At 38.8% G+C, this 461,373-nt stretch carries 400 protein-coding genes, 11 tRNA genes, 3 rRNA genes, 2 other RNA genes, 11 pseudogenes, 1 CRISPR repeat array and 2 other annotated features (2 of these 430 only partly in view); of the genes and pseudogenes, 194 read left to right on the forward strand and 233 right to left on the reverse strand.

The annotated features are described in order from the left end of the window. Positions 1-576, reverse strand: the 5' portion of a protein-coding gene (locus H0S58_RS09170) for a BON domain-containing protein (protein ID WP_053579892.1). Its footprint begins 108 nt before the window's first position; the window shows 576 of its 684 coding nt (coding positions 1-576); its start codon is at positions 574-576; its stop codon lies off the left edge, out of view. Between the two features lie 65 nt (positions 577-641). Then, complete coding sequence (locus H0S58_RS09175) at positions 642-1,073, reverse strand: YraN family protein (protein WP_195726346.1); 432 nt, start codon at positions 1,071-1,073, stop codon at positions 642-644. Between the two features lie 402 nt (positions 1,074-1,475). Between H0S58_RS09175 and rsmI the strand changes: the two genes are divergently transcribed. Then, the gene (rsmI, locus tag H0S58_RS09180; RefSeq protein ID WP_092717673.1) at positions 1,476-2,315 is read left to right on the forward strand and encodes a 16S rRNA (cytidine(1402)-2'-O)-methyltransferase; all 840 of its coding nucleotides are present in this window, start codon (positions 1,476-1,478) and stop codon (positions 2,313-2,315) included. A gap of 109 nt (positions 2,316-2,424) precedes the next feature. On the opposite strand, the gene H0S58_RS09185 is transcribed toward rsmI, so the two are convergent. The 5 genes from H0S58_RS09185 to H0S58_RS09205 form a co-directional block, all read right to left on the reverse strand. After that, positions 2,425-2,673, reverse strand: coding sequence for a hypothetical protein (locus H0S58_RS09185; RefSeq protein WP_053579889.1), 249 nt, complete (start codon positions 2,671-2,673; stop codon positions 2,425-2,427). 177 nt (positions 2,674-2,850) lie between these two features. Then, complete coding sequence (locus H0S58_RS09190; RefSeq protein ID WP_195726347.1) at positions 2,851-4,095, reverse strand: FAD-dependent monooxygenase; 1,245 nt, start codon at positions 4,093-4,095, stop codon at positions 2,851-2,853. Continuing rightward, a complete protein-coding gene (locus H0S58_RS09195; RefSeq protein ID WP_195727590.1) occupies positions 4,092-5,300 on the reverse strand; it encodes an FAD-dependent monooxygenase in 1,209 nt (402 codons plus the stop codon). Before H0S58_RS09195 ends, H0S58_RS09190 begins: the two co-directional genes overlap by 4 nt. Before the next feature lie 46 nt (positions 5,301-5,346). Continuing rightward, the gene (gene pepP, locus H0S58_RS09200; RefSeq protein WP_195727591.1) at positions 5,347-6,669 is read right to left on the reverse strand and encodes a Xaa-Pro aminopeptidase; all 1,323 of its coding nucleotides are present in this window, start codon (positions 6,667-6,669) and stop codon (positions 5,347-5,349) included. Positions 6,670-6,747: 78 nt separating this feature from the next. Next, a complete protein-coding gene (locus H0S58_RS09205; protein WP_195726348.1) occupies positions 6,748-7,380 on the reverse strand; it encodes a UPF0149 family protein in 633 nt (210 codons plus the stop codon). A gap of 64 nt (positions 7,381-7,444) precedes the next feature. Between H0S58_RS09205 and H0S58_RS09210 the strand changes: the two genes are divergently transcribed. The 3 genes from H0S58_RS09210 (at position 7,445) to ssrS (ending at position 8,567) form a co-directional block, all read left to right on the forward strand. Then, positions 7,445-7,996 carry a hypothetical protein gene (locus H0S58_RS09210; RefSeq protein ID WP_092717660.1) on the forward strand — a complete coding sequence of 184 codons (552 nt, stop codon included), beginning with the start codon at positions 7,445-7,447 and terminating at the stop codon, positions 7,994-7,996. A 2-nt stretch (positions 7,997-7,998) separates the two neighbouring features. Beyond that, on the forward strand, positions 7,999-8,283 hold the full coding sequence (locus H0S58_RS09215; protein ID WP_053579884.1) for a cell division protein ZapA: 285 nt from the start codon (positions 7,999-8,001) through the stop codon (positions 8,281-8,283). A 100-nt stretch (positions 8,284-8,383) separates the two neighbouring features. Beyond that, positions 8,384-8,567: non-coding RNA, 6S RNA (gene ssrS / locus H0S58_RS09220), on the forward strand. Between the two features lie 220 nt (positions 8,568-8,787). Further along, positions 8,788-13,376: a CRISPR direct-repeat array (repeat unit 28 nt; unit sequence TTTCTAAGCTGCCTACATGGCAGTGAAC). Between the two features lie 131 nt (positions 13,377-13,507). On the opposite strand, the gene cas6f is transcribed toward ssrS, so the two are convergent. Genes cas6f through cas1f form a run of 6 tightly spaced genes read right to left on the reverse strand, consistent with a single transcriptional unit; the run spans position 13,508 to position 21,655 of the window. After that, positions 13,508-14,107 (reverse strand): type I-F CRISPR-associated endoribonuclease Cas6/Csy4, encoded by a 600-nt coding sequence (gene cas6f / locus H0S58_RS09225; protein ID WP_195726349.1) that lies wholly within the window; start codon positions 14,105-14,107, stop codon positions 13,508-13,510. Between the two features lie 2 nt (positions 14,108-14,109). After that, complete coding sequence (gene csy3, locus H0S58_RS09230; protein WP_195726350.1) at positions 14,110-15,123, reverse strand: type I-F CRISPR-associated protein Csy3; 1,014 nt, start codon at positions 15,121-15,123, stop codon at positions 14,110-14,112. Positions 15,124-15,147: 24 nt separating this feature from the next. Beyond that, positions 15,148-16,038, reverse strand: a complete 891-nt coding sequence (gene csy2, locus H0S58_RS09235) for a type I-F CRISPR-associated protein Csy2 (RefSeq protein WP_195726351.1) — start codon at positions 16,036-16,038, stop codon at positions 15,148-15,150. Next, complete coding sequence (gene csy1, locus H0S58_RS09240; RefSeq protein WP_195726352.1) at positions 16,038-17,294, reverse strand: type I-F CRISPR-associated protein Csy1; 1,257 nt, start codon at positions 17,292-17,294, stop codon at positions 16,038-16,040. The genes csy2 and csy1 overlap by 1 nt, the downstream gene beginning before the upstream one ends. A 15-nt stretch (positions 17,295-17,309) precedes the next feature. Beyond that, on the reverse strand, positions 17,310-20,699 hold the full coding sequence (gene cas3f / locus H0S58_RS09245) for a type I-F CRISPR-associated helicase Cas3f (protein ID WP_195726353.1): 3,390 nt from the start codon (positions 20,697-20,699) through the stop codon (positions 17,310-17,312). After that, positions 20,696-21,655 (reverse strand): type I-F CRISPR-associated endonuclease Cas1f, encoded by a 960-nt coding sequence (gene cas1f / locus H0S58_RS09250; RefSeq protein WP_195726354.1) that lies wholly within the window; start codon positions 21,653-21,655, stop codon positions 20,696-20,698. The genes cas3f and cas1f overlap by 4 nt, the downstream gene beginning before the upstream one ends. A 59-nt stretch (positions 21,656-21,714) precedes the next feature. Between cas1f and H0S58_RS13955 the strand changes: the two genes are divergently transcribed. Continuing rightward, the gene (locus tag H0S58_RS13955; protein WP_265088218.1) at positions 21,715-22,173 is read left to right on the forward strand and encodes a transposase family protein; all 459 of its coding nucleotides are present in this window, start codon (positions 21,715-21,717) and stop codon (positions 22,171-22,173) included. Further along, positions 22,121-22,591: a transposase family protein gene (locus tag H0S58_RS13960; RefSeq protein ID WP_265088219.1), complete on the forward strand. Its 471-nt coding sequence runs from the start codon at positions 22,121-22,123 to the stop codon at positions 22,589-22,591. The genes H0S58_RS13955 and H0S58_RS13960 overlap by 53 nt, the downstream gene beginning before the upstream one ends. A gap of 207 nt (positions 22,592-22,798) precedes the next feature. On the opposite strand, the gene H0S58_RS09260 is transcribed toward H0S58_RS13960, so the two are convergent. The 3 genes from H0S58_RS09260 to H0S58_RS09270 all read right to left on the reverse strand — a co-directional run bounded on the left by H0S58_RS09260 (position 22,799) and on the right by H0S58_RS09270 (position 28,879). Then, positions 22,799-23,621 (reverse strand): IS5 family transposase gene (locus tag H0S58_RS09260; RefSeq protein WP_193891903.1). Its coding sequence is split into 2 segments (ribosomal slippage): positions 22,799-23,239 and positions 23,241-23,621, totalling 822 coding nucleotides; the frame shifts between segments, so codons are not numbered across the junction. 136 nt (positions 23,622-23,757) lie between these two features. After that, positions 23,758-25,458 (reverse strand): NAD-dependent malic enzyme, encoded by a 1,701-nt coding sequence (locus tag H0S58_RS09265; RefSeq protein ID WP_195726355.1) that lies wholly within the window; start codon positions 25,456-25,458, stop codon positions 23,758-23,760. Between the two features lie 550 nt (positions 25,459-26,008). After that, positions 26,009-28,879: a heavy metal translocating P-type ATPase gene (locus H0S58_RS09270; RefSeq protein ID WP_195726356.1), complete on the reverse strand. Its 2,871-nt coding sequence runs from the start codon at positions 28,877-28,879 to the stop codon at positions 26,009-26,011. 83 nt (positions 28,880-28,962) lie between these two features. Between H0S58_RS09270 and H0S58_RS09275 the strand changes: the two genes are divergently transcribed. From H0S58_RS09275 to lon, 3 genes are all read left to right on the forward strand, one after another. Next, positions 28,963-29,343 carry a MerR family transcriptional regulator gene (locus H0S58_RS09275; protein WP_053579880.1) on the forward strand — a complete coding sequence of 127 codons (381 nt, stop codon included), beginning with the start codon at positions 28,963-28,965 and terminating at the stop codon, positions 29,341-29,343. Between the two features lie 47 nt (positions 29,344-29,390). Further along, the gene (locus H0S58_RS09280) at positions 29,391-29,978 is read left to right on the forward strand and encodes a 5-formyltetrahydrofolate cyclo-ligase (protein WP_195726357.1); all 588 of its coding nucleotides are present in this window, start codon (positions 29,391-29,393) and stop codon (positions 29,976-29,978) included. Positions 29,979-30,123: 145 nt separating this feature from the next. Continuing rightward, the gene (lon, locus tag H0S58_RS09285) at positions 30,124-32,550 is read left to right on the forward strand and encodes an endopeptidase La (RefSeq protein WP_195726358.1); all 2,427 of its coding nucleotides are present in this window, start codon (positions 30,124-30,126) and stop codon (positions 32,548-32,550) included. Positions 32,551-32,775: 225 nt separating this feature from the next. On the opposite strand, the gene H0S58_RS09290 is transcribed toward lon, so the two are convergent. Continuing rightward, positions 32,776-33,726, reverse strand: coding sequence for a M28 family peptidase (locus H0S58_RS09290; protein ID WP_195726359.1), 951 nt, complete (start codon positions 33,724-33,726; stop codon positions 32,776-32,778). A 146-nt stretch (positions 33,727-33,872) separates the two neighbouring features. Between H0S58_RS09290 and rlmH the strand changes: the two genes are divergently transcribed. From rlmH to H0S58_RS09305, 3 genes are all read left to right on the forward strand, one after another. Next, positions 33,873-34,355: a 23S rRNA (pseudouridine(1915)-N(3))-methyltransferase RlmH gene (gene rlmH / locus H0S58_RS09295; RefSeq protein ID WP_195726360.1), complete on the forward strand. Its 483-nt coding sequence runs from the start codon at positions 33,873-33,875 to the stop codon at positions 34,353-34,355. 108 nt (positions 34,356-34,463) lie between these two features. Next, positions 34,464-35,240 carry a dioxygenase gene (locus tag H0S58_RS09300; protein WP_005399833.1) on the forward strand — a complete coding sequence of 259 codons (777 nt, stop codon included), beginning with the start codon at positions 34,464-34,466 and terminating at the stop codon, positions 35,238-35,240. A gap of 141 nt (positions 35,241-35,381) precedes the next feature. Next, the gene (locus H0S58_RS09305; protein ID WP_195726361.1) at positions 35,382-36,164 is read left to right on the forward strand and encodes a DUF4377 domain-containing protein; all 783 of its coding nucleotides are present in this window, start codon (positions 35,382-35,384) and stop codon (positions 36,162-36,164) included. A gap of 76 nt (positions 36,165-36,240) precedes the next feature. Here H0S58_RS09305 and gdhA read toward each other — a convergent pair whose 3' ends face one another. Further along, positions 36,241-37,584, reverse strand: coding sequence for an NADP-specific glutamate dehydrogenase (gene gdhA / locus H0S58_RS09310; protein WP_195726362.1), 1,344 nt, complete (start codon positions 37,582-37,584; stop codon positions 36,241-36,243). Positions 37,585-37,929: 345 nt separating this feature from the next. Between gdhA and H0S58_RS09315 the strand changes: the two genes are divergently transcribed. After that, positions 37,930-38,724, forward strand: coding sequence for an RnfABCDGE type electron transport complex subunit B (locus H0S58_RS09315; RefSeq protein WP_053580316.1), 795 nt, complete (start codon positions 37,930-37,932; stop codon positions 38,722-38,724). Positions 38,725-38,727: 3 nt separating this feature from the next. Continuing rightward, entirely contained in the window at positions 38,728-39,441 is a 714-nt protein-coding gene (nth, locus tag H0S58_RS09320) for an endonuclease III (protein ID WP_195726363.1), read from the forward strand. Here the strand turns inward: nth and H0S58_RS09325 are convergent. The 4 genes from H0S58_RS09325 to H0S58_RS09340 all read right to left on the reverse strand — a co-directional run bounded on the left by H0S58_RS09325 (position 39,438) and on the right by H0S58_RS09340 (position 42,369). Next, positions 39,438-39,626 carry a hypothetical protein gene (locus tag H0S58_RS09325; RefSeq protein WP_195726364.1) on the reverse strand — a complete coding sequence of 63 codons (189 nt, stop codon included), beginning with the start codon at positions 39,624-39,626 and terminating at the stop codon, positions 39,438-39,440. The two genes, nth and H0S58_RS09325, sit on opposite strands and share 4 nt — an antisense overlap. A 98-nt stretch (positions 39,627-39,724) precedes the next feature. Beyond that, positions 39,725-40,384, reverse strand: coding sequence for an adenylate kinase (adk, locus tag H0S58_RS09330; RefSeq protein WP_053579871.1), 660 nt, complete (start codon positions 40,382-40,384; stop codon positions 39,725-39,727). An 83-nt stretch (positions 40,385-40,467) separates the two neighbouring features. Continuing rightward, a complete protein-coding gene (locus H0S58_RS09335) occupies positions 40,468-41,784 on the reverse strand; it encodes a hypothetical protein (RefSeq protein ID WP_053579870.1) in 1,317 nt (438 codons plus the stop codon). Between the two features lie 60 nt (positions 41,785-41,844). Further along, on the reverse strand, positions 41,845-42,369 hold the full coding sequence (locus tag H0S58_RS09340; protein WP_195726365.1) for a hypothetical protein: 525 nt from the start codon (positions 42,367-42,369) through the stop codon (positions 41,845-41,847). Between the two features lie 222 nt (positions 42,370-42,591). Between H0S58_RS09340 and mrdA the strand changes: the two genes are divergently transcribed. Then, positions 42,592-44,604 (forward strand): penicillin-binding protein 2, encoded by a 2,013-nt coding sequence (gene mrdA / locus H0S58_RS09345; protein ID WP_195726366.1) that lies wholly within the window; start codon positions 42,592-42,594, stop codon positions 44,602-44,604. A gap of 3 nt (positions 44,605-44,607) precedes the next feature. Continuing rightward, entirely contained in the window at positions 44,608-45,165 is a 558-nt protein-coding gene (gene rsmD / locus H0S58_RS09350) for a 16S rRNA (guanine(966)-N(2))-methyltransferase RsmD (protein ID WP_195726367.1), read from the forward strand. Positions 45,166-45,256: 91 nt separating this feature from the next. On the opposite strand, the gene H0S58_RS09355 is transcribed toward rsmD, so the two are convergent. Then, complete coding sequence (locus H0S58_RS09355; RefSeq protein ID WP_195726368.1) at positions 45,257-45,448, reverse strand: membrane lipoprotein lipid attachment site-containing protein; 192 nt, start codon at positions 45,446-45,448, stop codon at positions 45,257-45,259. Between the two features lie 284 nt (positions 45,449-45,732). Here H0S58_RS09355 and H0S58_RS09360 point away from each other — a divergent pair, with 284 nt between their 5' ends. Further along, positions 45,733-46,062, forward strand: a complete 330-nt coding sequence (locus tag H0S58_RS09360; RefSeq protein ID WP_195726369.1) for a hypothetical protein — start codon at positions 45,733-45,735, stop codon at positions 46,060-46,062. Between the two features lie 126 nt (positions 46,063-46,188). Here the strand turns inward: H0S58_RS09360 and H0S58_RS09365 are convergent, their stop codons facing one another. Further along, positions 46,189-46,740 carry a 1-acyl-sn-glycerol-3-phosphate acyltransferase gene (locus tag H0S58_RS09365; RefSeq protein WP_195727592.1) on the reverse strand — a complete coding sequence of 184 codons (552 nt, stop codon included), beginning with the start codon at positions 46,738-46,740 and terminating at the stop codon, positions 46,189-46,191. Positions 46,741-47,023: 283 nt separating this feature from the next. Between H0S58_RS09365 and H0S58_RS09370 the strand changes: the two genes are divergently transcribed. Together H0S58_RS09370 and H0S58_RS09375 are read left to right on the forward strand one after the other, a co-directional pair. Further along, complete coding sequence (locus H0S58_RS09370) at positions 47,024-47,515, forward strand: copper resistance protein NlpE (protein ID WP_195726370.1); 492 nt, start codon at positions 47,024-47,026, stop codon at positions 47,513-47,515. A gap of 169 nt (positions 47,516-47,684) precedes the next feature. Continuing rightward, on the forward strand, positions 47,685-48,437 hold the full coding sequence (locus tag H0S58_RS09375) for a copper resistance protein NlpE N-terminal domain-containing protein (protein WP_195726371.1): 753 nt from the start codon (positions 47,685-47,687) through the stop codon (positions 48,435-48,437). 67 nt (positions 48,438-48,504) lie between these two features. Here the strand turns inward: H0S58_RS09375 and groL are convergent, their stop codons facing one another. The 4 genes from groL to H0S58_RS09395 form a co-directional block, all read right to left on the reverse strand. Beyond that, positions 48,505-50,139 carry a chaperonin GroEL gene (groL, locus tag H0S58_RS09380; protein WP_053579861.1) on the reverse strand — a complete coding sequence of 545 codons (1,635 nt, stop codon included), beginning with the start codon at positions 50,137-50,139 and terminating at the stop codon, positions 48,505-48,507. 74 nt (positions 50,140-50,213) lie between these two features. Beyond that, complete coding sequence (gene groES, locus H0S58_RS09385) at positions 50,214-50,504, reverse strand: co-chaperone GroES (RefSeq protein ID WP_053579860.1); 291 nt, start codon at positions 50,502-50,504, stop codon at positions 50,214-50,216. A gap of 379 nt (positions 50,505-50,883) precedes the next feature. After that, positions 50,884-51,648, reverse strand: coding sequence for a metallophosphoesterase family protein (locus H0S58_RS09390; RefSeq protein WP_195726372.1), 765 nt, complete (start codon positions 51,646-51,648; stop codon positions 50,884-50,886). Further along, the gene (locus H0S58_RS09395; RefSeq protein WP_053579858.1) at positions 51,629-52,567 is read right to left on the reverse strand and encodes a diacylglycerol/lipid kinase family protein; all 939 of its coding nucleotides are present in this window, start codon (positions 52,565-52,567) and stop codon (positions 51,629-51,631) included. The genes H0S58_RS09390 and H0S58_RS09395 overlap by 20 nt, the downstream gene beginning before the upstream one ends. A gap of 417 nt (positions 52,568-52,984) precedes the next feature. Here H0S58_RS09395 and H0S58_RS09400 point away from each other — a divergent pair, with 417 nt between their 5' ends. Continuing rightward, a complete protein-coding gene (locus H0S58_RS09400; protein ID WP_092717616.1) occupies positions 52,985-54,817 on the forward strand; it encodes a phosphoenolpyruvate carboxykinase (GTP) in 1,833 nt (610 codons plus the stop codon). A gap of 82 nt (positions 54,818-54,899) precedes the next feature. Here the strand turns inward: H0S58_RS09400 and glpD are convergent, their stop codons facing one another. The 3 genes from glpD to glpK all read right to left on the reverse strand — a co-directional run bounded on the left by glpD (position 54,900) and on the right by glpK (position 59,124). Further along, a complete protein-coding gene (glpD, locus tag H0S58_RS09405) occupies positions 54,900-56,432 on the reverse strand; it encodes a glycerol-3-phosphate dehydrogenase (protein ID WP_195726373.1) in 1,533 nt (510 codons plus the stop codon). A 145-nt stretch (positions 56,433-56,577) separates the two neighbouring features. After that, a complete protein-coding gene (locus H0S58_RS09410) occupies positions 56,578-57,342 on the reverse strand; it encodes a DeoR/GlpR family DNA-binding transcription regulator (RefSeq protein ID WP_092717612.1) in 765 nt (254 codons plus the stop codon). Between the two features lie 273 nt (positions 57,343-57,615). Then, positions 57,616-59,124, reverse strand: coding sequence for a glycerol kinase GlpK (gene glpK, locus H0S58_RS09415; protein ID WP_053579854.1), 1,509 nt, complete (start codon positions 59,122-59,124; stop codon positions 57,616-57,618). Between the two features lie 344 nt (positions 59,125-59,468). Here glpK and H0S58_RS09420 point away from each other — a divergent pair, with 344 nt between their 5' ends. Further along, positions 59,469-59,894, forward strand: a complete 426-nt coding sequence (locus H0S58_RS09420) for a hypothetical protein (protein ID WP_195726374.1) — start codon at positions 59,469-59,471, stop codon at positions 59,892-59,894. Positions 59,895-59,921: 27 nt separating this feature from the next. Here the strand turns inward: H0S58_RS09420 and H0S58_RS09425 are convergent, their stop codons facing one another. After that, positions 59,922-60,590, reverse strand: coding sequence for a class I SAM-dependent methyltransferase (locus H0S58_RS09425; RefSeq protein ID WP_195726375.1), 669 nt, complete (start codon positions 60,588-60,590; stop codon positions 59,922-59,924). A gap of 270 nt (positions 60,591-60,860) precedes the next feature. Further along, positions 60,861-61,709 carry a bifunctional methylenetetrahydrofolate dehydrogenase/methenyltetrahydrofolate cyclohydrolase FolD gene (gene folD, locus H0S58_RS09430; protein WP_195726376.1) on the reverse strand — a complete coding sequence of 283 codons (849 nt, stop codon included), beginning with the start codon at positions 61,707-61,709 and terminating at the stop codon, positions 60,861-60,863. Positions 61,710-61,860: 151 nt separating this feature from the next. Here folD and H0S58_RS09435 point away from each other — a divergent pair. Together H0S58_RS09435 and H0S58_RS09440 are read left to right on the forward strand one after the other, a co-directional pair. Continuing rightward, positions 61,861-61,934 (forward strand) — tRNA-Cys (locus H0S58_RS09435). A gap of 12 nt (positions 61,935-61,946) precedes the next feature. Beyond that, a tRNA-Leu gene (locus H0S58_RS09440) sits at positions 61,947-62,032 on the forward strand. Positions 62,033-62,170: 138 nt separating this feature from the next. Here H0S58_RS09440 and H0S58_RS09445 read toward each other — a convergent pair. From H0S58_RS09445 to sdhC, 16 genes and pseudogenes are all read right to left on the reverse strand, one after another. Beyond that, a pseudogene (locus H0S58_RS09445) lies at positions 62,171-63,079 on the reverse strand (helix-turn-helix transcriptional regulator). Positions 63,080-63,272: 193 nt separating this feature from the next. Continuing rightward, the gene (locus H0S58_RS09450; RefSeq protein WP_195726377.1) at positions 63,273-63,452 is read right to left on the reverse strand and encodes a hypothetical protein; all 180 of its coding nucleotides are present in this window, start codon (positions 63,450-63,452) and stop codon (positions 63,273-63,275) included. Between the two features lie 201 nt (positions 63,453-63,653). Continuing rightward, entirely contained in the window at positions 63,654-64,646 is a 993-nt protein-coding gene (locus tag H0S58_RS09455) for an NAD(P)H-quinone oxidoreductase (protein WP_195726378.1), read from the reverse strand. Positions 64,647-64,906: 260 nt separating this feature from the next. Further along, on the reverse strand, positions 64,907-65,377 hold the full coding sequence (locus tag H0S58_RS13965) for a transposase family protein (protein WP_265088219.1): 471 nt from the start codon (positions 65,375-65,377) through the stop codon (positions 64,907-64,909). Further along, positions 65,325-65,783 (reverse strand): transposase family protein, encoded by a 459-nt coding sequence (locus tag H0S58_RS13970; protein ID WP_265088218.1) that lies wholly within the window; start codon positions 65,781-65,783, stop codon positions 65,325-65,327. The genes H0S58_RS13965 and H0S58_RS13970 overlap by 53 nt, the downstream gene beginning before the upstream one ends. 217 nt (positions 65,784-66,000) lie before the next feature. Beyond that, the gene (cysN, locus tag H0S58_RS09465; RefSeq protein WP_195726379.1) at positions 66,001-67,617 is read right to left on the reverse strand and encodes a sulfate adenylyltransferase subunit CysN; all 1,617 of its coding nucleotides are present in this window, start codon (positions 67,615-67,617) and stop codon (positions 66,001-66,003) included. Between the two features lie 46 nt (positions 67,618-67,663). Next, positions 67,664-68,572: a sulfate adenylyltransferase subunit CysD gene (gene cysD, locus H0S58_RS09470; RefSeq protein ID WP_171250383.1), complete on the reverse strand. Its 909-nt coding sequence runs from the start codon at positions 68,570-68,572 to the stop codon at positions 67,664-67,666. Between the two features lie 483 nt (positions 68,573-69,055). Next, positions 69,056-69,946, reverse strand: a complete 891-nt coding sequence (gene sucD / locus H0S58_RS09475; protein WP_195726380.1) for a succinate--CoA ligase subunit alpha — start codon at positions 69,944-69,946, stop codon at positions 69,056-69,058. A gap of 13 nt (positions 69,947-69,959) precedes the next feature. After that, the gene (gene sucC, locus H0S58_RS09480) at positions 69,960-71,126 is read right to left on the reverse strand and encodes an ADP-forming succinate--CoA ligase subunit beta (protein WP_092717578.1); all 1,167 of its coding nucleotides are present in this window, start codon (positions 71,124-71,126) and stop codon (positions 69,960-69,962) included. A 184-nt stretch (positions 71,127-71,310) separates the two neighbouring features. Next, positions 71,311-72,744 carry a dihydrolipoyl dehydrogenase gene (gene lpdA / locus H0S58_RS09485; RefSeq protein WP_195726381.1) on the reverse strand — a complete coding sequence of 478 codons (1,434 nt, stop codon included), beginning with the start codon at positions 72,742-72,744 and terminating at the stop codon, positions 71,311-71,313. 94 nt (positions 72,745-72,838) lie between these two features. After that, the gene (gene odhB, locus H0S58_RS09490; RefSeq protein WP_053579843.1) at positions 72,839-74,047 is read right to left on the reverse strand and encodes a 2-oxoglutarate dehydrogenase complex dihydrolipoyllysine-residue succinyltransferase; all 1,209 of its coding nucleotides are present in this window, start codon (positions 74,045-74,047) and stop codon (positions 72,839-72,841) included. Beyond that, positions 74,047-76,887 carry a 2-oxoglutarate dehydrogenase E1 component gene (locus H0S58_RS09495; RefSeq protein ID WP_195726382.1) on the reverse strand — a complete coding sequence of 947 codons (2,841 nt, stop codon included), beginning with the start codon at positions 76,885-76,887 and terminating at the stop codon, positions 74,047-74,049. The genes odhB and H0S58_RS09495 overlap by 1 nt, the downstream gene beginning before the upstream one ends. A gap of 836 nt (positions 76,888-77,723) precedes the next feature. Then, positions 77,724-78,434, reverse strand: coding sequence for a succinate dehydrogenase iron-sulfur subunit (locus H0S58_RS09500; protein WP_195726383.1), 711 nt, complete (start codon positions 78,432-78,434; stop codon positions 77,724-77,726). A gap of 14 nt (positions 78,435-78,448) precedes the next feature. Beyond that, positions 78,449-80,347, reverse strand: coding sequence for a succinate dehydrogenase flavoprotein subunit (sdhA, locus tag H0S58_RS09505; protein ID WP_053579840.1), 1,899 nt, complete (start codon positions 80,345-80,347; stop codon positions 78,449-78,451). Positions 80,348-80,359: 12 nt separating this feature from the next. Then, positions 80,360-80,725 carry a succinate dehydrogenase, hydrophobic membrane anchor protein gene (sdhD, locus tag H0S58_RS09510; RefSeq protein ID WP_053579839.1) on the reverse strand — a complete coding sequence of 122 codons (366 nt, stop codon included), beginning with the start codon at positions 80,723-80,725 and terminating at the stop codon, positions 80,360-80,362. Beyond that, complete coding sequence (gene sdhC, locus H0S58_RS09515) at positions 80,725-81,123, reverse strand: succinate dehydrogenase, cytochrome b556 subunit (protein ID WP_053579838.1); 399 nt, start codon at positions 81,121-81,123, stop codon at positions 80,725-80,727. The genes sdhD and sdhC overlap by 1 nt, the downstream gene beginning before the upstream one ends. A gap of 1,002 nt (positions 81,124-82,125) precedes the next feature. On the opposite strand from sdhC, the gene gltA reads away from it, so the two are divergent. Next, positions 82,126-83,403, forward strand: a complete 1,278-nt coding sequence (gene gltA / locus H0S58_RS09520; protein ID WP_053579837.1) for a citrate synthase — start codon at positions 82,126-82,128, stop codon at positions 83,401-83,403. 79 nt (positions 83,404-83,482) lie between these two features. Here the strand turns inward: gltA and H0S58_RS09525 are convergent, their stop codons facing one another. The 4 genes from H0S58_RS09525 to H0S58_RS09540 form a co-directional block, all read right to left on the reverse strand. Next, positions 83,483-85,078 carry a flavin-containing monooxygenase gene (locus H0S58_RS09525; RefSeq protein WP_195726384.1) on the reverse strand — a complete coding sequence of 532 codons (1,596 nt, stop codon included), beginning with the start codon at positions 85,076-85,078 and terminating at the stop codon, positions 83,483-83,485. Positions 85,079-85,093: 15 nt separating this feature from the next. Continuing rightward, complete coding sequence (locus H0S58_RS09530) at positions 85,094-85,939, reverse strand: SDR family NAD(P)-dependent oxidoreductase (RefSeq protein ID WP_195726385.1); 846 nt, start codon at positions 85,937-85,939, stop codon at positions 85,094-85,096. Between the two features lie 41 nt (positions 85,940-85,980). After that, the gene (locus H0S58_RS09535) at positions 85,981-86,937 is read right to left on the reverse strand and encodes a metal-dependent hydrolase (protein WP_195726386.1); all 957 of its coding nucleotides are present in this window, start codon (positions 86,935-86,937) and stop codon (positions 85,981-85,983) included. Positions 86,938-87,145: 208 nt separating this feature from the next. Further along, a complete protein-coding gene (locus H0S58_RS09540; protein WP_409139855.1) occupies positions 87,146-87,619 on the reverse strand; it encodes a type IV secretion protein Rhs in 474 nt (157 codons plus the stop codon). Positions 87,620-87,874: 255 nt separating this feature from the next. On the opposite strand from H0S58_RS09540, the gene H0S58_RS09545 reads away from it, so the two are divergent. Together H0S58_RS09545 and H0S58_RS09550 are read left to right on the forward strand one after the other, a co-directional pair. Next, positions 87,875-89,500: an NAD+ synthase gene (locus tag H0S58_RS09545; protein WP_195726388.1), complete on the forward strand. Its 1,626-nt coding sequence runs from the start codon at positions 87,875-87,877 to the stop codon at positions 89,498-89,500. Beyond that, on the forward strand, positions 89,493-90,524 hold the full coding sequence (locus H0S58_RS09550) for a hypothetical protein (protein ID WP_227592230.1): 1,032 nt from the start codon (positions 89,493-89,495) through the stop codon (positions 90,522-90,524). The genes H0S58_RS09545 and H0S58_RS09550 overlap by 8 nt, the downstream gene beginning before the upstream one ends. An 85-nt stretch (positions 90,525-90,609) precedes the next feature. On the opposite strand, the gene H0S58_RS09555 is transcribed toward H0S58_RS09550, so the two are convergent. Beyond that, positions 90,610-90,686: transfer RNA gene (locus H0S58_RS09555), tRNA-Met, on the reverse strand. Positions 90,687-90,862: 176 nt separating this feature from the next. Here H0S58_RS09555 and H0S58_RS09560 point away from each other — a divergent pair. Next, entirely contained in the window at positions 90,863-91,315 is a 453-nt protein-coding gene (locus H0S58_RS09560) for a hypothetical protein (protein WP_227592231.1), read from the forward strand. Positions 91,316-91,574: 259 nt separating this feature from the next. On the opposite strand, the gene H0S58_RS09565 is transcribed toward H0S58_RS09560, so the two are convergent. The 4 genes from H0S58_RS09565 to coaD all read right to left on the reverse strand — a co-directional run bounded on the left by H0S58_RS09565 (position 91,575) and on the right by coaD (position 92,881). Then, positions 91,575-91,651 (reverse strand) — tRNA-Met (locus tag H0S58_RS09565). Between the two features lie 70 nt (positions 91,652-91,721). Beyond that, positions 91,722-92,098, reverse strand: an RNA gene (gene rnpB / locus H0S58_RS09570) — RNase P RNA component class A. Between the two features lie 26 nt (positions 92,099-92,124). Then, on the reverse strand, positions 92,125-92,388 hold the full coding sequence (locus H0S58_RS09575; RefSeq protein ID WP_053579832.1) for a YfhL family 4Fe-4S dicluster ferredoxin: 264 nt from the start codon (positions 92,386-92,388) through the stop codon (positions 92,125-92,127). 1 nt (position 92,389) lies between these two features. Continuing rightward, positions 92,390-92,881, reverse strand: a complete 492-nt coding sequence (coaD, locus tag H0S58_RS09580; protein ID WP_053579831.1) for a pantetheine-phosphate adenylyltransferase — start codon at positions 92,879-92,881, stop codon at positions 92,390-92,392. Positions 92,882-93,023: 142 nt separating this feature from the next. Between coaD and smpB the strand changes: the two genes are divergently transcribed. Next, positions 93,024-93,500: an SsrA-binding protein SmpB gene (gene smpB / locus H0S58_RS09585; protein WP_053579830.1), complete on the forward strand. Its 477-nt coding sequence runs from the start codon at positions 93,024-93,026 to the stop codon at positions 93,498-93,500. Between the two features lie 58 nt (positions 93,501-93,558). Here the strand turns inward: smpB and H0S58_RS09590 are convergent, their stop codons facing one another. The 3 genes from H0S58_RS09590 to rluD are packed head-to-tail and all read right to left on the reverse strand — an operon-like array spanning position 93,559 to position 95,980. Next, on the reverse strand, positions 93,559-94,110 hold the full coding sequence (locus tag H0S58_RS09590) for a flavodoxin family protein (protein ID WP_195726390.1): 552 nt from the start codon (positions 94,108-94,110) through the stop codon (positions 93,559-93,561). A 39-nt stretch (positions 94,111-94,149) separates the two neighbouring features. Further along, complete coding sequence (gene pgeF / locus H0S58_RS09595) at positions 94,150-94,890, reverse strand: peptidoglycan editing factor PgeF (RefSeq protein ID WP_195726391.1); 741 nt, start codon at positions 94,888-94,890, stop codon at positions 94,150-94,152. Positions 94,891-94,927: 37 nt separating this feature from the next. After that, complete coding sequence (gene rluD / locus H0S58_RS09600) at positions 94,928-95,980, reverse strand: 23S rRNA pseudouridine(1911/1915/1917) synthase RluD (RefSeq protein WP_053579827.1); 1,053 nt, start codon at positions 95,978-95,980, stop codon at positions 94,928-94,930. Between the two features lie 71 nt (positions 95,981-96,051). Between rluD and H0S58_RS09605 the strand changes: the two genes are divergently transcribed. Together H0S58_RS09605 and H0S58_RS09610 are read left to right on the forward strand one after the other, a co-directional pair. Next, complete coding sequence (locus H0S58_RS09605) at positions 96,052-97,050, forward strand: outer membrane protein assembly factor BamD (RefSeq protein WP_195726392.1); 999 nt, start codon at positions 96,052-96,054, stop codon at positions 97,048-97,050. A 248-nt stretch (positions 97,051-97,298) separates the two neighbouring features. Continuing rightward, positions 97,299-99,203: a DNA primase gene (locus tag H0S58_RS09610; RefSeq protein WP_195726393.1), complete on the forward strand. Its 1,905-nt coding sequence runs from the start codon at positions 97,299-97,301 to the stop codon at positions 99,201-99,203. Between the two features lie 38 nt (positions 99,204-99,241). On the opposite strand, the gene hemA is transcribed toward H0S58_RS09610, so the two are convergent. Continuing rightward, on the reverse strand, positions 99,242-100,531 hold the full coding sequence (hemA, locus tag H0S58_RS09615) for a glutamyl-tRNA reductase (protein ID WP_195726394.1): 1,290 nt from the start codon (positions 100,529-100,531) through the stop codon (positions 99,242-99,244). A 78-nt stretch (positions 100,532-100,609) separates the two neighbouring features. On the opposite strand from hemA, the gene H0S58_RS09620 reads away from it, so the two are divergent. The 11 genes from H0S58_RS09620 (at position 100,610) to panD (ending at position 106,737) form a co-directional block, all read left to right on the forward strand. After that, entirely contained in the window at positions 100,610-102,322 is a 1,713-nt protein-coding gene (locus H0S58_RS09620) for a tetratricopeptide repeat protein (RefSeq protein ID WP_195726395.1), read from the forward strand. Positions 102,323-102,330: 8 nt separating this feature from the next. Continuing rightward, complete coding sequence (gene lolB, locus H0S58_RS09625) at positions 102,331-102,912, forward strand: lipoprotein insertase outer membrane protein LolB (protein ID WP_195726396.1); 582 nt, start codon at positions 102,331-102,333, stop codon at positions 102,910-102,912. Between the two features lie 23 nt (positions 102,913-102,935). Then, a complete protein-coding gene (gene ispE, locus H0S58_RS09630) occupies positions 102,936-103,769 on the forward strand; it encodes a 4-(cytidine 5'-diphospho)-2-C-methyl-D-erythritol kinase (protein ID WP_195726397.1) in 834 nt (277 codons plus the stop codon). Between the two features lies 1 nt (position 103,770). Beyond that, positions 103,771-103,845, forward strand: a tRNA-Gln gene (locus H0S58_RS09635). Positions 103,846-103,872: 27 nt separating this feature from the next. Continuing rightward, positions 103,873-103,947: transfer RNA gene (locus H0S58_RS09640), tRNA-Gln, on the forward strand. A 35-nt stretch (positions 103,948-103,982) separates the two neighbouring features. Then, positions 103,983-104,057: transfer RNA gene (locus tag H0S58_RS09645), tRNA-Gln, on the forward strand. A 90-nt stretch (positions 104,058-104,147) separates the two neighbouring features. Continuing rightward, positions 104,148-104,222, forward strand: a tRNA-Gln gene (locus H0S58_RS09650). A 36-nt stretch (positions 104,223-104,258) separates the two neighbouring features. Beyond that, positions 104,259-105,212 carry a ribose-phosphate pyrophosphokinase gene (locus tag H0S58_RS09655; protein WP_053579821.1) on the forward strand — a complete coding sequence of 318 codons (954 nt, stop codon included), beginning with the start codon at positions 104,259-104,261 and terminating at the stop codon, positions 105,210-105,212. A gap of 101 nt (positions 105,213-105,313) precedes the next feature. Continuing rightward, positions 105,314-105,610: a 50S ribosomal protein L25 gene (rplY, locus tag H0S58_RS09660; protein ID WP_053579820.1), complete on the forward strand. Its 297-nt coding sequence runs from the start codon at positions 105,314-105,316 to the stop codon at positions 105,608-105,610. A gap of 19 nt (positions 105,611-105,629) precedes the next feature. After that, positions 105,630-106,211 (forward strand): aminoacyl-tRNA hydrolase, encoded by a 582-nt coding sequence (gene pth, locus H0S58_RS09665; RefSeq protein ID WP_195726398.1) that lies wholly within the window; start codon positions 105,630-105,632, stop codon positions 106,209-106,211. 145 nt (positions 106,212-106,356) lie between these two features. After that, complete coding sequence (panD, locus tag H0S58_RS09670; RefSeq protein ID WP_053579818.1) at positions 106,357-106,737, forward strand: aspartate 1-decarboxylase; 381 nt, start codon at positions 106,357-106,359, stop codon at positions 106,735-106,737. Positions 106,738-107,000: 263 nt separating this feature from the next. Here the strand turns inward: panD and H0S58_RS09675 are convergent, their stop codons facing one another. After that, a complete protein-coding gene (locus tag H0S58_RS09675; protein WP_195726399.1) occupies positions 107,001-107,498 on the reverse strand; it encodes a DUF1289 domain-containing protein in 498 nt (165 codons plus the stop codon). 205 nt (positions 107,499-107,703) lie between these two features. Here H0S58_RS09675 and H0S58_RS09680 point away from each other — a divergent pair, with 205 nt between their 5' ends. Both H0S58_RS09680 and H0S58_RS09685 read left to right on the forward strand, forming a co-directional pair. Next, positions 107,704-108,636: a rhodanese-related sulfurtransferase gene (locus H0S58_RS09680; RefSeq protein ID WP_053579816.1), complete on the forward strand. Its 933-nt coding sequence runs from the start codon at positions 107,704-107,706 to the stop codon at positions 108,634-108,636. 254 nt (positions 108,637-108,890) lie between these two features. Then, positions 108,891-109,508, forward strand: coding sequence for a DedA family protein (locus tag H0S58_RS09685; RefSeq protein ID WP_053579815.1), 618 nt, complete (start codon positions 108,891-108,893; stop codon positions 109,506-109,508). A 208-nt stretch (positions 109,509-109,716) separates the two neighbouring features. Here H0S58_RS09685 and H0S58_RS09690 read toward each other — a convergent pair whose 3' ends face one another. Together H0S58_RS09690 and H0S58_RS09695 are read right to left on the reverse strand one after the other, a co-directional pair. After that, positions 109,717-110,241: a YecA family protein gene (locus H0S58_RS09690; RefSeq protein WP_195726400.1), complete on the reverse strand. Its 525-nt coding sequence runs from the start codon at positions 110,239-110,241 to the stop codon at positions 109,717-109,719. A 68-nt stretch (positions 110,242-110,309) separates the two neighbouring features. After that, positions 110,310-110,513: a PA3496 family putative envelope integrity protein gene (locus H0S58_RS09695; RefSeq protein WP_053579813.1), complete on the reverse strand. Its 204-nt coding sequence runs from the start codon at positions 110,511-110,513 to the stop codon at positions 110,310-110,312. A 361-nt stretch (positions 110,514-110,874) separates the two neighbouring features. Between H0S58_RS09695 and rpoD the strand changes: the two genes are divergently transcribed. The 6 genes from rpoD to H0S58_RS09725 all read left to right on the forward strand — a co-directional run bounded on the left by rpoD (position 110,875) and on the right by H0S58_RS09725 (position 117,458). Beyond that, positions 110,875-112,761 carry an RNA polymerase sigma factor RpoD gene (gene rpoD / locus H0S58_RS09700; protein ID WP_195726401.1) on the forward strand — a complete coding sequence of 629 codons (1,887 nt, stop codon included), beginning with the start codon at positions 110,875-110,877 and terminating at the stop codon, positions 112,759-112,761. Positions 112,762-112,881: 120 nt separating this feature from the next. Then, positions 112,882-113,169, forward strand: a complete 288-nt coding sequence (locus H0S58_RS09705) for a YbeD family protein (protein ID WP_195727594.1) — start codon at positions 112,882-112,884, stop codon at positions 113,167-113,169. A 169-nt stretch (positions 113,170-113,338) separates the two neighbouring features. Continuing rightward, positions 113,339-113,998 (forward strand): lipoyl(octanoyl) transferase LipB, encoded by a 660-nt coding sequence (gene lipB, locus H0S58_RS09710; protein ID WP_053579810.1) that lies wholly within the window; start codon positions 113,339-113,341, stop codon positions 113,996-113,998. 77 nt (positions 113,999-114,075) lie between these two features. Beyond that, a complete protein-coding gene (locus H0S58_RS09715) occupies positions 114,076-114,609 on the forward strand; it encodes a hypothetical protein (protein ID WP_092719620.1) in 534 nt (177 codons plus the stop codon). 1 nt (position 114,610) lies between these two features. Further along, positions 114,611-115,795, forward strand: a complete 1,185-nt coding sequence (locus tag H0S58_RS09720; protein ID WP_053579808.1) for an iron-containing alcohol dehydrogenase — start codon at positions 114,611-114,613, stop codon at positions 115,793-115,795. A gap of 265 nt (positions 115,796-116,060) precedes the next feature. Beyond that, complete coding sequence (locus tag H0S58_RS09725; RefSeq protein ID WP_053579807.1) at positions 116,061-117,458, forward strand: APC family permease; 1,398 nt, start codon at positions 116,061-116,063, stop codon at positions 117,456-117,458. Between the two features lie 147 nt (positions 117,459-117,605). On the opposite strand, the gene H0S58_RS09730 is transcribed toward H0S58_RS09725, so the two are convergent. From H0S58_RS09730 to H0S58_RS09755, 6 genes and pseudogenes are all read right to left on the reverse strand, one after another. Beyond that, complete coding sequence (locus tag H0S58_RS09730; RefSeq protein ID WP_195726402.1) at positions 117,606-118,085, reverse strand: tRNA (cytidine(34)-2'-O)-methyltransferase; 480 nt, start codon at positions 118,083-118,085, stop codon at positions 117,606-117,608. 38 nt (positions 118,086-118,123) lie between these two features. Further along, on the reverse strand, positions 118,124-119,500 hold the full coding sequence (cysG, locus tag H0S58_RS09735; RefSeq protein ID WP_053579805.1) for a siroheme synthase CysG: 1,377 nt from the start codon (positions 119,498-119,500) through the stop codon (positions 118,124-118,126). Between the two features lie 91 nt (positions 119,501-119,591). Continuing rightward, positions 119,592-120,863: a serine--tRNA ligase gene (gene serS / locus H0S58_RS09740; RefSeq protein ID WP_195726403.1), complete on the reverse strand. Its 1,272-nt coding sequence runs from the start codon at positions 120,861-120,863 to the stop codon at positions 119,592-119,594. 119 nt (positions 120,864-120,982) lie between these two features. Next, a complete protein-coding gene (locus tag H0S58_RS09745) occupies positions 120,983-121,777 on the reverse strand; it encodes an RsiV family protein (RefSeq protein WP_195726404.1) in 795 nt (264 codons plus the stop codon). Positions 121,778-121,987: 210 nt separating this feature from the next. Then, a pseudogene (locus H0S58_RS09750) lies at positions 121,988-122,380 on the reverse strand (transposase family protein); the annotation flags it as partial. A gap of 37 nt (positions 122,381-122,417) precedes the next feature. After that, on the reverse strand, positions 122,418-122,822 hold the full coding sequence (locus H0S58_RS09755) for a transposase family protein (RefSeq protein WP_000669095.1): 405 nt from the start codon (positions 122,820-122,822) through the stop codon (positions 122,418-122,420). A 373-nt stretch (positions 122,823-123,195) separates the two neighbouring features. Here H0S58_RS09755 and pgaB (H0S58_RS09760) point away from each other — a divergent pair, with 373 nt between their 5' ends. Next, a complete protein-coding gene (pgaB, locus tag H0S58_RS09760) occupies positions 123,196-124,356 on the forward strand; it encodes a poly-beta-1,6-N-acetyl-D-glucosamine N-deacetylase PgaB (protein WP_227592232.1) in 1,161 nt (386 codons plus the stop codon). Here pgaB (H0S58_RS09760) and pgaD read toward each other — a convergent pair. The 4 genes from pgaD to pgaA are packed head-to-tail and all read right to left on the reverse strand — an operon-like array spanning position 124,253 to position 130,365. After that, the gene (pgaD, locus tag H0S58_RS09765; RefSeq protein WP_195726405.1) at positions 124,253-124,813 is read right to left on the reverse strand and encodes a poly-beta-1,6-N-acetyl-D-glucosamine biosynthesis protein PgaD; all 561 of its coding nucleotides are present in this window, start codon (positions 124,811-124,813) and stop codon (positions 124,253-124,255) included. The genes pgaB (H0S58_RS09760) and pgaD overlap by 104 nt on opposite strands. Beyond that, complete coding sequence (pgaC, locus tag H0S58_RS09770; RefSeq protein WP_086043917.1) at positions 124,800-126,074, reverse strand: poly-beta-1,6-N-acetyl-D-glucosamine synthase; 1,275 nt, start codon at positions 126,072-126,074, stop codon at positions 124,800-124,802. The genes pgaD and pgaC overlap by 14 nt, the downstream gene beginning before the upstream one ends. Next, entirely contained in the window at positions 126,074-127,909 is a 1,836-nt protein-coding gene (pgaB, locus tag H0S58_RS09775) for a poly-beta-1,6-N-acetyl-D-glucosamine N-deacetylase PgaB (protein WP_195726406.1), read from the reverse strand. Before pgaB (H0S58_RS09775) ends, pgaC begins: the two co-directional genes overlap by 1 nt. Beyond that, a complete protein-coding gene (gene pgaA / locus H0S58_RS09780; protein ID WP_005104534.1) occupies positions 127,909-130,365 on the reverse strand; it encodes a poly-beta-1,6 N-acetyl-D-glucosamine export porin PgaA in 2,457 nt (818 codons plus the stop codon). The genes pgaB (H0S58_RS09775) and pgaA overlap by 1 nt, the downstream gene beginning before the upstream one ends. 216 nt (positions 130,366-130,581) lie before the next feature. On the opposite strand from pgaA, the gene H0S58_RS09785 reads away from it, so the two are divergent. Continuing rightward, a complete protein-coding gene (locus H0S58_RS09785) occupies positions 130,582-131,457 on the forward strand; it encodes an IS982-like element ISAba825 family transposase (RefSeq protein WP_000102417.1) in 876 nt (291 codons plus the stop codon). 65 nt (positions 131,458-131,522) lie between these two features. Here H0S58_RS09785 and H0S58_RS09790 read toward each other — a convergent pair whose 3' ends face one another. The 5 genes from H0S58_RS09790 to H0S58_RS09810 all read right to left on the reverse strand — a co-directional run bounded on the left by H0S58_RS09790 (position 131,523) and on the right by H0S58_RS09810 (position 134,247). Further along, on the reverse strand, positions 131,523-131,831 hold the full coding sequence (locus H0S58_RS09790; RefSeq protein WP_079744683.1) for a transposase family protein: 309 nt from the start codon (positions 131,829-131,831) through the stop codon (positions 131,523-131,525). Between the two features lie 87 nt (positions 131,832-131,918). Then, positions 131,919-132,287, reverse strand: coding sequence for a glyoxalase superfamily protein (locus H0S58_RS09795; protein WP_104426623.1), 369 nt, complete (start codon positions 132,285-132,287; stop codon positions 131,919-131,921). A gap of 32 nt (positions 132,288-132,319) precedes the next feature. Then, on the reverse strand, positions 132,320-132,700 hold the full coding sequence (locus H0S58_RS09800; protein WP_195726407.1) for a hypothetical protein: 381 nt from the start codon (positions 132,698-132,700) through the stop codon (positions 132,320-132,322). Then, on the reverse strand, positions 132,697-133,017 hold the full coding sequence (locus tag H0S58_RS09805) for a hypothetical protein (protein WP_227592233.1): 321 nt from the start codon (positions 133,015-133,017) through the stop codon (positions 132,697-132,699). Before H0S58_RS09805 ends, H0S58_RS09800 begins: the two co-directional genes overlap by 4 nt. Positions 133,018-133,233: 216 nt before the next feature. Next, complete coding sequence (locus H0S58_RS09810) at positions 133,234-134,247, reverse strand: GGDEF domain-containing protein (protein ID WP_195726409.1); 1,014 nt, start codon at positions 134,245-134,247, stop codon at positions 133,234-133,236. 41 nt (positions 134,248-134,288) lie between these two features. On the opposite strand from H0S58_RS09810, the gene H0S58_RS09815 reads away from it, so the two are divergent. Further along, positions 134,289-135,152 (forward strand): IS982 family transposase, encoded by an 864-nt coding sequence (locus H0S58_RS09815; RefSeq protein ID WP_002122622.1) that lies wholly within the window; start codon positions 134,289-134,291, stop codon positions 135,150-135,152. A gap of 131 nt (positions 135,153-135,283) precedes the next feature. Here H0S58_RS09815 and H0S58_RS09820 read toward each other — a convergent pair whose 3' ends face one another. The 7 genes from H0S58_RS09820 to rplU form a co-directional block, all read right to left on the reverse strand. Then, entirely contained in the window at positions 135,284-135,688 is a 405-nt protein-coding gene (locus tag H0S58_RS09820) for a transposase family protein (RefSeq protein WP_000669095.1), read from the reverse strand. A gap of 161 nt (positions 135,689-135,849) precedes the next feature. Next, entirely contained in the window at positions 135,850-136,548 is a 699-nt protein-coding gene (lolA, locus tag H0S58_RS09825) for an outer membrane lipoprotein chaperone LolA (protein ID WP_053579802.1), read from the reverse strand. Between the two features lie 210 nt (positions 136,549-136,758). Then, positions 136,759-137,757 (reverse strand): YadA family autotransporter adhesin, encoded by a 999-nt coding sequence (locus tag H0S58_RS09830; protein ID WP_195726410.1) that lies wholly within the window; start codon positions 137,755-137,757, stop codon positions 136,759-136,761. Positions 137,758-137,769: 12 nt separating this feature from the next. Next, positions 137,770-137,964 (reverse strand): hypothetical protein, encoded by a 195-nt coding sequence (locus H0S58_RS09835; RefSeq protein WP_195726411.1) that lies wholly within the window; start codon positions 137,962-137,964, stop codon positions 137,770-137,772. Between the two features lie 5 nt (positions 137,965-137,969). Then, positions 137,970-138,560: a collagen-like protein gene (locus H0S58_RS13975; protein ID WP_265088223.1), complete on the reverse strand. Its 591-nt coding sequence runs from the start codon at positions 138,558-138,560 to the stop codon at positions 137,970-137,972. Between the two features lie 245 nt (positions 138,561-138,805). After that, on the reverse strand, positions 138,806-139,063 hold the full coding sequence (gene rpmA / locus H0S58_RS09845; RefSeq protein ID WP_053579799.1) for a 50S ribosomal protein L27: 258 nt from the start codon (positions 139,061-139,063) through the stop codon (positions 138,806-138,808). A gap of 18 nt (positions 139,064-139,081) precedes the next feature. Next, a complete protein-coding gene (gene rplU / locus H0S58_RS09850) occupies positions 139,082-139,393 on the reverse strand; it encodes a 50S ribosomal protein L21 (protein ID WP_053579798.1) in 312 nt (103 codons plus the stop codon). 431 nt (positions 139,394-139,824) lie between these two features. Between rplU and sdsA the strand changes: the two genes are divergently transcribed. The 8 genes from sdsA (at position 139,825) to H0S58_RS09890 (ending at position 150,498) form a co-directional block, all read left to right on the forward strand. After that, a complete protein-coding gene (gene sdsA / locus H0S58_RS09855; RefSeq protein WP_195726412.1) occupies positions 139,825-140,802 on the forward strand; it encodes an All-trans-nonaprenyl-diphosphate synthase in 978 nt (325 codons plus the stop codon). Positions 140,803-140,835: 33 nt separating this feature from the next. Continuing rightward, entirely contained in the window at positions 140,836-142,890 is a 2,055-nt protein-coding gene (locus H0S58_RS09860) for a site-specific recombinase (protein WP_092719601.1), read from the forward strand. Between the two features lie 145 nt (positions 142,891-143,035). Next, positions 143,036-143,647, forward strand: coding sequence for a phosphatase PAP2 family protein (locus H0S58_RS09865; RefSeq protein WP_195726413.1), 612 nt, complete (start codon positions 143,036-143,038; stop codon positions 143,645-143,647). Between the two features lie 37 nt (positions 143,648-143,684). Continuing rightward, a complete protein-coding gene (locus tag H0S58_RS09870; RefSeq protein ID WP_193889815.1) occupies positions 143,685-144,944 on the forward strand; it encodes an efflux RND transporter periplasmic adaptor subunit in 1,260 nt (419 codons plus the stop codon). 12 nt (positions 144,945-144,956) lie between these two features. Then, entirely contained in the window at positions 144,957-148,139 is a 3,183-nt protein-coding gene (locus H0S58_RS09875; protein ID WP_092719591.1) for an efflux RND transporter permease subunit, read from the forward strand. Continuing rightward, positions 148,139-149,599, forward strand: a complete 1,461-nt coding sequence (gene adeK, locus H0S58_RS09880) for a multidrug efflux RND transporter AdeIJK outer membrane channel subunit AdeK (protein WP_195727596.1) — start codon at positions 148,139-148,141, stop codon at positions 149,597-149,599. Before H0S58_RS09875 ends, adeK begins: the two co-directional genes overlap by 1 nt. A 104-nt stretch (positions 149,600-149,703) precedes the next feature. After that, positions 149,704-150,060, forward strand: a complete 357-nt coding sequence (locus tag H0S58_RS09885) for a YbjQ family protein (RefSeq protein WP_195726414.1) — start codon at positions 149,704-149,706, stop codon at positions 150,058-150,060. A 3-nt stretch (positions 150,061-150,063) separates the two neighbouring features. After that, positions 150,064-150,498, forward strand: coding sequence for a YbjQ family protein (locus H0S58_RS09890; protein WP_195726415.1), 435 nt, complete (start codon positions 150,064-150,066; stop codon positions 150,496-150,498). A gap of 131 nt (positions 150,499-150,629) precedes the next feature. Here the strand turns inward: H0S58_RS09890 and H0S58_RS09895 are convergent, their stop codons facing one another. Continuing rightward, positions 150,630-151,433: an SDR family NAD(P)-dependent oxidoreductase gene (locus H0S58_RS09895; protein ID WP_195726416.1), complete on the reverse strand. Its 804-nt coding sequence runs from the start codon at positions 151,431-151,433 to the stop codon at positions 150,630-150,632. 24 nt (positions 151,434-151,457) lie between these two features. Then, positions 151,458-152,126 carry a hypothetical protein gene (locus H0S58_RS09900; protein ID WP_195726417.1) on the reverse strand — a complete coding sequence of 223 codons (669 nt, stop codon included), beginning with the start codon at positions 152,124-152,126 and terminating at the stop codon, positions 151,458-151,460. Between the two features lie 184 nt (positions 152,127-152,310). Here H0S58_RS09900 and H0S58_RS09905 point away from each other — a divergent pair, with 184 nt between their 5' ends. Beyond that, positions 152,311-155,202: a valine--tRNA ligase gene (locus H0S58_RS09905; RefSeq protein WP_195726418.1), complete on the forward strand. Its 2,892-nt coding sequence runs from the start codon at positions 152,311-152,313 to the stop codon at positions 155,200-155,202. A gap of 11 nt (positions 155,203-155,213) precedes the next feature. Beyond that, on the forward strand, positions 155,214-155,516 hold the full coding sequence (locus H0S58_RS09910) for a hypothetical protein (protein WP_195726419.1): 303 nt from the start codon (positions 155,214-155,216) through the stop codon (positions 155,514-155,516). Here H0S58_RS09910 and H0S58_RS09915 read toward each other — a convergent pair. Further along, positions 155,467-156,632 (reverse strand): IS3-like element ISAba21 family transposase gene (locus tag H0S58_RS09915; RefSeq protein WP_195726420.1). Its coding sequence is split into 2 segments (ribosomal slippage): positions 155,467-156,374 and positions 156,374-156,632, totalling 1,167 coding nucleotides; the frame shifts between segments, so codons are not numbered across the junction. The two genes, H0S58_RS09910 and H0S58_RS09915, sit on opposite strands and share 50 nt — an antisense overlap. Before the next feature lie 203 nt (positions 156,633-156,835). On the opposite strand from H0S58_RS09915, the gene H0S58_RS09920 reads away from it, so the two are divergent. Continuing rightward, positions 156,836-157,333 (forward strand): hypothetical protein, encoded by a 498-nt coding sequence (locus tag H0S58_RS09920; RefSeq protein ID WP_195726421.1) that lies wholly within the window; start codon positions 156,836-156,838, stop codon positions 157,331-157,333. Between the two features lie 58 nt (positions 157,334-157,391). Here the strand turns inward: H0S58_RS09920 and H0S58_RS09925 are convergent, their stop codons facing one another. Then, the gene (locus H0S58_RS09925) at positions 157,392-158,450 is read right to left on the reverse strand and encodes a molecular chaperone DnaJ (protein WP_195726422.1); all 1,059 of its coding nucleotides are present in this window, start codon (positions 158,448-158,450) and stop codon (positions 157,392-157,394) included. A 328-nt stretch (positions 158,451-158,778) separates the two neighbouring features. Here H0S58_RS09925 and H0S58_RS09930 point away from each other — a divergent pair, with 328 nt between their 5' ends. The 7 genes from H0S58_RS09930 to H0S58_RS09960 all read left to right on the forward strand — a co-directional run bounded on the left by H0S58_RS09930 (position 158,779) and on the right by H0S58_RS09960 (position 165,692). Next, positions 158,779-159,456 (forward strand): DUF421 domain-containing protein, encoded by a 678-nt coding sequence (locus tag H0S58_RS09930; RefSeq protein ID WP_195726423.1) that lies wholly within the window; start codon positions 158,779-158,781, stop codon positions 159,454-159,456. Positions 159,457-159,826: 370 nt separating this feature from the next. Beyond that, positions 159,827-160,768, forward strand: a complete 942-nt coding sequence (locus H0S58_RS09935; protein WP_092719567.1) for a transporter substrate-binding domain-containing protein — start codon at positions 159,827-159,829, stop codon at positions 160,766-160,768. Between the two features lie 64 nt (positions 160,769-160,832). Then, positions 160,833-161,576: an amino acid ABC transporter permease gene (locus H0S58_RS09940; RefSeq protein WP_053579782.1), complete on the forward strand. Its 744-nt coding sequence runs from the start codon at positions 160,833-160,835 to the stop codon at positions 161,574-161,576. Next, positions 161,576-162,259: an ABC transporter permease subunit gene (locus tag H0S58_RS09945; protein WP_092719564.1), complete on the forward strand. Its 684-nt coding sequence runs from the start codon at positions 161,576-161,578 to the stop codon at positions 162,257-162,259. Before H0S58_RS09940 ends, H0S58_RS09945 begins: the two co-directional genes overlap by 1 nt. 14 nt (positions 162,260-162,273) lie before the next feature. Then, positions 162,274-162,999 (forward strand): amino acid ABC transporter ATP-binding protein, encoded by a 726-nt coding sequence (locus tag H0S58_RS09950; RefSeq protein WP_195727597.1) that lies wholly within the window; start codon positions 162,274-162,276, stop codon positions 162,997-162,999. Between the two features lie 617 nt (positions 163,000-163,616). Next, entirely contained in the window at positions 163,617-164,804 is a 1,188-nt protein-coding gene (locus H0S58_RS09955; RefSeq protein WP_195726424.1) for an ammonium transporter, read from the forward strand. 201 nt (positions 164,805-165,005) lie between these two features. Continuing rightward, positions 165,006-165,692: a phosphatase PAP2 family protein gene (locus H0S58_RS09960; protein WP_195726425.1), complete on the forward strand. Its 687-nt coding sequence runs from the start codon at positions 165,006-165,008 to the stop codon at positions 165,690-165,692. 14 nt (positions 165,693-165,706) lie between these two features. On the opposite strand, the gene H0S58_RS09965 is transcribed toward H0S58_RS09960, so the two are convergent. From H0S58_RS09965 to H0S58_RS09985, 5 genes are all read right to left on the reverse strand, one after another. Further along, positions 165,707-167,020, reverse strand: a complete 1,314-nt coding sequence (locus H0S58_RS09965; protein WP_195726426.1) for a sensor histidine kinase — start codon at positions 167,018-167,020, stop codon at positions 165,707-165,709. Between the two features lie 12 nt (positions 167,021-167,032). Beyond that, entirely contained in the window at positions 167,033-167,710 is a 678-nt protein-coding gene (locus H0S58_RS09970; RefSeq protein WP_195726427.1) for a response regulator transcription factor, read from the reverse strand. A 9-nt stretch (positions 167,711-167,719) separates the two neighbouring features. Further along, on the reverse strand, positions 167,720-169,387 hold the full coding sequence (locus H0S58_RS09975; protein WP_195726428.1) for a phosphoethanolamine transferase: 1,668 nt from the start codon (positions 169,385-169,387) through the stop codon (positions 167,720-167,722). Positions 169,388-169,505: 118 nt separating this feature from the next. Then, entirely contained in the window at positions 169,506-170,612 is a 1,107-nt protein-coding gene (locus H0S58_RS09980; protein ID WP_195726429.1) for a porin, read from the reverse strand. Positions 170,613-170,736: 124 nt separating this feature from the next. Further along, positions 170,737-172,002, reverse strand: coding sequence for an MFS transporter (locus tag H0S58_RS09985; RefSeq protein ID WP_227592234.1), 1,266 nt, complete (start codon positions 172,000-172,002; stop codon positions 170,737-170,739). A 147-nt stretch (positions 172,003-172,149) separates the two neighbouring features. On the opposite strand from H0S58_RS09985, the gene H0S58_RS09990 reads away from it, so the two are divergent. The 5 genes from H0S58_RS09990 (at position 172,150) to putP (ending at position 176,875) form a co-directional block, all read left to right on the forward strand. Further along, complete coding sequence (locus tag H0S58_RS09990) at positions 172,150-172,770, forward strand: 1-acyl-sn-glycerol-3-phosphate acyltransferase (protein ID WP_195726430.1); 621 nt, start codon at positions 172,150-172,152, stop codon at positions 172,768-172,770. Positions 172,771-172,842: 72 nt separating this feature from the next. Beyond that, complete coding sequence (locus H0S58_RS09995; RefSeq protein WP_195726431.1) at positions 172,843-173,760, forward strand: patatin-like phospholipase family protein; 918 nt, start codon at positions 172,843-172,845, stop codon at positions 173,758-173,760. A 100-nt stretch (positions 173,761-173,860) separates the two neighbouring features. Continuing rightward, the gene (locus H0S58_RS10000; protein WP_092719542.1) at positions 173,861-174,334 is read left to right on the forward strand and encodes an NfeD family protein; all 474 of its coding nucleotides are present in this window, start codon (positions 173,861-173,863) and stop codon (positions 174,332-174,334) included. A gap of 14 nt (positions 174,335-174,348) precedes the next feature. After that, on the forward strand, positions 174,349-175,203 hold the full coding sequence (locus H0S58_RS10005; protein ID WP_053579772.1) for an SPFH domain-containing protein: 855 nt from the start codon (positions 174,349-174,351) through the stop codon (positions 175,201-175,203). Positions 175,204-175,384: 181 nt separating this feature from the next. Then, positions 175,385-176,875, forward strand: a complete 1,491-nt coding sequence (gene putP / locus H0S58_RS10010) for a sodium/proline symporter PutP (RefSeq protein WP_195726432.1) — start codon at positions 175,385-175,387, stop codon at positions 176,873-176,875. 80 nt (positions 176,876-176,955) lie between these two features. On the opposite strand, the gene H0S58_RS10015 is transcribed toward putP, so the two are convergent. Next, on the reverse strand, positions 176,956-177,864 hold the full coding sequence (locus H0S58_RS10015) for a polyprenyl synthetase family protein (RefSeq protein WP_195726433.1): 909 nt from the start codon (positions 177,862-177,864) through the stop codon (positions 176,956-176,958). 151 nt (positions 177,865-178,015) lie between these two features. Further along, the gene (gene prpF, locus H0S58_RS10020; RefSeq protein WP_195726434.1) at positions 178,016-179,209 is read right to left on the reverse strand and encodes a 2-methylaconitate cis-trans isomerase PrpF; all 1,194 of its coding nucleotides are present in this window, start codon (positions 179,207-179,209) and stop codon (positions 178,016-178,018) included. A 318-nt stretch (positions 179,210-179,527) separates the two neighbouring features. Between prpF and H0S58_RS10025 the strand changes: the two genes are divergently transcribed. From H0S58_RS10025 to H0S58_RS10050, 6 genes are all read left to right on the forward strand, one after another. Continuing rightward, the gene (locus H0S58_RS10025; protein WP_053579769.1) at positions 179,528-180,883 is read left to right on the forward strand and encodes an amino acid permease; all 1,356 of its coding nucleotides are present in this window, start codon (positions 179,528-179,530) and stop codon (positions 180,881-180,883) included. A gap of 90 nt (positions 180,884-180,973) precedes the next feature. Beyond that, positions 180,974-181,049 (forward strand) — tRNA-Arg (locus tag H0S58_RS10030). A gap of 174 nt (positions 181,050-181,223) precedes the next feature. Further along, complete coding sequence (locus H0S58_RS10035) at positions 181,224-182,444, forward strand: tyrosine-type recombinase/integrase (RefSeq protein WP_195726435.1); 1,221 nt, start codon at positions 181,224-181,226, stop codon at positions 182,442-182,444. A gap of 90 nt (positions 182,445-182,534) precedes the next feature. Continuing rightward, entirely contained in the window at positions 182,535-183,266 is a 732-nt protein-coding gene (locus tag H0S58_RS10040) for a Fic family protein (RefSeq protein ID WP_195726436.1), read from the forward strand. A 479-nt stretch (positions 183,267-183,745) separates the two neighbouring features. Next, positions 183,746-184,222, forward strand: a complete 477-nt coding sequence (locus tag H0S58_RS10045) for a helix-turn-helix domain-containing protein (RefSeq protein ID WP_004677047.1) — start codon at positions 183,746-183,748, stop codon at positions 184,220-184,222. Continuing rightward, positions 184,218-184,757, forward strand: a complete 540-nt coding sequence (locus tag H0S58_RS10050) for an IS630 family transposase (protein WP_265088242.1) — start codon at positions 184,218-184,220, stop codon at positions 184,755-184,757. Before H0S58_RS10045 ends, H0S58_RS10050 begins: the two co-directional genes overlap by 5 nt. 191 nt (positions 184,758-184,948) lie before the next feature. On the opposite strand, the gene H0S58_RS10055 is transcribed toward H0S58_RS10050, so the two are convergent. The 12 genes from H0S58_RS10055 to H0S58_RS10110 form a co-directional block, all read right to left on the reverse strand. Next, on the reverse strand, positions 184,949-186,823 hold the full coding sequence (locus tag H0S58_RS10055) for a DUF262 domain-containing protein (RefSeq protein WP_195726437.1): 1,875 nt from the start codon (positions 186,821-186,823) through the stop codon (positions 184,949-184,951). A gap of 19 nt (positions 186,824-186,842) precedes the next feature. Then, the gene (locus H0S58_RS10060; RefSeq protein WP_195726438.1) at positions 186,843-190,097 is read right to left on the reverse strand and encodes a type I restriction endonuclease subunit R; all 3,255 of its coding nucleotides are present in this window, start codon (positions 190,095-190,097) and stop codon (positions 186,843-186,845) included. Continuing rightward, the gene (locus H0S58_RS10065) at positions 190,094-191,467 is read right to left on the reverse strand and encodes a restriction endonuclease subunit S (protein ID WP_195726439.1); all 1,374 of its coding nucleotides are present in this window, start codon (positions 191,465-191,467) and stop codon (positions 190,094-190,096) included. Before H0S58_RS10065 ends, H0S58_RS10060 begins: the two co-directional genes overlap by 4 nt. Beyond that, positions 191,467-193,800: a type I restriction-modification system subunit M gene (locus H0S58_RS10070; protein ID WP_195726440.1), complete on the reverse strand. Its 2,334-nt coding sequence runs from the start codon at positions 193,798-193,800 to the stop codon at positions 191,467-191,469. The genes H0S58_RS10065 and H0S58_RS10070 overlap by 1 nt, the downstream gene beginning before the upstream one ends. 147 nt (positions 193,801-193,947) lie before the next feature. Beyond that, the gene (locus H0S58_RS10075; protein WP_195726441.1) at positions 193,948-194,238 is read right to left on the reverse strand and encodes a hypothetical protein; all 291 of its coding nucleotides are present in this window, start codon (positions 194,236-194,238) and stop codon (positions 193,948-193,950) included. Between the two features lie 47 nt (positions 194,239-194,285). Continuing rightward, entirely contained in the window at positions 194,286-199,433 is a 5,148-nt protein-coding gene (locus H0S58_RS10080; protein ID WP_195726442.1) for a DUF4011 domain-containing protein, read from the reverse strand. A gap of 167 nt (positions 199,434-199,600) precedes the next feature. Then, positions 199,601-199,828 carry an AlpA family phage regulatory protein gene (locus tag H0S58_RS10085; RefSeq protein WP_195726443.1) on the reverse strand — a complete coding sequence of 76 codons (228 nt, stop codon included), beginning with the start codon at positions 199,826-199,828 and terminating at the stop codon, positions 199,601-199,603. A gap of 78 nt (positions 199,829-199,906) precedes the next feature. Next, positions 199,907-200,806 carry a hydrolase or metal-binding protein gene (locus H0S58_RS10090; protein ID WP_195726444.1) on the reverse strand — a complete coding sequence of 300 codons (900 nt, stop codon included), beginning with the start codon at positions 200,804-200,806 and terminating at the stop codon, positions 199,907-199,909. Positions 200,807-200,993: 187 nt separating this feature from the next. Continuing rightward, a complete protein-coding gene (locus H0S58_RS10095; protein ID WP_195726445.1) occupies positions 200,994-202,058 on the reverse strand; it encodes a YqaJ viral recombinase family protein in 1,065 nt (354 codons plus the stop codon). Between the two features lie 185 nt (positions 202,059-202,243). Then, positions 202,244-203,281 (reverse strand): DUF932 domain-containing protein, encoded by a 1,038-nt coding sequence (locus H0S58_RS10100; RefSeq protein WP_195726446.1) that lies wholly within the window; start codon positions 203,279-203,281, stop codon positions 202,244-202,246. A 22-nt stretch (positions 203,282-203,303) separates the two neighbouring features. Beyond that, positions 203,304-203,582 carry a hypothetical protein gene (locus H0S58_RS10105; protein ID WP_195727600.1) on the reverse strand — a complete coding sequence of 93 codons (279 nt, stop codon included), beginning with the start codon at positions 203,580-203,582 and terminating at the stop codon, positions 203,304-203,306. A gap of 103 nt (positions 203,583-203,685) precedes the next feature. Further along, the gene (locus H0S58_RS10110; RefSeq protein WP_195726447.1) at positions 203,686-204,594 is read right to left on the reverse strand and encodes an inovirus-type Gp2 protein; all 909 of its coding nucleotides are present in this window, start codon (positions 204,592-204,594) and stop codon (positions 203,686-203,688) included. Positions 204,595-204,956: 362 nt separating this feature from the next. Here H0S58_RS10110 and H0S58_RS10115 point away from each other — a divergent pair, with 362 nt between their 5' ends. Beyond that, positions 204,957-205,976, forward strand: coding sequence for a hypothetical protein (locus H0S58_RS10115; protein WP_227592235.1), 1,020 nt, complete (start codon positions 204,957-204,959; stop codon positions 205,974-205,976). 15 nt (positions 205,977-205,991) lie between these two features. Here H0S58_RS10115 and H0S58_RS13805 read toward each other — a convergent pair. Beyond that, positions 205,992-206,156: pseudogene (locus tag H0S58_RS13805) on the reverse strand (integrase); the annotation flags it as partial. Positions 206,157-206,324: 168 nt separating this feature from the next. Between H0S58_RS13805 and H0S58_RS13810 the strand changes: the two are divergent. The 4 genes and pseudogenes from H0S58_RS13810 to H0S58_RS10125 form a co-directional block, all read left to right on the forward strand. Further along, positions 206,325-206,610, forward strand: a pseudogene (locus H0S58_RS13810) (DUF4172 domain-containing protein); the annotation flags it as partial. A gap of 731 nt (positions 206,611-207,341) precedes the next feature. Continuing rightward, positions 207,342-207,488 (forward strand): annotated as a pseudogene (locus tag H0S58_RS14025) (integrase); the annotation flags it as partial. A gap of 575 nt (positions 207,489-208,063) precedes the next feature. Beyond that, a complete protein-coding gene (locus H0S58_RS10120; RefSeq protein ID WP_195726448.1) occupies positions 208,064-208,774 on the forward strand; it encodes an AzlC family ABC transporter permease in 711 nt (236 codons plus the stop codon). Then, positions 208,771-209,085: an AzlD family protein gene (locus H0S58_RS10125; protein WP_195726449.1), complete on the forward strand. Its 315-nt coding sequence runs from the start codon at positions 208,771-208,773 to the stop codon at positions 209,083-209,085. Before H0S58_RS10120 ends, H0S58_RS10125 begins: the two co-directional genes overlap by 4 nt. A 639-nt stretch (positions 209,086-209,724) precedes the next feature. Here H0S58_RS10125 and H0S58_RS10130 read toward each other — a convergent pair. Then, a protein-coding gene (locus H0S58_RS10130; RefSeq protein ID WP_085940850.1) for an IS3-like element ISAba21 family transposase occupies positions 209,725-210,890 on the reverse strand; the annotation gives its coding sequence in 2 pieces (ribosomal slippage) (positions 209,725-210,632 and positions 210,632-210,890; 1,167 coding nt in all). Positions 210,891-210,962: 72 nt separating this feature from the next. Between H0S58_RS10130 and H0S58_RS10135 the strand changes: the two genes are divergently transcribed. Together H0S58_RS10135 and H0S58_RS10140 are read left to right on the forward strand one after the other, a co-directional pair. Continuing rightward, a complete protein-coding gene (locus H0S58_RS10135) occupies positions 210,963-212,261 on the forward strand; it encodes an MFS transporter (RefSeq protein ID WP_053579766.1) in 1,299 nt (432 codons plus the stop codon). A 57-nt stretch (positions 212,262-212,318) separates the two neighbouring features. Beyond that, complete coding sequence (locus tag H0S58_RS10140) at positions 212,319-213,089, forward strand: SDR family NAD(P)-dependent oxidoreductase (protein ID WP_195726450.1); 771 nt, start codon at positions 212,319-212,321, stop codon at positions 213,087-213,089. Positions 213,090-213,130: 41 nt separating this feature from the next. On the opposite strand, the gene H0S58_RS10145 is transcribed toward H0S58_RS10140, so the two are convergent. The 4 genes from H0S58_RS10145 to H0S58_RS10160 form a co-directional block, all read right to left on the reverse strand. Further along, positions 213,131-214,210: a glycerol dehydrogenase gene (locus tag H0S58_RS10145; protein ID WP_195726451.1), complete on the reverse strand. Its 1,080-nt coding sequence runs from the start codon at positions 214,208-214,210 to the stop codon at positions 213,131-213,133. Positions 214,211-214,337: 127 nt separating this feature from the next. Next, on the reverse strand, positions 214,338-214,478 hold the full coding sequence (locus tag H0S58_RS10150; RefSeq protein WP_265088224.1) for a hypothetical protein: 141 nt from the start codon (positions 214,476-214,478) through the stop codon (positions 214,338-214,340). A gap of 53 nt (positions 214,479-214,531) precedes the next feature. Next, positions 214,532-215,751 (reverse strand): IS3 family transposase gene (locus tag H0S58_RS10155; protein ID WP_195726452.1). Its coding sequence is split into 2 segments (ribosomal slippage): positions 214,532-215,475 and positions 215,475-215,751, totalling 1,221 coding nucleotides; the frame shifts between segments, so codons are not numbered across the junction. Beyond that, positions 215,360-215,476, reverse strand: a sequence feature (AL1L pseudoknot). Its footprint overlaps the gene before it by 117 nt. Before the next feature lie 12 nt (positions 215,752-215,763). Next, the gene (locus H0S58_RS10160; RefSeq protein WP_265088225.1) at positions 215,764-216,198 is read right to left on the reverse strand and encodes a 2,4'-dihydroxyacetophenone dioxygenase family protein; all 435 of its coding nucleotides are present in this window, start codon (positions 216,196-216,198) and stop codon (positions 215,764-215,766) included. 173 nt (positions 216,199-216,371) lie between these two features. On the opposite strand from H0S58_RS10160, the gene H0S58_RS10165 reads away from it, so the two are divergent. The 10 genes and pseudogenes from H0S58_RS10165 to H0S58_RS10210 all read left to right on the forward strand — a co-directional run bounded on the left by H0S58_RS10165 (position 216,372) and on the right by H0S58_RS10210 (position 227,023). Next, positions 216,372-217,280: a LysR family transcriptional regulator gene (locus tag H0S58_RS10165; RefSeq protein WP_195726453.1), complete on the forward strand. Its 909-nt coding sequence runs from the start codon at positions 216,372-216,374 to the stop codon at positions 217,278-217,280. 445 nt (positions 217,281-217,725) lie between these two features. Beyond that, positions 217,726-219,432, forward strand: a complete 1,707-nt coding sequence (locus H0S58_RS10170) for an amidase family protein (protein ID WP_320157539.1) — start codon at positions 217,726-217,728, stop codon at positions 219,430-219,432. Between the two features lie 269 nt (positions 219,433-219,701). After that, a complete protein-coding gene (locus tag H0S58_RS13980; protein WP_265088226.1) occupies positions 219,702-219,833 on the forward strand; it encodes a hypothetical protein in 132 nt (43 codons plus the stop codon). Positions 219,834-220,542: 709 nt separating this feature from the next. Beyond that, a complete protein-coding gene (locus H0S58_RS10180; protein WP_092719484.1) occupies positions 220,543-220,758 on the forward strand; it encodes a cold-shock protein in 216 nt (71 codons plus the stop codon). Between the two features lie 110 nt (positions 220,759-220,868). Beyond that, the gene (locus H0S58_RS10185) at positions 220,869-221,096 is read left to right on the forward strand and encodes a hypothetical protein (RefSeq protein ID WP_092719481.1); all 228 of its coding nucleotides are present in this window, start codon (positions 220,869-220,871) and stop codon (positions 221,094-221,096) included. Positions 221,097-221,164: 68 nt separating this feature from the next. Further along, on the forward strand, positions 221,165-221,362 hold the full coding sequence (locus tag H0S58_RS10190) for a hypothetical protein (protein WP_195726454.1): 198 nt from the start codon (positions 221,165-221,167) through the stop codon (positions 221,360-221,362). Positions 221,363-221,521: 159 nt separating this feature from the next. Beyond that, a pseudogene (locus H0S58_RS10195) lies at positions 221,522-222,769 on the forward strand (IS3 family transposase). Beyond that, positions 221,811-221,927, forward strand: a sequence feature (AL1L pseudoknot). Its footprint overlaps the pseudogene before it by 117 nt. 362 nt (positions 222,770-223,131) lie before the next feature. After that, on the forward strand, positions 223,132-225,210 hold the full coding sequence (gene ppk1 / locus H0S58_RS10200; protein ID WP_195726455.1) for a polyphosphate kinase 1: 2,079 nt from the start codon (positions 223,132-223,134) through the stop codon (positions 225,208-225,210). A 119-nt stretch (positions 225,211-225,329) separates the two neighbouring features. Further along, the gene (locus tag H0S58_RS10205) at positions 225,330-225,557 is read left to right on the forward strand and encodes a hypothetical protein (RefSeq protein WP_092719459.1); all 228 of its coding nucleotides are present in this window, start codon (positions 225,330-225,332) and stop codon (positions 225,555-225,557) included. 257 nt (positions 225,558-225,814) lie between these two features. Further along, positions 225,815-227,023 carry an MFS transporter gene (locus H0S58_RS10210; protein WP_195726456.1) on the forward strand — a complete coding sequence of 403 codons (1,209 nt, stop codon included), beginning with the start codon at positions 225,815-225,817 and terminating at the stop codon, positions 227,021-227,023. Here H0S58_RS10210 and H0S58_RS10215 read toward each other — a convergent pair. Continuing rightward, a complete protein-coding gene (locus H0S58_RS10215; protein ID WP_195726457.1) occupies positions 226,986-227,891 on the reverse strand; it encodes a LysR family transcriptional regulator in 906 nt (301 codons plus the stop codon). The genes H0S58_RS10210 and H0S58_RS10215 overlap by 38 nt on opposite strands. Before the next feature lie 244 nt (positions 227,892-228,135). On the opposite strand from H0S58_RS10215, the gene H0S58_RS10220 reads away from it, so the two are divergent. The 5 genes from H0S58_RS10220 to H0S58_RS10240 all read left to right on the forward strand — a co-directional run bounded on the left by H0S58_RS10220 (position 228,136) and on the right by H0S58_RS10240 (position 231,818). Further along, positions 228,136-228,630 (forward strand): cyclophilin-like fold protein, encoded by a 495-nt coding sequence (locus tag H0S58_RS10220; protein WP_227592237.1) that lies wholly within the window; start codon positions 228,136-228,138, stop codon positions 228,628-228,630. 46 nt (positions 228,631-228,676) lie between these two features. After that, a complete protein-coding gene (locus tag H0S58_RS10225; RefSeq protein ID WP_195726458.1) occupies positions 228,677-229,747 on the forward strand; it encodes an alpha/beta hydrolase in 1,071 nt (356 codons plus the stop codon). 312 nt (positions 229,748-230,059) lie between these two features. Continuing rightward, positions 230,060-230,632, forward strand: a complete 573-nt coding sequence (locus tag H0S58_RS10230; protein WP_195726459.1) for a DUF2358 domain-containing protein — start codon at positions 230,060-230,062, stop codon at positions 230,630-230,632. Further along, positions 230,602-231,102, forward strand: a complete 501-nt coding sequence (locus H0S58_RS10235; RefSeq protein ID WP_195726460.1) for a chalcone isomerase family protein — start codon at positions 230,602-230,604, stop codon at positions 231,100-231,102. Before H0S58_RS10230 ends, H0S58_RS10235 begins: the two co-directional genes overlap by 31 nt. A gap of 17 nt (positions 231,103-231,119) precedes the next feature. Beyond that, positions 231,120-231,818: a response regulator transcription factor gene (locus tag H0S58_RS10240; RefSeq protein WP_092719442.1), complete on the forward strand. Its 699-nt coding sequence runs from the start codon at positions 231,120-231,122 to the stop codon at positions 231,816-231,818. Here H0S58_RS10240 and H0S58_RS10245 read toward each other — a convergent pair. The 8 genes from H0S58_RS10245 to H0S58_RS10280 form a co-directional block, all read right to left on the reverse strand. Beyond that, positions 231,811-233,133, reverse strand: a complete 1,323-nt coding sequence (locus H0S58_RS10245) for a sensor histidine kinase (RefSeq protein ID WP_092719439.1) — start codon at positions 233,131-233,133, stop codon at positions 231,811-231,813. The genes H0S58_RS10240 and H0S58_RS10245 overlap by 8 nt on opposite strands. 87 nt (positions 233,134-233,220) lie before the next feature. Next, positions 233,221-234,270, reverse strand: coding sequence for an SAM-dependent methyltransferase (locus H0S58_RS10250; protein ID WP_195726461.1), 1,050 nt, complete (start codon positions 234,268-234,270; stop codon positions 233,221-233,223). 8 nt (positions 234,271-234,278) lie between these two features. Beyond that, the gene (locus tag H0S58_RS10255) at positions 234,279-235,058 is read right to left on the reverse strand and encodes a DUF1295 domain-containing protein (protein ID WP_195726462.1); all 780 of its coding nucleotides are present in this window, start codon (positions 235,056-235,058) and stop codon (positions 234,279-234,281) included. Positions 235,059-235,096: 38 nt separating this feature from the next. Next, complete coding sequence (locus tag H0S58_RS10260; RefSeq protein WP_411164652.1) at positions 235,097-236,293, reverse strand: SAM-dependent methyltransferase; 1,197 nt, start codon at positions 236,291-236,293, stop codon at positions 235,097-235,099. After that, positions 236,290-237,084 (reverse strand): DUF1365 domain-containing protein, encoded by a 795-nt coding sequence (locus H0S58_RS10265; protein ID WP_195726463.1) that lies wholly within the window; start codon positions 237,082-237,084, stop codon positions 236,290-236,292. The genes H0S58_RS10260 and H0S58_RS10265 overlap by 4 nt, the downstream gene beginning before the upstream one ends. Before the next feature lie 9 nt (positions 237,085-237,093). After that, positions 237,094-238,380, reverse strand: coding sequence for an NAD(P)/FAD-dependent oxidoreductase (locus H0S58_RS10270; RefSeq protein ID WP_195726464.1), 1,287 nt, complete (start codon positions 238,378-238,380; stop codon positions 237,094-237,096). After that, on the reverse strand, positions 238,377-239,366 hold the full coding sequence (locus H0S58_RS10275) for an acyl-CoA desaturase (protein ID WP_195726465.1): 990 nt from the start codon (positions 239,364-239,366) through the stop codon (positions 238,377-238,379). The genes H0S58_RS10270 and H0S58_RS10275 overlap by 4 nt, the downstream gene beginning before the upstream one ends. A gap of 129 nt (positions 239,367-239,495) precedes the next feature. Further along, the gene (locus H0S58_RS10280) at positions 239,496-240,056 is read right to left on the reverse strand and encodes a lipocalin family protein (RefSeq protein ID WP_195726466.1); all 561 of its coding nucleotides are present in this window, start codon (positions 240,054-240,056) and stop codon (positions 239,496-239,498) included. Positions 240,057-240,718: 662 nt separating this feature from the next. On the opposite strand from H0S58_RS10280, the gene H0S58_RS10285 reads away from it, so the two are divergent. Together H0S58_RS10285 and H0S58_RS10290 are read left to right on the forward strand one after the other, a co-directional pair. Continuing rightward, positions 240,719-241,963: an OmpP1/FadL family transporter gene (locus H0S58_RS10285; protein ID WP_195726467.1), complete on the forward strand. Its 1,245-nt coding sequence runs from the start codon at positions 240,719-240,721 to the stop codon at positions 241,961-241,963. A 328-nt stretch (positions 241,964-242,291) separates the two neighbouring features. Next, entirely contained in the window at positions 242,292-243,473 is a 1,182-nt protein-coding gene (locus H0S58_RS10290; RefSeq protein ID WP_114392360.1) for an OmpP1/FadL family transporter, read from the forward strand. A 78-nt stretch (positions 243,474-243,551) separates the two neighbouring features. Here H0S58_RS10290 and thrH read toward each other — a convergent pair whose 3' ends face one another. After that, a complete protein-coding gene (thrH, locus tag H0S58_RS10295; protein WP_062034400.1) occupies positions 243,552-244,169 on the reverse strand; it encodes a bifunctional phosphoserine phosphatase/homoserine phosphotransferase ThrH in 618 nt (205 codons plus the stop codon). Positions 244,170-244,371: 202 nt separating this feature from the next. On the opposite strand from thrH, the gene H0S58_RS10300 reads away from it, so the two are divergent. Together H0S58_RS10300 and H0S58_RS10305 are read left to right on the forward strand one after the other, a co-directional pair. Beyond that, entirely contained in the window at positions 244,372-245,106 is a 735-nt protein-coding gene (locus tag H0S58_RS10300; protein WP_195726468.1) for a phosphoadenylyl-sulfate reductase, read from the forward strand. A gap of 162 nt (positions 245,107-245,268) precedes the next feature. After that, positions 245,269-246,648: a WS/DGAT/MGAT family O-acyltransferase gene (locus tag H0S58_RS10305; RefSeq protein ID WP_195726469.1), complete on the forward strand. Its 1,380-nt coding sequence runs from the start codon at positions 245,269-245,271 to the stop codon at positions 246,646-246,648. A 54-nt stretch (positions 246,649-246,702) separates the two neighbouring features. Here H0S58_RS10305 and H0S58_RS10310 read toward each other — a convergent pair whose 3' ends face one another. From H0S58_RS10310 to H0S58_RS10335, 6 genes are all read right to left on the reverse strand, one after another. Then, on the reverse strand, positions 246,703-246,873 hold the full coding sequence (locus tag H0S58_RS10310) for a PA1571 family protein (RefSeq protein ID WP_092719409.1): 171 nt from the start codon (positions 246,871-246,873) through the stop codon (positions 246,703-246,705). Positions 246,874-247,005: 132 nt separating this feature from the next. Next, on the reverse strand, positions 247,006-248,460 hold the full coding sequence (gene rng / locus H0S58_RS10315; RefSeq protein ID WP_053579757.1) for a ribonuclease G: 1,455 nt from the start codon (positions 248,458-248,460) through the stop codon (positions 247,006-247,008). A gap of 38 nt (positions 248,461-248,498) precedes the next feature. After that, on the reverse strand, positions 248,499-249,065 hold the full coding sequence (locus H0S58_RS10320; RefSeq protein WP_195726470.1) for a Maf family nucleotide pyrophosphatase: 567 nt from the start codon (positions 249,063-249,065) through the stop codon (positions 248,499-248,501). Beyond that, on the reverse strand, positions 249,053-249,544 hold the full coding sequence (gene mreD / locus H0S58_RS10325) for a rod shape-determining protein MreD (protein ID WP_053579755.1): 492 nt from the start codon (positions 249,542-249,544) through the stop codon (positions 249,053-249,055). The genes H0S58_RS10320 and mreD overlap by 13 nt, the downstream gene beginning before the upstream one ends. Continuing rightward, positions 249,531-250,388, reverse strand: coding sequence for a rod shape-determining protein MreC (gene mreC, locus H0S58_RS10330; RefSeq protein WP_053579754.1), 858 nt, complete (start codon positions 250,386-250,388; stop codon positions 249,531-249,533). Before mreC ends, mreD begins: the two co-directional genes overlap by 14 nt. A gap of 16 nt (positions 250,389-250,404) precedes the next feature. Further along, positions 250,405-251,451 (reverse strand): rod shape-determining protein, encoded by a 1,047-nt coding sequence (locus H0S58_RS10335; protein WP_053579753.1) that lies wholly within the window; start codon positions 251,449-251,451, stop codon positions 250,405-250,407. A 133-nt stretch (positions 251,452-251,584) separates the two neighbouring features. Here H0S58_RS10335 and gatC point away from each other — a divergent pair, with 133 nt between their 5' ends. The 3 genes from gatC to gatB are packed head-to-tail and all read left to right on the forward strand — an operon-like array spanning position 251,585 to position 254,909. Next, on the forward strand, positions 251,585-251,899 hold the full coding sequence (gene gatC / locus H0S58_RS10340; protein ID WP_195726471.1) for an Asp-tRNA(Asn)/Glu-tRNA(Gln) amidotransferase subunit GatC: 315 nt from the start codon (positions 251,585-251,587) through the stop codon (positions 251,897-251,899). Between the two features lie 52 nt (positions 251,900-251,951). After that, the gene (gatA, locus tag H0S58_RS10345) at positions 251,952-253,430 is read left to right on the forward strand and encodes an Asp-tRNA(Asn)/Glu-tRNA(Gln) amidotransferase subunit GatA (protein WP_195726472.1); all 1,479 of its coding nucleotides are present in this window, start codon (positions 251,952-251,954) and stop codon (positions 253,428-253,430) included. Beyond that, positions 253,431-254,909 (forward strand): Asp-tRNA(Asn)/Glu-tRNA(Gln) amidotransferase subunit GatB, encoded by a 1,479-nt coding sequence (gene gatB, locus H0S58_RS10350; RefSeq protein ID WP_195726473.1) that lies wholly within the window; start codon positions 253,431-253,433, stop codon positions 254,907-254,909. A 50-nt stretch (positions 254,910-254,959) separates the two neighbouring features. On the opposite strand, the gene H0S58_RS10355 is transcribed toward gatB, so the two are convergent. Continuing rightward, positions 254,960-255,763, reverse strand: coding sequence for a hypothetical protein (locus H0S58_RS10355; protein WP_195726474.1), 804 nt, complete (start codon positions 255,761-255,763; stop codon positions 254,960-254,962). A gap of 428 nt (positions 255,764-256,191) precedes the next feature. Between H0S58_RS10355 and H0S58_RS10360 the strand changes: the two genes are divergently transcribed. After that, positions 256,192-256,797, forward strand: coding sequence for a hypothetical protein (locus H0S58_RS10360; RefSeq protein ID WP_195726475.1), 606 nt, complete (start codon positions 256,192-256,194; stop codon positions 256,795-256,797). Positions 256,798-257,039: 242 nt separating this feature from the next. Here the strand turns inward: H0S58_RS10360 and H0S58_RS10365 are convergent, their stop codons facing one another. The 4 genes from H0S58_RS10365 to H0S58_RS10380 form a co-directional block, all read right to left on the reverse strand. Further along, positions 257,040-257,561 carry a hypothetical protein gene (locus H0S58_RS10365; RefSeq protein ID WP_195726476.1) on the reverse strand — a complete coding sequence of 174 codons (522 nt, stop codon included), beginning with the start codon at positions 257,559-257,561 and terminating at the stop codon, positions 257,040-257,042. 88 nt (positions 257,562-257,649) lie between these two features. Then, positions 257,650-258,660: a hypothetical protein gene (locus H0S58_RS10370; protein WP_227592238.1), complete on the reverse strand. Its 1,011-nt coding sequence runs from the start codon at positions 258,658-258,660 to the stop codon at positions 257,650-257,652. A 286-nt stretch (positions 258,661-258,946) separates the two neighbouring features. Further along, a complete protein-coding gene (locus H0S58_RS10375; RefSeq protein WP_227592239.1) occupies positions 258,947-260,020 on the reverse strand; it encodes a DUF1176 domain-containing protein in 1,074 nt (357 codons plus the stop codon). A 20-nt stretch (positions 260,021-260,040) separates the two neighbouring features. After that, the gene (locus tag H0S58_RS10380) at positions 260,041-260,952 is read right to left on the reverse strand and encodes a LysR family transcriptional regulator (RefSeq protein WP_195726477.1); all 912 of its coding nucleotides are present in this window, start codon (positions 260,950-260,952) and stop codon (positions 260,041-260,043) included. A 98-nt stretch (positions 260,953-261,050) separates the two neighbouring features. Here H0S58_RS10380 and H0S58_RS10385 point away from each other — a divergent pair, with 98 nt between their 5' ends. Then, positions 261,051-261,614, forward strand: a complete 564-nt coding sequence (locus tag H0S58_RS10385) for a chromate transporter (RefSeq protein ID WP_092719386.1) — start codon at positions 261,051-261,053, stop codon at positions 261,612-261,614. Further along, positions 261,614-262,129: a chromate transporter gene (locus H0S58_RS10390; protein WP_053580306.1), complete on the forward strand. Its 516-nt coding sequence runs from the start codon at positions 261,614-261,616 to the stop codon at positions 262,127-262,129. Before H0S58_RS10385 ends, H0S58_RS10390 begins: the two co-directional genes overlap by 1 nt. Positions 262,130-262,197: 68 nt before the next feature. On the opposite strand, the gene sbmA is transcribed toward H0S58_RS10390, so the two are convergent. Next, entirely contained in the window at positions 262,198-263,394 is a 1,197-nt protein-coding gene (gene sbmA, locus H0S58_RS10395; RefSeq protein ID WP_053579743.1) for a peptide antibiotic transporter SbmA, read from the reverse strand. A 650-nt stretch (positions 263,395-264,044) separates the two neighbouring features. Here sbmA and H0S58_RS10400 point away from each other — a divergent pair. Further along, positions 264,045-264,239 (forward strand): hypothetical protein, encoded by a 195-nt coding sequence (locus H0S58_RS10400; RefSeq protein ID WP_053579742.1) that lies wholly within the window; start codon positions 264,045-264,047, stop codon positions 264,237-264,239. A gap of 115 nt (positions 264,240-264,354) precedes the next feature. Here H0S58_RS10400 and H0S58_RS10405 read toward each other — a convergent pair whose 3' ends face one another. Further along, a complete protein-coding gene (locus H0S58_RS10405; protein ID WP_053580305.1) occupies positions 264,355-265,164 on the reverse strand; it encodes a hypothetical protein in 810 nt (269 codons plus the stop codon). Between the two features lie 795 nt (positions 265,165-265,959). Between H0S58_RS10405 and metG the strand changes: the two genes are divergently transcribed. Both metG and H0S58_RS10415 read left to right on the forward strand, forming a co-directional pair. Next, positions 265,960-268,026 (forward strand): methionine--tRNA ligase, encoded by a 2,067-nt coding sequence (gene metG / locus H0S58_RS10410; protein ID WP_195726478.1) that lies wholly within the window; start codon positions 265,960-265,962, stop codon positions 268,024-268,026. Positions 268,027-268,165: 139 nt separating this feature from the next. Beyond that, positions 268,166-268,522 carry a hypothetical protein gene (locus H0S58_RS10415; RefSeq protein WP_195726479.1) on the forward strand — a complete coding sequence of 119 codons (357 nt, stop codon included), beginning with the start codon at positions 268,166-268,168 and terminating at the stop codon, positions 268,520-268,522. A 42-nt stretch (positions 268,523-268,564) separates the two neighbouring features. Here H0S58_RS10415 and H0S58_RS10420 read toward each other — a convergent pair whose 3' ends face one another. The 3 genes from H0S58_RS10420 to H0S58_RS10430 form a co-directional block, all read right to left on the reverse strand. Then, positions 268,565-269,215 carry a hypothetical protein gene (locus H0S58_RS10420; protein ID WP_195726480.1) on the reverse strand — a complete coding sequence of 217 codons (651 nt, stop codon included), beginning with the start codon at positions 269,213-269,215 and terminating at the stop codon, positions 268,565-268,567. Positions 269,216-269,306: 91 nt separating this feature from the next. Then, positions 269,307-270,129, reverse strand: a protein-coding gene (locus H0S58_RS10425; protein WP_193891903.1) for an IS5 family transposase whose coding sequence is annotated in 2 segments (ribosomal slippage) — positions 269,307-269,747 and positions 269,749-270,129 — 822 coding nt in all. Because the reading frame shifts where the segments join, the coding sequence is not laid out codon by codon here. A gap of 5 nt (positions 270,130-270,134) precedes the next feature. Then, positions 270,135-270,494 carry a hypothetical protein gene (locus H0S58_RS10430; protein WP_195726481.1) on the reverse strand — a complete coding sequence of 120 codons (360 nt, stop codon included), beginning with the start codon at positions 270,492-270,494 and terminating at the stop codon, positions 270,135-270,137. Positions 270,495-270,666: 172 nt separating this feature from the next. Here H0S58_RS10430 and H0S58_RS10435 point away from each other — a divergent pair, with 172 nt between their 5' ends. Further along, positions 270,667-271,635, forward strand: a complete 969-nt coding sequence (locus H0S58_RS10435; protein WP_195726482.1) for an MBL fold metallo-hydrolase — start codon at positions 270,667-270,669, stop codon at positions 271,633-271,635. 186 nt (positions 271,636-271,821) lie between these two features. On the opposite strand, the pseudogene H0S58_RS10440 reads toward H0S58_RS10435, so the two are convergent. The 3 genes and pseudogenes from H0S58_RS10440 to H0S58_RS13990 all read right to left on the reverse strand — a co-directional run bounded on the left by H0S58_RS10440 (position 271,822) and on the right by H0S58_RS13990 (position 273,817). Next, positions 271,822-272,799 (reverse strand): annotated as a pseudogene (locus H0S58_RS10440) (GGDEF domain-containing protein). Between the two features lie 141 nt (positions 272,800-272,940). After that, positions 272,941-273,411, reverse strand: coding sequence for a transposase family protein (locus H0S58_RS13985; protein ID WP_265088219.1), 471 nt, complete (start codon positions 273,409-273,411; stop codon positions 272,941-272,943). Then, a complete protein-coding gene (locus H0S58_RS13990) occupies positions 273,359-273,817 on the reverse strand; it encodes a transposase family protein (protein WP_265088218.1) in 459 nt (152 codons plus the stop codon). The genes H0S58_RS13985 and H0S58_RS13990 overlap by 53 nt, the downstream gene beginning before the upstream one ends. 227 nt (positions 273,818-274,044) lie before the next feature. On the opposite strand from H0S58_RS13990, the gene H0S58_RS10450 reads away from it, so the two are divergent. Together H0S58_RS10450 and H0S58_RS10455 are read left to right on the forward strand one after the other, a co-directional pair. After that, a complete protein-coding gene (locus H0S58_RS10450; RefSeq protein WP_195726483.1) occupies positions 274,045-275,301 on the forward strand; it encodes an exonuclease SbcCD subunit D C-terminal domain-containing protein in 1,257 nt (418 codons plus the stop codon). Positions 275,302-275,310: 9 nt separating this feature from the next. Beyond that, the gene (locus H0S58_RS10455) at positions 275,311-278,919 is read left to right on the forward strand and encodes an AAA family ATPase (protein ID WP_195726484.1); all 3,609 of its coding nucleotides are present in this window, start codon (positions 275,311-275,313) and stop codon (positions 278,917-278,919) included. Positions 278,920-279,269: 350 nt separating this feature from the next. Here the strand turns inward: H0S58_RS10455 and H0S58_RS10460 are convergent, their stop codons facing one another. Then, complete coding sequence (locus tag H0S58_RS10460; protein WP_195726485.1) at positions 279,270-279,956, reverse strand: YggS family pyridoxal phosphate-dependent enzyme; 687 nt, start codon at positions 279,954-279,956, stop codon at positions 279,270-279,272. A 124-nt stretch (positions 279,957-280,080) separates the two neighbouring features. Here H0S58_RS10460 and H0S58_RS10465 point away from each other — a divergent pair, with 124 nt between their 5' ends. Together H0S58_RS10465 and H0S58_RS10470 are read left to right on the forward strand one after the other, a co-directional pair. Then, on the forward strand, positions 280,081-281,118 hold the full coding sequence (locus tag H0S58_RS10465) for a type IV pilus twitching motility protein PilT (RefSeq protein ID WP_053579733.1): 1,038 nt from the start codon (positions 280,081-280,083) through the stop codon (positions 281,116-281,118). A gap of 25 nt (positions 281,119-281,143) precedes the next feature. After that, the gene (locus H0S58_RS10470) at positions 281,144-282,265 is read left to right on the forward strand and encodes a PilT/PilU family type 4a pilus ATPase (RefSeq protein ID WP_053579732.1); all 1,122 of its coding nucleotides are present in this window, start codon (positions 281,144-281,146) and stop codon (positions 282,263-282,265) included. Between the two features lie 54 nt (positions 282,266-282,319). Here H0S58_RS10470 and fur read toward each other — a convergent pair whose 3' ends face one another. Further along, positions 282,320-282,757, reverse strand: coding sequence for a ferric iron uptake transcriptional regulator (fur, locus tag H0S58_RS10475; RefSeq protein ID WP_053579731.1), 438 nt, complete (start codon positions 282,755-282,757; stop codon positions 282,320-282,322). Positions 282,758-282,869: 112 nt separating this feature from the next. On the opposite strand from fur, the gene H0S58_RS10480 reads away from it, so the two are divergent. Next, the gene (locus tag H0S58_RS10480) at positions 282,870-283,268 is read left to right on the forward strand and encodes an outer membrane protein assembly factor BamE (RefSeq protein WP_053579730.1); all 399 of its coding nucleotides are present in this window, start codon (positions 282,870-282,872) and stop codon (positions 283,266-283,268) included. 44 nt (positions 283,269-283,312) lie between these two features. Here the strand turns inward: H0S58_RS10480 and H0S58_RS10485 are convergent, their stop codons facing one another. The 9 genes from H0S58_RS10485 to H0S58_RS10525 form a co-directional block, all read right to left on the reverse strand. After that, positions 283,313-283,636 (reverse strand): RnfH family protein, encoded by a 324-nt coding sequence (locus tag H0S58_RS10485; protein ID WP_193891958.1) that lies wholly within the window; start codon positions 283,634-283,636, stop codon positions 283,313-283,315. After that, positions 283,636-284,718: a hypothetical protein gene (locus tag H0S58_RS10490; RefSeq protein WP_195726486.1), complete on the reverse strand. Its 1,083-nt coding sequence runs from the start codon at positions 284,716-284,718 to the stop codon at positions 283,636-283,638. The genes H0S58_RS10485 and H0S58_RS10490 overlap by 1 nt, the downstream gene beginning before the upstream one ends. 140 nt (positions 284,719-284,858) lie before the next feature. After that, positions 284,859-285,308 (reverse strand): bacteriohemerythrin, encoded by a 450-nt coding sequence (locus H0S58_RS10495; protein WP_092719351.1) that lies wholly within the window; start codon positions 285,306-285,308, stop codon positions 284,859-284,861. Between the two features lie 338 nt (positions 285,309-285,646). Then, complete coding sequence (locus H0S58_RS10500; protein WP_092719348.1) at positions 285,647-286,495, reverse strand: class II glutamine amidotransferase; 849 nt, start codon at positions 286,493-286,495, stop codon at positions 285,647-285,649. 291 nt (positions 286,496-286,786) lie between these two features. Then, on the reverse strand, positions 286,787-287,683 hold the full coding sequence (gene argB / locus H0S58_RS10505; protein ID WP_195726487.1) for an acetylglutamate kinase: 897 nt from the start codon (positions 287,681-287,683) through the stop codon (positions 286,787-286,789). A gap of 10 nt (positions 287,684-287,693) precedes the next feature. Continuing rightward, positions 287,694-289,118, reverse strand: coding sequence for a phosphomannomutase/phosphoglucomutase (locus tag H0S58_RS10510; protein WP_195726488.1), 1,425 nt, complete (start codon positions 289,116-289,118; stop codon positions 287,694-287,696). Positions 289,119-289,536: 418 nt separating this feature from the next. After that, positions 289,537-289,989, reverse strand: coding sequence for a dUTP diphosphatase (dut, locus tag H0S58_RS10515; protein WP_053579723.1), 453 nt, complete (start codon positions 289,987-289,989; stop codon positions 289,537-289,539). Positions 289,990-290,024: 35 nt separating this feature from the next. After that, entirely contained in the window at positions 290,025-292,064 is a 2,040-nt protein-coding gene (locus tag H0S58_RS10520; protein ID WP_193891967.1) for a UvrD-helicase domain-containing protein, read from the reverse strand. Between the two features lie 127 nt (positions 292,065-292,191). Next, on the reverse strand, positions 292,192-292,824 hold the full coding sequence (locus H0S58_RS10525; RefSeq protein WP_092719337.1) for an OmpA family protein: 633 nt from the start codon (positions 292,822-292,824) through the stop codon (positions 292,192-292,194). 244 nt (positions 292,825-293,068) lie between these two features. On the opposite strand from H0S58_RS10525, the gene H0S58_RS10530 reads away from it, so the two are divergent. From H0S58_RS10530 to H0S58_RS10555, 6 genes are all read left to right on the forward strand, one after another. Further along, on the forward strand, positions 293,069-293,995 hold the full coding sequence (locus H0S58_RS10530; protein ID WP_195726489.1) for an acyltransferase: 927 nt from the start codon (positions 293,069-293,071) through the stop codon (positions 293,993-293,995). Between the two features lie 19 nt (positions 293,996-294,014). After that, positions 294,015-295,085, forward strand: coding sequence for a preprotein translocase subunit SecA (locus tag H0S58_RS10535; RefSeq protein ID WP_406741599.1), 1,071 nt, complete (start codon positions 294,015-294,017; stop codon positions 295,083-295,085). Positions 295,086-295,233: 148 nt separating this feature from the next. Further along, positions 295,234-295,941 (forward strand): septum site-determining protein MinC, encoded by a 708-nt coding sequence (gene minC / locus H0S58_RS10540; protein ID WP_406741601.1) that lies wholly within the window; start codon positions 295,234-295,236, stop codon positions 295,939-295,941. A gap of 66 nt (positions 295,942-296,007) precedes the next feature. Further along, positions 296,008-296,820: a septum site-determining protein MinD gene (gene minD / locus H0S58_RS10545; RefSeq protein ID WP_053579717.1), complete on the forward strand. Its 813-nt coding sequence runs from the start codon at positions 296,008-296,010 to the stop codon at positions 296,818-296,820. A 3-nt stretch (positions 296,821-296,823) separates the two neighbouring features. After that, the gene (gene minE / locus H0S58_RS10550) at positions 296,824-297,096 is read left to right on the forward strand and encodes a cell division topological specificity factor MinE (RefSeq protein ID WP_053579716.1); all 273 of its coding nucleotides are present in this window, start codon (positions 296,824-296,826) and stop codon (positions 297,094-297,096) included. Positions 297,097-297,285: 189 nt separating this feature from the next. Continuing rightward, complete coding sequence (locus H0S58_RS10555; RefSeq protein WP_053579715.1) at positions 297,286-297,573, forward strand: PA4642 family protein; 288 nt, start codon at positions 297,286-297,288, stop codon at positions 297,571-297,573. Positions 297,574-297,646: 73 nt separating this feature from the next. Here the strand turns inward: H0S58_RS10555 and H0S58_RS10560 are convergent, their stop codons facing one another. Then, a complete protein-coding gene (locus H0S58_RS10560; RefSeq protein ID WP_195726490.1) occupies positions 297,647-298,549 on the reverse strand; it encodes an AEC family transporter in 903 nt (300 codons plus the stop codon). Positions 298,550-298,697: 148 nt separating this feature from the next. Next, a complete protein-coding gene (locus H0S58_RS10565) occupies positions 298,698-301,760 on the reverse strand; it encodes a DNA translocase FtsK (RefSeq protein WP_195726491.1) in 3,063 nt (1,020 codons plus the stop codon). Between the two features lie 287 nt (positions 301,761-302,047). Between H0S58_RS10565 and trxB the strand changes: the two genes are divergently transcribed. The 4 genes from trxB (at position 302,048) to H0S58_RS10585 (ending at position 306,281) form a co-directional block, all read left to right on the forward strand. After that, positions 302,048-303,004 carry a thioredoxin-disulfide reductase gene (gene trxB / locus H0S58_RS10570; RefSeq protein WP_053579712.1) on the forward strand — a complete coding sequence of 319 codons (957 nt, stop codon included), beginning with the start codon at positions 302,048-302,050 and terminating at the stop codon, positions 303,002-303,004. A gap of 101 nt (positions 303,005-303,105) precedes the next feature. Continuing rightward, on the forward strand, positions 303,106-304,656 hold the full coding sequence (locus H0S58_RS10575) for a class I SAM-dependent methyltransferase (RefSeq protein WP_195726492.1): 1,551 nt from the start codon (positions 303,106-303,108) through the stop codon (positions 304,654-304,656). A 59-nt stretch (positions 304,657-304,715) separates the two neighbouring features. Beyond that, the gene (gene aat / locus H0S58_RS10580) at positions 304,716-305,441 is read left to right on the forward strand and encodes a leucyl/phenylalanyl-tRNA--protein transferase (RefSeq protein ID WP_195726493.1); all 726 of its coding nucleotides are present in this window, start codon (positions 304,716-304,718) and stop codon (positions 305,439-305,441) included. Positions 305,442-305,462: 21 nt separating this feature from the next. Then, positions 305,463-306,281 (forward strand): arginyltransferase, encoded by an 819-nt coding sequence (locus tag H0S58_RS10585; RefSeq protein WP_195726494.1) that lies wholly within the window; start codon positions 305,463-305,465, stop codon positions 306,279-306,281. Positions 306,282-306,291: 10 nt separating this feature from the next. On the opposite strand, the gene rimI is transcribed toward H0S58_RS10585, so the two are convergent. The 7 genes from rimI to H0S58_RS10620 all read right to left on the reverse strand — a co-directional run bounded on the left by rimI (position 306,292) and on the right by H0S58_RS10620 (position 314,449). Next, positions 306,292-306,750, reverse strand: coding sequence for a ribosomal protein S18-alanine N-acetyltransferase (gene rimI / locus H0S58_RS10590; protein ID WP_195726495.1), 459 nt, complete (start codon positions 306,748-306,750; stop codon positions 306,292-306,294). A 104-nt stretch (positions 306,751-306,854) separates the two neighbouring features. After that, complete coding sequence (locus tag H0S58_RS10595) at positions 306,855-307,730, reverse strand: metal-dependent hydrolase (RefSeq protein WP_195726496.1); 876 nt, start codon at positions 307,728-307,730, stop codon at positions 306,855-306,857. Between the two features lie 539 nt (positions 307,731-308,269). Then, complete coding sequence (tuf, locus tag H0S58_RS10600) at positions 308,270-309,460, reverse strand: elongation factor Tu (RefSeq protein WP_195726497.1); 1,191 nt, start codon at positions 309,458-309,460, stop codon at positions 308,270-308,272. A gap of 93 nt (positions 309,461-309,553) precedes the next feature. Next, positions 309,554-311,692, reverse strand: coding sequence for an elongation factor G (fusA, locus tag H0S58_RS10605; RefSeq protein ID WP_195726498.1), 2,139 nt, complete (start codon positions 311,690-311,692; stop codon positions 309,554-309,556). A 130-nt stretch (positions 311,693-311,822) separates the two neighbouring features. Next, complete coding sequence (rpsG, locus tag H0S58_RS10610) at positions 311,823-312,293, reverse strand: 30S ribosomal protein S7 (RefSeq protein WP_016657334.1); 471 nt, start codon at positions 312,291-312,293, stop codon at positions 311,823-311,825. Positions 312,294-312,469: 176 nt separating this feature from the next. After that, positions 312,470-312,844 carry a 30S ribosomal protein S12 gene (gene rpsL / locus H0S58_RS10615; protein WP_004648013.1) on the reverse strand — a complete coding sequence of 125 codons (375 nt, stop codon included), beginning with the start codon at positions 312,842-312,844 and terminating at the stop codon, positions 312,470-312,472. Positions 312,845-313,015: 171 nt separating this feature from the next. Further along, positions 313,016-314,449: an EcsC family protein gene (locus H0S58_RS10620; RefSeq protein ID WP_195726499.1), complete on the reverse strand. Its 1,434-nt coding sequence runs from the start codon at positions 314,447-314,449 to the stop codon at positions 313,016-313,018. 277 nt (positions 314,450-314,726) lie between these two features. Here H0S58_RS10620 and H0S58_RS10625 point away from each other — a divergent pair, with 277 nt between their 5' ends. Both H0S58_RS10625 and hemJ read left to right on the forward strand, forming a co-directional pair. Further along, entirely contained in the window at positions 314,727-315,956 is a 1,230-nt protein-coding gene (locus H0S58_RS10625; RefSeq protein WP_195726500.1) for a beta-ketoacyl synthase N-terminal-like domain-containing protein, read from the forward strand. An 18-nt stretch (positions 315,957-315,974) separates the two neighbouring features. Then, a complete protein-coding gene (gene hemJ / locus H0S58_RS10630) occupies positions 315,975-316,427 on the forward strand; it encodes a protoporphyrinogen oxidase HemJ (protein ID WP_053579704.1) in 453 nt (150 codons plus the stop codon). 90 nt (positions 316,428-316,517) lie between these two features. On the opposite strand, the gene H0S58_RS10635 is transcribed toward hemJ, so the two are convergent. Then, entirely contained in the window at positions 316,518-317,165 is a 648-nt protein-coding gene (locus H0S58_RS10635; protein ID WP_195726501.1) for an HAD-IA family hydrolase, read from the reverse strand. A 100-nt stretch (positions 317,166-317,265) separates the two neighbouring features. Here H0S58_RS10635 and H0S58_RS10640 point away from each other — a divergent pair, with 100 nt between their 5' ends. Next, positions 317,266-318,033, forward strand: coding sequence for a hydroxymethylpyrimidine/phosphomethylpyrimidine kinase (locus tag H0S58_RS10640; RefSeq protein ID WP_195726502.1), 768 nt, complete (start codon positions 317,266-317,268; stop codon positions 318,031-318,033). Between the two features lie 72 nt (positions 318,034-318,105). On the opposite strand, the gene H0S58_RS10645 is transcribed toward H0S58_RS10640, so the two are convergent. The 9 genes from H0S58_RS10645 to acnD form a co-directional block, all read right to left on the reverse strand. Next, entirely contained in the window at positions 318,106-318,498 is a 393-nt protein-coding gene (locus H0S58_RS10645; protein WP_195726503.1) for a 5-carboxymethyl-2-hydroxymuconate Delta-isomerase, read from the reverse strand. Positions 318,499-318,731: 233 nt separating this feature from the next. Further along, positions 318,732-319,073, reverse strand: a complete 342-nt coding sequence (locus H0S58_RS10650; RefSeq protein WP_195726504.1) for a zinc ribbon domain-containing protein YjdM — start codon at positions 319,071-319,073, stop codon at positions 318,732-318,734. Between the two features lie 167 nt (positions 319,074-319,240). After that, complete coding sequence (locus H0S58_RS10655) at positions 319,241-319,693, reverse strand: SRPBCC family protein (RefSeq protein ID WP_195726505.1); 453 nt, start codon at positions 319,691-319,693, stop codon at positions 319,241-319,243. 340 nt (positions 319,694-320,033) lie between these two features. Continuing rightward, entirely contained in the window at positions 320,034-320,414 is a 381-nt protein-coding gene (locus H0S58_RS10660; RefSeq protein WP_053579698.1) for a ribonuclease E inhibitor RraB, read from the reverse strand. Positions 320,415-320,725: 311 nt separating this feature from the next. Beyond that, positions 320,726-321,391 carry an RluA family pseudouridine synthase gene (locus H0S58_RS10665; protein ID WP_053579697.1) on the reverse strand — a complete coding sequence of 222 codons (666 nt, stop codon included), beginning with the start codon at positions 321,389-321,391 and terminating at the stop codon, positions 320,726-320,728. A gap of 659 nt (positions 321,392-322,050) precedes the next feature. Beyond that, entirely contained in the window at positions 322,051-323,346 is a 1,296-nt protein-coding gene (locus tag H0S58_RS10670; protein WP_053579696.1) for an MFS transporter, read from the reverse strand. 490 nt (positions 323,347-323,836) lie between these two features. Then, on the reverse strand, positions 323,837-323,986 hold the full coding sequence (locus H0S58_RS10675; protein ID WP_265088243.1) for a zinc ribbon-containing protein: 150 nt from the start codon (positions 323,984-323,986) through the stop codon (positions 323,837-323,839). 157 nt (positions 323,987-324,143) lie between these two features. After that, positions 324,144-325,961 (reverse strand): hypothetical protein, encoded by a 1,818-nt coding sequence (locus H0S58_RS10680; protein ID WP_195726506.1) that lies wholly within the window; start codon positions 325,959-325,961, stop codon positions 324,144-324,146. A gap of 85 nt (positions 325,962-326,046) precedes the next feature. After that, on the reverse strand, positions 326,047-328,653 hold the full coding sequence (gene acnD / locus H0S58_RS10685; protein ID WP_195726507.1) for a Fe/S-dependent 2-methylisocitrate dehydratase AcnD: 2,607 nt from the start codon (positions 328,651-328,653) through the stop codon (positions 326,047-326,049). Between the two features lie 260 nt (positions 328,654-328,913). On the opposite strand from acnD, the gene H0S58_RS10690 reads away from it, so the two are divergent. Then, positions 328,914-329,636, forward strand: coding sequence for a YgfZ/GcvT domain-containing protein (locus H0S58_RS10690; protein WP_195726508.1), 723 nt, complete (start codon positions 328,914-328,916; stop codon positions 329,634-329,636). 56 nt (positions 329,637-329,692) lie between these two features. On the opposite strand, the gene H0S58_RS10695 is transcribed toward H0S58_RS10690, so the two are convergent. Further along, positions 329,693-329,938: a hypothetical protein gene (locus tag H0S58_RS10695; protein ID WP_053579689.1), complete on the reverse strand. Its 246-nt coding sequence runs from the start codon at positions 329,936-329,938 to the stop codon at positions 329,693-329,695. A gap of 295 nt (positions 329,939-330,233) precedes the next feature. On the opposite strand from H0S58_RS10695, the gene H0S58_RS10700 reads away from it, so the two are divergent. Beyond that, positions 330,234-331,040, forward strand: coding sequence for a tetratricopeptide repeat protein (locus tag H0S58_RS10700; RefSeq protein WP_195726509.1), 807 nt, complete (start codon positions 330,234-330,236; stop codon positions 331,038-331,040). A gap of 158 nt (positions 331,041-331,198) precedes the next feature. On the opposite strand, the gene H0S58_RS10705 is transcribed toward H0S58_RS10700, so the two are convergent. From H0S58_RS10705 to H0S58_RS10720, 4 genes are all read right to left on the reverse strand, one after another. After that, positions 331,199-332,122: an AEC family transporter gene (locus tag H0S58_RS10705; protein ID WP_195726510.1), complete on the reverse strand. Its 924-nt coding sequence runs from the start codon at positions 332,120-332,122 to the stop codon at positions 331,199-331,201. A 68-nt stretch (positions 332,123-332,190) separates the two neighbouring features. Continuing rightward, positions 332,191-333,300, reverse strand: a complete 1,110-nt coding sequence (locus H0S58_RS10710; protein WP_092721110.1) for an NADH:flavin oxidoreductase/NADH oxidase — start codon at positions 333,298-333,300, stop codon at positions 332,191-332,193. Positions 333,301-333,325: 25 nt separating this feature from the next. Next, the gene (locus tag H0S58_RS10715) at positions 333,326-335,473 is read right to left on the reverse strand and encodes a TonB-dependent receptor (protein WP_195726511.1); all 2,148 of its coding nucleotides are present in this window, start codon (positions 335,471-335,473) and stop codon (positions 333,326-333,328) included. 393 nt (positions 335,474-335,866) lie between these two features. Next, positions 335,867-337,105, reverse strand: a complete 1,239-nt coding sequence (locus H0S58_RS10720; RefSeq protein WP_195726512.1) for a class I SAM-dependent methyltransferase — start codon at positions 337,103-337,105, stop codon at positions 335,867-335,869. Positions 337,106-337,206: 101 nt separating this feature from the next. On the opposite strand from H0S58_RS10720, the gene trhA reads away from it, so the two are divergent. Then, complete coding sequence (gene trhA, locus H0S58_RS10725) at positions 337,207-337,848, forward strand: PAQR family membrane homeostasis protein TrhA (protein ID WP_195726513.1); 642 nt, start codon at positions 337,207-337,209, stop codon at positions 337,846-337,848. 138 nt (positions 337,849-337,986) lie between these two features. Next, positions 337,987-339,300: an MFS transporter gene (locus tag H0S58_RS10730; RefSeq protein ID WP_053579682.1), complete on the forward strand. Its 1,314-nt coding sequence runs from the start codon at positions 337,987-337,989 to the stop codon at positions 339,298-339,300. A gap of 147 nt (positions 339,301-339,447) precedes the next feature. On the opposite strand, the gene H0S58_RS10735 is transcribed toward H0S58_RS10730, so the two are convergent. Continuing rightward, positions 339,448-340,458: a metallophosphoesterase gene (locus tag H0S58_RS10735; RefSeq protein ID WP_195726514.1), complete on the reverse strand. Its 1,011-nt coding sequence runs from the start codon at positions 340,456-340,458 to the stop codon at positions 339,448-339,450. Positions 340,459-340,612: 154 nt separating this feature from the next. On the opposite strand from H0S58_RS10735, the gene H0S58_RS10740 reads away from it, so the two are divergent. After that, a complete protein-coding gene (locus H0S58_RS10740) occupies positions 340,613-342,217 on the forward strand; it encodes a phospholipase D family protein (RefSeq protein ID WP_411164192.1) in 1,605 nt (534 codons plus the stop codon). A 4-nt stretch (positions 342,218-342,221) separates the two neighbouring features. Here H0S58_RS10740 and H0S58_RS10745 read toward each other — a convergent pair whose 3' ends face one another. After that, positions 342,222-343,067, reverse strand: a complete 846-nt coding sequence (locus H0S58_RS10745; RefSeq protein ID WP_053579679.1) for a lysophospholipid acyltransferase family protein — start codon at positions 343,065-343,067, stop codon at positions 342,222-342,224. A gap of 347 nt (positions 343,068-343,414) precedes the next feature. On the opposite strand from H0S58_RS10745, the gene hflX reads away from it, so the two are divergent. The 5 genes from hflX (at position 343,415) to H0S58_RS10770 (ending at position 347,100) form a co-directional block, all read left to right on the forward strand. Beyond that, positions 343,415-344,746: a ribosome rescue GTPase HflX gene (gene hflX / locus H0S58_RS10750; RefSeq protein WP_195726516.1), complete on the forward strand. Its 1,332-nt coding sequence runs from the start codon at positions 343,415-343,417 to the stop codon at positions 344,744-344,746. 42 nt (positions 344,747-344,788) lie between these two features. Next, a complete protein-coding gene (locus tag H0S58_RS10755; RefSeq protein ID WP_195726517.1) occupies positions 344,789-345,160 on the forward strand; it encodes a hypothetical protein in 372 nt (123 codons plus the stop codon). Between the two features lie 10 nt (positions 345,161-345,170). After that, positions 345,171-345,845: an LrgB family protein gene (locus H0S58_RS10760; protein ID WP_053579676.1), complete on the forward strand. Its 675-nt coding sequence runs from the start codon at positions 345,171-345,173 to the stop codon at positions 345,843-345,845. Positions 345,846-345,936: 91 nt separating this feature from the next. Next, a complete protein-coding gene (locus tag H0S58_RS10765; RefSeq protein ID WP_053579675.1) occupies positions 345,937-346,383 on the forward strand; it encodes a DUF2147 domain-containing protein in 447 nt (148 codons plus the stop codon). Between the two features lie 267 nt (positions 346,384-346,650). Then, a complete protein-coding gene (locus tag H0S58_RS10770) occupies positions 346,651-347,100 on the forward strand; it encodes a DUF2147 domain-containing protein (protein WP_195726518.1) in 450 nt (149 codons plus the stop codon). Between the two features lie 60 nt (positions 347,101-347,160). On the opposite strand, the gene H0S58_RS10775 is transcribed toward H0S58_RS10770, so the two are convergent. The 3 genes from H0S58_RS10775 to pdxA are packed head-to-tail and all read right to left on the reverse strand — an operon-like array spanning position 347,161 to position 349,842. Beyond that, a complete protein-coding gene (locus tag H0S58_RS10775) occupies positions 347,161-348,012 on the reverse strand; it encodes a symmetrical bis(5'-nucleosyl)-tetraphosphatase (protein WP_195726519.1) in 852 nt (283 codons plus the stop codon). A gap of 1 nt (position 348,013) precedes the next feature. Then, a complete protein-coding gene (gene rsmA / locus H0S58_RS10780; RefSeq protein WP_053579672.1) occupies positions 348,014-348,826 on the reverse strand; it encodes a 16S rRNA (adenine(1518)-N(6)/adenine(1519)-N(6))-dimethyltransferase RsmA in 813 nt (270 codons plus the stop codon). A gap of 47 nt (positions 348,827-348,873) precedes the next feature. Further along, positions 348,874-349,842 carry a 4-hydroxythreonine-4-phosphate dehydrogenase PdxA gene (pdxA, locus tag H0S58_RS10785; RefSeq protein ID WP_195726520.1) on the reverse strand — a complete coding sequence of 323 codons (969 nt, stop codon included), beginning with the start codon at positions 349,840-349,842 and terminating at the stop codon, positions 348,874-348,876. A 458-nt stretch (positions 349,843-350,300) separates the two neighbouring features. On the opposite strand from pdxA, the gene rplM reads away from it, so the two are divergent. The 9 genes from rplM to H0S58_RS10830 all read left to right on the forward strand — a co-directional run bounded on the left by rplM (position 350,301) and on the right by H0S58_RS10830 (position 355,972). Continuing rightward, positions 350,301-350,729, forward strand: coding sequence for a 50S ribosomal protein L13 (rplM, locus tag H0S58_RS10790; protein ID WP_053579670.1), 429 nt, complete (start codon positions 350,301-350,303; stop codon positions 350,727-350,729). A 13-nt stretch (positions 350,730-350,742) separates the two neighbouring features. Beyond that, on the forward strand, positions 350,743-351,129 hold the full coding sequence (rpsI, locus tag H0S58_RS10795) for a 30S ribosomal protein S9 (protein WP_004647927.1): 387 nt from the start codon (positions 350,743-350,745) through the stop codon (positions 351,127-351,129). A gap of 283 nt (positions 351,130-351,412) precedes the next feature. Continuing rightward, complete coding sequence (locus H0S58_RS10800) at positions 351,413-352,066, forward strand: glutathione S-transferase N-terminal domain-containing protein (protein ID WP_053579669.1); 654 nt, start codon at positions 351,413-351,415, stop codon at positions 352,064-352,066. 11 nt (positions 352,067-352,077) lie between these two features. Beyond that, positions 352,078-352,509, forward strand: a complete 432-nt coding sequence (locus tag H0S58_RS10805; protein ID WP_053579668.1) for a ClpXP protease specificity-enhancing factor — start codon at positions 352,078-352,080, stop codon at positions 352,507-352,509. 24 nt (positions 352,510-352,533) lie between these two features. Beyond that, positions 352,534-353,196 carry a hypothetical protein gene (locus H0S58_RS10810; protein WP_195726521.1) on the forward strand — a complete coding sequence of 221 codons (663 nt, stop codon included), beginning with the start codon at positions 352,534-352,536 and terminating at the stop codon, positions 353,194-353,196. Between the two features lie 390 nt (positions 353,197-353,586). Further along, on the forward strand, positions 353,587-353,946 hold the full coding sequence (locus H0S58_RS10815) for a roadblock/LC7 domain-containing protein (RefSeq protein WP_053579666.1): 360 nt from the start codon (positions 353,587-353,589) through the stop codon (positions 353,944-353,946). A gap of 197 nt (positions 353,947-354,143) precedes the next feature. Then, the gene (locus H0S58_RS10820) at positions 354,144-355,025 is read left to right on the forward strand and encodes a hypothetical protein (protein ID WP_227592240.1); all 882 of its coding nucleotides are present in this window, start codon (positions 354,144-354,146) and stop codon (positions 355,023-355,025) included. Next, positions 355,006-355,548 carry a GTP-binding protein gene (locus H0S58_RS10825; RefSeq protein ID WP_195726522.1) on the forward strand — a complete coding sequence of 181 codons (543 nt, stop codon included), beginning with the start codon at positions 355,006-355,008 and terminating at the stop codon, positions 355,546-355,548. The genes H0S58_RS10820 and H0S58_RS10825 overlap by 20 nt, the downstream gene beginning before the upstream one ends. Before the next feature lie 10 nt (positions 355,549-355,558). Further along, positions 355,559-355,972: a roadblock/LC7 domain-containing protein gene (locus tag H0S58_RS10830; protein ID WP_195726523.1), complete on the forward strand. Its 414-nt coding sequence runs from the start codon at positions 355,559-355,561 to the stop codon at positions 355,970-355,972. Positions 355,973-356,138: 166 nt separating this feature from the next. Here the strand turns inward: H0S58_RS10830 and rrf are convergent. From rrf to H0S58_RS10855, 5 genes are all read right to left on the reverse strand, one after another. Continuing rightward, a 5S ribosomal RNA gene (gene rrf / locus H0S58_RS10835) occupies positions 356,139-356,253 on the reverse strand. Between the two features lie 190 nt (positions 356,254-356,443). After that, a 23S ribosomal RNA gene (locus tag H0S58_RS10840) occupies positions 356,444-359,337 on the reverse strand. A 405-nt stretch (positions 359,338-359,742) separates the two neighbouring features. Further along, positions 359,743-359,818 (reverse strand) — tRNA-Ala (locus tag H0S58_RS10845). Positions 359,819-359,904: 86 nt separating this feature from the next. Further along, positions 359,905-359,981: transfer RNA gene (locus H0S58_RS10850), tRNA-Ile, on the reverse strand. A 58-nt stretch (positions 359,982-360,039) separates the two neighbouring features. Beyond that, a 16S ribosomal RNA gene (locus H0S58_RS10855) occupies positions 360,040-361,579 on the reverse strand. Together the 16S, 23S and 5S rRNA genes with 2 tRNA genes alongside form the textbook arrangement of a ribosomal RNA operon. A 541-nt stretch (positions 361,580-362,120) precedes the next feature. On the opposite strand from H0S58_RS10855, the gene H0S58_RS10860 reads away from it, so the two are divergent. The 5 genes from H0S58_RS10860 to H0S58_RS10880 all read left to right on the forward strand — a co-directional run bounded on the left by H0S58_RS10860 (position 362,121) and on the right by H0S58_RS10880 (position 366,154). Beyond that, entirely contained in the window at positions 362,121-363,044 is a 924-nt protein-coding gene (locus tag H0S58_RS10860; protein ID WP_053578679.1) for a VacJ family lipoprotein, read from the forward strand. Between the two features lie 120 nt (positions 363,045-363,164). Next, positions 363,165-364,133 (forward strand): RsbU family protein phosphatase GigA, encoded by a 969-nt coding sequence (gigA, locus tag H0S58_RS10865; RefSeq protein WP_053578680.1) that lies wholly within the window; start codon positions 363,165-363,167, stop codon positions 364,131-364,133. 113 nt (positions 364,134-364,246) lie between these two features. Beyond that, on the forward strand, positions 364,247-364,765 hold the full coding sequence (gene gigB / locus H0S58_RS10870; RefSeq protein WP_053578681.1) for an anti-anti-sigma factor GigB: 519 nt from the start codon (positions 364,247-364,249) through the stop codon (positions 364,763-364,765). A 24-nt stretch (positions 364,766-364,789) separates the two neighbouring features. Further along, entirely contained in the window at positions 364,790-365,614 is an 825-nt protein-coding gene (locus H0S58_RS10875) for a carbon-nitrogen hydrolase family protein (RefSeq protein WP_053578682.1), read from the forward strand. Between the two features lie 114 nt (positions 365,615-365,728). Further along, positions 365,729-366,154, forward strand: coding sequence for an organic hydroperoxide resistance protein (locus tag H0S58_RS10880; RefSeq protein WP_092718098.1), 426 nt, complete (start codon positions 365,729-365,731; stop codon positions 366,152-366,154). 345 nt (positions 366,155-366,499) lie between these two features. Here H0S58_RS10880 and gspE read toward each other — a convergent pair whose 3' ends face one another. Next, positions 366,500-367,987 (reverse strand): type II secretion system ATPase GspE, encoded by a 1,488-nt coding sequence (gene gspE, locus H0S58_RS10885; protein WP_053580252.1) that lies wholly within the window; start codon positions 367,985-367,987, stop codon positions 366,500-366,502. Between the two features lie 100 nt (positions 367,988-368,087). Here gspE and H0S58_RS10890 point away from each other — a divergent pair, with 100 nt between their 5' ends. Together H0S58_RS10890 and H0S58_RS10895 are read left to right on the forward strand one after the other, a co-directional pair. Then, positions 368,088-368,909 (forward strand): hypothetical protein, encoded by an 822-nt coding sequence (locus H0S58_RS10890; RefSeq protein ID WP_053578684.1) that lies wholly within the window; start codon positions 368,088-368,090, stop codon positions 368,907-368,909. 9 nt (positions 368,910-368,918) lie between these two features. Beyond that, complete coding sequence (locus tag H0S58_RS10895; RefSeq protein WP_053578685.1) at positions 368,919-369,845, forward strand: mechanosensitive ion channel family protein; 927 nt, start codon at positions 368,919-368,921, stop codon at positions 369,843-369,845. Positions 369,846-369,944: 99 nt separating this feature from the next. Here H0S58_RS10895 and H0S58_RS10900 read toward each other — a convergent pair whose 3' ends face one another. Next, positions 369,945-372,641: a DUF2339 domain-containing protein gene (locus H0S58_RS10900; protein ID WP_195726524.1), complete on the reverse strand. Its 2,697-nt coding sequence runs from the start codon at positions 372,639-372,641 to the stop codon at positions 369,945-369,947. A gap of 162 nt (positions 372,642-372,803) precedes the next feature. Here H0S58_RS10900 and polA point away from each other — a divergent pair, with 162 nt between their 5' ends. Continuing rightward, the gene (gene polA, locus H0S58_RS10905) at positions 372,804-375,569 is read left to right on the forward strand and encodes a DNA polymerase I (protein WP_053578687.1); all 2,766 of its coding nucleotides are present in this window, start codon (positions 372,804-372,806) and stop codon (positions 375,567-375,569) included. A gap of 216 nt (positions 375,570-375,785) precedes the next feature. Here polA and H0S58_RS10910 read toward each other — a convergent pair whose 3' ends face one another. Genes H0S58_RS10910 through ppx form a run of 5 tightly spaced genes read right to left on the reverse strand, consistent with a single transcriptional unit; the run spans position 375,786 to position 380,922 of the window. Beyond that, positions 375,786-376,355: a YggT family protein gene (locus H0S58_RS10910; RefSeq protein ID WP_053578688.1), complete on the reverse strand. Its 570-nt coding sequence runs from the start codon at positions 376,353-376,355 to the stop codon at positions 375,786-375,788. Between the two features lie 27 nt (positions 376,356-376,382). Beyond that, on the reverse strand, positions 376,383-377,213 hold the full coding sequence (proC, locus tag H0S58_RS10915) for a pyrroline-5-carboxylate reductase (RefSeq protein ID WP_053578689.1): 831 nt from the start codon (positions 377,211-377,213) through the stop codon (positions 376,383-376,385). A gap of 9 nt (positions 377,214-377,222) precedes the next feature. Then, on the reverse strand, positions 377,223-378,590 hold the full coding sequence (tilS, locus tag H0S58_RS10920) for a tRNA lysidine(34) synthetase TilS (protein WP_195726525.1): 1,368 nt from the start codon (positions 378,588-378,590) through the stop codon (positions 377,223-377,225). Continuing rightward, entirely contained in the window at positions 378,527-379,351 is an 825-nt protein-coding gene (locus H0S58_RS10925; protein ID WP_092718116.1) for an acetyl-CoA carboxylase carboxyltransferase subunit alpha, read from the reverse strand. The genes tilS and H0S58_RS10925 overlap by 64 nt, the downstream gene beginning before the upstream one ends. A gap of 50 nt (positions 379,352-379,401) precedes the next feature. After that, complete coding sequence (gene ppx / locus H0S58_RS10930) at positions 379,402-380,922, reverse strand: exopolyphosphatase (protein ID WP_193890889.1); 1,521 nt, start codon at positions 380,920-380,922, stop codon at positions 379,402-379,404. Between the two features lie 249 nt (positions 380,923-381,171). On the opposite strand from ppx, the gene trxA reads away from it, so the two are divergent. The 3 genes from trxA to H0S58_RS10945 all read left to right on the forward strand — a co-directional run bounded on the left by trxA (position 381,172) and on the right by H0S58_RS10945 (position 383,796). After that, positions 381,172-381,498, forward strand: a complete 327-nt coding sequence (trxA, locus tag H0S58_RS10935; RefSeq protein ID WP_053578693.1) for a thioredoxin — start codon at positions 381,172-381,174, stop codon at positions 381,496-381,498. Between the two features lie 329 nt (positions 381,499-381,827). Further along, positions 381,828-383,096: a transcription termination factor Rho gene (gene rho / locus H0S58_RS10940; protein WP_053578694.1), complete on the forward strand. Its 1,269-nt coding sequence runs from the start codon at positions 381,828-381,830 to the stop codon at positions 383,094-383,096. A 421-nt stretch (positions 383,097-383,517) separates the two neighbouring features. Continuing rightward, positions 383,518-383,796 carry a hypothetical protein gene (locus H0S58_RS10945; protein WP_053578695.1) on the forward strand — a complete coding sequence of 93 codons (279 nt, stop codon included), beginning with the start codon at positions 383,518-383,520 and terminating at the stop codon, positions 383,794-383,796. A gap of 189 nt (positions 383,797-383,985) precedes the next feature. On the opposite strand, the gene H0S58_RS10950 is transcribed toward H0S58_RS10945, so the two are convergent. From H0S58_RS10950 to pheS, 3 genes are all read right to left on the reverse strand, one after another. Then, complete coding sequence (locus H0S58_RS10950; protein WP_005007563.1) at positions 383,986-384,282, reverse strand: integration host factor subunit alpha; 297 nt, start codon at positions 384,280-384,282, stop codon at positions 383,986-383,988. After that, on the reverse strand, positions 384,279-386,660 hold the full coding sequence (gene pheT, locus H0S58_RS10955; protein WP_195726526.1) for a phenylalanine--tRNA ligase subunit beta: 2,382 nt from the start codon (positions 386,658-386,660) through the stop codon (positions 384,279-384,281). The genes H0S58_RS10950 and pheT overlap by 4 nt, the downstream gene beginning before the upstream one ends. Positions 386,661-386,885: 225 nt before the next feature. After that, complete coding sequence (pheS, locus tag H0S58_RS10960; RefSeq protein ID WP_193890898.1) at positions 386,886-387,866, reverse strand: phenylalanine--tRNA ligase subunit alpha; 981 nt, start codon at positions 387,864-387,866, stop codon at positions 386,886-386,888. A 157-nt stretch (positions 387,867-388,023) separates the two neighbouring features. Here pheS and H0S58_RS10965 point away from each other — a divergent pair, with 157 nt between their 5' ends. Then, the gene (locus tag H0S58_RS10965) at positions 388,024-389,070 is read left to right on the forward strand and encodes a hypothetical protein (RefSeq protein ID WP_195727606.1); all 1,047 of its coding nucleotides are present in this window, start codon (positions 388,024-388,026) and stop codon (positions 389,068-389,070) included. Between the two features lie 191 nt (positions 389,071-389,261). On the opposite strand, the gene H0S58_RS10970 is transcribed toward H0S58_RS10965, so the two are convergent. The 3 genes from H0S58_RS10970 to orn form a co-directional block, all read right to left on the reverse strand. Further along, on the reverse strand, positions 389,262-389,759 hold the full coding sequence (locus tag H0S58_RS10970) for a pyridoxamine 5'-phosphate oxidase family protein (RefSeq protein ID WP_195726527.1): 498 nt from the start codon (positions 389,757-389,759) through the stop codon (positions 389,262-389,264). 368 nt (positions 389,760-390,127) lie between these two features. Further along, positions 390,128-390,904 carry a ThiF family adenylyltransferase gene (locus H0S58_RS10975; protein WP_195726528.1) on the reverse strand — a complete coding sequence of 259 codons (777 nt, stop codon included), beginning with the start codon at positions 390,902-390,904 and terminating at the stop codon, positions 390,128-390,130. A 140-nt stretch (positions 390,905-391,044) separates the two neighbouring features. Continuing rightward, entirely contained in the window at positions 391,045-391,596 is a 552-nt protein-coding gene (gene orn, locus H0S58_RS10980; protein WP_053578701.1) for an oligoribonuclease, read from the reverse strand. Between the two features lie 126 nt (positions 391,597-391,722). Between orn and rsgA the strand changes: the two genes are divergently transcribed. From rsgA to secB, 4 genes are all read left to right on the forward strand, one after another. Continuing rightward, complete coding sequence (gene rsgA / locus H0S58_RS10985) at positions 391,723-392,781, forward strand: small ribosomal subunit biogenesis GTPase RsgA (RefSeq protein ID WP_193890910.1); 1,059 nt, start codon at positions 391,723-391,725, stop codon at positions 392,779-392,781. A 95-nt stretch (positions 392,782-392,876) separates the two neighbouring features. After that, positions 392,877-393,284 carry a rhodanese-like domain-containing protein gene (locus H0S58_RS10990; RefSeq protein ID WP_053578703.1) on the forward strand — a complete coding sequence of 136 codons (408 nt, stop codon included), beginning with the start codon at positions 392,877-392,879 and terminating at the stop codon, positions 393,282-393,284. Positions 393,285-393,304: 20 nt separating this feature from the next. Continuing rightward, positions 393,305-393,559, forward strand: a complete 255-nt coding sequence (grxC, locus tag H0S58_RS10995) for a glutaredoxin 3 (protein ID WP_053578704.1) — start codon at positions 393,305-393,307, stop codon at positions 393,557-393,559. 36 nt (positions 393,560-393,595) lie between these two features. Continuing rightward, positions 393,596-394,051 (forward strand): protein-export chaperone SecB, encoded by a 456-nt coding sequence (gene secB, locus H0S58_RS11000; protein WP_092718138.1) that lies wholly within the window; start codon positions 393,596-393,598, stop codon positions 394,049-394,051. 99 nt (positions 394,052-394,150) lie between these two features. Here the strand turns inward: secB and H0S58_RS11005 are convergent, their stop codons facing one another. From H0S58_RS11005 to H0S58_RS11045, 10 genes and pseudogenes are all read right to left on the reverse strand, one after another. Further along, the gene (locus tag H0S58_RS11005; RefSeq protein WP_053578706.1) at positions 394,151-394,957 is read right to left on the reverse strand and encodes an enoyl-ACP reductase; all 807 of its coding nucleotides are present in this window, start codon (positions 394,955-394,957) and stop codon (positions 394,151-394,153) included. A gap of 144 nt (positions 394,958-395,101) precedes the next feature. Next, positions 395,102-395,836, reverse strand: a complete 735-nt coding sequence (locus tag H0S58_RS11010; protein ID WP_193890913.1) for a Bax inhibitor-1/YccA family membrane protein — start codon at positions 395,834-395,836, stop codon at positions 395,102-395,104. Positions 395,837-396,108: 272 nt separating this feature from the next. Continuing rightward, entirely contained in the window at positions 396,109-396,930 is an 822-nt protein-coding gene (locus H0S58_RS11015) for a TatD family hydrolase (RefSeq protein ID WP_195726529.1), read from the reverse strand. A gap of 11 nt (positions 396,931-396,941) precedes the next feature. Next, positions 396,942-397,934, reverse strand: a complete 993-nt coding sequence (locus H0S58_RS11020) for an RsiV family protein (protein WP_195726530.1) — start codon at positions 397,932-397,934, stop codon at positions 396,942-396,944. 68 nt (positions 397,935-398,002) lie between these two features. Beyond that, complete coding sequence (locus H0S58_RS11025) at positions 398,003-398,818, reverse strand: hypothetical protein (RefSeq protein ID WP_195726531.1); 816 nt, start codon at positions 398,816-398,818, stop codon at positions 398,003-398,005. 104 nt (positions 398,819-398,922) lie between these two features. Next, positions 398,923-400,512, reverse strand: coding sequence for a peptide chain release factor 3 (locus H0S58_RS11030; protein ID WP_092718150.1), 1,590 nt, complete (start codon positions 400,510-400,512; stop codon positions 398,923-398,925). A 407-nt stretch (positions 400,513-400,919) separates the two neighbouring features. After that, positions 400,920-404,018, reverse strand: coding sequence for an HsdR family type I site-specific deoxyribonuclease (locus tag H0S58_RS11035; RefSeq protein WP_195726532.1), 3,099 nt, complete (start codon positions 404,016-404,018; stop codon positions 400,920-400,922). Beyond that, on the reverse strand, positions 404,015-405,271 hold the full coding sequence (locus H0S58_RS11040) for an AAA family ATPase (RefSeq protein WP_195726533.1): 1,257 nt from the start codon (positions 405,269-405,271) through the stop codon (positions 404,015-404,017). Before H0S58_RS11040 ends, H0S58_RS11035 begins: the two co-directional genes overlap by 4 nt. Before the next feature lies 1 nt (position 405,272). After that, the gene (locus tag H0S58_RS13820; RefSeq protein ID WP_320157541.1) at positions 405,273-405,890 is read right to left on the reverse strand and encodes a restriction endonuclease subunit S; all 618 of its coding nucleotides are present in this window, start codon (positions 405,888-405,890) and stop codon (positions 405,273-405,275) included. A gap of 9 nt (positions 405,891-405,899) precedes the next feature. Continuing rightward, positions 405,900-407,438 (reverse strand): annotated as a pseudogene (locus tag H0S58_RS11045) (type I restriction-modification system subunit M); the annotation flags it as partial. Positions 407,439-407,902: 464 nt separating this feature from the next. Between H0S58_RS11045 and H0S58_RS11050 the strand changes: the two are divergent. Beyond that, entirely contained in the window at positions 407,903-408,070 is a 168-nt protein-coding gene (locus H0S58_RS11050; protein ID WP_195726535.1) for a YhfG family protein, read from the forward strand. Between the two features lie 12 nt (positions 408,071-408,082). Further along, the gene (locus H0S58_RS11055) at positions 408,083-408,679 is read left to right on the forward strand and encodes a putative adenosine monophosphate-protein transferase Fic (RefSeq protein WP_195726536.1); all 597 of its coding nucleotides are present in this window, start codon (positions 408,083-408,085) and stop codon (positions 408,677-408,679) included. Between the two features lie 98 nt (positions 408,680-408,777). Here the strand turns inward: H0S58_RS11055 and H0S58_RS11060 are convergent, their stop codons facing one another. From H0S58_RS11060 to H0S58_RS11105, 12 genes and pseudogenes are all read right to left on the reverse strand, one after another. Then, positions 408,778-409,680 (reverse strand): hydrolase or metal-binding protein, encoded by a 903-nt coding sequence (locus H0S58_RS11060; RefSeq protein ID WP_195726537.1) that lies wholly within the window; start codon positions 409,678-409,680, stop codon positions 408,778-408,780. 195 nt (positions 409,681-409,875) lie between these two features. Beyond that, positions 409,876-410,934, reverse strand: a complete 1,059-nt coding sequence (locus H0S58_RS11065) for a YqaJ viral recombinase family protein (protein ID WP_195726538.1) — start codon at positions 410,932-410,934, stop codon at positions 409,876-409,878. Between the two features lie 175 nt (positions 410,935-411,109). Beyond that, positions 411,110-412,141 carry a DUF932 domain-containing protein gene (locus H0S58_RS11070; protein ID WP_195726539.1) on the reverse strand — a complete coding sequence of 344 codons (1,032 nt, stop codon included), beginning with the start codon at positions 412,139-412,141 and terminating at the stop codon, positions 411,110-411,112. Between the two features lie 22 nt (positions 412,142-412,163). Beyond that, complete coding sequence (locus tag H0S58_RS11075; protein ID WP_195727607.1) at positions 412,164-412,442, reverse strand: hypothetical protein; 279 nt, start codon at positions 412,440-412,442, stop codon at positions 412,164-412,166. Positions 412,443-412,546: 104 nt separating this feature from the next. Beyond that, a complete protein-coding gene (locus tag H0S58_RS11080) occupies positions 412,547-413,416 on the reverse strand; it encodes an inovirus-type Gp2 protein (protein WP_195726540.1) in 870 nt (289 codons plus the stop codon). 458 nt (positions 413,417-413,874) lie between these two features. Continuing rightward, positions 413,875-416,331, reverse strand: coding sequence for a hypothetical protein (locus H0S58_RS11085; protein ID WP_195726541.1), 2,457 nt, complete (start codon positions 416,329-416,331; stop codon positions 413,875-413,877). A 253-nt stretch (positions 416,332-416,584) separates the two neighbouring features. Next, positions 416,585-416,783, reverse strand: a pseudogene (locus tag H0S58_RS14030) (integrase); the annotation flags it as partial. Positions 416,784-416,849: 66 nt separating this feature from the next. Further along, on the reverse strand, positions 416,850-418,019 hold the full coding sequence (locus H0S58_RS11090) for a hypothetical protein (RefSeq protein ID WP_227592241.1): 1,170 nt from the start codon (positions 418,017-418,019) through the stop codon (positions 416,850-416,852). A gap of 300 nt (positions 418,020-418,319) precedes the next feature. Continuing rightward, on the reverse strand, positions 418,320-419,522 hold the full coding sequence (locus H0S58_RS11095; protein WP_195726542.1) for a tyrosine-type recombinase/integrase: 1,203 nt from the start codon (positions 419,520-419,522) through the stop codon (positions 418,320-418,322). Between the two features lie 214 nt (positions 419,523-419,736). Then, positions 419,737-419,808 (reverse strand): annotated as a pseudogene (locus H0S58_RS14035) (hypothetical protein); the annotation flags it as partial. A gap of 124 nt (positions 419,809-419,932) precedes the next feature. Then, a complete protein-coding gene (locus tag H0S58_RS11100) occupies positions 419,933-421,999 on the reverse strand; it encodes a GGDEF domain-containing phosphodiesterase (RefSeq protein ID WP_193890925.1) in 2,067 nt (688 codons plus the stop codon). A gap of 453 nt (positions 422,000-422,452) precedes the next feature. Next, entirely contained in the window at positions 422,453-424,654 is a 2,202-nt protein-coding gene (locus H0S58_RS11105) for a carboxy terminal-processing peptidase (protein WP_195726543.1), read from the reverse strand. Positions 424,655-424,855: 201 nt separating this feature from the next. On the opposite strand from H0S58_RS11105, the gene nagZ reads away from it, so the two are divergent. Next, positions 424,856-425,878 (forward strand): beta-N-acetylhexosaminidase, encoded by a 1,023-nt coding sequence (gene nagZ / locus H0S58_RS11110; protein WP_195726544.1) that lies wholly within the window; start codon positions 424,856-424,858, stop codon positions 425,876-425,878. Positions 425,879-426,058: 180 nt separating this feature from the next. After that, a complete protein-coding gene (locus H0S58_RS11115; RefSeq protein ID WP_193890930.1) occupies positions 426,059-426,913 on the forward strand; it encodes a class I SAM-dependent methyltransferase in 855 nt (284 codons plus the stop codon). A gap of 34 nt (positions 426,914-426,947) precedes the next feature. On the opposite strand, the gene H0S58_RS11120 is transcribed toward H0S58_RS11115, so the two are convergent. Then, positions 426,948-428,282: an alpha/beta fold hydrolase gene (locus H0S58_RS11120; protein ID WP_195726545.1), complete on the reverse strand. Its 1,335-nt coding sequence runs from the start codon at positions 428,280-428,282 to the stop codon at positions 426,948-426,950. A gap of 304 nt (positions 428,283-428,586) precedes the next feature. Between H0S58_RS11120 and H0S58_RS11125 the strand changes: the two genes are divergently transcribed. The 4 genes from H0S58_RS11125 to pta all read left to right on the forward strand — a co-directional run bounded on the left by H0S58_RS11125 (position 428,587) and on the right by pta (position 434,101). Further along, positions 428,587-429,852, forward strand: a complete 1,266-nt coding sequence (locus H0S58_RS11125) for a glutamate-5-semialdehyde dehydrogenase (RefSeq protein ID WP_193890936.1) — start codon at positions 428,587-428,589, stop codon at positions 429,850-429,852. Between the two features lie 119 nt (positions 429,853-429,971). Next, the gene (locus tag H0S58_RS11130; protein ID WP_053578732.1) at positions 429,972-430,376 is read left to right on the forward strand and encodes a hypothetical protein; all 405 of its coding nucleotides are present in this window, start codon (positions 429,972-429,974) and stop codon (positions 430,374-430,376) included. A gap of 303 nt (positions 430,377-430,679) precedes the next feature. Then, positions 430,680-431,900, forward strand: a complete 1,221-nt coding sequence (locus H0S58_RS11135) for an acetate/propionate family kinase (RefSeq protein WP_053578733.1) — start codon at positions 430,680-430,682, stop codon at positions 431,898-431,900. Between the two features lie 59 nt (positions 431,901-431,959). Further along, on the forward strand, positions 431,960-434,101 hold the full coding sequence (gene pta, locus H0S58_RS11140; protein ID WP_053578734.1) for a phosphate acetyltransferase: 2,142 nt from the start codon (positions 431,960-431,962) through the stop codon (positions 434,099-434,101). Positions 434,102-434,258: 157 nt separating this feature from the next. Here pta and H0S58_RS11145 read toward each other — a convergent pair whose 3' ends face one another. Beyond that, complete coding sequence (locus H0S58_RS11145; protein ID WP_195726546.1) at positions 434,259-434,876, reverse strand: class I SAM-dependent methyltransferase; 618 nt, start codon at positions 434,874-434,876, stop codon at positions 434,259-434,261. A 652-nt stretch (positions 434,877-435,528) separates the two neighbouring features. Here H0S58_RS11145 and H0S58_RS11150 point away from each other — a divergent pair. Then, a complete protein-coding gene (locus tag H0S58_RS11150) occupies positions 435,529-437,055 on the forward strand; it encodes a fumarate hydratase (protein ID WP_092718219.1) in 1,527 nt (508 codons plus the stop codon). A gap of 70 nt (positions 437,056-437,125) precedes the next feature. Here the strand turns inward: H0S58_RS11150 and H0S58_RS11155 are convergent, their stop codons facing one another. The 4 genes from H0S58_RS11155 to tig form a co-directional block, all read right to left on the reverse strand. Further along, entirely contained in the window at positions 437,126-437,839 is a 714-nt protein-coding gene (locus H0S58_RS11155; protein WP_092718222.1) for a DUF2846 domain-containing protein, read from the reverse strand. A gap of 190 nt (positions 437,840-438,029) precedes the next feature. Beyond that, positions 438,030-439,340: an ATP-dependent protease ATP-binding subunit ClpX gene (clpX, locus tag H0S58_RS11160; protein ID WP_053578740.1), complete on the reverse strand. Its 1,311-nt coding sequence runs from the start codon at positions 439,338-439,340 to the stop codon at positions 438,030-438,032. 27 nt (positions 439,341-439,367) lie between these two features. Further along, entirely contained in the window at positions 439,368-439,973 is a 606-nt protein-coding gene (clpP, locus tag H0S58_RS11165; RefSeq protein ID WP_195726547.1) for an ATP-dependent Clp endopeptidase proteolytic subunit ClpP, read from the reverse strand. Between the two features lie 190 nt (positions 439,974-440,163). Further along, a complete protein-coding gene (gene tig / locus H0S58_RS11170; protein ID WP_053578742.1) occupies positions 440,164-441,498 on the reverse strand; it encodes a trigger factor in 1,335 nt (444 codons plus the stop codon). A 283-nt stretch (positions 441,499-441,781) separates the two neighbouring features. Between tig and H0S58_RS11175 the strand changes: the two genes are divergently transcribed. The 10 genes from H0S58_RS11175 to H0S58_RS11220 all read left to right on the forward strand — a co-directional run bounded on the left by H0S58_RS11175 (position 441,782) and on the right by H0S58_RS11220 (position 456,127). Further along, positions 441,782-443,923 (forward strand): TonB-dependent receptor domain-containing protein, encoded by a 2,142-nt coding sequence (locus H0S58_RS11175; protein ID WP_195726548.1) that lies wholly within the window; start codon positions 441,782-441,784, stop codon positions 443,921-443,923. 213 nt (positions 443,924-444,136) lie between these two features. Continuing rightward, positions 444,137-446,437: a TonB-dependent receptor gene (locus tag H0S58_RS11180; protein WP_195726549.1), complete on the forward strand. Its 2,301-nt coding sequence runs from the start codon at positions 444,137-444,139 to the stop codon at positions 446,435-446,437. 106 nt (positions 446,438-446,543) lie between these two features. Continuing rightward, entirely contained in the window at positions 446,544-447,227 is a 684-nt protein-coding gene (locus H0S58_RS11185; protein ID WP_195726550.1) for a Fe2+-dependent dioxygenase, read from the forward strand. A 370-nt stretch (positions 447,228-447,597) separates the two neighbouring features. Then, positions 447,598-449,823 (forward strand): catecholate siderophore receptor Fiu, encoded by a 2,226-nt coding sequence (locus H0S58_RS11190; RefSeq protein ID WP_195726551.1) that lies wholly within the window; start codon positions 447,598-447,600, stop codon positions 449,821-449,823. A gap of 114 nt (positions 449,824-449,937) precedes the next feature. Then, entirely contained in the window at positions 449,938-450,621 is a 684-nt protein-coding gene (locus H0S58_RS11195; RefSeq protein WP_195726552.1) for a Fe2+-dependent dioxygenase, read from the forward strand. Continuing rightward, on the forward strand, positions 450,618-451,727 hold the full coding sequence (locus H0S58_RS11200) for an alpha-hydroxy acid oxidase (RefSeq protein ID WP_195726553.1): 1,110 nt from the start codon (positions 450,618-450,620) through the stop codon (positions 451,725-451,727). Before H0S58_RS11195 ends, H0S58_RS11200 begins: the two co-directional genes overlap by 4 nt. 268 nt (positions 451,728-451,995) lie before the next feature. Then, positions 451,996-453,693, forward strand: coding sequence for a 2-isopropylmalate synthase (leuA, locus tag H0S58_RS11205; protein ID WP_053578748.1), 1,698 nt, complete (start codon positions 451,996-451,998; stop codon positions 453,691-453,693). Between the two features lie 96 nt (positions 453,694-453,789). Continuing rightward, on the forward strand, positions 453,790-454,950 hold the full coding sequence (metX, locus tag H0S58_RS11210) for a homoserine O-succinyltransferase MetX (RefSeq protein WP_053578749.1): 1,161 nt from the start codon (positions 453,790-453,792) through the stop codon (positions 454,948-454,950). Continuing rightward, positions 454,950-455,543: a methionine biosynthesis protein MetW gene (gene metW / locus H0S58_RS11215; protein ID WP_053578750.1), complete on the forward strand. Its 594-nt coding sequence runs from the start codon at positions 454,950-454,952 to the stop codon at positions 455,541-455,543. The genes metX and metW overlap by 1 nt, the downstream gene beginning before the upstream one ends. Beyond that, complete coding sequence (locus H0S58_RS11220) at positions 455,540-456,127, forward strand: tetratricopeptide repeat protein (RefSeq protein ID WP_195726554.1); 588 nt, start codon at positions 455,540-455,542, stop codon at positions 456,125-456,127. Before metW ends, H0S58_RS11220 begins: the two co-directional genes overlap by 4 nt. Positions 456,128-456,205: 78 nt before the next feature. On the opposite strand, the gene H0S58_RS11225 is transcribed toward H0S58_RS11220, so the two are convergent. Beyond that, positions 456,206-456,463: a cytoplasmic protein gene (locus H0S58_RS11225; RefSeq protein WP_195726555.1), complete on the reverse strand. Its 258-nt coding sequence runs from the start codon at positions 456,461-456,463 to the stop codon at positions 456,206-456,208. A gap of 138 nt (positions 456,464-456,601) precedes the next feature. On the opposite strand from H0S58_RS11225, the gene rdgB reads away from it, so the two are divergent. Then, a complete protein-coding gene (rdgB, locus tag H0S58_RS11230) occupies positions 456,602-457,228 on the forward strand; it encodes an RdgB/HAM1 family non-canonical purine NTP pyrophosphatase (protein ID WP_195726556.1) in 627 nt (208 codons plus the stop codon). 45 nt (positions 457,229-457,273) lie between these two features. Here the strand turns inward: rdgB and H0S58_RS11235 are convergent, their stop codons facing one another. After that, positions 457,274-458,149, reverse strand: a complete 876-nt coding sequence (locus H0S58_RS11235; RefSeq protein WP_195726557.1) for an AEC family transporter — start codon at positions 458,147-458,149, stop codon at positions 457,274-457,276. Positions 458,150-458,305: 156 nt separating this feature from the next. On the opposite strand from H0S58_RS11235, the gene tatA reads away from it, so the two are divergent. The 4 genes and pseudogenes from tatA to H0S58_RS11255 form a co-directional block, all read left to right on the forward strand. Further along, positions 458,306-458,539 carry a twin-arginine translocase TatA/TatE family subunit gene (tatA, locus tag H0S58_RS11240; RefSeq protein ID WP_053578753.1) on the forward strand — a complete coding sequence of 78 codons (234 nt, stop codon included), beginning with the start codon at positions 458,306-458,308 and terminating at the stop codon, positions 458,537-458,539. 6 nt (positions 458,540-458,545) lie between these two features. Continuing rightward, a pseudogene (tatB, locus tag H0S58_RS13830) lies at positions 458,546-458,807 on the forward strand (Sec-independent protein translocase protein TatB); the annotation flags it as partial. A gap of 244 nt (positions 458,808-459,051) precedes the next feature. Beyond that, positions 459,052-459,825: a twin-arginine translocase subunit TatC gene (gene tatC / locus H0S58_RS11250; protein WP_171256857.1), complete on the forward strand. Its 774-nt coding sequence runs from the start codon at positions 459,052-459,054 to the stop codon at positions 459,823-459,825. 170 nt (positions 459,826-459,995) lie between these two features. Beyond that, positions 459,996-461,373 carry the 5' portion of a PhoX family protein gene (locus H0S58_RS11255; RefSeq protein WP_195726559.1) on the forward strand. The gene runs 872 nt beyond the window's last position, so 1,378 of the gene's 2,250 nt are visible here — the first part of the coding sequence; the start codon lies at positions 459,996-459,998; its stop codon lies beyond the right edge, outside the window.

Below are 461,373 nucleotides of genomic sequence, written 5' to 3' on the forward strand. Positions count from 1 at the left end.
TGATTGTTCAACATTATCAATCAGAGTAATAATTTTGGTCACATTTCCAACCTGTGCCAACACCTGATTCAGATCAGTAATTTCGGCATTATTCAAACGCCCCATCACATATAAAATACCATCTTCAGTATGAATACGTACTTTACTGTCTGAAACCACAGTCGCCTTCATAATCAAGCCACGCGTATTTGCAGTGACCGTAGTGTCTTGCATAATCGTGCTATAACCAATCTGATTGCCCACGGTAATGTAATTATGTACAGTTTTGACATCCGTCATAGCCCGCACGTTATCTTCAGCCAACTGTTTTAAATGGGCATCAGGTACTTGTCCTGTCAGTAAAACATTTCCATGAAAACTTTCAATATTTACACGAGCTTGTTTGAAACGCGCATCCAATTTATATAAATTTATTTTAGCAGTCCGTTCTATCGAAGAATCAATAAAGACTTGTCCAAGTGAACGAACACCACTTTCTGTACCTACTGGTGATGACCCTGTGCCACTCGAGATGAAACTCGCACAACCAGATAAACTTGCTACACACAGTAACGTCATTGCAATACGGTTAAACACTCAGCAAGACTCCTCATCTCTAATTTGAATTTGGTTTTATTTCAGTATTTGTGCTCTGATTTTGTTCAAAGATTAATAAACTCTTGATCAAAAGTAAAAGCATTTTCAATCCATTGTTGATCATAAGGGAATTTAGAAAAATCATGCTGTATCTTTTTTGCAAATTGTTGAAAAAAATCAAAACAAATCACATCAAAACGACAATAAAATGCGGAAAAACGGGGTTCATTCTCTAAAAAACACAATTCCGATTTCATAATTTTCTTTTGTTTTGAAAGCGAAATCGTTTCATACGATTGTGCATATCGAGTGCTTGATCGCGCTTTTACTTCAACAAAAATAATCTCTTGATCTTTTTGCACAATGAGATCAATTTCACCATAACGACAATGATAATTCGCTACAATTAAGCTAAATCCTTGAGTTTGTAAAAAACTTAATGCTTGTTTCTCTGCCCATTGGCCTAAATTAAGATATATCCGTATAGCATCTGACATTGCGAATTACTCACATTTTTTATTAATTTTTTTATTAAATTTCATCTAAGCTAACTCACGCCATAAGTCACACATGCTTTGATTTGGGCTTTATAGCAACTGATTTTTTTGATTTTATACACAAATAATAAAAAATCTTGTTATTTCCATTTTATCGGACTTAACCCATTAAACAACTAACGCTTTGATCTAAATTTACAGTTTTAACTACAATTTTGAAAGTTAATGCTGAATAAGCACTCATGCAACTGACGTCAACCCTAAATCAAGCTTATGCCCTGCCCCTAAATTCAGGTAAAATGACCCAGCTTTCAGTTTGTGTAACCTAATTCCACAAACCAGTAACTATTTTTAGTATTTAGATTTTTATGATTTTAGACTTTTTTATTTTGGAGAAACCGAATGAGTGCTCAATTATTTGTTGTAGCCACCCCAATTGGGCACTTAGATGACATTACTTATCGTGCCATCGAGGTTTTAAAATCGGTCAGTATTATTGCTGCAGAAGATACGCGCACATCTGCTCAACTCTTGAAGCATTTTAATATCTCTACACCTTTGACTGCATGTCATGAACACAATGAAAGTAATAAAATCGACCTGCTCATTCAAAGAGTGCTTAACGGCGAAAACATGGCTTTGATTAGTGATGCGGGTACTCCACTCATTAGTGATCCCGGTTTTAAACTGGTGCGTGCTGCACAACAACATGGTATTCGAGTGACTCCTGTTCCTGGTGCTTGTGCTGCAATTGCAGCACTCAGTTCTGTCGGCCTACCCAGTGACCGATTTAGTTTTGAAGGCTTTTTACCTTCTCGACAATCTCAGCGCTTAATTCAGTTAGAAAAATTAAAAGATGAAACACAGACATTAATCTTTTACGAAGCACCGCATCGTATTTTAGATTCGGTTAAAGACATGGCACAGGTTTTTGGTGCTGATCGTCCTGTAGGATTTGCAAGAGAAATCACCAAAACCTTTGAAACCATTAAAAAAATGACTTTAGCAGATTTAATTGAATGGATTGAATCTGATCATCACCAGAAAAAAGGTGAAATTGTGTTGGTCGTGGGCGGCTCCACTATAGAAAAAGATATGGAACAAGAAAAGCTAGATCAATTACTGAATCGCCTTTTACAAGATTTGTCTGTTAAAGCAGCTTCACAATTAGCAGCTGACTTAACCGGAATAAAAAAGAAAGTGGCTTATCAGCGTGCTTTAGAATTGACCCATAAAGACTAAAATAAAGAATGAAAATCAAAAAAAGCATCACAGTTGTGATGCTTTTTTTATACAAGAATATAGTTTCAACAATTGATAGATTTCAAGACATAAATATTTCGCTAAAGCCTTAATCTTGCGCAGACTCATCCGCAGGAACTTCAGTAATGCGACCACCACGAGCAAGAAATGCTGCGACTTCATCTTCTAACGCTTGACGTTGTTTTAATTTAGCCGTCACAGTGAGTGTTTCAGCTTCTGCAACATCTCCATCGGTCGGTGTGGTTTCACTTTCAGATGCACCTTTTTCAGCAGCTTTTGCTTCATCATCATCGACTGCATTTTCTTCTGCATCATCGTAATCATTCATATCTGTCATTGTTGTTTCTCCCCCACAAATGACGTTTTTCATTCCAATCTAAATTGGTTTGCAATTAGGAAGAAATTTAACAATCTCTGAGCGTTTCGCATAGAGTCAAATACTCAAAAAACGTATTTTTTTTAATCAAAAAAGTAAACTTATATAAATATTTGTATAGAAAGTAGCTCTACCCTCTTAAATCGCATAACAGGTATTTTGCAAACTGCTTAATCCATTGGCTTGAGACATAAAAGCATCTTTTAAAGAGCTACGTTGCTCAACCTGTTTTAAGCCGAAATTTCGCGCCCAAACAACAGGAAAAAATGTGGTTTTTTCCATCCAACCAATCGCTGACATACTGTGCATCATGGCATCATTTTGCCCTTTACGCAGGTGTTCGTAGCGCTTTAGGGTTTGTTCATGTGCCCATACGCCACGTTTAAGGTCATGAAGCAGCACATCACATAAAATCGCAGCATCTAAACAGCCTATATTGACCCCTTGCCCTGCCAATGGATGAATGACATGCGCAGCATCACCAATCAATGCCAATCCCGCTTTGACATATTGTTGTGCCGCACGTGCTTTTAATGGAAATTGAGCACGTGGAGTAGCTTCTAAAACCTCACCTAACATGTAGTGACTTTCACGGCTTAAAAGTGCTGTAAAAGCGTCATCCTCTAGAGCTGCATATTCCTCTGCGAAATCATTAGGCAATGTCCAAACAATAGACTGCCAAAAACCCTCTTGCTCAGGTTTTAAACTCGACATTGGTAAAAAAGCCAATGGGCCAGTTTCAAGGAAAATTTGACGTGCAGCATGCAAATGTGGCTCTGCCGTGCGTATCGCGCAGGTTAAACCTGCTTGTTGGTAATCCAAAATATCAAGATCAATAAAAGCTTGGTCACGAACAAATGAATTGGCGCCATCAGCACCAATCACCAATTTCGTGGTGAGTTGTGTGCCATCTGCAAGATAAATATGCCAAACATTTATTCCTTGCTCAACACGCATTACTTTAACTTGCGTCCGATAATCTTTTAATTGTTCAAGCATTTTTTGCTGAATGGCTAAGTTTAGAATACTCGGTTCAACCATTGAACCTAAGGTTTGTGCCTCACTTGGTATATGTGAACTCATCTGTCCAAAATTAATTTCACCATACCCATTTTTATTCCACACTTGCATGCCGCTATAGGGCATTTGACGTGCAATTTCATGCCAAACATTCACCGTTTTAAGCAAATGAATGGTGGCTTGACTCAAAGCTAAAACACGCGGATTGGCTGTACTCAAGACTTTGGATTCATTCAATACGGGAGCCGCGTCTAATACAGTCGCCTGAACGCCACCTTGTGCCAGCAATAAAGCAGTGAGTCCACCCACCAAACCACCACCAACGATCACAACCTCTAAAATGTCCGTTTGAATGTGACTCATGCTTTTAACCCCATCGCATAATTTGCTACTAAAGGTTTTACACCGGGAATCATGTCAAAAGCAATTAATCCCGAATTACGGATTAACTTTAACATTGGATTTTGATGACTAAAACCGCGCACTACAGAATCGCAGAATTTAATGACTCGTTGTTGATCGCTTAATCGTGCTTGCTCATACGCAAGCAACATAGTAGGTTCACCAATATCATCTGATTTGGACAGTTGTTCAGTGAGAGAACGTACTAAAACGTAGGCGTCACGCATACAGAGATTAAAACCCTGTCCTGCTACAGGATGAATAGTATGTGCAGCATTACCCATTAACACTACACGACCAATCGCTTGTTTTTCCGCGAGTACTTGTGACAAAGGAAAACTAAAACGACGACCCGTTTTTTGAAATTTACCCGCACGATCACCATAGGTTTGCTGCAAAGCATCTAGAAAGTGTTGGTCATTTTCATCGCCTAACCACTCATGTTCAGTCCCTTTTTTTACCGGCCACACCACAGAACGACGGTATTCACCCGGTAAAGGTAAAAGTGCCAAAGGTCCTAAAGCACTAAAACGCTCAAAGCCAATATGTTGATGGGGTTTTGAGGTTTGAACTGTCGTCACAATTGCAACTTGGTCATAATCATGTTCACTCGCGCCAACGCCTAAAGCTTGACGACAAAAAGAATCGCGACCATCGGCAGCAATCAACAATGCAGTTTGCAAGGACAAGCATTGGTCCTGGCGTAGCGCTTCAATATATACCTGATCTTTATTTTGTTTGAGAGATGTGACTTGCACCCCATCAATCAATTCAATCAGTGGCTGTTTTTTGACTTCCGTCAATAGCACACGCCCCAACCACGCATTTTCAATCACCTGACCGAAATTTTCGACTTTCTCTTGTGCTGCTTTTAGACGTGCTTTACCAAAACTGCCGTGTTCCGTAATATTGACTTCAAAAATAGGTGTAGCATGCACTTGAAGTGCATCCCATAACCCAAGCTCTTGATAAATTTGAACACTACGACGTGACAAAGCACTATTACGCGCATCAAAACTGGAGTGATATGGTGTAAGATCAGCATCATCATAATTGGGATACTTGATGGCTTCGAGTAATTTTACCGCAATGCTGGCTTTGGCTAACATCAAGGCTAGACTAAGTCCGACCATTCCACCCCCTACGATGATGACTTGCTGCTGCACCATATCTACTCCTGATCGCTTACTAATGCTTATTGAAATGAATGAATTAAACTTGAGCCATTAAGGCTTCAATTTCTTCTATTGTTTTTACAACACTTGCAGTCAAAACCCGAGGAGCACTTTCCGTTACTACGACATCATCCTCAATACGAATACCGATACCACGCCATTTTTCATCCACAGTTTCATCATCAGGTGCGATATACAGCCCCGGTTCTATGGTTACGACCATGCCTACGTCATAAGTACGCCATTCACCCTCATGCTTATACGATCCGACATCATGCACATCCATTCCAAGCCAATGACCTGTGCCATGCATGTAGAACTGACGAAAAGATTCTGTACGAATAATTTCCTCAATATCTCCCTGCATTAACCCGAGTTCAATCAAGCCTTCAACCATAATACGAACAGCTACGTGATGTGGCTCTTTATAAGAGTGACCCACACGTACTGCGTCAATTGCTGCAAGCTGTGCTTTTAAAATGATTGCATATAATGCTTTCTGTTCAGGACTAAACTTACCATTTACAGGAAAGGTACGCGTAATATCTGAGGCATATAATTGATATTCACATGCTGCGTCAATTAAGACCAAATCACCATCATTAAGTGCTTTGTCATTTTCCACATAGTGCAGAATACAGCCATTGGCTCCGCCACCAACAATACTGTTATAGGCAGGAACACAGCCATTTTGACCAAAGATATAATTTAATTCTGCCTCGAGCGCATATTCCATCATACCCGGGCGCACTGTTTGCATGGCACGTGTATGAGCTTGCGCTGAAATAGTCGAGGCAATTTGCATTAATTCAATTTCTTGCGCTGATTTATGCAAACGCATTTCATCTAAAATACGGTCCAATTGGATGATATGTGAAGGGGCAGATGTACTACGACGTGATTCACCATTTGCCTCAGTAATCCAGTTTGTTACACGCGCATCAAATTCAGCTTGCTGGCCAATACGATAGAACAATTTTTCTTTATTGAGTAATTTCTCAATAATTTCTTCATCTAACAGATCGATGGCATAAGCTTCATCTGCCTCATACTCATCGACTGCACCCTCTACTCCAGCGCGATAACCGTTCCATATTTCCATTTCACGATCACGTTCACGGCAAAACAAGCTATAACTATAACCATCATCCGGCGATTCAGACGTTTCAATAACAGCAACTGCCTCAGGTTCGTCAAAGCCAGTCAAATAGAAAAAACTGCTGTCCGCACGAAATTTATAATCTGCATCACGGTTACGCATCGCAACTGGGCTGGTAGCAATAATCGCAATACTGTGCGGACCCATTTGTTTTGCTAGGCGGTCGCGACGTTCCTGAAAATCAGCTTGAGTCAGTTTCATCATTAAGTTTACTTTTATCTTCTATAAATCAAGTTTAGCTTTTAAAAATAGCATGTTATTGGAGCAAAATCGCCCGATTTAGCTCGGACGATGCGGTGTAAACATTTCTACAACACTGCTTGCTTCTGTAGCAGAAGGATTACGCTTTAACTGTGGCTGAATACTTTGCAGTAACGCCGTTTCGCTAATCTCTACTTTTTGACGTCCTAAAGACAGGCTGACTGGAATTAAACGTACAAATTCATACAGCTCCTGATAGCTTGCTTCGCCTTCTTCGTCATTGTCAGATTCTTCGAACTCGACAGCAGCAACATCTTGTAGGTGCTCAATCCACTCCATTTCATCTGGACAAATATGACCTGAAGCCAACCCAAAACCGAGTACTACACCTGCACACCAATCTGCCAAGGCTTCTACCCGACTAGCAAGTACATGCTCATCATCTGGAAGCAACGGTAAATAATCCAGTTCGTCATCTGACAACGCATGTGCGATATCTTCTGACTCATCTGTTAAAAGCGTTAATACATTTTCATCCAATTCTGGAATTTCAAGTGTTGCTAAAATTTGTTGCCATTCTTCGCGTGTTGGCGCTTTGGTAACACAAACAATACCTGTAAGGAGTCCATGTAACTCACTTGGGCTTGTAATTTCCTCAATTTTTGAAAAATTGCGGTACCATTCTGACCAACCTGAAATATCGTCTTGCATTCGTCTATCCAATCTCTATACTTCGTATATATTACCTTTGTTTGCAATACTGTGCGACCATCATATGTTAGAAGAATTACAGCGTCTCCAGGCGCAAATTGGTGTTTTGAAAACACGACTTACGCATTATGAAAGTGAAAATAATGCACTCAGTGCGGCAAAAGAAAATTCTGCCGAACATCACCATGCCCAAATTGTGCAAAAAAATGGCATTATTACTCAGAAACAAGAAGAAATAGACAATTTAAGTGAACAATTAAGCGATGCCCAGTCTCAATTCAAGCAATTGAATACAGATGCGACGTCATTGGCTGATCGTTACGGTCGTTTAGAAAAAAGTTGTACCGATCTTAAAAACCGTTTTCAGGAAATTTTGGCTGAACGTAATGAATTACGCGTTGTGAAAGAAAAAATGCAAAATGAACAACGTCTGGCTCAGCATGAAATTCAAGGTTTGCAGCAAGAACGAGAAAGATTGTTACAAAAAAATGAACATGCCAAAGCAAAAGTTGAAACGATTATTCAACGTTTGTCTATTTTAGGAACTGCACAAGATCATCATGCCCAAGAAATTCAACAACTGGCTCACCCAACTGAAGTAAGTGAGGATAATTAATCATGACTGAACAAATTGCAGTTGAGCTTCGAGTATTGGGTCATATGTTCCGTTTATCGACCACAGAAAATGAAAAAGCTGATTTGGAACGTGCAGCTGAATTGTTAAATGGGAAATATGATGATTTTCGTCGTAAAGCACCCCGGCTTGAACCCAGTAAACTGATTATTATGGTGGCTTTAGAACTCATGCAAGAAGTGTTAGCGATGAACAAATCATTGCAAGAGTATGCACATTGTGAGCGTTTATTGAGTACTATTTTAGAAGATGTCGAAAATTTAACTTAATTTCGAAAAAAAATGTGCAAAGTATCTCCATTTGAAACCTAAGTTTACAGTTCCTGCACACTGGATATTTGCCAACACCTGAATATTGGTTATACTTGCTTTATCTCTGAGGTGTTCGCCAGCGGGTCTATTCCCCTGCCGATACTTAAACTTATGGATGTGTTCTGTATATTTAGAGTGTATGCCTACTTTCATGTAGGAAACCCAGCAAGTATACGTCGCGTCCACCTTGAACTCATCGGGTTCAGGGTAACGACACATGCAGCGGCATCATCGGAGTGTTTTATTTAAAATAATAAATAGTGAAATATAATTTTCTGTTTTTGAAAATCCAAATTTAATTTATAAATTATCTGTATTAGAGCAAAATTAAACTTCAATTTTCATAGTTCTTAGCTTTTTAATAGTATAAATAATCCCCATCAATACTTAACCTTTCTATATTTTTTCAATTGCCTACATTTCAGTGAATGTGTGTTATACAAGCCCCAACGGTATTGTCTTTTTCTAAGCTGCCTACATGGCAGTGAACAATTACCTAATTGTTTAAGCACTGCTTCGATTTTTCTAAGCTGCCTACATGGCAGTGAACCTCAAATGTCTGCCGCTGTTACAGATGCAATCTTTCTAAGCTGCCTACATGGCAGTGAACATTTCTGCTTTGACTTGATCTAATTTGCCGTTTTTCTAAGCTGCCTACATGGCAGTGAACGACGGCATGAACTTAATCGAAAAGTTGGGATTTTTCTAAGCTGCCTACATGGCAGTGAACGTAGCCCCCATCAACTTATCAGTATCGTTGGTTTTCTAAGCTGCCTACATGGCAGTGAACAGAAACGCCATGCTCTAGCCCCAACTTTTCTATTTCTAAGCTGCCTACATGGCAGTGAACTAATCTGCGATGCGTTGATGAAAATATATCGATTTCTAAGCTGCCTACATGGCAGTGAACGATTAAGAGAGATTAATATAATTGTTATGTAATTTCTAAGCTGCCTACATGGCAGTGAACGCTAAGTCAGTGACAGCTTTAATTGTGTTTGATTTCTAAGCTGCCTACATGGCAGTGAACTGCCGGTATTTCACAAGTCACCATCCCTATTCTTTTCTAAGCTGCCTACATGGCAGTGAACAACTACTGCTGATCGGGATGTAATCCTCCAGTTTTCTAAGCTGCCTACATGGCAGTGAACCGTGTTTCATTAATCGGGTGCATAGGTCTTTATTTCTAAGCTGCCTACATGGCAGTGAACCACCATCATTTGTTGGAGGATTGCCAGTAGAATTTCTAAGCTGCCTACATGGCAGTGAACAACATGATCATTAGAGCGCCTACAGCTTCAATTTTCTAAGCTGCCTACATGGCAGTGAACCTTTAAAAAAGGTTATGTGCCTCCCTGTTAACTTTCTAAGCTGCCTACATGGCAGTGAACGTATGGCTTACGAGATTCAAAAAGCCCTGCGATTTCTAAGCTGCCTACATGGCAGTGAACATAAAAGCAATTGTTGAATAATTTGCATTTCATTTCTAAGCTGCCTACATGGCAGTGAACGACCTTACCCACCTGCGAATGTAAAAATTAACTTTCTAAGCTGCCTACATGGCAGTGAACTCTTATTTGCACTTGAAACCGCCATGCGTAGATTTCTAAGCTGCCTACATGGCAGTGAACAGAGCAACTAATGTTTGGCTCATTCTGATTACTTTCTAAGCTGCCTACATGGCAGTGAACATATGCGGAAAGCTTTCTAAATGGGAATGTGTTTTCTAAGCTGCCTACATGGCAGTGAACGTGTAAGGCGATTGTGGATGGGGCGCCTGATTTTTCTAAGCTGCCTACATGGCAGTGAACGTTTGAAATTACTTTTTGAGCAACAGTTTCAATTTCTAAGCTGCCTACATGGCAGTGAACTCCTCCAGTGGGCAATAGGGATTTTCGCATTGTTTCTAAGCTGCCTACATGGCAGTGAACGTCGCCCTAGAATCAGTGGTATTGCAAATCAATTTCTAAGCTGCCTACATGGCAGTGAACGCTTCCACTGTCATTTCATGTTCACGGTAAATTTTCTAAGCTGCCTACATGGCAGTGAACATAAAAGCTTTGGAAAATTGCAAAGTTGAAAATTTCTAAGCTGCCTACATGGCAGTGAACTGGCTATTGATCAACAAGCAAATTATATGACATTTCTAAGCTGCCTACATGGCAGTGAACGCATTTTGATCATAATTCACGTGTTTTGAAGTTTTCTAAGCTGCCTACATGGCAGTGAACCCCACCCATCACAAGAATTACGGTCGAGTGATTTTCTAAGCTGCCTACATGGCAGTGAACGGCGCTCTAATGATCATGTTTATTGTTCTTTTTTTCTAAGCTGCCTACATGGCAGTGAACTTCAGGTTCTCGTTTGGTACTTCTTCATCGTTTTTCTAAGCTGCCTACATGGCAGTGAACCAAGGTCGGCAATTCGACCCATAGATCGCATTTTTCTAAGCTGCCTACATGGCAGTGAACTGTTTATTCACACACATATTAGAAGGCTGTTATTTCTAAGCTGCCTACATGGCAGTGAACAAAACAAAGCTGACGGACGTGAAACATCAAATTTTCTAAGCTGCCTACATGGCAGTGAACAGTAAAGAAGATAGAGGATGAGCTTGTAAAAATTTCTAAGCTGCCTACATGGCAGTGAACTAGCTTTATCTGTCGCTGTTGAACAACTTCTATTTCTAAGCTGCCTACATGGCAGTGAACTAAGAAAACTTTTTTCTGTTAATTCTTTTGTATTTCTAAGCTGCCTACATGGCAGTGAACTTTAAATTTTAAGGATAAAAGACTTGGGTGAATTTCTAAGCTGCCTACATGGCAGTGAACAAAAACCTTTTGACTGGCGAGATTTACCCAACTTTCTAAGCTGCCTACATGGCAGTGAACAAATATTGAGAGACTTAAAAGGATCACTAGGGTTTCTAAGCTGCCTACATGGCAGTGAACTTTGCATTAGAAGCAGCCAAAGCACCGCCTAATTTCTAAGCTGCCTACATGGCAGTGAACGGTTTTGTGTTTGTGTACCAGTAGCAGTATTGTTTCTAAGCTGCCTACATGGCAGTGAACAAAACTCTCTAAAAGGTGCTGGTCTTGGTCTTTTTCTAAGCTGCCTACATGGCAGTGAACCTTCAACAGTATAGAGTGATTTTCCTGTTCTATTTCTAAGCTGCCTACATGGCAGTGAACGTGCTAATCTAATTACAACAATTGTTTTATGTTTTCTAAGCTGCCTACATGGCAGTGAACTTGATATGGAATCCCATCTTTTATTAGATATTTTTCTAAGCTGCCTACATGGCAGTGAACATTCCTGAGTTAAAAAATCCCAATAATCTTTATTTCTAAGCTGCCTACATGGCAGTGAACCGAAATTGATTTCTGTATCAATTTCTTGTTCGTTTCTAAGCTGCCTACATGGCAGTGAACTTGGCTCTATCTGTTGCTGTCGAACAACTCTTTTTCTAAGCTGCCTACATGGCAGTGAACGAGGCTTTGATGGCTTATCAAGTTGAATCACATTTCTAAGCTGCCTACATGGCAGTGAACCCCAAAGCAGCAAAATAGGTGTTTCTACATCATTTCTAAGCTGCCTACATGGCAGTGAACCGAGATCCACAATACAAACTTCGCTGGTCTGATTTCTAAGCTGCCTACATGGCAGTGAACTGTTAACTCAGAAGTACTTCCAATGTTGATCGTTTCTAAGCTGCCTACATGGCAGTGAACGAGAATTCATCAAAAACCAGTCCACAATATTTTTTCTAAGCTGCCTACATGGCATTGAACGTCAAGAAATCAGACGTGTAGCACCACCTTCGTTTCTAAGCTGCCTACATGGCAGTGAACGCCACGGCGTTTGTATTGTCATCTGCACCTAATTTCTAAGCTGCCTACATGGCAGTGAACTTTGTGGGGCAGATGGTTATTGTCATGCAGAATTTCTAAGCTGCCTACATGGCAGTGAACTTAGAGAAAATATCCAAAGGACGACGACGAACTTTCTAAGCTGCCTACATGGCAGTGAACACTTGGTTATTATTGGCGCTAGACCATCAATGTTTCTAAGCTGCCTACATGGCAGTGAACAGTTAGATTTCGCAAAACTCATGCTTCCTCGCTTTCTAAGCTGCCTACATGGCAGTGAACCAACAAACGGTCTCTTGGGTGAAATTCGTGATTTTCTAAGCTGCCTACATGGCAGTGAACGATGTGACTGAAATTGTTGCTGACCTTACAACTTTCTAAGCTGCCTACATGGCAGTGAACTGCCTATAAATGGTGCTATGTGTAAATATGTATTTCTAAGCTGCCTACATGGCAGTGAACAGGATTTTAAAAAATGATTCAGGTTCTCGTTTTTTCTAAGCTGCCTACATGGCAGTGAACTCGATATGACAGGGTGGGTGTATGCCACAACTTTTCTAAGCTGCCTACATGGCAGTGAACGATCAAGAGATAAGTTTTTAATGTCCTCATTCTTTCTAAGCTGCCTACATGGCAGTGAACAAATACTCAATTAGATTTATGTAACTATTATATTTCTAAGCTGCCTACATGGCAGTGAACTCTGCTGCTTTGCCTATTTCATACGGCTTAAATTTCTAAGCTGCCTACATGGCAGTGAACAACAGCCAGACGATGATCTGGATTCTTTAGCATTTCTAAGCTGCCTACATGGCAGTGAACTTGCCTTTTACTATTTTGCAGAGTTTGAAGGATTTCTAAGCTGCCTACATGGCAGTGAACTACAGGCAGTCAAACCGAAGCGGATAGCGCATTTTCTAAGCTGCCTACATGGCAGTGAACTGCAAAAGAAAATTTCAACATCATCGGATTTTTTTCTAAGCTGCCTACATGGCAGTGAACCACGGTGATAGACCATTCAACCCCTACAAACATTTCTAAGCTGCCTACATGGCAGTGAACCTTCATCCGATAGGGTCTGATAATTCTGTTTATTTCTAAGCTGCCTACATGGCAGTGAACTAAAGAACGTAACATTTAAAGATCACCTCAACTTTCTAAGCTGCCTACATGGCAGTGAACAGTAACTTTATAGCAAAAAATAAAGTTATAACAGTAAGTTAATACTAAAAATCTATAAAAGACCCAAGTTTTAACTCACGTTTATAACTTATTGATTTTATTAAACTGTTAAAGAATGAAAAAATATTGGGTTAAAATTCAGGAACACTAGATTCCGAACTTAAACCATAAGTACTAAAGACCTGACTTTCAGATTGTTCAGCATTTTTCTTTTCTATGAAAAGTTTAAATACTTGATCAGACGTTAAACTTTTCATTTGAACAAATGGCAGATCCGTTGTGGTAACAACATTGCTATAACGAGCCAAAGCTTCATCAAAGCCAATATCACCGCGTTTTACGCGATGGCGCGCTAAACGTGTAGCATTGGTTTTCACTTGCTTACGTTTATAAATAGCATAACTATTTATATTCTCTGGGACTTCCCGAATAGAAGTAATATGAACATAATCAGTTAATCGATCTAACCATTTTTTAAGATCAAGTTTTTTTAAATCAGCTTCATCTTGAGTAAAAAGCCGAAGCTTTTTACCCATATTTATTTTTGCTTTTTTATCTTCTAACTTTTCTTCAAAAATATATTGAGGAAAAGACACACCAATATTCACCTTATTATTTGTATCTTTTATTTCAGCCAAAGCGATATGTAACTGCGTATACAGCTTTGACCAAATGAAATACGATGAAATCTCGGCTTGATCAATCAGCGTGATTTCTTGGTAATGTTTCATATTTAGTCCTTAGCACTTTGACCGAATACACCACCGCGAACTAAAACAGCCATGACATAGTGTTCTTGTTCAGCATTTTCTAACTTTTCACCCAAAGCATATTTATCAAAAAGGGTGAAAAAGTCTTTTTTCTCTTTTGGAGTACGATACGCTTTGCCTAAATTCGTCACTGCACCATAAGGCTCAATTGCAATAGCCATTTGTTTATCTTCAAATTCTGGATACCACGTATCAATAGTACGTAGTGCATTTCCAACTTTTTGTGAGTGCATTGCCGCGACATCATTTACTTGATATAAAATCTTACTTTTATCTCCTTTACCTTTATCCAATACCAGTTCTTCACTTGGATAAACCTCTTGCCCTTGCCCGACTAAAGCATAAGCTTCAATCTTTAACAGTAGATATGGTAATTCACCTTTTAAAGCAGCCGCAATTTGGTCAGCTAGCACCTGAACTTTGCTATCAACCGTATCAAAATCATGAAGTGAATATTCAAACGCATTAAATGTAGTTGATGGTTGATCATTGGCTGTTACAACCACTTCAACTTTTTCAGCCCCAACACGGTTACGCCACAAAAAACGACCATTCGCAATATTCAATGCATAACGCTTAGCAAGTTCAGTAAAACCGTATTGCTGAATATAGTCTTTTGCCACAGTTTCATAGGACTTAAAGAATATTTCGTTATTACAAGCAGATGGTTTTTCTACGCCACCTAGCACTTTTAAGCTAAATGAAACTTTTAATGTGTCCTGATTTTCACCAAGTGAGCAAGCATCTACTTTTTGTAAATTGGCTTTTTCCACTTCCGCATTTAACTTCATTGGGTCACCTGCTACCGCAGGTTTTAAACGGTTTGAAATTGTGCCACGTACTGATTTTTCAAGTAATTTTAATGCTGTTTGTTCAGCACGATTATCCCAACTTGTCCCATAAAAATATCCATCAGATGGGACTAATTTCTTTTCAAATGCTAAGACACTTGCAACTGCTTTTTCATTTTTAGCCATGAATTTTATTCCTTAATGAATGATTTAAATCGTTGTTGTTAAGTTTTGACAAAGGTATAAATTATTTTCTAAATCAACATGATATTGCCATAACAATTGATCCATACTTTTTATGCGATAAGGCATGATAAATTCACCCAACGTAATCACACTTTCAGCAAAACGATGTGGCGTATTTGCATCACGCTGATTTTTTGCTTGCCCTACTTCAGAAATCCCCTGAAAACCCATTGCAATTGGAACAAGCCAACCTGTAGTTTTTCGTTTAGATGACCATGCGACTTTTCCATTTTCATCTTGTGTAGAACTATGCGTGACTTTTAAATAATCCAGTACAGCATCTAAGGCATCTTTTCCTTCATTCATACTTTCAATGACCAAGTCACGGCGTTCAATCAGCACATGACCAAGCATTAATTTATTTAAAAGAGGCTTGAGTTGCTGATTTTGGTCTTCATCTTCATCAAAATATTGCAAGCTACAATTTTTCACTGCCAATACATCGCCACTGGCAAATTTCATACTCAAAATTAAGTTTTGTATATCTGCCAATAACTGTTTTTCTTCATCAGGGTCTAAATTTTGACATTCAACTAACAATGAAACTTCAAGGTGGCAACGTGCTTCTTCAATAAAAGCAGGTCGATTACCATCTTTATCAAGCGGATTGGCTGTTCCTACAATGGAATGAACAAAATCCCCTCGCCCCTTATAGGTTTGTAAATCAAAGTGATGACAACTTATCGCAACTTTATCTAAAACAATATTGGTGTAACCTTGAGCCTGTAGTTTTCGTTGCAAGGCATGTACCGCACCAAGCCATGCTGTCATCGCAGGAAAGCCAATAGTATATGGGCTACTCATGGCATTGGCATTTTGAATTTTTAAATGTGGAATAAGTAAGAAGTTACGCATTAGAAAAACTCCTTCGTTTGTTGTAAAGATTTTTCAACACGTTGTTTGACGTCTATTAATTCACCTGTTCCGAGCGTAAAAGAATCCTCAATAGATTTTTCATAACTTCGTAGAATCCAACGTGCAATTTCGCGGCTCAATTCATCACGCCACTCATTATCTTGTTCGCGTTCATTTTCATAAAAATCATCCAACCATACACGTTGTAATTTTGGCAAACTGACATAGTAATCTTCGTTCGACCATCCTTCAGCATAGCTTTGTCTAATTTTGAATGCCTGAAACATCACTTGATCAATCACAAACTGAATGATGTTACGAATGGCTGTACGAGTATTAATATTATTATTCACATCCAACTGCATCAATTTATGCAATTGTAAAAAGCTGTCCTGAAAGTTTTTACGATATAAACATTGAGCAAAGAAATCATTTTTTGGCAATCGAATAGTACGTTTTTCAAATTGAGGTGGCGCACTGGATAATAAATACGCTCGCCCTGCATTTTGACTATTTAATACGCTGACATTTTGTGGTTTTGATCCACCAAAAGCGATTTCTGTTAAATCAAATAATTCTTCAAACCCATGTTCATGAAATTTATTTTCTTTTTTAAATACTCTTGCCTCTTTAGAAGATTCACTAAATTTAATCCGATTGACACGATTTAAAAATTCCGTTGTAACAATAGAAGGCGTAAGTAAAGATAATAAATGGTATTGTTCATTTACGGGGAAATAGACCTGTTTTAATAAGCGATGCGTCTTTGGAGCCTCGGGATCTATCATTAATTTAGAAAAAGCATTTTTCGCATCATTGAAATCCAATGAGAAAAGTTCAATAAACTTTTTAATTTCATCAGTTTCATTGGCAAAATAATCCCAAATTTTTTGATCTTGAACAGGCTCTATAAGGAATAAGTAAATTTCTTTAACAAAACTATCTGTAGCTGCATTTCCAAAAAGATCAAAAGAATTTTGACACTGCACATTATTTGTAATCAAAAATCCATTTTTTACTCTAGGCGATTCAAATAAAAAACACGATGTTTTTGCATCTGGATGAGTAAATGTACTCGCATGAGTTGTAATGGCATAACGAGCTTGTTTAACAGCTTTAGCTAACCATGTATTCTTTTCATAACGAATTTCTGATTCACTAACTAAATCAGATGTTGGTTCTTTCCCTTTCGACTTTCTTTCTAACCAAGCACTTTTTTGTTTATGCAAAAAATGAGAAAACACTTGTTCTATCATATTTCTTCCCCCCTATTATTTATCTTTATTCAAAACCACTAAACCAAACTGCTCTGAATAACTCAGTTTTTTTTCACTGTCATATTCAGGAAGCATTATTTCTCCGTAACGCTTCGATATTTTTTCTATCACCTCTTCAATATCCTCATTTTCAGATATTTTTTCAACTGCCATACGACGCAAAATGTCGCCATAACTTCGATCTAACCATAAGCACCGTTTCTCTAAATTATTTAATTCAATATGTCGAATGTTATAAATTTCTGTCCGCTCAATATATTCACCTAAATCATTTTTTTCACAAAATATAAGCTTGTCATTTTTCCAAATAGCAAACAGTTGAATATTCGGTGAGCTTTGTCTAAAGGCATTAAAACGTTGTGGTAGCGCGGTTAAAAACCATTTTTGCGTGAGCCAACCATTTAACGGTTGTGCCCCAACTTTTACATAAGCCGTTAAAGCATCAGCCATGACAGCATGTTCTAAATCAGCTAATTTTTTAGTCGGTTGCAATGGATGATTACGTTGTATGCGAGGAATTGCATTAATACCTGATTCAATATTCTGAATATCTACAAGTTCAGCAAGATTTTTGCTGTCTAATTTGAAATTCCCTTTCGCGGAATTAATTTCAAAACCGGGTTTTTCAAAAGCAACATCTGCTTTCCTTAAACCTTTTAAATTATATTGCAGCAAAGCAATATTTGGCTTTTCAATGTTCTGTTCTAATTTACGATGCCGAAGTACCCGCCCTGCCAGCTGAATAATTGAACGATATGAAGATGGCTCCACAATTGCCCAATCAAAATCATGATCTCGCCCAACTTCTTCAACAGGGGTCGCCACTAAAATAAAAATGACGTTTTCTGCTTGGGTAGAATCTAAACGTTGCCGAATCATAGGATTGGAAAATGCTTTGGGCTGTTCACCCATTTTTTCTTTACGTTTTAGCACTTCGTCTAAATGATGTTCCTGCTCACTGCGCAGTAATAAGACTTGTCGACTGTGATAGGCCATGGTACGAGCAGCCACATCAGGCGACCATTCTGCATTAAGTAAATATTGGGTCAATGCGGCACAAGGTGAAACATTAGCAACTCGAATCACCCCAAAGGAAACTTTCTTACCCGTCTTTTCATCAATCGTATGATGATCACGATGTAATTTTTCTATATGCTGTTGAATACGGCTAAAATATTCTGTCTGCACACTTTCATCTAATTGTTGCGTGTTTTTTTCTACCAATAAATCAGCACAATCAATTAGATATGCTTTATGTTTCACCACTTGTTCTAATAAAGATTTGGCACGAATTTGTACAAATTTTTCATGTGCCTTTTCATAATCCAAAATAATATTGTGGTTATTCGCTAACGGAACCGTTTGTATTTGTGCTTTAAACTCATCGACCCACATGCTGACTACATCTGTATTTTTTAATTTTTTAAAAGCACAATACAGTTGCCATCCTTGCTGATAAGCATTGAAAAACCCTTCTGCCAATGCAGGTGGAATGGTTGCAGATGAAATCATCACCTTACGCCCCAACATTCCTGTTAAATGAACTAATCGAGCAATCGCAATTAAATCTTGTCCATTAAAATCATCCACTTCATCAATGACTAAATCTGAAGACAACAACCTTAAACATGGCAGAATATATTTTCCACCACGTTTGGTTTCAGTAGCAGACATAATATGATCAATGGTATAAGCCAAAACAGGCTTATATAAAAATGCTTTATTTCGTTCTGCCTGATTTTGTGGAAATAATGCATTCATAAAATCGGCTTGTGGCATCGACTCATAATCAAGTTCATTATCTAATAGTTGTTCTAAAGATTCAGAACCAATCTCCGCAAGATCGTTTTCTATTTCATCTTTCTTTTGCGTGTTTTTATTATGCAGCTCCTGAACCGCTTTAGAACCAATTAGAACTGCAAGCTCATCATTGCCCAAACCAATGTCATTACGATAAGAATCCCCTGTTTGTAGGGTTAAAGTCCTTAAACCTAAGGCAAGGATATAACGCAGTGAATCGGCATTCGGTGAAAGTGCCTGCATAATTTTGGCATTGGCAATAGTTTTACCTTTGCCTGTACTTGCCATATTGACAATAAACCAACCCTGCTTTTCAGAACCTTCATTCTTTTGAATAAATTGCTGAATACCTTTGACGGCATTATCTTGCCATTCAAATCCACCTGGACTTTTCTTTTTTAATTTTTGAATGTCATAAGCAGGTTCCATTTCTTCCGCCAAACGGCTTAAAGATTGACTCACCAATAAAGCATTTTTACTCACATTGACCAAATGCTCATCTAAAAACTGTTTTGGCTGTTTGGTTTTTTGATCCGTGTTAGCAATTAATGTCAGCTTGGTTTTCCACGTTTTATCTGCATCACAAGATGAATAATAATGATCACCTAGCATCAAACATAAACGCGCATGATGCACAATCACCCGCCAACTACCATCCGCAAATATTTGTTCAGTATGACTTAATTCTTGTAATAAACGTCCTGACCATTTTTTGATTTGTTTCGTCCATTCTATGGATTGACTGAGTAAACCTTGTTCAAACTCAAAACACTGTTTTAAACGTGACTTATAATCATTTTCATCAAATTTATTCTGATACCCCCAATCTGCACCAATACTTTTTAATAAACTTGGAAGTGTTTCTTTTGGAGTCGATGCATAAGCCTTTCGACGATCTTCTTCTTTTAAGTCAGGCAAACGGTGATGGGAAACAATTAACCATGAAACCAATTGCGCCATAGGTGGCAATTGATCTAAAGCTTTGGACTGATCTAAATGCTGTGTAATGGTTTTTTTTAATGCATCTTCACTCCAACTCTGTTGAAGTAACAAATTGAGCCATGCTTCATCATGTTTAACATCACCCGAATGTTGTACTAAGGCATTAAGTAATAAGCATGAAATCCATTCGTGTCGCAGTGGATCACCTTTTTTACTATTCTTACTCTTTGGTTGTAGTTTTTCTTGAAATAAAACTGTTGCTTTGCCCCAGTCATGCAATAAAGCAGAAATAGCCACCAATGCTTTAATTAAAGGCAAATAGTGCCAATCATTTTCCCATTTATTTTGTGCCAAACTTTTCTTTGTTGTATTTACAGGTACAATCCCCTGCATATTAAACTTATTCCGATTCCCCACGATCCAGAGCAATTCACTTCGACGTCTGCCCCGAATCCAGTGACAGCTTACCGCAGTGCTTTTCGTGACAGTTTTGCGCAAGAGTTTTTTAACTGCAATTAAGCCATCTTCGGTAATCACCGTTTGCCATGTGTTATCGCCAATACGGTCAGCAAAAGCATCCAATACACGACGTGTTCGAGCTAAAGCTTTCTTTTCACACTGGCTAACGAAGGTCACAATCATGCTTCATCTCCACTTTTAGAAAATAAAGCTGCTTCCTTCACTTGATCAAACATAAAGTCAAGACAGCGCATTTCTGTAAACTTCTGAAGTATCTGTTGACGAAATTCTTGCTCAGTCATTTTTTCTTTTGCACAAATAAAGGCATATGGAAGTACCACAGCATCCTTAATTAAATCCGCCACATCAAAGACCAAAGCCCCGCGGCGGGTTTTACCATGCATCACTGCAAAACCATGTGGAATGCCTAAAACCCAAAGTGTCGTCGCTGCCAATCCATAGGCTAAATAATTACCGTGATTGAGAAAATCATTGGCTAAATCACCCTGTTCACGATTGCGCTCAAAACTCATTTTGTTACGTGTTGCCGCAATTTTATAAAGTTGTTTGGTCATTGCCGCTTCATGCAAAAGTAAATCACCGACCTTAGCGGTATTTGGAATTTTCTTTTCAAAACTGTCCAGAGCCGTTTGAATATCCCGATCATCCAAATAAAAACCCTGTTCTTTTAAATCACGGTCTTTGTCCCAAACTTTCCGTATAAACTCGATACGCGCATGTTGAAACTGTTTTGCCACAGCAAGACGCTTGTCATCTTCGAACCAAAATTGCATCCAACCCTGCATATATTCTGTTGGTCGGTATTCACTTTGCGGTGTCATCCACTCAATTTCACTGCCCATAAAAAGTGGCGTTCCACCTCCACCACAAAAACCAACCAATACCCCTGCACTGGCGAGCATTCGCATCGCTGCCTGAGTGATCGACGTACCTGTACCGAGTAAAATTACCGTGGTATTGGCAATCGGGATATTCCAGTATTGGTTTTCATTTTTAGCTTCAGTTAAATACAGAACGCGACCATCTTTCTGCATGACTCGTGCATGTTCGAGGTAATACACATTTGCGCGTTTAGAATGTAATATTGCTTTTAAGTCTGACGGGTTTAATTGTTCCATTTTTATAGGTTTTATATTTTAAATAGAGAATTCAATAGACCTCTTTCATAAATCAAAAAATGATCTTCTTTTTGGTTGATATTTGCACTCCGGATTTCTTAGCATTCGTGCATAATCTGCGGATGAAATACATCGATTCAAACAAGCTTTCTGATCCTCAGTTCAAGCGATACACTGGCATCTCATGGTCAACCTTCTATTTAATGGTTGAGCAATTGAAGAAACTTGTTCCTACTAAAGGCAGACCGCCCAAGTTAAGCCTGGAAGACCAGATTCTGCTCTGTCTAAGCTATTGGCGGGAATACCGAACCTTATTTCACGTTGCAACGAGTTACGGGGTTTCAGAGCCCACAGCCTCAAGAATTGTCCGTCATGTTGAAGACTGCCTGATTCAGTCCAATCTTTTTAATTTACCCAAAGATTTACCCGAGGGCGAAGGCATAGACTGGAATGTTGTGATCGTGGATGCCACAGAAATCCCAATACAAAGGCCTAAAAAAACAGAAGAAAAGCTATAGCGGCAAGAAAAAGACCCATACCTTCAAAGTACAGGCCATGATTCACTACAAGACTCAGCAAATACTGAGTTTATGTACCAGTCGCGGTGCTGTACATGATTTCGAGCTATTTAAAAGAAACATAAAGCTGATTCCTTCAGAAGCCTTTGTTCTTGCAGATAAAGGCTATCAGGGTATTTATGCTCTGCATCCGAATAGTCTGTTACCTTTAAAAGCCAAAAGACGTTGTAAATTGGATCCTGAACTAAAAATCTATAATCAGGAAATCAATAAAAGAAGAATAGGAATTGAGCATGTATTTGGCAGGCTTAAAACCTTCAAAATCTTTGCTGAGCGTTATCGAAATAGAGGTAAAAGACTCGGTTTGAGATTCAATTTAATTGCTGGAATCTATAACTTGGAGCTGAGTAAAAAATGATTTATGAAAGAGGTCTAATATACCTAATTTATATGAATATTTTAAGTAAATTATAAATATTGGTTATTATTTTAAATTCAGTCTAGCTTTAGTATAAATAATCATTTTTATCAATTTATTTATTTTACTTAAATAAAAAAATAATCATGATTTAAACCAATAAAAATACTTTAAATCGCGAAATAAATAGATCTCTTGCGAAAGTCATTATTGCAAGTTTATCCGGTTTACGAGTGCAGCAATTAAGTTAATGCGTAAACCGAATCTTTTCCGTCTATTTCGATAGCGTTCACTTAATATTCTAAATGTTTTCAATTGACTATTAATGTGTTCGATCACAACTCGTATTTTCCCAATCATTTTATTGTACTTTTTCTCAATATCAAATAAGGGTAAATTCTTCTTTTTCTTTATTGGCATCAATAATTTAAAGCCATCTTGCTCTAATCCGTAGTACCCTAAATCGGTCATAACATATTCACAATGTTTGAATTTCTTAACCGTTTTTCTTGCCAATTTAATATCATGCTGACTGCCATTCGATATATCTAGCCCTATGATTTGTTTGCTGTTCGGATGATAGATCACTTGTGCTTTTAGCGTATGTTTCTTCTTTTTACCACTGTAGAACTTACTCTGATTTTTTTTTCGGGCGTTCTATTGAACATTCTGTCGCATCAATAATTACCCAGTTAAATTGTTCGTCTGCTGTGGTAATGCTTCGTTTTGGCAGGGTAAAACGTCTTGATTTCATTAATGCATCTTCAACCTTTTTAATGGTTCGATTCACATTACTTTCAGCGATATGGTAATTTGCCGCTAATTCCAGTTGAGTGCTGTAGTTCCGTAAGTAATTCAGAGTTAATAACAACTGATCCTCTATATCTAAAGTATGAGGACGACCTGGTTTCTTTTTGAGTGATTCTGCTTCTTTTAAAACTTCGACCATTTCACTAAAAACTGCTCGAGGTACACCAACCAAGCGCTGGAATTCAGAATCTGAAAAACGATTTAATTTCTGATATTTCATGAAATCTATATTGAGGCAGTTTTTACTTTCGCAAGAGGTCTAATATCTTTTAATTAATCCAATTGGAATATTACCCTAGAAAATCTTGTTGAGATGATAAACAAGACTTCTAGGGCAATCATTAACAACTTAGCTATTAAAATGTAGACCGTTTATAACTTCGGTATTCTGGTTTCCAATAATGGTCATTGATCGCCTGCTCCAAAGCTTCATCACTGATAATCGGTGCTACACCTGCTTGCATTGCTGCTTGTGCAACCTTCACCGCAATAATTCTTGAAACTTGCTGAATTGAATCAATATCAGGCAACAAATCCGCATCAGGATGCGTCAATTTCGGTGAACAAGCTGCAAGCGCATTGCTGGATGCCATCAGCATACTGTCAGTCACACGCGTCGCACCAGAAGCAATGACACCTAAACCAATACCAGGGAAGATATATGAGTTATTACACTGAGAAATGTTATAAATCTTACCTTGATAATTGACAGGTGCAAAAGGACTACCTGTTGCAATTAATGCTTTACCATCCGTCCACTGAATAATATCAGCAGGTACTGCTTCAACACGAGAAGTAGGATTCGATAATGGCAACACAATTGGGCGTTCACAATTAGCGGTCAGTGTGCGAATTACTTCTTCTGTAAACAAACCAGGTTGTCCTGAAACACCGATCAATACCGTTGGTTTAGCATTCTTAACCACATCGAGTAATGAAATGACTTCTTCGGCATTCCCCCATTCAGCAATAATTTCAGGCTTTTGTGCTAGCTTTCTTTGAAAGTCGAGTAAGTTTGGCTGATTTTCAGTAATTAAACCAAAACGATCGACCATATAAACACGAGCACGTGCCTCTAGTTCAGTTAAACCTTCGGCCATCATTTGAGCCACAATTTGTTCTGCAATACCACAACCTGCGGAACCGGCACCTAAAAATGTAATGGTCTGATCTTTAAGTTGTTTGCCTGCGGCATGTGAAGCAGCAATTAAGCTACCGACTGAAACCGCTGCTGTGCCTTGAATATCATCATTAAAACAACAAATTTTATCACGATATTTATTCAATAATGGCAGGGCATTTTTTTGCGCAAAATCTTCAAACTGAATTAATGCTTCAGGCCAACGACGTTGAATGGCTTCAATCACATGATCTACAAAATCGTAATATTCATCACCACTAATACGTGGCTGATTCCAACCCAAGTAAATAGGATCATTGAGTAACTGTTGATTGTTTGTCCCCACATCTAGGGTAATGGGTAAGGTATACGCTGGGCTAATACCACCACATGCAGTATATAAAGACAATTTACCAATCGGGATACCCATACCGCCGATGCCCTGATCACCCAATCCTAAAATCCGCTCACCATCTGTAATCACGATGACTTTGACGTTTTTACGATTAACGTTATGTAATATCTCTTCGATATGATCACGGTCAGGATACGAAATAAAAATACCGCGATGACGGCGATAAATATCCGAAAATTGCTGACATGCTTCACCGACCGTTGGAGTGTAAATAATCGGCATCATTTCACTTAAATGATTTTCGATGAGGTGATAAAACAAGGTTTCATTGGTATCTTGAATATTACGCAAATAAATATGTTTATTAATAGCATCATTAAAAGCACTGTATTGCTGATATGAACGATGACTTTGTTCCTCGATGGTTTCGATCACATGAGGAATTAAACCGTGTAAATTAAATTTACTACGCTCGTGTTCAGTGAACGCAGAACCTTTATTTAATAATGGAAGCTCTAAAAGGGTATTTCCTGCATAAGGAATATATAAAGGTTGTTTAATCGCTACGTTATCTGTCGTCATTTCCTATCTCATTTCGATTGTCATGAAGATGGTATACAGAAAAATATATCTCATACCTTCATAAGTGAGTAGCTTAGCCTTATTTTGACCCAATGCGATATTTTTAAATTTGATAATGATATGCAAACGATTTTCTAAGCTAATAAAGATAAAAAAATCTGCTTTTTCAAACCAATATATCTCGATAAATAAAAAAATTGATGCTTTTGAATATTTTTTTTCGCTTGCTTTAATCATTTTATTCGTCATGTATAGCGGTAAAAAATTTACTTACACACATTTTCTAAATTTATAGTAATCGCACCATTAAAGTGCATTAAATTTAAAAAGCTTAAATCTTGATAAAATAATCAAAACTGTAAAAGCAGATTGAATGGCAGCTCAGACTTTTTTATTCAACATCTGCAACATTTATTTGAGATTTTTATCCTGATGATCTATTCAGGAATTGCTTTACTTGATTTTAGTTCCTCATTTTTACGCTAAAAAAATACCCAAGATGTACATCTTGGGTATCACCGCATTTGAAGTGACTTAAAATGATTGAAGACTATTTTGACTTTTGTAAACGTAGTGCATTCATCACCACTGAAAGTGAACTTAATGACATGGCAACAGCAGCCAACATCGGCGTCAATAACCACCCTGTTAATGGATAGAAAATGCCTGCGGCCACGGGCACACCCAAACCGTTATAGAAAAATGAAAAGGCCAAATTCTGTTTCATGTTTTTCACTCCAGCTTTTGCCATGTGAATTGCATCCGCAACACCTCGAATGTCTCCTTTGACCAAAGTAATTTGTGCTGTCTGTTTGGCAATGTCTGTTCCATTGCCCATGGCAATACCGATATTGGCTTGAGCAAGTGCAGGAGCGTCATTGATCCCATCACCAGCCATAGCAACCATTTTACCCTGCGCTTGATATTTTTTTACAATGTCTAGTTTTTCAGTCGGTGTACAGTTGCCATAGACATGTAGAATCCCGAGTTCTGCTGCCACAAGTTTTGCATTTTGTTCATGATCACCCGTTGCCATGACAACCTCGACCCCATCGGCAATCAATTGCGCAATCACTTGATGAGCATTGGGTTTAACTGCATCATGAATAGAGATATAAGCCAAAACCTCTTGTTCATTGGCCAAGAAACTAATCACATTGCCTTTTGCACGTTGTTGTTGCAACTGAGCCTGAACAGACTCTTTTAAATTTAAACCCAATTGATTGAGTAGCTTTTGACTGCCGACATATAGCATTTGATCATTGATGTGACCTTTTACACCAAAACCCGTGACCTCTTCAAAATCCTTGACTTTAAGCAGTTCGGTTGCCGCAACCAATCTCGTTAAAGTCTGTGCAATCGGATGGGTTGAATACTGTTCAATAGAGGCAATCCATTGTTCAGCCTGAGCTTGTGTCACCTGATCGGACAATAATTGAATTTCTTTTAAGCTTGGCTTGCCTTCAGTCAATGTTCCTGTTTTATCAATCACCAATGTATTTACTTTACTTAAAGCTTCAATGGCTTCTGCATCTTTAAACAGTACACCTTTTTGTGCAGCTCGTCCCGTGGTTGCCATCACCGACATGGGTGTGGCTAAACCTAGTGCACAAGGGCAGGCAATAATCAGTACAGCAACAGCACACATTAAGGCTAAATCAAATTGTGCATTCCCAAACACCATCCACGCAATAAACGTCAGTACACTAATGGCAAGTACTGTAACGACAAAATATTGAGCAAAGACATCGGCAAGTCGTTGTAACGGCGCTTTAGAGCGTTGGGCTTCTGCTACAGTCTGAATCATTTTAGCAAGTGTGGTATTTGCACCCACTGCTGTGGTTTGAATACGAATACTACCCTGCTGATTCATCGTTCCGCCAATCACTGGATCATCCAATTCTTTTTTTACAGGGACTGGTTCGCCCGTCATCATCGCTTCATCAACATAGGTTTTGCCTTCAACCACAATGCCATCCAGTGGAATTTGCTCACCCGATGAAATTTGCAGAATATCACCTTGTTTGACCATGCCAATATCAACTTCGACCACCTGATCATTCTGTACCAGTTTTGCAGTATTGGATTGCAATCGAAGCAATGACTTTAATGAATCAGCTGTTTTGGCACGGGCTTTAAGCTCCATCATTTGCCCAAGCAAACTTAAAGAAACAATCATACACGCCGCTTCAAAATACACGGCTACGCCATGACCTGTTTTGGCTTCCATCGGAATAAGAGATGGAAAAAGGGTCGCAACCACACTATAAATAAAGGCCGCTAATACCCCTACACCAATCAGACTCCACATGTTTAAGTTGCGTGTTTTATAAGATGTCCAGCAACGCTCAATAATCGGTTTAGCTGCCCAAAGCACCACGGGAATAGAAAGCACCAATTCAATCCACGGTTGAATATGCTGTGGAATAAAAGCATGAATATGCGACCCCATGGCCAACACAAAAACAATCAAGGTCAAAGGCAAAGTCATCCAAAAACGATGGCTAAAATCCACCAGTTCTGGATTTGGTGCATCATCCAAGTTGGGTTGCATTGGCTCTAAAGCCATTCCACAAATCGGACAAGTTCCGGGGCCTTTTTGTAGAATTTCAGGATCCATCGGACAGGTGTAATCCATATCCGCCGCACCTTCTGGTACAGGACGCTTATCCAGTGGAATTAAATAAAATTCAGGATTTTGCTTAAATTTATCCAAACAAGATGGATTACAGAAATAATAGGTTTTGTTTTGATAATCAATTTTTAAATCGGTTGATGTCTCCACAGACATGCCACAGACAGGATCTATTTCTGTTTGTCCTGAAGAATTTGCAGAATGCCCCCCCGCACAACACGATGACTGTTTTTTCGGTTCTGGTGGTGTTGAAGTAGCACAGCATGAAGAGCTTTGAGTCTTTAAAACCACATATTGTTCAGGTGCAATATTAAATTTGCTTAAACAGCGTTCAGAACAAAAATAATAGTCTTTGTCTTGGTAAATACCATGACATTGAGAATCAGTTTTAACCTGCATACCACAAACGGGATCAACCACCGTTTCAGTGGATTGAACTGCTGTTTTGGGTTTATTTCCAGAACAACAGCCCGAGGATTGCGCCACAGCTTGTTGCTCTTGTGGCGCACAGCATGAAGTCATTCTTTCTTTAATTTTAACTTTTTCAGCACAACCACAACCGGTTTTTTTCGGTTGATTGACATCAGCTGACAGTAAATATTGTTCAGGATCTCGCTCAAATTTATTTAAACAACCATTACAACAGAAATAATAACGCTGCCCTTTATAGTCAATATTGGGTTTAGACAAATCGGTGACACTCATCCCACAGACAGGATCTACGCTGACCCATTCTGGACTTGATTTTTGTTTTGTACAGCAAGAAGATTTAGCTGGTTCACTCATCAGACTTACCCATTTCATTATTTAATTGTGCTAGCATAAAGTCTGTACCTAGGTACGGAGTCAAGTGATTTGAGGAGATTTTTATGCTCACCATCGGAAAACTGGCCAAACACTGTCAGCTGAATGTTGAAACCATTCGATACTATCAACGTATCGGCTTAATGCGTGTGCCTGAAACCACAGAGCATTATCGTTATTACAATGACAAAGATATCGAGACACTCAGTTTCATTCAAAAAGCCAAAGATGCAGGTTTGCAACTCAGTGAAATTCAGGAATTACTGCAACTTCAATTAAATGATCGAGAACAAGTCCGTCAGGTGATTCAACAACGTCTCAATAAAATTGATCAGAGAATTCAAGAACTCAATAGCCTTAAAGTACGCTTGGCCACTTGGGTCGATGAATGTAAAACCACGCAAGCAGCGAGTTGCCCAATTTTAAAAGAACTCAAAAAAGCTTAATAAATTGGATTCAAGACAAAAAAATATGAATAGAGCGGTCAATAAACATGTCAGTTGAATTAAAACTCTTACGCACAAAGCTTCGACTTAAACGTAGAAAAGTTGATTTTTTTAAACAACAACAAGCACAACAAAAGGTTTTAAACCGACTAATACGGCTTTCTCAATTTCAGCACGCACAAAAAATAGGGCTTTATTTACATGCCTTTGGTGAAATTCAAACCACACAGATCATTGAATACTGCTTTAAACAGTATAAACAGGTTTATTTACCCATGATTTGCAACATGAATCAACAATTGGTTTGGGTACACATCACGCAACAACAATATCGCAATAAACGTTTTTCACATCATCCACTCGGCATGCAAGAACCCATGACAGGTCGTGGCTTGCATGTATCAACACTCGACTTTTTAATTACGCCTTTACTTGCCTGCGATCCGTATGGAACTCGCATTGGCATGGGGGGCGGTTTTTATGATAAAACTTTAGCCAGTGCATCCTGTAAACCTTTGCGCGTGGGTATAGCACATGACTTTCAACTTATTCAACAACGTTTGGTTCGTGAAAAATGGGATCAACCTTTAGACGCCCTCATTACGCCAAAAAAATATCTATATTTCAATCGTTAAACTCTTTTTTTAGCTCAACTTCTCAGAGTGACTTGATCAATTTCGCATTTTTTTATCTATTTTCATTTGTCCTGCACTTGTAATTTTTGAAATACCCATCACTATAAAAATATGGCAACACCATTGTTACTCACTAGGAGTGCCCATGTCTGAAATTATGATGAATGAAGAAACCTTAGATACACAGGTTCCAAGCGTATTACCGCTTTTAGCGCTACGAGATGTGGTGGTTTATCCACACATGCAAATTGCGTTATTTGTTGGTCGTGAAAAATCGATCAATGCAGTTGACGTGGCTCGTAACAGTAACAATCTCGTATTTGTCGTTGCACAACAAGATTCGCTTACAGAAGAAATTGATCACGACAACTTGTATCAATACGGTACAGTTGCGAAAATTGTACAAGTTGTGAATCATGAAAATGATGAGAATTGCATCAAAGTTCTGATCGAAGGCTTACATCGTTCTAAGCTGGTTAAAATTATCGATAATGATGAATATTTATCAGCCGAACATGCCATTAGCCCGATGACCGTCACCATAGAGTCTGATTCACAAGAAACACGTGTACAAGAATTACGTACCTTGTTTGCTCAATATGCAGAAGCAAAATTGCGCAATGCACGTGAACTCATTACTGCCTCAAATAAAATTGATGATTTATTACAATTGTTATTCTTTGTGGCTACCCGTGTGCCTTTGAATATTGATGTTAAACAAAAATTCTTAGAACATGATGACTTTGAAGCACATTTGACTGAACTCATGACGTATCTCTTGCAACAATCTGAAGAACAACAGATTGAGCAAACCTTACATGACTCAGTTAAACGTCAAATGGAAAAAAATCAGCGCGAATATTTCCTCAATGAAAAAATGAAGGTTATTCAGCGTGAGCTTTCCGACATGAATGGCGGTGCGGAAGATGATGTTGCAGAAATTGAGCGTCGTCTTGAAGAAGCAGATTTGCCTGAACATGTGCGTAAAAAAGCTGAAAGTGAATTCCGTAAGCTAAAAGCAATGCAACCTGCTTCAAGTGAAGCTGCGGTTGTTCGCAATTATATCGAGGCCATTTTAGATACGCCTTGGAATAAAGCCAGCAAAGTCAGCATTAACTTAAGCAAAGCACAAGAAATTCTAGATGCAGATCATTACGGCTTAGATGACGTGAAAGATCGTATTGTAGAATATTTAGCGGTTCAATCACGCGTGAAAAAACTTAAAGGTCCGATTCTTTGCTTGGTCGGTCCTCCGGGTGTCGGTAAAACTTCGCTAGGTGAGTCGATTGCCAAAGCCACAGGCCGCGAGTTTGTGCGTATGGCTCTAGGCGGAGTACGCGACGAAGCAGAAATTCGTGGACATCGCCGGACTTATATCGGAGCGATGCCAGGTAAAGTAGTGCAATCTTTAACGAAAGTTGGTGTAAAGAATCCTTTGTTCCTCCTTGATGAAATTGACAAGATGGCACAAGATTACCGTGGCGACCCTGCTTCTGCACTGCTTGAAGTCCTTGATCCATCACAAAACAGCAAGTTTAATGATCACTATTTAGATCTTGATCTTGATTTATCTGAAGTGATGTTTATCTGTACTGCAAACAGCATGAATATTCCTGAAGCTTTACTTGACCGTATGGAAGTTATTCGCTTACCGGGTTATACCGAAGAAGAGAAAGTGAACATTGCAGATCGTTACCTTGTACCTAAAGCAATTAAGGACAATGGTTTACGAGCGAAAGAGCTGACTATTCATGAAGAAGCGATTCGTGACATTGTACGTCGCTATACTCGTGAAGCAGGTGTACGTAGTCTTGAACGTGAAGTGTCAAAAATTGCCCGTAAAGTGGTAAAAGAAGCGGTTAGCAAAAAAGCCAAAAACTTGCATATTGATGTGACTGCTGAAAATCTATATGAATACCTTGGCGTACATAAATTCGACTACGGTATGGCAGAAGAAGAAGCACAGGTCGGCCATGTGAATGGCTTGGCTTGGACATCAGTCGGCGGTGAATTACTATCTATTGAAGTTGCGGCTGTAAAAGGTAAAGGTAAATTCATTACCACTGGTTCACTGGGTGATGTGATGAAAGAATCCATTACCGCTGCCATGACTGTCGTTCGTACCCGTGCAGATGCGTTGGGTATAGAAGCTATACGATTCGAAGAAACCGATATTCACGTGCATTTACCTGAAGGTGCCACCCCCAAAGATGGTCCATCTGCTGGTTTGGCCCTGACCACAGCCTTGGTTTCTGCTTTTACAGGAATTCCAGTGCGTGCAGATATTGCCATGACAGGTGAAACTAATCTAGGTGGCCGTGCCATGCGCATTGGCGGCTTGAAGGAAAAATTGCTTGCGGCACATCGTGGTGGAATTAAGCTGGTTTTTATTCCTCAGGAAAATGTACGTGACTTGGTAGAAATTCCAGATAACGTCAAAGCTGGTTTAGAAATTAGAGCAGTTAAAAGCATCGATGAAATCTTGCCTTTAGCTTTAACCGAAATACCAAAACCTTTGGCAAAGAATCCTATTGTTAAACCGATTGATGAAGGTAAAGCTGCCCGCCATTAATGCGAATTTAATACAAAAAAGAGAGCTTAGGCTCTCTTTTTTTTGACTGAATAGATTTATAGTGTATTTAGGTTTTAAATAAATGCCTTCTTAGCTTCATGGATTAAGATAGATACAAAATGCTTTATAGTGTTTCTTTTGCTTACTCAAGCGAATGGTCATCTACATCTCCAGGTGGATGACCTTTTGACCGCAGTCCCATGTTTAATTCGTGGACTGCGTTTTTTATGGTTGAATTGGCGTGAGTAAACTATAAACCAAACCATCAACAACATTTGCCATTTTTGCAAGATTGAGCGTTTTTAAGGTATCCGTTTTGCTGTGATAATGTTTATTACGGAAAGAACCGGTATCTGTAATCATCATTGACGGTATGCCGAATTTCCAATAATTTAAGTGATCTGAAAACTCCATTCCTGACACAAATGCTGGCGCAATAAATCTTTGACATTCTAAACGATCCAGCGCTCGCATAGATTGACAGTATTGAGATCCTAATGCGTAAGATTGTAAATTACTCACAGCAGCAATAAAGTTACCGTGCTGAGGATAAACCCATTTCAAACCAGCTGGATATTCCTGTACCAAGTTTTCATCAAAATAACCAATCATTTCTAAAATATACACGCCTTTAATCTTATCTTTTTGTGACTGAACCGATTTCGCATGCACATAACTGCCCATTTGTTCAGTTTTAGAAAACGGTGGTTCTTCTAAACTATAGAACACAAAGTCCACATTGTTGGGCAATTTAGACTTTTGCTCTGCCAAAATACGCGCCGTTTCAATCACACCCGCAACGCCAGAGGCATTGTCATCTGCGCCATCCTGATCGCCAAAGACGTCATAATGCGCCCCAACAATCACGCGGTCTGCCCGTCCGACGTTTAAACTACACACTACATTTCGGTAGATTTGCTGATTGGCAGTAAAATTTTGATAGTGACATGGGACGCCCAATAAGCGCATTTGTTCTTTGATCCATGCAGAGACACGATTAAGTTCATCAAGGTTTTTATAGTTACGTGCTTTGCCCTGACCAATCACTTGCTCCAAATAAACTTGTAGGTTTTGTTCATCAGCCATTTTGACGTTGCTTGCAAATACCTGCCCTGTGAAAGTACCCAGTACAACAATCAACAAAAAAGCCTGTTTTTTTAAAGTTTTGAGCCACATTGTTATTATTCCAAGTGTTTCTTATTCCTCTCATCTGTTGAATTAAGCAACATTGGCTCAGTGAATTCAATTGCATTTTGTTTCGTCTCACTGCAAAGCCTTACTTTCACCGTTATAATGAATCATCTCGTTATACATGACCCATTATGAAAATCCGTATTCTGACCATTGGTCAAAAAATGCCTGCATGGGTACTGACTGGTTTTGAAGATTATTTCAAACGTATTCAACCTTTTGTGCAAACGCAGATTATTGAACTGCCAATGGCAAAGCGCGGTAAAAATGATTCAGAAGCAGATATCTTAAAGTATCGTCAAATTGAGGGAGATAGTATTTTAAATGCTGTGAAGCAAAATGAAGTTTTGATAGCACTTGAGGTCGGTGGCAAAGAATTCAGTACCGAAAAACTGGCTGAAACCATGAAAGCTTGGATGCTAGAAGGCAATGATGTGGTTTTGGCTATTGGTGGGCCAGATGGCCATTCCGAAGCAGTTCGTAAAGCTGCTGCATGGCATTGGTCTTTATCCAAACTGACCTTACCACACCCGATGGTTCGCGTTATGCTGATTGAACAACTCTACCGTGCGATGAGTATTAATCATAATCATCCTTATCATCGTGCAGGTTAAGCTCAAGTATTGTTCTTTTTTTGGAACAATACGTTGATATTTCCCCCATTATACAGATGATAAGAATCTGACAAAATTCTTTTCATCTTCTCCTATTAGGCTTTCACAATGAACTTACAAACGCTACCCGGCTTATTCATTTCTCATGGCTCACCCATGCTTGCGTTGAATCCAGAGCAAGTTGGGCCTGCGTTACATCGTTTGGGTCTAAACTTACCGACACCACAAGCAATTGTGATTATGTCCGCTCACTGGGAAAGTAACTCACTTGAAGTAAGTACTGGAGTCCGTCCAGAGACATGGCATGACTTTCGAGGCTTTCCTGCTGAGCTTTATGACATTCGCTACCCAGCACCCGGTCAGCCTGTTTTAGCCGAAGAAATTCTACATTTACTGGCAGAAGCGGGTTTTTCAGCTCATGCAAACAGTACCCGTCCGCGTGATCATGGCGTTTGGATGCCTTTACTCCATATGTATCCAGATGCAGACATTCCTGTGGTGGAAATTTCACTCCCGATGAATCTGTCGGCAGAGGAGATTTATAAAATTGGACAAACCCTTGCGCCACTACGCGAACAGCAGGTCTTGCTGATTGGCTCAGGGAGTATTACCCATAACTTAGCCGAGTTGTCTTGGCATGGTCAGTCACAAGCGGTACCTGAGTGGGCGTCGACGTTTCGTAATCATGTCGTCGCGAAACTTAGCCATCAGGACTTTGACGCCATTTTAGACTGGGAATCGATTCCTTTTGTCCGTCGTAACCACCCAACATTAGAACACTTTGCCCCAATATTTTTTGCAATGGGTACAGGTCATCGTTTCAATATTGTGCATAGTAGTTTTACCATGGGTGCACTGGGCATGGACATTTACCGTTTTGATTAATGTATAAATTTTACTTATATATTAACAAAAAAATATTTATGGATGCATTTTGAAACCCAAAAGAACTGAATGTATCCATTCTTTTAAAAACAACATCGGATATCATGTATCTTGTTATTTTAAATCAAGAACTTGTAACCCATGAAATTAAAATATTTAGCGATTGCCCTTTTCCCTCTCGCACTGGCTGCTTGCCAATCATCTGATATTCAAAAAGTAGGAGATTTGGCTGTGTCTGTACTACAACAACAAAATGCAGATCAAACACTCGCAAACTATCATTGGAGCGCGAACATCGCAGATGCGCCTAAACCTTTGGTTTTAAACTTTGACAAAAAAGCAGGTCGCTTAGGCATTGCAACCAGTTGTAACGGTATGGGGACTAGTTGGAAAGTTGAAAATAATCAAATTGTGACGGGTAACCTGATGGCGACTCAAATGGCATGTGAACCAAAAGCCATGGCTCAAGAAGGTGTCGCAGCAGATTTATTTGACAACCGTAAGGCACCGTTTGTTTTAAACCTAAATGATCCTGATGCACCAACACTAACCGTGGTATCGGCAAAAGGTGAAAAAATTGTATTCACAGGTAAGCAAACTGCTGAATCGAAATATCAAAGCCAAGGTGAAACTGTTTTCTTAGAAATTTCACCTGAAACTAAAACATGTTCTGCAGGTGTTGCCCGTATGAAATGCCTACAAGTTCGTGAAGTTAAATATGCTGAAAATGGCGTAAAAACACAGGTCGATAAAGACTGGACGTTATTCTATAACCATATCGATGGCTTCACTCATAACCCTAAAGAGCGTCAAATCGTGCGTGTTAAACGTTTTGAAATTGCCAACCCTGCGGCTGACCAATCAAAATATGCTTATGTTCAAGACATGATTATTGAACGTGAAGCAGTAAAAGGTTCATTGTAATCGTTCAATGACCTAGAAAAAAACCGAGGCCTCAAGCCTCGGTTTTTTATTGGGATTTTTCTAAGTGCATATAAACTTAGAATACACCTTGAGCTAGCATTGCATCTGCAACTTTTACAAAGCCAGCAATATTCGCACCATTTACATAGTTCACAGTACCGTCTGCTTGCGTACCATATTTCACACAGTTACGGTGAATTTCTTTCATAATCGCATGTAAGCGCTCATCGACTTCTTCAAAAGTCCAACCCAAACGCAAAGCATTTTGTGACATTTCTAGGCCAGAGGTCGCAACACCACCCGCGTTCGATGCTTTACCTGGTGCGTATAAAATTTTCGCTTCAACGAATTTTTCGACTGCATCTAAGGTAGAAGGCATATTTGCCCCTTCAGCCACGCAAATTACTCCATTTGCAAGGAGTACTTCAGCATCCGCCTGATCTAACTCATTTTGGGTTGCGCATGGCAGTGCAATATCGCATGGAATAGACCATGGACGCTGACCTTCTAAGTATTCAAAGCCATGCTTAGATGCAAACTCAGAAATACGACCACGCTTCACATTTTTCAGTTCCATTACTTCAGCAAGTAAAGCATCGGTAAAGCCTGCTTTCACATATACTGTACCCGCAGAGTCAGACAATGAAACGACTTTTGCACCTAGGTACATTGCTTTTTCAGCGGCGTATTGTGCTACGTTACCAGAGCCAGAAATCGTAACGGTTTTGCCTTGGAAGCAGTCGCCACGTGTTTTCAGCATTTCTTCAGCAAAATACACTGTACCGTAACCCGTTGCTTCAGGACGCGCCAAAGAACCACCAAAGGTTAAACCTTTACCCGTAAACACAGATGAAGTGTCATTGCTCAGTTTCTTCATCATGCCAGCCATATAACCCACTTCACGGCCACCCACACCAATATCACCTGCAGGGATATCCGTATTTGAACCTAGGTGACGGTATAGCTCAATCATTAGCGCTTGGCAGAAACGCATGATTTCGCCTTCAGACTTACCCTTAGGATCAAAGTCTGAACCACCTTTACCACCGCCCATTGGCAGTGTGGTTAACGCATTTTTAAAGGTTTGCTCAAAGCCTAAAAATTTTAGGATCGATAAATTCACCGATGGATGAAAACGCATACCACCTTTAAATGGACCAATTGCCGAATTATACTGAACACGGAAAGCACGATTGACATGAGTCTGACCTTGGTCATCCACCCAAGAAACGCGGAACTGAATGGCACGTTCTGGCTCAACCAAACGCTCAAGTAAACCATGTGCAGCATATTCTGGATGCTTTTCAATGAACGGCCACAGGCTGGTCATCACTTCTTCTACAGCTTGTAGAAATTCAGGTTGATGTGCATCACGTGATTTGACGTAATCTAGAAACTCATTAAGGCTGTTATATTTCAACGCTTAATCCTCAGCAGAAAGGTGGATTAAAATTGGTCAAATTTCCAATAAATGATAAATTTTGGCGCAAAATATTAAATATCTTTTGCAAACAATCTACAACAGTTATTTTAAATAAATTAAAAAAAAGATTTAATAACATATATTTATATCAATTATAACGCATTTTAAGTCCTTGATCTTGTTGAGACTCTCCTTAAAGTTACAATCCTTTTTTGCACGATTTAAATGCATGATTTGCGCTAAATTCGAGCGCAAGATTAAACAATCAAAACATGTTAAAATTAAAAATATTGGATTTATCTACTTTATTTCTCCTGTTTTCAAGTCGCATTGGTTATTTACATGAATTCGCAAATTGCTCTCATCCATCATATCGATGCTTTGCTTCCCCAAACCCAATGTGGTTTATGTGGACATCGAGATGGATGTTTACCTTATGCCAAAGCAATCAGTGAAGGTGAATTAGCCAATAAATGTGTACCAGGGGGGCAGCCTGTCGCTGATGCATTGGCACTGTTATTAAATCGCCCACTCTTAGTCGCAGAAGAAAGTGTGTGGCCAATTCAACTGGATGGTCGTCCACAGCGAATGAAGGCTATTATTCGTGAAGATGAATGTATAGGTTGCACCAAATGTATCAGTGCTTGCCCAGTAGATGCCATTATTGGCTCTGCAAAGTTGATGCATACCATCTTGACTGACTTGTGTACCGGCTGCGAACTTTGCATTCCGCCTTGCCCGGTAGACTGTATTGATTTGATTGAAGATAACCATACAGTTTTAACTGAAGAAATACGGATTGCAGAGCAGCATGATTTAAGAGATCGTTATTACGCTCATATTCAACGTGAGGAAAATCGTCGTTCAATTCGTAAAGGCCCAACTGTACGTGCAGATATTGATTCTGCTTTATTTACCGAATTTTTCGCACAAGATCATCAGGTCGAATCCGTTATTTCTACTTCTTCTGAAACAAAACCTGTTGCAATGCTCGATGCAAAATCCACCATTGAACTTGCAAAAATTCGTACCCAAATTAAAAAATTAGAAAAACAGCTCAGTGTTCGTGAAGATGCGAAAAAACGTCTGTTGTTAGATGACTTAACTCATCAGCTTAATCAGTTACAGGAAGCTTAAAGCATGCTAACCACAAGCGCAAAACCTGTAAAAAACATGACCAAAAAGCAAATTCAAATCTTTTTTGAGCGTTTGCGTGAGCAAAGACCGCACCCTAAAACTGAATTAAATTATTCCAATCCATTTGAACTTTTGGTTGCAGTTACACTGTCTGCACAAGCCACGGATGTCAGCGTCAATAAAGCCACCGACAAACTCTTTCCAGTGGCCAATACACCCGAAACTATTTTTGCATTAGGCGTTGATGGTTTAAAACAATATATCAAGACGATTGGTTTATATAATGCAAAAGCTGAAAACGTCATTAAAGCCTGCAAAATTTTAATCGAAAAGCACAACAGCATTGTGCCTGACAATCGTGCAGATTTAGAAGCCTTACCTGGTGTAGGACGCAAAACAGCAAATGTCGTACTGAATACCGCATTTGGTCAGGCCACTATGGCCGTCGATACGCATATTTTTCGTGTAGGCAATCGGACAGGTCTTGCCGTAGGAAAAAATGTATTAGAGGTAGAACAACGACTGGTGAAAGTGATCCCTAAAGAATTTATCCTCGACTCACATCATTGGTTAATTTTACACGGTCGTTATTGCTGTATCGCACGAAAACCCAAATGTAATGAATGCGTGGTCTCGGATGTATGTCAGTGGCCAGATCGTTTTGAATTTGGTGCTTCCAAATTTGTTACTACAAAAACCCTTGAAGATAAAAGTTAAATTTTGTCTTTCTCTTTCTGAGATTGCTGCAATTTAGGATGCAATTGTCTTTCGGGTTGACTATTTTTCTTTTCTGCGGCTTCTTGTTGCTGAACTTGACGTAAGTACTTAAAACTTTGAACAATTAATGCCAAAATAATAATAATAAACACAACGACCATTACAATTAAACCAATTTTCAGCAAAGTATTATCCTTTAAATCGTAGATAAATTAAAAGAGCCCTAATATGACGGAGGACTCTTTTAATGTCAAAACATTCATTGCCCTAGAGGGCCTAAGAATTATTTGCTTTGATCTAAAATTGCAAACAACTCTGTTTGAACTTCATCAATTGGACGAAGACCATTCAGCTTGTCATAGGTCGGTGCATTTTCACCAGAGGCTGCGCGTCCTTGATAAAAACCAACCAATTGTTCAGTTTCAGTATGATATGAACCTAAACGCTTACGAATAGTGACTTCCAAATCATCTGGACGTTGAACCAAGTCTTCACCCGTTTCATCATCTTTACCTTCTACTTTTGGTGGATTGTAAACAAGATGATAAATACGACCTGATGCAGGATGCTGACGGCGACCTGAAAGACGTTGTACGATTTCTTCATCAGGTACATCAATCTCAATCACATGATCAATGACAATGCCTTCACTTTCCAAAGCTTCTGCTTGTGGAATCGTACGTGGGAAACCATCAAAAATACAACCGTTTACACAATCAGGTTGAGCAATACGTTCTTTCACAAGACCGATGATGAGTTCATCAGATACAAGACCACCGTTATCCATCACGCTTTTAGCTTGGAGACCTAATTCAGTACCTTCACGAATTGCAGCACGGAGCATATCACCGGTTGAAATTTGTGGGACATTGTAGCGCTTACAGATCAACTGAGCCTGTGTACCTTTACCTGCCCCAGGTGGTCCGAGTAATATAATGCGCATAAAAAAACATCCTCATTTTAACAATGTACATGATACTTTGTTCATGCCGAATTGATCTATTCGCCATGCACGCCAGCATCTAATTATAAAAAAGCCACAAACAAATGTATTGTACCCGCTATAAATCCAGTTACGCCACCCAAGACGATTAAAATCCATTCATCTTCCTGAAAAGCAGGACGCAATAAATTTTGAAACTCTCTTGGCGTCAACTCTAAAATACGCTCTTTAAACATTTGATAAATTTTTTGTGCACGGCTCGCATTAAATGCGGGATCGCATACAGGCACCATCGTAATTTCAATCGAACGATCAATCAAGTCAGTCTTCAGTTTTGCGTATTCTTTAGGCCCCAACGAGAGCTGTAAAGAGGTTCTCACCAAAGGAGTTTCCATAATTTGATTAATATGACGTTTTACAATACGACGTGTTTTATTCTTTTTCCCGCCATACATCATTTCGGTCATAATCGATTTTAAGGTAATTAAATCTTCTGTGACTACTCGAGCAAATACATCAGACACCTCATCTTGGCGCTTCATAAATGCACCTTGAATATTGTATGTTCCGATACGAGGAATAACAGGTTTAATCCACGGAAATTTACGATCTTGAGTACGTTCAAAAAACTGTGGATAACGCACATAATGAGGTTCAAGTGGATTGAACACCATCCAGATTGCAATCCAGTTTGTTAGAAAACCCCAAATGGCAGCCCAAAATGGAACTGTCCAATGCCATGGCACGACAAACCAAACAATCATTTGGAAGATACCAAAAAACATACCAATTAATGCACTAATATGCCAAATGAAATTAATTTCTTTTTGTCCCACTTTCAGGAACATATTCACCATTAAACGGCGGTCGCCTTCCATTTGACTCACCACCATTTCACGCATATCTACCAGTGACTCGACGTTCATGGTCAGTTCAGTCACCAACTCTCTTAAGATGCCAGGAAGCTGCTTGTGCGCTTGTGCATAAATACGACGTTTAATCGAATAAGGTAGATTTTCCCAAAGTACTGCATTACGTTCAAGCATCATTTCATCAATGAGATGTTCAAGTTCGAAACCGACTTGCTCACCGATAATGCCTGCCATATCTTCAGGATCCATTGCATCTAAAAATTCACGCAATGAACCCAACTTAGATAAAGTATTATCAGTAATGATGCCAGAAATACGACCTGCTTTACGTGGCACAATACCCTGCCAGCCTACAGGTAAAGGGCCTAAATGGAATCCCCAAAAATTAAGTGGATAAAATACCATCTTAAGCGCCATCCAGACATGCGCCCAAGTAACAAAAGCAGTGACTGGAATAATGCTAAGTACTGCCCAGAAATCAGGGCGATTCAAGAAGGTTTGCCACAATTCGTTGACGTACTCAAACATGCATGAAATCCATATTAAATGTGTAATAACAAAGTATTAAATTATAAAAAACTATTCTTACTATAAACCGATACTGAGAGTATATGAGAATTGTAGTCTTGGTTCAGTTTCAGCAACGACATAACCTGATTTTTCAGTTAACTCTTCGCCTGCTCCAATTCCTACACTAAAAGTGCTTATTCTTTCTGAATTTAGTAAAACATAGGATAAATCCACACCACCGCCTAAACGTACTTTATCTTCATTATCCACTTTTTTGGTTTCTACATGTCCAGCATAAACACCAATGTAGTACCCGTTTTTATCTTTCCCCGTCAGATGATAAGGATAACGAAAACCCACCTGAACACCTGGTGTGTAATCATCATCCATAAATACCCCACCCTTGGTATAGGCTATGCCATAAGGGTTAATCCATTCCAGATTTAAATGAAGCATTTTTTGGGTAAATCCCACCCCTACATTCCATTCTGAAGCACTTTCCGCAGTCAGCTTAGCCTCTGGTAAATATGGATTTGAAACATCTTGTGCATGTGCTGTAGTTGTTAGCATAAAAAAAGCCAACAAAGAATAAATTTTTTTCATCATTTTCCCTAATTTTATTTTAATACAATCCTTTATTTTCAATTTTGACTTTAGCAGAATTATTAGAATTCTTATATACTGCAGGCTACAATTTTAGTGTCTGTATGGTCAACATCAGCGTACGCTATGCTCATTTGTTTACTTGAACAAATATTCAAAGCAACGGATATCCATTAGAATAGTTTATCCATTTTCCTTCTCCTGTATCTAAGTCGATCGCGTATGAAACAGCACTTTCCTTTAAAAAATGCTCAACAAGAGAAGCGCATTTATCGTAATCGGATTTTTATTTCAGTTGGGATTGTAGTTTTCTTTCTTATTTTGCTGATTGTGCGATATGCCTATTTACAACTCATGCATTATGATGAGTTTTCAACTGCGTCTGATCAAAACCGAATTCGTCTGCAACCATTAGCCCCTGCACGAGGCTATATTTACGACCGTAATGGTATTTTACTGGCCGATAATTATCCTGTTTTTTCAGCAACAATGAGCCGTGCAGATGTAGATGATATTGATGACACGCTTGAACGCCTCACCCCACTTCTCAGTTTGACCCAAGAAGATATTGACCGTTTTAAAAGTCGTATTAAAACAGCAAAGAAAACCGAACGGGTTTCAATCAAACTAAATTTGACAGAAACTGATATTGCCCAATTTAGTGAGGTTAAGCATCGTTTTCCTGGGGTTAATATTGATACTCAGATGACTCGATATTATCCACATGGAGAATTATTTGCCCATGTGATTGGCTATGTCGGACGAATTAATGACAAAGAATTAAAATCAATTGATAAAGATTTATATGCTGGCACCAACTTAATTGGAAAAATTGGTGTTGAAAACTCTTACGAACATTTACTGCATGGCATCCCTGGCAATGAATCAGTTGAAGCAGATGCACATGGGAATGTACTCCGTCATTTAGGACGTAAAGACCCTGTCCGTGGTAATGACTTATATTTATCTATTGATTATGGTTTACAAGTGGTCGCAACTGAACAACTTGCAGGCCGACGTGGCGCAATTGTCGCACTGAACCCTAAAACTGGTGAAATTTTAGCTTTGGTGTCAAGCCCAAGTTTTAACCCCAATCTTTTTGTAACTGGGATTAGCCATACGGACTACAGTGCCTTGCGTGATAATCTCGATCAACCACTTTATAACCGCGCAGTTCAAGGTGCCTATCCTCCAGGTTCAACCATTAAGCCAATGTTTGGTTTAGGGGGAATTCACTATGGCTATGTCGATTGGAATACCGCGATTTCTGATCCTGGATATTTTACCTTACCTGGTGATAGCCACCGCTTCCGTGACCATAAAAAATCAGGGCATGGCGTGGTCAATATGCATAAAGCGCAAAATGTATCTTGTGATACATATTTTTATGTATTGTCGTACCGTATGGGTATCGAAAAAATGAACACGTGGATGCGTCAATTCGGTTTTGGAGAAAAAACAGGCGTTGATTTACCGAGTGAAAATACGGGTTTATATCCAAATCCTGAATGGAAAATGCGCACGCGCAATAGCAAATGGCTTAAAGGTGAAACCATTTCAGTGAGTATTGGTCAAGGTGCTTTTACCGCTACGCCTTTACAACTTGCCATGGCCACTGCAATTACTGCAAATCAAGGTGCACACATTACACCGCACGTATTACGCGAGACACACGGTTCAAAAGTTTTTACCATGCTGAATGGTTCCGACGGGAAAATTCAATTTAATGGTCAACCTGAAGACTGGATCAAAATGCGTGATGCGATGGTTGATGTCATCCAAACAGGTACAGGTCGTGGCATTCGCACGAATATGTATCAAATTGCAGGTAAAACAGGCACAGCGCAAGTTAAAAGTATTGCGCAAGGTAAGCGTTATAACGAATCTATCTTAACCGAACGTCAACTTGACCACGGACTCTTTGTAGGTTTTGCACCTGCTGAAAATCCAGATATTGCTATCGCAGTCGTCTGGGAAAATGGTCGTCACGGTGGCTCCGCTGCAAAACTGGCACGCCCTATTTTGGACTATTGGATGTTAACACGTAAGAAAAATCCGATTAGGCCAGCAGCACATCAAGTCAGTGGCGGTTTAATGACAGCAGGCATAAAACCGGGTGAATTACCGAGCACAACTCTTCCCAATATCGATGCTTCTACAACACAGACTACAACTCAAGCTGCTTCACAAGCCACTCCCACACCGACCCTCCCAGAATCGGCAGAAAGTGAGTAATCTATGAAAAATCAACTTCGTATTATTGGTGGTGAATGGAAACGCCGACAACTTGCCTTCGCAACTGTTGACGGTTTACGCCCTACACCCGATCGTGTGCGTGAAACTTTATTTAACTGGTTAATGTGGGATATTCAAAATTCCAAGGTTCTAGACCTCTGTACAGGTTCAGGGGCTTTAAGTTTTGAAGCCCTTTCTCGCGGTGCAGCACAAGTGGTTATGATTGAGCCCAATCGCACTCAAGCTGATTTTTTAACCAATAATTTACAGTTATTAAAAGTGACCAGTCAGCATGCAAAATTAAAAATTGCGACTGCACAACAGACTTTACCTACACTTAAAGAATACTTTGATGTGGTTTTTTTAGACCCACCTTATAGTCTAAATTTATGGGAAGAATTGGCTGTCTTGGTTGACCCTTGTATTGTATCTAAAGGCTTTATTTATATTGAAGCAGACCGAGATTTAAACCAAATTAAATTGCCTACTTCGTGGCAACAGATAAAAACAACCAAAGCAGGCACAGTGCGGGCAGGACTTTATCAAAAGAATGCGACTTAACTACACCACTTAACCATTAAAAAAAGGATACTATTTAAGAATCCTTTTTTTATTCATTTGTGTTTTATCCTTAAACAAAGGCTGTTCAATATTAATCATAACGATGAGAAGAGTTTGAGCGATTATCCCAGTGCGGACGATGCTGTTTGTTCCAGTCACGATCACCATGTTTTCGATCATGATGACCATTGCGATCTGAATGACGCGGATGATCATCATAAGGTGCAACAATACAGCCTGTTAATGACACCGCAAAGATCGCCAATAAAAACATTTTTTTCATGAGAGTCCTTCCTTTTAAACCAATCTAAGCTTAAGCAGTATTGAATAACTTCATGTAGAGCAAAAGGAGGATATGTTTCCCTGTAGTAGATTTATCTCCATTGTTTATTCATGCTCGCATGAATCGACAACTCAAAAAATTTATTAAAGTGAAATTGAAATTTAACCTAATTTTTATCTATTTAATCAAAAAACGATTCAAAAAACAGCGATTCAATTTTTATATGCTTTTTTAATAGAAAATTTTTTATACAATAACGCACCTTTTTTGACGTCCGCTTAAACATGAAAGTCTTTATATTGCTTGTCAGTATTATGTTTCTGAGTGCCTGTAGCTTAACCCATTTCAATGAAATCAAGCATGCAGAAAAAATGCTTTCACATTTTCAGTGCAATAAAATTGAAAGTGCACAAATGACTCATACTTCAATTACTGCTTACTATGAACAATCCTTAGCGCTAAGTCGTCAAAAAGCCGAATCTTATGTACAAAGCTATAAAGATGGAAATGAGCTATTCGATCTCCCTTTAACTGAAGTGATTGAACAACAATATATAGTCTATCAGGCTGCATGTGAAAATTTGGGCGGGATTGAACCTACACTTGAAGAATAAAGTTTAGTTTTAAAGTGCTATGAATTTTGATAAAAAACTACATCGTGACATTTTTTTAATATGAGCTAAGTAGAAGACAGGAATAAATCCCTGTCTATTTTACGCTTAAGATCTTAATTTAAGATCTTAATTTTTAGAGTGATAACGGATATCCACACTGAAATTTTCAGGAAATTTAGCATGAATTTGGTCATAAAAAGACATAATTTCAGCCATGTCTTTCTCATAATTCCCAGTAGGATAAACAATTTTTCCTACTCCGGTTTTCTTTTTCTGATAGTCCATATAGGCTAAAGCAATCGGAACACCTGCAGTTATTGCCACATGATAAAATCCAGTTTTCCATTGTTCTTGTTTTGCGCGTGTCGCTTCAGGGGTAACCAACATGACTAACTTTGGATGCTGTTTAAATAAATCAGCCATCAGCTCGACCATACTAGGACGTGCTTCTCCTTCATTTTTAGGTGTCCGATTGATCCCTATCCCACCCATTGCGCGAACAAATGGACCAAATGGTAACTTCATATAACTGTCTTTAATGGTTAAACGCACATGCCCCCCTAATGCCTTTAGTGCTAGACGTGCATACAATGCATCCCAATTACTGGTATGCGGTGCTGCAATCATGACACATTGGTCTAAATCAAGTGGCCAATGATTATCAAGCTCCCACCCCATTAAATTTAAACTTTGTTCAGCCAGCTTTTCGAACACAAAAAATACCACGCTTAAATAAACAGCGCAGATATTAGCAATATCTTTTAAAAATGCAAACTAATCTAGATTTTTCACCTTTTACTTGATGATACGATATAGTCAAACACTACTTTATCTGTCTCTAAAATAAGTAAGAATGAGCACATGCAATACAAAGTACAAACATAAGCTCTATTTAATGAATTTACTTTTTTCGGTAGCCTTTAATTTGCAAACAGTATTGAAATAAATAAGGAATATACTGATGAAAAAAATAATGTTGCTGGTTTCTTTTAGCATTCTGGCATTGACCGCTTGTAGCAAACCCAATACGGATACGCAGAACATAAATCAAGCACCTGAACAGACGGCTACTCAAGTTAGTGAGAATACAACAACTCATTCACAAATCACTCCTACAGGTGACCAAGCAGAACATTCACTTGACTGGGCTGGCGAGTACAAAGGTGTATTCCCTTGCGCCGATTGCGAGGGCATCGAGACAGAACTTGAATTAAAAACAGACAAAACCTACGAATTAACTGAAGAATATTTAGGCAAAGGGACTGGGAATGAATTTAAGGTCAAAGGGACTTTTAGTTTTGACAACAATCATCCCTCTATGATTAGTCTCGACAAAGCGGGTGAAAATCGTAAATTTTTCATTGGTGAAAATTTTGCTGAAGCACGTGATCGGGATACAGGTGAAGCAAGCAATTCAAAATTAAACTACAAATTGCAAAAACAAATGCAATAATTTTTAAATCACTCTTTCGAGTTTAAGAAAAGCCTGTAATAAGGCTTTTTTTACGATAGAACCGTTATGATTTGCTACAAATAAACCCTCATTTAATCACTTTATAGTAGCGAATGTGGCGATTCCCGATTATGTTTAGAAAAAACAGCGTCAATTGAATAAGGTGATTATGCAAAAAATAAAGATTACACTGGGTTTTCTTTCTCTCCTGCTGTTAAATAGTTGCGATAAATCTACGACATCCAATCTACAAAAAAACAATAAAGATCATCCTGAACATTTAGAAACACAGATTCAAACTCCTGAATGGGCCGCGCAGTATCAAGCATTTATTCCTTGTGATAAGTGTGAAAAAAGGTGGATGTCATTGCAACTTTACTCCGATATGACTTACACCCTTAAAGAAGTAAGTTTCTTAAAGCAAAAAAACAGCCATAAAACGTCTATGGGTACGCTAAGTTTTGACTCTGAAAATGCCAAAATAATACAATTAACTGAAGCTGAAACACAAAATATCTATTATTTTTATTTACGCCCTGATGCCATAGAACCTCTTGATAATCATAAGAAATCATTAGATTCTGCTGGTCACTATCAACTTACAAAAGTAGAGAATATTGAAGTAAACAATGCACTTAAATATGTGGATATACAGGCAAATTTATATAAGTCAGAAAAATTATTGTTAGATTCAGTCAACTATATAAAATTAAGTTATTTTTTTGAAATAGATAATCATTCAGATAATGTCATCAAATTAAAAGCCAAGGATATTGTATTGGTAGATCATAAATACAATGAATATATTGCAAATTTTGAAAATGACCCACTGATCTCTATTCAGCCCAAGACAGCTGATTATCAACTCATCTCATTTCTTTATCCTGAAACCAGTTCACCTGCTTATATTAATATTAAATGATTTAACGTTAAAAATAAAAACCCCTGCTTTAAGCAGGGGTTTTTATCAATTTACTGACGCGTATGAATTACATCATACCGCCCATTCCACCCATACCGCCCATATCAGGCATTGCAGCTTTGTCTTCTGGAATATCTGTAATCATACATTCCGTCGTCAACATTAATGCAGCAACCGATGCAGCATGTTCAAGCGCAGAACGTGTTACTTTAGCTGGATCCAAAATACCCATCTCAAGCATATCGCCATATTCGCCAGTAGCTGCATTATAACCGAAGTTACCTTCGCCATTTTTAACAGCATTAATAACCACTGAAGGCTCATCGCCTGCGTTGGCTACGATTTGACGTAGTGGCGCTTCTATTGCACGACGTAAAATATTGATACCCGCATTTTGGTCATCATTAATACCAACTAGACCATCAAGTGCTTTAGCTGCACGTACTAGCGCAACACCACCACCAGCAACTACACCTTCTTCAACCGCAGCACGTGTTGCATGAAGAGCATCATCTACACGGTCTTTTTTCTCTTTCATTTCAACTTCAGTTGCAGCACCAATCTTGATAACTGCAACACCGCCTGCCAATTTAGCCACACGTTCTTGAAGTTTTTCTTTATCATATTCTGAAGAAGACTCTTCAATTTGTGCACGAATCTGTTGAACACGATCAGAGATTTGAGCAGCATTACCTGCGCCGTCTACAAGCACGGTATTTTCTTTAGACACAGTCACTTTATGCGCTGTACCCAAATGTTCTAATGTTGCTTGTTCAAGTGACATGCCAATCTCTTCAGAGATCACCGTACCGCCGGTCAAAATCGCGATATCTTGAAGCATTGCTTTACGACGGTCACCAAAACCAGGTGCTTTTACTGCACATACTTTGATAATACCGCGCATGTTATTTACAACAAGAGTAGCCAACGCTTCGCCTTCAACATCTTCTGAAATAATGAGAAGCGGTTTACCCGTTTTTGCTACAGCTTCGAGAACTGTAATCAATTCACGAATGTTGCTAATTTTTTTATCAACAAGCAGGATAAACGGATTTTCAAGTTCAGCTGTTAAAGTGTCTTGTTTGTTGGCAAAGTACGGGCTGATATAACCACGGTCAAACTGCATACCTTCAACCACGTCCAAAGAATCTTCAAAGCCTGAACCTTCTTCAACCGTAATTACACCTTCTTTACCTACACGTTCCATAGCTTCTGCAATCAATTTACCTACAGTGGTATCTGAGTTAGCAGAAATTGAACCCACTTGTTCAATCGCTTTAGTGTCTGAAGCAGGTTTAGCGGTTGCTTTAATATTTTCAACAACGGCACGAACAGCCAAATCAATACCACGTTTCAAATCCATTGGGTTCATACCCGCAGTTACTGATTTGATACCTTCATTTAAAATAGCTTGAGCAAGGACAGTTGCAGTTGTTGTACCATCACCAGCAATGTCATTGGTTTTTGAAGAAACTTCACGAACCAATTGCGCGCCCATATTTTCAAATTTGTCTGCAAGTGTAATTTCTTTGGCAACTGTTACGCCATCTTTAGTGATATGCGGTGCACCAAAAGAACGATCAATTACTACGTTACGACCTTTAGGGCCTAAAGTCACTTTTACCGCGTCTGCAAGTACGTTTACGCCTGCAATCATTTTACTACGCGCTGAATCACCAAATTTTACGTCTTTAGCTGACATAACTTACTCCAAATATTTTTAATTTTTAACAATCTGATTCAATGAAAATGATCTGACTTTTGCTGAGTTAAGGATTAACCTTCAAGAACAGCTAAAATATCAGACTCTTTCATAATCAATAATTCTTCACCTTGTACTTTTACTGTTGTGCCTGCATAAGTACCAAACAATACTTTGTCACCAACTTTTACGTCTAATGCGCGAACGCCATTATCTGTAATTTGACCATTACCAACTGCAATAACTTCACCTTGAGCTGGTTTTTCAGCAGCAGAACCTGGAAGTAAAATACCACCCGCAGTTTTAGTTTCTTCTTCAACACGACGAATAACTACGCGATCATGCAATGGACGAATATTGCTCATTTGAAACTCCATCAGACTTAAGTCTTTTATAGTGAAATGATGATGAGGTCTTGTATTCCATTCGATCATCATCAAAATAATTTCGATGACACTTTTGTGGGGATGGAAAAAAACGCTTCAAGGGTAAAATCAAAAAATATTTATATTTTTGTACTTTTTTTAATCAATTCTGCATATTTTTAAATTAAATTCTTTATTCAGTGTTTTTTAATGCTTTTCTTCCTCCGCAAAAGCCTATTTATGCGCTCTCACACATCAACTTTAATCAGAGTGAATTGATCAATATAATTGGGCTACTACACATTGAGCATGATGATAAAAAGCGCTTTATGTTAAAGGATGAATAGGGAGAAATGCTTGATTGATAGACATCGTTTTTTCAATATTTTTTAATCACAAACTCTTGTTGTTGTGGATCAAAATAAAAATGCTGTACTTCCGCATTGGAGTAAATGACATTCAAACTATTCGGCAAGCCATGATGCAACCGATAGGATGTTGCCGTCCCTGCATGAATATCCATTACACGATGATTGACGCCTAAATTATAAATTTGATTGAGGTCATAGACTGCAGATTGATGTAGATGTCCATGTAACAATCCATTTAAACCATTTTTACTCCAAGAGCTTAAAGCCATACGCCCAAGCATCGGACAATCTTTCACCCCATGCGGATCATCGGGTGGCGTATAAAAAGGTTGATGAGCAACGATCAGCTTTATTTTATCGGAAGGTGCTTGTTTTAATAATTGATCAATCTGCTGAATTTGCTTTAAAGAAATGTGACCCCGAGTGTGGTAACGACGTCGAATACTATTCACCCCAATCAGATAAAAATTTGCTGTTTCTAATGTTTTTTCCATTCTGCCAAAAAACATTTCATAACGCATAAATGGGCTAAAAATACGATTCCAAATATGATACAAAGGAATATCATGATTACCTGGAACCACCAAATATGGTAGATTTAAGCTTTCCAAAAATTGCCTACAATCATAAAACTGCTTATAACGTGCGCGTTGCGTCAAATCACCGCTCACTACGACTGCCTCGGGTTGATGTTCCAAGCAAAACTTACGAATAGCCGCCATACAATCCGACTTTTCTGTACCAAAATGCAAGTCAGACAAATGTAAAATCATTAGGCACCATAATTTTTAAAGCATTTTTACGAACAGAAATGTTCAGAGGGGGTTTCATTTCAACAATTTCACCATCCAGTGCAACCGTCAATTTTTTTCGTTTTGAATGGATGGTAACGGTATCAGCAGAAAAACTATAAACATCCGATGCCTGCTCTAAATTCCCTTTGATCAATTGCCATAACGTTTTAAATAATGTGCGCTTATCACTTTTAGCCACAACCACTCCTGCCACCATGCCTTTTTCAGCACATTCAGCAATACGTAAATTCATGTCTGCAAGTTGCAATTGATTATTGCCAAAAAAAATCAGTGGCGTTTTTACGGGGTATTTCTTGCCATCGATATCAACTTCCAACTTTAATTCTTTACGATCACGAATCAGCACATCCAAAGCAGAAGTATAAGCATTTAAAGGAAAGCGACCAAAATGCTGATTATAAAGTTCACGTTTTTGAATAAATAAAGGGTATAAACCCAAACTGGCATTATTTAAATAAATATGTTGATTAATTTGGGCGATATGCACCGCGTGTGCATGCCCTGTTGCAATGACCTCTGCCGCTTTTAATACATCCAAAGGAATATTTAATAAGCGCGCCACATAATTAAATGTACCAAGTGGCAAAATACCCATCGGAATATTGGTTCCCATGAGTTTGGCCGCCACAGCATTTAAAGTACCATCACCTCCAGCTGCAACCACGACCCCTAAATTTTCATCTTGCTGATGACGTGTAATAATTTTTTTCATTAAATCATCAAAATCACTCGCTTCACCAATTTCATAGGCTTGAATTTCGTAACCATATTCAGTTAAACACGTGATAAGTTGCTCGTAAACCTCATCCTTATTGGTTGCATGGAAGCCGGACTTTTGATTATAAAGTAGCGATAAGGGTTTAAAGGGAGCGGACATGTTTTAAACCTATTTCAAGTAGTTGCTCTAATTTTGTCCAATTTATCAACAATTAAAAGCATTGTTATGTAAAATTCGAATAATTTTGATTCATTTAATCAATAATAATTCTCATAAAAAAAATTAATCTAAATGCTTGTTTTAAAAAAACATAACCAAAATAAATATTACTCATTAAAATAATAAATATATAAAAAAAGCGAGACAAAACCTCATAATCCATTGTTAAATATAAATTAAATCTAAATTAAATAAAAAATTACCTTCAATTGATAATACCGCTTTAGTCTTATTTTTTTCATGATTTTATGCTTTAATACAGCCACTTTTTTTCATACATAAAATCTGAATGGTGTATCCCATCATTTAGATGATTATTTGTACATACAACTGTACACATTTGAGATAGGCCTCACCATGACCCAAGTGAACGCACCAGAATTCGTTCGTCACCCTAAGCTTATTGCCTGGGTTGAAGAAATTGCAAAATTAACGAAACCAGCAAAGATTGAATGGTGTGACGGTAGCGCAGAAGAATATCAACGTTATATCGACTTGATGATCGCTAACGGCACCATGCAAGCGCTTAACCAAGACAAGCACCCTGGTTCTTACTTAGCAAATTCTGATCCTTCTGATGTTGCTCGTGTTGAAGGTCGTACTTATATTTGTTCTGAAAACCAAGAAGACGCAGGCGCAACCAACAACTGGGAAGCACCAGCTGAAATGCGTACTCGCTTAAATGGTTTATTTGAAGGTTCAATGAAAGGACGTACTTTATACGTTGTGCCTTTCTCTATGGGTCCTTTAGGTTCACATATTGCCCACATTGGTATCGAATTGACTGACTCTCCTTATGTGGCTGTCAGCATGTCGAAAATGGCTCGTATGGGTAAAGCTGTTTATGATGTTTTAGGTACAGATGGCGAGTTTATTCCATGTGTACACACTGTGGGCGCTCCGCTTGAAGCTGATCAAAAAGACGTTGCATGGCCTTGCAATCCTGAAAAATATATCGTGCATTATCCAGAAACACGTGAAATCTGGTCTTATGGTTCAGGTTACGGCGGCAATGCATTATTAGGTAAAAAATGTCTAGCTTTACGTATTGCATCGGCTATGGGTCGTCAACAAGGCTGGTTAGCTGAACATATGTTAATCCTTGGCGTGACCAATCCACAAGGTGAAAAACATTATATCGCAGCTGCATTCCCTTCTGCGTGTGGTAAAACCAACTTTGCAATGCTCATTCCACCAGCAGGTTATGAAGGTTGGAAAATCGAAACTGTCGGTGACGATATTGCTTGGATTAAACCAGGTGAAGATGGTCGTTTATACGCGATTAACCCTGAAGCAGGTTTCTTCGGTGTTGCACCAGGCACAAACACCAAGACCAATCCAAACTGCATGGCAACTTTAAATAAAGATGTCATTTACACCAACGTTGCAGTAACCGATAACGGTGAAGTATGGTGGGAAGGTTTGACCAAAGAAGCACCAGCTAACCTAACCAACTGGAAAGGTCAGCCACATGTAGCGGGTGAAAAAGCGGCGCATCCAAATGCGCGCTTCACAGTAGCTGCGGGTCAATGTCCATCTATTGATGCTGACTGGGAAAATCCAGCAGGTGTACCAATTTCTGCCTTCATTTTCGGTGGTCGTCGTGCAGATACAGTACCTTTAGTGTCTGAAGCATTTGACTGGGTAGATGGCGTTTATAAAGCAGCAACAATGGGTTCTGAAACGACTGCTGCTGCTGTTGGTCAACAAGGTATTGTACGTCGTGATCCGTTTGCGATGCTTCCATTTGCTGGCTATAACATGGCAGATTATTTTAGCCATTGGTTAGAGCTTGGTGAACAAGTTGGTGCAAAAGCTGAAGCTGCTGGCAACAAACTTCCTAAAATTTTCAATGTAAACTGGTTCCGTCGTGATGCTGAAGGTAACTTCGTATGGCCTGGTTTTGGTCAAAACATGCGTGTTCTTGAGTGGATGATTGATCGTTGTGAAGGCCGTGCTGATGCCGTTGAAACGCCAATTGGTTTAGTTCCAACTTACGAACAATTGAACTGGTCAGGTATCGATTTCTCTAAAGAGCAATTCAATACTGTGACAGCGCAAGACAAAGAACAGTGGATTAAAGAATTGGAAAGCCACACTGAATTGTTTAGCAAACTTGGTGAGCGCTTGCCTGCTGCACTTAAAACTCGTCAAAATGAACTTTTAGAAGCAGTTAAAACTTCTGTTTAATTACTGATGAATACCATAAAAGGCCGCTTATTTGCGGCCTTTTTATTTTTAGATGATTTAAGATTAAAGCTTGATCTGAGTATTAAGCTGCAATTTCTTGCGATCGACGCTTATGACTCTCGACTAAATACTCATCCAACCCTTCAACTTGATCTGGCTCAAATTCCAAATAAAGTTTGGTGCGACGCTTTAAAATATCTTCACTCAGTACAGCCCATTCTTGATCGATCAAATAATCAACTTCTTTGGCAAATAAACCATGCCCAAAATTCTGACCCAACTCAGTTACAGAATGAACCGCTCCCACGATCTGCCAAATACGTGAGCCATACGCAGACGCCCAACGATTTGTTAAGGCTTCAGGTGCATCTGTAATCTGTTGCTGAATTTTTTCTGCTAACTCCTCTACCGTTCCCATCTGCTCGCCCCCTGGTAAAGAATGATGAGCCGTCCATTTACCCTGCATGTGTGGAAAAAAAGGTTTTAATTGTAGAAGTGCAGATTCAGCCAACTTACGATAAGTTGTCAGTTTTCCACCAAATACAGATAAAAGTGGTGCTTCTCCCTTTTGTACTTTCGACAAGGCCAAAGTATAGTCACGGGTAATGGCAGAAGGGTTATCTGACTCATCATCACATAATGGTCTCACGCCTGCAAAAGTACTGATAATATCTTGATGCTTGAGCTGTTTCTTAAAATGCGCATTACTTACACTGAGCAAATAATCAATCTCCTCAGTACTAATTTGAACCAAAGCGGGATCACCTGAATATTCACGATCCGTTGTTCCAATCATGGTGAATTTATCTAAATAAGGAATTGCAAAAATGATACGACGATCATCATTTTGCATGATAAAGGCTTTATCCCCATCAAACAATTTAGGCACAATAATGTGACTACCTTGAATTAATCGAATACCATAAGGCGATTTCAAATGTAAGTCTTCACGGATGAATTTTGCGACCCAAGGCCCTGCTGCATTGACCAAAGCTTTGGCTTTAATCTGATATTTGCCCTGTTGTTTGCTTTCCAAATGGACTACCCAAAATTCATTTTCACGATGTGCTGAGATACAACGGGTACGCGTTACAACATTTGCGCCTTTTTCACGTGCTTGTACCGCATTTAAAACCACCAAACGCGCATCATCCACTGCACAATCTGAATATTCAAAGCCTTGCGTAATCGCTGCATTTAGCGGGCTATCTGCTTTAAAATATACGTTGTTTGACCCCAGTAATTTTTTACGCTTACCCAAATGGTCATAAAAAAATAAACCTGTACGAATCAACCATGCAGGACGTAAATGTGGACGATGCGGCATAATAAAACGCATAGGTCGAATCACATGCGGTGCTTTTTCTAATAAAACTTCACGTTCAGCAAGCGCTTCACGCACCAAACGAAATTCTTTATGTTCCAAATAGCGTAAACCGCCATGAATCAGTTTACTACTGGCAGATGAAGTATGACTGGCTAAGTCATCTTGTTCGCATAAAAAAACCGATAAGCCACGACCTGCTGCATCTACAGCAATGCCCACCCCATTAATTCCACCACCAATAATTGCGAGGTCATAAATTTTTTCATTTACGTGCGTAGATGTGTTCATATTAGACCCCTATATTTTCATTATTTTTCAATTATGAAAATTTAAACATTATTTTTAAAATAAAACAATAAGAAACACGATAATTTGGATTAAAAACGAATGTTTTTTTGATCATTAAAATTCTATTATATTCGAAATTGAATATTTACGATTCAGCAATACTTAATATTACACCTGATTCTTGAATGATTTTATTATATTTTGCTTCAGGCATACAGTCTGTGAATAGTCGATCGACTTCACTTAAAACACCTAAACGGTTCATGGCATTACGTCCAAATTTACTATGATCCGCAGCCAGAAAAACATGCCGAGCACCCAAAATAATTTGTTGTGAAACACAAACTTCCTGAAAATCGAAGTCTAGTAATGTTCCGTCTTCATCAATTCCACTGATGCCAACCAACGCATAATCAACTTTAAATTGTTTGAAAAATTCCGCTGTTGCTTGTCCAATCACCCCCCCATCTGGGCGAACTTGACCACTGGCGATGAGCACTTCAAAATCTGCTTTGGCACTCAAGATTTTAGCCACGTTCAAATTATTGGTAATGACTTTTAAGCCTTGATGATTTAAGAGTGCATGAGCAATTGCTTCAGTCGTGGTGCCAATATTAATAAACAAAGATGCATGATCAGGGACTGCTGCAGCCACAGCTTCAGCAATTCGATGCTTTTCTTCTGATTGTTGACCAGCACGCATGATGTAAGTGGTATTTTCTACACTTGAATCAGAAGATGCAGCTCCACCATGGTAACGCTTCAATAGTCCAGCATCTGCAAGCTGATTAATATCACGACGTATCGTTTGTGGCGTGACATCAAAATGCTGTGCAAGCTCATCAATGCTGATATAACCACGTTCTCGAACCAAATCGAGTGTTTGCTGTTGACGAAGCATCAAACTCACTGCTTTATCCTTATTTGATTAAAAAAACATGAGGCTCTGTTAATATTTTGGCTATACAAGAGCTTATCGGTGAAAATGCCTTAGATAAAACATGAATCCAGATCATCTTGACCTTGTGATCACGTTTTATCACACCTCATAAAGGGAAATCTTAGCCAAACCTAAGCAATAAAAATACTGTATCACTTTCATAAATACGTCTTGGAAAACTACAAAGACGACCATCCTAAACATAGGTAAAAGATCAATAGGCTTTAAATTAGATGATAAAAATTAATCTTCTGCCCAGTTTCTTGTTCGGCCGACTGCTTTTAACCACCCCTTATACATTTTTTCAGTCGTTTCCAGACAGTATTGAGGTTTAAAAACGCGTTCAATTGCCGTTTTCTTTTTAATTTCTTGTAAGTCTGACCAAAAACCAGTCGCTAAACCCGCTAAAAATGCTGCTCCTAAAGCAGTTGTTTCTTTCATCTCCAAACGCTCTACAGATGTTCCTAAAATATCAGCCTGAAATTGCATTAAGAAATTATTGCCTGTTGCACCACCATCTACACGTAAGGTTTTCAGTTTTTCACAGGCGTCCTGCTGCATAGCATCCAGTACATCTCGAGTTTGATAAGCAATCGACTCTAATGTTGCCCGAATAATATGTTCCATGCTGACACCACGGGTAATTCCCAAAATAGCTCCCCGCGCAGTCGGATCCCAATAAGGTGCCCCAAGTCCAGTAAAGGCAGGTACAACATATACCCCATTACTGTCTTTAACTTTGTTGGCATAGTATTCAGAATCATGTGAATCATTAATCACTCTTAATTCATCGCGTAGCCATTGAACACATGAACCACCATTAAAAACAGCCCCTTCAAGCGCATAATTAACCTCTCCTTTTGCACCACAGGCGATCGTGGTTAAAAGCCCATGTTTGGAATGGATAATTTTCTTGCCTGTATTCATCAGCAAAAAACATCCAGTCCCATAAGTGTTCTTGGCTTGCCCAGCTTCCACACACATCTGTCCAAACAAGGCAGCTTGTTGATCACCAGCAATACCTGCAATAGGAATACCTACTTCTTGACCACTCACACTTTGGGTATAACCATAAACTTCAGAAGAACTTCTCACTTCAGGCAAAATTTCACGTGGAATATCCAACAGGTTTAACAGCTTTTCATCCCAGTCTAATTTTTGAATATCAAAGAGCATGGTTCTAGATGCATTGGTATAATCTGTGACATGTACTTGCCCATTGGTTAATTTCCAAATGAGCCAAGTATCAATAGTTCCAAATAACAACTCGCCTTTTTTCGCACGCTCGCGACTGCCTTCCACATGATCGAGAATCCATTTAATTTTTGTTCCCGAAAAATATGGATCAATGACCAGTCCAGTGACTTCACGAATATAGTCTTGCCAGCCATCACGCTGTAACTGGCTACAAATGTCAGTACTTTGTCGACTTTGCCAAACAATTGCATTGTAAATTGGCTTGCCCGTTTTTTTGTCCCAGATTACCGTCGTTTCACGTTGATTGGTGATACCAATAGCAGCCACTTGATGACTTTGAATACTGGCTTGAGCCAAGGCTTCTACCCACACTGCACTTTGTGTGGCCCATATTTCCATAGGATCATGCTCGACCCAGCCAGGTTGCGGATAAATTTGCGTAAATTCACGCTGAGCCATGCTAATTACATTTGCATCATGATCTAAAACAATTGCCCGTGAACTTGTAGTCCCTTGATCAAAAGCTACAATATATTTTTTTTGAAGATTTAACATTTTGACCCTATCCCAGCTTACCCATCTCAACTCATTTTATATTTTTATGTACTTGAAGATAAAAATACGCAAAAACAGCCCGATAATAAAACGTCCTTTTCTTTTATATAATCGATGCCTAATGACGCCACCACATAACCAACCCAATCAATAAAGAGTTTAGGCCTTATTGTGTAACAAAACATCCAAAGTATATTCGTAATTTTTCGAAAACGAAAATAAAAAAATGATTTATATATTTTATTACATCATTTCAAATACAGATTAGAAAATTGAGGCTGCTTTCAAGCGATGTAATCGTTAATTTATGCGATACTAAACCAAAGAATAGTAGGAAGTACTTGATGAAAAATTATATTTTATTTTTATTTGTAGGTAGTGCACTGGGTTTAGCCGCTTGTCAAAGTACTCCGCGCCCATATAACGGCAATGTTGGTTATCAAATTGAAAATCAATCTAGCAATTCAGCAACCTTAGCCTACACATTGGCAGGGCGTCAAAATCAAAACATGGACGAGACTAAATTACAGCGGGCTTGTCAAAAAGTTTTAGGGATGAATAAGCAATATACAATAAATATTCTAAGCACGAATGAAATTGCGAATCCTGCCCTACGGACTGAAAAGTTTGGTCGTCAAATTGGACAAAGCCGAACCAGTATTGGCTTAAGCAATACCCCTGATTTACATAATAGCGAAGATTACGCGACTCGACAGGCTTTAGATGCACGTCCAAGTACATTACGCGTAGTTCGTTATACTTGTTCTTAATCGATTATTAAAAAATTAGGATGCAATTTACAGCGTCTTATAAAAACTGACATTCCGAAACTCTTTAGATTCATCCAAATCGGGCCAAGTCGTGGCACTACGTTCCTCTAGTTTTTGGTATTTTGGATGACTAAAGTTTTTCACTCGACTATCTGCCACCCACACCTCTGATGCGAATTTTAAAAATTCATCCAAGAAGTAACGATTGCATTGATCATAGAGTACATCTGCAGCTAGAAGCACATCGACTTGCTCAGCTTGATATAAATCCTCTAAATATTCGAGTTCAACATTATTCAGTTCTGCATTAGCACGACAAGCTTCTAGACTTACCTGATCGATATCACAACAGATGACGCGTTTTGCACCTGCCATTTTCGCAGCAATTGCCACCACTCCAGAACCTGCACCAAAGTCTAAAATAACTTTATCTTTAACATGATGTGGCTCGGCCAACAACCACTGCGCCATAGCTAACCCTGAAGCCCAACAAAAAATCCAATACGGCGTATCATTCCAAATACGAAGAATAACTTCGTCATCTAAACGATCGGTTGGGAATACGGGTGGAATGAGCCACAGTGAAATGGGTGTCTCAGGAAGTTGCTGAGCTAAAAGCTCACAATTTGGAATCACCTCATGCAAGGCTTTGAGCAGATGCTCGGGTGCTGGAGGAAATTGGAAAGTACAGGTCATGGACACTTTATATTTTTTGAATTTTTTAATAAACGCACGACGGGGTCTTACACGTTAAGACGCATGATGTGCATAACCTTCGGTTCGACATACTTTTGTTTCGAAAAAAGTAGGAAAACCATTACCATTTGCTGAACTCGACTGAAACCATCATTTATTTAATGCTTCGCAGAAACATTTTATCGAATTTAGTCCTGCCTCGAACAGCAGCAAATGACGATGTCACGACTCCAAAACCAACATAAAACTGATTTTGGAGTCTTATAAAAATTAACCTAAAGCTTTTTCAGCAGCTTCAACCGTTTGACGAATCAGGGTGGTAATGGTCATTGGCCCTACACCACCCGGAACAGGTGTATAGGCAGAAGCCACATCTTCAATACCCACTAACTGAATATCACCCACACCACCGCCATCACGTGGATGGAAACCGGCATCAACCACCACAGCGCCTTGTTTAATCCAGTCTTTTTGAATCAATTCAGCTTTACCCACCGCACCAACAATAATATCTGCTTGTTTTACAAGTTCTGGAAGATTTTTGGTGCGTGAATGGCAAATCGTGACGGTGGCATTGGCTTGCAGCAACATCGCAGCCATAGGTTTACCCAAAATTGCAGAGCGTCCAACAACCACTGCATGTTGACCTGCAATTTCAATGTTGTTTCCTTTTAAAATCGTCATGATGCCCGCAGGTGTTGCTGAACCATACGCTGCTTCACCCATTGCCATACGGCCAAAGCCAAGACAAGTTACACCATCTACATCTTTTGCTAGCGAGATTGCATCGAAACATGCACGCTCATCAATTTGTTCAGGTACAGGATGTTGCAATAAAATCCCGTGAACATCTGGATTGGCGTTGAGTTTTTCAATTTCTGCCAATAATTGCTCAGTTGTTGTTTCTTTGCCTAACTCAACTTTAAGTGAATCCATACCCACACGACGGCAAGCATTGCCTTTCATGCGTACATAAGTCGCAGATGCACCGTCATCACCGACCAAAATCGTCGCAAGGATTGGGGTACGACCTGTTTTTGCTTTTAACGCTTCTACACGTGTTAGCAAGTCAGCTTCAATTTGTTTTGCCAATGCACGACCATCTAAAACTAATGCCACGGCACATCTCCAAAGTAGATATGAATCAATTTCGCAAATAATACATGATTATTTACTCAATTTTATTCTATATGCCGAATTTATGTGCATCTACACGATTTATAGTATTGTTTTTTTTTCAAAGATTGCTAATATGTGCAACACAAGAGATGGCGGGGTGGCAGAGTGGTCATGCAGCGGACTGCAACTCCGTGTACGCCGGTTCGATTCCGACCTCCGCCTCCAATCTTGTACAATGCCCGAGTGGTGAAATCGGTAGACACAGGGGATTTAAAATCCCCCGCCCACAAAGCGTGCCAGTTCGAGTCTGGCCTCGGGCACCATTTTAATACTTTTTAAAATGGTGCAATAAAAATTCCAGCTTAATGCTGGTTTTTTTATGTCTAGAACTCCTAAATTTAAATAATCAATGACTATAAAAAAAGAGAGCTTATCACCCCCTGATTTTATATGTGCTTGATTCAACCTAAAAAAGGCGCAGATAAATACAGTTTTAAGTCCTGTTCTAATTTTTCTTGAAAATGTGATGGATGAATAATTTTAATATAGGGGATCCAATAACGCACTAAAGGTAAAAGTTGCATTTCATGGCGAATTTGACAACGAACCAGTAGTGCTCCAGTTGTATCTTCTTCCTCTATCGTCTGCTCAGGAAGCAAGTGACGCTGCTTAAAATACAATGCCATTTCTGGACGAACTGAAACCAACACGTCCTGCTTATTTCTACCAAACCAAATCCCCTCATCATCTTCAAGTTGCGCTAAAATATCAGGATCATGTTCAAATTGTGTGGCCATTTGTTGCGTCACGTGATCAATCTTACTTAAACGGTAGGCACGCAATTCCTCTTCAGCCCTGGCAGCTAAATACCAATTGCCTTGATAATGAATTAAGCGATAAGGATATACCGAACGTGGCCTGTTATTATAAGTAAAATGGATTTGCTTACGTTGTTGAATCGCTTCTGCAAGAACTTGAAAATGTGCAGCAAATTGTGCCGCATTTTCAAAATAATAACCTTTTTGCAGAGAAAACCTGACTGGCACGCTCATCCAATAAACCACGTAAAAAAGACATATTTAAGAAGGATAGAGCTCACTTATCCCTGAAAGTTGAGCAAAATTTTGGATATCTTGCAACTTAAAACGCCCTAAATATACAGGGTCAAGTGAATATTTCTTACTATTTTCATCCTGAATTAAAGGTAAGTATGAATTCAAGCGATCAAAATCTCGCTCTATTGTTCGTGTACTCACCTGAAATTCATGAGCCAATTCAACTACACCCAGTTGATATCCCACATTTAATTTGGTTAATATATTTGCTAAACGCTCTGCAAGGCGCTCATGCGTTGAAGCAATACGCTTCATATTCCCTCACTGTACATTTATATATGTACTATTTTTAACCAATACAGGTTGAATCTGTCATTTTTAAATTAGTGACGACATCTTATTCACTAAAATAAAGTAAGTTAAAACTAATTATAATTATTTCAGTTCCCCTAATTCAGTCTAAAAAATACAGACACTTCTGTCTATTCATAATCAAATTTTTTTTCTTTTATTTTTTTGCAGATTTTTGCTGATTTAAACGTTCCATATAACGTTCCAAATGAATCAATGCTTTGTACATTTTATGCAAATCAACATGTAATATACGGTTATAAATAATAGCCTTGTGCAAACGCTTAAGTGCTCGAAAACCTTGTGCACGCGTATATGATGTCGATACTATTTTCACGCTCTACCCTCTAGTGTGTATTACGTTTAACCCAGAAAACCAAATAAATCAGTCAGGTTTAATCTAGAGTGGATGTACACCACACTTTTGACAGGTTGTGTCGAATAGTGATCACTATTTATCAACATTTAGGTTTTTTATCATACTTTTCAATTAAAAAAGCCAAGTATCACTCAGCTTTTCTTTTCTGGCCCACCGCTTTTATATAATTTCTACTACTATTTTGCCCACATGTTCACCCGTATCCATGCATGCATGTGCAGCTTGAATTTGATCAAATTTAAAGGTCTTGTAGATCATGGGTAAGCATTCACCTTTCGCCCAAAATGGCACAACAGTATCTTCTAGGCTTTGAGCAATTGCAGCTTTTTCAGCCGTAGAACGTGCACGCATCGTCGAACCCGTGATGGTCAAACGTTTCATCATGATATGTCCCAGATTAATCTCTTTGGCTTTACGCCCCCCCAAAAAAGCAATATAGACCAAACGCCCATCACGACGCAGCAAATTTAAATTTTTCTCTAAATAAGGTGCACCCACCATATCCAAAATAACATCAACACCTGCATTTTCTGTTTTCTCATTGATGACTTGCTCGAAGTCCTGAGTTTTATAATTAATAGCCGTGGTTAGATGTGAAATTGATTGTACTTTTTCATCAGTACCTACCGTTGCGAAAGTTTTAATGCTTAATGCTTTACACAACATGAGCGCAGTTGTCCCAATGCCACTGGTTCCGCCATGTATAAGTACGGTTTCCCCTTCTTTGGCTTGACCCATTTGAAAGACATTCGCCCAAACAGTAAAGAAGGTTTCGGGAATCGCTGCGGCTTGAGTAAAGCTTACCCCTTCAGGAATACTCAATGTTTGGCTTTCAGGCACGACACAATATTCTGCATAACCACCACCATTGGTTAAACCACAAACTTTGTCACCCACTTTGAATTTAGTGACATCACTTCCTACTGCTTCCACAATGCCTGCAACTTCCAAGCCCGGTACAGGTGTTACACCTTTAGGCATTGGATATAAACCTTGACGTTGCAAGATGTCAGGACGGTTGATTCCAAAGGCATATACTTTTATTAAAACTTCATCTACTTGTGCAATTGGAATAGCGACCGCTTCATAAGCTAATTTTTCTGGGCCACCCGATTCGGTAATGATGACTTGCTGCATAATTTTTTGTGACATGATTGCTTTCCTTATCCGTTACTTTTCAAGTTTATTAAGCTTATTTGAACATAGATCGCGCAAGGAATGAAGTCAGCTCGGACTTATGTCTTAAGCCAATGTATCAAGAAAAATTACTTGTACTTTATCCAAAAAATCATATTATTTTATAATATGATTCGGGAAAAAAAGCAGAACACCATTAAGCTTAGATATTAAAGCCATAAAATATTTAGTTATTCGGCCAAATTGGAATAAACTTATTAGACCTCTTTCATAAATCATTTTTTACTCAGCTCCAAGTTATAGATTCCAGCAATTAAATTGAATCTCAAACCGAGTCTTTTACCTCTATTTCGATAACGCTCAGCAAAGATTTTGAAGGTTTTAAGCCTGCCAAATACATGCTCAATTCCTATTCTTCTTTTATTGATTTCCTGATTATAGATTTTTAGTTCAGGATCCAATTTACAACGTCTTTTGGCTTTTAAAGGTAACAGACTATTCGGATGCAGAGCATAAATACCCTGATAGCCTTTATCTGCAAGAACAAAGGCTTCTGAAGGAATCAGCTTTATGTTTCTTTTAAATAGCTCGAAATCATGTACAGCACCGCGACTGGTACATAAACTCAGTATTTGCTGAGTCTTGTAGTGAATCATGGCCTGTACTTTGAAGGTATGGGTCTTTTTCTTGCCGCTATAGCTTTTCTTCTGTTTTTTTAGGCCTTTGTATTGGGATTTCTGTGGCATCCACGATCACAACATTCCAGTCTATGCCTTCGCCCTCGGGTAAATCTTTGGGTAAATTAAAAAGATTGGACTGAATCAGGCAGTCTTCAACATGACGGACAATTCTTGAGGCTGTGGGCTCTGAAACCCCGTAACTCGTTGCAACGTGAAATAAGGTTCGGTATTCCCGCCAATAGCTTAGACAGAGCAGAATCTGGTCTTCCAGGCTTAACTTGGGCGGTCTGCCTTTAGTAGGAACAAGTTTCTTCAATTGCTCAACCATTAAATAGAAGGTTGACCATGAGATGCCAGTGTATCGCTTGAACTGAGGATCAGAAAGCTTGTTTGAATCGATGTATTTCATCCGCAGATTATGCACGAATGCTAAGAAATCCGGAGTGCAAATATCAACCAAAAAGAAGATCATTTTTTGATTTATGAAAGAGGTCTATTAATCAATCTTTTATTTATCAAAGAATTAAAGTACAACGATGAAGCCTTGATAAGATATCACAATGTTCAATCTAAAAACCAAACCAAGTGAACACTGGGATATTTGAATAATTTAATATTATTCAAATACAAAAATATTAAATACATAAAAAACCCACCGTTAGGTGGGTTTCTTCTAAATCAGCTCATTCTTATAAACGAACCAATTCCACAATTTTCTCAGCCAATTCTTCGACAGACTCTTGCGCGAAGCTTACATCTGTCCCTTCGGCAACAGTCGTAATTACCGCAATACCTGTTTCACGAAGCAATGCAACTTGCGCAGCATCTAAATCAGTTTTCGCAATTGCCACAATCCCCTGCTGAAGCAATAAACTCTCAAGTGCTTGTGCATATTCCAAAGCTTTGATTGATACAGTAATAGACGCAGGTTTTTGACCCAAACGTGCTGCACGATCTTCTGCTGTCACAGGGTTGCTATGTGCAGACCACTCAACAGACTCTTCCACCATACCTGCACCAATCGTTACGTTATTTAAACGATCAATGAAAATAAATGAACCCGTATAGCGGCTCTCTTGGTAACGATCAAATACCACTGGTGCATCAAATTCAACCGTTACATTGGCAATCGCATTTAAATCAAGATGATCTACTTGCATTTGCTCAAGTGTGTTCACGTTAGTACGGTAGTTAATGGCAGTCACTTTCGCAGGAACAGTTTGCGTACCAATTTTGATGTTATACAACTTACCAAGCACAAGTGCGTGATCCGCCATCCACACCACAGTCGCTTTTACAGAACGTGAAATGGTCGGAATACCTTGATCTGCACGTACCAACATATTACCGCGTGAAACATCAATTTCATCATTGAGCGTTAATGTCACTGCTTGACCAGCAAATGCATGTTCAAGATTGCCATCAAAAGTGACAATTTCTTTCACGGTTGAAGACTTACCTGAAGGTAATGCGACAACGGTATCACCTACGTTAATTTCGCCTAACGCAATCGTTCCCGCAAAACCACGGAAATCAAGATTCGGACGGTTGACATATTGCACAGGGAAACGGAAATCACGTTGTGCTGTATCACGGTTAATTTCAACAGATTCAAGCGAACCCATTAAAGTTTGACCTGTGTACCACGGCGTATGTTCAGAAACATTCACCACGTTATCGCCATTTAATGCAGAAATGGGCGTAAAGATGATGTTGCTTGGTTTACGATCACCCAATTGAGCAACGAAACCTGCATATTCCGCTTGAATCTCATTAAAACGTGTTTCAGAGAATTCAACCAAGTCCATTTTGTTGATTGCAACAATAATATTCTTAATTCCCAGCAAACTGGCAATATATGTATGACGACGTGTTTGGGTTTGGACACCATAACGCGCATCAATCAAAATAATTGCAAGGTCACACGTCGACGCACCTGTTGCCATATTACGTGTATATTGCTCATGCCCTGGTGTATCCGCAATAATAAACTTACGTTTTTCCGTCGAGAAATAACGATACGCTACATCAATGGTAATACCCTGTTCACGTTCAGCTTGTAAACCATCTACAAGTAACGCCAAATCTGGTGCATCGCCCGTTGTACCGACTTTTTTCGAGTCACGAGTCACCGCTTGTAATTGATCTTCATAAATCAATTTTGAGTCATAAAGCAGGCGACCAATTAAAGTCGATTTACCATCATCAACATTACCGCACGTTAAAAAGCGCAATAAGTCTTTATTTTCATGTTGTTTTAAATAGCCCAAAATATCTTGGCTAATCAATTCAGATTGATGAGACATTGCTCAAACTCCACAAATGCTTATAAATCGGTTTTAGATCGAAAAATTAGAAGTAACCTTCTTGCTTTTTCTTTTCCATCGAGCCTGCTTCATCATGGTCAATCATACGACCTTGACGTTCAGAACTGGTCGCAAGTAGCATCTCTTGGATAATCTCTGGCAAGGTGTTGGCTGTTGATTCAACTGCACCTGTCAGTGGATAACATCCTAGAGTACGAAAACGTACCGATTTCATTTGTGGAACTTCACCTTCTTTTAAAGGCATACGTTCATCATCAACCATAATGAGTGTACCACTACGTTCAACTACAGGACGTTCTGCAGCTAAATACAAAGGTACCAATGGAATGCTTTCCAAGTAAATGTATTGCCAAATATCAAGCTCGGTCCAGTTTGATAATGGAAACACACGAATACTTTCACCTTTGTTTACTTTACCGTTATAAAGGTTCCAAAGTTCTGGACGTTGATTTTTAGGATCCCAACGATGTTTCGTATCACGGAACGAATATACACGTTCTTTCGCACGTGATTTTTCTTCATCACGACGCGCACCACCGAAGGCTGCATCAAATTTGTACTTATCCAATGCTTGTTTTAAGCCTTGGGTTTTCATAATATCTGTATATTTTGAACTGCCGTGATCAAAGGGATTAATTCCAGCATCTTTGCCTTCTTTGTTTTGATGCACAATCAAATCGAAACCATGGGTTTTCGCCATGTTGTCGCGGAATGTGATCATATCTTTGAACTTCCAGCCTGTATCGACATGCAATAATGGGAAAGGAAGTTTTGCAGGATAAAAGGCTTTCAAGGCAAGATGTAGCATGACTGCAGAATCTTTACCGATAGAATACAACATCACCGGATTTTCAAATTCGGCAGCCACTTCACGGATAATATGAATACTCTCAGCTTCAAGTTGCTTGAGATGAGTAAGTCTTTCCTTATTTATGGACATTGACAACACCAGATCAGATCGACGTGTACTTATTACACTTTTAAAAATATATATTCATTATAAAGATTTAGTTATCACTACTATTGCTTGTTTTATTATATTGATATGCAAAATTGTCATATAAAGTTTCTTAAATAATAAGTATAAGTTTTGATGACTGATCTCTAAGAGATGTTTTTATTTTATCATCAATCATCCTTAAATTATTTCTTTCTAGAAGGAATCATTTGCGGTATTTTTGCTTCACTTTCTGATATTTATTATTTATACATTTCTCTCACTCAATACTATCTTAAAGCACATTTATTTCAAATTTTAAATGCTCACTTTAAATTAATCATTAAACCATATCACCAAAATTTTAGCTCAAGAGGAAAGCACGGCTAGTTTATAGTGAGGCCTTAATGGATAGTTCTGCCGTGATTAATGAAAATAAAAAACCCCATCCAATGATGAGGTTTTATAATTTTAATTTAATTAAGCCAAGCCTTTTTCTTTTAAAAGTTGTAACATCGTTGAACCCAATTCTGCGGGACTTCGGGTATATGCCATTCCAGCTTTTTCAAATGCAATAAATTTCTCTTCAGCTGTTCCCTTACCTCCAGAAATAATTGCACCTGCATGTCCCATGCGTTTTCCTTTCGGTGCAGTTACGCCTGCAATATAACCGACTACAGGTTTGGTCACATGAGATTGAATATATTCAGCAGCTTCTTCTTCCGCGGTTCCACCAATTTCACCAATCATAATAATGGCTTCTGTTTGTGGGTCTTCTTGGAATAGTTTTAAGCAGTCAATTTGATTCATGCCTGGAATTGGATCACCACCAATACCAATACAGGTTGACTGGCCTAGACCCAGTTTGGTGGTTTGAGCAACAGCTTCATAAGTAAGTGTACCAGAACGAGAAATGATCCCGATTTTACCTGGCTGATGAATGTGTCCTGGCATAATACCAATCTTACATTCACCCGGTGTTATAATCCCTGGACAGTTCGGCCCAATAAGACGTGCATTATTACCATAGGTTTCTAAATAGCGTTTAGCCTTAAGCATATCTAAAGTTGGCACACCTTCAGTAATGACGACAATCAGCTCAATTCCAGAATCTACTGCTTCAATAATTGAATCCAAAACAAAAGGTGCAGGAACATAAATAACCGAAGCATCTGCCTTGGTTTCTCTCACTGCATCTTTCATGGTGTTAAATACGGGTAAATCTAGATGAACTTGACCACCTTTTCCTGGTGTTACGCCACCCACGACTTTAGTACCGTAATCCAAGGCTTGTGCTGAATGAAAGGTACCATTTTTACCAGTAAAACCTTGTACCAATACTTTCGTGTCTTTATTAATTAATACGCTCATGATTGATACTCCTTTACGCTTTCACTGCAGCAACAATTTTTTCCGCAGCATCAGACAGACCGTTTGCAGAAATTAATTTCAAACCTGATTCATCAAGTAATTTTGCACCTAACTCAGCATTGTTGCCTTCTAGTCGAACCACGACAGGTACAGTTACATTTACTTCCTGAACCGCTGCAATAATAGCCTCAGCAATCATGTCACAACGCACAATGCCTCCGAAGATATTGATTAAAACCCCTTGAACAGAAGTATCTGCAAGAATAATTTTAAATGCTTCAATCACACGTTCTTTCGTTGCACCGCCGCCCACATCTAAGAAATTAGCAGGTTGGCCACCGTACAACTTAATGATGTCCATAGTTGCCATTGCAAGCCCAGCACCATTCACCATACAACCAATATTACCTTCTAGCGCAACATAGTTAAGGTCAAATTCAGACGCTTTTAACTCACGTTCGTTTTCCTGAGATTTGTCACGTAATGCGGCAACTTGAGGGATACGATAAAGTGCATTCGAATCGATTCCTACTTTGGCATCGACACACAAAATATCGCCATTTTCACGGACTGAAAGCGGATTAATCTCGAACAATGCAAAATCATTTTCAACAAATGCTTGATAAGCTGCCGTCATAATTTTAACAAATTGATTGATTTGACCATCTTTTAAATTTAAAGCAAAAGCGACTTCACGCGCTTGAAATGGTAATAACCCAACCAAAGGGTCCACTTCTACTTTAATAATTTTTTCTGGCGTTTCTTCTGCTACTTTCTCAATTTCAACACCACCCTCAGTGGATGCCATAAAAGTGACACGACGACTTGAGCGATCAACCACGGCGCCAAGATATAATTCCCGTTCTACAGGATAGACATCTTCAGCCACCAAAATACTATTTACCGGTTGACCGTTAGCATCGGTTTGATAAGTGACTAAACGCGTACCAATGATACTATTTGCATATTCCGCAGCTTCTTCAGCAGATTTTACGACTTTTACGCCACCTGCCTTTCCACGACCACCAGCATGAACTTGAGCCTTCATAACGGCAAATTTTCCACCGAGTTGCTCAAATGCTGCTACCGCTTCATCTGCATTGGTCGCAAGTACACCCTCTTGAACAGGCATACCATATTTTTTTAATAACGCTTTGGCTTGATACTCATGTAAATTCATTAAAAGACCTTTTTATTTACTACTTTTTCACTTTGTTATGACCCACCAACACCCCGACATCCGTCAATGCAGTATTGGCATTTTTTTAAAACGTTTTAAAACTTGTTATCTTTATTTTTAGATGATTATTCAAATAAATACAACCATCAAATAGAAAAAGAGCGGCCTAAGCCGCTCCATTTTGTTATTTTCGTTTACGCTGAATCGCGTGGATCGCTCGTCCATCCACTGCTAAAGCAGCTTCATGCACCACCTCAGAGAAGGTTGGATGACCAAAAGTCATTAATTGCAAATCTTCAACAGAAGATACAAATTCAAGTGCAATCATACCTTGGTGTACAATATCAGATGCAGCAGGTCCAATCACGTGCATACCCAATAGACGGTCAGTTTTCGCATCAGCAACAAACTTCACGAAACCAGCATTTTCACCAGCAGCCATTGCACGACCATTTGCAGCAAAACCGAATTGACCAGTTTTCACTTCGTGGCCCTTATCGACCGCCTGTTGTTCAGTTAAACCCACCCACGCCGCTTCTGGGTGTGTGTAGATGACAGAAATAATCGTGTCATAGTTCACTTGAGCTGCATGACCGTGAATACGCTCCACCGCCATCACACCTTCTTCCATTGCTTTATGTGCAAGCATTGGACCACGTACTAAGTCACCAATTGCATATACACCTTCAACAGAAGTTGCACACCAATCGTTCACTTCAACTAAACCACGTTCAGTCAGTTTAATACCACAATCATCAGCCAATAGACCTTCAGCATAGGCACGACGACCCACACAAACAATCAATTTATCGAAAGTTTGAGTTTTGTCTTCACCGCCCTGGGTATATTGAACAGTCACTTCTGAACCATTGACTTCTGTACCGGCAACTTTCGCGCCAACACGAATATCCATACCTTGTTTAGTCAATAGTTTTTGGTAGTCTTTTGCCAAGGCTTTATCAGCCATTGGTAAGAATGCATCCATTGCTTCAAATACAACAACTTCAGCACCTAAACGACGCCAAACCGAACCCAACTCTAGACCAATCACGCCTGCACCAATCACACCTAAACGCTTAGGTACTTTTTGGAATTCTAGTGCGCCAGTTGAGTCAACAATCACATCTTGATCTACAGGAGCAGAAGGAATATTGATTGGCACAGAACCCGTTGCAAGAATCACATACTTAGGCTCTAAAACTTGAGTTTCACCTTCGTGAGATACAAATTCTACTTTTTTACCCGCAAGTAATTTACCCGTACCTTTTAACCACTCGATACCGTTACCTTTTAGAAGGCCATCGATACCCATAGTCAATTGGTCAACAATTTTGTCTTTACGCGCAAGCATTTTAGACAAATCAAAAGCCACTTCACCTGTACGAATACCGTGATCATCTAAATGATGAACAGTATCTTCATAACGATGAGAAGAATCGAGTAAAGCTTTAGAAGGAATACAACCTACATTCAAACAAGTACCACCTAAAGATGGTTTGCCTTTATGAATGCGTTTTTCAATACAAGCAACTTTAAAACCAAGTTGAGCAGCACGAATTGCTGCTTCGTAACCACCTGGGCCACCGCCAATAACAACAAGATCAAACTGTTGAGACATTTTTATCCCCATTCTTTCTCCCTAAGTCCTCTTTTTAAAGAGGACTTTTCCCGCTTTCATCAAGCGAGCTGAAGGAAGATTTATAATAAATTAGTTACAGGTCAAGGATGAGTTTAGCTGGTTCTTCTAACAGCTCTTTCACTGTTACAAGGAAACCTACTGCTTCTTTACCATCGATCATGCGATGATCGTAAGAAAGCGCTAAATACATCATTGGCAAGATTTCAACTTGACCATTGACTGCCATAGGGCGCTCTTGGATTTTATGCATACCCAAAATCGCAGTTTGTGGTTGGTTTAAAATAGGCGTAGAAAGCAATGAACCGAAGGTACCACCATTGGTGATAGTGAACGTACCACCTGTCATTTCTTCAATGGACAATTTCCCTTCACGTGCTTTCGCAGCATAAGCACCAATGCCCGATTCAACTTCAGCATAGCTCATACGGTCTGTATCACGCAGAATAGGAACGACTAAGCCACGCTCACTTGATACCGCAACACCAATATCATAATAACCATGATAAACAATATCATCGCCATCAATTGATGCATTTACGGCTGGGTAGCGCTTAAGTGCTTCAGTAACCGCTTTTACAAAGAAAGACATAAAGCCAAGACGCGCACCATGACGCTTTTCAAACGCATCTTTAAATTGCTTGCGCATTTCCATAACAGGTTTCATGTTCACTTCGTTAAACGTAGTCAACATTGCAGTGTTTTGAGTTGCAGAAAGAAGACGCTCAGCTACACGCTTACGAAGACGTGTCATTGGAACACGTTTTTCAATACGCTCACCTACAGCGACACTTAAAGGTGCAGCAGCTGGTTTAGTCTGATGATTAGCAACATCTTCTTTCGTAATGCGACCACCGCGACCAGTACCCGCAACATCAGTCGCAGCAATACCTGTTTCAGTCAATGCTTTACGTACCGCAGGCGCTTGATCAGACACAGGCTGAGCACGCTCTACTACGGGAGAAGCACCTGCTTCAGTTTGTGAAGCCGCTTGCTCTACTTTCTGCTCTGATTGAACAGCTTGAGTTTGCGCAGCACCAGAAACAGCACCTTCTTCGAATTGAGCAATCACTTCATTTGATAAAACAGTTTCGCCTTCACCTTTAATGATTGAGGCAATTGTACCGTCAGCAGGAGCGACAACTTCTAAAACAACTTTATCAGTTTCAATATCACAAATCACTTCATCGCGTGATACAGCTTCACCTGGTTGTTTGTGCCAAGTTGCGATTGTTCCGTCTGCAACTGACTCTGGGAATACCGGTGCTTTAATTTCGGTTGCCATTATTTAGAATCTCCTGATTGTTCAGCCACAATCGCCAATGCGTCGTTAACCAGCTGAGCTTGTTGTTTTGCATGCAAATAAGGTGAACCACAAGCCGGTGCAGCAGAAGCTTCACGACCTGCATAACTAATACGAACTTGTTTACCTGTTTTCATCACATCATCATAAAGACGTGGTGCGATAAATAACCAAGCGCCTTGGTTTTTCGGTTCTTCTTGCGTCCAAACTACTTCTTTTACATTCGGATAAGAAACAAGCATTTCAGCAATACGTTTTTCTGGATACGGATATAATTGCTCAATACGCACAATCGCTGTATTGCTCAACTCTTGTTCACGACGTTTTTCAAGTAAATCGTAATAAACCTTACCACCACAAAGTACTAAACGTGTGACATCTGCTTTGTTAATTTGATCAATTTCATCAATCACAGTTTGGAATGTACCCGTTGCCAACTCATCCAAAGTAGAGGTTGCCAATTTGTGACGAAGCAATGATTTCGGAGAAGTGATAATCATAGGTTTACGAATTGGTCGAACCGCTTGACGACGCATTGCATGATAAATCTGTGCAGGCGTAGTCGGTGTAATCACTTGCATGTTGTCTTCGGCACACAGCTGTAAGAAACGTTCCAAACGTGCAGATGAATGCTCTGGACCTTGACCTTCGTAACCATGTGGAAGCAACAACGTTAAGCCGCAAACACGCTCCCATTTGGTTTCACCCGATGAGATAAATTGGTCAATCACCACTTGCGCACAGTTTGCGAAGTCACCGAATTGCGCTTCCCAAATAATTAAGCTTTTCGGTAAAGTCGTTGAATAACCATATTCAAAAGCCAATACCGCCATTTCTGACAAGAGTGAATCATAAATAGCAGTACGAGGTTGATTTTCTTTCAAGTTACATAATGGAATGTAAACAGAACCATCAACTTGGTTATGCAGTTTTGCATGACGATGTGAGAAAGTACCACGACCAACATCTTCACCTGTTAAACGGAATAAATAGCCTTCATCCAAAACAGTTGCATAAGCTAAAGTTTCAGCAGCACCCCAGTTTAACGGCATTTCACCCGTTTGCATTTTTAAGCGATCATCGATCACTTTAGACACTTGACGTTGCATCACGAAGCCTTCTGGAAGCTCACGCATTTTTGCACCAAGTTCTTTTAAACGCTCAATTGGGAATGTTGTATCCCAATCATCTGTATAGTCGTGACCTAAATAAGGTTTCCAATCAACAAACATTTTGGTATTTGGTTCTAAAACCAACGCGTTCGCTACATGCTTACCCGCTTCCAAATTTGAACGATAATCTTCAATCATTTGATCTGCAACTGCACGATCAAGCACTGCTTGTTGAACCAATTGATCTGCATAAAGTGCACGTGTAGTCACTTTCTTGTTGATCACTTGATACATCATTGGTTGTGTTGCTGCTGGCTCATCGGCTTCGTTGTGACCACGACGACGGTAGCAGAACATATCAATCACTACATCCTTACGGAAGGTATGACGGAAATCATGCGCCAATTGAGCAACAAACAATACAGCTTCAGGATCATCCCCATTCACATGGAAAATTGGGGACTGAATCATTTTTGCAATATCAGTACAGTATTCTGTAGAACGTGCATCACGTGGATCAGAAGTCGTGAAACCAACTTGGTTATTCACAACAATATGCACCGTACCACCTACGGTATAACCGCGGGTTTGCGACATCTGGAAAGTTTCTTGATTGACACCTTGCCCAGCAAATGCAGCATCACCGTGCACAATCACTGGCAATACATCATCACCACCAATATCTTTACGACGAACTTGACGCGCACGAACTGAACCCTCAACCACAGGCCCAACAATTTCTAAATGCGATGGATTGAATGCCAATGCTAAATGTACTTCACCACCTGGTGTCATCACATTTGAAGAAAAACCTTGGTGATATTTAACGTCGCCAGAGCCTTTTTTATGAATTGATTTGCCTTCAAACTCACCAAACAAGTCAGCTGGGTTTTTACCCATAATATTAACAAGTAGATTTAGACGTCCACGGTGTGGCATTCCAATCACAACTTCTTTACAACCGACAGAACCTGCACGCTGAATGAGTTCATTCACCATTGGAATGAAAGACTCACCGCCTTCAACACCAAAGCGCTTAGCACCAACATATTTGTTACCTAGGAATTTCTCTAGGCCTTCAGCTGCTGTCAGACGCTCTAAAACATGTTTTTTCTGTTCTGGAGTAAAATTGAATTGACCTTTTGCACTTTCAAGACGCTGTTGAATCCAACGCTTCTCTTTGGTGTCAACAATGTGCATGTACTCTGTACCAATAGAAGCACAATACGTTGCTTCCATTGCTTGAACCATTTCACCTAAAGTCGCTTCATTTTTTCCGATAGATAAATTCCCTGTATTAAATACAGTATCTAAATCAGATTGAGTTAAACCATGCGCAGCAAGATCAAGATCTGGAACGATTTCACGTTTAGCCAAACCTAAAGGATCTAATTTTGCTTTTTGATGACCGCGATTACGATATGCAGCAATAAGTTGTAACACACCGATTTGACGTTGGCCATGTTCTGAGCTCACTGCACTTTGAACAACGGCTTGAACACGATTAGAATTACGACCTAATAATAGGAACTGCTCACGTACATTGCTATGCGGTTGATCACCTTTAGGGAATTTATCGAAATATTCACGCCAATCAGCTCCAACCGAGTCTGGTGAGGTTAAATAATGTTCATAAAGTTCTTCAATATACGCTGCACTGTCAGCGGAAAGCTCTGTGTCAAGACGCAGTGCGTCAGCAACTTCTTGCATTTGTGGACCCATTTCCTATTGCAAAAACATTTTCAGGATGCTTTTTAAGCGAACCCATGATTAATAACATCAAATTGGTAAAATGACATTAGTCCGCACAAGGCATTAAGCCAAGAGGCGTTATCACTACATTAGGAATAACCCAATGTGAATAATGAATCATAACGCCCCTATTGGCATCATCACTCATTGAATACTCGACCGAAACCGAGCAATTTTTTGCAAATCGACTTAGAAAAAATAAGCACACAATATTATTTTTTCTAAAGCGATTTCTCTTTAATTTATAAACCCTATAGCCCCACCTAAGTGTTGAAAAAATGTACATAAATGCAATTTTTTCACCTAAAACTTGCCAGTAAATCCTAACATGTTCTTTAGTTACAATTGATTTTTTTGACACATACCTCCTATAAATTAGCGAAATACATCACCACTATTTTCATCTAATATATGGTGCTTCATATAATAGTCGGATTCAATGTAGACCATAGTCCTATACCAAACCTTCGCATAGCAAAAAAGAGCACAACTTTTACACTGGCTCTCTTTATTTACTTTATTTACTTTATTTACTTTAATAGGATAACATTTTTAAATTTAGTTTTGCAGACTCAAACCAGAGAATCGCTGTTAATTTATCAATTAAAACAACTTCACAACAATTGTTTGGTTTTTTGCTTATTTTATAACCACCATTAATATCACCACGCTCATTCAATCCTATTTATTCGACGGACAAATCCTTTATAACTTTTATAAATCCAAAACAAATCCACATCTGAGAGATATAAAAAAAGCATGCCTATAGGCATGCTTTTTTATTACAACAGAACTTATCCTGCTTGATCAAACATCATGCTACGAATATGACCGATTGCCTTGGTCGGATTAAGACCTTTAGGACAAACCGAAACGCAGTTCATAATGCCTTTACAACGGAATAAAGAGAATGGGTCGTCTAGACGAGCCAAACGCTCTTGAGTTGCTGTATCACGCGAATCAATAATGAAACGGTATGCATTCAACAATGCCGAAGGACCCAAGAACTTGTCTGGGTTCCACCAAAATGAAGGACATGCAGTTGAACAACATGCACATAAAATACATTCATACAGACCATTTAAATGCTCACGCTCTTCAGGAGACTGTAAACGTTCCTTCGCTGGCGCAGGCTGATTATTGATCAAGAATGGATGAATTTTATTATACTGATCGTAGAACTGATTCATATCTACAACCAAGTCTTTAACCACTGGCAAACCAGGCAATGGACGAATCGTGATTTCATTCGGTAAATCGTTTAGGTTCCAAAGACACGCTAAACCATTTTTACCATTAATGTTTACACCATCCGAACCACAAATTCCTTCACGACATGAGCGACGGAATGTTAAAGTTTCATCTTGGATTTTCAATGCTAGAAGCGCATCAAGCAACATACGATGCTTGTCATTTAACTCAAGCTTGTAAGTTTGCATGTACGGTGCTTTATCCTTATCAGGATCATAGCGATAGATATGAAATGTACGAGTACCTCTACTCATCTTTATTCTCCTGATTAGAATGTACGTGGTGCTGGTGGAATCGCATCAACCGATACTGGCTTGTAACGCACTGGCTTATACTCAAGACGATTATCTGATGAGAACCATAAAGTATGTTTCATCCATTCATCATCACGACGACCATAAGAATACGTTGGGTGATCTGCTGGTAACTCATAATCAACCACAGTATGCGCACCACGACATTCTTTACGAGCAGCCGCAGAGATTAGCGTCGCTTTTGCAACTTCATATAAATTTTCAACTTCTAAAGCTTCAACACGCGCAGTGTTAAATACTTTCGATTTGTCTTTTAAATGAATATTACGAACGCGTGGCTCAATCGCAAGAATCTGTTTTACACCCTCATCAAGCAATGCTTGGGTACGGAATACACCAGCATGATCTTGAACGATATCACGAATAGCATCAGCAACTTCTTGAGCATTTTCACCCGAAGTTGATTCATCTAAGTCACGAATACGTTTGCGTGTATTTTCAAATACAGTCGTTGGCAGCGGTTGATACTCATCACCGTGATGTTTAGTCACATAATCAATAATGTGTTCACCCGCAGCTTTACCAAACACAACCAAATCAAGAAGTGAGTTTGTACCTAAACGGTTTGCACCATGTACAGACACGCAAGAACATTCACCAATAGCATAAAAGCCTTTGATTGGTTTTGTATAGTTACGTTCGCCACCATTACTTGAGTAAGATTCACCAGCTTTGTCGTAACCCGCCTCAAAGTTAGTATCCGCAGCACCTTCAGGAACAACAACTTGCCCATGAATATTGGTTGGAATACCACCCATTTGATAATGGATCGTCGGTACAACTGGAATTGGTTCTCGAGTAATGTCTACATTCGCGAATTTTTTACCAATCTCAAATACAGAAGGTAAACGCTTCATAATGGTATCTGCACCTAAATGCGTCATATCCAACAGGATATAATCACCTTTAGGACCACAACCACGACCTTCTTTAATTTCTTGGTCCATAGAACGTGATACGAAATCACGTGGAGCCAAGTCTTTCAAAGTTGGTGCATAGCGCTCCATAAATGGTTCACCGTCTTTGTTACGAAGGATTGCGCCTTCGCCACGACAACCTTCAGTCAACAATACCCCTGCACCAGCAACACCTGTTGGGTGGAACTGCCAGAACTCCATATCTTGCAATGGAATACCTGAACGTGCTGCCATACCAAGACCGTCACCAGTATTGATGTACGCATTGGTAGATGCACGGTAAACACGACCCGCACCACCCGTTGCAAACAATGTTGCTTTGGCTTGGAACACCGCAATATTGCCCGTTTCTTGGTCAATTGCAGTTACCCCGAGTACATCACCCGCTTCGTTACGAATCAAATCAAGCGCGATCCATTCAACAAAGAATTGAGTACCCATTTTCACGTTGCTTTGATAAAGCGTATGAAGCAACGCATGACCTGTACGGTCAGCTGCAGCACATGCACGTGGAACTGGTTTTTCACCATAATTCGCAGAGTGACCACCAAAAGGACGCTGGTAAATCGTACCATCTGCATTACGGTCGAACGGCATACCCATGTGTTCAAGTTCATAAACAACTTTAGGCGCTTCACGACACATAAACTCGATTGCATCTTGGTCACCTAACCAGTCCGAACCTTTTACTGTGTCATAAAAGTGGTAGTGCCAGTTATCTTCTTGCATATTACCAAGAGATGCACCAATACCACCTTGCGCTGCAACAGTGTGCGAACGTGTTGGGAATACTTTAGTCAGGACTGCAACATTCAAACCAGCTTGAGCAAGTTGATATGAAGCACGCATACCTGAACCACCACCACCCACAATAACTGCATCGAAAGTGAGGTGTTGAATATTTGTGTAGTCTTCTTTAGGGGTTATAGCGCCCATGATTTTTTCCTATCAATTCGCCCAAAAAATCTGGATCGCCCAGATTGCATATGCAAATACAGCAATAATGACTGCTGATGTCAGCACAAGGCGTAAACCTGAAGCTGAAGGACCCATCTGACGAGTAGTCACATAATCTGTGAATACTTGCCACATGCCAATCCAAGCGTGTGCGACAAGAGATAAGACCGCCAATAAAGATAAAATCTTCATTGGTAATGTCATCATAAAGCCAAACCATTGCTCATAGTTAAATCCGCCATTACAAAGGATCCAACCAAATACCACAACAGTATAAACAGCCAATACAACAGCACTTACACGTTGGATGAACCAATCGCGCGAACCTGAACCTGTAAAACCGGTAGCACTTTTCATTAGAGAACAATCCATACAAATGCAGCAACAATACCGATTGCAGACAAAATCAATGAAATAGTAGCTGCGATTCGACCACTTTGTAATTCTTCGGCAATACCTTGGTCAGCAAGTAAATGCTTAACACCCGCAATAAAGTGGAAAATTAAGCCAGCTACAAATACCCATACGACAAAGCGCACAATGAAGCTACCGAAGATTGCTTGAACTTGAGCAAAACCTTCAGCCGAAGACAATGATTTGTCTAAAAGCCACAAAAGCACTGGTACAAGTAAAAATACGATGACACCAGATAGACGGTGTAGAATTGATGCAATAGCCACAGGGGATTTTAAGTTTACTTCTAAAACTTGACCCATGGACAAATTGACAGGTCTGTTGCTTTTCACAGCGGGCATCCTGTAAGTAAAAACTCCATCCGGAGTTTGTTGGAATTAATTCGAAGGAAAGCTAGCATTTTTAGGTGATTGCTATAATGCCGCAACCCCTAAACTTAAAACGACACTGAATTATAAAACGTCAACTATCAAAATACAAACAATCACTTTTGGCTTTTTGCATAAAAATCATTAAATAAGAATCATTAACATAAAATAGACCATCAAAAAAGTCTAAATATTTCGCTTATATAAAATCCAATCAGAGGTTTTTTTTAATTAAAATATAAGCTTAACCCTATATCCCCCCAAAAAATTAAATTCATTTTATTTAGACTAAAGATCAACAAATAATAATTATCTATGTATATTTATTTTCATTATCACTTAAAAAATAATTCAATATTTATTAAGCAAATATAAGATATTTATTCAAAAACTATTTTACTCTTATAATAAACGTTCATTCCCTGTTATTAAGTTTCTTATTTACCCCCATATTTTGTTTACTTAATGTGCAATAAAATACTTGAACTGCAAATAATTGAATAAAAAACAATCGTTTTTCATACATTTATTCTCGCCTCCAATCACTAAATAAAAATTATTTTTGAAAATATTGATGATTTTAAATAATGCATAACGCCCCCCAACAAGATCAATATTTTCACCTAAGTTATTATAATTGTGATGTTTTTTTATTAAAAATCAACAACAAAATCAGTAATCGTTATTATTTTTACCCATAAAAAATGACTGATAATGAAACCTTTACTGATATTTTTTTCTGCACCTCTTATTCAATATGACTTATTATACGGCGTCAGTGCTGCATACCCTCTTATTCTACTGGGTGTTTTTTGACCAAGACTTTATGAAAATGTCATTTTTTATCCATAAGTATAATTGACAAAATTTCAGCACTCACTAATCTTATAGCAAATTTTGACCCGTTTAATTCGCGCATTAAAAGATGAGTACTGCGAGTTAAATAAACATTCACCAGGACAGGAGATCTATTGAATGTCTGAAGCAACTGGCAAAAAAGCCGTTTTACAGCTTGATGGCAAAGAAATTGAATTACCAATTTACAGCGGTACATTGGGCCCAGATGTAATCGATGTTAAAGATGTGTTGACCTCAGGTCACTTTACTTTTGATCCTGGTTTTATGGCTACTGCTGCATGTGAATCTAAAATCACATACATCGATGGTAATAAAGGTGTTCTTCTGCATCGCGGTTATCCAATTGACCAACTTGCAACTAAAGCAGATTACTTAGAAACTTGCTATTTGCTGTTAAGTGGTGAACTCCCAACTCCTGAACAAAAAGTAGAATTCGATACTAAAGTTCGTAACCATACGATGGTTCATGATCAAGTTAGTCGTTTCTTTAATGGTTTCCGCCGTGATGCTCACCCGATGGCAATCATGGTAGGTGTAGTAGGTGCGCTTTCTGCCTTCTATCACAACAATTTAGATATCGAAAATGTTGATCACCGTGAAATTACAGCAGTTCGCTTAATTGCTAAAGTTCCTACACTTGCTGCATGGAGCTACAAATACACTGTTGGTCAACCATTTATGTATCCGCGTAATGACTTAAGTTACGCTGAAAACTTCTTGTATATGATGTTTGCAACTCCAGCAGACAAAGATTACAAAGTTAACCCTATTCTGGCTAAAGCCATGGATCGTATTTTCACGCTTCATGCTGACCATGAACAAAACGCATCTACGTCAACTGTACGTTTAGCGGGTTCTACTGGTGCAAATCCTTATGCGTGTATCGCTGCGGGTATTTCGGCACTTTGGGGCCCTGCTCACGGCGGTGCGAACGAAGCTGTTCTTAAGATGCTTGATGAAATCGGCACTGTAGAAAACGTTGCTAGTTTCATGGAAAAAGTGAAAACTAAAGAAGTTAAACTTATGGGCTTCGGTCACCGAGTTTATAAAAACTTCGATCCACGTGCAAAAGTCATGAAAGAAACTTGTGATGAAGTTCTTGCTGCTCTAGGCATCAATGATCCACAACTTGCACTTGCAATGGAACTTGAGCGTATTGCGTTATCTGATGAATACTTCATCAAGCGTAACCTATATCCAAACGTAGATTTCTACTCAGGTATCATCCTTAAAGCGATTGGTATTCCGACTGAAATGTTTACTGTAATTTTCGCACTTGCACGTACTGTTGGTTGGATCAGCCATTGGTTAGAAATGCACAGCGGACCATACAAAATTGGTCGTCCACGTCAACTTTACACAGGTGAAGTTCAACGTGACATGCAAGGTCGTTAATTTTTAATGACTTTTAAAAACCACCCTTTTGGGTGGTTTTTTATTTCTCAAAATATTTAAATTCTTAATTATACAATCATTAATTTATATCGTAGTTTTTTAAATCTAAGCTTTTAAGTTGCTGTTTTAGCTTTTGTAAGGACCACGGCCAAGCTGCAAAATTCCGACCATTCGCATCTAAATAATAGCTTTTACAACCACCTTTATTAAATACTGTAGTTTGAAGCTGATTTTGTACTTTATGGTTATATTGATTTAGGATGTGTTTTTTTACTTCAAAGCGGGTAAATTTAAGCTGCTTCATTTTCATTAAACCACTGACAATGTAATCAAGCTGCGCTTCCGCAATACCAATAAATGAGTCGTAAACCAAAATATTAGGACCTAGCACTAAAAAAGCATTCGGTAAATCCAAAATACTGGTTCCCAAGAAAGCTTCTGGAGAGCTATTTTTCCATAAATCAGAGAGCAATTGTCCATTTGCATTACTCACACGCTTCCCAATAGGGGGATGAGAAACTTCGAAGCCCGTTCCCCAAATAATCACATCCACATCATGACGCTCACCATTTGATGCAATGACTGTGTTCCCATCAATTTCAACCAAGCCATACGGAATAAGTTGAGTATTGTTTGCCTGCAATGCTGGATAATAATTATTCGCAAATAATAATCGCTTACAACCAATAGAAAAGTTAGGTGTTACCTGTTTGCGTAGCTGCGGATCATGAATTTGCAAACTCAATAATTTTCGACCTAAGAAGTTAAAAGGTTCTAAACTACGAGGATGTCTTAATCCAAAATTGATTAGATTCAACGAAGTACTGACAACACCACGCCATCGCTGCTGAATATTAGGGAATTTTTGTACCACTGCTTTAAATTGGTCACTTAATATAAAATCAGGTTTGGGTAAGACCCAAGGTGCAGTAGGCTGAAAGACCAATAATGCTTTTGCCAAAGGTTGAATTTGCGGTACAAACTGAATTGCAGAAGCTCCTGTGCCAATGACAGCAATCCGTTTTCCACTCAAATCATAGTGATGATTCCAGCGAGCAGAATGGAACATTTCTCCTTTAAAAGTTTCTATTCCTTTTAGTTTTGGCAATTGTGGCTCAGTAATTGGTCCTGTGCTAAAAATCACAGTTTTCGCAATATACTGCCCTTTTGCCGTTTCTAACTCCCAAACACTTTGCGTGTTATTCCATTTCGCATTCATCAGTTCATTATTAAATTCAATTTTTTCATCAATTCCAAATTGGTCACTAACATCTTCTAAATAACTCAAAATTTCGGGTTGTTTGACAAATAAGTGACTCCATTTATGACTGGGTGCAAAAGAATAAGAATATAAAGCAGACGGCACATCACAACCGCAACCGGGATAAGTATTCTCACGCCACGTTCCACCGACCCGATCAGCCTTTTCAATCACAATATAATTATCGTAACCTACATGCTTTAACTTTATCGCAGCTGCAATGCCTGAAATTCCAGCCCCTACAATAATCGTGTCGTATACATGAGTAGATACGTTTACACGATTATCTTTTATATTTTTAGCCTGAGCTGAAACGTTTTTTTTATTGGTTTTTAGACGTGTTTGTTTGGGGTTTTGCAATGTATTTGCATCACCTAGTTCTAATCCAATATCAAATTCACTCTTAATATTCATTTTACAATCCCCTGATTATTTTAAATATTTATTAAATATTGGATAACCTATTCCAAGTAATTTGATATATAGACTAGGCGCAACACGTTTCATCAACCACAACATTTTGGCATCAGGTTGTGGAATGGTATAAAGCTTTCCAGCATCCAATTGATTTAACGTTTTAATTGCAACTTGATCACTATTTACAAAAGAATGCTCCATCAATAATTTATCTGCGAGTCCTGAATAGCGACTGGGTAAACGGCCATTTTTCATAATATTGGTTGGAACCAGCGTAGGACAAAGTACATTTACGCAAATATTGGCACTGCGTAACTCTGCAGAAAGTGTTTCAGATAATGCCAATACACTGGATTTGGTCACGTTATAAGCCGTCATTTCTGGTGCTGCGGTGAAGCCCGCGGCCGAAGCCACATTGATAATTGCACCAAAACCCTGCTGCTTAAATTTTGGTACAAAATAATGACAACCATAAATAACGCCCCATAAATTGATCGCCATACACCATTGCCAATCCTCCAATGTCATTTCATCAAATTTTCCACCTAGCCCTACGCCAGCATTATTAATTAACAAACTTACGGGATGATTCATGAGTTGTTCAGCATGTTCCGACAAATTCTGAATTTGCTCTGGATCCCTGACATCACACTGAACAGCAAAAGCGACTGAGGAAGTTTGAGTTCGGATCATATCCACAGTTTCTTGGGCTGCAGCTAAATTAATATCTGTACAAACCACGCATCCACCTCGCTTTGCGAGCTCCACAGCAAAACTACGCCCAATACCACTTCCGGCTCCAGTAACAACAGCATAGGCTTTTTTTGATGGTGGTGATTTTTTTGAAAAAATAGCCATATTTTTTGTCCATTGATTTTATATTTACTTATTCTTTAGATTTAGCTTTTTAATGCAGGAATAAATTCTTTTATAAAATAAGGTGCTAAAACACCATCAACTGGATTGAGCAAACGTTGTTTGTAATATTCTAAAAATGCCGAAGTATCATGATCATTCGGATGAAAGTCAGGACGTAAATAATCAAAAATATGCGAAATACTGCTTCCGTACACCCCTTCTTTAAACCCAAAAATAAGCCCAACACTTCGACGCATATCTTTCCAATAGGCTAGGCTGATTAAATTTTTAGGATTACGATAAAAAGGAACCAATAAAGATGCTGCTGAAATCAGGACTAAAATTGTGATGAGGGCAGGAAAGAAACCTGCGATACGTAACGCGTAGTTATTGGATAAAGTCTGAAACACATCAAAGGCGATATCTTTATGCTCTGATTCCTCCAGCATATGCCACATCCATATCGCACGTTGTTTTTCATCTTGAGAAGCAAAAAATATTTCTTCATGATTCATCATATATTCAGCTAAAACTGCAGTGAAATGCTCAATTGCTGACATCAATGATAATTTAATCGGTTGCGGTAAACGATTAAAGCCGTAATTAAAGACCCAACCTGCCCAAGTGCGAAACAATTTTACAGGCAAATCCACCTGTAGAAATGCATCATTCAGCTCTTCATGCAATTTAGAATGCAATGCTTCTTGACCAATCAACGAAGTCACACGCTGTTTGAGTAATGGGTTTTGAATGAAATTCCGGTGATAACGTGCCGTATCAATGACCAAATCCTCACCATAGGTGAGAAAAATTGACAACGAAGCAAAATATGCACTCGCTAATTCGGCATTCATATAAAATTTATAATCAATCTGCTGAGGATCAAAATCAAACTTCATATGGCGAATAGGTACAACAGGAGATTGATGATCTAAATTGAATGGCGCACTTACAAATGTCTTTGCAAAAACTGCTTTTATCGATTGTGTAAATAACATGGTGATACCTTATTTTTCTATGTTGAATTCCCTCTATTTCTAAGTCGAATTGTGTCTCGAACTTAAAAATAAAAACCAAACCTTATAGAAAAATTAAGTGATAGCACCTTATATGCCATTAGCAATTCACATCATCTGATTAGCAAATTATGACTTTAAAATTAGTTGTCTAACAATTTTTCCAACAATTTAGCAGTTCAGGACAGAATCATGCTTTAGGTGACAAGAACGGAATACATGCCTCATAGGCCTGACAATTTTGACCGCGTTGTTTTTGTATAAAATAGTCTTGTACCATTTGTGCCTGTTGTTCAATTCCATAGTTTAAAAAGAGCTTACCCTGCTCTAAAACATAATGATATTGACGATCAAATAATGCTTTTCTCACCACGGCCAAACCTTGCTGAATTTGCCACACATGTGTTAATTCATGAATTAACCATGACTGCTGCTGCAAAGACCGTTTTGAGAAGTCTTCACACCAACTTTTGGGGTGAAAATAAATATTGCCATTGGGGCTGATTGCATAGTCTTTAAAGACGGCTCTGTGGGCCAAAATTTTAATGTCATCTATCTGTAAAGATGAACCAAAAACTGAGTATGCAAGTTGCTTTTCACCCAACGTGAGTAGTCGGCATTTCACCTCAAACAACTGATTTATATGACGCAATATAGATTTCATAAGTAATGTCATCTGATTGGATAAAAAAGAAGAATTTAGTCACTGTTTGAGTGTCGCATTAATGCTGTAGCTTTTTGTCTAAATTCAGATTTATTTTTGTTTTTATCTCAACAAATGATGCATTTCGTATATAGTATCGAATTACAAGTATTGATTATTACTTCTATCTGTTTTTCACGTACACAGCGCTGAACCCATAGCCATAATAAATTTGAAGCCTGTGTATACACCCTATAGGTATAGGATTAAGTTGGAATGAAAAGTTTTAAAATTGCCCTTGCACAATTCTCTCCGCATATTGGCAATATCGAAGCAAATGCTCAAAAAATGATTGAACAAGCCAATCAGGCTAAAAAACAAAATGCTGATTTAATTGTCTTCCCAGAACTTTCCTTAATTGGCTATCCTGCAGAAGATTTATTAATACGCCCAAGTTTAGCTAAACGCACTCAAAAAGGCTTTGAACAGCTTAGCCAAGTGAAAGATATTGTCATGGTCTTTGGCTTTGTCAATCAAACCGAAGATGGCGAACGATATAATGCTGCTGTAGTCATGAAAGATGGGCAAGTATTGGGTATCTACAATAAGCAAAATTTGCCACATTACGGTATTTTTGATGAAAAACGTTATTTTAACGAAGGTCATCAACATTTAGTATTTGAATATCTAGGCCACAAATTTGGTGTACTGATTTGCGAAGATGTTTGGTCACTCAATACTGTCCATCAATTATCACAACTCAATGTCGATACCATTCTCGTTCTAAATGCTTCACCTTATGAAGTGGGTAAACCACAGCACCGTGTAGCAACCATGCGTAAGCTTGCTAAGCAGCTCAATATTAATTTGGCCTATATCAATCAAATTGGTGGTCAAGATGATCTAATATTTGATGGTACCAGCTTTGTCATCAATCAAGATGGTGAAGTTGCCTTACAAGCACCAAGTTTCCAAGAAGAGCTTTACTATACTGAATATTTAGCCGAGCAAAAAACATTTAAAGTCGTTGAAAGTACGCCAGCCTTAGACACTATGGCAGAAATTTATCAAGGCTTAGTCTTGGCGACGCGTGATTATGTACAACGTTCAGGTTTTCCAGGCGTTATTTTAGGCTTATCAGGTGGAATAGATTCTGCGTTGACACTTGCAATCGCTGTAGATGCAATCGGAGCAGATAAAGTCCAGGCCGTCATGATGCCTTACACTTATACCGCTCCAATGAGTGTGGAAGATGCTGCTGCCCAAGCCAAAAGTATGGGTGTTACTTTCGGAATTGCTGAAATTCATCCGATTGTAAATAGCTTCATGCAAACCCTTTATCCCTTTTTTGGTAATAGTCCTGCAGACACCACGGAAGAAAATCTACAAGCACGTACTCGCGGTACACTTTTGATGGGTTTATCAAATAAATTTGGCAATTTAGTATTGGCCACTGGAAACAAATCAGAAATTTCTGTTGGTTATTGTACTTTGTATGGCGACATGGTCGGCGGTTATTCAGTTCTCAAAGACGTGTATAAAACCATTGTATTTGAGTTGGCCAAATATCGTAACAGCATATCAGAAACACCTGTCATTCCAGAACGTGTAATTACTCGCCCACCTTCGGCCGAACTTCGTCCTGATCAAAAAGACCAAGATTCATTACCGCCATATGACATCCTTGATGCCATTCTTTACGCTTACATTGAAGAAGATATGAGCCAAGATGACATCATTACCAAAGGTTTTGAGAAAGAGGTGGTTGAAAAAATTATTCGTTTGGTTGACCAGAATGAATATAAACGTCGACAAGGTGCGATTGGCCCACGTATCAGTTCTCGTGCTTTTAGTCGCGAACGTCGCTATCCAATCGTAAATGGATGGACACCGGGTGTCTAAGTTAGACCTAGCTCAACAGTTTGCTCAAGCACTTATGCTTGAGCAAACGCAGTTCATTAAACAACAATTATCATCTGAACATCACAATATTTATATCGAAAAATTTATTCATTATCTTTATATTCATTCTGATCAAATTTTATTAAAACAATTTATCGAGCTTGATGCACTACAAGACGTGGTTCAAAAATATGCGTTTGAATTGAATTTAGGTTCGGATATTTTAGAGTTTATTGGTGTCATTGCACAAAAAATCCACGCTCTAACTACTCAAAGTGATGCCAATTTTAATACTCTTCTTTCCGATGAGTCATTTGAATTATGGCTTGCTAAAATACTTGAATTAGAACAATTACGTTATTACATTCAAACTCACCTGCTTCACAGTCCGCAAGTGCAGCATGTCAGCTTACAACTGGCCAATCAAATCCTTGAAAGCAATACTCCATGGCTTGATCATTTACGTAAACTCAATACACATAAATCGAATTTGAGTTCTAAAGTACTCAACTTTATTCAAGATCAGCAGCAAACAATTGAATTGAAACTAGAACAACAATTGGCGCATACGCTACTTAAACAACTTGGGCATATTATCGCATTGCCCAATGAAGAATTGACCGACATCAGTTTATATTTGTGGGATGATATTAAACAGAAAACACTCAAAGAAACATTCTCTCAATTTCAAGCAATCGACTTTGAAGAGTTCTTTATTTTGGTGTATGAAACATGGCGACAACTCAGACAAGGTGAATACTTACAGCATATTATTTTAGATGTTGTGGCCAGTTTTTATCACTATTTTGCAGAGTATAACTTACAAGAACTATTACTCTCCGTTGGCTTAGACGAGCAAGATTTACATCAAGAAGCATTACGCTTTTTACCACATAACATCGCAGCCTTGGAGCAACAAGGATTACTGGATGGCATCATAAAAGAATTGATCTCACCTTTTTTCTTAAGTGACAGCACGCACCAATTTATTCAGCAGTTTATAGAAAAAAATCACTCAATTTAATTGTTCTCTTTTATAGTCCAAAAAATTTGAGGATTATTTTGACCCACAAAAAAAGAGACCATGCTGAGAGCATGGTCTTTTAAAATGGTGGCTATGACGGGATTTGAACCTGTGACCCCCGCATTATGAGTGCGATGCTCTAACCAACTGAGCTACATAGCCTTAAACTGTGTGCGCATTATCTAAATTTAACAGAGTAGCGTCAAGCCCTTTGTTTTGCGAATGTTCACACTTTAAACAATTTAGAAGGTTTTATTTAAATTTTGAACAAAATCGGTTTTTGTTTGTGTTATTTTTCTGCACACTTTCTAATTCAACGTTCAAAAAACAGCGAAAATATGAATCAATTCAAATTAATATGCTTGAGTTTAATTACCATGATCAGCTCAGGTTGCCAAGTCATTTCACCTATATTTGTGGATTATAACGGCGTTCGGATGGATGTTGCCAAATGGATTAATCATCACCCATTTCTGAGTATGCAACAAAAGCGCAGTTTAGTAGAGCTCAGCAAGGCACAGCAAAAGCTGTCTCAAATAAAAAATAAACAGGAAGAACAAAGAACACAAATTATTGAAGAAAATATCATTGCAATGCACTGTGCTCGTCCTTATCTCAGTGCGGAGAAAATTAAGCAGCTACAAAACCAAATTTTTGATCATGATCAAAAACAGCATATTTTAGATTTATACGACCAAGAACGCCAAAAAACAAAAATTGATTTAAATACAGTACAATGTGAGTCATCGATTAAAAATCTTGTTGATAAAAATGCCAACCATGGGAAATAAAGAGGCTCTTCACTATTCTTGATCTTATAAAAGTAGAAGCATTGCTTCCATTAAGTGATAAAAATTAAATTAATGAGATGAGTAGTTAATACTCTTTTAAACAATCAAATATAGATTATTTTTAATATTAACGCGTACATACTCAACCTGTATAAGTCTGAGAATGTTTATCTAGTGATCATTGCTTAATAGTTTCAGCTTATTCATTAAATTTCACGCAAAAAAAAGACCACGTTTTTAGAAACGTGGTCTATAAAAATGGTGGCTATGACGGGATTTGAACCTGTGACCCCCGCATTATGAGTGCGATGCTCTAACCAACTGAGCTACATAGCCAAAACTGTGCGCGTATTATGTATTTCAAGTCACTTTCTGTCAAGAAATACTACACAGCAATTGTAAAAAATAGTGAAGTGAGCCGATAAGCCGGGTTCTGTCGTGAACGATCATTCTTCTAGGCGTACAATCACTCGTACGCTCAAGCGACCTACCCGGATCCAGCACGGGCCGTGCCTCAGGATCCCTATTTGGTCTTGCTTCTGGTGGGGTTTACCTTGCCGTGAACTGTTACCAGACACGCGGTGCGCTCTTACCGCACCCTTTCACCCTTACCTCCGATTCCAATTACTTGAAAACATAATGAAGGCGGTCTACTCTCTGCTGCACTTGCCGTCGGCTTTCGCCGCCCAGGCGTTACCTGGCACCCTGCCCTATGAAGCCCGGACTTTCCTCCCCTGCTTCAATCACGGAGATTTCCACAGCAGCGATCGTCTGGCTCACTTCGGAGCGCATCTTATCAAATTTTTATACTAATTGCTTGTGCTTTTTTGAGCAGTCAGTCTTTTATATTTATCCATCAAATCATCCTGCGATTCTGCATGCTGAGGATCTTGAGGAATACAATCAACTGGACAAAAGAGTTGACACTGTGGTTCATCATAATGTCCTACACATTCGGTACATAAATTTGGGTGAATTTCATAAATGAGTTCACCCATGAAAATAGCCTCATTTGGACAGACTGGCTCACAGACATCACAATTGATGCATTCATCAGTTATATATAAAGACACACTACCAACCTTGTTGATGTTTATGATTAAAGGCATCTACAACACAGGGGGGAACAAATTTGCTCACATCACCTTTTAAGCGGGCAATTTCCCGAACCATAGTCGAAGAAATAAATGAAAACTGTTCAGAAGGCGTTAAAAACACCGTTTCAAAATGCTGGTCAAGTTGACGATTCATATTGGCCAATTGAAATTCATATTCAAAATCGGATACTGCGCGCAGTCCACGCAGCACTGCTGTTGCATTTTGTTCATGTGAAAAGTTCACTAATAAACCATCAAAACCAACGAACTCCACATTGGAAAGATGATTTAATGAAAGTTTAGCCAAACGAATACGTTCTTCTAAACTGAATACTGGATTTTTATGATGCCCAACGGCAATTGCAACCACGACTTCATCAAACATTCTTGCTGCGCGAGCAACCAAGTCGACGTGACCATTAGTGATGGGATCGAATGTGCCTGGATAAATGACGCGAGTTTTAGACATCCATTTGTACTCTATTTTATTTTGTAGAAGCTTATTTTAACAAAAACTAATTTTCTTAGTAAAAAATCTCCTTAATTTTTAAAAAACTTCACCTTAAGGCCAGTTTGAGGCAAAATATAGTTAACTTGGGAATATTCGTATTATGTCGAAATCAATCGTAGTTAAAAAAAATAATGGTGGCACGATTGCGCAGAACAAACGCGCACGTCACGATTATTTTATTGAAGAGAAATTCGAAGCTGGTCTTTCATTACAAGGCTGGGAAGTAAAATCTTTACGCGCTGGACGTATGACCATTACTGAAAGTTATATTCTTTTTAAAGACAACGAAGCATTTTTGTTTGGCGCACAAGTTCAACCCCTGCTCTCTGCATCCTCGCATGTTGTTCCTGAAGCGACGCGTACGCGTAAATTACTGCTTTCCCGTCGTGAGCTTGAAAAGCTTATGGGTGCAGTCAATCAAAAAGGTTATTCATGTGTTCCACTGGCATGTTACTGGAAAGGTCGTTTAGCTAAAATTGAAATTGCATTGGTGAAAGGTAAGCAAATGCATGATAAGCGTGCGACAGAAAAAGATCGTGACTGGCAACGTGATAAAGCGCGTATTTTTCATAAGTGATTTTATATAAAAAAACCTCCAATGAATTGGAGGTTTTTTTATTCGAACTGTTTAGCCATCAATTTACTTTATTGCTCAATAAAGCTAAATATTCGCCAAAAAGAATCGCCGTTTTCAAATCCCCTTCAGGCGGGGTGATTTCCGCAGGGGCATTATCGGATTGAGTCATTAAACCTAAAAAACTCGACATACGATTAATGTCTTGTGAACCACGACCAGTCGGCATAAAAGGCAAACCAGCCCATAACATGCCGTGCTGCATGGCAAACAAATTAATTTGTTGTAATACTGCCAACTTATCGCCACTCAACCCCCCACCATTGGTAAAGCCTGCAGCGATTTTTCCTTGCCATGTCCTTGCCAACCAACGCTTGGAAGATTGCTCCATAAACAACTTTAAAGCAGAGGTTAAACTTCCCATATAAGTTGGGCAACCAAAAACAATGATATCTGCTTGATCTAACACATCCCAATCTACATGCTCTATATTCATACAATGCACTTGAGCACCTGCTTGTTTTGCACCTTGCGCAATAGAAGAGGCCACCTTTGCAGTGTGTCCATATGGGCTGTGATAAACAATAGCGAGAGATTTTGGAGAAAAAGACATATTAATAAAAGCAATAAATTTTAAACAAGCTTAACATTTTCAAGCCATAAACACGAATGTTGCCATACGCCCTGTTTTGGCTTCACGACGATATGAAAAGTATTCTTCTGCTTGCTGATAACTACATTGATCACCACCTAACACCATGTCAACGCCTTGCTGTTTTAAGATATAACGTGCAATCGCATATAAGTCAGCATAGAACTTATCCACTTTTTCACTCGTTTGAAAAGCACTGTCTAATTCTGGATATTTAACACAAAAAGCCAGTTTTACTTCTGCACCAATTTCAAAGTTTGGTTGACTAATTGCTGCCCCTAACCATGCCCAATTCGGTAAAGTTTGCATTGTCGAAATAGTATGCTCAACAATCCCATTGGCTAAGCCACGCCATCCCGCATGTAAATTAGCAACTTCAGTACCCTCTGCATTCCCTAAGACCATTGGCAAACAGTCTGCCGTCATCATCATTAATGCATGGGCTTTACGCTGAGTTACCAATCCATCGCCTTCTAGTGCTGCAAACGGAATTTCCTCATTAATGGTATGACATAGGGTGCTGTGCGTTTGCGTCATCCAAGTCATTTTATCGACACCGAACTCGGCAAACTCTTGCAACAAAGTCATACGATGCTGCTGTACACGCTTTGCCTCATCACCGACATGCAATGCCAAGTTAAATCCTGTAAGTTCTGCTTGTAGACATGACCGAGCTTTCTCATGGTGCACTCGCGTCTGTCCAACACATATACCTTGTGGAAGTCCTTGAACAAATTGCATACCTATTTCCTTATCCTTTAGCGCAATTCAACACAACTTAATATGCTTGATTTTCACTGCGTAAAACTTCAACCAAATGAGCAAAGTCCTCTGTCCATGGCGCTTCAAACATCATGTCTTCACCCGAACGTGGATGTACTAAACCCAATTTTGCTGCATGTAAAGCTTGACGTTTAAATGCACGTAAAGTGTCACTGAGTAACTCTGAAGCACCAGCTGGTACACGTACTCGGTTCATGTACACCTGATCTCCAACCAGACCAAAACCCAAATAACTAAAATGAACACGAATTTGATGGGTACGACCTGTTTCTAAACGTGCTTGTACACGGGTAAAATGCTGAAAACGCTCTTTAACATTATAATGGGTTATTGCGTCTTTCCCACCGGGTAAGATCGCCATTTTAATACGATCGACTGGATGACGTTTAATCGGTTCATCAATGGTGCCACCCGCAATAATTTTACCGTAAACCACTAAATCATATACGCGATAAACAGTTTTTTTAGCCAATTGCTTGCTCAAAGCAAATTGAGATTCGAGATTCTTCGCCACCACCAACAAACCGCTAGTGTCTTTATCAATACGGTGCACCAAACCTGCACGTGTCAATTCAGCCGATTTAGGATAATGATAAAGTAAAGCATTCACTAATGTACCTGAGCTATTGCCCGCACCTGGATGAACAACCATGCCTACAGGTTTATTAATGACGATAATATCGTCATCTTCATAAACAATATTTAAAGGAATATTTTCAGGCTGACTCTTAGTTTGAACTTCAAGTTCAACATTTAGGGTTAAAAGCTCATCACCTTCGCATTTATACTTCGGTTTAACGCTGTTACCATTTACCAACAAATGACCATCTTTCAACCACTGCTTCAACTTTTCACGAGAAAAGTCGTTCCAGATAATGGCTGCAACTTGGTCGATACGTTGCCCTAAATAGCTTTCATCCAGTTGAAATTGCAACGATAAACGTGTTGCAGTTGAGTCTGAAGTATGGTTATCTGCATCCTCAGAATCTTCAAGTAAATTGAAATCAGTTTCGGGGATATTAGAATTAGAAGATTGTGCTTGACTCATTTGCTCATTCAGACAAAAGTGGTTTAATAGCGCAATTGTAGCTCATTGCCAGTACTAACAGAGGAATTTTTATGTCGTTACCACGTTATAAAATGACAATGCTTGCTTTATCTTTAGGCGTTGCAACGGCAATAGTGGGCTGTAGCAGTAATCCGAAGAAAGATGTTGTGGACACAGGTCCAAAATCAAGCGAGCAAGTTTATATTGAAAAAGCAGAAAAAGCCCTAGAACGTGGGCAATATACTGATGCAGCAACGCATCTTGAAGCATTAGACACCTATTACCCTACAGGTGACTATGCGCAACAAGCGCAATTAGAATTACTCTACGTCAAATTCCAACAAAAAGATTATGAAGGTGCTATTGCTCTTGCTGAACGATTTATTCGTCTTAATCCTCAGCATCCAAATGTAGACTACGCTTACTATGTACGTGGTGTTTCTAATATGGAACAAAATTACGACGGCTTGCTGCGTTATACTTCATTAAAGCAAGCCCATCGTGATGTCAGTTATTTAAAAGTAGCCTATCAAAACTTTGTCGATTTTATTCGTCGTTTTCCATCTAGCACTTATGCCGTTGATGCTGCACAGCGTATGAAGTTTATTGGCAATGAGTTGGCTGAAAGCGAAATGAATGCTGCACGTTTCAACATCAAACGTAAAGCATGGTTAGCCGCAGTCGAACGTTCTCAATGGGTGGTTGAACATTATCCACAGACACCACAAATACCTGAAGCTTTGGCTACGATTGCTTATGGTTATGATCAGCTCGGTGACAAAACGACTTCACAACAATATATTGAAGTTTTAAAACTCAATTATCCAAATTTAGTAAAAGCAGATGGTAGTGTTAATCTGCGTGCTGCGCGTAGTGAAGGTAGCTTCATTAACCGTGCAACTTTAGGTGTATTTGGCCGCGAAGCACAAAATTCTACAGATGAAGACAGCTCACAAGAGTCTGATGTTGTTGAAACCACCGAAAAGCGAAGTATGACCAATCGCTTAAGTTTTGGTCTTTTAGATCGTCCTGAAACGAAAAATGATATTCCTGCTCCACAACAGCAATGAGTAGCGCCACCTGAAGTGCCAGCAACCGAATAAACGTTTGTATTGGTCGCATTTTCATAAAGGGCAAGTTATTATACTTGCCCTTTTGTTTGATTCGATTTTGTTTGTCTCAATCATGATATTGATCATTGCGTTTAAAAGGTATACAAATTAAAGATCAACGATTTAGATCATTTGGGTTTAAATTATTCAATTCTCTTATATTTTAGTTATTTTCATCAATAAGTTCATCACGCGATTGCAAACCTATGGCTATTCCTCAACACACGATTGATCAAATTTTAGATCGGACCGACATTGTCGATCTGATTGGTCAACGTGTGAAACTTAAGAAAACAGGCCGCACCTATTCAGGTTGCTGCCCTTTTCATCAGGAAAAATCACCATCGTTTCATGTATATCGCGATAAACAGTATTTCCATTGTTTTGGCTGCCAAGCCAACGGCAATGCTATCCGTTTTTTAATGGATATTGATGGCCGAAATTTTGTTGATGTCATGAAAGATCTGTCTAGCCAAACAGGCATTGAACTTCCTAAAGACAATCATGATTCGAAAAAACTACTGTATAAACGCATTGCCAATAAACCTGACGTAGAAAAAAAAGTTCAAGCGAAAACTCATCAGACCATCACTCAAACCACTTCTACACCTTCTGATGCAACCGCCAGTTTTGACCCTTTTGAACAATTTCAAAACACTGATGATCCATTTGCAAGTTTTGAACAATTTTCAGACTCAAGCAATGAGCCAAATCAAGAAGGTAATCTTTACGATTTACTTGAAAATATTGCCCAATTCTATGAGCGACAGCTTCCACATAGCCAGACTGCACAGCAATATTTCAAACAGCGTGGTTTAAGTCGCGATACTATTCAGTATTGGCGTTTAGGCTATGCGCCTGAAGATTGGCAACATCTTGAAAAAGCCTTCCCTTACGATATTGAAGGTTTAAGACAATTGGGCTTAATTCGTACCAGTGACAAGGGACGTGATTTTGATTTGCTTCGTGATCGGGTGATTTTTCCAATTCGAGATGCCAAAGGCCGTGTGGTCGGTTTTGGTGGTCGGGCCCTAAATGATGAAATCAAACCTAAATATATTAACTCACCTGATTCGGAAGTGTTCCATAAAAACCAACTCCTCTATGGTTTATATGAAGGACGTAAGCAAAAAGCTCAAGAATGGCTGATGGTCGAAGGCTATATGGATGTGATTGCATTACAGCAATACGGCATTTATGGTGCAGTCGCAACTTTGGGTACGGCAAGTAATACTGAACACTTAAATATTCTATTTAAACAGAATAGTCGTATTACCATTGCTTTTGATGGAGATGCGGCAGGACAAAAAGCAGCACGTCGTACTTTAGAAATTGCTTTGCCTTTGCTTAATGATGGTCGTGAACTCAAATTTTTTGTTCTTCCCAATGACCATGACCCAGACTCACTCATCCGCCGTGAAGGCATTGAAAATTTTCATCGGCTTTTACAGCAAGCACCTTTGCTATCCGATTTTGTTTTTGCACATTTAAGTCAACATCATGATGTCACAAAGCCTGAAGGTAAAAGTCAGGTCATGGGTGAATTAAGACAACTCACTGAGTTATTACCCAAACAAGGCTCTTATCGCTATCTTTTACAACAATTTTTTAGGGAAAAATTAGGCTTTAACCGAAAATGGCAACCTCAAGTCAGCAATGATGCATCTTTAAGTTTTAGTACCAAGATTGATGCTGAAGAATATGTCATTGCAATTTTAATGAATCATCCCTATTTATATATCCATTTTGAACCGCTACGTGCACTCATCCCACACGATCAGTTGCTGTTTAAAATTTTGAATATTTTCAATACGATTTTTGATGAGCTTCCTGAAGATATTGAACTATCTCAGTATTATGTTTTAGGTGGTTGTGCAGCTTATCATCATGCTTTACACAACATTTTACTCCAAGCCAATGTCAGTGATTACACGTCATCACCTGAACAAGCCGATAAACTAGCAGAAGATTTTTCAATCAAACTTCAATATCAATATTTAAAACAAAGACTGAAATCGAAAAAATTTACCGATATTGCTGAAATGCGTAATTTAAAACATCAAATTTATGAAATTGACCGCAAACGATCTTTAACCTTAGTGGATGAATAACTCACATTAGGTCATTTTTTTCACTGATTTATTCAGCATTATTTCTCATTTTTACTTTTACGGCGCTTATCAAAGATATCTTGTAAATTATCGCGTAACCATTCAAAGTGACTAGGATCTTCTTGCTGTGCTGCATGTCGCAATAAAATTGATGTCGGATGGAGGAGTTTTTGTGTCAAGCGATGAGAAAAAATTTCCATGACTTTTTCAATCGATTCACCTTGAGTTATTCGTGACATCGCCCAAGCAAGCTCTTCTTGTCTTAACACATCACCTTGCTCACGGAATGCATAAATCGTACTGCCTGCATGTTTGACTTTTTGTTGGGTCAATAACTCTGTCGCCAATTGATTCACCATAATCTCGGCTTCCAAAGCCGCTTGACGGCGCTGGGCAAGATTATCATCAATGACACTTTGTAAATCATCTACACCATATAAATAGACGCCATCAAGAGATGCCACTTTAGGCTCAATGTCTCGTGGAACGGCCAAATCAACCAATAACATTTGTTGATAGCGACGTTTTTTTAAGGCTTTTTTGACATCCAAGTAAGAAATGACTTGGTGAAGGCTTCCTGTGCAACTCGAAATAACATCGGCTCGATATAAATGCTCGGAGAGTTCAGCAAAATCAATAATCTCTACCTCAACACGATGGGAAATTTCCTGAGCTAATGCTTCCGCCCGCTCACGAGTACGATTGCAAATCAATACTCGTCCCACCCCCATTTCTGCCAAGTGCTTAGCGACGAGACTGTTCATTTCACCTGCTGCAACCACCATGACTGTTAACTTTTCAGGTTGACTAAACACCTGCAAAGCAAGTTGCGCCACAGCATATCCCATTGAAACAGCATGGCTACCAACAGCAGTTTCTGAGCGTACTCGTTTCGCAGCATAAAAAGCGTATTCAAAAATACCGTTTAAGTTCGCAGAAACAGTATGTGCATCTTTTGCCAAAGCAAATGCCGATTTCACCTGACCCAAAATCTGAGGTTCACCTAACATCAAGGAATCAAGCCCACTCGCAACCCGCATTAAATGGGTAACTGCTTGCGCATTTTCATAACGATAAACATGATTCAGTAAATATTTTACATCAATATCATTTACTTGGGCGAGCCAGTGCATCACCATATCTGCATTTTCAGACATAGCATAAACTTCAGTACGGTTACATGTAGAAACCACCACCATGTCGTTTAAAGCATGATTTTGGCTTTGCTCTGCCAGCAATTGCGATAATTTTTCAGGATTAAAAGCAACCTGTTCACGCAGTTCTACAGAAGCGGTTTGATGGTTGACACCCAATGCAAAGAAAGACATATCAGATCATCATTTCGCTAAATTTATGCTATTGTGCAATATCGGTGTCATAAAAAGCATTACTTGGATCAAGAAAAATTGCGTCAAATAAATAACCGTATTCACGGTGCGACACTCAAGCAATATTCTACCACATTCTTACTGGTCGGTAGCATGGCATCTAGTGCTCATATTCGAGCGTCTGGAGAAATTTACCATGCCGATGCAAACTATGATGCCATAAAACAAAGTATGATTGCCGAGTTTGCCCTGACCTATCATGACATTCCTACAGCTTTGCATAACTACACCGTGTTGGCAATTAAAAGCAATTCGACCACAGTTAAGCAGCGCGCACTCAACGTAGCTTTGGAACAGAATGATTTAAAAGCAGCTTTAGATATTGCCACACATTGGGTGGTTCAAGAACCGACTGATGTCCCTGCTTTATTTTATCTTTCACATATTGCCCTGAAAGCACATGAATACGAACTGGCTTCTGAAACCTTAGATAAAATCTTAAATATTGATCCGGATGCAGACTTAGAAAAAATTCTTGTGGGAATTGCGCCAGAAGATGCTGAAGACCGTGACTTTCTATTACAAGCCTTGGGATCAAGCCAAGAAAAAGATAATCCTTCTATTTTGTTGATGATTGCAAACCTAGAAGCCCAAAACGGTCAATTTGATCAAGCGCTAAATACTGTTAATCGCGCTTTAAAACAGCGCCCTAAAGTCACTGGCTTCATCTTAATGAAAGCCAATTTACTCAATGCGTTAGGCAATGAGGCAGAAACTTTAAAATGGTATGCAAAATCCAGTCATAAACACAAATCTAATTTAGAAGTTCGCTTAGCCGAAGTTAAGTATTTAATTAAAATCAATCAGTCACAACTTGCACTCGATAAACTTGAAAGCATTTTAAAAAAATGGCCAAAAGAAGAAGAAGCCTTATTTATTGCAGGTTTAACCAGTATTGATTTAAAAAAAGATGAAAAAGCTGAAAAATTTTTAGTGGAGCTTCGTTATTCTTCTCAGTATCAAAATGAGGCCTATTATTATTTAGCGGTCAATGCCGAGAGAAAGCAACATTTTGAAACAGCAAAAGCGTATTACCGCCTAGTCGATGGAAGCCTTTATACTGTTTCGCGCCGTAATATGATTAATATTTTTTCAGAACAGGAAAAACTCAATGATGCCTTACGTTTTCTCACTCAAGAACGAGTAAATTATCCTCAACATGCCAGTTTTTTATATCAGGCTCAAGCCGATATTTTAAAACGTATGAACAATAAAAAAGCAGCGATACGCCTGTTAAACGAAGCCATCAAAAATATTCCAGATGATCCAGAATTGATTTATTCCGAAGTTCTATTATTGGATCCTTATCAAGATAAAGAAAAACTGGATAAACTTTTAACCAATTTGTTAAAGATAGAACCGAATAGTCCTACTTATTTAAATGCCTATGCTTATACACTGGCTTTGCAAAATAAACGCTTAGATGAAGCTCGCCAATATGTAGAACATGCATTGGAATTGGCACCTGAACAAGCTTCTATTCTGGATACATTGGGCTACATCACATTTTTACAAAACGACTTTGATACCGCCAGTCAAGTGTTAGAAAAAGCTTATGACCTCAGTCAGAGTGTAAAAATTGGTGTCCGCTACGCAAAATCAATTTACATGCAAGGCAATCTGACAAAATTTAGTGATGTGTTACAACAACTACAAAAAAATCATCCTAATGATCCGCAATTAGATCCATTAAAGTCGTTACTGTTATCTCCATCTATAAAAAAGAGTTAAACATTTTTATGCATATTTTTTCAAAACTCAGCTTAACTTTAATGCTGACCAGCACGCTCGTTTTAAGCGGTTGTCAACAATTCACTCAACCTCAAGCCTCTAATGTGGCACAAACGCCAGAAGCACCACGCCAATTTAATCTTCAAGGCAAAATCGGGGTTAAAACCCCTGCACAATCAGGCAGTGCTTTTTTTACTTGGGTACAGCAACAAGATGAGTTTGACATTGAACTCAGTGGAATTTTAGGCGTAGGTAAAACTCAAATTTCAGGTCGGTCAGGTGACGTCAGTTTAAATAGTGCTAAAACTGGACTTATCCAAGCCCAAACACCAGAAGAATTATTAACACGTGCTACTGGTTGGCAAGCACCCATTACTCACTTAATTGATTGGGTTCAAGCCAAACCTGCAACAACTCAAGCTAAAATCAGTAAAGATGAGCAAAATCGTCCGACTCAGTTTCTAGAGGATGGCTGGACAGTCGCTTTAAGTTATAACGATCAAGCACAACTACCAAATAAATTGATTTTAAAACAATCGCTTGAGTCGGGGCAGGAAAACCGTATTACCATGCTAATTCAAAACCGTTAAATTGATATTAAAGTTAGAAAGTTATGATTCGTGTTCCCTCACCTGCCAAACTCAATCTTTTTTTGCATATCACGGGTCGTCGTGATAATGGCTATCATGAATTGCAAAGTATTTTCCAACTGATTGATTTACAAGATTGGCTAGAATTCAGACCTAAAAATGATGACATTAGCATCTCGATTGAAGGGATTAATACCGTAGATATAGAGCAAAATCTGATCTACAAAGCCATACAAGTCCTCAAACCCTATGCACAAAAAGAAATAGGACTTTCAATTTTAGTTGAAAAAAATATTCCGATGGGTGCAGGACTCGGAGGTGGCTCATCTAACGCTGCGACCACCCTGATTGTGGTCAATCAATTGTGGCAATGTGGTTTAAGTCTTGAACAATTGGCAGAACTGGGCGTTAAACTGGGTGCAGATGTACCCATTTTCGTACATGGCCGTAATGCATGGGCAGAAGGTATTGGCGAACAATTAACATTCATAGACTTAGATCAAAAACAATACATCGTGTTGAAACCTGACTGTTTTATCAGCACTCAATTGCTTTTTTCGCAAAAAACATTGACAAGAAACACGAAGACCTCTACATTTTGCGCCTATCAGTTAAAGCCATTTAACTTTGGAAATAACTTTGAGCCTTTGGCAAGAAGCTTGTATCCAGAAGTGAATGAAGCCATGCAATATTTGGATCAATTCGGTATTGCGAAACTTACAGGTACAGGTGCTTGTGTTTTTACTGAAGTAACTTCAGACATGAATATTGATGAGATTTTAGCCCATTCACCTTGTAAAGCTTACTTGGTTAATAGTTTGAATGAATCACCATTACGTCATTTCAAAGTTATATGATAGGGGCGTCGCCAAGTGGTAAGGCACCGGGTTTTGATCTCGGCATCCGTTGGTTCGAATCCAGCCGCCCCTGCCATTATATTCATCTGTAGATTACTGTATTAGGGGCGTCGCCAAGTGGTAAGGCACCGGGTTTTGATCTCGGCATCCGTTGGTTCGAATCCAGCCGCCCCTGCCATTTAAACTTATGGTTTAAAAACAGTAATGAAGTTTAGGGGTATCGCCAAGTGGTAAGGCACCGGGTTTTGATCTCGGCATCCGTTGGTTCGAATCCAGCTACCCCTGCCATTTTATCAAAAAAGACAGAGCAAATTTGCCAGTTCATTTGTTAATTTACCTTGACATAGAACAGCAAAAATATTAAAGTTCTGCCGCATTAGGGGCGTCGCCAAGTGGTAAGGCACCGGGTTTTGATCTCGGCATCCGTTGGTTCGAATCCAGCCGCCCCTGCCATCTATTTCCAAACATTCCAACCGCCAAGGGTGCTTCATGCCCAATCTTGTCGTTTTTAGTGGAACTGCACATCCACAATTCGCTCAAAAAGTCGTAAGCCATCTGCACATTCCTTTAGGTGCAGCATCTGTAGGTCATTTTTCTGACGGTGAAATTGCTGTCGAAATTACTGAAAATGTTCGTGGTAAAGACGTATTTCTAGTCCAGCCTACTTGTGCACCAACGAATGACAACCTGATGGAAGTCCTCGTTATGGCTGATGCGTTACGTCGTGCAAGTGCAGGGCGTATTACTGCTGTCATTCCTTACTTCGGATATGCTCGTCAAGATCGTCGTCCTCGTTCAAGCCGTGTGCCAATTACTGCCAAAGTTGTAGCAGATATGCTAACAACCGTAGGAATTGACCGCGTTGTAATGATCGACCTTCATGCTGACCAAATTCAAGGTTTCTTTGATATCCCTGTAGACAATATCTACGGTACACCTGCCTTACTTGCTGATCTTCGTCAACAGCAACACCATAATCTTATGGTTGTTTCTCCTGACGTGGGTGGTGTAGTGCGTGCGCGTGCTGTAGCGAAACAAATGGGTGATATCGATCTGGCAATTATTGATAAACGTCGCCAAAAAGCAAATGAATCACAAGTGATGCATTTGATTGGTGATGTAAAAGATCGTGATTGCGTGATCGTGGATGACATGGTTGATACTGCGGGTACATTATGTAAAGCCGCCGATGCACTGAAACAATTTGGTGCTCGTCGTGTGATTGCATATGCAACTCATCCTGTACTTTCTGGTAGAGCCCTTGAGAATTTGAAAAATTCTGTACTCGACGAACTCGTCGTCACAGATACCATTCCACTTTCTCAAGAAGCATTAGAACTTGGTAAGATTCGCCAAGTTTCAGTAGCCGGCATGGTTGCTGAAACAATTCGTCGTATTAATAACGAAGAATCTATTAGCGCAATGTTCGATAGTTATTTATAATAGCGCGAAATTTTCAAAGCCCTGTTTTTAATTAAACAGGGCTTTATCTCACTGAACTGGTCGAAGGTTCAGTCAATTAAACTCAATGAGGAAATGTCATCATGGCAAACTTCGTATTAAATGCAGTAGCTCGTGACGAATCAGTACAAGGGAAAGGTTCGAGCCGCCGCCTTCGTCTTCAAGCTCAAGTTCCAGCAATCATTTACGGTGGCGAAGCTGCGCCTGTTACTGTAACTTTAGAGCTTCGTGAACTTGTTAAAGCGCTTGAAAATAACAAATTCTTCGAAGAAGTCATTGAAATTAAATTGGGCGACAAAGTTGAAAGCGTTAAAATCCAAGCTTTACAACGTCACCCATCTAAAAATACACCTATGCACGCTGACTTCAAACGCGCATAAGTGTTGATGGTATAAATTAGTGTCAAAACTTTCGCTAATTGTTGGTTTGGGCAATCCTGGTAAGGAATATGCCCAAACTCGCCATAATGCAGGTGCTTGGTTCGTTGAACGCCTTGCACAACAATATGGCATTTCCCTCAAAGCCGATCCTAAATTCTATGGAATGAGTGGTCGTGGTAATATCGAAGGTCAAGACGTTCGTCTACTTTTACCCACCACATTTATGAATGCTTCAGGTAAAAGTGTAGTTCCTTTCGCAAAATTCTATCAAGTTAGCCCAGAAAATATGCTTGTTGCGCATGATGAACTGGATATGAATCCTGGTGTGATTCGTCTGAAATCAGGCGGTGGTCATGGGGGTCATAATGGTTTACGTGACATCGTTCCACATATGGGTCCTAATTTTCACCGTTTACGTATCGGTATTGGTCATCCAGGTTCAAAAGAGCGTGTCTCTGGCCATGTACTCAGTAAAGCACCCAACAGTGAACAAAATTTAATGGATGATGCGATTGCGCATGCTTTATCTCGGATTAAATTACTGGTCAACGATGATATTCAGCAAGCTATGAATCAAATCAATGCTTACAAACCCAACTGATCAATCCACAAATTGTTGAACAATCTTGCTTGCCATCTTGCCTATTTAAGAGCAAAATGCGTTTTCTGCGGATTATGTAGCCCGTAAAAAGTAATTGATTTAACCATAAGATAAAATCTTAGGTCCTCTAAGGAGACGCTAGCCCATGCTATCTCGTTTATTAAAAGCAAAAATTCATCGTGCAGTAGTTACACACGCAGAGCTTCACTATGAAGGCTCATGTGCTATTGATGGTGTTTTATTGGATTTAGCGGGTATCCGTGAATATGAAGAAATTCATGTCTGGAATGTCACTAATGGTAAGCGCTTTAGTACTTACGCAATTCGTGGCGAAGAGAATTCGGGTATCATTTCTGTGAATGGTGGCGCAGCCCATCAAGCAGATGTCGATGATTTAGTGATCATTGCGACTTTTGGTGATTTCACCGAAGCTGAAGCAAATGCACACAAACCACGTCTAGTGTATGCAAATCCTAATAATACAGTGAATCACACTGCAAACTGTATTCCTGTACAAGTGGCATAAAGTTCTCAAATTCAAAAAAGCTCACTTTAGGTGAGCTTTTTTATATCTTTTTTAAAATGAGTCAGGATCATCATTAGCTTCAAAGAGTCATCTTTATTCTATTTAACCTGTCAGTATCAATATGCAGAAAACCTTTGAGCATCACAATCCAGATAGTACTTGAGAAGCAATCATGAGCATACTGTCAGGCAGCACAATAAATACGTTGTAATATTCACCTTAATCACTCTAATCCATACAATTTTAATTATTGCTTAACTGACTCACTCCGATATGATTTCATCATCGTCCTCAGTTTGTAATAAATGATGACTAATGACATCCGCACGTAAAAAAGCAAAGTCATAACTGGCATTGGCCAAGGCCAGTGTGCGACGTTCAAATTCCTGCCAAAGTGGCTTGATTTGCTTATCCTGCACACCTAAACCACTGTCTTGAGCCAATGTTTTATTTTTCTCACAAATTTTCAACGCGTGATAAAGCTTGCGGCCTGTTGAAGCATCATCCCGTAAACGAACACGTTTCGATAAAATAAATTCTTCGACTTGAACAATCTGAGCAAATGGCAACATGGGAACTAAAATCTGATCGAGCTGTAGATCAAGGCGCTTCCAAACTGCTGTATGTTGTTCTGGTGTATAAGTATTCCACTGAATCACTTCATGGTTAAAGCGACGACAACCCCGACAGACCGAATCACCAAATACAGTTGAACAACGCCCAGCACAGGGCGTCAAAGCAATTCGGCGCTCATTACTCAAAGTACACTCCAAAAAATGTAGGAAAATTAACAAAACTCACGGTTTCATCACGTTGAAAAAGCATATATCTCATCAATAACAGCATATCTATTCTGGTTTAAGTTAAAAACCATAATTTAGTTATGGTTTTCTCGCTTCTTGACAAAATTCAAGCTAAAATATACGCCTTAAATTTTGTCCTATCATAATACATTTGGAGTTATCCATGAACGCTACTGTAGAACAGCTTGCACCTGTAGAACAGCAAGCGACCACAAGTTGGGTTGTTGCCGCACTCTATCAATTTAAAGAAGTTCAAGATCCTACCGATCTTCAGCAACGTCTTTTAAATTTGGTTAACAACATTGACTTGTGTGGAACTCTAATTGTAGCGGGTGAAGGAATTAACGGCACAGTTGCGGGCGACCGAGAAGCGATTGATCAAATGCATGCCTTTTTAATCAATGAAGGCTTCAATGCGATGGAATATAAAGAATCTCAAAGTGATGAAAAACCATTTCGCAAAATGAAAATTAAGCTTAAAACTGAAATTGTAACTTTGGGCGTCGAAGTTCAACCGCGTGATTTGGTTGGGCATTATTTAGATCCAAAAGAATGGAATGAATTGATTGCTCGCGATGATGTCATTCTAGTCGATACACGTAACGACTACGAATATAAAGCGGGTACATTTAAGGGTGCGATTGATCCTAAAACAGAAACATTTCGCGAATTTCCAGACTATGTAAAACAAAATTTAGAACAGCACAAAGATAAAAAAATTGCCATGTTCTGTACAGGTGGTATTCGCTGTGAAAAATCAACATCCTTGTTGCTTCAAGAAGGCTTTGAAGAGGTCTATCATCTAAAAGGTGGTATTTTAAAATATTTGGAAGAAACACCAGCCGAAGAAAGTCTGTGGGAAGGTGAATGTTTTGTATTTGATGGCCGTACAGCAGTCACGCACGGTGTAGAAGAAGGTCAAAATATTAAATGTCATGCTTGTGGATGGCCTTTGCTTCCAACAGAAGTTGAACTTCCAAGCTACGAACACGGTGTATCATGTCAATATTGCATCGAAAAAACGTCAGAAAAACAAAAAGAAGGATTTCGTATGCGCCAGTCGCAAATCACCGCAGCCAAACGAAAACGTTTATAAATTGTACTAAATGAGCCATTTTAAATGCTTTTGTATAAGCCAGTCATCAACAAATTGACTGGCTTTTTACTTCGGTTATATTGATTTCTTAATACAAAAAAATCGAAATAAATAGATTATTTTTGGATAGACTACATTCTATTTATACAAATTAAAATAAAGATAAAAATTAAACAACTCTGCTCTAAAACGAGACTTTACCCTACAACAAATAGCCTTTAGGATAGTCAGAATCTTATTATTTTTATTATATTATGACTTTAACAGAATGGATTATCTCTATTATGGAACAACTCGGTTATTGGGGAATTGCCCTGCTGATGTTCCTCGATAATGTTTTCCCCCCCATTCCTTCTGAAATTATTATGCCTTCTGCAGGTTATTCTGCCTCACAAGGTCAATTGCTTTTAGTCGGCGTGATTATTGCTGGATGCATAGGCTCCCTGACTGCTGCCGCTGCTCTCTATTGGATTGGCTATAAATTCAATCATGATCATATTTTTCGTTTCGTTGACCGTTATGGAAAATATCTATTCCTAAAATCTCAAGATGTTAAAAAATCACTGGACTGGTTTGAACACTATGGACATCGCATTGTTTTTTTTGGTCGAATGATACCGGCTGTACGGTCACTGATTAGTATTCCCGCAGGAATGAGCCGTATGCCCTTCTGGAAATTTATGTTCTATAGTGGATTAGGAACGATTATCTGGACCACATTTTTGGCTTGCGTCGGATTTTATTTTGGTGAAAATCAAGCACTGATGCATCAAATTTTCAGCCAAGTCGGCTACATCATCATTGTTATTGTACTCATGATTGTGTTTTGGATTTTCTACCGCAGATATCAACGAAAAATTAAAATAAAGTAGTTGAGATGAATACAGTTTTAGCCCCCCCAATCTATTCACGATCATTTCAAGACTAAGCTCTAAATATTAATAGCTCTAGTCTACTTTTATGACTAAAGCGCTAACGACAACCATAAAAAAACACCTCAAGTTGAGGTGTTTTTAATTTCAAAGAATTATGTTGGCGTATGATAGATGAGCCACGATTGTAGTGGCGCAAGGTATACCATTACGTAGGAGTATGATACATCAAATAAATTTCATTTAGATTTTCTGGAATTTCTTCAGCAATTTCATCCATTAACTGACCATTGCGTCGAAATGATTCCATCTGCGGATCTTCATCATCAACGCCACTGAACACCATCATCGGTAACGTTAAATCAACCAATTGTTCTTCATGCTCAGGCGTAAACCATGCCTCTTCATTTAGGAACATCGCATCAACAAAACCGACACTCCAATCGCCTAAACTTGACTCAACATCGGCTTCTTCAACTTCAAAAGGAAACTCGATTCCTTCTTCATTGGCTAAATTTTGACGAATTGCCTCTAACCATGCTTTTATTTGTACAATCATGTCAACAGGAACTTTCTTTTGATTATTATCGAAAAGTTCATCGAGCCATTGATCAAAATTAGGTCCAACCGCAGTTGCACATAAAAAACCATGAGTTGCTGCAAAATCTAGACCATGTTCATTTTGGTCGCCATCTAGATATTCGCTTAACAAGTCTAAATCTAAAGCACTCATTTAAAATCCAAATTTATTAAAAAACTGGCTGTAGCATAACATTTTAGTCAGCTATGCTAAATCAGAATTTAGTCTTCATCATCAAAATCGTCATCATCTAGATCGTAATCAAAATCTTTAAGTTCACGTTCTAAACGACGTTGTGCCAGAAGGTCATCAATCAGACGACGTTTTTCCAACGACTCTTTAGCACTAATTTTTCTTGATGTTTCATCAAAACTAACATCATCATCACTGTAGCTATCATCTAGTTCAAAATCTGTAGAAGACACTAAAACTACCTCATAGTGAAAAAAGTAAATGGGCCTAGGCGCTATTTATCTTTGTTCTTAATTCTTGTCAAGTTTTTTTTAATTTTTATCTTAAAAAATGAATTTAATCTTGTTTTTTTAATCTCAAATTGTATATTTGTGGGTGGTGTGATTTTAATCTAAGGTTGTCATAAAAGTTATAATGCAATTTTAAGCACTGACTTGAAAAAAATAAAATTAACCCAATATCCAAAACAATTGTTAAATCAAAGTCATCTTTTCTAAAATGACATTTGAGTCATCAATTCGAAAACAATTTTAAGCGAATTGTGCTATCATGCACGGTTTTTCACGCCACAGATTCAACGAAGAGTAAGCAAAGATGAGCGATATGACTTCCCCTACTTCGCAAGTAGCGGCTCTGATTAGCCGAGGCAAAGAACAAGGTTACTTAACTTACGCTGAGGTTAACGATCATCTCCCGGACTCGATCACAGAAAGCGAACAGATTGAAGACATTATTCAAATGCTTCAAGACGTCGGTATTCCTGTGCATGAACGTGCGCCTGAATCTGATGATACGATGTTCGATGGCAACAATGCTGAAGCAACCGATGAAGTCGCAGAAGAAGAAGCGGCTGCTGTTTTAGCCTCTGTTGAAAGTGAACCTGGTCGTACCACAGATCCAGTGCGTATGTATATGCGTGAAATGGGTACGGTTGAACTATTGACGCGTGAAGGCGAAATTAGCATTGCAAAACGTATTGAAGAGGGAATCCGCGATGTCCTTCATTCAATTGCTTATTGGCCGAACACTGTTGAAGTGGTACTCAAAGAATATAACGATGTTACCGAAGGTGAACGTCGTCTTGCAGATATTTTATCGGGCTATTTAGACCCAGAATCTAACGATCCAATTCCAGAAGTTTTAGAAGAAGAAGCTGAAATTTCTGAAGATGATGAAACCACCACAAAAACCACCAAAGATGTAAAACTCGATGATGACGAAGAAGAAGAGTCTGAAAGCGATGATGACTCTGAAGGTGAATCAGGCCCTGACCCTGAAATTGCACGTATTCGTTTTACTGAATTAGAAAATGCTTGGAAAGTCACTAAAGCTGCCCTTGAAAAACATGGTCGCAACAGCAGCGAAGCAGAAGAAGCATTAGAAGCATTGGCATCTGTGTTTATGATGTTCAAATTTACACCACGTTTATTTGATATCATTTCTGAAATGATTCGTGGCACGCATGAGCAAATTCGTCTTTCTGAACGTGAAGTAATGCGTTATGCCGTTCGTCGTGGTCGTATGGATCGTACTCAATTCCGTACATCATTCCCAGGCTACGAATCCAATCCTGCTTGGTTAAATGAACAAATTGCCAAAACACCTGCTGATCAAAAAGGTTATTTGGAAAAAGTTCGTCCTGATGTATTGGCTTTCCAACAAAAAATTGCAGATATTGAAAAAGAATTAAACCTGAGTGTCCAAGACATCAAGGACATTGCTAAACGTATGGCTGTGGGTGAAGCAAAAGCTCGCCGTGCTAAAAAAGAAATGGTTGAAGCCAACTTACGTTTGGTGATTTCAATTGCGAAAAAATATACCAACCGTGGTTTACAATTCTTGGATCTTATTCAAGAAGGCAATATCGGTTTGATGAAAGCCGTTGACAAGTTTGAATACCGTCGTGGTTATAAATTCTCGACCTATGCAACGTGGTGGATTCGTCAAGCCATTACCCGTTCTATTGCCGACCAAGCACGTACTATTCGTATACCAGTACACATGATTGAAACGATTAATAAGATTAACCGTGTTTCTCGTCAGTTGTTACAGGAAATGGGACGTGAACCAACACCTGAAGAATTAGGCGAACGTCTAGAAATGGACGAAGTGAAAGTACGTAAAGTGCTTAAAATTGCCAAAGAACCGATTTCAATGGAAACACCAATCGGTGATGATGAAGATTCGCATCTTGGTGACTTCATTGAAGATGGTAATATCACTTCTCCAATTGATGCCGCAACTTCAGAAGGCTTAAAAGAAGCGACACGTGAAGTTTTAGAAAACTTGACTGAACGTGAAGCGAAAGTCTTGAAAATGCGTTTTGGTATTGATATGCCAACAGATCACACTTTGGAAGAAGTGGGTAAGCAATTTGATGTAACACGTGAACGTATTCGTCAAATTGAAGCAAAAGCATTACGTAAATTACGTCATCCTTCACGTTCTGAACATTTACGTTCATTCCTAGAAAATGACTAATTTTTGATGATACTCATGGGTGCTTGAAATCTGAATTTCAGTCTCCATTTAGTATCTAACAGAAATACAACGCCTGCACTTAAGCAGGCGTTTGATATATGGGGACTCACTCTCATGACTATGCTAGACCGTACACCATCTCGTGAACTTCAAGAAGATCTTTGGGTTTTCCCCATGGATTATCCCATTAAATTGATTGGCGTTGCAGGTGATGAATTGCATGGTGCAGTAGTAGAGATAATAGTGAAACACTTTCCTGATTTTGATGCTTCAAGCATTAACGTGCAGCCTTCTCGCACAGGAAAATACCACTCTTTAACTGCCCAAATTGTATTTGTAGAACTTGAACAAGTACATGCACTCTATGCAGATTTAGCTGCTTGCCCGTTAATTAAAACTGCACTCTAATTTTTATAAAAACACGCCAATCGGCGTGTTTTTTATATTCAAAAATAAGCTTTTTTTTAATCTTAAAATATCAATGAATTAAATATGAAATTTAATATAAAGCCGCTCCATCTATTCAAGATTTCTTTATAATTCCTTCTATCTTTAAACTTTTATGGACGCACTTGACGTGACAGATGCTGTTCTAAAACCTAACTTAATTATTCGTCAATTCAATGAATTAACGCCTTATCTTGAACGATTTCAAGAAATGAAAAGTCTGACTGAAAACCGCGATGAAAATACGCCAGATGAACTGTGGATTTTGCAGCACCACGACGTTTTAACCCAAGGACAAGCTGGTAAACCTGAACATATTCTACAAGCAACTCAGCTCCCCATTGTACAAAGCGACCGTGGCGGGCAAGTGACTTGGCATGGTCCAGGGCAACTGGTGGCTTATTTTATGTTTGATTTAAATCGTTTAGGCTGGAACGTGCGAACATTAGTGACGTATGCAGAAAATTTAATGATTAATCTGCTTAAAAAATACAAAATCGAAGCTTATGCCAAAGCGGATGCACCAGGGGTTTATGTTGCAGAGCGTAAAATTGGATCTTTGGGTTTTAAAATTCGTAAAGGGCGTAGCTATCATGGTTTGGCTTTAAATATTGATTGTGATCTTTTGGGTTTTCAGACCATTAATCCCTGCGGTTATGCCGGACTAGAAATGGTTCGAGTCAAGGATCTCGTTGAAGATTATCCATTTTTTAATGATTTCTGTGCAGATATGATTGAAACTTTAAATCACAGCGGTTACTTTAATCAAGTTCAAGTCATGCAACAATAATTTTGCTTTTATGATCAAAATAAATTAGAGTATTTACTCTAAATTAATAAAAATGTTTTTAGAGAAAGGATGCGCGAGTGATTTCAACCAAATCCGTAAAGCCGGCCTTACAACTAAATTATGTCAAACTCATGATGGATGTGATTGGCAGAGGTTTAGTCATGGCAAGTCAAGTCGACAAAGAAGTAAAACAAGAGGTTGCAAAATTTCCTGTCGGCTTCGTTCTGTCGATGAAAGTATTTCCGCATGGTCCAGCTTTTATTGCAAAAGTAACCGAAGACTATCAATTAAAATTGCTGTCATCTGTTGAAACCAAGCCCGATCTGACCATTACTTTCAAGCATTTAAGTCATGCCTTTTTAGTGTTTTCTTTTCAGGAAAGTACGGCACAAGCTTTTGCGCATGACCGTATGATTGCAGATGGTGATGTGGCGTATGCCATTCGTTTGGTACGTTGCTTAAATAAAATGGAATCACTGATTTTACCGAAATTAGTGGCTGAGCTTGCCGTAAAACAATATCCCCATGAATTAAGCCTAAAAGAAAAACTTAACAGCGCTGCAAATATTTATTTGAAAGTTGCTCAGTCCTATTTTAAACGGAGTGTATAACATGGCTAAGCCTTATTACGAATTTTTCTGTCCCGTTAAAGTGATCGCAGGTCATGCCGCGTTAGAACACATTCCATTTGAACTTGCGACTTTAGGGTCTAAACGTCCACTCATCATTACAGATAAAGGTGTACGTGCAAATAATCTACTTGCCCCAATTGAAGCTGCGTTTGAATCAACAGATGCGGTCATTGGTTATATTTTCGATGATGTACCACCAGATTCAAGTATAGCCACGGTCCGCAATGCAGCAAAAGCCTATCGTGACAATCATTGTGATGCCATTATTGCCGTAGGTGGGGGTTCAGTGATTGATACCTCAAAAGCGACCAATATTTTGGTGACTGAAGGTGGCGATGACTTACTTAAGTTCTCAGGTGCCCACAATTTACCTAAGCCATTGAAGCCTTTTTTTGTGATTCCAACAACATCAGGTACGGGTTCAGAAGTTACGATGGTTGCTGTCGTAGCGGATGTTGAAAAAAATGTCAAAATGGCATTTGCATCTTATTACTTGATGCCACATGCAGCTATTCTTGATCCACGTATGACTCAAACTTTACCCCCACATTTAACCGCAATGACGGCAATGGATGCGCTAACGCATGCTGTTGAAGCGTATACCTGCTTGGCTGCAAATCCAATCAGTGATGCCTATGCCACTGCTGCCATTAAAAAAGTGAGCAATAGTTTATTTACTGTGCTGGATAAGCCTACAGATGAGTTTGGGCGTCTTGAGCTGGCGCAGGCTTCCACGATGGCTGGAATTGCATTTTCAAACTCGATGGTCGGATTGGTCCATTCATTGGGTCATGCCTTAGGTGCTGTTGCTCACCTCCCCCACGGTTTATGCATGAATTTATTTTTACCTTACGTACTTGAATATAACAAAGAAGTAAATGGCGATAAAATTGCTGAATTGCTTCTACCTTTGGCAGGTTCTGATATTTATGCTCAAACACCTGCACACTTACGTGCTGATAAATCTATTGCAACTATTTTGACTATGCGTGACCGCTTGTATGCCTTGACCAAGCTCCCTCGAACTTTACGTGAAACAGGTAAAGTAACAGAAGCTCAACTCGATGAAGTAGCAGAAAAAGCACTCAATGATGGATCCATTATTTACAATCCGAAAGAAGCTAATTTCAAAGATTTGAGAGCAATTTTAGATAAAGCTTGGTAAGCTTGAAAATTAAGCCAAGCTTATTCACCTTAACCTGATGTTTTTTCAAACATCAGGTTTTTGCTTTTTGATCAACAACATAAATCTAATATTGCTGTCTCTTGGCATATTTAATACTTCAATACATTCAACAGGGATTGGCAAAAGGCATCAAATTAGAGTAGATTGGCGGACTTTTGTTTTCTTTGCATGGGGGGATCGTTGTTTTAAAACGATCCTTAAAAATATGACTGATCCTTGATCAACGATTAAGAGGGTAACGCCGTTGACAAATATCTCTGGGACTCCATCGGCAGCTAAACTGCAAAAAACGCTGGGACTCTGGCACATCATCATTATTGGTTTAGCGTATATACAGCCTATGACGTTATTTGACACTTTCGGACTCGTGTCGGAAGAAAGTCATTTTCACGTACCGACCTCCTATATATTTGCACTTGTTGCAATTCTACTCACTTCCCTCAGTTATGGTCATATGATTCGCCGTTATCCCTCTTCGGGTTCGGCTTATACCTATGCTCAAAAATCGATTCATCCAAATGTGGGCTTTATGGTGGGCTGGTCATCTTGGCTAGATTATCTCCTTTCACCCATGGTCAACATTATTTTAGCTGTCATTTATCTTGAAGCACTATTTCCAGATGTTAATCATTGGGTTTGGGTCATTGTCTTAACTGCATTTATGACAGGGATCAATTTAAAAGGTGCACGTTTTGTCGCAAACTTTAATAGTCTGATTGTATTGATTCAGCTGATTGTGATTGCTGTTTTTACCTATTTGGTTTATAGCAAACTTCAGGCTGGTTTTAATGCAGATGGTCCAATGACTGTAGAACAACGCTATCAGCTTTGGAGTCTTGAACCATTTTGGAACGAGCTGACATCAGTCGGTGCACTTATTACAGGTGCAACATTACTTTGCTTTTCTTTCACAGGTTTTGATTCACTCAGTTCTCTGGCTGAAGAAACCAAAGACACTGAAAAAACCTTACCTAAAGCGATTTTTTTAACCGCTTTAATTGCAGGTGTGATTTTTATTGTCAGTGCTTATTTCATGCAAATCTATTTCCCGCATGATCCGAACACATATTTTGCAGATGTAGCTGCGACTCAACCTGATATTTTAATGCTTGTGGGTGGTTCACTGTTCCAATCGTATGTCTTAGGCTTTGCCATTGTAACAGTGATGGCATCGGGTATTTCAGCACACGCGGGTGTATCGCGCCTGATGTTTGCCATGGGTCGTGATGGCGTAATCAATAAAAAAATCTTTGGTCATATCAGTCCTAAAAGCTTAACCCCTTCTTACAATATTTTAATTGTCGGTGCTGTGGCTTTAACAGCTGGATTTATGAATCTTGATACGGTGATTTCGCTGATCAGTTTTGGTGCTTTAACTGCATTTACATTTGTCAATCTTTCTGTTATTTCACGTTATGCTTTACGCGATGGACGTACCAAAAACTTCAAAGATATTTTAAACTTTGTGATTGTCCCTTTACTTGGTTTTATCAGCGTATTTGCACTATGGCTCGAAATTGAAGAAACCTCATTAAAATATGGCTTATGGTGGGCGATGTTTGGGATTTTATACTTAGGTTATAAAACCAAAGGTTTCAAACAACCTGCGCCTCAACACAATGAGTTCGATGACTCGCATTAATGTATTGTCCATTCCTACAATAAAAAAGACGCATTATGCGTCTTTTTTAGGTGTTAAATTTGCAGTGTAATTTAATCATAAAGCCTCTCTTAAAATTTATGCCATAAAGAGCCACTCAAAAGTGGCTCTAGATAACATATAAATTAATTATATCAGTTCTTTAAAACCTTGCTGACGCCAAGCTTCATACACAATCACAGCGGTTGCATTGGATAAATTTAAACTGCGTGAAGTCGCTGCCATTGGCAAGCGAATCCAATGTTTCTCAGGAAACAGCATTCGAATATGTTCAGGAAGCCCGCGCGTTTCAGGCCCCATCAACAAAGCAACTGGACGGTTTAAATTGGAAGTATGCGGTGTTTCAACACCTTTGGTGGTCAGTGGATAAATTGCATCCTTTTCTATTCCTTGCAGTTGCAAATTCAGCAAACAATCATCAAAATTTTCCCAGATTTGCATACGTGCCCATTCATGATAATCCAAACCTGCACGTTTCAGCTTTTTATCATCAAGTTCAAACCCGAGAGGTTTAACCAAGTGTAGCTGTGCATCTGTATTGGCACATAAACGAATGATATTACCTGTATTGGCAGGAATTTCAGGTTCATATAGAACAACATGAATCACGGGATTTCTCTACTCTTTTAATCGCAACAAGACTCAAATTAGCCTTGCCACTGTAATTGTTCGCGCAAACTCACCACTTCACCAATAATGGTTAAGGTGGGTGCTTGAATTTGATGTTCTGATACTTTTGATGCAATGTCAGCCAATGTGCCGACCACCACTTTCTGTTCTGGTGTCGTCCCTTTAGAAATCAGTGCTACTGGCATATTGGCACGTTGCCCATGGGCAATCAGTTGAGCACATATTTTCTCTAAACCGACCAACCCCATATACAATACAAGTGTTTGATTTTCATAGACCAGTTCACGCCAAGGCAATTCAGGTGAACCTTCTTTCAAATGCCCCGTTAAAAAGCGAACACTTTGTGCGTAATCACGATGGGTTAACGGAATACCTGCATAAGCTGAACAACCCGATGCTGCGGTAATGCCAGGAACCACTTGAAAAGCAACACCTGCTGCAAACAGCTCTTGAATTTCTTCGCCACCACGACCAAAAATAAACGGATCACCACCTTTTAAACGGCAGACACGTTTACCTTTTTCAGCAAATTCAACCAATAAAGCATTAATCCCATCTTGAGGAACACTATGGTTTGAACGGGCTTTTCCAACATAAATTTTTTCAGCATCACGGCGGCATAATTCTAAAATTGCTGGGGAGACCAAACGATCATAGATAATGACATCCGCTTGTTGCATTAAACGCAGTGCCTTTAAGGTCAATAATTCAGGATCACCTGGCCCTGCTCCAACTAAATAGACTTCACCTTTGGGTGTTTTCCATTCCTTTAAGGCCTGTTCAATTAATTTATCAGCATCGGCAATATTGTCATTAAACACCTGTTCCTTGAGTGGACTGGCATACAAGTCTTCCCAAAAAATACGACGCTCATCAGGATTTTCAATTTTCGATTTTACTACGGCACGCCATTTCCCAGAAAATTCAGCGAGCTTCCCCATACCATGTGGAATACTGGCTTCAAGTTGAGTGCGAATTTGGCGCGATAAAACAGGTGATGTACCATTCGTGGCAATTGATACCACCAAAGGTGAACGATCAATGATTGCAGGAACCATAAAACGACAATGTGGAGGATCATCCACACTATTCACCAATATTTTTTCAGCTTCACAGGCTTCAAAAACTTGGATATTGGTCGCTTTATCATTGGTCGCTGCAATGACTAAACGATAATGACGTAACGGAATATCTACACTAAAAGGTGCTTGAATATATTGCCCTTGGCTAGCAACCACAATCTCAAGTAAAGAACTTTCAATTTCAGGTGCAATCACATGAATAACTGCGCCTGCTTTTGCCAACAGTACGGCTTTGCGATATGCAATATGCCCGCCACCGACAATCAGACACGGTTGCTGCTGCAACTTTAAAGAGATTGGAAAAATATCCACCGACTACCTCAATGTTTTAAATCTGATTGTCTTAAGCAATTTTCGTGCACAAAATGGTTTTTCTATTCATTTATTTTAAAATCCCCGAGGATTAATCAATAAATTCAACACCACCCATATAAGGACGAAGCACGTCAGGAACTTCAATAGAACCGTCAGCGCGTTGGTAATTTTCCATCACCGCCAGTAATGTACGACCTACAGCCAAACCAGAACCATTCAAGGTGTGAAGAAATTCAGTTTTCTTTTGGTCAACACGATAGCGCGCTTTCATACGACGCGCTTGGAAATCACCCATGCATGAACAGCTTGAAATTTCACGATAGGTATTTTGACTTGGCACCCAAACTTCCAAATCGTAGGTTTTGATTGCGCCAAAGCCCATATCGCCACCACACAAAATGATTTTACGATACGGAAGACCTAAGGCTTGCAAAATACCTTCTGCGTGTCCTGTCAGTTCTTCAAGTGCGTCCATTGAAGTTTCAGGTTTAACAATTTGCACCATTTCAACTTTGTCGAATTGATGTTGACGAATTAAACCACGCGTATCACGACCATAAGAACCTGCTTCACTACGGAAACATGGTGTATGCGCTGCATATTTTAAGGGTAAACGTTCTGGATCAACAATTTCATCACGCACAAAATTGGTGACAGGTACTTCTGCCGTTGGAATAAGGTAATATTCTTTTTCACCTTGTAATTTGAATAAATCTTCTTCAAATTTAGGCAATTGTCCCGTTCCACGCAAAGATTCTGCATTGACTAAATACGGTACATAGGCTTCGGTATAGCCATTTTTAAGTGTGTGTGTATCTAACATGAACTGCGTTAAGGCACGTTGCAGACGCGCAAGCGGACCCTTCAATACGCTAAAACGCGAACCAGTTAACTTAGTGGCAGTTTCAAACTCTAAACCGCCCATCCATTCACCCAAGTCAGTATGATCTTTAATTTCAAAATCAAATTGACGTGGTGTACCCCAAGTTAAAATTTCAACATTATCGTCTTCATCTTTGCCTTCAGGGACAGATTCATGCGGCATATTTGGAATAGTTAATGATTTATTTTCAATTTCATTTTGCAACTCTGTAAGAGAAGCTTCTGCTGCTTTAATTTCATCACCAATGGCAGACATACGCGCCATAATTTCAGATGCATCGCCACCAGATTTTTTAATTTGGCCAACTTGTTTAGCACCCGAATTACGCTCTGCTTGTAAAGCTTCAGTTTTGGATTGAAGCTCTTTACGACGAGATTCAAGTGATGCCCACTCCGCCACATCGAGTTGCACACCACGTTTTGCCAAGGCAAAATTTACAGCCTCAATATTATTTCTGATTAATTTCGGGTCGATCATAGCCAATCTTTTACAAAGAAAAAAACTGGCTATAGTGTAAGCGCTAAACAGCAAAAAAGACAGTAATCCCGCTTACAGCTGCACCTTATTACAGCAAATTTAAGCGAAATTTTCAAAAATTAGGGCGTTGGATAGCTCGGTAAACTTGGCAAGTATTCAGCTTTAACCAATTGAGTAAGCGAAGTGTAAGGCAAAGTCAACTCACTCATGCCTTCTGCATACGAGGCCAATTCATATAAAGGATAAACAAACACAATTCCGTTGACACCATAGTAAAAATTATCGCTCAGTTTTAATTTATCTCGTTCGATATTGTGTTGATCTAACCAAAGACTATTTGTGTCATAAAGTGTGTCCAATACTTTCTGCTCTGCGCCTTTCACCAAAATATCAGCCAAAGCTAAACGTTTTTTAGTCTTTAAATCAAAATTAACAAATTCCTGATGGTGCATGCCATGTGCTGCACCTGCTGAATAGTTATAACTTTGAATGGCAAATGTAGCGTGATGATAATTTTGTCCTATAAAACGGACATAAGTTGAACTTTGACTTAAATTGGGTTCAGCGCCTTCTGCAGTATTTATTTTTTGGTTCGGTTCTTCAGAAAAAGCGATCGGATCGGTTTTTTTTATTCGTTCCATAAAGTATTGATCAATCCATTTCAGGTTGGTTTCTACAGTCTGTATATCGTATTGAATACAGCCTTGCGGATCGCATGCTTCTGATTTGCTCAACTTTACAGGAATAACTTTGGCTTGAATGGCAGGAATATTTTCTTCACTATTTTGAGGCGACTGCGCCTGTTTTGAATTTTCAGCTTGAGGCTCGTTTTTAGGCTGACATCCCACTAGGGCTCCACCACCAATTATGATTGTACACACCAAAAACCATGGTTTTAATAATGTCGGTTTCATTACACAACTCTGTATTTTCTTAAAATGAATCATTCCACTATACAAAGTCTCTCTTCGAGATAAAATTACAATATGTAGCATGGTATAAAGTTCAACATAAAATGCTTATTCAAAGCATTTTCAACACCCGATTAGTCAATCCAACTGATCTATAAATAATTAATTTTAAAAATTTTAATCATTAGACTTCCTTCATAAATCATTTTTCAATCAATTTAATTGTTTATCTTTCACCCAATCTAAATTGTATATGCCAGCAAGTAAATTAAACCGCAGGTTTAATCTTTTACGACGATTTCTATATACACAAGATAAAATCTTAAAACATTTCATCCTTCCAAATACATGCTCTACTTGAATTCGTCTACGACCAATCTCTTTATTTAACTTTTTTAATTCAGAATCTAGTTTTTCAGTTTTCTTTGCTTTAGATGGCATGAGGCATCCAAAACCCAATTTCTTTATCCCTAAATAACCCTTATCAACGATAAAAAAGGGCTTAAATTTTAATTTCCTCATGCTTTTTTTAAATATTTTAAAATCATGCATGCTTCCATGACTTCCACATACACTCAGTATTTCACCTGTTATATAGTGCATAGATAGCTGAAATTTAAAGGTATGTCGCTTTTTTTTACCGCTATACCATTTCTTCTGTTTTTTTTGGACGTTGAACTAATATTTCAGTGGCATCAATCACAACAACTTCCCAATCCACTTCATCTCGATTAGGAAGTTGTTTTGGCAAGTTGAATTTTCCAGAACGGATTAAGGTATCTTCAATAACACGTGTGATACGAATTGCACTCGTTTCAGATACACCGTAACTCATACCAAGATGGAAAAATGTTCGATATTCTCTCCAATATTCTATACATAAGAGCAAACGATCTTCCAACGGTAATTTATGCGGTCGTCCTTTACCAATATGACGAGGTAAATGCTTATTTAGCTCGGCCAACATGAGGTTAAATGTAGCCCAACTAACACCGGTAAGCCTACGAAACTTAACGTTTGATAATTTTTGAATATCTTTGAATTTCATCCAAGGATTATCTCTTGAATTAAATAATTTTGCTGATTAATTTAAGATCAAATAAATTGTACGTTTTTTGATTTATGACGGAAGTCTAATAGCTATGCTAAACATCATCGCTGAATAAAAACTTGTCCTTACCATGAAACTGCTACTTAATCTTTGAATAAGTGAATGAGGCATTGAAAGTGGCAACGTTCATTTTGAATTATTTCAACACAGAACAATACATAAAAAAATCCAGCCCGTGAACAATTTCGATTACAGTATTCATCCACACTTTATTATTCGCTTAAGCACTATGGCTTATTTTATGAACAATAAAAAACTAAGCAAACTCTTCATTTCCATTTCAAGCTGCGCTTTATTTGCGTGCAGTGCAGTGTCTCAGTCAGCACCACCCATTAAAATAAAAAATCATCCAATCGATGCGCTTGTCACTCAATATCAAGCTGAAACTACACTACCGTCTACCGCAACTAAAATTGATCAGATGCGTATCATGCATATTGATTTAGACTATGTCTACGATCCAGATAAAACCCAACAACAGCAAAACATCCAAGCATTAATTGCGCGTATACAACAGATCCAACCGAATACTATTTTTTTACAAGCCTTTGCTGACCCTGATGCTAACGGTTCGGCAGACCAAGTTTATTTTGAAAATCGCCATATCACGACTCGTGATAATTTATTCCCCCAAGTTCTCAGTGCGATTCGAGAACAAACACAAGTTCAACACATCTATGCATGGCTTCCACTGATTGCATGGGAGTTTCCCAAACAAGAGCACTTACAATATGTAGAGAATAGCCAAAAATCTTCACATGGCTATATTCGTGTCAGTCCCTTTGATCCGAAAAATATAAGTTTGGTTGCAGAGATTTTTAGTGATTTTCTTCAAAAAAATCCAGTCGATGGCATTCTCTATCATGATGATATTACCCTTAGTGACTATGAAGATAATTCTGCCGCTGCACAAAAAATGTATACGGCATGGGGCTTCAAAGATCTCTCAGTACTACGCAATCCAAATCATCCCCAACAATTTAAATTTGCCCAGTACAAAACTGCTTATCTCGATCAGTTTGCAGCAGGAATCAGTCAGATTTTAAAAAAACAAAAGCCAAATTTGCTAACAGCACGCAACATGTATGCGCCTGTGGTACTCAATCCGAAAAGTGAACAATGGTTTAGTCAGTCGCAAACCAGTACCCTCCATCACTATGACTACAATGCCATCATGGCAATGCCCTATATGGAAGAAAGTTCCAACCATCGTCAGTTTTATTTAGACCTGATTGCTCAGGCAAAAAAATACGACCCAAATTTGGATCGTACTATTTTTGAACTTCAAGCCGTCAACTGGAAAAACAATCGTAAAATTTCCAGCCAAGAACTGGCAGAAACCATGCAGTTATTAAAGCAACACGGCGTCAAGCATTTTGGCTATTATCCAGATGATTTTGTGCAGCAACATCCACATGCATCGACCTTGAAGTCGGCGTTTTCAATGGATCATTCAGATCATACGCCCTAAGGTCACCCTCTTCACTATAGTGCAAGGTAATGTTCTCAGCTTGCTGCAAATGCTCAATGTCTGAAATACTCACGCTAAAACTTTGAGCAAGATTAGAGGACTCTACATGGGTCGGAAATAACCGTTTTTCGTTATTACGGAAACGATACCAGTTATAACTTGCCCATAGAAAAAGACATAAAATGAAGATTGTGATGAGCCCCATCAAATGAAATAGGTATAAAGGTTTTTTAGGCATTTCAGCCACAATCAGCTGCTCATAGACTAAGTTACCTTCAAACCACCAAAACAGGAGGGTGAGCAGAGGTAGAAACAACCACATCCACATCACCCACCCAAGTGCCAATAGACTATAACCCGCCGTTTTGTTCCGAACGTATTCAGGTTTATCAATATAAGCTGGAATATCGAGTTGTGCTTCATCAGTGATGATTTTAAATACTTCAATCTTTTGCATCAGTCACCTCTCCTCTAAAGCCACGGTCTGGACTCACCCAACGAGCACGCTTTTGCGTTTTCAATAAGGTTTTAGGTACAGCAACGACCGTTGTCATCATGGTTAAAAGCCAAAAGAACAAGGGATACCAAATGACCCAAAAATAGTTTCTTAGCATTCGACCACGATCATAGCGACTATCAATCATCAAACTAACAAAAAACTGAATCAGACAAGTGATACCTAAAATCACCCCATACCACTGCGGGATAAAGGACTGAATCGCCCACTCTCCAGGTAAAGGAAAAAACAAACCATAGAGATATAAAACAATGATGCCAAACATTACATAAGCCCATAGCACACTGATCATAGACTCAATTGCGACGGGCCACATACGGCGTAACCGCCATTTAAACATTTGTTTGGTATAGGCCAATAAGACCTCAATCCCACCCTGTGCCCAACGTAAACGTTGTTTCCATAACCCCCCAAAGGTTTCAGGCATATAAATATAGCCCAAAGCATTTGGCACATAGTGCAGATCCCAATGGTCGAATTGCAAACGCCATGACACGTCAATGTCTTCGGTAATCATATCGTCACGCCAGTAGCCAATACGATCCAATGCCTTTTTACGAAAAGCGACCAACACCCCTGAAACAGTAAAAATACGCCCATAGGTGCGCTGTGAACGCTTAATTAAGCCAATGATAGATGAGAACTCACCGACCTGAATTTTGCCAAGAATACTCGAACGATTGATGATTCTCGGGTTGCCCGTCACTGCACCTACACGTGGAAAACTGGTTAAATGGTGCATCATCCACAGCACAGCATGCGGATGCAACAATGCATCACCATCAATACAGACCAAATACTCATGCTTACTGACCATAGCCCCAGCTTTTAAGGCATAGGCTTTACCTTGGTTTTCGGCCAGATGTACCACACGCAAACGCGGATATTTCAATTGTAATTCATCTAAAATTTCGGCCGTTTTATCCTTACTGCCGTCATTAATTGCAATCACTTCAAAGTCAGGATATTGCGTTTGCATGGCATATTTGATGGTCTCACGAACTTGATCTTGCTCATTAAAACAAGGAATTAAAATGCTACATGCATGCTCACTCGGCTGAGGAATCTTATTTTGCTTATATTCACGTTTTAGAAAAAACCATATGCCACCTGCAATCCATAGCCAAGCCATAAACAAGGGATATAAAAATGCAAATCCAAAATAGTAATCACTAAAACTTAAACCAGAAAACCATTGCATTATTTTTTCTCCAAAACTTTTTGAGTAAATGGATCTCGGTAACTCAATGGACTACTATTTAAGCTTAGCTCAGGATAAAAATTCTGGTGAATGGACTGTGCTTGGTTAAAGCTATAATTATTCACACCTACTTTCTGAATCGCTAAGCTTCTCAGTTGTTGATAGTTTTTCTTCAATTGTTTGACTTGTTGTTTGGTTAATGGCTCAGGCACATTAAAGCTGGCAATTAGGTACTGTTGCTCTTTGTCATCAAAAGATTTCAATTGCTCTAGAAAAGCGTTAAATACCTCAGGTTGCTGTATTGGATCTAATTCTACATAAATGAAATCAGCATAGTCTAAGGTATAGTCAAGCAATGGCTTTAAGCCTGCAAGTTGGGTTTGATCTAATTTAAACTTCAGTGCTGTTTGGTAGTTATTACTAATGTTGGCATAGTATTTTGCTTGATCTTTAGTCCGCTCCTTGATTTGGAAAACTTGTTGCACTTTTGCTTCACAGGTTGTATCCCATTTCTGCTGACGTACCGCACAGTCTAGCATTGATCCAGTATCGAGCATCAAACCTTCAATTGAGGTATTATTTTTGACTAAGTCAGCTGTTAATACAGACAAATCTAACTTTTGCTCAGTTTCTAAACTCAATGGAAGTTCTGCATAAACACGATTGCCAATACGTGTCCGTGACTGCCACACTACACGGTTAAGCATATCTTGCTGCATCGTCAACTGTCGGTTTGGAAAATAGGCAACGTCTATTTTTCCGTCCCCATTACTATCCGATACGGCCTTAAGAATAAGCGTACTGGTTTTTAGACCATCGACTTTATCCAGTAACTGTCCAAGCTTCTGATTAAACTGTTCATTATTAGCTGATTGCATTTCGGCCAAATCAAAACGTAAGAAACTCTTTCTTTGCTTATAGGGAGCACGTACATAGTTTAAAAACTCCAACATTTCCTGATTAATCATTTCAGGTGTTGGATTATCCATAATCAAGGCGCGTTGGTATGTTTTTACTGAGTCCGCCAGTGGTGCCACACTGCCTAGACTAAAGGACATAGGCAAACCTGCTTGGGCTGCCAGCTCCTCAGTTTCGGTCGTCACCGCACCATAGGGCCAAAAAATTGCTCTGCTATTAATCCCTAATTCGCGGTCTAAGGTTTGCTTCGACTTTTTTAAATCAACAACTACCCGACTTTGATACTCAGACTCTGTTTCATAGCGCTTTTGCTTTTCAATATATTCACGGGTAATGGCAGCAGGTTGCATATTTTGTTGTGGGTTGGCCAAAATACCACGGTGCATATTGTCAGAGTGAGAAACAAATTCAGCATAACCTGACGCAACCATTTCACGCATCTGCGGCCATGTCATTAAGTTACCCTTACCATATGCTTCATAAGCATCTTTGGTATTGCCATTGATCCAACTGGTCGGAATAGCAAAAACTGCTGGAGTTTTATATTGCTTTAACAGTGGAAAAACGCGGTTATAACTACTTAAAGCACCATCATCAAATGTTAAAAGCAGGGCTTTGTTGGGTAATGTTTTCTTCCCCTGTCTGGCTAACCAAATATCTTCTAGGCGAATTGGATGCCAACCTTCTCGTTGAATCCACTCCAGATACTGACCTAGATTCTTCGTACTAATTGCATAAACATCGCGATCTCCTCGTTTTGCCACATCATCACGTACATCATGGAAAGTTAAAGTCACAAATTGGTTGTCTTGTAATTTAATCTGTCTTGGTTTTTGCAATTCAGCATGTGAAAGCATCGGTACATAAACTGTGCCTACTAAGCTCAATGCCATTAAGATCTTGGTGAATTTTTTCATTAGAAGCGCCCCTCAAAACCAATGACACCGTACGTTCTTTCCTCTGAGTCGCCATCATATGGATGTACACCCCAACCAATGCCGTAATTCAACTTCCATGTTCTCGACAGTTGCCAATCGTGTTGGTAATAGAAGTTATAAATCGCTTTTGCTGAAAAATCCGTCTGTTTATATGTCCCCACACTGGCTTCAAAGTGCTGACTAAAATGACGATCATAATTACGCCATGTCATCCAATCATGAGCTAAAGCTACTTCTAAACTATAATTAGACTCCGGATTAAAATAATCCGCTTCGATATCATCATTTTGACCGTAGTAACCACGTAAGGTGGCTTGCGTAATATGATGCGGCGCTTGAAAAACCTGTTGCATAAAATATGCGGCAACTTCTTGACGCGTATTACCATCATCGATATCGGTCAGTTGATAAGTTGCTCCTGCTTTTCGCGACTCATTTTGTTGCCAATCCACACCCACAGCATAGGATTTGCCTTCAAAACCATCTTTAACAGCTTGTAAAGGAATATTCGCTTGACTGTTATAACCTACATGATAATTCCAGTGATCATTGAGCCAATGTGACCATTCTAATTCAGCACCCAAACGGTCACCATCTGTAGCCTGAGATATTGCAATGCTGGCATGCTTACGCTTTGATGCCCACTCAAGTCCTAACCCAATACGGCTGTCATCTACTTCACCATCATCAAAATCAGACCAACGATAGTTATGTGTAGCATACGCTCGATAATTATCAGAAAACCATGGACTATTAAGGCGAGTTTGATGATCACGTTCACGTGAACCTTTTAACTGATCCAATACATTACGGCTATCTGACTTACTTTTTGAAATGGTAGTTTGATGTTGAATAGTCGCTCGATTACGGTCATTCAGCTCCTTCTGACTAAGCTGTACCCCAGTATCCAAGGGTGCCCGTTGCATTAAATCGGCATTTTGCGCTTTCCAAGCTTGGATATTGCCTAGCGCTTGGCTGTTTTGCATATGATTAATACGCGTTGCCTGATCTATTGGCTCTACCCCATTAAGTTGAGATAGGTTTGTTTCTGACAGTTCTGGTTTTTCACGCCAGCGCTGGATCAGGGCTAAATTATTTTGATAACTGACATTATTGGGGGCTTGTGCAAGCAGTTGTTCGAAGTATTTTTCCGCTTTGGCATGTTCATTGCGATAAGCATAGTTCAGCCCTTTTAAACCCAAATATTCCAAACGATCATCGTGCGTTGTTCGATTTACCCCTTTAGCAGCACTATAAATAAAGGTCGGTAATAGGTGATCCATCTGTACAATCAACTGATCCGCTTGCTTAAATTTTTCCTGTTCAACAAGTGAATAATACAAGCCTGCATAAACATCGTAATTGGGATAATTTTTTTCCAATAATAAGCTTCGATAATACACTTCAGCTTTCTTAGGCTGGCGTAATTTCAAATAACTGTCTGCTGCTGCATGACGGACATAGGCTGGCATTTCTAAAATAGGCTGATTCACTTTTTCTAATGCAGCCAAAGTTTGTTTTGAGGCTTGGCGTGCATTTAGCGCATAACTATAGTCATAATAAAACTTACGACGAATCGCTTGATCTTCTGGAAGATTAGTCTCATAACGCTGCATGTCAGCAATCACTTGATCAAGTTTGCTATACGCCAACATCCCCTGATCACGATAAGTCAACATACGTTGTGACTGAATCGCATTTTGTATACGTTGAGAGAACTCATTCAGTTTCACACTATGAATTAGATTAGGACGAGATGCACTTAAGTTATGACTGTTTATATATTGTTCAGCTTGTACATAATCACTATTTGCCATCAACGCTAAAACATATTGTTCTTGTATGTCTATATTTGATGCTTGCTTACTCAATGCATCTTGAGCTATCTGAAGCGCTTCTACAGGCATATTCAAGACGCGATAAGCATATGACATCTGCGCTAAATAGTCTGGACTTAGTTGGTCTTTTTGAATTTGTGCTAATTTTTGTTTGGCGACAGTGGTTTGGCCTGCTTCTGCATTTAACACGCCCTGCCACACCAACCATTGCTGTTGTTGACTCTGTTGATAATATATATCAGCCCATTTAGCCGCAGCTACAAATTGTTTTAAATCGCGTTGTCCCTTCACAACGCTCAACCATGCGTATTCAGGAAAGTTTTGAACATTGATGCTCTGTAAACAACTCAAATCAGAGGCTGTTAATTTTTGATGAGCATATGCACTCACAATATAATCTGCTATGAGTTTTTGATTTTTTGGCTGCTGTGCCAATAAATTTCGTAATTGTTTTAGACCTTGTTCAACCTCTCCTGATCTAATCAGAACGACACTCTGTTCCCTGAGTTGATCAATATTATCTGCTGCTTTTACAAGAGTCATGGGAGAAGTACTAGCTAAAATACAAATTGCCCAAATTGACTTATTATAATTCATATACTTTTCACGCTATTTTAGTAAAGATCATCACACAATAAATTGCGTAACTTTCATCACATTATATTTATTAAAGTGAGCTAAACCAAACGATTTTCTTAGAGTAAATTGTAAAAAGAAAGGTCTATTTTTACGCCAATCTCAACTTTTTAAGTCATTGAAATAAAAAGGACATAACCTCATTTTAAATCCGTCTATGAAAATAAAATTACAGTTATGTCCACTGAAGAATTTATCATCATTGTCTATTTAATCATAGAGGAAATTTACCCAACTATAGTCTCTGAACCATTAAGAAAACGTGGTTTTCCACCTGCTTTAACCGATATTGAAATTATCACAATGCAAATTGTTGGTGAGTGTCTCAAAATGGATACGGATAAAAGCATATGGATGTTTTTTAAAAACAATTACTTAAGTTGGTTCCCTCATTTAGGTTCATATCCTAACTTTTGTAAGCATTGTGCAAACTTATGGCAAGTTCATCAAAAAATCACAGCCCAATTAACTGCACATTATGGTCAGGATCATATTCATTTTATTGATGGATTTCCTATACCTGTTTGTCGTTATAGTCGAGCAAAAAGACACAAGAATTTCAAAGAACATGCAGGTTTTAGTTATTGTGCTGCACAACAAGAGAAATACTATGGTTTTAAAGGGCATCTTGTAATTAATTTGGAGGGTATGATTACTGGCTATACTTTCGCTCCAGCAAATGTAGATGAGCGTGATGTTGCACCAGAAATCACAGAAAATATTCATGGGTTACTAGGTGCAGATAAAGGTTACTTAAGACCCAGCTTGAAAGAATACTATAAATTTCAGTATGTTGATCTACAAACTCCTTTAAGAAAGAATATGCCGGACTCTAGATCTCAAGAATCAATGAGGTTGCTTATGAGAGCACGAAGGAAAATTGAAACGGTCATTGGTCAATTAACTGATCGCTTTAATATTCAAAAAGTAAGGGCAAGAGATTTATGGCACTTATCGCATCGTTTTATCAGAAAGATTTTGTCACATACGGTCTGCGTCGTTATGAATAAAAAATGTGGTTATTCGCCGATTCAATTTGAAAAGCTTATTTAAAGTTGAGATTGGCGTATTTTTATATAATGCAATTAAATAGACTTCCTTCATAAATCATTTTTCAATCAATTTAATTGTTTATCTTTCACCCAATCTAAATTGTATATGCCAGCAAGTAAATTAAACCGCAGGTTTAATCTTTTACGACGATTTCTATATACACAAGATAAAATCTTAAAACATTTCATCCTTCCAAATACATGCTCTACTTGAATTCGTCTACGACCAATCTCTTTATTTAACTTTTTTAATTCAGAATCTAGTTTTTCAGTTTTCTTTGCTTTAGATGGCATGAGGCATCCAAAACCCAATTTCTTTATCCCTAAATAACCCTTATCAACGATAAAAAAGGGCTTAAATTTTAATTTCCTCATGCTTTTTTTAAATATTTTAACCTGAGTTCGACTAACTCAGGTGGCGTACTAATGGAGTGGAAGGGGTGCTTTTTTTGGGGACGAATGTTAGGTACTGATGGCATTCGTGAAAGTAATATTGTTACCGAATGGATCGGCGATGGACATATTCTTGCTGCCCCAAGGCATATCTTGGATGCCTGGCTTGGCAAACTTATAATTCTTTTGATTTAGTTCCTTGCAGTAAGATTCTAGCTCATCTGTTTCAATGTTGATGGCACAGCCCGGACTACATTCCCCATGGTGTTCTGTTAGCAGCAAAATACATTGTCCTTTTGATACCTGCATGTAAAGAGGCGCGTCATCGGAGTCCCGATGTTCAAAGTCGATATTGAACCCCAAAAATTCAACATAAAATTCTTTGGCTTTGTTTTCATCAAATATTCTTATAAGAGGGGCTATTCTGGTAAATGCCATTTTTTGTTTCCTTTGGTTGCATAACACCTGAGTTAGGCAGCAGGCCCTAGCGCATGGCGGAGATTGGAAGGTAAGCGCTGTTGACCGTCTGATCGAAGTTCAGCATCATCAAACGCCATGTACACCCCCCACATAAACTCGGGGATTCGGTTGTTGCAGATTGCATAGCCAGCAAGATTGTTTATAGCCACGTCTGTTTCTTCGAACGACCCTTCACCAGATAAGAATTTTTCCGCGATAAACCTGGCAAGAGAGTCAACAAGTTCTGATTTTTCTGCAATTGAATAGACATCGATCACTTTCGAAAATCGGTTAATGAGCTCGTCATCTGGTCTGGGGTGCAGGCAGATTTTGTAAAGAGTATCGAGGATGTTCGTCATGCTGCCTAACGCCTGAGTTAGGTTGCCACTCATGGAATGATCTTGAAAGAATTGCTGGTCATGCGCTCTACGGGAACTTGTGGTGAGCGGATGTCAGCGCTTTGATGGACTCCTCCGACCAGTGCTGTGTACCGCACGGTCGTGTCTAATTCCGGAGAGCCATCACTAAGTTCCACGACAAAGCTAAGTGTCGCTTTGGCTGGAATGATGATGCTTTGGGATAAGCAACCATTCGACACGCCGCCCCAAGAAATGTGCGGCGCGCCGACCGCACGCAACGAAACAACGACATGTTCATTGCAGTTGACGATGTACAGACTCTCGTCCCTTGCAGTGACTGAGATCTTCACTTTTCTCCCTGGCAATGGCTCGGCCAGGACGTTTGTAGCCGATTGGAGAGCGGTCTCGCTTCTGGAAGGAGGCGAGCCGGGCGATGGCGAGTCATAACGTGCGCACCCAGCGAGGATTGCTATAACGATGACGACAAGAAACTTCATGGCAACCTAACGCTCAAGTTCACCGGACTGGCGAAGCCAGTTCCGGTGCAACGCCTTGTTAGATGACATCTAAAACTCAGTATGAACTGTATTGTTGCCACCAAGATGTTTGGCCTGATACATAGCGGCATCGGCTTTTCTAGTAAACAAAGATGGAGTCGAGCGTGCTGGAGGAACGCCTGTGCAAACACCAAGACTAATTGTTACAAACTCTGAAACTTTTGATTTCTCATGTTTAATTGCCAAATCATAAATAGCTTGGCGCATTTTTTCAGCCCGTTCAATAAATGGCGGCGCGTCGGGATGTATAGATGATACAATTACAAATTCTTCTCCGCCATAACGCGCAACAATGTCGGAACCACGGGAGAAAAAGCTGCTAATTTTTTGTGCAACTAATCTCAATGCTGTATCACCTTCAAGATGGCCATAAAGATCGTTATAAAGTTTGAAACAGTCAATGTCAATAAACGCGACGGCAATTTTTGCTTTTAATCTTTCATGCACTGACCATGAGCGATTCAGATGCTCTTCAAAATACCGTCTGTTGTGTAGCTGTGTCAGTGGGTCACGAACAACAAGTTCTTCAAGTTGTTTATTTTTCTCTATGAGAAGTTGATTCTGACGCTCGATATGTTGCTCGTGACGGACACGTTCAGTTACATCTTTTTGAATTCCGATAAAGTGAGTAACAGCATGGTTTTCATCAAAAACAGGTGAGAGGCTTAGCTCGTTCCAAAAGGGCTCTCCATTTTTTTTGTGATTGTGTAAAACAACACGACACGCTTGATTTGCTCGTAGTGCCTGACGAATAGTATTTAATGACTCTTGTTCATGGTTGCTTCTATTTAAAAAACGACAGTCTTTACCTAATATCTCGTCGAGCGTGTAACCAGTTAGTGTCTGAAAAGCGGGATTGACGTAAATGATTGGCCTATCTTCCTCCCCTCCCCCGGACTCTGTGATGACGACACCGTCGTTAGTGGCTAGTAATGCGGCTTCCAGAAGTTTAAGGGGAATCATATATTTAACCTGAGTTCGATATAAAAAAAGAGTAGAAAAAAAGCCCTGTTTTTGTAACATATTGGTTCTCAAGACAAAATGTTATAAAACAAGGCTTCTCAATGGATCATATTACCGAATTATTTTGTATTTTGGATGATTTCTGCAAAAAATTTAATGAATCTTTAGAGAAAGCTTTAATTTCTAATCAAAAAACCAAGTTGAAAAAGTCAGCTTTAAGCTTGTCCGAAGCAATGACCATTGTCATTTTATTTCATCAATCCGGTTTTAGATTCTTCAAATATTTTTATTGCCAAATGATCGTTCCATTCTGGAAATCTGCTTTTCCTAAACTGCTTAGCTACAACCGATTTATTGAAATCATGCCCCGTTGTTTGCAAGCTCTGAGTAGTTTCTTCCATCAGGTGAAAGGAAAAGATACGGGAATCAGTATCATTGACTCCACTAAATTGGTAGTTTGCCATAATCTTCGGATTAAAAGGCATCGTGTATTTAAAGGCTTGGCCGGTCGTGGAAAAAGTAGTACGGGTTGGTTTTATGGTTTTAAATTACATCTCGTTATCAATAATTTAGGTGAAATTATTAATCTCAAGCTGACATCGGGAAATGTTCATGATGTTGCTATATTAGAATCTTTAACTCAAGAATTAAAAGGGATCCTACTCGGAGACAAAGGCTATTTGAGCAAAGCAAAAGCCGAAGCTTTAGCAGCAAGAGGACTGAAAATATTGACCCCATCACGTCGGAATATGAAAAATAAACCCATCCAAACTGAAGAAGAAAAACAATTACTTTGCAGAAGAGGATTGATCGAAACAGTGAATGATCAATTAAAAAATTTACATCAACTTGAACATTCACGTCATCGTTCGGTAAATAACTTCATGGTGAATATCATGGCTGCTGTAGTGGCTTATTGTTTGAACCCCAATAAGCCAACTTTCCAAAATATGCTAAAAGGTTAAGTGGATTTCATCGAACTCAGGTTATTTTAAAATCATGCATGCTTCCATGACTTCCACATACACTCAGTATTTCACCTGTTATATAGTGCATAGATAGCTGAAATTTAAAGGTATGTCGCTTTTTTTTACCGCTATACCATTTCTTCTGTTTTTTTTGGACGTTGAACTAATATTTCAGTGGCATCAATCACAACAACTTCCCAATCCACTTCATCTCGATTAGGAAGTTGTTTTGGCAAGTTGAATTTTCCAGAACGGATTAAGGTATCTTCAATAACACGTGTGATACGAATTGCACTCGTTTCAGATACACCGTAACTCATACCAAGATGGAAAAATGTTCGATATTCTCTCCAATATTCTATACATAAGAGCAAACGATCTTCCAACGGTAATTTATGCGGTCGTCCTTTACCAATATGACGAGGTAAATGCTTATTTAGCTCGGCCAACATGAGGTTAAATGTAGCCCAACTAACACCGGTAAGCCTACGAAACTTAACGTTTGATAATTTTTGAATATCTTTGAATTTCATCCAAGGATTATCTCTTGAATTAAATAATTTTGCTGATTAATTTAAGATCAAATAAATTGTACGTTTTTTGATTTATGACGGAAGTCTATTATTTTGAGCTTTATTTTCATTTTAAAATAAAAAAACCACTCGAAAGTGGTTTTTTTATATCAGCATCAATATTATTGATCGATAATATCTGTACCTTTAGGCGGCGTAAAATTAAAGGTTGAAGCAGGAATAGTAGGATTAACTTTCACATTATTAAAGCGTACCTGTGTAGTTTGCCCCAATGAATCTTCCAAAATCATTAAACTGGGTGCTTTATTTACACCAAAACTAATCGTTAAGCTTTGAAAAGCACCATCACGGTCCTTCGGATACAAAGTGTAATACGTTTTACCTTTATCTGGTTGAGTCACACGGTAGGCATTCATAATTTGACTGGTATTACCCGAAAGTAATAATGCAGGTGTATTGGCGACTTGATCATCTAAACTTTGGCGTACAGCTTGCTGTAAATCTGGATCATAAATCCACACTGTTTTACCTGTGGTCACAATGGTCTGCTTAGAAGGGCTTGTGGTTTCCCAAAAGAACTTACCTGGACGTGCAACTTTCATCACCCCTTTAAAGGTTTGATTCATATGCTGTCCTGTTAAGCCTTTTTTCTGAGGCGCTTTGGTTGCAACAGTTGCTTTTGTGGTTTGTTCGAAATTTGCCGACAAACTTTTGATATTACTTAACTGTTTTACTAAGTTTGCGGTGGCTTGTTGCTCCGATGCTGCTACAGGTGCAGCAAAAACAGTAGTACTGATTACTGGTGCAAGTGTTGCCACACCTAGGGTCATCGCACATAGGGTTTTACGAAGCATTTTCATATCATCACCTTTTTATTTGCAGTATCGCAATTTTTTGAATGTCTCATCTTAAACCAATTTTTGCGTCTAATAATTGAGAAAATAAGAAGTTTTGTATGGTTATTAATATTGATTGTCACTTTTTCTTCATCATGATGTAGAAATATAAATGAAAGAAACAAAAAAGCCTCTTTAAAATAAGAGGCTTTTTAGTGCGATGTATGTATTTAATTATTTCCATTGGTAACCTACTGCAATGCCTGCACCAAAGTCACCTTCACTATTGGTCGTTGCAGCAGCTTTATAAACGTATTTATTGTTTTCTGTGACACCACTGAAACCTGCTGCAAAGCCTTGTTTACCTTCCCAAGTCCCAGCACCTATACTGATCATATTATAACCCGCCTCTGTCGGTTGTGGTAAAGAAGCGATTGCTATGCCTGAAGCCACAGCTGCGTAAGTACGATCTTCCAAATCTCGCATGTCTCGATTTAACATGTCAACACGACTATTTGTATAAGCATTTGCTTGATTCAGTGTATACGCACTTCTTTGATCGGTATAACTATTTGCATTATTGAGTACATCAAGGTCTGCTTGACGCATTTGCGCCACATTTATAGCATCGGTATTTTGGACACCAGCGGCAACATGAATAATTTGTCGCTCGACGCCTGTTGTTCCCACCGAAACAGTATTATCTCGATTTGAAGCAGAATCATGACCCAACACCACACTATTATTCGCAGCCGTATTTACATTATTCCCTACGACATAAGTGTGATCGCCACTAACAGTATTATTACTTCCTACCGCTCCTAAACTTTGACCACTGATGTTGTTGTTCACGCCCAAACCAATTGACTGACCACCCGTTGCATTGGTACCTGCTCCAATGGCAATTGCATCTTGACCTGTTGCGGTTGGTTTAGGGGCTGTATTGAGTCGGTTTGATTCAATTTCGATATAAGGATCATCCCCACTCGCACCTGTGTCACCTTTCACACCTTGTGCGCCTGTTACACCCGTATCACCTTTTACCCCCATGTCGCCTTTTACGCCTTGCGCACCTGTTACACCCATATCACCTTTCACGCCTTGAGCGCCTGTCACACCCATCGCACCTTGTGCACCTGTCGCTCCGGTTGCACCTGTGTCACCTTTTACGCCTTGTATACCTTGTGCACCTGTCACACCCATGTCACCTTTTACACCTTGAGCTCCTGTCAATCCCATTGCACCTTATGCACCTGTATCACCTTTCACGCCTTGTATACCTTGTGCACCTGTCGCTCCAGTTGCACCCATATCACCTTTTACGCCTTGCACACCTGTTACACCCGTATCACCTTTTATGCCCTGAGCACCTGTCAATCCCATTGCACCTTGTGCACCTGTCGCTCCAGTTGCACCCATATCACCTTTTACGCCTTGCACACCTGTTACACCCGTACACCTTTTATGCCCTGAGCACCTGTCAATCCCATTGCACCTTGTGCACCTGTCGCTCCGGTTGCACCTGTGTCACCTTTTACGCCTTGTATACCTTGTGCGCCTGTCACACCCATGTCACCTTTTACACCTTGAGCACCTGTCAATCCCATTGCACCTTGTGCACCTGTCGCTCCGGTATCACCATTTATACCTGGTATGCCTTGCTCACCTTGAGGTCCTTGAGGGCCAACAGGACCCTGAGGGCCAGAAGAATGGGGAGGTTTCGGCCCATGCCCATATCCGTTCCCATTACCATGAGATTCGTGTCCTTGCCCCTGACTTCCTCCATGAGATTGATGACTATCTCCACTTGTTGCCCAAACATTCCCACCCATTGCCAACATGACACTTAACAATAGTAATTTTGGGGTGAGGTTTAAGTGTTCAACACACTTTTTCTGCTCATGAGAAAAAGAATAAGGACAAGATAATGAATTGAATTCAAATATATAACTATGCTGATTTTTATGCGCTTTTTCTATTGGGTGAGCTAGATAAGAATTTGATGAGCGCAAGACTTTTTTAAATATTGTGTTCATGTCCATCTGCCTTTATTTTAATTTTGTAATTTTTAGTATATTCCTCAAAATGTGATAAAATTCACAAAATTTTTAATTAATGTACTGTTAATTGAAACAAAAAGTGTTCGAAAAATAATCAAAAATAGATAAGTATTTAAATTTTATTATTTTGGCATCAGCTTAAATTATTATTTAAAATTGAATTGCTTAAATTAAGCAAAAAAAAACCCGCAAAATGCGGGTTTTTTTATAAAAATTAAAACTTATACAGTTTCAACTTTTACGTAGCGACGGCCAAATTGACCTTTCACTTCGAATTTGATCACGCCATCAGCGGTAGCAAATAAAGTATGGTCACGGCCCATACCTACGTTTGCACCAGCGTGGAATTCTGTACCACGTTGACGAACGATGATGTTACCAGCAGTCACAGCTTGACCACCGTACATTTTAACACCTAACATTTTAGGGTTTGAGTCACGACCGTTACGTGTCGATCCACCAGCTTTTTTAGTAGCCATGTTTCATAATCCTCGTAATTAGCCTGAAATAGCAGTAATTTTCAACTCGGTAAACCATTGACGGTGACCTTGTTGTTTACGGTAATGTTTACGACGACGCATTTTAACAATACGAATTTTGTCGTGACGACCGTGGCTAACTACTTCAGCAGTTACTGTAGCACCAGCAACAACTGGAGCACCAATTTGAATGCTTTCGCCGTTTACAAGCATTAATACGTCATCAAACGTAATAGTTGCACCGGTTTCAGCTTTCAATAATTCTACTTTAAGGGTTTCACCCTCAATAACACGGTGTTGCTTACCACCGCTTTGGATTACTGCGTACATAATGTACTCCAAACATGCCCGTGTCGTCGTGCCGATAAAGGAATATATCGATCTTAAGACGAGCGCCACTGGGGGATATCTAAGGGCAAAGATATTAAGTGATAATCGAATAAACAACAAGCTGTTTTGATATTTTTTTACTCATAAACATTGTTTATTTTATAAACGATCAAATTCTAATGAAATAGCTTTTCTATATTGAAGACTTACATTTTATAAAATGAAATAGATTTTAAAAATCAATTCACTACTATAGACTAGCAAACGCCCGCTCAGTCATATATTTAATGTTTATTCAACAGTTAAGCGAGATTACAATAATTTTGCTTACTCACGATTTAAGCATCTATATTGAGCGCTTAGCGATATCATTAGATATAATTGTTACACTATATAATAAGCAATTCAATTTTATAGAGGTTTCTCTTCGTATGGCCATCGACTTCAAGCAAGATATTCTCGCTCCTGTTGCTTCAGACTTTGCTGCGATGGACACTTTTATTAATGAAGGAATTACCTCTAAAGTTGCGCTCGTCATGTCGGTCAGTAAACATGTGGTCGAAGCTGGCGGTAAGCGCATGCGTCCGATTATGTGTTTATTGGCTGCAAAAGCCTGTGGTGCAGAAGATTTAGAATCACACCGCAAATTGGCAGCCATCATTGAAATGTTGCATACCGCAACTTTGGTACATGACGATGTGGTAGACGAATCAAGTTTAAGACGCGGTCGACCGACAGCAAATGCGACCTGGAATAATCAAACAGCAGTTTTGGTCGGGGACTTTTTAATTTCCCGTGCTTTTGATTTATTGGTCGATTTAAACAATATGACGTTACTCAAAGATTTTTCAACGGGAACTTGCGAAATTGCTGAAGGTGAAGTCCTACAACTTCAAGCACAACATCAGCCTGATACCACAGAACAAACCTATTTAGATATTATTCACGGCAAAACGTCCCGTTTGTTTGAACTGGCCACTGAAGGCGCAGCAATTTTAGCAGACACGCCGCAATATAGAGAACCCATGAGAGTCTTTGCTGGCCACTTTGGCAATGCCTTCCAAATTATCGATGATATTTTAGATTACACTTCAGACGCAGAAACATTAGGTAAAAATATTGGGGACGATTTAATGGAAGGTAAGCCCACCTTACCTTTAATCTCTGCTTTACAAAAAACCACCGCAGAAGAGCATGACATTGTGCGTTTGAGTATTGCAACAGGTGGTACTGCTCAACTCCAACGTGTGATTGAAATTGTACAAAACTGTGGTGCACTTGACTATTGTCATCAACGTGCAACAGAAGAAACCCAGGCTGCTCTAGAAGCTCTAGACGCTTTACCCAACACCCCATATCGTCAAGCATTGGTTAATCTAACCCAACTTGCTTTAAATCGAATTCAATAATGAACTTCTCAAAAATATATTTTAAGCTCGCTTATGCATATAAATTTTAATGATCTATTTTTAAAAATGCAGGAGCAGCTTGAATCCAACCAAGCCGCTCTTGATGATGTATTACTGATTGAATTGATTGGTCGAATTCGACCTATCGATCCAGCTGATACAGAAGAAATCAATCACAAAGTTCAGGCATTATTGCAAGCACTTTTGATTACCCCTCATGCGGTAATCACTTTGCAAACTTTTGTTTTAAAGCTGATTATTCAATATAAACAAACCAGCTTGTATGCCGACACAGGAATTTTATCATTAGATGGATTTTGGAATCAGTTAGCGCAGCGCTTAGGTGCTCACTTTCTACCGCTCATTAATGATGAAACCCAGCTTCAAGATTTGGTCCGCCGTGTATTTTTTCAGCGTAGTGATAAATATTGGTTAGATAATATTACACAAGATCATTGGCAAAAAATATTTGCACTGATTAATCAAGGTCACACAAATCAAAAAGAAAAGCTGCAAATTAAAAGTGAACTGATTAAAGCGATTACTGTACTCTCCTATCGGATTAGTGGGATTGGGCTTTATCCAGAATTTATTAACGCGCAGCCAAATTTAACAGAATATGAATCCCCTTTTTTGGTACAAAACCGAGAAATTATTGAGTTTATTCAACATTATAAAAAAATTCATCAAAGTACAGATGACGTAGCAGTGATTGTACCACCCGATGCATCACAAGCCTTGGTTATGATTGAACAATGTCGGGATGTCGTACTAAAAATTCGTCGCGCGACAAAAAGAATTGGAGTGAGCTTAAGCCTCACCTATCTCCTATCTTTACTTGAGCAATGCCTAGACCGCATAGAGCTGTTACTGAACATCATTGTTGATGAAGAGCAAATCCGTTACCAGTCATTGGGTTTGCTTATGGTCGATATTACCACCGCAATTTATAGTGAACGTAGTGTTCGATCTCTTTTGGCGACCAATAGTGAACTGATTGCGCTTCAAGTCACAGAAAATGCCAGTAAAACGGGCGAGCATTACGTCAGTACAGATAAGCAAGGCTTTTGGTCGATGTATAAATCTGCTGCTGGCGCGGGCGTTATTATCGCCACCATGGCAACGCTTAAAATTCTGTCAGCACGTTTGGTCATGGCGCCGCTGATGCAGGCATTTATTTTCAGCATGAATTACTCTCTAGGGTTTATGCTCATTCACGTGCTGCATTTTACCGTTGCGACCAAACAACCCGCCATGACCGCGGCTGCACTTGCAGCCACCGTACAACAACGTAAAGGTTCTAAAACGGCACAAATTGCAGAACTTGCCGCACTGATTATTAATATCATTCGAACGCAATTTATTGCTATTTTAGGCAATATCTCAATTGCAATTCCTGTTGCTGCAATCATTACGCTGCTGTGGCAATACGGCATGGATGAACCTCTTCTGAATCACATCAAAGCCACCCAAACCTTGCATGCACTCAACCCATTTACGTCACTTGCCATTCCACATGCAGCGATTGCTGGTGTTTGTTTATTTTTTTCTGGCCTAATTGCTGGTTACTTCGACAATATGGCGGTTTATCGTAAAGTCGGCCCTCGTTTAAAAGCTCATCCACGCTTAAAGCGAATGATGGGACAAGAGCGACTAAACAGGTTTTCTGCCTATATTGAACGAAATTTAGGTGCGTTGGCAGGGAATTTTTTATTTGGGATTATGCTGGGTAGCATGAGTACCATTGGTTTTATTTTGGGCTTACCGCTGGATATTCGCCATATTGCTTTTGCTTCAGCCAACTTTAGTCAAGGTTTACTGACCATTAATGGTAGCCCTGAAATTGGATTAATCATTGTCTCCTTGTTGGGAGTCATTTTGATAGGATTAACCAATTTATTTGTAAGTTTCAGTCTAACCATTATTGTGGCATTACGTGCGCGACGCGTTCGTTTTGAACAGTGGAAACCTCTGGCAAAACTTGTATTGACACACTTTCTAACCCGTCCTAGTGACTTTTTTTGGCCACCTAAAACCCCACTTGAAGTTGAAGAATCGACACACTTACACAAACAAAATGTGAAGTAATTCATTTTTTATTTTACTTCATGGTTAAAAATGGTTAAAAAGAATGAGCCTCATTTACACACTTGAAATAAAGTGTACTGATGAGTACACTTTAAGCGCTCAGTAGTTTTGCTTCAATCGACTCATATAGAAAAAGGTTACATTCATGCCTTACTTAATGCTTTTTGTAGGATTTTTTCTATTAACTATCAGTATATTAATACTTTTAACACCCTCTTTTAGTCAGGTCGATTTGATGATCGTAGAGGGGCTGGCTCAGCATCGTACCGAGTATTTAAATACAATTTCTATCACTCTTTCTGCTATAGGCGGCATGCCATTTGTGTTATTTTTAACCACACTCTGGTGTTTGTATCAAGTTTGGTATAAAAAATACACAAGTGTCATTTTTATTAGTTTCGGACTTATTGGGAGTATGGCCATAGCTTGGCTACTCAAATATTTAATTTCTAAACCTCGTCCACCTGAAATATATCATTTGGTCGAAAGCTATGGGGCATCATTTCCAAGTGCGCACACTGTATATGCAGCTGTTTTAAGCTGTCTTGCAATGTATTTAAGTCAACAACACACGAAGCGTCAACTCATTTGGGTTTGCGCTTTTAGTTGGTTGTTGAGTATGGGAATTTCAAGGATTTATTTGGGTGTACATTTCCCCTCTGATGTCTTGGCAGGTTGGAGCATAGGTTTTATTTGGATCACGCTACTTTATCTGTTGTATGCCAAATTCAGTCACACAAAACAAATTAATTTTTAGATTTAATTTTAGACAGTAATTTAATCGAGGTGGAACAATGATGTCTGCAAAGCTATGGGGAACGACCCTAACCGCTTGCGCATTAGCAACAAGTCTTGCACTTGTTGGTTGTAGCAAAGATCCAAAAGATGCTCAGCAAGCTGGCGCAGCACAACAAATGCCACCGACTGAAGTTGGTGTTGTTGTTGCTCAGCCACAAAGTGTAGAGCAATCGGTAGAACTTTCTGGTCGTACCACGGCATTTGAAATTTCTGAAGTTCGTCCACAAACCAGCGGTGTGATTCAAAAACGTTTGTTTACCGAAGGCAGTTATGTACGTGAAGGTCAGGCGCTGTATGAAATTGATGCACGTACCAATCGTGCGGGCGTAGATAGCGCACGTGCTGCCCTAAACCGTCAAAAAGCAAACCTAAATGCATTGCGCGTGAAAGAAGGTCGTTATCGTCAATTGGTTGGCACGAATGCCATTTCCAAACAAGATTATGACGATATGGTGGCACAAGTAAAATTAGCCGAAGCTGATGTTGCTGCAAGTCAAGCTGAACTGAGCAATGCAGAAATTAATTTAGGTTATTCAACTGTTCGTGCACCAATTTCTGGGCAAACCAACCGCTCGACCGTTACGATTGGTGCGTTGGTGACTGCAAGCCAAGCAGAGCCATTAGTGACAGTGCAGCGTTTAGATCCAATTTACGTTGATATTAATCAATCAAGTTCTGAATTATTACGTTTACGTCAACAACTGAGTCAAGGCAGTTTAGACAGCAGTAATAACACTAAAGTCAAACTAAAACTTGAAGATGGTAGTTATTATCCAGTTGAAGGACGCCTCGCGTTCTCAGATGCGAGTGTAAATCCAGATACTGGTACTATTACGATCCGTGCTGTGTTTCCAAACCCAAATCATTTATTGCTGCCAGGTATGTATGCCACTGCACAAATTGTTCAGGGTGTGATTCCAAACGCAGTTTTAATTCCTCAAGCCGCTATTACTCGTACGCCAACAGGTCAAGCGATTGCCATGATTGTAAATGGCAAAAATATAGTTGAAACACGCCCTGTTGAAACCGCGGGTGTTCAAGGTAAAGACTGGATTGTCACTTCTGGTTTAAAAACTGGAGAGAAAGTGATTGTTGATGGTGTTGCGAAAGTTAAAGAAGGGGCAACCGTCGTTGCTAAACCTTATCAACCTCAAGCAACTACACCACAAGGTGGTGCGGCACAGCCAGCAGCAGATGCAAAAAAAGCATCACAACCAGAAGCTAAAACTGAACAAAAATCTACTTCAAGTGTATAAGGGGTAGACCAAATGGCTCAATTTTTTATTCATCGCCCTATCTTTGCATGGGTGATTGCGTTGGTGATTATGCTGGCGGGTATTTTAACCCTCAGCGGTATGCCAATTGCACAATACCCAACGATTGCTCCACCGACGGTCAGCATTTCTGCGACTTATCCTGGTGCATCTGCTGAAACTGTAGAAAATACAGTCACGCAAATTATCGAACAACAAATGAATGGCCTAGATGGCTTACGCTATATTTCTTCAAATAGTGCGGGTAACGGACAGGCTTCTATTGCTTTAAACTTTGAACAAGGGATTGATCCTGATATTGCCCAAGTTCAAGTACAAAACAAATTGCAATCCGCCACGGCGCTTTTACCTGAAGATGTACAACGTCAAGGGTTAAGAGTCACTAAATCTGGTGCAAGCTTCTTGCAAGTTTTGGCATTTTATTCACCGAATGGTGAGTTAACCGATGCCGACATTAAAGATTATGTAAACTCAAACATTTCTGAACCGCTTAGTCGTGTTGCAGGTGTAGGTGAAGTTCAAGTCTTTGGTGGTTCATATGCCATGCGTATTTGGTTGGACCCTGCGAAATTAAGCAGCTACCAACTTACACCAAGTGATGTTGTCGCTGCGTTACGTACCCAAAATGCACAGGTTGCAGTAGGTCAATTGGGTGGTGCACCATCAGTTGAAGGTCAAGTTCTGAATGCAACGGTAAATGCGCAAAGCCTTTTACAAACACCTGAACAGTTCCAAAATATTTTTCTAAAAAGTATGGGTTCTGGAGCAAAAGTAACCTTAAAAGATGTTGCCAAGGTTGAGTTAGGCTCGGACAATTATCAGTTTACCTCTAAATTTAATGGTAAGCCTGCTGGTGGTGTAGCAATTAAACTTGCAACAGGTGCGAATGCTTTAGATACAGCAACTGCGGTTGAAGAGCGTTTAGAACAATTACGTAAAAACTATCCAGCCGGTTTAAAAGACAAATTAGCATTTGATACTACGCCATTTATCAAACTTTCAATTGAAAGCGTTGTTCACACCTTAGTTGAAGCAGTTATTTTGGTTTTCATTGTCATGTTCTTATTCTTACAGAACTGGCGTGCAACCATTATTCCAACATTGGCAGTTCCTGTTGTCGTGTTGGGTACATTTGCGGTAATTAATGTTTTCGGCTTCTCAATCAATACCCTCACTATGTTTGCCATGGTGCTTGCGATTGGTCTTTTGGTCGATGATGCGATTGTCGTGGTCGAGAACGTTGAACGGGTGATGGTAGAAGAACATCTTGAACCTGTCGAAGCAACCGAAAAATCTATGAAACAGATTTCAGGTGCGTTGATCGGTATCACGACGGTCTTAACCGCAGTATTTGTTCCGATGGCATTTTTTAGTGGAACCACAGGCGTAATTTACCGCCAGTTCTCCATTACGCTTGTCACGGCCATGGTTTTGTCCTTGATTGTAGCCTTGACTTTTACACCTGCGCTTTGTGCAACCTTGTTGAAACAGCATGATAAAGACAAAGAACAGAGTAACGGCTTCTTTGCTCGTTTCTTTCGTGGATTTAATACGCGTTTCGATCGTATGGCCGAAGGCTATCAGAAATGGGTGGGTAAACTTTTAGTTCATAAATTAATCGCAGGCGCAATTTATGCCGTGGTGATTGTGGGCTTGTTATTCCTGTTTAAAAACTTACCAAGTTCTTTCCTACCTGATGAAGATCAGGGTGTAGTGATGACTTTGGTTCAACTTCCACCGAATGCCACACTTGACCGTACTGATAAAGTCATTGACCAAATGACAGGTTTCTTTATGGAAAATGAAAAAGCCAACGTTGAATCGATCTTCAGTGTTTCAGGTTTCTCATTTACAGGCGTCGGTCAAAATGCAGGTCTGGCGTTTATTCAGTTAAAAGACTGGAGCGAGCGTACGAGTCCTGAATCGCAAATTGGTGCGGTGATACAACGTGGTATGGCCCTCAATGTGATTGCTAAAGATGCCTCTTATGTGATGCCTTTACAGCTTCCAGCAATGCCAGAACTAGGTGTGTCGGCAGGCTTTAACTTTATGCTTAAAGATGCGGCAGGAAACGGTCATGAAAAACTGATTGCTGCACGTAATACCATTTTAGGTTTGGCTGCTCAAGATAAACGTCTTGCAGGCGTTCGTCCGAATGGTCAAGAAGATACACCGCAATATAAAGTTTATATTGATAATGAAAAAGCCACGGCGATGGGCGTGAGCATTGCTGAAATTAACAGCACCATGAGTATTGCTTGGGGTGGTTCATATATCAATGACTTCATTGATCGCGGTCGTGTGAAGAAAGTTTATGTTCAAGCCGTACCCGATGCACGTATGATGCCTGAAGATTTAAACAAGTGGTATGTACGTAACAATGCTGGTCAAATGGTTCCCTTCTCTGCTTTTGCAACAGGTGAATGGACATATGGTTCACCACGTCTTGAGCGTTATAACGGTATTTCATCAGTGAATATTCAAGGAACACCTGCTGCTGGTATCAGCTCTGGTGATGCCATGATTGCTATGGAAGAAATTATTGCCAAACTTCCTGAAATGGGAATGAATGGTTTTGACTATGAATGGACGGGTTTATCTTTAGAAGAACGTGAAGCAGGGTCGCAAACAGCCGGACTGTATGCGTTATCTATGTTAATCGTATTCTTATGTCTTGCTGCACTTTATGAAAGTTGGTCTATTCCCTTCTCAGTCCTTATGGTTATTCCTTTAGGTATTGTCGGTGCAGTAGGTTTGACTTATCTAGGAATGGTGCTGCTTAATGATCCAAACTTGTCGAATAATATTTACTTCCAAGTGGCGATTATTGCGGTCATTGGTTTGGCTGCAAAAAATGCAATCTTGATTGTAGAGTTTGCAAAAGAACTTCAAGAAGATCACGGCGAACCTTTACTTGAAGCAACATTACATGCAGCAAAAATGCGTTTGCGTCCAATCATTATGACCACTTTGGCCTTTGGTTTTGGTGTCCTTCCGCTTGCACTTTCTTCAGGTGCCGGTGCAGGTAGCCAGCACTCAGTCGGCTATGGTGTACTGGGTGGCGTAATCAGTTCAACTTTACTGGGTATCTTCTTTATTCCTGTATTCTATGTCTGGATTCGAAGTATCTTTAAATACAAACCTAAAAAACCAAATAATCAGGAGCAAGCATCGTGATGCAAAAATTATGGTCTATTTCAGGTCGTAGCATTGCGGTATCTGCACTTGCGCTTGCTTTGACAGCTTGTCAAAGTATGCGTGGCCCAGAACCCGTAGCTCAAGCAAATATTCCTGAACAGGGATATTTAACCAATACTGCTGGTCCATCTATTGCTGAGCAAGGTTATAAAGACTTCTTTGCCGATCAACGACTTTTACAAGTTCTTGATTTGGCATTGGCCAATAACCGTGATTTGCGTACTTCGACCTTAAACATTCAGCGTGCGCAACAACAGTATCAAATCACCCAAAACAACCAACTTCCAACCATTGGTGCCAGTGGTGGCGTGCTTCGTCAAGACACGCTTAACACCAATGGCGCGATGACCAGCTACAATGTTGGTTTGGGTGTTACAGCATATGAATTAGATTTCTGGGGACGTGTCCGCAGTTTAAAAGACAATGCTCTAGACACTTATTTGGCAACTTCAAGCGCACGTGATGCAACGCAAATTGCACTGGTGGGTCAGGTGGCGCAAGCTTGGTTATCCTACTCGTTTGCAAATGCAAATTTAAAACTTGCAGATCAAACACTCAAAGCACAACTTGAGTCTTTTAATCTCAACAAAAAACGTTTCGATGTGGGTATCGACAGTGAAGTTCCTGTTCGTCAGGCACAAATTTCTGTAGAAACTGCACGTAATGATGTTGCGAATTACAAGACGCAAATTGCACAAGCACAAAATTTATTGAATCTTTTGGTCGGTCAGCAAGTTCCTGCGAATTTATTGCCGAATCAACGTGTAACGCGAGTAACTAAGACCAATACCTTAAGTGCAGGTTTACCAAGTGACTTGTTGAATAACCGTCCAGATATCCGTACTGCAGAATATCAACTTTCTGCTGCGGGTGCCAATATTGGTGCGGCTAAAGCGCGTATGTTCCCAACCATTAGCTTGACGGGTTCTGCAGGCTATGCTTCTACCGATTTAAGCGACTTGTTTAAATCTGGCGCATTTATTTGGTCAGTCGGTCCAAGTTTAGATATTCCAATCTTCGATTGGGGCACACGTAAAGCCAACATCAAAATTTCAGAAACGGATCAACAAATTGCGCTATCTGATTATGAAAAATCAATTCAGTCTGCGTTCCGCGAAGTGAATGATGCGTTGGCGGTTCGTCAAAATATTGGCGATCGTTTGTCTGCACAAAAACGTTTGGTTCAGGCAACCAATACCACTTATAAACTGTCTAATGCGCGTTTCCGTGCAGGAATTGATAGTTATTTAACGGTGTTGGATGCACAACGTGCTTCTTATGCAGCTGAACAAGGCTTATTGCTTCTTGAACAAGCCAATATGAATAATCAGGTTGAAGTATATAAAACACTCGGTGGCGGTCTTAAAACCAATACTGCTGATGTGATTCAACAACAGCCGTCTACTGCTGAACAAAAAGCAGCAGCAAGCGCTCCATAATTTTTAAATAAAATAAAAAGCCTGCTCAACGCAGGCTTTTTTTATTGCTTTTTACAGCATGATTTCCTATCTTCATTACAACTTCTTTTATTTGAATATTAAAAATGTTACTGAGTAATTTAGAATCTGTTCCTGGGCATACCATTAGCCGTCAAATTGATGTGGTATATGGAAGCACTGTTCGTAGTAAACATGTTGGACGCGATTTATTAGCAGGTTTAAAAAATATCGTGGGTGGTGAACTTACTGCGTATACCGAACTACTAGAAGAGTCACGTCAAGAAGCCATGGATCGCATGATTGCTAAAGCGCAATCTTTGGGTGCAAATGCAATTGTCGGTATTCGTTTTTCAACCTCCAATATTGCTCAAGGTGCATCTGAACTTTTTGTTTATGGAACTGCAGTAGTTGTCGCAACTGGTCATACCAGACTTCCCGACCCGTTTAACACTGAAGGCTAAAACATGGATGCTTTCATTTTTAAAATAGTGGTATTTGCTGCTTTATTTGCCATTGGCTGGGGTTTTGGTCGTCATGCAGAACGCAAACATTTACATGAATTGGAACAAAAAGAACAACGTTTGGCTTATATTCAGCTCGATAATAGCCGTTTCAAAACCACGCCTCATACAGGACAATTGGTCAGCAGCAATGTCGTCATTTCAAATGATTACTTTAAATATGTCATTGCCAATATCCAAAACTTTTTTGGTGGTCGTTTGAGCAGTTATGAAACTGTGGTAGAACGTGCGCGTCGAGAAGCCATTGTTCGCTTAAAGCTTGAAGCTGAAAAAATTGGGTCGAGCCAAATTATGGGGCTACGTTTAAGTACCACTGAACTTGGTATGCAGGGTGGAATGGTCGAAGTGTTTGCCTATGGTACAGCCATTCAGTCTTAGTTCCCTATCCTTTGTATAAAAAGAGAGGGCTAGAAAAATCCCTCTTTGTTTAGAAGGATTCTCAAAGATTGCATACAAATCCCCTTTTTTTGTATAGCAACGCTGTTCAATGCAAAAGGGGAATTTTAACTTTATTTCACTTTCATCTTACGAATCATTTTATAGAGTGTAGTAGGAGATAAACGTGAAACCAGTACACCCAATTTTTCTTTCGCTCCACCCACCACAATATATTCTTCATCTTTCAATAAAGCATTGACCACAGTTTTAGCAAACACTTCAGGCGTTAAACCATTGGCAGTGGCTTCATTGTCATGGCCTTGTGGTTTACCCTCCCCATTCAAAGCATTGATCGAGACATTGGTTTTGATAAAACCAGGAAAAATGACAGACACAGCTACACCTTGATCAGCCACTTCGGCACGTAGACTATTGGCCCACATATGAATGGCCGCTTTTGCAGCTGAATAAGATGCTCGATATTGCGTTCCCAACAAACCCGCCACACTTGAAACAAAGGCAATCTTGCCCGACTTTTGCTTTAAAAAAGTCGGTAAAACCGTTTTGGTGATAAAGACTTGTGAAAAATAATCCACTTCCATAATCGCACGTTCAGTCTGCATGGTCGTGTCAGCGATTAAAGCGCGTTGGCTTAAACCTGCATTATTAATCAGCCAGTCAATTTGACCTTTTGACTGTAATACTTGCTCATAAGCGTGAAGGACTTGGCTTTCATCAGTAATATCTGCACCAATACAAAGGTGATGTTCAGGGTGAACCAACGCTGCCTTAATTTTTTCCAGCTCTGCTACACGTCGTGCTGTTAAAATCACCTGTCCACCGCGTAAAGCGCACTCCTCTGCAAGCGCTTGGCCCAAGCCAGATGATGCACCTGTAATCCAAATCACTTTATTTTCCAAATCTTGTTTTGGCATTTATCCATCCGTATAAACGTATATTTATACGTTAGTTTTAGCCTGATTTTCTAAAAACACAAGGAAATGATCAAAAAATTGACTGATTGTTTTGGCATCATACATGCTGCCCAATTTATCAAAACGTTTATAGCCCAATTGCGTAGTCAGACTAATCACCCCGTTTAAGGTTTTATCTACCACCATATTAAATTTAAGCATTTTTTTAGGTTCTCGAATCAGACGGGTTACCCCCTGATCAACCACTTGCGTAAAGATTTTTAACGCAGGTGACACATACTGACCATTGCCCGCTTTAATCTGGTCTACATTTCCCATCAGTTCTGAAATTAAATTTTTATCGACAGAATAAGCAATAAAATAATGACCATCTTTTTCATAGGTCATATTTTGTAAATAATTTACCATCGGCGTTAAACGCTCATTACCAAAAAATGACACTGACCACGGCATATATTTTCGTGTCGTGTCCAAAATTTGCTGAATGACTTTATCTGATTCCTGATCCTGAGACGTTGAAATTTTTGAGATGGTTCCAAAGACTTGATCAATAATTTCACAAGTAATGTCGGCCAAGTTTTCACCCAAAGGTTTTGCCTGATCTGTACGTTCACCTGCATTTAACTTACGATGAATATCTTGAAAACGCTGGTGCGTTTCGGGTTTGAGTTTCAGTGAAATTAAATTACTCATTCTTTGTTTTATCCTTTTTAATTGTGTTCAGTACCGCTGAATACTTTTTTCTACAATCTAGATTTAAGATTAAATGGATTGTGCGTGAATTTGTTAAATTTTGCATTTGCTGAACATCCCTCACCTTGCATTTTTTTTGCTACAATAAAAGCCATTTTTTATTCACTTTTGATCTGTTTTTACTATGACTGATTCTGCGCAAAATATTGCTACGACCTACGATCCTACCGAGATCGAGAAAAAATGGTACAAGACTTGGGAAGAGAATGGCTACTTTAAGCCTTCTCAAAAAGGCGACTCATTCTGCATTATGATTCCGCCGCCTAACGTCACGGGTAGCTTGCACATGGGTCATGGTTTTAACAATGCCATCATGGATGCTCTGACCCGTTACAACCGTATGTCAGGTAAAAATACCTTATGGCAACCGGGAACAGACCATGCGGGTATTGCCACGCAAATGGTGGTTGAACGCCAATTGGCTGCACAAGACATTAGCCGCCATGACCTTGGTCGTGAAAAGTTCATCGACAAAATTTGGGAATGGAAAGAACAATCAGGCAATAACATTACCAATCAGATTCGTCGCTTAGGTTCTTCTGTCGACTGGTCACGTGAACGCTTCACCATGGATGATGGCTTATCCAATGCCGTGAAAGAAGTCTTCGTTCGTTTGCATAAAGACGGTTTAATTTACCGTGGCAAACGCTTAGTCAACTGGGATCCAAAATTACAAACGGCCCTGTCTGACCTAGAAGTTGAATCAATAGAAGAAAAAGGTTCACTTTGGCATTTCAAATATTTCTTTGAAGATAAGTCACTGAAAACTCAAGATGGCAAAGACTATCTCGTTGTTGCAACTACGCGTCCTGAAACCTTACTCGGTGACTCAGCTGTTGCGGTACATCCTGAAGATGAACGTTATGCGCACCTTGTGGGTAAAAACATTGTACTGCCAATTTCAGGTCGCCTCGTTCCTGTGGTTGCCGATGACTATGTTGAAAAAGATTTCGGTACAGGCTGTGTAAAAATCACCCCTGCACATGACTTCAATGACTATGAAGTGGGTAAACGTTGTGAATTGCCTATTATCAATATCTTCAATAAAAATGCTGAAGTATTGGCTGAGTTTGAATTCATTGCTAAAGCGGGCGAACAAATTTCGAAAACCATTGCTGCCCCTGCGGACTATATTGGTTTAGAGCGTTTTGCCGCACGTAAAAAATTGGTTGAACAAGCAGAAGCTGAAAGTTGGCTCGATCAAATTCAACCGTATGACTTGAAAGCACCACGCGGTGACCGTTCAGGCGTGATCGTTGAACCATTATTGACCGATCAATGGTATGTCAAAATTGCACCCTTGGCTGAACCTGCAATTCAAGCGGTAAAAGATGGCGACATTAAATTTGTACCTGAGCAATACAGCAACATGTACATGGCTTGGATGAACAACATTCAAGACTGGTGTATTTCACGTCAATTGTGGTGGGGTCACCGTATTCCAGCTTGGTACGATGTAGATGGCAACGTTTATGTTGGTCGTAATGAAGCTGAAGTACGCAAAGAAAATGGTATTGCTGCTGATGTTCAACTCACCCAAGATGAAGATGTGTTAGATACTTGGTTCTCATCCGGTTTGTGGACATTCTCAACTTTAGGTTGGACGGGCGACGCGAAGAAAGATGCGGAAAACTATTTCCTTAATACTTTCCACCCAACAGATGTATTGGTCACTGGTTTTGACATCATCTTCTTCTGGGTGGCTCGCATGATCATGATGACCATGCACTTCATGAAAAATGAAGATGGCACGCCACAAGTTCCGTTCAAAACTGTTTATGTACACGGTTTAGTACGTGATGGTGAAGGTCAGAAAATGTCTAAATCTAAAGGCAACGTGCTTGATCCTTTAGACCTCATTGACGGTGTAGATTTAGAAACGTTGGTACAAAAACGTACTACAGGTTTGATGAACCCAAAACAAGCTGCGAAGATTGAAAAATCAACGCGTAAAGAATTCCCGGAAGGCATTCAAGCTTACGGTACAGATGCGGTTCGTTTCACCTTCTGCGCACTTGCCAACACGGGTCGTGACATTAAATTCGACATGAAACGTGTTGAAGGCTACCGTAACTTCTGTAACAAAATCTGGAATGGTACACGTTTCGTTCTAATGAATGTTGAAGGTCAAACGGTGGGTCAAACAGCTCGTCCTGATCTTTGGGAATTGCCTGAACAATGGATCGTGAGCCGTTTACAAAAAGCGGAAGCTGCGGTTCAACAAGCCTTTGCGACTTATCGTTTAGACTTGGCTGCACAAGCGATTTACGAATTCATTTGGAATGAATACTGTGACTGGTATGTAGAGCTGACGAAACCAGTTCTAAATGATGAAAATGTGGCTGAAGAGCGTAAAGCTGAAGTTCGTCGTGTGCTACTTGCAGTCATGGAAGCATCTTTACGTCTTGCGCACCCAATTATGCCGTACTTGACCGAAGAAATTTGGCAAACCCTTGCGCCAATGATTGGTTTGGGTGGCGAAACCATTATGACAGCGGCTTACCCTGTTGCTGACTCAGCGAAAATCAACGATCAAGCCGAAGCAGATATGCAATGGCTACAAGGTTTGATTGGTGCAGTACGTAATATTCGTGGTGAAATGGGCTTAGGCAATGCACGTTTATTGCCTGTTCTGCTTCAAAACACCACCGATGCTGAAAAAGCACAGATTGCGCGTATTGAACCATTGGTGAAAGCATTGGCGAAAGTGGAAAGCATTACTTTCTTGACGGATGCTGAGCAACCGCCATTGTCTTCATCAAGTGTTGTGGGTCATGTGTCTGTATTTGTTCCAATGAAGGGTTTAATTGACCCGAAAGGGGAATTGGGTCGTTTGCAAAAAGACTTTGATAAAGTTCAAAAGCAGCATGACCAAATTGCAGGCAAACTTTCGAATGAAGGTTTTGTGGCAAAAGCACCTGCTGCTGTAGTTGAAGGCGAGAAAGTTAAACTTGCTGAATTTGCTGACCAGTTAGTGAAGATTCAAGCGAATATGGATCAGATTGCAGCGCTTTAATGTGTTGCTAAATGCTTAAAAATAAAGCTAAAATCCCCTCAAATTTGAGGGGATTTTTTATGAGTTTTAAACCTAAAAAAAATAGATTGGTGCAGTCAGATGGAATAAATTGGAAATTAATCAAGCAAATTGATGATGGTGGAAATGGATTAATTTGGGCTGCCCATCAAGAATTGAATCTCTCAGAGATATGTGTATTCAAATTTATACCTCCTGCAACAGTGATATGTGCTGAATTAGCAGGAGACTTTCACTTGGGATATGCTAGGCAGCTAACCGATAAAAGTTCTCTGCTATTTGATTTGGCGTTTTAAAATCCAAACTCTTTTGAATTCTTCGCTGATTATAAAATAACACAATGTATTTTGTAATATCTGCTTTAGCTTCATCTCTGGTTTTATAGTTGCAATGATGCACTAATTCATTCTTGAGTATGCCCCAGAAACTTTCAATCGGTGCATTATCGTAACAGTCCCCACGTTTGCTCATTGAACCTTGAAAATCACATTTTTCCAGTATCTTTCGATATTCATGGCTGCAATATTGGCTGCCTCTGTCCGAATGAACAATTAAGCCTTTCGTTGGTTTTTGATTACGAATCGCCATAGTCAGTGCATTGCAAACAAGTTGTGCGGTCATACGCTCATTTAAGCTATAGCCAACCACTTGTTTCGTGTACAGGTCTTTTACTGCTGCCAAGTATAACCAACCTTCAGCAGTCCAAATGTATGTAATATCGCTTGACCATGCAAGATTGGGCTTAGTCATTGAAAACTGTTGCTCTAGTAAATTTGCGTAGATCGCTCGATTATGATCACTCTTCGTAGTTCTTTTGAAACGCTTATGACGCTTACAATACAGCTGGTTGAGCTTTTTTATTTGACGTACAGCATACGTACTGATTTTGATACCTTGCGCTTGTAAATGCTTAGTTAATCGAATATAGCCATAGCTTTGTTTAGTTTCCTCATGAGCTATTTTGACCAAAATTGTCTGTTGATTTCGCTGAACCAATCTTTTATTCATGCCTCGTTTTAGCCAATCATAAAATCGTGACACTGAAACGCGAAGTAATCTAGCCATAAAGCTAATCGGGAATAAATGTCTTTGCTGTTTCATATAGGCGTACCTTACTGACTTTCTTTCGCAAAGTACGCTGCTGCCTTTTTTAGAAATTCACGTTCCATTTCAGCTGTTTTGAGCTGTTGTTTGAGCTTTTTATTTTCTTCGAGTAAGGCATTTAGATCAGGTGAATATTGTTTAGTGCCTGCTAAGGTGCCAGTCTTTGCTTTATTATTCCAATTTGAAAGAGTTTGCATTGAAATGCCAAGTTGTCTGGCTGTTTCCGATACATTGCCTTGATTGGCTTCAATCAATTTTATTGCTTCAACTTTAAATTCTGCGGTGTAAGTCTTCTGTTTCTTGCTCATGGTAAACTCCTGATGAGTGTCTATAGTTTACCAAGTTAAAACCTCCTGTTTTCTCAGCACACATCACCTTTGTTCACAAAGGTAGTTTTTTATTCGTAAAAAATGATAGTTGGTATAATAAGGTAAGCGCAACATACGATGGGCGTCACAGTAAAAATTTTTCCTGCTTTGAGGAATTTGATAATTATTTTTGTAAAAATTTCTTGAGCTATCGAGAAATCCCTCAAGTAAATACATTACCTTTTGAATTTAAATATGAAAGATTAAATATTTCTCCTAAAGTAGATCTTTTATACCTAAATATACAAGAAATTCGCACTATTACTAATGGGTTAAAATTTGACGAATCCGATGATGAATTTGGAATAATTCTAAGCTCTGACATTTTTAAACTTATGTTAAGACAAAACGAATTAGAAGCAGAAAATCAAATATTTTTAGAAAATTATAGTATTGAAAAAATTAGAGAATTTTGGTGCTTATATAATTTAGGTAAACAATATGGATGGACGATAGAAATGAGTGCTCAGTTCTATCATCAGTTTTATGAAAACTATGTCTCATATAATTGGGATAATTTATCAAATAAAATTTCCTCAAGAAGTACAAGTGCACTTATCAATTTTATTAACAGGGCCTTACGAAATCTTAAACACACAGAGTTTTTGGCTGATTTAAAGTCGAATACCATTTCAGAATAAATTTATTGTAATACGACCCTCATCCCGACCCTCTCCCAAAGGGAGAGGAAGAAAAGCGTCAAAGCACCCCATGCTCCAATAACATTTCCACCCCTTTCAACTTCCCCATATATTTAAGCCGTTCTTTTTCCCACTTCACTTGCTGTTTTAAAGCCGAAGTATCTGCATCAATCTGCTTATATAAATCACTAATTTGGAACTTACCTTTCAATTTTTTTACCGTAATTTTCGCACTTTCAGACCAAACCAATGTATCAATTAAATCATCTATTTCACTTTGTAATTTCTGACTTTGTGCATCCAGTGCCAATTGATAAAACTTCACTTGATCCGCAGTTAAACCCTTTTTCGATACACTTTGATTCTGCTCTATCTGTATTTGCAGTTTCAGTAAATAAAATAAATCCTGCTGTTCATAAGCGGTATTGGCTTGTTGCAGCATCTCCGTTTTTTCTACTTTCAACTGTTCATCTTGCTCACGGTCAGGGTGAATAATCGAAGCAATTTTTAAATACACTGTTTTGAGTGATTGCTCCGCCATTTTCTGCGCTTGCTCACGTTTTTGTTTTTGTCTATTTAACCTGTGTTGTTCACGTTCTACTTCGTATTGCTGTTCATCGTATTCGTAGCCATCTAAATCAATTTCCGCTTGTTCATACTCTAAGTGCTGATCATAGGTTTCTGTCGAATCATGACTTTCAATCGTTGGCTTTTTCTTGTTCTTTTTAGCTTGGTTATGTTCTGTATGTTGTTGGTAAAAGTGATCAATTTGAACGACTTTCAGCTTTTGCTGTTCTGAAAGCACTTGGGAACTTTTTAAGATTGCAGCCAGATTTTGGATTTTATCATCCAACTGGGCAATATCCGCTTTCGAAAACTCATAGCGCTGTACGCTGTTCCATAACTGTTCAAGCTGCTGAAACAGTATGTTATGCAGTTCGGTACAGATGGGAACAAGGGTTTTACGTGCCTGTTGCTGAATTTCGGCTTGAGCTTTTTGCCATGCTGCCAGTTTTATTTTTTGCTGTTCAATTTGCTCAATCAGCCGATTTAGCTTTTTTTGTTGTGGCGAAAGCTCTGCATCTGGCTGAACAATGGTTTTTAAATCGAAAAACATAAGGCAGAAAAAAGCAAAAGAAAAACTATAGCAATAATCATACTTCAATAACAGTTTCAGCTCAGGTTTATGGAGTGCGTGATGAAATGATACATGTGCAAGAATTGCATAACCATTTCTCTGCCTAATGACTTAAACAGGGTGGATCAAATGAATTGAGTCATTTAAAAAGATAAAAACCGTTTTAGAACTTCAGGCTTGATCAATTTAAAAAATCCTTTCCTTGTTTTAACTTCACATCACGAGACAAATTTCACTGACAAACAATAAAACTTCATTACAAAAAGTCCTGTTAAATTAGTCGCTAAGCATCAGGATTGAGAAACATATGGATTGGCTAGAATTATTTATTCATGACACCACTTGGACTTTTGCAGCAGAAATTTTAATTCGCTGCGTCATCATGTTTATGATGATTGTTTTATTTTTACGGCTTACGGGTAAACGTGGCGTACGTCAACTTTCTGTTTTTGAAATTACCATTATTCTGGCTTTGGGATCTATCGCAGGCGATCCAATGTTTACCAAAGAAATTCCGCTGATACAAGCCGTATTGGTGATGTCGGTCATTATTCTGATGTATCGCTTAACCACATGGTTAATGATGAAATATCAATGGTTTGAAGATATTTTAGAAGGACAATCGCTGTATATTGTGGAGGATGGCATGATGGTGTTGGAAGATATTAAAAAAGGGAAATACTCACACGATGAATTCTTTGCAGAAATGCGTCAGCAAAATACTGAACATTTAGGACAGATCAGAACGGCACTGTTAGAAACGGATGGTAAATTTAGTATTCTTTTTTACGAAGCAGACCAAGTCAAATATGGACTTCCCCTTTTCCCCAAAGCCTGCCAAGTGGTTGAACAGGTGCTCCCAGAAACCCATTACGCCTGTATTTATTGCGGTTTTGTCGACATGCTGAGCAATGCACAACAACAATGCACACGTTGTAAATGCTGTGAATGGACAAAAGCCTTGAATACAAAAAGAATAAATTAAGTAATGGTGCCTCATGATCTAGTTTTTACTTTATTGCGTTTAATTTTAAACGCATATTTTAATGCTCGTGCTTAAAGTGAAATAAACCTTATCCTATAGTCTAATAAAAATCGATTTAAGTTGATTTTGGCATAGATTATGCTCTATTTTCAGAACTTCAATTGTCACAAAAAGTCTATAAATCATAAACATTTACTCTTAACAAAATGGTAAAAAATCTTGCTTGAGCTTAAAGACCAAACTCGATTAATATGAGACTTAGGACAAAAAAATGTGACAAAAAGTTCATTTGTTACCACGGCATGATTAATGAATAATCAGCCTAAAATTTAAGCAAATGATGCTCAATAATAGACAAGGAGTTTTTAATATGTCACCTAAACGCAGTATGACCTCTTTACTTTTTACCAGTGCGCTTATCTTGGGTTTAAGTGCCTGTAGCGATAATAAAGCACCAGCATCGGGTGAAAAACCAGCTGGAGACGCAAGTACCTCTGGCACCCTCGATAAAATTAAAAAATCTGGCACTATTGTCTTGGGCTATCGTGACTCTTCTATTCCATTTTCCTACATTGCGGATAATCCAAATCAACCTGTAGGTTATGCGCATGATTTGCAACTTAAAGTGGTAGATGCAGTCAAACAAAAACTGAATATGCCCGACTTAAAAGTGCGTTATAACTTAGTCACCAGCCAAAATCGTATTCCATTGGTTTCAAATGGTACAGTCGATTTAGAGTGTGGTTCGACCACCAACAACAAAGAACGTCAGCAACAAGTCGATTTTTCTTTAGGTTTCTTTGAAGTCGGTTCACGTTTACTCACTGCAAAAGATTCGGGTGTAAAAGATTTTGCTGATTTAAAAGGCAAAAAACTGGTGACCACCGCAGGTACAACGTCTGAACGCTATATCCGTCAACACCAAAAAGAACTGGGTATTGGTGAAATTATTTCATCCAAAGATCATGCTGAATCTTTCTTAATGCTGCAAAATGGACGTGCAGCGGCCTTTATGATGGATGACATTTTACTTGCGGGCGAAAAGTCTAAAGCATCTGATCCAAACAAATGGGAAATTGTAGGGACTGCACCTATCCATGAAATTTATGGTTGTATGTTGCGTAAAGGCGATGCTGGCTTTAAACAAGTCGTTAATGATGCCATTAAAACCACCTATGGCTCGGGTGAGATTAATAAAATGTACCAAAAATGGTTCCAACAACCCATTCCACCGAAAAATATCAATTTGAATTTCCCAATGTCAGATCAACTTAAAGCGTTAATTGCAACACCACACGATCGCGATCAATAAACTCTAAAAACATACAAGCACAGGTTGAAATGGATGTTTAACCTGTCGCTTTGGTGGAGACACTATGAATTATACTTGGAACTGGGGTGTCTTGTGGCAAACCACCGGTGTCGGTGATAGCACTTATTTGCATTGGGTATTTATTGGACTTGGCTGGTTATTGGTAATTGCACTTGTTGCATGGACCATTGCCATGGTACTGGGCAGTATTTTAGGCATTATGCGTACCTTGCCCAATAAAACTGCTCGAACCATCGGTACAGCTTATGTCACTATCTTCCGTAATATCCCGCTGCTGATTCAATTGTTTATCTGGTTTTATGTGGTACCTAATTTTTTACCTTCAGGCATTCGTGACTGGTGGATTAATGATTTAAGTGCCAATACCACAGCCATCATTTCTGCCAGTGTCGGTTTGGGTTTGTTCACCGCAGCTCGAGTCTGTGAACAAGTACGAACAGGGATAGAAGCCTTACCTACTGGTCAAATCAATGCAGGTTATGCCATGGGGTTCAGCACAGCTCAACTCTATCGTTATGTGGTTTTACCGCAATCATTTCGTACTATTTTACCGCCACTCAGTTCAGAATTAACCAACTGTGTCAAAAATACCTCGGTTGCTTCCCTCGTAGGGGTTGCAGAAATTATTTCGCAAATGAAAACCATTAGTGAATATACCCAAAACACGATCGAAATTTATACCATCGTGACCATTATTTTTGTGGTGATTAATGTCTGCCTCATCTCGGCGATGAACCTGTTAGAAAAACGCTTACACGTTCCCGGTTTAATTGCAGGAGGTAAATAATGGAATGGCTCTCTGCATTTTTAAATGACTTACAACTGTCTGGACCTGCTTTGTGGCATGGCTTTAGTATTACGTTGAAAGTCGTGTGTATTGCAACAGTAGGCGGTATTTTCATTGGCACCATTTTGGCTTTAATGCGTTTATCTTCCATTAAAGTTTTAAATGTCATAGCACAGGCTTATGTCAACTTGTTTCGCTCTATTCCATTGCTATTGGTATTGATGTGGTTCTATTTTGCAGTGCCCTTCATTTATACCGCAGTCACAGGGAATTATCTGACCATTGATACGGCTTTGGTTTCCAGTATTGTGGCCTTTATGCTATTTGAAGCGGCTTATTTCTCTGAAATTGTACGTGCAGGCATTCAGTCTATTCCAAGAGGACAATCTGCCGCGGCTTCAGCTTTAGGGATGAGTTATGGGCAATCCATGCGACTCATTATTTTGCCTCAAGCTTTTCGCAAAATGACACCGTTGCTGTTACAACAAACGATTATTTTGTTTCAAGACTCAACTATGGTGTATGCCATTGGGCTACTGGACTTTTTCAGAACCACCTATGTGCGCGGTGACCTCATGTCGCTACTCACGCAATATATTCTATTTGCAGGTTTGGTGTATTTCACCATTAGTCTTTTGGCTACTTATGCCGTTAAAAAATTACAAAGAAGGTTACGTGTATGAATGATACCAAAGTGATGATCGACATTCAGAACGTGAGTAAATGGTACGATAAATTTCAAGTACTGACCGATTGCAGCACGCAAATTTGTCAAGGCGAAGTCGTTGTAGTTTGTGGTCCCTCGGGTTCAGGTAAATCGACTCTGATTAAGACCGTGAATGGCTTAGAGGCTTTCCAGCAAGGCAATATTTTGGTCAATAGCATTGCCATTAAAGACCCAAAAACCAACTTAAACCAATTGCGTAGCCAAGTGGGAATGGTATTTCAGCATTTTGAATTATTTCCCCACCTCACCATTACTGAAAACTTAACTATTGCCCAAATTAAAGTTTTAGGACGTTCTGAAGCAGAAGCCAAGAAAAAAGGCTTGGCCTACTTAGATCGTGTTGGCCTCAGTGCTCAAGCAGATAAATTCCCTGCTCAACTTTCAGGTGGTCAACAACAACGTGTGGCAATTGCCCGTGCTTTAAGCATGGATCCCATTGCTATGTTATTTGACGAACCTACTTCTGCACTTGATCCTGAAATGATTACAGAAGTACTTGATGTTATGGTCGGTTTAGCCAAAGAAGGCATGACGATGATGTGTGTCACCCACGAAATGGGCTTTGCACGTCAAGTTGCCAATCGGGTGATTTTCATGGACCAAGGTAAAATTGTTGAAGACTGTACTAAAGATGAATTCTTTAATACACAGCGCGGTGAACGTGCTCAGCAATTCCTAGATAAAATTTTGCATTAAACTTTGCACATAGCAAAAAAGCAGATCAATCGATCTGCTTTTTGTTGCCTTATTTATTTTATTGAGAGATACAATTCATAACTCGGTGAATTAAACTCCCGTGTTAATTGCCTAATTGTATTGCACGATTAAAACTCACTCATTCTTATTAAAGGGTTATCTAGAACTTATAATCCATCATCTCAAATATTAGTTTTATCAAATCTACACAGCAGCAAGCGATTGTCATGTAAAGATGCATCTCCACTGATCCTTAAAAATTAAAATAAGCTGCCCTAGAAGATCTAGAATTGGTTTTTTTCTATTATTTTTAACTTTTCCGATAAAATGTCTATCTCATTTTTGATTAAATTTTGAATGATTTATTCTTTGACTGAATGGGTTAAATATAATTTATATATATTATTCAATAATATAAAACAAAACACCGATCTGCAAGATGTTCTAAAATAGTGCGTGCATTCCATCATAGTGCATAGCTTTGCTTTATATCGAGTCTTATTATTTTTTAGCCCTATTTAATCAAAATTTCCCTTTTCCAAATCTCTTCCCGAAAATAATCATATGAGTATACTGATTACCTTTTTGTGATTTAAGCACTAAAATGGAGCCATAAAATGCAAAACATAGATTTACTCTTTCTCCTTCTTGGTGCGATTTTAGTATTGGCCATGCATGCAGGTTTTGCATTTTTGGAATTGGGAACTGTTAGACATAAAAATCAAGTCAATGCCCTCAGTAAAATTTTGACGGATTTTGCTCTTTCTGCCATGGCTTACTTTTTTGTGGGATATTACATTGCCTATGGGCAACATTTTTTCCATTCTGGTGCAACTTTAGTTACAGATCATGGTTACAACCTGATGCGCTGTTTCTTCTTGTTGACCTTTGCCGCTGCCATTCCTGCCATTATTTCGGGTGGTATCGCGGAACGGGCTAAAATGCGTTCGCAAGCCATTGCCACTTTACTGTTGGTTGCCTTGATCTATCCTTTTTTTGAAGGGATTGCATGGAATGGCAACTTAGGTCTACAAGCATGGTTAGCTCAGACATTCGGTGCCAATTTTCATGATTTTGCGGGTTCTATTGTGGTACATGCTATGGGGGGCTGGATCGCATTTGCTGCAGTAATCTTACTCGGCGCACGTCATGGTCGTTACAAAAAGGATGGGCGTGTAAGTGCTCATCCCCCCTCTTCTATTCCATTTCTGGCATTAGGTTCTTGGATTTTAATTGTGGGTTGGTTTGGTTTTAATGTCATGAGCGCACAACGTTTAGAGGCTATTTCTGGACTAGTCGCCATTAACTCTCTTATGGCCATGGTGGGTGGAACCATTGCGGCAAATTTTGCGGGTAGAAATGACCCAGGCTTTTTACATAATGGTCCTTTGGCAGGTTTAGTCGCTATTTGTGCAGGTTCAGATGTGGTACATCCTTTGGGTGCTTTAGTCATTGGATCCATCGCAGGTATTATGTTTGTCAAACTGTTTACCTATACCCAAAATAAACTCAAAGTAGATGATGTCTTAGGTGTTTGGCCACTACATGGCATCTGTGGAACCTTCGGTGGTTTGGCAGTGGGTCTTTTTGGGCAATCTTGGTTGGGCGGCTTAGGTGGCGTTTCCATGATGTCTCAAATCATCGGTACCTTCCTCGCGATATCAATCGCACTTGCAGGTGGCTTTTTGGTTTACGGCGTACTTAAATACACCATAGGCATTCGTTTATCGCAAGAAGATGAATTCAATGGCGCAGATTTATCCATCCATAAAATCTCAGCAAATTCGGAAGATGCTATTTTTTAATGATGTTCTGAAATTTTAAAGCGGCGAATCAAAGTCGCTTTTTTTATGCTTGAATTAATCTCGATACAGAATATCAATAGCATGAGCAACCTAAGCTAGAATTTTGAAATAAATCAGCTTAAAAAATTCTTCACTCTGTCTTAAGGCGAAATTAAGTTTATGTTGCTGTAATAGCCAAAATAAAATCTATTGAACTTTTTTATGCATGACCAACAACGCATTATTCTCTATCAAGGCTGCTTTCTGATCGTCAGTTTTTGTGTGCTTTGGATTGGTTTTCCTATAGGGGGAACGCTTGATTTGATCTTAATCGATCCATGGATTAGCCCCTCAGGACAATTTATACTTCGCGATAACTGGTATTTGGCTGAACTTAGTCATCGTTATATTAAAAACTTCATTGTCTTGATCTATGTTAGCTTTTTAATCCTTTGGCTGGGTTCTTTTAAATTCAATACGTTGAAACCAAACCGTTGGCGATACGGTTATTTCTTTGGCATGGTGATTCTGTCCACCTCAATGATTGGCTTACTCAAATCACAATCTGCTCATGCCTGTCCTTGGAATATCACTATTCCGACACCACAAGGTTTTTTTTGGGATTTTTCTGCAACCAAGGGGCATTGTTTCCCCGGTGGACATGCCGCTACAGGTTTCGCAATGATGGCAGGTTATTTTGTGTTCCGAGACTCTAATCAAAAGCGTGCTTATTTTTATCTCATTTCTGCTGTGATTTTAGGTTTTGCCTTGGGTTGGGCACAAATGATGCGCGGGGCACATTTCCTGAGTCACAATTTATGGACCGCTTGGATTATTTGGCTCATCAACGTTGTTTTTTATATTTTTAATTATAAAAAATTCAGTTTAGATCCGAATAAAACCCCATAAATGCGAATCTGAATTTACTGCATAGGTAAGCTAATACGCACTTGTAATCCACTCAACGTCTCACTGCGTGTAAAAGAAATTTGACCACCTAAGCGTTCTACTGCTTTATCTACAATTGAAAGCCCCAGTCCACTTCCAATTTCTAAATGGTGATGGACACGATAAAAACGTTTGAGAATTTTCTCATACAGTTCTGGTGCAATGCCTGGTCCATTGTCTTCGACTAGCAAAACTGCCACTCCCTCTTGCTCAAAGACAGAGACATTGATCATGCCCTGCTTAGGGGTGTATTTAATCGCATTATCAATCAAATTAAAAAGAATGGAATGTACCGCCGATTCTGGACAAAGCAAAAAGATTTCCTCTTGACGCTCCATACCCAAATCAATTTCTTTCTGCATCGCCAAGTGAATCAGTTGTTCTACGCAATTGAGCGCGACATGATGCAGCGAACAGGGCTGTTTTGTTTCTAATTCCAAAATAGAGGCATCTTGTTTTGCCAAACTGAGTAACTGACTGACCAAATGCTGAATCCGAATTAAACCCTTACTCAAATTTTGTAAATCTTGTGCTTCTGGAAATTGTTTTAATAAAATTTGCATTTGTAAATTTAAAGCGGTAATGGGCGTGCGCAGTTCATGTGCTGCATCTGCGATAAACTGTCGCTGTTCTTGTTGTGCATTTAAAATACGTTCAAACAGAAAATTCATTTCCCGAATCGTCGGTGCAATTTCCACAGGATAATGACTGATTTGAATTGGGCTTAACTCATGTGAGTCACGCTGGACCAATTCAGTTTTAAAATCATCGAGTGGTTGTAAACTACGACCAATAATCCAACTTAATCCCCAAATCACAAAAGGCATGAACAGCAGATAAGGAATAAACATGCTGCCTGCCAGCTCCAAAGCCAAATGCTGACGCGTGCTTTGCTGCTGACTGATCTGAACCTGATAATCTTTTAAAGGTAGAATGTAGGTATGCCAAACACCATTTGCAGTTTTATGGGTATAAAAACCAGCTTTTTGTACAGGATGCACCAATAAATTTAAATGATGCTGGCTATGGTCTTCTTCATGATACGACCAAACATCGACAAACAAATCTTCTTCATGATAATGCCGCATTTGGTCAAACTGACTTTTTACTGGTTCTGGGTCATGTAAAGCAATACGTTCTGCCAAATTTTTCATTTGAGCATCTAAAACTTCATTAATTTCTTCTAGCGCAATCCGATAAGCAGAAAAAACCAATAGACAGCCCAAAGCAATACTAAAAATAGAAATATAAATAATCAGGCGTTTTTTTAATGAATATTGTGTCTGCACCAATCACTTGTCCTATTGTTGTCCAAGACGATAACCTAATCCGCGAATTGTACGAATAAAATCTTTCCCCAGTTTAGCGCGTAAATGATGGATATAAACTTCAATGGTATTGCTGTTAATTTCACTGTCTAGGTCATATAACTTATCTTCTAAATTGGCTTTAGAAAAAATCTTGTTGGGATGGCTGACTAAAGGTGTCAAAATTGCCCATTCTCGATTAGATAAATCTAAGTACTGTCCTTTGAACTGAGCAATATGCTGCTCTACATCTAAGGTCAAGTCCGCATAGTGTAAAATTTTTGCGCTCTCTTGCAGAATCACGTCACTGCCACTACGACGTAATAATGCATGAATCCGTGCGACCAGTTCATCAAACTCATAAGGTTTAATTAAATAATCATCAGCGCCCTGATTTAATCCCTCGACCCTATTTTGCAGTTGATCACGCGCAGAAATAATCAGCACAGGTAAAGTTGCTGATTGCAACCGAATTTTCTTTAATACTTGCATCCCATCCATCAGCGGCAAGCCTAAATCGAGCAACACGATATCAAATTTTTCTTCAGCCAGTTTTTTTAAGCCATCAATTCCATTATTGACCCATTGCACGTCAAATTGTTGATATTTCAGTAGTGTCATGCTGGATTCAGCAATCATAAAATCATCTTCAATCATTAATATTTTAGTCATGCTTTAAACTCACACTTTTTCTTGGGTTTCACATTGTTGCAACATATCATTTTGTTTATGAATGACTTGGGTTTTTATATCTAACAAACTAAGCAAACTGGGGAACATATTATCTTGGCTCAATTCTTTGCTTTTTTGTTGGGCTAAGCAAGTGATTTGTGCAGCATTGTGTTTGCGCCAATCATTTGAAAACCACATCAGCATGGGAATATGTGTTTGCTGACTCGGCGCAATCGCATAGGGTGCACCGTGCAAATACATACCACTTTCCCCTGTCGATTCACCATGATCAGACAAATACCAAAAGCCTGTTTGATAATGCGTATGAGTTTTTAATTCTTGAATGAGTGAACTTAATACATGGTCGGTATACACAATTGTATTGTCATAACTATTTAATAACTCTGTACGGCTACAACCTTGAATCGCATTACTATCACAACTCGGTTTAAAAGGTTGGAATGCCACGGTTGAGCGTTGATAGTAAGCTGGCCCATGACTGCCCATTTGATGTAATACAATGAGACGTGGCGTTGTATCTGTAATCGCAAGCCCTGCAAGATAGGCTTTTAAGCTGTCGATTAAAATTTCATCCTGACATTCACCTGCTTTTGTACACCATTTATCCTGAATAGCCTGTGGAATTTGATATTGTTCCACTCGATTACACGTTCCCTTACAACCTGAATTATTATCAATCCAAGTGACTTTATAGCCTGCACGCTGTGCAATATCGAGCAATCCTTCGCGATGACTTGCAAGTTGTTCATCATAGTCTTTACGCGTCATGCCAGAAAACATGCAAGGCACTGAAACTGCTGTGGCTGTTCCACATGAACTGACCTGATTAAAATTGATAATATTAAGTTTTGATAATTCAGGATTGGTATTTTTAGCATAACCGTTTAAAGAAAAACTTTCAGCACGGGCCGTTTCTCCTACCACCAAAACCATCAATTTCGGTTTATTCGGTGCTGCGACTTGTTGAATTAAATGTGCATCCTCACCATACACAATTAAAGGTAAATTTTGCTTTGGGGTTTTATTTTTATAATATGACGTGAAAGAAGAAATCATATTTTGCGGTGAAATCATGCTTTTTAAATCATGATGTTCACGAAATATTGCAGCAAAATCGACATAAAATACAAACAACAGTCCAGCCACAATAGCCAAAGAGAGTACCGAAGTCAGTATTTTTTTCCACATTTGGCGAATCACAGGCTCTGACTTAATTTTAACCATTAAAGTCGCAATAATTGGCAATAATGTGATGACGAGTGTCCACCCGACCAAACGCCATGACCAAGTATCACGTGCCTCGGCCAGATCTGTTTGCATCAAATTTTGAATTTGATCTGGCGTAATCAGCACGCCCAAAGAATTGACTGCATAAGCCGCAAAGCCACCAATAAATAGCAAGACAATCGCAATCGGTTTCGCTGTCCAGTTCCAATTTAATAGCTGAAAAATAAAATAGTACGCCGCGATGATAACCACTACGGTTGCAGCTAAAAATAAATAGGCTTTCATGCCTTGATAAGGTGTGAGGTGATGAATCTGTTGAAAAAAACTCAAATTCAAAACTACGCCCAGCCAAATGGCCAGCACTAAATTAAATTGGTTTAACGAAATCGGATGAATTTTATTCCGAAATTGGAGGATTGCATCGAGCATTATTTTATCGCTAATCTTTTATACTGATGCTGCAATGTAAAATTTTAAACTTAAAACTCACTTAAATAAAAAAAGCGATGTCACCATCGCTTTTAAATCAATGTTGAACAGGCTTGTATTAGAATTTAAATTCTAAACCTGTTCCTGCTACAGGTTGCTTGGTTTCTGCATTCCCCCGTTCTAAGGTTAAATAACCTGCATAACCATAGGCTTTCACTTGTTTCGTGAAGGCATAATCTAAACCTGCAAAAATTTGTTTGGCTTCTAGATCAGCTGATCCATTGATAAAACTGGTGGTATTTTGGCTATATTGTCCTTTTAGCGTCCACGCTTTAGCTGTGACAATATTATACTCAGCGCCCACTAACCAGCCTTGCGCATCATCAATAAATTCTGAACCCACTGCATTGCCTTCGGCATCCTGTACTTCTGAGGTTTGATACAACGCTTTAAGTGCTACACCATTGGCTAAATTCGCTCGACCAATTGCACGAATTGTATTGGCTGCTGCAAACAATGAACCGCCTGTGACTTCTGGCTCAGAAGCATTCACAAAACCTCGCCCAACAAAGTTGCTTGGAATGGCTTTGTCATAAGCCAGACCTGCGACAAAAACAGGGCTGTCGTATACCACGGAGGCTGACCATGCATCCCCTAAACCCCGACCCGCAGTTTTAACCACACCATTGTCTGCTTTAATGGCACTGCCTTCACCTGTCGCCAACAAAGCGTTCACTTTAATTGCACCTGTAGGCACTAAAATAGCAGGTGACTCATAAACCAAAACATTTGCAGGTCGGTTTTCACCAGTAAAAATTCCTGCAATATCGGCTTTGTTTGCAACATAATTATTAAAAGTATCAACCGAACTCGACAACTGTTTTAATGGTGTGTCATGTGAACCGACTTTTAGAGTCCCCAACTTGGTATCTTTCAAACCCACAAAACGGTTGCGTTTCGCCCAATCACTGCCTTCCCCATCTGCATTAAATGCCCACTCAATGCTATAAATCGCATTAAGTCGATCTGTGAGCTTTTCTTCTCCTTTCACCCCAATAAAAGAACTATTAGAACTGATTTCCCAGACATCACGGTCAGACTGCGTTGCATTGTCTTCTGGCAGATAATCCAGAGTGGCATCAATTTCCCCATAAAGCGTCGGTGCAGCAAAAGTTGACCCTGCCCATACGCTTAAAAAAAGCGCTGTTACAATTTTGGTTTTCATTTATAAATATCCCCGAAGTAAACCTGTAGCAGATGTTACTGTTTGGAAATATTTTAAAAAATGATTTAATTTTTATGTGCTTATCTTTTTTTATGTTTAGGTTTTAAATCTATATTGAATTGAATTAATCAGCTTTGGACGAGTGATCCATGATGCTCTGCCATTTAAAGATTGGAATTAAACACAGCACAGCAATTAAAGTGATGATACCCAAATATTGAGCATAGCCTAAAATATCCCCCATTATTCCACTCAAACTATATAAACCACCGCTTACCGTAGCCAATAATGCTACCTGAAAAGTGAAATCAGTGCCTGCCCATGCTCTGCGGCTATATTGCATAATTAAAGTCAACATCACCACCAACAGCATGGCAGAAATCATGTCTTCAAAGGCATTTATACTATAGATAACCCAAGGTTGGATGGACTGCCCTGATTCATATTGTTGTGCCAGCCATGTGTAGGCCATCAAGCTCAAAATTTTTAACAGCGAAAAGCTTAAAAGCATATTGCCACGTGAAAAATACTTCAAACACAAACCTGCAAGTCCTGCACCCAGCAAAGCTGCAAGTGCTCCCAAAATACTGATATAAATTCCAATTTGTGCAAAGCTGAGACCCACATCGATCATGAAAGGTTTCAATAAAGGGCCAGCTAAACCATCTGCAACTTTAAAGCTGATTAAAACCATTAACCATGAAGCCAGATGTGGCGTCTGATAAAAATAGGCTAAATAATCTTTGACCTTGTGCCAACTAAATAACTCTTGATCAGAAGGGTTTTGAGTATTTGGGGGTTGGCTAGGTTCTTTAAAATATAAAATGGGCAAGGTATTCAAGAAAACCAGCCCAGCTAAAACCAAAAATGTGATTTGCCAATCAAAGCGATCTAATGCCCACAACACAGCACCACCACCCACAATAAAACCTAAACGTGAACCCACCACCTGAAAGGTATTGCCCCAATGTTGTTGCTGATTTTTAAGAATACTGACCGCTAAACCATCCGTGGCAATATCTTGGGTTGCACCGACCAGATTCATACTGAGTAAAACAATAAAAAATACCCATAAATATTCAGGTTGGTTTAAAGCCTGTATCGGCAAAAAAGATAAAACAACCAAAGTCAGCATACTTAAAAATTGAGTCGGAATAATCCAGCTTCGATAATGCCCCAAAGCTGAATATCCAAAACGGTCGACCCAAGGTGCCCAAAAAATTTTAATTGACCACGGCAACATCAGTAAGCCAAAGCCACCAATATGAGCCAATGACACCCCCTGCGCTCTTAAAATCACAGGTAAAGCATGGGTCATAAAACCTACAGGTAAGCCTTGCGCCCAATAAAGCGAAAACAATAAAAAATAGAGATTACGTATTTTTGTCATCAGCTACCTTGAAGGTCAAAACAACATTGGCGATTATGCTCATGCACACTCAATTGCAACCTATCTTTTGCCAATGCATCTTATTTTACTAAAGCTTAACATATTTAAAATGCAGTCTATTCTTGGTAATTTTATGGATAACTGAGCATGAATAAAAATTTTCCGATCTTGCCAAAACAGGTGCCGAGTCGTGGTCATTGCTTCAGCCAAATGCTTTTTAAGCATATTTTTCTGGCTCAAGGCTGGCGCTTTGAAGGTCAACTTCCCGACTTGCCCAAAGCTGTCGCTATCATTTCTCCGCATACTTCCAATCTTGATGCGTGGTATGGCTTTACAGCACTGTTGGGTGTTGGCCTTAAAATGACCATTTTTGGCAAACATACACTGTTTAAGACACCATTAAAACCATTACTAGAATGGATTGGGGTCATTCCAGTGCAACGCAATCAAAAACAGGGTTTAACACTGCAAATCATTCATTTTATTGATACGCAGGATCAGATTTGGATAGGCATGGCGCCTGAAGGTACACGCAAGCATGCGCAAAACATTAAAAGTGGTTTTTATCAAATTGCTTTAGGCGCTCATATTCCCATTGTGATGTTCTCTTTTGATTACGATGATAAAACAATTCATTGCTTAGGCGTATTTCATCCGACGGGGCAGTACGAACACGACTTAGATTATATTTTAAATCGCTATATTGGAAAATTTTCTCCCAAAAATCCTGACTGGTTAGCAGAACCGTTACAAAAGCGTCTGAAATAAGACTGGTCATCACTCTCATAATCTGCTGTCATGTGCGCAACTTTTTTTGTCTATTTAATCTTCAATTCTCATATGAAACTTGCACGATATTGTTTAATCGGCCTACTTGGTTTAGGTCTTATTGGCTGTGATAAAGCCACTAAAACACCGACCCAAATCACCACCATCAAAGCACGTGAACCTATCATTGCAATTGCTTTGGGTGGCGGTGGCGCTAAAGGTTTTGCACATATTGGAGTGCTCAAAGTTCTAGAATCGCATGGTATTAAACCCAAAATTGTGACCGGTACCAGTGCTGGTAGTTTTGTCGGTAGTATTTATGCCAGCGGTAAATCACCTTTTCAACTTCAACAAATTGCGCTGACTTTAAAAGAGTCTGACATTCGTGATTTAACCTTGAACAGTCAAGGCTTTGTGCAAGGTCAAAAACTGCAAAATTATGTCAACGCACATGTGGCAAATAAACCCATTGAAAAATTTCCCATTCGTTTTGCTGCAGTCGCTACCCGTTTAGACAATGGTCGAAAAGCTGAATTTATAAAGGGCAATGCAGGACAAGCAGTACGTGCTTCATGCAGTATTCCTAATGTTTTTGTACCAGCGCTGATTGGTGGAACAAAATATGTCGATGGTGGATTAGTTAGCCCTATTCCAGTCAAAACAGCCAAAGCCATGGGGGCGGATATTGTCATTGCCGTGGATATTTCTGCACGACCTGTTGGGGATAAACCACTCAACATGTGGGGCTTACTCGATCAAACCATTAATATTATGGGACAACAAAGTATTAACGAAGAGCTTGGACAAGCAACGATTGTGATTCAACCTAAAGTGGGGCATTTAGGAACCTTAGATTTAAAAGCCAGTAATCAATCTATTTTAGAAGGCGAAAAAGCAGCTCAACTCAAAATTCGCGCCATCGAAAAAATCATTACTGATTTTAAAAAGTCTCCTGCGGCGTTCAAACCTGCACCCAAAGCGAAAATCTAAAAATTATGCTTTTTTAATATTCAAAGACTTATATATCTGCTAAATTGATATAGACATTTTTTGATCTATATCAATTTTTTTACAATACACGAGTAGATGTATGGAATTTGCTTTCGAACCTTGGCATTGGTTTGTATTGGGTATTTTACTGATTCTCTCAGAATTGGTACTGCCCGCTTTTGCCGCACTGTGGTTTGGCATCGCAGCCATCATGGTGGGTATTTTATTTTGGCTGTTTCCAATGATGGGGTTTACCACCCAAATAGTCACTTGGATTATTTTATCGATTTTGTGCACGTTACTGTGGTTTAAATTTATTAAGCCACTTTCAACCGACAAAACCAAAGCAGGTTTATCGCGCGAGGCCACCATCGGTCAAGTCGGGATGGTCATTAAAATTCATCTGGAACATGACCTAACCACGGTACGTTTTCCGATGCCTGTTTTAGGCTCAGATGAGTGGAATTGTCGTAGCTTAGAGCCTGTTCGTGTTGGAGATCGTGTACGCGTAATCGATATTTTAGGCAATGAGCTTGTGGTTAAACCACATAATTCAAATAACGAAAATTTATAAAGCGAGGAAAGAGTATGTCTGGTGGTTTTATTATTGTTTTAGCCTTGTTGGCTTTTGCTGGCGTGACCATTTTCAAAGGGGTTCGTATTGTTCCGCAAGGATACAAATGGATTGTTCAACGCTTGGGTAAATACCATACCACCCTTACACCGGGTCTAAACTTTGTCATCCCTTATGTCGATGAAGTGGCTTATAAAGTCACTACGAAAGATATTGTAATGGATATTCCATCTCAGGAAGTGATTACTCGTGATAACGCTGTTTTACTGATGAATGCCATGGCATATATCAATATCACGACGCCAGAAAAAGCAGTCTATGGTATTGAAAATTATACATGGGCGATTCAAAATTTGGTTCAAACTTCATTGCGTTCAATTGTCGGTGAAATGGATTTAGATGATGCTTTGTCTTCACGTGATCATATTAAAGCCAAACTAAAAGCAGCTATTTCTGATGATATTTCTGATTGGGGTATTACCTTAAAAACAGTAGAAATCCAAGATATTCAACCCTCTAGTACCATGCAATCTGCCATGGAAGCACAAGCTGCCGCTGAGCGTCAGCGTCGTGCCACAGTTACCCGTGCAGATGGTGAAAAACAAGCCGCTATTTTAGAAGCAGATGGTCGTTTAGAAGCGTCACGTCGTGATGCTGAAGCTCAAGTGGTTTTGGCAGAATCATCACAACGTGCCATTGAAATGATTACTTCTGCGGTCGGTGATAAAGAAGTTCCTGTTGCGTACTTGCTCGGTGAGCAATATGTGAAAGCCATGCAAGAAATGGCCAAATCCAATAATGCTAAAACGGTGGTATTACCTGCCGACATCATGAATACCATTCGTGGTGTGATGGGTCGTAATCCATAATACTTCTAAATTATTGGTACTCAATAGACAGCTTTTGCTGTCTATTGTTATTTGAAATACGAAAAACTCTGCAATCCTTGCGAAATTATGCTTAAATTTCGCGTTATTTTTTTGAAATTATAGGTGCCAGTTTTTAAGCCCTATATTTCGATCTACTGTCCACCGTGTAAATGGATACTGTATGAGCTCCCTAGATCCGACCTTAATTACCTTTCTTTTTTATATCGTCGCCATGATTGTCATTGGTTTAATGGCCTATCGTGCGACCGCCAATTTCTCTGATTATATTTTGGGAGGTCGGCGCTTAGGTAGTTTTGTCACAGCGCTCTCTGCCGGTGCTTCAGATATGAGTGGCTGGTTGCTTATGGGGCTTCCAGGCGCAATCTATCTTTCAGGTCTATCTGAAATGTGGATTGCTATTGGCCTCATTATTGGGGCATGGCTAAACTGGTTATTGGTCGCTGGACGTTTGCGGGTACATACTGAAGTGCAACACAATGCTCTGACCTTACCCGATTATTTTTCCAATCGTTTTAATGATCAAAAGAAAATATTACGTATCGCATCTGCTTTTATCATCCTCATTTTCTTTGCAATTTATTGTGCTTCAGGCATGGTTGCAGGCGCACGTTTATTTGAAAGCATGTTTGATATGTCATACAGCACTGCTCTTTGGGTCAGTGCGATTGCGACCATTAGTTATGTTTTTATTGGCGGTTTTTTGGCAGTCAGTTGGACAGATACCATTCAAGCAGGTCTGATGATTTTTGCTTTGTTGCTCACGCCTGTGGTGGTGGTGTTAAGCTTTGCAGATATCAATCAATTGACCTTAGCGCTTGAGGCAGCTCGTCCGCAAGCAACAGATGTCATAGGCGATTTAAGTGTGGTTGCGATTATTTCATTATTGGCTTGGGGCTTAGGCTATTTTGGTCAACCGCATATTTTGGTTCGCTTTATGGCAGCAGATTCGGTTAAATCAATCCCAAATGCACGTCGTATTGGCATGACTTGGATGATTCTTTGCTTGGGTGGAGCTGTTGCTGCAGGTTTCTTTGGAATTGCCTATTTCCAACAGCATCCAGAGCTCGCCAGTGTGGTCAATGCCAACCCTGAAACAGTGTTTATGGAACTGACTAAAATCCTATTTAATCCATGGATTGCAGGGATTGTATTGGCGGCCATTTTAGCTGCTGTCATGAGTACGTTAAGCTGTCAACTTTTGGTCTGTTCAAGTACCTTAACCGAAGATTTTTATAAATCATTTTTACGCAAAAATGCTTCACAAAAAGAATTGGTCTGGATTGGTCGTTTAATGGTGTTACTCATCGCCATGCTTGCAATTTGGATGGCCGGTAATCCTGAATCGAAAGTATTGGGCTTGGTTTCATACGCTTGGGCAGGTTTTGGTGCAGCATTTGGTCCATTGATTATTTTGTCTTTATTTTGGCGCCGCATGACCTTAAATGGCGCACTTGCAGGGATGATTGTGGGGGCGATTATGGTGATTGTTTGGAAAAATTTCTTTAGTGCAACGGAGTTGTATGAAATTGTGCCAGGCTTCATTTGTTCGCTTATTGCCATTGTTGTAGTGAGCCTATTGGGTAAAGTACCATCTGAGGAGATCACAACGCGTTTCGACGAAGGTGATCGCTTATACAAAGATGCTCAATAGCTTGATCTTAGAATAAGCGCATAAAAAGAGGACTTAATGTCCTCTTTTTTTCATTCTTTAGTTTGGTATTTGCATGCTTTTTAGCTTTTACGCGCCAGTAAAAACTGAGTAATCTGACTCAGCTGCTGCGCTTGATCATTGAAAGATGACAAAGCAGCCATGGCTTGATGATGCAACTCTTGCGCATACACTCTGGCTTGCTCTAATCCCATTAATGCAGGATAAGTAGATTTTTCCACTTGTTGATCTTTCCCTGCCGTTTTGCCCAAGACAGCTGTATCTGAAATAATATCTAGAATGTCATCTTGAACCTGAAATGCCAAACCAATAGTTTGCGCATATTCTCTCAGTTTCGGAATCGCGGGATCGGTTCCTTTAAATACTGTAACCGCTGCCATCATGACTGCCGCAGAAATAAGTGCACCCGTCTTATTCTGATGAATATTTTCTAAAGCTTGTCGATCTATCTGTTTGCCTTCTGCCTGTAAATCTAACACTTGACCACAGACCATTTTTGAACTGGCCGTTGCCAAAATTTGCATCTGTTTGAGAACAATCGATGGATCAACCATAGGGCCTTGATCAAACAAACGACTGCCTAATATTTCAAAAGCCATTGACTGTAAAATATCACCCGCCAACAAGGCAGTGTCTTCACCAAAAGCCACATGACAAGTCGGTTGACCACGACGCAGCAAATCATTATCCATACACGGTAGATCATCATGTGCAAGCGAATAGCAATGAATCATTTCAATTGCAACTGCCGCACGGCGTACTGCGGCAAAATTCGGATTTTGCTGGATTGCAGCCGTGGCATAACATAGTGCTGGACGTACACGCTTACCGCCTAACATCACTGTATGATGTACCGCACTTTTCAGTGGTTCTGGAATAGAAAATGCCTCTAATGCCGTCAATAAATCCTGTTGAATACGTTGCTGTGCTTCAGTTAATACATGAGCAGGTAGGTCAGTTAAAGATGACACATTCGCCTCGAACATTTTACTTGGTGATTAGAGATATAAACCAACAGAAATACTGCTCAATGAGCTGAATTTCATCTGCATTATTCTGCTGGTGACTAACAGAGAACTTATGACTCATGATACTGGTTTCTTACAAAATTCTCTATCACGTTTATGCGTTCAGACTTTCTTCAGGAATGCGTACCCAACCTTCCATCAACACACGTGCGCTACGACTCATGACTGCTTTTTTAACTTGCCATTGTCCACTTTCTTGAACCGCTTGTGCACCAACACGTAATGTACCTGAAGGATGGCCGAAACGTACCGCTTCACGGACTCCCCCACCCGCGGCTAAATTTACCAGTGTACCTGGAATAGCTGCAGCTGTACCAATCGCCACTGCAGCTGTACCCATCATGGCATGATGCAGTTTGCCCATTGAGAGAGCACGAACCAGCAAATCGACATCTTCAGTTTGAATTTGCTTACCACTTGAAGAAATGTAGGCTTTTGGTTTTGCTACAAAAGCGATTTTTGGCGTGTGTTGGCGTTTCTCGGCTTCGGAAATATCTTCGATTAAACCCATCTGTTTTGCACCATACGCACGAATGGTTTCAAAACGTGCCAATGCTTCAGCATTTCCATTAATCACATCTTGCAATTCTGTTCCAGCATAGCCAATTTCTTCCGCATTCAGAAAAATAGTCGGAATGCCCGCATTAATAAAAGTGGCTTGGAAAGTGCCAATATTGGGCACATTAAAAGTATCGACTACATTTCCGGTGGGGAACATGGCACTGCCATCTTCGCCATCATCGGCTGGATCAAGGAATTCAATTTGAACTTCTGCTGCGGGAAAAGTTACACCATCAAGTTCAAAGTCACCTGTTTCCTGTACCTGCCCGTGACTCATCGGAACATGCGCAATAATTGTTTTTTGAATATTGGCTTGCCAGATTCGGACTGTACATAACCCATTTTCAGGAATGCGCTCTGCATTGACCAAGCCATTTGAAATCGCAAATGCCCCAACCGCCGCAGTTAAGTTGCCACAATTTCCACTCCAGTCTACAAAAGCACGATCAATCGCCACCTGACCAAATAAATAATCTACATCATGATTGGGCTGTGAACTTTTAGCTAAGATCACTGTTTTACTGGTACTTGAACTTGCTCCACCCATGCCATCAATTTGTTTACCGTAGGGATCTGGACTACCAATCACACGCAATAACAATTGATCTCGAATAGCTCCGGCCTGTTGTGCGGCAGATGGTAAATCATCCAGTTTAAAGAACACACCTTTACTGGTTCCACCGCGCATATACGTTGCTGGAATTTTAATTTGTGGAGCAAAACTCATTTTATTGATCCTTCCTGCTTATCATTGTTTTAAACAACATCGGCTGAATGTTGGCTTCATTGATCATACTGTTTTTTGAGTCAAAACATTCACTTCACGACTTAAGTATAAAAAAAATCGCTCACTCAGGCGCAGAAAAAAGTCTTTATAACTTACAAGTCAGATGATCAATAAAATTAATCTATTGATTCAACTGTTAATTCTATCAAATTATATACTGCTAAGGTGTAGTTCATCATTTACATCGCAGGGTTGTACTAGGCTAATACAAATCAATCTATTACAATCATCGACTTATCCATTGTCGGGCTGAGTACTTTGAACAACGAGTCGTCTACACTTCAGCGTGGCTTAAAGAACCGTCATATCCAACTCATCGCCATGGGCGGCGCAATTGGTACAGGCTTATTCTTAGGTTCCGCACAGGTGATTCAATCTGCAGGTCCTTCCATCATTTTGGGTTATGCCATTGGTGGTTTGATTGCATTTTTAATCATGCGTCAACTGGGTGAAATGATTGTACATGAGCCTGTTGCAGGATCATTCAGTCATTTTGCTTTTAAATATTGGGGAAAATTTCCAGGCTTTTTAGCAGGTTGGAATTATTGGATTTTATATATTTTAGTGGCAATGACCGAGCTGACAGCCGTCGCTAAATATATTAACTATTGGTGGCCGCATATTCCTGCATGGGCGTCAGTTTTTTTCTTTTTCGTTGTGATTACTTTGGTCAATCTTGGCAATGTGAAATTTTACGGAGAATCAGAGTTCTGGCTTTCCATTATTAAAGTCACGGCAATTGTTTCTATGATTGTGTTCGGTTTGTATTTATTGCTTACCGCTGATGCCAACTCAACCTCTTCATTTAGTAATCTTTGGGCACATGGTGGATTCTTCCCGAATGGCTTTGAAGGTTTATTTTATATGCTGGCCTTCCTGATGTTCGCATTTGGGGGAATTGAGCTGATTGGGATGGCTGCAGCAGAGGCCAAAGATCCTGAAAAAACTATTCCGAAAGCGATTAACCAAGTGGTGTTTCGTATTTTGCTGTTTTATATCGGATCACTGACCATTCTTTTGGCATTGGTTCCGTGGAATCAGCTTGATTTGGGTGGTTTAGATAAAAGTCCATTTGTGATGATTTTTAGTCAACTCGGTATTGGCTGGGCAGCACATTTATTGAATTTTATTATTTTAACTGCGGCCTTATCTGTTTATAACAGTGGTATGTATGCCAATAGCCGTATGCTTTTTGGCTTGGCGCAACAAGGCAATGCACCCAAAGTATTTACACAGGTAAATAAACAAGGTGTACCAATTCCAGCAGTTTTATTCTCGGCTTTATTAATTTTTGGTTGTGTCCTATTAAACTATTTTGTTCCAGAAGATGCTTTAAGCCATTTGATGTATGTGGTGGTGGGTGCATTGGTACTGAACTGGGCCATGATTACCTTGACACATTTGAAATTTAGACAAGCGATTAAACAAGCGGCGATTCAAACCAAGTTCCCTGCACTTTGGGCACCAATCAGTAATTATGTAGTGCTGATTTTTATTGCAACCGTACTTTATATTATGTGGATGCAAGGCTTTAAAGAGTCAGTACTGATGATTCCAATCTGGATTGTCGTGATGTTAGGCTTATTTAAAATAATGAAGTTGAATAAATCTTAAGCAAAACGATAAAGATCTGTCTTTTAAAAAGTTATTGTTTCGACAATAACTTTTTTTTTATGTGTATTTACGCTAAATTAGCTGCGCATGGTGCCCTTAGCTTAACTGGATAGAGCAGTTGCCTCCTAAGTGACCGACGCGGGTTCGACTCCCGCAGGGCGCACCATTTTATGGTTTATTTTCAACTTTCCCAATCCATACAGGTATAAAATAACCAATAAAATCATTGGTTTGATAAAAATACCGTCTATTCCAGTCTAAAAATTACTTTTAGAATCTATATTTTTTTGCGGTAATTTTTACGGTAAGATGTATTACCGCAAAAAACTCTACCGTAAAAATGCCAAAAATCGTTATACCTCTTACAGATACAAAGATTAAAACAACTAAAGCTAATCCGGATCAAATACAAAAATTAGCTGATGGTAACGGTCTTTTTCTAACCATTTCTAAAACAGGTGACAAAACTTGGAGATTTGATTACTCACGTCCCTATACCAAGAAAAGGAACTCATTAAGCTTTGGTTCCTACCCTAATGTGACCTTAGCTCAAGCACGAATCAAACGAGAAGAAGCTCGCACACTACTTGCTCAAAATATCGATCCACATATAGAGAAGAAAAGAATTGAGAATGAGATATTTAATGCAAATAAGAATATTTTCAGTGAACTCACTAAGGAATGGATGAGTAAACAAGAGTTTGCAGAATCTACGCTTAGAGGTCAGCAAAGCTTGTTAGAAGTCATTAATCAACATATTGGTCTAATTCCTGTTCATGAAATTAAACCAACAGATATACTTAAAGTTTGTCAGATTTATGAAAAAGAAGAAAAACTAGAGACAGCCAAAAAAGTTAAAGTTAAATGTGGTCAGATATTACGTTATGCAGTTTCTATTGGACTCTGTGAACGTGATGTCACTCAAGACTTAAGAGGCGCTTTAAAAACACCTAAAGTAACGCATATGGCGGCTTTGGTAGAACCCAAAGACTTTGCCCAACTGCTACAGGATATCGATTACTATCAAGGTTCTGCAATCACTCGCTATGCCCTGCGTATTGCACCACTGGTTTTTGTTCGCCCCGGAGAGCTCAGACATGCCCAGTGGAAGGATATTGACCTCGAACAAGGTTTATGGAGCTATACACCGCCAAAGACAAAATCTAAAACAGGTGTCCAGCATATTGTCCCGCTGTCAACTCAAGTCATTCATTTATTATCTGAACTGGCTCAAATTACGCGATATAAAAGTGAATATGTTTTTCCGGCAACCACATCAAACTTAAAACCGATGTCTGAAAACACCATTAACCAAGCTTTACGCCGCTTAGGCTATACAAGTGAACAAGCGTGCGGTCACGGTTTCCGAGCATCCGCACGTACAATTTTAGAAGAGGTTTTGGACTTTCCAATTGAACTGATTGAGCAACAACTCGCCCATCAGGTAAAGGACATGCATGGTCGAGCTTATAACAGAACCAAGCATTTAGAAAAGAGAAAAATAATGATGCAGAAATGGGCAGATTACTGTGAGCAAATTAAAAAGGATGTGCATGATTGATTGTTTTCGTAAATTTATAATCTACATAGTTTAAGAACTTCGATTCAGTTATTATCGTTTTTTATCTCATAATCTTTCAGAGTATCTATCGTGTTTGAGACTATCGATTCATTAAAAAATAAACTTGATGCTCAACGTCCTCTACCACCTTCTGTCGTTAAAAATTTACAAGAAGATTTGATTCTGCGTTGGACATACCACTCCAATGCGATTGAAGGCAATACACTTACTCTACTCGAAACAAAAGTTGTTCTTGAAGGGATTACTGTGGGTGGAAAAGCACTTCGAGAGCACTTTGAAGCGATTAATCACCGTAATGCGATTTACTACGTTGAAGATATCATCAAAAAAGAAGAGCCTTTTTCTGAATGGCAAATTCGTAACATTCATCAATTGATTTTAAAAAATATCGATGATGACAATGCCGGTCGATACCGTCAGCAAAATGTACTTATTTCAGGTGCTACTAACACGCCGCCCGATTACACTTTACTGAATGACAAGATGGCTCACTTCGTAGATTGGTATAATTCAGAATCTAGCCAATTACATCCTATTGAACGAGCAGCAAAAGTGCATGCAGACTTCGTAGGCATACATCCTTTTATTGATGGTAATGGTCGCACCTCTCGCCTACTCATGAATTTAGAGTTAATGAAAGCTGGCTATCCACCTTGTGTGATTACAGTTGAGAATCGTCTTGCCTACTATGAAGCTTTGGATCAATGGATGGCCTTTGGAAAGACTGAAGCATTTAATCAATTGGTTGCTGATGCTGTATTGGAAGGATTTAAGCCTTATATAGTCGTTTTAGGAATTTAAAATACTTGATGTTATATTACCATTAAAAAAATACCCCTACTATATTGACTAAGAAACTCCAATCCTTGCCACAATAATCGATATACATTCCCTCTAAAGCTAAACCCACATTAACTTTGGAAATGAATGGATTCGGGAAGCCATTCATCTAGGTTCAAGCAAATGTTAACTCTGAAATATTGTGCTACATCACCCTCATTATAAAAATGATCTGATGACTCATTATTTTATACAACCTCTTCACACAATAAACGTCCTTCATCACTATTAGCTACTCTACTTGTAGGCATTAACCAACAACGACTATCATCACGACTAATGGCGACATAATGTTGTTTGGATTTTTCTAATAAATGGGGTTCTTGAATCAACCTTTTTTTCCAATTCGGCAAATTTTTGTTTCCCTTTCCACATTTCATTAAGTTGACAAAAACAACTAAGCATGCGAAAAGACATTTTTGGTTAAACGATGTTTGCACATGCCACGGATTGTTACCGTCCCACTCAGCTTAGAACAGCGTGCACAACTAATTCTCCTGACCAAGCATGCAGCACATTGGCGTGAAAGACAACGTGCCCAAACCATTCTCTGGCTTTCCGAAGGAAAAACTGTTGCCGAAGTTGCTGCGTTACAAGAGCGTATCCCGGAAACCATAAGGCTACAACGCCGACATTGGGAGCTACATCAGTTTGAATCGATTCAAGAAGGTCATCGCTCAGGCCGTCCCAATACTTTGACCTCAAACTATCAGGCTCAAATCTTAGAGTGGGTCAACACAAGCCCACTCAATGCAGAACAGATCCGAGTCAAACTGCATGAAAAACACGGTGTGTCCGTGTCTGTTGAAACTCTTCGCAAGTTTTTGCGAGATTCAGGTATGGTCTTCAAACGCACCCGTCACAGCTTGAAAAAAAAGAGACCCGATCGCATTTGGACAAGCGCAACAGCAGATTGAAGCATTACGTGAGCAAGCGGCACGTGGTGAAATTGTATTGGGCTATGTCGACGAAACAGGGTTTTCGGCTACGCCTGACAACCGTTATGCATGGACAAAGATAGGCGATGTTCATGCGGTTGATGCTGTAAGACTAAAGCGAGTTAATGTGATGGGTTGTCTCCTGTCAACGGGTCATCTGATCACCAGTTGCCTACAGGAATCCGTTAACAGTCGCTGGTTTTATGCCTATTTGATGGGTGTAGCAGCACAGGTGAAACGCAGCTATCAAGTTCCTTTGCTGTTGATTGTTGACAATGCCTCGATTCATCGCAGCAAACAGATGGTAGATTGGCGCAAGCTTCTTGTACAAGAGTATTCAACGACTTTGTATTTTCTACCTGCGTATAGTCCTGAGCTGAATAGAATTGAGATGGTTTGGAAGCAGATGAAGTATAACTGGCGGGATTTTAAGGTGATGAAGGCAGATCAAATAGAGCGTTGGGTTGGGCAGATTTCAAAGGGTTTTGGTAATGAATACATGTTTACTTTTTAGTTGATACTTATGAGCATTAAGCCTTGTTATACAAGGCTTAATGCTAAATTAATGAACTAAGCTATTAATAAGTTTTTATCATCTACAAGCGGTCGCTGAAATAAAAAGCTAGGCATCATCTCAGCAAAGAATTACACAACATCATGTAATTCTTTAGAGCTATCTAATCTCACCCTAACTTATATTTTCCCTCATAATGCCTCTTCAGCAACTTGATCTGTATTTGAACGTTGCTCATCTTCATCAGTAAATTTATATTGGTCTATTCTTTGTCCATTAATTGTCCAAGACAAAAGAGCTAAATTCAGTAAAACTTGCTGACGCTGTTGAATCTGTTCCTTTTTCCATTCAGTAAAAGCATAGTTATAATCATGAATAAATTGATTCGTTGAGGTATTTTTACCAATACTAAATTCATCATCTAGCATTTTGCTCAGTACTAATGCTGAATTTTTATATTCAGATTGCTTTTGCTCAAACCAATCCGCACTTAGGTCATTGAAATTATTAACTGCCTGATTAATCTGACTTTCTAATAATGTCACATTACCTAACATATAAACCTGACCAGAATATTCTAAATAGTCAACTCCATATGCTTCAGGAATTACATCTGCCTTAGGAGTCTGAGGCAAAATATGTTCGACTTGCAGACTTTGTATAAACCCATGATCCTTCAGTGGCATATTACAGAGCTCAGCAGCTTTATTTTCTAAAGTACCTAAAATATAACGCAAACGATATAGCGGATTAAAAGCATCATGACGTTTCGTTAAGAAAGTTTGTTTAAATTCTGCTGCCTTTTTAGTGATATATTTTGCAATATTTTTTTTTTCAACAGCAACTTTTACTTGTTCAATAGTTTTTAAACCGCGGAAATATTGCACCCACATACTAAAATTATTCTCATTATATTTCGCTTGTATACCTAAGGTATTATTCACAAAAAATAAAGTTTCTAATTGTTTCGCAAGATAATTAATTAATTCATCTTCACAATTAACATCTAATGCCAACAATAGTAATAAGTGCTGTCTAGACATATATTTATTAATGTAGCCGATGCTAACTACAGCATGATACGTTTGATGATGGTCAGCTAAACTTGTCGCATTAACTAGTTTTGAATAACGTTCTGAAGCACTTAATAATGCATTCACAAATTCCATTGGTTTCTTTTTATAGTTGATTAATGGCTCACCTTCAGAAATGATCCATTTATAGATATCTTCCTCACGTAAAATTCCATTATTATAATAACGCGCCATTAAAAAATATCGTAGGAAGCGTAATGGATTCTCCCCTTCATTACAGGCATGAATATTTCCAACAATCGTTTTCCATTTAGATTTAATATCTGGAAAATCTTTTTCATTAGCTTCACTAAAAATCAGATTTTTAACCAAATCCATAGCATCTAGACTTGCGCCACGCTGATTACTGGTTTCAAATATTTTTAATGCACCATGAAGATCTGCAGAAACAATAAAAACCAAGACAATTTTATTAAAGAAGAAACTAATAAAATCAACTAGATGCTCTTGTCCTTCATTATTCAAACTTGCAACATACTCATACATCGCATCATAGGCTGCCTGCATTTTTTGAATAGATGGTGTAACCTTACCTTTGTATTCTTTTTTATGAATAAGATAGCCTAAATAATTTTGGCTTTCTTCGTATTGCAACTCTACACGGTTTTGATGGGATGCCGTTTTCATATTGAAAGTCGACAACCATGATTTAATTGCATTATAAAAGTTTTCAGCAGATTCAGTACGGGTAATACTCTCTAAAAAATCTTTTAATGCACAAAGAGTTAGTACAATTGTAGTAAGACGTTGCTGACCATCTATGACATCATAATTATCATATTTTTTAACAATAATAACTGACCCTAAATAGTAGCTTGAATCATTATTTGAAGTTTCAAATGCATTATCTATGTCTGTAATGAATTGTTTTACTTGATCATTAACTTTCCAGACATATTCTCTTTGATAATCTGGAACAATAAAGAATTGATTAATATCTGAAATACTTTTTACTTGGGCATCAATTTGCATTTTCTTTCCCTTCTCCCCTCTAAAATTGTCGACTGCTCAACATATCAAAAATCAAATGACCAAAAACATGGGCTTTAGATGGATCTGAAAGCAATTGCATCATTTGCTCTCTATGTGCTTCATGACTGCCTAGAATGGCATCATCAATAGCACGAGGGAAATCTCCCAACATCGCCTGCTCACGGGTATTATTGGCAATCTGTGACATTACCCCATTATTCTCATAGACCTTATCTGCAATGGTATTGGCATAATTGATCATGTCTTGATCGGTTAGCTTATCTGTCACAAAGACTTCATTTAAACGATGAATAATGCTGGATAAAAAATCTTCCTTTTTGTCCTTACCTGTCGCACTCCCCACATCATTACTCGGCTCTAATTGATGCTCACCATTATTGGCTTGTAACTCAATATCAATCTGACGCAGTTTGGATAAGCGATAGTGACTCATTTCGATATTACTTAAATCAATCTCATCATCCAAAATGGTATTTTCACGTAACATCGGTCTCAGATTACGTGCAAACAGACTTAGCTTCTCCAGCGCTTTATCATCATAATCAACGATCTGTGACATGAATTCATAAAAGCGGGTAAACGTGCCTAAATCCTTTTTAAAGATTTCCAGTTCATCTTTGGCTTTTTTGGCTTCAGTAAAATCCTTTTCAGCATTACCCACCAGTACCGCATCACTGGTTTGTTTACAGCGTTCCAGCATGTCTTTAGTTTTGCTATAAGCTGCAATGGCCGTGTTATAACGCTGTTGCCAACGTTCAATAGCAGGCTTACAAATATTTGCCAGTACCGCATTGGATTTATTACGGCTAAAAAATGCCGTAGCAAACTGCTCAACCTCAGACCACAAAAAGATGCCATTGCTTTTAAGCTTGTTAAACAGCTCAAACACTTTATCTGGATCGGTGACATCTGCCAGTTCAACGGTTTGATAATAAGGTTGAAAAGCTTCTAAAATCTCATCTGGTTCATTAAAAAAATCCAGTACAAAAGTGCCTGACTCGGCTTTACCCGGATACATCCTGTTTAAACGAGAAAGCGTTTGTACGCACTCTACCCCACCAAGTTTTTTATCCACGTACATGGCACAGAGTTTCGGTTGGTCAAAACCAGTCTGAAACTTGTTGGCGACCAACATCACCTGATAGTCATCACTGTCAAATGCCTTACGCATTTCACGCCCTTTTAAATTCGGGTTCATGTTGTGTTCGGTAAACTTCTGCCCAACCAAGGCACTGCTGTTCGGGTCTGAATCGTTAAACTCAACTTCCCCCGAGAATGCCACCATCGCTTGAATTGACCGATAGCCTTGTTCGGTGACATATTTATCAAAGGCCAATTTATAACGCACGGCTTCTTTACGTGAACTGGTCACCACCATAGCTTTGGCTTGACCACCCAATAAGCCCATCACATTCTTTTTAAAATGTTCAATGATCACTTTTACTTTTTGTGAAATATTGTGGTCATGTAAACGTACCCATTGATTGACCTTCACCTTGGCTTTTTTGGCATCCACCTCATGGTCTTTGCTTGCCAGTTTTTGCGTCAGTTTATACACCACTTTATAGTTGGTGTAGTTCTTCAGCACATCTAAAATAAAGCCTTCTTCAATCGCTTGGCGCATGGAATAGACATGATAGGGTTCAGGCTTGTTCTCTGCTGACGGTGGCAATAAAGGATTTGGGCAACGTCCAAATAATTCCAAGGTTTTGGCTTTAGGTGTTGCAGTAAAGGCGTAATAGCTGACGTTTGGATTGGCACGACGTGCTGCCAAGGTTGCATCTAAAATATCTTCTGAAGACAGCATGACATCTTCATCACTGCTCTCAGTCATCAAGACTTCTTTGAGTTGTCGCGCCGTTGAACCGCTTTGTGATGAATGTGCTTCGTCGGCAATGACTGCGTAACGTCTTTCTTTTAATGCGGTGCTGTTTTCAATGGCTTTGAGTACAAAGGGAAACGTCTGAATGGTGACAATAATAATCGGTTGAGATTTTTCTAAAGATGTTGCCAGTTTCTCCGACTTAGAGCCATCGCCTTCTTTATTGTTTATTCGTCCAACTACGCCATCGGCATGTTCAAACTGATAAATCGTATCTTGTAACTGGGCATCTAGGATGGTGCGATCCGTCACCACAATTACAGAATCAAACTGTTTATTGCCATGTTCATCGTACAAGGTAGAAAGCTGATGCGCTGTCCACGCAATCGAATTAGATTTACCTGAACCGGCACTGTGCTGGATCAGGTATTTATGCCCTGTGCCATTATCTTTAGCATCTTGAACCAGTTTGGTTACCACTTTCCACTGATGATAACGTGGAAAGATCAGGCTTTCTTTTTTGTATTTACGTCCTTCAGCATCTTCTTTGTCTTCAATATTCAAGTGAACAAAACGTCCGAGAATATTCAGCAAAATGTCAGGCGTTAAAACTTCATTCCACAAATAATCGGTGGCATAGCGAGTTTGATCTTCGGGTGCATCATTGCCTGCACCACCGTCATGCGTACCTTTATTAAAGGGTAAGAAAAAGGTGCTGTCGCCTGCCAAGTGTGTGGTCATATAGACTTCATACTGACTCACGGCAAAATGCACCAATGCACCACGTTTAAAGGTCAGTAAGGGTTCAGGCTTGTTGGTATCAGGGTCTTTCGGCAAGCGCGTTTTTTTATATTGGGTAATGGCATTTTGCACAGTTTGCTTAAATTCAGATTTAAGCTCCAATGTAGAAATAGGTAAGCCATTAATAAACAGTACCAGATCAATGCGCCATTTTTTGGCTTGTACACCGGTACTTTCTAATTCTGCTTTTGTGGCGTATGGGCTATACACCAACTCAGGCACCACACGGCAAATGTTCTGTTCATAACGTGCCAAGGTATCGGCATTGAGATTATGCTCAGGTTTAAACTGGCACAATTTAAAACGTGCATTACGAATTTTTAGCCCATGACGTAACACACCCAATGTTCCGTAACTACGTGAAGCTTGATCGGTGGCATTGATGTCAGCTTTTTTTAGTTGTACCACCAAGGCATCAATAAAATGTCGTTCTGAATCGACAGGATAGTTTTGGCAAAACTTATTCCATTCTTCAGGCTGAGTCGTTTGTACAAAGTTTAAAACGTCTGCGCTATACAATGCATTTTCACGGTCATACTGTTTGGCTGTACCCAATACCCAACCGCTGGCTTGCATGTGCTGAATCATATCATTTTGGAAATTATTTTCCCGAGTAGCATCTAAACTCATGCGCCCAACTCCGTTTTAGCCTCATTGTTGTTATTAGGATTTTGCCAATTACGTACGTCGATTTTGCCTGTGACTGCTGCGGAAATAAGTGCGGTTCGGCGTTCTTGTAGTAATTTAATCGCCAACTCACACTTACCAATCAAATAAACAATAATCTGAACTTGTTCGTCTAAATAGTCTGCAATCATAGATTGTTCTTCAAGGCCACCAGACCAAACATCAAGATTAATAATATTTTGAATAGGATACTGAGGTAAAGCTCCACCATATATTGAAGAAACTATATTTGTCTGTGTATACAAAGATGAAAGAAAATAAGTGAGATACCTATAATCTACTAACGTTTTATCAGCCCTTAAGTAAGCTATTTGCGAGTTTAAATTTGACCCAGCATAAGCATTATCAATAATACATAATTTACCGATAGTTGCTCCCCGATTGACAAAAAGGATATCATTTTCCTGCAACCTACCTTTTCGCATAGAATTATTTTTCTCGTGAGAAATATAGCGTAAGTTTTTACTTACAACTCGGAAGTCCTCAAAATCACCAGCGCGAATGAAAGGAACGCCTTCCCCGTTCTCAACAAAGTCAGCCTCAGTCGGATATTCTTCTCCATGATTACCATCATTAACATAACATAGGTTTTTAATCGCATAACGCACCCAATGCTCAGGCACTTCCCCTAACCATTCCACACCCGAATCTTTCATCGGAACATCTGGATTCAGTCCTTTGGTGACTGCATGGCTAATCACCGCTTGACGTTTTTCTTTGAGCAGTTGAATGAGTTGTTGTTGTTTTTCAATCAGACTGTCAATTTTTGTGGTTTCATGGTCTAGAAAATTGGCAATAATTTGAGCTTCCTTAAATGGTAGCTCTAACAAAGAGGCATTTTTTATCAACTCTTGGTTGAGAATCTTTGCACCATAAATATTAGTAGATGCATTTTCGATAATGAATTTTGGAAGTACATAATATAAAAATGACAATGGTAGCTTACTTGTATCTAAGAATGATGCTATTGCTTCATTGGTATACATATCGCAACCAGCAAAAGATACTGCACCAACAGATAATTTAAAGCTATACATTAAAGATCCTTTAGGAGTTATATCCATAGAAGCTTCTTGCGCAGCCTTATCAGAAATCTGTTTCGATGTACTCGTAATCGTTTTGCCTTTCAGATCAGAGATATTTACCCAAAGATTTTCCCCAATAAAATTAGCATCATCTTTAGTTGGCGGTGTCCATCCAACTTGAAAAGGAGCTAAATATTTTACCTTGCTTACTTGCCAATGGTCGGGGATCTCACCTAACCACTCAACACCTGAATCTTTATACTCAGCATATTTCTGATACTTCGCCATTACGAATGTACCTCTTGCAGAAGCTTCATAATCTCAGAACTAACTGCATCCAAATCTGCGTCAATCTCTTTTAAATCACGTGGCGGTTGGTAAACATAAAAATGACGGTTAAACGGAATCTCATAACCCACTATGCCAATCTCGCCATCTTTATCATCACGCTTGTCGGCATTAATCCATGCATCCGGCACATGCGGCTGAACTTCACGTTTAAAGTAAGTCTCAATTAAATCGGTGGTGTCTACATTTGGATTCAATGCAATATTTTCCGCATCACGCAAATCTCCATCCTGTACAAACTCAATCACTTTGCCGTTGTAAGTAAACTGACCATAAAGTGGATTTTCAGCACCTTTTACAGCTTTACTAATGACTGGCTCCGCTTCAGGGTTTTTCCAGATAATGGCATCTAGGAATTGTTTTTTCTCTTTGGTATCGAACTTAATACCCGTCGCTTTAAAGGCTTGTTTTAAGGTTTCATCAAACTGGTTAAAGTCGTCTGATTGCGCCGTGCCAATGTGGTCTTGTAAGGCTTGAGCCTTTTGCATGAGTTCTTTTTGGAATAACCAGATTTTGCTCTCCAGTACATCTTTAATGTCTTTTTCTTTAAGCTCAGGATATTCGGCTTTAATCAAGGCACGCACTTCAAGCGCAACCTCGGATAAATTCCCATAGCTTTGCTCTGTAGCTGCATCGGTCCATGCCGCACCAAACTGCTCATAAATGCTTTGCATCACCGCATTAAATGGCTTCGGTGCAAAACGTAAAGAAGCAATCGCCTCATCTGTAATCTGTGCCGATAAACGCAATGGACGTTCAATGGTCACGCGGCGATAACCGAATTCATAGCTGTTAAAGATTTTACTGGCAAAGGTTTTGGCAGGCTCACTTTTAGGATTAGCAGACTGGCGACCACGATTAGACTTAACTTCTGCGGGTTTATCCAGTGTGCGTGCGTCCATCACTTCAAAGTGACCAAAACTGCGGATAATGGTCTTGATGTCGTCTTCGCTCATCTCATTACGTTTAGAGCCGAGAGACTTACGCATCTTGCTGTATAGATGACTGCCATCAATCAGCTGTACTTTTCCTTTACGCTCAGCATCTTTCTTGTTACTGAGTACCCAAATATAGGTGGCGATACCGGTGTTATAGAACATGTCATTGGGTAAAGCGATAATCGCTTCAAGCAAGTCAGCTTCTAGAATATAACGACGGATTTCACTTTCACCACTGCCTGCGCTACCGGTAAACAACGGTGAACCATTCAAGATAATTCCGATTCGGCTACCTTGATCATTGGCTTGGTCACGATTACGCATTTTGCTTATCAAATGCATCAGGAACAGTAATGAACCATCCGATACACGTGGCAAGCCGGCACCAAAACGCCCATCAAAGCCTTTGACTTGATGTTCATCTTTAATATCTTGTTCAATCTTTTTCCAGTCCACACCAAAAGGTGGATTGGACAGCATGTAGTCAAATTTGTCGTGTGAGAGTTGGTCATTAGATAAAGTATTGCCGAGTTTGATTCGGCTGACATCCTGACCTTTAATCAGCATGTCTGCTTTACAGATGGCATAAGACTCAGGATTTAGCTCCTGACCAAAAGCACGCATCACCGCATTCGGGTTGAGCTCTAATACATATTCCATCCCTGATGATAAAAAGCCGCCCGTACCTGCCGTTGGGTCGTATATGGTACGAATAATACCCTCTTTACTTAAGGCTTCATCATCTTCCATAAATACCAGAGAAGTAGTTAAGCGCACGATATCACGCGGGGTAAAGTGCTCCCCTGCTGTTTCGTTCGAACCTTCGGCAAAACGACGGATCAGTTCCTCAAACACTAAACCCATTTCATGGTTAGAAACAGCTTCAGGACTGAGATCAGTCGTGGCGAACATCTTGACGACTTTATAGAGTAAGTTGGCATCATCGAGTAAACCGACAAATTCATCGAATTTAAAATGCTCAAAAATCTCACGTGCATCTTTAGAAAAACTTTGCACATAGGTTTTGAGATTGGCTTTAATATCGGTTTGACCCATCTTGCCTAAATCCATAGGCGAGGTATTAAAGAATGCCAAGTCATTGGTGGCACGTAATAAGAACTTTTCTTGTGCGTCTTCAGGTAGGTTGAGTGACTGAATTTTTTCATGCTCTGCTACAACCGCAGCTTTACTTGTCGCAAGCACACATTCTAAGCGACGTAACAAGGTGAACGGTAAAATGACACGTCCATATTGCGATTGTTTAAAGTCGCCACGAAGTAAATCTGCAACCGACCAAATGAAGGCTGCAACTTGAGAAAAATTATTATTCGACATACCAGCAATTTCCAAAGCGTGAAAGCTATAGCATTTTTAAATTAGTTTGATTGTGCCTGAAATAAGCATAGATTTTCTAGAGATAAAAAAAATAACGTCAGTACATGCTGTACTGACGTTATTCTAATAAATTAAATATTTAAATATTTAATGAACAAATTGCCATTTTACTACTTGATCAAATTCATCTTTGTCTTGGTAATCTTCTCTATCAGTAAGCGTTTTAGTAGTATTGAATTGTACATTACCAGATAGGTAAACAGAGATAATCTCAAATCCATCTTCATCTACACCTTGAATTTCAACTGAGACGTCTTCTTCAGAATACTCATCATCTTTCATATTGGTAATATCAGCTTTAATAGCATAGGAGACTACATTATCTTCATCATCAACTTTTAAAACTTTGACAGCTATATTACTAACTTTTACGGTCATACTTCACCCTTATGATATAGCGTTTATTTATTAAAGAATTTGTTTTCTTAGGCTACATTTTCACCCTTAATCAACATGTTAAGCTGTTTATGTAATTTTGACAAATTTGCATCGGGGTCTAGCCACCAATCTACAGTCCATACGGTAAATATTTCCCAACCTAAGCCATTTAGTACTGTAGGTTTGAGCTGATCTCGATCTCTAGCGGTTGCAGCATTTGCATAATTCTCTCCGTCCACTAAAATTCCAGCGATATAATTTCCAGAACTCAAATCATCACGAATCGCTAAATCAACTGAACTATCCCCCTGACCAACTCCAATATCCACTCCCCATCCAAGATCTTGCAATTTAGTCTGTAAGTATTGAACTAACTCTTTCTTAGTCTGCTTTTTATTGACGAGATTGGCTAAATGTAATTGTCCACTACGCGCAAAAACCAAGAAGTCCTTCAAATCTCTTACACCTTCACTATTCGTGCGGGATAAATTAATTTCTTCAGGGCTTAGTGCCGAGAATACATGCAATCCTTGACGTGCCCGTGTAATCGCGACATTTAGACGACGCTGCCCCCCTTGTCTATTTAAGGCACCAAAATTCATGCTTAATTTCCCCTCTTGATCTTTAGCATAAGTGATAGAGAAAAGAATAATGTCACGCTCATCTCCCTGTACATTTTCTAAATTTTTAACAAAGAGTGGCTCAATACCTACTTTACTTAATGTTTCTAACTCTGGATTTAACGCTAGTTCATTGTCCAAAATATCTTCTATAAGTTTTTGTTGTGTCATATTGAAAGTAACTACGCCAAGGGTTAATGGCTGATCTTTACCAATTTGAGAGATCAAATGTTGGATAATAAATTTAACAATTGCTTTTGCTTCACCTAAGTTTGTTCGTGTATCACCTTTATCATAAATACCATTTACCATATGAAGCTGTACCGCTGTATCTTTAGCCACAGCAGCGGGGAAAGTAAATAAACTTCCTTTGTAATATTTCTGATTGCTAAACTGAATTAAACTTTCATACCGACTACGGTAATGCCAATTAAGTACCAATTCTGGTAATTGCGCTGCTAAACATTCGTCAAGAATACTTTCTAAATCTTCTGTTACTTCTTCATCCACCTCTTCTTCCGAATCACCTTTTCCAAAGAAACTTGTTGGTGGCATCTGTTTATTATCACCTACTACAATTGATTGCTTACCACGAGCCAATGCACCTATTGCATCCCAAACGGGAATTTGTGAAGCCTCATCAAAAATTACCACATCAAATTTTGCTTCTGTATCCAAATACTGAGCTACTGAAAGTGGACTCATTAATAAACAGGGTTTTAATCCAACCAGCACCTCAGGTATCTGACGCATTAATTCACGCACTGGTATATGACGTCTTTTTTTCCCAAGCTCTTTATTTAAAACTTTCCATTGTTCTTTAAATTGATTTTGATCTTTAAATATTTTATTCCAGCGATAAATGATTTCTTCACTTGAAGCACGTTGATGTTCGATGTCTTGCTGAGCAAAATTTAATACCCTTTTTTCATGCTGCTCACTATTGAACTGATTCAGTTCAGGATGTCTACTAAATTGATAAGTAATCCATTGTCTTGCAAGATTAATGTTTAATAATTTAACAACGTCATCCTGCAAATTTTCTTGTTCTAATAAAGTATGCGTTAAAGGCTTCAATCCACTTAAATTTAATTGCTGCTTAATCGCTTGCCAATTTAACCAATGACGCCATTGTCCACCGTGTTTCTGTAATTCTTGCTGGCGCTCTAATAAACTTTCAAAAGGCACGTCTGCGTAAGTTTTTTTATTGCGTACAACTTCCAACTTATCATCATAAATTAATGCCTCAAACAAACCTTCAATTTCAGATAAAGCTTGTTTTATATTATCTAAATGATTTTCTTTAGCATAATTCAGTGCAGAGACGAGCGGAGTTTGATGAGTAATTTTCTTTTCAACTATTTGTTTAATATCCAACCATTGAGCATGGAGATTTATCAATTCCTCCCAATTACTAGCCTCACCTTGCCAAAGCTCCCCAAGCTGGACTGCTATTTTAGCCTCACATTCTGCAAACCGTAATTGTAAATTTTGAATATGTTGTAAAGTTGGTAAATCCTGAGTTACTGCCAAAGATGTTGGTCGCTGTGGAAACGACTGATATATTTTTATTAGATTTCTAAGTTGAAATTTGCCAATCCACGATAAAGGGAAAAATTTAGATTCAGCCTCTTTCCATTTGAAATTGAGTTGATTTAAATCTATTTGGAATATTTGAGGCTGATACTGCCCCACCAGATTTTGACGATATCGTTGCAAATCACCAACTATTTCTTTAGCTGTTTTTACACTAGAAATATCTAGGTCTTTAACAATTTTTAATGTCTTTAAATCGGTCTTCTGAACAAGCTCAAAAATTCTACTGAACAAGGTAAAATCTTCTTGGATTTCTTTTAGATTATTTTTTTCACTTAATTCAAATGATTTTTGCCAAGGTGCAATAACCTCTTTCAGCCTTTTAATTTTTTCAGGAAGTTGATCCTGAATTAGTTTGTAATTTTCTTGCCATACAAGATTCCATATAGAATCTGATATTCCTTCACCAAACCCTTCTAAAATATGTCTAGAGTTTTTATCAATCAAGCTTGCAAGCCCAGCAGCTTTTACTACAAGTTCAGTTAAATTTTCTCTTTTTTCTGCCGTTAATGATGAAATGTCGATATCTGGATATCGTAATATATTAATTTCACGATAACGCAGTTCATCACTCATAGCTGCATATAGTGTCCAGCCAATACTATGTTGTTCATGCAGTATTTTTACATGCTGATTAAGCTCATCGCGAGTCCTGACTAATTTATCAGATAGCTTTTGCCACTCAGTGCCTTTTGGCTGAGAACTCAAAAAGTACGGATCATTATTCTTTTCTGCTCTTATACGTAACTGATCCAGTACTTCCATTTTCTGAGCTTTTGAAGAATGTAGTTGTAAACATAATTCAGCCAGTCCAACTTGGGTCAAACGCCGATAAACCACATCTAAAGCTGCCATTTTTTCAGATACAAATAAAACTGATTTTCCATCAGCTAAACACTGGGAAATCATATTCGTAATGGTTTGTGATTTACCTGTACCTGGAGGGCCTGATAAAACAAACGTTCGACCTAATGCTGCGGACATTACAGCGGCAAGTTGAGAGGAATCGGATGATAAAGGTGTAAATAGCTGCTGAGGTAAGTACTGTTGATCTAGCTGGGATGGGAGAGGAAAAGACTCTTGCTTTACAAATGGCTCTCTTGGCGTTTCGATTAAATGGTTAACTACAGCTTGATTCTTTAACTGCTCCATGCGAGTTGATAAATCTAGCCACATCAAATATTTAGAAAAAGAAAACTGTCCAATTGCCGCCTCCGCTTTAACCTCCCATCCTGGAATATTAATAATCGCCTTGCGTACTATATGGAGAATTTTATTCACATCCACACCCGAATCATCTATGGGTAGAGGATTAAGACCTGATATTTCTAAATCATAATCTTGTCTTATCAATTGTAATAAAGTTGAGTTAAAGCGTGGTTCATCATCATAGATAGATAATCGATAACCTGTTTTTGCAGTTTCTCGAGTAATTTGTACAGGAATCAATAGCAAGGGAGCTTTGAATATCTTTTTTGAACGCTCAGATTCTCTCCACTCTAAGAATCCTATAGCAAGAAACAGTGTATTTGCACCTCCTTCCTCAATTGCTGTACGTGAAGCTCTATATACCTCTACTAAACGTTTTTCCAAAGCAGATGTATCTAAAGGACTAAATAATAAATTACGCGCAAGATTTTCATCTACAAATCGATTGATATATTGCTTTTCATTATCGCGCTGAACCTCTTTTAATGAGATAGTTTCAGTACTTTTAAATAAAAATCCTTCTTGATTTGCTAAAGCATCCTCTAACTTTGCCAACGTAATATCAGAAGACTGCAGCGGAATGCTATATCTATTATCTTTAAAATTTAATAATTTATTTCTCAGGCTTAAATCCAATAAACGTCTTAGCCAACGATCCACACGTGTTGTTTTTACTGCTGAGTGCTTTTCTACTTCATAATCTGGTATAGATACATTTGACCATTCAATTTCTGTGTCATCTAAGTATTCTTTAGTATCACCTTGCGCAGATATTGGTTTTATTCCTCTTAATCTCGCCTGTCTAACATCAATCGCTATATAGAATTTATCGTGACGTGATTCATCTTTGATATAAGCACTTGCTGTTTTCATTGCTTGTGAGAAAGAAGCACCTTGTGTAATCAAGGTTGTTTCAATAAAAACAAGCTCACCTAAATCGAACCGTTTTCTAAGAATTTGAATATCATCTATTAGTAAATCAATATTCGGAGTTTCATTCAACCAGATTCCTAAATATGCATGCCCTTCTTCAATAACAATTAGGGTATCCAGACCGACTTGTTCAGCTAAAGCACTTAAAAGCAGTGTACTATCTAAACAACAAGCTAGCTTTTCTCCTAAAACTTGTTTGGCTAAACGAACTCTTTGTCCAGACTTTATAAAGCTTGCAGGATTTACAATATAATGAATTTCTTGTTTGAGTAATGATTCCCATACAGCGTTTAATTGTGCTACCACAGATTCTCTGTCGCGATCTAAATATCCATTAAGAACACTTTGCTTTTGGGATTTAAGAATTTCACTGGCTGAAACTAAAAGTGGAGATAATGAAGAGGAATTCGGTTGAGAAAAACTTGCCAATAATTCTATGGGCTGTTTTTCCCCTCCCCAAGTGTCTATTGTCAGTACATCAATTTCAAGATGATGCTCAACTAAAATTTCACCTGTCTCACTCAGCCAAATCACTTCTATATTGGCTTTAATATTTTCGGGAAGCTCCAATAAATATTTTACATCAAAAATTAACTTTGGTTTTTCAATAGCTAAAGATTGTCCCGCAGTCAGATTCGAAATATTGGTCACATATTCTTTGAAACACTCTGGATTTGATCGTACTATAACTTTTGAAGAACCGACGTCCTTTTCAGTAGTTAGGATAACCTTGCTAATTAATGCAATAGAATTCTGCTGGAGTACAAAATTTAAAGCTGAAGTAGATTCAACATCAATTGAATACTGATTAATTATTTCTTCTTGATTATCTGACATATTACCCCTTCATACTTTAAAGCTCACACTTTTACGTCTTCAATACTGAAATGTGAAATAAATTTTATATTGTACGCCAGCTTATCAGATCATATTTTGAGTAGCTATTTAAGTTTAAATATTACAAGTTCACTTCAAAAAAATAAGGGAGCCGAAGCTCCCATCTCCTATCGGCTCGTCAACTTACTTTCAATCCACTGATTAATTTCCCAAGCTGACCATCCCACACGACCTACTGTTAAATTAGCCTGCTTAGGAAAAGTCTGATCATAGTGTTTATGACGCTCATCCATGATGTTATAAATCGTTGCACGGCTTAAACCTGTAATCTGAATAACTTCCTTCAAGTTGATGATTTGGTTCATCTGGAATGTTTGGCCTGTGAACATGTTCATGTATTACTCCTAATCTAAATGATGCGAGCATTTCGCTCATTAGATACGGCAATCTGGTAAGGTTTTACCCTGTCCGATTCAGTTCAAAGCCGTCACCGATCCTTTCAATCCCTGCTGAAGATTAAATGTAGTCTCCGCCTCCTCAGTTTGCTTGTCTTCAACAGGCTGCCCTTCCACATGCTGATAAAACTCCTCCACAACATCCAAGCCCTCTTCGATATCTATCCCCATCCTTGCATTGGCAAAACCCTGCCGCGCCACAAAATCCACAGCCTCTTGATAAAACCCAGCTTCCTTACTCTCGTCATCAATTTTCTTAGCTTGAACAATCGCATCATTCAGACTGATTCCCTCCCTCAATGTTAAGTCCACGTAATACACCGGTTGACGATAGCTTTGCGTGGTGCTTTTTCCTCTTAAGGTGAGTTGCAATGGTAAACAAGACAGTAATCCACCAGAAGCAGCACTGTAATAAGCCAAACGTGCAGTCAGGGTTCGAATACTGTTAAAGCCTGTGGTTCTAAAGATGAAGGTTCCAAATTCATCCGACTCATCTAAATTCACATGCAAGCGCCCATAAGGCTTGCAGTTCCCTCCTTGCGCCAATGGACATAAATCTGGGGATGGGCATAGATGCTGTTCTACCCCTTGAGTGGTTAAACGTTGACAGGTTTCTCCATTGCCGACACAAACAGGTCTCCCTGTCTGACGATCAAATAAACTATATTCAGCGCGAAGGTTCAGTTCAGGATCATTGAAGATCATACGTACTGGTATGGTTCTGATTTTTTGATTCGGTGCTTGAGCACGAAGCTGCTCATCGAGTGGATGTTTGACCCATCCATCCTTATTCTGAATTTGTGAGGTAATGGTGAATTGATCATCCTTTTCAGGCAGACGCTTACCATTCTTTTCAACGATACGACCAATACTGATACGCCCTAATATAGGTGGGGTAATCGCGAGACCTTTAATCATGGTGATATTCCTTCATTTATTACTTTACGGATTTGACGATGTATATGTAGGCCAGAACACAGGCCATCCTGATGAGTTCACTGTTTAAAGTGTGCTACGGAAATCGCGACCGATTTGCTCTCTACTCATGGGGTAGAGAGCGGGGAGCGATTTTTGTGCATTTTCGATTTGGTGTTCTAGATCTGACTTAGTCGGTATAGATGTTGAATCGACGACTGCCCAGCTTTTCCAAGGGATATTGAGTGATAAGATCAGGTTGATGCTGGAGTAAGGCTTTGATATTCAGACTGACTGAGTCCTTGCCTTTCTTCCAGACCACGGAACCATGGGCAAAGGTGGCACGTTCAGCATCTTTCATCAGCATCTGGATTTCATGCTTGAGCTGATCAAAGCGTTCCTGCTGATGCTGGATTTCTTCCCTCAGCTGAATGAACTGATTGAACATCAAATTGGCCTGTTCGTTCTGGCTGAGATCTTCAACGGTGAGTGGCACATGTGCTGGATACAGTTGCAGGATGGCCTTGGCTGCGGATTCACTGGCATCCACAGATGGCGGAGTATCCTTTTCCACACAGTCCCAGAAATAACGCTCTGCTTTTACGATGTGTTCAATCACCGATTCAGAACGAGTGACTTTAAAGATCTTGGTTTCATGCCCACAGATCAGTACACAGACATGCGCTGCCTGTTTGCCTGTCACTGCCAGCTGATGTTGCACCTGACACAAGACATATAAAGGTACGCCATCACGCCACAGTTTAGCCCCATGTTCCCCTGCGGTTTTACATTCCAAAATCTGAACATCCTCATTGCCCACCACGGCATAATCAAGATTGGCCAACATAAAAGACTTATCTGGATCAGGATGTTGAAGCACAGCATTAACCCGTCTGACCTTGTGATTGGTATGCATGCTGTAGAACTCAGCCACCAAGGGTTCAAGCTGCTTGCCCCAATACAGTGGTGCTACACCTGAACTGTCATCGCCAATAGACTGAGCTTGCCTTCCTGTTTTGATTAGCCATAATTCCAGCATCGACATGTAGGGGTTAAGTCCACAGGCAGTCGCTGCATCACTACTGCCAATGCCTTGCTTACGGACTTCAAGCCATGTTTGATAATCCATATTTTTGGTATTGGCGAAACGCTTGGCGGTCACTGTTCTTTTAGCTGCGGTATTGGATTCATTTATCTCATTTAAAATCGGGAGATGAGGATGCTGATTTCTGGTAATCGGTACGATTTGATTCATGACTTGATCCTTATAAATTGCGATTGCTGTAAAAAATGTGCGGCATAAAAAAGCCATACCCGACTTGCGTCGGGTATGGCTCTCTATGACATTGACTTGGCTATGGATGACTTGGGGTGAGCCTTCCATAGTTGTTGTTACATGACTCACACTTGATGTCGTGATATTGAATAGTGGAAGATGACTTATCTCATCAGGGCAAGTGCTTGTTCGAGTCCTCGTTGTTTAAGACCTGCACCTGCACCAAACCAAGCTGAGTCCAGACGGTGATCCGTACTCATAGCTCTGCGTTCATGATCGGCAAACTCGGTGATCGAGCACAGTAAACCATAGGCAGTGTCTTTGGCTGAGGACAGATCCGCACCACGGCCTTGACCATTAAACATGTTCAAAGCTTTGCTCATGGCACGTCCATTGGGTTCAACCTTCTTGGCAGCTGAACTGGCTTGAGTGGCTACATTACGATAGAACTGAATGATATTCTCTTCCTGATCTGCAATGCTCATACTGGTATTGTTAAATACCGCATCAAAATAAGCAGCGGCTTCTTGTTGGCTGACTTTACGCTGCGTGAGCTGTTTCATTTCGTACATATGATCTTCCCATTGACGGACTGAAATCCCCAACTGCTGTTTCACCTTATCGGCATCAAATTTGGTGCTGTGCGGAACTTTCACCACTCCTGCACTACTGCTCTGTCCACGCAAGGCAATCGCCAGGGTATTATTGCATACCACCCGGATACTGGTGAATTGTGCGGTGGTTGCTAAAGTGCCATCGCAGGCAGTTGCCAATAAGATATAGCCATTGCTGACATCCTTGCCCTTCAGTGCTGTGCTTTGCCCGGTACGCGCCAAAGCCCAGAATTTCTTCCCACCTTTCAAAACCCCTGCGGTTTCTAACTCAAAGCCAGATTGCTCAGTCAGATCCCGGTAGAACTCCAGAATCTCTTTAGGCTGAACTTCCTGATAACGCTGACTAACCACAGATAAAGGCGCATGTGTATCCGAACGATACAAGACACGCTGTTCTTCAAATGGCATGATGATGCTCTGACCACGTTCATTCTGTGCCATGTAGCTGACGTTAGAGGATTCAATCCGCCAGTCCATCCCGGCTTGCTGTGCCCAGACTTCTAATGGTTGATTCGGACTAAGCTGATTGCCTAGACCATGCCAAGGGGTTTCGCCCACATAGGCGATTTGTTCGATTTGATGTGCCATCGTTCTTATCTCCTATGATGATTCAACGAAAATTCTGCTGACAGTGATTGCAGTGATAATAGGTCATAGTGATCGGCTTTTTCGGCTCATCAAACATGCTGCTAAATAGACCACCAATGACTGCACCTGCAATACCACCAATGAATGGAGATACAGGCAGTGGCAAACCCTTTGAAATGGATGCACCGATAGTGGCAAACGAAGCTGATGCTGCTAGACCTGTAGAATCAGAACCATTCACCTGCTGATTGACCACTTGAATAACCTGATCCGAAAAACAATAAGGACAATTTAAACTCATAATATATACCTCTAGAAATGACAAAGGCTCACCGATGGGCAAGCCTTGCAAAGTTAAAAAACTCGTTTTCATCTAGATAATGTATATCTGAGATTATTTTCATTTAGCATCTATCATACTGCGCTATTAACTGACCTTTACCAAATACTCTTCGCCCTCTCGGTTTAACTCGTAAGTATTGAGGAGTACGTTTGTGAGGATCAGCAATATATTCCATTGCTCTAATAAAATTTGCCACTTGGGTTGAATCGCGACGATAAATCAAACCGATCCCCAGCTCATCTCTACTTCGATGCTCCTTTACGCGTTCGCGGTTCCAACAATTATAGCCTTGACCATAATCTCTAGTAATATCCCTCCATAGCTCGATAATTTTATTCCCCCAATATGCTGCGCTTCCATCACGATAGGCAGTATCATAAATGATTGCTAAATGGCAATGAAAACCTTTACTTTTACCGCCTTGCTCTACTCCCCATATATACCCGATCACATATTTAAATATGCCATCTTTATTTTGGATACGATTAAGCAGTATATCTAAGTCCTTATAAATATCTTCAACTCTGATTCGACTAGAATATTCTTGCAAATAACCCAAGTCCACACGAGTGACTAATATTCGACTACATTTATTAAGTATTGATCTACAATATTTCTGTACTTCAATTTTATTTTCATCTTTCTGTTTTTCAATAATCTTATAATCTTTTTCGAAAGCCTTAGATAATTTTAAGAACTGTAACCTCAATTCTCTATACCCAATCATTTCCAATTCATCTTTAAGATCAAAATAATCAGAGTCTATTCTTTGTAAGTCATATCTCAGGATAACAAAGAACTGGAGATAACCTGTGTATTCATCATCAGGATCATAAATATCATCAAAGTCTAATAATAGATCTGTAAGCTGTGAGTAAAACCCATCCCATTCTTTACTTCTTCCTTTTAGACGTTTTAAGAAGTTCTCAATCTCAAGTGTAAGTTGTTCTTGGTTAATTGAATCTCTCATGTTTAAACCTATATGTGTGATAGTTACATAAGAGATAAGGAATTCAGTATATGTATACGTTTACTTCTCAATAGGGTGTTAGCTAATAAAAGATAGTATATAAAACCAAAGCTCTAGGGAGTCCAAATTCCTCCTGTAGTACAGCACCCATTCCCCGCATTAAGCATATTTTCTTCCTGCTCTACGCTTAAAGTCATGTAGGCTCTAGCCTCAAAAAAGCTAGAGTTAAGCTAAAACCTAATTAATAGCTAGTAAAAAATGTCTATAAGCTATGATTTCTAAGAATCTAACGTGATTTTAGTATTGAAAAATACTAGATAAAATATTACTATAAATACTACAAAAAATACTACGGATAATTAATGCAAATTGGCTTAGCTTCTAGGGATCCTGATATCAGTAAAGGGCTTTTGATTGACAAACTTTTAAGAGGCTTTAAAGAGCATGAGTATGTATGGATAGCTTGGAAAGCGGCTAGCAATGATAATTATAGCCCTCGTAATTTATTAGATTTTTTTAATGAAAAATATTCTTACGACTATTTGTTTGATTATATAAAAAAAACTTTATCCAATCTCGAAGAAGAAGATATAGATATCTTTGTTAATAATTGCCGCAAAGAAAAGGAAGAATATTTTTTAAATATTGATATTAACCTATACCTAAAAGATGACAGATTATGCTGGTTCTTAATTAATAGATTTACCCAAGATTATAATATATTTATTTTTAGTAGAGAAAGTATACTTAAGAGATTCAAAAACTCAGGAACATCGAATCAAATTAATAACTATATACTATATAAACACCCCTCTAAATCTAGACTGTATAGACAGACTAATAATCCGAAAGTTCATAAAAATATTAACAATCCTAGAATTTTTATTTTAGCTTTGATTTACTTAAACCCTGAAATAACGATTAATATAGTTCAAAGAAATATAGACTTAGAAAACTACATTGCTGAGTTTGATAAAGTAAAAAAAGAGAAAATAAATCTAAATAAATATATTAAGGATAAAGATTTCATAGAATGGAGCAAAAACTATATTGATAAAAATTTTAAATACACTGTTTTCCCTCAATTTATTTTTGAAAAAGAAAAGTTACATGAGAATTATATCTATGCCTATTTTGACGATCTTTACACTAACAATAGAGAAAAATATATTAATAATTTAAATAAACTTAAAAAATCATGGCAGCAAAATGTTTTTAGATCAAAAAATAAGGATAATCTTAAAAAGAAATTCCACTTACCCTTAAGAAAAAATACAAAAGTTCGATTGAAAGAATTAGCAGAGATTGACAATATTTCTGAATCAGAACTTCTAGAAAAATTGATTAATAGGGAATATGAAGAATATAAAGACTATAAGTAACTAGAAAGAAAAGGCTCAATACTGAGCCATCCATCCTTCTACCTGCTCCCCGTACCACTCCATCAACCTTACCCTTTCATCCCAGTACTGTGCTCGGTTATAGGCCGAGCGAATTCTATTCTGGGGCACATGAGCAAGCTGGCGTTCAATGGCATTGGAATTAAATAAATATTTCACATTAGGCCAACCAATTCAATAAGAGCTAATTAAACCCAACATTCAGCTCAAAAATTGAGCTACATAAGTGTTATATATGGCTCTTTCCGGAAATATTTTAAGCAGAGATCCAAGATATATAAATGGATTTGGCAAACAGATAACTAGACAAATTTAACATGGGAAGATGAAATTATTTTACCCAAAACTCGGCATATTCATCAAAAAATTGGAATGCTGTTTAGGCAAAGCCAAAATGCTTCAGCAAAAGAAAAAATCACCTTAGACACCCTCCTTGTCAATCTTGTTGCCTCACCAGCGATTAAAAATGAGACCTCAAAAGTATATTATATACTCCTTACGCTCCTCTCTTGCTCAATGCTTAGATGTCACACTTGAACAAACTTACCCAAGCTCAGATCAAGCTGAAAGCTTAGCAAATATCAAACTAGATGCACTAGACAACGCTAGCAACCCGCCATTTATCGAACTTATTAGAAAAAGACTGTATAATTAAACTGGAAGGTGGTGGGCGCAGCACTCGCTATCAGATCAATACCCAATTATAAAAATAACAAATTAGGTAGCACTTTTATTTTTCACGGTACATTATGCGGTACAAAACATTTACCGCCTAAATTATATAATTAAAATTCAATTAGATAGCCTAATAGTTCGACTCCCGCAGGGCGCACCATTTTATGGTTTATTTTTCACTTTTCCAATTCACTCACTTTTAAAATAAAATCAATTGTTTATGATATTTAAAGTCTAAATTGATCTTATTAAATCTCTTGTAGACTAATATTTTTTTACAGTACAAACTTTTATACGCAAAACCTTGTGCTGTAAAAATCCCAAAAATCTTCAAAAGTCTCACTGATAGTAAGATAAAAGTCTCAAAGCAAATCCTAATAAACATCAACGAACTTCAGATGGTCTTGGTCTTTATTTATTCACAAAAATGGTTATAAATATTGGAAATTTTACTACAATTGGCCATACATGAAAAAGCGCAATACCATTAGTTTTCAAATTGCTATCCATGAAATTAAACCAACGGATATCTTTAAGTTTTGTCATATTTATGAAAAGCAAGAAAAACTAGAGGCAGCCCAAAAAGCTCAAAGTAAAATGCAGTCAAATCCTCCGCTATGCAGTTTCAATCGGATTATGTGAACGTGATGTTAGCCAAAATTTAAAAGTAGAATTTTAGAAGAGGGTTTGGATTTTCCAATTGAACTAATTGAGCAACAACAACTGGCTCATCAAGTCAAAAACATGCATGGTCGGGCTTATAATAGAACCAAGCATTTAGAAAAGAGAAGATTAATGATGCAGAAATGGTCGAATTAATGCGATCAAATTAAGAAGGATTTTAGTAGATTTTTCGCAAATCTATTCTATTTCAATAGCAATCTAATAAGATGAAAAATTTTTAAAACAGCTGGTTAAATATTTAGCAGCTTAATTATCGAGGAGACCAGTTCATTCTTCACTATGAAATGCCATTCATCCTTCATGATGTAAATCCAGTAGCCAGCTTGCTCAGCATAAAAGGAAGTGCCCTTTCAAAGTGAATTAAATTTGTCTATAAATTCTAATTAAAAATGGCATTTTAAAGCTTTTCCCAATTTTTTTAGCTGCATACTTACAGCAGATTTTGACCAATATAATTCCAATACCGTACTTGAAAGACAATCGATCTCAACAACTGCGACACAACATTTCAACCAATCTGAAGATTTTGTAGATTTATAATTATCTTTAAGCATTCGATTTTCGAATAATATATGCAAGAATTATAGGCTTTTCATTTTATCTTTATAAGACCATAATTTATTACAAAATAAGTGAAAAATCCTCTAATCTTCATCAGCTATCATTAAGTATATAAATCACCAGTAAGTTTTAAAAATAAGGACGTTATTTTGTCGAATGCTGACCAAGATATTTACAGTTTAAGCTATTCCCAAGTTTGGTCTGGCTTTAAAAGTCTTCTTCCAATTTCATGTTTCGTGGTAATTTTTGGGGCTGCTTTCGGCTTAGCTGCAACTCAAACTGGACTAGACAATAGCTCCATCATGTTAATGAGTATCTTTGTTTTTGCGGGGGCATCTCAATTTGCGACTTTAGAACTATGGGGTGCACAAATATCACTCATTCCCTTAATAATCACAGTTTTTTTTATCAATGCTCGGCATCTTTTAATGGGCGCATCTCTTTATCCTTGGCTACGCCACCTCCCTCCCATCAAACGATACAGTATCTTACTGGTTATTTCTGATGCAAATTGGGCACTCTCACTCCAAGCATTTAATCGTGGTGAATCAGGGATGGGGTTATTGTTTGGAGGAGGCATTGCTCTTTGGCTCGCGTGGGTTTTAGGCACAGGGCTTGGTTTCTACTTTGGTAATGTCATTCATAATCCTGCATTGCTAGGATTAGATATGGTCATGGCTTGTTTTCTACTGGCAATGGTTGTGGGCGGACAAAAAAATCTAAGAATACTGGTGATCTGGGCAATCGCAGCCTGTAGTTCATTATTGGCTTATTGGTATTTACCAGAAAATAGTCATGTCGTTGTGGGTGCCTTATTTGGCGGAATCGTAGGGATTTTCTGGAAAGAGAAACAAGTATGAACCTAGAAATTAGCACCACTTATCCATTGATTATTATTTTAATTATGACCATTGTGACATTAGCCACTCGTTGGGGTGGTGTTCTAATTATGTCATATGTTCCTATTAGTGATCGCGTACAGCGTTTCATTAATGCGATGTCTGGATCTGTGCTGGTTGCACTTTTAGCACCTATAGCTGTGGAAGGTGATAATGGAGCACGTTTAGCATTACTCACGACGTTAATCGTTATGCTAGCGCTTAAGAAACCGCTGTTGGCGATTGCAGCAGGAATATTGGCAGCAGCATTATTTCGTCAATATTTTGTATGAAAAGATAGATTCAAGAAACTTAGCATCTATGTCCACAAAACATTTAGCACTTAATCATTTACTTTAACAAATACTGTTTTATCTCTAATTTAGATCGATTAGACACTGATTTTAATCAGATAATACACAACCATTCGTTAGCTTTGATTCTTAGGTTTTTCTCAGAGTATCAGCTGCCATAGCAAACACGACAGCAAAGCATTCGATGTAGCCTAATAATAAGATAATCGGGCTGCAAAAGCCCTTTCGCTTTAAAGCCTTTGATTATAAATATGAAATTATCCAGCTCATCTAATCAAACTACAGGGCTTTCTGAACTGGCTTTTACCAATGGGTATAAATCAGACAATATTCAAAGATGTTCCGCTGTTTCCTGATTAATTATCATAATCACTTCAAGCATCTGTAAAGACAATTTGCTGAAGAGTGCATTGATATCTATTCATAACCTCTATGAATCTACTTCAACATTCAGTTCTCATAAATATGAAAAAATAGCGATGACTTATAAAACATGGATATGTCTCTGACCACGAGTTAAGAGTTAACTACTGGATGGTCATGGACGAATGATTAGAGATTGATAAAGGATTAATTTGATATGTGCTGAATTAGCAGGAGACTTTCACTTGGGATATGCTAGGCAGCTAACCGATAAAAGTTCTCTGCTATTTGATTTGGCGTTTTAAAATCCAAACTCTTTTGAATTCTTCGCTGATTATAAAATAACACAATGTATTTTGTAATATCTGCTTTAGCTTCATCTCTGGTTTTATAGTTGCAATGATGCACTAATTCATTCTTGAGTATGCCCCAGAAACTTTCAATCGGTGCATTATCGTAACAGTCCCCACGTTTGCTCATTGAACCTTGAAAATCACATTTTTCCAGTATCTTTCGATATTCATGGCTGCAATATTGGCTGCCTCTGTCCGAATGAACAATTAAGCCTTTCGTTGGTTTTTGATTACGAATCGCCATAGTCAGTGCATTGCAAACAAGTTGTGCGGTCATACGCTCATTTAAGCTATAGCCAACCACTTGTTTCGTGTACAGGTCTTTTACTGCTGCCAAGTATAACCAACCTTCAGCAGTCCAAATGTATGTAATATCGCTTGACCATGCAAGATTGGGCTTAGTCATTGAAAACTGTTGCTCTAGTAAATTTGCGTAGATCGCTCGATTATGATCACTCTTCGTAGTTCTTTTGAAACGCTTATGACGCTTACAATACAGCTGGTTGAGCTTTTTTATTTGACGTACAGCATACGTACTGATTTTGATACCTTGCGCTTGTAAATGCTTAGTTAATCGAATATAGCCATAGCTTTGTTTAGTTTCCTCATGAGCTATTTTGACCAAAATTGTCTGTTGATTTCGCTGAACCAATCTTTTATTCATGCCTCGTTTTAGCCAATCATAAAATCGTGACACTGAAACGTGAAGTAATCTAGCCATAAAGCTAATCGGGAATAAATGTCTTTGCTGTTTCATATAGGCGTACCTTACTGACTTTCTTTCGCAAAGTACGCTGCTGCCTTTTTTAGAAATTCACGTTCCATTTCAGCTGTTTTGAGCTGTTGTTTGAGCTTTTTATTTTCTTCGAGTAAGGCATTTAGATCAGGTGAATATTGTTTAGTGCCTGCTAAGGTGCCAGTCTTTGCTTTATTATTCCAATTTGAAAGAGTTTGCATTGAAATGCCAAGTTGTCTGGCTGTTTCCGATACATTGCCTTGATTGGCTTCAATCAATTTTATTGCTTCAACTTTAAATTCTGCGGTGTAAGTCTTCTGTTTCTTGCTCATGGTAAACTCCTGATGAGTGTCTATAGTTTACCAAGTTAAAACCTCCTGTTTTCTCAGCACACATCAATTTATATGTCTAGCTTTACCGAAATTGAAGGGAAAACAGCACAACCATCACGAAAGGATATAAGAAAATCATTAATTGCGAGTGGCGTTGGAAATTTATTGGAATGGTATGATTGGACAATCTATGCCGTAGCTTCTATCTATATTGCATCAGCTCTTTTCGATAAAGCTGATCCAACATCTGCCTTACTTAATACCCTAGCAGTTTTTGCAGTAGGTTTTATTTCTAGACCGATAGGTGGTTTTGTATTTGGTCCATTAGCAAATAAGTACGGTCGAAAAAATATCATGCTCGTTACTATGGTCATGATGGCCCTAGCAAGCTTAATGATTGCATTCATACCATCTTATGAAAAAATTGGTGCATGGGCTTCAGCATTACTATTAATGGCTCGACTCGTTCAAGGTTTTGCACATGGTGGTGAAACAGCAACCTCTTATGCATATATTGCAGAAATAGCACCACCGAAGCGACGTGGCTTATGGTCAAGTATGTCTTTTTTTGCTGTCGGTGCAGGCTCACTTGTTGCAACTTTATTTGTTGCCATACTTAACGTTATTTATTCAGAAGCACAAATGTATGAATGGGTCTGGCGTATCCCTTTTGCGATTGGGGGTGTATTGGCTTTTTTTGCAATTTATTTACGCCGAAATATGCTCGAAACACATATTGAAAGTGATAACAATGAACAGGTAGATGAGGTCAATTGGCCACTTTCAAAAATTCTAACTTCAGGATTTAAACTGTTTTGGTATGAAGCAGGTTCTACTTTAACTTTTTATACTTGGGTTTCATGTGCGGCTATATACGCGATCGGTATTCAAAAAATGCCTGCAAAAGATGCATTCATTATGAGTTGTATCGCGCAAGTCATCTACCTCATTTGCTTACCATTTCAGGGGTTATTATCAGACTATATTGGAAGAAAAAACAATACTTTAATCACATACATCGGTTCTTCTTTATTGCTTTTTCCTCTATGGTCTTTAATTAGCAACGAACCTTGGACCCTATTAGTTGCACAAACTATTGGCCTCTTAACGATGGGGTTTTTAATGTCATGTAAACCTGCTGCAATGTCAGAACAAGTTCCAACAAAATATAGAACAAAATTTTTTGGAGTCTTTATGTCATTAGCTGTCACTATTTTTGGTGGTACAGCTTCTTACGTAAGCACTTGGTTATATTCTATTGATAAAGGATGGGTATTTAATACCTATCTGATTAGCGTTTCAATTATAGCGACCCTTGCCGTGCTGACATGGAAAAACAACACAGGTATTGATTTAAATAAAATCAAATAATTTTAATACTTATAAAGAGGTTATGTCTTACATAACCTCTTTTTTAATGAGGTAAATATGCAAAGTAGCAAATTTAAAGATAGAACGGTTCTTGTGACTGGTGCAGGTAGTGGAATTGGAGCAAAAATTGCAGAGCATTTTGGCTTATTGGGTGCAACTGTCGCGATTGTAGATTTGAATAATGTAGTGTTAGAAGCTAAAAAAAATGAGCTTTTAGCAAAAGGGATTAATGCTCTTGCCTATTGTGCTGATATTTCTAACTATGAAAACTGCAAAAAAGCATACGATTATTTTTATAATGAAATTGGATTTATAGATACTTTAATCAACAATGCTGGAATTTCTCCTAAGCATGACGGTAAACCTTATAAAATATGGGACTTACCACCAGAGGAATGGAATACTGTCGTCAATGTAAATTTAAATGGAACTTTTAATTTTATACGTATTTTAGTACCAGAAATGATCAACAATAAATTTGGAAAAATTATTAATACATCATCTGTAGCCGCTCACGCATTTTTACCTATTGTCTCTTGTCATTACAGTGCCACTAAAGCTGCAATTACGGGATTAACTCGTCATCTTGCAGGAGAATTGGGTTCTTTCAATATTAATGTGAATGCAGTTGCACCTGGACGTATTGAAACACCGATGGTTACAGCAGTGGGTGAAGAGGTCAATAGTATGTTTATCGCAGATACGCCTTTAGGACGTCTAGGTACACCTCAAGAAGTTGCTGATGTTATCGAGTTCTTAGCCTCAGACCAAAGTCATTTTGTGACGGGACAAGTCATTGATGTCTCAGGTGGTTGGCTTATGCGATAAAAATAATGGGGGTTTAACCCCATTATTTTTTAGTTTTAAGACTAGAATTGATTTGATTGAATTAATGCTTGTTTTAAAGCTTCAGGTGTAATTTTAGGTACAAAATTTGCACTATAAGAATTACTTAACGTATTTGAAATAATGGTGTTTAGATCATCTTCTTTCAATTCATGCGCATAACCTAAATCATAAATTGTGGTGGGTAAATCAACTGACTTTAAAAAACGTCTTAATTCTTCAATAAAAATGGGCTCTCTTTTCTCTAAAATTGCTTGAACAACAGTTCCATAGGCAACTAATTCACCATGCAATTGTAAAGAGAGCTGAGGTACTGCTGTTAAGCCACGAATAAGTGCATGGGCTAATGATAACCCACCACTTTCAAAGCCTAAACCACTCAGCAAGACGGTTGATTCCACTACTTTTTCAACAATACTGGTATTCTTTTTGAGTTTGACATCATCCAGTGCGGGCTTCCCCCATTTTAATAAATTGTGATAAGTACTATTCACAAGTAGTAATGCCGTTTCTAGCGGTGGCGTCCCAAATGAGTTTAAGCCATTTGAATCGTGACATTGATTCGCTTCAAACATTTTACTAATCGCATCTCCAATACCTGCAGAAAAAAATCGGGCTGGTGCTTGTACAATAATTTCGGTATCAACTATTACAATTTCAGGATTTGATTTAGTTTTTTCAACGGCTTGGACTTTATGAAATTCATCGTAGATAATAATTAAACGACTGGTAGGTGCATCATTTGAGGCAATTGTTGGACAAATGATGATGGGAATATTCATCGATTTTGCAACAGCTTTGGCTGTATCCATCGCTTTCCCTCCCCCCAAACCGATTATGGCATTTGGAGAATATTTTAATATTTCTTCATTCAATGCGTTGATGATTGCATATGAGCATTCCCCACTGAATTTAAAACTTGAATATTGAATACATTCCGCTTCGAGAGAGTCACTGGCTTTCTTTAAAATACTTCCTTCAGTCGCCTGATCATAAATGATGGCAACATTCTGAAATTGATGTCGTTTAAGAATTTGACCAATACTCGATAAAGCATTGGGTCCTTGAACATATTCACCTGGAAAACCCATAATTTTTAACATCTTATTTCCTTATCAAAACTTGCTCATCTAAGTCATTCAATTGAGACTTTTTATATTTTGAATAATGAGAAACAAAAAATGCCAAATCCATTGATGATCGGCATTTTTTGTAATAAAAGATAAAGGCTTATCGAATAATTTTTTCGAGTTCTGACTCTGGAATACCTATATTCTTATAGTGAGCACGTGTACTTTCAAGCTTTGTAAATACATCTTCATAACCCGTCGCTTTACCATATGGATCAACATAGGTATAACCGCCATGCACGATAAATAAAGTAATGAACCGTACCGGGTTTGTCGGAGACTTTTTTATTTAAGTTAGGCCACCTGACCTAACGGGTTAATCTTATCATAGTACATTGCTTCAAACTCAAAAGGCGATACATAACCCAGTGCACTGTGTACACGCTTTTTGTTGAACCAATCTACCCAATTTAATGTCGCAAGTTGTACATCCGCTAAACCTTGCCAATCTGCTTTTAAATATTCAATCACCTCTGTTTTGTATAAGCCATTCACCGTTTCAGCCAAAGCATTATCGTATGAATCACCAGTCGTACCGACTGATGCTCGTAAATTTGCTGCTTCTAAACGATTGGTATAGCGAATGGAAAGATATTGCACACCTCTGTCGGAATGATGAATCACATTCTTTGGCATGCCTCGATCATGCAATGCTTGCTCCAATGCATCGAGCACCATATCTGTATTCATCCGTGTCGATACTTTCCATCCAACAATTGCTCGTGAGAACACATCAATAATAAATGCAGTATAAACCCAGCCTGAATTTGTTTGAATATACGTAAAGTCACCCACCCATAGTTGGTTTGGATGATCAGCATTAAAATTACGTTTCACTAAATCATCTGCCCGTTTTTGGTCATCTCGGTTACGGGTGGTTTGTTTATTCTTACCACGCCAAACACCTTGTATACCTAGCTTTTGCATCAATCGAGCAACTGTACAACGTGCAATCACATAGCCTTCACGTTTCAGTTGTTGCCAGACCTTACGCACACCATACCGACCTGAACTTTCCTTCCAAATTCGTTTAATTTGTTCAGCATGATGAAGGTCATGCAGATCCCGTTTCGCTCGATGTTCTGGATTGTCCGCGAGATCTAAAGTCCGGTAATAGGTTGAAGGTGCGATCGGTAAAATTCTACAAATCGCATCAACACCATATAAGTCTTTATTGTTATGGATGAAATCCACCATTATTTGTGTGGGCGGTCGAGCTCCGCCTGGGCGAAAAAAGCGGCTGCTTTACGTAGAATTTCATTGGCACGCTTTAATTCTTTAATTTCACGTTCCATTTGCTTCATTTTTTCTTGGTCAGATACCTGTTGTACTTTGGCGGGATTTTGTTGATCTAAGTATTTTTGATACCAAACACGTAGTGTTTCAGGAGTACAGCCAATTTTAGGAGCAATTGCGGAAACTGCTGCCCAATTCGATGGATAATCTTTTTCAGATTCAATTAGTAATTGAACCGCTCTTTCTCTAATTTCGGGGGTATAGTTTGGTTTTTTCATCGGAATAGTCTCTCAGAATATTGACTCTCCGACAAACCCGGTACGGTTCATAATCATTTCTGTAACATCTTCAGGAACAAATAAGGTATGTGTTTCACCTGGGGGTTCAAATGCAAAGGATTTTTCTTCTGCAACCCAATCATGTTCTAAATAAAACCAACGACCTTTTAAAACCACAGCATGCACAGTCCCTGTATGACGATGACGAGATAAGACACCGCTTTTACGTACACGTAATAAATTTACGTAATAACCCGCACTCGTATTCAGCAATAGTGGTTTAAAACTCACCGAATCTGAAGTTGGAACCCATAAGTTATCATCTTCCAAGTATTTATCTAATACCCCAGGAAGAACCAAGTCGGCAGACATATAAGGAACTTGTGGAAGCTGAAAAGGCATTAACTCTTCGTTATCTGTCGGCTCAGGGTTTCTTTGTGCAGTCATATTATTCTCCTTGAATATTAATCTTGAATAGACAAGATCTTAGCAAAAGAAAAATGGACGTTGATTGCATGCAATTCAAAACATATGTGAATCTTAGGCAAGGGATTAAGTCTTCAAATTTGCTATGATGAAATTCATTCCAAGCAGTTCATATCTTTTTTCGAGGTCACACCATGGATAACTATCGACAAATGATGGCGTTTATGTGGGCTTATGAGCATGGTAGTTTTTCAGCTGCGGCAAGAGCACATGATTTAACTCCTTCTGCAATGAGTAAGTTAATCAGTCGATTAGAAAATAGACTCGGTGTGAGATTGATCCTGCGAGGTGCTCGGCAAATTACCTTAACTGAAGAAGGTTTAGCCTATTTAAATAGTGCAAAAAATGTTGTTTCAGCAATGGCAGAAGCAGACTCCTTAGCCGAAGGACTACCAACAACAATTAGTGGCAATTTAAAGATAAGAACGATGCCCACTTTTGCTAGATATCAAATTTTACCTTGGCTAGCAGAATTTCTAGACAAATACCCCTTAATCAATATAGATTTTGAATTAAATGCGGTTTATCAAGATGATTTTGATCGTGGCGTTGATATTGCAATTTATGGAGGTGTTCTTCCCTCTTCTTCTAGAATAGCAACAAGAATTGGGGAAAGTGAATGGATTACCTGTGCATCACCCACATATTTAAAAAAATTTGGCAATCCGATTCACCCACAAGATTTATTACAGCATAGATGTTTTCATTTTAATTTTGCTAGTAGTTGGAATAAATGGGATTTTGTCGAGAATAATGAAAGTTTCATCACTCCTATAAAGCCTTTGGCATCTTTTTCTCAAGGTGATTTTTTAAGAGATTTAGCACTTCAAGGAGAAGGAATAATACGATTAGCAGATTACCATATAGGTAATGATATTCGACTAGGTAAATTGGTTCCAATTCTAACTGAATACAAATCTAAAATTAAAGAACCACTCTATGTCATTTATGCTAACCGTAAATTACAAAGCCCTAGAATTAAATGTTTTATTGAATTTTTACAACAAAAACTAAAGTTACATCCATGGAAAATAGATTTTTAATATAATTGTACAATCTCATAATCTTTTAAGTTTATTACTGAAAATTTTAAAGCTAAAGTTTTAAAAATCTAATTTCATTCTAGAACACAAAAACTAAGGAGTCGAAGCCCCCCCATTACCAACGATTAGTCAACTTAAACTCAATCGATTAATTGATTTCCAAGCTAAACAACCAACACGACCAACTGTGAAATTAGCCTGCTTTGGAAATGTTGGATAAGGAAAATTAACATAGTACACATTATAGAAAAGGCCCGTATGGGCCTTTTGATCATCTACTTCATATAAACCTTCTTATGCGAAATTCGATTGTAAGGCCCAAGTAGAAATGTCTACTTTTAGCATGCTAAATTCTTCGATTTTCCACTTTCAATTCAGTAAAAATTTTATTGGTATAGATCTTGCTGGAATTAGATATTTACTTACTAATGCAAGGACTTATCAATTGAATAATTTTACAAAATCAGCCTTAATTACATCACTTTTCACACTAATTACAGCCTGCGGAAGCTCCGATAATGATGAGAAATTAGTTTCACAACCTTCTATTGAACCAATTCCATTTGAACCATTAGAGGCCACTATCTCTGATTTACACGTTTCTTTAAAAAGTAATGGATCAAATTGCATTAATATTGTGCAAAGTTATTTAGATCGTATCAATGCCTATGATAAACAAGGGCCTAGTCTAAATAGTGTCATTTCAGTAAATCCAAATATATTAAAAGAAGCCGTTGAACTTGATGAGTACTATAAAAAAACGGGTAAATTCAAAGGCAACTTACACTGTGTCACTGTACTAGCCAAAGATAATTTAGATGTTGTTAATATGCCAAATACAGCAGGTTCAGATGCCCTTTTAGATAACGTTCCACAAGATGATGCATATATTATTAAAAATATTAAAGAGCAAGGTGGTCTAATTATTGGTAAAGCAAATCTTGATGAATTTGCCTTTGGCTTTGGTGGAAAGTCTACAGTAGGAGGGCAAGCGAAGAATGTTTATGATCTAACAAAAGGCCCTGGTGGTTCATCGTCGGGTACAGGAACTGCTATTTCTGCTAGTTTAGCTATGGTTGGAATTGGTACTGATACAGGTGGCTCTATCCGTGTCCCATCAGCAGTTCAGGGCTTAGTTGGTTTACGGCCTTCCCTACGTGTTCTTAGTTTGGACGGCATTATTCCGCTAGCACCAACACAAGATACAGCCGGTCCTATGTGTCGTCAGAGTGTTGATTGCGCAAAATTATTTACAGCTATGGTTGGATATGACCCATCCTCTAGCTCAAATCAACGGAGTGATTTTGCACATGATGCACCATTATTAAATTCTGAGACTGCTTATCGAGCTTTAATAAATCAACTTGAAAATTATGTTCCAATAAATGCTTCGTTAGCCGGGAAACACATTGGTTTAGTAAAAAATGTTTATGCAAATAGTGAAGAAGGTCTTTTAGTTCAAGAGGTGCTTACAAAAGCTGCTGATAAAATGCGTGAAGCAGGTGCAATAGTAGAAGAGGTAGAGATATCTGATCTCAGTACTATTTTAGGAAGTTCTGATATTACAAGTAATTCAGGTTATACAGGACGTTTTTCAAGTCTTTCAAATTCTGAATTCAAGCAATCTTTAACAGATTATTTAGCAACAGCTACTACAGGGTATAAATCCTATATCGACTTATTGAATAGTGGAAGAATGATTCAATCTTTCAAAAGTTATGATACTGATTCAACCAGTGCAGAGTTTATTAATCGCTATCACTTAAACACTTTAGTACGTGCGCCTTTTGTGCGTTCTCGTTTAAACTCAGCATTAGAAAATAGTCACTTAAATGGTATTTCTAAAGGTCAAAGATTCGATGCTTTGGCATATCCATCAATCACAGGTTTAACGAATAATATTCCTTCTAGTCCAACGACTGGAAGTAATAACCGTATGAGCCCATTTTCTGGATTTCCTGCATTATCACTACCAGCAGGTACAGTAAATTATGAAAAGCGTAGTGCTTATCCAATGAACGTTAATATTGAATTTATTGCAAGAGAATTTGATGAGCCAACGTTATTTGAAATTGCCACAGCTTTTGAAAAAGTAAATCCCGGAAGAATGATACCAACACATACCCCTGCACTTATAACAAAATTATATTAATTTAAATTTTACTAAAATTAATATAATACACCTTATACAAAAGGCCTGATTCATGGGCCTTTTGATCATTTATTTAACATAAAAATCTTCTACGAAGTGAAAAAATGAGGATCTATACTGCTCGTTTCTTATAACGCTGATTAGGTTAAATAGCATGGGAAATAGGCTCGATAATTTTAAGCCAAGACCAACGAGTTTGATAACTTTTAGCTTTCCGTCAAACAAAGCTTCGTGGACTCGCAGTAGCGCCACGAGTTACTTTTGAAAGAATGAATGACTTTTTAAATCCGAATCAAATTAAACCTGTTATTGATTATGTATGTAAATTTGAAGAGGCAATCGCTGCTTTTGAATATCTGTCTAAAGATGACTTTAGTAAGATTGTGATTCAAACTTCATAACAGAAATAAGCCAACTAAAAGACACCTCGCAAGGTGTCTTTTCTATCTAAATCAGAGCCATTCAACATAATAATGTTTATAAAAAATTTCCAAAAACCAGAGTAAAAATAGTAATTTAAAGCCAATATTTTTCACTTCATATTGAAAATTATTATATTAAATAAAGAGATATATTACGTATTATTTTATCAGTATCACGAATTAAAAAAATGACTACTAACTCGTTAGGCGGTTCTTTATATTCTATCTAACTATTTAAGAATTTCGTATGTAGTGAAATTTGGAGGGTGAGATATGCTTTGTATATGGGAAAAAATCATCATTCCGGAAATTAAAAATGCCAATATTGTTATTACAGAGCTATATAATTGCATTCATTACTTATCAATCTGAGTAGACATCAGCTTAAACTTATTTCTCCATTATTACTATAAAATTATAATTTATTGAAATAAATAAATTTTTTAAAGAATTACTGTTTTTATAAAAAAAATAAATATCCATATAAGAAAACTTGATTAATTTTATTTATAGTGTATAGTTCACTCAACTAGAAAAAAGTCTTGTTTCGGTAAATCTTCTTTAAGTATCGCAGTTTTAGTCATAATCCTTCGTTTTTTCAGATTTTAAGTTTCATTCTTTATTATTTTCAAAGTTATACTCAGTCAATAAAATGGCTAAAAATTATTAAAAATTAGTAGGATATATTATGTCAAACTCAAATATTGTTAAAGGTACTGTAAAGTGGTTCAACGAAACTAAAGGTTTTGGTTTTATTCAACAAGAATCAGGACCAGATGTTTTTGCTCATTTCAGCGAAATCGCTAGTTCAGGTTTCAAAACTTTGGCTGAAGGCCAAATGGTTGAATTTAGTATCACCCAAGGTCAAAAAGGACCGAATGCTGTAAATATTATTGCAATCTAAGTAATAATAAGCAGTAATAAAAAAGCACTTATTAGTGCTTTTTTATCATTTAAAATTAAATTTTGAAGTTGTTTTCCAAGTGGAAAAATATTCTAAAAATAGGATTTAAGTTGTTAAAAATAAATAATTTAGTTGCAAAATCTCATAATGGTACTGAAATTATCGTATCGTTAATTCCCTTAAATAAAATGCAAAATACACGTCAAGGTTTACAAAAAATTGAAGTTGGTAAAAGAATTCTTCTTCAGTCAGGAATTGTGGTTGATTTAAATTTAGATGGTCGTACTTTTTATACGTCTTTGCATCAACTATTTAAGTTAAATCATAGAGTTATTTAGATAATAATTTTTATATCAAGTTCTTATTTCACTATTTTCTCTACAACAATATTATTAAAGGTATATAAATGCTTAAACAAAGTATCAGTGTGAAAGATCAATTTGGGGTTAAACACTTTATTCAAGCAACAGTTGATCAGCATTTTGCTAATACTAACTCTTATTCTAATGTAAAACATATTACAGTAGATGGTGAAGATATTCGTCCTAGTTTTGAAATGCTTTTTCAAAGCACCTTAAGTGGAAAAATTTTCAAAATTCTATAGATAATTCAAAATTATCTAGGCAATAAAAAAGCCCAACATCCTGTTGGGCTTTTTTACGTATTTGATGCTTTCGGTATAACTCCTGTCGTACCTGCATTCTCCGTTGCTGTGAACCGTACCGGGTTTGTCGGAGAGTCAATATTCTGAGAGACTATCCCGATGACAAAATTAAAATATACCCCTGAAATCAGAGAAAGAGCGGTTCAATTATTGATTGAATCCGAAAAAGATTATCCATCGAATTGGGCCGCAATCACAGCTATTGCTCCCTGAGCAGTATACTGCGCAAGGGTTGTACTCCTGAAACACTACGTTCCTGGCATCAGAAGTATTTGAATCAACAGAATCCAATCAAAGTACAGCAGCTTTCAGACCAAGAACGCATTAAACAACTTGAACGCGAAAATAAAGAACTGCAACGAGCCAATGAAATTCTACGCAAAGCAGCCGCTTTTTTCGCCCAGGCGGAGCTCGACCGCCCACACAAATAATGGTGGATTTTATCCATAATAATAAAGAGCTGTACGGAGTCGAGGCGATTTGTAGAATTTTACCGATCGCACCTTCAACCTATTACCGGACTTTAGATCTCGCGGACAATCCAGAACATCGAGCGAAACGAGATTTACATGACTTGCATCATGCTGAACAAATTAAACGAATTTGGAAGGAAAGTTCAGGTCGATATGGTGTACGTAAAGTTTGGCAAAAACTGAAACGTGAAGGCTATATTATTGCGCGCTGTACAGTTGCTCGATTGATGCAAAAACTAGGTATACAAGGTGTTTGGCGTGGTAAGAATAAACAAACCACCCGTAGCCGAGATGATCAAAAACGAGCAGATGACTTGGTGAAACGCAATTTTAGTGCTGATCGACCTGACCCTTGCGAAGCAGTGCTTCTCAGGTCAGTGACTTTACGTATATTCAAACAAATTCAGGCTGGGTCTATACCGCCTTTATTATTGATGTGTTCTCACGAGCCATTGTTGGATGGAAAGTATCTACACGAATGAATACAGATATGGTGCTCGATGCATTAGAGCAAGCATTGCATGATCGAGGCATGCCAAAGAACGTGATTCATCATAGTGACAGAGGCGTGCAATATCTTTCCATTCGTTATACCAATCGTTTAGAAGCAGCAAATTTACGAGCATCAGTCGGTACGACCGGTGATTCATACGATAATGCTTTGGCTGAAACGATGAATGGCTTATACAAAACAGAGGTGATTGAATATCTAAAAGCAGATTGGCAAGGTTTAGCGGATGTACAACTTGCGACATTAAATTGGGTAGATTGGTTCAACAAAAAGCGTGTACACAGTGCACTGGGTTATGTATCGCCTTTTGAGTTTGAAGCAATGTACTATGATAAGATTAACCCGTTAGGTCAGGTGGCCTAACTTAAATAAAAAAGTCTCCGACAAACCCGGTACGGTTCACAGATTTGCCTTTTACATCCAATAAAAATGCTTGTGCATCCTTCAAACTCGCCCATCTCTTATTTTTTAATCAATCCTCACAATGAGAATGAATTTAGCTAGAAAAGTCTAAATATTATTCGATAAGACAATAACAAAATCCCATTTCATCAATTTGTCATCAAATCACGACAAAATGCCAAATTAAATAAAGTTCAATACTTATTTTCTCCCCACTGCAGACATGTTTATTTATAGATAAAATTAATTTCTCTCATCTAAAGTTTTTGAGGAATTTTTATTCAGTTTTTCAGTGCTTCACTCTAACTTTCTAAGAGCCATAAATGAACTCCTTAAATGTGCTTTCAAATTCTTTAACACATCCGTTAAAAACATATATAAATAGAGAGCTTTCATTACTTGAGTTTCATAAACGGGTGCTGGCACAGGCAAAAGATACTGAATACCCGTTACTTGAACGATTAAATTTTTTAATTATTTTTTCACGTAATTTAGATGAATTTTTTGAAATCAGAATTGCCAGTTTAATGCAACAAATCGAATTTTCAAATCACGCCAAAACACGTCCAGATGACTTGTTAATGTCCGATATAGTCACTACTATTTCCAAACTTGCGCATGAAGCCGTTGAAGAACAATATAAAATCCTCAATTATAATGTGTTACCACAACTCCAAGGACATGGCATTCATTTCATTCAGCATGGCGACATTCTGCAAAAACACAAAGAATGGATCAAAGAATATTTTTATAATGAAGTTCAGCCTGTGGTTACCCCCATCAGTTTGGATCCTGCGCATCCTTTCCCTAGACTGGTCAATAAAAGCTTAAACTTTATTGTGACTTTAGAAGGTAAAGATGCATTTGGACGGAAAATTGATTTGGCGATAGTCCCTGCGCCACGTTCATTACCCAGCTTAGTCAAATTACCGAAAAGTATTTCTGGTGAAGCGGAACACTACATTTTACTTTCAGCGATTATTCAGCAACACATTCATGAATTATTTTCTGGGGTGACCACGACTGGATGTTATCAATTTCGGGTAACACGCAATGCAGATTTAACGGTATCAGAAGATGTTGAAGACTTAGCGATCGCTTTAAAAGATGAACTGTCCTCTCGACGTTTTGGTCGTGCTGTCAGACTAGAAGTAAACAAAAACTGTCCAGCAAATATTACCGATTATCTGCTTGAACAATTCGATCTTAATCCAGAGCAGCTCTATCGTATTGATGGACCGCTCAATCTTGTACGTTTTATCTCCAACTTTAATTTACCTGATTTAAGATTTACGCCTTTTATTCAAAAACTGCCGAAAGCCTTATATAACAAAAAATCGATATTCGATGTATTAAAAAATGAGGATGTTTTATTACACCATCCTTTTCATTCATTTGCGCCTGTCATTAAACTCCTCAAAGATGCCGCCCATGACCCACATGTTTTGGCCATAAAACAAACACTTTATCGTAGTGGTGCAGATTCGGAAATTGTACAAGTCCTTGCAGAGGCAGCCCGAAATGGAAAAGAAGTCACTGCTGTGATTGAATTACGTGCCCGCTTTGATGAAGAATCTAATATTGAAGTTGCAAATGTCTTACAAGAAGCTGGCGCGGTGGTGGTGTACGGAATTGTGGGTTATAAAACCCATGCCAAAATGATTCTAATTGTGCGTCGTGAAATGGATAAAATTAAACGTTATGTTCATTTGGGTACGGGAAATTATCATGCAACCAATGCCAAGATTTATACAGATTATGGATTGCTGACCAGTGATACAGATATTTGCGAAGATGTTCATAAAATTTTTCAAGAGCTGACTGGCATGGGTAAAATGGTCAAATTGAAAAAACTTTTTCATGCACCATTCACGCTTCACTCTCAATTAATTGAACTCATTGAAAATGAAATTATCAATAGTAAAGCTGGTAAAAAAGCGCAGATTATTATTAAAGTCAATGCATTGACTGAACCTCAACTGATTGATGCGTTGTATAAAGCCTCTCAAGCTGGTGTACAAATTGACTTAATTGTTCGTTCCATTTGCTGCTTACGTCCACAAGTTAAGGGGCTTTCCGAAAACATTCGAGTACGCTCAATTGTGGGACGCTATTTAGAGCATACCCGAGTTTATTATTTTTACCATCAGGGTGATAGCAAGCTGTATTGCGCCAGTGCAGACTGGATGGGACGGAATTTATTTTCTCGCATCGAGACCTGTTTTCCCATTGAAGATAAAAAACTGAGGAAACAAATTTTGGAAGATGGCTTAAATAATTATCTTCAAGATAACCGTCGTGCATGGGAACTTCAAGCAGCTGGAACATGGACACAATGTTCACCAAGTCTCGGTCAACCAGTCTATATTGCGCAAGAGCATTTGTTAAATCATACTTTTTAATTAAATTAGGCTGATTATTGTGCAAATTTTCAGTCTTTATCAGGTATTAAACTGTACTTTAATAGAATTGAAATAATTTAAGCTTAAATTAAAAAATCAAAACTGAGTGGTTGAATTGTATGAATGATATTAGCGTTAAAAAGATCAATAAACTCATTGAAGAATTTGAACATCAAGGCAATAAAGTAGACCGTTTGGAAATAGGTTATAAAACCTATGCAGCATTAATGTCAGATCAAAAATTTGCAGAAAAAGTCACAAAATCGATGGAAAATTCTAAAGATCGACTTTATAAGAAAATAAAAATTAGTCTGATTACTGAAAAACATTATTTTAAAGTTAAATAAAACAGGTTCTTTATTTTTCACGCTAAGTAAAGGCATTCATCTTGCTAGATCAATATCTAGCAAGCAGATTCAATAAAAAATCACAATCTATTATTCAGAGTGCATTTACTTTAATGCATTCACTTTTCAAAAGATTGATGCATAAAACTCATAACTCTATTCGCCTTTCAGAATCTAATCTATTTCCCCAATTTTTGTTAATCTGCTGACTTCTTCGAACACCTCAATGCTTTGTTGTTCTTAAAGCAGGAAGTCATATGTCTATTTCTCCCCATCAAATTGATCCAGTCATGGCACCATCAAGCCCTCCTGCTTGGGGGGCAGTCTGGGTGATGTCTTTATGCTGCGCTGTTTTGATTGCCGCTGAGTTTATGCCAGTCAGTTTACTTACACCGATTGCCTTCGATTTAAATATGCGCGAAGGGCAAGTCGGACAAGCGATTGCCATTTCAGGGATTTTTGCAGTGATGAGCAGTTTAACCATCAGCAAAATCACCAAACACTGGGATCGACGTCATGTGATTCTTGCTTTGACCATCCTGATGATTATTTCAGGCCTCTTGGTGACCTTGGCACACAATGCCGTATTATTTATGACTGGACGTGCCTTACTCGGGATTGTCATTGGTGGCTTTTGGGCCATCTCCACTGCAATTGTGATGCGATTGGTACCTTTTAACCATGTACCCAAAGCATTGGGACTTTTAAATGGTGGCAATGCTTTGGCCATGACTGTGGCTGCGCCGCTTGGAAGTTTTTTAGGTTCGATCATTGGCTGGCGTGGTGCCTTCTTTTGTATTGTGCCTATTGCAATCATGGCTTTGCTTTGGCAACTCAAAAGTATGCCATCTTTGCCAGTCTTGAATACGCAACAAAAATCTGGACATGCATTTTCACTGTTAAAAAGACCTGTTGTTCTTTTAGGCATGCTCGGTGTTTTGTTCTTATTTATGGGTCAATTTGCACTGTTTACTTATTTACGTCCATTCTTAGAAAATGTAACCATGGTCAATACCAATATGCTTTCAACTCTACTTCTAGTTTTGGGTCTAGCAGGATTGGTTGGAACCTTTGTGATTAGCCATATTTTACATGCCCATGTATATCGCTACCTGTTCTTTATTCCAATAGGCATGGCTCTGGTTGCAACAGTTCTTGTTTTTTTTGGGCATCAAATTTGGATCGTCGCTTTGTTGATGGCAATCTGGGGATTTATTGGGACTTCAGCACCTGTAGCTTGGAATACATGGCTGACACATACTTTGCCCCATGATGCAGAGTTAGGTGGGGGTTTAATGGTGGCCATTATACAACTGGCAATTACATTGGGCGCGACACTCGGCGGAGTATTGTTTGATGCTCAAGGCTACCAGTCCACATTCATCTTTAGCGCGTCGATTCTAGTCTTAAGTGCGATATTTTCATTACTTACTTGGCGTCACCTGTTACACGTAAAGTATCAATAACCAGTTTTAAAGCAGGCGTTTGCTGTCTTCTATGTGGATAATATAAATGATAGCCGGGAAATGTAATGCTGTACTGTTCGAGGACTTTAATTAAACGGCCTTGTTCCAAATCGTCTTGCACCATATCTTCAGGAATATACGCCATTCCTAAGCCGAGTCGCACCGCATCCACACTATGGTAAGACTCGTTAAAAACCCACTGCCCTTGTATTTTAATTTTAACTTCTAAACCATCTTTAACAAATTCCCACGCATAAATTCCGCCCTGTGTGGTGAGTCTAAAACCAATACATTGATGCTGTGTCAATTCTTGCGGTATTTGTGGTATCCCATTTTTTTCAAAATATTCGGGTGTCGCGACCACCACCATATTGACATCTTGACCGATACGCACTGCAATCATTCCATCTGCAACGCGGCTACCAAAACGCACGCCCGCATCAAAACGTTCCGCCACAATATCCACCATGCCACTGTTTGCTGTTAATTCAACATGGACATCGGGATAAAGCAGACTCAAATTTTTGAGTTTAGGTAATAAAATTTGTCGGATGGCATGACTACTGGCATTAATTCTAATTGTACCTGCTGGGGTATCTCTCAATTTGGTCAACAGTGAAAGTTCATTGTCAATTTGGTCAAAATTGGGACTAATGGTTTGTCGTAACCGCTCACCGGCTTCAGTGACTGAAACACTCCGTGTGGTACGCGTGAGCAATAAAATTCCGAGTCGTTCTTCTAGTCCGCGAATGGTATGGCTTAATGCAGATTGGGACACCCCCAGTTTACCCGCAGCTTTGGTAAAGCTTCCTTCCCGAGTCACCATGAGAAAGGCATATAAATCATTATAATTTTCTTTGGTGATCATCCGTGTATTCCACTCAAGATTAAAGCCGGTCTACGTTTCAGTATATCGCTTAATCAAAGCGATTTTAGCTTAATTGATGAAATTTACTCATAAGTTTATGTCTGTTTTTTAGTCTAATCATTTTTCTTGAAAGCACTTACACTCAATTCATTGGAGTTCTTTGAGTTGCTATTTTAGATGCGTTAAAAACCGATTTAAAAGTATTCGAATCCTTCAGTTTAATGACATTGAGATGGTCTCAATCATGAATAAAACAAAGTATTCCTTCGTTATTTTTGGCTGTTTAACCTTGCTCTGTGTTCTTTTCAGTTTAACTGTAGTAAATGCCGAGGCCAAAAACCGAGTCGATCATCATTCACAAAAGAAGCGTTTAAACATGAATATTCGAATTCAGATTGAAGGATCAAAACAGCCCGTTTCGGTGACCTTAATTGATTCACCTACGACGCAAGATTTCATTCAACAATTGCCTCTAACTTTGACCCTAAAAGACTATGCAGCATCAGAAAAAATTACTCATCTTCCTCAAAAATTATCAACTCAAGGCGCACCTAAAGGCTATGTAGGAAAATCAGGTGATCTTACCTATTTCGCACCCTGGGGCAATCTTGCATTTTTCTATAAAGATTCCGATGTTAGATATGCCAACGGATTAATTTTTCTTGGAAAAATGGACATATTACCCAACGATTTTTCTCAAAAAAATGAGCTGAAGATTTTCATCATCCAAGTGAAATAGAGCCTCAACTGCCCTTTTATTAATTTTATGTTTCTTGGAAATCATCATGCAACTTTTAACATTTACACAGAAACTTCGCGTTTCTACAGCGAGTACACTCTTAGTCGCAACCATCGGTCTATTTTCTATCCCTTCAACAATGGCAGCAGATATGTCAAATGTTGCGAATAACTTTTACCAAAGCACTCAAGTTACCATTCAAAAAGTGACCTTTAAAAACCAGTACAATATGAATATTGTAGGTAATTTAATCATTCCGAAAAATTTAAAGACAAATAGCAAAGCACCTGCAATTGTGATCGGGCATCCAATGGGTGCAGTAAAAGAGCAAAGTTCGATGCTGTATGCGCAAAAGCTGGCTGAACAAGGTTTTGTCACCTTGGCGATTGATCAATCTTTTTGGGGTGAAAGCGAAGGGAACGCGCGTAATGTGGTTGCACCCGATATTTATGCAGAAGCGTTTAGTGCAGCGGTGGATTATTTAGGGACACGTGATTTTATTGATCGTAACCGAATTGGTGCTTTGGGTATTTGTGGAAGTGGTAGTTTCGTGATTAGCGCAGCTAAAATCGATCCACGTATGAAAGCAATTGCAACCGTCAGTATGTACGATATGGGTGCTGCAAACCGTAATGCCCTAAACCATTCTCAGACTTTAGCGCAGAGAAAACAAATCATTGCAGATGCAGCAGAACAACGTTATGTTGAATTTACAGGTGGGAAAACTGAATATACCAGTGGCACAGTTCATGAATTAGCAGCAGATACGCATCCGATTCAACGTGAGTTTTTTGACTTTTATCGTACAGCACGCGGTGAATTTACCCCGAAAGGTGCCGACTCAAAAACGACCACACATCCTACGTTGACCAGTAATGTGAAATTTATGAACTTCTATCCATTCAATGACATTGAAACCATTTCACCACGTCCAATGCTGTTTATTACTGGTGATCAGGCACATTCAAAAGAGTTTAGTGAAGAGGCATATAAACGTGCAGGACAATCGAAAGAACTGTATTACGTTAAAGGCGCAGGCCATGTTGATTTGTATGACCGTACTGATCTAATTCCATTTGAAAAATTGGCATCGTTCTTTAACAATAATTTAAAATAATTCTTTAATCATTTTCGATATCGGGAAAGTATGCATACTTTCTTGATATCTCCTGCATAATTTTTGTGATTATGCCGCTTTTAATTATGATTTTTAGATGTAATTTTTGTCGCTTTAAAATACATCTTATTCCATTGAATTTGAGTAGATATACATCACTATTCCAGACCTGATACAAATTAATATAGCCAAACTCATGATGAAAGGAAAACCCTACTCAGGAGCAGGAAAGTTGAGTTTCAGCTATCTTCACATCTCGTTCACACCTCACTCACTAAAGTATAAAAATAAGATTGAAGATGGACCATGATCATGAAATACCCTAAAACAATCACTGCCTCCATATTGGCAGTTCTATGTTTATCTGGATGTAAAAGTGTTCCAAGTTATTCTTCCGATTATAGTACCGCCAAAAACAACATTACTGGTGTCACCTTAACGGACGCACAAGCTTTGGAGATTGGTACAAGTTTCACCACTACATTCAATACGTTAGGTACTCCTGAATTTGTCAATAAAGCAAGTTCGCTCTATGCAGACCAGCTTTTTATTAATGACACGCTATCCCAGTTTTCATCGCGACAAAATTTGGTTGAACATTTCAAAGGCATGAATAAACGTGTTTCGAATGTGACCGTAAAATTATTGAGTGCGACCCATCATCAAGACTCTGCCTATATCCATTGGCATATGGCCTATGATTTCAAAATGTTTGGTACGTCTAAAAAAATGGCGTCTTACGGCATCAGTGAAATTAAAATCAATGCAAATAAGCAAATTATTTTCCAACAAGATTTCTGGGATCCTGCAAATGGTCTATATCGTTCATTGCCGTATGTAGGAGGAGGCTATTCATGGATATTACCATTCAAAAAATCGCCTTGAGTATAATGTGTCTGACGGTTTTTTCCGTCAGTACTTTTACTTCTGCCGCACCTATACAGCCCTGTAGTCAAGCCCCCATTTTGGTTGCTCAAAAACAGGTGGGGCAAGCAAGCTATTTTGCTGAATCCTGTAAACAGTCATGGGATAGCCAAAATATTCAAATGCGTTTTGCTTATAGTCAAGATATTCCAGAATGGGCGTTTAAACGTGCAGCCACACATTTTTTAAAGAAAAACATTCCTGATTTTAACGAAAAATCGGTCTTAAACCGTATTACACAGCTGTATAAACCCGTTAAAAATGGTGATTTATATACTTTAAATTATATGCATTCTTCGCAAACCCTGACCCTTTCACTCAATCAAAAAACATTAGGACAGATTCAAAATGATCAAGCCAATCAATATTTTAAAATTTGGTTAGGTTCACAGCCTTTTAATGCTAAATTAAAACAACAACTTTTAAATTAACATCAGAACGTATTCAAATGACCAAGCATTTTATTCTCATGGTGGAAGACCATTACGAACTGGCATCGACTCTGTGTGAGTTTTTAGAAGAACACGGTTTTGTCGTAGATCATGCCCGTAATTTAGATGCAGCGCGAAATTTCTTAAAACAACATCCTTATCACATTCTGTTATTGGATATTAATTTACCTGATGGCTCAGGTTACGATTTATGTGAATGGCTTAGAACAGAACAAGGCTTAGACCTGCCCGTATTAATGCTGACAGCACGCGATACTTTAGATGATAAATTGAAAGGTTTTGCTTCAGGAACTGATGATTATTTGGTCAAACCGTTTGACTTTAACGAGTTGGTTATGCGGGTTCGAGCTTTAATTAAACGCTCAATGGGTGAGGTCTCTAAAAGCCAACTACAAATTCATGACCTCATTTTAGACACGGCCAGACAACATATTAATCGTGCAGGCCAAAATATAGAGCTGCCGCCTATTCAATTTAAACTATTAAAACTACTCATGCGAAATTCACCCAAAGTGATGAGTAAACAAGAAATCGTCATGGAATTATGGGGAGATTCAGAACCCGAGAGTGATGCTTTACGCAGTCATATTTATAACTTACGTAAAATGATTGATAAGCCTTTTAATCAGAAATTAATTCATACCGTGTCTGGAATCGGCTTAAAAATTTCGCTTGAATCCGATTCACTTAATTAAGATATACCACCACGACCAATCCCGTTGAAGGCATTAAATCAATATCGCGATGAACCGTTAAATAATATTGACGATCAAATAATTCAACACGCCATCCCAATTGCTTACAAAGTTTCTTGACCAATTGCAGCCCAATCCCATGCCCTTTGGTTTGTAATTTTAATTGTGGGCTGGATAACTCTTGCACTTTGACATCATTGGGTAAATTAATCCCGATCCCATTATCGGCAATCAGGACTTTATTTTTTTCTATCCTAATATCAATTGCTGAACCTTGAGAATAATTCAAAGCATTACGTAAAATATTACCAAAAACCATTTTGGTCATAGACGGGTACAGTTGACGTATCTGATCATCTCCATGCTGTTGAAGATTAATATGTATTCCTTTGACCTGACCGACACTCTCTAAATCAACTTGTAGTTCATGTAAAATATCGAAAATTGATCGATGTTCTGGCGTAAGCGTATTGGTGGTATTACGTGCAATTGCGAGTAAAGTATCAACCAACAACTGCATATCTTCAATGGTGTTATCCAAACGGGTGAAAACTTTATTCTCGCCATAACGTGATTGGCACAATTGTACATTGCCCTTTAAAATCGTGAGTGGCGTGCGCAGCTCATGACTGACATCACCACTAAACTCACGTTCTCGATAAATAAAGTCGCTTAAGACTTGATGATATTTTTCTAAGGCTTGTTTTAAATATTCTGCCTCCATGTTGGCCTCAGTGCTGATGTCCTTAAAGGGTGAGGCTTCTTTATTCTGATGTTCCCAATCAATATTTTCCAAGGCATTGGCCAGTCGGGTAATCGGAGAAAAATAGCGACGCGCACGACGATTCCACCACCACAGCACACTATACAGTACGAACAAACTTAGCATTAACGGTGCTAAACCAAACAACCAGATCAGTTTATTGACATTACTTTCACCAAAAACCAAAAGTACATGTTGTCCGTTACGTTCACCATAAACCGTCATGCGCTCTTTACCATCCACAAAATGACGGCCAATTCCAGAGCTTAAATGCATATTTTGAAAATTTTTCGGGGTCACACTGTTCCATCGGTAACCATATAAATTTTTTGTGTCAGGCAAATCTGCATTCGGATTACGCTCCACACGCTGCCAATAGTGCTCCATTTCCTGTTCAAGCGCAGTTTTTAGCAATGTCCCTTTAATCACCCAAGCACTGCATGCAATGCCAATCACAATTGACAAGGCGATCAGTCCAATTTGCAGCCAATAATAACGATTAAAGACTTCGCCCAAGGGATGAGCACGGTTGCCCTTAAATAGCCTCATCATAAACTTATCCCTTGTATGATGACTGAATGATGATTTCAACGCTTGAGATTCACTCGCTCATCTTTAACCTATCAGTTTCAATTTAACTTATACGGCATTTTTATGAAACAAAAAGTGACCAATCACCCACTCTTGTCCTTGTTCAAAACCAAACAGTTCAGCGCAAGCCATAAAAAATATGCGCCAACGTTGCCACCATGCAGCGGCATCTTGACCATAGGTTTTTTCAAATAATGGTTTTAAACTTTTTTCATGCCGATCCATATTTTTAAGCCAAGCATTCGCCGTTCTTTCATATTGCGTACCTGACCACTGCCAATGCTGTTGTAATTTTAAATGGTCTTGAAAATGTAAAAAAGTGGATGCAGATGGCATCAGTCCACCACTGAAAAAGTATTTCGACATCCAGTCATATTCATTTTTGATTTCAAATGGATAGTGCAAAAAGCGATGACAAAAAATATGACACCACAACAATCCTTCGGGTTTAAGCCAAGTATTTATTTTTTCAAATAATTTTTGATAATTACGCACATGTTCAAACATTTCTACCGAAACAACACGATCAAATGATTCGGCTTCAAGTTCCAGCACGTTGACATCACAAGTGATGACAGTCAAATGATTAAACTGTCGTAATTTGGCTTGTTGTTGAATATGCGCACGTTGAGTTGCCGAGTTGGAGACCACAGTGATGGTGGCATTCGGATAATGCTCCGCCATCCATAAACTTAAAGATCCCCAACCACAACCGACTTCCAAAATGTGTTGACCATCTTTTAATTGTGCGCGTTCACAATAACTGGCCAAAGCCAACTCTTCTGCTTCATCCAACGTGGTTTGCGCTTCATTAAATAAACTGGCGCTGTACTTTAAGCGCTTGCCCAGTACTGCCTGAAAAAACTCAGTGGGAAGCTCATAATGTTGTTCATTGGCTTTATCCGTTTCAATCGCAATTTCACTGCTTTTCAGCATGCCCAAAACATCCATATAACGCTGGGCACCCTGTTCAGGATCATAGCGCCCTTCCTGAATTAAGCGTTTTTTACTTAAGCTGCGTATTGCCGCGCGAATTGCCTGATCGGGAAGCAATCCACTTTCGACCAGTTTTAACGACTGTTGAATCATAAAATCCATAGTGTGATCTACTCTTTAGGTTGCCACGGAATAAACATTGAAGTGCGTTGTTGATAATCTCGATAGTTTTGCCCACGATGACGCAATGCTTGTTGTTCGCTAAACGGAATACCAGTGATGTAATATAGAAATGCCCACATCAACAATGGATAAATCCATAACAAATATTGCCCTGCGGCTAAACCTAAAATAGGATAGGCAAACCAATGTAACCATTCAAAAAAATAATTGGGGTGTCGTGAATATTTCCATAAACCTTGATCCATGGTTTTGCCGTGATGTTCAGGTTTTTGTTTAAAACGATACAGTTGCTGATCAGCCGTGCTTTCACCGATAAATGCCAACAGCATCATGATGGCAGCAGCAATCAGTGCCCAATGGGTCCATTCACTCCACTGTATGACAGTCGTGCTCAGTAAAGACAACATCGGGTAGGAAAATAAAATCGCCAATCCTGCTTGAAACATAAAAAAAGCCAAGAAACCCAAATGTTTAAACTGTCCCATTGCACGGCGCATATTGGCATAACGACGATCTTCTTCTGATTCATGCCAATAACGACGCAATAAATGCCAAGTCAATCGTAGAAACCAAATGCTGCTCGCACATCCGATAAAAATACGTACTGATATGGGTGCAGTATCTAACCAAAATGCAGCAATCATCACATTCAGCGCAATACAGAAGCTCCATGCGACATCGACTAAACCGGCACGCTGGTTGTAAGTCACAATCAGCCAACACAGTGCCATAATCACAACATCAAGCAACAAGAAATTGAGTAACATTTTGCTCGCTCCTTGGTCTATTCATGAATGTTTAAAACTTAATAAGCGCTGGCTTCAAATAACATATGCACATCGCTAATCACGCCTTCTTTAAAGCCCCCTTCGCAATAACACAAATAAAAGTCCCACATCCGAATAAAGTTTTCATCAAATCCCAGTGCAAGGACTTGTTCACGCTCAGCCAAAAAGTTTTTTCGCCAAAAATGTAAGGTTTGGGCATAACTTTGACCAATATCTTCTAAGTGTTTTAAACGCAATTTCTGTTCGGATGCTGTTTGGGTGAGCACACTGATGCAGGGGATAAAACTACCGGGGAAAATATAACGCTTAATATAATCTACCGTTTTTAATGCTTTTTTATAACGTGCATCTTCGATGGTGATGGCTTGAATGAGTCCTAAGCCATTTGGTTTAAGCAAATGACGACATTGTTTAAAATAGGTCGATAAATATTGTTCGCCCACTGCTTCAATCATTTCAATAGAAACTAATTTGTCAAACTTACCGTCTAGCAAGCGATAATCTTTTAATTGCACATCTACCCGATGCGCTAATCCTGCTGCTTGAATCCGCGTAACCGCTTCATCATACTGTGCTTGTGAAATGGTAATCGTGGTGACTTTACAACCGTAATTTTGTGCGGCATAAATTGCAAAGCCCCCCCAACCACTGCCAATTTCAACCAGATGATCCATCGGTTTAAGCTGTAGTTTTTGACAAATCAGTTCTTTTTTGTATTCAGATGCTTGCTGCAAAGTCATGTCAGCATCTTTAAACACAGCACTGGAATACATCATGGAGGGATCGAGAAATAACTTAAAGAAATCATTACTCAAATCATAATGATCTGCGATGTTTTTACGACTACCTTCAATTGAATTTTGACGAGATTTGTGCCATGCCTTTAAAAAAATTTGACTGGCTTGAGAAATCACATTTTGATTAATTTTATCAAGTACATCTCGATTACGGGCTAAAATTTGAATCAGCTCGACCAGATGATCACTGCTCCAATAGCCTCGAATATACCCTTCTGCTGCACCCAATACACCACTTTTAAAAACCAAATCCATCAGTTTTTTATCATGAACCTGAACAACAGCACATAGTTCAATACTGTCTCCAACAAAACCATTCCATTCCCCTTGAAATATAATTTGACCGTGACGTAATTTAAATAAACTACGTAAAACCAAGGGTAACGCATCTTGTTCATTGGAAATGAGTGTTTTCATGATTTGGTATTTCCCTTATCTTTCTTTGGGTGTCGATAAAATGGCACTTTTTTCTTCCATAAACGAAAAGCATTCAGATAAATTCCTGCCATCATTTTAAAAGGTTCAAAGACACTGGAAATAGCATAGCGATGCTGTTGTGAAGGAACTGTGATGAGGCGCAATGAAAAGCGCATTGTGGCATCAAATTGCAGTACATCTTGTTGATATAATTGCATATGAATGACTTGTTGCTGCTCCGAAAAATTAAAATTCCAACGATAGTCCATCTCCATCGGCATAAATGGAGAAACATGAAATGATTTTTTAAACTCGAATTGATAGCCCTGAAACTGTGAATGCTGAACTGCTTTCTCTCGACAGTCATGTACATAGACTTTGCGTTCATTCCATGGCGTATTGGTGATTTCACTTAAGATAAATAACGGCTGTTCAGTGGCATCAAACACCATATAGAAAACCACAGAGTTAAAGCGAAAGCCTAAAGTGCGCGGCAAGGTAAGCACACGAATGTGAGTATCTGAGGTCAATTGGATATTGCTGTGTTCTACGATTATTTTTTGGACTTTTTGCCGAATTGAACCCTGTTGCATCGTTAAAAAGTCATCAGCATCAAGTTGAAGTAAATTCCACCGATTTGATGACCATAAACAAGATTGTTGAGTGATGGATTCAATCTGATCGGGATCGAACCATAAATAATTTAATTTTGCGTCAAATTCATGCTGTTTGGGTAAATAGCGTCGATGCCGAATCGTCACGGTTGCGACGGCAAGTGAGCTCATCCACATAACATGTTCCTAAGCGGGCTCGGCTAAAAGCTGTGTCAATTGATTGACCACGTTGGCTGCACTGCGCGCGCCATCTTCATGGAAACCCCAACCCCAATATGCCCCACAAAATGAGGTTCGATATTGCCCATTAATTTCATGCCATAGATTTTGCGCTTCAATCGCTTTTGCATTAAATACAGGATGGCGATATTGTCGCTCGACTAAAATATGTTGTGGATTAATCTGAAAATTTGGGTTCAACGTGGCAAAAACTTGAGATTTACAGGACAAATTTTGCAGTTTGTTCATCCAGTAGCTAAAGGCATAATGAACCTCAGGGATGTGCTTTTTTGGATTAGATTTAGCCTGATCTGCGGTGACATGCACATGCCAGCTTGCCCACTGAGATTTCTGCTTCGGCATAATACTTAGATCACTGTGCACCACCATTTTATTGTCTTGATATGAAAATTGGGACAATACGGATTGTTCAAGTGGTGTCGCATCATTTAACATTTTTAAACTGTCATCGGCATGACTTGCAAAAATCACCCAATCAAATTGCTGCGTATCGCGCTCTGTTTTGACAATCACCTCATCAGCTAAACGTGACACACTGATTACAGCAAGATTTTTAAACTCAATATTAGGCGACTGTTGCTGAATGGCTTGAACGTATTGCGCAGAACCGCCTTTTACCGTTTGCCATTGTGGGCGATCTTTGAGCTGCAACATACGATGATGCTGAAAAAAGCTCACCACGAATTTATAGGGAATTTGTCCCGCTTGCTCGATTGGACATGACCATAAAGCGCCGCACATTGGATACAAATGTTCTTGGCGAAAAGCTTCGGAATAACCATTTTGATTTAAATATTCTTCGATGCTTAACGTTGTATTTGTGTCATCGACATTGAGGTTTTTGTTGGCAGAATAAAATTTAAAAAGGTCAGCCAGCATGACTCTAAACTGAGAGTTTAAAAAATTTTGTGGTCTACTCAGTAAAGAGATCTTTTTCGACGGATTATATTGTAGCCCCGTAACCTGATTGTTTACAGAAAATCCCATATCACTACTTTGTGACTTTACCCCAAGCTCAGCAATCATTTGGCTAAACAGTGGATAGTTATAATCATTAAAAACAATGAAACCACTGTCTACAGCCACTTTTTGACCGTCAATGATTAAATCATGTGTATCAGTATGTCCACCCAAATAAGTATTTTTCTCAAAAACAGTCACCTGATGATGCTTTGAAAGTTTCCATGCGGCATACAATCCAGAAATACCTGAACCAATAATCGCAATTTTCATGAAGACTCTCCAGTTGAGCTATTCTTGCGCTTTGTTTTGATTAATTTTTTTACTTTATCGGAGGATTGAGCGATTTTACTCACCGCATAGACCCGTTGTGGAATCGGTTTTAGCCCCCAGACCAATCCCAACCAAGACATTATTTTTAAAACATAATAAGTGACATCAATCTGCCACCAATAAAAGCCTTGACGCACACTTCCCGCATAATAATGATGGTTGTTATGCCAACCTTCACCTAAAGTAATGATCGATAAAAATAAATTATTTCGACTCTGGTCATCAGTATCAAAATCTCGACGACCATATAGATGCGCCAGTGAATTAATACATAAAGTGGCGTGAATTAACAAGACGGTGGAAACAACAAATCCCCAGACTAGAAGTTGCAAACCCGATGTCCCGAGTTCAGGTTTTGCAATTGCCAACCATTCACCTAAAAAATAAATGGCTGTTGCTGTCAGTAACACAATAATGACGCAAAAACGATCTAGCCAAACCAATTCAGGATACTTGAGCCAATCCTTAATCACGTCTTTCCGAAGAGAAAAATTGTATTCATTTAAAAACCAACCAACATGGCTATACCAAAAACCATGTGTTGATGAATGTGGATCTTGATCGGTATCCGTAAATCGATGATGGTAACGATGATGCGCTGCCCACCATAAAGGCCCACGTTGCGCGCTCATGGTCCCAATCAACACAAAAATAAATTGCACCACACGTGAAGTTTGAAAAGTCTTATGTGATAAGTAGCGATGAAAAAATGCAGTAATTGAAAACATGCGAATCAGATAAAACAGCAGCATAAAAACCACAGCAAACCAAGAGATACCCACCCAAAATACGGCAAGACAAGCAATGTGCAAAAGAATAAAAGGGAGAATACGGATCCATTGAATTTGCTTATTTTCAGATGAAATGCCCTGCGCCCCAATAGGAGTGGACCAACTATCCAACCATCGCATCAGACTTTTAAACATGGATAATCCTAATCGACAAATGATTTGATTTTCTTTTACATAGTTTAGTCAAGTCAGAATGAAATTTATGTGAAGCAGAAATTTTTTTAGTGGAGCCACGAAAAATAGTCGCTCCGCAGATTGGAAATATCAGGGTTGATGGGGTGTTTGAACTAACTTTGATACCTCGTAGCCATATTCACGGGCTGTCTGCAAATAAGATTGATACGTTGCTTGGTCAAGCTTTGAATCACGTGACAGAATCCATAAATATTTATGGCTTGGACCACCCACCAAGGCCACTTTATAATTTGGATCCACTCTTAATACCCAATAATCACCTTGAGTAAAAGGTAGCCATCTTAGGCCTGAAGGCAAAAAACTCACTTTCAGTCTACTGTTACCTGCATTTTGAGCATAGGCCAGACCTTTAGAGCTGATCATTTCATTTGTTTCTGTGCGACAACTATTCAGTACACCTATGGTCTGATCTGAATTAACCGTATATTGAGCTGTTGTATCACTCACACATTTTCGCTGAAAAAACATGGGCAAATGCGCAATTTCATACCATTGACCCGCGTATTGATTCACGTCAATTTTTTCAACTGCCTTCGGTACTCCAGTCTCTGCCTGCGTATGAAAAGATAAAGTAAAAATACTCAAACTCAATACACTACCCGCACATAAAAATTTAAATAGATTTGTCATTTTTGTGACCTTGGAAATTTATTTTTATAAAATAACTTATCTGGCTGTGAATAAAGAGTGAAGATAAAAATGAAATTCTTTACATCAATACTGTTTCAGTATTTTAAAAAAAGTGTATGGAAATACCTTAACGAATACTTTTGTTAGAACTAATGTATAACAATACGAACCTGTTTAAATATTTTAACTGGTATAGAGTGCATCATTCGCCCTAGGCGATAGTCGGACTTTCCAATTTATTTAAAATTTAATTTTCAAAAAAATACAAATTCAATGTCTTAAAATAATTATTTCTGTTTTTTTAAGTTAAAGAAAATATAAAACGTGATTAAAATCACAAATTATTGTTAAGTATCCACATAAAATTTGGGTAATTTTTAACCAATCAAAAGTGTAAAAATATTTTAAATTATTTATATTTTTTTAAATATATTTCAGACACTTGATTGAAATTCACCCCATTAAATTGGCTTTAAAAAAACAATAAACTAAGTTTTCATATTTTTTTATTTTTCTAGAGCATTTACTCTTTATTTAATTGTGCTATTTTTGTCACATGGAGTAACAATCGATCTTAGCTTTTAAAGTTAATTTCTCCAGATATTAAAAAAGCATTCACAAAAAATGTCATAACATATGTATCGTTCTAGGGAAGATAAAGAATGAAATTAAAAACACTAACTACCTCGATTATTCTTGCAACAGTACCAATGACCGGGGCATTTGCCGCTGCTCTAGATCGTTCAGGTCAGTCAATCTCTGCATTCTTGCAACCTGGTAACTATTTTGAAGCAGGTATTTCTGTATTAGATCCAGATGTATCTGGGAAGGCTATTTCAACTGCTGGTGGCGGCAATCTTTCTGACATGGGAGATGATTACTACTTCCCCTCAGCTGCTCTTAAATTACAAGTAACAGACCACTTCTCATTTGGTTTGATCTATGACCAACCATTTGGTGCTGATGCTGCATACTCAACAAGTGACCCACTTGTTGGTCTCAATACAGGTTTGTTCCACTTAAACGGTGAAGCAACTGAAGTAGAAGTTGACACTCAAAGTTTGTCTATGATTTTTGGTTTCCAGCCAAATGAAAATTTCAACATTTATGCTGGTCCTGTTTATCAAACAATTAAAGGTAATGTTCAATTACGTGGTGCGGCATATGGTTCAGCTAACGGCCTTGGCTTATATAATGCTGATTTAGATGAAGATGGTGCAGTTGGCTGGTTAGCTGGCTTTGCTTATCAAATTCCTGAAATTGCTTTAAAAACATCTATCACTTATCGCTCTGAAATTGACCACAAAGCATCTGCTCGCGAATATGGTCAAAGTAACGTATTAGCATTTGTTGGCAGTAGCCCTGTTTACGATGTAGCAACAGATGCAAATATTACAACTCCCCAATCTGTTAACCTTGATTTCCAAACAGGGATCATGGCAAATACAGTTGCCTTTGCAAATGTACGTTGGGTGAATTGGAAAGACTTTTCTCTTGACCTAAAACAATTCGGAACTGTTGCAGATACTCTAGGTGCGCTAGGCCAGACTCCAGACAACCCAAATGGCTTTGATATTGTTGGTTATACTGATGACCAATGGTCAGCAAACGTAGGTGTAGGCCGTAAATTTAATGATCTATGGGCAGGTAATGTCTCAGTAGGTTGGGATTCTGGTGCAGGTAATCCTATATCAACTCTTGGCCCAACTGAAGGTTACTGGAATGTTGGCTTAGGACTTCAATATAGTCCAACACCTGCAACCTTTATCGCTGGTGGTGTTAAATACTTCTGGTTAGGCGATGCAAAAGCGCAAGCCGCATCTAACTTTGGATCAGATACTTATGTTGCAGAATTTAATGACAATGATGCTTTAGCTTATGGCTTAAAAATCGGTTACAAGTTCTAATTACTAATACTGAAAAAACCATCTGCAAAGATGGTTTTTTCATTTTCAACAATGACACCTACGCTCTTTTTTATACACTTGTGATTCATTTGAGCAATAAACAAACACTTAAACATTTTGCATAATATTCAATCAGCCACTCAGCATCTAAAAATAAATCCATATAAATCATAAAATTAATATTTTTTTTAGTGTTTTTACTCTACACAAGTACAATTTTTAACTTTTCAGTTCATTTTACAACCGTAGTTGAGCATTTACTCTTTTTGTATTTATGTTACTTTTCGTGCCAATCACTTACATAAAGCTACAACAAGGAATGTTCCCTATGAAGCTTACAGCTCTTCGCTCGGCTATTTTGCTCAGCTTAATCCCAACAACTTCAGTATTTGCTGCAGGTCTTGATCGCTCAGGTCAATCTATTCTGCCATTTCTACAATCTGGAAATTATGTAGAAGCATCGATTAGTGTGCTCGACCCAAGTGTAAGTGGCAAAAGCAACAACGGCGCAACTGTTACTGACATGGCGGATGACTATTATTTCCCATCTGCTGCACTTAAAGTTCAAGCAACCGACCATTTTTCTTTCGGTTTACTTTATGACCAACCTTATGGTGCTGACTCACAATATTCATCAGATCTAGGCGCTTTTGGTGATAGTACTGAAGGAACAAGTGTAAAAGTACGCACCAATAATCTTTCATTAATTGTAGGTTACCAACCAACCGAAAACTGGAACATCTACGCAGGTCCTGTTTACCAAACAGTTAAAGGTAATGTATCTTTACGCGGTACAGCCTACTCATTACTTTCTGGCTACAACATTGACCTAAAAGAAGACGATGCATTTGGTTGGTTAGCTGGTGCAGCTTACCAAATCCCTGAAATTGCACTAAAAGCAGCGATCACGTATCGCTCTGAAATTAAACATGAATTAGATACTACAGAAACTTCAAATGTTTATATTCCACCAAACTATTTACCAACATTACCAAGCGGAATCGATTTACGCTCTATTAGTAGCCAAACTGAGGTAGTAACACCTCAATCGGTTAATCTTGATTTTCAAACAGGTATTGCAAAAGATACTTTAGCTTTTGCTAATGTACGTTGGGTACATTGGGATCAGTTTGCAGTAAGCCCAGCAGCTTTAGCAAGTGCCAGTAAACTCGCTAAAGGTAAGGCTCAGAACTTAATTGACTACTCAGATGATCAAATTTCTGCAACCGTTGGTGTAGGTCATAAATTTACTAGCAAATGGTCTGGTTCTGCATCTGTAGGTTGGGATTCTGGCGCAGGTAACCCTGTAACCACTTTAGGCCCTGTTGAAGGCTTCTGGAGCGTAGGTTTAGGTGGTCAATACAGCCCAGCTGAAAACTATTTCGTACAAGCAGGTGTAAAATACTTCTGGTTGGGTGATGCAAAAGCTCAAACTGGCGGTACAGTTGTTGGCGACTTCAGCGATAATGATGCTATCGCTTATGGTTTAAAATTTGGTTATAAATTCTAAACCGTAGCACTATATCCAACAAAAAAGGCGCATCTATTGAGATGCGCCTTTTTGTTTTCGTAGATATAGCTGTTTGTTTTAAGCCGGAATATCACGAACTGAGGCATTACGAATTGCCTCTTTTAAAGCTTCATAACCATGAATTGCAGGGAATTGTGGGAATTCTTTAATCACATTTTCTGGTGCATCAAACAAAAAACCTTTATCCGCCTCCCCCAGCATAGTGGTGTCATTATAAGAGTCACCTGCAGCAATAACACGGTAATTTAGTCCATGCAATGCTTTAACTGCTTCACGTTTTTGGTCAGGTTGGCGCAGCTTATAGGTTGTAATCATACCCTTTTCATCAGTCTCTAACTTATGACAAAAAATCGTTGGCCAGCCCAGCTGTTTCATTAATGGGTGCGCAAACTCATAGAAAGTGTCTGACAAAATAATCAGCTGAAAATGTGTACGTAACCATTCAACAAATTCTTTTGCGCCTGGAAATGGTCCCATTTCAGCAATCACTTCTTGAATATCGTTTAAACCTAGACCATGTTCTTTTAATATATTCAAACGCTGCGTCATGAGCACATCATAATCAGGAATATCACGTGTGGTCGCTTCAAGCGCTTTAATGCCTGTTTTTTTAGCAAAGTTAATCCAAATCTCTGGAACTAACACCCCTTCTAGATCAAGGCAAACAACTTCCATGAATACTCCCTTTTATTTACGTGGAAAAATTTTGAACTATCATAGCTTAATATTTGTCTAATGCATTGCTGTTTTTTAAATCTATTTTTTTCATAAGCATTTATTTTTTAGTGATAAGTGGCTTATTTCAACTCTATTAAAATACGCAGCAAATAACGTAATATAGGTCTTGTTAGATTCCAAGCCTATTGCCAGGATACTCATGACAACCATTCCAACTATTGATCTTGTTGATGCTCTCGCAGCTGAATATGCAGACAAATCGCCAAGTGAAATTTTAGCACTTGCACTAAATCAAGCTGGCGAAATTGCCATCTCGTTTTCAGGTGCAGAAGATGTCGTACTTATTGATATGGCTGCTAACTTAGGTAAACCCTTTCGTGTCTTTAGCTTAGACACAGGACGTTTACATGCAGAAACCTATCAATTTATCGAGACTGTACGTAAACACTACAATATCAATATCGAAATTTGTTTCCCAGAAGCAGATGCCGTTCAACAATTGGTCAATGAAAAAGGTTTATTCAGCTTTTATCAAGATGATCATAAAGAGTGTTGTGGTATCCGTAAAGTTCAGCCTTTACGTAAAAAATTAGCGACTTTAGATGGTTGGATTACGGGTCAACGTAAAGACCAAAGCCCAGGCACACGAACTGAGATTCCAGTTATTCAAGCAGATGCAGGCTTTTCAGGCGAAGGCAAACAATTGATTAAATACAATCCTCTTGCCAACTGGTCCAGTGCCGATGTGTGGAGCTACATTCGCATGATGGAAGTGCCTTATAATCCATTGCATGAGCGCGGTTTTATTTCTATTGGCTGTGAACCATGTACGCGTCCAGTGTTACCAAACCAACATGAACGTGAAGGACGTTGGTGGTGGGAGGAAGCAACACACAAAGAATGTGGCCTACATGCAGGTAATTTGAAAAAGTAAAGATCAAAACCACTGCAAAGCAGTGGTTTTTTCGCAACCAATGGATACACACAAAGCGCTCCCATTGTTAAAAAAAATCGATATACTAGCTTTAATTTCTATAATTCTAACAAGATTGCTCATATAGGAGCGGTCAGATATTGCAGTGAGGCAATCCAGACTATGCGTCCATTACATCCGATTGACTTTATTTTTTTATCACTTGAAAAACGCCAGCAACCCATGCATGTCGGTGGATTATTCTTATTCCAAATTCCTGAAAATGCACCTGCCAGCTTCATTCAAAATTTAGTTGCAGATATTCGTAACTCCAAATCCATTCCTATTCCTCCATTTAGCAACAAACTCAACGGTTTATTTTGGGATGAAGATGAAGAGTTTGATCTTGATCACCATTTTCGTCATATCGCACTCCCACAACCGGGGCGTATTCTTGAACTGCTCACCTATATTTCACAAGAACACAGTAGTTTAATTGACCGTGCTAAACCGTTATGGACGTGTCATATCATTGAAGGGATTGAAGGGAATCGTTTTGCGATGTACTTCAAAATTCACCATGCGATGGTGGATGGTATCGCGGGTATGCGTTTGGTGGAAAAATCATTATCACAAGATCCAAACGCAAAGAGTATTGTGCCACCATGGTGTGTTGAAGGCCCTCGTGCGAAGCGTTTAAAAGAACCGAATGTTAGTCGCTTTAAGAAAATAATGAATGGCGTAATGGGCCAGCTTGAGTCAACACCACGTGTCATGTATGAGTTGTCACAAACAGTCATGAAAGATATGGGACGTAATCCTGATTATGTTTCAAGCTTCCAAGCACCCAGCTCTATTCTTAACCAGCGGGTTAGCTCCTCCCGCCGTTTTGCAGCACAGTCTTTTGAGTTTGACCGTTTACGTCATATTTCTAAAAGTTTGGGTGTCACGATTAATGACATCGTACTGGCGATTTGTTCAGGTGCCTTGCGTGAATATCTTTTGTCCCAAGACGCACTTCCTAAAAAGCCTTTAATTGCCATGGTACCTGCCTCTGTTCGCGATGATGATTCGTCTATGTCGAATCGTATCACCATGATTTTAGCCAATTTAGGCACTGACAAAGAAGATCCGCTAGAGCGTTTAGACGTGATTAAGCGCAGTATGCAAAATGCAAAAAATCGTTTTAAACGAATGAATTCCCAACAGATTTTGAACTATAGTGCCTTTGTTTATGGTCCAGCAGGACTGAATATCGCGTCAGGTTTAATGCCTAAACGCCAAGCCTTCAATATTGTCATTTCTAATGTGCCAGGTCCACGTGAACCTTTATATTGGAATGGCGCTAAACTTGATGCACTTTATCCAGCGTCTATTGTTTTGGATGGACAGGCATTGAATATTACCATGACCAGTTATTTAGATAAATTAGAAGTGGGTTTAACAGGTTGTCGGAATGCATTACCTAAAATGCAAAATTTACTGACCCATTTAGAGGAAGAAATTCAACGTTTTGAAAAAATTGTGGAACAACAATCCCCAAAGCTTGAAGCGGTAAGTTAGCCGCAAATTCTTAAAAAATAAACAAGCAATAAACCAAGGGGCATTTTCTGCCCCTTAGTTTTTAATTGTACGACATTGATTTAATAATTGATGACAGACTGAACGAATCATCGCAGCCGTAATCTGAACTTCTTTACCTTGCTCATCTACAATATAACCACTGTGTGCAGGTTTATTGTCTAAAACTTTCAAACTTTGATTAATAATTACTTGACTCATATTCATGTCATACCTCTTTTTGCTAAGCCAAAAAGGGAGAATTTGGCTTTGGCTAATACGTACGACTAGTATTCAAAATTAAAGATCGAAAGTAAAATTTCAGATGTAACAAGTGTTTAACGACATTCTGTTACAATTTTAGCTAAGAATAATATCGTATTGCTCTTGCGTATATAAATTTTCCACTTGGAACTTAATTACCCGTCCAACAAAATGCTCTAAATCCGCGACTGCAGGCGCTTCTGCTGTTAATAATCGGTCAATCACTGCAGGGTGAGCTACGACAGTAAAGCCACTTTTAGATTCAAAAGCCCGCGCATATCTTAAGATTTCTCGAAAGATTTCGTAACATACTGTCTCAGCAGTTTTCACATATCCACGCCCCTGACAAGTCGAACATGATTCACAGACTAAATGTTCTAAAGACTCACGAGTTCGTTTGCGTGTCATTTCAACCAAGCCTAACTCTGACACTTGGGTAATCTTAGTTTTGGCGTGGTCACGTTCTAACATGCGATCAAATTGTTTCATTACATCTTCACGATGCTGAGCTTCTTGCATATCAATGAAATCAATAATAATGATGCCGCCCAAATTACGCAGACGAAGCTGTCGTGCAATGACTTGAGTCGCTTCCATATTGGTTTTAAATACAGTGTCTTCGAGTGTTCGTCCCCCAACATAAGAACCCGTGTTAACGTCAATTGTGGTCATTGCTTCCGTCTGATCAATCATCAGATATCCACCAGACTTTAACGCGACACGGGTTTGAAGTGCTTTCTGAATATCATCTTCTACATTGTACAAATCAAAAATAGGACGTTCACCCGGATAGTGAATGACCTTATTCTGCATACTGGGTACAAACTCCATGACAAATTCTTGTAATTTGGCATGAATTTCACGTGAATCAACCGAAATTTTTGTGGTATCTGCATTGGCTAAATCTCGAATGACCCGTTGTGGTAACGGTAATTCTTCGAAAATCAATGAAGGTACAGCAATCACTTTTTGCTTACGCTGAATAAACTCCCACAACTTAGCCAGATATGCCATGTCCTGCGCAATGTCTGCTTCTGGAATACCTTCTGCAGCGGTGCGTACAATCACGCTTCCCGGTAATTTATGTTCAGTTTGAATATGTTCAATGATAGAACGTAAGCGGTCACGCTCTTCTTCAGCTTCTATACGCTGAGATACGCCAGTATGATGACCATAAGGCATCAGAACCAAATAACGTGAGGGAATAGATAAATCTGTACTTAAACGTGCCCCTTTGGTGCCAAGCATATCTTTCATCACTTGAACCGTGAGAATTTGACCGGGCTGTAACAATTCAAACACATTTGGTGTAGGTTGATTTCGTGGCCACACCATGTCGTTAATATGCAAAAACGCAGTGCGCGATAAACCAATATCGACAAATGCCGCTTGCATACCAGGAAGCACACGCACAACTTTGCCTTTGTAAATATTACCTACTAAACCACGTTTTACTGTGCGTTCTAAAAATAGTTCATTGACCGTACCATTTTGGATTAAGGCCACCCGACATTCCATAGGGGTGACGTTAATCAACAATTCGTCAGACATAATAAAACTCAAAACATTATAAAAATTCTTTTTAGCCGTTAATTTAGAACCTTAAGGGCTTTTAATAACTGTATTGTTTCATATAAAGGTAGGCCCACCACGTTGCTATAACTTCCGTCTATACGCGGAATATAACGTGCTGCAATACCCTGAATGGCATAAGCGCCCGCTTTTCCCACAGGTTCGCCTGTTGCCCAATATTCTTCCATATCATTGAGAGTTAAAGATTGAAACTCAACTTGGGTCTGCACCACTATACTTGATTTTTGTTTACTTGTACCGACACATACGCCTGAAAATACATCATGTTTTCGTCCTGATATAGCTTGCCACATTTCAAAAGCATGTTGTTTCGATTCGGGTTTTCCTAAAATTTCACCTTCCACACCCACACTAGTATCTGCTGCAATGACGACTGCATCTGGAAATTGAGCTGAAATCGCATCTGCTTTGATACAAGCCAACCGTTGAACATATCCAGCAATGCCCTCACCGATTAAAACCGACTCATCAACCTCGGGACTAAAAACGTCAAATTGGAGTCCAAGTTGTTCCAGCAGTTCTCGACGACGCGGAGAACTTGACGCTAAAATTAAATGCGCCATTTTTTCAGTAAAAAGTAAATTACAGGAAAAGTGAAAATACTGCTTAATAGAGGTTGCCAGTGTCTTGCAATTGAAAACTGCATTCCCCCCATAATTTGAGCTATCCACGTCATGAATAAATGCGCCAATACAGCCATAAAACTGATGACCCACAAATTACCAAAAGTTAAAATACGGCGTTCACGGGTCAGAAATCTGGCAACAAAAGCAATGGTGACAAAACTTAAAGCATTCATTCCCAAGGGGGCATCAATTAGTAGATCAACAAATATCCCAGTACCAAATGCAAACCAAATGCCGCACCAAGTCGGCTGACACATGACCCAGAACAGCATCACCAATAACATAAATAATGGACGTGCGCCTGAAATGGCATAAGACAATGGATAAACCATCAATACAGAACACACAATCACGGACAGGATAATTGCAATTAAAGGATCACGATTTTTTTGCGAACGTAATTTAGCGATTAGCATACGGTTGCTCCATCGCTAACGAATCAGAAAATAGAACCACAACATGATGTCCGCCTGCCAATTGCGCTGCTGGAGTTACTTCAATTTTGGCAAATTCACCGGAATTATGTCGATTGACTTTCGATATTGTTCCCACCAAATACCCTGCAGGAAAGTGTGCCCCGAGCCCAGAGCTATAGACTTTATCACCCACTTTAATATTGGCACTGGTCGGTACATATTCCATTTTTAAATGACCTAAATCGCCAGTACCCGATACAATCGCACGCATACCTGTACGCTCTAAACGTACCGAAAGGGAATGTTCTTTATCAGAGAGCAACATGATTCGACTACTATGCGGATAGACATTAATAATCTGCCCCATAATGCCTTTGTCATCCAATACGGTTTGACCCACTTTGAGTTGGCTACTGGCACCACGGTTAATCACAATAATATGTCGAAGTGGATCTGCATCCGTTCCAATCACTTCTGCAATTTCCATACGACCATCAATAATCAATGGCGTATCGAGCAAACCTCTTAAGCGGGTATTTTCAGCAGAAAGTTCAGAGAGTTTTTGTAGGCGGACTTGTGCCTGTAATAGCTCGGCTTGCATTGCGGTATTTTCACGTCGCAACTGGACCTCAGACTTGGTTTGTTGATTCAGCCATTCTCGCGATAACACTGGATAACTTGCTAGGGCATATATGGGATTATATGCCGCATACAAGACATCACGCGCGGGTTTAATTACATGTGGCATACGCCAATTAAAAAATAGCACTACCCAACATGTAATGACCGCAATGATAAATGAGCGAAAAGATGGCGGTTGTCTAGAAAACAGATTTGTTTGCACCCGCCTAATCCTTTACTTAACCGACAAAGAGCATGTCATGATTTGGGTTATCAAAGAATTCCAAAACTTTACCACCACCACGTGTTACACAAGTCAAAGGATCTTCTGCAACAACCACAGGTAACCCTGTTTCCTGAGCCAGTAATTTATCAAGATTACGCAGTAATGCACCACCACCCGTCAACACAATGCCACGTTCTGCAATGTCAGATGACAATTCAGGTGGCGTTTGTTCAAGTGCCGATTTCACTGCAGATACAATATTTTGTAATGGATCCGAAATCGCTTGAGTAATTTCTACAGAAGTCACCGTAATCGCACGCGGGACACCTTCCGCTAAATTACGACCATGTACTTCAATTTCTAGTGGTTTACTATCTAAATCAGGTAAAGCCATCCCGACTTCTTTTTTAATTTTTTCAGCTGTGGTCTCACCAATCACACAACCATGCGCTTTACGGACATAATTAATGATTTGTTCATCAAAAACATCACCGCCAATACGCAGTGAATCTGCATAGACACAGCCTTGTAGCGAGATGATCGCGATTTCAGTGGTACCGCCACCGACGTCTACTACCATTGAACCACAGGCTTGTTCAACTGGCATACCAGCACCGATTGCAGCAGCCATTGGTTCTTCAATTAAACGGACATCACGTGCACCTGCATTAAATACAGCTTCACGAATGGCACGACGTTCAACCAATGTCGATTTACATGGCACACACACCACAACACGCGGCGCAGGTGGAAACAAACGTTTTTCATGTACCTTGCTAATAAATTGGTTCAGCATGGTTTCGGTCACTTCAAAATCTGCAATTACCCCATCCTTCATCGGACGAATGGCAGTAATATTTGCAGGCGTACGACCCAACATTTGTTTAGCATCAAGTCCAACCGCGGCAACGATTTTTTGTGAACCACTGTGACGAATGGCCACAACCGTCGGTTCATTTAATATAATGCCTCGGCCTGGTGCATAAATAAGTGTATTTGCTGTACCTAAATCAATGGCTAGATCGGGCGAAAACAAGCCAATTAGTCTTTTTAGAATCACGGAGACGTTCTCGATTAAACTTTATGTGGGCGCAAGGTGGCAACTTTAACTAAATGTGATGCTTTGAACAAGTCAATCGCTTATTATAACGCACGATATTTTGATTTTTTTTTAATACTGATCAGGTGATGTTATGTCTACACCGGATGCACAGCATTCTGCAGATTTAAATGCACAAACAGTTTCAGCAATCGCCCATCTTGCTCGTTTATCGCTTGATGACGCGCAATCTGCTGAATATGCTCAAAGTTTAAATAAAATTTTAGGCATGATGGAAACCTTAAAAGGCATTGATACCCAAGGTGTTGAGCCGCTTAAAAGTCCATTTGACCATGCACAACCCTTGCGTGAAGACGTGGTTTCTGAAACAAATCATCGTGAACAATATCAAGCTGTTGCGCCTGCAGTGCAAGATGGCTTGTATTTAGTACCACGTGTGATTGAATAATTTACATTCAGTTGAACTATTTTATTAAATTAAACGTAAAGAAATATTTCTTATGACAGATTTACATCGCTTATCGGTTCGCGAAATCGCTGAGGGTTTAGCTCAAGGTAAATTCTCCTCTCGTGAACTCACTGAACATTATTTAAAACGCATTGCAAAAATTGATGCACATGTCCAAAGTTATGTCACCGTGACTGCTGAACAGGCTTTTGTTCAAGCAGATGCTGCGGATGCGCTACGTAAAGCGGGTAATGCGACATTCCTGACAGGCATTCCCATTGCACATAAAGATATTTTCTGTACCCAAGGCATTAAAACCACCGCAGGCTCTAAAATCCTAGATAACTTTATCTCACCTTACGATGCAACCGTTGTAACAAAAGGCAAAGATGCAGGTTTGGTCACTTTAGGTAAAGTGAACATGGACGAATTTGCGATGGGTTCGACCTCAGAAAGTTCTTACTTTGGCGCAACCAAAAATCCATGGGCACTTGATCATGTTCCGGGTGGCTCGTCGGGTGGTTCTGCGGCGGCTGTTGCAGCTGATCTGGCACCGTTTGCCACTGGTACAGATACAGGTGGTTCAATTCGTCAGCCTGCATCATTCTGTGGTCTTACAGGGCTGAAACCGACGTATGGTCGTGTATCACGTTTCGGTATGATCGCGTATGCATCATCCTTGGATCAGGGCGGCCCGATGGCTCGTTCGGCTGAAGACTGTGCTTATCTCATGAACGTGATGGCAGGTCATGACGCAAAAGATTCAACGTCTATGGAAAAAGACGTTGATGATTATGTTGCAACCCTAAACGGCACATCTGTCAAAGGTTTACGCATTGGTATTCCAAAACAATATTTCAATGTTCAAGGTTTAGATGCTGAAGTTAAAGCACGTGTTGAAGAATCACTGAAAAAATTAGAAAAAATGGGCGCAGTCTTGGTTGAGATTGATCTCAACATGACAGATGCCTATGTTCCGACCTACTATTTGATTGCACCTGCTGAAGCATCTTCAAACTTACAACGCTTTGATGGTGTTCGTTACGGTTACCGCTGTGAAAATCCTGTGGACTTAATGGACTTGTACAAACGTTCACGTTCAGAAGGTTTTGGTAAAGAAGTTCAGCGTCGTATCCTGATTGGTACTTATGCGCTATCTGCAGGATACTATGATGCTTACTACGTGAAAGCACAAAAAGTACGTCGTCTGATTCAACAAGATTTCTTAAAAGCGTTTGAATCGGTAGATGTCATTGCGGCCCCTTCGGCACCAACCACAGCCTATAAAATTGGGGCAAATCTCAGCCCGACTGAAATGTATTTAGGTGATATCTACACCCTTGCTGTGAACTTAGCAGGTCTGCCTGCAATTAACGCGCCTGTTGGTTTTGACAAAGAGAATCTGCCTGTAGGCTTACAGTTGATTGGTAACTATTGGTCGGAATCCCAATTATTGTCTGTGGTGCATCAGTATCAACAAGCAACCGATTGGCATAGCAAACGCGCTGCAATTGCTGAGGAGAATGCATAAATGTCGAACACTCAAAAAACAGCTCAAAAATCGCTTTTGATTGATGGTTGGGAAGTGGTGATTGGGATTGAGATTCACACTCAGCTTGCAACCAATTCTAAAATCTTCTCTGGTTCTTCAACGACATTTGGCCAAGATCCCAATACACAAGCCAGCCTTGTGGATTTGGCGATGCCGGGCGTATTACCTGTATTAAATAAAGCAGTGGTTGATCTTGCGATTCGCTTTGGTTTGGGCATTGATGCGTATATCGACCAAGCATCGGTATTTGCACGTAAAAACTATTTCTATCCAGATTCACCTAAGGGTTACCAGATCAGCCAGATGGACAACCCGATTGTCGGCTTAGGTCACATCGACATTCAACTTGAAGATGGCACAGTGAAACGGATTGGCGTAACTCGTGCACATTTAGAGGAAGATGCGGGTAAATCAATTCATGACCAGTTTGAAGGCATGTCGGGCATTGACTTAAACCGTGCGGGTACACCTTTACTTGAAATCGTGTCTGAACCAGACATGCGTTCAGTTGAAGAAGCGGTAGCCTATATTAAATCGATTCACACTTTGGTGCGTTGGTTGGGTATTTCTGACGGCAACATGGCAGAAGGTTCGTTCCGCTGTGACTGTAACGTATCACTTCGCCGTCCGGACAATGAATTCGGTACTCGTTGTGAGCTTAAAAACCTCAACTCATTCCGTTTCATCGAACAAGCGATCAATGTTGAAATTGAACGACAAATGGAGATTTTGGAAGATGGCGGTAAGATCGACCAAGAAACGCGTTTGTTTGATCCGGTGAAGATGGAAACGCGTTCAATGCGTTCGAAAGAAGAAGCGAATGACTATCGCTACTTCCCAGACCCTGACTTATTGCCTGTGATTATCTCTGACGATCAAATTGAAGTGGCGCGTACTCAGTTACCTGAGTTACCTAAAGCACGTCGTGCACGTTTCATCGCGGACTTTGGCGTGACTGAATATGATGCACACGTACTTACGCTTTCTCGTGAACTGGCGGATTTCTATGAAGTTGTCGTGACTTCTGCTGGCGGTGCGGCTCAAGGTAAAGTGGCTGCAAACTGGGTGATGGGCGAGTTCTCTGGTGCTTTAAACAAAGCAAGCTTAGAACTAGCAGACTCTCCTGTTTCGGCTGAAAAGCTAGGCGGCATGGTTGCACGTATCGTGGATAACACCATTAGCGGTAAAATTGCGAAGCAAGTATTCGGCTTTATGTGGGAAGAAGGCAAAACTGCGGATGAGATTATTGCGGAAAAAGGCTTGAAGCAAGAAACGGATACTGGCGCGATTGAAGCGATCATTAAAGAAGTGCTTGCTGCAAACGAGAAGATGGTTGAAGAATACAAGTCTGGTAAAGAGAAAGCCTTTAACGGTCTTGTCGGTCAAGTGATGAAAGCGTCACGTGGTAAGGCAAATCCTGCTCAAGTAAATGAATTAATGAAAAAATTGATTGGTTGATCTGATTAATTTTGGAATAAAAAACCCGCTTTAGAGCGGGTTTTCTTTAATTAACTTTTATAAGACTCTTCTAGTATTTTATTTAAATAATTAAAATAATTAGTTAAAGGATCTAAAACCCTATCTTTTTCAAATTCTTCACACATTAACTTTAATTCATTGTTTCGTTTTAATTGATACTTTATCCCAAGATAAGTAGGTTCAATTAAATAAATTCTTTTAAGTATTAAAATATTCTGATCATTTGGCTCACCTTCTTCAGGCTGTATTTTACCCGAACCAAACCAACAACCTTTCAGTAAAAAAGATGCGCTTTCAAGCTCTGTAATTAACTTTATAGTTTCATTATTAAGCTTATTAAGCTTATAAAGGTTATCTAAAATACTTTTTTCAAAATAAAATCCTGAATTAATCAATACACTCATAATATTATGTCTTAATGCTTCAAATGAATCTGACCATTCCTTTTCTCTTTGATCAAATTCTTTGAATTTTCCGTCTTTTATCAAAGATGCATTATCATTTAATCTAAATTTCCACGTAATACTTTCCTGGTCAGACAAAATAGATTTTATGGATTCTATAGCCTTAATTTTTGAACTTTCAAATTGTTGCTCTTTCCAAATATTAAATCCAAATAAAACAGCAATTGGAGCTAAAAATACACCTACTCCTGAAAAAATCGAAATTAAATCATATCTTGACCATTGTGCAGAATTGGATGTATTTAACCCCAATTCTTTAGGATATGAATCTCCTAGATAAAAATAGAAAATTGTTAAAGCCAATGTTAAAAAGATATAAACCAAAATAAAGATTACTATTTTTTGTAAAATTTTCTTAGGATAAAACATATACCACATCAACCATATTAAGTAGATAAAATCAGCAATTAAGCATATAAAATAATATGAATACTTGTTAGAAAAGAATTCCAATTCCAAAGTTTCCTTTATTCATATTTAGCAAGACAACCAATTAATTTTAAAATAATTTTTTTATTTTATCAGATATATCAACTCCATCAAAAGAACTGATATTTTAAAATTTGTTCAGCTTTCAAAGTCCATTTTATATATAACTTCTAATCGCCCTCATCCCCCGCCTTCTCCCAGTGGGAGAAGGAGCTTTCATTGTGAATCACATGGCATCATAAATTTAGTATTGGATGTTCCCTCTCCTTTTAGGAGATGAGCAGTACTGCTGCGCAAGGGAAGATGTTCTTGTTTTAATAAGTAATTTATCAATACAATCAACTCAAATACTTCACATCAAAAACAATATGCCCATCAAAAAAGTATCTTCCATCGCCAAGCTCGAAGACTTAGGACGCATCCAGCTTTCAAAGTCCTTTTTTATGCGTGACTTTCTCTATAGCGAAATAGCCAATTGGTACGGTGTATCTAACTTCCCCGACCATCCTGACATTGCCATCCGAACAGGTAAAAGCTTATGCGAAGAACTGCTTGAACCCATACAAGATAAATTTGGACGTATTGCAATTCGATCAGCCTATCGTTCACCAAGCGTGAATCAACTCTGTAATGAAAAAGGACATAACTGCGCAAGTAACGAGAAAAACTTTGCCAGTCATATTTGGGACTATCCCGATGCAAAGGGCTATGGTGCAACGGCGTGTATCGTGATTCCTTCATTTTTAGAACTGTATGAGAAAGAGCAAACGAATTGGCAACAACTTGCCTATTGGATTCATAACAATTTGAACTATAGCCAGCTGCAATTTTTTCCAAAATTGTGTGCTTTTAATATTGGTTGGCATGAACAGCCTTCACGGGAGATTTATAGCTATATCCAACCGAAAGGCTATTTACTGCGTGGTGATGAAGTGCGTAAAGAATTTGAAACATTTTATCAAGATCTTATTTAATTCTAAAATTCACTACACTAGATGCACTTTAATATTTTAAAACATTCACCACTTTCTAAAAACCAAAGGCAAAGACGGCTGGCCAGATATTGAAAATGGAAGCCCCAGATTTTGTTTTGCTGTTTAGCGCTGGAATGGTCAAAAATATGATGTCAACCGTCATGAATATCAGGGCAAAGCCTGCAAATTAAACTAAAAGTTTAAAATTCGTTGCCCCCTCAAACTTAGAGGGGTTTTTTAAATCACTTACGAATTACACCTAACTTATTAAATAAATCAGGGGTTAAAAACGTCATCATCAATTTATTCAAATCCAAATAACGCACCACGCCTTTTAACTGCTGTTTCACTTCTGGATTCTTTAAAATTTCTTCGCCAGTAATACTGCCTAATTCTTGAAAACTATCTCCCACGGCTTGTAAGCCTTCCGCCTGTATCACGGCTTTGGCTTGTACAGAACACTGTTCGACCAATATACGCTGTAAAGTTTGAGCCAATTTCTGATCCAACTGTGTTCTCTGCTCATCAGTGACATTGCTATAAGCCTTTAGGTCAGGATGGACAGACAGCGCAGCAAAGGTCCACTGCAACACCGCAGTTTTATCTGTTGGAGTGGTCGATTTCACCAAACAATCACTGAGTTGATCTACCGTAGGTCCAGCAAGTGTAAATTGTGTCGCGCCCAATACAACTGCCGCCATAAAAAATGAACGACTTAAATGAGAAAAGCAACGATGGCTGCGAGCATAAACAGGTTGTGACATAAACTAAGTTCCAGAAATCAATTCACTTACTTGTATCATAGAGCGTATATGCCCACCTGTTATGACTCTGTAACCTAACTAAAATCCTTTACTTTAATTGAGTCAACTTCTGCTTTGCACCTACATGATTATGCTGAGTGGCTAAGTTCTGTAAAATTTTTACAGCTTGTCCTTTGGGATTAGAAAAACGACTGCTATAAGCAGGCACACTGGTTAAACAACGCGCCACCAACATCCCTGAATCTTTATACACACTGGCGCTGGTTGCCTTTAATTTTCCATAGTTATAAGCATACTGTGCATTATTACAGGCATTGACCAGATTTTGACCTTTACTCAAATCACGACGTGCTGCTACATAGGCTTTGAGTTGCTGTTGCTGAGGCGTCTCAGATCCTTGAGATGCTGGCTTTACCAAAGTTTCTGGATTGACTTTCTGTTCTTTTTGCACAGCTGTCTCTTGTTTGATTTCAAGATCTTTTTTAGCTTCAAGATTTTTTTTAACAGTCATCTTATTGCTTAACTTTTTATTTTTATGCTCATTTAAATGGGATTTTTTATCCCCTATATTGATATTTACTGCCTTATTTTTATAAAACTTTTGGGCTTCATCAATGCTTAAGATTTTCGTTTGCAACACCACTACACGTGTCTCATTCCCTTTTTCTAATTTATGTTCAGCAATGGGTTCAATCGAAACAATCCAGTTTTTTCCGTCGGCTTGCTCACATTGGTAAGCCCCTATGCCTTGCTTTACCTCACCCGCAGCCAATAAGCGTTTTCTATCTGAACTATTCGGCACCAGAGTCATCGAACTTTTATATAAAAGTTTAAATTTACCTTCTTTGGCAGAACAATACTGATTTAAATATTTTCTTGGATATAGAGATTGTGGTTCAATTTCCTTGTGTTTTGCTCCCCATACATAGACATATTCTTTCGTACTTCCATTGGCATGGTTAATATTTTTTTGAAGAATGAATTCTTGTGGAGTCGCAAATTGTGTAATCGGGTTTTCTGAACTGAAATTTTTCAAACTCGTACAGCCATGTAAAGCGATCCCCACTCCAACCATCCAAATCAGTGTTTTAAAATTCACGTATCGATGCTCAATTCTACTTTCATTCAGAAAATATAGGAAAATGAGCAACATTCAAATATTTAAATTCAACTTTGTTATTGATTTTACTGTATTAAATTTCATTTTTTAAGACTAAAACACCGATAAACTGCCAATTTTTTAAGTATTTTAGTCTTAAATATGAACCAGATAACACTTCAAAAAATGTATCGGAAATATTTTTCGAAAGAATTGCAGATCTTAGAATATCAAAAAATATATCTGCTGTATTTTCAAGCCTTAATGGATCTGATACAAGGTGATATTATCTCACCACTGATTCAATTCGATCTAAATTCCACACACCGCCAGCAGCAATTCCCTTACACATTCCTGACCAACGATCAAGAGATTGTACGAAAACTTGACCATTCCAAATCCATGCACTCATGGCCCAACAGTCTCCAATACCCCGCCCTTTTTGTGCGCTACCGATTTCGCCGTTTCCAAAATCAGATGCAGACTCTGTCACAAACGTGGCTTTGCCTTTTAAAGATCGATCAATGACCCATGCTCCATAACCTTCATTGTAAGCACCTCGCCAACATGTTGTAGTGGCCAACACTTTATGATTACTCAGTGAATATAATTCAATGGCTTGGGGTTGCGCGCCTTTTTCTGTATAAATTCCTTCGCAAAAATCACCACTGTCTTTCATGCTTGGTTTCGCTGCCATTAAAATTTTATGCAAATTTGCATACGGTTTATTTTGAGGCTGAAGTGTTAAATATGGTTTCTCTGCTGTTTTTACTTTTCTGATCATTAATTTAGGTTGTGCAGTCAAAATCTTTGACTCACTGGCTTTACCGCGTTTGACTAAAGCCCCTACAGTTCCGATACGTTTCTGAAAATCGTCCATTTTTAATAACGCAGCAGTCATGCCAGCGTCGGAAATCTGCCATGTGTAATGGGCATTTTTAAACACGATTTTTGCATTTTGTTTGGCTTGTTCTTGTAAGCCATTGCGCTGTTTTATATTCAGAGTGCCAATTAATGGGGCTTCAGAACCATCTATCGACACGATGCCATAGTCTTTGTCATTTATATAAAAATGGATATCTTTAAGTTTATTTTGATCAAAGGCTTGATCATTATTCGACAAAGCAAATTCTACTTGTAGCGCTTGTTGAGCACCAGCTTTACGTGTGAGTAAAATCGATGCAGGATAATCTTGATGATTATCATCTTGATAACCCGCAGCACGACAGGTTCCTGTATTACTACAATAAACTTCCCAATTTAAATGAGAAAAAGAAGTACCTTGAATAGGTTGCGCAAAGGTAGTTGGCAGGGTCAAAAAAAGTGCCCCGAAACTCATCAAGCCATGAATAATGTTCATCTTATTGTGGTCCTATTTTTCTATTTTATCGAAGCATCTATCATTTCAATATTATGGAGTAATTTCAACAGATGCTGGATGCGAACATTGTTTAAATCCTTTCGATAGACCGCATAAATAGGTGCAATACAGGGCGTATCAGCTTGTAAGGTTTTATACACAATTTGTTTATTCCAAAAATCTCGAATCGCCTCAGGCACAATTGAAAGTCCAATCCCCGCTGCAATCAAGTTGAGGCTTGAGGTTAAACGAGGGGCTTCTTGTACAATATTCGGACTAAAACCGGCTTGATAACAACTGGCTAAAATATTATCAAATAAATCCTGCCCAGCTAAGCGGCGGTATAACACAAAATCATAAGGCTCTAAACCCAACAACTGAATGGGAGTATTTACTCCTGCTAAAGGATGATTATTCGGCATCGCCACAATTAAAGGTTCATCCAAAATATGTAAGCTATTCAGTCCTAAACCGATCGGTGCTGGTTTACGCAAAAAGACGATGTCATTTTTTTCGTTAATAATCGAGTCTATTAATGAATTACTGCCATCTTCTTCAAGATGAATCGAAACGGCAGCAAAGGCTTCACGAAACTGACGCAGCAATGCAGGTAAAAATGAATGCAAACCCACTGAATTAGTAAATCCGATATTGATCTGCCCCTCTAGACCTTGAGCAATATTTTGTACTCGTTTCGGAATGGCTTGAGCATGTGCCAATATCGTCAAGGCTTCTTGATATAACGCCTTTCCTGCTTCCGTCACCTCCACACCACGGGGCAAGCGTTTCAGTAATATCGCACCCAGTTCTTGTTCTAACTGTTGAATAATTCGGGTTAAAGGCGGTTGTTGCATATTCATACGAATGGCGGCTCGGGAGATATTACTTTCCTCAACGACAGCAACAAAAGCTTTAAGTTTATGAAAATCCATTTTAGATATACTTTCTAAGTATGATTAGTGCTAAAAATAGCATTTTTCATCATATTTTAACAAGCGCATAATGCTCCCATCAAAGAGGAGATCAAGACATGAATACTGAGGTTATTTCTGTAGAACAGGTACAACATCCAACCACTATGGAATTATTTACAGGCTTTATGAAACTTGGTCTGATGGGATTTGGTGGCGTACTGCCTCTTGCACATCACATGATTGTGAAAGAACAAAAATGGCTCAGTTCAGAGCAATTCACCAATTTATTGGGCGTCTGTCAAATCTTACCAGGTGGCAATATCATTAATATGGCTGTCGCGATTGGCATGGAGTTTCAAGGGATTAAAGGTGCGTTGAGTTCTGTGCTGGGTTTAATCTTTGCGCCCACCCTAATTGTGATCTTGATTTATCAGCTTTATTCACATTTTCAAAGTATTCCAACTGTGCAACACATGATTCAAGGCTTGGCTGCCGCTGCCGCAGGACTGTTATTTGCAACCGGTTTAAAAATGCTAAAACCTATTTTGAAAAGTTATTTAACCCTTTTCACTCTTACTTTGACCATTATTTTTATGCTTTTCTTAAAGTTGCCATTGGCACTGACCTTACTCATTTTAGTGGCAGTTAATCTGTTTATTTTAGGAGTTCGAAAAGCATGATTATTTTATTCACTCTGACCTTGGTATTTACGCAATTATCGCTGTTGGCATTTGGCGGTGGCAATGCCATTTTGCCCGAAATGCAAAATCAAGTGGTCAATATTCATCAATGGATGACTGCATCAGAATTTAGTTCAATGTTTGCTATGGCACAAGCCGCACCTGGCCCCAATATGATGATTGTGCCATTGATTGGTTGGCATGTTGCAGGGCCGATGGGTTTACTGGTCACCTCAATTGCTAAATTTGGTCCTTCTTCAGTCCTGACCATCTTTGCCTTAAAGTTTTGGAATAATTTTAAAGATCACCCTTTTCGATCACGCTTTGAAAAAGCCTTAAAACCGATTACGGTTGGACTGGTTTTGGTCAGTGCATGGATTATTGCTGAAAGCTCTGCTTATAATCTTTTATTGGTCATTATTGTGGTCATTACGGCAGGATTAGGCTTTTTTAAGAATATTCATCCGATTTGGTTAATGCTGATTGGCGCAGGCTTAGGTGTCGCATTTTTATAAAATTTAAATGTAAAAAACCGCATTTTCATTCACTATTTAAAAATGCGGTTTTAAATAAAAATGTGATCTTAGGGATCTAAAGTCGATTCGAATGCACGTAAACGCTTATAGATAGAAAGTAGTTCAATAATCGTAGGCCATGAAGCTATTAAATACTGAAAAGATTCACGTACTTTGCCAAAGACATTACTAATCTGCATCATTAAACCCAACGTAATTGCACCCGCAGCAATACTTGGAAAAAGCACAAACAGACCATATAAATTATCCAATTGCATATACCAAATACGCACTAAATTAAAATAGGCATAATGGAAATATAAGCGAAAATAATTAAATCGAACTTTACTGAATAACTCATTCAAGGTTAATGGATCTGCTCGATCTGCATAATCCTCACCATAGACCAATTCTTTACGATAAGCGGCTTCAACTTTTTGGTTATTAAACTCTAAACCGGGCAGTTTATAGCCGACCAACATTAAAATGAATGTACCCAGAAGTGCCCAACCGACTGCGGCCCAAACCAGAGCATAAGGAATTTCACCAAAAACAGGAATTTCTTTTACATGCACAGAAAGTGCAAACAAAACAGGTAAAAATGCCAACAAGGTCATCAGTGCTTCCACCAAACTTACCCCTAAACTTTCCATGGTTTTGGCAAAGCGCATGGTGTCTTCTTGAATACGCTGTGAAGCACCTTCAATATGACGCAACTGCTCCCAGTGTGCTGTGTAGTAATCATTCATGGCAGTTCGCCAACGGAATACATAATGACTCACAAAGAATAGATTAAAGACTGCAATCGTGACATAGACCATTGCAACATATAAAAAGGTCATAACACCTTGATATAAATCATTAACATCTCCCCCACCACTGCTTAACATTTTTTGAATGAGGTCATAAAATGGGTTATACCATGCATTTACAACCACATTCACCTGAACAGAGAACCAAATATTAAATAAAATAAAAGCCGAACCCCATACGGACCATTTCTGCCAAGGATGATCCGATTTAAAACGCCAAAATAATGCAAAAATGACGGTAGAAACCAAGAACCATAAATAAAACCATAAAAATGCAGGTGTCCAAAAGCGACTAACACCAATAGGTAATTCTGCTTTATGATAATTTTCAGCAAAACCTAAAAATGTGCCCCATCCATTTCCACCTGTATACCAAAGCGTTAAATTAAAGGCGAACCAGAGTATCAGTGATAAAAAGAACCACTTGGGGTTTGGGAAAAAAGATTTAAACATTACTGGCGGGTGATCCTTTATTTTTAGTGTGCAACGGAATCCTGCTTCAAAAGATCAAAAGTAAAATTTGAACCTTTAAAACGGATCGGCCATTATTCTCGTGTTTTCATCTTTGTAGCAATATATTGACTGTTTGTGAAATGTTTTTTTAGAATGCTTTGTTCAAAAATTTATAAATTAAAATAGACAAAAAGTTTAAGGGCGTGTATTGACCTCATGCTTATCGTCTTTATGTTTCTTTCTATTTAGCATCAGCTTTATTTTGATGAGCATAAAATACAGATCTGGCCTGACATACAAAAAATGGGCTACAAATAAAAAACCAATACTGAGTAAAACACTACAACCATATAAGAGCTTTAGTCTTTATAAAGAAATCAATGATGGCGTTTTCAAACTCTGTAGTTTTCTATATTCATCCCTGTTGATTAAAGCGATCTTAAAACTCATTTAGGACATCCATATACTTCTCATTTAAGCCAAAAAACTTTTAAATAAGAGAATGATGATTAAATTATTTGATGTATATGAAGCATTTCCATTTATCCCAATAATGCACCTTTATTGGGCAAACAACTGAAATAGATTAAATATATAGCAACTTATGCTATAATTTCACGACATCAGAACTACTGCTAACGGGAAGCAATATGCGTAAAACAGTTATTGAGTTACTCAAACCGATTACTCTTGAAAAAGAAAATTGTCCTTCTTTAGTGTTTGAACAAGGTACAATTTTGAAAGTACTGATGCAAACGCCGACTGGTTTATTGGTATGTGATGATTCAGACTTTAATTTTACCGTATCACTTAAAGATCAAAATGAAGTGTGGCGTGAACTCTAAATGTCGTTCATTTTGACCCACTAAACGAGCAATGATATAAAATAAAAATCAACTGAAGTGAAATGCCTCAGGTTCAATTCAAGAACCGTTCGCTTTCCCTTCAGTCTTCGTTGGATTAGTTTTTAACTGTACTCATAAAACTAATTGCTGAAAACAACCAAATAAACAAGATAAAACTACGTTCTTGGCTAAACTGTGTGACATCTGTGCCATGTAGAATATTATGCCGTGTCATTGTTACAGTCGAGCTGTTATCCATTTTATATGCGGCCAATTCTGAAAAATAAGTATTCAATTCACAGGCAATTTTTGCTTTGTGCCACAAACTTTTTATTTCATTGCCTTTAAGTCCCGGTACAATTTTATATACATCAATAAATTTGGTTTGATGCTGCTTTAAATACCCCCTTGCAAGCAGCACATCCGTGAGCAATCCTTCCAGTTGAGCGTATAAAAGTGGAACACAACCCGCAAAACACTGCATATCATAAAGCTTAAATGCTTCCTCAATCACCAAACGGCGTTGGATTTTATTTTCACCCGTTTCAAGTGCATCAAAAGCTTCAAGTAATTCAACTTGAAAATAGTCTGTTTGAATAACGTCCAGAAGATTAAAGTCGACATCGCTTTCATGCTGATTGATCAACGTCCAAATATGGACTAAGTTTAAGGCATCATTGGCAACTTTATTCTCCACAGGCTGATCTAACTGATTTGCCAACACTTCAAAATATGGCTCCTGAGTTGCAAGTCCTTTTAACATCTGAATGAGATGTTTGTGTTCAGCAGCCGACATCGATTGTAGATATTGACCCGCATTTTGCAAAATGCTTTGCCCGAGCTGTTTACCTTTTTCGTGTTGAGGAATTCGGGTGACTTCTTGTTCAAAATCATCAAAACCATCTTCAAAATCAGCATCGATCATGTGCTTATAACTCATACATTATCTCTTTAAGACCATTATCCCTATTATTGGCGAGCGAATATAGAAGAAAATTGCTATAACGAAGTTTACTGTTCAAGATTCGAAGCTTTTACCATCTATTCAAGCTTAGCTGCTTCCACGAATCAATTTTATACACACTCAATAACATTTTTTCGTTTTCAGAAATTGCCCAATCATTATGAGGTCGCACATCTTTGCCAGCGATTTTTAATGGTTGCTTTGATAGATTCAATTTGATCACTTTGTTCTAGATATGCTTGCTGTTGCAACGTGAATAGAGACTGTTTTGGTGTGTTCAGCTCAAGGAATCCCCTACCCAATTGCCACTATCACCCACATGCATGCGCTGATAAAAGAACACGAATTTAGCCAGATACGGGAAATTTTGATGGTCATTATTTTGACTCTGTCTCAATTGTTTTAAATTATTCTCATCTCTCATATTTCCGAGCCAACTCGACAATACAACAGATAAAATAATGGTCATAGCCAGTAATAAGCTAAACATCTCATTCGTCCGTTTTAAAATCTACTTTAGAATTTGATCAGAAAAATCAGCACATAGCTTTAGGCATTTTTAGGCAAAATATTTTTTCTTGATTTTCTTTTTCAGTATCTTACTCAAATTGGCTATAAATACTCAATCACGCCAATTAACGCACACTGACTTTAAGTATCTTTTGAACACATTTCCGCTATTCCTTTGTGCATCTTGCAACTAACTCAGGTAAAATCATCCACCTTGCATAAAATACGAATGAGAGAGTTATATCCGTGCGTAATATCTTAGTCACCAACGCCCTACCATACGCCAATGGCCCTATTCATATGGGTCACTTGCTCGGTTATATCCAAGCTGATATTTGGGTTCGTGCCATGCGTGCAATGGGACACGATGTGACTTATGTATGTGCAGATGATGCTCACGGCACAGCCATCATGCTCCGTGCCGAAGCGAATGGCATTTCTCCAGAAGATCAAATTGCCAATGTGCAAAAAGAACACATCCGTGATTTTGATGGTTTCGGTGTGCATTTCGATCATTATGATTCAACCCATAGCAATGAAAACCGTGTTCGCGCTTCTGAAATTTATGTGAAAAACCGTGAAGCAGGCAATATTGCCATCCGTCCTGTCAACCAGCTTTTTGACCCTGAAAAAGGCATGTTCTTATCGGATCGTTTCATTAAAGGTACGTGCCCGAAATGTAAGTCGGAAGATCAATATGGCGATGCGTGTGAAGTCTGCGGTACAACCTACAATGCGACTGAACTTTTAAACCCGAAATCGACTTTAAGTGGTGCGACGCCTGTAGAGAAATCTTCAGATCATTACTTCTTTAAACTGCCGAATTTCTCAGAATATTTACAGAAATGGACGCGTGACCAAGGTCGTCTCCCTGTTTCTATTGCCAACAAGTTGGATGAATGGTTTGAAAATGGCTTAAACGATTGGGATATTTCCCGAGATGCGCCATATTTCGGTTTTGAAATTCCAGATGCGCCAAACAAATATTTCTACGTTTGGGTTGATGCGCCAATTGGTTATATGTCGAGTTTTGAAAACTACATTAAAACCAAACGTCCAGACTTAAGCTTCGATGATTATTGGAAAAAAGATTCTGAAAATGAGGTCTATCACTTCATTGGTAAAGACATCGTTTACTTCCACGCATTGTTCTGGCCTGCAATGCTTGAAGGTGCAAATTACCGTACGCCATCAGGTTTATTCGTGAATGGTTTCTTGACTGTAAACGGTCAAAAAATGTCGAAATCACGTGGTACATTCATTAAAGCTGAAACCTACCTTGAACATTTAAACCCTGAATATTTACGTTATTACTTTGCCTCTAAACTGTCGGATAAAGTTGAAGATTCTGATTTGAATTTGGATGATTTTGTTCAGAAAGTGAATTCAGACTTGGTCGGTAAAGTGGTGAATATTGCCAGCCGTTGTGCCAAATTTATCAATACTAAGTTTGATAATAAGCTAAGTGCAACTTGTGCAGAGCCAGAACTTGTTCAAAGCTTTATTGATGCGGGTGCTTCAATTGCATCTCAGTATGAAGCGCGTGAGTTCTCTGCGGCGATTCGTGAAATCATGTCATTGGCAGATAAAGCAAACCAATACATTGATGAGAAAAAGCCTTGGGCGCTTGCGAAAATTGAAGGTGAAGAACAACAAGTACATGATGTATGTTCAGTAGGAATTAACCTGTTCCGTCAACTTGCTGTTTACTTAGCGCCTGTACTTCCGACTTTAGCAGCTCAAGTTCAAACGTTCTTAAAACTAGACCGCTTTGACTTTGCTTCTGCTCAAACTGCATTGGTCGACCATGAAATTGCATTGTTCCAACCTTTAATGCAACGTGTAGACCCAAAAGCAGTTGCGGCAATGGTGGATGCGTCTAAAGACTCTTTAGCTGCTGCTGAACCTGTAAAAGTTGAGAAGAAGAAAGAAAAGAAAGCTTCGACTAAGCCTGAGCCAAAAGTGGGTGAAGCTGTTTCTGAAAACAATGTGATTGGTATCGAAGACTTTATGAAAGTTGACCTCCGTGTCGCTGAAGTTTTAGATGCTGCTCACGTTGAAGGTTCAGACAAACTGCTTCAACTCACTTTAAATGTCGGTGAAGCTGAACCACGTAATGTATTCAGTGGTATTCGTGAGTTCTATGCCCCTGAAGACCTTAAAGGTAAATTAGTGGTAATGGTCGCAAACCTTGCACCGCGTAAAATGCGTTTTGGTATTTCAAATGGTATGGTACTTGCAGCGGGTAATGGCGATGGTGTTTGGGTGATTTCACCCGAATCTGGTGCTAAGCCGGGTGATAAAGTGTCTTAAGATTTAGAAACTGAGATAAGAAAAAGCCTCTACGATATAGGGGCTTTTTTCATTGAAAAACAAATTTAATTAATTGAATTTTATTATTTTCTATATAAAATCAATACGTTTTTTAATTTATAATTATTCAGGGGTAAGTATGAAAAAATTATTAGTTCCAGTTTTAGCTATTTTAACTATTGCATTTACTGGTTGCTCGATTCGTATGGCTGATATGACAGTTGCTTCAACTAAAAACTACAACCTAAACTCAAATCAGTTTGTTAAAGGCGAGCGTGTAATAGGTGAAGATAAAGTACCTGTAGTACTTTTCCCTTTAGGTATTCCTAACTTTAAAACAGCTATAGATCGTGCTATTGAAAAAGACCGTTGCGCGGTTGCTTTGTCTGATGTCGTAATTACTCAATTAAACCATGCTTTTATCGTGGGCCAAATCGGTTACCGTGTAGAAGGTACTCAAGTTATTGATCGCTCACAACCTGAATGTACAAAATAAGATTTTTAAAAGAAATGCCTCTACGTTGTAGAGGCTTTTCTTTTAAGACTGATTCAGAAATCTAGGAATATTTATAACCTGAGTACTTATTTCTAAATACTCATAGATTACTTTACTCTTATCAAATAGTCTTTCATCATTAGTAATAAAATAATTACAATAACTTGCATAAGCTACATGCGAAATATCTGTTTGAGCACTTATAAATTTCTTTTCATTTTTAACTTTTTTCTCAGGTCTAAATCCTGTGATATTCAGATTGGTATATATTGCATGTATTTTTTCAAACTTGTGTACACAGTTATTTATCTGTAAGAAATCATTGAGTTCTTTATCTCTTAGTGATTCATTATCTTCTTGAAGTTTATTCCAAATTTTTAATAGTATATTTGGATATTCAATCTTATTTATTTGATCAATATTAATTTTAAGTTCATTTCTATATGCTAAGTGTGCGGCAGTTTTACTGTTAGCTTGTTTTATGTGTTCCACATTGTTCCTGACAACTACTTCAAACTCAGGCATATTAACTTTCATTTGATTGAGTTCATTTTCTTTTTGTCTAATAAACAAATCTGCTAATGAATGGTTAATATTATCATTTTTCAATGCAGTTATTTGATGTTCTAAAAAATTTAATAACTTATACTGTGCTTCGATCTGCTCACCTGCCATTTCATCATAATTTTTCACACCACCGTAAACTGCAAAAACATTCTTTTGGAGAGGTGCTAAAAATTGGTCATATTTAGTGATCTCATTAATAGATCTCTTGCGAAAGTCATTATTGCAAGTTTATCCGGTTTACGAGTGCAGCAATTAAGTTAATGCGTAAACCGAATCTTTTCCGTCTATTTCGATAGCGTTCACTTAATATTCTAAATGTTTTCAATTGACTATTAATGTGTTCGATCACAACTCGTATTTTCCCAATCATTTTATTGTACTTTTTCTCAATATCAAATAAGGGTAAATTCTTCTTTTTCTTTATTGGCATCAATAATTTAAAGCCATCTTGCTCTAATCCGTAGTACCCTAAATCGGTCATAACATATTCACAATGTTTGAATTTCTTAACCGTTTTTCTTGCCAATTTAATATCATGCTGACTGCCATTCGATATATCTAGCCCTATGATTTGTTTGCTGTTCGGATGATAGATCACTTGTGCTTTTAGCGTATGTTTCTTCTTTTTACCACTGTAGAACTTACTCTGATTTTTTTTTCGGGCGTTCTATTGAACATTCTGTCGCATCAATAATTACCCAGTTAAATTGTTCGTCTGCTGTGGTAATGCTTCGTTTTGGCAGGGTAAAACGTCTTGATTTCATTAATGCATCTTCAACCTTTTTAATGGTTCGATTCACATTACTTTCAGCGATATGGTAATTTGCCGCTAATTCCAGTTGAGTGCTGTAGTTCCGTAAGTAATTCAGAGTTAATAACAACTGATCCTCTATATCTAAAGTATGAGGACGACCTGGTTTCTTTTTGAGTGATTCTGCTTCTTTTAAAACTTCGACCATTTCACTAAAAACTGCTCGAGGTACACCAACCAAGCGCTGGAATTCAGAATCTGAAAAACGATTTAATTTCTGATATTTCATGAAATCTATATTGAGGCAGTTTTTACTTTCGCAAGAGGTCTAATATATTCTTCGTAATAACTAAACACAGAACCACAGGTTAACCTCATTTGACCTGTGAATTTAAAATTTCCGTTAAGTATTGGTTTTATATACAAAGCATTTAAATTTTCTAACAACTCTAAAAAGTTATCAGAATAGTATTGTTTCTTTAAACCTGATCTATGGATTTCTTGAAATGTACTGTCAGAATAAACAACTTGAACATGCTGCATAAAACTCTCAATAAAATCTGAATCATGATTCTGACAATTCAAAAATCCATCTAAAATATTATGATCTAAATAAGCTAAAGGTTTTCCTGAATATTCTTGTTTTTCACTCATTACATAAAACTCAAATTTTAATCTTTATTCAAATTAACTCTAATTTTAATAGAAAAATAGTACTGATATTTAAAGGGGTGTTTCAAACTGTTCATCTCGTTAAAAACTAGATGAAAAAAATCACCTCACATGCTAAAACAAACCACTCAATAAAATTTGTGAAAATTTATAAATGAATAAATTAATTGCTTCAATTTTAATTAGCTCAAGCCTTATGAGTATATCCGCCTTCGCCCTTCCTCCCCCTGCCCCAATTTCACAACAAAAACAAGTTTCAGGCTATTACCAATACCAAGCGGGTGATGTACAAATCACTGCTCTACTAGACGGCACCAATTTCATGTCGCCTAAACTCTTTCAAAACATTCTCGAAAAAGAAGTACATGACATTTTAAAGAAATACGCTGCCGACCAAGCCAAAGGCATACAAACCTCTGTCAATGCCTTCCTCGTGAATACAGGTCATTCACTGGTTTTAGTAGATAGCGGTGCTGCCAGTTGTTTTGGCACACATTTGGGTTCAGTGTTAAGCAACTTAAAAGCATCTGGATATCAACCTGAACAAGTCGATACGATTTTATTGACGCATTTACATCCTGACCATGTCTGCGGCATTAGCCAAAATGGAGTTGCGAACTTTCCAAATGCAATGGTTTATGTCTCGAACGATGAAGCGAACTATTGGCTAAATCCGAAACAAGCCAGCAAACTCCCGAAAGACAAACAAGCAGGTTACTTAGGGACTGTTGAAAAAATTAAACAGGCGATTGCACCTTATCAAGCCAAACAACGATTTAAAACGTATCAATTGGGCGATCAAGTTCAGGGTTTTAAAGTCATTAATACCGCGGGGCATACGCCGGGACATTTTAGCTATGCGCTGAAAACCAAAGATGAAACAGTGGTATTTATTGGTGACATTGTGCACTCACATACCGTGCAATTCGACAAACCAGAAACGGCAATCGATTATGATATCGACCCGAAAAAAGCAGTACAAACCCGTTTAAAACAATTTAAAGATTATGCTAAAAATGGACAAACCATTGCTGCACCACATTTGCCTTTTCCCGGTATTGGGCATATTTATTCAGCAGATAATCAACGCTACCAGTGGATTCCAATCCATTTTAAAGACTGATGCATAAAAGTGCTTTATCAAAAATAATGCCCGTCAGTTGACAAACTGACGGGCATCTTCACTATAAAAAGTCCATTTTTTGATGATTATAAAATTTTATCGGAAATTTAAAGCCACACATATTTGCTTTATTCATCTGATTTTAATTTAGGATAAATGTGTTTTTGTGACTTGATAACGTCAGAATCATGAACCTGTTAAATCTTGCAAAGTATGTACCTCTCCTGCTTGATAACCATTCCGTCCGTTTTGTTTCGCATGATACAAATTCTGGTCGACCTCACTTAAAAACCCGACTCTGTCTTGTTGTTCTGTAGGGATGATGGTTTTCACTCCGATACTACAACTCACATAATCAGAAATAGTGGAAGCACAATGCGGTAATTTGGCATTGTTTAATGCCTGTAGCAAACTTTCAGCAATTTGAATTGCAGCAGTTTCATCTGTTTCAGGTAAAACAATCGCAAATTCTTCTCCACCAAAACGTGAAACCAAATCTCGTGGGCGACTACAACACGTTGTCCATAATTGTGCTATCTCACGTAAACATTGGTCGCCCTGAAGATGACCATGTTGATCGTTATATTGTTTAAAATAATCCAGATCAATCAGTAAAATAGACAGCGGTTGTTGTAAACGGATTGCACTTTGCCATTCACGTGCAAAAAACTCATCAAATAAACGGCGATTGGCAATTCCAGTTAAACCATCTTTATATGAAAATTCTTCTAGCTGACTTTGCAGTATTTCTAATTGCTGCTCTTGTTTTTTACGTTCAGAGATATCAAACATAAACCCAACCAGTGAATCTACATCACCATTTTCTTTACGGATGACATGAACCACATCTCGAATCCAAAGATACGATCCATCCGCTTTTAAAGCACGGTAATCTGCTTCATGATCAATTCCTGCAATTGATTGTGCGACACACATGCTGAAGGTCTTATCACGATCTAATTAGTGCATACGATCAACCCAGTCTTGTACCGACTTCCATGACTGCTGTTGCCAACCCAGCAATTTTTCAATTTGTGGGCCAATATAAGTAAATTGCTTCGTGTCCCAATCGATACTCCATGGGATTGCCAGAGTCGATTCAATTAAAGTTTTATATACCACTTCGTTGTATACATGATTATTTTTGAATGGGCTATTTTGCATTGGCTGACTCATCTTATGTTAATCAGCATATCTGAATCATTACCGAATAGGCTTAAGATGCAATGCCGATTTTATTGAATTGTTGATCTTGCATAACAGATGCAAGGTGTTCTGTATTGTATATTAGACCTCTTTCATAAATCATTTTTTACTCAGCTCCAAGTTATAGATTCCAGCAATTAAATTGAATCTCAAACCGAGTCTTTTACCTCTATTTCGATAACGCTCAGCAAAGATTTTGAAGGTTTTAAGCCTGCCAAATACATGCTCAATTCCTATTCTTCTTTTATTGATTTCCTGATTATAGATTTTTAGTTCAGGATCCAATTTACAACGTCTTTTGGCTTTTAAAGGTAACAGACTATTCGGATGCAGAGCATAAATACCCTGATAGCCTTTATCTGCAAGAACAAAGGCTTCTGAAGGAATCAGCTTTATGTTTCTTTTAAATAGCTCGAAATCATGTACAGCACCGCGACTGGTACATAAACTCAGTATTTGCTGAGTCTTGTAGTGAATCATGGCCTGTACTTTGAAGGTATGGGTCTTTTTCTTGCCGCTATAGCTTTTCTTCTGTTTTTTTAGGCCTTTGTATTGGGATTTCTGTGGCATCCACGATCACAACATTCCAGTCTATGCCTTCGCCCTCGGGTAAATCTTTGGGTAAATTAAAAAGATTGGACTGAATCAGGCAGTCTTCAACATGACGGACAATTCTTGAGGCTGTGGGCTCTGAAACCCCGTAACTCGTTGCAACGTGAAATAAGGTTCGGTATTCCCGCCAATAGCTTAGACAGAGCAGAATCTGGTCTTCCAGGCTTAACTTGGGCGGTCTGCCTTTAGTAGGAACAAGTTTCTTCAATTGCTCAACCATTAAATAGAAGGTTGACCATGAGATGCCAGTGTATCGCTTGAACTGAGGATCAGAAAGCTTGTTTGAATCGATGTATTTCATCCGCAGATTATGCACGAATGCTAAGAAATCCGGAGTGCAAATATCAACCAAAAAGAAGATCATTTTTTGATTTATGAAAGAGGTCTATTGTTTAATTAAAATAGAATTTATCTCAGTTTAAATAATGAGTATATTTTTTAATCAAAAAAATAAAAAGAGATACTGGACTTTTATCTTAAAACTAAAAAAAATAGAAATATAATATCCCCTCTAAATGACAATAGAACTAGCTTTAATGTCGGAAATTTGCCTATAGTATATCGGGGCAATTTTCATGAGTTTCAGAGCATATGGCTGTTCATTTTTTTCATACATCAGATTGGCACTTGGGTCAGTTTTTTTATAATCACTCACGTCAGTATGAACATGAACAGTTTCTAAAATGGTTACTCGAACAAATCAAGCAAAAACAACCCAATGCCTTACTGATTGCAGGGGATATTTTCGATGTGATTAATCCTGCATCTTTGGCTCAAAAACAACTTTATCAATTTTTAGCCGATGCTCATGCTTGTGCACCCCATATGCAAACGCTGATGATTGCAGGCAATCATGACTCAGGTTATCGAATTGAACAGGTCGAACCTTTACTAGAAAAATATAATGCCAAAACTGTCGGTGTGATTCATAAAAATGCAGCGGGTCAACTCGATTTAGATCGTTTAATGTTACCCATTTATAATGAAAACAAGAATATCGTGGCATGGTGTTTGACCCTGCCCTTTTTACGTCCTGCAGAAATCACTGGATTTAATGAACATACCAGTAATAGTCAAAATGCAATTGCCTATTTACATCAGCAATTGATTCGTGAAGCCAAAGAACGTAAAACAGCAGATCAAGCCCTAATTTTAATGTCACATGCACATATGCAAGGGGGTGAAACCTCAGACTCTGAGCGCCCAATAATAATCGGTAATGAAGAAGCCCTTTCTACCACATTATTTGATGAAGTCATTGATTACGTCGCACTTGGACATTTACACAAACCTCAAAAAGTTCAGCACGCTCATATTCGTTATAGTGGCTCCCCGATTCCTTTATCTTTTAGTGAAATCAATTACAAGCATCAGGTGGTTGAAGTTAAAATTCAACCTCATCAGCAAGATGATACACGGCTTAGATTGAATGTACTTGAAGTACCACGCAGTATTCATTTGCATAAAATTTCAGGCGAACTTGATGAAGTAATGCAGAAGTTACGTGCTTTAGCCACTGGAGAAATTTATGCGATCGAGCAACGTGAATATGTAGATGTGGAATACTATTCACTTGTCCCACCGCCGCTCGATTTACGCCAACAAATAGAACAGGCTTTGCCACCCAATCGATACCGTTTGGTGCGTATTTATCGTAAACCGATTCAGCAAGATCATGACCTTGATGCACAAAGCAAAATGAATTTAGAACCGCCTACCCCAGAACAATTATTTGAAACACTTTGGGAAAAAATGGGCTATCAAGTAGATGACGAAGTACAACGCGATTTCCTTCAACTCTTACATGATGCTCAACAGACGCTTGAACATGCTACACCCGATCAATAGGCACAATCGATGAAAATTTTACGTTTAAATTTATGTAATTTGGCCTCTATTGCGGGTGAACACAGTATTGATTTTGAGTCTGAACCTCTATCGAATGCAGGTTTAATTGCCATCACAGGTAAAACTGGTGCAGGTAAATCCACATTATTAGATGCCATGTGTTTGGCACTTTATGATCAAATTCCACGCTTAAATGGTGCAGTAGGTAGTTTAAAAGACCCAAGTGGACAAGGGATCTCAATTAAAGATTCAAAAAATATTTTACGCCGTGGTACGACTGCAGGTTTTGCTGAACTTGAATTTATCGCTTTGGATCAAAAACGCTATATTGCACGTTGGGATATTCGACGTGCGCGTAATAAAATGGATGGGAATTTAAAAGTAGATCGTGCTATTCGTTGTGTCGAAGATCAACGTATTTTGACGCAAAAAATTTCTGAATGTACGCCTACCATTGAAAAATTAATTGGACTAAGCTTTGAACAATTTACACGTGCGGTGCTATTAGCACAGTCAGAAGTCGGCGCATTTTTAAAAGCCAAAGACCAAGACCGCGCAGATTTACTAGAATATTTAACCAACTCGCATATCTTTAGTGTCGTCAGTCAAAAAGCTTTTGAAAAAACCAAAGAGATTCGTCAGCAAAAAGAACAATTACAAAGTTTGATTGGACATATAGAACTCCTCAGCGAAGAACAAGTGGTAGAGCTTAAACAACAGCATGAACAAAGCCGACTCCAATTAAGAAGTCAGCAACAGGCAGAAAAATTATTACAAAATGACCTACGCTGGCATCAGCAACAACACGTATTACACACAGAGATTCAAGCCAAAAAGGAATTTTACTGGGTACAAGTTGATGCCAATGAAAAAATGGCAGCACAGAAAGCTCTATTAGAAAAACTTGATCAATTTCAAAGCATTCGTGATGCCTTTGTGCAACAGCAAAACATTCAGCAACAGAGGGTTGAACTTAAACAACAACAAACTATCTTTTTAACTCAATTTCACAGCTTAGAACAACAATATCTTCAACATCAGACCCAACTGAATGCGCTTATCGTTGCACTTAAAACCCAGCAACAACAACATGTAGAATTCAAACCGACGCTTGAGCAAACTTTAGATTTAGACAATCAAATTGACGTTTTAATCAAACAATATAAAAATACTCAAACCCAAATAGAGCAGATTCTGACGAATCAAATTCAACCCTTTACTCAGCAACAATTGATACTCCAGCAGCAGTTACAGCTCATTCAGCAAGATCATCAAAAACTTGAACAACAACTCTTGACTAGCCAAAATTTAGCTGTTTTTGATCGCGAACCTCAAGCCACCATTGAGCGCTTACAACAATTTGAAATATTACAGCAGCAAATTCAGCAAAAAAATGAAGCTTATACGCAATATTCAAGCTCTGAACTAAGACAGCAACTGGCTGAACGATACCTTCAACAACGCGTTTTAATACAGCAGTACGGTGATTTAAACCAGATGGAGCAGCAACAGAGTACGTTGCGGCAGCAGCAATCTTCAGCCCAAGATTGCTTGCACCATGTGGAGCAAACTCTTTTTTTACTGCAACAAATTTTCAAGGATCAGCAAGAGCAACAACAGATTCAAATACACCATTCGCAATTGCTGGTGCAAAGTAAGACACTACAACATGATATCGAACAGGCGCAGCTACAGTATTTAAGCGCGCAAAAGGCCCGCAAACAGGTGCAAGAACTCTTTGCACAACAACGTTTACTGCAAACACAAAGTGTGCAAGATTTACGTGCTCAGCTACAGCCTGATACAGCTTGTATGGTGTGTGGCAGTAATGAACATCCTTTTGTTAGTCATCAAGAACTTTTGCATTCTGCATTACAACATGTGCAAGATATTCAGTTACAGCAGGGGCAAAATGAAGAAACACAAGCTCATGAGGCTTTGCAAAAACTGATTCTTGCTCAGTCACGATTACATACACTCATAGAGCAAAAAACCTTACGCTTAGAAGAGTTAGTTCAAAACCAGCAACTTCAATTCAGCCAGATCCAACACATTATTCAACAACAGCATTTGGAGGTAAATACTGATCTTAAACCCGATGCATTACAATCACAGCTCAACCAATTGAAGCATGAGATTAAGCAACAGCAGATAAAGTACGCGGAACAACAGCAACAATTGCAGCAGTACATTCAACAAAGCCGTACACTCAATCAAGATATTCAGACCCTAGAGATGGTCGAACAACAATTTAATCAACTTGAACAATGTGTTGAACCTTTACTCAAACAATTTGATCAACCATTACTCATCCAGTGGCAAAAAAATGCTCATTTAAGCCAACAACTGATTCAAGATATTCAAACGCGTAGCCACACCATACAGCAACTTGAGAAAATGGGATTGCAACAACAAAACCTGCAACAACAACTTGCGTATACCCAAAAAGAATTACAGTTCTATCAATTACAAATACAGCAATTCGAACAACAAAATCATGCCATTAGTGCTGAAGGGACTGTTTTGCGTCAGCGTATTAAAAATCTGATTGCGCCATTTAATGATCAAGGCTTTGATGTCGGGAAAAAATGGTTATTGGCCTTAGACAACGAAAAAATTGAACTTGAACAAAACATTGAACAACAACGTCAGCACTTCAGCCAAAGTGACCAGCAGTTCCAACAAGCACAACTGAAGCAACAAGAGTATCAAACCACAGCCACCCAATTTGAACAGCGCTTAGAGCAGCTTGAAGCCCACATTGCGTCATGGCAAAAGCAACATGCCCACTTTAGTCTTGACGACATTCAACATTGCTTAAGTCTCTCTTCTCAAGAAGCACAAAATATTCGTTTGTATGTGGAAAGACAGCAGCAGGCGGTTTTAAGTGCTAAAAGTGTATTGGATACCTTAGAACATCAATTTGAAAAACATCAAGCTCAGCAACCTGAATTGAGCTTTGAAGATGTACAGCAGCAACTGCATACATTCGAGGCCGAACTTCTACATCTACAAGAACAATTTAATGAACTGGATGCCAAACAGCGTTTGCAGCATCAAGCTCTGGCACAGTCCGCCAAATATCAACAACATATTGAAAAAATCGTTGCTGAAGAATATCGTTGGGGACGAATTTCTGAACTGATCGGAAGTAAAGAAGGCACAAAATTTCAAAAAATGGCACAAGAATATCATTTAGATATTTTAGTTGAATACGCCAATCAGCAATTGCAGCCCTTAGCTGCACGTTATCAATTGCAACGTATTCCTGATAGCCTTGGACTGGCCATCATTGATCATGATATGAATGGTGAAATACGTCCTGTCCTGTCGTTGTCAGGCGGTGAAACTTTTTTGGTGTCTTTAGCCTTGGCACTGGCAATTGCAAATATGGCATCAGGCTCAATGAAACTAGAATCCTTATTTATCGATGAGGGTTTTGGCACACTGGATCCTGCATCGTTGCATCTGGTGATGAATGCTTTAGATCAGCTGCAAAGCCAAGGACGTAAAGTGGTTTTAATTTCTCATATTCAAGATATGCACGAACGTATTCCTGTACAAATTCAAGTCAACTCAATTGGTGCAGGCGCAAGTCGTATTCATATCACAGGCTAATCCCAGTTGGTTATGGTTCCTCAAATGAGGAAAAAAGAACGAGCCTTTTTAATTTCAGCTTTATTCACATGCGCCTTCAAACAACTCAAATAAAAGTTTCAAAACTAAAAAAGCCTCGACATCCTGTCGAGGCTTTCTAGATTCGGTATTAGGTATAACTCCTGTCCTACCTAGCACATCCATGTTGTTATCTTTTATTATTCTTATAAGGGAAACATCCTGTCTCCTGATAAAACTATAATAAGAAATTCATGCTCTTGATACTAGCGGCAAAAGACACCATCTGATGTAAGCCAAAACGTACAACAACATGACCTGTGCTTGTAGAAAATTTGACTTGAACTGGCTGTTTAAACAGAATAGTCACGCGTCCCAAACAATGCCGTACCGATTCGAACCATGGTAGAACCTGCCGCAATCGCTTCAACCATATCACCAGACATGCCCATACTTAAGGTATCCCAATCTTCAGGATAAGCATGATGCTGTTTAACTTCATCAAAAAGTTGTTTCGCTTGAAGTAAAGCACCACAATTATCTGGTGCTGGAATAACCATTAAACCACGCAGTTTTAAATGTGGAAGCTGACTGATCTGTTTCACCAAATCTGTAACATCATTGGGATGACAACCATCTTTGGTATTTTGCCCATCAATGTTGACTTGCAAACATATATTGAGTGCAATCTGCGTATCTTCGCGCTGATTCGACAAGCGCTCAGCAATAATGAAACGATCTACTCCATGTATCCAAGCAAAGTTTGCAGCCAAATGCTTCGTTTTATTGCGTTGTACATGACCAATAAAATGCCATTCAATCTCCAAATCGTTCAGACTCTGAATTTTATCTAACGCTTCTTGTAAATAATTTTCTCCAAATTTGTGCTGACCCGCGTGATACATTTCACGTAAAGTTTCACTGGGATGCGTCTTGGAAACTGCCAATAACGCTACAGTTTTGGGATCACGTTGGCTATATTTACATGCTACTTCAATCTTCTGTAAAACTTGACTTCGTGACGTTAGAAAATTATTCATTGACGAGATTCTCACTTCATTCATCTTTTTTTTCTTTGCCGATAAACTAACTGTTGGTTAAGCTCAGGGAAAGCCTTATTATTCTAACAAAATAAATAACATTTAAATGGTCTTGGGGAAAATTATGGACATTACAGAGTTACTGGCCTTTTCGGCTAAAAATGGAGCATCTGACTTACATTTATCCGCGGGTATGCCCCCCCTCATTCGAGTCGACGGTGAAGTTCGTCGTATTAATTTACCAGCTTTGGAACATAAAGAAGTACACAAATTGGTGTATGACATTATGAATGATAAACAACGCCGTGATTTTGAAGAAAAATTAGAAACTGACTTTTCTTTTGAAGTTCCCGGTGTAGCACGTTTTCGTGTCAATGCTTTTAACCAAAACCGTGGTGCAGGTGCAGTATTCCGTACCATTCCATCTAAAGTATTAACCATCGAAGACTTGGGCATGGGGCAAATTTTTAAAGATATTTGTAACTTTCCTCGTGGCATTGTTTTGGTTACAGGGCCGACAGGTTCGGGTAAATCGACCACACTCGCAGCAATGGTCGATTATATTAATGATCATCGTTATGACCATATTTTAACAGTAGAAGATCCGATTGAATTTGTACACGAATCAAAAAAATGTCTGGTCAATCAACGTGAAGTCCATCGTGATACACATGGTTTTAACGAAGCATTACGCTCAGCTTTGCGTGAAGATCCTGACATTATTTTGGTCGGTGAGATGCGTGACCTTGAAACCATTCGTTTGGCTTTAACGGCTGCTGAAACAGGCCACTTGGTCTTTGGTACGCTACATACTACTTCTGCGGCAAAAACCATTGACCGTGTGATTGACGTCTTCCCTGCTGAAGAAAAAGATATGGTTCGTGCCATGTTATCTGAATCCTTACAAGCCGTGATTTCTCAAACTTTACTGAAGAAAAATGGTGGTGGGCGTGTGGCTGCACATGAAATCATGATTGGGATTCCAGCGATTCGTAACTTAATTCGTGAAAATAAAGTGGCTCAAATGTATTCTGCCATTCAAACAGGTGCCAACTACGGCATGACCACGCTGGATCAAAGTTTAAAAACGTTAGTGGCTAAAGGCATGATTAGTCCCCAAACAGCACGAACAATGGCAAAACAACCAGAAGCCTTCTTGTAAGTTTAAATGGATTTAGGAACTTATTATGGATTTTAACGACTTACTCAATTTGATGATTCAAAAACAAGCATCAGACTTATTTCTCACTGCTGATGTTGAACCTTCAATGAAAATTAATGGTCAGATTCTTCCGATTGCAAAAACAAAGCTGACAGGAGAAATAGTGGGTCAGCTTTTAAATTCAATCATGAGTGACAAGCAACGTAAAGAATTTGCTGAAACTCGTGAATGTAACTTTGCCATTAATAATCGTGATAAAACTGCGCGTTTTCGTGTCAGTGCTTTTCAACAGCGTGATCATCCTGGCATGGTATTACGTCGTATCGAAACGGTTATTCCAACTATGGATGAGCTCAAGTTACCGCCTATTTTAAAAGAACTGGCGATGACTAAACGCGGTATTATCATCTTTGTAGGAGCAACGGGAACAGGTAAATCAACGTCTTTGGCTTCTATTATTGGTTATCGTAACCATAATTCCAAAGGTCATATCATTACCATTGAAGATCCGATTGAATTTATTCATGAACATGCGGGCTGTATTATTACCCAGCGTGAAGTCGGTATTGATACAGACTCTTTTGAAATTGCGTTAAAGAATACCTTACGTCAAGCACCCGATGTAATTTTGATTGGGGAAATTCGTTCACGTGAAACCATGGACTATGCCATTGCCTTTGCTGAAACGGGTCACTTAGTATTTGCAACGCTGCATGCCAACAACGCCAACCAAGCTATTGATCGTATTATTCATTTCTTTGAAGCTGACCGTCATAACCAACTCTTTATGGACTTGTCGCTTAATTTAAGAGCCATGGTGGCTCAGCAGTTGATTCCGACCATAGATGGCAATTCACGTCGAGCGGCCATCGAAATTCTGATTAACTCTCCATTAATTTCAGACCTGATCCGCAAAGGAGATGTGCATGAAATTAAGGATTTGATGAAGCGCTCACGCGAACTGGGTATGCAAACTTTTGACCAAGCTTTATTTGATTTATATAAGGCCAAGCAAATTACCTACAAAGATGCACTGAAACATGCGGACTCACCAAACGATTTGCGTTTACAAATCAAACTCTCAGAAGAAGGGGCTGATCGTTTAATGCATGCTGGCACCAATATTACCTTTGATGGTCAATCTTAAAAATTAAAAAACAGGCTTCCTTCGAAGCCTGTTTTTAATTGCCATTAAGCAAAATTATTTTTTACGCAATGCATCTTGGCACTCTTTCGAGTCGCAGTAACCATAAAGGTTGAGCGAATGGCCTGTTAAAGTAAAGCCAAATTTTTCAGCCACTTCATGCTGTTGAGTTTCAATGACATCATTTGTAAATTCAACGACTTTATTGCAATTTTGACAAACAATATGATCATGGTGATCTTCTTGCATAATTTCAAAAACTGAATGATTGTTTTCAAAATGATGACGTTGAATAATTCCCGCAGCTTCAAACTGTGTTAACACTCGATACACAGTTGCTAAACCGACATCTTCACCTTGTTCAAGTAAAGTTTTATAAATGTCTTCCGCACTTAAATGATGTTGTTTTGAATTTTCTAATAATTCTAATATTTTAATTCGTGGAAGCGTAACTTTAAGTCCAGCTTTGCGTAAATCTTGATTTGAAATAGGCATGTAAAAAGGTCTCTCAACAAATTTAAAGTTGGAATATGCAACAAAGTTTAGATGCAGTATGATCTATCCTTGGATCAAATGCATCATAATTAATTTGGGATAGTGTAGCAAAATGCAAAAAATCATGTTGACGTTGTTCGTCACTTCACTGCTCGCAGGCTGTTCGACCTTGGGCGTATACAAAGTTGATATCCCTCAAGGGACACCATTAACTCAAGCACAAGCTTCAAAAATTCAAGTCGGTATGAGCCACCAACAAGTACGTTTTTTGCTTGGTAGTCCGACAGTTTCAGATCCAATGAACCCGTTACGTTGGGACTACATCTACAACTATATTCCAGGAACCTACGCTAAAAAAGCTAAAATCCCTGCAGCACATGGTCAGCATTTAAAAATTTACTTCGATCAAAATGGTATTGTACAAAAAATTGAAGGACTGGAAACCATTCCAGAATCTCAACCGGGCTTACCAGGATCGAAAGAAGCGATTCTAACTGCGCCCCCACTATAGCTGCTTTAAAATAAAAATAAACCCCTCAATGAGGGGTTTTCTTATTACTTCAATTGTTTAAAGCGATTTCCACGACAATAAAGCCCCACAGGGTTTTCCGCGGCACGTTTTCGACGGATATCTTTTGGATTAATCGTGAGTGTTCGATAAATTTCTACACGATCACCGATTTGTAGTTTCTGCTGAAGATTTTGTAGACGCGTACCAAAAATTCCCAATAATAAAGGTTCAGGCAAATCTGTTTGGCTACGAATTCCACTCTGTTCAACAGCATCCAAAGCCGTCATACCCTCTTGAAAAGCAAGCCTGATATGAAATTGTTGATTTTGAGCCGCATACGCCACCCAAACCTGTGCTAGCTTACTCATTAGAACCCTTGTCCAATGATGACAAATATAGCCACAATAATTGAAAGCGGTAAAATTACACGAACTGCAATACGCCATAAATTATAAAATAGCTCATTACTAAAATTCATTGATTTACGCAGATGACTAATTTTCATAATCCATCCTGCAAAAATGGCGTAAATTAAGCAAATGATTAACCCCCAAAGCATTAATAGGGTATTCAATACAGGATGCATGGCAGGAACAATCCAGACACACAACGCCACCACGATAAGTAACCATTGCAGTACCAAACTAAACTGTCGCTCTAAGAGTTGTTCACGCACCAAATTGAGCAGTAAAGCAGCTCCACCAAGTACAGCAATCACAAATGCAAAGCCTGACTCTAAGGAATTGACTGCAAAAAAGCCAAAAGCAATCACAGCCAGTAATTGTGCAATCCAAATCGGCAGTACCGTTTTAGTGGCGACATCTTGCTGTTTAATTGTGGCTAAGCTGGTTTGCCAATATAATCCCATTCCCAAACCACTTGCGACTAAAGCTAAAACCGTCGCACTGCCCCATTCACTTAATTGAACTGGGGTTACATGCCAAGCCACTAGAGCCGTTCCCTGTAATTGTGCAACTACAATTGCTACCAACACACCAATTACAGTACATAAAACAATGATTTTTCTTGATATAAATGAAATCACAATCGCTGCAATTGCTAAACCGATAAAAACAAGATTTACATTTACGTTCTGGAATGCAAATTGTCTGAGTAGCTGACTGGCATTTGACAAGATGCTTCCCGCTAAAAACGGAATAAATCCCACGGCCAGCCAACCGACTAAACGCCATTTTTGTGAAGCATCTGCATCACGGGTCAAACTTGACAAGGCATTTAATGCCGTCATTTTTGAGCGTTTTGCCAACGCAATTTCTAAATAAGTAATTGGTAAAGCCAAAATCAGCATCGTGCTTAGCCAAAGCAACCAAAAATCAATTTGACGATCAGCATGAATGCCAACAACAGGTGCTAAACTTGCAATAATAATAAAAGATAAACAAAATGCCATCAGCGGCGATAGCCATCGTGACAGAGCCTGATCCTGCATGATGCGGTCCTAAAAAAAGTCTTCTGCTATTTTGCCCTTGTCGTCAGCGAAAATCAAAAATAAAAAATGCAAACCATCTTTTCAAATGATTTGCAGCGCAAAATTATTATTCTTTCTTTATTTTTATAATTTTATTTTTTTTATGAAAAAAACCGTGCAAACCAGTTTTTACCCTTTTTTTGTTCTTTTTGTTTAATAATTCCAATCATATTTTCTTTGACTGCACCGACATAATCAGCATCATCGTGCTGTATATGATTAATCAACCATTTAGACAGGACTTCATGCAACTCACTTTCAATTGCTTGCCCCATTTCAAAACGATCTCGATAGGACTCAATTCTTTTAATAAATAAATCATGAACACGTTTATGTGGCACACGATATTTATAATCTGCCTCTTCTTGTAATGATTCTTCAAATGTAAAATGTGACTGCGTATAATCAATAATATGATTTAAAATATTTTTTATTTTTTCATGATCTGTATTTCCGACCATGCTATTAATCTCATTAATGTAATCAAGAATTCTTTTGTGTTGATCATCAATGACATCAATCCCTGTATTATATTCTGGAACCCACTTCATTTTATTTCCGCCCCTTTGAAATATATGCCAATCATTATTTAAATTTATAATATATTGATTTTTATAAAATAAAAATAAACCAAAATAGTCGGGTTTACTTATTATTTGACATAAAAAATCTAAGCGAATGATATTTATTAATTTTAATGAAAACACCAACCAAAAGAATAAAGTATTTTTTAACCAATATAATTAAAAAATCAAACTTAAATCATCTTATTTTTATCTTTAACCAAATAAATAACTCTATAGATTCATTTGATTAAAAAAATATTATTATTCATTCAAAATGATTTTTCGAATCAAAAAGGCTTTCTTTAAATAAAATATTATAATCATTAATATTGATCAGCACGCGTAACTCTTCGAAGCTCAGGATTTAATTTTTCACGTTCTAAGCGCTCAACATGAGTGAGTTGTTTTCGGATAGGACATCCATGTTGAAATAAAATCATTTCTCCCGCTTTAAATGCTGTCCATGATTCATTTTGGGTGAGAGGCTCGGTGGTAATCACTGCGACTCGGTCATCTGGGGTAGTGACTTGACTAAAATCAACTTCTACATCTAAATCAATCAATTGCGCAGGTTGAAAGGGATATTCACGTACCAACCAATGTAATTTGGTAATGGCATAACTAAATAAAGCCTGACCATTGGATAGACAAAAATTAAAGGTTCCATGTTCTGCTATTTTCGGAGATACATCAGCAAGCAAATCAAAAATTTGATCGAGTTTGGGTTCATGATAACCAAATTTAATCACCATCTGATCCAGTAAAAAGCAAAAAGCTCGCTCACTGTCGGTATTGCCAATCGGAATAAAACGTCCCGATAAATGAGGATCAAAATCATGTAAATCGCCATTATGCGCGAAAATCCATTGCCGCCCCCACAGTTCACGACTAAAAGGGTGTGAGTTTTCTAAAGTAATTTTACCTTGAGTGGCTTTACGAATATGAGCGATGACATTACGTGATTTGATCGGGTAATTCCGAACGAGCTCAGCAATAGGAGAATCCACTGCGGATTGATTATCCACGAACAGCCGACACGCTTTATCTTCAAAAAAAGCGATACCAAAACCATCACAATGGTCTGAGGTAATTCCAGCGCGTTGAGAAAAACCCCGAAATGAGAAAGTCACATCCGTTGGTGTAGCACAATTCATTCCGAGTAACTGACACATAATTTCAATCAAAACAGCAAGTATAGGATTTTTCTATTTTGCAACAGACTATAAAGTGATGCAAACCTCAATTCACACTAAATATTCCCGTTTTAATGCAGAGCTAAAGACTTCTCATGAGATCTGTATTTCATCATGTCGTGAATATCAAAAACTCATCGGCTGTTGTATATCTGTATATCAACATAATCTAAAATTTTTCTTTACCCAACTTAGGCTTAAGTTGAAATAAAAAAGTCCGTCGTTTCAGTAAATGACGGACTTTTAATCAAAATTCTGAGGTATTGTTTATTATGCTGTGTAGTTGGTAATTAAAGTACCCACGCCATGATCGGTAAAAATTTCCAATAATGTCGCATGCGGAACGCGCCCATCGACAATATGTGCACTCACAACCCCCCCTTTTACAGCATCTAATGCACAACCCACTTTAGGAATCATGCCACCGTAAATGACGCCCGTTTCAATCAGACGATCGACATCCTTGGTGCTTAAACCTGTAAGTAAATTTTTATTTTCGTCTAATACCCCTGAAATATTGGTCAACAGAATTAGTTTTTCTGCACCCAAGGCTTCTGCAACTTTACCTGCTACAAGGTCAGCGTTAATATTATAGGTATTGCCGTCCTCATCCACGCCAAGTGGAGCAATGACAGGAATAAAATCACTTCCAGTAAACATTTCTAAAACATCAATTTTGACACCTACAACTTCGCCGACCAAACCCAAATCAATTTTTTGAACTGTGCCATCTTCAGCTGTTTTTTCCATCATCAATTTCTGAGCACGAATTAAATTTCCGTCTTTACCTGTCAAACCAATCGCACGTCCACCATGCTTGTTGATAAGATTGACAATAGACTTATTTACACTTCCGCCCAGCACCATTTCAACCACTTCCATGGTCGCTGGATCAGTCACCCGCATCCCATCTATACGCTCAGATTCACGGCCAAGTTGTTTTAAAAAAGAGTCTACTTGAGGGCCGCCACCGTGGACTACAATTGGATTGAGACCAACGGTTTTTAGTAAAACAATGTCACGTGCAAAAGAGCTTTCAAGCTCTGGATCGGTCATTGCGTTGCCACCATATTTCACTACTAGCGTCTTACCCGCAAAACGTTGAATATACGGCAAAGCTTCTGTCAAAATTTGTGCTTTGTCGATGCCAGTATGTTGCTGTGGCATTCACCTCTCCTTATTGAGCATTTAAAATATCTTGAGCAATTTTAGGATATCGCTCATTTAACATGAAAAAAAATGTATCTCGAATATCGTTTAATCTTACAGGATTGTCTGCATCAAAACGTACCGTAAAATACTCACCCGTATTTGATGCTCGAATAATGCCAAATCCATCTTTAAAATCAAGTCGTATACCATCAATTTTACTTAATTTAGCACCAAAATCATGACTTTTAATTTCTACATCATGTAGCACGGCATCTGGTTCTTCACTATAAGTACTGATATAAGTATCTTCGGTACAACAACGCTCTGGATAAGCGAGAAGTGCTTCTGATAGCGTTAAATTAGGATGCTCACTTAAATACTCAAGTACTCGTAAAGCTGCGTATAAACCATCGTCATAACCAAAACCACGGCCATCATTAAAAACGTAATGACCTGCGTACTCTCCACCAAAAACAGCTTTTCCTTTAGAGTGCGACATATAACGACGTAAAAAAGAGCTTCCAGTACGAATCATTTTCGGCTGCCCACCTAAATGACGTACGGTGTTGCCAACCATGGTCGAACATTTTACATCAAAGACCACTTCATGCGCCGGATGTGTTTTTAAACACATTTCAGAAAATAACGAGAGTAAACGATCTGCCGAAATAATAGTGCCCTTTTCGTCAATCAGAACAACTCGATCACCATCACCATCAAGCGCAATGCCAATGTCAGCTTGCTGCTCCAAAACTGTTTTCTTTAAAACAAGGAGATGTTTTTCTTGTGATGGATCCGGTGCATGATCTGGAAATTCACCATTTGCTTCACAACGCAAAGTGGTTAACTCACAGTCCAATTTATCAAAAACCAAGGCAGCACACTGTCCGGCTGAACCATTTAAACCATCAAGAACCACATTAAAAGAACGTTTGAGCTGGATATCTTGTAACAGTGCTTGTTGATACTCAAGACAGTATTTGACCACAACTTGATGTTCAATGGGCAAAACAATAATTTTCTGTGTAGGTTCAAATACAGTATTGGCAGTGGCAGCCACTTCTTGAATCATTTCAGGAGAAGGTGGTTCGCTTTGAAGAATCCATTTGATTCCATTATCTGTTTTTGGATTATGACTGGCAGTCAGCATAATCCCATTTCCGCCAAACTGACGCGCAATAAAATACAGTAAAGGGGTTGAACAGCAGCCAATCAAAGTGGCTTTTAGTCCATGATCATCGCAGACTTGTTTGATAATTTCTGCATATTGTGGACTGGTTAATCGTGCATCATAGCCAATTGCAATTTGCACTTGTCCTGCCTTCTGATATTGGGTAACCAATCCATAGGCAATCGCTTTTACAAGCTCAGGGGTTAAAAAAGATATTTTTCCACGAATATCATAAGCCCGAAAAATTTGTAATGGGAAGTTTTTATTCTGAAAATTCATGCTAGCTTCTTCTAGTAAACAATAGCCCATCAAAATATTTATAAAATGCTGAGTCTTTTATAATTCACATTATATAAATCATCTTTTGTGACAAGGCTGATATTTTAAAAGGATTCGCTGTTTTTAATCAATGTGAATAAAGTTTTACAAAATCAATATTGAAGAATAGCTATTCAATTGAAATCTAATTATTTTATCAAATTTAAAAAAATATTTTTATCGTAAATTTTTATTTCAAAAACAATTATTTACATAAAAATACAAAATCAATATAAATAACAAAATAATCATTAAAAGAAATTGAGAATCAATTTTTTATTTAAAAATTTATTTTTTCAATCACATTAGACATCGAATTAAAATTTAACCTGATTAATCAAAATGAATGAATCAGGTTAAATTTACTTAATTTTTTATTTTAACCCTGACCTGTATGCCCGAATCCGCCTGCACCACGTTCAGTTGCAACAAACTCTTCCACTTGTTCAAACTCAGCATGTACAACAGGAACAAGAACATATTGTGCTAAACGTTCCCCAGGCTCTAAAGTAAATGCAGTTTGACTACGGTTCCAAACCGATACCATTAATTCACCTTGGTAATCTGAATCAATCAACCCCACCAAATTGCCTAAAACAATCCCGTGTTTATGCCCTAAACCAGAACGTGGCAAAATTAATCCTGCAAACTGAGTGTCTTCAATATAAATTGCCAATCCCGTTTTCACCAAGATCGTTTGACCCGGTTCAATCAGCGTTGTTTCATCCACACAAGCTCGCAAATCTAAACCTGCTGACCCCGAAGTCGCATAGCTCGGCATTGGCCATTCATTGCCTAAACGTTTATCGAGTACTTTTACTTGAACTTTCATCTGTTCTTTCCTAATAGCATGGTTTAAAGAGTAAATTATCGCTTAATCAGCGCACGTAAATTTTCAAGATAATGCTGAGCTTGTAATTTTGGATCAATATTGCCCGCTAACTTTTTCTTACGGCCCAACCAGTCCAAATCATCTTGAGGTAATTCATCTAAAAAACGGCTTGGCGTCATTTGTTTCATTTGACCACCATTTTTACGTTGTTCAGCCAAAGTCAGTGTTAAACCTTGTCGTGCACGGGTAATGCCTACGTACATTAAACGGCGTTCTTCCTCAATGGTTTCTGCCGCAATCGAGTTTTTATGTGGCAATAATTCTTCTTCTAGACCAATCATATATACATAAGGAAATTCAAGCCCTTTTGCAGCATGAAGCGTTAAAAGATTAACCTTATCCGTATCTTCCTCTTCCTGCTGCTGCTCTAACATATCCAGCAAGACCATTTTACGAATCACACTTTCAATATTTTTTTCATCTACATCTTCTGCACGATTAATCAAACTTTGAATACTGCTATAAAGCACTTCAATATTATCTAGTTTGGTTTTTTCTTGCGCTGGCGTGGCTGCCTGTTCTTTCACATAATCGATGTAGCCTGCTTCAAGCATCATTTGGCGAATAATGGGTACTGGCTCATCATCTTCTAGTAAGTTACGGGTAAAGTTCCCAATAAAATCGGCAAATTCTGCCAATTGCGTGGTGGCTTTTCTAGGGATAACCATAGTCAACCGCTGATCACTCGCCGCTGTCAGCAAAGACAAATGGTTTTCTTGAGCAAATAAACCCAATTTTTCTAATGTAACTGGGCCAATGGCTCGTTTCGGGGTATTAATAATACGTAAAAAAGCGCTGTCATCTTCTGGATTAATGATGATACGTAAATAGCTCATCACATCTTTAATTTCAGCACGACCAAAAAATGACTGCCCACCCGATAATTTATATGGAATTTGCATTTGACGCAGTTGCGTTTCTAAAACACGGGCTTGGAAATTTCCCCGATACAAAATTGCATAGTCTTTCCAGCTTTTACCATTCATCAATTTATGTGTGATGACATCTTTAACCACGCGTTCAGCTTCATCATCATCATTGCGACAAGTAATAATTCGAATAATGTCGCCATGGCCTTTATCTGACCACAGTTTTTTCTCAAAAATATGCGGATTGTTACCGATGACTGTATTTGCTGCTTTTAAGATACGGCTGGTTGAACGATAATTTTGCTCAAGCTTAATGACCTTTAAATTAGGAAAATCTTCTTTCAGCAAAGCCATGTTTTCAGGCTTTGCACCACGCCATGCATAAATAGATTGGTCATCATCACCAACGGCAGTGAATTGTCCCATCACCCCAACCAATAGTTTGACTAAAATATATTGTGCAGTATTCGTGTCTTGATATTCATCCACCAATAAATAACGAACTCGATTTTGCCATTTATCGCGTACTTCAGCATTTTCTTGTAAGAGGCGCGTTGGCATCACAATCAAGTCGTCAAAATCCACCGCATTGTAGGCACGTAAATTACGCTCATACAATTGATACAAATGCGCAAATTGAACATCTTCCGCTGTTTCACAGGTGGTATGCGCTTGTTCAGGCGGAATCAAATCATTTTTCCAATCCGAAATCATTCTCATGGCTTTCGCAATCAATTCTTTACTTTCTGCACCTGATAAATTATCTCGGTGCATCAAATCCATAAGAATACGCTTACAGTCATCGGCATCTAAGATTGAAAAATTATTTTTTAATGGCGTATGTTTAAGTTCTAATCGAAGTAGATTTAAACCAAAAGTATGAAAAGTTGAAACTGAAAGACCTTTGGCTTCCTCACGAGACAACAATTTTCCGACACGCTCTTTCATTTCACGTGCCGCTTTATTGGTAAACGTCATAGCAGTGATACGATGTGCAGGAATCCCGCAATTCTGAACCAAGTGCGCTACTTTACGGGTAATCACCGAAGTTTTACCTGAACCTGCCCCTGCAAGTACTAACAAGGGTCCTTGAGTGTATTTCATGGCTTCAAGTTGCTTGTCATTGAGTTGACTTGCCGACGACATAGTATTTCCTTGTTTTGATTCGAGCTCGATTATAGTCATCTGAGCCAATCTTGCATAACCTAAAATACAAATTTGACATTCATAAAAAAACCACCCGAAGGTGGCCTCTTTGATTACTCAACTCAGTTTATTTAGTTTCGTAAACTGAAATTTCTACACGACGGTTTTGTTCACGACCCGCAGCTGTTGAATTGTCAGCAATTGGAGAAGACGAACCATAACCTTTCGCTGTCATACGTGAACTTGAAATACCTTGTGAAGCTAAATAGTTTTTCACAGAGTTAGCACGGTTTTGAGACAATGGATTGTTGATTGAATCACTACCAGTATTGTCAGTGTGACCATGAATTACTAAAGCCAATTTGCTTGAAGTACCATCTTCACGAAGTACTTTAGCAACATCATTCAATGCAGATTGGAACTGAGATTGAATCGTTGATGAATTGGTTGCAAATGTAACACTTGGCATCACTAGATTAATCGAACCATCTTGGTTACGACCAACATCTACGCCTGTACCTGCCAATTCTTGACGAAGACGTTTTTCTTTCTTATCAAGAAGCAAACCTGCACCACCGCCTACAACTGCACCAATTGCGGCAGCTTGACCCATTTTATCTTTGTCTGCATTAGAGTATGCAAGACCTGCACCCAGTAAGGCACCCAAGCCAGTACCGATTGCTGCTTTGTCATATTCCATATTTTGACAGCCTGAAAGTGCCAAAGCCCCAACTACAGTTGAAATTACTAATGCACGCATCGCATGCCTCCTTCTTTGTGTTTTGTTGTATAGCGAGATGATGGATTAAAAAAAACTGGCATACCATTGATTTTTTGTAAATAAAAAAACGTCTTGTTACATTTAGACATATTTTTTGATGTGTTGTGCACTCACTTCGTCACAATTACTTCACAGTTGAATGAATAGGCTTTTTTATTTTGAGTTCTACAATTATATTAACTACTGAAAAATTTACACGACTTCATCTTAGGACAGTTTTTATATGTCATCGCAAACCAAGAAGCAACCCATATTAAAAAAAATAACACGTGGTCTGACTGTAGGCTCTGTCATTACGGGAAGTACTTTTTTCCATGGTCCGCCTGTGCTTGCCCTAGGATTGACGAAGCTTTTTAAACAATCAACTAAAGTCGATGAAACCAATATTCATATTACCAATAGTTGGTTAGGAGTAAATAACTGGCTGATTGACCATGTATTACCGCATTTGGAATGGCAAATCAGCATTGATGATGATTTAGACTTAAGTATGCAAGGCCGTTATTTGATGACCTGTAATCACCAAAGTTGGGTCGACACGACCGTCAATCAATATTTTGGCTTAACTCGAATGCCACTGACCCGTTTCTTTACCAAGTGGGAACTTATTTTTATTCCATTTGTGGGACAAGCTTTTAAAATTTTGGGTTTCCCTATGATGAAGCGCCATAGCAAGGAACAGATTGAAAAAAATCCAGAATTAAAAACTCGTGATATGGAAGAATCACGTAAAGCATGTGAACAGTTACTCAGCCAACCTTTTACTTTGCTTAACTATTTAGAAGGAACGCGTTTTACTCCAGAAAAACATGCGGAGCAACACTCACCTTATCAACATTTACTTAAACCCAAAGCAGGCGGTTTAGCTTTGGCTTTGAATATTTTAGGTGACAAAATTGATGCTTTGGTGGATATGACCATTGTTTATCCTGACGGTGCGCCAGGTTATGGTGATTTTTGGTTAGGAGATGTCAATCGTATCGCGGTTAATCTGCGTAAAATTGAAATTCCAAGTTGGGTATTGGGCAACAATTATGAAGAGGATGCTGAATATCGGGAACGCTTTCAGCATTGGGTACATGAATTGTGGGTCGAAAAAGACCAATTAATTGAACATATGAAACAGCAATATCGAGCCACTCAAGTCTAAATTGGTGACGCTTTAACCCATGATGCAGAACACGATGAAAACAAAATCTAAATATCACCATCTAGATCCACAGAGTTTGTCTTTCAAACTCTTTCTGATTTATGACATCTTTATGGTGTTTATTATTACTTTCAACTTATTTTGCTTGGGTGCAAATTTGTTCCTGATGAGCAATATAGGTGCTTGGTTTTTTCAGAGCATTCAGTTGCTGGATGTGCTGAATTTTTACCGTACTCATTTGCATCCTTGGGTAGTGACTACAGAAGCTTGGTTTATTATTTTCCTGATTGCAGAATTAATCATTCGCTGGGGCATTGCGATTGTACAACGCCATCATCAGCGCTGGTTTTTTTTCCCCTTTATTCACTGGTATGAAGTTCTGGCCATTATCCCACATTTACGTTTTTTACGTTTATTTCGTGCGGGTATCATTGCCTACCGTTTACATGAAATGGGCTATAAAGTTGTACCCACCTCCTTACAAAAGAAAGGACAGTTTTATTACAGTGTAGTCATGGAAGAGTTATCCGACCGGATTGTCATTAATGTATTAGACGGCATAAAAAATGAACTAGAAACCAGCTCAAGTCATAAAATTATTATTCATGATTTAGTCGAACATCATCGCACCTTATTTGCAACTGCTCTTGCCGATATTCTGCAAGATACCTTAAGTACAGAATTACAAGCACAACGTCATTTGATTGCCCAAAATGTCGGTAGTATTGTGAATCAAGCGATTGAGGACACACCAGAGCTTACCCAGTTACTGAGGCTTATTCCTTTGGTTGGTAGTCGTATAGAACAACAAATCCAAAGCATTGGACAACGCCTTGGGGAAAATATTACACAAGGTTTGATTGATCCTTTTACACCCAACACCCCTCAAAACAAAAACAATCTGAATAGTGGACAAAATATTTATCAACATATTGCCCATAAAATCAGCACACTGGAACTTGAAGATAATCCTCACTTGGAAAAACTGGTCGAGTCTGCAGTGTTTGAAAGTTTGGCCGCGATTCGTAAGCAAGTACAGGTCAAACAATGGTTGATTCAGATGCAACAACAGGATCAAGTGAAAGAATGAGCAAAAAATAAAAATATTTCAAACGTTGCTAGAGAAAATATTGAATTTGCTCTAGGATTTGCTCTAATTACCTCACTACTTGAACATAAAATGAATGAGTCAAAAGACTTAAGGAATAATTATGGCTGATATACGGATTACAGGCAGAATGGTTAATTTTACGAGATTAACTTTTGACACCAATGATCATCACGCAATCCGCCAGCAATTGACTCAAATGCTTCAAGATACAGCTTCTCATGGCACTTTAGTGGTGATTGACAGTACTGTCGAACAGGAATTGATTGCACTGATCCAATTATTGATTAGTTTAGATTTGCAACCCATGGGCGTCATTGATGGCTTACTGAGCGATCAGGCAATTGCCATTCAATTCCCTGTTTTACCCGCAGCCAATCAATCTTTACAGCGCATTAAAGCCACGACCGAACAAGTGGTTGCAGTTAAACCTGAATCACTTAAATCGAAGTTACCGACATTAGAAGAAAATGACAGTAGTTCATCGGAACAAATCGTCAATCATGTGACTTCTTATCACAATGAAATCTTACGTACAGGCCAATGCTTGGTTCAGGATCATGGCGATATTATTCTGAACGCAGGCTTTAACAGCGGTGCTGAAGTGATTGCTTCAGGAAATATACATATTTATGGTAGCGCCCGTGGTAGAGTCATTGCCGGCGCAGGCGGGAACGGTGCGGCACGTATATTTTGCCATTCCCTTGAAGCAGAATTGGTCTCTATTGCAGGTACTTATTGTGTCGCAGATGACATTCCTCAACATGTCTTAAAAAAATCTGTGCATATTTACCTCAATGACCAGCAAGAGCTTGTATTTGAAGTTCTCGAATTTTAATGTATAAATAAACAGCTAAAGCCCCATATTATAAAGGGGATTTGAACCATAACAGGAGTGGATTCGGTGGCGAAAATTGTTGTCGTAACATCAGGCAAAGGTGGCGTGGGTAAAACTACAACAAGTGCATCTTTTGCAACAGGTTTAGCCCTTCGCGGTCACAAAACTGTTGTGATTGATTTTGACGTAGGTTTACGTAACCTTGATTTGATTATGGGTTGTGAACGTCGAGTAGTTTATGATTTTGTAAATGTGTTAAATAATGAAGCTCGACTTCAACAAGCACTGATTCGCGATAAAGATATCGAAAATTTATACATTTTACCTGCATCACAAACCCGTGATAAAGACGCCCTAACCGATGAAGGCGTTGCACGTGTGATGGATGAACTTTCTCAAGAGTTTGATTATATTATTTGCGACTCTCCTGCGGGAATTGAACGCGGCGCTATTCTTGCCATGTATCATGCCGATGAAGCGATCATTGTGACCAATCCTGAAATTTCTTCAGTACGTGACTCTGACCGTATTATTGGTATGTTAGACAGCAAGACTAAAAAAGTTGAACAAAACGAAGGTCGTATCCGTAAACATCTCTGCATTACACGTTTCAACCCTGAACGTGCTGATAAACAAGAAATGTTAACCATTGACGATATTTCTAAAGATATTTTACGCGTACCAACGCTTGGCGTTATTCCTGAATGTGAGATTGTGCTGCAAGCATCTAACGAAGGCAAACCTGTTATTCTTTTTCAAGAAACAGAAGCCGGTCAGGCTTATGATGATTTAGTGGCGCGTTTTCTAGGTGATGAACGTCCTTACCGTCATATTACTGTAAAACCTAAGGGTTGGTTAGCACGACTATTTGGAGCGTAAGACATGGCAGGATTCTGGAGTAAATTATTCAACAACGAGGATAAACCTTCAAGCGCACAAACTGCTAAAGACCGTTTAAAAGTGATTGTTGCCTCTGAGCAAGGTTTAGGTAAGCGTTTAAGCCAAGACAAAATTGACCAGATGAAAAAAGAAATCATGCAAGTGGTCAACCGTTATGTCCGCGGTGTAGATGAACAACATATTCAAATGTCTGTTCGTTCTGAAGCGAATATCGAAATGTTGGAAATGAATATCAATTTGCCTGAAGAGCGATAATCTGATTATTGATTAGTCAAGCAAATTGATTCAAGGCAAAATATGCGGATAGCTGAAGAGGTGTTTCATCTTATTCAGTCCAATTAAAGTATTGCTTCAAGCCTTACCACTAGGCAAAGCAATGCTTTGCTGATGTAGTCTCATATTTTGCCTTTTATTTATTTTATTCAACAGATTTAGGAGATTGTCATGGCATTATCTCAGCCAGCCACATTCAATGAAGAATGGTCAGATGAGCGTGTATTTGCCTATTTAACTCAGCTTCCTCCTGAAGGTGTGAATGCCGATTTTCATGTGCTTTATCATGCATTTAAACATATGCGTCCAAATGATTACGAGCGCTTATTGACTCAGTTCGCAGCGGATGGGCGTAATATTAATGCCATCAACCTTGAAGGTCAGCGTATTCACGATGTTATTGCGACTTATCCTCGCCAAAAAGACGAATTTTTAGACGTTCTTGCAAAATTTGCCTAATATCTAATTGTTAAAAAACCGATCTATTTTAAAAATAAATCGGTTTTTTTATGCATACTTTAAAATTTTTACATCAAGATATTAAGAATATTAGGATTGGAAAGGTAAATGCAAAACCTAAGGTTTGTAAGCTAATTACGCTTGCCATCAACTGACTGTCACCTTGTAAGTATCGAGTTAAAATATACGCTGCCGATGCAGTCGGTAATGAGAAAAAAACCACCAAAATCATTGTTTCAAAGTGACTGAGCCCCAACAAAGAACAAATCAAATAAGCCACACTCGGCATGACGATTAAGCGGCCTAAAGTATTTATGAGTAGACGTGCATAATCCTGTTTCAGTTGAGCAAACTGCAAAGCCGCACCCACAGAAATAAGACCTAATGGCAAACTCATACTGGCCAAAAATTTCAATACTTGCTCTACACCTGAAAATAATGATCCTTGCATTAGATTAAAAATAATGCCGACGATACACCCCCCAATTAAAGGATTTTTGATGATAGAGATAAAGATCTGTTGCGGTTTTAACTGCTGAGCTTGGGTAAAAGATAAAATAGATATGACATTAACCAACGGAATTGCGAAGGCAATCATCATGGCAAAGATTTGCATGCCTTGTGTGCCAAACAGTAAAGAAGTAATGGATAAGCCAATATAAGTATTGAAACGAATTTGACTTTGCACATACACCCCAAAACGTGCAACAGGAATATTAAAAATGACCTTCATTACCCATAACATTAAGCTGCTCAGCACAATAATAATCAAGAGTGCCAATAACACCTTCATCAGTGCTACCACTTCAAATTTGATATACGCCAAACTGTTAAACAGTAAAATGGGAAATAGAATCATATAATTGAGTTTTTCAGCACCACGCCAAAATTCATCTGTTAAAAATTCAATTCGTTTAAATCCATAACCCATCATAATTAAAATAATCAATGGAAATAACGCCACAACAACATTCATGATTTCTGCGTCTCTCCAGTTTTTAATCTGAATTATATACTCAATGATGTAGCATATATCTCCATCACTATTTATTTAATTTTTATAGTATATTTTGCTAATTCAAAAAAAGACCTGCAGATGCAGGTCTTAAATATCACCATAAGCTTTAAACTAAAATTTCTCGTTTACCATTCGCGCCCATTGCACTTACGATACCACTTTCTTCCATCTGATCGATAATCCGTGCAGCACGGTTATAACCTAGACTGAATTTACGTTGTAACGAAGACGTTGATGCTTTACGTGTTTCTAAAACAAAGGAGACACATTGATCATATAAAGCATCACGATCTGAACCACCATCGCCATCTTCAAACCCACGTGAAGTTGGTTCTTCATCATAAGGCGTCAGAATTTCATCGACATAATTCGGAGCAGCACGTTCACGCCATGCATCACAGATATTGTTTACTTCATCATCGGAAATAAAAGCACCGTGGACACGTTCTGGTTCAATTTTGCCTGGTCCTAGGAACAGCATATCACCATGTCCGAGTAAGTCTTCTGCTCCACCTGCATCCAAAATGGTACGTGAATCAATTTTACTGTTTACCCGTAAAGCGACACGCGTTGGAATATTCGCTTTAATCAAACCAGTAATCACATCGACGGATGGACGCTGAGTTGCAAGTAACAAGTGAATTCCCGCAGCACGAGATTTTTGTGCCAAACGAGTAATCATTTCTTCTGCTTTTTTACCCACCTGCATAATCATGTCGGCAAATTCATCAGCCACAATAACGATGGATGGTAATGGCGTGAGACGTGGTGCACGCTCACCTACAACAGAATCACTGGCTTTCCATGTTGGGTCGATTAAATCCTCGCCATTGGCAATCGCTTCCTCGACCTTGCGGTTATAGTCACTGAGTTTACGAATCTTCAAATAAGACATCAGCTTATAACGACGTTCCATTTCATTCACACACCAATTCAGAGCATTAACTGCATCTTTCATGTCTGTGACCACAGGCGTCAATAAATGAGGAATATCATTATAGTTGGCAAGTTCCAACTGTTTCGGGTCGATTAAAATTAAACGCAATTGATCTGGCGTATATTTCAATAGCATCGATAAAATCATCGAGTTCACTGCCACCGATTTACCTGAACCTGTTGTACCTGCAACCAGCATATGCGGTGCTTTACCTAGATCAGCAATCACAGGATTACCCGAAATGTCTTTACCCATCGCCATTGAAAGAATGCTATTGGGGTCAGTAAATGCAGGAATAGTTAATAACTCAATCAGGCGTACCATTTCACGCGCACTGTTCGGTACTTCAATCCCGATATATGGTTTTCCTGGAATAACCTCCACTACACGTACAGATGCCATTGACATTGAGCGTGCTAAATCACGCGAAATATTGGTGACTTTTGAAGCTTTCACACCCGGTGCCAAATCAAGTTCAAAACGTGTCACGACTGGACCAGGTTGTGCTTCTACAACTTTGGCTTTGACATTAAATTCTTGTAATTTAATTTCTAAAAGTTCTGACAAACGCGCTAGCTGTTCCGCAGTAAAATTCACTTTCTTGTTGGGATCAACTTTATCCAACAATTCTAAACCAGGCAGAGTTGGTAAATCACGGCGTTTTTGTGCCACTTGCATCGAAAGCGACATCGGACGGCCCATTGCATCTGTCAATGGTGCATCTAAATCAAAATCATCTTCAGCCAGTTCATCTACTGAAGGTTTACCCGCTGTTTCCTGCCATACTTCACGAAACACATCTTTATTTGATGAGATTAAGGCTTTTTCATCTTCAGAAATGATCGATTGCTGCGGTTGAGTATTGATCTCTGCGCGAACGAATGCAGAAGATTGGGCATAACTACTGACAGTTCGCGCAGGCTGTGCTGAGGGTTTAGCCTCATCGACCAACAAGTCTTCTATCAGCAAATCATCCAATTCATCAAACTGAGTATCCTGTGCTTGATTCTTCGGTGTCGTTTTTAATAAAGGTGCAGCAGCAACAATAGAGCTTGCCGCAATTTTTTCTTCGGCTTGAGTGGATCTAGATTCTCGGTCTATCGGATTAAATGGTGTATGAACATCTGTTGCTGTTTTGCCATTCGGTACAGCAGCCAATAATTCATCAAAAATCTCATCATCATCCCAATCTAAATTTTGTTTAGAGCTAGGAGCGGCGTTTGTTTGTGTTTGATCCTGAATAACCGTATTAAAATGTTGATTCGGTGTATGCGTATCCGATTCTTCTGCTGCTTTTAATAAAGCGTCTATATCTTGTCTGTGGGTTTGGTTCGTATCTGAATTTAATGCACGCCAAACTTCACCTGTCGCCACAACACGTTGGGTGTTTACTTCTAAACGATGGGCTTTTTCTAAAACCTGTTCAAACTCAGCTTCATCTTCTTCATCAATCAACGGTTGCTGTGCATCATGTTCTTTTTCAACCATATCATTAAATAAACGCTCTGCAACATGGTCGTGTGCATTCACTAAAGATGGTTGCGCATCGACAGATTCTGGCACAGCCTTTAAATTTTTTACTATCGTTTTTTGTTCAGTACTATTTAAAGGCTTTTTAATTTCAGGCGTAGTACGATCAAAAGCAGATTCAGTTTCGGGAACATTTTTATAAAATAGATCTTGTAGATATGCTGGTGTCGCTTTAAGCGTGGCCCATGTTCTATTCCACTTCACTCCAAAGGCGAGTGTAAATAACACAAACCAAAAGATCACCAGAAAAATGGTAGCGCCATAAATGGTTAAAATTTGAGACAGGCTTTCTCCCAATTCATAACCAATAATCCCCCCCGATGAATTGTCTAAAGTATCGGCAGGCACTTGCCAATATAAATACAATAAACTCGCACTGGCCAATAAAATAAAGAACTGTGCAGAATAACGAAAGGGTTTATTTAAAAAACTATAAGGCCACCAAACTTGAATGGCTTCAACAAATAAAAAAACCGGAATAAGTAAACTTGCCCAGCCTAAAAAGCCGAAAAGTAAATCTGCTATCCATGCGCCTGCTACACCACTGGCATTTGACACCTGTTGAGTATCACTGGAAATATGCATCCAGCCTGGATCAAAAGGCGTGTATGTCACTGTTGCAAGGAATAAATAAATTCCAAATGAGACTAAAAATAATGTCATTATTAAGCGCTGTGCATAAACACTCGACACCGCAGTCATATACTGTCCTGTAACCAATTTTTCATTTATGTTTTTGCAAGAAACTAAAGCAAAATAGTTCCACAATTAGACTCGATATTATGCACCTGTTCCAAGGAAAAAGATGCAATATTATGTAGAGCTCACTGCTTACTTATTTTTAAAACCCATAATCTAGCGCAACCTTCTTATCCTATATAGCTTAAATCGATTTCATTGATCAATATTATCGACGCTGAACTCACACAACTTGTATAGAGTTTCACGTATAATTCCACAAATTTCTAAATAAAAAAAGGATGCCGCGAATGAGCGCTCGTCACTCACGTTTAATTATTCTTGGTTCAGGACCTGCCGGTTATAGCGCAGCAGTATACGCTGCGCGTGCCAACTTGAAGCCAACACTGATTGCGGGCTTGCAGCTCGGTGGACAATTGACCACCACTACTGATGTTGACAACTGGCCAGGTGATCCAGAAGGTTTAACAGGGCCTGCACTTATGGAACGTATGCAAGCGCATGCTGAACGTTTTGGCACTGAAATTATTTACGATCATATTAATGAAGTTGATTTAAACGTACGCCCTTTCGTTCTAAAAGGTGACATGGATGAATTTACCTGTGATGCTCTGATTATTGCTACAGGTGCAACGGCACAGTATTTAGGTCTTGAGTCTGAAACTAAATATATGGGACAAGGTGTAAGTGCATGTGCTACCTGTGATGGTTTTTTCTATAAAAATCAAAAAGTCATGGTAGTCGGTGGTGGGAACACTGCAGTTGAAGAGGCGCTTTATTTATCGAATATTGCTTCTCATGTCACTTTAGTTCACCGCCGTGACTCATTGCGCTCTGAAAAAATTCTTCAAGATCATCTGTTCGAGAAAGAAAAAGAAGGCAAAATCAGCATTATTTGGAACCACCAAGTTGAAGAAGTGCTCGGTGATAGCAAGTCTGGTGTAACTGCGGTACGTTTGCAGTCGACTCAAGATAACGTTCAACAAGATGTAGAAGTGACAGGCTTATTTGTTGCGATTGGTCATAAACCCAATAGCAGCATGTTTGAAGGGCAATTGAATTTGCGTGATGGGTATATTCAAGTACAAAGTGGTACCTCAGGTAATGCAACCGCAGCTTCTGTTGCAGGCGTATTTGCCGCAGGCGATATTGCTGATAGTGTTTATCGCCAAGCGATTACTTCAGCAGGTTCAGGCTGTATGGCCGCACTTGATGCTGAAAAATATTTGGATGCATTAGTGAAATAAAAGTAGTGATGAATATAAAACCACTCAATTATGGTTTTATATTCATCTAACAATACGTTATAAAATTATAAAAGTTGAATAAAAATTTAGAGGGGAAAAAAATGACAACCAATTGGACGGATGGCTATCAAACTACGGTAAATTATACTTATGGTTATTACAAAGATCTCAGTCCAAATTACCAAAAGTTTTGTCTTCTTTTAAATGGCGTAGATTGTCCTGAGAATAATAGCGAACACAAGCATTGTGAACTTGGTTTTGGGCAAGGTGTTAGCTTAAATATTCATGCATCAGCCAGTTTCGGCACCTTTTACGGTACTGACTTTAATCCAGCTCACGCAGCCCATGCCAATGTACTTGCAGAACAAAGCCAAAGTGAGCACTATTTTTATGATGACAGTTTCGAAGAACTTTTAAATAAACAACTCCCCCTTTTCGATTCGATTAGCTTACATGGAATCTGGAGTTGGATCAGCCATGAAAACCAACATATTATTTTAAAATTTATTCGAAAATATTTAAAACCAAATGGGATTGTTTACATCAGTTATAATTGTGTAACTGGATGGGCAGCAAATATGCCTATCCGAGAATTGTTTCATAGTCATTTTAAATTTACCAGCACCAGCACCAACCCCATTCAAAAAGTAGAAGATGCTCTAAATTTTAGTGAAGAGTTATTGAAGCAAAATCCTCATTTTGCTCAACGCAATCCAAATGCCTTGAATAAAGTTCAAGAACTTAAAAATCAGAATCCGAACTATCTGATTCATGAATATTTGAATCAAGACTGGCAATGTTTTTCGTTTCAGCAAGTGGTACGAACTTTAGAAGATATCAAATTATCTTATGCAGGTTCCACCGACTTAAATGTTCATCTTGATAGCATTAACTTCTCTACTGAACATCAAGAGTTTATCAATGCGATAGAACATCCCATTTTCAAAGAACAGTGCCGTGATTATTTTGCCAATACGCAATTTAGGCGTGATCTTTTTATTCGAGGTAAAAATAATTTAACACCCTTACAAACTCAGCAACGGCTACGTAATACAGCATTTATGCTATTAATTTCACCTGAAAAAATTCCTAAAACAATTAATGGCTCCTTGGGTGAATTTAATCTGATACAAGAAATTTATGAACCTATAGGCAAATTATTTAAACAAAAATCTTATACGCCACTGACGATCAAAGAACTCGAAACCCTCATTCCAGCTCTGAATTATCACCAAATTTTAAATGGATTGGTGATTTTATGTCACCTAGGCTTAGCCCAACCTTGCCAAAATAACACTACACCAGAGATGATTGAGCAATCTCAAAAAATCAATCTCTACTTTTTAGAACAAGCCAGTTACCAAGCCCATTATCAAGTTCTTGCTAGCGCAACCACAGGTATTGGAATGCCTACAGATCATTTTACTCAATTATTTTATCGCGCATATTTCTTAGAACATTTAAAAACAGCCTCCCAATTTGCTGAATATGTATCTGAAGTACTGACCGCATTAAAATGGTTAGTGATTGACCAAAATGGAAAATCTGTGACAGATAAAACCGAAACATTGCGTATTTTGGAATTGAAAGCACAAGAGTTTATTGACAGCGATAAAATTCAAATCGCAAAACAACTCAAACTTTTCAATTAAAAGATTTTTATCGAAAAAGGATTCGCTAGAATAGTGCCAATCCTTTTTAGATATCTACGATGCTTCCATTATCCCAATATCATTTCCCCGACCCCATTGAAGCAGATCCTGATGAACAAGGTCTCATTTGTATTGGTGCCGACCTGTCCCCTGCTACACTTTTTGAAGCATATACGCATGGCTTATTTCCTTGGTTTTCTGAAGATGAGCCGATTTGCTGGTGGAGTCCTGAACCACGTTGCATCATTGATCCTGCTGCTTATCATCCGAGCAAGTCATTAATTCGTAATATGAAAAAGTTCGATTATAAAATTACAGTCAACCATGCTTTTGAGCGTGTCATTCGCTCATGCTCACTTCCGCGAAGCTATGCCGAAGACACTTGGATTTCTGAAGAAATTATTGAAGGTTATTGTCAATTATTTGATGCAGGTTATGCCTATAGTATTGAAGTTTGGGATGAGGGCAAAATAGTCGGCGGCTTATATGGCGTGACGATTGGACAAGGTTGTTTTGGTGAATCTATGTTTAGTACGCAAACCGATGTCTCGAAAATGGCTTTTTATACTTTAATGCGCATCGGTCAAGAAAATCATTTGCCTTGGATTGACTGCCAATTGGTCAACGATCACCTTTTAAGCTTAGGTGCTTGTACACTTTCTCGTCAAGCGTATCTTAATTCGTTACAAGATGTTGTTAAACAGCCTGCAATAGATTGGAAAAAATATCAAGAGGGTGTATTTTCAAGTAAAACAATAGTGCAAAAAGCACGACTCCTTGAATGACAATAATAGAGGGAACTTGTTATGAACTCGTATCACCCAAAGTCCCTGTTAAATGATTTACAGTATTATATTACACCACCTCATAGTTGCAGCTATCTAGAAAAAAAATCAGCACGTATGGTTTTTTTAGATCCTGCCCATCGTATTGATGTCGTGAGTTTATCTGAACTATCTCGTGTAGGATTTAGACGTAGCGGTGATTTTGTCTATCGTCCAGAATGTCATCTATGCCGTCAATGTTTATCTTGCCGCATTCCAGTGAATGACTTTGAAATGAACAGTACACAAAGAAAAGCCTGGAAACGCAATCAAGACCTCACACTCAAAATAACCCGTGCTCAAGATGCCTCTGAAGAAATACATTATGCATTGTATGAGCGCTATATTAATGAACGCCATGCAGATGGTGATATGTTTCCAGCCAATCTCGATCAGTTTGAAAAGTTTTTAATGCAAAGCTGTACAGACAGTTTTTTTATTGAATTTTGGCAAGAAGATAAACTCATTTGTGTTTCCAGTTGCGACCCGCTCGATGATGGTATTTCTGCGGTTTATACTTTCTTTGACCCAGATCAAAGCCGTCGTTCTCTGGGCGTATTTGCAGTGCTCAAACAAATTGAGCATGCGCGAGCATTAGGTTTACCTTATGTCTATTTAGGCTATTGGGTACCACATTCACACAAAATGAACTACAAATCCCAATATGTACCTTTGGAGTTATTGATAGATGGGCAATGGCGACGTTTAAATCGCTTATTAAATCACGAAGAAATTCAACAATTAGGAAACTCCTTAATGAGCACCTTACCCTCTGGATGGAATAATCCAATTATTAAATAACACATACTCTTTATCTAAATAATGCAGCAAAGTCATCACTGCAAGATTTCACCATAATAATGGCATGCTCACGAGAGCCATCGGCTTTTGGATAATAATTTTTCCTTAAATCAATTTGATGGAAACCCGATTTTTCATATAAAGCAATCGCAGGATGATTACTTTCTCGAACTTCTAAAAAGACTTGGAGAGGATTATTTTTTAATTGGTTGAGTGACGCATCGAGCAATTTAAATCCCAAACCCTTACCTTGTTGACTCGGATGAACAGCCATAAGCAATAAGTTTGCCTCATCTAAAACGGGTTGTAATATACAAAAACCTACTACATCCCCTTCCTGTTCAATCACAGTACTGTGATAAGCCCCTATAGACTCTTTAAATTGTTGCTCATTCCAAGGATGGCTTTGAACGAGTTGTTCAATTGCGGTCACTGCCGCAAGATCAGAGCTATGCATTGAACGGATCATGTAAGGAAACATTTTTTAATTCAGTCGTTATTATTATAAAGCATACAGACATCATAGACTGACAAAAGGGCAATTTTATCTGCCCTTTCAAATAAAAACTGATATCACAAACCTAATTTCAACTTCCAATCTGCCAGTAATTGATCAGTATCACTATCATTTGGATGAAAATTTGGTCTGAAAAAATCTAACAGTTCAGGAATTTGACGCGTCATAAATCCTTTACGTGCATACATAAATTTCAACATATATTTACTGTCTTTCCATGTAAGCTTGCCATCAATTTTCATTAATTGAGCAGTAAAATAAGATTGAGTCATAAAAATCAACCCCATAGCAATAATCATCGCGATCGCACGCATCGTATAGGCTTTTAGTCCATGTCCATATATTGCGGTATACACATCAAAAACAACTGCCTTATGTTCATTTTCTTCAACTGCATGCCACATCCATAACTGATGCATCGTGCTGTCATTAAACATTGCCTGTACATCTTTATTCTGTAGTAATTCAGCGGCAATCACTGCTGTAAAATGCTCCAAAGCACAGGTTCCTGTCAAATCAATCATTTCCTTAGTCACACCAAAAGGCTTGAGCAGTGTTGTAAGAACTTTAGTTCCAGTTCTAATGACTTTACCCGTTTGTTGCTCCATGGTTCTAATATCATAACCATAAGATTGAGCAGAAGAATTAAATGCCAAATGTTCTTTAGAATGCATGGCTTCTTGTCCAATAAAAGCACTGATTTCACGTTGCAAATCTGGATCGCTGAGTTTTGGATGTTTGCGAACTGCTCGCGTGCTGTCGACAAAAAACTGTTCTCCTTCAGGAAACAATGCCGAAAGAGTTGTCATAAAATGCGTTAGCCCAGCATCATTTGCGGCCCAATAACGCGGAACCTCACCAAACTCAAAATCCATGCGACGTACAGGGAAACTTGCACCTGCCCGATTTGAAATATTCACTTTTGCATTCATGCGTTTTACTCCTTATCTTCTTGTTATAACAACGTATGATTCATCATACGAGTTTAAATGAAGAGAATAATTGCAGATCAGGTCAGAGAAGTATCAGATAAGGACAGCTTTTAAATAAATTGTTAGACAATAAAATTTTCAACAGTCCTGTTTTAATCTATATGAGTAATGATTAACAATATCATTTAAAAATTAAACTTTTTATCTAGGAGGATGATGCCAATACTAAATCCATCCTCGGCATTTTATTAGGCTTAAAAATAAGAAATAAAACCAACTGAAAATGTGATGAAGGAGAAATAAAGTTTTTTTATTCTGGATTAAACATGTGTTTTTGGGTGTTTTATTTCGACTATTTAAAATTAAAAAGAACTCATGAAAAGTATCAAAATTAAATCATTTGAATGAAAACTGAATATTTTAGCCCCTTCACTCTTAAACGTTTTTAATTGTATAAATTACTAAATGATTAAGTTCTATTCTTAAGACAATAAAAAAAGCGCCTCAAAGAGGCGCTTTTTTTACACAATCAATACTGATTATAGAGTTACTTTCGCAACAACACCAGCACCCACTGTACGACCACCTTCACGGATCGCAAAACGTAGACCTGGGTCCATTGCGATTGGGTGGATTAATTCTACTGACATTTCTACGTTGTCACCTGGCATTACCATTTCCACGCCTTCTTGTAATTGGATTGCGCCAGTTACGTCAGTGGTACGGAAATAGAATTGTGGACGGTAACCATTCAAGAATGGTGTATGACGACCACCCTCTTCTTTAGAAAGTACGTATACTTCAGCATCGAATTTAGTATGCGGTTTGATTGCACCTGGTTTAGTCAATACTTGACCACGTTGAACGTCTTCACGCTTAGTACCACGTAGAAGAACACCACAGTTCTCGCCAGCACGACCTTCGTCAAGCAATTTACGGAACATTTCAACGCCAGTTACAGTCGTTTTAACCGTATCTTTAATACCAACGATTTCTACTTCTTCGCCGACTTTAACGATACCCGCTTCAACACGACCTGTTACAACCGTACCACGACCAGAGATAGAGAATACATCTTCGATTGGCATTAAGAATGCTTTATCGATTGCACGTTCTGGTTCTGGAATGTAAGTATCAAGCGCTTCAACAAGAGCAAGTACTGCAGGTACACCGTACTGACCTTCTTCACCGTTAAGTGCAGCAAGTGCTGAACCACGGATAATTGGCGTGTCATCACCAGGGAAGTTATAAGTAGAAAGAAGTTCACGAACTTCCAACTCTACCAATTCAAGTAATTCTTCATCATCAACAAGATCACACTTGTTTAAGAATACAAGAATGAACGGTACACCTACCTGACGAGATAAAAGGATGTGTTCACGAGTCTGTGGCATAGGACCATCAGTCGCAGCACATACAAGGATCGCGCCGTCCATTTGAGCAGCACCTGTGATCATGTTTTTAACATAATCGGCGTGACCTGGGCAGTCTACGTGAGCGTAGTGACGAGCAGGAGAATCGTATTCTACGTGCGAAGTATTAATGGTAATACCACGTGCTTTTTCTTCTGGTGCAGAGTCAATTGCTGCGTAATCTTTCGCTTCACCGCCGAAAGTTTTAGCACATACAGTTGCAATTGCAGCTGTTAAAGTTGTTTTACCATGGTCAACGTGACCAATTGTACCCACGTTTACGTGTGGCTTATTACGTTCAAACTTAGCCTTAGCCATGAGAGCTTCCTTTTTTAACTACTCATGCAGGGTTACTGCATGAGCACTTGGTTTTTAACTATGAATTAGTTTGGGCTTATAATAATCGAAAGATTACTCGTCGTCACCTTTTTTACCACCAGATTGGAATTTAGAAATAATGCCTTCAGCCACGTTACGAGGCGTTTCAGCATATTTAGCAAATTCCATTGAGTAGGTCGCACGACCTTGAGACATAGAACGCATAGAAGTTGCGTAACCAAACATCTCAGCAAGCGGAACTTCAGCTTTAATTGCTTTCGTACCACCAGGTAAATCGTCCATACCTTGAACCATACCACGACGACGGTTTAAGTCACCCATGATATCGCCCATGTAGTCTTCTGGCGTTTCTACTTCAACTTTCATGATAGGTTCAAGAAGGATTGGATCCGCTTTCATAAAACCATCACGGAAAGCGTAAGAACCTGCCATTTTGAACGACAATTCATCAGAATCGACATCATGGTAAGAACCATCAAATAGTGTCGCCTTGATACCCACAACAGGATAACCAGCCAATACACCATTTTTCATACGTTCTTGAATACCTTTATCAACTGCACCAAAGAATTCTTTAGGTACAGTACCACCAACAACTTCTTCAGCGAATAGGTATTCTTTACCAGCTTCTTCAACATTCATAGGTTCTAAACGAACATATACATGACCGAATTTACCTTTACCACCTGTTTGACGTACGAATTTACCTTCTTGCTCAACAGTCTTTTTGATTGTTTCGCGGTAAGCTACCATTGGTTTACCAATGTTCGCTTCAACGTTGAATTCACGTTTCATACGGTCAACAAGAATGTCAAGGTGAAGCTCACCCATACCCGCAATAATCGTTTGACCAGATTCTTCGTCTGTGCGAACACGGAACGATGGATCTTCTTTAGCCAAACGACCTAAAGCGATAGACATTTTTTCTTGGTCAGCTTTTGTCTTAGGCTCTACAGCTAAAGAAATTACTGGCTCAGGGAATTCCATACGCTCAAGTGTAATGATGTTTTTCTCAGCACAAAGTGTATCACCAGTGGTAACGTCTTTAAGACCTACACATGCAGCGATATCACCAGCGCGAATTTCTTCAACGTCTTGACGTTCGTTTGCGTGCATTTGCACGATACGGCCAATACGCTCACGCTTAGATTTCACTGGATTATATACTGGATCGCCTTGTTTAAGCACACCAGAATACACACGTACGAACGTTAAGTTACCTACGAATTTGTCATTCATAATTTTGAATGCAAGTGCAGAGAACGGTGCTTCGTCAGATGCTTCACGAATCGCTTTAGTTTCAGCTTTGTCGTCAAGAATACCTTCGATCGGCTTAACTTCAGTCGGTGATGGTAAGAAATCAATAACAGCATCCAACATACGTTGAACACCTTTGTTTTTGAATGCTGTACCACAAAGCATTGGTTGGATTTCACAAGCCAAAGTTTGAGCACGAATACCAGCAACAACTTGTTCTTTCGACAAGTCGCCATTGTTTAGGTATTCATCCATCAATTCTTCAGAAGCTTCAGCCGCAGCTTCAACCATGTTTGTGCGCCATTCTTCAGCAAGTTCTTGAAGTTCAGCCGGGATTTCACCGTATTCGAACTGCATACCTTGAGAAGCTTCATCCCAAATGATCTGTTTCATTTCGATCAAGTCGATAACGCCAGTGAAGTTTTCTTCAGCGCCAACAGGGATAACGACAGGTACAGGATGTGCACCTAAACGTGTTTTCATTTGTTCAACAACACGGAAGAAGTTGGCACCAGTACGATCCATCTTGTTCACGAATGCTAAACGAGGCACTTTATATTTGTTTGCTTGACGCCATACAGTTTCTGACTGAGGCTGAACACCACCTACAGCACAATAAACCATACATGCACCGTCAAGAACACGCATAGAACGCTCAACTTCGATTGTGAAGTCAACGTGTCCTGGGGTGTCAATTACGTTTACACGGTGTTCTGGGTATTGCTTACCCATACCAGACCAAAAACAAGTCGTAGCAGCAGAAGTAATGGTAATACCACGTTCTTGCTCTTGTTCCATCCAGTCCATTGTTGCTGCACCATCATGTACTTCACCAATTTTGTGAGATACACCTGTGTAGAACAAAATACGTTCAGTAGTCGTGGTTTTACCAGCATCAATGTGTGCTGAAATACCAATGTTACGGTAACGAGAAATTGGGGTTTGACGAGCCATGATTTCTTGCATTCCTAAATTTTGTTGTTTAAAACAGGACGCTTTAAGCTGCATGACAGCTTAAAGCGCTTTGACGACAGTTCAGTGAAACCGACCCATCATCCTCCTGATTAAGGCCTGTTTTAGCCGATTAGAAACGGTAGTGAGAGAAGGCTTTGTTGGCTTCAGCCATACGATGCACATCTTCACGTTTCTTGATCGCTGAACCTTTACCTTCAGCTGCATCAAGCAACTCACCAGCAAGACGTAAAGCCATAGTTTTTTCAGAACGCTTAGCAGCAGCATCTACTAACCAACGCATAGCTAGGGCAGTACGACGGGATGGGCGTACTTCCATAGGCACTTGATAAGTAGCACCACCAACACGGCGTGCTTTTACTTCGACCATAGGACGAACTTTTTCAAGAGTAGTCTCGAAAAATTCAACTGGGTCTACTTTGTTTTTTTCTTGAACGCGGTCTAAAGCACCGTAAACGATACTTTCAGCAATAGATTTTTTACCATCTTGCATTACGTGGTTCATGAATTTAGCGATTGTTTGGCTGCCGAACTTAGGATCCGGAAGGATTTCACGGGCAGCGACTACGCGACGTCTTGGCATTTTAATACACCTATAAATATGACACTTCAGGTTTATCCAGCATCAGTACAAAGTGTCATGTACTATTCACTGGCCTTACTACACGTCGCTTGAATTTCACAAAATTAATGCAGAAATCAGACAAGCGAGACGATAAAGGATTGCGGTTCTACGTTCTTAAAAATGATCTCGAAAGATTATTTCTTAGGACGTTTAGTACCGTATTTAGAACGAGACTGGTTACGATCTTTAACACCAGCACAGTCTAAAGAACCACGAACGGTATGGTAACGTACACCTGGTAAGTCTTTAACACGACCACCACGGATAAGAACAACACTGTGCTCTTGTAGGTTATGGCCTTCACCACCGATGTAGCTAGAAACTTCAAAACCAGAAGTTAAGCGAACACGGCAAACTTTACGCATTGCTGAGTTAGGTTTTTTAGGTGTAGTTGTGTAAACACGTGTACAAACACCACGACGTTGTGGACAAGCCTTCAACGCAGGAACTTTTGATTTTTCAATCAAAGTCGTACGACCCTTGCGGATCAACTGATTTGTTGTTGCCATTTGGCAATTCTCCCGTTAATTAAAAGCCTCAAAAAAAAAACCACTTTTTTGAGGGCACACAATTGTAAGCGAAGATAGAAAAATGGTCAATATTCGACGTACTATCAAATATTGACCATTTCCTTATATCTAGGCAGTTTCAAGCCATTTACATGACTTGAACCCTCAATTTTAAGATTTCTTTTTTGTAACTCTTTTCTTGACAGCTGCAGCTTCCGTTTTTTCTAACGATTGTTCATCTACTTTTTCATTCGAAACTGGATCATTCACAGTTTCCTCTTCAGGATATTCATCCAATAACGAAACTTCAGGAGTAACTGCAGGTTTTTGTGGCTCAACGTGTTCATGCTGTTCAACCATCTTTTCAGCTAACTTCTCTAAACCTTGCTGGACTTTTTGTCCTTTTTCGGTTTCATCTACTTGAGTTTCAGCTGTTTTCTTTTTGAGAGTTACTTTAGAAATGGTGTCATGATGCTGAAACTCAATCTCCTGATCCAACTTAATCTCTGGAGCCTCTACCTCGTTTTTAGACAAATGATCCAACAGTTTAGGACTCGCTTGTGCCAGTAATTCTATAGATTTCTCATAAGCAGCAATAGCCGACAAGTTGCCCCCTTGATGCTGCTGTAAATAACTGCGGGCATGAGAGAAAATTTGTTGTGCTTTTTGATTTACATCTTCAACCAGTTTCCAACTATAGACAGCGCCGACCCCAGCACCAGCAACAGGTGACAATTTACTGATCATAGAAATTTTAGGAAGATGATTCAACCACGCCCATTTCATTTCGCCATTTTCATTTACTAACCACTTTTTAAGTGCTTCAGCATCATTACTTGAACCTAAAATTTGTTGGAATTGTGATACATCTCGAGTTTGCAACATACTGGATAATGCTTTTAGTGCCATGAGTACGCTTTGTTTTTCAGCAATCATGCCCAGATCAATTTGTTTAAATACAAATTGAACGATATCTTGCTCTGTTTCTTTATTCAGTTCAAAACCATACGCCCGACCAACCTGATAAATCATTCTTAAAGACATTACAATCGATAATGGAACATCAACAGCAGAACCCACTACACCTGTTGCACCAGTTACAGCACCTTGCAAAGAAGCAAGCCATTTGTTCTGTTCAGCTAAAGCTTGGCTCAGGCGTTTTGAACGATCAACATCTTTGGTCAGCTCTTCTAAGTCTTGTGCACCAGCTTGATCCAACACAGCATCTACAGAACTTAGATTTGAGGTGAATTGGTTCAAATGATCAAAAAAATAATCCGATATTTTGTCTGAAAATTGTGGTGAAACGAGACTGGCAACGCGGTTGACTGTACCAAACTGTTTACCCAAAAGTTGTCTGGATACTTGTGGTAAATGTTCTCTTAACATTTGTTGAGGATTGTCATATCGTTTCGCATCAAAAGCACTTTTATGTTCTGCACTTCCTTCAATCACTTGTCCATTATTTGTTGGCTGTATGATCTTCGTCACACTGTCTGGCGCAATCTGGTTCAACACGTCCATTCCTGTTGCACTGATCTTTTTAGCCACTCCGAAGGCATTTGAAAAGAATCCATGCGAATGTTTATTATTACTATCTGTCATTCTTTATCCTCATTTTCAATTCTTACAATTATCGATAAATACTAGATATAGTCTAAGTTTATCTCAATATTAATGTGTATGTTTTGGTTAATTGAATTGTACTGTCTTCAGCAAACTGCCTAGAAAAAATAGACATAACCTTTGCCATAAGAATTCAAAAATCTTTCTGCTATGATGAATGTAATTGAAATACATGAGTAATGCACAGATTTTCTATTGAGATGATATCCTCACTCAAGCGCATTTGCTCAGACACTACCATATAAGGGATCTTTAGATGAAACGTGTTGTAATCACTGGCATGGGCATTAACTCATGCATCGGCAATTCTTTAGAAGAAGTAACCAATTCTTTGCAAAATGGGATTTCTGGGACACGTTTTAACCCAACTTATGCTGAACTCAACTTCAAAAGTCATGTGAGTGCAGCTGCAGAACAAAATTTTGATCATATTGACCGTAAATTAAAACGCTTTATGGGTGTTTGTGCAATGTATGCTTATAACTCAGCACTTGCTGCAGTAGAGCATGCAGGTTTACAAGCTGAAGATTTAGCAGGTAATCCACGTTACGGGATTGCAGGTGGCTCTGGTGGCGGTTCAACTGCATCTGTAATTGAAATGAAAGAACTTCTAGATACCAAAGGTGCACGCAAAGTCGGTCCTTTCTTTGTTCCGCGCAACATGTCAAATACCATTACAGCAAATGTGGGCGTAGCATTTAAGTTACAAGGCATCGCACATACAATTACCAGTGCATGCGCAACTTCTGCAGACGCAATTGGTTATGCCTACAACATGATTCAATTGGGTAAACAAGATTTGATGCTTGCGGGTGGCGGTGAAGAAGATCACTGGTCTCAGAGCTTATTGTTTGATGCAATGGGCGCGCTTTGCTCCAAATACAATGAAACACCTGAAAAAGCATCACGTCCATATTCAGCGGATCGTGATGGATTTGTGATTGCAGGCGGTGGCGGTTTTGTAGTGCTTGAATCACTTGAACATGCCCAAGCACGTGGTGCAACAATTTTAGCTGAAGTTGTCGCTTATGCCGCGAATAGTGATGGTGCAGATATGGTTGCCCCTTCAGGCGAAGGCGCAACACGTTGTGTCGTTATGGCACTTGAAGAAGCTAAACAACATGGTGTAGATCAAGTTGACTATGTCAACACTCATGGGACATCTACTCCTGCTGGCGACATTACAGAATTAAAAGCGATGGAGCGTGCGTTTGGTGAAGGTCAAGTTCCACCACTCAGCTCAACCAAATCAATGACAGGTCATAGTTTAGGTGCTGCGGGCGTACAGGAAGCCATTTATTCTGTTCTCATGATGCAAAATGATTTCATTGCGCCAAATATCAATGTGACCGAATTGGATGAAGAAGCGAAACCATTTGATATCGTACTTGAAAAACGTGATGCAAAACTGAATACTGTAATGAGTAACAGTTTTGGGTTTGGCGGTGTAAACGCCTGCCTTATTTTCAAGAAATGGGATGCATAATCCCGTATAGGATTATTGATGGACGCACCTTCTGATGCTTTCTTATGGGTAAAAGCATTACATATTATTGCTGTGGTTTGCTGGTTCGCTGCATTGTTCTATTTACCACGCCTTTATGTGTACCATGCAATGAGTGATGATGTAGTCAGTCATCAACGCTTCGAAGTGATGGAGCGAAAACTGTACCGTGGCATTATGTGGCCGTCTATGATTGCCACACTGATTACGGCACATTTTTTAGTTGAATGGGGTGATGCAACACGGCATTACCATGAAGCCTTATGGTTTTACCTTAAAGTTGCTTTGGTGGGTCTTTTGGTCATTTACCACTTTTTCTGTGGTTATTATCGAAAGAAATTAATCGGCAATGCACATTATAAATCACATAAGTTCTGGCGTTATTTTAATGAGATGCCGACCTTGATTTTATTCGCAGTGGTCATTTTAGTGGTCGTCAAACCGCAGTTTTAAGCTGTTTATTTTAAAACCTCCTTCCGGAGGTTTTTTTATGAGTGAGGTTTAAATAAGTACCTCTAAAAGATTAATCGTTATGTATATCTACTAATTCAAATGATCAAGCAACTCCGCAAAGCTTTGAATTCTAGCTTTTGGTTGCGCCGCAGTTAACTCTTCATCTGAACCATAGCCATATTCTACCGCAATCGTTTCTATACCATTTTGACGCGCACCGAGGATATCATGCTCACGATCCCCAACCATCAAACATTCAGCAGGATCTAAATGCTCTTTTTCTAAAATATAGGCAATCAACTCTGCTTTGTGAGTACGTTCACCATTGAGTTCACTGCCATAGGGATGCACAAAATAAGTTAATAATTCAAAATGTTCTAAAATTTGTCGTGCATACACTTCCGGTTTAGCTGTGGCTAAAAACAAACGATAACCTTGGTTTTGTAAGATTGCTAAAGTTGAAGAAACATCCTCGAATATATGATTTTCAAACAAACCCGTCACTGCAAAACGTTCACGATAGCCCATTAATGCTTGTTCGGCCAAAATATCATCTACAGCCACATTTAAAATTTTGGCCAAAGATGCTTTTAAAGGTGGCCCAATGATCCAGTCAATATTTTCGCTTTCAGCAATCGGATGTCCGATTTTATTTAAACCGAAACGCGCACTGGTAGTAATACCCACTTTGGGATCAGTAAGTGTTCCATCCAAATCAATTAAAATATTTTTAATCACAACACGCCCTTCTGCTTAAATTTTTACTTCACAAATACTATCGAGACTTGGCTCAAATTTGCCTATACTAACGCAAATTTTGTGAATAAAGGACATCATCGTGCGCCCTACTGTACTTTGCTTTTCTGGTTTAGACCCATCAGGTGGTGCAGGCTTGCAAGCAGATATTGAAGCAATTGGTCAAAGTGGCGCACATGCTGCAATTGCCTGTACGGCATTGACCATTCAAAACTCGCAACAGGTGTTTGGTTTTGAAGCAACCTCAAGAGAATTACTTTTGGCACAAGCACATGCAGTGGTCAATGATTTACCTATTAAATGTGTCAAGTCAGGCATGCTCGGCACCACCGAAAATATTGCAGCGTTGGCCGAATTTTTAACCGAACATCCTGATTATTTATATGTGCTTGATCCTGTATTAGTTGCCAATAGTGGCGGCTCTCTCGGCAATCAGGAAACACTGGTTGAGGCATTTATAGCACTGATTCCACTGGCAACGGTTATCACGCCCAATACAGTCGAGTTACGTGCTTTAACAGGTCTGGAAGATCTTGATCAAGCCACAAATAAGCTGTTTCAGATGGGTGCAAAAGCCGTTTTAGTCAAAGGAGGGCATGAAGATACCCCTGAATATATCCGGAATGCGCTATATATAAACGGTGAATTTATCTCTGAAACTCGATGCCCTCGTTTAGACGGTGAGTATCATGGTTCAGGTTGTTCTTTGGCCAGTTTTATAGCGGGTCGTTTGGCACAAGGTGATCAACTCACACAGGCTGTTCATCATGCTGAAACGTGGTTATTGGGTGTACTGAAAAAAGCCGAAACACCTGTACCCAATGGTCAGAAAATTCCAAAACGATTTTAAATGGCATGTTTTAAATTAAATCAGACCTGATCAACTTTGCTTTTATAAACGTGATAATCAGGTCAAGTGATTTCAAATAAATACTGATCCGATCTGTTCGTTGAGCGTTACAACTTTTTTCGAATAGGTATTTTTCTGCATTTCTAAAATTTCTACACAAATTTGTAGATTAAATTGAGCATATTTCTGTAATTCTTGCTCAAGCGTCTTTAGCAGCAATTTTGAAATTTGCTGTTGAACATCCAGACTTCGCCCAGTCAATAACGATACTTTCGCATGTATATAGGCTTGAGTAGGATCATTAAGTCCAATCACATATTCCTGCTGACAAATAGCACGACTTTTAACATCGTTTGCAGAACTGACATATGCACCATCCACCAATGCCTGATTTAAAGCCAGTAAAATAGGCTTCGTGTCCAGATTTTCAATATTGGCTGAATATTCAAGATGGATATGTGGCATAACAAAAACTCTAAAAAGTGGATGCTCAAATATACAATAGGTTGATGGCACTAAGCGAAAATTAACCGCTGTATCATGTAGCCATCATGATGTTGTGTATCTAATGAAATCTAATTTTTATTTTTACATCACATTTTTATTTTTCTGAATATAAATGATCCTATTAAACTGAATAAAAACTCCAGCATTTTAGCCAGAGTTTTTAATGTATTGAGCCCTCAAGTTAGCTCTGTCTAGGCTTTTTTTACAAACTCAGATTTTAACTTCATCACACCAATTCCCTCAATTTTACAATCAATATCGTGACCATCACTTGCATCCACCAAGAGACGTATATTCTTCACTTTTGTGCCAACTTTCACCACAGATGAAGAGCCTTTAATTTTTAAATCTTTAATCACGGTTACGGTATCACCATCTTTCAAAACGTTGCCATTTGCATCATTAATATTGACCGTATCTTCAGCTGGATGCTCCCCCAGTTTCCACTCATTCGAACATTCGGGGCAAATCAATAATTCACCATCTTGGTAAGTATATTCGGAATGACATTGCGGACAGTGTGGTAAAATCATAAAAATCTCAAAAATTCAACTATAACATTCTACAAATCAGCTGCATGCTTAAAACCTTCTTTATTTTAAGGAATAAAGCCGAATAATATTTTAACTTTGTATTAAAACCTTTTCATGGCTTTAAATATGCGATTAGTTTTCACTTTTTAAAATCTGCATCAATATCATTACTGATCAGGAATTTCAGGGTTAATTAGTAAAGCCAACAGTTGCAAGGATTCTTGCCAGCCTAAATAACATGCTTCTACAGGAATTACATCAGGAATACCCGATTGTGTAATATGAACTTCTGTTCCCACAGAAACAGGTTTAAATTGAATATTGACTTCAATTTCACCTGGCAAATTTGGGTCATCAAACTGGTCGGTATAACGTAGCAATTGGTTAGGAATAATTTCCTGATAATGCCCACCAAAAGAATGGCTTGAGCCTGTTGAAAAGTTTGTAAAAGACATTTTATAACGACCACCCACTTGTGCATCAAAATGCTGAATTTTGGCAGTAAAACCATGCGGTGGCATCCATTTGACCAATGCATCTGGATCGATAAAAGCTTTGAATACACGCTCTATGGGTGCACTAAATACACGGTGAAGTTTAACGGTATTACTTGGGTTCATTTCGTCTTCCTCATTATTTTTGTTTTGAATATTTGATCTTGAATACTTTATTTTATATCTTCAGTTTAGTGCGAATGATTGAATATTCTGTAGCGCTTTGGTATCGGTTTTTATAGAGAATAGACAAAAATTAATCCTTCTATACAGCTCATTGAAGAACTAAAAATAGTTTTATGTTCTGCATTTTCTAATACCTTATTTTTATGATTCAACATACTCAATTTTTAAGTCTACAATATAAAAAAACCTAACACTGCACTGCGTTAGGTTTTTTTATAAAAATGAAATCAAATGCGTTTTTTATCTTTCACTTGTTCAGGCTCTTGTTTAGAGCTTAAAACTAGCTTTGAATTTCTTCTTCAAAGTCTTCGTCGTCATATACATAGGCCATGCAACCCCAACCGTCGTATTCACCACCATGTTGCTCAGCAATTTTTGTAAACCATTCTTCGATATCAATAATGTCGGAATACTCAGGTTCCATATAGACATAAATGGTAATGACCCATTCAAGCGTATCGGCTTCTTCATCTTCAAATAAGCTAATTTTTTGTTCTTCTTTGAGCAGGTAAAGCGCACATTTTTCTGCTTGTTCTTGCGTTTGAAATGCAATTGAAAACTCAATTTCGTGCGCTTCAGTCAAATCATCACCATCTTCAGCCATTTGCCAAAGCACGTTACCATTTTCATCATCTGGGAATTGTTCAAAATCACGTGTCATGGAGGGTTTCCTTATAGTCATCATTTACAGCTATATCATTGTATCCAGATTAGCTCAAGATTGTTTCAGTTTCGCGATTTAAAATTGGCGCTGTGAGTCAAGCCGAATTTAAATTGATTGAAAAGTGTGAATATTGCAATCATTGATCGAATGATCAAATTAGCCTTAAAAGGTTTTAAACGCGCATAACTGGATTTTATACCAGCAGAATCATAAAAAAATAAATACCGTATAAAAAGTCACGCTTAGATTTATTTATAAAATATAATTTAAAGCTTTTCAATTTTTAATAATGGCTTCCACATGGCTCATTAAAAAGGAATCTGTGCTTTAATTTCAACGCTTTCCCCACTCAACGGTTGTTGAAAAGCCAAATAACTGGCATGTAACGCCATGCGTTTTAGTGGACTTTGGGCAGGTTCAGGGTGATAGAGTTTATCCCCAGTAATTGGATGTCCGATGTATTGCATATGAACACGTAACTGATGTGAACGACCTGTAATTGGGGTTAATAACACACGTGTAATATCGGCTGATTCATCGTACGCTAAGGCTTGGTACAAAGTTTTGGCTGCTTTACCCAGTTCAAAATGCACGATTTGACGCGGACGATTTTCCCAATCGGTTATTAACGGCACATCGACACTGCCTTCACCCAAAAGTTTGGCTTGCACTAAGGCGATATAATTTTTCTTTACCGTGCGAGCCTGAAACATTTTACTGACAGCAACTTCAGCATCACGATGTTTCGCAAACATTAAAATACCCGAAGTCGCCATATCTAGACGATGGGTAATTTTGGCATGCGGATATTTTTTCAAGACTCGTAAATATGCGCTGTCTCGGTGTTCAGGCAAACGCCCTGGAACAGACAATAATCCTGCTGGCTTTTCAATCACCACCAAATCTGCATCTTCATAAAGAATACAAAGCGGTTGTTGGGGTGGCATGTAAACAAAAGGATCATTGATCGACATGAAAATGGAGCATGACAAAGAGTGGCGGCAAAAATACCAAGCATGCTTGGGCTGTGTCAATAAGACAACTTAGTCTGCATATGAATAAAGTAGAAGAAGCATGATTCAAAATTTTTGAGAAAAATAATCAAAAGTTGATATGAAGTCTATGTTTATTGTTTTTGATTCGAAATAAATTTTGAGGGTATTGGGGAAAACATTACGTTTTACTTCAACCAGTATCACTTTGTAAGCAATAACCTTGTGCCTATAAACTTTTGATCTATAGCGTCCTAAGCCGAATCGAGACCTTTTGGGTAAGTACTACACACGCGTTTTGCGCCACTGGTAGCAATCTACTCTTTTCGATCCCCGTCACACCCTTGAGATATAATTTAACAAGTCAGGCTCGGGATTGTTTTCCTAAGATGATCTTTTTTTAATATATTTTGAAAAATATTTTCTCTTTATAAAAAATTTAAAGAATTTTTTATCATTTCAACGCTATTTTAATAATTTTTAAGTCAAATATTCATTCTAATTTGAAATTATTGAATACTTAAAAATAATATTTTAAAAAGGCTGACTCGGCACAGCTTAAAATTGATAAGGCTCTCACTATTTCATTCCCACTTAACCCAAAAAACCCACCGAGTGGTGGGTTTTTTGATGACTTTAAATTAATGATCGTGATGTAAATATTCAGGTTCTTTTGGTAGTGCAAAACTACATAAGAAACAGATCACCAGCATAACCACTACGTAAATAAAGAACAGATTTTCAATACCCGCATCTTTAAATTGAAGTGCAACCGCAGGCGCAGTACCACCAAATATCGCATTACCGACAGCATAGGAAAAACCTACGCCCAATGCACGTACATGCGGTGGGAACATTTCTGCTTTCACTAAACCACTAATAGACGTATAGAAACTCAGCAGCATCATCATAAAAATAAGCAACAAAGTTACAATGACTGGCGAATAGCTAAAATACGGCATGGCAATCACCATGACTGGATAGATAAAGATCGCAACAGATGCACTAAATGCCAACATTGCAGCACGACGACCAATTCGGTCGGAAATAGCACCGAACAAAGGCTGCGCCACCATGAATACAAATAAGGCTGCTGTCATCATGTAACCCACGACCCTGCCATCAATGCCTAGATTGGTCATGTAAGTTTTTGAATAAACAGTCAATACATAGAAACTCAAAGAGCCTGCTGATGTATAACCCACCACCAGTAAGAATGTTTTCCAATGTTTTTTGAACAATTCACGTAAGCTGCCCGCTTCTTCTTTGTTTTCGTCATCTTTAGACAGGGTTTCTTCTAAACGACTACGTGCCAACAATGAAACAATCGCAGCTACACCACCCACTACAAATGGAATACGCCAGCCGCCATCCATCAACTGTTGTTCACTCATTAACATGAGTAGCACAACACCTAACAGACTGGCCAACAACTGCCCCCCAGATAAGGTTACGTACTGAAATGAGGCAAAAAATCCACGTTGGCCTTTAAGAGCAATTTCACTCATATACGTCGCAACAGCGCCATATTCACCACCGACAGATAGACCTTGTAAGAGACGAACTAACAGCAACAAGAATGGTGCCAACATACCGACCTGTTCATAAGTCGGCAATAAAGCAAATAGGAATGAGCTGACCGCCATTAAACTAATGGAAATGACCATTGAATTTTTGCGACCATGTTTATCGGCTATACGTCCAAAAATCCAACTTCCGATTGGGCGCATAAAGAAACTTGCTGCAAATACACCCCAAACATAAACTGCTTGTGCAGATGAGGTCATGTTTGGTGCAGTTAGGGCATGCTGGAAATACATGGCGAAAACGGCATAGATATAAAAGTCAAACCATTCGACTAAATTACCAGAAGATGCCCCGATAATGCCGCGAACGCGTTTACTTTTCTCTTCTTTACTATAAGTGACTTCACTCATTTGTATTCCTTTTATCGATAGTTATTCTGTTATTTGAATGTTCTTCAATAAAAATAACATGAATTTTCACTTTTATTATTTTACCGCTATGCAGACAAAATGTAAGCCAATAGTGGTTGATGACGTCCTTTTATTTTGAGTAATTCTAAATATTTGTCACTACAACCTATCAATCACAGCCCTGTTGCAGAAAATATAAACGATTTTTAACCAGAGATATTTTTGTTTTTTGTATAGATTATTTCAGAGTAATCAAAATGACTAAAACGATTGAGAAATGGCTTTTATCAAATAAAGGATTGAACTTTAAGGTTTGCTCTAACAAGTTCAATCATAGCGCTAAAACCTAAAGCCAAATTAGATGAATTTTTCCAAATCATTGCAATTGGTTTTACTGTGTAAAAAATCTTAGACAGCAAAAAGCCCTATGGAGTAATAGGGCTTTTGTTTAAAACAGGATTGTCTGTTTTATACATGTCACATTGGCAATTTATTTTTTAAATTCAGTGCCATAGCATTTGGTACACGGGGGTAAACGGTCTGTACCAATTTCTAAGTAAGTGCGGCGTCCGCACTGAATACAAAAATAGAAGCCTGTTCCTGGTTTAGAGCCTGCAATTACCATTTTTGTTCTCCATATGTTTTTAGAAATGGTAGAACCAGTATAACTTTTTTATGATGGATGTCTATTGATCATTTCGACAGGTGATGATGGCAATTGGGCGAAGTATAATTTAGACAAAAAAATTAACTTACTCCCCTTTAAAAAATTATCTTTAATGTTTAACCCGCCAACATCATGTAGCACAATAAATCAATGGTATTACATTCGCATCTTTAGCTGCATGAGCAAATGAAGACAATATCCATAAGAACTGAATAATATGTCCCTTAACAAACTCACCTTTTTTTATCTTTTCAAACTCAGCTTTAATCTTACTTTTAGAAATAAATGAACAAGCTAAAATGCACTTTCGATGAAGCTTATGGCTCTTTAATAAATATTCGATATCTGAACCAAAATCTGCTCCTTCTTTACGAATACGATTAATCTCAGTTTGAACTCCAGGATTTCCATGACTATCCTTACTACTTTTATAGAAACTAGTAAAAGTTGAAGTATGCTTTTTATTTATCTGATCTTTTGAAAAATGCATATTTCCAAGATTTTTTATACCTTGACCAATTACATCATGTAATTTACTTGCTGAATTTGTTGTTTTATTTAAATGCTTTGAATGAATAAAATTAATACTAAAATCATTTAAGTTTAAAGTTATATGATCTGCCCACTCATCACCTAAATCATCACAAAAAATATAATCATCGCTTTCAAAAATCTGCTCTATGAAACCAAACATCGAATTTTGATCAAATGATTCCTGTGTACTTTTAAAAGTGCCTTTTTCTGAAATAATTTTTTCGATATTTTTTTGAGGTTCCAACATTTCAAGAATACTATCTACTTCTGAAATGCCTGATGTATCTTCAAAACAACTATCCATAAAATACATAAATTTAGGATCATCAAAAGTAACACTGAACAAGCCTTTACGATTAATATAGGTCATCAAATTTTCTAATTTATTATTTTCCTCAATTTTTACTTTTCTTAATAAACTTTGAGTAAATAATGAAATTGTACTTTTATTCACTCTTATTTTTGAACTATTCTCAAAACCAACAATTCTTAAATCAGAGTTAATTTCAAATACTTCTTCCAAATATCTGATTAAATTAGATTGAAACCTATCTGAAATATTTATTAATTTCTTGGATTTCTTTTTCTTAATACCAATGAACTCTACTCTCTCTAACTCATATTTAAGTTTCAAATTTCCACTTAAAACCCCATCACTAATTTGTCCTATATCAATAAGTAACGAAGATGGTTTTGAGTTTAAAATAACCTCCTTTAATTGCACTTTTTTCGCAAACAAACTTAAAAAATCATTTTGAGTGGATGTTTCTAATAATTGAATTTGATAATTGGCCCAATCAACAATATCATCAACTGATTCCCTAACTGAAGACTCGACCAGTCTTCCTGTGCTGGAAATTGATTTAATATTTCCTCCATCTCTTACTTTAATATGTGAGGGAATTGAACGACCAACAGCATGAGTTGGCAATGTTCCCTTAAGATTTGATGCTTCAAAAGAACGATTACGTACTGCTTTATCAGATACTGTCATATTCCTTAATGACATTTTTTGAAATTCAACATTCTTTCCTAATAATTTACTTAAATCTTGAGTTTGAATTAACTCAAATTTATCTTTTAGTATTTGCGAAAAATTAGAACAACTCTTACTTAATACGACTAAATAATCATTTAATTCAATCAATACAATAAAAGCATAAATCCTATCTTCAATAGAATCATCATTGAGGAAAAAAACTCGCTTAACTGTTGGAAAAACTTTTATTGTGATCTGATATTCAATATTCTCAACCGTTACTTTAACATCACGATATACATCAATTATAGCTTCTGAATTGATCTCTTGATTAGAGCTAGCATCATTTAAAATATTGGAAATAATATCGTCGTCTAGATCATTATTAATCTTATAAAACTGTACATTCTTCGTTAACTCTAATCTTTCAGGCATGAATCCCCCAATTCAAAAATGAATAAAAAACACCCTAAAATATAGGGTGTTTTTTAAACAATATCAAATACTTTTAGAACAAATTTTAAGCCACTTGTCCTTCCAAAAAGTCCTGTGCAAAGCGCTGCAATACACCACCCGCCTCATACACATGCACTTCTTCTTCCGTATCTAAACGACAGGTCACGGCAACTTCAATCACTTCATTTTTACCATCTTCAGTCGCTCGTTCAACCACTAAAGTTAAGTCAGAACGCGGTGCAATATTACCAATGACGCTATACAGCTCCGTACCATCCAACTCCAATGTTTTACGGTCAGTCCCTGCTTTAAACTCCAGTGGTAACACGCCCATCCCAACCAAATTGGTACGATGAATACGCTCAAAACCTTCCGCAACAATCACTTCTACACCTGCAAGACGGACACCTTTCGCAGCCCAGTCACGACTAGAGCCTTGACCGTAATCTTTCCCTGCAATGATGATGAGTGGCTGTTTGCGATTCATATAAGTTTCAATCGCTTCCCACATCCGCATTACTTCGCCTTCAGGTTCTACACGCGCTTTTGAACCCTGTTTAACCGTCCCATCCGTACGAGTAACCATTTCATTAAACAGTTTCGGGTTGGCAAACGTTGCGCGTTGCGTGGTCAAATGGTCGCCACGGTGCGTTGCATAGGAGTTAAAGTCTTCTTCAGGCACACCCATTTTTTTCAGGTATTCACCTGAAGCACTGTCTAATACAATCGCATTGGATGGTGATAAATGGTCGGTGGTAATGTTATCGCCCAAAATAGCCAGTGGACGCATATTGGCTAAGGTACGCGGTGCAGCCAAAGCCCCTTCCCAATATGGCGGACGGCGAATATACGTACTTTGCGGACGCCAGTTGTATAACGGACTTTCAGACTTCGCATTCACACCCAAGTCGAACATTGGAATATAGATTTTACGGAACTGTTCAGGTTTCACCGCAACTTTCACCAAGGCATCAATGTCTTCATCCGATGGCCAAATATCTTTCAGGTAAATTGGATTACCGTCTTTATCTGTGCCTAATGCATCTTTTTCGATGTCAAAACGAATGGTTCCTGCAATCGCATACGCTACAACCAGCGGAGGTGACGCCAAGAATGCTTGTTTTGCATAAGGATGGATACGACCATCGAAGTTACGGTTACCCGAAAGTACCGCTGTTGCATACAAGTCACGATCAATAATTTGTTGTTGCAGTTTAGGGTCTAAAGCACCTGACATACCGTTACAGGTGGTACATGCATACGCCACGATACCAAAACCGAGTTTTTCTAAGTCATCCAATACGCCTGCTTCTTCAAGATATAAAGCCGCTGCTTTAGAACCAGGTGCAAAAGAGGATTTCACCCAAGGTTTACGTGTTAAGCCCAATTCATTGGCTTTACGTGCCAATAAACCTGCTGCAACTGTGTTACGTGGGTTTGATGTATTGGTACATGACGTAATGGCAGCGATAATCACAGCACCATCAGGCATTAAACCATCGGTACGGTTTTCAACCACACCTGCAATACCTTTGGCTTTTAAATCAGCAGTCGATACACGCGCATGTGGGTTTGATGGGCCTGCAATATTACGTGTTACTGTTGAAAGATCGAAGCGAAGGACACGTGGATATTCCGCTTGTGTCATATCACTTGCCCAAAGACCAATTTCTTTGGCATAGGTTTCCACCAATTGAATTTGATCTGCTTCACGACCTGTTAGAGTCAGATAATCAATGGTGTTTTGGTCGATGTAGAACATGGCAGCCGTTGCGCCATATTCAGGTGTCATATTGGAAATCGTGGCACGATCACCCACTGACATGCTGTCCGCACCTTCACCAAAGAACTCAAGGTACGCACCGACTACACGCTCTTTACGCAAGAATTCAGTCAATGCTAAAACGATATCGGTTGCTGTGATCCCCGCTTGACGTTGTCCAACAAACTCCACACCGATAATATCTGGAAGACGCATCCAAGACGCACGACCGAGCATGACATTTTCAGCTTCTAAACCACCGACACCAATCGAAATCACACCGAGTGCATCGGTATGTGGTGTGTGTGAGTCTGTACCGACACAAGTATCTGGGAATGCCACGCCATCACGGTTTTGCACCACTGGAGACATTTTCTCCAAGTTGATTTGGTGCATGATGCCATTACCCGCAGGGATCACATCGACATTTTCAAAAGCGGTCTTGGTCCATTCGATGAAGTGAAAACGGTCTTCGTTGCGACGGTCTTCAATAGCACGGTTTTTCTCAAAGGCATCTGGGTCAAAACCACCGTATTCCACAGCTAAAGAGTGATCGACAATGAGTTGCGTTGGTACAACCGGATTGACTTTAGATGGGTCACCGCCCTGTTCGGCAATCGCATCTCGCAGACCCGCCAGATCAACCAATGCGGTTTGACCTAAAATGTCATGACACACGACGCGTGCAGGATACCAAGGGAAGTCGTGGTCTTGTTGACGATTAATCAATTCTTTTAAAGATTGCTCTAAAATTGCTGGATCACAACGTCGTACTAGCTGTTCTGCCAGCACTTTTGAAGTATAGGGAAGTTTGGCATATGCGCCTGACTGAATATCTTCTATGGCCTGACGCACATCGAAATATTCAAGCTGGGTGCCTTGTAGTGGTTTGCGGTAATTGTTGTTCATTGCGTACCTGCCTTATGAATCGTTTTTCTTCCTGTGTGTTTTTATAAACATTAACACTGTGGGTTGCAGGCATAGTACACTGTCGAAAAGCTGTTTCCCAAATTCTTTATATTTCATATCTTTAGATATAAAAACAGGGGTTTTTGAAATATTTACTTACACATATTTTTAATTATTTACGGTAAAAGTGCATTTTTTTTAAAAATAGCAGAAAATAAACGTAATTCTTTAGTATTAGATCTATTTTTAGAGCGGAATAAATGAACCCTTTAGCTTTCTCCTCATTCACTTTAAATGGCGTGGATGCACAAAAATTTCTTCAAGGTCAAGTCACTTTAAATGTTGAAGCCTTAGCCGAAAACCTAAATCGCTACACGGCTATTTGTAGCTTGAAAGGTCGGATTCAGTTTGGTTTATGGTTAAAAAAATTGAATCCAGAAAGTTTTGAAATAGTCACCACACAAGATCAAGCAGAAGAATTTGCCAAACATATTAAAAAGTTTGGTGCCTTTTCTAAAATGAAGTTGGAACAAGCTGCGCCAGTTTTCCCAATTTTAAAAGGTGACACGACCGAGTTTGGCACTATTGCAACAGATATTACCCTCTGGCAACAGCAAGCCATTCAGGCGGGTCAAGCATGGATTAGTGCAACGACGGCTGAACTGTTTCAGCCACAAGAATTACGGTTGCATCAACGTGAAGGCGTGCACTACGACAAGGGCTGTTATATCGGTCAGGAAGTGATTGCACGTTTATGGTTTAAGGCTAAACCGAAAGCGTGGCTGCACGTAATTCAAGGTTTAGGTGCGGTTCCTGCTGCTGGTGAACAACTTGATAAAAGTGTTCAAGTGGTCAATAGTACGGCGGTTGAAAATGGTTATATGGCGTTGGTGATTGCCCGTCCAGAAGCGTTAATATCGTTAGATGTGACTGTTTTAGATTTGCCTGAAAGCTTAAATGTCGATGTAGCACGTCCACAGTAGTTCACTATAGGTACAATAAAGCCTCCTTAAACGGAGGCTTTTCAATTTTCTAGTGCTTAAAAATTGTGAAATAATTTATTCATATCTTTAATGACATAATCTTTAAAATGGAAAGCACGTGCATGTTTGGCATCAATTTTTGCAGTATGTCCATCTTTCTCAAAGATATATACCCGATCATCTTTACTCACCAAAAATTCAGCACCCAACTTCATTAATAACGCATCAATCTTATCTTCATCTGCAATCGATTCATCCTGACTGATTTTTAAATAACTACGCTTAATGCCTTTGATGAACATTTCTATACTCTTTCATTAATTCAACCGCGATTTAAACAAACATTGATGCAAAACAAAAGGGTCGTTCAATGTTTTATCGTCATTATATTTTGAAGCGAGTAGATTGCGCGTCTTAAGCTCCCCCCGCCTTCATTTAGGTATATCGTATGTAAAAATCAGCAAAATGTTATTGCAATACACTTCTCATCTATTTACATTCACAGAGTTAAACTTTTGCTGAAGCATGAAGTTTTGATCCGTCCCAATCAACACATAAATGGACTTATGTGAATGTTTATAAAAGGTTTTAATGAAAATGAAAAAAATAATATTGGCCAGCATTCTTGTTTTGTCTTCACATTTAACCCTCGCAGAAATAGCAACAAACTCGAACGACCCAAACGTTGCCCCTGAATTTGCAAAAATTGAAGCGCTGATCAAAGCCAAGAATATGCAAGGTGCTTATCAAGAATTGGAGAAACTGGCAAAAACAGGTAATCCACAAGCCATTTATAATTTGGGTTATTTGACACAAACGGGTCAAGGCACAGCCAAAGATGACAAAAAAGCGTTTAAGCTTTATGAAGAATCTGCGAAAAAAGGCTATCCAGTCGCCAACTATGTACTGGGTAAAAATTACATGGCAGGTAACTTAGGTTTAAAACAAGATACTAACAAAGCCAAACAATACTTAGAAAAAGCGTCAGATCAAGGCTTTGCAGATGCGACTATTGATTTGGCAGTTTTACTTTTTGCCGAAGGTAAACCAGCTTCAGACCAACTTGCCTTAAAAAAGCTAGATCCGCTCATTAAGAAAAACAACTATCAAGCAATCCATGCGAAAGCCTTATATGACATTAGTCTTGGTTTTAAAACGAAGAATGAGGCACCAATTAAACAAGGTTTGAAAAGTATTCAGGACTTGGCTCAAAAAGGCTATATTCCTGCACTGATGGCAGTAGGCAATATGTTTGCGAATGGCAATATTGTTCCGCAAAATCTTCCCGAAGCAAAAAAAATCTTTTCAGCGTTGGCCAAAGAAAATATTCCTCAAGCCCAAGAGTCTTTAACTTTAGTGGATAAATTAATGGCAGAGCAAAGCAAAAAATCAGTTAAAAAATAAGCAAATTAATCTTTATAAAAATACCCACGCATTAAAAAAAATGAGTGGGTATTTTTATTGGCTGTTTGCTCCAACTTTACTCTCTATCTAGGTACGCAAAATTTAAATCCATTTTTTTATTGTCTGTCATGCATATCATTTTTTAGAGTTTTTTCGTTTTACCACCAAAGCGCAATTAAACCACTAATCACGACAAAGCCCAAAATGGTACTTAACATTAAGGCCGTCAAGGCTTTATCATTCAGGCCATAATTTTGCCCCAAAATACCAAATATAATCGGCATCGGTAAAGCCGCCAGTAAAGTTCCTGCATAGCGCATTTCTTGACTTACCTCTGGCAAGAAACCAAACAAGATAAAAATGGTCAGTGGCATTAGAACGATCTTAAATACCACCAAAATGATACTTTGTACATTGAGTGCTTTTAAACTCATGCCGACCAAGCTGCCGCCAATAACAAATAATGCAATTGGAGATGCTGTTTTACCTAGCATTTCTAAAGCATGTGCAGCATAGGTCGGTATTTTGATATCCAAAAAGACACATGTCATTCCGAATACGATCGATAAAATAACGGGATTTTTAACTACATTGACTAAAGTCTGTTTCAGGAGTTGTGCTTTAACACGCCCCTGATGCAGCCCTGCCTCTGCGACCATGAGCGTTAAAGCCACGATCAGTAGGTTTTCAATAATCAACGTCAAAGATAAATAAATAGCGGCATGTTGCCCAATCAACATGGTCAATATCGCGGTTCCAATAAAACCTGTATTTGACATCGAGGCGCCCATTGAAAGTACGCCCGACTCGGTTAAGCGACAATTGAAATAGTAACGATACAAGCAAAAAGCCGCAGCAAAAATTAGCAGTGAACCGCCGCCATAAACGATGAAATAACTTGGATTCCAAATTTTATCCAAACGTTGACTGGCTAAAGCTTGGAGCAAAAATGCGGGTAATGAAATTTTAAAGACAAACTGACTTAAACCTTTAATTGTTTCAGGCAAAATAAATTCAGATTTTACACAAAAAAACCCCAGCAGAAGCAGCAAGCATATCGGTAAAATTACAGTTAAAACCACGGCTGCTCCTAAAATTTAACCTACCCAAATACAATCCAATATTGGGTTATTGTCTATTTATTTAAATTCTAAAATGGTTTAAATAATGATTTCAAACCATGCGGCTGACAACGTAAATATTGCGGTGCAATGTCTATATGCGCTCCTAATGTTGCAGCAGCATGCCAAGGCCAGCGTGGGTCGTAGAGCATTGCGCGAGCCAAAGCAACTGCATCTGCTTCATCATTTTGCAAAATATCTTCGGCTTGTTGAGCTTCAGTAATTAATCCGACTGCAATCACTGGAATATCAACCTGCTGCTTAATCGCTTTTGAATACGGCACTTGATAATTGGCACCAATTCGAATGTCTTGCTTGCTATGTAAACCACCTGAAGACACATGAATATAAACCGTACCCAATTGTGCCAAAGCTTTGGACAAGCCAATACTCGACTCAATATTCCAAGCGTGCTGATCACCCATCCAATCTGTAGCAGAAATACGGACTCCAATTGGAAAACCTTCAGGGACGGCATTTTTCATCGCCTGAAAAACCTCTAGAGTCAGACGAATTCTATTTTCAAAACAACCACCATATTCATCCGTACGCTGGTTAGATAACGGTGACATGAATTGATGCAACAAATAACCATGTGCAGCATGTAATTCAATCAAATCGAAACCTGCATCAACAGCGCGTATTGCTGCACTGGCAAAATCTTCAATAATATTTTTAATTTCATCGAGTGTTAGCGCATGCGGTACAGCATCTGTCTCATTAAATGGGATTTGGCTCGCAGAGACCGTTTGCCAGCCATGTTGAGTTTCGGGCTTAAACTGTCCTTTTCCATCCCATGGTTTATCCGTAGATGCCTTACGTCCTGCATGTGCAAGTTGAATTCCCATCGGCATTGGAGAAAGAGTTTTTACTTTTGCGAGTAATGCTTTCATTTGTGCGCGTTGCATGTCGTTCCATAGTCCGACATCGGCATAACTAATTCGACCTTCAGCTTGTACCGCAGTGGCCTCTATAATGCACAATCCTGCGCCAGACAATGCATAATTGGCCCATTGCTGTTCATGCCAATAGCTGATTTCGCCCTGCTCATTGGCCGAATATTGACACATGGGTGCAATGATAATTTTATTCTTCAGCGTTAAACGACCAAATTGAATCTGTTCAAATAATAAAGACACGCCCTTCTCCTTGCTGATCTCATTTTTAGAATGCTTTACTAACACTTAAGCCCGCACTCCAGTTCATACCATCTGCTGGTTCAAAAAAACGACCATTGCCATCATTCACAATCACGGAACCAACATAGTTTTCATCAAATAAATTATCTGCACGAACATAAGTGCGTACTTTCCAATCTGCTTGTTTCCATACATATCCTGCATTGGCCGAAGCTACGGTATAGCTGGGTGCCGCATCACTATTGCTATCATCCACATAGACTTTGTCCATAAAACGTACATCGACTCCTGCATTGAAGCCTGTTTCTGGCTGCCAACCGATTGCAGCAAAAGCTTGATTTTTTGCAATACCTGGAATTTTACTGCCTTTTTCGACCTTGCTATTTGGAATAGGTGCATCAAAAGTGGCATCAATATAGCTGTAGCTGGCTTGTGCTGTTAAGTCACGCCACAAAGCTTTGTTCCAAGACAGCTCCAGTCCTTCACGTAAAGTCTTATCGGCATTTTTAAAAGTGGCACGGCCATTTTCAGTACCCGCAGAGACAATATCGTTCTGTGTTTTACTTTGGAACACTGCTGCAGTGAAATTACCCCATGAATTCTGTGCTTTTAAGCCCAGCTCATAATTATCACTACTGGCTGGCTGTAAATTAAAATTCATACCATCATCAGCAGAATAGGCCATTTCAGTAAAGGTTGGGGTTTCAAAGCCTTTGGCATAGCTGACATAGCTATTTAGAGTAGGTGTCATTGCCCAGCTTAAGGCAACGGATGGTAAGACTTTATCGTAATCCGTTTTGCCGCTGTCATCGCCATTTCCAACGTCAATGTAATGATCTTTAGACTCATAATGCACATTGCTATAGCGTAAACCCGCATCTACAGTCCAAGCAGGCACAAAATTCCAAGAAGCTTGTAAATAAGGATCTAAATTCCACAGTGTATTATTTTCATCACGGCGTAAGTCACCTTTAACCCCATAATTTCCATTGGCATCAAAATTTTCAAACCCCTTGCGGTCTTCATCCATATAGTCAAACGCTAAACCCGCGGTAAAACGTGTATTAGGGAATAATTTTTTGCCTGTCCAGCGTACGTCTGTCCCGTAATAGTCACGACTGAAATCAATCACACCACCTGCATGACGTGGATTTAACTGGATTGTATTTGGTTTACATATTGTATTAGTGGCATCAGTGAAAATACATTTAGGTATTGATTGATATTGAGTAACATCCCGATGTCCAGCATAGGCCATGGCATAGAGTTCATGCTGATCATTTATAGGCTTTGACCAGGTAACCCCTGTTTGGGTTTGATTAATTTCCTTTCTTACATCAAATTCATTTTTAGCATCATTGACTTGTTTTGGATTTGCTTTCCATTGTTCACGCGTTAAACCTTGCGGATCATCTGCATGAATATCAACATGATTCAAAATCCAGTTGAGCTTAGAGCCATCATCTAAGTCCCATGTGAGTTTGGCATTACTCAGCACCTTCTTGGCAGCACTGTGTTCACGGTAGCCATCCGTATCAAAATATGATGAACTCACCACATAGCTCGGTTCTCCAGCTTTGTCTGCACCCCCCTGCAAAATCACATCTGCACGGTTTTTATTGTGGCTCCCCGCAGAATAACCCAGTTCAATTGAGTCTTGACCAGAACCCTCTTTGGTCGAGGTTAAAATTGCTCCACCCGATGAGTTACCATATAGCGAAGAAAATGGCCCGCCTAAAACTTCAATATGATCCAAGCTACTTAAATCAATATTCGAGGTTTGACCTTGACCATCTGGCATGGTTGCAGGAATCCCATCTACATATAAACGAATACCGCGGACACCAAAAGTCGAGCGCGCGCCAAAACCACGCATCGAGAGTTGTAAATCTTGCGCATAATTTTCACGGTTATTGAGTTGTAAGCCTGGAACCCCTTTTAAGGTTTCTGTTAAATTCACACCTAAATTATTTTGATTTTTATCTTGCTCAATGCGGTATACCGAAGCGGGTGTATTTAACCATGCCGTATCTGTACGTGTTGCTTCAACCTTTAAGGTCGGTAAAACTATTGGTGTTATGGCCTTTGTTTCAGCATATAAACTTTGGCAAATGCATGACGTCAGACAAAGTAAAGTCATATTGATAGGAATCGTGTGAAATTTACTTTGCATGACAGGTTCTCTGTTGATATTTAAAAACTATTTTTAAGCTTAAACCAACTCATCCAAGAGTATCTAGATTATTTGTAGTCTCTGGGTTAAAGCAGCAATTTTATGTTTAAACAATGACGATGATCTGATCACTTTCGCATTTCATATTTGCATAAAGTTCCCTCTATTTACAGGAACATTCATATAAATATTATTATGACTACTCAACTTTTAAGTAACTAGCCATAAAATAAAACTTAAGAATTGATGCATCTTGAATGATCACATTTGTATAACCATTCAAGCCTTAAGCTTTGAAAGGCTTATTCTTCCTGAACATGCCTTACCACCTTTAGGCATTAGGTAAATAAACGACTCAGCTACACTCTGGTTTTCAAACATTGATGCTTCAGATTAACATTTACGCCCGATATCTTGTTGATCCCACTGCTGATTGAGCAGTAATTCAAGTGAATGCTTCTGAATCCCATACATATTTTTTAAAGCATAAATTTGTGCCAAAACAGCAGGATCAGGTTGAGTATAATCTTTGCGTTTGGTGGCCAAAATCATCTTATTTTTACTGGTATGCTCAAGTGCAACAAATTCGAAAACTTTGGTTTCATAGCCATATGCTTTAAGTAATAAAGCTCGAATCGTATCGGTCAGCATTTCGGCTTGCTGACCAGCATGAATCCCAAATTGCAACATGGGTTTTAATACTTCTGGACTATTTAATTGCGGACGTAGCTCTTTGTGGCAACACGGCGCGCACATGATAATTTGGGCATTTAAACGAATACCTGTATGAATTGCAAAATCCGTTGCTACATCACAAGCATGTAACGCAATCATGACATCCAAATGTTCAGGTTGATAGGTACGAACATCGCCCTGAAAAAAATCTAATTGCTTAAATTGAGAAACCTCAGCCACTTTCTGGCAAAAATCGACCATTTTTTCATTCAGTTCAACACCCGTCACAAAAGGCGTTTGTCCTTTATGATTCAAATAATCATATAAAGCAAACGTCAAATAACCCTTTCCCGAACCAAAATCGACCACGCGCAAAGCATGCTCTTGTGTGCTCATCTGTCCGACAGCACCTGAGAATATTTCGATAAACTTATTAATTTGCTTCCATTTACGCGCCATGCTCGGAATAATTTCTGCTTTGGCATCCGTAATTCCAAGCGGTTGTAAAAAATAACGGTCCTGATCAACATAACGATGCTTAGCACGATCATGTTGCTGCATAACTCCCTGTGTCTGCTGCATATGTTCTGATTTTGATTCCACTTTCTTTTTAGTCACTGTCAGCAGCACTTTTTTCTTATTTTTTTTGAGTTGTAGCTCTGCATCATTGGTAAAAAGATTGGCTTGTTTACATTGCATCAATAAAGACGTAGCAAGAGATAACGCGTCGTTTAAAGGATGGTTTTTGGTGACATCTTGAGTCTTATAACGATATAGAACATTCAGTACAGATTGGTTTTGTAGTGAAATGATACGCAATGTTATTTTTTCTAAATGTTCGATTTCACCTTGATATTGGCTCAAGATCATTCGATCAAAACCCTGCGTTTCAATCGCTTGCTGAAAAGCATCTAAAAATTGTTGTTCCTGATTTACAGCAGATGCCACTTGAGACATACAATTCACTCGAATAAATTAAGTGCTCAGTTTAAAACTTCTTACTATAAAGGTAAAACTGCATTACGATACAACTGTATTTTTAATTATAGAAATCAGTCATGGCAACCTCACAGCTACAGGCTTATGATCCACGCGAAGAATATATGAATGCACTGAGTCATGCACTTGGTGCAGTTTTAGCCCTCATTGCCAGTGGGTTTATGCTAATGAAAGGCAGCGCTTTACCGCTAGGCCAATTTTTAGGTTTATGTGTTTATGCATTTAGCATGATTCTGCTCTTTTCAAGTTCAGCTCTTTATCACTTTTCGACCGATGAAACCAAACGATATTGGTACAAAAAACTAGATCATACTGCGATTTATTATTTAATTGCTGGAACGTATACGCCTTTTTTGTCTATCGCAATTCCGACTGCAAAAGCGCATTATTTACTGATTGCCCTGTGGGTAATTGCTGCAATTGGCACCTTGTTTAAACTGGTATTCATTCACCGTTTTCAAAAAATATCATTAATTGCTTATCTTTTGATGGGTTGGCTTGCGGTATTGGTGATTGATGACATGCAACGCTTTTTAAGTACACAAGCCTTAACCTATCTGATTGTAGGCGGTTTGTCTTATACCATCGGTGCATTGTTTTATGCGTTAAAACGCGTAAGATACACCCATGCAATCTGGCATATTTTTGTATTGATAGGCGCAGGATCACAATTCTTGGCGATTTATCTGTACGTGCTTTAACTCTCTCATTCTTCACTTCAGTACCCTGAACAAGTTGATTTGAGCTAGTTTTTCGTTGTTTTTTTAAGAAATTACGCTTTTTTTTAAAAATTACCCTAAAAAACAAATTTTTTATTTTGAGTCAGCGTAAGGTCCTCCATGGCGTCATCAAATTCTACTGCTACCTCAGAAGTAGCGACCAATTCAAAATTCCGCGTACTTACAGCAAGTCTTGTCGGCACGACCATCGAATTCTTCGATTTTTATATTTATGCGACCGCTGCTGTCATTATTTTTCCGCATTTATTTTTTCCTGCCAGTACAGACCCCACCACGGCTACTATTCAGTCTTTAGCGACATTTGCTATTGCCTTTATTGCCCGTCCAATTGGTGCTGCCCTCTTTGGACATCTAGGGGACAGGATTGGTCGTAAAGCCACCTTAGTCGCCGCATTGCTCACCATGGGGATTTCTACCGTTTGTATTGGGTTACTGCCCACCTATGCACAAATTGGCATTGTTGCACCCTTGTTACTTGCACTCTGTCGTTTAGGACAAGGTCTCGGTTTAGGTGGTGAATGGAGTGGTGCAGTGTTGCTTGCCACAGAAAATGCACCTGAAGGTAAGCGTGCATGGTATGGCATGTTTCCTCAACTTGGGGCACCCATTGGCTTTATTTTGGCTACTGGTTCATTCTTAGCGCTGGGTGCATTGATGTCTGAAGCAGACTTTATGCAATGGGGCTGGCGTATTCCATTTATTGCAAGTTCAGTACTGGTGATTGTAGGTTTATGGATTCGTCTAAAACTGCATGAAACACCTGCATTTCAAAAAGTCCTCGATAAACAAAAAGAAGTTAATGTTCCTTTTAAAGAAGTCATGACGAAACATTGGCGCATGCTCATTCTCGGAACCATTGCTGCGATTTGTACCTTTGTGGTGTTTTATTTAACCACTGTATTTGCGCTCAATTGGGGAACAACTCGACTGGGTTATTCTCGTTCAGAATTTCTGAAGTTACAATTAATTGCCACCTTGTGTTTTGCAGCTTTCATTCCACTTTCGGCAATTTTTGCGGAAAAATTTGGTCGCAGGGCGACCTCGATAGGCGTGTGCATTCTATCGGCATTGTTCGGTTTAGTGTTTGCAAGCATGCTTGAATCTGGCAATACCTTTGTGGTGTTCTTATTTTTATGCTTAGGCTTAGGCATCATGGGTTTAACCTATGGTCCAATCGGAACAGTCCTGTCAGAAATTTTCCCGACCTCTGTACGTTATACTGGTTCTGCTTTAACCTTCAATCTTGCAGGCATTTTTGGTGCCTCTTTTGCACCGCTGATTGCAACTGAATTGGCAACCACCTATGGTTTACAAGCTGTGGGGTATTACTTGTCTGCAGCCTCAATTCTTTCACTCTGTGCATTTTTAGCGATTCGTGAAACTAAGAATGATGATGTAAATAATCAGGTTTAATCCAATTGTAGTCATAAAAAAACCAGCAGATTCTGCTGGTTTTTTTATAGTTATTTTTTTAATGGGTGATTATTCTAGAGAGTGCTAATCATTTTTTACACTTACTCAACCAGAGTCATCTACAATCTTAAACATGACATTTAAGCTTTACACCAGCTCGATAATATCAATGGTCGGTGGCACACGAAAACGAAATGGCACTCCCACTAGACCCGTTCCCACAGTAACAAATACATCTGCATTTTCGTGTTTATACAACCCTTTTTTATGCCCTAAAATAGACACTTTCTTCATAATGTAATTGGTCATCCACGGTAGTTCAACTTGTCCACCATGGGTATGACCCGACAACATGAGAGGGCGGGTGGATAGTTTTGGTACCATATCCACAGTGTCAGGATTATGCGATAAAAGTACCCAAGGCTTGTCTTGCGGTAAGTCAGGCATATAACGCATATCGGTTTTACCTGCCCATAAATCTCCAACTCCAAGCAAGCGGAACTCATCAAATTCTACCATCTGACCTTCAATATCAATCACATCATTAATGATCAAAGCATGTCGAAGTAAGTTTTGAATCGGTGGGCCAGGATATTGCTCATCATGATTTCCATTCACTGAGTACACAGGGGCCACAATCTGTTTTAAAATAGCCAGTTCTTCAGCCAGCGTATTTTCTGGCTCATAGGTCCAGTCCCCTGCGACTACGACCAAATCAGGATTTTGCTGATTAATTTTCTCGACAATAATTTTAAGCTGGCGCTCATGTCCAGAAAATAGCCCAATATGTAAATCAGCAATTAAAACCAATTTGATGGGTTTTTGCATTTTTTGATCTGGATTTAACTGATATTCTAAGGTTTTAACCACCACATGATGCGGCTCTATAAAACGTGCATAAATTAATAAGCTACTGAGAAGAAAAATAAAAATAGCTTCGTGAATCGAATAATAACCACTCCAACCAGCAAATAAACTAAAGAAAAATAAAGGGAACAACAGATAGGACAAATAAAAGGCTAATAAATGTACAAAGGCTTTAAAAGGATGAATGGTTTCTGTACGTGTCTGGCTCAACCATGCTTGTCCAACACCCCAAAGAGCAAGTACGACAAAACTGATATAAAAATATATTATGACCGAATCTGTTTCCCACATAGTTATTCTCTACACTCATTGCTCTCAGCAAAACGATGAACTGACATCATTCATCTATTCTATTATTTATCTTTTCACAGCTGGCAACTATACTCAAACCAAATTTTGCACTTGTTTATAAAATATGGCGCGCTCAACTCATACAATATTCAAAATCAAAAACGCTCAGTTACGTGGTCTTCACGTCTACAAAACTGCGGTTTTGATGAGTTGCAGCCTTATTTTAGGTATTCCTGCCTGTTCGACCCTGCCCAAGCAACCTCCTCAGCCGATTGAATATGCCTTTGATACGCCAACAGAACAAAGCTCATTGGCAAAAATTGTTTTACCATTACGAGAACAATACCCCAATCTGACGGGTTATCATGTCTTGTATGATCCGTTGGAAGCATTGGCTGCACGTATCCATTTGATTAATAAAGCAGAAAAAACACTAGATTTACAATATTATATTTGGGACAACGATAAAATTGGCTCACTTGCGCTCTACTCTATTATTCAAGCCGCAGATCGTGGAGTCAAAGTCCGTTTATTGATGGATGATAATAATGCAAAAAAAATGGAAGGAATTTATTTAGCGCTCGATCAACATCAAAATATTGATGTCAAATTGTATAATCCTTATCGTTTTAGACATTATCGTGCCATGGATATGGTGCTGGATTTAAAGCGTATTAACCGCCGTATGCACAATAAAAGTTTTATTGCAGACAACCAAATTGCTTTAATTGGCGGCCGCAATATGAGTAACCAATATTACAATGTCAGCGACAATTATCAGTTTTCTGATGTAGATGTAATGTTGGTTGGCTCTGCTTCCGATGAAATTATTCATTCTTTTGATGACTATTGGAACGATGATTATGCTTTTCCAGTCAAACAAATTGTCAATGCTCGACATTATTCATTGCGTTTCCCAAATTTAAAACAACAGCTCGAACAACATGCTCAAACCATCACCGTCCAAAACTATCTTGATTTAGCCACGCGTTCACATGCCTTTGAAAACTGGCTCAATAAAAGCATTCAGTTTGATTGGGTAAAAGCCGAGGTGGTCAGCGACTCACCCAGTAAAATTAGAGCCAAAGCAAAAAAAGAGCAGCATTTGAATTTCCAGTTAATTCACCAATTACAAAAACCTGAACAGAGTGTCGATATTATTTCAGCTTATTTTGTGCCTGAGAAAAAAGGCGAAAAAATGCTCAGTGATTTGGCTCAAACCAATGTCCATGTTCGAGTATTAACCAATTCGTTTAAAGCCAATGATGTGTTTTTAGTCCATGCTTTTTATGGAAAATATCGAAAAGATTTGTTAAAAAATCAGGTTGAACTTTATGAGTTTTTGGCTGCACCTGAAACTGAAAATCTCAATATTAATACCGATGAAATTGCAGAAAAAGCCAAAGTAAGTTTAAAAGGATTAAGTCGCTCTAGCCTGCATGCCAAAATGATGGCGATTGATCAGAAACAGGTTTTTATTGGCTCTTTTAATTTTGATCCACGTTCTGCTTATTTGAACACTGAAATTGGTGTTCTATTGAATAGCCCCAGCTTAGCTCAATCTATCCATACCACCATGGATGAAAATTTATCTAAATATGCTTATAAACTGGTTCTAAATGCCAACAATAAAATTAATTGGAAAATTAAACAGCATGATGGCAACATCAAGACTTATTCCACAGAACCTAAAATGAAGTGGTGGCAGAAAGCAGGTATAAAAGTCATTTCATGGCTCCCTATCGAAGGCTTTATGTAAAGCCTTAAGAGCCAACATAACGATTTTCATTGGCTATTTTTTCAGGATGAGGCATCAGAACTTTTTGCTGTAAACGTGCTAACCCTTCTATCATCTGGGCTTGAACTTCTTGTGTTAAGGTCTCGACTGTATGTCCCTGTACAGCAATCGGTTGCAATGCGATTAAATGGGCTGTCACTTTTGGCATTTCGAGTACATTTTTGACATGATCAATAAAACGAATATCATCGATAAATGGTGCGATATTATCCAACTCACCCGCTTGATTCACATAACAAATCAGACAAATTTGAACGGGACGATTGGCTTCAATGGCTGCACCTAAAATGCGGCCATAAATTTTTTTGATTTTAGAACCATCCGATGTCGTCGCTTCTGGAAAAAATAAAACTGGAATATCGTGTTTTAAAAATGAGGTGATTTGTTCACGAATTCTGACTGAATCTCCAGAACCCCGTTTAATAAAGAGTGTTCCACCACCTTTTGCAAGCTTGCCCAATAACGGCCATTTTTCAATTTCTGCTTTGGCCAAAAAGAATACTCTTGCACCTGAACCTAAAACGGCGATATCCAACCAAGAAACATGATTGCTGACCCAAAGTGCTGGTTCTTGAGGGATTTCTCCATGAATTTCAACTTCAATATTAAAGACCTTACTTAACTGTCGGCAGAAATATTGTACATAACGCGTATTGTTAGGATGATTCGGTTCTTTATATAATCCGTGACGATAGACCAAATAAAATCCCTGTGAAATCACCCCCATGGTTGCCAATACTTTTTTACTGTAGAGAAAAAATTTAGACACACTATTTAACGAGATATGTTCAGTTATAGAAGATTGAGTCATAAATTGATCACTAAGTCCAGATGTAGCATTACACGGTTATTTTCTGTCATTCTATACTGTCCCACTTGATCTTGCATTGATCTTAAAAATCGAAATTAATTTTTTATTTAATACCTTTATCTCTAAAGTTTTGCAATCTTGAAGGTTAATTTTAAAATACACAGGGTTAAAAAAGCAGATTCAAACAGCAAACGATAAAAATAAGGAATTTTCTTAGAAAACTGAATGATATAATCTTATTCTAAAATCAATACATTGATAGCAATCATACTTAAGTTATTGCTATTTTTTACTTTCACCACTTCTTTTCTACTAGAATAAAGTTTTAATCGTCGAGATGGTCATTAGTGGAATATTCTGAGCAACGTCAAGGTAAAGAACGGGCAATATTGGTCAGTGTATCTGTACAGCTTTTAGATGACCTTGATGCTGAGGAATTTCGTTTATTGGCTCAATCTGCTGGCGCTGAAATTTTGGAACATATTACCGCTCAACGCATTAAACCAGACCCTAAATTGTTTATCGGTTCGGGCAAAGCAGAAGAAATTGCTGAATTAGCCAAAATGATTGAAGCCGATTTGGTCATTTTTGATCATGCCTTAAGCCCATCTCAAGAACGTAATTTAGAACGAGTCATGCAATGTCGAGTGATTGATCGTACTCGTCTCATTTTAGATATTTTTGCACAACGTGCGCGTACACATGAAGGCAAACTTCAAGTCGAATTGGCACAATTAGATTATTTATCTTCACGACTGGTCGGTGGTGGCATTCATTTAGACAGCCAAAAAGGCGGAATTGGATTACGCGGACCAGGTGAAACACAATTAGAAACAGATCGTCGCCTACTTCGTTTACGTATTGGACAGCTCAAAGACAAACTAGAAAAAGTACGTCAAACGCGGATTCAAGGACGTGCAGCGCGTCAAAAAGCCGCTATTCCGACGGTCTCTTTAGTCGGTTATACCAATGCGGGTAAATCTACTTTATTTAATATTTTGGCTCATTCTGAGGTATACGCCGCTGATCAACTCTTTGCCACACTCGACCCCACGCTACGTCGTTTAAATTGGGATGGAATTGGGGCTTTAGTGCTTGCCGATACGGTGGGTTTTGTCCGTAATCTTGCACATGCCTTGGTTGAATCTTTTAAAGCCACTCTAGAAGAAACATTAGAAGCCACTTTATTGCTCCATGTTATTGATTCAAGCAGTCCAGATATGTTGGAACAGATTGAAGCGGTGGAAAAGGTTTTAAAAGAAATTGGCGTCAATGTGCCCGTCTTACGTGTCTATAACAAAATCGATTTGAGCAATGAAGATGCTAAAATTGTTTATGCCAAACCACATTTACCCGATCGTGTCTATGTGTCAGCACATTCCCAACAAGGTTTAGGACTATTACGTCAAGCGGTACAAGAATGCTTGATGGGACAGTTACAAAGTTTTGAATTGGTACTAAAACCAGAATATGGAAAATTGCGCACTCAATTATATGCACTCAATGTCATTCAAACTGAAAATCATGATGAAGCGGGTAATTTGCATTTACACATTATAATTGCTCCGCAAAAGCTTGAGCAGTTGATCAAACAGTCACATTTACCGATTGATGAAATTTTAGGTTCCAAAGCGCTTCAATTTAAAAAACCTCTTGAAGAATTTGAAATCAAAAAGTAAATCAGTTAAAACATGATAAGTATCATTTAAAATTTGAAGCACATGAACTGGATAAAAAGAATCGACTGGACTGCATGGATTGGCACTCTTGTTTTGATCATCTGTTTTCGCGAGGGAGCAGTTTGGTTAATGACACAATTAAAGCATCCTGAATTGGGCAATTTAGTCGGTTTAATTGCGCTATTAATCACCTTATTTATCTGGCGGAACGTACATAAATTACCCGCACGTCTAATTGATACCAACAATAAAATCATGAAAGAAAGTGCATTTGCTTTTTTACCAGTGAGTGCAGGTTCACTGATTATGTTGGTTCACATGGGCAAAGAAATTCCAGCTTTTCTTGCAGTAATGTGTATTAGCACACTTATTCCATTATGGATTTACGCAAAAATGGCCAAGCGCTGGTTATAGGAGAAAGTTAATGTTAGCAGTGCTTTACGCTTTTATATTGACTCTTGCAGCCTATCTAATGGCCAAACCCATGAATAAAAAACTACCACAAATTCCAGTAATTGTATTTGGGATGTTTTTTATTATTGGCTTACTTTTTATATTTGGTTTGCCTTATGAATCTTATCTTATCCAAATCAATCCTTTATTTAACCATTTATTAGGCTATGTCACTGTTGCCTTGGCAATTCCACTTGCAGCAATGCGTTATGACGATCTACCACTCAAAGCGATCGTTGGAATTTTAGTTTTTGCCAGTATCAGCGCTGTTGCTTTACCGATGGGATTGGCTTATTTACTCCATCTATCCGATGCCAGTATTATGGCTTTTGCTACACGTGCAGTAACTACACCGATTGCGATTAATATCGCAACTTTATTACATGCACCTTTAACGCTCGTTATTTTGATTGTCATTTTATCGGGCGTGATTGGTGCAGCATTTTCTCCATTTATTCTACGTCACATTCATGATGAACGCGCCTCTGGACTTGCACTCGGTCTAGCTGCACATGCCATTGGCACAGCTCAAGCATGGCAACGTGGCAGTGTAGCAGGACGTTATGCAGCATTTGGAATGGCAGTAAATGCAGTATTTACGGCAATATGGCTGCCAACCTTCATACTTTATTTGCAAAAAATGTGACTGAAAGAATATAAATAAAGGATTGTCTCGTATAAATAATAGCCTTAAGATACAAGATGCTTCATAAAGTTATTCGAAAAGGAATCGATTAATGGGAAAAGTTAAATTTTTAACAGTATTGCTTTTTTCTACGTTAAGTAGCATTGCTTTTGCTGAAGATATTACAGGGACTTGGAAAAATATTGATGACAAGACGGGTTCGTCTAAAGCTATCCTTGAAATTCGCCAAGAAGCAGATCAATCTTACACAGCGAAGATCATTAAAGTAACGCCTCGCCCAGGATATACCCCTAAAGAAATTTGTATTAAATGTCCCGCTCCATATACCAATAAACCTATTTTAGGCATGGATGTGCTAAAAGGTTTAAAGCATGCTGAAGGATCTAACTATAATAAAGGTAAAATTATTGATCCTCTCACAGGTAATATTTACAGTATGAAAGCTAAATTGAGTAACAACGGAAAGCGTCTTACGCTCCGAGGTTACGTCGGTGTTTCTGCACTTGGACGCAGTCAAACATGGATTCGAAACGACTAATTCTTTTCTGATTCTCTAATCATCTGATGGATTTGATAGCAACGTCTGATATGGCAAAGTATCAGACGTTTTTATTTCGTTCAATTTTACTTTATTAAATGTTTAAGTTTTTCACAGTAGAAGATCCCTATTATTCTTGGCAGAATTGATAAAAATAAACTATTAAAACAGGCTGATTTTTAATTATTTTACTTGACTATTTCACATAGAATAATACTATCGTAACAGCAATAACCAAATGGCTGTTTACACATCAAAGGAATTGATATGAAAAAGAATAAAGGGCTTGTGTTCTTCGCGAGTATTTTTTTTAGCGTAAATCTATGGGCACAAGATATATCTGGAACTTGGCAACAAATTGATGATAAAACAGGCTCACCTAAAGCAATTATTGAAATTCGCAAAGAAGCCAATAATACCTTTACAGGAAAAATTACTAAAGTTACACCTCGTGTAGGCTATACCCCACGTGAAATATGTAATAAATGTCCAGCGCCTTACACCAATCAACCCATTTTAGGGATGGAAATATTGAAAGGTTTGAAACATGTAGAAGGCACCAAAAACTATGAAAAAGGGCGTATTATTGATCCATTATCGGGTAAAATTTATGATGCAAAAATGAAACTTAATGCATCAGACAAACGTTTAACCATGAGAGCCTACGTGGGTGTTTCAGCCTTAGGTCGTAGCCAAACTTGGATTCGTTTGGATTAAAACCGAGTCAAACCCATATAAAAAATCACACTGCATTTTTTATATGGGTTTTATAGATATTTAAAGTGGTTGAGGATTTTCTACTCTAAAAATCTCTTGATCTTCTAAACGATAAGCCACCAAATGATTACCCCAAACACAACCCCCATCAACATTCTGAATCTGCGAGTTAATGGTTTCAGCCTGCAATGCAGCCCAGTGTCCAAAAAATAATTGATGCGTTTTCGTAGCCTTTGACTCAAACTCAAACCAGGGTTTGAAACCTTTTGGCATAGGATCATCCAGTGCATCTTTAAAACTAAATTCGAGTCGCCCTGTCATGTCAGTTAAACGCATACGGGTCAAATAGTTGGTAATACAACGTAATCGAGCATTACCTTCTAAATCATCTAACCACAAGGTTGGCTCTTTACCATACATATCGGCCAAGAAAGCATCCACTACAGCAAAGTCATCGTGTCCGATCACCGCTTCAATCTCTTTTGCCAAAGCAGCTGTTTGCTCTGCAGACCAAATACAAGGAATACCTGCATGCGTCAGAATGGTCTGTTGATTGGGGAAAAGACACAAGGGCTGTTTACGTAACCAATCAATTAATTCATCACTATCAATCGCATCAATCACATCACGAGTATTGTCTTTTTCCTTCAGCTCTTTTAAACCTCGGGCACAGGCTAAAAGTGTCAGATCATGATTCCCCAATACAGTTGCAGCAGCATTCCTTTCAACCAGTTTTTTAATAAAACGTAGCGCACCAACAGAATTCTCACCACGTGCAACCAAATCACCTGCAAACCAAATAAAATCTTGTTCAGGGTCAAATTGAATGCGTTTCAAAAGTGCTTTCAAAGCTTCAAAACAGCCTTGTACATCACCAATCACGTAGTTATAGCGAATATTGGAACGCGTCACTTTAAGCCACCATTTGATCAGACAATGCAACAAATTGAGCCATGGTTAATGTTTCAGGACGTGCCATTGGATCAATCCCCGTCTTTTCGAATCCATCCTCTGCTAACATTCCTTTCAAACTATTACGCAAGGTTTTACGACGCTGAGTAAAAACATGTGAAACCAAACGCGCCAAAGCTTTTTCATTTTTGGCCACAATCGGTTTGATCGCATAGGGCTCTAATCGAAATACAGCTGAAGTTACCTTAGGGGGCGGATTAAAAGAACCCGGTGGAACTTCAAATAAAAATGTCGGTTTGCAGTAATATTGAATCATGACTGACAAACGCCCATATTCTTTGGTATTTGGGGAAGCTGTAATACGATCAACCACTTCTTTTTGCAACATAAAGTGCATATCTTTAACTTTGTCGCCAAATTCTAAAAGATGAAAAAGTAATGGTGTTGAAATGTTATAAGGCAAATTACCGACTACACGTAATGGTCGATCTTCTTTAAATAATTCAGAATAATCATACTTCAAAGCATCTGCTTCAATAATCGTCAGTCGTTCAGGATGAGGAACACGACCGGGTAACCCAGCTGCCAAATCTCGATCTAGCTCAATCACAGTTAAAGCATCACACTCCCCAATAAGTGGTGAGGTTAAGGCTGCTAAACCGGGTCCAATTTCGAGAATATTTTCCCCAGGACGTGGATTGACCGAACGTACAATTTTAGCAATCACACGTTGGTCATGTAAAAAGTTTTGACCAAATCGTTTACGAGCCTGATGCCCTTCTTGTTTTGGGTTTAAGGCATTAATTTGATACATAAAAACATTTCCAACGTGACGTAATCATTTAAAACCTTCACTAAAAATTAGTGACTGGCTAAATCTAGGGCTAAATCGACAGCAACATGTAAGCTTGAACTTTTTGCCAGTCCAGTACCTGCTAGTGAAAGCGCTGTACCATGATCAACTGAAGTTCGAATAAGAGGTAAGCCTAAAGTAATATTAATGGCTTCACCAAAGCCTTGTGATTTTAACACAGGTAAGCCCTGATCGTGATACATTGCCAGAACCGCATCGGCATCTTTTAAATTTTCTGGGGTAAATAAGGTATCGGCAGGCAGACTCAGACTCATGTTCACACCTTGAGCACGATAACTTTCCAGCACAGGATTAATTATCTCAATTTCTTCCATACCTAAATAGCCTCCCTCACCTGCGTGTGGATTTAAACCACAAACAAGAATATGTGGATGCTCTATCTTAAATTTGGTTTTTAAATCATGAATTAGAATATCGATCACTTGATGTAGACGTTGTTTGGTAATTGCCTGAGGAACATCTCTTAAGGCCAAATGTGTCGTTGCCAAAGCCACACGTAAGTTTTTGGTGGCCAGCATCATGACGACCCGTTTAACATCTGCAAACTCTTGGTAATACTCCGTATGTCCACTGAAGTGGATACCCGCATCATTAATCACTGATTTTTGTACAGGGGCAGTCGCCACACCCACACTTTTACCTAACATGGCATATTCGGCAGAACGACGTAGTTGTTCCAATACATAAGCTGAATTCTGCGTATCCAATTCACCCAGTACAACTGCTGCTTTTAAAGGAACATGTTCTACATAAAGTTGACCAGATGCAGCAGCGTCACACTGTCCTTGATATTCAATTAATTTTACTTTTTGATTTAAAATATCAGCACGTTGCTTTAATAAGTTGATATCAGCCAATACCACAATTGGACGCTCATCATGACGCTCTGCCAAAGTTAGACAAATATCCGGACCTATACCCGCAGGTTCGCCGCTGGTGACATATAAAGGAAGCATGCTTTATCCAAGTGAACTCAGTGTAGGTTGATTATACTCTGATTCATAAATATAAGGATTCAAGGTCGGATCAAACAAAACAATTAGCATAATCTGATATGAAAGCTCACACTGAAATATTTAAAATAAAATCAATTTATGCTTCGCGAAACATTCGATATTTAAAATATTCTTCAGACTCTACATTAATTTTTTTATTTCAAAATATCCTTATATCGAGTAGCTAAAATACTTCGTAAAAAAAGGCCTACAACAGTTTTGATCTTATTTTGAAATCACTTCACCGACTGTCGCTTTTATTTATCAGAATCCTTTCATTTTGCATCTTGTTCTTTTAAAATACAGCGCTTGAAATTCTATATTTTCATTGTGGTTCTACTGACTTTCAGGTAGAATTCCGTCTCCTTTTGTTTGGACAGATTCCATAGTCCAAACCAACTATAATAGGTAGTGGTTTAATGAAAACTCTCAGCGCTAAGCCTGCTGAAGTTCAACATGACTGGTATGTTGTTGATGCTTCTGGCAAAACTTTAGGTCGCCTTGCGACTGAAATCGCTCGTCGTTTACGCGGTAAGCATAAAACTTCTTATACTCCGCACGTTGATACTGGTGATTACATCGTTGTTATCAATGCTGAAGAAATTACTGTAACAGGTAAAAAAGCTCAGGATAAGAAATACTATCGCCATACTGGTTTCCCTGGTGGTATCCGTGAGACTAACTTTGAAAAGTTAATCGCTCACAAACCTGAATCAGTTTTAGAAAAAGCTGTAAAAGGTATGTTACCAAAAGGTCCTCTTGGTTATGCAATGATCAAAAAAATGAAAGTGTACGCTGGTTCTGAGCACCCTCATACTGCTCAACAGCCACAAGTTTTGGACATCTAAGGGATAACAGCACATGGCTACTAATTATGGTACAGGTCGCCGTAAGACCGCAACTGCACGTGTTTTCTTGTCAGCTGGTACAGGCAAACTCGTAATCAACAACCGTACTCTTGAACAATATTTTGGTCGTGAAACTGCTCGTATGGTAGTTCGTCAACCTTTAGAGCTTCTTGAAGTTACTGAAAAGTTTGACCTTTACATCACTGTTGCTGGTGGTGGTATTGGTGGTCAAGCTGGCGCTATCCGTCACGGTATTACTCGTGCTTTGATCGCTTCTGACGAAACTTTAAAACCTGCTCTTCGTCAAGCTGGTTTCGTTACTCGTGATGCTCGTGAAGTTGAACGTAAGAAACTTGGTTTACGTAAAGCGCGTAAACGTCCTCAGTTCTCTAAACGTTAATTCGTTTACCGAATCGGACAAAAAGCCTTGGTATATCCAAGGCTTTTTTATGTTTTGAATATTGATCTGAAATACAACCAAAATTTAGACAACACTCAGATAAAACCCAATTATCACACAGCAAAATTCCACCATCTTACTCGGCTATATTCAAAAAATATTGATGGACTTAACTGAATCAATACCAATCCATGCCGAAGAAGCCTATTTCTCTTGTCAGTTATCGTGATTTTCAGAGTGAATTTTAGTATCCTAGTCTATTGATTTTAATTTGCTTGGGATTATGTCCATCGAAACCGCTCCGCTTCAAGGAATTACACTTTATAGCCATGCTGATGACTTTCGCTCACACTGGATTCGTTATGTTCTTGCGGAAAAGCAAATTAAATATCACCTTATTATTGTGGATGAAGATGATGAAGATCTCGCCAGTTTAAATCCCTATAATCATGTTCCGATGCTCATAGAAAATGAACTTAAATTATTCAATAGTAGTATTATTTCTGAATATTTAGATGATCGTTATCGACAAAATAAGCTATATGCTGATGCACCCATGTCGCGCTCGGAACAACGTCAATATATTTGGCGATTTGAACAAGATTGGCTCAAATTAGCAGATATCATGCTGCGCCATCCTGATAGCTTGACTCAAAAAGAAAAATTAGATGCGCAAAAGCAATTACGAGATATTTTGATTTCACTTACGCCTTTGTTTCAACATTTTCCATATTTTATGTCGGAAAATTTTACAATTTTAGATTGTATGTTAGCGCCTATTTTCTTACGCTTAAATGCAATGGGCGTTGAACTTCCTAAACAGCATTGCCGTCCTATTTTATTATATTGCCAACGCATATTTGCTCGTCCTGCTTTTATAAAATCGATGACCATGCAGGAAAAAAATAAATATCGCGAAATTTTAGTTAATCAATAGAGTATATTTCAATGTCTGAACAGGAATTAAATCTCACTCCGACCCGTCCGTATTTAGCGCGTGCAATCTATGAATGGATTTGTGACAACAACCTCACCCCTCATTTGCTTGTAGATGCGACTCAACCGAATAGCCTGCTTCCTGAACAATATATTCAAGATGGTCAGATTGTTTTAAATATAGCGCCACATGCAGTACACCAATTTAATATGAGCAATGAAACAATCACTTTCTCAGCACGATTTGGTGGTGTTTCACGCGACATCTATGTTCCTTTTAATGCGGTTATTGGGATTTATGCACGTGAAAATGGCCAAGGCTTATTTTTTGATCCAAATGAGTATAGTGATATTCAAACATCAGAAAATCCATTAGAACCGTCAGTGACTTCTGAAGACACCAAACAAGCGAAGAAAAAACCGAGCTTACGATTATTAGATTAAAATAAAAAAAGGAGTAAATGATTCATGGCTTTTGACTTAGTACAATATTTCGCCGAGCAAATTAACAATCAAAAACCACAGCTTTTAACGCAATATGCCAAACAAGAAAAGAAAGAATATTTATCAGAAATTAATGCTTTAGTGTTAGGTAAATTAATTACACTTTGGCGCTCTGATGAAAAAAAAATGTATCAAGAAATTTGCTCACCTGATGATCTTTTTTCTCAAGAAGTGGCGCGCCACCTTATTACTTTTGAAAAGAATCAATCTGGTTTAGCCAAACAAGATTTAGAAGATACTGTCGCAGAAGTGCTAAAATTACAATTAGTGGAACTTAAACAGTTGAACGATATTGGAAACTTGCAAATTTCAGGGCTGCGAGAATTACTTCTTGGGCAAATCGAGCACCTTTCAGGTCAAGCATCTGATTGGGTTTGGTCAACAAATGATTTAGTAGAATTAAAAGGTTCTAAACCTATTGTTCAAGAAGAAATATCATTAGATACAACCATGAAGGAATTTAATCAAATGGTCAGTCAGCAACATACACCAACAAATGAAGATATACTTAGCTATTCAGAATCAACAATTAACGCAGTTCCAACTTGGTCAAAAATTTTAGAACCTTTGGTTGCTGTAGTCGTACTCTGCATTTTATATTCGGCAGTAACTCAAATCTTTGTTTAATCCTTAAAATACAACTTAAGCACTGACTATTTAATGCTCTCTCTTAATACTGTTACATACCATTAACTTATGTAACAGTATTTTAAATTATGTAGCTTTATGATTTTTTTTGCAATATTTACATTTACTTACATTTAATTAGATTACCCAATAAATATCTTATTGTGACTAAAAATAGAATAGAAACTCAATATAAGCACATAAAAGTGTAAACTCCATCACAACCTTAATGACCAAAAATATCATTACTCATAATTTCAATCTGGGCAAGATTTGACCAAAAAATAAATTCCGTTGATAAATTTTTTACACTTCTATAATCAAATTAGCTTGTTAACCAATCATTTAAGCAGGCAAAAAACGTATAACAATCATAGAGAGAAAATAATTATGGCTAAAGTATCACTTGATTCATTAACAAGTATCGACGGTTTCCACGCAGCTGCATTAGTTGATGGCGAAAGTGGATTAGCACTTGCAACACAAGGGGGCGGTGATATTGACCTAGAATTAGCTGCTGCAGGCAATACAGAAGTGGTACGTTCAAAACGACGTGTGGCAAAAGCTTTAAACCTAAATGATAGCATCGAAGATATTTTAATTACACTGGGTAAGCAATATCACTTGATTCGCCCACTTGAGAAAAATGAAAATGTTTTTCTTTATTTAGTGCTTGATCGCAATAAAGCCAATTTAGCGATGGCGCGCCATGAATTAAAAGGCTATGAGAAAGGTCTAGACTTTTCTTAAGCCCTATTAAAGCCTTTTATATTTGAATATAAAGGGCTTTAATTTATTAAATGTCCTTATAAACCCAATAATCAACTAGGGATGATATGAATAAAAAAAGCTTCAATATTGCAATCGTCGGATTAAGTATCCATCATTCTGAAGAATTAAAACTCCAGTTACGACACCTAATTTCACACGATTATATGATCAAATGGATGACCGCTTCAGATCAAAATATTGACTGTCTTTTTATTCATGAGCATTTTTATGAAACTGAAGGTATCCAACGCCTAATTAGAAAAAATCACTTTCCATGGCTAAAAGTCTCTAAATCCTTAAAAAGCCAATTTCAAATTGAAAATGACACATTATTTTTACCCATAACTGAACAATCAGTATTATATGATTGGATTAAGCATCATTTAATGAATCGTACTCAAGAAAATTATCGATTAGAAGAACCATCAAGCACACCTCTAGCATTATTAAATAAGAAGTTTTTTCTGAATTTGAATGACATAGAAAATCACTCAAAATTGCATTTACAAGATGAAATGGGAACCTTAGCTGTTATACAGCCCATTCAAAATATTGCTTGGATCAATCCAGAAAGAGCAACGAATAGCACAAACCAAAGTTTTCAATATGATCTAGCCAATATATCTGATCTTACAAAAGTCTCGCGTAAATCTCATTTTATACTTCAGGATTGGCTCTGGAATTTATTCTGGAATTCACCGGAAGTACTTTACAATTTAACTCCTGATGATGGTCATTACAAAATTTATTCATGGCCTAAACCGACAGATCAATTTAATAGAAAAGTTATTTTTCAGTTATCCGCTTGCTTTATACAAGGTGGTAAAATTTCTAAAATAGCAGAGCAATTACAACTTCCTCAAAATACAGTACGCCACTTTGTCGCAACCAATATCGCAACCAATAATATTGAAAAAATAAATGTTTGGGACAAACATTACAGCCCACCCTCACAAGAAATTCGATCAGAAGAAAAAATGCGATCAAAAGTTTTTTGGGTAAATTACGTCAAAAATTTGGATTTTAAGGGGATATTGGATGATTCTACAACAACATAAAATCGTTTTTGCAGGCTCTATGGGAGCTGGTAAAACAGAAGCTATTCGTTCACTCTCAGATATACCTGTCTTACTTACTGAAGCCTTTAATACCGACCAACAAAGCCATAATAAAATGGAAACAACAATCGGTATAGATTATGGCGAAGTCATGCTTGAAGATGGGATTAAAATTGGCTTATACGGCACTCCAGGACAAAGTCGTTTTGACTTTATTTGGTCGGTTATCTGCAAAGGTGCCATTGGCGCAATTATTTTAATTGATCATACCGTTGCCAATCCACTCGCCGAACTTGAAACTTATATTGAAACCTTTCAGAACTATACAGATAATATTGCAATTGGTATTACGCATACTGATGTAGAAAATACAAATTCAACTTTAATTTATAAGGATTGGCTGATTAGCCAAGATTTATATTCCCCACTTTTTTTTATTGATGCACGAAAAAAAGAAGACTCTCTCCTTTTGCTTGAAGCCTTAATCACATCTATAGAAGTTAATCATCAAATAACCACTTAAAGGAGCCAACATGTTTGCACTTCAAAATAATAGAGAGGCATCAGCAGAATTAATAGAATTTTCAAAATCAAAAATTCAAGAAGTTATAAATAACGTGACAGGCATAAATTTTATTATGCTCTGCTCAACTGATGGCTTTGAACTTGCGACGATTCATAAAAAAGATCATTATAACAATGGAAAATTAGCGGCTGTAAGCTGTTCAATCCTCGCTATGGTCTCTGCTTTTATGCAAGAAATTCACTTGACTGGATGCCAGTCCATTACTTTAGATGCAGAAAATGGTAAAGCAATATTAACGTCTATCCCGTCTAAAAGTCACCCTATGATTATTATTGCTTTAGCTGAGAAAAATGTACTTTTAGGACAATTACTTTACATGTTAAAACATGCAAGTAACTCAATACAAAAAGAATCGATGTAACACTCACTATGTTTCTTACAAAGTATTTGAGAGTAGTTTGATTCAAATCTTAGGCTACAGTGAGAATTTTGATTTTTGAAATCATTAAGAGTTTACTTTTCACTTTTTAAATTATGTATAGAAAAACCCCCCTCAGTCTTAAGACTGAGGGGGGGTTAGAATAATGAGCTGGCGATGACTTACTCTCACATGGGTAACCCCACACTACCATCAGCGCGAAGAGGTTTCACTTCTGAGTTCGGGAAGGGATCAGGTGGTTCACTCTTGCTATTGTCGCCAGCACAACTGTTTATGGACTTGTTCGGGTCTTATTTACGGGATTTATTTCGTAAGCCTTACTTTGTACCAAAAGAGTTATTAACAGACATTAAATTTGAGTTGAGATTTTAGTTTGTAGCGTTAACTAAATCAAGGGTATATTGCTTGGTTTTGAATCACTTAGATGATGCAATACAACTGTTTGGGTGTTGTATAGTCAAGCCTCACGAGCAATTAGTATTGGTCAGCTTCACATATCACTATGCTTCCACATCCAACCTATCAACGTCGTAGTCTTCAACGGCTCTTTAGGTGACATAAAGTCACAGGGAAATCTAATCTTGAGGTAGGCTTCCCGCTTAGATGCTTTCAGCGGTTATCCCTTCCGAACATAGCTACCCGGCGATGCAACTGGCGTTACAACCGGTACACCAGAGGTTCGTCCACTCTGGTCCTCTCGTACTAGGAGCAGATCCTCTCAAATTTCCAACGCCCACGGTAGATAGGGACCGAACTGTCTCACGACGTTCTAAACCCAGCTCGCGTACCTCTTTAAATGGCGAACAGCCATACCCTTGGGACCTGCTTCAGCCCCAGGATGAGATGAGCCGACATCGAGGTGCCAAACACCGCCGTCGATATGAACTCTTGGGCGGTATCAGCCTGTTATCCCCAGAGTACCTTTTATCCGTTGAGCGATGGCCCTTCCATACAGAACCACCGGATCACTAAGACCTACTTTCGTACCTGCTCGACTTGTGGGTCTCGCAGTTAAGCGCGCTTTTGCCTTTATACTCTACGCGTGATTTCCGACCACGCTGAGCGCACCTTCGTACTCCTCCGTTACTCTTTAGGAGGAGACCGCCCCAGTCAAACTACCCACCAGACATGGTCCTCGCTCCAGATTATGGAGCAGAGTTAGAACCTCAATATTACCAGGGTGGTATTTCAAGATTGGCTCCACCGAAACTAGCGTCTCGGTTTCAAAGCCTCCCACCTATCCTACACAAGTAAGATCAAAGTTCAATGTCAAGCTGCAGTAAAGGTTCACGGGGTCTTTCCGTCTAGCCGCGGGTACACCGCATCTTCACGGCGAATTCGATTTCACTGAGTCTCTGCTGGAGACAGCGCCCCCATCATTATGCCATTCGTGCAGGTCGGAACTTACCCGACAAGGAATTTCGCTACCTTAGGACCGTTATAGTTACGGCCGCCGTTTACTGGGGCTTCGATCAAGAGCTTCGCTTACGCTAACCCCATCAATTAACCTTCCAGCACCGGGCAGGCATCACACCCTATACGTCCACTTTCGTGTTTGCAGAGTGCTATGTTTTTAATAAACAGTTGCAGGGGCCTGGTTTCTGTGGCTGTCAACCGCTCAGGGAGTAAATCCCATCACCGTCGACAGCGTACCTTCTCCCGAAGTTACGGTACCATTTTGCCTAGTTCCTTCAGCAGAGTTCTCTCAAGCGCTTTGGTCTACTCGACCTGACCACCTGTGTCGGTTTCGGGTACGATTCCTGTGTAACTGAAGCTTAGAGACTTTTCCTGGAAGCATGGTATCAGCCACTTCACTGTACAAGTACAGCTTGCTATCAGTTCTCAGCATAGAGCACCCCGGATTTGCCTAAGATGCATGCCTACAACCTTTCACCTGGACAACCAACGCCAGGCTGACTTAACCTTCTCCGTCCTCTCATCGCATTACACAGAAGTATTGGAATATTAACCAATTTCCCATCGACTACGCCTCTCGGCCTCGCCTTAGGGGTCGACTCACCCAGCCCCGATTAACGTTGGACTGGAACCCTTGGTCTTTCAGCGTGCGAGTTTTTCACTCGCATTGTCGTTACTCACGTCAGCATTCGCACTTCTGATACCTCCAGCAGACTTCTCAATCCACCTTCATCGGCTTACAGAACGCTCCCCTACCACTTGCAATAAATTGCAAATCCGCAGCTTCGGCATATAGTTTTAGCCCCGTTACATCTTCCGCGCAGGCCGACTCGACTAGTGAGCTATTACGCTTTCTTTAAAGGGTGGCTGCTTCTAAGCCAACCTCCTAGCTGTCTATGCCTTCCCACATCGTTTCCCACTTAACTATAATTTTGGGGCCTTAGCTGGCGGTCTGGATTGTTTTCCTCTTGACTACGGACGTTAGCACCCGCAGTCTGTCTCCCGGATAGTACTCATTGGTATTCGGAGTTTGCATCGGTTTGGTAAGTCGGGATGACCCCCTAGCCGAAACAGTGCTCTACCCCCAATGGTATTCGTCCGAGGCGCTACCTAAATAGCTTTCGGGGAGAACCAGCTATCACCGAGTTTGATTAGCCTTTCACCCCTATCCACAAGTCATCCCCCGGCTTTTCAACGACGGTGGGTTCGGTCCTCCAGTTAGTGTTACCCAACCTTCAACCTGCTCATGGATAGATCACCCGGTTTCGGGTCTACACCCAGCAACTAAACGCCCTATTAAGACTCGATTTCTCTACGGCTCCCCTATGCGGTTAACCTTGCTACTGAATGTAAGTCGCTGACCCATTATACAAAAGGTACGCAGTCACCGAACAAGTCGGCTCCCACTGCTTGTATGCATGCGGTTTCAGGATCTATTTCACTCCCCTCACAGGGGTTCTTTTCGCCTTTCCCTCACGGTACTGGTTCACTATCGGTCAGTCAGGAGTATTTAGCCTTGGAGGATGGTCCCCCCATATTCAGACAAGGTTTCACGTGCCCCGCCCTACTCGTCATCATTATCTAAGCCCTTTCGTGTACAGGACTATCACCCACTACGGTTGCACTTCCCAGAGCATTCCACTAAAACTTAGATAACTTAATGGGCTGATCCCCGTTCGCTCGCCGCTACTAAGGGAATCTCAATTGATTTCTTTTCCTAAGGGTACTGAGATGTTTCACTTCCCCTCGTTCGCCTTGCATGACTATGTATTCATCATGCAATACCTACCTTATGGTAAGTGGGTTTCCCCATTCAGAAATCTCCGGATCACAGGATATTTGCCGCCTCCCCGGAGCTTATCGCAGGCTATTACGTCTTTCATCGCCTCTGACTGCCAAGGCATCCACCACATGCACTTAATTACTTGACTATACAACCCCAAACAGTCGTTAACACCCTACAAGTGATGTAACAACAGAGTCAGCCTTACGACCTTCTCATACAGTTTGTGGTCTGTAGATTTAACTACAGTACAGCTTCAATCTAAATTCATCTACCAAAACGCTTGATTCAGTTAATTTCGCTAGTTCTCAGTTCTTCTTCGTCATTGAAATGAAATACTTGCGTATTACAGTCAATGCTGAATTAGTTCTGAGTTCAAACAATTATTTCAACTCAAATTCTCAATCTGTTAATGATTAACTACGTCTTCGTCAGACCGTAGGTAACTGTGATAAATCACAGAACTTAATAAATTAAAAAATCATTTAATCATGATCTTATTTATTAAATTCTATAATCTAACTTCTTAGCTTATATATTGAAGAACAATATATGGTGGAGACTAACGGAGTCGAACCGTTGACCTCCTGCGTGCAAAGCAGGCGCTCTACCAACTAAGCTAAGTCCCCAGCTTATCACTTATTAGCTTTATGTATCTCTCGTTTGTAACTCAACTCCAAGACTCTCATCTCTTCATTATTTCAGTTAGTAGACTTGGTGGGTCTGACAAGACTTGAACTTGTGACCCCACGCTTATCAAGCGTGTGCTCTAACCAACTGAGCTACAGACCCATCGATACATCATGAAGAACAACTTGTTGTGGATTCTTACCAATCGTCAATCTTTCGTTAAGGAGGTGATCCAGCCGCAGGTTCCCCTACGGCTACCTTGTTACGACTTCACCCCAGTCATCGGCCACACCGTGGTAAGCGTCCTCCTTGCGGTTAGACTACCTACTTCTGGTGCAACAAACTCCCATGGTGTGACGGGCGGTGTGTACAAGGCCCGGGAACGTATTCACCGCGGCATTCTGATCCGCGATTACTAGCGATTCCGACTTCATGGAGTCGAGTTGCAGACTCCAATCCGGACTACGATCGGCTTTTTGAGATTAGCATCCTATCGCTAGGTAGCAACCCTTTGTACCGACCATTGTAGCACGTGTGTAGCCCTGGTCGTAAGGGCCATGATGACTTGACGTCGTCCCCGCCTTCCTCCAGTTTGTCACTGGCAGTATCCTTAAAGTTCCCGGCTTAACCCGCTGGCAAATAAGGAAAAGGGTTGCGCTCGTTGCGGGACTTAACCCAACATCTCACGACACGAGCTGACGACAGCCATGCAGCACCTGTATGTAAGCTCCCGAAGGCACCAATCCATCTCTGGAAAGTTCTTACTATGTCAAGACCAGGTAAGGTTCTTCGCGTTGCATCGAATTAAACCACATGCTCCACCGCTTGTGCGGGCCCCCGTCAATTCATTTGAGTTTTAGTCTTGCGACCGTACTCCCCAGGCGGTCTACTTATCGCGTTAGCTGCGCCACTAAAGTCTCAAAGACCCCAACGGCTAGTAGACATCGTTTACGGCATGGACTACCAGGGTATCTAATCCTGTTTGCTCCCCATGCTTTCGTACCTCAGTGTCAGTATTAGGCCAGATGGCTGCCTTCGCCATCGGTATTCCTCCAGATCTCTACGCATTTCACCGCTACACCTGGAATTCTACCATCCTCTCCCATACTCTAGCCAACCAGTATCGAATGCAATTCCCAAGTTAAGCTCGGGGATTTCACATTTGACTTAATTGGCCACCTACGCACGCTTTACGCCCAGTAAATCCGATTAACGCTCGCACCCTCTGTATTACCGCGGCTGCTGGCACAGAGTTAGCCGGTGCTTATTCTGCGAGTAACGTCCACTATCCCTAGGTATTAACTAGAGTAGCCTCCTCCTCGCTTAAAGTGCTTTACAACCAAAAGGCCTTCTTCACACACGCGGCATGGCTGGATCAGGGTTCCCCCCATTGTCCAATATTCCCCACTGCTGCCTCCCGTAGGAGTCTGGGCCGTGTCTCAGTCCCAGTGTGGCGGATCATCCTCTCAGACCCGCTACAGATCGTCGCCTTGGTAGGCCTTTACCCCACCAACTAGCTAATCCGACTTAGGCTCATCTATTAGCGCAAGGTCACAAGTGATCCCCTGCTTTCTCCCGTAGGACGTATGCGGTATTAGCATTCCTTTCGAAATGTTGTCCCCCACTAATAGGCAGATTCCTAAGTATTACTCACCCGTCCGCCGCTAAGTTAAGTAGCAAGCTACTTTTACCCGCTCGACTTGCATGTGTTAAGCCTGCCGCCAGCGTTCAATCTGAGCCATGATCAAACTCTTCAGTTTAATATTGCTTAGTACCTATAGGGCACCAATCTTGGCTCATCAATTTTCTGACAAATATTTCTCAAATAAACTTCGAGTAATTTCTACCATTAATCAATGAAAATAATTTCGATCAATCAATCAGTAAAAATCCACACAAGTTGTTCTTCATAAGCTCTTAATGATCTTCTTGCTGATTCGTCACCAGCAAGCTAGGTCGGCTATATTACTCTTTATTCTTAAAGAGTCAACTGGTTTTATTGATTATTTTTAAACTTCTTTAAGATCCTTAGATTTAACCCTTTAAGCTAAATCCTTGTTTCTCAACAAGTTTTAATCAACATCACCGCCGATGGATGTGCATTCTACAGCATTTTAATCACTACACAACCCCTTTTTTAACGCTTAATGATTGTTTGAGTGATTTTTAGACATTTTATCTTTTTTTCATACACATTTTGATCAAATTTGTTTTAATACTCAGCGGCAAAGACCTGTTAATATATTTTTATTCATATTTTTAGCTTTAAACACTGGCTTATATAAAGCTCTAGGATTTTTTATGCATTCTTCTCATTATGTTTGGGCTAGCCTTTTATCTTTGGGGTTAATTTCTCCTGGGTTTGCAAATGATTCAGTTGAGGGTGATAAATCTTCTATTTCATCTATCCCAGCAACATCTTCAACACAACAGTCTCAATCCCAGCAGTTGCCTCATTTAAAAGCAGCTTTACAAGAATTAAAAAATGTAAAAGCTCAAGATTTGAAAGTAAATGCCAGTGCGAACCAACCAGAAAGCGAAAAAGATCCATTACAACCGCTCAACAGACAGATTTATGCTTTTAATGATGTTTTAGATCGCAATATTGCACGCCCTTTAGCTGTTCAATACAAGGAAAAAGTACCTTCTGATGTTCGTGATTCGTATCATCAGTTTCGTAAAAATTTAGGTGAACCATGGAATGCGGTCAATCAACTGATTCAAGGTCGGCCACTTCGTGCAGCAGAGTCTTTGGGGCGTTTTACTGTTAATACTTTAACGACCCTAGGTTTAGCAGATCCTGCACAGCATCTAGGCTTAAATACTGAAGATGAAAATTTCGGTACAACCTTGGGTTATTACGGCGTTCCTTCAGGCCCTTATGTGGTTTTGCCCATTTTCGGCCCAAGCACTTTTCGTGATACTGTAGGATTAGCAGCAGATAGTCAGGCACGTTTGCAGAAATATTTATTTGAAGATAATGATGGTCTTTATTGGACAGAACAAACTTTACGTGGCTTAGATGCACGATCACAAATTTTAGAGGTCGAAGATGTTTTACAAGGCGATAAATATGCCGCTATTCGCGATATTTACTTGCAACGTAAAAACTTCTCCATTGCAGAAAAAAAAGGACTAGAATCTGAAAATATGTTTATTGATGATGAATTCGATGAGCTTGATAATGGCACAGAACAAAATGACATCGAGAACAATGCTCCATAAGTCTTAATGTTTAATACGCATTTACGTTTTATTTTATTAAAAAGTGATGAATAGAATCTGCCCGACTCATCACCAATTTTTTTACATGCGTTAACACTCTCAGGATCACACAATTTTTATATGTATTTCATTCAACCGACTCGCAATATTCCTTATTTAGATCAGGTAATACGTACGCTTCCTAGTGTACAAATGATTCACATAGATGATATTGATTTGTATGATCCTACTATTATTGCGATTGCAGATGTACAGGATTATGTTACTCACCAATGGTCACTGCCGACGATTGTACTTGCCTTTGAAAATGAAGGTGCTGCTTTAGCTCAAGCTTGGCAGATGGGGGCATTGGCAGGTTGGGTATGGAACAAATTACCATCTGATCCTGAAAGTGCATTACTCAAAATTGATGCTCAATATAAACGTAATCAAGATAGTCGCGATCTTCCGTCGGCTGCTTATTTGCAAAAGTGTTTACTGCCTAATCCAATCGAATTAATGAACTATAAGGTAGAAACACTGTTTCAACCTTCTGCTTATTTGTCAGGTGATTGGTATGATTACTGGAAAATCAGTGATAAAGAGATCATGTTTTATCTGGCTGATGTCTCTGGACATGGCGTCACCAGTAGTTTATTGACTTCGTGGATGGCAGCATTTCATGGGCGCTCAAAAACACCGCGTGAATTAATTAAAAAATTGAATGGTATGTTGGTCCAAGAAAATATTGAAAAGCATATTACGATGATTGCTGGCGTTTTAAATCTAGAAACCCATCAATTACGTTGGTCAAGTGCTGGTCACTATCCTCCTGCCATTATTTTTGAACCAAATCATCCCCCTAAAATTCTAAATACCAGCAGCTTTCCATTAGGACTGACCGAAGATCTTGAGGTCGAAGAATATGAGTGTGTACTCAAACGCCATGCTCGTTTTATTATTTGTTCAGATGGAGCGCTTGAACCTTTTGATGGCGGCTTGAATGAACAATTTGAAAAACTGGTCTTCCATTTGCAAAATCAATCTTTTCAAGCCCCTGAACATGTTGCAGATGACATTGCGATCTTAAGTTTATGCCGAATGAATTAACCATATAATCAATATGTTAACTTTCAACTAATCAAACCACCACTGTAGAACACTTGAGTCTGCACCAAGCGTATGTGATAATTTTATAATCCTTCTCTGAAAATGGCATTTATATGTCAACAGGTCATGTTGAATATGCAAGCTTGAATGGAACGCATATTTTTAAGCTTATTGGCGAAGTGCGTGCCCAATCTTGTATTAGTTTAGACAAACTTTTGAGTAAAATTGAACAACAATCCAATGTGGTTGGTGCAATCGTAGATTTAACCCAAACTTCATTTATTGATAGTACTGTTTTAGGTGTTCTTGCTAAGCTCGGTATAAAGCTTAAACAAATTCATCATATTCAGGCCATCATGTTATCGACCAATCCAGATATTACTATTTTGGCCAACAGTATGGGTTTGGGTCAGGTGTTTGTGATTTTAAATTATTGTGGTGATCCGAAACTCTGCACACGAGAATTAATCGAAGAACATATTACTCATAATGCAATGTTAAGTACTGTTTTAGATGCCCATAAAACACTGATGAAATTGAATGAAAATAACCAAAATATGTTTGAACCTTTGGTTAAGCAATTGCAAAAAGAACAAGATAATTTAGAGCAAGTTCCTCAGCAAAACGTTTAAATCATATTTTTAAAGGCGTGCCCGATGACTTTACTTTCTGTTGTGCAAATGAATTCCCAAGATGATATTGAAACTAATTTCATTGTGATCGAGTCATTGATACAACAAAGTAAAGCAGCGGGTGCTGAGCTTATTGTTTTTCCTGAAAACTTCATCTGTTTTGCAGGCGGTAAACAACGTGAAACTGCGCAGCAGTTTGAAAGTATTCAGCAACGTTTAGAAAAATTGGCACATCAATATCAAATTTGGCTAGTCGCTGGCACACTCCCTTGCCCTTTTCGCCCTGATGGTTCGACGATCCAAGATGGTCGTGTTCGTACAGTCAGTTTATGTATTAGTCCTGAAGGTACAAAAGCACGTTATGACAAGATACATTTATTTGATGTACAGGTCGCTGATGCAGTGGGGGGGTACCAAGAATCTCAATTTTTTGAACCAGGCACAGATGTCGTAATCGCAAAAACACCTTTTGGCAATATTGGTCTAATGGTTTGTTATGATTTACGTTTTCCAGAGTTGGCCTTAACTTTACGTCACCAAGGTGCAAATATTTTGACTGCACCATCAGCTTTCACCTATACAACAGGTCAAATGCATTGGCAGCTCTTATTGCAAGCACGTGCCATGGATAGTCAATGCACTGTTTTGGGTGCAGCTCAGCAAGGTTGGCACGGTCAAAAACGTCAGACTTGGGGGCATACGGGTGCAACCAATTGTCGTGGTCAAGTTTTAGATATCATCCACACAGAAGGTACAGCTCTCATCACAGTCCCTTTCGATCTTGTAGAGCAAGAAAAAATTCGTGAATCTATGCCTTTAATGCAGCATCGCAAACTCATAAACTATTAAGTATTTTCATTTTACAATCAAATATTCGATATAGAAAAATTACAAAACAACTGCTTATTATTTCCTGTATATCCCACAGGATAGAAGCTCAAATAAAATTGATAGGGCTAAAACATGTCTTTAGAAAAAACAGTCTATACAGCAAAGGCCAAAGCAACAGGTGGTCGTGATGGGCGTGCTACCTCATCGGATGAAATTTTAGATGTAAAACTGGCGGTTCCTCAAGAGATGGGCGGTGCTGGCGGTGGAACCAATCCTGAACAATTGTTCGCAGCAGGTTATTCTGCTTGCTTCTTAGGTGCAATGAAATTTGTGGCCAGCCGTGATAAATTGAATATTAGTAAAGATGCTTATATTGAAGGTGAAGTAGGTATTGGGCCTATTCCAACAGGCTTTGGTATTGAGGCCAAACTGAATATTCATTTAGAAGGAATGGATCAAGCAGAGGCACAAAAATTAGTCGATGCAGCCCATATTGTTTGCCCATATTCAAATGCAACGCGTGGTAATATTGATGTGACGTTGAATGTGATTACCTAAATTTAATAATTTTAGTCGAGTCGTCCTATCCTAAAATGACGTATTTATAGTGTCTCAGGATAGGACGTTTAGGTGAGTCATGATTTACAATCAACGATCTCTGCTTTTTTCATTAGACTCAAAAACCTAACCTTAAATAAAATCATAAAAATAAAAAATCTTACTTATAAGCAAATCTTTGATGCCTTATTGTGTTTTTCATCTTCAAGTAAAATTCAATTGATTCTTTTCAAAGTTAAATTGAGAAAAGTTAAAATTAATTGAGTACATTTTTAAGAGGTAAAAATGCCAAGCTTGATTAGGCTCAGCAACCTATCCCTCTAGATTAACTCAAATATTTTCGCTTTAATCCGCCGCTTCATTCGTCACACGAAGTACTTCTTCTAAAGTCGTTTTACCAGCCAATACTTTACGTAAGCCATCATCACGAATAGAGCCCGATTGCTGACGCGCATAGGCTTCAATTTCGTACTCCGCAGCATGACCATGAACCAAACGACGCATATGATCATCTACAGGTACAATTTCATAAATAGCAGTACGGCCCATAAAACCTGTATGTGAACAATGTTCACAACCTTTAGGTTGCGGCAATTTTAGTTCAATATTGTTTTGTATCGGCTTAAAAATTTCAATTTCAAATGCATCCGCTTCATGCCATGTTGCACAACGTGGACATAGAGTCCGTACAAGACGCTGTGCAATTACCCCAATTAATGAGCTTGCCAGTAGAAATGGTTCAATTCCCATATCTTTAAGTCGTGTAACAGCACCAATCGCAGTATTGGTGTGCAGAGTTGAAAGCACCAAATGACCTGTAAGTGAAGCTTGAACCGCAATTTCTGCAGTTTCTAAATCACGAATCTCGCCGACCATAACAACATCAGGATCTTGACGCAACATGGCTTTTAAAGCACGCGCAAAGGTCATGTCTACTTTGGTATTGACCTGTGTTTGGCCAATGCCTTCTAGTTGATATTCAATCGGGTCTTCAGCAGTTAAAATATTTTTTGAGCCATCATTCAGGTCAGATAAAGCTGCATATAAGGTTGTGGTTTTACCCGAACCTGTTGGCCCAGTCACCAAAATAATACCGTGCGGACGATGGACCAAATGAGTCAGTCGTTCATAGTCAGGTTGCATGAGCCCTAAATGGGTCATATTGAGACGCCCAGCCTGCTTGTCGAGTAAACGCATCACCACCCGCTCACCATGCGAGGATGGTAAGGTTGAAACACGCACATCAACTTCACGGCCTGCCAGTCTTAAAGAGATACGCCCATCTTGAGGCACACGCTTTTCAGCAATATCTAATCTGGCCATGACTTTAATACGTGACACCAAAAGTGGCGCAAGTTCACGCCGAGGTTGCACAATTTCTCGAAGTTGACCATCAACACGTAACCGAACGGATAGTTTCTTCTCAAAAGATTCGATATGAATATCTGAGGCACCAACACGAATGGCTTCTGAAAGTAAAGCATTGATCAATCGAACAATGGGAGCATCGTCTTCTTGATCCATCAAATCTTCAGCCTCAGGGACAGAATCTGCCAAACTCAGCAAATCAGGGTGATCTTCTAGACCCGCTGCCACTTGTTGAGATTCGCCAGTATCGCCTGCGAAGCTCGAACTGAGGAATTGGTGAAATTCTTGTTCACTACACAATTGATGTTGTGCAGAATATCCCAAATAGCGACGTGCTTCCTGAATCGCCAGCATAGGCGTATTGCTACGACGCATAATAAAAGCCTGATCGCCTTCGTATCGAAGTAGTACACCATGGCGTTTAGCAAAACTATAAGGTATTTGTAGTTGTTTAAGTATTTGCATCAAAGTTTATAATGATGGATAAATTGATTTGAGTGTACTCTAAGCGAATGACAGCGTGAAGTCTGTTTTTTACTGATTAAGCAATATAGGAAGTGTGCTGTTGTTTAAAAATAATGAGCTGGTCGAACCAGATCACCCAAACTTAAAATGGTGGGGTGAATATAACTTTGAACTTAATCAGCCTAAAGCATGGCAATTTGGTTCTTTATTGTTTCGCTTGACACGTGGGCTTCAAGAGTGGCGGCTGGAGTTTCATCGCCCACAGGTTCAATATGACTATGAACAAAAATGGCATGAAATCGAAGATCCTAATTTTGGCTTTCCGCAACCTGTCCAAATAGAACGCTATATGTTCAAATCTACTCAAGCCAAGTTGCAATTGATGCCACGCTTGGCTGATCGCTCGGTTGTCATCAAACCAGTCGATCCCATTTATATTCCTGCGGGGCAGCGCGGTACACTTTATATTAGTACGCCTTTGTGGATTGCAGGTTTTGTCGAAGGACAAAGAGATCCATTATTTGATATTCCAGTGATTCTGCCAAAAGATACTTGGTTTGGCCCGAACCATCGTAGTGGAGAAATTTGCTATGCCACTGCTGTAGACGGTCGTACTGAATTACACCTGTTAAAACCACGTTCTTTTCGTGCAGTTACTCCAATTGAATTTCACAATACCAGCCATCAACAGTTACGTTTTGACCGAATGAATGTACCTGTTCCAGCCTTGCCACTTTTTTATAGTGAAAGCACAGGACGTTTATGGACGTCACAAATTAAAGTTTTGCATGAAAGTTTAGACCGACCGCCTCGGATTCGGATCGAAAACCGTACTCCACCGCATGCAGGTGAAGTCATATATGTTCATCCACCGCGTTCGGCGGCGGGTGCTTTATTCAATATGTTCGATTCATTTTTCTAAGGGGATACTATGCCAGATTCGAATATCCCAAAAGAAATTACCAGCAGTATTAAGGGGATTTTTACCAATATTAATACCGATCGGTTGACTGAAATATTGGTCGCACTGACTTTAGGATTTATTGGGTTCCTGATTGCCAGATTTATTTCAAATGCATTTATTCGTACTATTGGTTCACGTTTTAATGCCCATCAGCGACTGGTTTGGCGTCGCGGTATTTTCTATTTTATTTTTCTCATTTTTGTGATGGCCAGTCTAAAAGAGGCTGGATTTAAACTCAGTGTCTTTTTGGGTGCGGCAGGTATTTTAACCGTCGCCTTGGGTTTCGCCTCTCAAACTTCGGCCAGCAATTTAATCAGCGGCCTATTTTTAATTGGTGAGGGTTCTTTTGAAGTTGGCGATACGATTCAATTGACCCTAATTCGCGGGCATACAATTGAAGGTGAAGTGATTTCGATTGACTTATTGTCAGTCAAATTATTGACGCTTGACAATGTATACGTACGCCTTCCGAACGAACAACTCATTCGAGCCCCAGTACACAACTTGTCTAAATTTCCAATACGGCGTATTCCCATTACTTTAGCCATTAATTTTCATGAAGATATCATTAAAGTTCGTGAAGTTTTAATTGATGTTGCGACCAAATACCCTTTGGTTTTGGCTGATCCAAAACCTGCAGTAACAGTGACAGCCTTTCGTGAATCTTCGATTGAACTATTATTTGCAATTTGGTGTGACCGCGAAAACTTTTTTAAAGTTCGTGATGAAATGCAAGAAAGAATCCGAAATGGCTTTTTAGACAATGAAATTGAAATTCCAGTACCTAAAATGGGTTTTGTAGACCGACCACCAAATCAGCATCTTTTAAATGATGAAGAAGTTGATCAATATACAAATGCAGCAGAAATCAAACGCGAACCCAATTTAAAATAATCCAAATTCTCTCCCCCTTCAGGGGGGATTTTATTGATCAATATTTAGATCAAATCGTATATTCTACAATCTGATTCAATCAAGATAAGAAAATGTGGATTAGGTCATGTTCTCACTTTCTGGCATCGGAGCAATATAAGCAATGATGAGCATCACAAAACCTGCACCTAAAAATGAAATGACTCGACTTAAAGTCCCCACATGAGATAAATCAAACAGTACCAGTTTCAGGGTAACAATCACTAAAATACTGCCACCTAAAATCCAAACTGAACGTAATTTTTTCCGACTGGCGAGACTCATGCTCATAAAGGCCAAACTGACCCAGAGTAAAGTAAAACTGAGTTGAACCGTGCTATCTTTCCATAAAGCGAGTTCGTTAAAGGGTGTACCCAAATAGACATGTAGTGCACGCAGTACAATATAACTGCTTAACCAAAGCAAACTGAGTACCGCTAATACCGCGACAATCCCCCGATCTAGACCTGATTTCAGCTGTAAAGACAGCATCCAAATAAAACTGATCCACATTGCGATACTGACCAGATCAAAAGGATTCAAGACAGGCATGAAATAGCCTTGAAAAGCCTGTTGGGCCAACATTTGTGAACCAATCATCCAAAATATCATCAGTCCCAAACTACTTCGTGATTGCCATAGCATGGCCCAGTCTGAATGATCTTTCTGCCTATAACACCACGCACAAAACATTAAAGGTAAAATCACCACACTCATATAAGGCATGTTGGGGACTAAGGTTAAGCTACTGAGCGCGAGACTCAGCAAAGCACCCAAACTCATCCATTCTTTTTCACTCCGCAATCCCAATGCAGGACGCAACCACAATAAAGCCAGTATTAAACCCGATACAGCAAAACCGATACGGTTAAAAGGAGATGACCATACAATAACGCCCTGCTGACTTTGATCAAGCACAATAATCAACGCAAAAACCAGTACTGGAATAAGTCCCATCCATTTTGGCCAAATCCATGACCATGTCGCCTTACCCGCCAACATCAGTTCATTCATGAGCAAAAACCATCCACTGACGATCAATAAACTCATGACGAATTGGTGTGAATGATCAATTTCATTTAACAGTAATACGATTAACATGGTCGTTGCGGACAGCATCTGCACACAATGAAAAATAAGAGTAGAATTACTCAGTTGATATCTAAAACTCTCTCGACTATTGGCCATCAAAATGACAGCAAAATAGCTCACACATAAGCTCCAATACATGCCACGTGGAAATACGCTTAATTCGACCCAATAATAAATACTGGATAATCCAGCAACGATGAATAATCCCATCGCAAGATAACGACTAATTCCTGACTTTCGGTACAGCGCATAGGTAAAAATAAGCAGCCCTTCAACGGCCCAACCCATCACACTCCATTGCTCAGGTAAAAGAATGGGCGGGATCAAGACTAAAAAAATCAGCATTAAACTGAAATAGCTTTGTGAAATCAGAGACACTGCATGATGATGCTTAGACGCTTGATACAGGAGTGCATAGACCAAAGCAAAGACCAAACTTGCACCTGCTTGCCAAATTTTTTCATCAAAATACATGAAATAAATGAAAATATAAGCAATCATAGGTGCGCCAAAAATCAGGGCAAGATCCAATGCAGGCTTCAGTTTAAATTGCTCAACATCTGCTTTGGCAAGAAGCTGACTAAAACGAAAACTCAACCAAACAAAGATAGCTGTATGCAAAATAATCAAGAGGCTTAATGCATTACGTTGGGATACATCTCCTTGATAAAAGGCGTATCCACCACCCACACAAACCGTGACTAAAAATGCAATTTGGTTGAGTATTTTCCAAGGGCGTAAAGTATTTAAAATTGCCACGGCAATATTAATGACCGCATAATAACCCACCAGTTCAACAGCAGTTGCATTACGTACTGGCAAGGTAAAAGGTGCAAGATAGGCAACCATCAGGGCCATAAGAGCCAGTTCAACTGATTGTTGTTTTAAGCTCAACAGTAAAGTTACAGCCATAATCCCTATAAAATATAAAGCAGCCATCCATACGTTTGGAATGACCGCATTGTAGTAAGCAAAAAATAGCGTCAGAAATAAAGTGGCTAAACCTAAACCCTCTAAGGCCAAGGCAAAACTACGGTTTTTTGAATAAAGAGAATATCCGAACGCTGTAACTACCCCACTCATAGCTGCAACTAAAATCAGTTTAAAAGTTAGGCTGATTTGCCAATGTTCTGTCGCAAAGCGCAGTAAAAGTACAACCCCCATAACCAGTACCAGTATCGCCACTTTTAATACAGGATTACCTTGAAAGATCCATTGATTCAATTGATCAGTTAAACCAACGGAAGAAGTGTTGTTTTGAGTGAAGGCTGGCTGAGGGAATTGATTTTTTATCACAGCATCAGGTGAAGAACCAACTTGAGATAAGTGTGTTTGTATTTGATTGAATAAATACTCTAAACGTCGTAGCCAGCGTAGAAAGAAAAAAATCCAGAGCGTAATTCCAGTTGCAACCATCCATGTCCACGCCATGGCAACACCGACAAGCGCAACAATCACAGCAAGATATAAAGGCACTTTAGAGGTTTCTTGAACAGGGAAGCGTATTTCTTCAGCCATTTTTACAGTGGGTGTTTGGATCGCATCGACATAGTGCATGACACTCATCACCAAAGCTAAAGCACACAAATAAGTCAATAGACGCACATCTAAAAACCAAGCCCCTACACCGACTATAATCAATACCATCAGCCAAATCATCCGGATTTCGCTCTGCCCTTTGTGCATTATTTATGGATCTCAACCTTTATTTAATCCGATCATACAACAGCTCAGACTTTGATTTTTAAGCATTCATCAGATATTCGGTAACACCTGACTTTATGATGTTCTATGTTCATGGGTAAAATCACGTACAATAGCCCTGTTATTTGAATTAGGACTCTTTCAATGCCACCATTTGTTTTGGTCGATGGCTCATATTTTTTATTTCGTGCATACCATGCACTGCCACCACTAACCACTTCTACAGGTTTACAGACCAACGCAATTCGTGGTGCGATTTCTGCAATTCAAAAATTGATGCGCCGTATTCAACCGACCCACATGGCCGTGATTTTCGATACACCTGAACCTACTTTTCGTCATGTGCTTTCCCCTATTTATAAGGGTGATCGTCCAAGCATGCCTGATGAGTTGTCACAACAAATTCCCTATCTTCACAATTTGATTCGGGCGCTCGGTATTCCTCTCTATACGCTTCCAGGGGCTGAAGCGGATGACGTGATTGGAACGCTGGCTAAACGCGCTGAAAAAGAGGGTCATCAAGTTCTTATTTCCACTGGCGATAAAGACATGGCCCAATTGGTCACGGATAAAGTGACTTTAGAAGACAGCTTTAAAGACAAGCCCATGGACGTCAATGGCGTATTTGAAAAATTCGGTGTATGGCCCAATCAAATTATCGACTATTTAACATTGATGGGTGATGCATCGGATGGCATTCGTGGTGTACCTGGTGTAGGTGCGAAAACTGCGGCTAAACTTTTAACAGAATACGGTTCAATTGGCGGCATTTTAGAAAATGTCGACCAGATTAAAGGCAAAGTGGGTCAAAGCATTAAAGATAATGTGGAAGGCATTACTCTTGATCACCAATTGGCCAGTATTGTGATTGATTTAGACTTAAATCTCACGCATGACGACCTTAAATTGCGTGATCCAGATGTCGAGCAACTGCGCAGTTTATATACTGAACTTGAGTTTCGTAACCAATTACAATCATTAGATCATCCCAACAATCCAAATAGTTCAGTCTATAAACAAAGCGCTCAAGCCATTCAAGCATCTGCACGTCCGCAACAAAATATTCCAACCGAAGATCAAGCTGATTCGACCAGTGTAGATGATCAATTGGGGCAAGCGACGTATCATACAGTACTCAGTCAAGCAGATTGGGATACCTTATTCACACGCTTAAATACCGAAAAACGTTTTGCTTTTGATACTGAAACCACCAGTTTAGATTACCGTATTGCTGAAATGGTCGGATTTTCAGTCGCTTTTGATGCGGATGATGCTTACTACGTTCCGTTGGCACACGATTATGAAGGCGCACCTGAACAACTCAATCGTGAAACAATCCTATCCCAAATTAAGCCTATTTTAGAAAATGCATCCGTTGACAAAATTGGACATCATTTAAAATATGATGCACACATTTTGCAAAATCATGGCATTGAATTACAAGGCTGGTATTTCGATACTATGCTAGCCTCTTATGTTGTTAACTCTGTAGCAACACGTCATGGCATGGATGATGTGGCACGTTTATATTTAAGCCACTTAACCACGACCTATGAACAGGTTGCAGGCAAAGGCGTTAAACAAAAAACTTTTAATCAGATTGAAATCGAAACAGCCGCACATTATGCCGCTGAAGATGCGCATGTTACTTATCGCCTCTACGAAGTATTGTCTGAAAAATTAAAAGCCTCACCTGAACTCGACAGTATTTTACATAAAATTGAAATGCCAGTGGCTCGTGTCCTAACCCACATGGAAGAAAATGGCATTGAACTTGATCTGAAATTTCTTGATCAATTAAGCGTCGAATTTTCAAATACTATTCAAAATTTAGAACAGCAAGTCATTGAATTGGCAGGCGAACCATTTAATGTCAGTTCACCAAAGCAAGTCGGTGAAATATTATTTGAGAAGCTGGGCATTAAAGGCGGTAAGAAAACGTCTACTGGTCAATACAGCACCAGTGAAAGTATTTTAGAAAAAATTGATCACCCAATTAGCGCGCTCATTTTAGAATATCGTGGGCTTTCAAAACTTAAAAGTACTTATACTGACGGCTTACAAAAACAGGCCAATAATGACAGTGCGCGAGTCCATACCAGCTATCATCAGGCCCTAACTGCAACGGGTCGTTTATCCTCAACGGACCCCAATCTGCAAAACATTCCTATTCGTGCAGAAATTGGTCGTCAAATTCGTAAAGCATTTGTCGCACCTGAAGGTCGAGTATTGTTGGCAGCCGATTATTCACAAATTGAACTGCGTTTAATGGCACACCTTTCTCAAGATGAAGCATTGGTTCATGCATTTCAGCATGGTCAAGATGTCCATCGTCGAACTGCTGCTGAAGTTTTAGGCATTGAACTTGAGGATGTGACGCATGACCAACGCCGTCAAGCCAAAGCAGTTAACTTTGGTCTGTTATATGGCATGTCTGAATTTGGTCTGATTCGCCAATTAGGGTTTAGCCGAGAAGAATCACAGAACTACATTAAGCAATATTTCCATCGCTATCCGGGAATTTATGAATACATGCAACGTACCCGTCAAATTGCATCAGAACAAGGTTTCGTTGAAACGATTTTAGGTCGACGTTTATATACACCAGACATTGATGCACGAAATATGATGGTACGTAAAGCGGCTGAACGTGCTGCTATTAATGCACCATTGCAAGGTAGTGCTGCGGATATTATTAAAATAGCCATGATTGAAGTTGATAAAATGCTGCCCAAAGATCAAGCCAAAATGTTATTACAGGTTCACGATGAATTGGTCTTTGAAGTTGATGCTGATCTGGCCGATGAATTGGCACCCAAATTGGCAGACATAATGCAATCAGTCGTGAAGCTTTCAGTGCCTTTAATTGTTGAAGTAGGTAAAGGCAATAACTGGGATGAAGCACATTAACAAGCTGAAATCAGTATTTTTCTTTTAGTAGATCAACTCTATTGCTCAGTCAAAGTAAGACTCCGCACTCTACTGTTTAAAGCTGAGCAATATAGCCTGCTAAAAATCTAAATATTTTTTCAGTTTTTGAATATATTAAATTTTAACTCCTCATACGAGAAGAAAAAATTCCCATAAAAAAAGGACTCGAGTGAGTCCTTTTTTTTACAGCAAATTTTATAAACCAGTTAAAAGCACAATGGCAACTTGGTTCATAATAATTTCTGCAATATATAAGGTCAAAAACGCAATAATCGGTGATAAGTCAATCATTCCCATATTGGGCAAAATTCGACGAAAAGGTGCCAATAAAGGTTCTGCCAATTCTTGAATCACTTCAATATACGGTGAACGAGACTGGGTAAACATTACCACCCAACTCAAAATAATCGTTGCAAAAATCAAGTAACGACAGAAGCGAATTAAATCTTGAATCATGGTCACAAAAGTTAAAATAACCAAATGAACAGGACTATTCGGCATCGCACCTGATAAATACATGACCCCAAAAATTTTAAGCAAATAGAGTAGTAACACAAGCGCTAATGCTGCGAGGTTAACACGGCCATTTGCGACAGTCGGAAAAATTCGACTAAATATATCAACGATTTTTGTGGCTTTAACGGTAGACAATACTACTGGATTATAAGCATTCACCCCTGCCAATTGCATGAGAAAACGGAAGAATACGAGCAAAATCGCTACGTTAATAATAATGCCAAAAATCAGCGCAGAGTTTGCACCCATACTGGAACTTTCCTAAATAAAAACACGTTATTTACTACTTTCACTTAACTCTTGAGCAAGTTCTTGGCTACGCTTTTGCGCAGCAGCCAAAGCAGCCTGAATATTTTGAGAGATTTGCGCACGATCAAATACTTCAAGTGCAGCTTGGGTCGTCCCATTTGGCGAAGTCACATTTTTACGTAATTCAGCAGGTGTATTTGCACTCGTAATCGCCATTTGTGCAGCGCCCAAAGCGGTTTGCAAGGTTAATGCAGTGGCCACTTTTTCATCTAAACCTAAGTTTTTTCCTGCACGAATCATGCTTTCCATCATATAGAAAAAATATGCTGGACCAGAACCGGAAACTGCTGTGACTGCATCAATTTGAGCTTCTGAATTTACCCAAATTGTCAGTCCAGTTGCAGCTAAAACTTGACTAGCAAGTTCACGACTTTGTGTATCTACCGCAGCAGTCGCATACAAACCATGTGCTCCAGTCTGTACCAAAGCTGGAGTATTTGGCATCACGCGAACAACTTGGTCTGTATCCAAGAGTTGAGCAATGGTGGCTATTTCAGCACCAGCCACAATCGACATCACTAATTTGTCAGTAAACAGACCTTTAAGCGGTTTGAGTACATTGGTCAGTACTTGTGGTTTCACCGCAAAAACAACGATATCCGCATCACGAATGGCAGCAACATTATCATCGGTCACATGCACATCTTTTTCTGAGAGAAAAACTCGTACATTTTCGACAGGATCGGAAACTGTAATACGTGTTGCAGGCAATCCACGTGAAATTAGCCCACCAATTAAGGCTTGGGCCATATTACCACCGCCAATAAAACAAATATTACAATTTAATGCTGCACTCATGAATCCTACTCAACTGATTTTTTTTAACGAAGAGATTAAATTTGGTTGCCAGCCACCGACTTCACAATACTCAGAGTGAGCCAACCAAAAACCTTTGGGTGTAAAAACACCAAGCATAACATTATCTATGCTTAATATTTGAATTGTATGACGCTGCCAAGGAAAAATACGTGCTTCTTGTATTGCTTTTTTTAAAGGCCAAGATCCAACACGACCCTGTAAGTGAATTTTTTCCCCCGTTTGACGTCGAACCAATTTTAAATTTTTACCCAATAATGTGGTGGACAAACCCACTGGATTTGATTCAACACAATATTCTCCTGACATGAGGTGAAATGTTTGATCCAATTGTACTTGAAGGGTTTCTGGTAAAATATCTGATTCATTCTGAGCAGCGAGATATTCAGCTGCACTCAAACGGTAAATTTTTTGCTGATAGCGGACGTAGTAAAACTGATTGCAGTGTAAGGCGGCCTGTGCATCTAACTTAGAACCTATCACTTCCTTGCGTAAGCGCTCAACCATCTCGAAACTTGGACGATATTGATCTTGCCCCTTCATCCATACAGATAAAAGCTGTCGTTGCCGTGGTATAGAAAGTAAGGCTATTTCTTTTAGATCTATTTCAGTCGCTGTCGTACATTGGCTTAAATCCTGCTGCACAATCTCTTGAAGAATATCGTTGGCATCCTGCATCAAATAACTGGTTCGCGCTAAAGCATGTTGCATTTTAGGATAACGATTCTGTAATACTGGCCACAGTTCATGCCGACACCATGCCCGATCATAATGAGTATTCAGATTGCTGATGTCTTGAATATTTTGCACATCTAGTTGCTTTGCCCATTGGCAAATCTGCTCACGAGAGATATCTAACAACGGTCGCCAAAGTGTGAACTGTTCACGAATATCGACTTTTCGCATCGCAGACAACCCCTGCACCCCTGCACCAGACAGCAAACGTAATATTAAGGTTTCCGCCTGATCTTGTTGATGATGGGCCAGAACTAAAATTTCATTGGGTTTTAGATGTTTTGAATAGGCTTGATAACGTGCTGCACGTGCTTGCTGTTCTAGATTACCTGTTTCAACGTAAACAGCTTCAATCAAACAAGGAACATTGAGTAATAGACATTGTTCAGCCACAAATTGCCCCCAATTTGCACTGTCTTGTTGCAATTGATGATCAATATAAATGGCCCGAACTTTTTCAGGAAAAAGACCAGAGATTAAATGCAGTAGCAACATAGAATCTATGCCACCACTACACCCAATTAAAAAAGCACTCTCCGATGGAAAGTGCTGAATTTGATTTAAGACGCTAGACCTAAATTGTCGCTGCCAAACTTCATCAAACGCTGGTAACGTGCTTCGCATCTCTCATTCGCATCCATCGATTGCAATTCTTCTAAAGCTTGTTGTAAAACTTCTTTAAGTGCTTGCATAACTTGTTCAGGCTGCACATGTGCTCCTTCACCTTCATCTACCACATATTCCACAATACCCATTTTTTTGAGTTTATCTGCGGTCAGTGCTAGAGCTTCACTGGCTTGCTCCGCTTTTTCTGCAGTTTTCCACAAAATTGATGCACAACCTTCAGGTGAAATTACTGAATAAATACTGTGAGATAACATAATCACGCGATCTGCTACCCCAATACCGAGCGCACCACCTGAACCACCTTCACCAAGAATAGTCGCAATCACAGGCACTTTTAAACTTGAAAGCTGAGCCAAACTGGTGGCAATCGCTTCTGCCTGACCACGTTCTTCCGCGCCCACACCAGGATATGCACCCATAGTGTCAATAAAGGTAAATACAGGTAAATTAAAACGTTCTGCCATATCCAGTAAACGTTGTGATTTACGATAACCTTCTGGATTACTCATCCCAAAATTATGTTGCAATTTCTCACGCGTGCTACGACCGCGATGTTGACCAACAATCATCACTGGCTGCCCATTAAAACGTGCCAAGCCCCCGATCATTGCACCATCATCACCAAACACCCGATCTCCATGTAAAGCATCGAATTCAGTGAAGATTTCACCAACATAATCCAAGAATTGCGGGCGTTCTGGATGACGCGCAATTTGAACTGTTGTCCATGCTTTAGATTGAGCAGCTTTATTTTTCATAGGTCGACCATTATCCCTAAATTAACAATAACTTGTTAACCAATCATTTGTTAATCGATAAATTGTTCCGACTGAATATTCAATTCAATATCCCAATGCTTGAACTGCACCTGTTCATCGTGCAAGTCTGCTACAAGCAAAGGCCATTGTTTGGCATCGCCAGAAACGCTGAGTTGCCATTGTTGCTCATTGCCGATACTTAATTCAATGGCAGGAAGCATCTCATCGCTACGACTATGATTCAGTAAAACTGCAAGACGCAGCAATAGACTTAAGTGCACTAATTTGCTACCACCGACCTTGGCAACATCCACTCGACTATCACTACGCAGCTTACGACGATGATGCGCAACCAGATGCGAAAGATGATTTTGATCAATTTGTGAGAAGCCTGCAATATCGGAATGTTGCAATAAATACGCGCCATGACGGTGATATCCACCGTGACTAATGGCTAAACCAATTTCATGTAAATAGGCAGCACGTCGCAGTAAATCACTATCTTCGGTGTTTAAATTCAAAGACTTAGAAACACCATCAAGTAAATGCTGAGCAGTTTTGACCACACGTTCTGCCTGCTTAGGATCAGCATTATAACGCCCCATTAAAGCTTGCACACTGCGATCTCGAATATCTTCATGCTGGAAACGTCCCAACAAGTCATACATGACACCTTCACGTAATGCACCATCGGAATAGACCAACTGAGTCAGTTCCAGAACATCAAATACTGCATATAAAATGGCAATTCCAGCTGGCAAAACTGCTCGACGGTCTTCTTTCAACCCATCAAAATCAACTTCTGAAATATGCTTAAATTTGAGTAATTTTTCTTTCAGTTTTTCTAGACCTTCGCGAGTTAAATTTTCTTTTTCATCGCTCCAGCCCATATTGACTGTAATTTGTCGACACGCTTTGATCGTACCGCTTGAACCGACAACTGTATCCCAGCCTGCTGTTTTATAGGTGTTGGCAATTCCTGAAAGCTCTTTACGCGCCGCAACGACAGCTTTATCAAAATTTTTCTGATTAATTTCACCATCACTAAAATACGCACTGGTAAAGGCAACACAACCCATTTGTAAAGATTCTGTATGAATAGGTTCGAATTCTTCACCAATAATCAGCTCTGTAGAACCTCCGCCAATATCAATCACCAAACGACGACCGCTATTGACCATGGTGTGAGATACGCCTAAATAAATCAGACGTGCTTCTTCACGACCAGCAATAATCTCGATCGGTTTAGGTAAGATTTCGGCTGCTCTTTGAATAAATTCATGACCATTTTTAGCTTGGCGCAAAGCATTAGTCGCCACTATTCGCAACCGGTTCGCTTGCACTGAACTTAAACGTCCCACAAAACGGGCCAAACATGCTAGTCCCCGTTGCTGTGCGGCTTCAGTTAAGTTTTTATTTTCATCTAGCCCAGCTGCCAATTGTACTTTTTCTGACATTGACGCTACTTTTTTCACTTCGCCATGGTCTACACGTGCAATCGCTAGGTGAAAACTGTTCGACCCCATATCGATGGCAGCAAGCAACTCTTCATCAATCAAAAAATCAGACATTATTCAAATGAACCCATAATAATTGTGCTTAGAGTAATTCACATGCTTAGAATTTAAAAGCATTTATCAAGGCAAATAGATGAGTTTTTAATCTAAAGTATAATTGTCAGACACGATGATCAATATCGTCAGCATCAATTAGACAAATTTAATATAATGTTTGAGAATTGACATATCCCACTACATAGTTAAACAGGGCTATGTAATACTAATCATTATTGAACTCACTCAAATTTTTGGAGTATATCCATGGCTGGCAATATCGTAAATACAACTGACGCAAACTTTGAAACTGATGTTTTACAGTCCGACGTTCCTGTACTTGTAGACTTTTGGGCAGGCTGGTGTGCACCGTGTAAAGCGATTGCACCTGTATTAGAAGTATTGTCTACAGAATTTGAAGGTAAAGTAAAAATTGTTAAAGTCGATGTGACTGCTTGCGAAGCAACTGCTGTAAATTACAATATCCGTAACATTCCTGCATTATTAATGTTTAAAAATGGTGAAGTTGTGGCTCAACAAGTAGGTGCAGCACCAAAATCTAAATTAACTGCGTTTATTGAAGAAAATATCTAATTCAAAACTGTAGAATTTGATGTAATACGCTGTCCATGGATGGCGTATTTTTTTCGTCTATAAATTGACAAAAGCTAGAATAGCTCTTATATTGCATATTCAAGGAATAAAGGATTTTCCAATCCATCATTTTCTTACAAAACACAACACATAAAATCGCCGCTCGGCAACAGAAATTGTTTTTACACTCTTCTCTTCGTAACAATCAATCAGTCCTATGAATGGTTATTGTGCAAATACAATTACGTTACTTTTATTGTGTTTAAGCGGCTAAATGTTGCTCCCTTTTCTCATCTGTATCCCAGAATTTTGATTCTATCTGACCACCTATGAATTTAACTGAACTCAAGAAAAAACCGATTGGCGAACTCATCAAAATTGCCGAGTTTATGGGCCTAGAAGGCATGGCTCGTAACCGTAAGCAAGACATCATTTTTGCCATCTTAAAACGCCATGCCATGAATGGTGAAGAGATTTTTGGTGATGGTGTTTTAGAAATTCTATCTGATGGTTTTGGTTTCCTCCGCTCTGCAGCAGGTTCTTACCTTGCTGGACCAGACGATATTTATATCAGCCCATCTCAAATTCGTCGCTTTAATTTACGTACAGGTGACACCATTACAGGTACGATTCGCCCACCTAAAGAGGGTGAACGTTATTTCGCTTTATTAAAAGTGAATCAAATTAACTATGACACACCCGAAAATTCACGTAATAAAATTTTATTTGAAAACTTAACACCTTTATTTCCAACTGAACAGTTGATTATGGAGTTAGGGAATGGTACCTCAGAAGATTTGACCGCACGTGTAGTCGATTTGGTGGCACCAATCGGTAAAGGTCAGCGTTCAATTATTGTTGCTCCGCCTAAAGCGGGTAAAACAATGTTATTGCAGAATATTGCTCAATCAATTGTCCGTAATAATCCTGAAGTATTCCTGATTGTTCTTCTGATTGATGAACGACCAGAAGAAGTCACCGAAATGGAACGTACAGTTCGTGGTGAAGTGGTTGCATCAACGTTTGATGAAGCTCCTGCTCGTCACGTGCAAGTTGCTGAAATGGTGATTGAAAAAGCTAAACGTCTGGTTGAACATCGTAAAGATGTCGTCATTTTACTGGATTCAATTACTCGTTTAGCGCGTGCTTATAACACGGTCATTCCATCTTCTGGCAAAGTACTGACAGGTGGTTTAGATGCACACGCACTAGAACGTCCTAAACGCTTCTTCGGTGCTGCACGTAATATCGAAGAAGGTGGTTCACTCACCATTATTTCTACAGCCTTAATTGAAACTGGCAGTAAAATGGATGATGTGATCTATGAAGAATTTAAAGGCACAGGTAACCAAGAAATTACGCTTGATCGTCGTATTTCTGAGAAACGTGTCTTCCCTGCCATGAATATCAAAAAATCGGGAACTCGTCGTGAAGAACGTCTGATGAGTGAAGACAATTTACGTAAAGTTTGGATTTTACGTAAGCTTCTTCACCCTATGGATGAACTTGCAGCAATGGAGTTTTTACTAGATCGTATGAAAGAAACCAAAACCAATGATGATTTCTTTGATCAAATGAAACGTAAAGCCACCAGTTAAAATTATTAAATATTTTAGCTGTTCTAAAAAAGCCATCTTTAACGATGGCTTTTTTGTTTGGTTGACTTGATTTACATAAAAACACATTGTGCTGAATTTTATGTAAACAAATTTGCAAGTTAATGATAAATAAAATAATGCTTCAAAAAAATGTATAAATTTTAGGGGCTTATTTATTACTTATCCAATATAAAACACTTCATTGATTGTTATTTTCTGTTAAAAAAACAAATAAATTCATCTTTTTTTCGTGTTTTTTTTAATCAGCCTAGTAGTATTTAAAAAGACACAGTGATAGCATATTCGCAGACCAGTTAGACTGCCTTTGCATTTGTTACTGCCTAACAAATATTAGGAAGAATAAAAGCACTTAACAGCCTAACGCAGGTTTTTTTTAATCTCATATTTAGAGAGTGATGCCATGTTATTCAAAAAAATCGCTATTGCTGCTGCAATTGCTACTACTTTAGCTTTTGTTGGTTGTGCTAAAAAAACTGAAGAAGCTGCTGCTGATGCTAACACTGCTGCTTCTGAAGCTGTAGAAGCTGCTTCTGAAGCTGATGCTGCTGCTGAAGCTGCTGCTGTAGAAGCTGCTCCTGCTGCTGAAGCTGCTGCTGCTGATGCTGCTGAAGCTGCTTCTGTAGCTGTTGATGCTGCTGTTGATGCTACTGATGCTGCGTCTGAAGCTGCTGCTCAATAATCTTTAAGATTATTTAGTAAAAAAAGAGAGCCTATGGCTCTCTTTTTTTATATCTTTAAATGAGTTTGTTGTTAAAATCTATATAGTACTCTTATCCATTTAACTCTCCATCTTTAAGACATACCAAATTAATATCGAAATACCCTTATTCTCTGTTTTTATCATAGAATTTAATCATAAAAAAGCAGATCAATCGATCTGCTCATTTCCTACGCGCTGGCGAAACTTCTGACCAGCTCGGAAGGTGACTACGCGGCGTGCAGAAATCGGAATTTCTTCACCCGTTTTGGGATTTCGGCCTGGACGTTGACGTTTATCACGTAATTCAAAGTTACCGAACCCTGAAAGTTTGACTTGCTCACCTGAAATCAGCGCTTGGCTAATTTCTTCGAAGAATAACTCAACCATTTGTTTTGCTTCACGACGGTTTAAACTCGTGAGCTCACTTAAATGATCAGCCATTTCTGCTTTCGTTAATGCTGTCATGAAGCCCTCAATGTCGCCTGATAAGTGTTTTGCAACACTTCGATTATTTGATCCATACCAGATTTAATTTCAGCATCTTCCAATGTACGTGATGGATGTTGCCACAACAAAGCAAATGCCAATGAGCGCTTGCCTACTTCAACACCTTGACCAGTATACACATCGAATAACCAAGTTGAGTCTAGTAACGCTCCACCCGTCTGTCCGATAAGTTGCTGAATTTCGCTAACATTAATATTATCACTAATTAAAAGCGCAATATCACGTCTTACCGACGGAAAACGTGATAATTCTGTAAAATTAGATACATAAGTTTGCAAAACAGCCTGTTGATCGAGCTCTGCCACCCAAGTAATGCCCAAATCGAGTTCATTTTCTAAAGATGGATGTAGTCGTCCCAAATAACCGATCGAGTAACCATCCACCAAAATCTCAGCAGATTGACCTGGATGTAACCATGTACGCTCTGAACGAACATACTCAACTTCCACACGTCCAGCCGCCAAAATTTCTTCAACTTCACCTTTTAGATCAAAGAAATCCATAGGTTTCGCTTTGGCATGCCAAGACTCGGCTGTTTTTGCGCCCACTGCAATTAAAGCTAAAGTGGGTATTTGTTTCAAATCATGAATACTGTTTGCATCTTGATAATCAAAACGTAAGCCCAGTTCAAAAAAACGTACGCGACTTTGTTGACGATTAATATTGTACTGTACACAGGGAATCAAGCTCGATAACAAGGTTGAACGCATCGCAGCCAGTTCACTTGAAATTGGATTAGCCAACATCAAGGGATGAACATGTGGATTGAGTTGCTTTTCAAGTTTAGCATCAGCAAAGCTAAAGCTAATCGCTTCTTGATATCCTAAAGTCACCAATGTTTGACGAAGTTGTGGCAGCTCGAACTGATCTTGATGTTTGGCAAGCTTGACATCAATGACAGGTAGACTGATTTGAATATTGTCATAACCATGAATACGTGCGACTTCTTCAATCAAATCTTGATAAATTGCCATATCATAACGATGTGATGGCGGAATAACAGACCATTCGCCTTCAGCTTTGACTGTGACTATACAACCGAGACGTTGTAATGCATCACCAATAAAATCACTCCCAACGGTATAACCCAACAACTGATCGACTTGAGCTTGCTTCAGTTCAATCGCATCACGCGTCGGCAATAACTCAATTTTTTCCGCCACTGTAATTGGACCAAATTCACCACCTGCCAATTCAGAAATCAACTGGGAGGCACGATTCATCGCCATAAGGGGCAACTCAAAGTCGACACCACGTTCATATCGTTGTGATGCATCAGTATGTAAACCATAACGACGCGCACGACCCGCAATTGCAAGTGGTGCAAAGAATGCCGATTCTAGGAAAATTTCAGTGGTTGCATCTGTTATTGCTGAAGATAAACCGCCCATGATCCCCGCAATAGCCAAAGCTTTTGCATCATCTGCAATCACCATGACATCTTCGGTCAATTCAATTTCTTGTTCATTCAGCAAAATTAGCTTTTCGGCTGTTGTTGCTTGACGCACATGAACCCCACCTTGAACTTTATGGCCATCAAAAGCATGTAAAGGTTGACCCAACTCAATTAAAACATAGTTGGTAATATCAACCAAAATACTGTGTTGGCGAATACCTGAACGAGTTAAAGCCTGTTCCATCCATGCAGGAGTCGCCGCTTTGGTATTTACATTTTTAATGACACGTCCCAAATAACGTGGGCAGCCATCTGTATGTACAAGCACTTGCTTTTGATCAGTAATCGTTGCATTAACTTCTGAGATTTCAGGAGCCGTCACAGCAAGTTGATTAATTACCCCAATTTCACGGGCAATACCACGAACGCTAAAACAATCACCACGGTTCGGTGTGATACTGATATCAATCACATGATCATCTAGATTGAGATATTTACGAATATCAACACCGACTGGTGCATCATTTGCTAATGCCAATAAGCCATCAATTTTATCTTCTAAATCAATTTCAGAAGCACCGCACAGCATGCCTTGTGATTCAACCCCACGAAGTTTGCCTTTTTTAATCTTGAAATCACCAGGTAATACGGCACCAATCGTTGCTACTGGTACTTTCATTCCTATACTTACATTGGGTGCGCCACAAACAATTTGTAAAGGTTCACCTGAACCAATATTAACGGTAGTCACACGCAAACGATCTGCATCTGGATGTTGTTCTACCGTCAATACTTCCCCTACCACCACACCAGTAAAAGGTTTTGCTGCTGGTGAAAGCTCATCGACTTCTAAACCCAACATCGTGAGTTGATTTGATAATGTATCACTATCAATGGCTGGATTAACCCAACTACGCAGCCAATTTTCACTAATTTTCATACCTTCATTTTCCTTAATCTCCCCTAACCCTTCTTTAATCAGAAGGAAAAACACACTTCATTTTTTGGTGAGAGGGATACTTTCTCAAAGTAGCCTTAGGGGGATTTTAATAAACCAATCAATCTAGATTCTTAAATAATGACTAACTTCAAATTTTCGCGGAGTCGCTTTTTTCTTAGAAAATATGAATTACTCATTCGCAAAAAAGTTTGTTAAAAATATTTTTTAAGCAAATTGACGTAAAAAACGCACATCATTCTGGAAGAACATACGCAAATCATTTACACCGTAACGCAACATAGCAAAGCGCTCTACACCTAAACCAAAAGCAAAACCTTTGTATTTTTCAGGATCAATTCCGGCTGCTTGTAATACATTTGGATGCACCATACCGCAACCTAAAACTTCTAACCAGCGACCACGCTCATCCATAATATCGACTTCTGCACTTGGTTCTGTGAATGGGAAATAGGATGGGCGAAAACGAACCGTTAAATCTTTTTCAAAAAATTCATTTAAAAGATTAATCAACAAACCTTTCAGTTCAGCAAAGCTGGTATTTTCCGCAATGTATAGACCTTCAATTTGATGAAACATTGGGGAATGCGTTTGATCCGAATCACAACGGTAAACACGACCTGGACAAACAATACGAATAGGCGGCTGCTGTGTTTCCATAGTACGAATTTGCACACCAGATGTATGGGTACGTAGCAAATGATTGACATCAAAATAGAACGTATCATGCATGGCACGTGCAGGGTGATGTCCAGGAATATTTAAGGCTTCAAAGTTGTGATAATCGTCTTCAACTTCAGGACCGGTTGCTACAGTAAAGCCTGCTTTAGTAAAGAACTGACAAATACGTTCTTGCACTTGGGTCACAGGATGAATACTACCCACACTCTGCCCACGCCCCGGTAAGGTTATGTCGATCATCTCATTTGCGAGTTTTTGCTCTAATTCGACTTTTTGTAATTCCGTTTGGCGTGCGGTTAATGCGCCTGTAATGGCTTCACGAACACTATGAATCTTTGCCCCGAAAACTTTACGTTCTTCTGGATCCATTTTACCTAAAGCTTTGGATTGTTCCGCAAGCTGGCTCTTTTTCCCTGTAAATTGCACTCGTACTTGATCGAGTGTAGCAAGGTTCTCTGCTGCTGCAATCGCAGCGAGCGCTTCATTGGTCAGGGCTTCCAGTGACATAATAACTCTCAAAGCAACAATTTAAAAATATAATAAAACCAGATATTCTAACAGTTTTTAAGCACGTTGATGAAGCTCCATGTACATGAAAAATTAGATTGGCATCCAGATTTAGAAAAAGTATAAGATAAAGTCAACATTCATGAGATTAATAATAATGGCGCTTGACCCAATTTGGAAACAACAGCTCGCTTTGGTCACTTATGGTAATGATTATCTGAGTCAAAATTTAAGTTTTAATGATTGGGTACACCATTCAATTTTTAATCAACATTGTCTTCATTTTCGTGATTTATTGACACAACATCTACTGGCTCAGCATTTTCAAATCTGGTTAGAAGGACTAAAAAAACAAGGGACTCAGCGCCTGAGTCTACATAGCTCAAGCCTCTTAAATGATGAAAAAAATCCAAATGCCAATGTTGAGTTATTGGCCATGCCTCATTTTATGGTCAGCCATGAATCTCTCAAAAAAACGGCTTGGATTTTGGGTAAAGAATTGGCTGAGTGGTATAGCTCAGAGCAGGATTATGAAGTGCCTAAAGCGCAACAAGAACAGCTCCGTCACGAAAGCTTTTGGCGTTTCGAACTTAACCCTAAACTTGCAAAACTCGTAGATGCAGATTTACAACGGCCCAATTGGGATGATATTCAGGCCTATACGGATAATGAATTATTTAAAACTCCATTTGCTGATGGATTCAACGAGCCTACCCATCGAGATTTTCCTTATTATGGTATTCCGCAAACTCAAGTAGAGACGATAGATGGTTTAGCTGCGTATAACAGTCAATATTTACCTCTATTACCAAGCAAATATTCCGCAGATTATGCGCACCGCACATTACATCGCCTAGAAAGCTTAGCCGCCTACATTCGCCAGCAACAGCAAGATCCATTCCATGCTGATGGCACTGAATTAAGTCCAGAACAACAGCTCAATCTACGTCATTTTTCGCAAAAACTAGACGATTTAACCGCAAAATTTATCGTTAAAGTTGCTAATCACTATCAATCTGCACAATTGACGAAAATTGAAATTACCAATCCCCTAGATAGTACAAATTTAGTCACTGAACCAGCTCAAAACCTAAAAATCAACAAGCATCAAACGCCATCTCATAAAGTAGGCGCATCTGGAGTCATTAAACTGATTCTCTTAACCATCATTATTTGTGTTTGTGCCTATTATTTTGGTCTTTAGTTTTTTTTAATCATTGAAAAAGCCACTTAAAAATTAGGAAAATCTGAGATAGATCAAAATGAAAGGGGATGTATTGAAAAAGCAGAATAAACATCATTTATTCTGCTTCGTTTGATTTTAAGAATGAATCAATATTAAATAAAGCACATCTTTTTCTTCAATCCTGAGTCATGGCTCATAGAAATCGAAGATTACAAATCAAGTTTTTTGTGATCAGCCTCTATTTCACTGGCATGCCCTGTAAGACTGCCTTGAAGCAGTTTAAATAATTGTGTCACTTTATTATCAGTTACATTCCAATATTCTGCGCTGATTACCTCAGCCACCAAAATCCGAATACTCGGATCATGCTTGCCTTCGAACCAATTGTCTGCCCACGGATTCCAGAGAGTCTCAATTAAGGCTGGATCTGTACTCAGTGTGGCATATGCGCTGATCGAAACATAAATACTGTCAGACGGCTTGGCAAAAGATAAACCAATTTGATGACGACCTGCCTGAATCGCATTCACTAAATCATTGGTATCACGCATCATAAAATAAAGATTTTGACTCTCATTTAAATGCTCAGAATTTAGCATCGTCATGGGCTGAGAATGCAATTCATGCGTCTCAGTCGTATGACTAATCATAGAATATCGTACATCTTTAAGCAGTTCCCATAATTTTTCACGATATTGATCTGACATGATATTTTCTCCTGAAACTCAATTATAGAAATGATTGCGTATTGACTTGCTTACACAGTAATCCGATTTTTGATTTTAATTCACTGATCTTACTGAATTGATACAGTTGAATACTAAAGAAATAGCTTAAAGATCATGAGAAATAACAAAGAAGAATTTGCTTACAATATTCAGCAGAATGGTAATTGTTAGAGTGATTAAAGATCCACTTTCTGTTTTACTTTAAATCATTCATTGTTTTTAGTTTAACTCTTTTAAATTATAATTTAATCACTTGATTATTGTAGACACGACAGTGATCTCATCAGATGATTTAAGAATAAATACGCTGACTCAACCATCAACATACTTGACTTATTTTTGGGGTTTTAATCGCTATTTTTGACTTTTTTTGGGGCCAGTTTCTTAAGCACTTCTGAAACTGCGATCATGGCAAAACTTGACGTCACCACCACAGCAGAACCATACCCACCACAACGTAAACCTGCACTTGCGCACACCTCTGCACTTGAAAATGGATTATCAACAGAATACACACAAGTAATGCCAAATTTGTCTTTTGGTTTTTTACAAATCCCTTTGCTCCGTAACTGACTCCGCAATTTGGCTAACATCGGGTCTTGTTCGGTTTTAGATAAATCGGCGACCCGAATTTTTAAAGGATCGATCTTCCCTCCTGCTCCACCTGAGACAATTAAAGGGATTTTGTTAAAACGACAATGTAGCATTAAAGCCAGTTTAGCTTTAACGTCATCAATGCAGTCGAGCACCACATCGGGTGGGTTAGATAAAAGTTCTTTGACATTATCAGCGGTTAAATAGTCATCGACCATATTAATTCTAATGCGTGGATTAATAGATAGACAGCGCTCTGCCATCACTTCAATTTTTTCACGCCCCAAAGTTGAACTTAAGGCAGGCAATTGACGGTTAATATTGGATGCTGCAATCACATCCATATCGACTAAAGTTAATTCAGCAATACCTGTCCGCGCCAAAGCTTCAACCGCCCAAGAACCAACACCACCAATACCAATCACCATGACATGACTGTGTTCATACTGACGAAAAGCCTCATCTCCATAAATTTTTTCCACCCCAGCAAAGCGGCGTTCGTATTCATCATCTTGTAGGAGATCAGTCATTCGCTATCTAGTCACTAAAAATTACCGAAGCATTTTATCAAATTCTTACTGGTTTCCATAACCCATATCTAATGTATAATTAACTTCCTAAAAAATATCATTTTTATATAAAAAAAGAGGCTTCCGCCTCTTTCTATATTTTAATTCATAATAAAAAAGTATTCTCTGTAATACTTTAATTCCGCAATCGAATCACGAATATCATCCATCGCTAAATGTGAAGCATTCTTTTTCAAACCGCTCATAATTTCTGGACGCCAGCGTTTTGCTAACTCTTTCACACTCGATACATCTAAATTACGATAATGGAAAAATTGTTCTAATTCAGGCATCAAGCGATGCATGAAGCGGCGGTCTTGGCAAATTGAATTTCCGCACATGGGTGACACTTTCGGATTAATCCATTTTTTTAAGAATTCAATGGTCTGTTGTTCTGCATCTTCTACTGTAAGCTTACTTCGACGAACACGTTCAATTAATCCAGACTGACCATGTTGACGTGTATTCCATTCATCCATCGCATTTAAGATAAGCGGTGACTGATGGATCGCCAGCACAGGACCTTCCGCTAGAATATTGAGTTTATCATCGGTGACTATCGTCGCAATCTCAATAATTTTATCGTTATCAGTATCTAGACCTGTCATTTCTAGGTCAATCCAGATGAGGCGGGTATCAGGTGTGCTGCTCATAAATGTGCAATCTTATTGGGCTTAAAAACAACTATAGTAGCAAATTAATTGCAACTTGGCTGTAACTCCTACCCCGCTTCATGCTATTTTTGCCATCTCTTAGTTCATGCTTTTTTTAGGATATGAATGGCTTTAATTCGTAAACGTCGTTTAACTGAACAGCAGCAACGTCGCATTCAGAAACAACAGCAAACACGTCAAGAAGAACTCGATACTTCAAATGATTTAGAAGGTCTGGTGGTGCAACACTACGGTCGTCAACTTGAAGTTCAAGCCCTATCATTGCCTGATGAACAACCCATTAAGCCTGAAGTAAAAACAGGTGAACCCGATCCTTTCTGGAAACCGATTGAAATTGGTACTGTTTGGCGCTGTCATACGCGTACGAATCTAGAAGCCTTAGTGACAGGCGATCGAGTTAAATGGCAGGCCGACCCAAATACAGGATTGGGTATTATCACCGCGATTCATCCGCGTCAATCGTTACTCACCCGCCCTGACCGTTATCATAAAGTTAAACCTGTCGCGGCTAATGTGAGTTTGATTGTCATTGTATTCGCCTCCTTTCCTGAAGTCGCACCCAGCCTCATTGATCGTTATATCGTGGCGTGTGCTGACGCAGACATCCCTGCCTTGTTGGTATTAAATAAAGCTGACTTAATTCAGGAAAATGATCCTATTTTGACTTTGATGCAAGAATATCGAGTCTTAGGTTATGAAGTGATGCCATGTCAGTCCAACGGTGATTTGACTGCTCTTGCAGATCGTTTAGCTGGTGAAACTGTCGCTTTTGTAGGGCAATCTGGCGTCGGCAAAAGCTCACTCATTAACGCATTGGTTCCAGATGCAGCGCAAAAGACCAATATTATTTCTGAAAATTCGGCACTCGGTCAGCACACCACCACATCGACACGTTTAATTGCCTTTGGTGAAGGTGCTGCGCTCATTGACTCTCCTGGAATTCGTGAATTTGGTTTGTGGCATTTAAATGCTGATAAAGTGCAACGTGGTTTTCCAGAACTTGAAAATCTACTGGGACATTGTCAATTTCGTAACTGTACACACAAACATGAAAAGCAATGTGCGTTACGGTTAGCCGCAGAATCAGGTGAAATTTTGCAGCGCCGATTAGACAGTTATTTGCGTTTAACCGATGAAATTACTGAAGCACAGCAAAAAAATTGATTTTTCTTAACCCTTAGCCCTTGAAGCGGTGATTTTGATCGCCATATTTATGAGCTATACTCTACGCAATTTTAAAATTGTAATTAAGGTGACTTGTGGAACGTTGGTTCGAATTTATGGGGAATCACCCCTTCTTGTTTGGAACACTTGGGGTATTAATTGTTTTGTTCTTTGTTTTAGAAGGACAACGCAACGGTCGTAAAATTTCACCGCAATCCTTGGGGATTTTAGTCAAAGCTAAAAATGCCATGTTGATTGATTTACGTGATGCAAAAGATTTTCGTGAAGGTCACATCAGTGGCAGCCGCAATATTCCATATAGCCAAATTACCAGCCATATTGAAGAGCTAAAATCTTCAGATCGTCCGCTGGTGTTTATCTGTAACTTGGGCCAAATTGCAGGTACAGCCTTACATCAAGTAGGTCATGCTGATGCTTACCGTCTTGATGGCGGTATTAGTAACTGGAAAGCCCAAGGCTTGCCACTCATTAAAAGTAAATAGTTCGCTTAAGGAAAATTCACATGGCTGAAGTAATCATTTATTCCACCACAGTATGCCCTTATTGTATTCGTGCAAAACAACTGCTTGAGCGTAAAGGCATTGCTTATAAAGAAATTAATTTATCCAATGAAGCACCTGAAGTCCGTGTTGAACTGATGCAACGTACTCACCATCGTACTGTGCCACAAATTTTTATTAACGACCAATTTATTGGTGGTTTTGATCAACTTTATGCTTTAGAGCGTGAAGGAAAATTAAACGAATTACTGGCTTAATGCCGTATCAAATCACTTCATATTAAGGATTAAAGAATGAGTGAAGAACAACAAGCTCAACCGCAACTGGCATTAGAGCGCATTTATACCAAAGATATTTCTTTTGAAGTGCCTGGGGCTCAAGTATTTACCAAAGAATGGCAACCTGAACTGAATATTAATCTTTCATCTGCTGCAGAAAAAATTGATGCAACGCATTACGAAGTTGCATTACAAGTAGTGGTACAAGCCAATAATGCGGGTGACACAGCCTTTATTGTGGATGTCACACAATCAGGTATTTTCTTGGTAGATGGGGTTGAAGAAGAACGTCTTCCTTATATTTTGGGTGCATATTGCCCAAATATCTTGTTCCCATTCCTACGTGAAGCAGTAAATGATATGGTGACCAAAGGAAGCTTCCCACAATTGCTACTTACGCCAATTAACTTCGATGCTGAATTCGAAGCCAATATGCAACGTGCTCAAATTGCTGCGGAAGGTCAAGCTTAATCGCTTTGCTTTTAAAAATAAAAAAGACCGCATGTGCGGTCTTTTTGATTGCTGATTTTTAATTTCCTACTGGATAAAAGTAGACGTTTTTAAATCAATTTATTCAGCATCCATCATTAAATCTGCGCTCATTCCTACAGTATTGAAACCTGCATCGACATACATAATTTCACCTGTAATCCCATTTGCCCAAGGCGAACATAGGAATAATGCGGCATTACCTACATCTTCAATGGTTACATTACGTTTAAGCGGTGCAACTTTTTCATTCAAATCAAGCATTTTACGGAATGATTTGATCCCAGATGCCGCCAGAGTACGAATTGGACCAGCTGAAATTGCGTTGACACGAATACCTTCGCTGCCTAGACTTGAAGCCAAATAACGTACACCGGCCTCTAATGATGCTTTCGCCATTCCCATCACGTTATAGTTTGGCATTACACGTTCAGAACCTTGGTAAGTCAATGTGAGTAAACAACCTTGACGAACTTTTAATAATGGCTTAGCCGCACGCGCCATCGCAATAAAACTATAAGCACTGATATCATGCGCTACATTAAAGCCGTCACGGTCTGTAATGTCAGTAAAATCACCATCTAAAGTATGCGCTGGTGCGAAACCAATCGAATGCACGACACCATCCAAGCCATCCCAATGTTTTGCTAACTCTGCAAAAGCTTGTTCAATTTCAGCATCAACTGCCACGTCACAAGGGAAAACCAAAGTTGAATCAAATTGTGCAGCAAAATCGTCTACACGTTTTTTTAGTTTTTCATTTGGATAAGTAAAAGCAAGTTCTGCACCTTCACGATGTAAAGATTGGGCAATACCAAATGCAATCGATAATTTACTTGCAATACCTGCAATTAAAAAACGCTTACCCGCTAAAAGTCCTTGTGCCATGTGAATTCACTCAAAATAATTTATAAGCATAATGCCAAGTCTGAAGCATTTGCGAAATTGCATAATGCGCCTTTTTTAATAGGTTATGTAAAATCATAAAAAAGCTCCCGATTTAGGGAGCTTTTTTATTTAGACCTAAAATTCTTAATCATCACCTTGTAACAGGCTGAGCAGACGTAAAAACGAGTAATACATCCATACCAAAGTTGCAAGTAAGGCAATACCACACAACCACTCCATTGCTTTGGGTGCATGTTGTGCAGCAGATGATTCAATCAAATCAAAATCGAGAATCAGGTTTAAAGATGCAATGACAGCGACAAATGCTGCAAACCCAATCCCCAACCAGTTACTTTCAAAAATAAAAGGAATACTTGAACCAAAAGCCAGACGCATCACAATTTGCACCACAAATACCATGGCAATTGCGATTGATGCTGACATCACTACAGCTTTAAACTTTTCTGTCGCACGGATAATTTGGAAACGATATAAAGCAAACATCACGAGTGTCGTAATAAAGGTCGCCAATAAGGCTTGTAATGGGACACCTGGAAATTTAATTTGGAAAATTACTGAAATTCCACCCAGAAAAGCCCCTTCAAATAAAGCATAAGGAATGGCCAATATTCGTGCTGTATTTGGCTTAAATGTTGCAATCAGGGCTAAAATTATTCCACCAATCGCTCCTACCATAGCGCCTGCATAAGCAAGTGAGAGATTGGCCGTGATGAAGCTATAAAAAAATAGTGCTAAACCCACAACTGCTGCCATGACAGTTAATAAAATAGATTTTTGAATTGCACCTTGTATGGTCATGGTGTCATTAAAATCGCTTTGGGTTTCTACCCGAGTCAAAATAGGATTATTACTTTGCATGATTTACTCATTTTTGATTTGAATTATTAAAATAGTATAAATTGCTTTTTGGCTAGGCCTAATAGTTTTTTATTTTTTCAACATAATAGCCCTACAAATTAAAACTGATTCAACACTTGAATACAACTTTATTTTTCTGCATTTTATACTCGATTAAGAATACATAATGTCCAATAAACTGATTCGATAAGCTGAATTTAGTATAATAAACATTCACTTTAAGCAGAAAAATGAATGCTTTTTTCTAGATCAAATATACTCTAACAGCAATTTTAAAATTCAAGCTTTAAAGCCTGTAGTGAATTTTGCCAAACTTGTTCTGCCAATAGATCAATCTCAAGATTAAGGCTTTGCGCCAACCCTATTAACACATAAGGTAAATTAGCGGGGGTATTTCGGGTCCGCTGTTCAGTTGAACGTTGACAGCACAACGGGGTCATATCAGGACAATCCGTTTCCAAAACCAGATGTTCGACACCAATCTCCTGCACAACAGCATGTAATTTTTTTGCATTCAGATTGGTAATTTGCCCTGTCACACCAATTTTAAAACCCAATTTAACCAAAGCTTTGGCTTCTTCCACCCCTCCACTAAAAGCATGTGCAATACCTCCCTGTTTAAAATGTTGCTGTTTTAACAGCGCCAAAGTATCAGCATGTGCTTTACGAATATGTAGAAGAACAGGTTTATTAAAGTATTGCGCCAACTCTAGTTGAGCCACAAAAAACTCTTTTTGCTTTTTAAAAGTTTCAGGATGTTTATGTTGTTTTAAAAAAGTATCTAAACCAATTTCCCCAATGGCAATACATTTTTCATTTTTTAGAAGATTTTCTAAATGATTTAAATGCTCCATTTCATGCTGTTCGATATAAAATGGATGCAAGCCAGGTGCTAAATAACCTGTCGGTGCATCGACCAATTGCGCTAAAAATTGTTGAGTGTTAAGTAAATCTTGAAAACGCGATTGTATAAATCCAATCAAGATTAAACGTTCAACGCCAACTGCTTTTGCTGCATATGCCAAATGTTCCCGATCTTGATCAAAATCAGGAACATCAAAATGGGTATGTGTATCAAACAGTCGGTATGTCATCAAAAATCACATTAAGATTTTGCTTTATTATTTTCAGCAGGGTTACTGGCAGGCGAACTGTTTTTTGTTTGAACTGGAGGCAAATATTCTTTTTTCAGTACTGTTTGTAATTGATCATAAGGAATTGTCAAACGCGGTAATCCTACGACATAAGGTCCAATTTCATATTCCCCATATTGCAATACTAAACCTTGAGTGGATAAGTAAAAATTATCGGAAAGTGTAAATTTCCATACTTGTTCATATTCTTCAAGGTTGTCTGCCAATTTTGAATCCATCACCCAAATTTTAAATACTTCATGGGCTTTATTCTGTAAAATTGCTTTTTGATTTGGCGCTAAAATATCATCAAGCTTCATTTGTTTTTTGTTTTTCAAATCAAAATTATAGTAATGCTGAGAAGATGAACCATGTGCACCGCCCAAATAACTACTTGAATTTAAAACCACGGTCGCCAGTGGAACCGTTGCATTTAAAATTTTAGGCTTAATCATTAAACTAATTTGATGATTGGCACTGAGCGCTTTCAACTCCTTGTCTAATAATAAAAAAGTGCTTAGATAAGGAGTAATTTGTTTTTCTATTTTTTGTTTTTTTGTTTCCACCGCAATTGATGCAGGCTGGTCTGGAATTTGATTTTGACTATTTGAAGCTGCGACTTCTGTCGTTACCGCTTGTGGCTTATCTTTCAGTAATTTCGGAGAAATGTCTAAAATTTGGTCAAGCTGTTTTAAAATTTGCTCATCAATCAACTCATCTACAAAGGCTTGGTTACTGGAGAGCCGTTCTATCGAAATTTCTAGACAGCTATTACCATCACATGCTGGTAGCCCCAGAGCCAGCTTTTCAGTATCGCCGACCAGTTTTACTGTTTCTACTTGCTTCGCAGGTTCAGATTGTGCAGTTTGTTGGTCTTTAGGCTCAGCTTGTTTAGGCTGACATGCCATTAATGCCATGGTTGTAGCCAGAAAACTGATGGTAAAGAAGACTTTATTTTTAAACATGAGACTGACCTATAACGTTACTCTGGTAAATTGACTGCGACTCAATGCTGAATCATTACAGCCATTCACTAGAACATATGCTGATAAACATCACTTTTCAATACCTGTTGCGTTTGTGCTTGGGTTAAATAAATATCTAATTGTGGGCCATCTTTAACAATTTCGTGAGTGCGATAATGTAAACCAACTCCTTCTTGGTCAAAGAACCAATCGGATTGGCCCCAATAGAGCTTTTGAGGTGCATTTTTTTTCACCTCGACTGATTGCTGTTTTAACCATTTTTGATAGGCCTGCTGAACAATTTGATCCATATTTGTTTGCTGTTTGGCTTCAATTAAACTCAACAAGGAAACACTTTGCTGCTTTTTACGATCGGCCACAAAAAAATAGTAACGCTCCTTAACCTTAATACCTTCTTGATTGGTGTCCACGCCCAATTGCATCAGTAAATATTGATTTCGCTGATAAGCAATTCGGGTATACATCGACAATTCATAGGCTTTATTTTTCGAAAATTCGGCTTGCCAAATATCCGATTTTTTGACATAAGCATTGATAGCTTGCTGCAAGCCCATGTCTTGTTTCATAGAGATCTGATCTTGAATAACCACCGCTTGACGTTTTGAAATCCAGTCATTTAACCAATCATCTGTGGTTTGTACAGTTTGAATTTTAACGTCAATACAGTTTTTAGTTTCGCAAAAAGGAAGGGCAATTTTTGCTGCTTGTTCTTGAATATTCAGGTAGGGCAGCACATCTGCTTGCTCTGTTTTAAGTTTTTTTTCTGCAGATTTAGAAGCAGCATCTTGTTGTTTTGATGCATCACAGGCACTGAGTATCAGACCAATGGCCATCAATAATGCACTCATTATTTTCCTGTTCATGCGAATCACTCTTTTTAAAGGAACTGATGAATATCAAAGTGGTAAATTTAAACATTATCAATAATAAAACAGCTTCCTAAAGAAGCTGTTTATCGTTCGTGATTTTAGTGTTCACGTGTCGCACGGAACTGGATATCGGGATAGCGCTCTTGCATTAACTGCAAGTTGACACGACTAGGGGCCAAATAAGTTAAATGACCACCACCATCAAGTGACAACTGATCATGAGCTTTTTTCTTAAACTCATTGAATTTTTTCTCATCATCACATGAGACCCAACGCACTGTATTGATATTCACAGGCTCGTACACACAGTCAACCTTATATTCTTCTTTTAAGCGATAGGCCACGACATCAAATTGAAGTACACCAACCGCACCCACGATCAAATCATTACTCATTTGTGGCATAAAGACTTGAGTTGCGCCTTCTTCTGAAAGTTCCTTCAAACCTTTTTGTAATTGCTTAGATTTTAACGGATCTTTTAAACGAACACGACGGAACATTTCAGGTGCAAAGTGAGGAATACCTGTAAAGTGCAGATTCTCACCCGCGGTAAATGTGTCGCCAATTTGAATGGTGCCGTGATTATGCAAACCGATAATATCGCCCGGCCATGCTTGTTCAAGCTGCTCTCGCTCTCCTGCCAAAAAGGTTAAGGCATCACTAATCCGAACATCTTTACCCAGACGTACATGATTCATTTTCAAACCTTTCTCATATTTTCCTGAACAGATTCGCATGAATGCAATACGGTCACGATGTTTTGGATCCATATTGGCCTGAATTTTAAACACAAATCCAGTAAAGCCTTCTTCCGTTGCTTCAACTACACGCTCATGGGTAGGATGTGCTTTCGGTTCGGGTGCCCATTGAATAAAAGTATCAAGCACATGATCCACTGCAAAGTTACCCAAAGCAGTGCCGAATAAAACGGGGGTTTGCTTGCCTTGCAAGAATAATTCACGATCAATCGGATCATTGGCCATTTGCACCAATTCCAATGATTCTTCAAAAGCGGCAAAGGCTAAATCACCGACTTTCTCACGTAAGTCTGGATAGTCATATCCATCACGCTTTTCAATTTCAGTAATGGTTGAACCAAAACCTGCTTTATAAACGTAAAATTTTTCTTCGATCAGGTTATATACGCCAGCGAAATCACGTCCTGTTCCCATTGGCCAAGTCAATGGTACACAACGAATTTTCAAGACGTTTTCAATTTCATCCAGTAATTCTAATGGCTCACGTATTTCCCGATCCATTTTATTGACAAAAGAAATGATCGGCGTGTCACGCATACGACAGACCTCCATTAATTTAATGGTTCGGTCTTCTACCCCTTTTGCACCATCAATCACCATTAAGGCAGAATCAACGGCTGTTAAAGTACGATAAGTGTCTTCCGAAAAGTCTTCATGTCCGGGAGTATCGAGTAAATTAATGACATGCTTTTTAAACGGGAACTGCATCACCGAAGTGGTAATAGAAATCCCGCGCTCTTTTTCCATCTCCATCCAGTCAGAGGTAGCAGCACGGTCTGATTTACGACTTTTCACCATCCCTGCAACTTGAATAGCCTTCCCCCACAATAACAGTTTTTCTGTCATGGTCGTTTTACCAGCATCGGGGTGGGAAATAATGGCAAAGGTTCTACGAGCCTTTACTTCTCTAGCTAATTGATCTTTAAACATGAGAAAAATCTACAATATGTACACAGTTATGTACACATTTCTAAATATGTACTAAAACTGAAAAAGTGGGAATTCAAAATTGGCGTAATTGTAGCAGATTTCTAATTATTATATTCGAGTGCATAACTCACCAATACCATCAACACTCGCCTCACGCAAAATATTTATATCGGATATTTACTTAACAACGGCTCACGGATGATTGGCAAATAAAATGATGTGAGGGCTGAGTAAATATACATGTACTTAAACTAATCGAGACAAAAATCACTTTCAAAAATAATGCCTATATTAGTATTAGCTCAAACTTAATCTGACACTTACAATCAAATATCGGCAACTGTCAGATTAAATTCGGTGTATTACAATTTATAAGTTAATGCTAGAAGGGCAGTTAGTATTTCATACTAAATTTTCCCCCCCACCCCTTTAAACTTTTCAATAAAAGCAGCGATTTTTTGAAAAACACTCTGCTTCTTTGTCAGGTATTGCGGGTTTAAAGGGCTCATTTTAGGCAGAATAGCATTCAGCTCAGTACCATTGTCACTAGCAAATTCCCGTTTCAACGAGGTCGCAATATAACGTCTCGCCGCATCCTCATTCAGATTCTCTGCGCCAATCAGCTCTTGTACTTCACGCTGTTGTTCTGCTTGAGCAAAGGTAAAGAAGGCATCAATTACACTAGCTTTATCATCAATCTGGTCAAGATCAGTTTGGTTGATAAAATCAACCAATAGGCTTTCTTTGGCACGATTGCCGAGACTCGCACGAATCACCCGGCGTACATCTTCGATCAGTGAAGCCTTGTTTTTGACCTTTTTATTGTTATCAAAGATCAATTCCAGAATATAGTCCAAGTTGATCTCTTGTGATTTAAGCAGATCTACTTCAAAGACTACATCATCCCAATCAATCGTCGATTTTTCTTTTTGCTCAGCCGATTTTTCCCGACGTAACCAGTCACGAATATCATTATAGGTGGAACGATAATCTTGGATCTTCCGTTCAGCGGGCATCTGAATGATTTGCAGAGCTGACAGATCTTCATCGCTTAAGTAATGTTGGGTCTTGAATGCTTCGACTGCTGCAAGGTCATGCATATCCACACTTTGCAAGGCTTTTAGGCTGGTGTATTCATCGTAGTTTTGCAACACATTTTCTACACGCAAGTATTCGCCAAATAATTTCGTAAAGGCTTTTTTATCTGATTCTTTAAAAATTTTATCGGGGTTAGGAAAGCGCTGTTCTAATTCTTTCACAACGTCCACAAAACCGCGCCGTGCATCACCAGTCACTACATCGGTGAAGCCTTCCATATACTCCTTGTAGCTTTTTTCCAGTACCACATTCTTGGTATTTTTATCACCAAATAAGGTAATCGCATCGACAGTCGCTTGCTCTAAATCACGGAAAGTAACAATATTGCCGAATGTTTTGGTGGCATCATAAATACGATTGGTACGCGAATAGGCCTGCATTAAACCGTGATAGCGCAGATTTTTATCTACAAATAAAGTATTCAGCGTAGGGGCATCGAATCCGGTCAGGAACATCCCTACCACGATCAGCAAATCGATTTCTTTGGCTTTGACTTGCTTGGCAAGATCACGGTAATAATTTTGAAAACCCTTACTATCAACACTAAAATTGGTTTTAAACAACGTGTTGTAGTCAGCAATTGCCGCATTTAAAAACTCTTTTGCGCTGCTGTTCATGGCTGTGATATCAAAACTTTCATCCTGAATATCGCCTACAGCATCTTGCTCCTCATTGGCTGCAAAGGAAAAAATAGTGGCAATCTTTAAAGGTTTATCACTGTTTTTTTGCAGGTTGTTGAGTGACTCATAATACAGCTTGGCAGCTTCTACACTACTAACGGCAAACATGGCATTAAAGCCCTTGCTACCCGCTTGTAAGCGGTGAGTTTTCTGGCGGAAATTATTCAGGATGTACTGGCTAATTTCACGGATGCGGTCGGGATGCAATAAGGCTTGTTTGTTTTCCGCTGCACTGAGTTTTTTCTCATCCTGTTCGGTTTCGATGATTTTAAACTGTGGACGTACATCATTGTAGTCCACTTTAAATTTCAGGACTTTCTCATCACGAATCGCATCCGTGATGACATAAGAATGCAACTCACGGCCAAATACGCTGGCTGTAGTTTCAGCACTAAGGGCGTTTTGTGGAAAAATAGGCGTACCCGTAAAGCCAAACTGATAGTACTTTTTAAACTTCTTCTTCAGGTTTTTCTGAGCTTCACCAAACTGGCTGCGGTGACATTCATCAAAAATAAACACCACCTGCTTGTTATAAATAGGCAGGTCGCTTTCACTTTTCATTAGGTTGTTAAGCTTCTGGATGGTGGTAACAATAATTTTATTGTCATCTTTATCCAAATTACGTTTTAAGCCTGCGGTGCTATCTGAACCATTAACACTATCTGGTGAAAAGCGCTGGTACTCTTTCATGGTCTGATAATCGAGGTCTTTACGATCTACCACAAAAAACACCTTGTCAATGAAATCCAGCTCGGTGGCCAAACGTGCCGCTTTAAAACTGGTCAGGGTCTTACCTGAACCTGTGGTATGCCAAATAAACCCGCCACTTTCAGTATTGCTCCAATTTTTGGCCTGATAGGCGCTGTTGATTTTCCACAAAATGCGCTCGATGGCGGCAATCTGGTATGGACGCATCACTAGCAGCGTGTCACTGACATCAAATACCGAATAATGTATCAACACGTTGAGCAAGGTGTTCTTTTGGAAGAAGGTGGCAGTAAAGTCTTTCAGATCTTTGATGAGGCTGTTATCTGCCTTCGCCCAATTCATAGTGAAGTCAAAACTGTTTTTGTTGCGCTGGGTGGTATTGGCAAAATAACGGGTGTTTGTGCCGTTGGATATCACAAATAACTGTAAAAATTTATACAGGGAATTTTCGCTATTAAAACTTTCTTTGCTATAGCGATGCACCTGATTAAAAGCTTCACGAATGGCTACACCACGTTTTTTAAGCTCCACCTGCACCAAAGGCAAGCCATTCACCAAAATTGTGACATCGTAGCGGTTGGCATGGCTACCTGTTTGCTCAAACTGCTTGATGACCTGCACTTTATTGCGGGCAATGTTCTTTTTATCTAAAAGGTAAATGTTTTGGATATGCCCATCGTCAAATACAAAATCGTGGATATAATCATCATGAATCTTGCGGGTTTTATCAATAATACTGTCGCTCGGTCTATCCAGCCAAGTCTCCACAAAGCGTAACCACTCTCCATCGGAAAACTGCATCTTGTTCAGTACTTGCAACTGCTCACGAACATTCGCCAGCATAGACTGAGGGTTATTTAAAGTGGGCAGATATTCATAACCTTGATTTACTAAATCTTGAATGAGTTCACGCTCTAAATCGCTTTCGCTTTGATAACTATCTGCTACCTGCGAATCTTTGTTGTATTTATCTAAAATAATAAAGTTATTTGATTCAGCAATAGGACTGTATTCAATCATGTGGTTTTTTCCTGCCTAAATCGATAGTGCTCGACAATATGTTTGATCATCTCTTCCAGAACTTTCTTTTCTTCAGGCTTCAATGGGGCCACTTCTTCAGCTGCGTGTTTTGAATGGCTTGAGAAATTCACAATTCGTTTTGCATACAGATTAGGTAAGCCATCACCCGTTTCAGGCAAAAGATGTTCCCATCTTTTATACCCAAGAAATGTTGCTGTCTTTTCTAGAATATTTCTCAGTAAATTAAAGTGATATTTTTCAACTTGTCCATTTTTTACGATCTCCTCAAGCTGCGAGATTAAGTGCAAATGATATGCAAATGGAGAGTCGTTTGGTTGCTCTACTAGATGAAAACTGTCATACCCCTTGCTTTCTAATCGAAACTTGCTAAACCATTTTGATTTCCAGCTATAGCGCTCAGTTTTATCATCACTACCAAATTCATTACAAAGTACATTGAAAAATAGTGGGTTATGAGTTGTAATAATGAAGTTGACTCTAGATTTATTTAATTTAATTAGTTGCGCTAAATCCACCGCTAATTGGATCAGATGATTTTCATCTAGAGAGCTAACAGGATCATCAATAAATACATACTCAAGGTTGTCAAATGGAGTTTGTTCTGGATAATCAGGATGAATATCATTTAGCGTGAAAATTGCCTGTTCAAGTAACGTATAAAAAACACTCCAGATAAAGTTACTTTCCTCACCTTTTGAAATTTTCAAATTTCCAGGATGCCCATCATCTCCACTCTCTAGCGAAAAAGTCACTTGCGTAAATGCTTTGATTATGACTTCTTGATCATTCTTATCTTTGAATTTGTATTCTTCATTGAATCTAGGTGTGAGCTTATCATTGGTATAACGCTGAAAATTTGTAATGATGTTTTGGTCTTGACCTTGCTCTTCTAGTACCCATTGAGTGAATGAATTAGGGTGGATCAATAATTTTGGATCAGCATCAAATGCTAAATCATTATCCCAATAGAACAAATCTTCAGTAAATGCGCTGTAATAAAGAATTTTCTTATTAGCTAACCCAGAGTACTGAGCATCTTCATCTTCAATTTTAGGTAGGAGCAACTCTTTGAATTTTCGAGAAAGCTGCGTTTTTCCCGTACCATTGAAGGCATAGATCAATTGTACCTTTGGAACAGGTTTAGTTTCTTGTATTACCTTTGTTTTTTCAGAGACCACTCTCTGAACCACCTTAGGTGTACTCAGTTGCAGCGCTATTTCCTCTAGTTTCATTTCAAGCCTTTATCTCTTCAGGCTTAGGTAAACTCAATAACACATCACGATAAGACTCATATTGTTTTTTCCTTAGGTTAAATTCGGCTGTCAACTCGGCTGTCAACTCGGCTGTCATCATGCTAAATGTATCCAAAATTCGGACAATTTCCGTTTGAATTTCAAGAGACTTTTTAGGATTTTCAGGATAAGGGATCGGAATTTCTTTTTTAGCATAATTACCGATCCATTGACGTTTATGATCACCATCAGCCAACTCATTTGGTAATGTATTTAGCCAGTAATAAATATATTTTAAAGAGACTTTAGACTCATCCACCGATGAGATCATTTTCATCGCTGATGATTTTGCTTTGAAATCAAAATCGACCCATTTATTTGCTGTGGTGAAATCATCAAAAATAATTACAGGGTTTTCTGATGCTTTATATATCCCTTCAATTTCATCTGTATAACCTAGAATGAAAGTTTTGCCTGCAGTCAAAACTGGAGTTTCAAAATCTTCTCTATAATTGGTTGTCTTGACGAGATATTTTGTTGGTTGTTCGTACTTAGCTACATCCCCCAATACTTTCCACTCCACCTGTACATCATCGAGGAGCTTTTCCATAAAACTCATGCCCTCCCCCCCTTCAATCTTCGCCACAATCGCATCAATCTCTCTACGAAGCAGGTCAATTTTAGCCACAGTGGTTTTAAGCTCGGCATTGATTTGAGTAATGGGTACGACTACACGAGTATCTTTGGCTTCAACATAGTTACTCACAGACAAGTTGTAGTCATTTGCTTGAATCACCTCACAAGCCACAGACTTGGCAAAGTGGTCTACATCAGCTTTACTATCAAACATCTGTATTATCTGTTCAATATGTTTTTCAGTCAAAATATTATTATTTGTTTCTTTTTTAAATAAACTGCTCGCATCAATAAACTGAGTTGTATTGTCAACTTTACGTTTAGAAAGTACCAAAATATTTACGGCAATAGGTGTGCCGTAGAACAAGTTCGGTGCTAATGAAATAATGGTTTCAACATAGTTGTTATCCACCAGATACTGACGGATTTTCTGCTCAGCACCACCTCTGTAAAAAATACCAGGAAAGCAAACAATGGCTGCGCGACCTTTACTGGATAAGTAACTCAGGGCATGCAGTACAAACGCAAAATCGGCTTTTGATTTAGGCGCGAGTACACCCGCTGGGGCAAAGCGATCATCATTAATTAGGGTTGGATCATCGCTGCCTATCCATTTAACGGAGTAAGGTGGGTTGGAAACAATCGCATCAAAGGGTTTGTCATCGCTAAAGTGAGGCTCTCTTAGCGTATCGCCGAGTTGGATATTGAACTTGTCGTAGTTAATATTGTGTAAAAACATATTCATACGTGCCAAGTTGTAAGTGGTGTGATTGAGCTCCTGCCCAAAAAAACCATCTTCGATAATATGTGCATCAAAGTGTTTTTTGGCTTGCAATAGCAAAGAACCCGAACCACAAGCAGGGTCATAAATTTTATTGACACTGGTTTGTTTGTGCATGGCAAGCTGGGCAATCAACTTGGACACATGCTGCGGAGTGAAAAATTCGCCACCGGATTTTCCGGCATTCGCAGCGTAATTGGAGATCAGAAACTCGTAAGCATCACCAAACAAATCGATATGGCTGGCATTAAAGTCACCAAAATCTAGACCTGCTACGCCCTTGAGTACAGCCGCCAAACGGATGTTCTTATCTTTAACAGTATTACCCAATCGGTTGCTGGTAGTATCAAAATCAGCAAACAGACCTTTGATATCCCGCTCTGATGGATAGCCATTAGCAGACGCTTCAATTGCCCCAAAGATGGTAGCTAGATCAGTATTCAAACTTTCGTTGTTATTAGCATTTTCGGCAATATTCACGAACAACTGGCTTGGATAGATAAAGTAACCCTTGGTTTTAATGGCGTCGTCTCTGATGTCTGGGGTGATGACATTATCAGGGAGCTCCGCATAGTTGATGCTGTCATCTCCGCCTTCGATGTAACTAGCGAAGTTCTCACTGATGAAACGATAGAATAGCGTACCCAAGACATATTGCTTGAAATCCCAGCCATCAACTGCACCTCGTACATCGTTGGCGATTTGCCAGATTTGGCGTTGCAATGCTGCGCGTTGTTGGGTGCTGGTCATGGATACATCCTGAAAAAATACTTGTTAAGAAAGTGTACTTCACATGTTTTTCAACTATACAACTTAAACTCAACCCCTTATCAATTCCCCTACCAAAAACGACGTACAGGGGGATCAGTGATTGATCACATTTTCAATTAAGCCCACAGACTTGAAGTTCAGTATGCTTTATTCATTCTCTTCAAGTGCTACAGCTAGGCAATTGTTGTAAAGTCTAAAATATATAAACAGAATGAGTTTACCAAAAAATCAAGTTTTTTCAGCTAAATCCATAATGAAAAAGACATGATTTGTCGTGCTGATGTATGGCTGTATTCTCTGCTATACTAATTAGACTTCTTGCGTTAGTCAAAATTTAAACAGCCTAAAGCTACATTTAATAAGGTTTTAGCCAGTTCAAAAATTAGGTAAACGATACTTTCGCAAGAGGTCTATTTTAGTTGTTAGATTGATGGAGTCTCAAAATGCTTAAATCTACCGAACAGAAAAAAAAACATATTCAGGCAACCCGCTTGCAAAACTACCAAGCCAGTCTCAAGCTCGAAGGGATTACCACATCAGGTAATCTAACCCAGCTAAGCAAAGCGCAAATTTTGCAAAAATATAAAAAGTATTCACAACCAGAAAGCTAACTGAGTACTGCTATGGATAAGTATGGGGAACTAGGGGATAGCCTATATTGCTATTCAGGGACCAATATTCTAAAAAACAAGCTGAATATCCGTGATGAGCAGATTTTAGAACAAGCAGAACTTGAACTATCAGGCTTATCGAGTAGCTTAATTGAATATGCGGAACCGCCTTACGATTTGCACTACTTACAATCTATTCATGCACAGCTTTTTGGTGACTTGTACGAATGGGCAGGACAACTTCGGCAAATTGATATCTCTAAAGGTGATACTCGATTTTGTACATTTTCCCGTATTGGAATTGAAACAAATAAATTACTTAATCCACTTCAGCAACAGAATTATTTTCAAAGCCTAGAACTAGAAGAATTTATACCTAAACTTGCTGATTTGTATTGTGAACTCAATGTCATCCATCCGTTTCGTGAGGGTAATGGACGTACCCAACGTATTTTCTTTGAACACCTAATTGCTTACTGTGGCTATGGCATTGATTGGTCGAAAATCAACTCTAAAGAACAATGGGTACAAGCAAATATTGAAGGCTTTTATGGTAATTTGCAGCTATTAATTCAAATATTTGAATCGTGTCTTACCCTACCAGACTAAAAAATAAGGGAGCCAAAGCTCCCTTCAATTAGTGACTTGCCAACTTGTTCGCAATCAATTAATTGACTTACCAAGCTAACCAAATGATTCTACTCTGCTCAATTCACTGCTCTAACACTCTGCTGCAAACCCTGCTGGATATCCTGCACAAATCCATCAGGCGAAGCTTGTTGCTCCACCGCCCGGTTCTGTTCTTGTTCAGGGTGATAGTATTCCTCCAACATATCCAAGCCTTCCTCCATATCCACGTCCATCCTTCCATTCGCAAAACCCTTCCTTGCCGTAAAGTCCAAAGCTTCCTGATAGAACCCTGCCTGTTTGCACTGCTCATCAATTTGCTTTGCCTGAATAATGGCATCATTCAGACCAATCCCATCTCTTAAAGTCAGATCCACGTAATACACTGGTTGACGATAACTCTGTGTCGTACTCTTACCCCGCAATATCAATTGCAATGGGAGGCAAGACAACAAACCGTTTGAGGCCGCATGGTAATAACTGAGCCGTGCAGCCAAAGTCCGAATACTGTTAAAACCCGTGGTTCTAAAGATAAAAGTTCCAAATTCATCCGATTCATCCAAATTCACATGCAGACGCCCGTAGGGCTTGCAGTTTCCTCCTTGAGCCAATGGACATAAATCAGGGGATGGACATGGATGTTGCTCCACGCCCTGATTGGTTAATCGCTGGCAGGTTTCTCCATTACCGACACAGACAGGTCGTCCAGTCTGGCGATCAAACAAAGTGTATTCAGCACGTAGGTTTAAGTCAGGATCATTAAAGATCATTCTGACCGGGATTGAACGTAGCTTTTGATTGGGAGTATTCGCTCGAAGCTGATCATCCAGTGGATGTTTCACCCATCCCTCTTTGCTTTGAATCTGGGAAGTAATGGTGAACTGGTCATCCTTTTCTGGTAGACGCTTGCCATTCTTTTCGATCATCCGACCGATACTGATCCGTCCCAGGATTGGAGGGGTAATTGCTAAACCTTTAATCATGTTGATATTCCTTAATGTATTACGTTACGAATTTGGGGCTATGTATGTAGGTCAGAACAAGGACCAAATAAGTTACCCAAAGAATGTAGAGCCAGATAAAGTGCTACAGAAATCGCGACCGATTTGCTCTCTACCGAAGGGTAGAGAGCGGGGAGCGATTTTTGTGAATTTTTGATTTAGTGCTGTGGATCGGGCTTAGTCGGTATAGATGTTGAATCGACGACTGCCCTGCTTTTGAAGTGGATAAAGCTCGATGAGTTCAGGCTGGTGCTGAAGCAATGCCTTGGTATTTAGACTGATAGAATCCTTCGCTTTCTTCCAGACCACTGAGCCATGTGCAAAGACAGCCCTTTCCTTGTCTTGCATCATCATCTGAATTTCATGTTTAAGTTGGTCAAAGCGTTCCTGCTGATGCTGAATCTCTTCCTTTATATTGATGAGTTTATCGAACATCAAATTGGCATTTTCATTTTGCGAGAGATCCTCTACGGTTAAAGGTACATGCGCTGGATAAAGTTGTTGAATCGCTTTAGCTGCGGATTCACTGGCATCGACTGATGGTGGTGTATCCTTTTCCACGCATTCCCAGAAATATCGTTCTGCTTGAACAATATGTTCAATCACCGATTCTGATCGTGTCACTTTGAAGATCTTGGTTTCATGCCCACAGATCAAGACACAAACATGCGCTGCCTGTTTACCAGTCACCGCCAGTTGATGTTGTACCTGACAAAGCACATATAAAGGCACACCATCACGCCACAATTTTGCTCCATGCTCACCTGCTGTTTTGCATTCAAGAATCTGAACTTCGTCGCTTCCTACAACAGAGTAATCCAGATTGGCTAACATAAAATGTTTATCGGGATCAGGATGCTGAAGTACCGCATTGATCCGTCGCACCTTGCTATGAGTATGCATGCTATAGAACTCTGCCACCAAAGGTTCCAGCTGCTTACCCCAATACAACGGTGCTACACCTGAGCTTTCATCTTCTATGGTTTGAGCCTGCCGTCCGGTTTTAATCAGCCAGAGTTCCAGCATCGACATGTAGGGGTTTAAGCCACATGCCGTTGCGGCATCACTGCTACCGATACCTTGTTTACGAACTTCGAGCCAGTCCTGATATTCCATCCCTTTGGTATTGACCAATCGCTTGGCTGCTGTTGAGCGTTTGGTGGTAATGGTTGGATTAACTACAATCTTTGATCCTACCATCGTAGGCTGATGGGAAATAGATACAATTTGATTCATGGAATTATCCTTATAAATTCTGATCTCTGTAAAAGAAATGCATAAAAAAGCCATACCCGACACGAGGTCGGGTATGGCGATTTGTTTGCTGTTTTAATTGAGAGGGGTTACATGAGTGCTCTGATGAGCATTTGTTTGGGGTGACTTGATTTCGACATGAGTGAGTCAGTTAACTTCAGGCGATCAAAGCAAGCGCTTGCTCCAATCCTCGTTGTTTTACACCAGCACCTGCACCGAACCAAGCTGAATCAAGACGGTAATCTGTACTCATGGCACGTCGTTCATGATCCACAAATTCTGTGATGGAACAAAGTAAGCCATAAGCCGTATCTTTAGCTGATGACAGGTCAGCACCACGTCCTTGCCCATTAAACATCTCTAAAGCTTTATTCATGGCACGACCATTCGGTTCAGGCTTTTTCTCCTGAGCTTGCTGCGCGACATTACGATAGAACTGAATAATGTTTTCTTCAGGATCGGAAATTGACATGGTGCTGTTATTGAACACGGCATCAAAGTAGGCTTTGGCTTCCTGCTGACTCACCTTACGCTGTGTGAGCTGTTTCATCTCATACATGTGCTCATCCCATGCACGCACTGAAATACCTAATTGCTGCTTCACTTTCTCTGCATCAAACTTGGTGCTATGTGGAACCTTCACTACACCTGCACTACTGCTTTGTCCGCGTAGAGCAATGGCTAACGTGTTGTTACAGACCACTCGGATACTGGTGAACTGTGCTGTCGTTGCCAAAGTGCCATCACACGCAGTAGCCAGCAGGATATAACCATTACTGACATCCTTAGACTTTAAAGCGGAACTTTGACCTGTACGTGCCAAAGCCCAGAACTTCTTCCCACCTTTCAAAACCCCTGCGGTTTCTAGCTCAAAACCTGATTGCTCAGTCAGATCCCGGTAGAACTCCAGAATCTCTTTAGGCTGAACTTCCTGATAACGCTGACTGACCACAGATAAAGGTGCATGTGTATCTGAACGGTATAACACTCGCTGCTCTTCAAAAGGCATGATGATGCTCTGACCACGTTCATTCTGTGCCATATAACTGACATTCGAGGATTCGATCCGCCAGTCCATCCCAGCTTGCTGTGCCCAGACTTCCAGTGGTTGATTCGGACTCAGCTGATTGCCTAGACCATGCCAAGGGGTTTCGCCAACATAGGCGATCTGTTCGATTTGATGTGCCATCGTTCTTATCTCCTATGATGATTCAACGAAAATTCTGCTGACAGTGATTGCAGTGATAGTAGGTCAGGGTGATCGGCTTTTTAGGCTCATCAAACACACTACTAAATAGGCCACCAATGACTGCACCAGCGATACCACCAATGAATGGGGATACAGGCAATGGCAAACTCTTTGAAATGGATGCACCGATAGTGGCAAACGAAGCTGATGCTGCTAGACCTGTAGAATCAGAACCATTCACCTGCTGATTGACCACTTGAATAACCTGATCCGAAAAACAATAAGGACAATTTAAACTCATAATATATACCTCTAGAAATGACAAAGGCTCACCGATGGGCAAGCCTTGCAAAGTTAAAAAACTCGTTTTCATCTAGATAATGTATATCTGAGATTATTTTCAACTCATTGAAATGTACGCATCTTGGCTTTGCATTTCACACGCAGATGTTGCGCGTCTTTTTCAGGTCGTACTAAATAGCGCACAGCATTAATCATTTTTTCCACTTCAGTAGAATTATTTCTGTGAATTCGACCAATACCTAAAATACCTAATTTCGTGTACTCTTGGATCTGCTCAGGATCATGACAGTTAAAAAAGTATCCTAACTTGCCTGTGATTTTCTGCCATGCCTTTCCAACTTGATGAGCAATACCCCATCCCTCCTGCTTAAAATGCCCATTAAAAAATAGTACCAGATGACAGTGATAGCCCTTATCTACTCCTTGCTCTAATGCCCAACCAAAATCTATCAGGGCGTTGAATGGCTTTTCCCGCTTGCTCATCTGCGCTCTTAGCTCTTTCATATCCTCATAAAAATCAGCAATGTTGATCAAGTGTTGATACTTTTTAATGTAACCCAAATCAATGCGAACAACCTCTGTCCTCGCATATCGCTCTACAGCGCTCCTAGCTTTTCTTTCTAGCGATCGAATATTCCGTGTCTCATTTTCACGATGACGTCTTAAAGCTGCTCGATGTTCAGATTGATAACTCTTAAAATATCGCTGATACTCAACAAATGATTTTCTTTTAAGTTCTTCAATAAGTTCATCTAACCTTAGACCATGAATATCATTCTCTTCCAACCAATTACACCATGCATTGATATATCCGAAATAGTCGTAAGACCGTATGTACACTTGATCGAATTTCTTCAGAAGCTCAGCAAATTCTAAATAGAAATCATGTGGTCTACGATTAGCTCTAATCCATAACTCAGTGACTACTTCAAGTTGGATGGTTAATTTAGATTCATTAATTGATTTACTCATGTTCAATACTCACTCTGGAAATAGCTCCATATGAGAGGGTTAAACTGTATGAATATAATTTTTAGGTTGAATCTAGTTAGGTATACAACTCTATGAATACTCTAGTGATTAGTCTCTATATAGATATATCTAATTAGGTTATATGGATATATTTAATAATATTAGTCAACCTGCAAACATTGAGCTATAGCTTTTAGATTTCCCTTGTGATAATCACCTAATTGAGCAGGCTTCAATGATCAAATTTGCGGAATCTCTTAATTATTAAGTCACTACCGATATCTTTGGATAAAAAAAAGTTATGCGGTAAGTATTTAGGAAGACAAACGCAGGAATTTACTTGAATAGCCTTTCGTGGATATCTTCCTAGTCCGTATACAAGTTTTCTCATCAGACTATGCAGCGATAACTTTTTTGTCTAAAAGCCAGCCTTGATATCATCAATTTATCAGACTAACTTACTCTAGAGGTAGTAGTAACCGTGCTAGTCTTTCTCCCCTACTCTCATAAAAATCAGCTGGCTTATTCACCCCCTCTTGAGATGCATTTTCACTGACTGCATTTACGCCTTTTTCATTTTCATGCGAACTCGCTTTATCTTGTGGAGTATTCTTTTCATCCGTTTTTTTAGGTGTAGCTTCTTTAATTCTACCCCTCAAAATTAGCTCTGGTCTTTTTTGATTGCGACGGCTTGTATTTTTATATTCATTGAAATATTCATATGTAGTATAGAAGTTCACTAGATCAGTTTTCAGCTGAGGAATAAGCCGTTTATCTTCTTTATTCACAATAAAATAGTCTGATTCACTTTCTTTAAACCATAATGTAGGGATTATTTTCAAGTCCGGCAAATTTCTATCAATCAGTTGTCTGGCATTATACCTCTTAGTAAATTCACCCCAATAATCCTTAAATTTTAATTTTACCTCATCAGGAACAACGTCCGAACGAAGGTAACAAATAGCTGTACAGTCAATAGAATAGCTGCCATCTTTAAAAACAAAATATCCGATATAAGCGTCTAAATATGCCCCTATACTCTTTGGTGCACGTTTCGCTTTCTTAAAAAATTGAGTAACAATTGTCTTCAAGGTATTGATATCTAATCGACTCTGGCTATTATCAATTTTAAAGCGTAATAAAATCGTGTTCTCTTTAAAACTTGTCTTTAAATAACACTGTGCTGATCTCGTGTTTTTTTGCACCAGCATTTCCATATAAGCTAATCTGCTTCGGGGAATTGAGATATTGCGCCGCTTGATTACCTCTAATTCTCGTACTATTTGATTTGTTAACTCTGCGGGGTTTTTATCGTGTAATTCGTGCTTTAACAATGATCTTTTTAAATTTACAGGAAGCAAAAAAGTATCATAGACAGTCCAATTAGCTGCCAAATAAAAATCAGTATCTATCCCATTATCTAATAAGGCTAAATACATCCTGACCAGCATAGGCCATTTAGAAGGATCTTGACTAACCGATAGAGTGATCGCGAAACTGTCAATATATGTATGCTCCAAATAAGCCAGGAACAAATTGACCCTTTGCAATAGTTTTATTTGCTGTGCATCTAACTCATCAAAATATTTCAGCATCTCGTAAAATTTGTGTATAGACTTCGCATATTCTGGAGCACGTTTAACTAGACTGGCATCATCCCAGATTGAATTAAAATCATATGGCTTTTTCTCTAGATCATCCTTTTCTTGTCTTTTTGACTTTCTCTTATCATTTCGATCTTTTAAACGACCATCAGCTTTTCTTGTAATTAGACGTATAGGCGTATCAACTAATTGACTTTCGGCAGTGTGATTATCAGGACTAATAATCTTTCCCATTCCATAAAACAATCCTACAAACCACTTCAACATGAGAGCTAATTTTTTGCGATTAGGGAGTTTGAATTCTTTTATTTCTTTTACACCTAAGTGATCAAAAATTTGATCAATCGCAATAATTTCCGATCGAGTAAAATTAGCAATCTTACTACCATGAAAAAATATATCTAACTCACGATGTAATGAATCCTTGATTTGATTGGTATCTATTTTGTATGTTGAACTGTCTAGAATAAATCCAAGCATTAATCGAACTTCACCATTCAGTTCTATTTCACCTTTTGTAAGGATAGATAACCAAGGTAAATGAGTTCTTCCTAGTTCAAGGGTATTCAACTCCTCTACTAGCAATCGTATTTTTCTTCCAATCGGAGTTTCAGCTAATATGTGATCTACTTGCCCTGTATGAATTAATTTTTCAATCTCTTCATCAGAAAAATCCAGTACCTGAAATTTTACTACCACAAGCGCTTGTCTAATTTTCTTAGTGTCTTGTAGCACATCCAAAATTTCACGAGCAATCTTCTCAGCTTCATTCTTATCAAAATTAAATTTGTAGTTCTTTTGCTTGCCTAAATACTGCTTATATTGATCAATCGTCTCAAATACTTCCTCATAAGGAAAGTCTTCAACTTTCCATCTGTCAGATTGAATATCACTTCTAAAGATACACGATATCTCTTTATCTAGAAAATCAATAAAAGCATGAATTTTTTCTGGCAATCTATAATATGTAGTTGCTAGTTTCATAAGTGCAACATCAACTACTAGACCATTATAAAACTCAACTATTTGCTTTTTTTTCGCCTCATTTTTTGAAGCGCAAGCATCATCCCAATCTACTTTGTGATAACCAATAAATTCTTCAACTAGCTCCAAACGCTCATACAGCCTTTCTAAAGTTTCGATAGTTTCCCGAAATATGCCTTTATGAATTTTCCTATTTTGAGTAATTGAATGCCGATAGCTATCCGTATAGTAACGTTTCAAAAATCCAAAAATTTCTTTATCACTCAGTTTTTCTAATTGCCCAATTTCGGGGAGCTCCCTAAAAATTTGAAGGTTTGATTCATTCATGATTGAAATGTTCTAATATTTTTAGCTAATAATTCAAAATTAACACTTCTAACCTTTATGTTTCAAGCTTTCCATCTCCTATCCAGAAAAAATAAAAACTGTTATACCCTATTTACATACTTTTAGACCCTATATTGTAAAACTTAACCCCCTTTTTGAAAACTATTAAGACATTATATATACTTAAGTTTTAGCTATAACAATGACAAAAAAACCACGCTAAAAGCGTGGTTCTTTTGAATTTTTTAGTCATTTAATTCAGCCAATCCTTTACTCCTCCCCGATACCACTCCATCAATCTCATCTGCTGATCCCAGTATTTCACTTGGCTTATACCGAGTGATTTCTATTTTGATACACATGAGTAAGCTGGCGTTAATGGGATCTAGATTAAACAGATTTGATTCGTTTACGACTGTACTGAACAAAGATCTAAAACTATGAGTAGTCATTCAACCTGTATAAACTTAACACTTTAGCCCTACCAAAATAGAATCACTTGAGTATGCTCTAATATTTTAAAACTTGGCCTTAGCTGCGTGTAACTGCTTCTTGAAGCATGCACTAGAATTCGGATTATAGAAAAAATCATGAACTAACACTCTTTCATTCGCTCCATACATTTTTTCTTCAACCAAACACTCTATAGTTATACGTATGAGCTTGTAAATTTCATAGACACGATCGTAGCAGTCAAATATAGTTTTTTCAGATACAGAAAAACCAAAGTCAGCTAATTTTTTTCTTGCCAGCTTGGCACATGAAATATCCGAATCTACAATATATTGAGGAGACTCTTTGAACAATGGCTTATCGAGATTATTACCTTTCTTAAGGATTAAGTGCCATGCACTAATCAAGGCAATCCAATTAGCCAAGCTATCTGAGAAAATGGGATTATGTCCTAATCGCTCTTCAATATTTATTAGAAAATTTTTCAGATCATTCTTAGTCTTTAAAGTATGAAATCCCTTATATTCGATTCCCTTTAATGAATTGGCCTTCCCCCTAGCCTTAATGACAGCTGCTACTTTTTCATAATCTTCCAAATCATTTAAGTTAATAATCTGATCTTCGGAATAATACTCTGCAATTAAGTTATTTTTAAAAACTTCAAACTCTAGAAATAACATCGCCCTATAGAAAAGTTTATTTAAAAAACTCTCATTGATGACTTTATTCTTTTTTTGATATTTAGCTAATGTTAAAAAATTAAAATCTAGAAATTTACTAAGCACCCCTATACTTATATTATCGTACTCAAAATATAGAACTTGACTAACAATTTTAAAAGCAGCAGCACTAGTAATTAACTGAATTGGATTTTGTATTAATATTTCATTTAAATCTTGCTTATAATGATCTATTTCAAAACCCACCGACTCTATTTGTTGAATTAGGTAGGCACGATATTTTTCTTGCATTTGAACATAGATATCATTTTCAATTAATTCACCCTTTCCAAAAGCTAACTCAAAATCTACTCCTATCAATAACAAATGCTTGTAATGCTCCCTTATCAACACGCCCTCAGACCTACGATAAGCCAATGAATCAATAGTAGCTAATAATTTACTATATATACTTAACTTCTCTTCTGAGAAGCTTTGCATGGCTGCAACATCATGAAAATATAAATAATCTAATAGTCTGACTGTGCTGTTTTGAAAATCGTTAAGTTTTGGCATAAATGTGTATTCTTAAAAAAGTTCCCCTTATTTCAGAATTATTACCCATTTCATCTTATTTACAATGATTTCAATTTATTTCATTGGTAATTAAAAATGTCGTACCTGACGTCCAAACAAGTGCGTGAAAGATTTAATATCAAAGCAGCTGCTACATTATGGAGATGGCAACAACCAACCCAAAAAATGTTTGCAGAGCCATTCCCTCAACCGATAAAAGCAGTAAAGGGCTCTACAAGTCTTTGGGACCGAGAGCAAATAGAAACATGGGAAGCAAAATTTTTCAGAAATAATGAAAGCCTAACTAGTTAGGCTTTCCAATTTATCCCACCATTGCTTGTAAGCAATCCCCATCTCTTTCTGATAATCATGATAATCATAAGTCCCTTGCTCTCCAGGCATTGTATGGCCAATCATTAACTCTGCAATATCACGTGATGTAAAACGACTAAAATGAGTACGAGCGGTACGCCTTAAATCATGCATAGACCAATGCTTCATCTCAACACCATAATGTCTTCTTGCATATTGCATGACATTATACGGAAGCTTGCCTGGGCCATTTTGGCCATATACCTCTCTAGTCCCATTATTCACAAACATATAGATAGAATTATTCAGCTCCATAGCCTGCTGAATAAAAGGCTCAATTTCAGGCAAAATCGGTCTAAGAAGAGGTCGCTTCGTGTACTTACCTATCTTATGGTTTTCAGGCGGCACAGTCCAAATCTTACGTTCAAAATCGAAATCCGATTTTTTCGCCATCCTCAACTCACTGTACCTATTCGCATAAAAGAGACAGATTTTAATAAACAGTGCATTCTTCAACGCCATTCTTGATTCATCACAAATTTTCCAAATTAGTGCCACTTCATCATCTTCAAGAATTCGATCCACTTTATTCTTTTTAATATTAAGATCACGTTTGCCTGTTATATGACGTATTGGGTTGTTCTCAATCAGCCTACGATTTACGCCCCAATCTAAGCACTGCTTTGTATTTGTCAGCAACCGATCTGTAATTGAAGCTGACTTTTCAAAATGCGCTTCTAGTAACTCCAACCACATATGTAGTGTGATTTGATCTGCTGGCAATGATCCATATTTAGGAAACACATACAACTCAAAAGACCGTAATTGTTGCTGTGCATTTTTTTTATTAGTTAGACAATATTTTTCATGCCATTCTCGATATAAGTCTTCAAAAGTTAGCATATTGCTGACCTTATAAAGTTCTAACTTTTTATATCTCCTTGGATCATGGCCACCCTCCAAAACTCCTTTCATTTTTTGTAATTCTAGCCTAGCTTGCTGTAAAGTCAGATTTGGGTAAGAACCTAGGTCAAGCCGTGCTTGCTTTCCTTGATATCTGAAGCGCATTTGAAAAATGATTTTACCTTTAGGCGAGACACGTGCACTCAATCCATCTCTATCAGCTTCAACATGTTGTTCAGCTCTAGCCTTACCTAAATTCTTTTTTAGCCATGTATCTGTGAGTGGCATTCCACACCTGTGTACAAAATTTTGAATTAAAAAAATAACGTCATATATGTACACACTCATGTACACAAAACTTATGAATAAACTTAAAGCAACTTGAAGTCGCATGCAATGGGTATAAAATATAAAATTAATTAAAATACTGTAAATTATTAAAATATTAGATTATTTTAGAGTCTTTTGAAATGGGTTGAAATAAGATGAGTTATAGTGTGTTATTTGGGTGGGAAATAATGGCGAACGTCCGTCGCTGTGCGACCTGTGCCGCTAATTCGTCTTTGAAACTCATGAAAGATACCTACTGCAGAAGAGCAGTGTAAAAGATCAAAACTGATCAATATAAAAATTTGGCGATATTGTAGCAGATCATCAAACTTTTGAAATGAACTAAACTTGATCAATAAAGACCAATCTTAAGCCGACCCGTTATATTTCATCTCGTTTAAACGCTGTGCATCCATAGGCATGCCTAAAAGATAGCCTTGCATTTGTTGGCAACCTAAACGCTTGAGAATTTCTGCCTGCAAAGGTGTCTCCACCCCTTCTGCTGTTACGACTAAACCTAATTTTATCGCCAGATGAATAATACTTTCTAAAATCATTTCATCTTTGGAAGCTACAGTAAGATTATTAATAAATGCGCGGTCAATTTTAAGCTCATCGACAGGCAAATCTTTTAAATATAAGAAACTAGAATGGCCAGTACCAAAGTCATCAATCGCCAATTGAATTCCCATCTGGCGGAGTTGCTCAAGACAACGAATACTGGCAGCAATATCTTTCATTGCAGTAGATTCAGTAATTTCTATCGCCAAATGATGAGGATTAATGGAATATTTTTTAAATAAATTTTCTAATATTGAAAAGAGATGTTTATGTTCAAATTGAATGGCTGATAAATTAACCGCAACAGGAAAATAATTCAGATGAGTCTGTTCCCAAATTTTAATTTGTTTACACGCTTGTTCAAGCGCCCAATATCCCAGCTCAATAATTAATCCAGTTTTCTCTGCCTCAGCAATAAATAGACTTGGGGTTAACTGCCCCAAATGTGGATGATTCCAACGAATCAGTGCTTCCACACCACACACTTGCTGAGTTTGAGTTGTAAATTTAGGCTGATAAAATAAAATAAATTGTTGTTCTTCTACGGCTTTATATAAATCATTTAAAAGTTTAATTTGGCTTTTGGTGTGTTGCTGATCGGCCGTGTAACTGAAAACTGAGTAATTATTTCTGCCCTGAGATTTGGAAATGGTCAGTGCAGCATCTGCATTACTCAGTAAATCTTGTAAATTATTCCCATGATCGGGATATATGGCTATTCCAATACTGCTTGAAACATGGATTATTTTATCGGAGATTGCAAAATTTTGCTGCACCAACTGTAAAACTTGCTCTGCTTTTTGAATCGCATTTTCAAGCTTTGATTGTTCCAAAACCATTAAAAATTCATCGTTTCCAATGCGAAATAACTGTTCATTCTGGTTCAGTTTTGATTTTAACCGTGAAGCAAATTGAACCAATAACTGATCACCGATCTCATGTCCAAATGCTACATTGACTGCCTTAAAACGACCTAAGTCTATATATAAAAATGCAGTTTTGCTTTGCTGCTGACCTTGCCCAGAAAATAAATACTCTAAATATTGCGATAAAAATAATCGATTGGGTAACTTGGTCAAATGATCTTGCAGGATCAAATCTGCTAAGTCAGGATGTGCTTTAAACAGCTGTTTATTACGTAACTTCAATCGCTGTTCTAAAAGCATCAGATTTAACCCAGCCAGTAATATTAAAGCTAGAATGCTAAATACAACGAATAAAATGGTTTTATTTCCGATCGAATAAGAAGCAATAAGGGAATAATTTACAGCATCAAACGAGATTGCTTGCATATTTGTATAATGTATACCCATGATGATCAAAACCATCAGCATTACGATAAAAATTCTGATGTACAAAAGCTTATTGATCATTTTTTTAGAATAACGTATCAACCAAAGCACGATGACAGAACCAATAATCGCAATTGAAAGTGCGAAAACTGTTAGTAATCCATTCACTTGAATTTGCTCTGGGACTAGCACTAAACTGCGTATTTCAAAGTAATGCATGGTAAAAATACTGCATCCTACGAGTACAGCGCCTAGAATTAAATCGAAAATACTTAATTTCGGTCGATTGCTTAGCCCAATTGCAAGTATCGAAGCCATAAATGCCATCAGGTAAGAAAAAACTTTAAATTCATTGTTAACTGATTGAGCTATATAAAAATACTCATTAAGCATGCCCATAAAATGTAAGCACCAAATGACCGTTGCCAATATTAGCGCATTAATCACGAGGCTTATTTTTTTGTATTTACAGACTAAGCTATTGAATTTTAATGGTTCAAAAGATACTGCTAAACAGCAAATGAAAAAAACGACCACGATTAATCCGATTGCTAGGTCGAAATCATAATGCGTATGAAACATCTTAAACTTCCGTACAAATCATTTTTGTTTTCATTCATATTCCTCGTCGGGCTTTAATTAAAAACCTGAGCGATTATATTTAAAGAGTACGTATAAAAATAATTAATTAAAAACAAGAATCCGATACTATTGGATTTTGGTCAAGCAAAAATTGCACTATTCAAATTTATTTATAATCTCTTCATTTTGTTAAATAAAATAGAGTTCATACTTTTTTCAATTAGCACCAAATGGTTCATATTTTCTAAATTTAAATGACTATTTTATTATTATAATTTGCCTGTTAAGCCAAGACTCATTCCCATTAAACTTAGTCTGCCTTTTTTCTATTGTTTTTTGGCTCCCTTTTCACAAAAAATAAAATTCCCTTATACGGATCAGATTAAAAATAAAAAAACCAGCCGAATAATTCGACTGGTTTTTTTAATACACTTTAAAACATTGAGCTCAAAACTACTTTCCTGAGGCTTTATGACCTGTTTGTAATGTCGCATAATCCAATAAAATATTGGCAGACTCTGTGACAAATGTTTCATCTTCAGGAAGTGCCGGACGTTGAGCGGCTTTCATTTTAGAACGCGCTTCAATCAAAGCATCAATAGAAGCTTGATAACTTTCCCAATTTGGATATGGTTTTTGACCAGTGACTGCACGGCGTTGATTCTCAGCCTGTAAAGTTTTCTGCTCTAGCTCCATCAACTCAGCTTTACGTTGATCAATATCCAAAACAACACGTTTTTGCTCTTCAGTTTTTTGGGTAATTGCTTTTCGTTGTTCCAAGTATTTAAATTGTGGATCTGCCACAACACGCTGCTGAGACATTTGACTCAGATTTTGCACATAAGGCTGAACTGAGCCCTCACGTTTAAAAGGTGCTGTTGGAATCGTATCCCATTTTAAGGCATTTTTTGCTTTACGTTCACCAAACTCTTCGTTGTAAATATCAATCAATTTAATGTCAGGAACTACACCTTTATTTTGGGTACTTCCACCAGTCACACGATAAAATTTACGTTGTGTCAATGTCGCTTGACCATGTGCCAAAGTATCCAATTGAACTTGAGCTGTTCCTTTACCCGTAGTCGTACTACCAATTACAATACCACGCTCATAATCCTGAATAGCCGCAGAATAAATTTCACTGGCAGAGGCAGAAGCCAAATTAATCATCACTGCAAGTGGACCTGCGTAGGTTTGGGCACCGCCATCTTCATCTTCAAACACACTAACGTTACCATTCCCATCACGTATTTGTACCACTGGGCCTGACTTAATCACTTGACCCAACATACGTGCGACTTCTTCGAGTGAACCACCTGGATTATTACGCAAATCAATAATGATCCCTTCGACATTTTTAGCTGCCAAAGCTTTTAAAGCATTGTTGGTGTCTTCAGAAACTGAACGATAGTCCGTTCCTGCACGACGCGCGCGGTAATTTAAATAGAACGATGGGATTTCAATCACACCAAAGGTATGATTTTTACCTTCACGTTTAATCTCAACTGTACGTGAACGAACCCCAGCATCTTCTTCTTGAATAATATCACGTACCAAGCCCACAGTACGTGCCTGACTCATCGATGCACCTGGTCCAAGCAAACGTAAACTGACTTTCGTACCACGTTTACCACGAATCAAACCCACTACTTCGCTACTCGACCATCCCACAACGTCGACCATTTTGTCGCCATCTTGTGCTACGCCAATGATACGATCACCCGATTTTATTTGACCTGATTTACTGGCAGGTCCACCTTCAACAATGGTTTCAACCTTAGTGTAGTCTTCATTACCACGTTCAGGTCGAATTGAAACGCCGATCCCTTCCAACTGTAAAGTCGTTTGACGGTTGAGCTCCATCGCATCGACAGGTGGGAAATAGTTACTGTGTGGATCATAGGTCAGCATCATGGCATTCAAAGTTTTGTCTAAGACATCATCACTTTTTACACGGCTGATTCGCTCAAGTTGTCGAGTATAACGCTTGGTCAAGGTTTGTACTGGTGTCAAATCTTCGGGACTGGTTAAATCTTGCCCATTGGCCAAAGTCGGATCATCTTTCAATGCTTTTTGTTTGGCTGCTTCCTCTTCTTTACTAATGGTCAAGTTAATCAGTTGAGAGACCAACATTTTTTGCCAATGCTGACGCTGTGCTTCAGCAGATGCAAAATGAGGCGCCTTTTCGCGATCGGTCTCAATATAGACATTGGCTTGTTTTAGATTTTGCGGCTTTTTCAGCTCAGCCAACATGTATTCATAAAATGCTTTTAAACGTTCGCGGTATTGAGCATGAATCAGATAAGGCCCTGACAAATCGCCTGCTTTTAATGCAGCACCAAAGTTTGCACCGTATTTTTTCTTATATTGTTCAACTTCAGGCGCTAAAAACAACGAATGGTCTGCATCTAGACTGTCTAAATAGAAATCTAAAATTCGATTAGAAGTCGCGGCATCTAAACGCATATTCAAATAATGTTGACGATCAACTAAAGTCGCCAATTGACGCGATACAAGCGCTTGCTCTTGGGTGGGTTGAATCACTTGAGAAACTGCAACAGTATTATTTGCCGCAATTGCATCATTCATGACATGCGAAAAGAAAAATCCTCCAGTCGCAATCGCAACTGCACAAGCTATAGTTTGAAGTTTCATAAATAATTCGTTTTTCCTTGGTGCGATCCCAAAATTACAATGTCATTTTTTCAATATGAATGCAGTATATTCAAAATCTTAAACAACTTAATATATTTGTGTGGTGTAGTTTTATCACATTCTATACTGTCAAAATGTAGCAAATCATTGCAAAATGCGCGTATTGTTTTTTCTTTATAAAATTCTAATACGGATACCAATATGATTGGCGCATTGATGCTAGACATCGCTGGCACAGAACTTACACAAGAAGATATTCAACTCTTACAAGCACCGCAAGTAGGTGGCATGATTTTATTTTCTCGAAATATAGAATCCCCTCCACAAGTTCGTGCCTTAACCGATCATATGCGTCGTATTCGACCTGATATTTTAATTGCCGTTGATCAGGAAGGAGGTCGCGTACAACGCTTAAAACAAGGCTTTAGCTTACTTCCTGCTATGGGGCGTTTAGGTGATTTATATAACACGCAACCTCAAAAAGCCGTGGCCCTAGCAGAGCAATGCGGTTGGCTCATGGCAATTGAAGTACTTGCAGTAGGTATCGATTTCAGCTTTGCACCAGTTTTGGATTTAAATGATGTGAGCGATGTCATTGGCGATCGCAGTTTTGCTCAAAATATTCAAGATATTGTTCCCCTTGCCAGTGCCTTTATGCAAGGAATGAAACGCGCAGGTATGGCCAATACAGGAAAGCATTTTCCTGGACATGGTTCAGTTAAAGCCGATTCGCATGTAGCCGCCCCTGTTGACTCACGTAGCTTTGAAGACATTTATGCTAAAGATATGCAAACTTTTATTCAACTCATGCCCCAACTCGATGCCTTAATGCCCGCACATGTCATTTATGATCAAATTGACCCGAATCCTGCGGGCTTTTCACCCTACTGGATTCAAACTATTCTGCGTCAAAAGCTTAAATTTGATGGTGTGCTTTTCTCAGATGACTTAACCATGCAAGCTGCTTGTGTTGTGGGCGGGGCAGATGCACGTATTCAAGCCGCACTTAAAGCCGGTTGTGATATGGGTTTAGTCTGTAATGACCGTTCAGCCGCATGTACAGCTTTAGAAGGTATAAATGACTTAGCGCTACCTAATCAAGAACGCTTGGAACGTATGCGAGGAAAAATTCCACAGCTTCAGCTCAGCACAATACTTGAGTTAGGGGATGAATGGAAAAAAGTGCGTGATACTGTTGAAGAATTTAAACAATCCTTCCATTAATACGACGAAAGGAACACGACAAGGTGTTCCTTTTTCTTTATGATGATTAAAGTTGATGCCTCACTTACAAAGTCGATTTTATTTTTTATAAAAATTTGAATAAAGACCACTTAACAGGCAACACCTTCCTCAGCCATTATCGCTACAGATAAAATTAAAAAAACACAAGGTCAGGATGACATGACACAACCACTTTCAGAACACCGACATATTTCATTTACCGCCCATTACACGGGTTATATTTGGTATAGCATGGGGATATCACATCCAGTTTTCGCCACCTCGAAAGGAAAAATACTGACGAAATTGGTACATCCTTTAGAAAGCTGGGCAGAAAAATTTGTGGGTGGCAGCATGCGAACGACACTCAAACAACGTCATCGCATGATTGATGAACAACTGACTCGACTTATTGAGCAATATCCAGATTTACAAGTATTAGAAATAGCCAGCGGGCTTTCACCGCGAGGTTGGAATTTTCGCCAAAAATTTCCACATATTAATTATCGTGAACTTGATTTACCCGACATGGCCAAAGTAAAAACTCAGGCACTCAAGCAAATCGACATGAATAGTCCTGAAGTTTTGTCAGTCGACTTATTCACCACTGACTTTGAACAAGTATTTCAGGTATTTGACCCTGCCCGCCCTTTGGTTGTGATTAGCGAAGGCTTAATTAACTATTTTAGCAAAGAAATGTTATTACAGTTGCTACAAGCAATTACAGGTTATGGTCAGAACTTTAAAGAATTACATTACCTGACCGACATTTATCCAGAACCCGTCAAAAATAAGCTAGCTAACTTTATTTGGGCCAGTAGTAAGCTACTGAAATGGATGTCTAAAAGTGCATTTAGTTTTCATTTTATTCAACCTCAACAGATTCAAGATTTTTTTCAGCAAGGCGGTTTTGAGCAAGTCAGCATTACGCAACCTGAGCAATATTTTCACAATCAAAATATATCTACATCTAGTGATGAACATTTAGGTGATTTGGTCTGGATGATTCATGCTCATAAAAAAAACAGCGTTTAATGACGCTGTTTTTTTTAATTCTCAATTTTTTATTTTAAATAAATGTTTGAGTTTGAACTAAGTTTAATTCTTTTTGGAGTTGAATATAACGTAGTAAACGTTCTGCCAGTTCAAAACTTCCATGTTTAAACAAGGCCCGAATTTGGGTAGACGATACTTCAAAAATTAAACACTCGATTTTAAATGGACCTTCTTCATCTTTTAAGTGAAGGGCCAAGTCACGTGGGTATTGTTCAGCTTTTGCAGTTAGGCCTTCAGTAAAACTCAGTAAGACACCGAAAAAGTTTAAATTCACAATCTGAGTCGCTATTTGTAAATCTGAATGTCGATGGGTTAACTGCGTTTGCGGATTTTTTACCTGAATCCGTTCTTCTCCACGGCGTTCCATGGTCAGTAATTGTGCACGGGTCATGGGAATAATCCCTTCCACATCTTGGATCGACTCACCCTGTAAAAAGGTTGCAAACAAAGTCATAGTTTCTTTACGACGTTGTAACTGAGGCACGTGATCTGCATTCGCAATCATGGCAAATTGCATTTCGGGGCATTGCAAAGCAAAGTTGGCATTTTCATGCGGTAAAGTAAAACTGTCATATTGCCCGCATGCGACCAGTACTTTACATTGCGGAATAGGCACATTGGTTAAGCGTAGTAAACGATTGCAGTTAATTTCATAACGATCTTGTTCAGTCGCAGTAAATTCGGCCATCTGTTTGAAAAACAAACGTTTCGCTGTCGGTGACATACGGGTTTTATCAAATTTAGCATGATTGACCAAATACAAAATAACGGCTTGACCAAACTCATCCATGCGTTGTTCTTTCATCAAGTGCAATGACTCTTCAAGTAACATTCGCCAACTTTTGCGCGTTTTTTGCATGACGCCCATCAAAATCATACGTTCAACCAAATCGGGACGTTGTACTGCAAAACTTGAAGCAACCACAGAACCTAACGACATTCCCATAACGGATACTTTATCCAAACTTTCGATATCAAGCCATTCACCTAGAATACGTGCCAAGTCAGGTAACTCTAAAGTCCCAGCAGAAATACCCGTATCGCGATTGGTAATTTGCTGATTAGCTCCCATAGACGGGAGGTCAATTAAAATCACAGGTCCCGCACTGAGTAACTGTTCCACACAATATTTATAAGAATTAAAATTTTGAAATGCACCACCCACAATTAAGATAGGTGTCTTGTGCATAGTTTCAGGCTGAGCAATCGCCATATATTCGACTTTCCAACCCTTAAGCCACGTGGTACGTGCAGGTTGTTTAAAACTATTTCTATGATAAAGATCAAAAAAACTAAAATTCATATTTACGTCTTGTATTTCCGAGTCCATTTGGATCATGGAATTCATTTCCCTTCCTCCACTCTTGCCTTATTTTTATTCTGCAAGAAAATAAATATAGAATTTCTATAGCATATAGCAATTCTTCTTGGCTTTGATTATCAGACATCAATGTCTTTAATATTTTATTTTATACAGAGGATGATTTCAGGTGCAACATATTCTGTAACCACTCATCTAAATTTACAAACAAAAAGCTTTTCAAAATATTAACAATTTGAAAAATTTCAAAAAATTTTTCTATTCAGATGCTTCAATGTAGGGTTGCAGACTGTTACTATCAAAGATGTAATTTCTAAGTGATCAAACCGCTATGCAAGATTCCATTGAACAGTATATGCAAACGGTAGGACAACAAGCACGCCAAGCTTCTCGCGTGTTGGCAAGCGCTTCTACCCAAAGCAAAAACAATGCTTTGTCTGCCATTTACACGGCATTACAACACAGCGAAGCCGCTATTTTAGCTGCCAACCACATTGATATGACTCAAGGTCGTAACAATCATTTGGACAGCGCTTTACTCGATCGCTTAGAACTTACACCCACACGCTTTAAGAGCATGCTTCACGGCCTTAAAGACGTCATGAACCTGACAGACCCGATTGGTGAAATCACGGACTTAGCTTATCGTCCTTCTGGTATCCAACTGGGAAAAATGCGCGTACCTTTAGGTGTAGTCGGCATGATTTATGAATCACGCCCGAATGTAACGCTTGAAGCTGCATCGCTTGCACTTAAATCTGGCAATGCCATTATTCTGCGAGGCGGTTCAGAAGCATTGCAATCCAACACTGCGATTGCCGAAGCGATTCAACATGGCTTAAAAGCATCAGGTTTGCCAGAAAACTCTGTTCAGGTGATCAATACCATCGACCGTGCTGCAGTCGGCCATTTGATTACTATGTCTGAATATGTGGATGTGATTGTTCCACGCGGTGGCAAAAGTTTAATTGAACGAATCAGCAATGAAGCGCGTATTCCTGTGATTAAGCACCTAGATGGCAACTGTCATGTTTTTGTGGAAGCGCAAGCCGATTTACAAAAAGCATTACCGATTGCCTTAAATGCAAAAACACATCGTTATGGTGTCTGTAATGCGATGGAAACTTTACTGGTAGATGAAAAAGTCGCTGAAGATTTTCTACCGCGCATTGCTGAATTATATGCTGAAAAACAAGTTGAACTGCGCGGCTGCCGTGAAACACAGCGTCTTCTCGGTTCGGTCGTTCACCCAGCGAACGAAGAAGACTGGTATACCGAATATTTAGGCCCTATTTTGGCCATCAAAGTAGTAAGCGGGATAGATGAAGCGATTGAGCACATTAATAAATATGGTTCACATCATACCGATGCCATCATTACCGAAAATTTTAGTCTTGCACGTCAATTTTTGGCACAGGTCGATTCCAGTTCGGTCATCATTAATGCATCGACACGTTTTGCCGACGGTTTTGAATATGGTTTAGGCGCTGAAATTGGTATTTCAACTGATAAAATTCATGCTCGTGGTCCAGTCGGTCTAGAGGGTTTAACCTCTCAAAAATGGGTGGTCTTCGGTGATGGACAAATTCGCCAATAAATAAGATCTCTCATCATCATTTTAGTGTTCAGTTTCAATAGGAGGCTGAACACAGTCACTACAATATCCCGTTGCTGAATTTCGTAACATAATAAAAATAAAGAAACAGGGAAAATAGAATGTTTTATTACTTAATGATTTGCACTTTTTTATTGGCACTTGTGGTTTCATTTGTAGTCATGAAAATTTTTTCAAATTCGATCAATCAGATTTTGGCTCGTATTATTCATGACCCAATTCATAGTGCATGGGCAAAATATACCAAATTTGCAGGTATGGTTGTCGGTACCTCTTCTGGCATTCGCATTTATGATATGGAAAAATATATCACGCCACTGACTTATACAGACAATGACAAAAAAATAGTGATTGAGTTGACGCAAGAGCGATGGGTATTGGAAATTTATCGAACCATTATTGAGACCTTACAAGGTTTGGCTTGGATGATGTTGGTGTTTTTTATGGTATCGCTGATAGCTTATGTGATTGTACGTTGGTCTGAAGTGAAATATCAAAAACACTAAGCACTGCTCAAAATCACATCTTTCTGTAGCAAAAATAATCTATATTCAGCAGAGTCACTCTTATAAATCGATTAATTATTGATGACTATTTCACAAAGAAATGAACTTTATAAATAGATAAATTTTAATGATTATCTTTTTATCGGTCGATAGTGCTTAAGTCTAATCTGCTAAAGTCTAGCTTGGACAAAAAAAAATCACATGTTAAAACGCTTATACAGATCCAGATTGCATTAAAATCGCATTGCATGAAGATCACTAACGGATGACTTACTTTAACAATTAGAATTCGGGTATTAAATCGTGTCTACATCAGTATTAGTAATTAACTGCGGATCTTCATCAATCAAATATGCATTGGTTTCCGAGCACCGTGAAAATCGTATTTTTGGTTTAGCAGAAAACTTAGGTTCTGCTGAAGCACGTATTAAAGGCATTACCACAGGTGGTGCAGCGCTAGAACTCTCCATCCCCCATGCCAATCATGAAAAAGCGCTAGAAACTATCTTAGAACGTTTGTCACATCATCACCCACAAGCAATCGGACATCGCGTTGTACATGGTGGAACACTCACCAAAGCTGAACGACTCACACCTGAAATTATTGAACGTATTCGTGCAGCAACACCATTAGCGCCCCTTCATAATCCAGCCCATTTGGTGGGTATAGATGCGACGATGCGATTATTCCCTGAATTACCTCAAGTGGCTGTCTTTGACACGGCCTTTCATCAAACCATGCCAGCCCATGCATATCGCTATGCCTTACCTAAATTTTTATATACCGAACACAATGTCCGTCGCTACGGCTTCCATGGAACCAGTCATGCGTATGTATCTGAACGTGGTTCAGCATTGGCAGGCAGCCTAAAACAAGGCGGATGGCTTACCGCCCATTTAGGCAATGGTAGTTCGACTTGCGCCATCTGGAATGGACAAAGTGTAGATACATCTATGGGCTTAACCCCATTGGAAGGTGTGGTTATGGGAACCCGGAGTGGAGATGTCGATCCCAGTATTCATAGCTTCTTAGCCAGTAATTTAGGCTGGGATCTTTACAAAATTGACAAAATGCTGAACAACCAAAGTGGTTTATTGGGACTATCAGACCTCTCCAATGATATGCGCACATTAATTGAAGCCTCTGAACAAGGCAATGAAGATGCTGCAATTGCGATTGAAGTCTTCTGTTATCGATTAGCGAAATCTCTTGCAGCTTTAAGCTGTGGGTTACCACGAATTGATGGTTTATTCTTTACAGGTGGTATTGGTGAAAATTCCGCTTATATTCGCGAAAAAACGTTGTCTTATCTGCCTCATTTCGGCTTTCATTTAAGCCAAGAGCAAAACAATCAGCTTGAACGCGGTACAGAAGGCCGAATTGATACAGGCCTAGGACCACAAATTTGGGTCATTCCAACTGATGAAGAAGGTCGTATCGCCAAAGAAACGGTAAGTGTTGTAGAAAGTGAGGTGAAGCAAGCAGCCGTAAAAAAGTCTGATTTTGAAAGTGCAATGGTTTAAACCCTTACATTCATAAGTGCTGCAAATACCCGAATCCTTTTTATCTTTAGAATGAAACTATGAAAACAATTTTACTCGTACCTACAGGCGAAGGGGTTGGATTAACCTCAGCATGTTTAGGCTTAGTGTATGCTTTAGAATGCCAAGGCGTAAAAGCAGGCTTTTTCAAACCTTTTTCACAAGAACAACATCAGGATTTAGATCGTTCAACAGCGTTATATCGGCATTTGTCGAATAGTGAAACAGTAGAACCGATTCCTTACACCACAGTCGTTCAGCAACTAAACTTAGGTGAAAGTGATGAGTTACTTGAAGAGGCCGTTCGTTTACAGCGTCAAATTGCTAAACATCATGATTTAATTATTGTTGAAGGTTTGGTTCCAAATAGTCGTGATGCCTTTGCCTCAGAATTAAATGCTTCACTCGCACAAGCATTAGATGCCAAAGTTATTGTCGTGAGCAATGCTGATATTCAGCAAGCGACCACTACAGCTGAAAAAGTTGAACGTCAATTACGCTATTTTGGTGGTGCGACCTCTACAAGGATGGCAGGCGTATTATTTATGCGTACAAAGGGCCTACCTGAAGGTTCTGCCCAAATTCCGGTCACTCTTGATCCAAATTTACGTTTAGCGGGTGATACCGAGCGTTTTACAGCCAATATTCAAAAAACACATCCACATATCGGTTCTGACACATTACCCATCATTGGTCTGGTTCCATTTAGCAATATTTTAAGTGTGCCACGGGTTTCAGATTTGGCGAGTCATATTTCAGCAGAATGGATCAATAAAGGAGAAGCCATACAACGCCGTGTATTACACAGCAGCCTAATTGCATCTAATATTGAACATGAGCTAAACAAATTTGTCGCAGGTGAACTGATTATCAGTGCCTCTGATCGTATTGATGTATTACTGGCAAGTAGTTTAGCAAGCAGTAATGGAATTCCTTTAGCAGGTCTAGTTTTGACCGAACATCATGAGCCAAATGCCTCTGTTCTAGCCTTCTGTCAATCTGCCATTAAGCATGGTTTACCCATTTTACACACCTCACTCACCAGTTTTGAGACCGCTCAAAATCTTTCAAATTTAAGCAATGAAATTCCAATTGACGATACTGAGCGAGCAGAACAAGTCACTCGTTTTGTATCAAGTCATATTAATGAAGTTTGGGTCGGACAGCTTTTAAATGGTTCATATCAGCCTCGCCTATCTCCTTCGGCATTCCGTCATGAACTGGTTCAAAAGTCGATAGCCGCAAAAAAACGTATTGTCCTGCCTGAAGGAGATGAACCCCGTACTATTCAAGCTGCTGCGATTTGCCAATCACGTGGAATAGCACAGTGTATTTTGTTAGCAAAACCTGAGGCCGTTGTAGAAGTAGCAAAAGCACGTGGTGTTGAATTACCTCACGATTTAGAAATCATTGATCCTGATCTGATTCGCGAAAACTATGTAGCAAGCATGGTGGAGCTACGTAAAGGGAAAATCAATGAACTTCAGGCACGTGAACAGTTACAAGATACTGTGGTATTGGGTACGATGATGCTGGCCCTAAATCAAGTAGATGGTTTGGTTTCAGGTGCAGTGCATACTACAGCCAATACGGTTCGTCCTGCTTTTCAGCTGATTAAAACTGCACCAGATTATTCACTCGTGTCTTCAGTATTCTTTATGCTGCTGCCTGATGAAGTTTACGTCTATGGTGACTGTGCTATCAATCCTGATCCAAATGCTGAAGAATTAGCTGAAATTGCCATCCAATCTGCCGATTCCGCGAAGGCTTTCGGGATTGATCCGCGTATTGCGATGATCTCATATTCAACAGGTACATCTGGTACAGGTGCAGATGTCGAAAAAGTCGCAAAAGCAACTGAAATTGCCAAACAACGTCGCCCCGACCTACTTATTGATGGCCCATTACAATACGATGCCGCTTCGGTTGAAAGTGTTGGCCGTTCAAAAGCGCCAAACTCCCAAGTTGCTGGTCGTGCCAATGTGTTTATTTTCCCAGATTTAAATACTGGCAACACCACATATAAAGCCGTTCAACGTTCGGCAAATGTTGTGAGTGTAGGCCCTATGTTGCAAGGTTTAAATAAGCCAGTGAATGACTTGTCTCGAGGTGCTTTGGTCGATGATATTGTGTTCACCATTGCGTTGACTGCGATTCAGGCAGAACAACAAATGGATAAATGAGTATTAGAATTTTCAAACCATCCAATTAAAAAAGTTGGGTGGTTTATCTTCGCGCTTTACTCTTCAACTTTCCGGATCGGATTTTTATCCACATTCCTATTATCCTCAATCATCATTTAATTATTTCTTCTGTTTTTAGTTCATCTTTCTTAAAATATCAAATTAAATTTTTCTGCGCTAACCACACCGTATGTCCTGTACACTCAACATCTTCAGCGACCATTTTTATTACTTTAAAGCCAGACTGTTTTAATAATGCTCGATATTCTTCAGGGGCAAGACTGGCATGATACAAAGCATCACCAAACAGATCACCTATCGCTTCACCATGGCTTGGCCCACTGCTAAACATTAAAACTGTACCTGATTCAGCAAACTTAGAAAACTGTGTAAACATTTGCCGCTGATCATTAGGTGTTAGATGAAAAAAACTATCCCAAGCCAAAATCGCATTAAATTTTTGATCTAACTCAACGATTCGCATATCTGCTTGAAGCCAGTATTGTTCAGGAAAATTTTGCCTAGCCATTTCAATCATCACATCTGAACTGTCTACACCCGTGACGGTATGATTATGCTCGATAAAATAGGCTGCAATCGGTCGAGCAGATCCACAGCCCAAATCTAATATCTTAGCGTTTTTAGGAATCAACGAAAGAAAGTGATCTAGCCATACTTTTTCATACAAAAAATTTCCACGCAATTCCGTCCATGCACGACCATGTTTTTTATAAATTTCAATAATATTTTGAGCAAATTTATTTTGTTCAGTCATGATGATTTCAATCTATTTTTCAAATAGTATAAACCGATTAATTTGAAGATTTGAAGATTTGAAGATTTGAAGATTTGAAGATTTGAAGATTTGAAGATTTGAAGATTTGAAGATTTGAAGATTTGAAGATTTGAAGATTTGAAGATTTGAAGATAGAGAGTCCAATATATTTGAATGATTTTAAATAAAAAAGAAGATAAAGCTTAAGCCTGATCTTCTTTTTGGCCATAAAACCATGTTGCTGCAATATATAAAGAGAAACCGATAATTGAAGCTGTCGCAGTAATCATAGACTGAATACACTTGAGATTTGATGGGTGTATTATGTAAAAGTTTTATGACATATTTATGACAAAATTGTCATATTTAATACAATTTAAGCCAACCAAGTTAATATTTTAATTTTCAACAACTTAAAAAATAAAAAATAAATTTTTAATCTTTAAAGTTTGACTAATTCATTCTATTTTTATTGAAATATGACATTTTCCAAACTTTTTTAAAATCAATCATTGATAAACAATAAATTGAAACTTACTCACTCAATTCTTCCTTAAACTTTCACTTAAAAATCGGGCAAAACACCCACAAAACTTGCTTTTTATCTTATAATTTAGCCCGCTAGCTAACAGCCCGCTCAAGAGATATTTGTATGACAACTATTATCAAGCAAGATGACCTAATCATATCGGTAAAAGATGCGCTTCAGTTCATTTCTTATTATCATCCACAAGATTTCATCCAAGCGATGAGCCGTGCTTATGATCGTGAAGAGAACCAAGCTGCGAAAGACGCGATTGCACAAATTCTGATTAACTCCCGTATGTGTGCAGAAGGCCATCGTCCAATCTGCCAAGATACAGGCATTGTGAACGTATTTCTTGAAGTGGGCTTAGATGTTAAATTTGATTTAACCATGAGCCTAGATGATGCAATTAATGAAGGTGTACGTCAGGGTTATCTTGAAAACTCAAACATTCTTCGTGCATCAGTTTTAGCTGATCCTGCTTTTGGTCGTAAGAACACCAAAGACAATACCCCTGCTGTCATTCACTACAAACTCGTTCCGGGTAACAAAGTCGATATTACCGTTGCAGCCAAAGGTGGCGGTTCAGAAAATAAATCTAAACTGGCGATGTTAAATCCATCTGACTCAATTGTGGATTGGGTACTTAAAACTGTTCCGACGATGGGTGCAGGCTGGTGTCCACCAGGTATGTTGGGTATTGGTATTGGTGGTACTGCTGAAAAAGCCATGATGCTTGCAAAAGAGTCACTCATGGAAGAAATTAACATGGACGAACTGCTTCGTCGTGGGCCTGAAAATAAAATCGAAGAACTTCGTATGGAGATTTTTGAGAAAGTTAATGCCTTAGGTATTGGTGCACAAGGTCTTGGCGGTTTAACCACAGTTCTAGATATTAAAATTAAAGATTACCCATGTCATGCTGCGGGTAAACCTGTCGGTATGATTCCGAACTGTGCTGCAACGCGTCATGCGCACTTCCAGTTAGATGGCTCAGGTATTGCACATATTCAAGCACCTAAACTCTCTGACTATCCTGCGGTGACTTGGGATTCATCCACTTCTAAACGTGTTGATTTAGACAACATCACTCAAGAAGAAATGAATGCTTGGCAACCAGGCGATACATTACTGCTTAACGGAACAATTTACACAGGTCGTGACGCTGCACATAAACGTATGTGTGAAATGCTCGACAAAGGTGAAGAATTACCCGTTGATTTGAAAGGTAAATTCATTTACTACGTTGGTCCAGTCGATCCTGTGGGCGATGAAGTGGTTGGTCCTGCTGGCCCAACAACGGCTACACGTATGGACAAATTTACCCGCCAAGTGCTTGAAGCAACTGGCTTATACGGCATGATCGGTAAAGCAGACCGTGGTCCAACAGCTATTGAAGCCATTAAAGACAATAAAGCGACTTATTTAATGGCCGTTGGCGGTGCAGCTTATCTTGTGTCTAAAGCGGTACGTCAAGCTGAAGTGGTTGCTTTTGCTGATTTAGGGATGGAAGCCATTTACAAGTTTGTGGTTGAAGATATGCCTGTATCTGTCGCCGTAGATGTGAACGGAACCTCTATTCATGCAACAGCACCGAAAATCTGGCAAGCGAAAATTGGTAAAATTCCAGTAGTAGATGCTGCTGCAGTTTAATTAATCTAAGCACAAAAAAAGCACTCTACATTTAGGGTGCTTTTTTTATTTCTATTACTTAAACCTTATTTCACCAAGTCAACGGATTCCACAATTTGAATGGTTTAATTAATTGTACATCATCTGCAGGATCATATTTTTCTCGCTTAATTTTTTGCGCTTTTTTACGCACTTTCCCTGTATTTTGATCTTGAGCGACAAAGTTAAAGCTTTCTGATTTCAACTGGGTAAATGCAATTTCATTCAAACCTGTTTTTTCAGGAACCAGCATCAAAGGACCAGAAAGTTCTCGACGAGTATTTAAGTTTTCCTCATCATATTTAATAAAATAGGATTTTCCACCTTCAACAGTAAAGTCGAGATATTTAGGTTTTTGAAAATGCTGCACCCCTAAAGGACGACTACTGGATAAACGATACGTTCCAGCAGGTAGTTCAATCCAATAATAATGATTATTGAGTAAACTCGGAATACGCTCACTATTAATAAAAAGACTCGATGCCACTATCTCTTGACGATTCCATTTCGTATCAGGACGATACATATACACAATCGCAGCTTGAGTATTTTGTGCTTGAACTGATTGAAAATGCCGTCCTACGTTTTGATTGACCCACCCACCAATGGTAAACATACCAAAGCGGTATTGCTCTATCATTCCTGGTGCATGTTCAGTATCGATAGGTTTTAAGGTAGATGTGACTTGAGCTTGTTCAATGGTCGTCTTACCATGACAGCCCCATAAAATAACACTTGCACAGACCGCAATACAGACTCCACGCATGATTTTCCCTCACCGCGTATTTTTATTTTTGTACTAAATTGAGCACTTGATTTTGAAATATTAAATTGCGACATTTAAACCGCATATAGACGTCCACGTCTCGTGGTTCAGATTACCATCCAGTTTTATTTTTTCAAATAAAAAAACGTGGGAAAACACGAGTTTTCCCACGTTTCAGACGAATAGCGTGTTAAGCAGATTTAGAGTTTACAACCTTCAAATCTACTTTAGGAGCAACTTCCGTCTCTACTTTTGGCTGACGCTCAGTTTTAAGTTCTGGTTTTGCTTCGCCATTAATGACAGCGTCACTCACAATCACTGTACCGACATCTGTACGACTTGGTAAATCATACATCGTATCTAACAATGAGTTTTCTAAAATTGAACGTAGACCACGTGCACCAGTGTTGTGTTCTAAGGCTTTTTTCGCCACTGCACGTAATGCAGAATCTTCAAAAACCAGATCTACATTTTCCATATCAAATAAATATTGATATTGACGTGTTAAAGCATTTTTGGGTTCTGTTAGAATTTGCATTAATGCGCCTTCATCCAACTCTTCCAAAGTAGCAATGACAGGCAAACGACCAATAAACTCTGGAATTAAACCAAATTTCACCAAGTCATTCGCCTCAACCTGACGGAATAAATCAGACAATTTCTTGCCTTCATCTTTTTTCTTCACATCAGCTGTAAAGCCAATTCCACCTTTTTCTTGACGTTGTTGCACAATTTTTTCAAGACCCGAAAATGCACCACCACAAATAAACAGGATATTTGAGGTATCAATTTGGATGAACTCTTGTTGCGGATGTTTTCGACCACCTTGTGGTGGAATCGAAGCAACCGTTCCTTCGATCATTTTCAATAATGCTTGTTGAACGCCTTCACCTGATACATCACGGGTAATGGATGGATTTTCAGACTTACGGGTAATCTTGTCGATTTCATCGATATAGATGATCCCTTTTTGCGCTTTTTCTACATCATAATCTGCTTTTTGAAGAAGCTTTTGTACAATGTTTTCAACATCTTCACCCACATAACCTGCTTCGGTTAAGGTGGTTGCATCAGCCATTGCAAAAGGCACATCTAACAAACGTGCTAAAGTTTGTGCAAGTAAAGTTTTACCTGAACCTGTTGGTCCAACAAGCAAAATATTACTTTTTGCAAGCTCTACTGCGTCATCAGGTTTGTGACCTGTATTGGTCACTTTTAAACGCTTGTAATGATTATACACTGCAACTGAAAGTGTTTTTTTCGCAACATCTTGACCAATTACATATTGATCGAGCGCAGCACGAATTTCATGTGGCTTAGGTAAAGGCTTAGTTGCCCAATCATTCGATTCAACTTGTTGACTGGTTTGGACCAAATCTAAGCATACGTCCACACATTCATTACAGATGTACGCGTCCTCACCTGCAATCAGTTTCCCGACTTCAGACTGCGTTTTACCGCAAAATGAACAATGCTTTTGTCCTTGAGGATGTTCGGACATATTCACTCCAATATCAATATCTAAAAATTATGGACGTTTGCTTAACACTTCATCCACGAGACCATATTCTTTGGCAGCCTGTGCTGTCATAAAGTTGTCACGGTCAGTATCTCTGGCAACACGTTCATAGTCTTGACCACTATGCTCTGCCATTAAACGGTTTAAACGTTCTTTAATAAACAGAATTTCACGTGCATGAATCTCAATATCCGAAGCTTGACCACGGAAACCACCAAGAGGTTGGTGAATCATAACACGCGCATTTTCCAAGCAGTAACGTTTACCCTTTGCACCTGCATTGAGTAAAAATGCACCCATAGAGGCTGCTTGACCCATACAATAGGTCACCACATCGGGTTTAATAAATTGCATCGTGTCATAAATCGCCATGCCCGCTGTTACCGAGCCACCTGGTGAATTAATATAAAGGTGTATATCTTTATCTGGGTTCTCTGCTTCTAAAAACAACATCTGAGCAACAATTAAGTTGGCCACGTTATCTTCTACTTCACCACTTAAAAAGATGACACGCTCACGTAAAAGACGTGAAAAAATGTCAAAAGAACGCTCGCCACGAGACGATTGTTCTACGACCATTGGTACTAAAGCGTTATCAATTGTTGGAACATACATATGCTATTTATTCCTAAGTTTTTGTTACTTAACTCATAGGCACAATATGAGGGATAATGATCGAAATTGCAAAATATTCCCCATTAAATAACAGATATTTTTATATCCACTTTGTGATGTCAGGTCAATTCAAATGCAAATTCACACATTAAAAAAGGCGCATGATGCGCCTTTTTTAAATCAGCAGAACTTAGCCTTGTTGACGAGCTTGTTGCTCTTTCAACAATTCTTCATAACTTACTGCAGTATCAGTTACTTTAGCAGAAGCTAAAATATGATCAACAATTTGGTCTTCTAAAACAACTGCTTCAATTTGAGCACGTTGTTGTTTGTCATTTTTGAAGTATTCAATCACTTCAGTTGGATCTTCATAAGAAGAAGCCATGTCATTGATGTACGCTTCTACACGTGCAGGATCAACTTCAATTTTTGAATCAGCTAAAACTTTGCTGACCAATACACCAAGTTTAACGGCTTTCTCAGCTTGTTCTTTGAACAAGTCATCTGGAAGCATGCTGCTGTCAAATGCTTGCGCACCTTGAGCACCAAATTGCTGAGTAAATTGTTGAATCATTTGTTGACGTTGACGATCAATTTCTTGAGCCAACATTGATTCAGGTACTTCAACTTCATTTGCAGCAACAAGTGCATCAAAAGTTGCAGATTTCACTTGGTTACGAAGACCATTTTTCACTTCGCGATCCATGTTTTTACGTACGTCAGCTTTTAACTTCTCAACGCCTTCTTCTTCAGTTAGACCAAAGATTTTTAAGAATTCAGCATCAATTTCTGGAAGCTTTTGTTTTTCAACAAGCTTAACCGTAATTTTGAACTGTGCAGCTTTACCCGCAAGGTTTTCAGCTTGATAGTCTTCAGGGAAAGTAACATCAATCACTTTCTCTTCGCCTTTCTTCATGCCTACGATGCCATCTTCAAAGCCAGGAATCATACGACCTGAACCTAAAACAAGTTTAAAATCTTCAGCAGTTCCGCCTTCAAATTTCTCGCCGTCTACAGTTCCTTCAAAATCAAAAGTTACTTGCATGTCTTTTTTAGCCATGCCTTTTGTTTCAGCCCAAGCTGCACGTTGCTTTTGAAGGTTTTCAATCATTTGATCAACGTCTTTATCGTTGACTTCAGATGATTTACGTTCAACTTCCAATGCATCAAATGCGCTAACTTCAACTTCTGGGTAAACTTCTACCGTTGCTTCATAAACAAGAGCATCGTCTTTGTTTTCAACTTTGTCGATATTTGGCATGCCAACAGCATTAATTTTTTCTTGCTGAATAGCTTCAAACACTGTGTCACGAATAACATCGTTCACAACTTCTTGATAAATGCCTGCGCCATATTCACGACGTACCACATTTAAAGGCACTTTACCTGGACGGAAGCCGTTGATCTTCGCAGTTTTAGCAGTGCGTTTTAAACGGGCTTCAAATTGCTCGTTCACACGGCTCGTCGGTACAGATACATTTAAACGACGGGCAACGCCCGAAACCGCTTCAGAAGTTACTTGCATGGCTTCCTCGATATAGAAATAGTAATTGCAATTTTTAAAGTGCCACATTATATGACAACAATGAAAGATATACAAAGCTGGATGATTTAACCCCTATTTTTGCTTTGTTCCTCAATAAAGTCCACTTTTTATTTATATAAAAAATTTTCCTTCTTTTAATTGTTCTTTAGCACTTTTGTACATGTTTTATTGCAAATGATAAAGTTTATCATTAGTATTATGATGTTTTTTGTATTTTATTTGTTTTCAATTATTTATCTCGTCCACTACGGAATTCTATTTTATGAGTAAGTTCAACCTTCGCCCGCTTAGCCTCGCTATTCTAGGAATGACCTCGACTTCTATTTTTGCAAATACTGAAGCAGAGTCCTCTACCCATCAGCTTTCAACAATTGTGGTATCCGCTGCGGGGTTTGAACAAGACATTAAGAATGCTCCTGCAAGTATAAGTGTCGTGACAAAAGAAGATATTGAAAAGAAAAATGCAACCAGTATTGCTGATTTGCTTTCAGACGTTCCTGGCATTGATATTCGTTCTGGCGTTGGCAAAACATCTGGACTCAATATTAAAATGCGCGGTTTGGGTAATGACTATAGCTTAATTCTAATTGATGGGCGTCGCCAAACAACATCGTCTGATGTGACACCAAATGGGTTTGGTGAAACCTCAAATAATTTCCTCCCTCCTCTTGCTGCAATTGAACGTATTGAAGTGATCCGTGGTCCAATGGCAACACGCTATGGTTCTGAAGCAATGGGAGGTGTGATTAATATTATTACCAAAAAAATCAGCAATGAATGGAATGGGAATGTCACTCTTAGTGGAAATGTGATGGAAAGTAATGCAGAAGCTGATTCTTGGAAAACCAGTTTTTTATTAAATGGCCCACTAGTTCATGAACGTTTAGGACTACAGCTCAGAGGAAGTTATCTTGATCGTCAACGATCAGAGCGAGTTGTAAAGGACTCAACTTCACGTGACCCTCGACCAAATGCTGCTGAAAATTACGATATTGGTGGTAAATTACACTTTTCATTTAATGATGAAAACTCATTCTGGGCAGATGCCTTTCATTCTAATCAAACTTATAGCAATCAAAATGACCGTTTAGGTACACAAGATACACCTAGTCGTGCACGTGGTTATCAGGATGAGTTAGAATTCAATAGAGAGCAATATTCTTTGGGCCATGATGGTAATTATGACTTTGGAATTTGGAAAACATATGTAAGCCAAACCAAAACTGAAACCATTGGTCGCACCATTCCTAGCAATACTTTTCCAAATAATGCGGATGCAGGTCGCGATCGAAAATTAGAAAATACTGATTTTGTCGCAGATAGTCATTTAATTACCACACTACATAATCATAAGCTCACTTTAGGTGCAGAATATAAAAAAGCAGAGAATGCAGATGATATTGCAGGAATTGGAGCAAAATTCGATAAAGATTCTTTCTCTTTTTACGCCGAAGATGAATGGAGTTTGTTAGATAACTTACATTTCACCTTCGGTGGCCGTTACGAAGATCATTCAGGTTTTGGTGGACATTTTAGCCCACGTGCTTATTTAGTCTGGAATACAACGGATGTATTGACGCTTAAAGGCGGTGTTAGCACGGGCTACAAAGCACCCTCAGCAAAATCATTACATAACGGTATCATTAATTTCAGTGGTCAAGGGACAACACCGTCTTTAGGTAATCCTAACTTGAAACCTGAGACATCAATTAATTATGAACTTGGATTGAATTATCAACCTTCTGATAGTTTAGATTTTAATACAACTGCTTTTTTCAATATTGTAGAAGATAAAATCGTTTCTGAAGAATTTGTCTGTAATACCAATGATTGCTCAAATTTAGGCAATACAGTGACCTCTTATACTAAAAACTTTAATGCAGATGAAGCAGAAATTTATGGTCTAGAAACATCTCTTAGGTATCAAATTATTCCTGAATGGGATGTCAAAGCAGCTTATACTTTTACAGAGTCTGAAATTACGAAAGGTGCCAATAAAGGCTATGCGTTAGAGTCAACAGCTAAACATTTATTTAGTCTGACATCGACATGGCATATTAATGAAGCACTTGATATTTGGTTACAACACGAATATCAATCAGGACGTCCACGATATTTAGAAACACCAACTGGCGGCGCACTTGATATCAAACAACAAACAGATAATAAATTTTCAGGATACAACTTGTTTAATTTAGGAACGAGTTATCAGCTCAATGACAAGGTTCGTATTAATGCCGCAGTAAATAACCTGTTAGATAAAGATTTTACTGAATATTTAGATTATTACGATTTAAATGGTGATTTACAACAAGCCTATAAATACCTATCGATTGGTTCTGGTATGTCAGGTACATATTTAGCAGGTCGTAATTATTGGCTTTCTCTATCTTACGACTTCTAAATCCAAAATCCCCATAAAAAACCCTGCTTATGCGGGGTTTTCCTATATAAGAATATAATCAATAACTTAATTACAAATAGTTACATTGTTTCATTCAATCCCCCATTTAAGTACTTATTCAGAATCGTCAATTTCAATTCAATTCAATAGGGATAAAAAACAAGAATCATTATTATTTTCATACATTTTCACAGTACACTTTTTGAGTTAGAAATGGCCTTCATTAAAACGCGCAAAAAAATCGTATCATCTGCAATTATGTCATCACTTTCTGTGATGGCGGGAAATGCTTTCGCACAACAAGAAGTCACGCAACTTGATACTATTCAAACTCAAGCCATCGCTGAACAAGGTTTAAAAGTAGACCAATCTGCCAATTCTAAATTTGTGGCTCCCCTTTTAGATACACCTAAATCAGTTTCAATTATTTCTAAACAATTAATTGCCGATACTCAAGTTACCACTTTAAGCGATGCATTACGCACAGTTCCAGGCATTACTTTGGGTGCGGGCGAAGGTGGTAATCCTAATGGTGATCGTCCATTTATTCGGGGTTATAACTCTGAAAGTTCTATGTATGTAGATGGCGTACGGAATGCCACTTCACAAAATCGTGAAATGTTTGCTGTAGAACAAGTGGAAGTGACCAAAGGTTCGGCATCAGCCATGGGTGGTGCAGGATCGACTGGTGGTAGCATCAACATGATTTCTAAAGTTGCTAAAAAAGGTGATGCCTTAGAAGGCTCAGTTGGTGCGGGTACAGACAATTATCAACGCATTACTTTAGATGGCAATAAAGATTTTGGAAATGGTATTGCAGCTCGAGTTGCAGTATTAGGTCACCAGAATGAAAAAGCTGGTCAAACTGATGGTGCTGAATATAAACGTGCTGGTATTGCACCCAGTATTACTTTTGGTTTGGACACAGCGACTCGTGCAACTTTAAGTTATTACTATTTAAAGTCGGACGATACACCTGACTCAGGTGTGCCATATTGGAATTCAGCAGATAATACCGCTACAGGAAAACCTTTAAATGCCAAACAAGGTATTTACTACGGGTGGTTAGATCGTGATTTTCAAAAACAAGAAAATCAAAGCGGAGCGATTAAACTAGAGCACGATATCACTGAAAATATTACGTTGCGTAATATGGCCGTATATAACAAGTCAGATAACAATTATCTTTGGACTCAACCAGATGATAGCCAAAAAAATATCGCAAATGGTGAAGTTTGGCGTCGTGTGAATACTAATCTAACAAGTACAGATAGTTTCACAGATCAACTTTCTTTAGCAGGTAAATTAAATACTGGTTCACTTAAGCACAGTTTCAATGTGGGTGCTGAATATAGCAAACAAGAATCTGATCGTGGCACGAATATTGTTACTGATCCAAATACATCGAACATCGGCGGTAGTGGAGCAACAAATTCTTGTTCTTTAGCGAATTCAAATGGTTGGTGTACAGATGCATATAATCCTAACGCTAAAGACGCTTGGTTAGGGAATGTCACCGCCAATCCAAACGTAACAAATATTTCATCTAAAACACAATCTATCTATGCATTAAATAATATTGAAATCACACCACAATGGTTATTAGATCTAGGCGTTCGTTGGGATAAGTTTGACACTGATATCACATATAATAAAGATTCAGGTTCAGGTGCAAATTTGATCAAAGCAGGTACAGTTTATGAATCAAGCAATGATTTCTTTAACTATCAAGCAGGCTTAACATTTAAACCTACTGAAAATAGTAGTATTTATGCGAGCTATGCGACTTCTGCAAATCCTGTAGGTGTCGATGCGGGTGATGGCTCAGAAGGTGTAAGTGTTCCGGGGCGAAATACAACGGACGCGCAATCTAGAGCTATTAATAATTTAAAACCTGAAGAAGTTAAAACGTATGAAATTGGCACAAAATGGGATGTACTGAATGATAAGTTGAATTTAACAGCAGCTATTTTCCGAACAGAAAAAGAAAATACGCGCGCACTGGATACGGATGGTTTTACACGTAACATTGGTGAAACACGTGTTGATGGTATTGAACTTGGTGCTAATGGTAATCTTACAGATAAATGGGCACTTTCACTCGGTTATACTTATTTAGACAGTGAAATTATTGATGCTGGATTTGTAAATACTGCTGCATCGGGTCAACCTGCCGTATATGCACCAAGCCCAACGAACGGAAACCAAGTTCAAAATGTGGCTAAAAACAGTGCAACGCTGTGGACTACGTATCAAGTACTTCCACAACTCAATTTAGGCGTTGGTGCAATTGCAATGGACAAAGTCTATGGTGATGCGGCCAATACCAAATATGTATCAGGCTATGTCCGTTATGATGCCATGGCGCGTTACAACGTGAATAAAAATGTTGACCTACAACTCAATGTCAACAATGTGTCTAACGAACGTTACTTTACTAAAGCGTATGCATCACATTATGCAACTGAAGCAGAAGGCCGTAGCGCTGTATTGTCATTAAACTTCAAATACTAAAACTTGCTTAAAAACGCCATCAATCCTTGATGGCGTTTCATTTTAAATAGCCTCATCATGAGGCTATTTTTATCAAGACAATCTTTATATCTTCAAAGGTGCTGCCGTGATCCATCATATTCCAAATGTTCTGAGTAAAGAGCAAGTTCAATATTTTCGTGAAGAAATGGCAAAAGTTGAATGGGTCAATGGGAAAGTTACAGCAGGCACGCTTTCGGCAACAGTCAAACAGAACCAACAACTCTCTGAAGACCATCCGATTACGCATCATCTCAGCAATATTATTTTGGAGTCTTTGGGACAACATCCTTTATTTTTATCAGCAGCGCTTCCTTTAGATATTATTCCACCTCTTTTCAATCGTTATGAAAAAAGTGAAGCTTTTGGTTTTCATGTCGATAATTCTATTCGTCGTATTCGCGGCAGCAATGATCGTTTACGTACGGATTTATCTTGTACGCTGTTTTTAAGTGAACCAGAAGAATATGAGGGTGGTGATTTGGTGGTTGAAGACACCTATGGTTATCATGAAATTAAATTACCTGCTGGCGACATGATTCTATATCCCTCGACCAGCTTACATGAAGTAAGCCCTATCATCTCAGGTTGTCGAATGGCCTCCTTTTTTTGGCTGCAAAGTATGATTCGTGATGATGCAGAACGACACATACTGTTTAACTTAGATCAGACCATTCAAACCTTGCGCACCCAATTGGGTGATCAACATACAGAAGTGATTCAGCTCACCAGTCTTTATCACAATTTAATGCGCAAATGGGCAGAACTCTAACTTACGTTTTTCAATTTATTTAATATTTTTAAATTAACTTATTAGATATATTTTATATTTCAATTATATAAGGTGTTTTCACATTTTTATTTTTTGACTATTTGGTCTAACTGTTTCATAAAATTAGTTTATTTTTCATTTTATCTCATTGTTTTGTCAAATGAATACAGACCTTTCAAGTGTTATTTCCACTGTAAAATTAAGCTTACAATCAAAAATAACATTGTTAATGATAACTATTATCAATAGAATTCGCATCATTGTTACAGGCCATAACAATATCTTCACTTTTACTGCTAGATTGTTGAATAAAAAATTGGCATCTCAGTAATGGAATTCTGACTTATTATAATCATTGGGATTAATGACCATGGCACAGATTAAAAGCCGTAAACATAACAGAACTGTTCAATTGGTTGCTTTAGCCGCTTCTTTACCGCTTATGGCTCATGCAACAACAGAAAATGTCACTCAACTTCCCACGATTTCAGTAAAATCAGAATCCGAAAATAAATATAAAGCAGATGTGGTCAGCTCAGCAAAATATACCCAACCCCTCGTCAATACCACGCAAACCATTTCAGTCATTAAAAAAGAATTATTAAAAGAACAAGGCGCGACCTCATTGGTTGAAGCTTTGCGTAATACTCCAGGAATTACCTTACAACTTGGTGAAAATGGCAATACTAGTGCGGGTGACGCATTCCAAATGCGTGGTTTCTCTACTCAAACGTCGACCTATGTCGATGGTATTCGAGATTTAGGGGCTGTAACACGTGATGTATTTAACCTAGAACAAATTGAAGTGGTTAAAGGCCCTTCTGGTGCAGAAGCAGGCCGTGGATCAGCTTCGGGTTATATCAACTTAGTGAGTAAACTTCCTCAAACTCAAAATTCAAATGAAGTTTCTGCAACTTATAATACCGCTGAACATGGCCGTCTTGCTGCCGACATTAACCAAGTGATTGCAAATGGTGTGGCTGTTCGTTTGAATGCCATGGGTCAAGAAGGTGGTATTGAAGGTCGTGACTATATCGAAAACAACAGTTATGCCATTGCGCCTTCAATTGCCTTTGGCCTCGATTCAGCTACACGTTTGTATTTATATTCGCAACATGTACGTCAACGTAATATTCCAGATGGCGGTATTCCCACGATTGGGATGAAAGGTTTTTTTAATGCCAATTCAGCTTTAGCTTCAGCACCTCAAGTCAACCGTGAAAATTATTATGGAAATACCAATGACTACGAAGATGTCGATGCAGACATGTTTAGCGCTAAAATTGAAAGTGATCTGACAAAAAATTTAAAACTGACCAATCTTACTCGTTTGGGTAAAACCAGTATGAATCGTGTTTTAACCGGTATAAATACTGGTTCAAGCGGTTTCAGAACCAATAATTCCAATGATCCTAACAACTGGGAAGTCAATCGCTCTCGTCAAGGGGTTGACCAAGAAAATAAAATTTTAGCCAATCAAACTACACTAAACTGGAATGTCAAAACAGGGACCATTGAACATGATGTAGTTGCAGGCGTAGAGTTTTTAAAAGAAGAACAAGATACAAAAACCTTAGCGACACAAATGCCGGGCCAAACTGCGGTAACGTCTTGGGCAAATCTTTATCACCCAAATCGCAATGAGGCAGTTCCTGCTCTGATGTATAACGGTGGTTATACTCATGGTATATCAGAAACAGCCGCCGCTTATTTGTTTGATACGCTTAAATTTGGTGAACGTTTCCAACTGAATGGCGGTGTTCGTGTTGATTATTATGATACCGAATATGATGCCTTATCACTTCCATCGGGCAGCAGTGTTTTGGTTCCATCTCAATTCGGCGCCCATGACAGCTTAGTTAGCTGGAAATTAGGCGGTTTGTACAAACCAACGTCATTTAGCAGCGTTTATGCTTCCTATGCCAAATCACTGACTCCGCCAGGAAGTGCAAATTTTGCACTTTCAGAAACAGGTGCAAATAGTTCAGCTGCCGAACCTCAAGAAACACACCATTACGAAATAGGAACTAAGTGGGATTTACTGCAAGGTAAATTGGCCTTGAATGGTGCAGTCTACCGTACAGAAAATGAAAATCAGTTCACCATTGATCCTATTTCTCAACTCTCAGTACAAGAAGGTAAAAAACGTGTCGATGGGGTTGAACTGAGTGCTGTAGGACAAATCACTGACGCATGGAATATTTCAGCGGGTGTCGCGCACATGAAGGTGAAACAGTTAAATCAACGTACTGCAACAGCAACAACGGTAGCAGAACGTTGGTCACCAGAATGGACTGCAAGCTTATGGTCGACTTATGATATTTCTGGCTTTAAATTGGGCTTAGGCGCACGTTATGTAGATGAACAAAAACGTGTTGTAACAACAGATACCGCTCCTGCACAGATGCCAGGCATTCCAGGTTATGTCGTCTTTGATGCAATGGCAGGCTACGCCATCAATAAAAATGCTTCAGTCAACTTAAATGTATATAACTTGGCAGACAAAGACTATATCAGCACCTTAAACAATGGCGGTGGTCGTGTGGTCTTAGGCCAACCTCGTTCAGCTGCACTGACGTTTAATTATAAATTTTAAGCGACTTTAGCTTAATTAAACTGAAAAAAATGAGTATAAATGTAGTGTGTTATAACTGACACGCTACATTTTTATTTTTGAGTCAAAACCATTCAAGAACGGTTGGTAAGCCTGATGATGTTACATATTCCACAAATTTTAACCAAACAGCAAGTGGCTGAGTTACGTCAACAATTAGATGCCAGTCATTCATGGATAGAAGGACATCAAAGTGCAGGCAGTCAGGCCCAAAAAATTAAAAAAAATCTACAACTTGATACTAATAGCCTTACTTATCAAACTATTGCCCCAGTAATATCACATACTTTACAACAACACTTTTTAGTACAATCAGCAGGCTTAGCCAAGCATATTCTCTCGCCCTTGTTTAATTGTTACCAAGAAAATGGGAGTTATGGCAATCATGTTGACAATGCTGTGCAATATTCCAAAGCTTTGGGGCACAGTATTCGTACCGATGTTTCTATCACGCTCTTTTTATCTGAACCTGATGAATATGAAGGGGGCGAATTAATCATTGAAGACCATTACGGTAGCCACGAAGTCAAGCTAGATGCAGGTGATGCAATCCTTTATCCTTCGACAAGTTTACACCGAGTAGAACCAGTGACTGCAGGAAAACGTATTGCCGCTGTGACTTGGCTACAAAGCATGGTGAAAGATGATGGGCAACGCAGCATGTTATTTAACCTCGATATGACTATTCTAAAATTACGTCAACAGCTCGGGGATAGCGAAGAAATGATTAGCTTGACCAGTCATTATCATAATTTATTACGTCAATGGGGCGATCTATGAGTGCTCAACCACTGCCTCCACTTACCCATATTCCCCCTTATTTACAAACAATTGCCGATTACGAACAGCAAGCACAAAAGCATCTCACTGAAAATACATGGCATTATTTACAAGGAGGTGCCATGGATGAAATCAGTGTGCGCAACAATCTTGATGAGTTCAAGAAGATTCAGTTAATTCCAAGGCATTTAAACGACTTCACCCAAGGCAATACGCACTGTGAAATTTTAGGACAATCCTTTCCCCATCCTATTTTTTTAGCGCCAATCGGTCATCAACAGCTCTTTAATCCTGAAGCAGAAACAGCTTCAGCGTTGGCAGCTGAAGTACTAGGCAGTAATTTGGTGTTAAGTACATTTACCAATACCGATTTACGTCGTCTCAAAAAAGAAAATCCACTTAAATGGTTTCAACTGTATTGGCAGGGTGATCGTAAAAAATCTTTGGCTTTGGTTCAACTCGCAGAACAACACCACTTTAAAGCTCTCGTGATTACCATTGATTCACCACATACTGGGATTCGTGATCGTGAACGTCGAGTAAATTTTCAGTTACCCGCTGGCATGCAACACCCACATACACCGACACACATTCCCCTGCCCAAAATTTCTGAAAATCAACATCCTGTATTCAATGGTTTGATGCAGATAGCCCCCCAATGGTCCGATATTGAATTTATCATCGCCAATACCAACTTACCCGTCATTTTAAAAGGGATATTACATCCCTTAGATGCAAAAAAAGCACTCGATATAGGCATCAAAGGCTTCGTTATTTCCAATCATGGTGGGCGTGTTTTAGACACCACTATTTCCCCACTTAGCGCATTGCAGTTGATTAAAAGGATCGTACCTGTCGATTTTCCACTGCTTTATGATGGAGGAATTCGTCGTGGAACGGATGTATTTAAAGCCTTGGCTTGTGGTGCTTCTGCCGTACTCATTGGTCGTCCTTACATTTATGGATTAGCCACTGCAGGTGCTTTAGGCGTGGCACATGTGCTCAAAATTTTAAAAGAAGAATTTGAAATAACAATGTCATTAATGGGAACAGCAAGCATCAAGGAGATCAACTCTGATTTTATTTATCAAAATAGAACAATTTAAAGAAAATACTTTTCTTAATTTAGCTTAATAGTGCAAATTAAGAAAAGTATTTTCAAAATATCTATCTTAGAATAAAGACTAGATTAAACCTCTTACAAGCAGGTTCGAGTTTAAAATTATGAGCAGTTATCACAGCCCATAATTTTATGCTTTTTTAAGCAAAATCCTTTGAAAATACTTGTAAACTGAACCAATAGACACAATCTATAAAGTATAAGTTGCCTTTACCCAAGATACGTGCAATCAAGACTACGCAAGGAATTACCTCATGATGTTAGCTGATCCAAGTAAAAAATATCGTCGCATGTACCAACGTGTAGATTTGCCAGATCGTCAATGGCCAAATAATGAAATCAATCAAGCGCCGATTTGGATGAGCACCGACCTACGTGACGGTAACCAAGCTATTTTTGAACCTATGGATATTGAACAAAAATTCAAAATGTTCCAAATGTTGGTCAAAATTGGTTTTAAACATATTGAAATTGGTTTCCCTTCTGCATCACAAGTTGATTTTGATTTCACACGTAAATTGATTGAAGAAAATCATATCCCAGACGATGTTTATATTGAAGTTTTGGTTCAGGCACGTGATCACTTAATTGAACGTACTTTTGAATCTTTAGTGGGCGCAAAACGTGCCATTGTGCATATCTATAACTCAAACTCACCGACCTTTCGTGAAAAAGTATTAAATGTAAATGTCGAAGGCGCAAAACAGTTAGCGGTCAATGCTGCGACAAAAGTAAAAGAATATGCTGCACAGTACCCTGCCACAGATTGGATTTTTCAATACAGCCCAGAGTGTTTTACCGCGACTGAATTAGAAGTGGCAAAAGATGTCTGCGATGCAGTCACTGAAATTTGGGAAGCATCTCCAGAAAATAAAGTTATATTAAACTTGCCTGCTACTGTTGAAGTTTCAGGCCCACATGTGTATGCCGATCAAATCGAATGGATGCACCGTAATCTTCAACGTCGTGACGGTGTCATTATTTCTGTCCATTGTCACAATGATCGTGGTTGTGGTATTGCCGCTTCTGAATTGGCAATGATGGCAGGCGCAGATCGTGTTGAGGGCTGTGTATTTGGTAACGGTGAACGTACTGGGAATGTGGATGTCGCTGCGATTGCATTAAATATGTATACCCAAGGTGTGGCACCTAACTTAGATTTCTCAAATATTAATGAAATTATTGCCACCATTGAAGAATGTACGGGCTTGCCTGTGCATCCGCGTCATCCATACGCAGGCGACTTGGTTTTCACCGCATTCTCTGGTTCGCATCAAGATGCGATTAAAAAAGGCTTTGAGTTCCAAAAGAATCAAGAATTATGGGATATGCCTTACTTACCCATTGATCCAAAAGACTTGGGTCGTGACTATGATGCCGTGATTCGGGTCAATTCACAGTCGGGTAAAGGCGGTATTGCATACTTATTAGAATCGAATTATAACGTGGTATTGCCACGTCGTTTACAAATCGAATTCTCACAAGCGGTTCAACAAGTCACGGACGAACAAGCCAAAGAAGTGACTGCACAAGATATTTGGGCATTATTTAAAGAACATTACGTGGCCACCAAAGATGCCCATTATTCTGCGAAAAATTACAGATTGTCAGATGACAATGGTAATCAAGTGATTGAACTTGATGTTGAGGTAAATGGTGAAACTCAGCAATTAAGAGGCGAAGGTAACGGTCCAATTTCAGCTATTTTGAATGCACTTCAGTTGCCAATTGATGTATTGAGTTATGAAGAACGTAGTATTGGTTCAGGTGCACATGCTAAAGCTTTAGCTTTAATTGAAATTCAAGTCAAAGGTACAGGTAAATCGGCATTCGGTGCAGGGATTCATGACAACATTGTGACGTCTTCTATCGAAGCAATCATTGCCTGTACCAACCGCTTGATTGAACAAGGTGTGTTAAGTACCGAGCAAGTCGTAGCAGCAGCAGTTTAATCAACGTGCTTAAGCAATAAAAAGACTTTAGAAAGGATACCCGCAAGTGGTATCCTTTTGTTTATACATTCTAAAGATTTAAGGCGAATTATTCCTGTGTCTTTTCCAGCTGACTCAGTGGGCTTAGTTGTTCCACAAAAGTTTTCATTTGAAGAGCCGTTAGAGCTCGAATGTGGCCGCATTTTGCCACGTTTTGAAATTATGGTCGAAACCTACGGCACACTTAATGCAGATCAATCCAATGCAATTTTGATTTGTCATGCATTATCTGGCCACCATCATGCAGCAGGTTATCATCATGAAGATGATAAAAAACCAGGTTGGTGGGATGCCTGTATTGGCCCAGGTAAAGCAATTGATACCTCTAAATTTTTCGTGGTTGCCTTAAACAATATTGGGGGTTGTAGTGGTTCAACAGGCCCGATCTCGCCCAATCCTGAGAATGACAATCGTCCTTATGGGCCAGACTTTCCTTTGGTCACGGTACGGGATTGGGTGAAAACTCAAGCCATGCTGTCAGACCGCTTAGGGATTGATGTTTGGTATTCGGTCATTGGAGGCTCACTCGGGGGCATGCAAGCGATGCAGTGGTCGGTGGATTATCCAGACCGTTTAAAAAACTGTGTGATTATTGCCAGTGCGCCGAAATTGTCTGCACAAAATATTGCTTTTAATGAAGTGGCACGTCAGTCCATTTTATCCGATCCTGATTTCCATAATGGCCGTTATTTAGAAAATGATAGCTATCCAAAACGTGGCCTCATTTTGGCACGGATGGTCGGTCATATCACCTATCTTTCTGAAGAGGCCATGAAACAAAAGTTTGGTCGTGACTTAAAGTCAGGTAAATTTATGTATGGTTTCGATGTCGAATTTCAGGTCGAAAGTTATTTGCGTTACCAAGGCGAGCAATTTAGTCGTAACTTTGATGCCAACACCTATCTAATTATGACCAAAGCCTTAGACTATTTTGATCCCGCGCGTGAATATGAGCTGTCTTTAACCAAAGCAATGGCAAATACTCAATGTCGTTTCTTGGTGGTGTCATTTACTACAGATTGGCGTTTTACCCCACAGCGTTCTCAAGAAATTGTCGATGCACTGATTACCAATCATAAACCTGTGAGTTATGTCGATATTGATGCAGAACAAGGTCATGACTCATTCCTGTTTCCCATTCCACTCTACATTAAATCATTGCGTGCATTTTTAGGCGGTGTAGAACATCTTGCGTCGACCCCTCAGGAGACTGTGTAATGCGTATTGATCATCAACTTGCAGAAACGTGGATTAAACCTGATTCGAGTGTCCTCGATTTAGGCTGTGGCGATGGTGAATTATTGGCACACATGGGTAAAAAGCACAATATTCGAGCATACGGGTTAGAAATCGATCAAGAAAAGATTGCAATTGCGGTCAGTCGAGGGTTAAATATTATCCAACAAGACTTAAACTTGGGTTTAAGCCGCTTTGCAGATCAGTCTTTTGACTATGTGGTTATGGCACAAGCTTTGCAAGCTGTAGAAGCACCAGACGTATTATTGCGTGATATGGTGCGTGTTGGAAAACAGGCAATTATTACTTTTCCTAACTTTGCGTATTGGAAAACGCGCTCATTCTTGGCTTTAAAAGGAATGATGCCCGTGTCTAATGCTTTACCGTATATGTGGTACAACACACCCAATATTCATTTATGTACTTTCCGTGATTTTGAAGCACTCTGTGCTGAAAACAATATTCGGATTATTAACCGACTCGCCGTGAATGGGGATCAGCAAGGTAGTTTACTCAGTAAACATGTCCCGAATCTATTTGGTGAAGTCGCAATTTATCGAGTGAGCGCACTATGAAAAAAATATTATTAAGCACGCTATTGGTGGGACTTTTTAGTATTCAAGCACATGCAGATTATGTTGCACCAGCCCCTTCTGTTTCGAGCCAAGCTGCGCAATATTCTGTCATGGATATTAACAGCCTAACCAAAGCAGCAAAGTCAGGTCAAGCAGGTGCGCAGTTTTATTTAGCCACCAAATATCAACATGGCAAAGATATTCAGCAGGATGAAAAACAAGCTTTTGCATGGTACAAAGCAGCGGCTGATCAGGGTCTTTCTGCGGCACAACTCAATGTCGGTCGTATGCTTGCAGATGGTGTAGGCACTCGAAAAGATGAAAGCTTAGCCCGTAAATATTTTGAAAAAGCAGCCAGTCATGGTGATAATCGTGCCAGTTTCAACCTTGCCATGATGGAAGAACAAAAGAAAAATTATCTGGGTGCATATCAGTGGTATGAGCTGTCTGCCCGTGATGGCATGTTGGACAATAAAGTGATTTCTTTATCTGAAGGCAAAAAAACTGCTTTGGCTGCCAATTTGACTCAAGATCAAATTCGTACCGCGCGTGATCGTGCCGATAAATGGATTCAAGCGCAGTAAGCTGAATTTTAAAGATCGAAAACCGACTTGTAAGAGTCGGTTTTACCTTTTTTAAAATAAATATCAAGCTTCCCTTAATTAAAACCAATACTCTTGCATCGCTTTTAAAAATTCTTGTGTTAGTAAATCATTAGATTCCAAGCCAATTACTGAATCAATACTACAATTTGGGCATAAAGCTGTATCTTCATCATCGCACCAAGCTTTAATATTTTTATAATCAAAAATATCTAAGCAATAAAAACAGCCACAAAATGCACTATCTCTCAAAATATGTCGATGGCGGCTTGAAAATTTATGTGCGTTGATGATGTCACTTTGATCAAAATTTTTCATTATTTTAGAGTGATATAGATTATTTCTTGTATCAATTATGACATAGCATATAGATGTACTCAAATATTACTTAATTCGGAAACCTATCATCTAGAATACGCTAAGATATGCCCAGTTCTCGTTAGTAGGCTTATAATTATGTCGACCCAACCATGGTTAAACCAAGGCAGCCTTGTCCTTGCCAGCAATAACAAAGGCAAAGTTGCCGAATTTGAACATCTGTTTCAGCAACTTAATCTGCCTGTCGAGATCATCCCGCAAGGCAAACTGAATATTGAAGATGCCATTGAAGATGGTTTAAGTTTTGTTGAAAATGCGATTATTAAAGCACGTCATGCATCTAAAATTTCAGGTAAGCCTGCGATTGCAGATGATTCCGGTATTTGTGTACCCATTCTGGGTGGTGCACCCGGTATTTATTCTGCACGCTTTGCAGGCGAGCATGGCAATGATGCGGCCAATAACGAGAAACTGCTACAAAAACTTAAACCATTCCGTAAAGATGCTGAAGCAATTGAAGGCATGTTTGTATGTGTATTGGCTTTGGTTCAGCATGCTGAGGATCCACTACCCCAAATTTTTCAAGGAATTTGGACAGGCGAAGTTTTAGAACAGGCACGTGGTGAAAATGGCTTTGGCTATGATCCCTTGTTCTGGTTACCTGAATTGAATATTTGTAGTGCTGAACTGTCTAAAGAAGAAAAAAATAAGATCAGTCACCGTGGTCAGGCCATGCAATTATTTAAAGCCAGTCTAAACACATAATTCATTTATTCGATTTCCTCTCCTTATAAAAAAGTGAGAGGAGTTTTAGACTAGATGAAGGATCACACCATATAGGGTCACCACGATACAACTCACAATTGTACCCGAAGCAATATATTGAGCTGATTTTCCTGTGCCTTGATAATGGGTTTCTAATGCCACAATATTAGCAGCAGGTGGCAAACAGAATAAGAGGAACATTACACCGATATATTGTTCAATATTTTCAATCGGAATAAACCAATAAGTGAAACTACAAATCACACCACCGAAAGCAATTTTCATGAAAAAAACTTGACTACTTCGCCGTAAATCAGCCAAGCAAACCTGCGTTTGCTGCAACCACATTCCTAATACACACATGCCCGTAAAACTCATGCCCACTTTAGCCACGCTATAAATCACATCAATCCACTGATGCTGTTGCAGATGTTGTACACCCCATATTCGACAAATAAGCGCAATGAATAGAGCACAAACAGGCGGAGACAACACCACTTTTTTAATGACTGTAGATACAGGCTGAGGAGTTGAACTCACTGCGGTAATAGCCCATATATTGCCAAATACAGAACCGCCGATATATAACGCCACCATTGCTGCACTCACTTCTGGACCAAATAAAGCCAAAGCAAAAGGAAAGCCTAACCACGCTAAATTGACGTAACTCATGCAGAGTGCACGTAATTGATCTTTAAAAATAAATTGAAAAAGATAAAACATGAGCACAGCCACACTAAAGCTAAAGACCATTAAACTCAAACTACCCGACTGATAAAATACCATGTTGTAAATAATCACAATCGGAATAAAAAGCTGTGCCAATAATTTCGACAATAACCCCTTTAGATGTGAAGAGAATGGCGTTAAAGCGAGTCCCCAACCACATAGAAAACCCAAAATCGGGAGTAATAAAGCCAAGGCATCCTCCTGAATGATTAATGAAAATATGCTAGCACCAAATGAATGAGAAAAAGCAGCTTTCATTGGGTTTGTCTTTAAATTGAAATGTTTTAGTCACACCAATGTCATCGCAAGATGTTCAGATAGTGCTTAATTTAAAAAGAGGAATAAAGCATGGCGGGCTTATCAATTTGGCATGTGGCAATTTTTGCAATTGTCGTGATTTTATTGTTTGGCACATCAAAACTAAAAAACTTGGGCAAAGATGTCGGTGGTGCAGTCAAAGATTTTAAAAAATCGATTAAAGAAGATGAAGTGGCTGCAAATGCATTAAATGAACCTAAAACGCTTGAACATCAAACGCATGCTTCAGAAAAACACTCCACGGCAAAAACTCACTCAGGCTAAAACGTTATGCTCAATATTGGTATGACTGAACTACTGGCTTTTGGCATTATTAGTTTATTGGTGCTGGGGCCAGACAAACTTCCTGAAGCTGCGCGTTTTGCTGGGAAATGGTACGCTAAAATCAAACGTATGGTGAGTAATGTTCAAAATGATATTGATCGTGAATTACGTTTATCTGAACTACGTGAACAAATGCAAAATGAAATGCAGCGCATCAAAGAATTAGAACAAAAGATGCAAGCGCAAATGCATGAACTACAACAACAATCACAGCCTGCAATAGAAAAAAATCAACAAAACGCAGTACCCGATAATAAAAATGCTCCCATCTTCTATGTTTTTATTCCTTCCTCTCGTTTTGAGGGGGTGTATTTTAAAAAGTCTAAACATTGTGTTAATACCGTTGCAAATACAGATTCTTTAAATAAATCACAGCCCAGTACAGCGCCGTTCAATACACAAGCTGCAATTTCGCCCTTAAATCATTTCAAGGTGGCAGTATGAGTCATCCCATCCACTCTCAGTTATCGACCACTGTTAAAGATGAACATCATTCTGATTTAGAACAAATGCCAATTACACGACATTTGATGGTGTTGCGTCGGCATTTGTTTAAAAGTGTGGGTTTATTAATCGTGCTGTTTTTTTGCTTGCTGCCTTTTGCTAACCAGACTTATCAGCTTTTATCCGAACCTTTACGTGCCCAATTACCTGCAACGTCCTCGATGATTGCGACAGATGTTACCGCCACATTTATGGCACCTTTTAAGTTAAATTTCTTCGTTGCCTTTGTATTAGCCATGCCTTGTATTCTTTATCAGCTTTGGAGCTTTGTAAAACCTGCACTTTATACCAAAGAAAAAACACTCGCCCTTCCGTTATTGGTCGGCAGTATTTTATTATTTTATGCAGGAATTGCCTTTGCCTATTTTATTGCATTGCCTTCAATTTTGCATTTTTTCATTAGTGTTTCACCCGAAACGGTCGCACCCATGACCGATATTAATAGTTACTTAAGTTTTTGCTTAAAACTATTTTTAGTTTTTGGCTTTACCTTTGAAATTCCTGTGGTGACTTTGATTTTAATATTAATTGGGGTGGTTTCTACCCAGCAACTCATTGAAAAACGGCGTTTTATTGTAGTTGGCTGTTTTTTTATCGCGATGTTTGTCACTCCGCCTGATGCGATTTCGATGATTATGCTGGCAATACCCATGTGGATGTTATTTGAACTGGGTTTACTCCTTGGAAAATTGCTTGAAAAACGCCGAGAAAATGCTTTTTAAATCACCCTTGTTTGTTTTAAAAGCAGCATTTTGCTGCTTTTTTTTATTCATAAAAATGAAATGTAAACTTCACTTAAACGTCATAGAAACTTCACCTAAATGTCATCACAACAATCTAAGTTATTGATTAATTTTTAAAATCAGTCTAGCCATAATAGCAAGGAAAAAAAATGTACAATGATGATATGACACCATGCCAAGATTTAATCGAAGATAGTAATACGTCGAAAAACACCCATTTCCAAACGGTTTTAAACCAATATATGGATCGTCGCAGTTTTATCGCAAAAACGGGTAGCGGTGCAATCGCATTGGCATTTGCAGCTTCTGTCAGCGGATGTTCAGATGATGATAATGCAGAGGCAACACCACCAACAGGTACTCAACCACCAACGCCAGAAAGCAATGATAAACATGCATGGAGTGATCTTGCACAGCGTCCAAGTAAGCTCTCTTTTAAAGCTGTAGAAAAAAATACTGAAAATTATTTCAGTGTTCCTGAAGGCTACGCAGTTAAAGTTTTGTACGCAGTGGGCGATCCAATTAACAAACATAATGCGATTAAAATCGACAGTATTTCACAATCTGGTGCTTCATATAAATTCCGTTCTGGCGACTGCCACGACGGTATGAGTTTCTTTGGTATGCACGCTACCAATAAAAATTATGCGGCCAAAGAGTCAACGCAAGGTTTACTGGTTTTAAACCATGAGTATCTTGCTCAAAATGAGTTACATCTTCCTCATGCAATTACTCAAGGAATACGTTCTGAAGATCAAGTCATGCGTGAAATAAATGCGCATGGCGTATCTGTAATTGAGATCACAAAAGATGCTTCTTCACAAAATGTCAAAATCAATTTAGATTCACCTTTTAACCGTCGTATTACCGCCCAAACCGAAATGGAAATTCATGGTCCTGCACGTGGCGCTGACTTGTTAAAAACACGCTTTTCTCCTGATGGCACTTTAACACGTGGTACATTTGGTAACTGTGGTAATGGCTATACGCCATGGGGAACATACTTAACAGCAGAAGAAAACTGGAGTGGTTATTTTGCCCGTAAAGCAAATGATACTCGTGAAATTCAAAAAGAAGACGTTGCACTACAACGCTATGGTCGTGGTGGAACAAGTGCCCGATCTAGTCAATATGGATGGAATACTCCCATAGCAGAACTTACTGGAAATCCTGACTTATACGACTGCTGGGATATTTCAATTAAAGCTGCCAATGCACTACAAGATTATCGCAATGTCATGAATACTTGTGGTTTTATTGTAGAAATTGATCCATTCAGCGCATCTGCTCGTCCAGTCAAACGTACAGCCCTAGGCCGTTTTGCTCATGAAGACTGTCGCTGTAGTAATCCTATTGTAGGTCAGCCATTGGCCTTTTATATGGGCGATGATGCCACTGGCGAATATATGTATAAATTTGTGACAGAGGCGGTCTGGGATCCAAAAGATATGAACGGCGGTTATACTGCTGGTGATAAATATATGGATAAAGGTACCCTCTATGTTGCTAAATTTAATGATGACGGTA

This window comes from Acinetobacter sp. TTH0-4 (assembly GCF_015602665.1).
GTDB classification, from domain to species: Bacteria; Pseudomonadota; Gammaproteobacteria; order Pseudomonadales; family Moraxellaceae; genus Acinetobacter; species Acinetobacter albensis.

Coding starts and splice junctions, on each gene's coding strand:
- H0S58_RS09495 (WP_195726382.1), bottom strand. CDS start 76,887: ATGCAAGAAGTTGCTGACGCACTGCGTCTTGACACAGAGCTTTCCGCT.
- H0S58_RS11035 (WP_195726532.1), bottom strand. CDS start 404,018: ATGATTGAATACAGTCCTATTGCTGAATCAAATAACTTTATTATTTTA.
- H0S58_RS09900 (WP_195726417.1), bottom strand. CDS start 152,126: ATGAGTAATTTAATTTCACTGAAACTCAAACCCGAAACGCACCAGCGT.
- H0S58_RS11065 (WP_195726538.1), bottom strand. CDS start 410,934: ATGAATCAAATTGTATCTATTTCCCATCAGCCTACGATGGTAGGATCA.
- H0S58_RS10085 (WP_195726443.1), bottom strand. CDS start 199,828: ATGAACATGTTCACAGGCCAAACATTCCAGATGAACCAAATCATCAAC.
- serS (WP_195726403.1), bottom strand. CDS start 120,863: ATGATCGACCCGAAATTAATCAGAAATAATATTGAGGCTGTAAATTTT.
- H0S58_RS10665 (WP_053579697.1), bottom strand. CDS start 321,391: ATGTCGATCAATGATCCTTTTGTTTACATGCCACCCCAACAACCGCTT.
- H0S58_RS10695 (WP_053579689.1), bottom strand. CDS start 329,938: ATGTTCATCAAAGGCATTAAGCGTAGTTATTTAAAAATCAGTCAGGAT.
- H0S58_RS10100 (WP_195726446.1), bottom strand. CDS start 203,281: ATGGCACATCAAATCGAACAAATCGCCTATGTGGGCGAAACCCCTTGG.
- gigB (WP_053578681.1), top strand. CDS start 364,247: ATGTCAACAGGTCATGTTGAATATGCAAGCTTGAATGGAACGCATATT.
- ppx (WP_193890889.1), bottom strand. CDS start 380,922: ATGTCTGATTTTTTGATTGATGAAGAGTTGCTTGCTGCCATCGATATG.
- H0S58_RS10495 (WP_092719351.1), bottom strand. CDS start 285,308: ATGAAGTGGGTTCCAGAATATAATACAGGGATTGATGTCATTGATGAT.
- H0S58_RS10910 (WP_053578688.1), bottom strand. CDS start 376,355: ATGGGTGCAAACTCTGCGCTGATTTTTGGCATTATTATTAACGTAGCG.
- H0S58_RS10760 (WP_053579676.1), top strand. CDS start 345,171: ATGTTAGCAGTGCTTTACGCTTTTATATTGACTCTTGCAGCCTATCTA.
- prpF (WP_195726434.1), bottom strand. CDS start 179,209: ATGAGTTTTGCTCCACAAATTAAAATTCCAGCAACGTATATGCGCGGT.
- pgeF (WP_195726391.1), bottom strand. CDS start 94,890: ATGCAATTTGTTCAAGGACTTCCACAAGGTATATGTGTTGGACAGACG.
- H0S58_RS09525 (WP_195726384.1), bottom strand. CDS start 85,078: ATGAATATTAAGAGTGAATTTGATATTGGATTAGAACTAGGTGATGCA.
- H0S58_RS10180 (WP_092719484.1), top strand. CDS start 220,543: ATGTCAAACTCAAATATTGTTAAAGGTACTGTAAAGTGGTTCAACGAA.
- pgaD (WP_195726405.1), bottom strand. CDS start 124,813: ATGCAAAAGATTGAAGTATTTAAAATCATCACTGATGAAGCACAACTC.
- fusA (WP_195726498.1), bottom strand. CDS start 311,692: ATGGCTCGTCAAACCCCAATTTCTCGTTACCGTAACATTGGTATTTCA.
- H0S58_RS10925 (WP_092718116.1), bottom strand. CDS start 379,351: ATGAAAAATAAAGCTGCTCAATCTAAAGCATGGACAACAGTTCAAATT.
- tatA (WP_053578753.1), top strand. CDS start 458,306: ATGGCGGGCTTATCAATTTGGCATGTGGCAATTTTTGCAATTGTCGTG.
- putP (WP_195726432.1), top strand. CDS start 175,385: ATGAGCTCCCTAGATCCGACCTTAATTACCTTTCTTTTTTATATCGTC.
- H0S58_RS10525 (WP_092719337.1), bottom strand. CDS start 292,824: ATGCGTGCATTAGTAATTTCAACTGTAGTTGGGGCTTTGGCACTTTCA.
- H0S58_RS10415 (WP_195726479.1), top strand. CDS start 268,166: ATGAAAAAATTATTAGTTCCAGTTTTAGCTATTTTAACTATTGCATTT.
- H0S58_RS10230 (WP_195726459.1), top strand. CDS start 230,060: ATGAAATACCCTAAAACAATCACTGCCTCCATATTGGCAGTTCTATGT.
- H0S58_RS11055 (WP_195726536.1), top strand. CDS start 408,083: ATGGATAAGTATGGGGAACTAGGGGATAGCCTATATTGCTATTCAGGG.
- H0S58_RS11120 (WP_195726545.1), bottom strand. CDS start 428,282: ATGAATTCCATGATCCAAATGGACTCGGAAATACAAGACGTAAATATG.
- H0S58_RS10830 (WP_195726523.1), top strand. CDS start 355,559: ATGTTTGCACTTCAAAATAATAGAGAGGCATCAGCAGAATTAATAGAA.
- H0S58_RS10975 (WP_195726528.1), bottom strand. CDS start 390,904: ATGACTGATCTCCTACAAGATGATGAATACGAACGCCGCTTTGCTGGG.
- rpsL (WP_004648013.1), bottom strand. CDS start 312,844: ATGGCAACAACAAATCAGTTGATCCGCAAGGGTCGTACGACTTTGATT.
- H0S58_RS10095 (WP_195726445.1), bottom strand. CDS start 202,058: ATGAATCAAATCGTACCGATTACCAGAAATCAGCATCCTCATCTCCCG.
- H0S58_RS10825 (WP_195726522.1), top strand. CDS start 355,006: ATGATTCTACAACAACATAAAATCGTTTTTGCAGGCTCTATGGGAGCT.
- tilS (WP_195726525.1), bottom strand. CDS start 378,590: ATGCGAAGCACGTTACCAGCGTTTGATGAAGTTTGGCAGCGACAATTT.
- H0S58_RS09860 (WP_092719601.1), top strand. CDS start 140,836: ATGCATATAAATTTTAATGATCTATTTTTAAAAATGCAGGAGCAGCTT.
- hemA (WP_195726394.1), bottom strand. CDS start 100,531: ATGTCTTTCTTTGCATTGGGTGTCAACCATCAAACCGCTTCTGTAGAA.
- panD (WP_053579818.1), top strand. CDS start 106,357: ATGCTATCTCGTTTATTAAAAGCAAAAATTCATCGTGCAGTAGTTACA.
- H0S58_RS10065 (WP_195726439.1), bottom strand. CDS start 191,467: ATGGCGAAGTATCAGAAATATGCTGAGTATAAAGATTCAGGTGTTGAG.
- H0S58_RS10805 (WP_053579668.1), top strand. CDS start 352,078: ATGTCTGAACAGGAATTAAATCTCACTCCGACCCGTCCGTATTTAGCG.
- H0S58_RS10555 (WP_053579715.1), top strand. CDS start 297,286: ATGGCATTATCTCAGCCAGCCACATTCAATGAAGAATGGTCAGATGAG.
- thrH (WP_062034400.1), bottom strand. CDS start 244,169: ATGGAAGTTGTTTGCCTTGATCTAGAAGGGGTGTTAGTTCCAGAGATT.
- rpoD (WP_195726401.1), top strand. CDS start 110,875: ATGAGCGATATGACTTCCCCTACTTCGCAAGTAGCGGCTCTGATTAGC.
- H0S58_RS10435 (WP_195726482.1), top strand. CDS start 270,667: ATGAATAAATTAATTGCTTCAATTTTAATTAGCTCAAGCCTTATGAGT.
- H0S58_RS09375 (WP_195726371.1), top strand. CDS start 47,685: ATGCAAAAAATAAAGATTACACTGGGTTTTCTTTCTCTCCTGCTGTTA.
- H0S58_RS13960 (WP_265088219.1), top strand. CDS start 22,121: ATGCCACAGAAATCCCAATACAAAGGCCTAAAAAAACAGAAGAAAAGC.
- secB (WP_092718138.1), top strand. CDS start 393,596: ATGAGTGAAGAACAACAAGCTCAACCGCAACTGGCATTAGAGCGCATT.
- polA (WP_053578687.1), top strand. CDS start 372,804: ATGCCACCATTTGTTTTGGTCGATGGCTCATATTTTTTATTTCGTGCA.
- pgaC (WP_086043917.1), bottom strand. CDS start 126,074: ATGCAATGGTTTTCTGGTTTAAGTTTTAGTGATTACTATTTTGGATTT.
- sbmA (WP_053579743.1), bottom strand. CDS start 263,394: ATGTTTAAATCTTTTTTCCCAAACCCCAAGTGGTTCTTTTTATCACTG.
- H0S58_RS09980 (WP_195726429.1), bottom strand. CDS start 170,612: ATGAAAACCAAAATTGTAACAGCGCTTTTTTTAAGCGTATGGGCAGGG.
- H0S58_RS11060 (WP_195726537.1), bottom strand. CDS start 409,680: ATGATTAAAGGTTTAGCAATTACCCCTCCAATCCTGGGACGGATCAGT.
- H0S58_RS10655 (WP_195726505.1), bottom strand. CDS start 319,693: ATGAACCCAAGTAATACCGTTAAACTTCACCGTGTATTTAGTGCACCC.
- H0S58_RS11075 (WP_195727607.1), bottom strand. CDS start 412,442: ATGAGTTTAAATTGTCCTTATTGTTTTTCGGATCAGGTTATTCAAGTG.
- H0S58_RS10895 (WP_053578685.1), top strand. CDS start 368,919: ATGCCAGATTCGAATATCCCAAAAGAAATTACCAGCAGTATTAAGGGG.
- sdhA (WP_053579840.1), bottom strand. CDS start 80,347: ATGGGCGCTATAACCCCTAAAGAAGACTACACAAATATTCAACACCTC.
- rluD (WP_053579827.1), bottom strand. CDS start 95,980: ATGAGTCAAGCACAATCTTCTAATTCTAATATCCCCGAAACTGATTTC.
- H0S58_RS09265 (WP_195726355.1), bottom strand. CDS start 25,458: ATGACGACAGATAACGTAGCGATTAAACAACCTTTATATATTCCTTAT.
- H0S58_RS09315 (WP_053580316.1), top strand. CDS start 37,930: ATGAATTCGCAAATTGCTCTCATCCATCATATCGATGCTTTGCTTCCC.
- H0S58_RS09530 (WP_195726385.1), bottom strand. CDS start 85,939: ATGGCTATTTTTTCAAAAAAATCACCACCATCAAAAAAAGCCTATGCT.
- H0S58_RS11095 (WP_195726542.1), bottom strand. CDS start 419,522: ATGCCACTCACAGATACATGGCTAAAAAAGAATTTAGGTAAGGCTAGA.
- H0S58_RS10245 (WP_092719439.1), bottom strand. CDS start 233,133: ATGATGAGGCTATTTAAGGGCAACCGTGCTCATCCCTTGGGCGAAGTC.
- csy1 (WP_195726352.1), bottom strand. CDS start 17,294: ATGATAGAACAAGTGTTTTCTCATTTTTTGCATAAACAAAAAAGTGCT.
- H0S58_RS11220 (WP_195726554.1), top strand. CDS start 455,540: ATGAAAAAAATATTATTAAGCACGCTATTGGTGGGACTTTTTAGTATT.
- H0S58_RS10115 (WP_227592235.1), top strand. CDS start 204,957: ATGCAAATTGGCTTAGCTTCTAGGGATCCTGATATCAGTAAAGGGCTT.
- cysN (WP_195726379.1), bottom strand. CDS start 67,617: ATGTCTCATCAATCTGAATTGATTAGCCAAGATATTTTGGGCTATTTA.
- H0S58_RS09545 (WP_195726388.1), top strand. CDS start 87,875: ATGAAAAGTTTTAAAATTGCCCTTGCACAATTCTCTCCGCATATTGGC.
- minC (WP_406741601.1), top strand. CDS start 295,234: ATGGTTAATTTTACGAGATTAACTTTTGACACCAATGATCATCACGCA.
- H0S58_RS11150 (WP_092718219.1), top strand. CDS start 435,529: ATGACAACTATTATCAAGCAAGATGACCTAATCATATCGGTAAAAGAT.
- H0S58_RS10680 (WP_195726506.1), bottom strand. CDS start 325,961: ATGCCTGAAAGATTAGAGTTAACGAAGAATGTACAGTTTTATAAGATT.
- H0S58_RS10400 (WP_053579742.1), top strand. CDS start 264,045: ATGCGTAAAACAGTTATTGAGTTACTCAAACCGATTACTCTTGAAAAA.
- H0S58_RS10660 (WP_053579698.1), bottom strand. CDS start 320,414: ATGACACGTGATTTTGAACAATTCCCAGATGATGAAAATGGTAACGTG.
- H0S58_RS11180 (WP_195726549.1), top strand. CDS start 444,137: ATGGCCTTCATTAAAACGCGCAAAAAAATCGTATCATCTGCAATTATG.
- odhB (WP_053579843.1), bottom strand. CDS start 74,047: ATGGCAACCGAAATTAAAGCACCGGTATTCCCAGAGTCAGTTGCAGAC.
- H0S58_RS09990 (WP_195726430.1), top strand. CDS start 172,150: ATGAATAAAAATTTTCCGATCTTGCCAAAACAGGTGCCGAGTCGTGGT.
- pta (WP_053578734.1), top strand. CDS start 431,960: ATGAAAACAATTTTACTCGTACCTACAGGCGAAGGGGTTGGATTAACC.
- rimI (WP_195726495.1), bottom strand. CDS start 306,750: ATGATCCGTTCAATGCATAGCTCTGATCTTGCGGCAGTGACCGCAATT.
- H0S58_RS11030 (WP_092718150.1), bottom strand. CDS start 400,512: ATGTTTAAAGATCAATTAGCTAGAGAAGTAAAGGCTCGTAGAACCTTT.
- H0S58_RS09365 (WP_195727592.1), bottom strand. CDS start 46,740: ATGGGGTGGGAGCTTGATAATCATTGGCCACTTGATTTAGACCAATGT.
- rpsG (WP_016657334.1), bottom strand. CDS start 312,293: ATGCCAAGACGTCGCGTAGTCGCTGCCCGTGAAATCCTTCCGGATCCT.
- H0S58_RS10810 (WP_195726521.1), top strand. CDS start 352,534: ATGGCTTTTGACTTAGTACAATATTTCGCCGAGCAAATTAACAATCAA.
- H0S58_RS10945 (WP_053578695.1), top strand. CDS start 383,518: ATGTTATTCAAAAAAATCGCTATTGCTGCTGCAATTGCTACTACTTTA.
- ppk1 (WP_195726455.1), top strand. CDS start 223,132: ATGAACTCCTTAAATGTGCTTTCAAATTCTTTAACACATCCGTTAAAA.
- H0S58_RS13965 (WP_265088219.1), bottom strand. CDS start 65,377: ATGCCACAGAAATCCCAATACAAAGGCCTAAAAAAACAGAAGAAAAGC.
- H0S58_RS10090 (WP_195726444.1), bottom strand. CDS start 200,806: ATGATTAAAGGTCTCGCGATTACCCCACCTATATTAGGGCGTATCAGT.
- lolA (WP_053579802.1), bottom strand. CDS start 136,548: ATGAAAATGCTTCGTAAAACCCTATGTGCGATGACCCTAGGTGTGGCA.
- H0S58_RS11010 (WP_193890913.1), bottom strand. CDS start 395,836: ATGCAAAGTAATAATCCTATTTTGACTCGGGTAGAAACCCAAAGCGAT.
- H0S58_RS09175 (WP_195726346.1), bottom strand. CDS start 1,073: ATGTCAGATGCTATACGGATATATCTTAATTTAGGCCAATGGGCAGAG.
- H0S58_RS09800 (WP_195726407.1), bottom strand. CDS start 132,700: ATGAGTGGCAACCTAACTCAGGCGTTAGGCAGCATGACGAACATCCTC.
- sucC (WP_092717578.1), bottom strand. CDS start 71,126: ATGAATTTACATGAGTATCAAGCCAAAGCGTTATTAAAAAAATATGGT.
- H0S58_RS10285 (WP_195726467.1), top strand. CDS start 240,719: ATGAAATTAAAAACACTAACTACCTCGATTATTCTTGCAACAGTACCA.
- pheT (WP_195726526.1), bottom strand. CDS start 386,660: ATGAAAATTAGTGAAAATTGGCTGCGTAGTTGGGTTAATCCAGCCATT.
- H0S58_RS10470 (WP_053579732.1), top strand. CDS start 281,144: ATGGATTTTAACGACTTACTCAATTTGATGATTCAAAAACAAGCATCA.
- dut (WP_053579723.1), bottom strand. CDS start 289,989: ATGAAAGTTCAAGTAAAAGTACTCGATAAACGTTTAGGCAATGAATGG.
- H0S58_RS10215 (WP_195726457.1), bottom strand. CDS start 227,891: ATGATCACCAAAGAAAATTATAATGATTTATATGCCTTTCTCATGGTG.
- H0S58_RS09500 (WP_195726383.1), bottom strand. CDS start 78,434: ATGAGTAGAGGTACTCGTACATTTCATATCTATCGCTATGATCCTGAT.
- H0S58_RS10755 (WP_195726517.1), top strand. CDS start 344,789: ATGAACTGGATAAAAAGAATCGACTGGACTGCATGGATTGGCACTCTT.
- H0S58_RS11015 (WP_195726529.1), bottom strand. CDS start 396,930: ATGACATACCGACTGTTTGATACACATACCCATTTTGATGTTCCTGAT.
- gspE (WP_053580252.1), bottom strand. CDS start 367,987: ATGCAAATACTTAAACAACTACAAATACCTTATAGTTTTGCTAAACGC.
- H0S58_RS10275 (WP_195726465.1), bottom strand. CDS start 239,366: ATGTTTAAAAGTCTGATGCGATGGTTGGATAGTTGGTCCACTCCTATT.
- cas3f (WP_195726353.1), bottom strand. CDS start 20,699: ATGATTGTGACCTTCGTTAGCCAGTGTGAAAAGAAAGCTTTAGCTCGA.
- H0S58_RS13985 (WP_265088219.1), bottom strand. CDS start 273,411: ATGCCACAGAAATCCCAATACAAAGGCCTAAAAAAACAGAAGAAAAGC.
- H0S58_RS10070 (WP_195726440.1), bottom strand. CDS start 193,800: ATGTCGAATAATAATTTTTCTCAAGTTGCAGCCTTCATTTGGTCGGTT.
- lolB (WP_195726396.1), top strand. CDS start 102,331: ATGCATATTTTTTCAAAACTCAGCTTAACTTTAATGCTGACCAGCACG.
- H0S58_RS10800 (WP_053579669.1), top strand. CDS start 351,413: ATGTCCATCGAAACCGCTCCGCTTCAAGGAATTACACTTTATAGCCAT.
- csy3 (WP_195726350.1), bottom strand. CDS start 15,123: ATGGCTAAAAATGAAAAAGCAGTTGCAAGTGTCTTAGCATTTGAAAAG.
- H0S58_RS10465 (WP_053579733.1), top strand. CDS start 280,081: ATGGACATTACAGAGTTACTGGCCTTTTCGGCTAAAAATGGAGCATCT.
- H0S58_RS09215 (WP_053579884.1), top strand. CDS start 7,999: ATGACTGAACAAATTGCAGTTGAGCTTCGAGTATTGGGTCATATGTTC.
- H0S58_RS10385 (WP_092719386.1), top strand. CDS start 261,051: ATGAATACTGAGGTTATTTCTGTAGAACAGGTACAACATCCAACCACT.
- H0S58_RS11040 (WP_195726533.1), bottom strand. CDS start 405,271: ATGAAACTAGAGGAAATAGCGCTGCAACTGAGTACACCTAAGGTGGTT.
- H0S58_RS09995 (WP_195726431.1), top strand. CDS start 172,843: ATGAAACTTGCACGATATTGTTTAATCGGCCTACTTGGTTTAGGTCTT.
- H0S58_RS10900 (WP_195726524.1), bottom strand. CDS start 372,641: ATGCACAAAGGGCAGAGCGAAATCCGGATGATTTGGCTGATGGTATTG.
- H0S58_RS09280 (WP_195726357.1), top strand. CDS start 29,391: ATGTCAGTTGAATTAAAACTCTTACGCACAAAGCTTCGACTTAAACGT.
- H0S58_RS09190 (WP_195726347.1), bottom strand. CDS start 4,095: ATGAGTCACATTCAAACGGACATTTTAGAGGTTGTGATCGTTGGTGGT.
- H0S58_RS10110 (WP_195726447.1), bottom strand. CDS start 204,594: ATGAGAGATTCAATTAACCAAGAACAACTTACACTTGAGATTGAGAAC.
- H0S58_RS10860 (WP_053578679.1), top strand. CDS start 362,121: ATGCATTCTTCTCATTATGTTTGGGCTAGCCTTTTATCTTTGGGGTTA.
- H0S58_RS09360 (WP_195726369.1), top strand. CDS start 45,733: ATGAAAGTCTTTATATTGCTTGTCAGTATTATGTTTCTGAGTGCCTGT.
- H0S58_RS10205 (WP_092719459.1), top strand. CDS start 225,330: ATGAATGATATTAGCGTTAAAAAGATCAATAAACTCATTGAAGAATTT.
- H0S58_RS10240 (WP_092719442.1), top strand. CDS start 231,120: ATGACCAAGCATTTTATTCTCATGGTGGAAGACCATTACGAACTGGCA.
- rsmA (WP_053579672.1), bottom strand. CDS start 348,826: ATGTATCAAATTAATGCCTTAAACCCAAAACAAGAAGGGCATCAGGCT.
- H0S58_RS10255 (WP_195726462.1), bottom strand. CDS start 235,058: ATGTTACTCAATTTCTTGTTGCTTGATGTTGTGATTATGGCACTGTGT.
- sdhC (WP_053579838.1), bottom strand. CDS start 81,123: ATGCCCGCTGTGAAAAGCAACAGACCTGTCAATTTGTCCATGGGTCAA.
- gatA (WP_195726472.1), top strand. CDS start 251,952: ATGACAGATTTACATCGCTTATCGGTTCGCGAAATCGCTGAGGGTTTA.
- rplU (WP_053579798.1), bottom strand. CDS start 139,393: ATGTACGCAGTAATCCAAAGCGGTGGTAAGCAACACCGTGTTATTGAG.
- H0S58_RS10000 (WP_092719542.1), top strand. CDS start 173,861: ATGGAATTTGCTTTCGAACCTTGGCATTGGTTTGTATTGGGTATTTTA.
- H0S58_RS10355 (WP_195726474.1), bottom strand. CDS start 255,763: ATGTTTTATCCTAAGAAAATTTTACAAAAAATAGTAATCTTTATTTTG.
- H0S58_RS10045 (WP_004677047.1), top strand. CDS start 183,746: ATGCCACGGATTGTTACCGTCCCACTCAGCTTAGAACAGCGTGCACAA.
- H0S58_RS11020 (WP_195726530.1), bottom strand. CDS start 397,934: ATGTTTAAAAATAAAGTCTTCTTTACCATCAGTTTTCTGGCTACAACC.
- H0S58_RS10510 (WP_195726488.1), bottom strand. CDS start 289,118: ATGAATTTTCAGAATAAAAACTTCCCATTACAAATTTTTCGGGCTTAT.
- H0S58_RS09590 (WP_195726390.1), bottom strand. CDS start 94,110: ATGTCTTTTTCTCCAAAATCTCTCGCTATTGTTTATCACAGCCCATAT.
- H0S58_RS09975 (WP_195726428.1), bottom strand. CDS start 169,387: ATGCTCGATGCAATCCTCCAATTTCGGAATAAAATTCATCCGATTTCG.
- tuf (WP_195726497.1), bottom strand. CDS start 309,460: ATGGCTAAGGCTAAGTTTGAACGTAATAAGCCACACGTAAACGTGGGT.
- minE (WP_053579716.1), top strand. CDS start 296,824: ATGGCAGGATTCTGGAGTAAATTATTCAACAACGAGGATAAACCTTCA.
- H0S58_RS10560 (WP_195726490.1), bottom strand. CDS start 298,549: ATGAATGTTGTTGTGGCGTTATTTCCATTGATTATTTTAATTATGATG.
- H0S58_RS10165 (WP_195726453.1), top strand. CDS start 216,372: ATGGATAACTATCGACAAATGATGGCGTTTATGTGGGCTTATGAGCAT.
- H0S58_RS09395 (WP_053579858.1), bottom strand. CDS start 52,567: ATGTCCGCTCCCTTTAAACCCTTATCGCTACTTTATAATCAAAAGTCC.
- hemJ (WP_053579704.1), top strand. CDS start 315,975: ATGGACGCACCTTCTGATGCTTTCTTATGGGTAAAAGCATTACATATT.
- H0S58_RS11225 (WP_195726555.1), bottom strand. CDS start 456,463: ATGAAAAATTTTGATCAAAGTGACATCATCAACGCACATAAATTTTCA.
- H0S58_RS09865 (WP_195726413.1), top strand. CDS start 143,036: ATGCCTTACTTAATGCTTTTTGTAGGATTTTTTCTATTAACTATCAGT.
- ispE (WP_195726397.1), top strand. CDS start 102,936: ATGATTCGTGTTCCCTCACCTGCCAAACTCAATCTTTTTTTGCATATC.
- H0S58_RS11175 (WP_195726548.1), top strand. CDS start 441,782: ATGAGTAAGTTCAACCTTCGCCCGCTTAGCCTCGCTATTCTAGGAATG.
- H0S58_RS13975 (WP_265088223.1), bottom strand. CDS start 138,560: ATGAACACAATATTTAAAAAAGTCTTGCGCTCATCAAATTCTTATCTA.
- H0S58_RS10820 (WP_227592240.1), top strand. CDS start 354,144: ATGACCGCTTCAGATCAAAATATTGACTGTCTTTTTATTCATGAGCAT.
- H0S58_RS09950 (WP_195727597.1), top strand. CDS start 162,274: ATGATCGACATTCAGAACGTGAGTAAATGGTACGATAAATTTCAAGTA.
- aat (WP_195726493.1), top strand. CDS start 304,716: ATGCTTCCATTATCCCAATATCATTTCCCCGACCCCATTGAAGCAGAT.
- adk (WP_053579871.1), bottom strand. CDS start 40,384: ATGCGCATTATATTACTCGGACCACCTGGGGCAGGTAAAGGTACACAG.
- cas6f (WP_195726349.1), bottom strand. CDS start 14,107: ATGAAACATTACCAAGAAATCACGCTGATTGATCAAGCCGAGATTTCA.
- rho (WP_053578694.1), top strand. CDS start 381,828: ATGAATTTAACTGAACTCAAGAAAAAACCGATTGGCGAACTCATCAAA.
- H0S58_RS10055 (WP_195726437.1), bottom strand. CDS start 186,823: ATGCAAATTGATGCCCAAGTAAAAAGTATTTCAGATATTAATCAATTC.
- H0S58_RS13970 (WP_265088218.1), bottom strand. CDS start 65,783: ATGATCTTCTTTTTGGTTGATATTTGCACTCCGGATTTCTTAGCATTC.
- H0S58_RS09680 (WP_053579816.1), top strand. CDS start 107,704: ATGAACGCTACTGTAGAACAGCTTGCACCTGTAGAACAGCAAGCGACC.
- H0S58_RS10765 (WP_053579675.1), top strand. CDS start 345,937: ATGGGAAAAGTTAAATTTTTAACAGTATTGCTTTTTTCTACGTTAAGT.
- H0S58_RS10300 (WP_195726468.1), top strand. CDS start 244,372: ATGACAACCATTCCAACTATTGATCTTGTTGATGCTCTCGCAGCTGAA.
- H0S58_RS10035 (WP_195726435.1), top strand. CDS start 181,224: ATGCCAAAAATCGTTATACCTCTTACAGATACAAAGATTAAAACAACT.
- fur (WP_053579731.1), bottom strand. CDS start 282,757: ATGCCTATTTCAAATCAAGATTTACGCAAAGCTGGACTTAAAGTTACG.
- sdhD (WP_053579839.1), bottom strand. CDS start 80,725: ATGAAAAGTGCTACCGGTTTTACAGGTTCAGGTTCGCGCGATTGGTTC.
- H0S58_RS09305 (WP_195726361.1), top strand. CDS start 35,382: ATGAAATTAAAATATTTAGCGATTGCCCTTTTCCCTCTCGCACTGGCT.
- H0S58_RS10125 (WP_195726449.1), top strand. CDS start 208,771: ATGAACCTAGAAATTAGCACCACTTATCCATTGATTATTATTTTAATT.
- H0S58_RS09935 (WP_092719567.1), top strand. CDS start 159,827: ATGTCACCTAAACGCAGTATGACCTCTTTACTTTTTACCAGTGCGCTT.
- trhA (WP_195726513.1), top strand. CDS start 337,207: ATGGCAACCTCACAGCTACAGGCTTATGATCCACGCGAAGAATATATG.
- rpsI (WP_004647927.1), top strand. CDS start 350,743: ATGGCTACTAATTATGGTACAGGTCGCCGTAAGACCGCAACTGCACGT.
- H0S58_RS10480 (WP_053579730.1), top strand. CDS start 282,870: ATGCAAAAAATCATGTTGACGTTGTTCGTCACTTCACTGCTCGCAGGC.
- H0S58_RS09795 (WP_104426623.1), bottom strand. CDS start 132,287: ATGGCATTTACCAGAATAGCCCCTCTTATAAGAATATTTGATGAAAAC.
- H0S58_RS09875 (WP_092719591.1), top strand. CDS start 144,957: ATGGCTCAATTTTTTATTCATCGCCCTATCTTTGCATGGGTGATTGCG.
- H0S58_RS09685 (WP_053579815.1), top strand. CDS start 108,891: ATGACTTTAACAGAATGGATTATCTCTATTATGGAACAACTCGGTTAT.
- H0S58_RS11005 (WP_053578706.1), bottom strand. CDS start 394,957: ATGGCACAAGGACTTTTAGCGGGTAAGCGTTTTTTAATTGCAGGTATT.
- rpmA (WP_053579799.1), bottom strand. CDS start 139,063: ATGGCTACTAAAAAAGCTGGTGGATCGACACGTAACGGTCGTGACTCA.
- rplY (WP_053579820.1), top strand. CDS start 105,314: ATGGCAAACTTCGTATTAAATGCAGTAGCTCGTGACGAATCAGTACAA.
- mrdA (WP_195726366.1), top strand. CDS start 42,592: ATGAAACAGCACTTTCCTTTAAAAAATGCTCAACAAGAGAAGCGCATT.
- adeK (WP_195727596.1), top strand. CDS start 148,139: ATGCAAAAATTATGGTCTATTTCAGGTCGTAGCATTGCGGTATCTGCA.
- H0S58_RS09210 (WP_092717660.1), top strand. CDS start 7,445: ATGTTAGAAGAATTACAGCGTCTCCAGGCGCAAATTGGTGTTTTGAAA.
- H0S58_RS10575 (WP_195726492.1), top strand. CDS start 303,106: ATGACAACCAATTGGACGGATGGCTATCAAACTACGGTAAATTATACT.
- pepP (WP_195727591.1), bottom strand. CDS start 6,669: ATGAAACTGACTCAAGCTGATTTTCAGGAACGTCGCGACCGCCTAGCA.
- H0S58_RS09390 (WP_195726372.1), bottom strand. CDS start 51,648: ATGATTTTACATTTGTCTGACTTGCATTTTGGTACAGAAAAGTCGGAT.
- H0S58_RS09205 (WP_195726348.1), bottom strand. CDS start 7,380: ATGCAAGACGATATTTCAGGTTGGTCAGAATGGTACCGCAATTTTTCA.
- H0S58_RS10770 (WP_195726518.1), top strand. CDS start 346,651: ATGAAAAAGAATAAAGGGCTTGTGTTCTTCGCGAGTATTTTTTTTAGC.
- H0S58_RS10075 (WP_195726441.1), bottom strand. CDS start 194,238: ATGACCGTAAAAGTTAGTAATATAGCTGTCAAAGTTTTAAAAGTTGAT.
- trxA (WP_053578693.1), top strand. CDS start 381,172: ATGGCTGGCAATATCGTAAATACAACTGACGCAAACTTTGAAACTGAT.
- H0S58_RS10360 (WP_195726475.1), top strand. CDS start 256,192: ATGCCCATCAAAAAAGTATCTTCCATCGCCAAGCTCGAAGACTTAGGA.
- H0S58_RS11085 (WP_195726541.1), bottom strand. CDS start 416,331: ATGAATGAATCAAACCTTCAAATTTTTAGGGAGCTCCCCGAAATTGGG.
- glpK (WP_053579854.1), bottom strand. CDS start 59,124: ATGTTAAATCTTCAAAAAAAATATATTGTAGCTTTTGATCAAGGGACT.
- H0S58_RS09605 (WP_195726392.1), top strand. CDS start 96,052: ATGTCGTTACCACGTTATAAAATGACAATGCTTGCTTTATCTTTAGGC.
- H0S58_RS10735 (WP_195726514.1), bottom strand. CDS start 340,458: ATGTGGGAAACAGATTCGGTCATAATATATTTTTATATCAGTTTTGTC.
- H0S58_RS11050 (WP_195726535.1), top strand. CDS start 407,903: ATGCTTAAATCTACCGAACAGAAAAAAAAACATATTCAGGCAACCCGC.
- H0S58_RS10365 (WP_195726476.1), bottom strand. CDS start 257,561: ATGTCACAACCTGTTTATGCTCGCAGCCATCGTTGCTTTTCTCATTTA.
- H0S58_RS09420 (WP_195726374.1), top strand. CDS start 59,469: ATGAAAAATTATATTTTATTTTTATTTGTAGGTAGTGCACTGGGTTTA.
- H0S58_RS09940 (WP_053579782.1), top strand. CDS start 160,833: ATGAATTATACTTGGAACTGGGGTGTCTTGTGGCAAACCACCGGTGTC.
- H0S58_RS13820 (WP_320157541.1), bottom strand. CDS start 405,890: ATGAGTTTTATGGAAAAGCTCCTCGATGATGTACAGGTGGAGTGGAAA.
- H0S58_RS10690 (WP_195726508.1), top strand. CDS start 328,914: ATGAACCCTTTAGCTTTCTCCTCATTCACTTTAAATGGCGTGGATGCA.
- sucD (WP_195726380.1), bottom strand. CDS start 69,946: ATGAGCGTATTAATTAATAAAGACACGAAAGTATTGGTACAAGGTTTT.
- H0S58_RS10380 (WP_195726477.1), bottom strand. CDS start 260,952: ATGGATTTTCATAAACTTAAAGCTTTTGTTGCTGTCGTTGAGGAAAGT.
- orn (WP_053578701.1), bottom strand. CDS start 391,596: ATGAGCAGCACACCTGATACCCGCCTCATCTGGATTGACCTAGAAATG.
- H0S58_RS09895 (WP_195726416.1), bottom strand. CDS start 151,433: ATGCCAAAACAAGATTTGGAAAATAAAGTGATTTGGATTACAGGTGCA.
- gigA (WP_053578680.1), top strand. CDS start 363,165: ATGTATTTCATTCAACCGACTCGCAATATTCCTTATTTAGATCAGGTA.
- H0S58_RS09535 (WP_195726386.1), bottom strand. CDS start 86,937: ATGTTATTTACACAATCGATAAAAGCAGTTTTTGCAAAGACATTTGTA.
- H0S58_RS10375 (WP_227592239.1), bottom strand. CDS start 260,020: ATGAACATTATTCATGGCTTGATGAGTTTCGGGGCACTTTTTTTGACC.
- gltA (WP_053579837.1), top strand. CDS start 82,126: ATGTCTGAAGCAACTGGCAAAAAAGCCGTTTTACAGCTTGATGGCAAA.
- H0S58_RS10190 (WP_195726454.1), top strand. CDS start 221,165: ATGCTTAAACAAAGTATCAGTGTGAAAGATCAATTTGGGGTTAAACAC.
- H0S58_RS09815 (WP_002122622.1), top strand. CDS start 134,289: ATGGATCATATTACCGAATTATTTTGTATTTTGGATGATTTCTGCAAA.
- H0S58_RS10250 (WP_195726461.1), bottom strand. CDS start 234,270: ATGGATTTTATGATTCAACAGTCGTTAAAACTGGTCGAAAGTGGATTG.
- H0S58_RS09275 (WP_053579880.1), top strand. CDS start 28,963: ATGCTCACCATCGGAAAACTGGCCAAACACTGTCAGCTGAATGTTGAA.
- H0S58_RS09270 (WP_195726356.1), bottom strand. CDS start 28,879: ATGAGTGAACCAGCTAAATCTTCTTGCTGTACAAAACAAAAATCAAGT.
- nagZ (WP_195726544.1), top strand. CDS start 424,856: ATGATTGGCGCATTGATGCTAGACATCGCTGGCACAGAACTTACACAA.
- H0S58_RS10565 (WP_195726491.1), bottom strand. CDS start 301,760: ATGACTGCGGTGTCGAGTGTTTATGCACAGCGCTTAATAATGACATTA.
- H0S58_RS09455 (WP_195726378.1), bottom strand. CDS start 64,646: ATGTCACAAAAAATTATGCAGCAAGTCATCATTACCGAATCGGGTGGC.
- H0S58_RS10650 (WP_195726504.1), bottom strand. CDS start 319,073: ATGATTTTACCACACTGTCCGCAATGTCATTCCGAATATACTTACCAA.
- H0S58_RS10405 (WP_053580305.1), bottom strand. CDS start 265,164: ATGATCGATGCTGATTTTGAAGATGGTTTTGATGATTTTGAACAAGAA.
- trxB (WP_053579712.1), top strand. CDS start 302,048: ATGAGCGCTCGTCACTCACGTTTAATTATTCTTGGTTCAGGACCTGCC.
- pdxA (WP_195726520.1), bottom strand. CDS start 349,842: ATGCTTCCTTTATATGTCACCAGCGGCGAACCTGCGGGTATAGGTCCG.
- rng (WP_053579757.1), bottom strand. CDS start 248,460: ATGTCTGACGAATTGTTGATTAACGTCACCCCTATGGAATGTCGGGTG.
- H0S58_RS10950 (WP_005007563.1), bottom strand. CDS start 384,282: ATGACAGCATTAACGAAAGCAGAAATGGCTGATCATTTAAGTGAGCTC.
- H0S58_RS10280 (WP_195726466.1), bottom strand. CDS start 240,056: ATGACAAATCTATTTAAATTTTTATGTGCGGGTAGTGTATTGAGTTTG.
- lpdA (WP_195726381.1), bottom strand. CDS start 72,744: ATGTCTCAACAGTTTGATCTTGTTGTTATTGGCGGTGGCCCAGGTGGT.
- H0S58_RS09425 (WP_195726375.1), bottom strand. CDS start 60,590: ATGACCTGTACTTTCCAATTTCCTCCAGCACCCGAGCATCTGCTCAAA.
- tig (WP_053578742.1), bottom strand. CDS start 441,498: ATGCAAGTAACTTCTGAAGCGGTTTCGGGCGTTGCCCGTCGTTTAAAT.
- H0S58_RS09655 (WP_053579821.1), top strand. CDS start 104,259: ATGCCCAATCTTGTCGTTTTTAGTGGAACTGCACATCCACAATTCGCT.
- H0S58_RS10645 (WP_195726503.1), bottom strand. CDS start 318,498: ATGCCACATATCCATCTTGAATATTCAGCCAATATTGAAAATCTGGAC.
- metW (WP_053578750.1), top strand. CDS start 454,950: ATGCGTATTGATCATCAACTTGCAGAAACGTGGATTAAACCTGATTCG.
- H0S58_RS09610 (WP_195726393.1), top strand. CDS start 97,299: ATGGCTATTCCTCAACACACGATTGATCAAATTTTAGATCGGACCGAC.
- H0S58_RS09970 (WP_195726427.1), bottom strand. CDS start 167,710: ATGACTAAAATATTAATGATTGAAGATGATTTTATGATTGCTGAATCC.
- H0S58_RS10145 (WP_195726451.1), bottom strand. CDS start 214,210: ATGTTAAAAATTATGGGTTTTCCAGGTGAATATGTTCAAGGACCCAAT.
- H0S58_RS09300 (WP_005399833.1), top strand. CDS start 34,464: ATGAACTTACAAACGCTACCCGGCTTATTCATTTCTCATGGCTCACCC.
- H0S58_RS09890 (WP_195726415.1), top strand. CDS start 150,064: ATGGATGCTTTCATTTTTAAAATAGTGGTATTTGCTGCTTTATTTGCC.
- H0S58_RS11130 (WP_053578732.1), top strand. CDS start 429,972: ATGTTTTATTACTTAATGATTTGCACTTTTTTATTGGCACTTGTGGTT.
- H0S58_RS10585 (WP_195726494.1), top strand. CDS start 305,463: ATGAACTCGTATCACCCAAAGTCCCTGTTAAATGATTTACAGTATTAT.
- H0S58_RS13990 (WP_265088218.1), bottom strand. CDS start 273,817: ATGATCTTCTTTTTGGTTGATATTTGCACTCCGGATTTCTTAGCATTC.
- lon (WP_195726358.1), top strand. CDS start 30,124: ATGTCTGAAATTATGATGAATGAAGAAACCTTAGATACACAGGTTCCA.
- H0S58_RS10490 (WP_195726486.1), bottom strand. CDS start 284,718: ATGCAGGATCAGGCTCTGTCACGATGGCTATCGCCGCTGATGGCATTT.
- H0S58_RS10670 (WP_053579696.1), bottom strand. CDS start 323,346: ATGAGTGAAGTCACTTATAGTAAAGAAGAGAAAAGTAAACGCGTTCGC.
- H0S58_RS10320 (WP_195726470.1), bottom strand. CDS start 249,065: ATGGCGCATTTAATTTTAGCGTCAAGTTCTCCGCGTCGTCGAGAACTG.
- rsmD (WP_195726367.1), top strand. CDS start 44,608: ATGAAAAATCAACTTCGTATTATTGGTGGTGAATGGAAACGCCGACAA.
- H0S58_RS09955 (WP_195726424.1), top strand. CDS start 163,617: ATGCAAAACATAGATTTACTCTTTCTCCTTCTTGGTGCGATTTTAGTA.
- H0S58_RS10430 (WP_195726481.1), bottom strand. CDS start 270,494: ATGAGTGAAAAACAAGAATATTCAGGAAAACCTTTAGCTTATTTAGAT.
- H0S58_RS09960 (WP_195726425.1), top strand. CDS start 165,006: ATGCATGACCAACAACGCATTATTCTCTATCAAGGCTGCTTTCTGATC.
- gatB (WP_195726473.1), top strand. CDS start 253,431: ATGTCGAACACTCAAAAAACAGCTCAAAAATCGCTTTTGATTGATGGT.
- H0S58_RS10225 (WP_195726458.1), top strand. CDS start 228,677: ATGCAACTTTTAACATTTACACAGAAACTTCGCGTTTCTACAGCGAGT.
- H0S58_RS10875 (WP_053578682.1), top strand. CDS start 364,790: ATGACTTTACTTTCTGTTGTGCAAATGAATTCCCAAGATGATATTGAA.
- H0S58_RS09985 (WP_227592234.1), bottom strand. CDS start 172,002: ATGACAAAAATACGTAATCTCTATTTTTTATTGTTTTCGCTTTATTGG.
- H0S58_RS09370 (WP_195726370.1), top strand. CDS start 47,024: ATGAAAAAAATAATGTTGCTGGTTTCTTTTAGCATTCTGGCATTGACC.
- H0S58_RS10160 (WP_265088225.1), bottom strand. CDS start 216,198: ATGACTGCACAAAGAAACCCTGAGCCGACAGATAACGAAGAGTTAATG.
- grxC (WP_053578704.1), top strand. CDS start 393,305: ATGGCTGAAGTAATCATTTATTCCACCACAGTATGCCCTTATTGTATT.
- smpB (WP_053579830.1), top strand. CDS start 93,024: ATGTCGAAATCAATCGTAGTTAAAAAAAATAATGGTGGCACGATTGCG.
- H0S58_RS09820 (WP_000669095.1), bottom strand. CDS start 135,688: ATGAAATTCAAAGATATTCAAAAATTATCAAACGTTAAGTTTCGTAGG.
- H0S58_RS11195 (WP_195726552.1), top strand. CDS start 449,938: ATGATGTTACATATTCCACAAATTTTAACCAAACAGCAAGTGGCTGAG.
- H0S58_RS09185 (WP_053579889.1), bottom strand. CDS start 2,673: ATGACAGATATGAATGATTACGATGATGCAGAAGAAAATGCAGTCGAT.
- H0S58_RS09785 (WP_000102417.1), top strand. CDS start 130,582: ATGTCCACTGAAGAATTTATCATCATTGTCTATTTAATCATAGAGGAA.
- H0S58_RS10305 (WP_195726469.1), top strand. CDS start 245,269: ATGCGTCCATTACATCCGATTGACTTTATTTTTTTATCACTTGAAAAA.
- mreD (WP_053579755.1), bottom strand. CDS start 249,544: ATGCTAATCGCTAAATTACGTTCGCAAAAAAATCGTGATCCTTTAATT.
- H0S58_RS11145 (WP_195726546.1), bottom strand. CDS start 434,876: ATGACTGAACAAAATAAATTTGCTCAAAATATTATTGAAATTTATAAA.
- groES (WP_053579860.1), bottom strand. CDS start 50,504: ATGAGCAATATTCGTCCATTGCATGATCGCGTAGTTATTCGTCGTGTT.
- H0S58_RS09790 (WP_079744683.1), bottom strand. CDS start 131,831: ATGAGGAAATTAAAATTTAAGCCCTTTTTTATCGTTGATAAGGGTTAT.
- H0S58_RS11200 (WP_195726553.1), top strand. CDS start 450,618: ATGAGTGCTCAACCACTGCCTCCACTTACCCATATTCCCCCTTATTTA.
- H0S58_RS10210 (WP_195726456.1), top strand. CDS start 225,815: ATGTCTATTTCTCCCCATCAAATTGATCCAGTCATGGCACCATCAAGC.
- rplM (WP_053579670.1), top strand. CDS start 350,301: ATGAAAACTCTCAGCGCTAAGCCTGCTGAAGTTCAACATGACTGGTAT.
- H0S58_RS10970 (WP_195726527.1), bottom strand. CDS start 389,759: ATGTCAGATCAATATCGTGAAAAATTATGGGAACTGCTTAAAGATGTA.
- rlmH (WP_195726360.1), top strand. CDS start 33,873: ATGAAAATCCGTATTCTGACCATTGGTCAAAAAATGCCTGCATGGGTA.
- H0S58_RS10105 (WP_195727600.1), bottom strand. CDS start 203,582: ATGAGTTTAAATTGTCCTTATTGTTTTTCGGATCAGGTTATTCAAGTG.
- H0S58_RS10720 (WP_195726512.1), bottom strand. CDS start 337,105: ATGTCTCAAGTGGCATCTGCTGTAAATCAGGAACAACAATTTTTAGAT.
- groL (WP_053579861.1), bottom strand. CDS start 50,139: ATGTCAGCTAAAGACGTAAAATTTGGTGATTCAGCGCGTAGTAAAATG.
- H0S58_RS10135 (WP_053579766.1), top strand. CDS start 210,963: ATGTCTAGCTTTACCGAAATTGAAGGGAAAACAGCACAACCATCACGA.
- H0S58_RS09910 (WP_195726419.1), top strand. CDS start 155,214: ATGCTTAAAAATAAAGCTAAAATCCCCTCAAATTTGAGGGGATTTTTT.
- H0S58_RS10730 (WP_053579682.1), top strand. CDS start 337,987: ATGGCGTCATCAAATTCTACTGCTACCTCAGAAGTAGCGACCAATTCA.
- H0S58_RS09705 (WP_195727594.1), top strand. CDS start 112,882: ATGCTAGACCGTACACCATCTCGTGAACTTCAAGAAGATCTTTGGGTT.
- cas1f (WP_195726354.1), bottom strand. CDS start 21,655: ATGGAACAATTAAACCCGTCAGACTTAAAAGCAATATTACATTCTAAA.
- H0S58_RS10310 (WP_092719409.1), bottom strand. CDS start 246,873: ATGAATATGAGTCAAGTAATTATTAATCAAAGTTTGAAAGTTTTAGAC.
- H0S58_RS10595 (WP_195726496.1), bottom strand. CDS start 307,730: ATGAATGCAAAAGTGAATATTTCAAATCGGGCAGGTGCAAGTTTCCCT.
- H0S58_RS09720 (WP_053579808.1), top strand. CDS start 114,611: ATGGCTAAGCCTTATTACGAATTTTTCTGTCCCGTTAAAGTGATCGCA.
- gatC (WP_195726471.1), top strand. CDS start 251,585: ATGTCTACACCGGATGCACAGCATTCTGCAGATTTAAATGCACAAACA.
- H0S58_RS10745 (WP_053579679.1), bottom strand. CDS start 343,067: ATGACTCAATCTTCTATAACTGAACATATCTCGTTAAATAGTGTGTCT.
- argB (WP_195726487.1), bottom strand. CDS start 287,683: ATGCCACAGCAACATACTGGCATCGACAAAGCACAAATTTTGACAGAA.
- proC (WP_053578689.1), bottom strand. CDS start 377,213: ATGAGTGCAGCATTAAATTGTAATATTTGTTTTATTGGCGGTGGTAAT.
- acnD (WP_195726507.1), bottom strand. CDS start 328,653: ATGAACAACAATTACCGCAAACCACTACAAGGCACCCAGCTTGAATAT.
- H0S58_RS09290 (WP_195726359.1), bottom strand. CDS start 33,726: ATGTGGCTCAAAACTTTAAAAAAACAGGCTTTTTTGTTGATTGTTGTA.
- H0S58_RS13980 (WP_265088226.1), top strand. CDS start 219,702: ATGAATGACTTTTTAAATCCGAATCAAATTAAACCTGTTATTGATTAT.
- H0S58_RS10270 (WP_195726464.1), bottom strand. CDS start 238,380: ATGAAAATTGCGATTATTGGTTCAGGTATTTCTGGATTGTATGCCGCA.
- H0S58_RS10060 (WP_195726438.1), bottom strand. CDS start 190,097: ATGAGTTTAGATGCTACTCGGGAAAATAATTTCCAAAATGATATGATT.
- H0S58_RS10520 (WP_193891967.1), bottom strand. CDS start 292,064: ATGTCGTCGGCAAGTCAACTCAATGACAAGCAACTTGAAGCCATGAAA.
- H0S58_RS13955 (WP_265088218.1), top strand. CDS start 21,715: ATGATCTTCTTTTTGGTTGATATTTGCACTCCGGATTTCTTAGCATTC.
- H0S58_RS11155 (WP_092718222.1), bottom strand. CDS start 437,839: ATGCGTGGAGTCTGTATTGCGGTCTGTGCAAGTGTTATTTTATGGGGC.
- H0S58_RS11115 (WP_193890930.1), top strand. CDS start 426,059: ATGACACAACCACTTTCAGAACACCGACATATTTCATTTACCGCCCAT.
- leuA (WP_053578748.1), top strand. CDS start 451,996: ATGATGTTAGCTGATCCAAGTAAAAAATATCGTCGCATGTACCAACGT.
- H0S58_RS10715 (WP_195726511.1), bottom strand. CDS start 335,473: ATGCAAAGTAAATTTCACACGATTCCTATCAATATGACTTTACTTTGT.
- H0S58_RS10500 (WP_092719348.1), bottom strand. CDS start 286,495: ATGTGTCAGTTACTCGGAATGAATTGTGCTACACCAACGGATGTGACT.
- pgaB (WP_195726406.1), bottom strand. CDS start 127,909: ATGAAAAAATTCACCAAGATCTTAATGGCATTGAGCTTAGTAGGCACA.
- H0S58_RS09540 (WP_409139855.1), bottom strand. CDS start 87,619: ATGAAATCTATATTGCGTCATATAAATCAGTTGTTTGAGGTGAAATGC.
- csy2 (WP_195726351.1), bottom strand. CDS start 16,038: ATGCGTAACTTCTTACTTATTCCACATTTAAAAATTCAAAATGCCAAT.
- H0S58_RS11080 (WP_195726540.1), bottom strand. CDS start 413,416: ATGAGTAAATCAATTAATGAATCTAAATTAACCATCCAACTTGAAGTA.
- H0S58_RS10625 (WP_195726500.1), top strand. CDS start 314,727: ATGAAACGTGTTGTAATCACTGGCATGGGCATTAACTCATGCATCGGC.
- H0S58_RS10530 (WP_195726489.1), top strand. CDS start 293,069: ATGTCATCGCAAACCAAGAAGCAACCCATATTAAAAAAAATAACACGT.
- H0S58_RS11100 (WP_193890925.1), bottom strand. CDS start 421,999: ATGTTTCATACGCATTATGATTTCGACCTAGCAATCGGATTAATCGTG.
- H0S58_RS09335 (WP_053579870.1), bottom strand. CDS start 41,784: ATGTTTGAGTACGTCAACGAATTGTGGCAAACCTTCTTGAATCGCCCT.
- H0S58_RS09690 (WP_195726400.1), bottom strand. CDS start 110,241: ATGAGTGCTTTAGATTTAGACTTGTTAAGCGAATATCTAGATGGCGAC.
- glpD (WP_195726373.1), bottom strand. CDS start 56,432: ATGAACACATCTACGCACGTAAATGAAAAAATTTATGACCTCGCAATT.
- H0S58_RS11070 (WP_195726539.1), bottom strand. CDS start 412,141: ATGGCACATCAAATCGAACAGATCGCCTATGTTGGCGAAACCCCTTGG.
- H0S58_RS10620 (WP_195726499.1), bottom strand. CDS start 314,449: ATGACAGATAGTAATAATAAACATTCGCATGGATTCTTTTCAAATGCC.
- H0S58_RS09925 (WP_195726422.1), bottom strand. CDS start 158,450: ATGTTTTTCGATTTAAAAACCATTGTTCAGCCAGATGCAGAGCTTTCG.
- H0S58_RS10485 (WP_193891958.1), bottom strand. CDS start 283,636: ATGAGTAAGCTAGCACAGGTTTGGGTGGCGTATGCGGCTCAAAATCAA.
- H0S58_RS11125 (WP_193890936.1), top strand. CDS start 428,587: ATGCAAGATTCCATTGAACAGTATATGCAAACGGTAGGACAACAAGCA.
- H0S58_RS09560 (WP_227592231.1), top strand. CDS start 90,863: ATGAATCAATTCAAATTAATATGCTTGAGTTTAATTACCATGATCAGC.
- H0S58_RS10880 (WP_092718098.1), top strand. CDS start 365,729: ATGTCTTTAGAAAAAACAGTCTATACAGCAAAGGCCAAAGCAACAGGT.
- H0S58_RS11090 (WP_227592241.1), bottom strand. CDS start 418,019: ATGCCAAAACTTAACGATTTTCAAAACAGCACAGTCAGACTATTAGAT.
- H0S58_RS09810 (WP_195726409.1), bottom strand. CDS start 134,247: ATGTTACAAAAACAGGGCTTTTTTTCTACTCTTTTTTTATATCGAACT.
- H0S58_RS09340 (WP_195726365.1), bottom strand. CDS start 42,369: ATGAAAAAAATTTATTCTTTGTTGGCTTTTTTTATGCTAACAACTACA.
- H0S58_RS09905 (WP_195726418.1), top strand. CDS start 152,311: ATGACTGATTCTGCGCAAAATATTGCTACGACCTACGATCCTACCGAG.
- H0S58_RS09930 (WP_195726423.1), top strand. CDS start 158,779: ATGGATTGGCTAGAATTATTTATTCATGACACCACTTGGACTTTTGCA.
- H0S58_RS10460 (WP_195726485.1), bottom strand. CDS start 279,956: ATGAATAATTTTCTAACGTCACGAAGTCAAGTTTTACAGAAGATTGAA.
- pgaA (WP_005104534.1), bottom strand. CDS start 130,365: ATGAATTATAATAAGTCAATTTGGGCAATTTGTATTTTAGCTAGTACT.
- H0S58_RS09755 (WP_000669095.1), bottom strand. CDS start 122,822: ATGAAATTCAAAGATATTCAAAAATTATCAAACGTTAAGTTTCGTAGG.
- rdgB (WP_195726556.1), top strand. CDS start 456,602: ATGTCGACCCAACCATGGTTAAACCAAGGCAGCCTTGTCCTTGCCAGC.
- H0S58_RS09355 (WP_195726368.1), bottom strand. CDS start 45,448: ATGAAAAAAATGTTTTTATTGGCGATCTTTGCGGTGTCATTAACAGGC.
- H0S58_RS10265 (WP_195726463.1), bottom strand. CDS start 237,084: ATGTGGATGAGCTCACTTGCCGTCGCAACCGTGACGATTCGGCATCGA.
- rsmI (WP_092717673.1), top strand. CDS start 1,476: ATGAGTGCTCAATTATTTGTTGTAGCCACCCCAATTGGGCACTTAGAT.
- H0S58_RS10220 (WP_227592237.1), top strand. CDS start 228,136: ATGAATAAAACAAAGTATTCCTTCGTTATTTTTGGCTGTTTAACCTTG.
- H0S58_RS11025 (WP_195726531.1), bottom strand. CDS start 398,818: ATGAACAGGAAAATAATGAGTGCATTATTGATGGCCATTGGTCTGATA.
- H0S58_RS10005 (WP_053579772.1), top strand. CDS start 174,349: ATGTCTGGTGGTTTTATTATTGTTTTAGCCTTGTTGGCTTTTGCTGGC.
- H0S58_RS10535 (WP_406741599.1), top strand. CDS start 294,015: ATGATGCAGAACACGATGAAAACAAAATCTAAATATCACCATCTAGAT.
- H0S58_RS10235 (WP_195726460.1), top strand. CDS start 230,602: ATGGATATTACCATTCAAAAAATCGCCTTGAGTATAATGTGTCTGACG.
- H0S58_RS10450 (WP_195726483.1), top strand. CDS start 274,045: ATGGCTGTTCATTTTTTTCATACATCAGATTGGCACTTGGGTCAGTTT.
- H0S58_RS10455 (WP_195726484.1), top strand. CDS start 275,311: ATGAAAATTTTACGTTTAAATTTATGTAATTTGGCCTCTATTGCGGGT.
- H0S58_RS09885 (WP_195726414.1), top strand. CDS start 149,704: ATGTTACTGAGTAATTTAGAATCTGTTCCTGGGCATACCATTAGCCGT.
- pheS (WP_193890898.1), bottom strand. CDS start 387,866: ATGTCACTGGAAGCCCTGACCAATGAAGCGCTCGCTGCGATTGCAGCA.
- H0S58_RS10815 (WP_053579666.1), top strand. CDS start 353,587: ATGGCTAAAGTATCACTTGATTCATTAACAAGTATCGACGGTTTCCAC.
- H0S58_RS09400 (WP_092717616.1), top strand. CDS start 52,985: ATGACCCAAGTGAACGCACCAGAATTCGTTCGTCACCCTAAGCTTATT.
- clpX (WP_053578740.1), bottom strand. CDS start 439,340: ATGTCCGAACATCCTCAAGGACAAAAGCATTGTTCATTTTGCGGTAAA.
- H0S58_RS10965 (WP_195727606.1), top strand. CDS start 388,024: ATGGCGCTTGACCCAATTTGGAAACAACAGCTCGCTTTGGTCACTTAT.
- nth (WP_195726363.1), top strand. CDS start 38,728: ATGCTAACCACAAGCGCAAAACCTGTAAAAAACATGACCAAAAAGCAA.
- coaD (WP_053579831.1), bottom strand. CDS start 92,881: ATGTCTAAAACTCGCGTCATTTATCCAGGCACATTCGATCCCATCACT.
- H0S58_RS10700 (WP_195726509.1), top strand. CDS start 330,234: ATGAAAAAAATAATATTGGCCAGCATTCTTGTTTTGTCTTCACATTTA.
- rsgA (WP_193890910.1), top strand. CDS start 391,723: ATGGCTTTAATTCGTAAACGTCGTTTAACTGAACAGCAGCAACGTCGC.
- H0S58_RS09870 (WP_193889815.1), top strand. CDS start 143,685: ATGATGTCTGCAAAGCTATGGGGAACGACCCTAACCGCTTGCGCATTA.
- sdsA (WP_195726412.1), top strand. CDS start 139,825: ATGGCCATCGACTTCAAGCAAGATATTCTCGCTCCTGTTGCTTCAGAC.
- H0S58_RS10080 (WP_195726442.1), bottom strand. CDS start 199,433: ATGTCAGATAATCAAGAAGAAATAATTAATCAGTATTCAATTGATGTT.
- H0S58_RS09745 (WP_195726404.1), bottom strand. CDS start 121,777: ATGAAACCGACATTATTAAAACCATGGTTTTTGGTGTGTACAATCATA.
- clpP (WP_195726547.1), bottom strand. CDS start 439,973: ATGTATGTTCCAACAATTGATAACGCTTTAGTACCAATGGTCGTAGAA.
- H0S58_RS11190 (WP_195726551.1), top strand. CDS start 447,598: ATGGCACAGATTAAAAGCCGTAAACATAACAGAACTGTTCAATTGGTT.
- H0S58_RS11105 (WP_195726543.1), bottom strand. CDS start 424,654: ATGAAACTTCAAACTATAGCTTGTGCAGTTGCGATTGCGACTGGAGGA.
- H0S58_RS10260 (WP_411164652.1), bottom strand. CDS start 236,293: ATGAAAACACTCATTTCCAATGAACAAGATGCGTTACCCTTGGTTTTA.
- H0S58_RS10290 (WP_114392360.1), top strand. CDS start 242,292: ATGAAGCTTACAGCTCTTCGCTCGGCTATTTTGCTCAGCTTAATCCCA.
- H0S58_RS09945 (WP_092719564.1), top strand. CDS start 161,576: ATGGAATGGCTCTCTGCATTTTTAAATGACTTACAACTGTCTGGACCT.
- H0S58_RS10140 (WP_195726450.1), top strand. CDS start 212,319: ATGCAAAGTAGCAAATTTAAAGATAGAACGGTTCTTGTGACTGGTGCA.